This is a genomic window from Telluria sp. B2, from assembly GCF_051789535.1.
In the GTDB taxonomy this organism is placed as follows: Bacteria; Pseudomonadota; Gammaproteobacteria; order Burkholderiales; family Burkholderiaceae_D; genus Telluria.
Genome location: NZ_CP196525.1, coordinates 1,248,067 through 1,700,079 on the forward strand (window position 1 = coordinate 1,248,067; position 452,013 = coordinate 1,700,079).

Annotated in this window: 398 protein-coding genes, 3 tRNA genes, 3 pseudogenes and 1 other annotated feature (2 of these 405 cut by a window edge); of the genes and pseudogenes, 223 read left to right on the plus strand and 181 right to left on the minus strand. The window is 64.0% G+C overall.

Features of this window, described 5'->3' with window-relative positions; all coding sequences use genetic code 11:
• The 4 genes from aceE to ACSUZJ_RS05590 form a co-directional block, all read left to right on the plus strand.
• Nucleotides 1–523, plus strand: the 3' portion of a protein-coding gene (aceE, locus tag ACSUZJ_RS05575; RefSeq protein WP_499414081.1) for a pyruvate dehydrogenase (acetyl-transferring), homodimeric type. It extends 2,174 nt beyond the left edge of the window; only the last 523 of its 2,697 coding nucleotides appear in the window; the start codon falls outside the window, past its left edge; it ends in the stop codon at nt 521–523.
• Between the two features lie 111 nt (nt 524–634).
• Nucleotides 635–2,290 carry a dihydrolipoyllysine-residue acetyltransferase gene (gene aceF, locus ACSUZJ_RS05580; protein ID WP_499414083.1) on the plus strand — a complete coding sequence of 552 codons (1,656 nt, stop codon included), beginning with the start codon at nt 635–637 and terminating at the stop codon, nt 2,288–2,290.
• A 12-nt stretch (nt 2,291–2,302) separates the two neighbouring features.
• A complete protein-coding gene (lpdA, locus tag ACSUZJ_RS05585; RefSeq protein WP_499414085.1) occupies nt 2,303–4,168 on the plus strand; it encodes a dihydrolipoyl dehydrogenase in 1,866 nt (621 codons plus the stop codon).
• 138 nt (nt 4,169–4,306) lie between these two features.
• Nucleotides 4,307–5,179 carry an NAD(P)-dependent oxidoreductase gene (locus tag ACSUZJ_RS05590; RefSeq protein ID WP_499414087.1) on the plus strand — a complete coding sequence of 291 codons (873 nt, stop codon included), beginning with the start codon at nt 4,307–4,309 and terminating at the stop codon, nt 5,177–5,179.
• Nucleotides 5,180–5,483: 304 nt separating this feature from the next.
• On the opposite strand, the gene ACSUZJ_RS05595 is transcribed toward ACSUZJ_RS05590, so the two are convergent.
• Both ACSUZJ_RS05595 and aqpZ read right to left on the minus strand, forming a co-directional pair.
• Nucleotides 5,484–6,617, minus strand: coding sequence for an IS481 family transposase (locus ACSUZJ_RS05595; protein WP_499409610.1), 1,134 nt, complete (start codon nt 6,615–6,617; stop codon nt 5,484–5,486).
• 131 nt (nt 6,618–6,748) lie between these two features.
• On the minus strand, nt 6,749–7,516 hold the full coding sequence (gene aqpZ, locus ACSUZJ_RS05600; RefSeq protein WP_499414089.1) for an aquaporin Z: 768 nt from the start codon (nt 7,514–7,516) through the stop codon (nt 6,749–6,751).
• 250 nt (nt 7,517–7,766) lie between these two features.
• Between aqpZ and ACSUZJ_RS05605 the strand changes: the two genes are divergently transcribed.
• Nucleotides 7,767–8,054 (plus strand): hypothetical protein, encoded by a 288-nt coding sequence (locus ACSUZJ_RS05605; protein ID WP_499414091.1) that lies wholly within the window; start codon nt 7,767–7,769, stop codon nt 8,052–8,054.
• Nucleotides 8,055–8,117: 63 nt separating this feature from the next.
• Here ACSUZJ_RS05605 and ACSUZJ_RS05610 read toward each other — a convergent pair whose 3' ends face one another.
• Entirely contained in the window at nt 8,118–8,540 is a 423-nt protein-coding gene (locus ACSUZJ_RS05610; RefSeq protein WP_499414093.1) for a DUF2141 domain-containing protein, read from the minus strand.
• A 112-nt stretch (nt 8,541–8,652) separates the two neighbouring features.
• On the opposite strand from ACSUZJ_RS05610, the gene ACSUZJ_RS05615 reads away from it, so the two are divergent.
• Nucleotides 8,653–9,189 (plus strand): sterol desaturase family protein, encoded by a 537-nt coding sequence (locus ACSUZJ_RS05615; RefSeq protein ID WP_499414095.1) that lies wholly within the window; start codon nt 8,653–8,655, stop codon nt 9,187–9,189.
• Here the strand turns inward: ACSUZJ_RS05615 and crtB are convergent.
• The 5 genes from crtB to ACSUZJ_RS05640 are packed head-to-tail and all read right to left on the minus strand — an operon-like array spanning nt 9,083 to nt 15,071.
• Nucleotides 9,083–10,063 (minus strand): 15-cis-phytoene synthase CrtB, encoded by a 981-nt coding sequence (crtB, locus tag ACSUZJ_RS05620; RefSeq protein WP_499414097.1) that lies wholly within the window; start codon nt 10,061–10,063, stop codon nt 9,083–9,085. The two genes, ACSUZJ_RS05615 and crtB, sit on opposite strands and share 107 nt — an antisense overlap.
• Entirely contained in the window at nt 10,060–11,550 is a 1,491-nt protein-coding gene (locus ACSUZJ_RS05625; RefSeq protein WP_499414099.1) for a phytoene desaturase, read from the minus strand. The genes crtB and ACSUZJ_RS05625 overlap by 4 nt, the downstream gene beginning before the upstream one ends.
• On the minus strand, nt 11,547–12,743 hold the full coding sequence (gene crtY / locus ACSUZJ_RS05630; RefSeq protein ID WP_499414101.1) for a lycopene beta-cyclase CrtY: 1,197 nt from the start codon (nt 12,741–12,743) through the stop codon (nt 11,547–11,549). Before crtY ends, ACSUZJ_RS05625 begins: the two co-directional genes overlap by 4 nt.
• On the minus strand, nt 12,736–14,070 hold the full coding sequence (locus ACSUZJ_RS05635) for a glycosyltransferase (RefSeq protein WP_499414103.1): 1,335 nt from the start codon (nt 14,068–14,070) through the stop codon (nt 12,736–12,738). Before ACSUZJ_RS05635 ends, crtY begins: the two co-directional genes overlap by 8 nt.
• A 32-nt stretch (nt 14,071–14,102) precedes the next feature.
• On the minus strand, nt 14,103–15,071 hold the full coding sequence (locus ACSUZJ_RS05640; protein WP_499414105.1) for a polyprenyl synthetase family protein: 969 nt from the start codon (nt 15,069–15,071) through the stop codon (nt 14,103–14,105).
• A gap of 578 nt (nt 15,072–15,649) precedes the next feature.
• Between ACSUZJ_RS05640 and ACSUZJ_RS05645 the strand changes: the two genes are divergently transcribed.
• Entirely contained in the window at nt 15,650–15,802 is a 153-nt protein-coding gene (locus ACSUZJ_RS05645) for a hypothetical protein (RefSeq protein WP_499414107.1), read from the plus strand.
• Between the two features lie 80 nt (nt 15,803–15,882).
• On the opposite strand, the gene ACSUZJ_RS05650 is transcribed toward ACSUZJ_RS05645, so the two are convergent.
• Nucleotides 15,883–16,068 carry a hypothetical protein gene (locus ACSUZJ_RS05650; RefSeq protein WP_499414109.1) on the minus strand — a complete coding sequence of 62 codons (186 nt, stop codon included), beginning with the start codon at nt 16,066–16,068 and terminating at the stop codon, nt 15,883–15,885.
• 133 nt (nt 16,069–16,201) lie between these two features.
• Entirely contained in the window at nt 16,202–16,858 is a 657-nt protein-coding gene (locus ACSUZJ_RS05655; protein ID WP_499414110.1) for a TetR/AcrR family transcriptional regulator, read from the minus strand.
• 113 nt (nt 16,859–16,971) lie between these two features.
• Here ACSUZJ_RS05655 and ACSUZJ_RS05660 point away from each other — a divergent pair, with 113 nt between their 5' ends.
• The 6 genes from ACSUZJ_RS05660 to ACSUZJ_RS05685 all read left to right on the plus strand — a co-directional run bounded on the left by ACSUZJ_RS05660 (nt 16,972) and on the right by ACSUZJ_RS05685 (nt 25,888).
• Complete coding sequence (locus tag ACSUZJ_RS05660; RefSeq protein ID WP_499414111.1) at nt 16,972–18,138, plus strand: HlyD family secretion protein; 1,167 nt, start codon at nt 16,972–16,974, stop codon at nt 18,136–18,138.
• Nucleotides 18,139–18,170: 32 nt separating this feature from the next.
• On the plus strand, nt 18,171–19,775 hold the full coding sequence (locus tag ACSUZJ_RS05665; RefSeq protein ID WP_499414113.1) for a DHA2 family efflux MFS transporter permease subunit: 1,605 nt from the start codon (nt 18,171–18,173) through the stop codon (nt 19,773–19,775).
• Nucleotides 19,776–19,801: 26 nt separating this feature from the next.
• Complete coding sequence (locus ACSUZJ_RS05670) at nt 19,802–21,262, plus strand: efflux transporter outer membrane subunit (RefSeq protein WP_499414115.1); 1,461 nt, start codon at nt 19,802–19,804, stop codon at nt 21,260–21,262.
• A gap of 313 nt (nt 21,263–21,575) precedes the next feature.
• On the plus strand, nt 21,576–23,309 hold the full coding sequence (locus tag ACSUZJ_RS05675) for a DUF8614 domain-containing protein (RefSeq protein ID WP_499414117.1): 1,734 nt from the start codon (nt 21,576–21,578) through the stop codon (nt 23,307–23,309).
• Between the two features lie 178 nt (nt 23,310–23,487).
• Nucleotides 23,488–25,116 carry a methyl-accepting chemotaxis protein gene (locus ACSUZJ_RS05680; protein WP_499414119.1) on the plus strand — a complete coding sequence of 543 codons (1,629 nt, stop codon included), beginning with the start codon at nt 23,488–23,490 and terminating at the stop codon, nt 25,114–25,116.
• Between the two features lie 85 nt (nt 25,117–25,201).
• Nucleotides 25,202–25,888 (plus strand): hypothetical protein, encoded by a 687-nt coding sequence (locus ACSUZJ_RS05685; RefSeq protein WP_499414121.1) that lies wholly within the window; start codon nt 25,202–25,204, stop codon nt 25,886–25,888.
• A gap of 17 nt (nt 25,889–25,905) precedes the next feature.
• Here ACSUZJ_RS05685 and ACSUZJ_RS05690 read toward each other — a convergent pair.
• Nucleotides 25,906–26,768 (minus strand): IS5 family transposase gene (locus ACSUZJ_RS05690; protein ID WP_499414123.1). Its coding sequence is split into 2 segments (ribosomal slippage): nt 25,906–26,411 and nt 26,411–26,768, totalling 864 coding nucleotides; the frame shifts between segments, so codons are not numbered across the junction.
• 203 nt (nt 26,769–26,971) lie between these two features.
• Here ACSUZJ_RS05690 and ACSUZJ_RS05695 point away from each other — a divergent pair.
• The 4 genes from ACSUZJ_RS05695 (at nt 26,972) to ACSUZJ_RS05710 (ending at nt 31,610) form a co-directional block, all read left to right on the plus strand.
• On the plus strand, nt 26,972–28,318 hold the full coding sequence (locus ACSUZJ_RS05695) for a BON domain-containing protein (RefSeq protein WP_499414125.1): 1,347 nt from the start codon (nt 26,972–26,974) through the stop codon (nt 28,316–28,318).
• 188 nt (nt 28,319–28,506) lie between these two features.
• On the plus strand, nt 28,507–29,343 hold the full coding sequence (locus tag ACSUZJ_RS05700; protein WP_499414127.1) for an HDOD domain-containing protein: 837 nt from the start codon (nt 28,507–28,509) through the stop codon (nt 29,341–29,343).
• A gap of 59 nt (nt 29,344–29,402) precedes the next feature.
• Nucleotides 29,403–30,827 (plus strand): NfeD family protein, encoded by a 1,425-nt coding sequence (locus ACSUZJ_RS05705; RefSeq protein ID WP_499416453.1) that lies wholly within the window; start codon nt 29,403–29,405, stop codon nt 30,825–30,827.
• Nucleotides 30,828–30,836: 9 nt separating this feature from the next.
• Nucleotides 30,837–31,610 (plus strand): slipin family protein, encoded by a 774-nt coding sequence (locus ACSUZJ_RS05710; RefSeq protein WP_499414129.1) that lies wholly within the window; start codon nt 30,837–30,839, stop codon nt 31,608–31,610.
• A 25-nt stretch (nt 31,611–31,635) separates the two neighbouring features.
• Here the strand turns inward: ACSUZJ_RS05710 and ACSUZJ_RS05715 are convergent, their stop codons facing one another.
• The 3 genes from ACSUZJ_RS05715 to ACSUZJ_RS05725 all read right to left on the minus strand — a co-directional run bounded on the left by ACSUZJ_RS05715 (nt 31,636) and on the right by ACSUZJ_RS05725 (nt 33,713).
• Nucleotides 31,636–32,805, minus strand: coding sequence for an MFS transporter (locus tag ACSUZJ_RS05715; RefSeq protein WP_499414131.1), 1,170 nt, complete (start codon nt 32,803–32,805; stop codon nt 31,636–31,638).
• A 165-nt stretch (nt 32,806–32,970) separates the two neighbouring features.
• A complete protein-coding gene (locus ACSUZJ_RS05720) occupies nt 32,971–33,564 on the minus strand; it encodes an IMPACT family protein (protein WP_499414133.1) in 594 nt (197 codons plus the stop codon).
• Between the two features lie 73 nt (nt 33,565–33,637).
• Nucleotides 33,638–33,713, minus strand: a tRNA-Lys gene (locus ACSUZJ_RS05725).
• A gap of 131 nt (nt 33,714–33,844) precedes the next feature.
• On the opposite strand from ACSUZJ_RS05725, the gene ACSUZJ_RS05730 reads away from it, so the two are divergent.
• Nucleotides 33,845–34,948, plus strand: a complete 1,104-nt coding sequence (locus tag ACSUZJ_RS05730; protein ID WP_499414135.1) for an FUSC family protein — start codon at nt 33,845–33,847, stop codon at nt 34,946–34,948.
• 11 nt (nt 34,949–34,959) lie between these two features.
• On the opposite strand, the gene ACSUZJ_RS05735 is transcribed toward ACSUZJ_RS05730, so the two are convergent.
• Nucleotides 34,960–35,472, minus strand: coding sequence for a hypothetical protein (locus ACSUZJ_RS05735; RefSeq protein WP_499414137.1), 513 nt, complete (start codon nt 35,470–35,472; stop codon nt 34,960–34,962).
• Nucleotides 35,473–35,816: 344 nt separating this feature from the next.
• Between ACSUZJ_RS05735 and ACSUZJ_RS05740 the strand changes: the two genes are divergently transcribed.
• The 6 genes from ACSUZJ_RS05740 (at nt 35,817) to ACSUZJ_RS05765 (ending at nt 44,535) form a co-directional block, all read left to right on the plus strand.
• Nucleotides 35,817–39,098, plus strand: a complete 3,282-nt coding sequence (locus ACSUZJ_RS05740; RefSeq protein ID WP_499416455.1) for a type VI secretion system Vgr family protein — start codon at nt 35,817–35,819, stop codon at nt 39,096–39,098.
• Nucleotides 39,099–39,140: 42 nt separating this feature from the next.
• Nucleotides 39,141–41,447, plus strand: coding sequence for a phospholipase D-like domain-containing protein (locus tag ACSUZJ_RS05745; protein ID WP_499414139.1), 2,307 nt, complete (start codon nt 39,141–39,143; stop codon nt 41,445–41,447).
• Nucleotides 41,448–41,810: 363 nt separating this feature from the next.
• Nucleotides 41,811–42,440 (plus strand): hypothetical protein, encoded by a 630-nt coding sequence (locus ACSUZJ_RS05750; RefSeq protein ID WP_499414141.1) that lies wholly within the window; start codon nt 41,811–41,813, stop codon nt 42,438–42,440.
• A gap of 10 nt (nt 42,441–42,450) precedes the next feature.
• The gene (locus tag ACSUZJ_RS05755; RefSeq protein WP_499414143.1) at nt 42,451–43,605 is read left to right on the plus strand and encodes a hypothetical protein; all 1,155 of its coding nucleotides are present in this window, start codon (nt 42,451–42,453) and stop codon (nt 43,603–43,605) included.
• Nucleotides 43,606–43,663: 58 nt separating this feature from the next.
• Nucleotides 43,664–44,287, plus strand: a complete 624-nt coding sequence (locus ACSUZJ_RS05760; protein ID WP_499414145.1) for a hypothetical protein — start codon at nt 43,664–43,666, stop codon at nt 44,285–44,287.
• Between the two features lie 86 nt (nt 44,288–44,373).
• Nucleotides 44,374–44,535 (plus strand): hypothetical protein, encoded by a 162-nt coding sequence (locus tag ACSUZJ_RS05765; protein WP_499414147.1) that lies wholly within the window; start codon nt 44,374–44,376, stop codon nt 44,533–44,535.
• A 222-nt stretch (nt 44,536–44,757) separates the two neighbouring features.
• On the opposite strand, the gene ACSUZJ_RS05770 is transcribed toward ACSUZJ_RS05765, so the two are convergent.
• The 6 genes from ACSUZJ_RS05770 to ACSUZJ_RS05795 all read right to left on the minus strand — a co-directional run bounded on the left by ACSUZJ_RS05770 (nt 44,758) and on the right by ACSUZJ_RS05795 (nt 49,717).
• Nucleotides 44,758–45,495, minus strand: coding sequence for a hypothetical protein (locus ACSUZJ_RS05770; protein ID WP_499414149.1), 738 nt, complete (start codon nt 45,493–45,495; stop codon nt 44,758–44,760).
• Between the two features lie 21 nt (nt 45,496–45,516).
• Entirely contained in the window at nt 45,517–46,071 is a 555-nt protein-coding gene (locus ACSUZJ_RS05775; protein WP_499414151.1) for a hypothetical protein, read from the minus strand.
• A gap of 28 nt (nt 46,072–46,099) precedes the next feature.
• Nucleotides 46,100–46,564, minus strand: a complete 465-nt coding sequence (locus tag ACSUZJ_RS05780; RefSeq protein WP_499414153.1) for a hypothetical protein — start codon at nt 46,562–46,564, stop codon at nt 46,100–46,102.
• Between the two features lie 47 nt (nt 46,565–46,611).
• Nucleotides 46,612–47,834 (minus strand): IS3 family transposase gene (locus ACSUZJ_RS05785; RefSeq protein WP_499414155.1). Its coding sequence is split into 2 segments (ribosomal slippage): nt 46,612–47,546 and nt 47,546–47,834, totalling 1,224 coding nucleotides; the frame shifts between segments, so codons are not numbered across the junction.
• Nucleotides 47,440–47,556: a sequence feature (AL1L pseudoknot), on the minus strand. Its footprint overlaps the gene before it by 117 nt.
• Before the next feature lie 171 nt (nt 47,835–48,005).
• A complete protein-coding gene (locus ACSUZJ_RS05790) occupies nt 48,006–49,190 on the minus strand; it encodes a site-specific integrase (RefSeq protein ID WP_499414157.1) in 1,185 nt (394 codons plus the stop codon).
• 233 nt (nt 49,191–49,423) lie between these two features.
• Nucleotides 49,424–49,717, minus strand: coding sequence for a hypothetical protein (locus ACSUZJ_RS05795; RefSeq protein ID WP_499414159.1), 294 nt, complete (start codon nt 49,715–49,717; stop codon nt 49,424–49,426).
• Nucleotides 49,718–50,126: 409 nt separating this feature from the next.
• Between ACSUZJ_RS05795 and ACSUZJ_RS05800 the strand changes: the two genes are divergently transcribed.
• The 3 genes and pseudogenes from ACSUZJ_RS05800 to ACSUZJ_RS05810 all read left to right on the plus strand — a co-directional run.
• Nucleotides 50,127–51,277, plus strand: a protein-coding gene (locus ACSUZJ_RS05800) for an IS3 family transposase (protein WP_499414161.1) whose coding sequence is annotated in 2 segments (ribosomal slippage) — nt 50,127–50,367 and nt 50,367–51,277 — 1,152 coding nt in all. Because the reading frame shifts where the segments join, the coding sequence is not laid out codon by codon here.
• Between the two features lie 569 nt (nt 51,278–51,846).
• Nucleotides 51,847–52,170 (plus strand): annotated as a pseudogene (locus tag ACSUZJ_RS05805) (transposase); the annotation flags it as partial.
• Nucleotides 52,124–52,369: pseudogene (locus ACSUZJ_RS05810) on the plus strand (transposase); the annotation flags it as partial. The pseudogenes ACSUZJ_RS05805 and ACSUZJ_RS05810, both read left to right, overlap by 47 nt.
• A gap of 38 nt (nt 52,370–52,407) precedes the next feature.
• On the opposite strand, the gene ACSUZJ_RS05815 reads toward ACSUZJ_RS05810, so the two are convergent.
• Nucleotides 52,408–52,710, minus strand: coding sequence for a putative quinol monooxygenase (locus tag ACSUZJ_RS05815; RefSeq protein ID WP_277488299.1), 303 nt, complete (start codon nt 52,708–52,710; stop codon nt 52,408–52,410).
• A 420-nt stretch (nt 52,711–53,130) separates the two neighbouring features.
• Nucleotides 53,131–53,789, minus strand: a pseudogene (locus tag ACSUZJ_RS05820) (IS5 family transposase); the annotation flags it as partial.
• Nucleotides 53,790–53,944: 155 nt separating this feature from the next.
• Here ACSUZJ_RS05820 and ACSUZJ_RS05825 point away from each other — a divergent pair.
• Entirely contained in the window at nt 53,945–55,084 is a 1,140-nt protein-coding gene (locus ACSUZJ_RS05825) for a glutathione-independent formaldehyde dehydrogenase (RefSeq protein WP_499414163.1), read from the plus strand.
• Between the two features lie 394 nt (nt 55,085–55,478).
• Here ACSUZJ_RS05825 and ACSUZJ_RS05830 read toward each other — a convergent pair.
• From ACSUZJ_RS05830 to ACSUZJ_RS05845, 4 genes are all read right to left on the minus strand, one after another.
• Nucleotides 55,479–55,554 (minus strand) — tRNA-Lys (locus tag ACSUZJ_RS05830).
• Nucleotides 55,555–55,608: 54 nt separating this feature from the next.
• A complete protein-coding gene (gene tfpB / locus ACSUZJ_RS05835; RefSeq protein ID WP_499414165.1) occupies nt 55,609–57,435 on the minus strand; it encodes a type IV pilus assembly ATPase TfpB in 1,827 nt (608 codons plus the stop codon).
• A 25-nt stretch (nt 57,436–57,460) separates the two neighbouring features.
• A complete protein-coding gene (locus ACSUZJ_RS05840; protein WP_499414167.1) occupies nt 57,461–58,255 on the minus strand; it encodes a spermine/spermidine synthase domain-containing protein in 795 nt (264 codons plus the stop codon).
• Nucleotides 58,256–58,520: 265 nt separating this feature from the next.
• Entirely contained in the window at nt 58,521–59,036 is a 516-nt protein-coding gene (locus ACSUZJ_RS05845) for a glycine zipper 2TM domain-containing protein (protein WP_499414169.1), read from the minus strand.
• Nucleotides 59,037–59,414: 378 nt separating this feature from the next.
• On the opposite strand from ACSUZJ_RS05845, the gene ACSUZJ_RS05850 reads away from it, so the two are divergent.
• The 6 genes from ACSUZJ_RS05850 to pepA all read left to right on the plus strand — a co-directional run bounded on the left by ACSUZJ_RS05850 (nt 59,415) and on the right by pepA (nt 65,640).
• Entirely contained in the window at nt 59,415–59,813 is a 399-nt protein-coding gene (locus tag ACSUZJ_RS05850) for a barstar family protein (RefSeq protein WP_499414171.1), read from the plus strand.
• A gap of 78 nt (nt 59,814–59,891) precedes the next feature.
• Nucleotides 59,892–60,503, plus strand: a complete 612-nt coding sequence (gene purN / locus ACSUZJ_RS05855; protein WP_499414173.1) for a phosphoribosylglycinamide formyltransferase — start codon at nt 59,892–59,894, stop codon at nt 60,501–60,503.
• 27 nt (nt 60,504–60,530) lie between these two features.
• Nucleotides 60,531–61,829, plus strand: a complete 1,299-nt coding sequence (locus tag ACSUZJ_RS05860; RefSeq protein WP_499414175.1) for an RsmB/NOP family class I SAM-dependent RNA methyltransferase — start codon at nt 60,531–60,533, stop codon at nt 61,827–61,829.
• A gap of 17 nt (nt 61,830–61,846) precedes the next feature.
• A complete protein-coding gene (locus tag ACSUZJ_RS05865; protein WP_499414177.1) occupies nt 61,847–63,115 on the plus strand; it encodes a mechanosensitive ion channel family protein in 1,269 nt (422 codons plus the stop codon).
• 223 nt (nt 63,116–63,338) lie between these two features.
• Nucleotides 63,339–64,508 (plus strand): DesA family fatty acid desaturase, encoded by a 1,170-nt coding sequence (locus tag ACSUZJ_RS05870; protein WP_499416457.1) that lies wholly within the window; start codon nt 63,339–63,341, stop codon nt 64,506–64,508.
• 202 nt (nt 64,509–64,710) lie between these two features.
• Nucleotides 64,711–65,640: a flocculation-associated PEP-CTERM protein PepA gene (gene pepA / locus ACSUZJ_RS05875; protein WP_499414179.1), complete on the plus strand. Its 930-nt coding sequence runs from the start codon at nt 64,711–64,713 to the stop codon at nt 65,638–65,640.
• A 199-nt stretch (nt 65,641–65,839) separates the two neighbouring features.
• On the opposite strand, the gene rpmG is transcribed toward pepA, so the two are convergent.
• The 3 genes from rpmG to radC all read right to left on the minus strand — a co-directional run bounded on the left by rpmG (nt 65,840) and on the right by radC (nt 67,099).
• Complete coding sequence (gene rpmG / locus ACSUZJ_RS05880; RefSeq protein WP_005665735.1) at nt 65,840–66,007, minus strand: 50S ribosomal protein L33; 168 nt, start codon at nt 66,005–66,007, stop codon at nt 65,840–65,842.
• Between the two features lie 13 nt (nt 66,008–66,020).
• Nucleotides 66,021–66,257 carry a 50S ribosomal protein L28 gene (rpmB, locus tag ACSUZJ_RS05885; protein WP_026354825.1) on the minus strand — a complete coding sequence of 79 codons (237 nt, stop codon included), beginning with the start codon at nt 66,255–66,257 and terminating at the stop codon, nt 66,021–66,023.
• A gap of 170 nt (nt 66,258–66,427) precedes the next feature.
• On the minus strand, nt 66,428–67,099 hold the full coding sequence (gene radC, locus ACSUZJ_RS05890; RefSeq protein WP_499414182.1) for a RadC family protein: 672 nt from the start codon (nt 67,097–67,099) through the stop codon (nt 66,428–66,430).
• A 264-nt stretch (nt 67,100–67,363) separates the two neighbouring features.
• Here radC and ACSUZJ_RS05895 point away from each other — a divergent pair, with 264 nt between their 5' ends.
• The 6 genes from ACSUZJ_RS05895 (at nt 67,364) to ACSUZJ_RS05920 (ending at nt 72,648) form a co-directional block, all read left to right on the plus strand.
• Entirely contained in the window at nt 67,364–67,819 is a 456-nt protein-coding gene (locus tag ACSUZJ_RS05895; RefSeq protein WP_499414184.1) for an FKBP-type peptidyl-prolyl cis-trans isomerase, read from the plus strand.
• 12 nt (nt 67,820–67,831) lie between these two features.
• Nucleotides 67,832–68,779: a 4-hydroxy-3-methylbut-2-enyl diphosphate reductase gene (gene ispH, locus ACSUZJ_RS05900; protein ID WP_499414186.1), complete on the plus strand. Its 948-nt coding sequence runs from the start codon at nt 67,832–67,834 to the stop codon at nt 68,777–68,779.
• A gap of 226 nt (nt 68,780–69,005) precedes the next feature.
• A complete protein-coding gene (locus ACSUZJ_RS05905) occupies nt 69,006–69,941 on the plus strand; it encodes a branched-chain amino acid ABC transporter permease (protein WP_499414188.1) in 936 nt (311 codons plus the stop codon).
• Nucleotides 69,942–69,950: 9 nt separating this feature from the next.
• Nucleotides 69,951–71,162 carry an ABC transporter permease subunit gene (locus ACSUZJ_RS05910; protein ID WP_499414190.1) on the plus strand — a complete coding sequence of 404 codons (1,212 nt, stop codon included), beginning with the start codon at nt 69,951–69,953 and terminating at the stop codon, nt 71,160–71,162.
• Nucleotides 71,159–71,926: an ABC transporter ATP-binding protein gene (locus ACSUZJ_RS05915; RefSeq protein ID WP_499414192.1), complete on the plus strand. Its 768-nt coding sequence runs from the start codon at nt 71,159–71,161 to the stop codon at nt 71,924–71,926. Before ACSUZJ_RS05910 ends, ACSUZJ_RS05915 begins: the two co-directional genes overlap by 4 nt.
• A complete protein-coding gene (locus ACSUZJ_RS05920) occupies nt 71,926–72,648 on the plus strand; it encodes an ABC transporter ATP-binding protein (RefSeq protein ID WP_499414194.1) in 723 nt (240 codons plus the stop codon). Before ACSUZJ_RS05915 ends, ACSUZJ_RS05920 begins: the two co-directional genes overlap by 1 nt.
• Before the next feature lie 249 nt (nt 72,649–72,897).
• On the opposite strand, the gene ACSUZJ_RS05925 is transcribed toward ACSUZJ_RS05920, so the two are convergent.
• On the minus strand, nt 72,898–73,482 hold the full coding sequence (locus tag ACSUZJ_RS05925; protein ID WP_499414196.1) for a phasin family protein: 585 nt from the start codon (nt 73,480–73,482) through the stop codon (nt 72,898–72,900).
• A 328-nt stretch (nt 73,483–73,810) separates the two neighbouring features.
• Between ACSUZJ_RS05925 and ACSUZJ_RS05930 the strand changes: the two genes are divergently transcribed.
• From ACSUZJ_RS05930 to ACSUZJ_RS05940, 3 genes are all read left to right on the plus strand, one after another.
• On the plus strand, nt 73,811–74,728 hold the full coding sequence (locus ACSUZJ_RS05930) for a DMT family transporter (protein ID WP_499414198.1): 918 nt from the start codon (nt 73,811–73,813) through the stop codon (nt 74,726–74,728).
• Complete coding sequence (locus ACSUZJ_RS05935; protein WP_499414200.1) at nt 74,725–75,420, plus strand: nitroreductase; 696 nt, start codon at nt 74,725–74,727, stop codon at nt 75,418–75,420. Before ACSUZJ_RS05930 ends, ACSUZJ_RS05935 begins: the two co-directional genes overlap by 4 nt.
• 178 nt (nt 75,421–75,598) lie before the next feature.
• A complete protein-coding gene (locus ACSUZJ_RS05940) occupies nt 75,599–76,786 on the plus strand; it encodes a serine hydrolase (RefSeq protein WP_499414202.1) in 1,188 nt (395 codons plus the stop codon).
• Nucleotides 76,787–77,025: 239 nt separating this feature from the next.
• On the opposite strand, the gene ACSUZJ_RS05945 is transcribed toward ACSUZJ_RS05940, so the two are convergent.
• Nucleotides 77,026–77,811 (minus strand): IclR family transcriptional regulator, encoded by a 786-nt coding sequence (locus ACSUZJ_RS05945; protein ID WP_499414204.1) that lies wholly within the window; start codon nt 77,809–77,811, stop codon nt 77,026–77,028.
• 155 nt (nt 77,812–77,966) lie between these two features.
• Between ACSUZJ_RS05945 and ACSUZJ_RS05950 the strand changes: the two genes are divergently transcribed.
• From ACSUZJ_RS05950 to ACSUZJ_RS05985, 8 genes are all read left to right on the plus strand, one after another.
• A complete protein-coding gene (locus ACSUZJ_RS05950) occupies nt 77,967–78,353 on the plus strand; it encodes a diacylglycerol kinase (RefSeq protein WP_499414206.1) in 387 nt (128 codons plus the stop codon).
• A 100-nt stretch (nt 78,354–78,453) separates the two neighbouring features.
• Nucleotides 78,454–79,092, plus strand: a complete 639-nt coding sequence (locus ACSUZJ_RS05955; protein WP_499414208.1) for a peroxiredoxin — start codon at nt 78,454–78,456, stop codon at nt 79,090–79,092.
• A gap of 352 nt (nt 79,093–79,444) precedes the next feature.
• Entirely contained in the window at nt 79,445–80,218 is a 774-nt protein-coding gene (locus ACSUZJ_RS05960; protein ID WP_499414210.1) for a sulfite exporter TauE/SafE family protein, read from the plus strand.
• 240 nt (nt 80,219–80,458) lie between these two features.
• Nucleotides 80,459–81,304: a sulfate ABC transporter permease subunit CysT gene (gene cysT / locus ACSUZJ_RS05965; protein WP_312548039.1), complete on the plus strand. Its 846-nt coding sequence runs from the start codon at nt 80,459–80,461 to the stop codon at nt 81,302–81,304.
• On the plus strand, nt 81,301–82,221 hold the full coding sequence (gene cysW / locus ACSUZJ_RS05970; RefSeq protein ID WP_499414212.1) for a sulfate ABC transporter permease subunit CysW: 921 nt from the start codon (nt 81,301–81,303) through the stop codon (nt 82,219–82,221). Before cysT ends, cysW begins: the two co-directional genes overlap by 4 nt.
• Entirely contained in the window at nt 82,218–83,300 is a 1,083-nt protein-coding gene (locus ACSUZJ_RS05975) for a sulfate/molybdate ABC transporter ATP-binding protein (RefSeq protein ID WP_499414214.1), read from the plus strand. Before cysW ends, ACSUZJ_RS05975 begins: the two co-directional genes overlap by 4 nt.
• Nucleotides 83,297–84,232, plus strand: coding sequence for a CysB family HTH-type transcriptional regulator (locus tag ACSUZJ_RS05980; protein WP_499414216.1), 936 nt, complete (start codon nt 83,297–83,299; stop codon nt 84,230–84,232). Before ACSUZJ_RS05975 ends, ACSUZJ_RS05980 begins: the two co-directional genes overlap by 4 nt.
• Before the next feature lie 74 nt (nt 84,233–84,306).
• Nucleotides 84,307–85,197, plus strand: coding sequence for a class I SAM-dependent methyltransferase (locus tag ACSUZJ_RS05985; RefSeq protein ID WP_499414218.1), 891 nt, complete (start codon nt 84,307–84,309; stop codon nt 85,195–85,197).
• A gap of 18 nt (nt 85,198–85,215) precedes the next feature.
• Here the strand turns inward: ACSUZJ_RS05985 and ACSUZJ_RS05990 are convergent, their stop codons facing one another.
• The 5 genes from ACSUZJ_RS05990 to ACSUZJ_RS06010 form a co-directional block, all read right to left on the minus strand.
• A complete protein-coding gene (locus ACSUZJ_RS05990) occupies nt 85,216–86,262 on the minus strand; it encodes an aldo/keto reductase (RefSeq protein ID WP_499414220.1) in 1,047 nt (348 codons plus the stop codon).
• Nucleotides 86,263–86,272: 10 nt separating this feature from the next.
• Nucleotides 86,273–87,313, minus strand: coding sequence for a quinone-dependent dihydroorotate dehydrogenase (locus ACSUZJ_RS05995; protein WP_499414222.1), 1,041 nt, complete (start codon nt 87,311–87,313; stop codon nt 86,273–86,275).
• Between the two features lie 180 nt (nt 87,314–87,493).
• Nucleotides 87,494–88,222 (minus strand): arginyltransferase, encoded by a 729-nt coding sequence (locus ACSUZJ_RS06000; RefSeq protein ID WP_499414224.1) that lies wholly within the window; start codon nt 88,220–88,222, stop codon nt 87,494–87,496.
• A 59-nt stretch (nt 88,223–88,281) separates the two neighbouring features.
• The gene (gene aat, locus ACSUZJ_RS06005) at nt 88,282–89,004 is read right to left on the minus strand and encodes a leucyl/phenylalanyl-tRNA--protein transferase (protein WP_499414226.1); all 723 of its coding nucleotides are present in this window, start codon (nt 89,002–89,004) and stop codon (nt 88,282–88,284) included.
• Between the two features lie 15 nt (nt 89,005–89,019).
• The gene (locus ACSUZJ_RS06010) at nt 89,020–89,610 is read right to left on the minus strand and encodes an NUDIX hydrolase (RefSeq protein WP_499414228.1); all 591 of its coding nucleotides are present in this window, start codon (nt 89,608–89,610) and stop codon (nt 89,020–89,022) included.
• Nucleotides 89,611–89,793: 183 nt separating this feature from the next.
• On the opposite strand from ACSUZJ_RS06010, the gene ACSUZJ_RS06015 reads away from it, so the two are divergent.
• Both ACSUZJ_RS06015 and ACSUZJ_RS06020 read left to right on the plus strand, forming a co-directional pair.
• A tRNA-Met gene (locus ACSUZJ_RS06015) sits at nt 89,794–89,870 on the plus strand.
• Between the two features lie 218 nt (nt 89,871–90,088).
• The gene (locus ACSUZJ_RS06020; protein ID WP_499414230.1) at nt 90,089–90,502 is read left to right on the plus strand and encodes a T6SS immunity protein Tdi1 domain-containing protein; all 414 of its coding nucleotides are present in this window, start codon (nt 90,089–90,091) and stop codon (nt 90,500–90,502) included.
• A 6-nt stretch (nt 90,503–90,508) separates the two neighbouring features.
• Here ACSUZJ_RS06020 and ACSUZJ_RS06025 read toward each other — a convergent pair whose 3' ends face one another.
• The 17 genes from ACSUZJ_RS06025 to ACSUZJ_RS06105 form a co-directional block, all read right to left on the minus strand.
• On the minus strand, nt 90,509–91,408 hold the full coding sequence (locus ACSUZJ_RS06025; protein WP_499414232.1) for a DNA-3-methyladenine glycosylase family protein: 900 nt from the start codon (nt 91,406–91,408) through the stop codon (nt 90,509–90,511).
• On the minus strand, nt 91,408–92,301 hold the full coding sequence (locus tag ACSUZJ_RS06030; RefSeq protein ID WP_499414234.1) for a DMT family transporter: 894 nt from the start codon (nt 92,299–92,301) through the stop codon (nt 91,408–91,410). The genes ACSUZJ_RS06025 and ACSUZJ_RS06030 overlap by 1 nt, the downstream gene beginning before the upstream one ends.
• Before the next feature lie 85 nt (nt 92,302–92,386).
• A complete protein-coding gene (locus ACSUZJ_RS06035; protein WP_499414236.1) occupies nt 92,387–93,397 on the minus strand; it encodes an XdhC family protein in 1,011 nt (336 codons plus the stop codon).
• Nucleotides 93,398–93,781: 384 nt separating this feature from the next.
• Nucleotides 93,782–94,870 (minus strand): M48 family metallopeptidase, encoded by a 1,089-nt coding sequence (locus ACSUZJ_RS06040; protein WP_499414238.1) that lies wholly within the window; start codon nt 94,868–94,870, stop codon nt 93,782–93,784.
• Nucleotides 94,871–94,883: 13 nt separating this feature from the next.
• Nucleotides 94,884–95,333, minus strand: a complete 450-nt coding sequence (gene dut, locus ACSUZJ_RS06045; RefSeq protein WP_499414240.1) for a dUTP diphosphatase — start codon at nt 95,331–95,333, stop codon at nt 94,884–94,886.
• A gap of 18 nt (nt 95,334–95,351) precedes the next feature.
• Nucleotides 95,352–96,572 carry a bifunctional phosphopantothenoylcysteine decarboxylase/phosphopantothenate--cysteine ligase CoaBC gene (gene coaBC / locus ACSUZJ_RS06050; protein ID WP_499416459.1) on the minus strand — a complete coding sequence of 407 codons (1,221 nt, stop codon included), beginning with the start codon at nt 96,570–96,572 and terminating at the stop codon, nt 95,352–95,354.
• Nucleotides 96,573–96,609: 37 nt separating this feature from the next.
• The gene (lspA, locus tag ACSUZJ_RS06055) at nt 96,610–97,128 is read right to left on the minus strand and encodes a signal peptidase II (RefSeq protein WP_499414242.1); all 519 of its coding nucleotides are present in this window, start codon (nt 97,126–97,128) and stop codon (nt 96,610–96,612) included.
• 69 nt (nt 97,129–97,197) lie between these two features.
• Complete coding sequence (gene ileS, locus ACSUZJ_RS06060; protein WP_499414244.1) at nt 97,198–100,095, minus strand: isoleucine--tRNA ligase; 2,898 nt, start codon at nt 100,093–100,095, stop codon at nt 97,198–97,200.
• 69 nt (nt 100,096–100,164) lie between these two features.
• Nucleotides 100,165–101,178 (minus strand): bifunctional riboflavin kinase/FAD synthetase, encoded by a 1,014-nt coding sequence (locus tag ACSUZJ_RS06065; RefSeq protein ID WP_499414246.1) that lies wholly within the window; start codon nt 101,176–101,178, stop codon nt 100,165–100,167.
• A 174-nt stretch (nt 101,179–101,352) separates the two neighbouring features.
• Nucleotides 101,353–102,582, minus strand: a complete 1,230-nt coding sequence (locus ACSUZJ_RS06070; RefSeq protein WP_499414248.1) for a tetratricopeptide repeat protein — start codon at nt 102,580–102,582, stop codon at nt 101,353–101,355.
• A 69-nt stretch (nt 102,583–102,651) separates the two neighbouring features.
• Complete coding sequence (locus tag ACSUZJ_RS06075) at nt 102,652–103,083, minus strand: ExbD/TolR family protein (protein WP_499414250.1); 432 nt, start codon at nt 103,081–103,083, stop codon at nt 102,652–102,654.
• 69 nt (nt 103,084–103,152) lie between these two features.
• Entirely contained in the window at nt 103,153–103,584 is a 432-nt protein-coding gene (locus ACSUZJ_RS06080; RefSeq protein WP_499414252.1) for an ExbD/TolR family protein, read from the minus strand.
• A 36-nt stretch (nt 103,585–103,620) separates the two neighbouring features.
• Nucleotides 103,621–104,553 carry a MotA/TolQ/ExbB proton channel family protein gene (locus tag ACSUZJ_RS06085; protein WP_499414254.1) on the minus strand — a complete coding sequence of 311 codons (933 nt, stop codon included), beginning with the start codon at nt 104,551–104,553 and terminating at the stop codon, nt 103,621–103,623.
• An 82-nt stretch (nt 104,554–104,635) separates the two neighbouring features.
• The gene (locus ACSUZJ_RS06090; protein WP_499414256.1) at nt 104,636–105,298 is read right to left on the minus strand and encodes an energy transducer TonB; all 663 of its coding nucleotides are present in this window, start codon (nt 105,296–105,298) and stop codon (nt 104,636–104,638) included.
• A 542-nt stretch (nt 105,299–105,840) separates the two neighbouring features.
• On the minus strand, nt 105,841–107,367 hold the full coding sequence (locus ACSUZJ_RS06095) for a SpoVR family protein (protein ID WP_499414258.1): 1,527 nt from the start codon (nt 107,365–107,367) through the stop codon (nt 105,841–105,843).
• Between the two features lie 23 nt (nt 107,368–107,390).
• Nucleotides 107,391–108,662: a YeaH/YhbH family protein gene (locus tag ACSUZJ_RS06100; protein ID WP_499414260.1), complete on the minus strand. Its 1,272-nt coding sequence runs from the start codon at nt 108,660–108,662 to the stop codon at nt 107,391–107,393.
• Nucleotides 108,663–108,890: 228 nt separating this feature from the next.
• A complete protein-coding gene (locus tag ACSUZJ_RS06105; RefSeq protein WP_499414262.1) occupies nt 108,891–110,813 on the minus strand; it encodes a PrkA family serine protein kinase in 1,923 nt (640 codons plus the stop codon).
• A 582-nt stretch (nt 110,814–111,395) separates the two neighbouring features.
• Here ACSUZJ_RS06105 and ACSUZJ_RS06110 point away from each other — a divergent pair.
• From ACSUZJ_RS06110 to ACSUZJ_RS06125, 4 genes are all read left to right on the plus strand, one after another.
• Nucleotides 111,396–112,412: an adenosine deaminase gene (locus ACSUZJ_RS06110; protein WP_499414264.1), complete on the plus strand. Its 1,017-nt coding sequence runs from the start codon at nt 111,396–111,398 to the stop codon at nt 112,410–112,412.
• A gap of 13 nt (nt 112,413–112,425) precedes the next feature.
• Complete coding sequence (locus ACSUZJ_RS06115; protein WP_499414266.1) at nt 112,426–114,960, plus strand: ABC transporter permease; 2,535 nt, start codon at nt 112,426–112,428, stop codon at nt 114,958–114,960.
• Nucleotides 114,961–115,136: 176 nt separating this feature from the next.
• On the plus strand, nt 115,137–115,526 hold the full coding sequence (locus tag ACSUZJ_RS06120; protein WP_312550438.1) for a group II truncated hemoglobin: 390 nt from the start codon (nt 115,137–115,139) through the stop codon (nt 115,524–115,526).
• Nucleotide 115,527: 1 nt separating this feature from the next.
• Entirely contained in the window at nt 115,528–116,859 is a 1,332-nt protein-coding gene (locus ACSUZJ_RS06125) for a DNA recombination protein RmuC (RefSeq protein WP_499414269.1), read from the plus strand.
• A gap of 87 nt (nt 116,860–116,946) precedes the next feature.
• Here ACSUZJ_RS06125 and ACSUZJ_RS06130 read toward each other — a convergent pair whose 3' ends face one another.
• The 5 genes from ACSUZJ_RS06130 to ACSUZJ_RS06150 form a co-directional block, all read right to left on the minus strand.
• Nucleotides 116,947–117,483, minus strand: coding sequence for an REP-associated tyrosine transposase (locus tag ACSUZJ_RS06130; protein WP_499414271.1), 537 nt, complete (start codon nt 117,481–117,483; stop codon nt 116,947–116,949).
• Nucleotides 117,484–117,614: 131 nt separating this feature from the next.
• Entirely contained in the window at nt 117,615–119,492 is a 1,878-nt protein-coding gene (gene moeA / locus ACSUZJ_RS06135; protein WP_499414273.1) for a molybdopterin molybdotransferase MoeA, read from the minus strand.
• A gap of 24 nt (nt 119,493–119,516) precedes the next feature.
• On the minus strand, nt 119,517–120,626 hold the full coding sequence (moaA, locus tag ACSUZJ_RS06140; protein WP_499414275.1) for a GTP 3',8-cyclase MoaA: 1,110 nt from the start codon (nt 120,624–120,626) through the stop codon (nt 119,517–119,519).
• Nucleotides 120,619–120,813: a hypothetical protein gene (locus ACSUZJ_RS06145; protein ID WP_499414277.1), complete on the minus strand. Its 195-nt coding sequence runs from the start codon at nt 120,811–120,813 to the stop codon at nt 120,619–120,621. The genes moaA and ACSUZJ_RS06145 overlap by 8 nt, the downstream gene beginning before the upstream one ends.
• A gap of 170 nt (nt 120,814–120,983) precedes the next feature.
• Nucleotides 120,984–124,070, minus strand: a complete 3,087-nt coding sequence (locus tag ACSUZJ_RS06150; RefSeq protein WP_499414279.1) for an Rne/Rng family ribonuclease — start codon at nt 124,068–124,070, stop codon at nt 120,984–120,986.
• A gap of 778 nt (nt 124,071–124,848) precedes the next feature.
• On the opposite strand from ACSUZJ_RS06150, the gene ACSUZJ_RS06155 reads away from it, so the two are divergent.
• The 4 genes from ACSUZJ_RS06155 (at nt 124,849) to ACSUZJ_RS06170 (ending at nt 128,043) form a co-directional block, all read left to right on the plus strand.
• The gene (locus ACSUZJ_RS06155) at nt 124,849–125,829 is read left to right on the plus strand and encodes an RluA family pseudouridine synthase (RefSeq protein ID WP_499416461.1); all 981 of its coding nucleotides are present in this window, start codon (nt 124,849–124,851) and stop codon (nt 125,827–125,829) included.
• Between the two features lie 145 nt (nt 125,830–125,974).
• Nucleotides 125,975–126,634, plus strand: coding sequence for an HAD-IIIA family hydrolase (locus tag ACSUZJ_RS06160; RefSeq protein ID WP_499414281.1), 660 nt, complete (start codon nt 125,975–125,977; stop codon nt 126,632–126,634).
• Nucleotides 126,634–126,996: a Rieske (2Fe-2S) protein gene (locus ACSUZJ_RS06165; RefSeq protein WP_499414283.1), complete on the plus strand. Its 363-nt coding sequence runs from the start codon at nt 126,634–126,636 to the stop codon at nt 126,994–126,996. The genes ACSUZJ_RS06160 and ACSUZJ_RS06165 overlap by 1 nt, the downstream gene beginning before the upstream one ends.
• Nucleotides 126,997–127,050: 54 nt before the next feature.
• Nucleotides 127,051–128,043, plus strand: coding sequence for a S49 family peptidase (locus ACSUZJ_RS06170; protein WP_499414285.1), 993 nt, complete (start codon nt 127,051–127,053; stop codon nt 128,041–128,043).
• A 248-nt stretch (nt 128,044–128,291) separates the two neighbouring features.
• Here ACSUZJ_RS06170 and ACSUZJ_RS06175 read toward each other — a convergent pair whose 3' ends face one another.
• Nucleotides 128,292–128,564, minus strand: a complete 273-nt coding sequence (locus tag ACSUZJ_RS06175; RefSeq protein WP_499414286.1) for a hypothetical protein — start codon at nt 128,562–128,564, stop codon at nt 128,292–128,294.
• A 239-nt stretch (nt 128,565–128,803) separates the two neighbouring features.
• On the opposite strand from ACSUZJ_RS06175, the gene ACSUZJ_RS06180 reads away from it, so the two are divergent.
• The 3 genes from ACSUZJ_RS06180 (at nt 128,804) to ACSUZJ_RS06190 (ending at nt 132,085) form a co-directional block, all read left to right on the plus strand.
• Entirely contained in the window at nt 128,804–129,520 is a 717-nt protein-coding gene (locus tag ACSUZJ_RS06180) for a pseudouridine synthase (RefSeq protein ID WP_499414288.1), read from the plus strand.
• A gap of 477 nt (nt 129,521–129,997) precedes the next feature.
• Nucleotides 129,998–131,047, plus strand: coding sequence for a phospholipase A (locus tag ACSUZJ_RS06185; protein WP_499414290.1), 1,050 nt, complete (start codon nt 129,998–130,000; stop codon nt 131,045–131,047).
• Nucleotides 131,048–131,104: 57 nt separating this feature from the next.
• Nucleotides 131,105–132,085 carry a fumarylacetoacetate hydrolase family protein gene (locus tag ACSUZJ_RS06190; protein WP_499414292.1) on the plus strand — a complete coding sequence of 327 codons (981 nt, stop codon included), beginning with the start codon at nt 131,105–131,107 and terminating at the stop codon, nt 132,083–132,085.
• Nucleotides 132,086–132,139: 54 nt separating this feature from the next.
• Here ACSUZJ_RS06190 and ACSUZJ_RS06195 read toward each other — a convergent pair whose 3' ends face one another.
• Nucleotides 132,140–133,333 (minus strand): hypothetical protein, encoded by a 1,194-nt coding sequence (locus tag ACSUZJ_RS06195; protein WP_499414294.1) that lies wholly within the window; start codon nt 133,331–133,333, stop codon nt 132,140–132,142.
• 541 nt (nt 133,334–133,874) lie between these two features.
• Here ACSUZJ_RS06195 and ACSUZJ_RS06200 point away from each other — a divergent pair.
• From ACSUZJ_RS06200 to ACSUZJ_RS06285, 18 genes are all read left to right on the plus strand, one after another.
• Nucleotides 133,875–135,002, plus strand: a complete 1,128-nt coding sequence (locus tag ACSUZJ_RS06200; protein WP_499414296.1) for a polysaccharide biosynthesis/export family protein — start codon at nt 133,875–133,877, stop codon at nt 135,000–135,002.
• Nucleotides 134,999–135,433, plus strand: a complete 435-nt coding sequence (locus ACSUZJ_RS06205; protein ID WP_499414298.1) for a low molecular weight protein-tyrosine-phosphatase — start codon at nt 134,999–135,001, stop codon at nt 135,431–135,433. Before ACSUZJ_RS06200 ends, ACSUZJ_RS06205 begins: the two co-directional genes overlap by 4 nt.
• A gap of 75 nt (nt 135,434–135,508) precedes the next feature.
• The gene (locus ACSUZJ_RS06210; protein ID WP_499414300.1) at nt 135,509–137,740 is read left to right on the plus strand and encodes a polysaccharide biosynthesis tyrosine autokinase; all 2,232 of its coding nucleotides are present in this window, start codon (nt 135,509–135,511) and stop codon (nt 137,738–137,740) included.
• Nucleotides 137,741–138,027: 287 nt separating this feature from the next.
• A complete protein-coding gene (gene tviB, locus ACSUZJ_RS06215) occupies nt 138,028–139,305 on the plus strand; it encodes a Vi polysaccharide biosynthesis UDP-N-acetylglucosamine C-6 dehydrogenase TviB (RefSeq protein ID WP_499414302.1) in 1,278 nt (425 codons plus the stop codon).
• Between the two features lie 31 nt (nt 139,306–139,336).
• Entirely contained in the window at nt 139,337–140,365 is a 1,029-nt protein-coding gene (locus ACSUZJ_RS06220; protein ID WP_499414304.1) for an NAD-dependent epimerase/dehydratase family protein, read from the plus strand.
• 24 nt (nt 140,366–140,389) lie between these two features.
• Entirely contained in the window at nt 140,390–141,655 is a 1,266-nt protein-coding gene (locus ACSUZJ_RS06225) for a lipid II flippase MurJ (RefSeq protein WP_499414306.1), read from the plus strand.
• A gap of 494 nt (nt 141,656–142,149) precedes the next feature.
• Complete coding sequence (locus ACSUZJ_RS06230; protein ID WP_499414308.1) at nt 142,150–143,112, plus strand: glycosyltransferase family 2 protein; 963 nt, start codon at nt 142,150–142,152, stop codon at nt 143,110–143,112.
• A 7-nt stretch (nt 143,113–143,119) separates the two neighbouring features.
• Nucleotides 143,120–143,947: a glycosyltransferase domain-containing protein gene (locus tag ACSUZJ_RS06235; protein WP_499414310.1), complete on the plus strand. Its 828-nt coding sequence runs from the start codon at nt 143,120–143,122 to the stop codon at nt 143,945–143,947.
• Nucleotides 143,948–143,990: 43 nt separating this feature from the next.
• Nucleotides 143,991–144,959, plus strand: coding sequence for an EpsG family protein (locus tag ACSUZJ_RS06240; RefSeq protein WP_499414312.1), 969 nt, complete (start codon nt 143,991–143,993; stop codon nt 144,957–144,959).
• 8 nt (nt 144,960–144,967) lie between these two features.
• The gene (locus tag ACSUZJ_RS06245) at nt 144,968–145,900 is read left to right on the plus strand and encodes a glycosyltransferase family 2 protein (RefSeq protein WP_499414314.1); all 933 of its coding nucleotides are present in this window, start codon (nt 144,968–144,970) and stop codon (nt 145,898–145,900) included.
• Nucleotides 145,897–146,991 carry a glycosyltransferase family 4 protein gene (locus ACSUZJ_RS06250; RefSeq protein WP_499414316.1) on the plus strand — a complete coding sequence of 365 codons (1,095 nt, stop codon included), beginning with the start codon at nt 145,897–145,899 and terminating at the stop codon, nt 146,989–146,991. The genes ACSUZJ_RS06245 and ACSUZJ_RS06250 overlap by 4 nt, the downstream gene beginning before the upstream one ends.
• Before the next feature lie 2 nt (nt 146,992–146,993).
• Nucleotides 146,994–148,997 carry an asparagine synthase (glutamine-hydrolyzing) gene (gene asnB, locus ACSUZJ_RS06255; RefSeq protein WP_499414318.1) on the plus strand — a complete coding sequence of 668 codons (2,004 nt, stop codon included), beginning with the start codon at nt 146,994–146,996 and terminating at the stop codon, nt 148,995–148,997.
• A gap of 144 nt (nt 148,998–149,141) precedes the next feature.
• Nucleotides 149,142–150,563 carry a hypothetical protein gene (locus ACSUZJ_RS06260; protein WP_499414320.1) on the plus strand — a complete coding sequence of 474 codons (1,422 nt, stop codon included), beginning with the start codon at nt 149,142–149,144 and terminating at the stop codon, nt 150,561–150,563.
• Between the two features lie 33 nt (nt 150,564–150,596).
• Entirely contained in the window at nt 150,597–151,823 is a 1,227-nt protein-coding gene (locus tag ACSUZJ_RS06265; protein ID WP_499414322.1) for a glycosyltransferase family 4 protein, read from the plus strand.
• Between the two features lie 391 nt (nt 151,824–152,214).
• Nucleotides 152,215–152,445, plus strand: coding sequence for a GDP-mannose 4,6-dehydratase (locus tag ACSUZJ_RS06270; RefSeq protein ID WP_499416463.1), 231 nt, complete (start codon nt 152,215–152,217; stop codon nt 152,443–152,445).
• 704 nt (nt 152,446–153,149) lie between these two features.
• Nucleotides 153,150–155,189, plus strand: coding sequence for a YjbH domain-containing protein (locus ACSUZJ_RS06275; RefSeq protein ID WP_499414324.1), 2,040 nt, complete (start codon nt 153,150–153,152; stop codon nt 155,187–155,189).
• Between the two features lie 263 nt (nt 155,190–155,452).
• On the plus strand, nt 155,453–156,193 hold the full coding sequence (locus ACSUZJ_RS06280; protein WP_499414326.1) for a hypothetical protein: 741 nt from the start codon (nt 155,453–155,455) through the stop codon (nt 156,191–156,193).
• A gap of 410 nt (nt 156,194–156,603) precedes the next feature.
• A complete protein-coding gene (locus tag ACSUZJ_RS06285; protein ID WP_499414328.1) occupies nt 156,604–157,737 on the plus strand; it encodes an MraY family glycosyltransferase in 1,134 nt (377 codons plus the stop codon).
• Between the two features lie 17 nt (nt 157,738–157,754).
• Here the strand turns inward: ACSUZJ_RS06285 and ACSUZJ_RS06290 are convergent, their stop codons facing one another.
• A complete protein-coding gene (locus ACSUZJ_RS06290; protein WP_499414330.1) occupies nt 157,755–157,994 on the minus strand; it encodes a hypothetical protein in 240 nt (79 codons plus the stop codon).
• Between the two features lie 333 nt (nt 157,995–158,327).
• Here ACSUZJ_RS06290 and flhB point away from each other — a divergent pair, with 333 nt between their 5' ends.
• The 13 genes from flhB to ACSUZJ_RS06355 all read left to right on the plus strand — a co-directional run bounded on the left by flhB (nt 158,328) and on the right by ACSUZJ_RS06355 (nt 171,514).
• The gene (flhB, locus tag ACSUZJ_RS06295; protein ID WP_499414332.1) at nt 158,328–159,494 is read left to right on the plus strand and encodes a flagellar biosynthesis protein FlhB; all 1,167 of its coding nucleotides are present in this window, start codon (nt 158,328–158,330) and stop codon (nt 159,492–159,494) included.
• Nucleotides 159,495–159,520: 26 nt separating this feature from the next.
• A complete protein-coding gene (gene flhA, locus ACSUZJ_RS06300) occupies nt 159,521–161,629 on the plus strand; it encodes a flagellar biosynthesis protein FlhA (protein ID WP_499414334.1) in 2,109 nt (702 codons plus the stop codon).
• Nucleotides 161,630–162,470: 841 nt separating this feature from the next.
• Nucleotides 162,471–163,499: a dTDP-glucose 4,6-dehydratase gene (gene rfbB / locus ACSUZJ_RS06305; RefSeq protein WP_499414336.1), complete on the plus strand. Its 1,029-nt coding sequence runs from the start codon at nt 162,471–162,473 to the stop codon at nt 163,497–163,499.
• The gene (gene rfbD, locus ACSUZJ_RS06310) at nt 163,496–164,386 is read left to right on the plus strand and encodes a dTDP-4-dehydrorhamnose reductase (RefSeq protein ID WP_499414338.1); all 891 of its coding nucleotides are present in this window, start codon (nt 163,496–163,498) and stop codon (nt 164,384–164,386) included. The genes rfbB and rfbD overlap by 4 nt, the downstream gene beginning before the upstream one ends.
• A 15-nt stretch (nt 164,387–164,401) precedes the next feature.
• Entirely contained in the window at nt 164,402–165,292 is an 891-nt protein-coding gene (rfbA, locus tag ACSUZJ_RS06315) for a glucose-1-phosphate thymidylyltransferase RfbA (RefSeq protein ID WP_499414340.1), read from the plus strand.
• Nucleotides 165,289–165,834: a dTDP-4-dehydrorhamnose 3,5-epimerase gene (rfbC, locus tag ACSUZJ_RS06320; protein ID WP_499414342.1), complete on the plus strand. Its 546-nt coding sequence runs from the start codon at nt 165,289–165,291 to the stop codon at nt 165,832–165,834. The genes rfbA and rfbC overlap by 4 nt, the downstream gene beginning before the upstream one ends.
• Nucleotides 165,717–166,028 carry a dTDP-4-dehydrorhamnose 3,5-epimerase family protein gene (locus ACSUZJ_RS06325; RefSeq protein WP_499414344.1) on the plus strand — a complete coding sequence of 104 codons (312 nt, stop codon included), beginning with the start codon at nt 165,717–165,719 and terminating at the stop codon, nt 166,026–166,028. The genes rfbC and ACSUZJ_RS06325 overlap by 118 nt, the downstream gene beginning before the upstream one ends.
• A gap of 309 nt (nt 166,029–166,337) precedes the next feature.
• On the plus strand, nt 166,338–167,753 hold the full coding sequence (gene flhF / locus ACSUZJ_RS06330) for a flagellar biosynthesis GTPase FlhF (protein WP_499414346.1): 1,416 nt from the start codon (nt 166,338–166,340) through the stop codon (nt 167,751–167,753).
• Nucleotides 167,746–168,588 (plus strand): MinD/ParA family ATP-binding protein, encoded by an 843-nt coding sequence (locus tag ACSUZJ_RS06335; protein WP_499414348.1) that lies wholly within the window; start codon nt 167,746–167,748, stop codon nt 168,586–168,588. The genes flhF and ACSUZJ_RS06335 overlap by 8 nt, the downstream gene beginning before the upstream one ends.
• 14 nt (nt 168,589–168,602) lie before the next feature.
• Complete coding sequence (locus ACSUZJ_RS06340) at nt 168,603–169,331, plus strand: RNA polymerase sigma factor FliA (protein WP_499414350.1); 729 nt, start codon at nt 168,603–168,605, stop codon at nt 169,329–169,331.
• Nucleotides 169,313–170,056 (plus strand): flagellar motor protein, encoded by a 744-nt coding sequence (locus ACSUZJ_RS06345; RefSeq protein WP_499414352.1) that lies wholly within the window; start codon nt 169,313–169,315, stop codon nt 170,054–170,056. The genes ACSUZJ_RS06340 and ACSUZJ_RS06345 overlap by 19 nt, the downstream gene beginning before the upstream one ends.
• A gap of 5 nt (nt 170,057–170,061) precedes the next feature.
• Complete coding sequence (gene motD / locus ACSUZJ_RS06350) at nt 170,062–170,796, plus strand: flagellar motor protein MotD (RefSeq protein WP_499414354.1); 735 nt, start codon at nt 170,062–170,064, stop codon at nt 170,794–170,796.
• A gap of 223 nt (nt 170,797–171,019) precedes the next feature.
• Complete coding sequence (locus tag ACSUZJ_RS06355; protein WP_499414356.1) at nt 171,020–171,514, plus strand: hypothetical protein; 495 nt, start codon at nt 171,020–171,022, stop codon at nt 171,512–171,514.
• A gap of 17 nt (nt 171,515–171,531) precedes the next feature.
• On the opposite strand, the gene ACSUZJ_RS06360 is transcribed toward ACSUZJ_RS06355, so the two are convergent.
• Nucleotides 171,532–172,590: a M35 family metallo-endopeptidase gene (locus ACSUZJ_RS06360; RefSeq protein ID WP_499414358.1), complete on the minus strand. Its 1,059-nt coding sequence runs from the start codon at nt 172,588–172,590 to the stop codon at nt 171,532–171,534.
• Between the two features lie 484 nt (nt 172,591–173,074).
• On the opposite strand from ACSUZJ_RS06360, the gene ACSUZJ_RS06365 reads away from it, so the two are divergent.
• On the plus strand, nt 173,075–174,445 hold the full coding sequence (locus ACSUZJ_RS06365) for a YihY/virulence factor BrkB family protein (RefSeq protein WP_499414360.1): 1,371 nt from the start codon (nt 173,075–173,077) through the stop codon (nt 174,443–174,445).
• Between the two features lie 242 nt (nt 174,446–174,687).
• Here ACSUZJ_RS06365 and ACSUZJ_RS06370 read toward each other — a convergent pair whose 3' ends face one another.
• From ACSUZJ_RS06370 to flgA, 6 genes are all read right to left on the minus strand, one after another.
• Nucleotides 174,688–176,064, minus strand: coding sequence for a Dyp-type peroxidase (locus ACSUZJ_RS06370; protein WP_499414362.1), 1,377 nt, complete (start codon nt 176,062–176,064; stop codon nt 174,688–174,690).
• A 1-nt stretch (nt 176,065) separates the two neighbouring features.
• Nucleotides 176,066–176,764, minus strand: a complete 699-nt coding sequence (locus ACSUZJ_RS06375; RefSeq protein WP_147936201.1) for a hypothetical protein — start codon at nt 176,762–176,764, stop codon at nt 176,066–176,068.
• Nucleotides 176,765–176,776: 12 nt separating this feature from the next.
• Complete coding sequence (locus ACSUZJ_RS06380) at nt 176,777–177,868, minus strand: catalase family protein (protein WP_499414364.1); 1,092 nt, start codon at nt 177,866–177,868, stop codon at nt 176,777–176,779.
• Nucleotides 177,869–178,219: 351 nt separating this feature from the next.
• Nucleotides 178,220–178,687: a flagella synthesis protein FlgN gene (locus ACSUZJ_RS06385; protein WP_499414366.1), complete on the minus strand. Its 468-nt coding sequence runs from the start codon at nt 178,685–178,687 to the stop codon at nt 178,220–178,222.
• A 6-nt stretch (nt 178,688–178,693) separates the two neighbouring features.
• Nucleotides 178,694–179,002: a flagellar biosynthesis anti-sigma factor FlgM gene (gene flgM / locus ACSUZJ_RS06390; RefSeq protein ID WP_499414368.1), complete on the minus strand. Its 309-nt coding sequence runs from the start codon at nt 179,000–179,002 to the stop codon at nt 178,694–178,696.
• 103 nt (nt 179,003–179,105) lie between these two features.
• Nucleotides 179,106–179,813, minus strand: a complete 708-nt coding sequence (flgA, locus tag ACSUZJ_RS06395) for a flagellar basal body P-ring formation chaperone FlgA (protein ID WP_499414370.1) — start codon at nt 179,811–179,813, stop codon at nt 179,106–179,108.
• Nucleotides 179,814–179,972: 159 nt separating this feature from the next.
• On the opposite strand from flgA, the gene flgB reads away from it, so the two are divergent.
• From flgB to flgL, 11 genes are all read left to right on the plus strand, one after another.
• Nucleotides 179,973–180,392, plus strand: coding sequence for a flagellar basal body rod protein FlgB (flgB, locus tag ACSUZJ_RS06400; RefSeq protein ID WP_499414372.1), 420 nt, complete (start codon nt 179,973–179,975; stop codon nt 180,390–180,392).
• Nucleotides 180,393–180,412: 20 nt separating this feature from the next.
• Nucleotides 180,413–180,814 carry a flagellar basal body rod protein FlgC gene (gene flgC, locus ACSUZJ_RS06405; RefSeq protein ID WP_499414374.1) on the plus strand — a complete coding sequence of 134 codons (402 nt, stop codon included), beginning with the start codon at nt 180,413–180,415 and terminating at the stop codon, nt 180,812–180,814.
• Nucleotides 180,815–180,834: 20 nt separating this feature from the next.
• Complete coding sequence (locus ACSUZJ_RS06410) at nt 180,835–181,527, plus strand: flagellar hook assembly protein FlgD (RefSeq protein ID WP_499414376.1); 693 nt, start codon at nt 180,835–180,837, stop codon at nt 181,525–181,527.
• Nucleotides 181,528–181,564: 37 nt separating this feature from the next.
• On the plus strand, nt 181,565–183,106 hold the full coding sequence (locus tag ACSUZJ_RS06415) for a flagellar hook protein FlgE (protein WP_499414378.1): 1,542 nt from the start codon (nt 181,565–181,567) through the stop codon (nt 183,104–183,106).
• Nucleotides 183,107–183,176: 70 nt separating this feature from the next.
• Nucleotides 183,177–183,917, plus strand: coding sequence for a flagellar basal-body rod protein FlgF (gene flgF / locus ACSUZJ_RS06420; RefSeq protein WP_499414380.1), 741 nt, complete (start codon nt 183,177–183,179; stop codon nt 183,915–183,917).
• Nucleotides 183,918–183,993: 76 nt separating this feature from the next.
• Nucleotides 183,994–184,776, plus strand: a complete 783-nt coding sequence (gene flgG, locus ACSUZJ_RS06425) for a flagellar basal-body rod protein FlgG (RefSeq protein ID WP_499414382.1) — start codon at nt 183,994–183,996, stop codon at nt 184,774–184,776.
• Nucleotides 184,777–184,793: 17 nt separating this feature from the next.
• Nucleotides 184,794–185,444 carry a flagellar basal body L-ring protein FlgH gene (locus ACSUZJ_RS06430; protein ID WP_499414384.1) on the plus strand — a complete coding sequence of 217 codons (651 nt, stop codon included), beginning with the start codon at nt 184,794–184,796 and terminating at the stop codon, nt 185,442–185,444.
• A gap of 14 nt (nt 185,445–185,458) precedes the next feature.
• Nucleotides 185,459–186,571, plus strand: coding sequence for a flagellar basal body P-ring protein FlgI (locus ACSUZJ_RS06435; protein WP_499414386.1), 1,113 nt, complete (start codon nt 185,459–185,461; stop codon nt 186,569–186,571).
• Between the two features lie 11 nt (nt 186,572–186,582).
• Nucleotides 186,583–187,518: a flagellar assembly peptidoglycan hydrolase FlgJ gene (gene flgJ, locus ACSUZJ_RS06440; protein ID WP_499414388.1), complete on the plus strand. Its 936-nt coding sequence runs from the start codon at nt 186,583–186,585 to the stop codon at nt 187,516–187,518.
• Nucleotides 187,519–187,586: 68 nt separating this feature from the next.
• Nucleotides 187,587–189,542 carry a flagellar hook-associated protein FlgK gene (gene flgK / locus ACSUZJ_RS06445; protein ID WP_499414390.1) on the plus strand — a complete coding sequence of 652 codons (1,956 nt, stop codon included), beginning with the start codon at nt 187,587–187,589 and terminating at the stop codon, nt 189,540–189,542.
• A 24-nt stretch (nt 189,543–189,566) separates the two neighbouring features.
• Nucleotides 189,567–190,787 carry a flagellar hook-associated protein FlgL gene (gene flgL, locus ACSUZJ_RS06450; RefSeq protein WP_499414392.1) on the plus strand — a complete coding sequence of 407 codons (1,221 nt, stop codon included), beginning with the start codon at nt 189,567–189,569 and terminating at the stop codon, nt 190,785–190,787.
• 21 nt (nt 190,788–190,808) lie between these two features.
• On the opposite strand, the gene udk is transcribed toward flgL, so the two are convergent.
• Nucleotides 190,809–191,450, minus strand: coding sequence for a uridine kinase (udk, locus tag ACSUZJ_RS06455; RefSeq protein WP_499414394.1), 642 nt, complete (start codon nt 191,448–191,450; stop codon nt 190,809–190,811).
• A gap of 343 nt (nt 191,451–191,793) precedes the next feature.
• Between udk and ACSUZJ_RS06460 the strand changes: the two genes are divergently transcribed.
• Nucleotides 191,794–192,585: a PEP-CTERM sorting domain-containing protein gene (locus tag ACSUZJ_RS06460; protein ID WP_499416465.1), complete on the plus strand. Its 792-nt coding sequence runs from the start codon at nt 191,794–191,796 to the stop codon at nt 192,583–192,585.
• A gap of 171 nt (nt 192,586–192,756) precedes the next feature.
• Here the strand turns inward: ACSUZJ_RS06460 and ACSUZJ_RS06465 are convergent, their stop codons facing one another.
• Nucleotides 192,757–193,530 carry an AraC family transcriptional regulator gene (locus tag ACSUZJ_RS06465; RefSeq protein WP_499414396.1) on the minus strand — a complete coding sequence of 258 codons (774 nt, stop codon included), beginning with the start codon at nt 193,528–193,530 and terminating at the stop codon, nt 192,757–192,759.
• Nucleotides 193,531–193,666: 136 nt separating this feature from the next.
• Here ACSUZJ_RS06465 and ACSUZJ_RS06470 point away from each other — a divergent pair, with 136 nt between their 5' ends.
• Nucleotides 193,667–194,893 (plus strand): MFS transporter, encoded by a 1,227-nt coding sequence (locus ACSUZJ_RS06470; protein ID WP_499414398.1) that lies wholly within the window; start codon nt 193,667–193,669, stop codon nt 194,891–194,893.
• 27 nt (nt 194,894–194,920) lie between these two features.
• Here ACSUZJ_RS06470 and ACSUZJ_RS06475 read toward each other — a convergent pair whose 3' ends face one another.
• Nucleotides 194,921–195,298, minus strand: a complete 378-nt coding sequence (locus ACSUZJ_RS06475; RefSeq protein WP_499414400.1) for a MerR family transcriptional regulator — start codon at nt 195,296–195,298, stop codon at nt 194,921–194,923.
• An 86-nt stretch (nt 195,299–195,384) separates the two neighbouring features.
• On the opposite strand from ACSUZJ_RS06475, the gene ACSUZJ_RS06480 reads away from it, so the two are divergent.
• On the plus strand, nt 195,385–195,768 hold the full coding sequence (locus ACSUZJ_RS06480; protein ID WP_499414402.1) for a hypothetical protein: 384 nt from the start codon (nt 195,385–195,387) through the stop codon (nt 195,766–195,768).
• A gap of 148 nt (nt 195,769–195,916) precedes the next feature.
• Here ACSUZJ_RS06480 and ACSUZJ_RS06485 read toward each other — a convergent pair whose 3' ends face one another.
• From ACSUZJ_RS06485 to fliF, 16 genes are all read right to left on the minus strand, one after another.
• On the minus strand, nt 195,917–196,555 hold the full coding sequence (locus ACSUZJ_RS06485) for a PEP-CTERM sorting domain-containing protein (RefSeq protein ID WP_499414404.1): 639 nt from the start codon (nt 196,553–196,555) through the stop codon (nt 195,917–195,919).
• Between the two features lie 195 nt (nt 196,556–196,750).
• The gene (locus ACSUZJ_RS06490) at nt 196,751–197,011 is read right to left on the minus strand and encodes a DUF504 domain-containing protein (RefSeq protein WP_499414406.1); all 261 of its coding nucleotides are present in this window, start codon (nt 197,009–197,011) and stop codon (nt 196,751–196,753) included.
• 13 nt (nt 197,012–197,024) lie between these two features.
• Complete coding sequence (locus ACSUZJ_RS06495) at nt 197,025–199,409, minus strand: sensor domain-containing protein (RefSeq protein ID WP_499414408.1); 2,385 nt, start codon at nt 199,407–199,409, stop codon at nt 197,025–197,027.
• A 205-nt stretch (nt 199,410–199,614) separates the two neighbouring features.
• The gene (gene fliR, locus ACSUZJ_RS06500) at nt 199,615–200,451 is read right to left on the minus strand and encodes a flagellar biosynthetic protein FliR (protein ID WP_499414410.1); all 837 of its coding nucleotides are present in this window, start codon (nt 200,449–200,451) and stop codon (nt 199,615–199,617) included.
• A 22-nt stretch (nt 200,452–200,473) separates the two neighbouring features.
• Complete coding sequence (gene fliQ / locus ACSUZJ_RS06505) at nt 200,474–200,743, minus strand: flagellar biosynthesis protein FliQ (RefSeq protein WP_499414412.1); 270 nt, start codon at nt 200,741–200,743, stop codon at nt 200,474–200,476.
• Nucleotides 200,744–200,753: 10 nt separating this feature from the next.
• Nucleotides 200,754–201,503, minus strand: a complete 750-nt coding sequence (gene fliP / locus ACSUZJ_RS06510) for a flagellar type III secretion system pore protein FliP (protein ID WP_499414414.1) — start codon at nt 201,501–201,503, stop codon at nt 200,754–200,756.
• Nucleotides 201,493–202,215: a flagellar biosynthetic protein FliO gene (gene fliO / locus ACSUZJ_RS06515; RefSeq protein ID WP_499416467.1), complete on the minus strand. Its 723-nt coding sequence runs from the start codon at nt 202,213–202,215 to the stop codon at nt 201,493–201,495. Before fliO ends, fliP begins: the two co-directional genes overlap by 11 nt.
• Nucleotides 202,216–202,337: 122 nt before the next feature.
• Complete coding sequence (gene fliN, locus ACSUZJ_RS06520) at nt 202,338–202,766, minus strand: flagellar motor switch protein FliN (protein WP_499414416.1); 429 nt, start codon at nt 202,764–202,766, stop codon at nt 202,338–202,340.
• A gap of 15 nt (nt 202,767–202,781) precedes the next feature.
• Nucleotides 202,782–203,762 carry a flagellar motor switch protein FliM gene (fliM, locus tag ACSUZJ_RS06525; protein ID WP_499414418.1) on the minus strand — a complete coding sequence of 327 codons (981 nt, stop codon included), beginning with the start codon at nt 203,760–203,762 and terminating at the stop codon, nt 202,782–202,784.
• A 9-nt stretch (nt 203,763–203,771) separates the two neighbouring features.
• Nucleotides 203,772–204,287 (minus strand): flagellar basal body-associated protein FliL, encoded by a 516-nt coding sequence (fliL, locus tag ACSUZJ_RS06530; RefSeq protein ID WP_499414420.1) that lies wholly within the window; start codon nt 204,285–204,287, stop codon nt 203,772–203,774.
• Between the two features lie 258 nt (nt 204,288–204,545).
• Nucleotides 204,546–205,820, minus strand: a complete 1,275-nt coding sequence (locus ACSUZJ_RS06535) for a flagellar hook-length control protein FliK (RefSeq protein ID WP_499414422.1) — start codon at nt 205,818–205,820, stop codon at nt 204,546–204,548.
• 4 nt (nt 205,821–205,824) lie between these two features.
• The gene (gene fliJ / locus ACSUZJ_RS06540) at nt 205,825–206,265 is read right to left on the minus strand and encodes a flagellar export protein FliJ (protein WP_499414424.1); all 441 of its coding nucleotides are present in this window, start codon (nt 206,263–206,265) and stop codon (nt 205,825–205,827) included.
• A 50-nt stretch (nt 206,266–206,315) separates the two neighbouring features.
• On the minus strand, nt 206,316–207,740 hold the full coding sequence (gene fliI / locus ACSUZJ_RS06545; protein WP_499416469.1) for a flagellar protein export ATPase FliI: 1,425 nt from the start codon (nt 207,738–207,740) through the stop codon (nt 206,316–206,318).
• The gene (locus ACSUZJ_RS06550; RefSeq protein WP_499414426.1) at nt 207,737–208,486 is read right to left on the minus strand and encodes a flagellar assembly protein FliH; all 750 of its coding nucleotides are present in this window, start codon (nt 208,484–208,486) and stop codon (nt 207,737–207,739) included. Before ACSUZJ_RS06550 ends, fliI begins: the two co-directional genes overlap by 4 nt.
• 9 nt (nt 208,487–208,495) lie before the next feature.
• The gene (gene fliG / locus ACSUZJ_RS06555; RefSeq protein ID WP_499414428.1) at nt 208,496–209,500 is read right to left on the minus strand and encodes a flagellar motor switch protein FliG; all 1,005 of its coding nucleotides are present in this window, start codon (nt 209,498–209,500) and stop codon (nt 208,496–208,498) included.
• Nucleotides 209,497–211,185 carry a flagellar basal-body MS-ring/collar protein FliF gene (gene fliF / locus ACSUZJ_RS06560; RefSeq protein ID WP_499414430.1) on the minus strand — a complete coding sequence of 563 codons (1,689 nt, stop codon included), beginning with the start codon at nt 211,183–211,185 and terminating at the stop codon, nt 209,497–209,499. Before fliF ends, fliG begins: the two co-directional genes overlap by 4 nt.
• 192 nt (nt 211,186–211,377) lie before the next feature.
• On the opposite strand from fliF, the gene fliE reads away from it, so the two are divergent.
• Nucleotides 211,378–211,791 (plus strand): flagellar hook-basal body complex protein FliE, encoded by a 414-nt coding sequence (gene fliE / locus ACSUZJ_RS06565; protein ID WP_499414432.1) that lies wholly within the window; start codon nt 211,378–211,380, stop codon nt 211,789–211,791.
• 109 nt (nt 211,792–211,900) lie between these two features.
• Here fliE and ACSUZJ_RS06570 read toward each other — a convergent pair whose 3' ends face one another.
• The 11 genes from ACSUZJ_RS06570 to ACSUZJ_RS06620 all read right to left on the minus strand — a co-directional run bounded on the left by ACSUZJ_RS06570 (nt 211,901) and on the right by ACSUZJ_RS06620 (nt 222,725).
• Complete coding sequence (locus ACSUZJ_RS06570) at nt 211,901–212,659, minus strand: flagellar brake protein (RefSeq protein WP_499414434.1); 759 nt, start codon at nt 212,657–212,659, stop codon at nt 211,901–211,903.
• Complete coding sequence (locus ACSUZJ_RS06575; protein WP_499414436.1) at nt 212,643–213,017, minus strand: EscU/YscU/HrcU family type III secretion system export apparatus switch protein; 375 nt, start codon at nt 213,015–213,017, stop codon at nt 212,643–212,645. The genes ACSUZJ_RS06570 and ACSUZJ_RS06575 overlap by 17 nt, the downstream gene beginning before the upstream one ends.
• The gene (gene fliK, locus ACSUZJ_RS06580) at nt 213,014–214,069 is read right to left on the minus strand and encodes a flagellar hook-length control protein FliK (protein ID WP_499414437.1); all 1,056 of its coding nucleotides are present in this window, start codon (nt 214,067–214,069) and stop codon (nt 213,014–213,016) included. Before fliK ends, ACSUZJ_RS06575 begins: the two co-directional genes overlap by 4 nt.
• A gap of 7 nt (nt 214,070–214,076) precedes the next feature.
• Nucleotides 214,077–214,406 carry a flagellar protein FliT gene (locus ACSUZJ_RS06585; RefSeq protein WP_499414439.1) on the minus strand — a complete coding sequence of 110 codons (330 nt, stop codon included), beginning with the start codon at nt 214,404–214,406 and terminating at the stop codon, nt 214,077–214,079.
• Nucleotides 214,406–214,837, minus strand: coding sequence for a flagellar export chaperone FliS (gene fliS / locus ACSUZJ_RS06590; RefSeq protein WP_499414441.1), 432 nt, complete (start codon nt 214,835–214,837; stop codon nt 214,406–214,408). Before fliS ends, ACSUZJ_RS06585 begins: the two co-directional genes overlap by 1 nt.
• 250 nt (nt 214,838–215,087) lie before the next feature.
• The gene (locus tag ACSUZJ_RS06595; protein WP_499414443.1) at nt 215,088–215,285 is read right to left on the minus strand and encodes a hypothetical protein; all 198 of its coding nucleotides are present in this window, start codon (nt 215,283–215,285) and stop codon (nt 215,088–215,090) included.
• Nucleotides 215,286–215,559: 274 nt separating this feature from the next.
• Nucleotides 215,560–217,467 carry a putative bifunctional diguanylate cyclase/phosphodiesterase gene (locus tag ACSUZJ_RS06600; RefSeq protein ID WP_499414445.1) on the minus strand — a complete coding sequence of 636 codons (1,908 nt, stop codon included), beginning with the start codon at nt 217,465–217,467 and terminating at the stop codon, nt 215,560–215,562.
• Between the two features lie 149 nt (nt 217,468–217,616).
• Nucleotides 217,617–218,357, minus strand: a complete 741-nt coding sequence (locus ACSUZJ_RS06605) for a flagellar brake protein (RefSeq protein WP_499414447.1) — start codon at nt 218,355–218,357, stop codon at nt 217,617–217,619.
• A gap of 223 nt (nt 218,358–218,580) precedes the next feature.
• A complete protein-coding gene (gene fliD, locus ACSUZJ_RS06610; RefSeq protein WP_499414449.1) occupies nt 218,581–220,023 on the minus strand; it encodes a flagellar filament capping protein FliD in 1,443 nt (480 codons plus the stop codon).
• A 105-nt stretch (nt 220,024–220,128) separates the two neighbouring features.
• Entirely contained in the window at nt 220,129–220,491 is a 363-nt protein-coding gene (locus ACSUZJ_RS06615) for a flagellar protein FlaG (RefSeq protein WP_499414451.1), read from the minus strand.
• Between the two features lie 74 nt (nt 220,492–220,565).
• Nucleotides 220,566–222,725, minus strand: coding sequence for a flagellin N-terminal helical domain-containing protein (locus ACSUZJ_RS06620; RefSeq protein ID WP_499414453.1), 2,160 nt, complete (start codon nt 222,723–222,725; stop codon nt 220,566–220,568).
• 282 nt (nt 222,726–223,007) lie between these two features.
• Between ACSUZJ_RS06620 and ACSUZJ_RS06625 the strand changes: the two genes are divergently transcribed.
• A complete protein-coding gene (locus ACSUZJ_RS06625; protein WP_499414455.1) occupies nt 223,008–224,042 on the plus strand; it encodes a glycosyltransferase in 1,035 nt (344 codons plus the stop codon).
• Between the two features lie 13 nt (nt 224,043–224,055).
• On the opposite strand, the gene ACSUZJ_RS06630 is transcribed toward ACSUZJ_RS06625, so the two are convergent.
• The 4 genes from ACSUZJ_RS06630 to ACSUZJ_RS06645 all read right to left on the minus strand — a co-directional run bounded on the left by ACSUZJ_RS06630 (nt 224,056) and on the right by ACSUZJ_RS06645 (nt 228,515).
• Nucleotides 224,056–225,621: a GGDEF domain-containing protein gene (locus ACSUZJ_RS06630; RefSeq protein ID WP_499414457.1), complete on the minus strand. Its 1,566-nt coding sequence runs from the start codon at nt 225,619–225,621 to the stop codon at nt 224,056–224,058.
• Nucleotides 225,622–225,730: 109 nt separating this feature from the next.
• The gene (locus ACSUZJ_RS06635; RefSeq protein ID WP_499414459.1) at nt 225,731–226,378 is read right to left on the minus strand and encodes a response regulator; all 648 of its coding nucleotides are present in this window, start codon (nt 226,376–226,378) and stop codon (nt 225,731–225,733) included.
• 2 nt (nt 226,379–226,380) lie between these two features.
• Nucleotides 226,381–227,889 (minus strand): sensor histidine kinase, encoded by a 1,509-nt coding sequence (locus ACSUZJ_RS06640; protein ID WP_499414461.1) that lies wholly within the window; start codon nt 227,887–227,889, stop codon nt 226,381–226,383.
• Nucleotides 227,886–228,515 carry a hypothetical protein gene (locus ACSUZJ_RS06645; RefSeq protein ID WP_499414463.1) on the minus strand — a complete coding sequence of 210 codons (630 nt, stop codon included), beginning with the start codon at nt 228,513–228,515 and terminating at the stop codon, nt 227,886–227,888. Before ACSUZJ_RS06645 ends, ACSUZJ_RS06640 begins: the two co-directional genes overlap by 4 nt.
• Nucleotides 228,516–228,587: 72 nt before the next feature.
• Here ACSUZJ_RS06645 and greB point away from each other — a divergent pair, with 72 nt between their 5' ends.
• Together greB and ACSUZJ_RS06655 are read left to right on the plus strand one after the other, a co-directional pair.
• Nucleotides 228,588–229,154, plus strand: a complete 567-nt coding sequence (gene greB / locus ACSUZJ_RS06650) for a transcription elongation factor GreB (RefSeq protein ID WP_499414465.1) — start codon at nt 228,588–228,590, stop codon at nt 229,152–229,154.
• A gap of 126 nt (nt 229,155–229,280) precedes the next feature.
• On the plus strand, nt 229,281–229,883 hold the full coding sequence (locus ACSUZJ_RS06655; protein ID WP_499414467.1) for a biliverdin-producing heme oxygenase: 603 nt from the start codon (nt 229,281–229,283) through the stop codon (nt 229,881–229,883).
• An 84-nt stretch (nt 229,884–229,967) separates the two neighbouring features.
• Here ACSUZJ_RS06655 and ACSUZJ_RS06660 read toward each other — a convergent pair whose 3' ends face one another.
• From ACSUZJ_RS06660 to ACSUZJ_RS06680, 5 genes are all read right to left on the minus strand, one after another.
• Entirely contained in the window at nt 229,968–231,968 is a 2,001-nt protein-coding gene (locus tag ACSUZJ_RS06660; RefSeq protein ID WP_499414469.1) for a BCCT family transporter, read from the minus strand.
• Between the two features lie 553 nt (nt 231,969–232,521).
• On the minus strand, nt 232,522–234,759 hold the full coding sequence (locus tag ACSUZJ_RS06665) for a RelA/SpoT family protein (protein WP_499414471.1): 2,238 nt from the start codon (nt 234,757–234,759) through the stop codon (nt 232,522–232,524).
• A 101-nt stretch (nt 234,760–234,860) separates the two neighbouring features.
• Nucleotides 234,861–235,064, minus strand: a complete 204-nt coding sequence (rpoZ, locus tag ACSUZJ_RS06670) for a DNA-directed RNA polymerase subunit omega (protein ID WP_005665923.1) — start codon at nt 235,062–235,064, stop codon at nt 234,861–234,863.
• Between the two features lie 52 nt (nt 235,065–235,116).
• Nucleotides 235,117–235,761 carry a guanylate kinase gene (gmk, locus tag ACSUZJ_RS06675; RefSeq protein ID WP_499414474.1) on the minus strand — a complete coding sequence of 215 codons (645 nt, stop codon included), beginning with the start codon at nt 235,759–235,761 and terminating at the stop codon, nt 235,117–235,119.
• 201 nt (nt 235,762–235,962) lie between these two features.
• Nucleotides 235,963–236,850 (minus strand): YicC/YloC family endoribonuclease, encoded by an 888-nt coding sequence (locus ACSUZJ_RS06680; RefSeq protein WP_499414476.1) that lies wholly within the window; start codon nt 236,848–236,850, stop codon nt 235,963–235,965.
• Nucleotides 236,851–237,047: 197 nt separating this feature from the next.
• Between ACSUZJ_RS06680 and ACSUZJ_RS06685 the strand changes: the two genes are divergently transcribed.
• The 5 genes from ACSUZJ_RS06685 (at nt 237,048) to hemW (ending at nt 241,882) form a co-directional block, all read left to right on the plus strand.
• Nucleotides 237,048–238,046 carry a serine/threonine protein kinase gene (locus tag ACSUZJ_RS06685; RefSeq protein ID WP_499414478.1) on the plus strand — a complete coding sequence of 333 codons (999 nt, stop codon included), beginning with the start codon at nt 237,048–237,050 and terminating at the stop codon, nt 238,044–238,046.
• Between the two features lie 9 nt (nt 238,047–238,055).
• On the plus strand, nt 238,056–238,991 hold the full coding sequence (locus ACSUZJ_RS06690; protein WP_499414480.1) for a PP2C family protein-serine/threonine phosphatase: 936 nt from the start codon (nt 238,056–238,058) through the stop codon (nt 238,989–238,991).
• 13 nt (nt 238,992–239,004) lie between these two features.
• Entirely contained in the window at nt 239,005–239,739 is a 735-nt protein-coding gene (rph, locus tag ACSUZJ_RS06695) for a ribonuclease PH (protein WP_499414482.1), read from the plus strand.
• 317 nt (nt 239,740–240,056) lie between these two features.
• Nucleotides 240,057–240,641, plus strand: coding sequence for an RdgB/HAM1 family non-canonical purine NTP pyrophosphatase (gene rdgB, locus ACSUZJ_RS06700; protein WP_499414484.1), 585 nt, complete (start codon nt 240,057–240,059; stop codon nt 240,639–240,641).
• Nucleotides 240,638–241,882 carry a radical SAM family heme chaperone HemW gene (hemW, locus tag ACSUZJ_RS06705; protein WP_499414486.1) on the plus strand — a complete coding sequence of 415 codons (1,245 nt, stop codon included), beginning with the start codon at nt 240,638–240,640 and terminating at the stop codon, nt 241,880–241,882. The genes rdgB and hemW overlap by 4 nt, the downstream gene beginning before the upstream one ends.
• 28 nt (nt 241,883–241,910) lie before the next feature.
• Here hemW and ACSUZJ_RS06710 read toward each other — a convergent pair whose 3' ends face one another.
• Nucleotides 241,911–242,825: a M28 family peptidase gene (locus ACSUZJ_RS06710; protein ID WP_499414488.1), complete on the minus strand. Its 915-nt coding sequence runs from the start codon at nt 242,823–242,825 to the stop codon at nt 241,911–241,913.
• 370 nt (nt 242,826–243,195) lie between these two features.
• Here ACSUZJ_RS06710 and ACSUZJ_RS06715 point away from each other — a divergent pair, with 370 nt between their 5' ends.
• From ACSUZJ_RS06715 to ACSUZJ_RS06725, 3 genes are all read left to right on the plus strand, one after another.
• Complete coding sequence (locus ACSUZJ_RS06715) at nt 243,196–246,462, plus strand: type VI secretion system Vgr family protein (RefSeq protein WP_499414490.1); 3,267 nt, start codon at nt 243,196–243,198, stop codon at nt 246,460–246,462.
• Nucleotides 246,463–246,497: 35 nt separating this feature from the next.
• A complete protein-coding gene (locus ACSUZJ_RS06720) occupies nt 246,498–249,518 on the plus strand; it encodes a phospholipase D-like domain-containing protein (RefSeq protein WP_499414492.1) in 3,021 nt (1,006 codons plus the stop codon).
• A 131-nt stretch (nt 249,519–249,649) separates the two neighbouring features.
• The gene (locus ACSUZJ_RS06725) at nt 249,650–250,933 is read left to right on the plus strand and encodes a T6SS immunity protein Tli4 family protein (RefSeq protein ID WP_499414494.1); all 1,284 of its coding nucleotides are present in this window, start codon (nt 249,650–249,652) and stop codon (nt 250,931–250,933) included.
• Nucleotides 250,934–251,037: 104 nt separating this feature from the next.
• Here ACSUZJ_RS06725 and ACSUZJ_RS06730 read toward each other — a convergent pair whose 3' ends face one another.
• From ACSUZJ_RS06730 to ACSUZJ_RS06740, 3 genes are read right to left on the minus strand one after another with little or no spacing between them, the layout of a single operon-like run.
• Nucleotides 251,038–252,477, minus strand: coding sequence for an efflux transporter outer membrane subunit (locus ACSUZJ_RS06730; protein ID WP_499414496.1), 1,440 nt, complete (start codon nt 252,475–252,477; stop codon nt 251,038–251,040).
• Entirely contained in the window at nt 252,474–255,635 is a 3,162-nt protein-coding gene (locus tag ACSUZJ_RS06735; RefSeq protein ID WP_499414498.1) for an efflux RND transporter permease subunit, read from the minus strand. Before ACSUZJ_RS06735 ends, ACSUZJ_RS06730 begins: the two co-directional genes overlap by 4 nt.
• 43 nt (nt 255,636–255,678) lie before the next feature.
• Nucleotides 255,679–256,998, minus strand: coding sequence for an efflux RND transporter periplasmic adaptor subunit (locus ACSUZJ_RS06740; RefSeq protein ID WP_499414499.1), 1,320 nt, complete (start codon nt 256,996–256,998; stop codon nt 255,679–255,681).
• 261 nt (nt 256,999–257,259) lie between these two features.
• On the opposite strand from ACSUZJ_RS06740, the gene ACSUZJ_RS06745 reads away from it, so the two are divergent.
• Nucleotides 257,260–257,778, plus strand: a complete 519-nt coding sequence (locus ACSUZJ_RS06745) for a TetR family transcriptional regulator (RefSeq protein ID WP_499414501.1) — start codon at nt 257,260–257,262, stop codon at nt 257,776–257,778.
• A gap of 85 nt (nt 257,779–257,863) precedes the next feature.
• On the opposite strand, the gene tal is transcribed toward ACSUZJ_RS06745, so the two are convergent.
• From tal to ACSUZJ_RS06760, 3 genes are all read right to left on the minus strand, one after another.
• On the minus strand, nt 257,864–258,793 hold the full coding sequence (gene tal, locus ACSUZJ_RS06750) for a transaldolase (protein WP_499414503.1): 930 nt from the start codon (nt 258,791–258,793) through the stop codon (nt 257,864–257,866).
• 126 nt (nt 258,794–258,919) lie between these two features.
• Nucleotides 258,920–259,249: an HIT family protein gene (locus tag ACSUZJ_RS06755; RefSeq protein ID WP_499414505.1), complete on the minus strand. Its 330-nt coding sequence runs from the start codon at nt 259,247–259,249 to the stop codon at nt 258,920–258,922.
• Between the two features lie 8 nt (nt 259,250–259,257).
• Complete coding sequence (locus ACSUZJ_RS06760; protein ID WP_499414507.1) at nt 259,258–259,755, minus strand: GAF domain-containing protein; 498 nt, start codon at nt 259,753–259,755, stop codon at nt 259,258–259,260.
• 595 nt (nt 259,756–260,350) lie between these two features.
• Here ACSUZJ_RS06760 and ACSUZJ_RS06765 point away from each other — a divergent pair.
• A complete protein-coding gene (locus tag ACSUZJ_RS06765) occupies nt 260,351–261,679 on the plus strand; it encodes an AAA family ATPase (RefSeq protein WP_499414509.1) in 1,329 nt (442 codons plus the stop codon).
• Entirely contained in the window at nt 261,666–262,298 is a 633-nt protein-coding gene (locus ACSUZJ_RS06770; RefSeq protein WP_499414511.1) for an HNH endonuclease family protein, read from the plus strand. The genes ACSUZJ_RS06765 and ACSUZJ_RS06770 overlap by 14 nt, the downstream gene beginning before the upstream one ends.
• 344 nt (nt 262,299–262,642) lie before the next feature.
• Here the strand turns inward: ACSUZJ_RS06770 and ACSUZJ_RS06775 are convergent, their stop codons facing one another.
• The 5 genes from ACSUZJ_RS06775 to pgi all read right to left on the minus strand — a co-directional run bounded on the left by ACSUZJ_RS06775 (nt 262,643) and on the right by pgi (nt 270,593).
• On the minus strand, nt 262,643–263,497 hold the full coding sequence (locus ACSUZJ_RS06775; protein ID WP_499414513.1) for an SIS domain-containing protein: 855 nt from the start codon (nt 263,495–263,497) through the stop codon (nt 262,643–262,645).
• Between the two features lie 18 nt (nt 263,498–263,515).
• Entirely contained in the window at nt 263,516–264,985 is a 1,470-nt protein-coding gene (gene zwf, locus ACSUZJ_RS06780; protein WP_499414515.1) for a glucose-6-phosphate dehydrogenase, read from the minus strand.
• Between the two features lie 229 nt (nt 264,986–265,214).
• Nucleotides 265,215–267,791: a YncE family protein gene (locus tag ACSUZJ_RS06785; RefSeq protein WP_499414517.1), complete on the minus strand. Its 2,577-nt coding sequence runs from the start codon at nt 267,789–267,791 to the stop codon at nt 265,215–265,217.
• Between the two features lie 229 nt (nt 267,792–268,020).
• Nucleotides 268,021–268,917, minus strand: a complete 897-nt coding sequence (locus tag ACSUZJ_RS06790) for an SMP-30/gluconolactonase/LRE family protein (protein WP_499414519.1) — start codon at nt 268,915–268,917, stop codon at nt 268,021–268,023.
• Nucleotides 268,918–268,937: 20 nt separating this feature from the next.
• Nucleotides 268,938–270,593: a glucose-6-phosphate isomerase gene (gene pgi / locus ACSUZJ_RS06795; protein WP_499414521.1), complete on the minus strand. Its 1,656-nt coding sequence runs from the start codon at nt 270,591–270,593 to the stop codon at nt 268,938–268,940.
• A gap of 322 nt (nt 270,594–270,915) precedes the next feature.
• Here pgi and edd point away from each other — a divergent pair, with 322 nt between their 5' ends.
• The 4 genes from edd to ACSUZJ_RS06815 all read left to right on the plus strand — a co-directional run bounded on the left by edd (nt 270,916) and on the right by ACSUZJ_RS06815 (nt 274,601).
• Nucleotides 270,916–272,835: a phosphogluconate dehydratase gene (edd, locus tag ACSUZJ_RS06800; protein ID WP_499414523.1), complete on the plus strand. Its 1,920-nt coding sequence runs from the start codon at nt 270,916–270,918 to the stop codon at nt 272,833–272,835.
• Entirely contained in the window at nt 272,832–273,455 is a 624-nt protein-coding gene (eda, locus tag ACSUZJ_RS06805) for a bifunctional 4-hydroxy-2-oxoglutarate aldolase/2-dehydro-3-deoxy-phosphogluconate aldolase (protein ID WP_499414525.1), read from the plus strand. The genes edd and eda overlap by 4 nt, the downstream gene beginning before the upstream one ends.
• A 56-nt stretch (nt 273,456–273,511) precedes the next feature.
• Nucleotides 273,512–274,015: a Rhs element Vgr protein gene (locus tag ACSUZJ_RS06810; RefSeq protein WP_499414527.1), complete on the plus strand. Its 504-nt coding sequence runs from the start codon at nt 273,512–273,514 to the stop codon at nt 274,013–274,015.
• Between the two features lie 76 nt (nt 274,016–274,091).
• Nucleotides 274,092–274,601 carry a hypothetical protein gene (locus ACSUZJ_RS06815; RefSeq protein WP_499414529.1) on the plus strand — a complete coding sequence of 170 codons (510 nt, stop codon included), beginning with the start codon at nt 274,092–274,094 and terminating at the stop codon, nt 274,599–274,601.
• A gap of 42 nt (nt 274,602–274,643) precedes the next feature.
• Here the strand turns inward: ACSUZJ_RS06815 and ACSUZJ_RS06820 are convergent, their stop codons facing one another.
• The 6 genes from ACSUZJ_RS06820 to ACSUZJ_RS06845 all read right to left on the minus strand — a co-directional run bounded on the left by ACSUZJ_RS06820 (nt 274,644) and on the right by ACSUZJ_RS06845 (nt 281,102).
• On the minus strand, nt 274,644–275,063 hold the full coding sequence (locus ACSUZJ_RS06820; RefSeq protein WP_499414531.1) for an acyltransferase family protein: 420 nt from the start codon (nt 275,061–275,063) through the stop codon (nt 274,644–274,646).
• 85 nt (nt 275,064–275,148) lie between these two features.
• Nucleotides 275,149–276,534 (minus strand): FAD-binding oxidoreductase, encoded by a 1,386-nt coding sequence (locus ACSUZJ_RS06825; protein WP_499414533.1) that lies wholly within the window; start codon nt 276,532–276,534, stop codon nt 275,149–275,151.
• A 127-nt stretch (nt 276,535–276,661) separates the two neighbouring features.
• Entirely contained in the window at nt 276,662–277,870 is a 1,209-nt protein-coding gene (locus ACSUZJ_RS06830; RefSeq protein ID WP_499414535.1) for an alpha/beta fold hydrolase, read from the minus strand.
• Nucleotides 277,871–277,903: 33 nt separating this feature from the next.
• Nucleotides 277,904–279,127, minus strand: coding sequence for an ABC transporter permease (locus ACSUZJ_RS06835; RefSeq protein WP_499414537.1), 1,224 nt, complete (start codon nt 279,125–279,127; stop codon nt 277,904–277,906).
• Nucleotides 279,124–279,876, minus strand: a complete 753-nt coding sequence (locus ACSUZJ_RS06840) for an ABC transporter ATP-binding protein (protein WP_499414539.1) — start codon at nt 279,874–279,876, stop codon at nt 279,124–279,126. The genes ACSUZJ_RS06835 and ACSUZJ_RS06840 overlap by 4 nt, the downstream gene beginning before the upstream one ends.
• 8 nt (nt 279,877–279,884) lie before the next feature.
• Entirely contained in the window at nt 279,885–281,102 is a 1,218-nt protein-coding gene (locus ACSUZJ_RS06845) for an efflux RND transporter periplasmic adaptor subunit (RefSeq protein ID WP_499414540.1), read from the minus strand.
• 196 nt (nt 281,103–281,298) lie between these two features.
• On the opposite strand from ACSUZJ_RS06845, the gene rpiA reads away from it, so the two are divergent.
• The 4 genes from rpiA (at nt 281,299) to ACSUZJ_RS06865 (ending at nt 283,848) form a co-directional block, all read left to right on the plus strand.
• Nucleotides 281,299–281,976 carry a ribose-5-phosphate isomerase RpiA gene (gene rpiA / locus ACSUZJ_RS06850; RefSeq protein WP_499416471.1) on the plus strand — a complete coding sequence of 226 codons (678 nt, stop codon included), beginning with the start codon at nt 281,299–281,301 and terminating at the stop codon, nt 281,974–281,976.
• 27 nt (nt 281,977–282,003) lie between these two features.
• On the plus strand, nt 282,004–282,324 hold the full coding sequence (locus ACSUZJ_RS06855) for a hypothetical protein (protein WP_499414541.1): 321 nt from the start codon (nt 282,004–282,006) through the stop codon (nt 282,322–282,324).
• Nucleotides 282,325–282,489: 165 nt separating this feature from the next.
• On the plus strand, nt 282,490–283,209 hold the full coding sequence (locus tag ACSUZJ_RS06860; protein ID WP_499414542.1) for a hypothetical protein: 720 nt from the start codon (nt 282,490–282,492) through the stop codon (nt 283,207–283,209).
• A gap of 81 nt (nt 283,210–283,290) precedes the next feature.
• Nucleotides 283,291–283,848: a DUF488 domain-containing protein gene (locus ACSUZJ_RS06865; protein WP_499414543.1), complete on the plus strand. Its 558-nt coding sequence runs from the start codon at nt 283,291–283,293 to the stop codon at nt 283,846–283,848.
• A gap of 121 nt (nt 283,849–283,969) precedes the next feature.
• Here the strand turns inward: ACSUZJ_RS06865 and ACSUZJ_RS06870 are convergent, their stop codons facing one another.
• Complete coding sequence (locus tag ACSUZJ_RS06870) at nt 283,970–284,242, minus strand: oxidative damage protection protein (RefSeq protein WP_313706213.1); 273 nt, start codon at nt 284,240–284,242, stop codon at nt 283,970–283,972.
• A 37-nt stretch (nt 284,243–284,279) separates the two neighbouring features.
• On the minus strand, nt 284,280–285,593 hold the full coding sequence (argA, locus tag ACSUZJ_RS06875) for an amino-acid N-acetyltransferase (RefSeq protein ID WP_499414544.1): 1,314 nt from the start codon (nt 285,591–285,593) through the stop codon (nt 284,280–284,282).
• A 54-nt stretch (nt 285,594–285,647) separates the two neighbouring features.
• On the opposite strand from argA, the gene hrpA reads away from it, so the two are divergent.
• Nucleotides 285,648–289,967 carry an ATP-dependent RNA helicase HrpA gene (hrpA, locus tag ACSUZJ_RS06880; RefSeq protein ID WP_499414546.1) on the plus strand — a complete coding sequence of 1,440 codons (4,320 nt, stop codon included), beginning with the start codon at nt 285,648–285,650 and terminating at the stop codon, nt 289,965–289,967.
• Between the two features lie 304 nt (nt 289,968–290,271).
• On the opposite strand, the gene ACSUZJ_RS06885 is transcribed toward hrpA, so the two are convergent.
• The 3 genes from ACSUZJ_RS06885 to ACSUZJ_RS06895 form a co-directional block, all read right to left on the minus strand.
• Nucleotides 290,272–291,027 (minus strand): PRC-barrel domain-containing protein, encoded by a 756-nt coding sequence (locus ACSUZJ_RS06885; protein WP_499414548.1) that lies wholly within the window; start codon nt 291,025–291,027, stop codon nt 290,272–290,274.
• A 330-nt stretch (nt 291,028–291,357) separates the two neighbouring features.
• Nucleotides 291,358–291,828 carry a hypothetical protein gene (locus ACSUZJ_RS06890; RefSeq protein WP_499414550.1) on the minus strand — a complete coding sequence of 157 codons (471 nt, stop codon included), beginning with the start codon at nt 291,826–291,828 and terminating at the stop codon, nt 291,358–291,360.
• Between the two features lie 85 nt (nt 291,829–291,913).
• Entirely contained in the window at nt 291,914–292,942 is a 1,029-nt protein-coding gene (locus ACSUZJ_RS06895; RefSeq protein ID WP_499414552.1) for an SDR family oxidoreductase, read from the minus strand.
• 197 nt (nt 292,943–293,139) lie between these two features.
• Between ACSUZJ_RS06895 and ACSUZJ_RS06900 the strand changes: the two genes are divergently transcribed.
• Together ACSUZJ_RS06900 and ACSUZJ_RS06905 are read left to right on the plus strand one after the other, a co-directional pair.
• A complete protein-coding gene (locus ACSUZJ_RS06900; protein WP_499414554.1) occupies nt 293,140–295,281 on the plus strand; it encodes an NHL repeat-containing protein in 2,142 nt (713 codons plus the stop codon).
• A gap of 258 nt (nt 295,282–295,539) precedes the next feature.
• Nucleotides 295,540–296,900 (plus strand): IS3 family transposase gene (locus tag ACSUZJ_RS06905; protein ID WP_499408834.1). Its coding sequence is split into 2 segments (ribosomal slippage): nt 295,540–296,016 and nt 296,019–296,900, totalling 1,359 coding nucleotides; the frame shifts between segments, so codons are not numbered across the junction.
• 59 nt (nt 296,901–296,959) lie between these two features.
• On the opposite strand, the gene ACSUZJ_RS06910 is transcribed toward ACSUZJ_RS06905, so the two are convergent.
• The 4 genes from ACSUZJ_RS06910 to ACSUZJ_RS06925 all read right to left on the minus strand — a co-directional run bounded on the left by ACSUZJ_RS06910 (nt 296,960) and on the right by ACSUZJ_RS06925 (nt 302,715).
• The gene (locus tag ACSUZJ_RS06910; protein ID WP_499414556.1) at nt 296,960–299,812 is read right to left on the minus strand and encodes an Hsp70 family protein; all 2,853 of its coding nucleotides are present in this window, start codon (nt 299,810–299,812) and stop codon (nt 296,960–296,962) included.
• On the minus strand, nt 299,809–301,656 hold the full coding sequence (locus ACSUZJ_RS06915) for an Hsp70 family protein (protein WP_499414558.1): 1,848 nt from the start codon (nt 301,654–301,656) through the stop codon (nt 299,809–299,811). The genes ACSUZJ_RS06910 and ACSUZJ_RS06915 overlap by 4 nt, the downstream gene beginning before the upstream one ends.
• A complete protein-coding gene (locus ACSUZJ_RS06920; RefSeq protein WP_499414560.1) occupies nt 301,653–302,237 on the minus strand; it encodes a DUF2760 domain-containing protein in 585 nt (194 codons plus the stop codon). Before ACSUZJ_RS06920 ends, ACSUZJ_RS06915 begins: the two co-directional genes overlap by 4 nt.
• Nucleotides 302,238–302,454: 217 nt before the next feature.
• Nucleotides 302,455–302,715 (minus strand): hypothetical protein, encoded by a 261-nt coding sequence (locus tag ACSUZJ_RS06925; protein WP_499414562.1) that lies wholly within the window; start codon nt 302,713–302,715, stop codon nt 302,455–302,457.
• 289 nt (nt 302,716–303,004) lie between these two features.
• Here ACSUZJ_RS06925 and ACSUZJ_RS06930 point away from each other — a divergent pair, with 289 nt between their 5' ends.
• Nucleotides 303,005–304,237, plus strand: coding sequence for a hypothetical protein (locus ACSUZJ_RS06930; RefSeq protein ID WP_499414564.1), 1,233 nt, complete (start codon nt 303,005–303,007; stop codon nt 304,235–304,237).
• A gap of 29 nt (nt 304,238–304,266) precedes the next feature.
• Nucleotides 304,267–305,094, plus strand: coding sequence for a ferritin-like domain-containing protein (locus ACSUZJ_RS06935; RefSeq protein ID WP_499414566.1), 828 nt, complete (start codon nt 304,267–304,269; stop codon nt 305,092–305,094).
• Nucleotides 305,095–305,137: 43 nt separating this feature from the next.
• Here ACSUZJ_RS06935 and hepT read toward each other — a convergent pair whose 3' ends face one another.
• Nucleotides 305,138–305,563: a type VII toxin-antitoxin system HepT family RNase toxin gene (hepT, locus tag ACSUZJ_RS06940; protein WP_499414568.1), complete on the minus strand. Its 426-nt coding sequence runs from the start codon at nt 305,561–305,563 to the stop codon at nt 305,138–305,140.
• Nucleotides 305,564–305,573: 10 nt separating this feature from the next.
• Nucleotides 305,574–306,815 (minus strand): putative Na+/H+ antiporter, encoded by a 1,242-nt coding sequence (locus ACSUZJ_RS06945; RefSeq protein ID WP_499414570.1) that lies wholly within the window; start codon nt 306,813–306,815, stop codon nt 305,574–305,576.
• Between the two features lie 258 nt (nt 306,816–307,073).
• Here ACSUZJ_RS06945 and imuA point away from each other — a divergent pair, with 258 nt between their 5' ends.
• Nucleotides 307,074–307,781 carry a translesion DNA synthesis-associated protein ImuA gene (gene imuA / locus ACSUZJ_RS06950; RefSeq protein ID WP_499414572.1) on the plus strand — a complete coding sequence of 236 codons (708 nt, stop codon included), beginning with the start codon at nt 307,074–307,076 and terminating at the stop codon, nt 307,779–307,781.
• Nucleotides 307,711–309,192 carry a Y-family DNA polymerase gene (locus ACSUZJ_RS06955; protein ID WP_499414574.1) on the plus strand — a complete coding sequence of 494 codons (1,482 nt, stop codon included), beginning with the start codon at nt 307,711–307,713 and terminating at the stop codon, nt 309,190–309,192. The genes imuA and ACSUZJ_RS06955 overlap by 71 nt, the downstream gene beginning before the upstream one ends.
• Nucleotides 309,193–309,340: 148 nt before the next feature.
• Here ACSUZJ_RS06955 and arsH read toward each other — a convergent pair whose 3' ends face one another.
• The gene (arsH, locus tag ACSUZJ_RS06960; protein ID WP_499414576.1) at nt 309,341–310,057 is read right to left on the minus strand and encodes an arsenical resistance protein ArsH; all 717 of its coding nucleotides are present in this window, start codon (nt 310,055–310,057) and stop codon (nt 309,341–309,343) included.
• A gap of 187 nt (nt 310,058–310,244) precedes the next feature.
• Between arsH and ACSUZJ_RS06965 the strand changes: the two genes are divergently transcribed.
• Nucleotides 310,245–311,009 carry an alpha/beta hydrolase family protein gene (locus ACSUZJ_RS06965; protein WP_499414578.1) on the plus strand — a complete coding sequence of 255 codons (765 nt, stop codon included), beginning with the start codon at nt 310,245–310,247 and terminating at the stop codon, nt 311,007–311,009.
• 229 nt (nt 311,010–311,238) lie between these two features.
• On the opposite strand, the gene ACSUZJ_RS06970 is transcribed toward ACSUZJ_RS06965, so the two are convergent.
• Both ACSUZJ_RS06970 and ACSUZJ_RS06975 read right to left on the minus strand, forming a co-directional pair.
• Nucleotides 311,239–311,589 carry a hypothetical protein gene (locus ACSUZJ_RS06970; RefSeq protein WP_499414580.1) on the minus strand — a complete coding sequence of 117 codons (351 nt, stop codon included), beginning with the start codon at nt 311,587–311,589 and terminating at the stop codon, nt 311,239–311,241.
• Between the two features lie 27 nt (nt 311,590–311,616).
• A complete protein-coding gene (locus ACSUZJ_RS06975) occupies nt 311,617–313,530 on the minus strand; it encodes a M61 family metallopeptidase (protein WP_499414582.1) in 1,914 nt (637 codons plus the stop codon).
• Nucleotides 313,531–313,756: 226 nt separating this feature from the next.
• Between ACSUZJ_RS06975 and ACSUZJ_RS06980 the strand changes: the two genes are divergently transcribed.
• The 4 genes from ACSUZJ_RS06980 (at nt 313,757) to ACSUZJ_RS06995 (ending at nt 318,093) form a co-directional block, all read left to right on the plus strand.
• Nucleotides 313,757–314,221, plus strand: coding sequence for an Hsp20 family protein (locus tag ACSUZJ_RS06980; RefSeq protein ID WP_499414584.1), 465 nt, complete (start codon nt 313,757–313,759; stop codon nt 314,219–314,221).
• A 311-nt stretch (nt 314,222–314,532) separates the two neighbouring features.
• A complete protein-coding gene (locus tag ACSUZJ_RS06985) occupies nt 314,533–316,053 on the plus strand; it encodes a DegQ family serine endoprotease (RefSeq protein ID WP_499414586.1) in 1,521 nt (506 codons plus the stop codon).
• 49 nt (nt 316,054–316,102) lie between these two features.
• Nucleotides 316,103–316,765 carry a response regulator gene (locus ACSUZJ_RS06990; protein ID WP_499414588.1) on the plus strand — a complete coding sequence of 221 codons (663 nt, stop codon included), beginning with the start codon at nt 316,103–316,105 and terminating at the stop codon, nt 316,763–316,765.
• The gene (locus ACSUZJ_RS06995; RefSeq protein WP_499414589.1) at nt 316,762–318,093 is read left to right on the plus strand and encodes an ATP-binding protein; all 1,332 of its coding nucleotides are present in this window, start codon (nt 316,762–316,764) and stop codon (nt 318,091–318,093) included. The genes ACSUZJ_RS06990 and ACSUZJ_RS06995 overlap by 4 nt, the downstream gene beginning before the upstream one ends.
• A gap of 9 nt (nt 318,094–318,102) precedes the next feature.
• Here ACSUZJ_RS06995 and ACSUZJ_RS07000 read toward each other — a convergent pair whose 3' ends face one another.
• On the minus strand, nt 318,103–318,303 hold the full coding sequence (locus ACSUZJ_RS07000) for a hypothetical protein (RefSeq protein ID WP_499414591.1): 201 nt from the start codon (nt 318,301–318,303) through the stop codon (nt 318,103–318,105).
• 161 nt (nt 318,304–318,464) lie between these two features.
• Here ACSUZJ_RS07000 and ACSUZJ_RS07005 point away from each other — a divergent pair, with 161 nt between their 5' ends.
• From ACSUZJ_RS07005 to ACSUZJ_RS07015, 3 genes are all read left to right on the plus strand, one after another.
• Entirely contained in the window at nt 318,465–318,872 is a 408-nt protein-coding gene (locus ACSUZJ_RS07005) for a hypothetical protein (RefSeq protein ID WP_499414593.1), read from the plus strand.
• Nucleotides 318,873–319,038: 166 nt separating this feature from the next.
• Nucleotides 319,039–319,848: an oxygenase MpaB family protein gene (locus ACSUZJ_RS07010; RefSeq protein WP_499414595.1), complete on the plus strand. Its 810-nt coding sequence runs from the start codon at nt 319,039–319,041 to the stop codon at nt 319,846–319,848.
• 26 nt (nt 319,849–319,874) lie between these two features.
• Complete coding sequence (locus ACSUZJ_RS07015; RefSeq protein WP_499414597.1) at nt 319,875–320,270, plus strand: YkvA family protein; 396 nt, start codon at nt 319,875–319,877, stop codon at nt 320,268–320,270.
• 94 nt (nt 320,271–320,364) lie between these two features.
• Here the strand turns inward: ACSUZJ_RS07015 and ACSUZJ_RS07020 are convergent, their stop codons facing one another.
• Entirely contained in the window at nt 320,365–321,315 is a 951-nt protein-coding gene (locus ACSUZJ_RS07020) for an MYG1 family protein (RefSeq protein ID WP_499414599.1), read from the minus strand.
• Nucleotides 321,316–321,581: 266 nt separating this feature from the next.
• Between ACSUZJ_RS07020 and ACSUZJ_RS07025 the strand changes: the two genes are divergently transcribed.
• Nucleotides 321,582–323,054: an alanine/glycine:cation symporter family protein gene (locus ACSUZJ_RS07025; protein ID WP_499414601.1), complete on the plus strand. Its 1,473-nt coding sequence runs from the start codon at nt 321,582–321,584 to the stop codon at nt 323,052–323,054.
• A gap of 89 nt (nt 323,055–323,143) precedes the next feature.
• Here ACSUZJ_RS07025 and ACSUZJ_RS07030 read toward each other — a convergent pair whose 3' ends face one another.
• Nucleotides 323,144–325,552 carry a TonB-dependent receptor plug domain-containing protein gene (locus ACSUZJ_RS07030; protein ID WP_499414603.1) on the minus strand — a complete coding sequence of 803 codons (2,409 nt, stop codon included), beginning with the start codon at nt 325,550–325,552 and terminating at the stop codon, nt 323,144–323,146.
• A gap of 423 nt (nt 325,553–325,975) precedes the next feature.
• On the minus strand, nt 325,976–328,318 hold the full coding sequence (gene metE / locus ACSUZJ_RS07035) for a 5-methyltetrahydropteroyltriglutamate--homocysteine S-methyltransferase (RefSeq protein WP_499414605.1): 2,343 nt from the start codon (nt 328,316–328,318) through the stop codon (nt 325,976–325,978).
• 95 nt (nt 328,319–328,413) lie between these two features.
• Here metE and ACSUZJ_RS07040 point away from each other — a divergent pair, with 95 nt between their 5' ends.
• Entirely contained in the window at nt 328,414–329,340 is a 927-nt protein-coding gene (locus ACSUZJ_RS07040) for a LysR family transcriptional regulator (RefSeq protein ID WP_499414607.1), read from the plus strand.
• 143 nt (nt 329,341–329,483) lie between these two features.
• Here ACSUZJ_RS07040 and ACSUZJ_RS07045 read toward each other — a convergent pair whose 3' ends face one another.
• Together ACSUZJ_RS07045 and ACSUZJ_RS07050 are read right to left on the minus strand one after the other, a co-directional pair.
• Nucleotides 329,484–330,002 carry a hypothetical protein gene (locus ACSUZJ_RS07045; RefSeq protein WP_499414609.1) on the minus strand — a complete coding sequence of 173 codons (519 nt, stop codon included), beginning with the start codon at nt 330,000–330,002 and terminating at the stop codon, nt 329,484–329,486.
• A 227-nt stretch (nt 330,003–330,229) separates the two neighbouring features.
• Nucleotides 330,230–331,027 carry a PhzF family phenazine biosynthesis protein gene (locus ACSUZJ_RS07050; protein WP_499414611.1) on the minus strand — a complete coding sequence of 266 codons (798 nt, stop codon included), beginning with the start codon at nt 331,025–331,027 and terminating at the stop codon, nt 330,230–330,232.
• Nucleotides 331,028–331,139: 112 nt separating this feature from the next.
• On the opposite strand from ACSUZJ_RS07050, the gene ACSUZJ_RS07055 reads away from it, so the two are divergent.
• The 7 genes from ACSUZJ_RS07055 to ACSUZJ_RS07085 all read left to right on the plus strand — a co-directional run bounded on the left by ACSUZJ_RS07055 (nt 331,140) and on the right by ACSUZJ_RS07085 (nt 341,266).
• Nucleotides 331,140–334,328, plus strand: a complete 3,189-nt coding sequence (locus tag ACSUZJ_RS07055) for an error-prone DNA polymerase (protein WP_499414613.1) — start codon at nt 331,140–331,142, stop codon at nt 334,326–334,328.
• Between the two features lie 131 nt (nt 334,329–334,459).
• Entirely contained in the window at nt 334,460–335,650 is a 1,191-nt protein-coding gene (locus ACSUZJ_RS07060) for a hypothetical protein (RefSeq protein ID WP_499414615.1), read from the plus strand.
• Nucleotides 335,651–335,821: 171 nt separating this feature from the next.
• The gene (gene hisC, locus ACSUZJ_RS07065; protein WP_499414617.1) at nt 335,822–336,883 is read left to right on the plus strand and encodes a histidinol-phosphate transaminase; all 1,062 of its coding nucleotides are present in this window, start codon (nt 335,822–335,824) and stop codon (nt 336,881–336,883) included.
• A gap of 125 nt (nt 336,884–337,008) precedes the next feature.
• Nucleotides 337,009–337,383: a COG4315 family predicted lipoprotein gene (locus ACSUZJ_RS07070; protein ID WP_499414619.1), complete on the plus strand. Its 375-nt coding sequence runs from the start codon at nt 337,009–337,011 to the stop codon at nt 337,381–337,383.
• 319 nt (nt 337,384–337,702) lie between these two features.
• A complete protein-coding gene (locus ACSUZJ_RS07075; RefSeq protein ID WP_499414621.1) occupies nt 337,703–339,595 on the plus strand; it encodes a TonB-dependent receptor in 1,893 nt (630 codons plus the stop codon).
• 4 nt (nt 339,596–339,599) lie between these two features.
• The gene (locus ACSUZJ_RS07080; RefSeq protein ID WP_499414623.1) at nt 339,600–340,745 is read left to right on the plus strand and encodes an acetyltransferase domain-containing protein; all 1,146 of its coding nucleotides are present in this window, start codon (nt 339,600–339,602) and stop codon (nt 340,743–340,745) included.
• 137 nt (nt 340,746–340,882) lie between these two features.
• Nucleotides 340,883–341,266, plus strand: a complete 384-nt coding sequence (locus ACSUZJ_RS07085) for a hypothetical protein (RefSeq protein WP_499414625.1) — start codon at nt 340,883–340,885, stop codon at nt 341,264–341,266.
• A gap of 12 nt (nt 341,267–341,278) precedes the next feature.
• Here the strand turns inward: ACSUZJ_RS07085 and ACSUZJ_RS07090 are convergent, their stop codons facing one another.
• Genes ACSUZJ_RS07090 through ACSUZJ_RS07100 form a run of 3 tightly spaced genes read right to left on the minus strand, consistent with a single transcriptional unit; the run spans nt 341,279 to nt 345,809 of the window.
• Nucleotides 341,279–342,217: a hypothetical protein gene (locus tag ACSUZJ_RS07090; RefSeq protein ID WP_499414627.1), complete on the minus strand. Its 939-nt coding sequence runs from the start codon at nt 342,215–342,217 to the stop codon at nt 341,279–341,281.
• Nucleotides 342,214–344,541 (minus strand): sulfatase-like hydrolase/transferase, encoded by a 2,328-nt coding sequence (locus tag ACSUZJ_RS07095; RefSeq protein ID WP_499414629.1) that lies wholly within the window; start codon nt 344,539–344,541, stop codon nt 342,214–342,216. Before ACSUZJ_RS07095 ends, ACSUZJ_RS07090 begins: the two co-directional genes overlap by 4 nt.
• Before the next feature lie 2 nt (nt 344,542–344,543).
• Nucleotides 344,544–345,809, minus strand: coding sequence for a YaiO family outer membrane beta-barrel protein (locus tag ACSUZJ_RS07100; RefSeq protein WP_499414631.1), 1,266 nt, complete (start codon nt 345,807–345,809; stop codon nt 344,544–344,546).
• A 514-nt stretch (nt 345,810–346,323) separates the two neighbouring features.
• On the opposite strand from ACSUZJ_RS07100, the gene ACSUZJ_RS07105 reads away from it, so the two are divergent.
• From ACSUZJ_RS07105 to ACSUZJ_RS07120, 4 genes are all read left to right on the plus strand, one after another.
• On the plus strand, nt 346,324–349,065 hold the full coding sequence (locus tag ACSUZJ_RS07105) for a type VI secretion system Vgr family protein (RefSeq protein WP_499414633.1): 2,742 nt from the start codon (nt 346,324–346,326) through the stop codon (nt 349,063–349,065).
• A gap of 137 nt (nt 349,066–349,202) precedes the next feature.
• A complete protein-coding gene (locus ACSUZJ_RS07110) occupies nt 349,203–351,386 on the plus strand; it encodes a T6SS effector phospholipase Tle3 domain-containing protein (protein ID WP_499414635.1) in 2,184 nt (727 codons plus the stop codon).
• Nucleotides 351,383–353,164, plus strand: a complete 1,782-nt coding sequence (locus tag ACSUZJ_RS07115; protein ID WP_499414637.1) for a type VI lipase adapter Tla3 domain-containing protein — start codon at nt 351,383–351,385, stop codon at nt 353,162–353,164. The genes ACSUZJ_RS07110 and ACSUZJ_RS07115 overlap by 4 nt, the downstream gene beginning before the upstream one ends.
• Before the next feature lie 14 nt (nt 353,165–353,178).
• Nucleotides 353,179–353,439, plus strand: a complete 261-nt coding sequence (locus tag ACSUZJ_RS07120; RefSeq protein WP_499414639.1) for a PAAR domain-containing protein — start codon at nt 353,179–353,181, stop codon at nt 353,437–353,439.
• 55 nt (nt 353,440–353,494) lie between these two features.
• Here ACSUZJ_RS07120 and ACSUZJ_RS07125 read toward each other — a convergent pair whose 3' ends face one another.
• Together ACSUZJ_RS07125 and ACSUZJ_RS07130 are read right to left on the minus strand one after the other, a co-directional pair.
• Nucleotides 353,495–355,201 carry a methyl-accepting chemotaxis protein gene (locus ACSUZJ_RS07125; RefSeq protein ID WP_499414641.1) on the minus strand — a complete coding sequence of 569 codons (1,707 nt, stop codon included), beginning with the start codon at nt 355,199–355,201 and terminating at the stop codon, nt 353,495–353,497.
• 165 nt (nt 355,202–355,366) lie between these two features.
• Nucleotides 355,367–357,070, minus strand: coding sequence for a methyl-accepting chemotaxis protein (locus ACSUZJ_RS07130; RefSeq protein ID WP_499414643.1), 1,704 nt, complete (start codon nt 357,068–357,070; stop codon nt 355,367–355,369).
• A gap of 261 nt (nt 357,071–357,331) precedes the next feature.
• Between ACSUZJ_RS07130 and pyrG the strand changes: the two genes are divergently transcribed.
• From pyrG to ACSUZJ_RS07160, 6 genes are all read left to right on the plus strand, one after another.
• Nucleotides 357,332–359,008, plus strand: a complete 1,677-nt coding sequence (pyrG, locus tag ACSUZJ_RS07135) for a CTP synthase (RefSeq protein WP_499414645.1) — start codon at nt 357,332–357,334, stop codon at nt 359,006–359,008.
• On the plus strand, nt 359,005–359,862 hold the full coding sequence (kdsA, locus tag ACSUZJ_RS07140) for a 3-deoxy-8-phosphooctulonate synthase (protein WP_499414647.1): 858 nt from the start codon (nt 359,005–359,007) through the stop codon (nt 359,860–359,862). Before pyrG ends, kdsA begins: the two co-directional genes overlap by 4 nt.
• A 93-nt stretch (nt 359,863–359,955) precedes the next feature.
• Nucleotides 359,956–361,239 (plus strand): phosphopyruvate hydratase, encoded by a 1,284-nt coding sequence (gene eno, locus ACSUZJ_RS07145; protein ID WP_499414649.1) that lies wholly within the window; start codon nt 359,956–359,958, stop codon nt 361,237–361,239.
• Nucleotides 361,240–361,320: 81 nt separating this feature from the next.
• On the plus strand, nt 361,321–361,683 hold the full coding sequence (ftsB, locus tag ACSUZJ_RS07150) for a cell division protein FtsB (RefSeq protein WP_499414651.1): 363 nt from the start codon (nt 361,321–361,323) through the stop codon (nt 361,681–361,683).
• A gap of 5 nt (nt 361,684–361,688) precedes the next feature.
• Complete coding sequence (locus tag ACSUZJ_RS07155; protein WP_499414653.1) at nt 361,689–361,982, plus strand: helix-turn-helix domain-containing protein; 294 nt, start codon at nt 361,689–361,691, stop codon at nt 361,980–361,982.
• 247 nt (nt 361,983–362,229) lie between these two features.
• Nucleotides 362,230–362,634: a DUF3224 domain-containing protein gene (locus ACSUZJ_RS07160; RefSeq protein WP_499414655.1), complete on the plus strand. Its 405-nt coding sequence runs from the start codon at nt 362,230–362,232 to the stop codon at nt 362,632–362,634.
• A 101-nt stretch (nt 362,635–362,735) separates the two neighbouring features.
• On the opposite strand, the gene ACSUZJ_RS07165 is transcribed toward ACSUZJ_RS07160, so the two are convergent.
• The 5 genes from ACSUZJ_RS07165 to ACSUZJ_RS07185 form a co-directional block, all read right to left on the minus strand.
• Complete coding sequence (locus ACSUZJ_RS07165) at nt 362,736–363,242, minus strand: Dps family protein (protein ID WP_499414657.1); 507 nt, start codon at nt 363,240–363,242, stop codon at nt 362,736–362,738.
• A gap of 112 nt (nt 363,243–363,354) precedes the next feature.
• On the minus strand, nt 363,355–363,708 hold the full coding sequence (locus ACSUZJ_RS07170) for a hypothetical protein (RefSeq protein ID WP_499414659.1): 354 nt from the start codon (nt 363,706–363,708) through the stop codon (nt 363,355–363,357).
• An 86-nt stretch (nt 363,709–363,794) separates the two neighbouring features.
• A complete protein-coding gene (locus tag ACSUZJ_RS07175; protein WP_499414661.1) occupies nt 363,795–364,223 on the minus strand; it encodes an acyl-CoA thioesterase in 429 nt (142 codons plus the stop codon).
• Between the two features lie 39 nt (nt 364,224–364,262).
• Nucleotides 364,263–365,219 (minus strand): Hsp33 family molecular chaperone HslO, encoded by a 957-nt coding sequence (gene hslO / locus ACSUZJ_RS07180; protein ID WP_499414663.1) that lies wholly within the window; start codon nt 365,217–365,219, stop codon nt 364,263–364,265.
• A 3-nt stretch (nt 365,220–365,222) separates the two neighbouring features.
• Nucleotides 365,223–365,747 carry a gamma carbonic anhydrase family protein gene (locus ACSUZJ_RS07185; protein ID WP_499414665.1) on the minus strand — a complete coding sequence of 175 codons (525 nt, stop codon included), beginning with the start codon at nt 365,745–365,747 and terminating at the stop codon, nt 365,223–365,225.
• 147 nt (nt 365,748–365,894) lie between these two features.
• Between ACSUZJ_RS07185 and ACSUZJ_RS07190 the strand changes: the two genes are divergently transcribed.
• The gene (locus ACSUZJ_RS07190) at nt 365,895–366,773 is read left to right on the plus strand and encodes an alpha/beta fold hydrolase (protein WP_499414667.1); all 879 of its coding nucleotides are present in this window, start codon (nt 365,895–365,897) and stop codon (nt 366,771–366,773) included.
• Between the two features lie 349 nt (nt 366,774–367,122).
• Here ACSUZJ_RS07190 and ACSUZJ_RS07195 read toward each other — a convergent pair whose 3' ends face one another.
• Together ACSUZJ_RS07195 and ACSUZJ_RS07200 are read right to left on the minus strand one after the other, a co-directional pair.
• Complete coding sequence (locus tag ACSUZJ_RS07195) at nt 367,123–367,521, minus strand: GFA family protein (protein ID WP_499414669.1); 399 nt, start codon at nt 367,519–367,521, stop codon at nt 367,123–367,125.
• A 114-nt stretch (nt 367,522–367,635) separates the two neighbouring features.
• Nucleotides 367,636–368,553: a S1 family peptidase gene (locus tag ACSUZJ_RS07200; RefSeq protein ID WP_499414671.1), complete on the minus strand. Its 918-nt coding sequence runs from the start codon at nt 368,551–368,553 to the stop codon at nt 367,636–367,638.
• 273 nt (nt 368,554–368,826) lie between these two features.
• On the opposite strand from ACSUZJ_RS07200, the gene ACSUZJ_RS07205 reads away from it, so the two are divergent.
• From ACSUZJ_RS07205 to ACSUZJ_RS07240, 8 genes are all read left to right on the plus strand, one after another.
• Entirely contained in the window at nt 368,827–369,660 is an 834-nt protein-coding gene (locus ACSUZJ_RS07205) for a 3',5'-nucleoside bisphosphate phosphatase (RefSeq protein WP_499414673.1), read from the plus strand.
• A 245-nt stretch (nt 369,661–369,905) separates the two neighbouring features.
• Nucleotides 369,906–370,784, plus strand: coding sequence for a protease HtpX (gene htpX / locus ACSUZJ_RS07210; RefSeq protein ID WP_499414675.1), 879 nt, complete (start codon nt 369,906–369,908; stop codon nt 370,782–370,784).
• A 15-nt stretch (nt 370,785–370,799) separates the two neighbouring features.
• Entirely contained in the window at nt 370,800–371,423 is a 624-nt protein-coding gene (locus ACSUZJ_RS07215; protein WP_499414677.1) for an L-threonylcarbamoyladenylate synthase, read from the plus strand.
• A 68-nt stretch (nt 371,424–371,491) separates the two neighbouring features.
• Nucleotides 371,492–372,145 carry a site-2 protease family protein gene (locus ACSUZJ_RS07220; protein ID WP_499414679.1) on the plus strand — a complete coding sequence of 218 codons (654 nt, stop codon included), beginning with the start codon at nt 371,492–371,494 and terminating at the stop codon, nt 372,143–372,145.
• Entirely contained in the window at nt 372,145–372,720 is a 576-nt protein-coding gene (locus ACSUZJ_RS07225) for a class I SAM-dependent methyltransferase (protein WP_499414681.1), read from the plus strand. Before ACSUZJ_RS07220 ends, ACSUZJ_RS07225 begins: the two co-directional genes overlap by 1 nt.
• Nucleotides 372,721–372,774: 54 nt before the next feature.
• Nucleotides 372,775–373,659, plus strand: coding sequence for a 4-hydroxy-tetrahydrodipicolinate synthase (gene dapA, locus ACSUZJ_RS07230; protein WP_499414683.1), 885 nt, complete (start codon nt 372,775–372,777; stop codon nt 373,657–373,659).
• Between the two features lie 43 nt (nt 373,660–373,702).
• Nucleotides 373,703–374,884, plus strand: a complete 1,182-nt coding sequence (bamC, locus tag ACSUZJ_RS07235) for an NlpB/DapX family lipoprotein (protein WP_499414685.1) — start codon at nt 373,703–373,705, stop codon at nt 374,882–374,884.
• A gap of 239 nt (nt 374,885–375,123) precedes the next feature.
• Nucleotides 375,124–375,498: a hypothetical protein gene (locus tag ACSUZJ_RS07240; protein ID WP_499414687.1), complete on the plus strand. Its 375-nt coding sequence runs from the start codon at nt 375,124–375,126 to the stop codon at nt 375,496–375,498.
• A gap of 255 nt (nt 375,499–375,753) precedes the next feature.
• Here the strand turns inward: ACSUZJ_RS07240 and ACSUZJ_RS07245 are convergent, their stop codons facing one another.
• Together ACSUZJ_RS07245 and ACSUZJ_RS07250 are read right to left on the minus strand one after the other, a co-directional pair.
• A complete protein-coding gene (locus ACSUZJ_RS07245; protein ID WP_499414689.1) occupies nt 375,754–376,233 on the minus strand; it encodes a DUF7931 domain-containing protein in 480 nt (159 codons plus the stop codon).
• Nucleotides 376,234–376,247: 14 nt separating this feature from the next.
• Nucleotides 376,248–377,369 (minus strand): ribosomal protein uL16 3-hydroxylase, encoded by a 1,122-nt coding sequence (locus ACSUZJ_RS07250; protein WP_499414691.1) that lies wholly within the window; start codon nt 377,367–377,369, stop codon nt 376,248–376,250.
• 90 nt (nt 377,370–377,459) lie between these two features.
• Here ACSUZJ_RS07250 and ACSUZJ_RS07255 point away from each other — a divergent pair, with 90 nt between their 5' ends.
• Nucleotides 377,460–378,008, plus strand: a complete 549-nt coding sequence (locus ACSUZJ_RS07255) for an FKBP-type peptidyl-prolyl cis-trans isomerase (protein WP_499414693.1) — start codon at nt 377,460–377,462, stop codon at nt 378,006–378,008.
• A 299-nt stretch (nt 378,009–378,307) separates the two neighbouring features.
• On the opposite strand, the gene ACSUZJ_RS07260 is transcribed toward ACSUZJ_RS07255, so the two are convergent.
• Both ACSUZJ_RS07260 and mutS read right to left on the minus strand, forming a co-directional pair.
• On the minus strand, nt 378,308–379,255 hold the full coding sequence (locus ACSUZJ_RS07260) for a hypothetical protein (RefSeq protein ID WP_499414695.1): 948 nt from the start codon (nt 379,253–379,255) through the stop codon (nt 378,308–378,310).
• Complete coding sequence (mutS, locus tag ACSUZJ_RS07265; RefSeq protein ID WP_499414697.1) at nt 379,255–381,846, minus strand: DNA mismatch repair protein MutS; 2,592 nt, start codon at nt 381,844–381,846, stop codon at nt 379,255–379,257. The genes ACSUZJ_RS07260 and mutS overlap by 1 nt, the downstream gene beginning before the upstream one ends.
• 254 nt (nt 381,847–382,100) lie before the next feature.
• On the opposite strand from mutS, the gene ACSUZJ_RS07270 reads away from it, so the two are divergent.
• Entirely contained in the window at nt 382,101–383,414 is a 1,314-nt protein-coding gene (locus ACSUZJ_RS07270) for a tyrosine-type recombinase/integrase (protein WP_499414699.1), read from the plus strand.
• Here ACSUZJ_RS07270 and ACSUZJ_RS07275 read toward each other — a convergent pair.
• From ACSUZJ_RS07275 to ACSUZJ_RS07340, 14 genes are all read right to left on the minus strand, one after another.
• Nucleotides 383,397–383,615, minus strand: coding sequence for a helix-turn-helix transcriptional regulator (locus ACSUZJ_RS07275; RefSeq protein WP_499414701.1), 219 nt, complete (start codon nt 383,613–383,615; stop codon nt 383,397–383,399). The two genes, ACSUZJ_RS07270 and ACSUZJ_RS07275, sit on opposite strands and share 18 nt — an antisense overlap.
• A gap of 125 nt (nt 383,616–383,740) precedes the next feature.
• Entirely contained in the window at nt 383,741–383,998 is a 258-nt protein-coding gene (locus tag ACSUZJ_RS07280) for a hypothetical protein (RefSeq protein ID WP_499414703.1), read from the minus strand.
• Nucleotides 383,995–384,492 carry a hypothetical protein gene (locus tag ACSUZJ_RS07285; protein WP_499414705.1) on the minus strand — a complete coding sequence of 166 codons (498 nt, stop codon included), beginning with the start codon at nt 384,490–384,492 and terminating at the stop codon, nt 383,995–383,997. Before ACSUZJ_RS07285 ends, ACSUZJ_RS07280 begins: the two co-directional genes overlap by 4 nt.
• The gene (locus ACSUZJ_RS07290; RefSeq protein ID WP_499414707.1) at nt 384,489–384,746 is read right to left on the minus strand and encodes a hypothetical protein; all 258 of its coding nucleotides are present in this window, start codon (nt 384,744–384,746) and stop codon (nt 384,489–384,491) included. The genes ACSUZJ_RS07285 and ACSUZJ_RS07290 overlap by 4 nt, the downstream gene beginning before the upstream one ends.
• Nucleotides 384,743–384,976 (minus strand): hypothetical protein, encoded by a 234-nt coding sequence (locus ACSUZJ_RS07295; RefSeq protein WP_499414709.1) that lies wholly within the window; start codon nt 384,974–384,976, stop codon nt 384,743–384,745. The genes ACSUZJ_RS07290 and ACSUZJ_RS07295 overlap by 4 nt, the downstream gene beginning before the upstream one ends.
• A complete protein-coding gene (locus ACSUZJ_RS07300) occupies nt 384,976–385,263 on the minus strand; it encodes a hypothetical protein (RefSeq protein ID WP_499414711.1) in 288 nt (95 codons plus the stop codon). The genes ACSUZJ_RS07295 and ACSUZJ_RS07300 overlap by 1 nt, the downstream gene beginning before the upstream one ends.
• A gap of 5 nt (nt 385,264–385,268) precedes the next feature.
• Nucleotides 385,269–387,497, minus strand: a complete 2,229-nt coding sequence (locus ACSUZJ_RS07305) for a ParB/RepB/Spo0J family partition protein (RefSeq protein ID WP_499414713.1) — start codon at nt 387,495–387,497, stop codon at nt 385,269–385,271.
• A gap of 243 nt (nt 387,498–387,740) precedes the next feature.
• Nucleotides 387,741–388,460: a hypothetical protein gene (locus ACSUZJ_RS07310; RefSeq protein WP_499414715.1), complete on the minus strand. Its 720-nt coding sequence runs from the start codon at nt 388,458–388,460 to the stop codon at nt 387,741–387,743.
• A gap of 42 nt (nt 388,461–388,502) precedes the next feature.
• Nucleotides 388,503–388,745 (minus strand): hypothetical protein, encoded by a 243-nt coding sequence (locus tag ACSUZJ_RS07315; RefSeq protein WP_499414717.1) that lies wholly within the window; start codon nt 388,743–388,745, stop codon nt 388,503–388,505.
• Entirely contained in the window at nt 388,742–389,107 is a 366-nt protein-coding gene (locus tag ACSUZJ_RS07320; protein WP_499414719.1) for a hypothetical protein, read from the minus strand. The genes ACSUZJ_RS07315 and ACSUZJ_RS07320 overlap by 4 nt, the downstream gene beginning before the upstream one ends.
• Nucleotides 389,104–389,259, minus strand: coding sequence for a hypothetical protein (locus ACSUZJ_RS07325; RefSeq protein WP_499414721.1), 156 nt, complete (start codon nt 389,257–389,259; stop codon nt 389,104–389,106). The genes ACSUZJ_RS07320 and ACSUZJ_RS07325 overlap by 4 nt, the downstream gene beginning before the upstream one ends.
• Nucleotides 389,260–389,480: 221 nt before the next feature.
• A complete protein-coding gene (locus ACSUZJ_RS07330; RefSeq protein ID WP_499414723.1) occupies nt 389,481–389,984 on the minus strand; it encodes a hypothetical protein in 504 nt (167 codons plus the stop codon).
• A 179-nt stretch (nt 389,985–390,163) separates the two neighbouring features.
• The gene (locus ACSUZJ_RS07335; RefSeq protein WP_499414725.1) at nt 390,164–390,676 is read right to left on the minus strand and encodes a DUF4468 domain-containing protein; all 513 of its coding nucleotides are present in this window, start codon (nt 390,674–390,676) and stop codon (nt 390,164–390,166) included.
• Between the two features lie 40 nt (nt 390,677–390,716).
• Entirely contained in the window at nt 390,717–391,433 is a 717-nt protein-coding gene (locus ACSUZJ_RS07340) for a S24 family peptidase (protein WP_499414727.1), read from the minus strand.
• An 84-nt stretch (nt 391,434–391,517) separates the two neighbouring features.
• Between ACSUZJ_RS07340 and ACSUZJ_RS07345 the strand changes: the two genes are divergently transcribed.
• From ACSUZJ_RS07345 to ACSUZJ_RS07430, 18 genes are all read left to right on the plus strand, one after another.
• Nucleotides 391,518–391,787 (plus strand): transcriptional regulator, encoded by a 270-nt coding sequence (locus ACSUZJ_RS07345; RefSeq protein WP_499414729.1) that lies wholly within the window; start codon nt 391,518–391,520, stop codon nt 391,785–391,787.
• Nucleotides 391,788–391,967: 180 nt separating this feature from the next.
• Nucleotides 391,968–392,399, plus strand: coding sequence for a YmfL family putative regulatory protein (locus ACSUZJ_RS07350; RefSeq protein WP_499414731.1), 432 nt, complete (start codon nt 391,968–391,970; stop codon nt 392,397–392,399).
• A complete protein-coding gene (locus ACSUZJ_RS07355) occupies nt 392,396–392,611 on the plus strand; it encodes a hypothetical protein (RefSeq protein ID WP_499414733.1) in 216 nt (71 codons plus the stop codon). The genes ACSUZJ_RS07350 and ACSUZJ_RS07355 overlap by 4 nt, the downstream gene beginning before the upstream one ends.
• A 26-nt stretch (nt 392,612–392,637) precedes the next feature.
• Nucleotides 392,638–395,340, plus strand: a complete 2,703-nt coding sequence (locus ACSUZJ_RS07360) for a DUF5906 domain-containing protein (protein ID WP_499414735.1) — start codon at nt 392,638–392,640, stop codon at nt 395,338–395,340.
• Between the two features lie 583 nt (nt 395,341–395,923).
• Entirely contained in the window at nt 395,924–396,634 is a 711-nt protein-coding gene (locus ACSUZJ_RS07365) for a hypothetical protein (protein ID WP_499414737.1), read from the plus strand.
• 698 nt (nt 396,635–397,332) lie between these two features.
• Nucleotides 397,333–398,091 (plus strand): hypothetical protein, encoded by a 759-nt coding sequence (locus tag ACSUZJ_RS07370; RefSeq protein ID WP_499414739.1) that lies wholly within the window; start codon nt 397,333–397,335, stop codon nt 398,089–398,091.
• 65 nt (nt 398,092–398,156) lie between these two features.
• Nucleotides 398,157–398,603: a crAss001_48 related protein gene (locus ACSUZJ_RS07375; protein ID WP_499414741.1), complete on the plus strand. Its 447-nt coding sequence runs from the start codon at nt 398,157–398,159 to the stop codon at nt 398,601–398,603.
• Between the two features lie 179 nt (nt 398,604–398,782).
• Nucleotides 398,783–399,367, plus strand: coding sequence for a hypothetical protein (locus ACSUZJ_RS07380; protein WP_499414743.1), 585 nt, complete (start codon nt 398,783–398,785; stop codon nt 399,365–399,367).
• A complete protein-coding gene (locus ACSUZJ_RS07385) occupies nt 399,368–401,350 on the plus strand; it encodes a phage terminase large subunit family protein (protein WP_499414745.1) in 1,983 nt (660 codons plus the stop codon). It begins immediately after the preceding gene.
• Nucleotides 401,351–401,352: 2 nt separating this feature from the next.
• Nucleotides 401,353–401,574, plus strand: coding sequence for a phage head-tail joining protein (locus ACSUZJ_RS07390; protein ID WP_499414747.1), 222 nt, complete (start codon nt 401,353–401,355; stop codon nt 401,572–401,574).
• Nucleotide 401,575: 1 nt separating this feature from the next.
• Complete coding sequence (locus ACSUZJ_RS07395; protein ID WP_499414749.1) at nt 401,576–403,027, plus strand: phage portal protein; 1,452 nt, start codon at nt 401,576–401,578, stop codon at nt 403,025–403,027.
• A gap of 67 nt (nt 403,028–403,094) precedes the next feature.
• Nucleotides 403,095–405,146 carry a prohead protease/major capsid protein fusion protein gene (locus ACSUZJ_RS07400; protein ID WP_499414751.1) on the plus strand — a complete coding sequence of 684 codons (2,052 nt, stop codon included), beginning with the start codon at nt 403,095–403,097 and terminating at the stop codon, nt 405,144–405,146.
• A gap of 80 nt (nt 405,147–405,226) precedes the next feature.
• Entirely contained in the window at nt 405,227–405,559 is a 333-nt protein-coding gene (locus tag ACSUZJ_RS07405; protein WP_499414753.1) for a DUF2190 family protein, read from the plus strand.
• Nucleotides 405,559–405,864 carry a head-tail joining protein gene (locus ACSUZJ_RS07410; RefSeq protein ID WP_499414755.1) on the plus strand — a complete coding sequence of 102 codons (306 nt, stop codon included), beginning with the start codon at nt 405,559–405,561 and terminating at the stop codon, nt 405,862–405,864. The genes ACSUZJ_RS07405 and ACSUZJ_RS07410 overlap by 1 nt, the downstream gene beginning before the upstream one ends.
• A complete protein-coding gene (locus tag ACSUZJ_RS07415) occupies nt 405,861–406,277 on the plus strand; it encodes a hypothetical protein (RefSeq protein ID WP_499414757.1) in 417 nt (138 codons plus the stop codon). The genes ACSUZJ_RS07410 and ACSUZJ_RS07415 overlap by 4 nt, the downstream gene beginning before the upstream one ends.
• A gap of 54 nt (nt 406,278–406,331) precedes the next feature.
• Nucleotides 406,332–406,964: a phage tail tube protein gene (locus tag ACSUZJ_RS07420; protein WP_499414759.1), complete on the plus strand. Its 633-nt coding sequence runs from the start codon at nt 406,332–406,334 to the stop codon at nt 406,962–406,964.
• Nucleotides 406,965–406,966: 2 nt separating this feature from the next.
• Nucleotides 406,967–407,353, plus strand: coding sequence for a hypothetical protein (locus ACSUZJ_RS07425; protein WP_499414761.1), 387 nt, complete (start codon nt 406,967–406,969; stop codon nt 407,351–407,353).
• 14 nt (nt 407,354–407,367) lie between these two features.
• Nucleotides 407,368–407,667 (plus strand): phage tail assembly protein T, encoded by a 300-nt coding sequence (locus ACSUZJ_RS07430; protein WP_499414762.1) that lies wholly within the window; start codon nt 407,368–407,370, stop codon nt 407,665–407,667.
• Nucleotides 407,668–407,673: 6 nt separating this feature from the next.
• On the opposite strand, the gene ACSUZJ_RS07435 is transcribed toward ACSUZJ_RS07430, so the two are convergent.
• Nucleotides 407,674–408,090, minus strand: a complete 417-nt coding sequence (locus tag ACSUZJ_RS07435) for a hypothetical protein (RefSeq protein ID WP_499414764.1) — start codon at nt 408,088–408,090, stop codon at nt 407,674–407,676.
• A gap of 50 nt (nt 408,091–408,140) precedes the next feature.
• On the opposite strand from ACSUZJ_RS07435, the gene ACSUZJ_RS07440 reads away from it, so the two are divergent.
• The 10 genes from ACSUZJ_RS07440 (at nt 408,141) to ACSUZJ_RS07485 (ending at nt 419,459) form a co-directional block, all read left to right on the plus strand.
• Nucleotides 408,141–411,155, plus strand: coding sequence for a tape measure protein (locus tag ACSUZJ_RS07440; RefSeq protein ID WP_499414766.1), 3,015 nt, complete (start codon nt 408,141–408,143; stop codon nt 411,153–411,155).
• Nucleotides 411,152–412,042 carry a hypothetical protein gene (locus tag ACSUZJ_RS07445; RefSeq protein WP_499414768.1) on the plus strand — a complete coding sequence of 297 codons (891 nt, stop codon included), beginning with the start codon at nt 411,152–411,154 and terminating at the stop codon, nt 412,040–412,042. Before ACSUZJ_RS07440 ends, ACSUZJ_RS07445 begins: the two co-directional genes overlap by 4 nt.
• Entirely contained in the window at nt 412,042–412,548 is a 507-nt protein-coding gene (locus ACSUZJ_RS07450; RefSeq protein WP_499414770.1) for a hypothetical protein, read from the plus strand. Before ACSUZJ_RS07445 ends, ACSUZJ_RS07450 begins: the two co-directional genes overlap by 1 nt.
• A complete protein-coding gene (locus ACSUZJ_RS07455; protein ID WP_499414771.1) occupies nt 412,545–412,916 on the plus strand; it encodes a hypothetical protein in 372 nt (123 codons plus the stop codon). Before ACSUZJ_RS07450 ends, ACSUZJ_RS07455 begins: the two co-directional genes overlap by 4 nt.
• On the plus strand, nt 412,913–415,432 hold the full coding sequence (locus ACSUZJ_RS07460) for a host specificity factor TipJ family phage tail protein (protein WP_499414773.1): 2,520 nt from the start codon (nt 412,913–412,915) through the stop codon (nt 415,430–415,432). The genes ACSUZJ_RS07455 and ACSUZJ_RS07460 overlap by 4 nt, the downstream gene beginning before the upstream one ends.
• 129 nt (nt 415,433–415,561) lie before the next feature.
• A complete protein-coding gene (locus tag ACSUZJ_RS07465) occupies nt 415,562–417,631 on the plus strand; it encodes a putative phage tail protein (RefSeq protein ID WP_499414775.1) in 2,070 nt (689 codons plus the stop codon).
• A 307-nt stretch (nt 417,632–417,938) separates the two neighbouring features.
• Nucleotides 417,939–418,337 carry a hypothetical protein gene (locus ACSUZJ_RS07470; protein ID WP_499414777.1) on the plus strand — a complete coding sequence of 133 codons (399 nt, stop codon included), beginning with the start codon at nt 417,939–417,941 and terminating at the stop codon, nt 418,335–418,337.
• Nucleotides 418,337–418,801, plus strand: coding sequence for a glycoside hydrolase family 73 protein (locus tag ACSUZJ_RS07475; protein WP_499414779.1), 465 nt, complete (start codon nt 418,337–418,339; stop codon nt 418,799–418,801). The genes ACSUZJ_RS07470 and ACSUZJ_RS07475 overlap by 1 nt, the downstream gene beginning before the upstream one ends.
• Nucleotides 418,798–419,304, plus strand: coding sequence for a hypothetical protein (locus ACSUZJ_RS07480; protein ID WP_499414781.1), 507 nt, complete (start codon nt 418,798–418,800; stop codon nt 419,302–419,304). The genes ACSUZJ_RS07475 and ACSUZJ_RS07480 overlap by 4 nt, the downstream gene beginning before the upstream one ends.
• The gene (locus ACSUZJ_RS07485; RefSeq protein WP_499414783.1) at nt 419,301–419,459 is read left to right on the plus strand and encodes a hypothetical protein; all 159 of its coding nucleotides are present in this window, start codon (nt 419,301–419,303) and stop codon (nt 419,457–419,459) included. The genes ACSUZJ_RS07480 and ACSUZJ_RS07485 overlap by 4 nt, the downstream gene beginning before the upstream one ends.
• 58 nt (nt 419,460–419,517) lie before the next feature.
• Here the strand turns inward: ACSUZJ_RS07485 and ACSUZJ_RS07490 are convergent, their stop codons facing one another.
• A complete protein-coding gene (locus ACSUZJ_RS07490; RefSeq protein WP_499414785.1) occupies nt 419,518–420,078 on the minus strand; it encodes a hypothetical protein in 561 nt (186 codons plus the stop codon).
• Nucleotides 420,079–420,583: 505 nt separating this feature from the next.
• Between ACSUZJ_RS07490 and ACSUZJ_RS07495 the strand changes: the two genes are divergently transcribed.
• Nucleotides 420,584–424,744: a CheR family methyltransferase gene (locus ACSUZJ_RS07495; protein WP_499414787.1), complete on the plus strand. Its 4,161-nt coding sequence runs from the start codon at nt 420,584–420,586 to the stop codon at nt 424,742–424,744.
• A gap of 128 nt (nt 424,745–424,872) precedes the next feature.
• Here the strand turns inward: ACSUZJ_RS07495 and ACSUZJ_RS07500 are convergent, their stop codons facing one another.
• The 3 genes from ACSUZJ_RS07500 to ACSUZJ_RS07510 all read right to left on the minus strand — a co-directional run bounded on the left by ACSUZJ_RS07500 (nt 424,873) and on the right by ACSUZJ_RS07510 (nt 430,473).
• A complete protein-coding gene (locus ACSUZJ_RS07500; protein WP_499414789.1) occupies nt 424,873–425,511 on the minus strand; it encodes a LysE family translocator in 639 nt (212 codons plus the stop codon).
• A gap of 119 nt (nt 425,512–425,630) precedes the next feature.
• Nucleotides 425,631–428,201: a cyanophycin synthetase gene (cphA, locus tag ACSUZJ_RS07505; protein ID WP_499414791.1), complete on the minus strand. Its 2,571-nt coding sequence runs from the start codon at nt 428,199–428,201 to the stop codon at nt 425,631–425,633.
• 97 nt (nt 428,202–428,298) lie between these two features.
• Nucleotides 428,299–430,473: a cyanophycin synthetase gene (locus tag ACSUZJ_RS07510; RefSeq protein WP_499414793.1), complete on the minus strand. Its 2,175-nt coding sequence runs from the start codon at nt 430,471–430,473 to the stop codon at nt 428,299–428,301.
• A 316-nt stretch (nt 430,474–430,789) separates the two neighbouring features.
• On the opposite strand from ACSUZJ_RS07510, the gene ACSUZJ_RS07515 reads away from it, so the two are divergent.
• The 16 genes from ACSUZJ_RS07515 to ACSUZJ_RS07590 form a co-directional block, all read left to right on the plus strand.
• On the plus strand, nt 430,790–433,075 hold the full coding sequence (locus ACSUZJ_RS07515) for a cyanophycin metabolism-associated ABC transporter (protein ID WP_499414795.1): 2,286 nt from the start codon (nt 430,790–430,792) through the stop codon (nt 433,073–433,075).
• 3 nt (nt 433,076–433,078) lie between these two features.
• Complete coding sequence (locus ACSUZJ_RS07520) at nt 433,079–433,543, plus strand: cyanophycin metabolism-associated DUF1854 family protein (protein ID WP_499414797.1); 465 nt, start codon at nt 433,079–433,081, stop codon at nt 433,541–433,543.
• A gap of 165 nt (nt 433,544–433,708) precedes the next feature.
• On the plus strand, nt 433,709–434,596 hold the full coding sequence (locus tag ACSUZJ_RS07525) for an alpha/beta hydrolase family protein (RefSeq protein WP_499414799.1): 888 nt from the start codon (nt 433,709–433,711) through the stop codon (nt 434,594–434,596).
• Nucleotides 434,593–435,039, plus strand: coding sequence for a MarR family winged helix-turn-helix transcriptional regulator (locus ACSUZJ_RS07530; protein WP_499414801.1), 447 nt, complete (start codon nt 434,593–434,595; stop codon nt 435,037–435,039). The genes ACSUZJ_RS07525 and ACSUZJ_RS07530 overlap by 4 nt, the downstream gene beginning before the upstream one ends.
• A 68-nt stretch (nt 435,040–435,107) precedes the next feature.
• Nucleotides 435,108–435,515 carry a GFA family protein gene (locus tag ACSUZJ_RS07535; protein ID WP_499414803.1) on the plus strand — a complete coding sequence of 136 codons (408 nt, stop codon included), beginning with the start codon at nt 435,108–435,110 and terminating at the stop codon, nt 435,513–435,515.
• Nucleotides 435,516–435,640: 125 nt separating this feature from the next.
• On the plus strand, nt 435,641–436,042 hold the full coding sequence (locus tag ACSUZJ_RS07540) for a VOC family protein (RefSeq protein ID WP_499414805.1): 402 nt from the start codon (nt 435,641–435,643) through the stop codon (nt 436,040–436,042).
• A 284-nt stretch (nt 436,043–436,326) separates the two neighbouring features.
• Nucleotides 436,327–437,394, plus strand: a complete 1,068-nt coding sequence (locus tag ACSUZJ_RS07545) for an SDR family oxidoreductase (RefSeq protein WP_499414807.1) — start codon at nt 436,327–436,329, stop codon at nt 437,392–437,394.
• A gap of 27 nt (nt 437,395–437,421) precedes the next feature.
• The gene (locus tag ACSUZJ_RS07550) at nt 437,422–438,699 is read left to right on the plus strand and encodes a nucleotide disphospho-sugar-binding domain-containing protein (RefSeq protein ID WP_499414809.1); all 1,278 of its coding nucleotides are present in this window, start codon (nt 437,422–437,424) and stop codon (nt 438,697–438,699) included.
• Nucleotides 438,700–438,883: 184 nt separating this feature from the next.
• Nucleotides 438,884–441,445 (plus strand): excinuclease ABC subunit UvrA, encoded by a 2,562-nt coding sequence (uvrA, locus tag ACSUZJ_RS07555; protein ID WP_499414811.1) that lies wholly within the window; start codon nt 438,884–438,886, stop codon nt 441,443–441,445.
• A gap of 97 nt (nt 441,446–441,542) precedes the next feature.
• Entirely contained in the window at nt 441,543–445,025 is a 3,483-nt protein-coding gene (locus ACSUZJ_RS07560; protein ID WP_499414813.1) for a response regulator, read from the plus strand.
• A 35-nt stretch (nt 445,026–445,060) separates the two neighbouring features.
• Nucleotides 445,061–445,852 carry a CheR family methyltransferase gene (locus ACSUZJ_RS07565; protein ID WP_499416473.1) on the plus strand — a complete coding sequence of 264 codons (792 nt, stop codon included), beginning with the start codon at nt 445,061–445,063 and terminating at the stop codon, nt 445,850–445,852.
• Nucleotides 445,849–446,463: a chemotaxis protein CheB gene (locus tag ACSUZJ_RS07570; RefSeq protein ID WP_499414815.1), complete on the plus strand. Its 615-nt coding sequence runs from the start codon at nt 445,849–445,851 to the stop codon at nt 446,461–446,463. The genes ACSUZJ_RS07565 and ACSUZJ_RS07570 overlap by 4 nt, the downstream gene beginning before the upstream one ends.
• On the plus strand, nt 446,460–447,674 hold the full coding sequence (locus tag ACSUZJ_RS07575) for a hybrid sensor histidine kinase/response regulator (RefSeq protein WP_499414817.1): 1,215 nt from the start codon (nt 446,460–446,462) through the stop codon (nt 447,672–447,674). The genes ACSUZJ_RS07570 and ACSUZJ_RS07575 overlap by 4 nt, the downstream gene beginning before the upstream one ends.
• 215 nt (nt 447,675–447,889) lie before the next feature.
• Entirely contained in the window at nt 447,890–448,453 is a 564-nt protein-coding gene (ahpC, locus tag ACSUZJ_RS07580) for an alkyl hydroperoxide reductase subunit C (protein WP_312549532.1), read from the plus strand.
• A gap of 263 nt (nt 448,454–448,716) precedes the next feature.
• Nucleotides 448,717–450,306 carry an alkyl hydroperoxide reductase subunit F gene (gene ahpF / locus ACSUZJ_RS07585; protein ID WP_499414819.1) on the plus strand — a complete coding sequence of 530 codons (1,590 nt, stop codon included), beginning with the start codon at nt 448,717–448,719 and terminating at the stop codon, nt 450,304–450,306.
• 809 nt (nt 450,307–451,115) lie between these two features.
• Nucleotides 451,116–452,013: the 5' portion of a RecQ family ATP-dependent DNA helicase gene (locus ACSUZJ_RS07590; protein ID WP_499414821.1), read on the plus strand. Its footprint extends 812 nt past the window's final position; only the first 898 of its 1,710 coding nucleotides appear in the window; the start codon lies at nt 451,116–451,118; its stop codon lies beyond the right edge, outside the window.

Genomic DNA, 452,013 nt, shown 5'->3' on the forward strand with positions numbered 1-452,013 from the left:
GGAAGGCGACAAGGAAGCCTCGACGCGCGTCCAGCTGATCGGCTGCGGCACCATCCTGCGCGAATCGATCGCAGCAAGCGAGCTGCTGAAGAACGACTGGGGCGTCGCCGCCGACGTCTGGTCCGCGCCGTCGCTGACGCTGCTGGCCCGCGACGGCCAGGACTGCGACCGCTGGAACATGGTCAACCCGGGCGCCGAGCAGCGCGTGCCGTACGTGACCCAGCTGATGCAGAACTCGACCGGCCCGATCGTCGCGACCACCGACTACATGCGCCTGTTCGCCGAGCAGATCCGTGCCTACATGCCGAAGGACCGCACCTATAAAGTGCTGGGCACCGACGGTTTCGGCCGCTCGGATTCGCGCGTCAAGCTGCGCGAGTTCTTCGAAGTGAACCGCTACTACGTGACCGTTGCCGCCCTGCGCGCGCTGGCCGACGAAGGCAAGATCGACATGTCGGTCGTGACCCAGGCCATCGAGAAGTACGGCATCGACGCCAACAAGCCGAATCCGGTCAACGTATAAATGCTCTGGTGTTAAGCCGTTGCTGTCCCGTGGAAGGCGCCCCTGGCGGGCTCCCTCCGGGGACGGTGGCGGTTCTTCACTAGGCCGACAAATAATAATGGAGCTAACACTATGAGCATTGTGGAAGTCAAAGTCCCGGACATCGGCGACTTCAAGGAAGTCGAGGTCATCGAGCTGATGGTCAAGCCGGGCGACACGATCAAGGTCGACCAGTCGCTGATCACCGTCGAGTCGGACAAGGCCAGCATGGAAATCCCGGCGAGCCACGCCGGCGTAGTCAAGGAAATCAAGGTGAAGGTCGGCGACAAGGTCGCCGAGGGCTCGCTCGTGCTGCTGGTCGAGGAAGCCGGCGGCGCTGCCGCTGAATCTGCACCAGCCGCTGCACCGGCCGCCGCTCCGGCCGTTGCCGAAGCTGCATCCGCACCTGCCGCCGCCCCGGCCGCCGCAGGCGGCATCGTCGAAGTCACCGTGCCGGACATCGGCGACTTCAAGGAAGTCGAAGTCATCGAACTGATGGTCAAGCCGGGCGACCAGATCAAGGTCGACCAGTCCCTGATCACCGTCGAATCGGACAAGGCGAGCATGGAAATCCCGTCCAGCCACGCCGGCACCGTCAAGGAAATCAAAGTGAAGGTCGGCGACAAGGTCGCCGAGGGTTCGCTCGTGCTGCTGGTCGAGACGAGCGGCGGCGCGGCCGCGGCTGCGCCTTCCTCCGCTCCTGCTGCCGCACCGGCTGCCGCTGCACCGTCCGCACCGGCCGCTGCGCCTGCCGGCGCCGCACCTGCTGCCCCGGCTCCGGCCGCAGCCGCCCCAGGCCAGGGCGTCACCGGCTCGAAAGCCCACGCCTCGCCGTCGATCCGCAAGTTCGCCCGCGAACTGGGCGTGGACCTGGCGCGCGTGCCGGGCACCGGTCCGAAAGGCCGCATCACCCAGCAGGACGTGCAGAATTTCGTCAAGGGCGTGATGGCTGCTCCGCCTGCCGCCGCAGCCGCGCCAGGCAAGGCCGGCGGTACCGGCGTCGGCCTGGACCTGCTGCCATGGCCGTCGCTGGACTTCTCGAAGTTCGGCCCGACCGAAACCGTGGCCCTGCCGCGCATCAAGAAGATCTCCGGTCCGAACCTGCACCGCAACTGGGTCATGATCCCGCATGTGACCCACTTCGAGGACGCCGACGTCACCGACCTGGAACAGTTCCGCGTCGATTCGAACGCCGCGCTGGCCAAGCAGAAGTCGAACGTCAAGCTGACCATGCTGGCTTTCGTCATCAAGGCATCGGTCGCCGCGCTGAAGAAATTCCCGCAATTTAACTCGTCGCTGTCGGAAGACGGCGCCAGCCTGATCGTCAAGCAGTACTACAACATCGGCTTTGCCGCGGACACCCCGAACGGCCTGGTAGTGCCGGTCGTGAAGGATGCCGACAAGAAGACCATCTCGCAGATCGCCGTCGAAATGGGCGAACTCTCGGCCCAGGCACGCGAAGGCAAGCTGTCGCCGGCGAACATGCAGGGCGCGACCTTCACGATCTCGTCGCTGGGCGGCATTGGCGGCACGGCCTTCACGCCGATCATCAATGCGCCGGAAGTCGCGATCCTCGGCCTGTCGAAGTCGGCGATGAAGCCGGTGTGGGACGGTTCCACCTTCCAGCCGCGCCTGATGCTGCCGCTGTCGCTGTCCTACGACCACCGCGTCATCGACGGCGCCGGCGCCGCGCGCTTCGCCGCCTACCTGGCCGACGTGCTGGCCGACCTGCGCAAGACCCTTCTGTAAGGAGCGCCGAGCATGAGTACTGTTGAAGTAAAGGTCCCGAACATCGGCGACTTCAAGGACGTCGAGGTCATCGAGCTGCTGGTCAAGCCGGGCGACACGATCAAGGTCGACCAGTCGCTGGTCACCGTCGAATCGGACAAGGCCTCGATGGAGATCCCGTCGACCCACGCCGGCGTGGTGCAGGAACTGAAGGTCAAGGTCGGCGACAAGGTGAACGAAGGTTCGCTGCTGCTGACCCTCGATGAAAGCGCTGCGGGCGCTGCGCCTGCTGCTGCGGCTCCGGCTGCCGCTCCTGCTGCCGCGTCGGCTGCGCCTGCCGCGCAGATCGGCGCGCAGGCGACTGCCCCGACCGCGGCCGCCGGTCCGACCGACTCCTATGCGCCGGCCCACAAGGCCGACGCCGCCGCCCCCGGCGCGGTGCCTGCCCCGGCAGGCGCCAGCTACAGCGGCCAGGTCGACATCGAGTGCGAAATGATGGTGCTGGGCGCCGGCCCCGGCGGCTACTCGGCCGCCTTCCGTTCGGCCGACCTGGGCATGAACACGGTGCTGGTCGAGAAGTACGCAACGCTCGGCGGCGTCTGCCTGAACGTGGGCTGCATCCCGTCGAAAGCGCTGCTGCACGTGGCGCACATCATGGACGAGACCGCGCACATGGCCGACATCGGCGTTTCCTTCGCCGCACCTAGCGTGGACATCGACAAGCTGCGCGCCTACAAGGACAAGGTCATCAAGACCATGACCGGCGGCCTGGCCGGCATGGCCAAGGCGCGCAAGGTCAACGTGGTGCAGGGCGTGGGCCAGTTCCTGAGCCCGAACCACATCGAAGTCACCGGCCCGGACGGCGCGAAGAAGGTCGTGAAGTTCGCGAAAGCGATCATCGCGGCTGGTTCCTCGGTCGTGAAGCTGCCTTTCGTGCCGGAAGATCCGCGCATCGTCGACTCGACCGGCGCGCTGGAGCTGCGCCAGGTACCGAAGCGCATGCTGGTCATCGGCGGCGGCATCATCGGCCTGGAAATGGCGACCGTGTACTCGACCCTGGGTGCGCGCATCGACGTGGTCGAGATGATGGACGGCCTGATGCAGGGCGCGGATCGCGAGGCCGTCAAGGTCTGGCAGAAGTTCAACGCCCAGCGCTTCGACAACATCATGTTGAAGACCAAGACCGTCGGCGTGGAAGCGCTGCCGGAAGGGATCAAGGTAACGTTCGAGTCGGCCGAAGCCGGCCAGCCGGCGCCGCAAGCCCAGGTCTATGACCTGGTGCTGGTGGCCGTGGGCCGCAGCCCGAACGGCAAGAAGATCGCCGCCGACAAGGCCGGCGTGGCGGTCACCGACCGCGGCTTCATCCCGGTCGACGGCCAGATGCGCACCAACGTGCCGCACATCTTCGCCATCGGCGACCTGGTGGGCCAGCCGATGCTGGCGCACAAGGCCGTGCATGAAGCCCACGTCGCGGCCGAAGCCGCGCACGGCGAAAAGGCTTTCTTCGATGCGAAAGTCATTCCGTCGGTGGCCTACACCGATCCGGAAGTGGCATGGGTCGGCCTGACCGAAGACGAAGCCAAGCAGAAGGGCATCAAGGTCGAGAAGGGCCACTTCCCGTGGGCCGCCTCGGGCCGCGCCGTCGCCAACGGCCGCTCGGAAGGCTTCACCAAGCTGCTGTTCGACGCCGAGACCCACCGCATCATCGGCGGCACCATCGTCGGCACCAGCGCCGGCGACATGATCGGCGAGATCGCTCTCGCGATCGAAATGGGCGCGGACGGCGTGGACATCGGCAAGACCATCCACCCGCACCCGACCCTGGGCGAGTCGATCGGCATGGCGGCGGAAGCCTACGAAGGCGTTTGCACCGATTTGCCGCCGCCGCGCAAGCGTTGAGCTGCAGGCTGGTCGCGAGGCTAGCCGCAAGACATGCAACCGGGACCGCAAGGTCCCGGTTTTTTTTCGCGCCGCATTTCCCCGAATGCTGCTTCAATGAGCACATCGGCCGCGGCGCGGCACATATGAGGAGCGAACATGGAAATCGGATTCATCGGCCTGGGCGCCATGGGGCGCGGGATGGCGGCCAACCTGCTGAAAGCCGGGCACCCCTTGCGGGTGTGGAACCGCAGCCCAGGACCGATGCAGGAACTGGCGGTGCAGGGCGCACACGCCGTCGGTAGCCCGGCCGAGGCGGGCGCGGTCGACGTGCTGTTCACCATGCTGGCCGACGACGCCTCCACGCGCGCGGTGCTGGTCGAGGGCGGCGCGCTCGACGCGCTGAAACCCGGCAGCATCCACGTCAACATGGCGACAGTGTCGGTGGCCTTTGCGCGCGAGATGGCGGCGCTGCATGCGGAGCAGGGCGTCGGCTATGTCGCCGCGCCGGTGCTGGGCCGGGTCGACGTGGCTGCGGCCGGCAAGCTGAACATCGTCGCGGCGGGACCGGACGAGCTGATCGGGCGCGTGCAGCCGCTGTTCGACCTGATGGGGCAGAAGACCTGGCGCTTCGGCGACGCGCCGGAGCAGGCCAACGCGGTCAAGTTGGGCACCAACCTCAGCCTGGCCTGCGCGATCGAGGCGATGGGCGAATCGGCGGCGCTGGCCGGGGCGCACGGCATCCCGGCCGCGGATTTCCTCGACCTGCTGAGCCAGACCCTGTTCGCCGGCTCGCCCGTCTACAAGGGCTATGGCGGCATGATCGCGCAGGAGCGCTACAGCCCGGCCGGCTTCAAGCTCTCGCTCGGGCTGAAGGACGTGGGGCTGGCCAACGATGCCGCGGCCGAGCAGGGCCTGCGCCTGCGTTTCGGCTCGGTCCTGCGCGACACGCTGCAGGAAGCGGTGCAGCGCGGCGACGGCGATCTCGACCTGGCCGGGCTGGCGCGGATGTCGAAGCCCGAATCACGCTGAACAGGCTGATAAAACCACCTACGTCACGGTAGGGTGGGCACGCTGTGCCCACGCGTTACGTGCGCCTCCATTCTCGTTGGCGGTGGCCCGTCGCCCGCTGGCGCCAGAAAACATCGCGGTCGTCGGCAATGCACGTCGTAGAAATGATGCGTCCAGACCTCGTCCGAGCGATACGGCGGCGGGCGATACGCAACAGTCCCGGGCCGCACGGACACGCACGCAACGCGTGGGCACGGCGGGTGTTTAGCACAGGGACATAGGTAACACCTGTCTAGAGACATGGGTAACACTGCGTGGTGCTATTTTAGCTGCTGGTGAGGTCGATCTGTGCAACCTGTTGGTGGCAGAAGATGACGTTGAAGACGCCGTCCTGATCCGTCGCTCTGATTGCCACAGGCTCTTGGTACAAACCTTCACCCACAAAGTAACTGCGGCCCTTGAAATTGATCTGGCCGTGCCGCTGTACGGTACGCACGATGTCGCCGTCGTCATATTCGATCGGCGGCAGGTGGGATGGAAAACTGCGCGCACTGGGCTGGTAGCGGGTGGCGGGAGCTTTTTGTCCCAGTGCCTCGTGGGGACGAATCAGGTTGTATTGGTCGCGCCAGGCATCGAAGGCCTCCTGGCACGCGGCAAGCGAGCCATAACCGTAGCGCTCCAGGAGTTCGCGCTTGAGCGTTCGATGAAACCGCTCGTCCTTGCCCTGCGTTTGCGGATGGTGCGGACTGCTATGGCTGACGCGGATACCCAGGCGTACCAGCCACACCTCGAGCCGCGAGATGGATTTATGCCCGGCTGTTCCCCAAGGCGCACCGTTGTCGCAGGTAATGCGCTGCGGCAGTCCATATTTTTGAAACGTCCTTGTAAGCACAGCCTTTGCCTGCGGGCCGTCTTCGCCCGAGCACGCAGCCAGACACAGCGAAAAGCGGGAGTGATCATCCAGTACTGTCAACGGATGGCAGCGGCCGGCCGCTGCATTGGTCAAGGCAAAATGGCCTTTGAAATCCATCTGCCACAAGCTGTTCGGTTCCTCGTGTTCGAAGCGTCCCTTGGCAGGCTTGGTCTGGCTGACATGAGGCACTAGTTGGCGCCCATGCCGTCTCAAAATGGCAGCAATGGTGTTTGGATGCGGTTTGCCCGCGGTCTCGGGGAGCAGTGCTTTGAGCTTGCGGGCACCCCAGCAGGGATACTTGTCGTGCAGGGCCAGCACTGCCGCCTCCAACTCGGCACCGCATCGCTTGGGCGACGACAGAGGACGGCGTGAGCGCTCTTGCAGCCCTTCCGGGCCGTGCTTCCGATACAAATCGAGCCACTTGTAGCCAGTCTTTCGGCTGACGCCGAAAGACTGGCAAAGCGCTGTCATGTTGCTGTCAGACGCATCCGCCAGCATGGCAAATTCAAGACGAGAGGACATACGGGAACTTTCCTTCCAAGGCATCGCACACTCCACTTGTTAGCTGTGCAATGATCATAAAAGGTGTTACCTATGTCTCTAGACAAGTGTTACCTATGTCTCTGTGCTGAACAGCGTGCCCACCCTACTGGACGCGTTGCATTACATCCGTCCGATCAACGGTGCGCCGTCACCAGCCCGCTCCTGCGCTCGCCGCGCATGCCCCTGCGCTCGCCCGTCACAGCGGGCTCGGCCGATTCGCGTTCGAGGACGGTCCGGTACAGGACCCCGGCCAGGGTGCCACCCAGGAGCGGCGCCAGCCAGAACAGCCATAGCTGCCCGAGCGCCCAGGCGCCGGCGAACAGGGCCGGGCCGGTGCTGCGCGCCGGGTTGACCGAGGTGTTGGTCACCGGGATGCTGACCAGGTGGACCAGGGTCAGCGCCAGGCCGATGGCCAGGCCCGCGAAGCCGATCGGCGCGCGCGTATGGGTAGCGCCAAGGATGACCAGGACGAACATGAAGGTCATCACCACCTCGCAGATCAGGGCCGAACCGAGCGCATACTTGCCTGGCGAGTGCTCGCCATAGCCGTTGGCGGCGAAGCCGGCGGCCGCGTCGAAGCCGGGCTTGCCGCTGGCGATCGCGTACAGCACGCCCGCGGCGGCGATGGCGCCGGCGACCTGGATCAGCATGTAGGGCCCGATCTGTTTGGCGGGGAAGCGTCCGCCTGCCCAGAGTCCGAGCGTGACCGCCGGATTGAAGTGCCCGCCCGAGATCGGGCCGAGCGAATAGGCGGCGGTCAGCACGCTGAGTCCGAAGGCCAGCGAGACCCCGGTCAGGCCGATGCCGACCTCGGGGAAAGCGGCGGCCAGCACGGCGCTGCCGCAGCCGCCGAGCACGAGCCAGAAGGTGCCGATGAACTCGGCGATCAGTTTGCGCAACATGGCTACTCCTCCACGAAAGCTGGGAGCCGCGCCATCCGCCACGGAGGTCGCGGCGTACCAGTCATTCTAGGCGCTGGGCCGCGGCGCGCCAGCCAATTCGTACAGCAGCCCGTCTGCACGGCCGCAGTCGCGGATGCGCAGCCGCGGATGTTGTGCTGCGCCGCCGGCTTGCTATCATGTGGGGGCGAGCAGAGGAGTGCAGGCTCGCCAACGCAGCTCAACAGCGCAGTGCGTGTCGAAGGAGACAGACATGGAAGAGCACGGCAAAGAGTATGTCGGAACGGTTTTCGTCCTGCCGGAGTCGCGCAGCTTCGAGCTGAAGACGACGCTGCACGGCGTGCCGGTCACGCTGACCGGGACTGTGTCCCAGCAACTGGCGGCCCAGTTCGCCGGCAACCTGGCTGCCGGCGCGCCGATCGACGTGCGCCAGCTGGCGCTGCAGCCGCGCCGGGTCGAGGTGCTGACGCGCGAGATCCATGAGCGGCACCGGGCGCCGCGCAAGGTGCACTTCCTGATGCGGGTGATCGACGGGGCGTAGAGCGTGTGATCGTTTCTGTCTCCAACGCCGGGCGCGACGATCTTGCCGCAAACCGCCGCCGCCTTATTTCAGCTTCACCGGCGCCACCGTCAGCTCGCCCCGCACCTCGATCGCCGCCTCATCGAAACCCGGCGGGCCGAACTTGCCGCGGGCGTCGCGGCTGAAGCCGTAGTTCTCGCTGGGAATGCCGATGAAGTTGCGGTCGAGCTCATTGTTCTCGTTCTCGTCCTGGTAGGCCAGCACGGCCCAGGTGCCGGGCGGCACGTCCTTCAGGGTGACGACCGTCTCGCCCGCCTTCGCCGGCGCCGACCCGCTGTGGCTGCACTGCTTCAGGAAGCGCTCCCTGTCGCAGACCGCGACATTGACCTTGCCCTTGTTTCCGATCACGCCCGACACCCGCACTTCGACCGTGGCGCCTGATGCCGCCCCGGCGGCCGCCACCAGCCCGGAGAAGAGGGTGCAACCGAGAACTGTCCTGAAAAACATGGGTCATCCTTTAATCATGAGTTTGTAGAAGGAAGCGTGGCGATCCCCAGCCGTGCGCGCCACGCCCCATGGTAGGCTTGAGCCATTCCGGCTCCAGGTGTCGAATCCTCACATGCTGCTCAATACGCTCATCGTCGTGCTCACCGTCGTGGCCATGGAAATCTTTTCCATCGTCGCGCACAAGTACGTCATGCATGGCTTCGGCTGGGGCTGGCACAAGTCGCACCACGCGCCGCGCACCGGCTGGTTCGAGAAGAACGACCTGTACGCGGTGGTCTTCGCGGGCGTCGCCATCGCCCTGATCTACGCCGGCAGCCGCGGCCACCATCCGCTCGAGTGGATAGGCGCCGGCATGACCGCCTACGGCTTCCTGTACTTCGTCGCCCACGACGGCCTGGTGCACCGGCGCTGGCCCTTCCATTACGTGCCCAAGCGCGGCTACCTCAAGCGCTTGTACCAGGCCCACCGCATGCACCACGCGGTGGATGGCAAGGACGGCGCGGTCTCCTTCGGCTTCCTCTACGCGCCGCCGGTCGAGACGCTCAGGCAGCAGTTACAGGCACGCCATGGGGGCCGCCTGCGCCGCCGCCGGGGCGCTGCCACAAGCTTGCCGGACGCGTCGCCGTCCTCGCCAGAGTCTGCGAACTGAGCCGCGAAGCCAAGGCATCCATCCCGCCGCGCAGCAGCAGCCACAGCTTGGCGAGCTTGGTGGTGCCCGCGCGTTCGTCCCAGGCGTGGGCGCCGCGCCGTTTCACTTCGATGCCGATCTGCCGGTAGACCAGGCGCGCGCTGGCGATCGCCCAGGCCGAGCGCAAGGGCAGGGCGGACAGGCCGAGCGCCGCCGAATCGTAGTAGGGCTCGGCGTGGTCGACCAGGCGCGCGGCCACTTTCGCCAGCGCCGGGCGGTGCCGCGGCAGCGCGACTTCCTCCGGCGGAATGCCGGCGTCAACCAGCCAGCTCGCCGGCAGGTAGCAGCGCCCGATGCGCGCATCGTCGACGATGTCGCGCGCGATGTTCGTGAGCTGGAAAGCCAGGCCGAGGTCGCAGGCGCGGTCCAGCACCTGCGGGTCGCGCGCGCCCATGATGGCGGCCATCATCAGCCCGACCACGCCGGCCACGTGGTAGCAGTAGCGCAGGGTGTCCTCGATGGTCTCGTAGCGCGCTCCCTCGACGTCCATGGCGAAGCCGGCCAAGTGGTCGTAGGCATGGCGCGGCTCGATGGCGTGCTTCAGGGCCACCTCCTGGAAGGCGGCGAAAGCCGGATCGCGCATGGTCTCGCCCGCGTAGGCGCGGCGCGTCTGTTCGCGCAGCCGCGCCAGTTCGCGCTCGGCGTCGTGTCCGCTGGGCGCGGCGGCAAAGCCCAGTTCCTGGCCGTCGACCACGTCGTCGCAGTGGCGGCACCAGGCGTAGAGCATCAGCACGCCGCGGCGCGTATCGGGGTCGAATAGCCTGGCCGCCGCGGCGAAGCTTTTCGAGCCGACCTCGATCGTTTGGGTGGCATGCTGCATCAATGCTTCGCTCATGCCGGCACCTCCCCGAGCATCAGGCCAGCGGTCGCCTTGGCCGAACCGATCACGCCGGGCACGCCTGCGCCCGGATGGGTGCCGGCGCCGACCAGGTAGAGGTTGGCCAGTGCGCTGTCGCGGTTGTGCGGGCGGAACCAGGCGCTTTGCGTGAGGATCGGCTCGAGCGAGAAGGCCGAGCCGTGGTGGGCGTTGAGCTGGTCGCGGAAGTCCAGCGGCGTGAAGATGCGGCTGGTGACGAGCTGGCTGCGCAGGCCGGGCATGTAGCGCTGTTCCAGGTATTGGAAGATGCGGTCGCGGTAGAGCGGACCTTCGACCTCCCAGTCGATCGGCGCATTGCCCAGGTGGGGCACGGGCGCCAGCACATAGTGGCTGCCGCAGCCGGGCGGGGCCAGCGACGGGTCGGTGACGCAGGGCGCGTGCAGGTAGAGCGAAAAATCCTCGGCCAGGGTCTCGCCGTTGAAGATGTCCTTGATCAGTTCGCGGTAGCGCGGGCCGAAGCAGACCGTGTGGTGCTGCAACTGCGCGTGGTGATGGTCGAGCCCGAAGTAGAGCACGAACAGCGAATTGCTGAAACGCTTCTTGCGCAGCGCCTGGGCCTCGGCCACGCCGTGCGCATCGTGCCCCAGCAGCTTGGCATAGGTGTGCACCACGTCGGCGTTCGAGGCCACCGCGTCGGCCGCGAACAGGCGTCCGTCTTCCAGGCGCACGCCGCTGGCGCGCCCGCCCTGCGTCTCGATGCGCGCCACCGGCGCATTCAGTTCCAGCGTGCCGCCGATGTCCTCGAACAGTTTTACCAGGGCCTTGACCAGCGCGCCCGTGCCGCCGCGCGGGAACCACACGCCCCAGCGCCGTTCCAGCGCGTGGATCAGCGTATAGATCGACGACGTGGCGAAGGGGTTGCCGCCCACCAGCAGCGAGTGGAAGGAAAAGGCCTGGCGCAGGTGCTCGTCCTGGATGAAGCGCGAGACCATGCCGTAGACGCTGCGCCAGGCCTGCAGGCGCGCCAGTTGCGGCCCGGCCTGGATCATGTCGCGGAAGGAGAGAAAAGGCACGGCGCCGAGCTTGATGTACCCTTCCTCGAACACGGCCTTCGAATAGGCCAGGAAGCGTTTGTAACCTTCGACATCGGCCGGGTTGCGCGCGTGGATCTGGCGGTCGAGCGCGTCCTGGTCGTTCAGGTAGTCGAAGTGGCTGCCGTCCTCCCAGCACAGGCGGTAGAAGGGCGCGACCGGCAGCATCTCGACGTAGTCCTGCATGCGCTTGCCGGCCGCCGCGAACAGTTCCTCGATGCAGGACGGATCAGTGATCACGGTCGGGCCGGCGTCGAACACGAAGCCCTGGTCCTCGTAGACGTAGGCGCGGCCGCCCGGCTTGTCGCGCTTTTCCAGCAGGGTGGTCTGCATGCCGCTGGCCTGCAGGCGGATGGCCAGGGCCAGGCCGCCGAATCCGGCGCCGACGACCACGGCGGTTTTGCGTTCGTTCATTCGGATTTCCTGATCTGACGGGGGTGGATCTTGCAGGCAGCCGAGAAGGCGGCCAGCAAAGGAACGGGTGGTTTGCCGGTGAGCAGGCGCGCCTTGTCGCCCAGGCTCAGGCGCCCGGCGTAGAAGTGCTCGATCAAGCCGGACGGCAGGCGGTAGAAGCGCTGCATCACGCGCCAGCGTTTATCCGGGCTGCCGGCCAGGAACAGCATGCGGTTGAGCAGGCGGAAGAAGCGCTGCTGGCGCCATTCTTTGCTCGCTTCGTCGCGGATGGCGGCGAACAGGCGCGGCGCGCTGAAATCGGAAAAGCCGGCGATGCGTTCGGCCAGCCGCACCGCGTGCGGCAGCGAATAGCCGGTGGTCGAGTGGAACAGGCCGGCGCGCAGGCCGGCGCAGGGCTGGCCTGCCAGGTCGGCCCAGTACTCGTCGAAGTCGCCGGCCAGCACGATGGGCAGCGAGCCGTGTTCCTCGCGCAGCAGTTCGGCGACCTGCCAGCCGCGCGCCTGCGCGTACTGCGTGATGTTCGCGCGCAGGCGCTCCGGTTCCCAGGCGCCGCTGTCGACGTAGTGCGTGTCCTCGATCAGCAGGGTATGCGCATCGAAGGGCAGCACGTAGACGAAGCGGTAGCCGCCTTGTTGTTCGACACTGGCGTCCATGATGATCGGGGCGGTCAGGCTGTGCGGCGCGGCCAGGCGCAGCTCCTGGCCGAGGAAGGTCTGGTAGCCGAGCGCCAGGCGGCTGGTCGCCCGCACGCCGCGGCCGTCGATCACGGCGCGCGCGCGCAGGACTGCTCCGTCGGCCAGCGTCACCGTGGTCGGGCTGAGCGTTTCGATGCGGGCGTTCACGCGCAGCGCGGGGCCGAGCGCCCCTTCGATGACGCGCGCGAAGTCGGTCGAGGTGACGCTGGCGTAGCCGCTGTCGAGGGTACGCGCGAAGTCGGGGAAGACCACGTCGTAGCGCGGCCAGCGCGCGGAGATGATGGGCGCGAGCCACTGGCGCTGCTCGCTGCTGAGGTCGCCGTCGTGGAAGGACCAGGTGTGGTTGCCGCCGATCCGGCTGGCCGCTTCCAGCAGCAGGATGCGCAGGGATGGACAGGTCGTGTGCAGGCGCCAGGCGATCAGGCCGTTGGCCAGGCCGCCGCCGACCAGGATCAGGTCCCAGGCGGGATCGCTATCGACTGCGCCCGGTTTATCCAAGGCTGGCCACGCCCGCGGGCGCGTCCTCGTGCTGGGCCGGGCGTGCCAGGCCCAGCGCGTCTTCGATGATGTCGGCGGCGCGCGGCGTGCCGCCGGCCCGCGCCAGGTCCTCGGCCAGCGGCGCCATGCGCTGCGCAAAACCGGGCTCGTCCAGCAGGCGACGCAATTCCCGGGCAATCCGGGCCGTGCTGGCGAAATGCGGCGAGATCGTCAGGCCTATGCCGGTGTGGCGGATGCGCGCCGCCGCGCCGGGCTGGTCGAAGGCGATCGGCAGGCCGAGGATGGGCGTGCGCGCGGCGATCGCATCCATGACCGTATTCGAGCCGGCGTGCGAGACCACGGCGTCGGCGCGCGCCAGCGCCTCCTGCTGCGGCGCGAAGGCGCAGACCCAGTCGGCGCCGGCATGGACCAGGGCCTGTTCCTGGCGCGCATCCAGGCCGCCGCAATGGGCTACCAGCAACTGCACGTCGAGCCGGCGGCAGGCGCGCACGATGCGCCTGAACAGCCCGTAACGCCCGCCCTGCAGGGTGCCTAGCGAGGCGAAGACGAAGGGGCGGTCGCCTGCCGCCGGCGGCATGCCGCGCGGCGCATGCGTGCCCGCCTTGCCGGCGCCGCGGGAAAAACGCAGCGGGCCGACATGGTGGAAATGCGGCGGCAATGCGCGGCGCGGGAACTCGAAGGACGCGGTGGTCTGGCTGACCTGGGCCAGCGGCGACAGGCAGTCGTGCAGGGCGCGCCGCGCGCCGAGCCCGAAGCGGCGCGCATGCGCCCCGATGACCTCGGCGTGCGGCGACATCAGCCAGTCGTAGACGCGCGCGCTGCCCTGGTAGAGGTGGCGCGCGCGCTCGCTGTCTTCATAGGCGAAGGGCATCACCGGCAGCGGGATGCCGGGCTCGCGGTTCACAGGGAGTGCGTTGGCGACCGAGGCGAAGGGCAGGCCCAGGCCCTCGGCCACCAGGCCGCCGGCCGCCTCCATCTGGTCGCACAGCAGGGCGTCGATGCCGAGGGCCTCGATGGCGGGCGGCAGCTCGCGGCACAGCATGTCGGTGGTGCGCGCCATGTCCTGGATCACGCGACGCAGGCCGAACGGGCCGCCGGGACTGGCGGCGCGCCGGACCATGCCGGCCAGCGAACCGGCCGGATGGCTGTTCGGGCCGAGCGCATGAAAGCCCAGCGGCAGTTCCTTCAGCGAAGCCAGGTAGGCGCCGGCATCGATCTGGTGCAGGAAGGTGACGCGGTGGCCGCGCGCAACCAGCTCGGCGCCGAGCGCCGCCATCGCGTTGTAGTGGCTGTAGAACGCCGGTGCGACCACGCCGAAGTGGGCCATCGAAAGGATCCTTTATCGGTGCGGCCGCGGGTTCAATGGCGGATGGCGTAGCCGGGCTGCCGCGCGGCGAAGCGCGCGCCCGCGCCCTGGCCGAACAGGCTGCCGACGAAGCGCCGCGTGCCCTGCTTGCTGCCGATGGCGTCGGTCAGGCAGCGGTCCGCCTCGTGCAGGTGGTCCAGCAGGCGCCGCCGGGCTTCCTCGAAGCCGAGCGTGTTGATGAAGGTGGCCTTGCCGACGTCCTTGCCGGTGTCCTTGCCGGTGACGGCGGAATCCATGCCCGGTCCGTCCTGGAAGTCGTCGCGGATCTGGAAGGCCTGGCCGGCGGCGAAGGCGAAGTCGCGCAGCGCCTGCGCCACGCAATCGTCAGTTTCGGCAATGATGGCCGCCATGTCGACCGCGGCGCCGAGCAGCACGCCGGTTTTCAGTTCGTTGGTGGCGGCGATTTCCTCGGCCGTGCGGGCGCCGCCGCGCAGGTCGAGGAACTGGCCGCGCACCAGTCCCTGCGCGCCGACCGTTTCCGACAGCCGCGCCACCAGGCGCGCGCGCACGGCGGGCGGAACGTCCTGGGCCGCGCCAAGGATGCCGAAGGCGCGGCTGAGCAGGGCGATCGAAGCCAGGATGGCGACGTCTTCGCCGAACTGCACGTGGGTGGTCGGCTGGCCGCGGCGCAGGCGGGCGTCGTCCATGCAGGGCAGGTCGTCGAGGACGAGGGAGGCGGCGTGCACCAGCTCGACGGCGCAGGCGACGTCGGTCAGCGCCGGCGAATCGCAGCCGAGGTCGCGCGCGACGAGCATCAGCAGCAGGGGGCGCATGCGCTTGCCCGCGCCCAGCGCGGCGGCGCGCATGGCCGCAGCCAGCGGGTCCGATGGCGGACCGCTATCGGAGAGCAGGAAGGCGAGGCGCTCTTCCAGTTCCTGGCGGACGAGCGCGAGTTCCGCTGCCGCGATGTCTTCCTGGTTCTCCACGTCGAGCCTGGCGAACTGTCGTGCCTGCGTAGTCATGCGCATTCCCTCCGCCGAGATCTGGATGGTTGAAATTGATGAATTCGTGATTCATGATACCGGAAACAAAGTTAGATAATAATTAACGTCGTCAACCGTGCGCGCCGTTGGCGGATTCGGCAATTTTTCCTTCTTCCCGTGGTTTGTTTGCATTTCTGGTCCTGGATGCAAATATTCGTTGCAGGACAATACCGGCCTCTGCCAGCGGGGCCAAGCGGTGCCGCAAGCATTTCGAGACGCTTTGCAAGATGGAACAGTGCCGTCGGGCCAGTTCGCAGGGCAACGACCGGATAGCAGAGGGTCAGACAGCGAGGACAGCAGACAGCGAGGGTCAGGACAGCAGACAGCGAGGGTCAGGTCTGACATTCGGACACGAGCTCTTCCTTGGATCACCACAGACAGCGAGGGTCAGGTCTGACATTCGGACACGAGCTCTTCCTTGGATCACCATGACAGCGAGGGTCAGGTCTGACATTCGGACACGAGCTCTTCCTTGGATCACCATCGGTCAGTCAAGACAAAAGCAGAGTCCGTGTCTGATTGTCAGACCTGACCCCAGCTGTTTCTGCGGCGCCACGGTGTATTACGAAGCCGAGGGACTGGAGGAGTACGTCATCATCCCGGTCGGCGCATTCGCCGATCCCGGCTTTCCGGTCCCGACGGTGTCTGTCTACGAGGAACGCATGCACCGCTGGGTCGTTCCGCCTCCCGACGCCGAGCACATTCCTTGATTCAAACGGCGCAGCCCAAAAACAAAATGCCGCCCAACTCACGCCGGGCGGCATCGCGTCATAACGCTGCTTCAGTCAGCTCAACTGTAAGCAGTCCAGGTCTGCGGGATTTCGATGTGGCCCGCCTTGGCGGCGGCGGCGTAGGCGCGCATTTCCGCGACGACTGCTTCCAGCTGTTCGTTGCCCGGGTTCTGCAGGAACCCCTTCATGCGCTCATGCAGCGCGGCCTGCTGGTCGCGCCATTCGTAACGGGAGGTCTTGCTCATGCCGCCTCCCCGCGATTCAACGCTGTGATGTTCTTGTTGAGATCCATGACATCCTCCTTGATAAGGCAGTCAGGTTCGCACAAGGTCCGCACCAGGTCGGTACGTTGACGCACATTTGCTCAGCAGTATTCCACTATCGCAAGACGCTGCGGAAGAACAGTTCCAGCCGTTCATCGAGCTGGCGGTGGGCTTCGGCAGGCTCGGGTTGGGCGTTCGGAAACACGAAACGCTGCACGCTGTCGCCGGCGATGGTGCTGGTGAGGATGGCCGGCAACTGACCGAAGGGAAGGTCTTCGCGCAACTGGGCGTGCACGTCCGGGCGGGTGAAGAAACGGTCGAGCATCTCGCGCGTCAGGCGCGGGCCGGCGCTGTAGAAGGTGTCGGCCAGCTCGGGGTTGCCCGGGGCCTCGGCAATCACCACGCGCTGCATCGCAATTAATTGCTCCTTGCAAAGCAAGTCGAAGAACTGGTGGGCGAAGTCGCCGACCACGTCGCGCAATGGCCGCATGTCCTTGTCCATGTCGCGCATGCGGAAGAACTGGTCACGGCGCGACAGCAGCACTGCATTGAGCAGGCCGGCCTTGCCGCCGAACTTGACGTAGATGGTGCGGACCGCAACACGGGCGGCGCGGGCGATGGCTTCGAGGCTGGTGCGGGTGTAGCCGTTGGCCAGGAACAGCGTGGCGGCGGTGTCGATCAGGTCCTGGGTCCGCGCTTCGACGTCGCTGGCCTTCGGCCGTCCGGCGCCGCGCGCACAGGTGGGGATACTCCCTTGCGATGGTTTGCTCATGCCGCCACTGTAAATCACCAACAAATGAAATGCAATCGTTTCATTTCTTGACGAACTGAGGAGGATGCCGAATAATGTAGGACAACCCTTATTCCTTTTTCGGAGTTGCCTTCATGTCCCAACCGCAGACTTCGGCCGCGCAAGCGCCGCTCGGCGCCGTTCCATCCGCCGCTCCCGCTGCACCCGCAGTTGCTCCCGCCGCGGCCGGCAAGACGCCGCCCAACAAGCGCGTGCTGACCGTGGTCGCGCTGATCGCCCTTGCCGCGCTTGTTGCCGGTGGCCGCATGTGGTACCGCAGTCATAACTTCGTCGAGACCGAGAATGCGTATGTTGCCGGTCACGTGCACCCGGTGTCCTCGCGCATCGCCGGCGTCGTCACCCGCGTGCTGGTCGAAGACAACCAGCACGTCAAGGCCGGCGACCCGATCGCCGAACTCGACCCGGCGGACCAGCACGTGCGCGTCGAGCAGATCGAGGCACAGATCGCCAGCGCCAGGCAGCAGGTGCTGCAGGCCGATGCCCAGGTGGCCCAGGTGCGCGCCCAGGCCGAGGCGGCTGCCGCCCAGGTCGGCCAGTCGCAGGCCCTGCTGGTGCGCGCGCGCCAGGACGCCGAGCGCTTCGGCCAGCTCTACAACACGCAGATGAAGGCCGTCTCGAAGGCCGAGGTCGACGCCGCCAACGCCGCGAAGGCCGCCGCCACCGCCGACGTCGCCGCGCGCCGCGACACCGCCAACGCCGCCAAGGCCCAGATCGCCGCTGCCAGCTCGGCGCGCGACGTGCTGAACGCCCAGATCAAGGTGCTGCAGGCCCAGCTGAAGGACGCGAAGCAGCAGCTCGGCTACAGCCGCATCCTCGCGCCGGTCGATGGCCGCATCGGCCGCCGCAGCGTCGAAGTGGGCGCACGCGTGCAGCCGGGCCAGCAACTGGTCGCCGTGGTCGAGGACAAGGTATGGGTCACCGCCAACTTCAAGGAAACCCAGCTGGCAGGCCTGAAGCCTGGCCAGGAAGTGGAACTGGCGGTCGATGCGCTGCCCGACGAGCACCTGGTCGGCCGCGTGGACAGCTTCTCGCCGGCCTCGGGTAACCAGTTCGCGCTGCTGCCGGCCGATAACGCGACCGGCAACTTCACCAAGATCGTGCAGCGCGTGCCGGTGAAGATCACCCTGGACCAGAAGGACCAGCAGCGCCTGGCGGGCCGCCTGGTGCCGGGCATGTCGGTGGTCGCCGAGATCGACCTGCGCCAGAAGGCCGAGCCGACCCGTACTGCCTCCGCCAAGTAAGGCCTGAGCCAACACCTTAGCCAAGGACCACCATGAGCACTACGACCAAGGCCGCGCCCGCCGCCTTCCCGGGCGCGCCGGCCGCCGGCGCGCGCGTCGACCTGCGCACCTGGCTCGCGGTCGCCGCCGGCATGCTCGGCGCCTTCATGGCGGTGCTCGACATCCAGATCACCAACTCGTCGCTGCGCGACATCCTGGGCACGCTGTCGGCGACCCAGGAAGAGGGCTCCTGGATTTCCACCGCCTACCTGTGCGCCGAGATCGTCGTGATCCCGATGACGGCGCTGTTCGCGCGCGCCTTCGGGGTGCGCAACTACATGATCGGCACCACCTCGCTGTTCCTGGTCTTCTCGACCCTGTGCGGGGCGGCCTGGAACCTGGAAAGCATGATCGTGTTCCGCATGCTGCAGGGCTTCACCGGCGGCGCCCTGATCCCGATGGCGATGACCCTGGTGATGACGCGCCTGCCGAGCTCCAAGCGCGCGGTCGGCATGGCGATCTTCGGCCTGACCGCCACGCTCGCCCCGGCGATGGGCCCAACCCTGGGCGGCTACTTGTCCGAGCTGTACGGCTGGCCCTCGATCTTCTACATCAACTGGGTGCCGGGCGTGCTGCTCATCGCCGGCATGGTCTACGGCCTGGACAAGGAAAAGATGCAGGTCGGCCAGCTCGTCCATGCCGACTGGCTCGGCATCTTCCTGATGGCCATGGGCCTGGGCTGCCTGACCATCTTCCTGGAAGAAGGCAATTCGAAGGACTGGTTCGAGTCGCAGTTCATCGTCGCCTTCGCGGCGCTGGCCCTGGTCGGCATCCTCGGCTGGATCGCCAACAGCTTCATCCGCCAGCAGTCCTTCGTCAACCTGCGCCTTTACGGCCAGCGCAATTTCCTGGTCGCGACCGCGTTGTCGGCGGTGATCGGCATGGGGCTGTACGGTTCTTCCTACCTGCTGCCCTTGTATCTCGGGCAGATCGCCGGCTACACGCCGATGCAGATCGGTGAAGTCATCGCATGGGTCGGCCTGCCGCAATTGATCGTGATGCCGTTCGCGGCGGCCCTGTCCTCGAAAGTCGACAATCGCATCATGTGCAGTTTCGGCCTGCTCCTGTTCGGCGGTTCCTGCCTGATGAACGCCTACATGGACGCGAGCACCGGCTACGACCAGTTGATGGTGACCCAGATCATCCGCGCCATCGGCCAGCCCTTCGTGATGCTGACATTGTCGAACTTCGCCATGCAGGGCATCGCGCCGAAGGACATGCCTTCGGCCTCGAGCCTGTTCAACATGACCCGTAACCTGGGCGGCTCGGTCGGCATCGCGCTGCTGGCGTCCTCGCTGACCAACCGCGAGCACTTCCACTCGGCGCGCATCGGCGAGGCGGTATCGAGCTACGCGCCGGCGACCCAGGAGCGCCTGGAGCAGATGACCCAGGCCTTCATCTCGCGCGGCATCGATCCTGCGACCGCCGCCGACCAGGCGATCGCCGCGCTCGACCGCATCGTACGCCGTGAGGCCTATGTGATGGCCTACAACGACGGCTTCTGGATCGTCGGCCTGATCCTGATCTCGTGCATCGCCGTGGTCTGGATCGCCGACAAGGTCAAGTCGCCCGGCAGCGCCGGCGGCGGTGGCCATTGAACCCCATTCGATTGAAGAGAAAAACGATGTTCGATACCTTTGCCAAGACCCTTCCGCGCCGCGCGGCGCTTGCGATGGCGGCCGCGCTGGTCGTCTCCGGCTGCTCGACGATCGGTCCGGATTTCGTGGCCCCGAAGGGCGCGCAGGAAGCCGCTTTCCGTCACGCCGCGCAGGCTCCATCGGATAGCGCGCGCCTGCCGGCGACCTGGTGGACCGTATTCGACGACGCCACCCTGAACGGCCTCGAAGAGCGCGCCCTGCGCGACAGCCCGGGCGCCCGCGCCGCGGCCCAGCGCCTGCTGCAGGCCCAGGCCCAGCTCGGCGTGGTGCGCGCCGGCCAGGCGCCGAACGTGTCGGTGAACGCCGGCGTGTCGAACTCGCGCACCTCGGCCGAGACCTCGCAGGCCCTGGCGCTGGGCGGCCGCTCGATCGAAGGCAACAACTTCTCGGTCGGCGCCGCGCTCTCCTATGAACTCGACATCTGGGGCCGCGTGCGCCGTGTCGTGGAAGCGGCCGACGCCCAGGCGCTGGCGGCGCAGGACGACCGCGACGCCGTGCTGCTGATGCTGTCGAGCCAGGTGGCGCAGAGCTACTGGCAGCTGCGCGGACTGGATGCCGAACAGGCGATCCTGCGCGACGCACTGGCGGCGCGCCGCGAAGCCCAGGAACTGATCGAGGCGCGCTTCAACGCCGGCCTGTCGAACGAGCTGGACGTGTCGCGCACGCGCATCGAACGCGCCAACGCCGAAGCCGACCTGCACGAAGTGCAGCGCCAGCGTAACGCGGTCGAGCACGCGCTGGCGACCCTGGTCGGCGCTTCGCCGAGCGTGCCGCTGCTCGCGCCCGAAGCCAAGCCGGCCTTGCCGCTGCCGCCCAGCATTCCGGTCGGCCTGCCGGCAAGCCTGCTGGGCCAGCGCCCCGACCTGGCCGCGAGCGTGGCCAACCTGAAGGCGGCGAATGCCCAGGTGGGCGTGGCCGAGGGCATGTTCTATCCCTCGCTGACCCTGACCAGCAACTTCGGCTACGCCTCGGAAGCGCTGCGCGACCTGGCGGGCGGCAGCGCGCGCCAGTTTTCGATCGGGCCGCTGGCGCTGTCGCTGCCGGTCTTCGACGGTGGACGCAACCGCGCCAACCTGGCGTTGGCCAAGGCGCGCTACGAGGAAGCGCTGGCGAACCACGAGAACCGCCTCCTGGGCGCCTTGCGCGAAGTGGAAGACGCGCTGTCGGACGTGCAGCAGCGCCAGAAGCAGGGCGAAGTGCAGGCCCAGGCGCAGGAGGCGGCGCAGCGCGCCGTGTTGGTGGCCCAGGCCCGCTTCGAGCGCGGCGTGTCGACCTACCTCGACGTGACCGATGCCCAGCGCAGCGCGCTGGCGGCCAGCCGCGCGGCGGCGCAGATCCGCACCCAGCGCCTGCTGGCCTCGGTGGCCGTGGCGCGCGCACTCGGCGGCGGGTGGACGCAGGCGCCGGCGCTGGCGACGGTGCGCTGAACCTGTGCGGTCGGCCTCCCGGCCTGCGCCGATCCGGGCCGTGCTGCTTCCGTAGGGTGGACACGGGGTGCCCACGCGTTACGGGCGTGTGATTGCACCCGCGGCGGTGAAATGTCGCCCGCAAAAACGGTAACAGCCACGTCGGTACGCAATCGTTTCGTCCGCCATTTATGTCGCGAGCAAGTCGGTGCCGCCAACGGTGCAAGGAGACGTCCGTAACGCGTGGGCACGGGGTGCCCACCCTACGTCTTCCCGCGCCACTCCCTAACGGTATTACAATTCCCCGGTTGCATTCCAACCAACCAGGGGACACATGAAACATCTTCTCGCTCCAATCGTGCTGGCCGTGGCGGCCGGCGCCGTGGTCGCAGCCGACGCGCCCGGCAGCAAGCCCGGCGCGGCCAGCGTCGCCGAACTGAACGCCATGGCCAGGCGCTTCGCGCCGGTCGAGCTGCGCGCCGATACCTCGAAGCTGTCGAAAGGCGACCGCGCCGCGATTCAGAAACTGATCGAAGCGGCGAAGATCGTCGATACCCTGCAACTGCGCCAGCGCTGGGCGCATAACGAGGCCCTGTGGGCCGCCCTGCAGAAAGACAACTCACCGCTGGGCAAGGCGCGCCAGGATTACTTCTGGCTGAACAAGGGACCGTGGTCCATCATCGACGGCAACCGCTCCTTCATGCCCGCCGAGTACGCCGGCATCAATATTCCGGCGCGCAAGCCCGATGGCGCGAATTTCTATCCGGCGGGCGCGCGCAAGGAAACGCTGGAAGCCTGGATGAACTCGCTGCCGGCGAAGGAACGCGAAGCGGCCCAGTGGTATTTCACCGTGATCCGCACCGGCCCGGACGGCAAGTTCCGCAGCGTGAAGTATTCGGAAGAATACAAGCCGGAACTGCAGAAGCTGGCGAAACTGCTGCGCGAAGCCGCCAGCCACACCGACAATGCCTCGCTGAAGAAATTCCTGACATTGCGCGCCGACGCCTTCCTGTCGAACGACTACCTGGCGTCCGACTTCGCCTGGATGGACCTCGACAGCCCGGTCGACATCACGATCGGACCGTACGAGACCTATAACGACGAGCTGTTCGGCTACAAGGCCGCGTTCGAGGCCTACGTGAGCGTGCGCGATCCGAAGGAGACGCAGAAGCTGAACTTCTTCGGCAAGCACATGCAGGAGCTGGAAGACAACCTGCCGCTCGACAAGCAGTACCGTAATCCGAAGGTCGGGGCGATGGCGCCGATGGTGGTGGTGAACCAGGTCTATGGCGCCGGCGACGGCAACATGGGCGTGCAGACCGCCGCCTACAACCTGCCGAACGACGAGCGCATCATCCGCGAGCGCGGCTCCAAGCGCGTGATGCTCAAGAACATCCAGGAAGCGAAGTTCGAATCGACCCTCAAGCCCATCATGAAACTGGTGCTGCGTCCCGAGGACCAGAAGGACCTGGATTTCGATTCCTTCTTCACCCACATCCTCGCGCACGAGATCACCCACGGCCTGGGCCCGCACGTGACGCGCAGGGACGGCAAGGAATCGACGCCGCGCCAGGACCTGAAGGAAACGTATTCGACCATCGAGGAAGCGAAAGCCGACGTCACGGGCCTCTGGGCGCTGGCCTACATGATGGAGAAGGGCCAGTTGAAGGACACGCTGGGGCAGGGCGAGCTTGCCGAGCGCAAGCTGTACAACACCTTCCTGGCCTCGTGCTTCCGCACGCTGCACTTCGGCCTGACCGACTCGCACGCGCGCGGCATGGCGATCCAGGTCAACTACCTGCTGGACAAGGGCGCCTTCGTCTCGCACGGCGACGGCACCTTCTCGGTCGACTTCAAGAAGATCAAGCAGGCCGTGATCGACCTCGACCGCGAATTCCTGACCATCGAGGCGACCGGCGACTACACCCGTGCGAAATCGATGATGGCGCGCTACGTCGTCATCCGTCCGGACGTGCAGAAGGCGCTCGACAAGATGAAGGCGGTGCCGAACGATATCCGCCCGGCGTTTGTCACTGCTGCGTCGCTGACGGGGGCGGATGCGCGATAAGAAAAGGCGGCAGGAAAAATCTGTCGAATTCATGGGTTTTTCCTGCTGAATTCCGAGTTTTGCAGATTTTCAATCAAATCCGACAATTTCTGCTATATTCATGCTTATTTCCGTGCGGCAATTAATTGCCGCATGAGCGACCGGAGCGTTTTCTCCGGATGCACTAGCGAGCAGAAACATGTCCACCTCCAGACTCACCATCGGCGCACGCCTTGCGCTGGGCTTCGGCGCCTTGCTGGCGCTGATGATGCTGCTGACCGCGCTCGCGGTCAGCCGCGTCGGCCAGATCGACGCCACGCTCAACCACATCAACGACGTCAACAACGTCAAGCAGCGCCATGCGATCAATTTCCGCGGCAGCGTGCACGACCGCGCCATCGCCCTGCGCGACGTGGTGCTGGCGCCCGACAACGCCGGCGCCGCGCCGGCGCTGGAGCACATCCACAGCCTGGCGGCCAACTACCAGCGCGCCGCCGCCGCGCTCGATGCGCTGTTCGCCGAGCGCCGCGACATCCTGCCCGAGGAACGCGCCGCCCTGGCCGCGATCAAGGACGAGGAAAACAGGACCCAGCCGCTGATCGCGAAGGTGAGCGAACTGCGCCTGGCCGGCGACCTCGAGGGCGCGCGCACCCTGCTGGCGCAGGAAGCCGGCCCGGCCTTCGTTGCCTGGCTCGCCAGCGTGAACCGCCTGATCGACCTCGAGGAACAGTTGAACAAGACCGCAGCCGAGGGCGCGCGCGCCCTGTCGGGCAGCTTCTTCGCCTGGATGGCGCTGCTGTGCACGATCGCCGTGGCCATCGGCGCGCTCGGCGCCTGGATCATCAGCCGCGGCCTGCTGCGCCAGCTCGGCGGCCAGCCGGACTACGCGGTGCGCATCGCCGGCAGCATTGCCGCCGGCGAACTGGACGTGCGGATCGATACCGCGCCGGGCGACCGCTCCAGCCTGCTGTACGCGATGAAGGGCATGCGCGACAGCCTGGTCGGGATCGTGTCCCAGGTGCGCGCCGGCACCCTGACGATCGCCGATGCCTCGACCGAGATCGCGGCCGGCAACCAGGACCTGTCGCAGCGCACCGAGCGCCAGGCCCAGACCCTGATGGACACCGCCGCCTCGATGGAGGAACTGACCGGCACCGTGCGCCAGAACGCCGAGAACGCGCGCCAGGCGAATGCGCTGGCGGAGTCGGCTTCCAGCGTGGCGCTGCGCGGCGGCGCGGTCGTCGGCCAGGTGGTCGAGACCATGGCTTCGATCAACGATTCCTCGAAGCAGATCGCGGACATCATCGGCGTCATCGACAGCATCGCCTTCCAGACCAATATCCTCGCGCTCAACGCGGCGGTGGAAGCGGCCCGCGCGGGCGAGCAGGGACGGGGCTTCGCGGTGGTCGCCGGCGAAGTGCGCAACCTGGCGCAGCGCTCGGCCGCGGCGGCCCACCAGATCAAGGAGCTGATCCAGAGCTCGGTGGAGCGCGTCGACGCCGGCGCACGCCTGGTCGACGCCGCCGGCAGCACGATGGACGAGATCGTCACCAGCGTGAAGCGCGTCACCGACATCATGGCCGAGATCAGCCTGGCGAGCGCCGAGCAGAGCGCCGGCATCGAGCAGGTCAATGCCGCGATCGGGCGCATGGACGAGGCGACGCGCCAGAATGCCGCCCTGGTCGAGCAGGCCAGCGCGGCCGCCGGTTCGCTGCAGGACGAGGCGACGATGCTGGCGCAGGTGGTCAGTGTCTTCAAAATGACACAGCCGGCGGCGGACACTGTTGCGTTGGCGCCGCAACGACGGGCGCTGATATTGCCGGTTTGAAAACGGACAAAAATATTTCCGTTTAGGAAGATATTCTCGGTTCTAGAATTGCCTTAAAGCATTTCGCCACTACCGGAAATCTTCCATGTCCAAGCATCTCGCCGCCGCCGCGCTGTTCGCCGCCGCATCCGCCCAGTCCGCCGAACTGACCGCCCTCGAGCAGCGCTGGCTGCAGGCGGCGGGTCCGGTCCTGTCCTATTCCCAAAGCCTCAAATTGCCGATCGACATTATCGTCCAGCCGCAGGCACGCCCCAACGACGTGCCGCTGGCGATGGGCTACGCCGGCGGGCGCTGCAAGCTGGTGCTGACCCTGCGCGGCAATCCGCAGGCCGAAACCGTGCTGGCCGGGGTGCCGGCCGAGCGCCAGGGCGAGCTGATCGAGGCGATGGCGGCGCACGAGGTGGCGCACTGCTGGCGCCACGCGCAAGGCTCCTGGAACGTGCTGCCGGCCGGCTTCGTCGAGGTGGGCGAGGAAACCGCGGCGACCAGCGAACTGCTGGCGGCCTCGAAAGCAATGCGCGAGGCGCGGCGCGAGGAAGCCTATGCCGACCTGGCGGCCCTGGCCTGGACCCGGCACCGCAATCCGGAAGCCTACGGCCGGGTGCATGCCTGGTTCGAAGCCGTGCGGCACGACCAGCCGGTTGCGCGCAGCGGACACGACACCCGGGTCTGGGTCGAGCTGGCGCGCGACGCCGGCCGGTTCGGCGACGCGGCTGCCCCGTTCAAGGACGCGGCGCCGCTCTGGCGCGAGGGCCTGCTGCGCGCTGACTAGGGTCTGTCCGACTGAGTTCATAGGAGCCACAGGATCATTGTTGCGAAAGTCACGGCAGCCAAATAGTTGTGTCCGCGTTTTTCGTATCTGGTTGCGACGGCGCGGAAATCTTTCAGGCGGTTGATGGCGCGTTCGACGACATTTCGGCCTTTGTAAGCCTGTGCATCAAAGCGCGGTGGTGCACCGCCTCGGCTTCCTTTCCGCAGGCGGTTTTGGCGCGCATCCTGACGCTCGGGGCAGATGCACCGGATACCTCGTGTCTGAATCTGTTGCCGGTAATGGCGAGCACCGTAAGCGCGGTCTACGCGCACGGAAGTGGGACGTTTCCTGGGGCGACCTCGACCGGCACGTGGTACACAAATGGCGTCAAGTACCTGCCCGACATTGGCCGCGTCGCTGCATTGGCCGGCGGTGACGAGGATGGACAGTGGCAAGCCGTGGCCATCGACGCATAAGTGAATTTTGCTCGTGATGCCGCCGCGTGAACGCCCCAGCCACTCATCAGCTACGGCCCCCTTTTTTCAGCTGCCGGTAACGTCTTTCGCGCCCCGGCAGCACTGCGCTGGGCCTTGATATGCGTGGCATCGAGCGCAGCACCATCCCAGTCGACCAGGCCAGCCTCGTCGGCTGCAGCCTGCATGACCTTGAGAAGGCGCTGCCAGGTGCCATTCCTGGACCAACGGACGAATCGGTCATAGCACGTCTGCCAGGGACCGTAGCGCGACGGGATGTCGCGCCAGGGGGCGCCTGTTCGCAGGCGCCATAGGATGCCATTGATCACATGCCGGTGCTCGACATAGACGTGACCGTGACGCGGGTTCGACGGCAGATGGGGCTCAAGCTGGCGCCACTGCTTTTCGGTAAGGTCGGTTCGGCTCATCGCCCTACGACCATCCATCCTCAATTAAGTTCAGTCAGACAGACCCTAGGCGCGCCTGGCGAATCCCTTGGCGGCCTTGCATTGCGCATAACCCCCGCAAGGCAGGTATGGTTTTTTCGGCAAGTGTACGTTGACGCACAGATGATGGCAGGGGTGCGGCGTTTAATGGCGTTATCACAACAACCGATCCAAGGGACATCGCCATGAAAACGTTGCTCGCAACTCTGCTGGCCACCGTAGCCGGCGCCAGCTTTGCCGCCGCACCGACCGCCGCGCTGAACCACGACCCGGCGACCTACCGCAACGTGACTCAAAAGGCTGCTTCCGAATACAAGGCCGCGACCGCCAAGTGCGACGCCAAGAGCGGCAACGACAAGGACATCTGCATGGCCGAGGCCAAGGCCTCCCGCGCGCGTACCGAGGCGCAGGCCATCGCCAAGTACAACAACAGCGCGGAAGGCAAGGCCAGGGCCCGCAGCAAGGTCGCCGAGGCCGAGTACGACGTGGCCAAGGCCAGGTGCGACGCCAGGAGCGGCGCCGAGAAGGACAGCTGCATGGACAACGCCAAGTCGGTGCGCACCGCCGCGCTGGCCGACGCCAAGGCCGGGCGCGATAGTGGCAGCAGCGCCACCGGCGCCAGCGGCAGCGCCGGCCTGATCGCCAGCACCGACACCAAGGATCCCGCCAAGGCCGCCGCCGTCGCCAAGTGCGAGCAGGCCACCGGCAATGCGAATACCGGCTGCCTGGTCGACAGCAAGGGCAACGTGACCACGATGGCCGGCCGCGCCGAGAACGCGACCGAGCGCGCCGCCGACAAGACCAAGGACGCTGCAGCCACCGCCGCCGACAAGACCAAGGCTGTTGCCGCGACCGCTGCCGAGAAGACCAAGGAAGTGGCCTCGACCGCCGTCGACAAGACCAAGGCTGTTGCCGCGACCGCTGCCGAGAAGACCAAGGAAGTGGCCTCGACCGCCGTCGACAAGACCAAGCAGGCTGCCTCGACCGTGGCCGAGAAGACCGGCCTGGAGGGCGCCGGCGAGCGCCTGCGCGCGGCCGGTTCGACCATCGCCCAGAAGACCGAGAGCGCGGTCGAGAACGCCGGCGAGAAAACCCGCCAGGCGGCCGCGAGCGCCAAGGAAAACACCAAGGAGGCGATGCAGACCGCCGGCGACAAGACCCGCCAGGCTGCGTCGACCGCTGCCGACAAGACCGACAAGGCGCTGGACACTGCCGGCGACAAGACCCGCGCCACCGCGTCCAACGTGGCCGAGGGGACCGACCGCGCGACCGACAAGGCCGCCGACAAGACCCGCGACGCTACCCGCGGCACCGCGGTGGCTGCTTCCGACACCGCCATCACCACCAAGGTAAAGGCCAGCATCTTCAAGGAGCCGGACCTGAAATCGATGGCGATCCACGTCGAGACCGAGAAGGGCGTGGTGATGCTGAGCGGCTTCGTCGATTCGAAGGCCGAGGCCGACAAGGCCGTGAAGGTGGCCAAGGAAGTCGAAGGCGTGACCAGCGTGAAGAGCGCGATCAAGGTCAAGTAAGCATGCGCGCGGCCACTACGGCCGCAAGTCAACTGCGCGCGCGGCTGTCGCTGGACGGCCGCGCGCTCTTTTTTGTCGCTGCGTATCGCCGCCGCTTTCCGTTGGTGTCGTGCCACCACACGCGACTATTCAGCCTGCATGAAGGCCCCGAACGGCTGGCCGCGCGCGGCGCCGGGTATAATTTTCAGGTGAACAAACTCGAAGCCTTTGGATACATCGTGGCCCAGGCGGCCCGCGGTGAGATCACCTTTCCCACCAGCGTCAACGCCGTGCTGCGCCTGCAGCAGGCGCTCGACGATCCCGACTGCCCGCTCGATGAAGCGATCCGCCTGGTGCTGGCCGAGCCGCAGCTGGCGGCGCGCACCGTGGCGCTGGCCAATTCGGCCGCCTTTGGCGGTAGCGGCCCGCAGGTCACCAACGTGCGCGCGGCCGTGATCCGGATCGGCTACCGCCGCCTGCAGGCACTGGTCGCGAGCCTGGTGGTGCGCCAGTTCGGCAGCCGCATCAAGGATCCGCAACTGCGCGCCAAGGCCGAGCAGTTGTGGGAGCACACGGTGCACGTCGCGGCGCTGGCCCAGTCGCTGGCGCGCCATGTCACCTTCGTCAACCCGGACACGGCCCTGTTCGCCGGCATCATCCACGAGGTCGGCGGCTTCTACCTGCTCTCGCGCGCCGACGAATTCCCCGGCCTGCTCGAGGACGACCCCGAGAAGTGGGGAGAATTGTGCGAGGACGTGGTCGGCCTGGAGGTGCTCAAGAAGCTGGCGGTGCCGGCGCCGGTCGCCGACGCCATCGGCGAACTGCGCCGCGCCTGGGTCAACATGCCGCCCTCGACCCTGCTCGACACCCTGTTGCTGGCCAACCAGTACGCGCCGGTGCCGTCGCCCCTCGGTGCGGCGCCGTCCGAGTTGCCGGCCCACGGCGACAGCGCGCTCGACCTCGTGCTCGACGAAGACATGCTCGACGAGATCCGTGAGGAAGCCATCGCGACCCGCATGGCGATGGGCGGGCCGCTGCTGGTCTAGAGCTTGGTCCCGGGGGGACGAAACCCGGGAACCAAGGCCGAGGCCAGCAGTTCTAAGCGCTGGGGACCTTCTCCCCGCGCGGAGGAATCGTGCTTGGTCGCAAGGCTTCGTCGCCGACGTTCCTGCAACTGCTGTGCCTGCTCTGCCTGCTGGCGGCCGCGCCGGCCTGCGCGCAGGCGCCGGCACGTCCGCCCTCCGTGGCCCTGCTGACGATCGACGGCCCGATTGGACCCGCCTATGCCGATTATGTCGAGCGCGGCATCGCGCGCGCCGCCGCCGAAGGCCGCACGCTCGTCGTGCTCCAGCTCGATACGCCGGGCGGACTCGACACCGCCATGCGCACCGCCATCCGCGCCATTCTCGCCGCACCGTTGCCGGTGGCCTGCTACGTGGCTCCGAGCGGCGCACGCGCGGCCAGCGCCGGCACCTACATCCTGTATGCCTGCCACATCGCGGCGATGGCGCCCGGCACCAACCTGGGCGCGGCCACGCCCGTGCAGGTCAGCCCCGCCGGCCCCAGTCCGCCCGAAGCCGGCAAGGACAAGGTGCCCTCGACCATGGAAGCGAAGGCCATCAACGACGCCGCCGCGTATATCCGCGGCCTCGCACAACTGCGCGGACGTAACGCCGAGTGGGCCGAGAAATCGGTGCGCCAGTCGCTCAGCCTGTCGGCCGGTGACGCGCTCGCCGCCGGCGTCGTCGACATCGTCGCGCGCGACCTGGCGCAGTTACTCGCCCTGAGCGATGGCCGCGTGGTGCGCGTGCGCAACGCCGATTGGCGCGTGCAGGCGGCCGGTGCCGGCGTGGTCGATGCCGCGCCGGACTGGCGCACGCGCCTGCTGGCCGTGATCGCCAACCCGAGCGTGGCGCTGATCCTGCTCACCGTCGGCGTGTACGGCCTGCTGTTCGAATTCATGAGCCCCGGCGCGGTGCTGCCGGGCGTAGTCGGCGCGATCTGCCTGCTGCTCGGGCTGTACGGCATGCAGCTCCTGCCGATCAATTACTCGGGCCTGGCGCTGATCTGCTTCGGGCTGGCCTGCATGGTGGCCGAGGCCTTCCTGCCCAGTTTCGGCGTGATCGGCCTGGGCGGCGTGGTGGCTTTCGTCATCGGGGCGCTGCTGCTGATGGACGGCGAGGCGCCGGGCTTCGGCATGCCGCTGGGCTTCGTCGCCAGCGTCGGCGTGATGGCGGCGCTGCTGGTCGGCGCCACCGCCCAGGTCGCGCTGCGCACGCGGCGCCGGCCGGCGCCCGGCGTCACCGCGCAGCTCGAGGGAGAGATCGCGGAGATGCTGGGCGCTACCACGCGCGAGGGCTGGGCCAACGTCGGCGGCGAGACCTGGCGCGTGACGACCGACACCCCGCTTGCCGCCCGGCAGCGGGTGCGGGTGGTGGGGCGGCGCGGGCGCGTGCTGCAGGTCGTGCCTTTCGAACCCGGAACGCCCGACGCGCGGGCGCCGGACAGGACGCCCGCCAACGGGCGCTAGGAGACTGACATGCTGTTCGAACTGGGTTTCGGCGCCGGCTTCCTGCTGATCCTGCTGGCGCTGCTGTTTGCGCTGTCGGTGCGCATACTGCGCGAGTACGAGCGCGGGGTGGTGTTCCAGCTCGGCCGCTTCTGGTCGGTCAAGGGGCCGGGCCTGATCCTCCTGATCCCGGTGCTGCAGCAGATGGTGCGGGTCGACCTGCGCACCGTGGTGCTGGACGTGCCCAAGCAGGACGTGATCTCGCGCGACAACGTCTCGGTAAAGGTGAATGCCGTGCTCTACTTCCGGGTGATCGACCCCGAGCGCGCCATCATCCAGGTCGCGAACTTCATGGAGGCGACCAGCCAGCTGGCCCAGACCACGCTGCGCTCGGTGCTGGGCAAGCACGAGCTCGACGACATGCTGGCCGAGCGCGAGCGCCTGAACATCGACATCCAGCAGGTGCTCGACGCCCAGACCGATGCCTGGGGGATCAAGGTGGCGAACGTCGAGATCAAGCACGTCGACCTGGACGAGTCGATGGTGCGCGCCATCGCGCGCCAGGCCGAGGCCGAGCGAGAGCGCCGCGCCAAGGTGATCCACGCCGAAGGCGAACTACAGGCGTCGGAAAAACTGATGCAGGCGGCCGAAGTGCTGGCGCGGCAGGGAGGGGCGATGCAGCTGCGCTACCTGCAGACGCTGTCGACCATTGCGGGAGACAAGAGCTCGACGATCGTGTTTCCGCTGCCGGTGGAGCTGGTGTCGAGGCTGATGGAAAGGGATGGGGGACAGGCGAGGGGATGACGATCCCTCGCCTGCTTCTTCCGGTTTAGCGGTGTTGCAAGGCGGCCTGGGGGCGGCCGCCCGACAGCATCAGCAGCGACAGCGCCACGCCGGCGATCGCCAGGCCGGCCGCCACCCATTGCGGCGAGGTGTAGGAGTAACCCAGCGTCAGCGGAATACCGCCGAGGAAGGCGCCCAGGGCATTGCCGATATTGAAGCCCGACTGGCCAAGCGAGGAGCCGAGCATCTCGGCTTCGCGCGAATGGCTGATCAGGAGCATCTGGATCGGCGGACCGAGGGCCAGCGCGTTGGCGCCGGTGGCAAAGGCCAGCACCAGCATGGCCGCCTGCGAATCGGCCAGCAGCCCGTTGAGCAGGAGCAGGATCGTCATGCTGGTCAACAGCAGGGCGACCGCGCGCAGCGGCGCGAAGCGGTCGGCCAGGCGTCCCCCCAGGGTCACGCCGACCGTCATGCCCACGCCCACCACCGTCATGATCAGTGGGATCTGGCCGGGCGCGAAGTGCGAGACCTCGGTCAGCAGCGGCGCGATGTAGCTGAACCAGGCGAAGAAGCCGCCGGTGCCGATCGAGGTGATGCCCAGGGCCAGCCACAGACCCGGCTTGCGGAAGATCTTCAGGTCCTTCCTCAGGCCTGCGCTCGGGGTCGCCTCGAAGAAGGGCACGAGCTGCTTCAGGCTGAGCGCGGTTGCCAGGCCGATCGCGGCCACGATCAGGAACACCAGGCGCCAGCTCAGGTTGTGGCCGAGCCAGGTGCCGAAGGGCACGCCCAGCACGTTGGCCAGGGTCAGGCCGGTGAACATGGTGGCCAGGGCGGCGGCGACCTTGCCGGGATCGGCCAGGCGGCTCGCGACCACGGCGCCGACGCCGAAGAAGGCGCCGTGCGGCAGGCCGGCCATGAAGCGCGAGGCCATCATCATGGCGAAATTCGGCGCCAGCGCCGACAGGGCGTTGAAGGCGGCGAACATCAGCATGAACCAGATCAGCACGCTACGCGGCGGGCGGCCAGCCATCAGCGCGACCAGGGTCGGCGCGCCGACCACGACGCCCAGCGCATAGGCGGAAATCAGGTAGCCGGCCTGGGGAATGCTGATGTCGAGACCGGTGGCGATGTCGGGGAGGATGCCCATCATGACGAATTCGGTCATGCCAATGCCGAATCCGCCCAGGGCCAGTGGGAACAGGCTCTTCTTGATCAAAATAGGATGTCTTTACAGGTGCGAGGTTGCCCGCGACGCGCCGGATGCGGTCGAAGGTGGTCGGCCACTATAGCGGCTCGCCGGCGCGCGGTCCGCTTTCGTGTCGTGATGTCTGGTATGCGATGCGATGATGTGGGCGCGGACTGCGCCCTTCAGGCCTGCCGTTTACTCTTCCTCGCGCGGCCAGGCGATGCGTCCGTGGCCGGCTTCGTTCAGGCGCGCCGTGAAGGCGGCCGCCGCCTGTTCGGGCAGGCTGAATGCGAAGCTGACTTCGTCGCTGTGGGCGACGTCCAGCAGGACCGCGCCTGCAGCCTCGATTTCGCGCCGCACCAGGCCTTCGAGCGGGTAGGGCGCGCTGCAGCGCAGGATGGTCTTGCGCACGATCGCCACCTTCTCGGCCTGCAGCAGGGCCTGGGCGACGCTGTCCGTATAGGCACGGACCAGTCCGCCGGCGCCGAGTTTCACGCCGCCGAAGTAGCGCACGACCGTCGCCAGCACGCCTTCCAGGTCCTGGTGGCGCAGCACGTCGAGCATCGGGCGGCCGGCGGTGCCGCTCGGTTCGCCGTCGTCGACCGCGGCCGACTGGCCGCCGGCCAGCAGGGCCCAGCAGACGTGGGCGGCGCCCGGGTGCTGGGCGCGCAGGCTGGCTACCACCTGCTGGGCGCCGGCACGATCGGCCATCGGCTGCACGCAGGCGATGAAGCGGCTCTTCTTGATGAGCAGTTCGTGGTGGACGGGGGCAAGGATGGTCTGGGGCATAAGGCTGCCGGAAGCGAAACCGGAAGTGGAAACAACAACGCCAACCCGAAGGTTGGCGTTGTTGTTGAATCTTTGGTAGGCCGTGCGGGATTCGAACCTGCGACCAACGGATTAAAAGTCCGCTGCTCTACCAGCTGAGCTAACGACCCGAAGAAGGCAAGATTATAGCCGGACTCTGGCGATATTCCAAGTGTTTCCTGCGCAGTCGCCAAAACCCCGCGTTGTCGATGGCCGAGGCCGTGCGTCCCGCCCGCGCCAGTCGTGCCACAATGACCACATCATGACCAGGAAGCCCCAAGGAACCAGGCTGCGCACGCCGCTGGAGGAGGAGCTGCACGGACTCACCACCATCCAGGCCAGCGACCGCGTCTGGCAGATGCCTTTCGCCGCCGCGCTGGCCACCGGTCTGCCACTGCTGGTCGGCGCCTGGATCGGGCGCATGGATTACGGGCTGGTGTCGTCGCTGGGCGGCCTGGTCTTCATCTACCTGCCGAATACGCCGATGTCGCACCGCATGGTGATGATGATGGCGGCCGCCTTCGGGGTGACGGCCTGCTACGCGCTGGGTGTGATGAGCCATTTCGTGCCGACCCTGATGATGCCGGCGCTGATCTTCACCAGCATCCTGGTGACCATGATCTGCCGCTTCTACCGCGTGGTGCCGCCGGGCAGCCTGTTCTTCGTGATGGCCGCCTCGATCGGCGCCTATTCGCCGGCGCCGCTGGCCGAGCTGCCGCTGCGGGTCGGCCTGATCTTCCTGGGCAGCCTGCTGGCCTGCCTGATTGCCTTCTTCTACAGTTTATACATGCTGCGCCGGCGCGCGCCCATGCCCATCCCGCCGCTGCCGGCGGCCACCTTCGATTTCGTGGTCTTCGATTCGGTGGTCATCGGCGTCTTCGTCGGGCTGGCGCTGGCCGTGGCCCAGCTGCTGCAACTGGAAAAGCCTTATTGGGTGCCGGTCAGCTGCCTGGCGGTGATCCAGGGCGCGTCGCTGCGCGCGGTATGGAGCCGGCAGCTGCATCGCACGATCGGCACCGCGGTCGGCCTGCTGCTGGCCTGGGGGCTGTTGCTGCTGCCACTGGAATACTGGAGCATCGCGCTGCTGATGATGACGCTCACCTTCATCATCGAATCGACCATCGTGCGCCACTATGCGCTGGCGGCCGTCTTCATCACGCCGCTCACCATCCTGCTGGCCGAGGCCGCCGTGCTCGGGCACGGCTCGGCGAACGCCCTGATCGGCGCACGCTTCGTCGACACGCTGCTCGGCTGCCTGGTGGGACTGGCCGGCGGCATCTGCCTGCACAGCCCGCGCTTCCGGGAGGCGCTCGGCGCGCCGATGCGGCGCCTGGTGCCACTGCGCTTCACGCGCGCACCCAAGTAGCCGGGAACAGCTCAGGTTTCGACTTCCTTGTCCTCTTCCTGGGCCTCGTGCATGGCCTGCGGTTCGAGCTTTTCGGCGTCGACGTTCTTGCGGATGAACACGCCCCAGGCCGCCAGCAGGATGGCCGCCGCAATCCCGATCGAGGCCACGTGCGGCAGCAGTTCGGGCTTGGTGTGCAGGAACTGGAACACGCCGATCAGGCACTCGACCGCGAGCGAGACCACCACCACGATCAGGAAGCGCGACAGGAAGCGCCGCACGCGGGTCGGCGCGCTGGTGTGCACGGTGCGCTGGACCTCTTCTTCGAGCACGGTCTGGCCCAGTTCGAGCGCCGCAACCGCAATGGTCAGCAGGCCCACGCATTCGAGGATCAGCTGGAAGCGTTCCTGGATTTTCTCTTCGCCGGGCTGGAGGGCAGTCCAGATTTCGATTCCGGCCAGCACGATGAGTGCGAAGCCGCAAATGAAGAAGAGCAGGGCAGCGAGGATGTAGCCGACAGTACTGAGTTTGTGGAGCGCTTTCACGGTGGACCTTGTGTTCACATTTGTGAACACTTTAGCATCATCGTATCTGACACCGCGTTCGGCAGAGGGCATGCGCGCCGCGGCGCGCCCGCGTCAGGTGGAGGCCGGCCCCGCCGAGTGCCTTGCCAACGTGGTTCGAAAGCGGAGTGGCGTGCGACGCCCCGATCGTCTCATCGCCAGCCCATCCGGGCAGGACACACGCCAGCATGAGAATGCCAATCAGGATGCAGTTGCCGAGCGAAACGGTTCATGGCGCAATAATGACGATGCGCAAGGCACCGTTCACACTGCGCGTCATCATGGCAGATGCCTTTCAGCATTATTACTCAGGAGCGCATCGGGCCATGAGCATCAGCTTGTCACAAAAGATCACCGCCGCCCTGGCGGAGTTTTCAAGCGCAAGCCGGCTATATGAACTCGTGATCGATGAGGGCCGCGCCGGGCCGGCGGGGGGAAGCCTGCTGGTGGAAGCCTTCGCCGCCAGCGATGCCCTGCAGGGAATCGGCGCACGGGATGTCATCGTCCTCTCGACCAGTGCCCATGTCGCGCTCGACGCGCTGCTGGGCGAGCCAGCAGCGCTCGACATCTGCCTGGCCGACGGCAGGCGCGAGCGCTTCTCCGGCGAGATCAGCGAGGTGGCCATGCTGGGCAGCGACGGCGGGCTGGCGCGTTACCGGATCCGGATCCTGCCCTGGCTCTGGCGCCTGGGCCAGGTGCGCAACAGCCGCGTATGGCAGGACAAGCGCGTGATCGACATCGTCGATGCCGTCTTCGCGCCCTACCTGCCGCTGGCGCGCTGGCGCTGGAGCGAGGACGCGTCATCGTTCATGGACCGCGCGCTGCCGCGCAGCTACTGCTGCCAGTACCGCGAGACCGATCTCGATTTCGTCTCGCGCCTGCTGGCCGAGGAGGGCCTGTGCTGGCGCTTCGAGCAGGACGCGGATGGGCCTGGGCTGGTGCTGTTTGCCGACAGCAGCCAGGCATGCGCGGCGCCGGAAGACAGCAGCAGTGCGGCTTGCGGCGGCGTCCGCTTTCACGGCGCCCGCTCGGTCGAGCACGACGATACCGTGCAGGCCTTGAGCGCACAGCGGCGGCTGCAGGTTTCGCTGACCACGGTGCTGAGCTACGACTACAAGGCCAGGCAAATCGTCGCCGCCAGTTCGCCCTCGCGCCTGGACGCTCCCGCCAATCTTCCAACCCTCGAAGCCTTCGACGTGCCGGGACAGTACGCCTATGCGAACCGCGAACAGGCCCGGCGCTACGCCGACCTCGGGATGGAAGGCAAGGAGGCGCGCGCCCAGTTGTGGCAGGGGCGCTCGACCGTGCGCACGCTGCGCGCGGGAACCCGGCTGGCGGTGCGCGACGTACCGCTACGACAGCTCGGCGATAGCCCGGCCTTCGTCCTCACGCGGGTGCTGAGCGTGGGCGTGAACAACATGCCTGCGCCGGCCCAGCACGCCCTGGCCGAGCTGTTCGGTCCGATCCCGGAGCTGCTCGAGGAAATCGTCACGCACGAGTGGCCGCAGGACTTCGCGCTGTCGATCACCCAGGCGCGCGAGACCGGGTATGCGAACTGGTTCGAAGCGATTCCTGCGGACCTGCCCTGGCGTCCGCCACTGCCCGACCGTCCGAAGCCGACCGCCCGCGGCGCACAGAGCGCCATCGTCATCGGCGCCGACGGCAGCGACCAGCCGAGCGGCGCCGACGAGCTGTATTGCGACCGCCTGGGCCGCGTGCGCATCCGCTTCCACTGGCAGGACAGCGGCGACGCGAGCTGCTGGGTGCGCGTGGCCCAGCGCGCAGCCGGAGGCGGCATGGGCAGCCAGTTCCTGCCGCGCATCGGCCAGGAGGTGCTGGTGCAATTCTTGGAAAACGACATCGACCGGCCAATCGTCGTCGGGGCGCTGTACAACGGCCGGGGCGAAGGCGGCATTACGCCGACGCCGGGAGGGCAGCGGCATGCGTCCGATGACCTGGACTGCTTGAAGCCGGCGCACGACCACGCTCCCTCGGCGCAAGGCAACCTCGCCGGCGGCAACAGCCCGGCATGGCATGGCGCTTCGATCGACAGCGCCGGCCACCGCAACCCGGCCGCGCAATGGGGCATACGCAGCAAGGAGTTCGGCGGCAGTGGGTACAACCAGCTGCTGTTCGACGACACCGACGGCCAGGGGCGCGTCCAGCTTCGCAGCACCCACGCTTCGAGCGAACTGAACCTTGGACATCTGATCCATGCCGCAGACAACTACCGCGGCAGCTTCCGCGGTCTTGGGGCGGAGTTACGCACCGACGCTTATGGCGCGGTGCGGGCGGGGGCGGTTCTGCTGGTGTCGAGCTACCGAGTCAACCACGCTGCGGCCGCGCGCGACCCTGCGGGCGAGAACGCTGCGGGCATCGCCATGTTGCGACAGGCAACGAAGATGGCGGAGACCTTCAGTGCTGCCGCCGCGACGCATCAGACGGTGGCGCTGGCGGCGCACGTGGGCGCTGCCAAGGCGAACGCGAGCGCGCTGGATGCGCAATCGGCGCCGCTGAAGGCGGTGCTCACGTCCGTGTCGGGCATGGTCGACAAGGATGCGCTCGATGCGGCACTGGCCGATGCCGGTGCACGCAATGTTGCGGCGGGCGAGGGCAAGGTGCCCCATCTTGCTGACCCGGTTATCGCCATCGCCGCGAAGGACGGCTTTGGCGCGAGCGCCGGGAAGAGTCTGCAACTGGCGAATGGCGAGACCGTGACCTTGATGAGCGGGTTGGATACCCAGTTCGTTACCGGGGGGCAGATGCGGGTGCATACCGGGCAGGCGATCGGCGTGCTCGGTGGGGCGGTGAAAGCGGGCGAAGGCGGTCTAGGTTTGCAGCTGATCGCGGCGAAGGATGACATCGATGTGCAGGCCCAGGGCGATGAACTGAAGGTGCAGGCGCGCGACGAGGTGAATGTGATTTCCGCGAATGCGCATATCGACTGGGCGGCGGCGAAGAAGATCAGTTTGTCGACCGCGGGCGGGGCGAATATCACGATCGAGGGCGGGAATATTACGGTGCAGTGTCCGGGGAAGATTGTGGTGCGTGCGGGGAAGAAGAGTTTCAGCGGCCCGCAAAGCCTTTCTTACCCATTGCCGCAAATGCCGCAGTCGGTAATTGAACCCATCAAGTTTGGTCTGCGGCTTCAGGATATCCCTGGCACGCATGGTGTCGTTCCAGTCGGGGAAAAATGGAAAGTTGTGCATGTTTCCTCGCTCGCGCGGACCAGTGACAGCGATGGCGGTGGCGTCGATCCACAAATATTCAATGACGAGAATTGGCGCACCGTCCTGTGCGAAGGTGTCATTCCGGCGGATGGCGTGCTGCCCCTTACAGAAGACCAGAAGAAAACGGTAGTCGATGCTGTGAAGTTAGAGCCGGGCCGCATCTGGCTCATTTCCGGTCTCACAGCCATGCCCCTGAAGACAGCGAGCTGGTCGACCACCATCGCGCAACCGAATCCTCGGCGAGTACTCGATGCGCTCAATTTCGCGCCTTACGGGCGAGGTCTGGACGAGGTGTCAGCCAACTATGTCGGTCTGGTAGCAACGGAGAACGATCCCGCTGTAACGAATAACACGCTGAAACGCAGAGTCGACTTGTGACCGCTGTGGGTGCTAACGAACAACTGAAGAGTAAAACAACTCATGCCCCTTGATAAATATACCGCTCAGCTGACTGCCAATACGATGACCTCGGTAACAAGGCAGTATTTCGACATGGAGCAGCCGTTTGCATTTCCTCGAGTTGGCAACGAGTGCCATGCGTACTTGAACGGCCGCGATTATCTGGCTGCCGTGGCTACAGCAATTCGACAGGCAAAAAGTTTCGTGTTGATCGCCGACTGGCAATGCGACGTCGATGTCGAATTGGACCAGCGCGGCGCTCCAGGACACCCCGGTCGTTTGTCGGAGCTCGTCTATCAAGCTACACAAAGAGGCGTGCATGTGAAATTCATGCTGTACGATTCTGTTGAAAAAGTTCTGGATACGCACGACGACACGTCCCAATCAATTCTGAGGGCGATTCCCAAGGGTAATAATCAAGGCTCGGTTGAAGTGCTATTGGCGAACCCCAATACAGGGCGCCCTCACGTTCTGTCGCTCACCAGCTTCAATATTTTTTTCTCCCATCATCAGAAATTTATCGTTGTCGATGGCGCTATTGCCTTCTTGGGCGGTCTGGATATTGCCTATGGCCGTTGGGACACGAACGCCTTTGACGTGGTCATTGATCCAACCACGCGGGTCATCAACGATGCGTACAACATGCAAATAGCGCCAGCGAGGGCAATGACCAAGGAAGAAATTGCCTTGACCAAGCCGGAAAGTTTCCCCAAGTCGCCGAGAGGGTGCTCACCGTTCCTTACCTCGTTTGCCCAAGACGAAAAGGTTTTCGACGAACGCTTTCAGCCGCGCCAACCCTGGCAAGATATCGCCCTACATATCAAGGGGCCTGCGGTTTACGATGTCTTCGTCAATTTTGTTCTGCGTTGGAACAGCTTTGCTGGTTCTGGAACTAATCGTTTCGACAATAAAATGGCGGCGAATTGGTTTGAGAGGGCCAAGGGTAAGGACTACTTGGTGAACCCTTTAGCACCTGGTAGCGGGAGTGCGACCGTGCAAATTTGTCGCTCTGCGTCGTCCGAACAGTTATCGGACGAGTTGAAGTTGTGGGGCAACGACTACCAGTACATTAACGATGACTGGAAGCAGCCTGATTCTGCGCGGCGGAAGATCGTCCAAGAGGCCCGAAAAGCTTGGGTCAGCATGCACCAGACGAGCATTAAGGACGCAATGATCAATTGCATTCAGTCTGCACAGGCAATGATTTATATCGAGAACCAATTTTTCATTTCAAACTGTGGCAGCGATGCCTATGGATCGAAAACGCCTGCTGACAATACCATTTTGTCCGAGATCGCCAATGCGGTCGCGCGCGCCGTTTATGCGGGTAGGGGGTTCCACGTGTATATCGTGTTGCCGGTACAGCCGGAAGGAATGTTGGAAGATGCAGGGGTCGTATCGCAAGCGTGGTGGGCTTTGCAGGGAATTAAACGGGGCAGCAACAGTCTGGTTAACCGTATCAACGCGGCGATCTTAAAGAAGAACATGAGAGCTTGGGGTGTCATGGAGCTGCCGGCGACCAATTCAGGCATACATGACATTCTTGTAAAGCATGGAATGAGTGATGAATGGCGCAAGTATTTAACGGTTTTAAATCTTCGCAATTATGGCCGGACGTCAACCACGGTCATGACGGAAATGATTTACGTGCACAGTAAACTACTAATTGTCGATGATGCCGTGGCCGTCATCGGTAGCGCGAACATCAATGATCGCAGTCTCAACGGGGACGGTGATACTGAAATTGCGGCGGTAGTGGTAGACAACGCAAACGCTAATATGACCGACATGGGGCAAGGCGTTAAGGTAGTTACACGTAAGTTCGCGCGGGAGCTGCGAATGAATTTATGGAAAAAGCACTTGGGTATGTTGGTCGATGAAGCCACCACTGGCGTTCAGAAGGAAGGACAAGTCCCGAACGGCATTCAAATCGATAAACCACTGTCGACGGAAAGTGTTGGCGGCATACTCGCACTAGCACGCAAAAACGCGATTACTTACCAGAATGTCTTCCTCCAAGTTCCATCGAACAGTCATCGCACCATGGCAGCCGGACGCAGTCTTGCATTTCCCATTCTTGATGCCAGAGAGGGTACGCATGATTTTTCCAAGCCTGCGGCTTTGGCCCCGGCATTCATGAATGGCGGCAGGCCGAAGATTGAGGATGCGCACAGGGAACTTCGAGCCAACATACGCGGCTTTTTTGTCGAAATACCACTGGATTGGGGAGCAGAGCAAGGTGAAACGCCTCAACCGCCAGCCGGCCGCACAGAGGCAATTGCCAATAGGCAGCATAAGAAAACAGAGCATACGGAGCTTCCCGCGTGAACATGGATTCCATCGCAGCGCTTTCTAACGCGCTCAATCCATTTTTCATCTATGGCTTCGCAGCCTTTCTGACACTACTGGTGATTCTAAACAGAATCCATCTGGTCACGCTGCCCCGACCATTGGTCTTAATTAGTTGGTACACAGTTGTCGGGCTCGCGACATCATGGTTACTTTTTCATGTCGTTTATTTCCTTACTCACAATCCGAGAGACGCTGGCCTTGTTGCTGTCGCTCTCACGCTGTCGTTTACGCCAGTCTACCTTTGCGCGCTAATTCTGCTCTTTATGTACCCCAAAAAAACGCCTCCCTCATAAAACCGAACCTTTCCTATTTCTTTTGGACATAGCATCGAGCGCAAATATGCCAACACGACGTGATTTTCTTTTGACGGGCGCCATGTTCGCTGTAGCCGGGACGTCGTCTTGGGAATTCGACAGCGACAGCGCACTTCTCCGCTATCGCAACTGGTTGGCACGGTTCAAACGGGATATTGCGCAGCTCAGTGCCGAGGTGTCTGGGACAGCAGGTGTGTTCGAAGAACAAGTCCGCATCATCTGTAAAAGTTCAATTGTGCCGCACAGCCGTGCGACGTTAATGATTAACGACTGGCTGATGGGCATTGCTGACAAGCCCAGCGGCCACCGCGGCGTCGGGCGTTACGTGGATCTGGGCTCCGTCGTCATGCTGTTGCTGGGGGATTCCGTCCCCGCCGGCTTTGGTGGCCTGTTCCCAGAAGCGCTCAGAAGTCGCTTCCCGTCGCACCGGTACAGCGTCTGGTACATGCATATCGCTGGTCCTGAAGCCCTGCAAGCCTATTTTAACGACAAAGCGCATTTCCCCAACTACCAACTCCCACCGAATGGCACGCTCAAACGTCACACCTATCCTTTCTTGCTATTCGAAGATGCTGGGAACACGCTGCGGCTAGCCGGAGTTGGCGCGGAATGGATGGGCGCCGCTGTTTATCTCTACCGTAAGCAATACGCTTGATCGGACGGACATGAAAACTAGTTTCATTCGACTCGCCCTGATCGCTACGCTGATCGGCGTGAATGGAGCCTCTGCGGCCACACCGTGTGCGCATCCAACACCGGCCAGGCAGGTGCTCCACGTCAAGCGCGACGACCTGAAACCTGGCCGCATTCTGCTCGGCGTTGACGGTTCGCGCGTCGCCGTACGCAGGACGCTCGCGCCGGAGCCCCAGAGTCAGCCATGGCATGTACGCGTGGACTGGAAAAAGCACCAGACAGAACCCAGCCATTCACCGACCACAGCAGTCCTGCATCTGGATACGGATGACAAAGGCGTGTCCTACCTGTGCAGGATCGAGATTCGCGGCTATACCGATGCCTACGTAGAAAGAAATGTCGGGATAGAGACACCGGCAGAGGTCAGGCCGAGCGATATCGAGGTAATCGAACAGGTACAGTTGACGTATGACGCGCGCCAGCGTCTTGCAGTGGCAGTTGAGGCGCAGCGGGACGCCACACAACGAGCGCTAAAGCGAACGAGCACAGCATGTTTCCATTACGACGCCAAGGACCGATTTCTGGGCGCGAGTTTTCCTGATGCCGATTCCTGCGCAGGTTTCGGCCCTGAACAGATACGGGATCGCTATGTATATCAAGCCGATGGCAGCCTGCTGCGGAAAATTAGCGGTGGAAAAAGCATTCCCGAGCCTGACGGCGGGCGCTTCGTCACTGACGACGCACGCATCGTCGTCTTCGGCCCACAGGGGCAGCCAACGGCGGAATATGTTACTGACGACAGTGGGCGGCACTATCGGCGCAGCTTGGCCCCGAAGGCGAACGACAGCCAATACCATGCGATCAAGGTCATCGGCTCACCGGCAGCCCTTGAGCTGCGGCGTCTGCTAGACGGTAAAGCGCCAGGGTTTTGGCAGTTTCATTCGATACCAAGCGCCATCGCCAATAGCGGCGATGGCCGCAATGAAACTCGCTACATCGTGGCAAGCGGCGACATCGCTGATATTAATAGCCAAGATCGCGTAGAAATCTGGAAAGCCTTAAGCCGGCCGGATCACGATATGGTACTTGAAGCTCAGGGAATATTTCTGCTGGTGCCCGAGGTTTCGCCTGCGCTATGGGAGGCTTGCATGAATCCTCAATTGGAGAGCAGGGAAGCCTGCTCCTGAGCATACGCATGGATCATTGAATCTACACGCCATACTAGGATCTGCAAAGGTTAAAAAAATGAAGATAACCGAATTCTTCTGCATTGCAGTATTAGCAGTGGGTGACCTAAATGCGGATTCTCCCGCACCCCAAGGGTTGCAGCGCGATGAGTCAATGCAAATGTCATTGAAGAAAGTGGTTCCGGAGATTCACTACCAAGGAAGGGTCTATCGTATCCGATATGTCGAGAGGAGGACCAGGATTGAGCTTGATGTCAAAGGAAAAAAGACAATCTTGCACCAGATTCCAAAACGATTTGATCCATCGCTAGTTGGTGCAGAAGGTTTCATAGGATTTCTGCCTGAAGAACTTCAGCCGTATAAAGGTTCTGGCAACCTTCTGTATGTCTCATCAATAAGGACCAGCGGAGGGAATGGTGGCGGTCAATGCGGTTCAGGTGCCGAGATATTTCTGAATGTCCTGAACGTAAATGCCAAAATTCCGAGAACGCAGGCGAGTGTGCTTATCGGAAGCTGCGAGAAATCGATTGAGCTTTTGGATCAAGATATGTCGAACGACGTGCTAGGTGCGGTTGCTGTGGGCGAAGGGCACTTAGTTCTTCAATTCATGAGTTATGAAGAACGGTCCGGTTACCCAATTGCTACCCTATCGAATGACTTGAAAAATTTGCGTTTTCGTTAAGTGTAAAAAGACATTTACTTTAAACGGCTGAGTATCGATGCTTAAAGCAGGCGGCGATAGAGGGCCGTCAGTCTACTAAGGAGATCATGCCAATAATCCTTCAAGTATCTGACGCCCAAAACAAAAAAGGCATCACGATTTCTCATGATGCCTTCATTGCTACAACTAAATTCGTGGTAGGCCGTGCGGGATTCGAACCTGCGACCAACGGATTAAAAGTGCCAGAAACAGCCGCGATTGCGAGCTAAATTGCTCGCTATTCTATCCGATCGCATGAGGTATGTCCTTGCTCCACAAGGATCATAGATGAATGACCTCACTCTTGTTCTCGTCAACAACAACTTGCCGCTAATGGATTCAGCTTGATCGTATTGCCTGTGGCCCCGACCAGAGAGCGACCAGAGTGCCCTTTCCGCAATAGGCGGCAGGGTGGCCAGCACACCCTGCACATCCCGCACACCGCTAAGGCGTCAGTAGTAGAAACCGTAATCGAGTTCCTCATAGCGCAGCGCATCCACGAAAATTTGATCGGGATCGGGCGAGCTACGGATGTCCGACACTTTCAAGAAGATGCGTTCGGAGCGCCGGCCCGTCAATTGTGCGTAGGGCCGACCCGTCAGGAACTCAGGGTTGTCCAAGGCGAGCAGCGCATCATCCAGCGGGATTTCGATTTCGACGAACCCTTCGTCTGGAGCGCTACCGAGCGCTTTACCTAACCCCGCGATGTGCACGACGACTCCTTCCGACAGGAGGGCATCCATCCCGGCCACGTTGCCGCCGTAATTGCCTGCCGCGTTGGCTGCTTCGAGAGGTGCCAGGTCAACCACATAGGCGTTCATCGGGTTCTGGTAGTAGACAGCGCCGCCGGCATTCGTGTTCAGCGGTTCTCCGGACCAGTATTCGATGATCTCCTTGTAGCGCGGGGGAAGATTGGGGGCCTTCTCGAAGATGCAGCCGCGTAGGCTGGCTGGAATGCTCACTCGCTCCGCATAATCGGTGTCGCTGGTGCGCAGGCTGGCGACGAGCGAAGCGTCTTCAGGTAACGGCGCAAGTTCGAGCTTGTGGGTGGTCTTGAGGTAGTAGCCCTCCTTGCAGGTGAGGTCTGTTTCTTCATTGTCCGCCAAGCAGCAGCGGTCGTAGTAGTCGAGGTCCTTGATTTTGAGGACGGTCGCCATCGCTTCCTTTGTTACATAGATTGTGACGGTCATAGGTAGTCTTTCAATGATTGGTTATGGGGCAGGGCAGTCGATGACGGTGAAGCCCTTGCGCATCAGCTTGAGCTTGTGGCGCTGTTCGATCTGCGGCCGATGCTGGGCGTAGTGCGTCAGGTTGCGGGATGCGGTGACGCGGCTTGCTAGCTTTGTCCTGATGGCGTGCCTGATGGCTTCTTCTCCGATGGCAGCATCGAAGTAGAATCGGCGGTTGCCGAACGCTGCACGGTCGATGTCGTACTGCGGCCCTTCGATTGCGAACTGCAGTGCCTGTAGGTGGGACGGCAACAAGACGAGCTGGATCACCTTGTCGGTTCGTCGTGACTTTCCGATGAAGTAGCTCGGACCGTTCCCGATTCTGGGGAGCTGCCTGAACACGTAGCCGAAGGCTTCCTGAATGCGGCCTAGTTCCCGGCTGTTGGTTGCGATGACGTCTATATCGGTGAAGTGGGGGTGTATGGTGGGGCAGACAATGTGCTTTAGCAGCCCGCCGAAGATGTAGACGTTCGGCGTGCGCATCAGGTAACGCACCAGTCGCCCGGTTTCCCACGCTGTTGTGTAGTTGCTGGGCATGCGATCGGTCCTTGCGTGGCTCCGCTTGCTACTTCTTTCCGCGTCGAGGTGGGTCCTTTGCGTCATCGGCGGGCGGCGTAGCGGCTTCGTTGCCCTCGCTCTTCTCTTCCTTGCCTGCTGGTTCTGACTCGACCGGCTGTCCCGGTTCGGCGAGCACAGACGCTTTCCACGCAGCCCAATCGCCGGATATAACATGGCGGCCTTCTGTGTCGGGAGCGAGGGCGAGCAAGCCTTCGGCACGCAGGATGGCGGCGAGAAATCCGGCGTTATTGCTGGATCGGCCAGTGAACGCCGTCTGCAACAGCTTGGAGGGGAAGGGTTGATCCTGTGGATGCGCTGCAAGGCACGCTTCGACGTTACCGAAGGCCACGACTTCCTTGCTGAAGTAGCCGCCGCCCTCGTTACCTACGATCTTGAATGACGGGTCTTGGCGCTGGCTGTCGGTCAGGATTTGATAGCGGATTCCGCCCTCGGCATGTTTGCCCAGCTTCATAGCCTTGGTGAACCGCCCCGGCTTTCGTGGAGGCCGGTTGGTGTGAGTCAGGCCGGGATGGCTTGACTGCTCAGTTGCTCGTAATAGTTTGCCTCAGCTTCGGCCGGCGGTATATAGCCGAGCGGTTCCAGCAGGCGGTGGTGGTTGAACCAGGATACCCATTCCAGCGTGGCCAGTTCGACGGCTTCACGTGTCTTCCAGGGAGCGCGGCGGTGGATCAATTCAGCCTTGTAGAGTCCGTTGATGGTCTCGGCCAGGGCGTTGTCATAGCTGTCGCCCTTGCTGCCCACAGAGGGTTCGATGCCGGCTTCTGCCAGGCGCTCGCTGTACTTGATCGACACGTATTGCGAGCCCCTGTCGCTATGATGGACCAGCTCGTTCCGTTCGGGCTGACGCGCGTACAACGCCTGTTCCAGCGCATCGAGCACGAAGTCGGTACGCATCGAACTGCTCACCCGCCAGCCGACGATGCGCCGGGCAAAGACGTCGATGACGAAGGCGACGTAGACAAAGCCCTGCCAAGTCGAGACGTAGGTGAAATCGCTGACCCACAACTGGTTCGGGCGCTGCGCCTTGAACTGGCGGTTGACCCGGTCGAACGGGCATGGCGCCTTCGCATCGGCCACCGTCGTGCGCACGACCTTGCCACGCATGACGCCTCGCAGCCCGGCCTTGCGCATCAAGCGCTCCACCGTGCAGCGGGCCACGTCAGTGCCCTCACGCCGCAGTTGGCGCCAGACCTTGTCGGCGCCGTAGACCTGCATGTTCGCCTGCCAGACGCGCTCGATATCGACGCTCAGCACGTCGTCGCGCTGGGCTCGTGCGCAACGCAACGCAGGATTACGCTGCTGCGCGGCATAGCGCCAGTAGCCAGACGGCGCGACCTGCATCACCTTGCAGATCGGCTCGACGCCGTAGGCATGGCGGTACTGGTCGATAAATGCCCTCACGGCTTGAAGTGGCGGCCGAGCTCCGCCTGGGCGAAAAACGCACTCGCCAGACGCAGGATCTCGTTTGCCTTGCGCAGCTCGCGCACTTCTCGCTCCAGCGCCTTGATGCGCTCCTCTTCGGCAGTGGTCGGCCCCGGGCGCTGGCCGGTATCGCGCTCTTGCTGGCGTACCCAGCGACGCAGCGTTTCAGGTGTGCAGCCGATCTTGGTTGCGATGGATTCGATCGCCGCCCACTGCGAGCTGTACTCGCTGGCGGCCTCACTGACCATGCGCACGGCGCGCTCGATGACTTCGGGGGAATACTTGGGTTGCTTCTTCATGACTCCATTCTCTCAAACAATGGAGCCTCTACAAAATCCGGGGCGGTTCACTTCCGTGGCTACGCCATCGTTACCAAACGCATCTGGCCAAATGGAGCCGAGATCTCAGATTAATGCCTACTCCAAACGGGATAAAAAAATCGCTCAAGTCATTCTTGAGCGATTTTTCGTTTACGCCATGAACTCGGCTTGTGGCCGGGCCTGTGCGATCACTGCGGCTACTTGCGCGCTGGCCTTGCGCAGGTTGTCCGACGCCATGTGCGCGTATCGCTGCGAGGTCTTGCTGTCGGCGTGGCCGAGCAGGTGCTGCACCTCGTAGAGCGTCGCCCCGTTGTTGATTGCCAGGCTGGCGAAGCTGTGCCGCAGGTCGTGAATTCGCAGATCCCTAATGCCGGCCCGCTTCAGCACCCGTTTGAAGCCTTTGTACGGGTTGCAGATGGGCTCGCCCACATTCTTACCTGGGAACACATAAACATGGCCAGCAGGCCGACCACACTGGCGAAGTAACTCGATGGCACCGTCGTTCAGCAAGATGAATCTGCTCTTGCCGCTCTTCGTGTTTGGCAAGAACCACTGCCCCCTATCGAGGTCGATCGAATCCCATCGTGCCATCAGCGCCTCATTACGGCGTGCGCCGGTCATGAGTAAGAAGCGCAGCGCGTCTGCCAGCGGGCGGTTCGGTTCCTCGTCAAGCGCCGTCAAAAACGAGCGCAGCTCGCCACCAGACAAGTAGCGCTGTCGCTGGTTGTTTTCCTGATGCATGCGTATTCCCCTTACCGGATTCGGTCCGTCGAGCTTGCCCCAGATGATGGCGAGGTTGAAGCATCGCTTTAGCAGTGCAAGATGGCGGTTCGCGGTGGCTGCACACTTCTGCACGCGCAACCGGTCGTGGAACTGCTGGATGGCATGGCTGCTTATCTGCGACAGTTGCAAGTCGCCGAACTCCGGCAGGATGTTGCGCATCCGGCCCTCGTCATCCTTGGCGCTACGTTTGGTGGCATAAGCGTGCGGCAGGTAGTCGTCGATCACGAATCGACGCAGTGTCAGTTGTAATGCCGCTGCGGCTGCGGCTGCCGCCTGCGGGTCCGTCCCGGTAGCGACTTGGCGGCGACAGTCGAGCGCGCGGTGTCTGGCGTCGGCGACTTCCATCTGCGGATAATCGCCCAGCTTCATGCTGCGCTTGGCTCCGTCGAAGGAGTAACGGAAAAGGAAATACTTGCGGCCACGTCGGTTGACGATGATGCGCAGTCCCGCGACCTCGGTATCGGAATACTCGCTCTCCTTGGACTTGGCGTCCTCGGGGTGCGGGGGGAGGGCATCGATAAGTTTTTTGTTGAAGCGAAATTGTCTGTTCATACATTTAGGTTCTCGATGGTGGGTTGATGCGCAGATGCGGAGCGCCGTAGGCGTTCCGGGAAGTTCGAATCCGTGGAGCGAACCGTAAAGGCGGAGTTCACGGTCAAATGGTTGTGGCTGGGCGTGGGTCATTACAACGCACGCTTTTTCGGCTCCGCTGCCGGGGTGGCCTCCGGTCCATTTCCGGTCGGAGTGGCGGCGGGCCGGTGCCATTCGGCGAAACAGCTGAGGGATCAGTATTCGTCGGGTAGCAGAATCGTCGTGCTGGCCCGGTCGGCCTCGGTGATGATCCAAATGCGGACGGTGGGCGCGATGCAGTACGAGGCGAGGATACGTCCGCCATCATGGATAGCGGCGCAGTTTGCCTTAATGTCTTTAGCCGACAGGTTTGACCAGTCGCCGGTAACGTACCGTTCCAGTAGCGTTGCCGAGGTGACGGCGCGAGCGGTCAGCTCGGCTTCCTCGCGTTTAGTGATGTAAATGTCCCCAAGGGAAAATAAGGAGAATTTGTCTTCGTGATTTTTCATGGTTTGTTGGCATGATTGTGCAGGGCGTACAGGTCGGGCCTGCACACCTTGCACACTGGTTGGGGGAGAGATCTTTGTTGGCAGCTGGGGCAGCGCGCGGTGGCGTGGGGTGCTGTCGTCAGTTGAACCAGACGCGGCGGGGTCGATTCTCGACGAGCGCTTATAGCGTTTACAGCTAGGGAAAAACGGTGAGAGGACTCGATAGATCACCGGGGGCCATTCAGCGCACTCCGTAACCCGGTCGAAATGGGTCTTTTTTGATGTGCCACGTCCAATCTAGGTGGCTCTAGCCAGCAGATTTTTCGATGTCCTATCCTAAGTGATGTTTTGCACACGCAGCACACCTGTTTGAATCGCCACGACTATCGTAGACACTCCTGAGCCATAATGTCGGGCACAAGGAGAAGATATGAGCGGTAAGCGGTACACAGAGGAATTCAAGATCGCAGCGGTCAAGCAGGTGGCGCAGGGCGGTCACCCAGCGAGCGAAGTAGCGGCACGGCTCGGGATAAGCATCCACAGTCTGTACGCCTGGACGAAGCGCTATGGCGTACCCGAGGCGGAGCGCAAGGCCGTCGATGCCCAGTCCGACGAGATGCGGCGCCTGAAGGCCGAGCTCAAGCGCGTCACGGAGGAGCGTGACATCTTGAAAAAGGCCGCGGTGTACTTTGCCAAGACGTCCGGGTAAGGTACACCTTAATTGCTCAGTTACAGGACCAATTCCCGGTGCGCCGGCTGTGCAAAGTGCTCGAGGTGCATCCGAGCGGTTTCTATGCCTGGCGCCTGAACCCTGAAAGCAAACGAGCCAGAGAAGACAAGCGCCTACTTGTGCCGATCAAGGAGTCATGGCTGGAAAGCGGCAGCGTGTACGGTTATCGCAAGGTCAGCGACGACCTGCGCGAGCTCGGTGAACAATGCGGTGTCAATCGCGTCCACCGTCTTATGAGGTCGGCCGGAATTCGTTCGCAAACCGGCTACGCCAAGCGGAAATATAAACGGGGCGGTGCCCCTTCGCTGGTGGCGCCTAATCATTTGCAGCGCCAGTTCGACGTGCAGGAACCGAATCGCGTCTGGGTAACAGATATCACGTACATCCGCACTTATGAAGGTTGGCTCTATCTGGCCGTTGTACTGGACCTGTTTTCACGTCAGGTGATTGGCTGGTCGATGAGTTCCCGAATCGATCGCGAGCTGGCGATGAATGCGCTCTTGATGGCCGTCTGGCGGCGGCAGCCCAAGAATCCCGTGATGGTGCATTCCGATCAGGGCAGCCAGTTCAGTAGCTACGACTGGCGCGACTTCTTGGACCAGCACAACCTGCAGCAGAGCATGAGCCGGCGCGGGAACTGCCACGATAATGCCGTCGCCGAAAGCTTCTTCCAGCTTCTGAAAAGGGAACGAATCCGGCGCAAGACCTACGGCACTCGGGACGAGGCAAGGCAGGATGTCTTCGATTACATCGAGATGTTTTACAATCCGAAGCGCCGGCACAGCTTCAGCAATGACTTATCGCCGGTCGAGTATGAAAAGCAGTATTTCCAGCGGCTCGCGAGTGTCTAGGAAACTTGTGGCGATTCAGTTCAGAATCCCCAGCATCCTAGAGCCGACCGGGGTTCTGCACATCTTGCACATCAGAACGATGAAGGCTACGATCCTCCGTACAACCCGTCTAGGTGGTTCGGAAAGCTTCGGCCAACGAGACGAGTGGATTGGATAGGTAATCTGGAGATTAATTTTGCCGCTTAGAGCTCGAAGAGGTGACGCCGACGTCTACGCGTTCGACTGTGATTTGCTCGCCTGGGAATACGTCAAGCGAACCTATAAGACGGCTGATCTTCGAATGCCATGCTGCGATAGCCTAGCCATACCGAAGACCAGCAAGCTCGGCAATTTCTTTTTTTCGCATGCGAGGCGAGGGGAGTGCACAACTGCGCCAGAAAGCGCGGAGCACGTGTTCCTCAAGACGCTGGTTGTTAAGGCGGCGGTCAAGGCAGGCTGGACGGTCATGACCGGCTTTGTTGCACAAATCGACCCCGGCCAGGGTAGAGCCGGGACATCTGGTAGCCTGAGCGCATAAACCGGCTCCTCAGAAATACCGCACCACGAACTGGAAAACATATAACGAAGTACTGAAGGCACGCGGCTCGCTGCTCATCTGGCTCGATCCGAACATGGCCTAGCATGGCGAGCCAAACGGCAAGCGCGGGCGCAGCCAGATGTTCAGCGAGCAGGCGATCCATTTCTGCCTGAGCATCAAGTGCCTCTTCAATTTACAGCTGCGCAAGGCCATGGGCATGATGCAAAGCCTGCTGCGCCTGGCTAGACTCGACTGGCCGGTGCCGGACTACAGTACGGTCAGCCGTAGGCAAAAAACGCTGCAGGTAGCGATCGGCGCTTTGCCGGTAAGTACGTCAATGGGTCAAGGATCTTGGCTTCATTGCCCACATTCGAGCGCGCGATGAAGAAGCTTTAGAACTGAACAAGGATGCAGGATTTCGCGCCCGACGTTGGGTCGTCGAGCGCACGCACAGCTGAAAGAATCGATTCCGTGGCCTGCTGATCCGTTGGCCGAAGAAGACAGGCAACTATCTCGCCTGCCTTCACCTCGTTTGTGGAGTCATTGCCTGGCGCTCAGCAGGTCTACTGGGATAGGCTCTAAGTCGTCGGCCAGGGCGACTTACTGGGGTTGCTTAGCCTGGCAGCTTTGCCGCAAGAACGTCAACCTTTTCGATTGACGGCGGCTCGGCAAATAACTCCCCCGCTTTTTCCATAAGCGCCGCTGCGACTTGGCCGGAAAGATGAGCTTGCCGCCCAGCTTCATCTGAAAACGCGTCAAAAATGCCAAAGGTTGATGGCCCTAGGCGGATGCCGAACCAAGCTGTAGTAGCCGGCTCTGCCTGAACGAGGGGAAGACCACTTAACAGAAAGTTCTCTACTTCTTTCTCCTTACCCGGCTTGGCTTCTAGACGAACGAACAATGCAAGTTTGACCATGAGATATCTCCTGTAGTTAAACAGCCACCAAATTATCAACTTTCCAATGAGCCAAATGCAATGATGACCGCACCGCCACCATTTGCGGCGAAGCCGCCTCCTGCACGTGGCAAAGAGTAAATAGAGGGCGACACTGGGCTTCTCAACACTTTAGTGACTGCCTTAAGTTTAACACTTATACAACCAGATGGGTAATCCGACGAATTTCCGCTCTTGGCCGAACCCGGCCGTTCGCAATGCTCAGTGTACGGCGCTTGTTGCTCTGGAGGTAAATACATGGTTTGATAGTTGCGTTACGCCTTGCCAATCTTGCGACGCGAACCACCGCTCTTTGAAGTAAAGGTGAGGCTGTTTATGGAATAAAACGGCTTTGTTGCATAAATTGAGCGAGGGCCGAGCGGACGCTACTTTGTAGTTCGTTTATAACATTGGTACCGTAACCGTTGTGCCCAGCCGGGTGAGGCGGTTCAGCATGGCAGCCCGCACTTGTAGCTCGGCGCCCTGACGTTCGAAATCGCGTGCCATGACGTGTTCGCCCAGCAACTTGAAACAGCGCATCTTGGTTTCAACAAGGCTATGCCGATGGTAGCCGCTCCATCTCTTCCAGATTGCCGGTCCCAGCCTTTTTGTAACTCTCAGGATGTCGTTATGTGCATCGGCACCACGGTTGTTTGCCTTTCAGGGCTTGGCGTTCTTCCGGGTCGGGATGATGACATCCGCAGTGCGCAACGCAATGCCTTTAACGCCCTTCGTCTCGTACGCACCGTTGCCACTGACGCTGGCAATGCGCTCGTCAGCAGAATCTAGCTCAGCAGCGCTGGCAGGACAGGTGCGTCGCCGATACCGTTATCGGTCACTCCCATGGCCCGGATCTCGAGCGTGGACGCATCGATCCCGAGATGCACCTTGCGCCACTGGCGGCGATGGTTTGCCCCGTGCTTCTTCGTCTTCCACTCGCCTTCACCCAGCATCTTGATGGCAGTGCTGTCCACCAGCAAGTGCAAGCCCGTCGTGGTCGGCATAGTGCCGATTGCCACCTGCAGCGTCTTTTGCCGCCTGCTGACGGTGCTGTAGTTTGGCCAGACTGCCATACTTACGCGCTGCACGCTGGTTAGGCCTGATTTACGCAACAAAGCCGCTTTCAACAGTGCGCACTCGTGAAGAAATTTGTTATACCTTTCTTCCCTAATGCCGCTATTTGCGATGAATTTACCCTCGCTCTGAAAGGAAAATCATGAAGGCACTCGTTTATAATGGTCCGTGCGACGTCCAAGTTAAAGACATGCCGGACGCCAAGATTGAAAAGCCGACTGACGTCTTGGTCCGTATCACAACAACTAATATCTGCGGGTCTGACCTGCACATGTACGAAGGCCGCACCAACATGGAAACGGGCCGTATTTTGGGCCACGAAAACATGGGTGAAGTCATCGAGGTCGGCAAAGCCGTCGAACGCGTTAAGGTCGGCGACGTTGTCTGTCTACCGTTCAACATCGGCTGCGGCTTTTGCCAAAACTGCGAACGGGGCTTGTCCGGCTTTTGCCTCACGGCAAACCCAGGCACGGCCGGGGCTGCCTACGGTTTTGCCGGCATGGGTCCGTACAGCGGCGGCCAGGCCGAACTGCTACGGGTGCCGTTCGGCGATTACAACTGCTTGGTGCTGCCGGAAGACGCTAAGGAAAAGGAAAATGACTACGTGATGTTGTCGGACATTTTCCCGACCGGCTACCACGCTACCGAATTGGCTGGCCTCAAGCCGGGTGAATCGGTCGTGATCTACGGCGCCGGCCCGGTCGGCCTAATGGCGGCCATGTCTGCGTTCATTAAAGGCGCAAGCGAAGTTTTCGTCGTGGACACGCACAAGGATCGTTTGGCTTTGGCCGAAAAGATGGGCGCGGTGGCGATCGACGACACCGAAGGCGCCGGCGTCGAGAAAATCTTGAACCTTACTAACGGCGAAGGTGCCGACTGCGGCTGCGAATGCGTTGGTTATCAATGTTGCGACAAGCACGGTAAGGAAGTGCCAAATTTAACAATGAATAACTTGGTACAGACGGTCAAGCCTACTGGCGGCATTGGCGTAGTTGGTGTATTCCTCCCACAAGATCCAAAGAGTCCAGACGCGTTAGGAAAGGAAGGTAAAATTGCCTTCGATTTTGGCAATTTTTGGTTCAAGGGTCAGAAGATTGGCACCGGTCAAGCCAACGTCAAGCATTACAACCGTTATTTGGCAAAATTGATCCATAAAGGTAAAGCAACGCCTTCGCAGATCATTTCACATCAGCTTGGACTAGATGATGCACCGACTGCCTATCGGAATTTTGATAAACGTGCGGAAGGGTGGACCAAAGTCGTGCTAAAACCTAATAAATAAGGAAAATATTATTTATAGGCGAATGTTAAAAGACGATTTGTAAATTCAAAGTAGATAGGTTCTATAATAAACGGGCTCTCGCGCAATTTTATTTCATTTAAGGATATTAAAGAGAGAAGATTGCGCGGAAGAACTTTGTTAGTTTCCAGTTTGGTTAGCTTTGTTGCGTAAATTACGCCTGACCAGGCTACTAGACCGTCAGCTTCCTCGCTGACCTAGCTGTCAAGGCCCGTCCGGTCATCAACGTCAGGCAGTACTCGACAGGCAGGGCGGCGCAGGAAATCAACGCGGAAAAACTCCCGGCAGGGGGGGCGGACCTTTTTCGAAGCGACCAGAGGGTGACCAGAACGCAAAAAGCCCACGAACCGAAATTCGTGGGCTTCTTTGTAATTCATGGTAGGCCGTGCGGGATTCGAACCTGCGACCAACGGATTAAAAGTCCGCTGCTCTACCAGCTGAGCTAACGACCCGAAAGAGGCAATATTATAGCCGGCGATTTCCGTTTGCGCTAGAGGTAACGTTCATCAAGTTGCAGCCGACAGCGCCGAGGTCACTTTGAGCACTTCTTCCGCCGTCGTCACGCCCTCCGCAATCTTCAGCGCGCCGGCAATGCGCAGCGGCTTCATGCCGTCCGCGACGCTTTGCTGGCGCAGCGCCTGCAAGTCGGCCGAGGCGCCGATCAGCTGCGTAAAGGCTTCCGACACGGTCAGCAACTCGTAGAGACCAGTGCGCCCGCGGTAGCCCGTCTGGCGGCACTCGGGGCAACCGATCGGACGATAGACCGTCGCCGGCTTGGGAAGGTTCCAGGCGCCGCCGATGCTTTGCCAGACGTCGTCGCTGAGTTCGCCGTCGGGCGCCTTGCAGTCCGGGCAGAGGGTGCGCACCAGGCGCTGGGCCATCACGCCGATCAGGGTCGCTTCCAGCAGGTAGTCGGGCACGCCCAGCTCCAGCAGGCGCATGATGGCCGACGGTGCGTCGTTGGTGTGCAGGGTCGAGAGCACCAGGTGGCCGGTCAGGGCGGCCTGGATCGCCATCTCGGCAGTGGCGAGGTCGCGGATCTCGCCGACCATGATGATGTCCGGGTCCTGGCGCATCAGGGCGCGCACGCCATCGGCAAACGACAGGTCGATGCCGGGTTGTACCTGCATCTGGTTGAAGGAAGCCTCGACCATCTCGATCGGGTCTTCCACCGTGCAGACGTTGACCTCGTTGGTCGCCAGCGCCTTCAATGTCGTGTAGAGCGTGGTGGTCTTGCCCGAGCCGGTCGGTCCGGTCACCAGGATGATGCCGTGCGGGCGGCTGGTGAGGGCATCCCAGCGTCGTGCATCCTCCGCCGGAAAGCCCAGCTCGGGCAGGGTCTTGACCACCACTTCGGGGTCGAAGATACGCATCACCAGCTTTTCGCCGAAGGCGGTCGGCATGGTCGACAGGCGCAGCTCGACTTCCTGGCCGGTATTTGTGCGCGTCTTGATGCGGCCGTCCTGAGGGCGGCGCTTCTCGATGACGTCCATGCGCCCGAGCAGCTTGATGCGCGCCGTCATCGCCAGCATCACCGCGGCGGGCACCTGGTAGACCTGGTGCAGCACGCCGTCGATGCGGAAACGGATGACCGCGAACTCGCGTTTCGGTTCCAGGTGGATGTCGGAGGCGCGCTGCTCGAAGGCGTAGCCCCACAGCCAGTCGACGATGTTGACGATGTGCTGGTCGTTGGCATCGAACTGCTTGTTCGCCTTGCCCAGCTCGACCAGTTGCTCGAAGTTGTTGCGCATCGCGACGTCCTGCGCATTGGTCTTGCTGGCGTCGCGGATCGATTTCGCCAGGCTGAAGAACTGCGAGATGTACTGGGCGATGTCGAGCGGATTGGCCAGCACCAGTTCGATGCGGCGACGCGAGACCTTGGCGATCTCGCTCTCCCATTCCGTCGCGAACGGATCGGCGGTGGCCACCGTGAGCGTGGTGGCGCTGATATCGACCGGCAGGATGTTGAAGCGCGCGGCGTAGCTGGCCGACATCACGTCCGCCACCCGGGTGAAGTCGATTTTCAGCGGGTCGATGCGGATGAAGGGCAGGCCGACCTTGGCCGCGCACCACTCTGACAGCACGTCGAGCGTGAGCAGGCGGTGCGGCGGCTGGTTCGACAGCAGCTTGCACTGTGCCACGGCGGTGAGCGGATGCATCGAGCCGGCGGCGTTTTTCAGGATGCCCTGGGCCTGGGCAAAGTAGCCCTTGACCTTGTCCTTCTCGACGATGCCGTCGGCCAGCAGCCAGGAAAAGATCGCCTGCAGGTCGAGGCGCCGTGGCCGCTGGGGCGAGCGGGGGAGGGAAGTCGTCTGCGGTGCGTTGGCGGTCATGATTCCCTCGTCAAGAATGCGCTGGTCAGCGCGCAGCCGCGATACCCGCTTCGATACCCTTTACCCACGATTTCGCGGGCAGCTTGGTGGCGGCCACGATCTGCGCCGCGCGGGCGGCCAGCGCGGCGCTGTCGAGCTGGGGCCGGGTCTTGAAGCACAGCGCGACCACGTTGCCGTCGTGGACCTCGGGCAGGCAGATCACGTGGTCGAAAGCGAACTTCATCGCCTTCAGGTTCTTGTTGAAGCTCGGATGGTCGCCGAACAGGTTGACTGTCATGATCCCGTGCGGCGCCAGGCAATCGTTGCAGGCGCGGTAGAACTCGGGCGTGTCGAGCACCGGGCCCTTGGCGGTGGCGTCGTACAGGTCGCACTGCAGCACGTCGAAGGCGCCGTGGTTGTCTGGATCTTCCACGAAATCCATTGCGTCCATCTCGAGCACGTTCAGGCGCTCGTCCTCGGGCGGCAGCTTGAACATCGCGTTACAAATGGCGATCACCGAGGGATTGAGCTCGACGGCGGTGACCTGCGCTTCGGGGAACTGGCGGTAGCAGTACTTGGTCAGCGTGGCCGCGCCCAGGCCAAGCTGGACGATGCGGTGCGGCGACTCGATGAACAGCATCCAGGCCATCATCTGCTGGGCGTATTCGAGTTCCGGCCAGTCGGGTTTGCGGATGCGCATGGCGCCCTGCACCCATTCGGTGCCGAAGTGGAGATAGCGTACGCCGTCCTGTTCGGACAGCGTCACCGGCGCGAATTTCGGTTTGCGCGCGGGGCGGCGCGAGGATTCGGCTTGTTCGATGGATTTACGTTTGATGAGCATAGGGCGACCTGTTGAATCGCCCTATTATCGGGGTGGGGTTCCCGCTGCGCAAGCGCAACGGGAATGAGGTCGGGGCGGAGAAGGAGGGGGCGTCCCCCGCCCCGATAACAAGCGGTGGGGACCTCGATAAACCTACTGCGCGTCGTATTTTTGGCCTGCGATGCTCGCTGTACTATTCGTACAGCTGCGCTTCTCGGCCAAAACTCCTTCCGCTCGCTACGGTTTCTCGAGGTCCCGTTACGTTTCGACTAACTCGGTTTTGTATTTAATACTGATCGTCTGGCTGGACCGACACGCGCAGGCGGACGCGGTTGCCGGGGTCGCGGCTCATGAAGGCGGTCTGGGTCTGGCCGCGGTATTCGTAGGTGACGTCGTAGCCGGTGGTGCGCGATTCGTAGGAATCGATGGTGCGGCACTGGCGCACGGCCTGTTCCTGCACGCCCTGGTCGTAGTTGCGGCCGTTGTTCTCGACGCGGTCGCCGACCATGGCGCCGGCGATGGCGCCGGCGGCGGCGGCCGCCACTTTACCGTTGCCGCTGCCGACCTGGCTGCCCAGCAGGGCGCCGGCGATACCGCCGACCACCGAGCCGCCGCTGCCGCGCTGCTGCTGCACCGGCACCTGCACGTATTCCGTGCGGCACTCCTGGCGCGGCTGGCGGATCTGCTCGACGCGGGGCTGTACGCGCACCACGCGTCCGAAGTCTTCGAATTCGGCAGCCTGGGCCAGCGGCAGCGCCGAGAAGCCCAGGGCGGAAATCAGCAGTTTGGTTTTCATGTTCATGGTGAACCTCGTTCGTTCGGTGCTGTTGGTGGGACGGGACTGTTTTCATCCACGCTTGTATGTTAATCCTCTCCGGCTCATCAAATCGATCTACGTGGCAACAAAATGTAACAGCGGCGCGGAGACTGGGCGAGGGCGGCCAGAATGGAAAAACGCGCCAAAACGTGCGGATTCGGGTGAAAAAGCGGCGGATTTTTTCAGATTTGGGCTGTAAAGTCACATTCGGGTTGCTTCGGTAACTACAAAACGTTACCCTTACACAAATTAGGGTTTATTGGCGCGTGGAAACGATTTAGGAGAACAGCGTTGCCGCCCGGGCGCGCATGGTGAGCGGCCCCGGCGATTCGAACCACACCACCAGGTCGACTTGAGGGAAAAATGAGTTTGTTGATGAGAGTGCCGTCCAATCTTGTGCAGTCGATTCGGGCCTATCGGGTGCCGGAACTGCAGGAAGAAGCGGCGCGCATGGGCCACCATTTCCTGTACGCGCATTGCGCCAATACGTTGACCAAGCAACAGGTGTGCGCCCGCATCGGCGAAAATTTCCACTTCACCAAACCCTGCAGCAAGAATTTCGACGCCCTGCGTACCTGCCTGACCGAAACGGTGTTCCAGGCGGGGCCCCAGCCCGGCTTCCTCGTCGTGCTGGAACAACTGCCGAATACCCAGAAGTTCGACAAGGAAGCGCGCGAGACCCTGCTCGACGTGTTCCGCGACGCGGCCGAATTCTGGGCCGAAAAGCGCGTACCATTCCGCGTATTCTATTCCTTCGAATAGAAGAAACAGGACGGTGGCAGCCCATCCTGGTGTTGCCATACCACAGTTGGGCGTTGGCCATACGGTACAATGCGCGCTATGAAAAACATCGTGATCCTCATTTCCGGCCGCGGCAGCAACATGGAAGCGGTCGTGCGCGCGGCGCAGCTTGAGGGCTGGCCGGCGCGCGTGGCGGCGGTGATCAGCAACAAGCCCGACGCGCAAGGGCTGGCCTTCGCCGAGGCCCACGGTATCCCGACTGCCGTGGTGCCGAGCAAGGAGTATCCGGACCGCGCCAGTTTCGACGCCGCCTTGCAGCGCGAGATCGACCGTTTTTCGCCCGACTTGGTCGTGTTGGCGGGATTCATGCGCATCCTGACGGCGCCTTTCGTCGCGCATTACGAGGGGCGCATGCTGAATATCCACCCTTCGCTGCTGCCGGCCTTCCCGGGCCTGGACACGCACAGGAAGGCCCTGGAAGCGGGCGTGCCCGAGCACGGCGCGACGGTGCACTTCGTGACCGCCGAGCTGGATCACGGCCCCATGGTCGCCCAGGCGCGCGTCCCGGTGCTGCCCGGCGACACCGAGGACATCCTGGCCGCGCGCGTGCTGGCCGAGGAACACAAACTCTATCCCTACGCGGTGCGCCTGTTCGTCGAGGACAGGTTGAGCATCGAGCAAGGCGATGTGCGCATCGCGCAGTTCGCCTGATTCATCCGTATTCATTCAAGGAATTTCATGAGATTGCCACCAGCAATTCTCGGCAGCACCGAAGAAGTGCTGCGCGAGATCTTGCGCTTTACGGCCCCGGCCGACGTCACCCTGTCGCGTTACTTCAAGGACCATCAACGCCTGGGTCCACGCGAACGCGGCGTGATCGCCGAAGCGGTGTATGCCGTCCTGCGCAACAAGACCTTCTTCACCGATTTCGGCGGCACCGGCGGCACCCCGTCGATGCGCCGCCTGGCCCTGCTGGGCCTGTCGGAAACCGTCGGCATCGACGCCCTCGGCGGCCTGACGGAAGACGAAACCGCCTTCCTCACCCGCATCAAGGAAATCGACCGCAAGCTGCTGCCGCCGCTGGCGCGCGCCAACATGCCGCAGTGGCTGTACGACAAGCTGGTCGCCCAGTTCGGCGAACAGGAAGCCCAGGAACTGGCCGCCGTGCTGAACACGCCGGCGCCGCTGGACCTGCGCGTGAACGCCATCAAGGCCAACCGCGACGAGGTGATCGCTAAGCTGGCCGAAGCGCCGATCATCGCCGAGCCGACCCCGTATTCGCCGCTGGGCCTGCGCGTCAAGAAAAAACCGAACCTGCAGGGCCTGCCGCTGTTCAAGGAAGGCGCGATCGAGGTGCAGGACGAGGGCAGCCAGGTGCTGGCCCAGATCCTGGCGGCGCGCCGCGGCGAGATGGTGGTCGACTTCTGCGCCGGCGCCGGCGGCAAGACCCTGGCGCTGGGCGCGACGATGCGCAACACCGGCCGCCTGTACGCCTTCGACGTGTCGGAAAAGCGCCTGTCGAAACTGAAGCCGCGCCTGGCGCGCAGCGGCCTGTCGAACGTGCATCCGGTCCTGATCGCACACGAGCGCGACGCCAAGATCAAGCGCCTGGCCGGCAAGATCGACCGCGTGCTGGTCGACGCGCCGTGCTCGGGCCTGGGCACGCTGCGCCGCAATCCGGACGTGAAATGGCGCCAGCCGGAAGGCGCCGTGGCCGAGATGCAGGAAAAGCAGGCCTCGATCCTGGACGGCGCTGCGCGCCTCCTGAAGAGCGGCGGCCGCCTGGTGTATGCCACCTGCTCGCTGCTGAACGAAGAGAACGACTTCATCGTCGAGCAGTTCCTGGCGACGCACCCGGACTTCGAGCTGGTGCCGATGAGCAAGGTCCTGGCCGAGCAGAAGATCGAGCTCGAGATGGACAAGTACCTCAAGCTGCTGCCGCACAAGCACCAGACCGACGGCTTCTTCGCTGCCGTGCTGGAGCGTAAAGTGATGCCCGCGAAGGCGCCGAAGGCCGCCGAGGCCGAGGCGGAGTAAGACCGGACGTGCGCAACATGCCGCTGAGCGACCTGCTGCAGGACCTGCTGGAAGACATCAGCAATCCGGGCATCCTGTGGCAGGCACTGGCGATCGCGATCGCGGTCGTCGTCGGCCTGCTGCTGGCGCGCGTCATTCGGCGCGGCTGGCTGCACGAGGACAATAACGCCGGCGCGATCCGCCGCATCGGTGTCGAGGGTTTTGGACGCGTGCTGGCGCCGCTCCTGATCACGGGCGGCGTCTGGCTGGCCACGGTCATCCTGGCCCGGTACCAGAACGTGCACCTGCTGCGGGTTGCCCTGCCGCTGTTCGCGTCGATGGCCTGGATCCGCATGGTCTTTTATCTGCTGCGGCGGGTATTCGCGCGCCATGGCCAGCTGGGCACAGCCTTGCAGACCTTCGAGAAGGTGCTGGCCCTGGTGGTGTGGTTGGGCGTGGCACTCTATCTTACCGGGCAGTGGCCCGACATTATTCAGTTCCTCGAGACGCACAGTGTGCCGCTCGGCGCGAAATCCGCGTCCCTGCTGGCGATCCTGCAGGCCGTGGTGTCCGTCGTCGTCCTCATGATGCTCGCCCTGTGGGCTGGCGCCGCGCTGGAAGAGCGCCTGATGCGCCTCGAGGGCATGCATACCTCGGTGCGCGTGGTGCTGGCGCGGCTCGGGCGTGCGGTCCTGATCCTGGTGTCGGTGCTGGTCAGCCTGGGGCTGGTCGGCCTCGACCTCACCGTGCTGTCGGTGTTCGGCGGCGCCCTCGGTGTCGGTCTCGGTCTGGGCATGCAGCGCATCGCCAGCAACTACGTGTCCGGCTTCCTGATCCTGTTGGAACGCAGTTTGTCGATCGGCGACCCGATCACGGTGGACAAGTATTCGGGCCGGGTAGCGCGCATCAACACGCGCACCACGGTGCTGCAGGCGGCGGACGGCACGCAAACCCTGCTGCCGAACGAAATGCTGATCACGGGCGTGGTCCTGAATCAGGCAAGCACCAACAAGGCGGTGCGCCTGAACACGAAGGTCACGGTCGCCTACGACAGCGACCTGAACGAGGTAATGGCCCTGCTGGCGCGCCAGGCCGACGAGGTCGAGCGCGTGATCGCCGATCCTGCGCCGTCGGTGCAACTGAACGCCTTCGGCCCGCACGGCTATGAGCTGGAGCTGGGCTTTTCGATCATCGATCCGGAAAAGGGCAGCGGCAGCGTGATCTCGAACGTCAACAAGAATATCTATGCGCTGGTGCATTCCGGCGCGATCCGCCTCGGCCTGCCGCCGCATCCGCCCCAAGCGTGATGCATATTTCGCATCCTGATGTCGCACATTTCGATTCGAAGCGCATTTATCTGCGCTGTTCGTGCCGTGCGTCATTAGAAGTGCGTAGAATGCGGGGTTGATCGGGCGGCGTACGTGCGCCGCCGCCAGCGACTGTTCCATAGAAAGAACGGCGCAAGACAAATGTATTCACTTTGGAGCAGTAATGACCTTTAGCAATATCCTGCATTCCGTGCTGGAATTCATGTCCACCGGCCTCGTCGGCCTGAGCGCCTGGGAGGCCGTGGTGTACACGCTGGTGGTGACCCATATCACCATCGCCAGCGTGACCATCTACCTGCACCGCCACCAGGCCCACCGCGCACTGGAACTGCATGCGATCCCGAGCCACTTCTTCCGCTTCTGGCTGTGGCTGACCACCGGCCAGGTGACCAAGGAATGGGCGGCCATCCACCGCAAGCACCACGCCAAGTGCGACACCGAGGAAGATCCGCACAGCCCGCAGACCCGCGGCATCAAGAAAGTGCTGCTGGAAGGCGCCGAGCTGTATCGCGCCGAGAGCAAGAACAAGGAAACGCTGGAGAAATACGGTCACGGCACCCCGGACGACTGGATCGAGCGCCATGTCTACACTCCGTACAGCGCAGCCGGCGTATCGGCCCTGCTGGTGATTAACTTCGTGCTGTTCGGCGTTATCGGCGTCAGCATCTGGGCGGTCCAGATGATGTGGATCCCGATTACCGCCGCCGGCATCATCAACGGCCTGGGCCACTGGTGGGGTTACCGCAACTACGATTGCAACGATGCGGCGACCAACATCTTCCCATGGGGCATCCTGATTGGTGGCGAAGAGCTGCACAACAACCACCACACCTATGCGACCTCGGCCAAGCTGTCGAGCAAATGGTATGAAATCGACCTCGGCTGGGCGTATATCCGCACCCTGGAAATGCTGGGCCTGGCAAAGGTGAAGAAAGTGGCGCCGAAGCCGAAGCTGGCCAAGGACAAGGCTGTCGCCGACCTGGAAACCCTGCAGTCGGTGATCACCAACCGCTACGATGTGATGGCGAAGTACGCCAAGTCGGTCAAGGCCGCCTTCCGCGAGGAACTCGAGCACCTGAAGCACAAGGCCGAGCTGGAAGCGCGCTTCCTGAAGAGCTCGCGCAAGCTGCTGCAGCGCGAGCCGGGCAAGCTGGAATTGTCGCAGAAGGCACAACTGATCGAGCTGTTCAAGCACAGCAAGGCACTGGAAACGATGCACCAGATGCGCGTGGAGCTGGGCGCGATCTGGGAGCGTTCGCATTCGACCCGCGACCAGCTGCTGCAACAACTGCAGGACTGGTGCGCACGCGCCGAAGCCTCGGGCATCAAGTCGCTGCAGGAGTTCTCGCTGCGCCTACGTAGCTACGCATGAAGTAGCGCTTGATGGTATAGCAACGGCTCCCACGCGGGAGCCGTTTTTATTTGTACTGCCAGTGCAGCTGAGGCAAGTTTGCCGGGCGGGCCAAGCAGGGCATCGTAGTGCGCAGAGATCCAATACTGTCGAGTTTTCTTGCAGTCATTGCTGATCGAATAATCCAAATTCCTTTAAGTAATTGATTCAAATAGTAAACGTTGTGTTGGCACAAGATTGCTCATTAGCTCATGTCGTTAAAAATCGATCCCACCATAAAGAGCTAACCATGAAACTTCTGAAGAAGCTGACCTGCGCTGCAGCCCTGGCCCTTTCGTTCAACGCCGCCCAAGCAGGCGTCGTGCTGAACGATTGGGTGTTCAATCCGAATGGCGGCGGGTACGCTGCGGGCCAGAGCGTGAATGAATATTTGGATTTCAACGGCAATGCGTTTATTCAGCTGACCCCAACCGGAACGGGTTCGTTCACCTTCGTTGAGCACGCAGTCTTCAACATCGTGCAAGCCGACAGCAATGGCGCGCTGTTCCCGTCCAAATACAAGGGCGGCAACATCTCGGCAGTCTTCCAGGCCCAGGGCACCGGCAAGTTCGATGGCTCGTTCACGTTCACTGGCGGCACCATCCGCATGTACCAGAACCCGACCGATAACCAGTACGGCACCACCGAGGGCGTGTACGGCGCGAACCTGGGCAACCTGATCGCCGAATTCAATGTACTGGCCGGCGGCGGCGGCCTGGTCGATGCAAGCGGCAGCCCGGTAAAGAATGGCCAGGTCAGCGTGCGCGCACAGGCAGACGTGGGCAGCCTGGCGGAAGGCTATTTCTTCCGTGGTAACGGCAAGGACTTGTCGAAGGAATCCATCCTGTCCTTCGCCTTCACGAATGCGAATACCGTTGGCAAGCCGGGTGGCGTCGAGAATCTGGTGAGCGAAGTTGCTTGTGAATTCGCCGGCTTCGGCGGCGCTGGCTGCAACGGCGAAGCTTATGCCAACGCACCGGACCAGTACTTCTTCGTCTCGAACAACGGCCAGTTCAAACTGGCTGAAGTGCCGGAGCCGGGCTCGCTGGCCCTGTTCGGCATCGCGATGCTGGGCGCCGGCATGGTCGCGCGCAAGCGTGCGAACAAGGCGTAAATCGCAAAGCAATCGGCAACAACGACAAGAGCGGGCATGTCCCGCTCTTTTTTTCGCCCTGCCCGGACGGACTCGGGCAGGCGGGGCGGCCGGTAGGCCGGGCCTTCCTGCGCAGTCTGGCGACGCCACGAGAAGGCGCGCGCAATAAAAAAAGCCGCGCACTTGCGTGGGCGGCTTTTCGTCTACTGCACCAGATCGATTACTTGATCTTGGTTTCCTTGTAGATCACGTGCTTACGTGCCTTCGGGTCGAATTTGGTGATTTCCATCTTCGCCGGCATCGTGCGCTTGTTCTTGGTGGTGGTGTAGAAGTGACCGGTACCTGCGGTCGATTCCAGCTTGATTTTGTCGCGGCCAGTTTTTGCCATGATAGCTCCCTAATTAAACTTTTTCGCCACGGGCACGCATGTCGGCCAGGACGGCGTCGATGCCGAGCTTGTCGATCACGCGCAGACCGGCGTTGGACAGACGCAGGGAGACCCAGCGGTTTTCCGATTCCACGAAGATGCGGCGGTTCTGCAGGTTCGGCAGGAAACGACGCTTGGTTTTGTTGTTAGCGTGGGAGACGTTGTTGCCAACCATCACTCCCTTGCCGGTAACTTGGCAGACACGTGCCATAGTGCACTCCTTAAGAATATCCAGGATTGGAAAAACGAGAGTATAGCGTGAAAACCATCGCGGAATCAATCACTTGCGAAAAACAATTGTGTCCTTAATCAGTCTGTGGATTTAACAATTGCAAAATCGCGGCTAGCCTCTTGTTTTCTCGCAGTTAACTGCAGGTTTTTTCACAGCTGGCCATGCTCGGCAAACGAGTGCACCTGTGTCCCCGCCACCACAAAATGGTCGAGCACGCGCACGTCAACCAGGGCCAGCGCCTGGGCCAGGGCGCGCGTCAGGCTGAGGTCGGCGTCACTGGGAGCACACTCGCCGGACGGGTGGTTATGTGCCAGCATGACACCCGAGGCATTACGCCGCAACGCCGCCTTGACCACTTCGCGCGGGTAGACGCTGGTGTGCGTCAGCGTGCCGCGAAACATTTCCTGCGCATCGATCAGGCGGTTCTTCACGTCCACGAACAGCACCACGAAGGATTCGTAGGCCTGCAGGCCGAACTTGGCGCGCAGGTAGTTCTTCACCACGTCGGGCGAGCACAGCGCCTGGCGGAAGAACTGTTCCGAGATCGCCCGGCGCGACAATTCCATGACGGCCTGCAGTTGCGCATACTTGGCCATGCCCAGGCCGTGCACTTCCGAAAACTCCTGGGGCGTCGCATGCAGCAGGCGCTGCAGCGAGCCGAAGTGCGCGAGCATGTGGCCGCCGAGCTCGACCGCGCTGCGGCCGCGCACGCCCACGCGCAGGAAAATGGCCAGCAGCTCGGCGTTGGACAACGCGGCCGCGCCTTCGCGCGCCAGCCGTTCGCGCGGCCGGTCCTGTTCCGGCCAGTCGTTGATTCCCATGGTGCTCCTGTCATGAACAGACGGCCGGGCAGGGGCCAGGCCAGTCGAGCTCGCATTATCGTGATCCGTTCGTGATGCGTACTGACCAATTCGACATGCGCGCATCGCCCGCGGCCGGATGCGTGCATGCGACACCCGTGCCGCAATCGCCCCAGCACGGGCTGTGCAGCGTGCCGAAAAAAGCGGCGACCGGCGGCGGGAACGGCGGTGGTGGCTTACAATAGCGGTTTGCCTGCAACAGGCCGCCTGTCACCAGAAACGAACATGTCCAACGCTTCTCCCGCCGTCGTCAACGAATCGTCCTACCTGACCCTGCATTACCGCCTCGCCATTGCGGGCGGCGCCGATCTGATCACCACCTTCAACGGCACGCCGGCCACCTTGCTGCTGGGCCAGGGCCAGCTGGCGCCCTTCCTCGAGCAGCGCCTGATCGGCCTGCCGGAGGGCGCCCATGAAACCTTCGAGCTGAGCGCGGCCGAGGCGTTCGGCGACCGCAATCCCGAGCTGATCCAGCCGGTGTCGAAGGCCACGCTGGAAGAAAATTCGGTGCCGGATGCCGACTACAAGGTGGGCGAACTGATCGAATTCAATGCGCCGAAGGGTGGCCGCTTTGCCGGCGTGTTGCTGGAAATGCGCGAAACCAGCGCGCTGTTCGATTTCAACCATCCGCTGGCCGGCCAGGCCCTGCAATTCGAAGTGAAACTGATTTCGGTCCTGTAAAAGGAACACGCTATGGAAAACGAGATTCTGCTTGCCCAGCCGCGCGGCTTCTGCGCCGGCGTCGACCGCGCCATCGAAATCGTCGAGCGCGCACTGAGCCAGTTCGGCGCGCCGATCTACGTGCGCCACGAGATCGTCCATAACGCCTATGTCGTGGCCGACCTGCGGAGCAAGGGTGCGATCTTCATCGAGGAGCTCGACGACGTCCCGGCCGGCAATACGCTGGTGTTCTCGGCCCACGGCGTCTCGAAAGCCGTGCGCGCCGAAGCCGAGGCGCGCGGCCTGAAGATCTTCGACGCCACTTGCCCCTTGGTCACCAAGGTGCACGTGGAAGTGTCGAAGATGCGCAAGCAGGGCGCCGAGATCATCATGATCGGCCACGAGGGCCACCCGGAAGTCGAAGGCACGATGGGCCAGGCGGAAGAGGGCATGCACCTGGTCGAGACCGTCGACGATGTCGAGAAGCTGCAGGTCGCCAACCCGGACCTGCTCGCCTACGTGTCGCAGACCACGCTGTCGGTCGACGACACCCTGGACATCATCGCCGCGCTGAAAAAGCGCTTCCCGAACATCATCGAGCCGAAGAAGGGCGACATCTGCTACGCCACCACCAACCGCCAGGAAGCCGTGAAATTCATGGCGCCGCAGGTGGAAGTCGTGGTCGTGGTCGGCAGCCCGAACAGCTCGAACTCGAACCGCCTGCGCGAAGTGGCCGAAAAGATGGGCACGCCGGCCTACATGGTCGACGATGCCGACAAGATCGACCCTACCTGGATCGCAGGCAAGAAACGCATCGGCGTCACCGCCGGCGCCTCGGCGCCCGAGGTGCTGGTGCAGGCCGTCATCGACCGCCTGAAGGAACTGGGCGCCGCCAGCGTGCGCGCGCTCGAGGGCGTGGAAGAGAACGTGACCTTCCCGCTGCCGAAAGGCCTGGACGGCGTGCGCGCCGACGTCGCGTAATCCTTGCCGCTCTTTCGATAACAAACAAACGCCGCAACAATTTTTCCGTTGTTCGTTTTTCAAAAAGCTCGCTATGATGGCGACGCTCGGAATTTTTGTCTTGGCAACTGTCCTTCCTGAGGGGAGACGGTCTGCGCCGCGGTGAACAAGTGGTCAGCCAGGCAACGGCACTTCGGGAAGCTCGAAGTGCCGTTTTTGTTATCGGAATAAAAAGGCAGCGGAAACGATGGAGACTTTTGTCCAGCAGATACTCAACGGGCTGGTGCTAGGCAGCATGTACGCACTGGTCGCGCTCGGGTACACGATGGTCTACGGGGTGCTCAACCTCATCAATTTTGCCCACGGCGACGTCCTGATGATCGGGGCCATGGTCGGCCTGTCGATCCTGCAGCTGCTCGACGCCCATTTCCCCGGCCTGCCGGGCTACCTGCAGCTGGCGATTGCCATCCTGGGCGCGATTCCCGTGGCCATGCTGGTCAATGTGCTGATCGAACGCATCGCCTACCGTCGCCTGCGCAACGCGCCGCGCCTGGCACCGCTGATCACCGCGATCGGCGTTTCGATCCTGCTGCAGACCTTCGTCATGGCCATGCCGTTCTGGGGCCGCAGTCCGCTGCCTTTCCCGCAACTGCTCTCGTCCGAGCCGATCATGATCGGCGGCGCCATGATTTCGCAGACCCAGGTGCTGCTGCTGGCACTGGCCGCGATCGCCATGGTGGCGCTCGTCCTGCTGGTCGAGCGCACCAAAATGGGACGTGCGATGCGCGCCGTGGCCGAGAACCCGCGCGTGGCCGGGCTCATGGGTGTCGATTCGAACCGCGTGATCGTCGCCACCTTCGCCATCGGCGCCGCACTGGCGGCCGTGGCCGGCGTGATGTGGGGCGCGAACTATGCCTCGATCACCTTCACCATGGGCGTGCTGCCCGGCCTGAAGGCCTTCTGCGCCGCAGTGCTGGGCGGAATCGGCAATATCTATGGCGCCATGATCGGCGGCCTGCTGCTGGGCATCATCGAAGCGCTCGGCGCCGGCTACATCGGCGAAGCCACCGGCGGCTTCCTGGGCAGCCACTACCAGGACATCTTCGCCTTCGTGGTGCTGATCCTGGTGCTGACCGTGCGTCCGTCCGGCATCATGGGCGAGCGCGTCGCCGACCGCGCGTAAGGAGGGACCATGTCGCTCATCACCTTCGACCTCCAGCACCGCCCCCGCCAGGCCCGCCTCAACATGGTCCTGCTGCTGGTCGTGATGCTGGCCTTCCCCTTCTTTGCTTCGCAATACGGCAACTCCTGGGTCCGCATCATCGACCTGGCGCTGCTCTACATCATGCTGGCGCTGGGCCTGAACATCGTGGTCGGCTTCGCCGGCCTGCTCGACCTCGGCTACATCGCCTTCTTCGCCGTCGGCGCCTACCTCACCGGCCTGTTCGCCTCGCCCCAGTTCGCGGCCCTGCTCGAGTCGGTCGTCTACAACTATCCAGTCCTGGGGGAATGGCTGGTGACCATGTTCGGCCCGGAAATCCAGCAGGAGGGCATCCACCTGTCGGTGTGGGCCATCGTGCCGCTCGCGGCCCTGGTCGCGGCCCTGTTCGGCGCGCTGCTGGGGGCGCCGACCCTGAAGCTGCGCGGCGACTACCTCGCGATCGTGACGCTGGGCTTCGGCGAGATCATCCGCATCTTCATGAACAACCTGATCGAGCCGATCAATATCACCAACGGCCCGCAGGGCATCAACATGATCGACCCGATCCGCATCTTCGGCGTTTCGCTGGCGGGCGAGGCCGGGTCGCAGTCGACGGTCTACATCGGCGGCTACGGCATCCCCTCGGTGAACGCCTACTACTTCCTGTTCCTGGCCTTGTGCATCGCCACCATCTTCATCACCAGCCGGCTGCAGCATTCGCGCCTGGGCCGCGCCTGGGTGGCGATCCGCGAGGACGAGATCGCGGCCAAGGCGATGGGCATCAACACCCGCAACGTCAAGCTGCTGGCCTTCTCGATGGGCGCTTCTTTCGGCGGCGTGGCCGGCGCCATGTTTGCCGCCTTCCAGGGCTTCGTTTCGCCGGAATCGTTCGCGCTGACCGAATCGATCGCCGTGCTGGCAATGGTGGTGCTGGGCGGGATCGGCCATATCCCGGGCGTGGTGCTGGGCGGCGTGCTGCTGGCGGCCTTGCCGGAGATCCTGCGCCACGTCGTCGAGCCGGCCCAGGTCGCGCTGTTCGGCGAGAAGATCGTCGAGGCCGAGGTGCTGCGCCAGCTGCTCTACGGCCTGGCGCTGGTGGGCATCATGCTGGTGCGTCCGGCCGGTCTGTGGCCGTCGCCGAACAAGGAGGAGCGCCCGAACGCGGCCCTGGCGCGCGAGGACGAAGCGGAGGCCAAGGCATGAGCGACATCCTGCTGAATATTTCGGGTGTGAACAAACGCTTCGGCGGCCTGCAGGCCCTGACCGACGTCGCCATCCGCATCGAGCGCGGCCAGATTGTCGGCCTGATCGGCCCGAACGGCGCCGGCAAGACCACCTTCTTCAACGTGATCACCGGGCTGTACCAGCCGGATAGTGGAACGTTCGAACTGGCCGGCAAGCCGTATTCGCCTTCGGCGCCGCATGCGGTGGCCAAGGCCGGCATTGCGCGCACTTTCCAGAACATCCGCCTGTTCGGCGAGATGAGCGCGCTGGAGAACGTCATGGTCGGGCGCCATGTGCGCACGAAACAGGGCGTGTTCGGCGCCATCTTCCGCCACAAGGCGGCGCGCGAGGAGGAAGCGGCAATCCGCGCGAAGGCCCAGGAACTGCTGGAGTTCGTGGGCATCGGCCAGTTTGCCAACCGCACCGCGAAATACCTGTCCTACGGCGACCAGCGCCGCCTGGAAATCGCCCGCGCGCTGGCGACCGAACCCCAGCTGCTGGCCCTGGACGAGCCGGCGGCCGGCATGAACGCCACCGAGAAGCTGGCGCTGCGCGAGCTGCTGGTCAGGATCAAGGCGCAAGGCAAGACCGTGCTCCTGATCGAGCACGACGTGAAATTGGTGATGGGCCTGTGCGACCGCATTACCGTACTCGAATACGGCAAGCGCATCGCCGAAGGGCTGCCGGCCGATATCCAGCGCGACCCGGCGGTCATCGCAGCCTACCTGGGAGGTGCTCACTGATGAGCGAGAACATTCTGAAGATCCAGGGCCTGCAGGTGGCCTACGGCGGCATCAAGGCCGTCAAGGGCATCGACCTGGAAGTGAACCGGGGCGAACTGGTTACCCTGATCGGCGCCAACGGCGCCGGCAAGACCACCACCCTGAAAGCCATCACCGGCACGCTGCCGACCGCGAAGGTCGAAGGAACGATCACCTACCTGGGCGAGCCGCTCAAGGGCAGCCAGTCGTTCCGGCTGGTGCAGCGCAAGCTGGCCATGGTGCCGGAAGGGCGCGGGGTGTTCACGCGCATGTCGATCCACGAGAACCTGTTGATGGGCGCCTACACGCGCGACGACAAGGCGGGCATCGAGGCCGACATCGAGAAGTGGTATGCGGTCTTCCCGCGCCTGAAGGAACGCTCGGCCCAGCTGGCCGGCACCCTGTCCGGCGGCGAGCAGCAGATGCTGGCGATGGCGCGCGCCCTGATGTGCCACCCGACCCTGCTGCTGCTGGACGAGCCGTCGATGGGCCTGGCGCCGATCATGGTCGAGAAAATTTTTGAAGTGATCCGCGAGGTGTCGCAGCAGGGCATCACCATCCTGCTGGTCGAGCAGAACGCGAAACTGGCCCTGCAGGCCGCGCACCGCGGCTATGTGATGGAGTCGGGCGCGATCACGATGACCGGGCCGGCAGCGGACATGCTGCATGATCCGCGCGTGCAGGCGGCGTATCTGGGGGAGTAGGGTGGGCACCCCGTGCCCACGCGAAAGGTGGCGTCATCGAAAGCCTTGACAGTACCACCGCACGCCGCGTGTCCGCCCCGTCGCTGTGAATGGTTGCCAGCGTCGTCAGGTGTAGTAGTTGAAACACTGATCACAGTTCCGCGTGGGCACGGGGTGCCCACCCTACGCGCAAGGACAGGCGGGTGTAAACGAACACGGGGCCGGTCGACATCGTCGACCAGCCCCGTTGTTTTTACTGACGCTCGAAGCTTACGCTGCGGCAGCCGAAGCGGCGTTGGCGGCGGCGGCCGGCGCCTTGGCGGCGACGGTCGAGAACTGCGAGATGGCCGCGTTCATGTTGCTTTCGATGGCTTCGACAGCCTGCTTGGTGGTCTTGCTGAACTGCTCGTAACCGGCGTTGGCGTTGCTGATCGCGGTCTTGACGGCGGCAACGAAGGTTTCCGAACCGGCAGGTGCGTTCTTGCTGACTTCGTCGACCAGGGCGATGACCTTGCGGTTGGCTTCGACGATCTGGCTTTCGGCGGCTTTCGAGAATTCGGCGCCGGTGCCGGTGGCGATCGAGGCCAGCTGGCGGCTGTACGACAGGGCTTTCTCGGCGGTCGGCTGGGCTTGCGAAGCGGACAGCTGGAAGAATTCCTGCGGATCCTTGGCCGACAGCAGCTGGCGTGCGGCGGTCGAGCCGTCCGACAGCGTGGCGCGAGCGGTGTTGATGTTCAGCTCAACCAGCTTTTCCATGCTTTCGAAGGTCTTCGAGGTCAGCGAGGACAGCAGGGCGAACTGCGACTCGAGGTTTGCTTTGGTGGCATTCGAGAACTGCTCTGGGATTGCAAACATGTGGTTCTCCAAACAAGACGTTATATGAGTGAATGCTACTAGGGACCGGTGAAGCGGGAAGGCTGGCCGGTGCATCGGAAGTATTGTGCACCGCAACAGAGCAAATTTTTCCTCACTTTGGCGGACAGGTCAAGCGTTTTTGGTGCGTCGCACCATGTGGGCAATATTTGTTGTGTCCTTGCATCGGATGAAATACTTCTGAACAACTTTATTGGCGGCTTTGCCATCGATTCCGGGTTGTTTTTCGGCTTGGAAAAAACTTGTTGCCGCCCGTGCTAGACTTGTCATTTACACCAGCTGCCCGGCCCGCCGCGCACTTTCCATCATCATGGCCCATTCGACCGCGACCCCAGGCGCTACGCGCGCCGCCCACCGCTGGCTGGCCCCGCTGCCGCTGTTTTTCGTCGTGCTGTGGAGCACCGGCTTCATCGCCGCCAAATACGGCCTGCCGTACGCGCCGCCGCTGACCTTCCTCATCCTGCGCTGCCTGGGCGTGCTGCTGGTGCTGGTGCCCGTCGTGCTGCTCTGGCGCGCGCCCTGGCCGACAGGGCGCGTCAGGCATGTCGCCGTCGCCGGCCTGCTGCTGCAGGCGGGGTACCTGGGTGGCGTCTGGAGCGCCATCAAGATCGGCATGCCGGCCGGCCTGTCCGCCCTCATCGTCGGCATGCAGCCCATCCTCACCGCGGTGGCCGCGCCGCTCATCGGCGAACGCGTGCTGCCGCGCCAGTGGCTGGGCCTGGCCCTGGGCCTGCTCGGCGTCGCTCTCGTGGTGGCGGCCAAGATCGACCTGGCCGGCCTGTCCGCCACCCCCATCCTGTATTGCGTGCTGGCGCTCATTTCGATTACCGCCGGCACCATGTACCAGAAGCGTTATTGCCCCCAGTTCGATCTGCGTACCGGCACCGTGATCCAGTTCGGCGCCACGGTGGCGGCATTGCTGCCGCTGGCGATCGTTCTGGAACAGTTCGATTTGTCGTTGTCAAAGGTAGAGTGGAACATCCACTTCCTTGGCGCCTTGCTGTGGTCGGTCTTCGCGTTGTCGATCGGCGCGATCTTCCTGCTGTTCCGATTGATCAGCCGCAGCGCCGCCACCGAGGTGACGAGCCTGCTCTACCTCACCCCGCCAACGACCGCCGTCATGGCCTGGCTGCTGTTCGGCGAGGTTCTCGGCCTGCTCGGACTGGCGGGCATGGCGGTGGCCGTCGTCGGTGTCGCATTCGTCGTCAAGAAACAGGAGACTTCATGATTTCAAGCCAGCAGCAAGAAGCGGTCGATGCCGCGATCACCTCGCGCCGCTCGATCCGCGCTTTCCTCGACCAGCCGGTTGCGCGCGAGGACATCGAGAAAATCCTCGAAGTGGCGTCGCGCGCGCCCTCGGGCACGAACACCCAGCCGTGGAAGGTGTATGTGCTGACCGGACAGGCGCGCAGCAGCCTGTCGGAAGCGATCCTGGCGGTGCACCTCGACCCGGAGCTGTCGCGCCAGCACACCGAGGAATACGCCTACTACCCGCGCGAATGGGTCTCGCCCTTCGTCGACCGCCGGCGCAAGGTGGGCTGGGATCTATACAGCCTGCTGGGTTTGACGCGCGACAACAAGGCGGGGATGGCGGCCCAGCATGCGCGCAATTTCCGCTTCTTCGACGCCCCGGTCGGCCTGATCTTCACGATCGACCGCGTCATGGAGCAGGGCTCCTGGCTCGACTACGGCATGTTCCTGCAGAACATCATGGTGGCGGCGCGCGGACGCGGGCTCGACACCTGCCCCCAGGCTGCCTTCACCCAGTACCACCGCATCATTGCCGAGCAACTGCAATTGCCTGCCAACGAAACGGTGGTGTGCGGCATGGCGCTGGGCTGGGCCGATCCTGCGAAGATCGAGAACTCGCTCGTGACCGAACGCGAACCGCTTGCTTCGTTTGTGCACTTTATGGAATGACATGTTGCGGCACGAGCACATTTAAACGCCAGGAAAAATTTGTCCCCCCTCGCCGCGCGCCATAAGCCGTTGAGGTGGGGCAAAATGAACGCCACAGTGTTAAATCTGCTTGTACTTGAGTTCAACACGACTACACTTGAGTTATAGCTCATCAGTTCCGTAAGCAGAGGGAGTGCAGATGATTAAGCTTGCGTTGGCCATCCTGGTATCGCTGTTCCTGGTGGCGGAGCCGGTCTCCGCGGCCGGCGCCGGCGCGGGTAGCCAGGCCAGCTCGGCCAAGCAGAAGCGCCAGGCCGCCAAGAAGCCGGTCAAGAAGAAAGCGGCCGCGAAGTCCAGGCGCGCCAAGCGCAAGGAGGTGGCGCAGGCCATCGCCGACGACAACCGCCAGCGCATGGTGCGCCGGGTTACCAAGGTCAACGGCAAGCGCCGCGTCACCTACCATGTCGTGCGCAAGGCCGCCCCGACCGTGGCCGCAATGCGCACCGCCGGCGACCTGGCCGGCCTGCACAAGACGGATGACCCGCTGTCGCTGCGCTCGAACGTCGCCTTCGTGCTCGACCAGAACAGCTCCGAGGTGCTGTTCGAGAAGAACGCCAACGTCGCGCTGCCGATCGCCTCGATCACCAAGCTGATGACCGGCCTGGTCGTTGTCGAGGCCGGCCAGGATCTCAACGAGATGCTGACGATCACGAATGCCGACGTCGACCGCCTCAAGTACAGCAGCTCGCGCCTGCCGGTCGGCGCGCGCATGACCCGCGGCAACCTGCTGCACATCGCGCTGATGAGTTCCGAGAACCGGGCCGCTTCCGCCCTGGGCCGCAACTATCCCGGCGGCATCGAGGGCTTTGTCGCCGCGATGAACGCCAAGGCGAAGGAGCTGGGCATGAACGACACCCGCTACGTCGACTCCAGCGGGCTGTCGAGCCAGAACGTGTCGAGCGCGCGCGACCTGGCCAAGCTGGTCGCCCATGCCCACCAGAAGCCGCTGCTGCGCCAGTACTCGACCGACCCGAACTGGGTGGTCGAGGCGAGCGGCCGCCCGATGCGCTACTCGAACACGAATTACCTGGTGGCGCTGCCGGACTGGAACATTGGCCTGCAGAAGACCGGTTTCATCAACGAAGCGGGACGCTGCCTGGTGATGCAGGCGATGATCCAGGGACGCAATGTGATCATGGTCTTCCTGGATTCGAAAGGGAAGATGTCGCGTACCGCCGACGCGGGGCGCATGCGCCGCTGGCTCGAGGCGCTCACACCCGACAGCATCGTGCCGGCGGTCCACGCCGCCACGCCGGCCACCGCCAGCGAGGGAACGCACACCTCGTTCTCGACCGTGTCGGCGGCGACAGTCCTCCAGAAGCGCTGACAGCCTGCCGGAACAGACCTGTAGGGTGCACCCCGTGCCCACGCGTTACGCAGAGTCACGTACGAGGAATGATCGCCCGCAAAACATGCGATGGACGCAACCCAGTCTGGATTGACGTTGGCGGGCGAGAGCTTGCAGCCAACGTGGAAAGGATGGGCACGTAACGCGTGGGCACAGCGTGCCACTCTACGACGCCTCGATAATGCGCCTTGCCTGGGAACGGACAGGGCGCTCAAAGATCAGGCTGCCGAGGCGGGGCGGAAGCCCAAGGTGGCCGAAATCTGCCCGGCGGTATGCACCAGGTCGTCGAGCCATTCTTCCTGCAGGCGGTCGGCCGGCGCCGAGATCGACAGGCCGGCCACCAATTTCCCGCTGTCGTCATGGATCCCGGCGGCCATGCAACGCACCCCCAGCTCCAGTTCCTCGTTGTCGCGCGCATAGCCGCGCGCCCGCACCAGGCTCAGTTCGCGCTCGAGCTTGGCAAGATCGGTGATCGAATTCTTGTTATGGCCGGCCAGGCCGGTCCGGGTCGCATAGGCGCGGATCGCCTTCGGCTCGTCGACCGAGAGGAAGAGTTTGCCGGTCGAGGTCAGGTGCAGCGGACCGCGTCCACCGATCGCACGCACCACCTGCATGCCGGAGCGCTCGGAAAAGGCACGGTCGATGTAGACGATCTCGTCGCCCTGGCGCACCGACAGGTTCACCGTCTGCTGGGTCTTCTTGTGCAGGTTGCGCATGAAGTCGAGCGCCGCTTCGCGCACCGACAGGCGGCTCTTGACCACGTTCCCCAGTTCCAGCAGGCGCATGCCCAGGCGGTAGGTGCCCGGCTCGACGCGGTCGACGAAGCGCGTGACCACCATGTCGTTCAGGATGCGGTGCGCAGTGGAAGGGTGCAGACCCGATACCTTGGAGAGTTCTTTCAGGCTGACCGGGTCGGGATAGTTTGCCAGCGCATCGAGCAGCGCGACCATGCGTTCAATCACCTGGATCGATGTCTTGGCTGGTTCAAGGGTTTCGATTTTCATGATGTGGTTGGTGCAGTGCAGTATCGTCTCTACTTTATACCATAATGCGAAAAAGCGTCGACCGATTCGCTAGTGTCCAGCATCTAATGCCTGGAAGCCCCGGTATGCGGGGGAACAGGCATAATGACAACTCTGTATGTCTCGTTGGAAATGAAATGGAAGATCCGGTCAGCGAATTCAAAAGCAAGGGTGGGTTCCGGCGCATCATCAATGCGTCCAATTATTCGATCCAGGGCCTGGCAACGGCCTGGCGCATCGAACATGCCTTCCGCCAGGAAGTGCTGGTGTTCGCGCTCGGCGTGATTTTCGCCTTCGTGCTGCCGGTGTCCGCCTTCGAGCGCCTGGTGCTGATCGGCGTCCTGCTGCTGGTGCTGATCGTCGAACTGATCAACTCCGCCTTCGAGGCCGTGGTCGACCGCATCTCGCTCGAACGCCACCCCTTGTCGAAGAACGCCAAGGATTTCGGCAGCGCCGCCGTCGGCCTGACGGTTCTGCTGGCCGCCATCACCTGGGGCACGGTGCTCTACAACCGGTTTGCGTGACAGCTCGGCAAGCTTGCCCAAAATGCCGCACAATGGCTGAATTGTCAGTACGGCGCCATGGTGACGCCGTACATCCTCGTCCTCAACTATGGAGAAAACCATGAGCTTACGCCTCGGCGACACCGCACCTGACTTCGAGCAGGATTCCAGCATCGGCCGCATCCGCTTTCACGAGTGGGCGGGCGACTCCTGGGTGGTGCTGTTCTCGCACCCGGCCGACTTCACCCCGGTCTGCACTACCGAACTGGGCCTGACCGCCAAGCTCAAGCCCGAATTCGACAAGCGCAACGTGAAGGCGATCGCGCTGTCGGTCGACCCGGCCGAGCAGCACCGCGAATGGATCAAGGATATCGAGGAAACCCAGCAGACCGTGGTCGGCTTCCCGATCATCGCCGACGCCGACAAGTCGGTGTCCGAGCTGTACGACATGATCCACCCGAACCAGTCGGCTACCGCCACCGTGCGCTCGCTGTTCGTGATCGACCCGAACAAGAAGGTGCGCCTGATCATCACCTACCCGATGAGCACCGGCCGCAACTTCGACGAAGTGCTGCGTGTCATCGACGCCCTGCAGCTGACCGACGGCTACACCGTGGCCACCCCGGGCAACTGGAAGGATGGCGACGACGTGATCATCCCGCTGACCGTGCAGGACCCGGAACAGCTCAAGCAGAAGTATCCGAAGGGCTACACCGCGCCGCGTCCTTACCTGCGTTTGACGCCGCAGCCGAACAAGTAAGTATGCAAACGCCGCTGCCGGCCCGCTGCGCGTGCCGGCATGCGCGCCCTTCGATCGGTCGAAACCTCATCGAAGGGCGTAGGGTGGACACCTGTGTCCACGCCGTACGACCGTGGCATATCGCAACGTAAGCCGGTAGGCCGAGGTTCGCGGCGTTCCGGTTAAGCCGCATGATCTTGACCGGTGATCCCGCGTGGGCACAGGTGCCCACCCTACGAAAACCGCATAACGAATCCTACTCCCGAGCAATCATCCGCACCCTCATCCCCACTGCACGCATAAGCAAATAAGGAAGCTGTCGTTTGTCCAACGGCTGACCCGGCTTACTCTTGGGTTCACTTGAGGGTACAGCATGTTGATGACATACATTACGGCCGGCTTCGGGGTCGGTCTCCTGGTAGGCATGACGGGCGTCGGCGGCGGTTCGCTGATGACGCCGCTGCTCACGCTGCTCTTCGGCGTTTCGCCGACCGTCGCGGTCGGCACCGACCTGGCCTTTGCCTCGATCACCAAGAGCGCGGGCACCATTACCCACCGCTTCAACAACACGGTCAACTGGGCCATCGTGCGCCGGCTCTGCCTGGGCGCGCTGCCGGCAGCGCTGGTCGCCACACTGTGGCTGCGCCACTACGGCGCGCTCGACGCGCAGATCGGCCAGCTCATCCGCTATTCGATCGCCGGCTCGGTCATGCTGACCGTGGTCGCGCTGCTGTTCCGGCGCCGCATGCTGGCCTGGATCAATGCCCATCCGGGACGCCAGCTGCAGGGCAGGGCCCTGACTGCCGCCACTATCCTCTCCGGCGCCATCCTCGGCGTGCTCGTCACCATTTCGTCGATCGGCGCCGGCGCCATCGGCGCGACCCTGCTGGTCATGCTCTACCCGAAGCTGACCCCGGCCGAAGTGGCGGGCACCGACATCGCCTATGCCGTGCCGCTGACCGCGATCGCCGCCTTCGGTCACTGGTGGCTGGGCTCGATCGACTGGATGCTGCTGCTGACCTTGCTCATCGGTTCGCTGCCTGGCATCACCCTGGGTTCCATGTTGGCGCGCAAGGTGCCGGAGCGCTTCCTGCGCGCACTGCTGGCGATGACGCTGACCGGCGTGGCAGCCAAATTGATCTACTAAGAGTGCCTAACAAAAACCTCCATGGCGGCGTTGCGTCGTCTCGCCGTACGCTCGTACTGTCTTCGACGACGCGCCTTGCCCTGAAGGTTTTGTTAAGCACTCTGATTCATTTACCGAGCTTATGAAGTTCAGCGTGCTAATAGCGTAATTCGTCTATGCAAATGAAGATTCCTTCGTTTGTATTATGAAAATTGCGTGAGATTATGTCAGCCTGTTAGAAGAAAATGTAATAAGGCACCCATGACTTCCATCCCGCAAGCACGCGCACCCGGCCGGGTCATACCCGGTTTCGGGCTCTCGCTCGGGTTCACGATCTTTTACCTTGCACTGATCGTGCTCATCCCGCTCTCGGCCGTCTTCCTCAAGACCTTCACCATGAGCTGGGAAGCCTTCTGGAGCGCCGTCACCTCCGAGCGCGTGGTCGCTTCCTACAAACTCACCTTCGGCGCCTCGCTGATCGGCGCGGCGCTCAACGTCGTCTTCGGCGGCATCGTCGCCTGGGTGCTGGTGCGCTACAAGTTTCCGGGCAAGCGCTTCATCGACGCCCTGGTCGACCTGCCGTTCGCGCTGCCGACCGCCGTGGCCGGCATCACGCTCACCGCCCTGTATTCCTCGAACGGCTGGATCGGCCAGTATCTCGACAAGCTCGGTATCAAGGTCGCGTTCACGCCGCTGGGCGTGGTGGTGGCGCTGACCTTCATCGGCCTGCCTTTCGTGGTTCGCACCGTGCAGCCGGTGCTGGAAGAGGCCGAGCGCGAGCTCGAAGAAGCGGCAGCCAGCCTGGGCGCCAGTCCCCTGCAGACCTTCTTCCGCGTGATCCTGCCCTCGATCGTGCCAGCCCTGCTGACCGGTTTCGCGCTGGCCTTTGCCCGCGCCACCGGCGAATACGGTTCGGTCATCTTCATCGCCGGCAACCTGCCGATGGTCTCCGAGATCACGCCGCTCTTCATCATCACCAAACTGGAGCAGTACGACTATGCCGGCGCCACCGCAATCGCGGTCGTGATGCTGATCATCTCGTTCATCCTGCTCCTGACGATTAACCTGCTCCAGGCATGGACGCGCAAACGGGCGGGCAAGAAATGAGCGCTGCACTCGATACCATCGTCGATAAACCCACCGTCGCCGCGCCGGCAAGGTCGCGCGCGCCGAAAACCAATACCTTCGAGCCGAACTGGGTGCGCTGGACGCTGATCGCCGTCGCGCTGATCTTCCTGACGCTGTTCCTGTTCGTGCCGCTGGTCGCCGTGTTCACCGAAGCGCTCAAGCGCGGCTGGGACACCTACGTCGAATCCATCCTCGACCCGGATGCGGTCTCGGCCATCAAGCTGACCCTGATCGCCGCCGGCATTTCCGTGCCGCTGAACCTGGTGTTCGGCGTGGCCGCCGCCTGGGCGATTGCCAAGTTCGACTTCCGCGGCAAGAGCATCCTGCTGACCCTGATCGACCTGCCGTTCTCGGTGTCTCCGGTGATCGCCGGCCTGATCTACGTGCTGCTGTTCGGCGCCCAGGGCTGGTTCGGCGAGTGGCTGGCCGCGCACGACATCAAGATCCTGTTCGCGGTGCCGGGCATCGTGCTGGCGACCGTGTTCATCACCTTCCCGTTTGTCGCGCGCGAGCTGATCCCGCTGATGCAGCAGCAGGGCACCGAGGAGGAAGAGGCGGCCCTGGTGCTGGGCGCCAGCGGCTGGCAGACCTTCTGGCGCGTGACGCTCCCGAACATCAAGTGGGGCCTGCTGTACGGCGTCATCCTGTGCAATGCGCGCGCGATGGGCGAGTTCGGCGCCGTGTCGGTGGTCTCGGGCCACATCCGCGGGGAGACCAATACCATGCCGCTGCAGGTGGAAATCCTCTACAACGAATACAACTTCACGGCCGCGTTCGCGATCGCGTCGCTGCTGGCGCTGCTTGCGCTGGTGACGCTGGCCGTCAAAACCTTTATCGAATGGCGCCTGCACCAGTCCAGGAGTAGCGACGCCGGCAACACGGAGCACGCGCAATGACGATCGAAGTCCAACACATCCGCAAACAGTTCGGCCAGTTCACCGCGCTCGACGACGTCTCGCTGCAGTTCCCCGACGGCCAGCTGACCGCCTTGCTCGGTCCTTCGGGCTGCGGCAAGACCACGCTGCTGCGCATCATCGCGGGCCTCGAGCATCCGGATTCCGGTTCGGTCCTGCTCGACGGCCAGGACGCCTCGCACCGCCACGTGCGCGAGCGCCAGGTCGGCTTCGTGTTCCAGCACTATGCGCTGTTCAAGCACATGACCGTGTTCGAGAACGTCGCCTTCGGCCTGCGCGTGAAGCCGCGCCGCGAGCGCCCCTCCGAAGACCAGATCCGCGCCAAGGTCAAGCAGTTGCTGGAGCTGGTGCAGCTCGACTGGATCGCCGACCGCTACCCGCCGCAACTGTCCGGCGGCCAGCGCCAGCGCATCGCCCTGGCGCGCGCCCTCGCCGTGGAGCCGCGCGTGCTGCTGCTCGACGAACCCTTCGGCGCCCTGGACGCCAAGGTGCGCAAGGAACTGCGCCGCTGGCTGCGCCGCCTGCACGACGAGCTGCACGTCACTTCCATCTTCGTCACCCACGACCAGGAAGAGGCGCTGGAAGTGGCCGACCAGGTGGTCCTGATGAACAAGGGCCGCGTCGAGCAGCTCGGCACCCCGGAGAGTGTGTATAACCAGCCGGCTTCGCCTTTCGTCTACGGCTTCCTCGGCAACGTCAACCTGTTCCACGGCCGCGTGCACGAAGGCGTGCTGGCCAGCGGCGACGCCCTGTTCGACGCCCCCAGCCTGAACGGCGTGAACAACGCCTCGGGCGTCGGCTACGTGCGGCCGCACGACCTGGACGTGGAGCGCTATGTGCCAGGCCAGCCGGGCCAGGAGGGTATCGCCGTCAAGCTGCGCCGCGCCCATGCGATCGGTCCGCTGGCCCAGCTCGACCTCGAGCGCCTCGACACCGCCCAGCTGATCGAGGCCGTGATCCCGAACGAGCGCTTCGCGCGCCTGGGCCTGAAGGAAGGCGAGACGCTGACCGTGCGTCCACGTCGCATCGAAGTGTTCGTCGACGAAGGAGGCGGCATATGAACTTCCAGCAGCTGCGCTCGGTCCGCGAGGCCGCGCGCCGCAACTTCAACCTGACCGACGTCGCCAACGCGCTGTTCACCTCGCAGCCGGGCGTGTCGCGCCAGATCCGCGAGCTCGAGGAAGAGCTCGGCGTCGTCATCTTCGAGCGCAACGGCAAGCGCCTGACCGGGCTGACCGCGCCCGGCAAGGGCATCCTGAAGATCGTCGAGCGCCTGCTGGTGGAAGCGGAGAACCTGGCCCAGGCCAGCCAGGAATACGCGGCCCAGGACAGCGGCACGCTGACCATTGCCGTGACCCACACCCAGGCGCGCTACGCGCTGCCGCAGGTGGTGCAGTCCTTCCGCAACGCCTTCCCGAACGTGCGCATCGCCCTGCAGCAGAGCGCGCCGGAACACATCGCCGAATGGGTACTGTCGGGCCGCGCCGACATCGGCATCGCCACCGAGGGCCTGTCGGCCTTCCCGGACCTGGTGTCCTTCCCGTGCTACCGCTGGAGCCACGTGGTGGTGGCGCCGGACGGCCACCCGCTGCTGGGCAGCACGCCGCTGCGCCTGGAAGACCTGGCCAATTATCCCCTGATCACCTACGACGTCGGCTACACCGGCCGCGGCCACATCGACGAAGCCTTCCGCAGCGCCGGCCTGACGCCGGACATCGTGCTCACCGCCATGGACTCGGACGTCATCAAGCAGTACGTCTCGCTGGGCATGGGTGTCGGGATCATCGCCTCGATGGCTTTCGACCACGGACGCGACAAGGGCCTGCGCGCGGTCGAGTCCTCGCACCTGTTCGCGCCCAACGTGACGCGCCTGGCCGTGCGGCGCGGAGCGTATCTGCGGGCGTATGCCTACCACTTCATCGAGCGCTTCGCGCCGGGGTTTACGCGGTCGGATATCGAGCGGACCTTGCAGGCGGAAGTGGCCACTTCCTGATTGTTTGAAACATTCTCCTTATGCTAAATTAGCAAGGTTTCCATACATCCGGAAATCATTGTTAAGGAGAAGTGGTGCCAACATCAGAACAGCTGTCGGATGACATCGAGGAATCGTACGGCAGCCAGGTAGTGGCACCTGTACAACCGGGCCCGCGCTGGGTCTCGCAGGCCCAGCAGGCGGCGATCCGCCAGGTCGACCATTTCAGGCGCAGCGAATACCGCAATCTTGACCTCGACAGGCTGATCGCCTCGTATGTGTACGATTTCGTCGAGCCGCTCCTGCGCCTGCAGCCGAGTGCGGCGCGCGTGGCGGACGTGGGCGCTGGCTACGGCTGGCTGGCCCTTGCTTTCGCACTGCGCGCAGGCGTGCGTGTGGTAGTGATCGAATACGACGCGCAGCGCCTGCTGGCGGCGCAGCGCATTGCCGCCATCCTGGGTGTGGCGGACCGGATGGAATGGGTGAACGCGTCGATCGCCGCCATTCCCTTGCCCGACCAGTCGGTCGATGCCGCCTATTGCGTCGAAGTGATCGAACACACCGGTGTCGACCCTGCGTTCGTGCGCGAACTGGGACGCATCACGCGCGACGTGCTGGTCATTACGACACCGAACAAGCTGTTCCCCGTCATCGGCCACGACACCGAGCTGCCGTTCTGCCACTGGTTGCCGCTGCCGGCACGCAACCTCTATGCGCGTGCGTTCGGTCGCATCCGCAGGCAGCACAACAACCTGTTCTGGTCGCCGCGGCGCCTGCTCGGCGCGATGGAGGGCTTTCGTCGCGTGTCGACCTTCCTGCAATTCGAAGACTATGCCCGCTACCGCGAGGTGCGCGCCCACCTGGGTGGGCGCGCCGGCTGGCTCGGCAACTGCAAGGCAGCGTACTATACGCTGGCCGCCAGGCTCGGACGCCACGCCATTTACTTCCTCCCTAACCTGGCATCGACCTACCGCCGCGCCGGTTAAGAGCCCCTGAGCCGGGGTCTACTGTCCGGGGTTCGTGATGCGCGCGTGGATCGCATCGATTTGCGCGCACACCTCCGGCGGCAGGACGATGGCCGCCGCATCGATGTTCTCCTTCAACTGATCCAGATTGGTCGCCCCGATGATGGTCGACCCCACGAACCACCTCGAATAGCACCAGGCCAGCGCCATCTGCGCCGGGCTCATGCCGTTCGCGCGCGCCAGCGCCGCATACTCGCGGGTTGCCGCCAGCACTTCGGGCCGCACGTAGCGCGGGCTCCAGTTCGGCGGGAAGATCGTCAGCCGCCCATGCGCTTTCGGATCGTCGATGTACTTGGCCGTCAGCTGCCCGAATGCGAGCGGGCTATAGGCCAGCAGGCTGACCTCTTCGCGGAAGCACGCCTCGTCGAGCAGGGTGGTCTCGAAAGCGCGCGCGGTCAGGTTGTAGAGGTTCTGGATGGTGGCGATGCGCGGCAAGCCCTTGGTCTCGCTCTGCTTCACGTATTCGCACACGCCCCAGGGGCTTTCGTTCGATACGCCGATGTGGCGGATCTTGCCGGCCTTGACCATCTCGTCGAGCGCGCCCAGGGTTTCCTCGATCGGCACGCTGGAACGCTCGCGCTTCGGGTTGAAGCTGTTGGAACCAAAAATCGGCACGTTCCGGCTCGGCCAGTGGACCTGGTAGAGGTCGATGTAGTCCGTCTGGAGGCGCTGCAGGCTGGTCTCCACCGCCGCGCGCACGTTGGCCGCGTCGAGGTCGTGGGAAGCGCCGCGGATCCAACCCATGTTCGCGTTCGGGCCGGCGATCTTGGAGGCGATCACCAGGTTGTCGCGGCGGCCGCGTTTTTTCAGCCAGCTGCCAATGAAGCGCTCGGTCGAGCCCTGGGTCTCGGCGCGGCCCATCACCGGGTACATCTCGGCGGTATCGATGAAGTTGATGCCGCGCCCGACCGCGTAGTCGAGCTGGGCATGTGCGTCTGCCTCGGTATTCTGCTCGCCGAAGGTCATGGTGCCGAGGCAGACCTTCGACACCGTCAACTCCGTGCGGCCGAGCTGTTTGCGTTCCATCGCGTTCTCCTTAGTGCCCCTTCAGGGCGTCCGCGCACTCGCGCACCAGCGCTGGACCCCGGTAGATCAGGCCGCTGTACAGCTGCACCAGCTGGGCGCCGGCCGCCATCTTTTCCTTCGCGTCCGCACCCGACAGGATGCCGCCGACGCCGATGATCGGCACCGCGTCGCCCAGTTCCTTCTTCATGGAGCGCACCACGATGTTCGACAGGTCGAACACTGGGGCGCCGGACAGGCCGCCGGTTTCGTGGCCGTGGCGCATGCCGGCGACGTGGTTGCGGCTGAGCGTGGTGTTGGTGGCGATCACGCCATCGATCTTGTGGCGCAGCAGGGCGCCGGCGATGTTCTGGATCTGGTCGATGTCGAGGTCGGGTGCGATCTTCAGGGTCAGCGGTACATAGCGGCCGGTCTGGTCCGCCAGGCGCGTCTGCTCAGCCTTCAGCTGCGACAGCAGGTCGTCCAGTTCGGATGCGCCCTGCAGCTGGCGCAGGTTCTTGGTGTTCGGCGAGGAGATGTTGACGGTGACGTAGCTCGCGTACGGGTAGACCTTGCGCAGGCAGTGCAGGTAGTCCTCGGCCGCGCGTTCGATCGGCGTGTCGGCGTTCTTGCCGATGTTCAGGCCGAGCACGCCCTGCTTCTCCTGGTAGAAGCGCGAGGCCTGCACGTTGGCGACAAAGGCGTCGACGCCGCCGTTGTTGAAGCCCATGCGGTTGATGATGCCCTGCGCGGCCGGCAGGCGGAACATGCGCGGCTTCGGGTTGCCGGCCTGGGCGCGCGGGGTGACGGTGCCGATCTCGATCGAGCCGAAGCCGAGCGCCGCCAGGCCGTCGATGTAGGCGCCGTCCTTGTCCAGGCCGGCGGCGAGGCCGACCGGGTTCGGGAAGGTGATGCCCATCACGACCCGCGGGTCGGGCGCGGGCTTCTTGAACATGCCGGTCATGCCGCGCTCGGCGGCGCGGCGCAGGGCCGGCAGGGTCAGGTTGTGGGCGGTTTCAGGCGGCAGCGTGAACAGCAGGGGGCGGGCGAGGGTGTACAGGAATTTGTCGGACATGGAGCGCTCGTAAAAATGGTCGCGCCATTGTACCGTGCGCGTGTGCCTTATCGACATCAGTGCGGATAAGCCGTAGGTGGACGGGTCTCCCGTCCACCCGGTGATAGTTGGCAGCAAGATCATCCAGCACGATCACGGAGCCGGCATATCACGGAGCCGGCATATCACGGAGCCGGAATCTTAACGATCCAGGATGCCCCACTTCCCGTTGATGCGCGCCTCCAGCGGCCGGAAGTTGATCTTGTAGGCCATCTTCGGGCTCTGCTCGATCCAGTAGCCGAGGTAGACGAAGGGCAGGCCCAGCTCGCGCGCCTGGCCGACCTGCCACATGATGTTGTAGGTGCCGAAGGACGCGCCGGGCACGTCCGGATCGAAGAAGGTGTAGACCGAGGACAGGCCGTCGGACAGGACGTCGATGATCGAGACCATGCGGAGCAGGCCGTCGGGCTCGCGGAACTCGACGAGGCGCGTGTTGACCCGGCTTTGCAGCAGGAACTGGGCGTACTGGTCGCGGCTGTCCTGGTCCATGCCACCGCCGACGTGGCGGGTGGTCTGGTAGCGCAGGTAGAGCGCGTAGTGCTCGTCCGAGAACGAGAGGTTGGCGACCATGGCGGTGAGATCCGCATGGCGCTTCCAGGCCCGGCGCTGGGTGCGGCTGGGCGCGAAATCGGCGCAGCGCACACGCACCGGGATGCAGGCCTGGCAGCCGTCGCAATAGGGCCGGTAGGTGAAGATGCCGCTGCGGCGGAAGCCGTTCTTCACGAGCTCGGAATACACGTCGGCATTGATCAGGTGCGAAGGCGTGGCCACCTGCGAGCGCGCCTGGCGCGCGTCGAGGTAGCTGCAGGGATAGGGTGCGGTCGTGTAGAACTGCAGCGTGGAGAAGGGCAGGTCATTAAGGTGCGTCATGCAGAACTCTCGAGACGACGTGATGAACCTATTCTAACGAAGGAAGGGGGCGCGCACGGTTAAGTGCCCAACGGTGGCGCCACTTCCCAGCGTTCGATGGCGCGCTCGCGGATCGCGGCGCGCAGGTGCTGCAGGAAGACGCTGCGCGGAATCGGCGCCGCGCCCAGGGAGGCCAGGTGGCCGGTCTCCTGCTGGCAGTCGATCATCCGCACGCCATGCGCGCGCAGGAAAGCGACCAGGTAGGCAAGCGCGACCTTCGAGGCGTCGGAAACGCGCGCGAACATCGACTCGCCATAGAACATGCGGCCGATGCACACGCCGTAGGCGCCGCCGACCAGTTCGCCGTCGAGCCAGACTTCGGACGAGTGCGCATACCCCATCCGGTGCAGGCCGCCGTAGCCGGCGATGATGTCTTCGGAAATCCAGGTGCCGGGCCCGTCCTTGCGCGGGGCGGCGCAGGCGCGCATCACGCCCTCGAAATCGCTGTCGAACTTGACCGTCCAGCGTCCGCCTTCGGTGCGGCTGCGCTCGACGCGGCGCAGGGTCTTCTTCAGGCTGTCGCTGATCTTGAACTCGCTTGTGTAGAGCACCATGCGCGGGTCGGTGCTCCACCAGAGGATGGGCTGGCCTTCGGAGAACCAGGGGAAGATGCCGTTCTGGTAGGCCAGCAGCAGGCGCTGCGGCGACAGGTCGGCGCCGGCCGCGAGCAGGCCGGGCGCGTCGATGGTAAGCGCCTCGGACACGTCGGGAAACGGCGTATGCGTGTCGAGCCAGGGAATCATGACGTGCCTGCCTGCTCAGTCGGGTTCGCGCGGTGCGACCATCGGACGGACGATGTCGTGGCTGTGGAACCCGTAACCGGCCTGTTGTCCGCCCTCGCGCATTTTGACGCGGTCGGCAAAGAACAGTTCCAGGGTCTTGCGGATCGTCGGGAAAGCCAGCTCGTCCCAGGGAATGTCGCGCTCGGAAAACATCTGCACTTCCAGGCTTTCCTCGCCCGGGTTGAATTCCAGGTTGCGCAGGCTGGCCAGGTAGAACATGTGGACCTGGTGCACGTGGGCGACATTGAGCAGGGCAAACAGATTGCCGAGCTCGATGTTGGCGCCGGCTTCCTCGTCGGTCTCGCGCGCTGCGGCTTCACCCGTGGTCTCGCCGTTTTCCATGAAACCCGCCGGCAGGGTCCAGTAACCGTAGCGCGGTTCGATCGCGCGCCGGCACAGCAGGACCTGGAGCTCTCCTTCATGTTCCCACACTGGAATCGTACCGATCACCATCTTGGGGTTCTGGTAATGAATCGTGCCGCACTGGGTGCACACATGGCGCGGCCGGTTGTCGCCTTCGGGAATGGCCAGCGCGACCGGATGGCCGCACTCGGAACAGAATTTCATAAAAAATGGCGAAAATGAATGTATGCCTACTTTACACCCGAATGGCCCGGCTGTGCCGCCAGCGCGGGCCGACTGCGCCCGGCCATATGCCTGCCGGAGGCCCCGTTCGTGCTGCAATCGCACATTGGGCTGGGATTGAGTTTGCCTAAAGTGCCGAAGGGGCGTATAATTCATTTCATCAGACGCGGGGTGGAGCAGTCTGGCAGCTCGTCGGGCTCATAACCCGAAGGTCACAGGTTCAAATCCTGTCCCCGCAACCAAATTCGAAGCCGTTGATTCCTTGGGATCAGCGGCTTTTTCATTTTCCGGCCCTTTTTCCTTCCCGAAATATCCTCGACCAGGATCAAGCGGACTGCGCTTTGACGGCACCTGGCGAACCCGGCACTGTCCAAAACAGGCTGGCTCGGCTGTATGCGGGCCGCGCCAACGATCTCATGCTGAGTTCATCCTGAATTTCATGCGAATAACGGGTTCGACCATGATTACTGTTGACGACATTAACGAGGCCTGGGGCTGGGTGGGCTTGAGCGCCGTCGAAGTGCTGGGCGCCAACGCCTTCGGCAATCTGATCATTCGCGACGCCGACGGCAGCTACTGGCGGCTGCGGCCGCAAGACCTGTGCTGCGAACCGGTCGCCGAAGACCGCGCCGCGCTCGACGCCCTGTCCTACAACCAGGACTTCCTGAACGACTGGTACATGCCGGAACTGGTCGACCTGGCCGAATCCACGCTCGGCCCGCTGACCGATGACCGCACGTACTGCCTCAAGATTCCCAGCGCGCTCGGCGGGCACTACGGGCGCGACAACCTGGCGACCGTGCCCCTGTCGGAGCTGATCCGCTTCTCGGGGGAGGGTGCGCAGCAGTTCGAGGGCTTGCCGCGCTGGTGCTGAGCTTTGTCAGCCCGCCTGGCTTGCCGGCTGGTTCAAACTCGCCCACAAATACGCTGCCGCCATGGTCCGATGCGGCCGGTAGGCCTCGAGCCAGGCCTGTGCCTGGGCGATGTCGGGTTTCGCGGCCGCGCCTGTCAGGCGTCCGATCGCGCTGCGCACCGCCACGTCGCCATGCAGCGAGCAGTCGGCGTAACCATAGCCGCGCAGCAAGGTGTAATTGATCGTCCAGGGGCCGATGCCCTTGATGGCCAGCAGGGCGGCCCCGGCATGCTCCGGGTCGTCGTCCGGGCGCAGCAGCAGGTCGCCGTCGGCCACCAGGCGCGCCACGCGCAGCAGGGTCTCGGCCTTGGCGCGCGAGAACTTGCGGCTGGTGAGGGCCGCGATGTCGAGCCGCGCGACGTCGCCCGCCTCCGGGTAGCACCACAGGCCGCTGCTGTGTTGGCGGCCTGCCTGTTCGATGAAGGTGCGGCGCAGGCTGATCGCGAACGGCAGGTTGATCTGCTGGCCGATGATGGCCCAGGTCAGGGCCTCGAACACGGTGGCCGACTGCACGATGCGCAGCCCAGGCAGGCGCCGTACCAGCGGGCCGAAGACGGCGTCGTCGCGCACGGCGTCGGCAAACGGCGCCGGGTCGATGCGCAGCGCCAGGATGTTGCGCAGCGCCGCCTGGGCCAGCGCGGCGCCGGCGGCATCCAGTCCGGCGTCGGCCTCGATGCGGCAGGCAACCTCGTCCTGCCTGAAGCGCAGCGCGAACAGTACTGGCACCCCGTTCAGCAGCACCGCCTTGCGCACGCCGTCTTCGCTCACCTGTTCGGCCAGTTCCTCGGCGTCGCGCGCATGGAAGGCCAGCACGTCGGCGACACGGTATTGTGCGGGCAGGGTCAGCGTCAGCTCGTGCACGGCCATTATTTGCCTGCGGCGGCCGGTGCGGCGCGTCCCAGGCGCGGCACGAAGCCGGTGACGAGGGCGGTGCCGACCAGCACGATGGCCGAGCCCGCCAGGGTATGCCAACCCACCACCTCGCCCAGGAACAGCGCGCCCCACAGGATGCCGAACACCGGGTTCAGGAAGGTGACGGTCAGCGCCGAGGTCGGGCCGACTTCCTCGATCAGGCGGAAGTAGATCAGGTAGGCGATGCCGCTGCACACCACGCCCAGGGCCAGCACCGCCGCCCAGACGCCCGGCGTCGGCGTGGCGGGCGATGGGAAGAAGGGCAGGGCCGGCAGCACGAACAGGGTCGCCGCCCACATGGTGCCGTGGGCGTTGGCGAAAGGCTCGACGCTTTTCGCCGACTTCGCGTACAGGCTGGCGATGCTGTAGCACAGCGCCGCCGCCAGCGCCGCCACGAGCGCAACGGCCGCGCCTGGACGCGTCGACACGTCGTCGAAGCCGACCAGCAGGGCCACGCCGGCCGTGCCGAGCACCAGGCCGAGACCGGTACGCAGGGTGATCGGCTGGCGGCCCCAGAGCGCGCCGAGGAGGGCGCCCCACATCGGCGCGGTGGCGTTCAGCACCGACAGCACCGAGGCCGTGAGCGTACGCGCGCCATAGGCGAACAGCAGGAAAGGCAGGGCCGAGTTGAAGAAGCCCAGCATCAGGTAATGCTTCCAGTTGGCGCGGATGTCCAGCCGCTTGCGCAGCACCAGGCCGACCGCCGCCAGGAACAGCGCGGCGAACAGCACGCGGTACTCGATCAGCACGGCCGGCCCGAGCACCGGGGCGCCGATACGCATGAAGAGGAAGGAACCGCCCCAGATGGCGGCAAGCAGGAGGAGGCGCAGGAAATTGGAGGTGTTCATCTTGTTATAGCCGGCAAAGACGTATCGTGAGGCGCGGCGCCGGACCGCGCACCCTGTTTGTTGCTATCGAATCGGGGAGCGCATTTTAACGGGCGCAGCCGGCAGTGCCGGCCGGCTGCGGCGCGGCCGCGTGCGGCACCAGCATCGCCGCCGGGACTCCGTTCTTGACGGCGGTCATTTCAGCCAGGATCGCGATGGCGATCTCGGCCGGAGTCTTGCTGCCGATGTAGAGGCCGATCGGACCGTGCAGGCGGTCGAGCTGTTCGTCGCTGAGGTCGAACAGCTTGAGGCGTTCGCGGCGTTTTGCATTGTTCAGGCGCGAGCCGATCGCGCCCACATAAAAGGCGTCGGATTTCAGCGCTTCCATCAGGGCCAGGTCGTCGAGCTTCGGGTCGTGCGTGAGCGCCACCACGGCGCTGCGCGCGTCCAGGCGCGACTCGATGACAACGTCGTCGGGCATGGCGTGCAGCAGTTCGACGCCGGGCAGGTTCCAGTCGGCGCGGTATTCCTCGCGCGGATCGCATACGGTGACGCGGTAGTCCATGCCGCTGGCAACTTGCGCCAGGAAGCGCGACAGGGGACCGGCGCCGATGATGATCAGGCGCCAGCGCGGCCCGTGCACGGTGTGGAGGATGTCGTTCTCGACGCGCAGCACCGCGCCCGGCGCAGCGGGGGCCAGCGTGACGGCGCCGCTGTTCAAATCGAGGCGGCGTTCGAGCAGCTCGCCGCCCTCCAGGCGATCGAGCAGTTCGCGCAGGCCGCTGCCGGCATGCAGCGGCTCGATGGCGAGCTCGATGGTGCCGCCGCAGGGCAGGCCGAAGCGGTGCGCGTCGTCGGCGCTGATGCCGTAGCTGAGGATGTGCGGCTTGGCGTCGGGCGAAATTCCCTTGGCGCGCACGTTCTCGATCAGGTCGTCCTCGATGCAGCCGCCGGAGACCGAGCCGATCACGCGACCATCGTCGCGCACCGCCAGCGTCGCCCCGATCGGACGGGGGCTCGAGCCCCAGGTCTTGATGACGGTGACCAACTCGCAGCGGTGGCCTGCGGCGAGCCAGCCGGCGGCGGTCTTGAGTACTTCCAGGTCGAGGCTATCCATGATTCCGTGTGCTGGCGCGGCTGGTAAAGGATGACAATGATACAAAAAAAGCCGGCGGGGCGTCGGAGGGGAGGAGAAGGGCCGCGTGGTTGCGTCTGGACGCGCAGTCGATGTGATTGGCGTACGGCTGATACGAAGTCAACGCAGTGCAGATATTCGCGTGGGCAGTGGGGCTGGCTAAATGCCGGCACCACAAAGTGCCCACCCTACGATTGGCGCTCCGACTTCGGTTGAAATGATCGGATCGCTGACCGTAGGGTGGGCACGCCGTGCCCACGCGGAACGATGCGAATTGTTGCCGCGTTTTGCACGGCGACGCATGCAAAACCGGCCGCGTCCCAATGCGGGTCCGCGGCCGGTTTATGCACGAAAAACGCTGACGAACTACGGCGTCAACGGCTTCTTCGCCGCGCGCTTGGCCTTGACGTCGGCCACGGCCGCGTCGATCGCCGCCAGGCGCGAGGCCAGCGCCGGGTGGTTCGCCGTGTGCCCGTTCGCCACGCTGGCCGGATACGCCGCGGCAAAGCGTTTCCAGAATGCCGACACGCCCTCGACGTTGTAGTCGGCGCGGGCCAGCAGGTACACCGCGAGACGGTCCGCCGCCGCGTCCAGGTTGCCCGGCATGGCCTTGATGCCGGCGCTGCCGCCCATCATGGCCAGGTCCGGCGTCACGCGCGTCAGGTTGGTGATGACGCTGTCGATCGTCGCCGAATTGCGCTGCGCCGCCGGGTGGCCCAACATGTTGTGCGCCATGGTGCGCGCCAGCACGTAGGCCAGTTCGTCGTCGCTCTTCGCCACGCCCATCATGCCGCGCGTGACCATCACGCGCTGGCCGTCGGCATAGGCGTTGACGTTGTCCGCATTGCCCAGCTCGATCGCGAAGCTGCAGGCGCGCGTGACCGGGATGCTCAGGTCGCGGTTGCGGCCGTCGCGTTCGACCGTCAGCGGCAGGGTCGGCTGGGAAGCCACGATCGGTCCGAACACGGCGCCGGCGCCGGACAGCGCGTTCGGTCCGGTCGGCAGCGGTTTGCCGCCGGCCGCGACCAGGCCATCGCCCAGGCGCAGGCCCGCTTTGGCGGCGCCGCTGCCGGCCAGCACGCCGGTGACCTGCAGCCGTTCATCCATCCCGAAAACCAGGTGCGCGGCCTCGTTGTATTCGCCTGGATACGAGTAGCGGTTTTTCGCCGTGAAGCCGAGCAGGTTGCGCGCATGCTTGGTACACAGCTCGGCGTTGTCGATCAGGAGCGGCGCGGCCACGCGGTACAGGCGGTCCTGCAGCGCGGCCATCTTGCGCAGCGTGTCGGCCGCGGCGGCCATCTGGGGCGTGAGCTGCTGGCCTTGCGGCGTCTCGGCGCCGGGGCGGCCGGGCTGTCCGCCGGCCTGGCCAAACTGGCCTGGCGTCGTACAGGCCGACAGCAGCAGGGCGGTAAAGACTGCCAGCGCCCCCGGGCGCAGGCGATGGATGCGGATCATGGTCCTCCTCGTGTTATTGTTTTCCGGTGCTGCCGAACCCTCCGGCGCCCCGTTCGCTCGTTGCGAACTCCTCCACCACGTTGAAGCCAACCTGCAGCACCGGCACGATCACCAGCTGCGCCAGCCGGTCCAGCGGCTGCAGGGTGAAGGCGACGTGGCCGCGGTTCCAGGTCGAGACCATCAGCTGGCCCTGGTAGTCGGAGTCGATCAAGCCTACCAGATTGCCCAGAACGATGCCGTTCTTATGGCCGAGCCCACTGCGCGGCAGGATCATGGCCGCATAGCCGGGGTCGGCCACGTGGATCGCCAGGCCGGTCGGCACCAGCACGGTCTGGCCGGGTTCCAGCACGAGCGGCGCATCGATGCAGGCGCGCAGGTCCAGGCCCGCGCTGCCGGGCGTTGCATAGGCCGGCAGCAGGTCTTTCATGCGAGGGTCGAGGATTTTTACGTCAACAGTCTTCATGCAAATACTTTGTGTGATTCAGGTGAGCAGCGAGCGTTGTTCGAGGCGCTTGCCGATTTCGGAAATGAGCTGGCGCGCCAGGGTCAGCTTGTCGGCGCGCGGCAGCACGGTGTGGCCGGTCTCGTCGAACAGGACGATGGAATTGTCATCCTGCCCGAAGGTGTGATGGCCGATGTTGCCCACCAGCAGGGGAATGCCTTTTTTCTCGCGCTTGGCCGCGCCGTACTCGACCAGGTTTTCCGACTCGGCGGCAAAGCCGACGCAGTAGGGCCAGCCGGAGAGGGAGGTGGTGGCGGCCACCGAGGCCAGGATGTCGGCGTTCTGCACGAACTCGAGCTGGGGCGCGGCGCCGCCTTCCTGCTTCTTGAGTTTCTGTTCGCTGGCGTTGGCCACGCGCCAGTCGGCCACCGCCGCCACGCCGACGAAGACGTGCTGGCCTTCCACTTGCGCCATCACGGCGTCGTGCATCTGCTGCGCCGACAGCACGTCGATGCGCCGCACGCCGTACGGCGTCGGCAGGGCCGTCGGGCCGGATACCAGCGTGACCTCGGCGCCGGCTTCGCGCGCGGCGCGGGCAATCGCATAGCCCATCTTGCCCGACGAGAGATTGGTGATGCCGCGCACCGGATCGATGGCCTCGAAAGTCGGCCCGGCCGTGATCAGCACCCGCTTGCCGGCCAGGACCTTGTGCTGGAATGAAGCCACGAGTTCATCGAGCAGCTGCTCGGGTTCGAGCATGCGGCCCAGGCCCGTTTCGCCGCAGGCCTGTTCGCCCGCGGCCGGGCCGAAGAGCTTGACGCCGTCGCCCTGCAGGGTGGCGACGTTGCGCCCTGTTGCCGGGTTCTGCCACATCTCGACGTTCATCGCCGGCGCGACCAGCAGCGGCACGCCGTGCGGGCGCGCCAGGCACAGCGTGGAGAGCAGGTCGTCGCATGCGCCGTGCGCCAGCTTGCGGAGGAAGTCGGCCGAGCAGGGCGCGACCAGGACCGCGTCGGCGCCGCGCGTGAGATCGATGTGCGCCATGTTGTTGGGCATGCGCGCGTCCCACTGGTCGAGCCAGACCGGATTGCCGGACAGCGCCTGCATCGTCACCGGACCGATGAAATGGGTGGCGGCGTCGGTCATCACCACGTGCACCTTCGCGCCCTGCTTGACCAGTGCGCGGCACAGTTCCGCGGCCTTGTAGCAGGCCACGCCCCCGGACAGGCCGAGGACGATCTTCTTGCCCTTCAGGTCCATGCTCATGTCGGACTCCTTCTTCTTTCTCAGTGCTTGCTCAGTGTTTGTTCACGCGGCGCAGTTCATCGAGGATGAACAGGAAGGCGCCGATCGAGATGCCGATGTCGGCGACATTGAAGGCCGGGAAGTGGCCGACGCCCTGCCAGTAGAAGTCGAGGAAGTCGATCACGTGGCCGTAGGCGACGCGGTCGATCACATTGCCGACGGCGCCACCCAGGATCAGCGCGAGCGCCCAGCAGAACAGGCGCTGGCCGGCGTTGCGTTTCAGGAGGTAGAGGATGAAGCCGATGGCGCCGATGGCAATCGCGGTGAAGAACCAGCGCTGCCAGCCGCCCTGGTCGCCGAGAAAGGAAAAGGCCGCGCCCGGGTTATACACCAGCACCAGGTTGAAGAAGCTGGTCACCGGCAGGGTTTCGCCGTAGACGAAGAGCTTCGAGATGGTGATCTTGGTCAGCTGGTCGATCAGGATGACGATGAAGGCGATGCCCAGCCACGGGGTCATGCCGGCGCCGGATTGGTGGACCGTGGAGATGCTCGGTTTTTTCTTGGTTGCCATTGGATTATCGGATCAGATGTGAAAAAACCGCCATGCCGGGGTGCGACATGGCGGTTGCTTTACCAGCTGTTACGCGAAGCGGCGTGCTTCGCCGGCGCCGAACAGGTTGGCCACGCAGCGGCCGCACAGGCCCGCGTGCTCGTGGTTGTGGCCGACGTCACGGCGGTAGTGCCAGCAGCGCTCGCATTTTTCTGCTTCCGACGGGGTCACGGTCACCGCTTCGCTGGCGGCGTCCGCCACCTGCTCCACGCTGGCCTGCGAGGTGATGAAGACGAACTTCAGGTCGTCGTCCAGGCTGGCCAGCAGGGCGTACTTGTCGCCGGCGGCCTTGATCGACAGTTCCGCCTGCAGCGAGGAGCCGATCGCGCCGGCAGCACGCACTTCCTCGAGCTGCTTGGTCACGTCGGCACGCACTGCGCGCAGCGCGGCGTATTTGGCCAGCAGCGCTTCGCCATCCGCCAGTTCCGGGAAGTTCCACAGGGTCTGGGTGAAGATGGTCTCGTCGCTGTCCGCATAGGCTTGCTGGCCCGCGAACACGGCCCAGGCTTCCTCGGCGGTGAAGGACAGGATCGGCGCCATCACGCGCAGCAGGGAATGAGCGATGTGCCACAGCGCGGTCTGGGCCGAACGGCGCGCCGTCGACGCCACGCCGGTGGTGTACAGGCGGTCCTTCAGAATGTCGAGGTAGAAGCCGCCCAGGTCTTCCGAGCAGAAGTTCTGCAGGCGCGCCACGACCGGGTGGAACTCGTAGCGTTCGAAGTGCGTGGCGATGTCGCGTTGCAGCTTTGCCGTCTCGGCCAGCGCATAGCGGTCGATCTCGAACATCTCGGCGACCGGGACGGCATCTTTTGCCGGGTCGAAGTCCGAGGTGTTCGCCAGCAGGAAGCGCAGGGTGTTGCGGATGCGGCGGTAGGCTTCCGTCACGCGTTTCAGGATCTCTTCGCTGATCGCCAGTTCGCCCGTGTAGTCGGTCGAGGCCACCCACAGGCGCAGGATGTCGGCGCCGAGCGAGTCGGAAATCTTCTGCGGCGCCAGAGTGTTGCCCAGCGACTTGGACATCTTCTTGCCGTTTTCGTCGACCGTGAAGCCGTGGGTCAGCAGCGCCTTGTAGGGCGGGGTGCCGTTCAGCATCGACGAGGTCAGCAGGGACGAGTGGAACCAGCCGCGGTGCTGGTCCGAGCCTTCCAGGTAGAGGTCGGCCGGGAAGCTCGACTGCTCCTTGTGCGAGCCGCGCAGGACAGTCTCGTGCGTCGTGCCCGAGTCGAACCAGACGTCGAGGGTGTCCTTGTTCTTTTCGTAGAGGGCGGCCTCATCGCCCAGCAGCTCGCGCGGATCGAGCGCCTGCCAGGCGTCGATGCCCTTCTGTTCGATCAGCCTGGCGACCTGTTCCAGCAGTTCCGGGGTGCGCGGATGCAGCTCGCCGGTTTCCTTGTGGATGAAGAAGGCCATCGGCACGCCCCACTGGCGCTGGCGCGACAGGGTCCAGTCCGGACGATTGGCGATCATGCCGTGCAGGCGCGCCTGGCCCCAGTCCGGGAAGAACTGCGTTTTCTCGATACCGGCCAGGGCGGTTTCGCGCAGGGTGGCACCGCCGTCCTTCGGCGTGATGTCCATGCCGGCGAACCACTGGCTGGTGGCGCGGTAGACGATCGGGGTCTTGTGGCGCCAGCAGTGCATGTAGCTGTGGTCGAACATCTTGAGTTCGAACAGGGCGGAGGCAGCACGCAGCGCTTCGCAGATCGGCTTGCTGGCTTCCCAGATGGTCAGGCCGCCGAACAGGGGCAGGGTCGAGGCGAAGCGGCCGTCGCCCATCACCGGCTTCAGGATCTCGTCGTCCTTCATGCCGTGGGCCTTGCAGGACTGGAAGTCTTCCAGGCCGTAGGCCGGCGCCGAGTGCACGATGCCGGTGCCGCTGTCGGTCGTGACGTAGTCCGCCAGGTAGACCGGCGAAGTGCGGTCGTAGAACGGATCGGCCGCGTGCAGCGGGTGCTTGAAGCGCAGGCCGCCCAGCTTCTCGCCGGTAGTGGTGGCGATGACGCTGCCTTCGAGCTTGTAGCGCTGCAGGACGGATTCGACCAGGTCCTGGGCCAGGATCAGCAGCAGGGGCTCGCCATCGCGCTCGGCCTGCACCAGCGCGTAAGTCACTTCCGGATGCACGTTCAGCGCCTGGTTCGACGGGATGGTCCAGGGCGTGGTGGTCCAGATGACGATGAAGCCGTTGGTCGTCGGCAGTTGCGCCAGGCCGAAGGCGGCCGCGACCTTTTCCGGTTCCGCGAACGGGAAGCCGACGTCGATCGCCGGGTCGCGCTTGTCCTGGTATTCGACTTCCGCTTCGGCCAGGGCCGAGCCGCAATCGAAGCACCAGTTGACGGGCTTCAGGCCGCGGTAGACATAGCCCTTGTCCAGCAGCTTGCCCAGGGCACGCAGCTCGTCGGCCTCGTTACCGTAGGCCATGGTCATGTAGGGGTTGTCCCATTCGCCCAGCACGCCCAGGCGGATGAAGCCGGCGCGCTGGCGGTCGATCTGTTCGAGCGCGTAGGCGCGGGCTTTCTGCAGCACCTCCGCGGTCGGCAGGTTCTTGCCGAACTGTTTCTCGATCTGGATCTCGATCGGCATGCCGTGGCAGTCCCAGCCCGGCACGTAGGGCGCATCGAAGCCGGCCATGGTACGCGACTTGACGACCATGTCCTTCAGGATCTTGTTGACGGCGTGACCGAGGTGGATGTCGCCGTTCGCATACGGAGGACCGTCGTGCAGGATGAACTTTGGACGGCCGGCGGCCGCCTTGCGGATGCGCTGGTAGATCTTCTTGTCCTGCCATTGCTTGACCCAGCCCGGCTCGCGCTTGGCAAGGTCGCCGCGCATCGGGAAGGGGGTGTCGGTCATGTTGACCGGGTATTTGCTCTCAGGCTTCTTCGCGCCCTTTGGGGCAGGCGCGTTCTGGACGGGTTTGCTGTTTTCGGACATATGCTTCTTCAAGAGGGATGTTCGGAGGTGGCCAGCCAAGGGCGGCCGCGCAAGCGGGTGGCTTGCGGTTCAAATTCGGTCGGTCGCGGTCAGTGCGCCGGCGCGGGTCGTTTCGTCGCAACTGTTGCGCGCATCGCCCGCATCGCGCGCCGCAAACCAGGCGCGGGCCTGCTCGGCGTCGCGGTGGATCGCTGCGGTCAGGGTGTCGAGGTCGACGTATTTTTCTTCGTCGCGCAGCTTCTGCAGGAACTCGACGCGCACCAGCTTGCCGTAGCAGGGCTGGTTGTAGTCGAAGATGTGCACTTCGAGCAGCATGCGGCCGGCGTCCTCGACGGTCGGGCGCACGCCCAGGCTGGCGACCGCCGGCAGCGGACCCTCGGCGAGACCATGCACCTGGACCACGAAAATGCCCTGCAGGGCAGGGCGGTGCATGACACGCAGGTTCAAGGTCGGGAAGCCCAGGGTGCGGCCGAGCTTCTGGCCGTGGATGACGTGGCCGGAAATCGAATACGGGTGGCCGAGCAGGGCGCAGGTGGCGTCGAGCCTGCCTTCGGCGAGGGTGGCGCGCACCGCCGAGGACGAAATGCGCTGCTCGCCTTCGCGCACCGTGGGCAGGGTCTCGACATGGAAGCCGTAGCGCTTGCCGGCCTCGATCAGCATGGCGACGTTGCCGGCGCGTTTGGCGCCGTAGCAGAAATCGTCGCCCACCATCAGCCATTTCACGTGCAGCCCTTCGACCAGGATGCGTTCGGTGAATTCCTGCGGGCTCATGGCCGCGAAGTGTTCGTTGAAATGCTCGACGATGACGCGGTCGATGCCGCCCTGTTCGAGCGCCTCGAGCTTGTCGCGCAGGTTGGCGATGCGTGCCGGGGCGCGGCTCAGGTCGCCGCTGCGGTGCGCAAAATATTCGCGCGGATGGGGCTCGAAGGTCATCACGGCCGCTTCCAGCCCGAGCGCATCGGCGGCCGCCCGCACGCGCGCCAGCAATGCCTGGTGGCCGCGGTGGACACCGTCGAAGTTGCCGATCGTGAGGGCGCAGGGCGCACGCGCCTGGTCGTTGGGAAGTCCGCGAAATACCTTCATTGGTTCAGAGTGCCGCAAGAAGCCTGCACGTCAATCCGGGGTGAAATACCTGATTATACGGTAAAGGCTTGTTGCACAGCGGAAGAGGAGGGGATGGCGCCGGTTACCGCGTCGGCAGGCGAAAAAAAACGCCGCCCCGGAGGACGGCGTTTTCACGTCGGAGAACGCGTTGAATCAGGCCAGCGGCTTGTTGATGGCCATGATCCAGTAGCGGGCCAGGTCGGCAGTGCCTTCCTTGCCGCCCACGGTGCGCAGGGTCGAGATGGCCTGCTGCTTCTTGCCGGCGACAGCATAGGCTTCGCCCAGGCGCAGCTTGGCTTCGTCCGGACGGCGCAGGTTGCCGGCCTTGATGGCGGCTTCCATCATCTTCAGACCCTTGTCGGCCTGGCCGGACTGCACCAGGCTGTAGCCCAGGCCAACCAGGCTGTCGTTGTCCTTGGCGGCCGTGTACTCGGCTTCCAGGGCGGCGATGCTCTTGTTCTGGTCGGCCAGGGTCTTCTCGGCCAGGTCCTTCAGGCGCTTGTGACGCTCGGCATCCGGGCCGGTGCCCAGGGCGCCGCTCTTGTAGCCCTTGTCGATGACCTTCAGCGCTTCGGCCGGGGCCTTCGCCTGCAGCACGAGCTGGGCCATTTCCATGAACTCGCTCGGCTTCTTCATCAGGTTGTTGGCCAGCTTCAGGCGGTAGACGTCGACCGACAGGCGGCTGGAGAAGCCCGGCTTGCCCTGCACGCGGTTCAGCAGGTCGTTCCAGTACTGGGCCTTCGGATAGTTGGCAGCCAGTTTCTCGATGGTGTTGACGTAGCCGACCTTGTCGTTCTTCTTGAGCTGGATGTTGGCCAGCATGCCGAGCATGTCTTCGTTCATGCGGCCAGCCTTCTCGGCGGCGCGCAGCTCGGTTTCCAGGGCAGCGATGTTGCCCTGCTTGTAATAGTTCTGCAGCAGGTAAGCGCGCAGTTTCGGATCGTCGCGGTCCTTGAGCTGGCGCTGGATGGCTTCGTTTGCCTTGTTCAGGTCGCCGGCGCGCATGTAGATGCCGATCAGGCCTTCCGAGAACTGGGCGCGTTCGCCGGCCGACAGCTTGCCCGAAGCGATCAGGGCTTCGAAGGCCTTGGCGGCGGTGTCGTAGTCACCAGCCGACGAAGCTGCCGAGGCGCGCACGCGCTCGATCAGGAAGCTTTCGTTGGCGGTCTTGTTGGCGACCTTGTCCGCTTCGCGCAGTTTTGCCAGGGCATCCTTGTGCTTGCCCTGTTTCATCAACGCCTGGGCTGCCTGCAATGGCTTGCCAATCTCGGCGCGCACGGCTTCTGCCGCGTGGGCAGGGGCCAGGCCGATGACGGGGGTAGCTGCGGTGAAACCGAGGGCGGCCAGTGCGAGGCCGAGGTGTGCGAGACGGAATTTGCTCATGTGTCGAAAATCCTCTTTGAAAATGGACACGGCAGGGAAACCCTGCCGTGTTGGTCAAACCTGGTGCGGTTACTGGAACTGCTCGTTACCGACCATGCCGATCTTGGTGACGCCGAGACGCTGGGCGGTAGCCATGACACCGGCAACAACCTTGTACTCGACCAGCTTGTTCGGACGCAGGTGCACTTCCGGCTGGTTGGGTTGGGCTGCCACTTCATTCATCTTGGCTTCCAGGGTCGCACGATCCGGGACAACCTGGCCGTCCCACAGAACGGTGCCGTCGAAGTCCACGTCGATCGTCACAACCCGGGGTTCTTCCGTCTGCGGCGGCGGGGTGCCGACTGGCATGTTCAGATTGACCGAGTGGTTTTGCTTCGGAATCGTGATGATCATCATAATGATCAGAACGAGCAGGACGTCGATCAGCGGCGTCATGTTCATTTCCATCATCGGTTCCGGATCAGCTCCTTTGGCGGAGCCTGAACCTACGTTCATACCCATGGTGTTTCCTTTTCAAATGTTGGGGGGCGGTTGCGGACCAGGCCGTGGGCCCGGTCCGCAGGAGGCTTATCAGCCGCCTTTATCAGGTGGTTCGATGACGAAACCGACCTTCTGCACCCCAGCACGTTGTGCCGTGTAGATCACCCGACCGATCGATTCGTAGCGAGTTTCCTGGTCGCCACGAACTTTCACTGCAGGCTGCGGCACTTTCACCGACTGCTCCGCGAGGAACTTGAACAATTCGTCCGTATTCGCGATGCGGGTCTGGTTCCAGTACATCTCACCGTCTTTGTTGACGGTGATGTTGATGTCTTCCGGCGCGGTCTTGGTGACCTGGTTCGTTTCCGCCGGGAGTTTCACCTGCTGCAGCTTCAGGACCACCGGGCTGGTGATCAGGAAGATGATCAGAAGAACCAACATGATGTCGACGAGCGGCGTCGTGTTGATCTCTGACATCACGGCATCATCATCTCCGGAATCGGAGCCGACACTCATTGCCATAATTTATCCAATCTAGTCTTGTGAAGACAGGCGCAATTAGCCGATCTTCTTGGCCGAGGCAGCAGCGCGAGCAGCTTCCGAGGTGTTCATCGCGCCCGAGATCAGGACCGAGTGCACGTCGGCGCTGAACGAACGGATGTCTTCCATGGCCGACTTGTTGCGGCGGACCAGCCAGTTGTAGCCCAGAACGGCCGGAACTGCAACGAACAGACCGAAGGCGGTCATGATCAGTGCTTCACCCACAGGACCTGCAACCTTGTCGATCGAGGCGTTACCCGACATGCCGATGTTGGTCAGTGCGTTGTAGATGCCCCAGACGGTACCGAACAGACCGATGAACGGCGAGGTCGAACCAACGGTTGCCAGGAACGACAGGCCGTCTTGCAGACGCGACTGGACGCGGTCCACTGCGCGCTGGATCTGCATGGTCACCCAGGTCGACAGGTCGATCTGCTCGAGCAGGGCGCCGTCGTGGTGCTGGGTTGCCTTGGTGCCGGTTTCAGCGATGAAGCGGAATGGCGAACCTTCTTTCAGCTGGGCCGAGCCGGCTGCGATCGAGTTGGCTTTCCAGAACTTCTGCGAAGTTTCCTTCGACTGGCGCATGATCTTCGACTGGTCGATCAGCTTGGTGATGATGATGTACCACGAACCCATCGACATCAGCGACAGGATGATGATGGTGCCCTTGTTGACGAAGTCGCCTTCTTCCCACATGGCCTGGAAGCCATACGGGTTGTGGACTTCTTCTTTGTCGCCAGCAGCGGCGGCCGGAGCGGCGTCGCCTGCCGGAGCAGCGGCTGCGTCAGCGGCCGGAGCGGCAGCTGCGTCGGCCGGAGCGGCTGCCGCCGGCGCTTCTGCGCCTGCTGCCGGTGCGTCGGCGAAGGCCGGTGCCGAGACCAGAGCCGATGCCGCCGTAACCGAGAACAGGACAGCCGCCAGGACAGCGGACAAACGGGTATTCTTAAACATGCTTCCTCCAGAGATATAAAATAGACAGTTCGCTGATCAAATGACAACGAAAATCATAATGTGAGACGGTGCTCTGTCCCGGTTATTGTTCCAGCGACCAGACGTACTGTACTGGAGCCCAAGATTGCTGAGGCTGACCGTTGACGACGGCCGGCTTGAAGCGGCACTTGCCGATGGCTGCCTGAGCTGCCCTGTCCAGATCACGCGAACCGCTCGATTTCGTGATCTTGGAATCGATCGCACGACCGTCTACGCCGATCAGGAACGAAATCGTCGTGACGCCTTCTTCTTCGTTACGTGCTGCCGATTTCGGGTACTCCGGCTTGGCGCAGCTGCTGAAGTCCGCGACTGCCGGGGTGCTGACCGGACCTGCTGCCGGCGCCGGCGGTGCCGGTGGGGCAGGCGGAGCCGGAGGCGCCAGGTTGGTCGTCGGCGGCGGCGTGTTCGTTGCAGCCTGAATCACGTTCTGCGGCGGCGGCGGTTGCTGCACCTGAACCTCGACCGGCGGGATGAACGGCGGTGGCGGTGCCTTCATTTCCGGCGGCGGCGGCGGCGGTGGGGTTTCCGGTGGTGGCGGCGGCTTCACCTCTTCGATCAGCTTGGTCTCCACTGCTTCCTGTACCTTCGTGATCACCTTCGTACCGAGACCATTGATGATCCCCCAGGCGACCAGGACGTGTAACAGGACCACAATGGTGATACCAGTGAGATTCTTCCCCGGTTCCTTCTCATGTGAAAAATTCATGCCTGCTTTCTCCAATACCAACTCTTTTTGTTGCTACTAAACCCACAAAACACGACGAAAAGACAAGGCCGCATCCGGGACATCGGCGAATTATACCTACGAATTCTTTTTTGCACAGGTATTTTTAAGGCCCCGAAACGCTCGTAACTGCCTGTAAATCCAAGCAATACAGCTCATCCGGACGCACGCCTGTTGTGCAAAAAAGCGCACCAAAAAACGAGCAAAAATTACAAGATTGCACCTTGTTACTTGGTCTACTGTGGAACATCAGGAAAGACTAGCCCTTTTACCAAATTTTGCACGCCGATTTTGCCTGATGGCAAATATCATATAGTGCAATGCTGAGCTTTTTGCAAACTATAGCCAGTTTTGGCGAAGGCGGGCGTGCGTTAGGTAACACAGCCGGCGGGGTGACGGGGCATGCGTATGAGCCCGGGTGATGGGAAAACGATTTCTTGATATGGCTCAGTTAAGAGCTTGCCGGAAGGCATGTATCCATCTGGATACATACCTTCCGGCCCCCGGCGGGGCGCTTAGCCGCTTCAGTGGTTATGCTTCTCGCGGCGGCATTCGATGAAGCTGACCACGTGCCCGCTGGTGTCCACCGTTTCGAGGCGCACGTCGAAACCCCAGAGGCGGGCGACGTGCTTGAGCACTTCCTGGGCCTGGCCGTTGAGCGGGCGGCGCTGGAACTGGGTATGGCGCAGCGTCAGGGCGCGGTCGTCACGCGTATTGACCTGCCAGACCTGGATGTTGGGCTCGCGGTTGCCGATATTGTATTGCTCGGCGAGTTGCTGGCGTACGTAGCGGTAGCCGGCTTCGTCGTGGATCGCCGAGATCGTCAGCTTGTCGCTGCGGTCGTCGTCGAGCACGGCGAAGAAATGGAAGTCGCGGATCAGCTTGGGCGAGAGGTATTGGGCAATGAAGCTCTCGTCCTTGAAGTTGCGCATTGCGAAGTCGAGCGTCTTGAGCCAGTCGCTGCCGGCCATGTCCGGGAACCAGGCGCGGTCTTCGTCGGTCGGGTTCTCGCAGATGCGGCGGATGTCGCTCATCATCGCAAACCCGAGTGCATACGGATTGATGCCTGAATAATAAGGACTGGTCGCCGCCGGCTGGAAAACCACATTGGTATGGCTTTGCAGGAACTCGAGCATGAAGCCGTCGCCGACGATCCCCTCTTTATATAGTTCCTGCAGAATCGTGTAGTGCCAGAAGGTGGCCCAGCCTTCGTTCATGACCTGGGTCTGGCGCTGCGGGTAGAAGTATTGCGAGATCTTGCGGGTGATGCGCACCAGCTCGCGCTGCCAGGGTTCGAGCAGCGGCGCATACTTCTCTATAAAGTACAGCAGGTTTTCTTCCGGCTCGGGCGGGAAGCGGGGTGGCGGCGCATCGCGTTCCTGTTCCTCGCGCCGCGGCACGGTGCGCCACAGGGCGTTCACCTGGGACTGCGCATATTCCTCGCGCTCCTTCTGGCGCGCCGCTTCCTGGGCCACCGACAGTTTCGCCGGGCGCTTGTAGCGGTCCACGCCGTAGTTCTGGATCGCGTGGCAGGAGTCGAGCAGCTCCTCGACCGCATCGATGCCATAGCGCTGTTCGCATTCGGCGATGTAATTCTTGGCAAACACCATATAGTCGACGATGGCCTCGGCGTCGGTCCAGGTGCGGAACAGGTAATTGCCTTTAAAGAAGGAATTATGGCCATAGGCCGCATGGGCGATCACCAGCGCCTGCATCGTCAGGCTGTTTTCCTCCATTAAATAGGCGATGCAGGGATTCGAGTTGATGACGATTTCGTAGGCCAGGCCCATCTGGCCGCGCTTGTAGCTCTTTTCCGTCGTCAGGAAATGCTTGCCGAACGACCAGTGGTTGTAGGACACCGGCATGCCCACCGAGGTGTAGGCGTCCATCATCTGCTCGGCGGTGATGATCTCGAGCTGGTTGGGGTAGGTGTCGAGGCCGAACTTGCGGGCCACCCGGCGGATTTCTTCGTGCGCCTGTTCGATCAGGTCGAAAGTCCACTCCGACTGTTCGGGCAGGGCACGGGGGTTATCAGTGCGATCGTCTGGCATGGTCAGAACTCCCTTTCCTGGTCTTACTTCGGCTGCTTCTTGAACAGCTCACGGAAGACCGGATAGATGTCGGCCGGCGTCACGATTTTCTGCATCGCGAAATTGCTGTGGTGCGCGGCGACCTCGGTGTATTGCTCCCACAGGTTCTGGGGCGGTCCGTCGGTGATTTCGACATAGGTGTAATACTGGACCTTCGGCATGATGCCGTTGGTGAGCAACTGCTTGCACAGCACGGAATCGTTGTCCCAGTTGTCGCCGTCCGAGGCCTGGGCCACGTAGGCGTTCCAGTCGGAGCTGGCGTAGCGTTCGCCGATGACCTTCTGCAGCAGGTGCAGGGCCGAGGAGACCACGGTGCCGCCCGATTCGCGCGAGTGGAAGAATTCGTCCTCGTCGACTTCGGCCGCGGCCGTGTGGTGGCGGATGAAGACGACGTCGATGTGTTCGTACACACGCTTCAGGAACAGGTAGAGCAGGATGAAGAAACGCTTGGCCGTGTCCTTGCGCGTCTCGTCCATCGAGCCGGAGACGTCCATGATGCAGAACATCACGGCCTGGGTGCTGGGTTTCGGCACCTTGATGCGGTTGCTGTAGCGCAGGTCGAACGGGTCGATGAAGGGAATCGCGTTGATGCGCGTATGGTAGTGGTGGATCTTGCGTCGCAGCTCGACGATGCGCGGGTCGCTCTCCGGCACGTCCTGTTCCTGCAGTTCCTTCAGTTCCTGCTCGGCGAGCTCGAGCTGGCGCCGGCTCGGTCCGCCGACGGCGATGCGCCGGCCGAGCGCGCCGCGCAGCGAGCGCAGCACATGAATGTTCGATGGCGTGCCGGAAACGTTGTAGCCGGCGCGCTGGGTCTTGAAGTCGATGGTCTGGGTCAACTGGGTCTTGACCATGTTCGGGAGTTCAAGATCTTCGAAGAAGTAGTTCATGAACTCTTCACGCGACAGCTCGAAGATGAAGTCGTCCTCGACCGTCTGTTCGCTGTTGCCGGCACGACCGCGCCCGGAGCCGCCGCCGCCACTGCGGGGGCGGTTGAACTGGTCGCCTTTCTGGTATTCGGTGTTGCCGGGATTGACGGTTTCCCACACGCCGCCATGGGCATGGCCGAAGTGGGGTTCGTTGACGTCCTTGACCGGGATCGATACTTTTTCGCCGTTCTCGATGTCGGTGATCGAACGGCCCTTGATGGCGCGGCCGACCGCGTCCTTGATTTGCGCCTTGTAGCGGCGCAGGAAGCGTTCGCGGTTAACCGCGGACTTGTTCTTGCCCTGCAAGCGTCGGTCGATGAGGTAAGTCAAAACATGCCTCCTGCTCAAATTCGCGGCGGACCGGATGCTGCCCCGGTCCCCCTATCTTAATCCTCCCCGTGCGCACGCGCAGCGCGCACGGCTGGCAGGGTCGTCAAAAATGCGCGGAACCGGACTTTGCATGTTTTCCGGCAGCGCTTGACGCATGCCCTCCAGCGTCGAGGCGGCCGGTGGAGGCGCGCGGCGGATATGCCTCGCCGCGCAACCGGCCTGCCGGCCTTACGAGGACTTGCGCACGCGCAGGTACCATTCGCACAGCAGGCGTACCTGCTTGGCCGTGTAGCCTTTCTCGACCATGCGCGCGACAAAGTCGGCGTGCTTGGTCGCATCCTCGGCACTGGCCTTGGCGTTGAACGAAATGACCGGCAGAAGTTCCTCGGTGTTCGAGAACATTTTCTTCTCGATGACGGTGCGGAACTTCTCGTAGCTGGTCCACGCCGGGTTCTTGCCGCCGTTGGTGGCGCGGGCGCGCAGGCCGAAGTTGACGATCTCGTTGCGGAAATCCTTCGGGTTCGAGATGCCCGCCGGCTTCTCGATCTTCTCCAGCTCGGCGTTCAGGGCTTCGCGGTCGAAGCTCTCGCCGGTGTCCGGGTCGCGGAATTCCTGGTCCTGGATCCAGAAGTCGGCGAAGGTCACATAGCGGTCGAAGATGTTCTGGCCATACTCGGAATAGCTTTCCAGGTAGGCGGTCTGGATTTCCTTGCCGATGAAGTCGACATAGCGCTGCGCCAGGTGCTCTTTAATATAGGAGTGGTAGCGCTGCTCGAGTTCGGGCGGGAACTGCTCGCGCTCGATCTGCTGTTCGAGCACGTAGAGCAGGTGCACCGGATTGGCCGCCACTTCGGTGTTGTCGAAGTTGAAGACCTTCGACAGGATCTTGAACGCGAAGCGCGTCGACAGCCCGTTCATGCCTTCGTCCACGCCGGCGTAGTCGACGTATTCGTGCAGCGACTTGGCTTTCGGATCGGTGTCCTTCAAATTTTCGCCGTCATACACGAGCATCTTCGAGAAGATGCTGGAGTTTTCCGGGTCCTTCAGGCGCGACAGGATCGCGAACTGCGCCATCATGCGCAGCGTGCCGGGCGCGCAAGGGGCTTTCTCGAGCGAGGAATTGCGAATGAGCTTGTCGTAGATCTTGATCTCGTCGGACACGCGCAGGCAGTAGGGCACCTTCACGATGTAGATCCGGTCCAGGAAAGCCTCGTTGTTGCGGTTGTTGCGGAAGCTCTTCCACTCCGATTCGTTCGAGTGCGCCAGGATGATGCCCTCGAAGGGAATCGCGCCGAAGCCCTCGGTTCCCTTGTAGTTGCCTTCCTGGGTGGCGGTCAGCAGCGGGTGCAGCACCTTGATCGGCGCCTTGAACATCTCGACGAATTCCATCAGGCCCTGGTTCGCCAGGCACAGGCCGCCGGAATAGCTGTAGGCGTCCGGGTCGTCCTGGGAATAGTCTTCCAGCTTGCGGATATCGACCTTGCCGACCAGCGAGGAAATATCCTGGTTGTTCTCGTCGCCCGGCTCGGTCTTCGAGATGGCGATCTGCTTGAGCACCGAGGGGTAGCGCTTGACCACGCGGAACTTGTTGATGTCGCCGCCGAATTCGTGCAGGCGCTTGACCGCCCACGGACTCGGGATGGCGCGCAGGTAGCGGCGCGGGATGCCGTAGTCTTCCTCGAGGATGACGCCGTCTTCCTCTTCGTTGAACAGGCCCAGCGGCGACTCGTTCACGGGCGAGCCCTTGATCGCGTAGAAGGGCACCTGTTCCATCAGGTGCTTGAGTTTCTCGGCAATCGAGGACTTGCCGCCGCCGACCGGCCCCAGCAGATACAGGATCTGCTTGCGTTCCTCCAGCCCTTGCGCGGCATGGCGGAAGTAGGAGACCACCTGTTCGATGACTTCCTCCATCCCGTAGAACTCCTTGAAGGCGGGATAGATCTTGATGACCTTGTTGGCGAAGATGCGGGACAGCCGTGGGTCGAGCCGGGTATCGACGAGCGTGGGTTCCCCGATGGCAGCGAGCATGCGTTCCGGCGCGCTGGCATAGGTCATGGGGTCTTTCTTGCACAGGGCAAGATACTCCGACAGGGAATATTCTTCTTCGCGGGTACGCTCATAACGGGCTGCGTAGTTGTCAAAAATGGTCATGTGCATGTCCTTTAGTTTGCTAACAACGATCACTGTCACGACAGTCCGAGCGATGTCGGCTGCCCAGGCCCCGTTTTTTTTGGCGTACTTCCTTTTGGCGGGTCGCCCTGGTAGCGCCGCGGTGGCGGCGACGCAGGCGGGTCATTCTTGTTCTTGGCGGCTCGTGGCCGAATTTTCCAGGCTGGTGGCCGGATTTCCCATTGTGGTCGGAGGGTCTTCTTGTAATTCTGAAATTTATTATGTGCCTATTGGTTCTCGAAGTCAAAGCAGTTCTTGCGTACTGTCGCGTTACCGCTAAGCCTTTGATTTTTGGTTAAAAATTGCCATTTTTCGTTACGGCGAAGGCCTCCCCCGAGGTGCTGGAAACGCCCCCGCTTCACACCCATCCTACGCCCTTTTTCGCCATGTTTACTGTTGGGTTGGCAAAAGCCCTGAATCGATAGTGCACGATATGCGCTGCCGGTGGCGCACGCGATTCGCAGGCCGTTTTCCGTCTTCTCCTCCAGTGAAACCGGAGCCGCGACAGCATGCGGTACACTTCACTGTCTAGCCCTACCGATCGACTTCCAGCCGGAGAAAAACATGCTGACCGAGCAGCTGCGCCACACCATTCAACAGATGCCGAAGGCAGAATTGCACATCCATATCGAAGGTTCGCTGGAACCCGAGCTGATCTTTGCGCTGGCGCAAAGAAATGGTGTCTCGCTGCCCTATCCATCGGTCGAGGCGTTGCGCCAGGCCTACGCTTTCACTGACCTCCAGTCCTTTCTAGACATCTATTACGCTGGCGCCAGTGTGCTGCTGACCGAGCAGGATTTCTACGACATGACCGCCGCCTATCTGCAGAAAGCCGCGGACGACAATGTCCGGCACGCCGAGATCTTCTTCGATCCGCAAACCCATACCGCACGCGGCGTGCCTTTCGAGACCGTCATCAACGGCATCTGGCGCGCCTGCCAGGAAGGGCCGATCAGCGCCTCCCTCATCATGTGCTTCCTGCGCCACCTGTCGGAAGACGAAGCGCTGGCCACGCTCGACGAAGCCCTGCCTTACCGCGACAAGTTCATCGGCGTCGGCCTGGACTCTTCCGAGGTCGGCCACCCGCCGGAAAAATTCGCGCGCGTGTTCGAACGCGCCCGCCAGCTCGGCCTGCGCCTGGTCGCGCATGCGGGCGAGGAGGGGCCGCCGGCCTACATCGACAGTGCGCTCGACGTGCTCAATGTCGAACGCATCGACCATGGCGTGCGCTGCCTGGAAAGCCCGGAGCTGGTCGAGCGCCTGGTGCGCGAGCAGATGGCCCTGACCGTGTGCCCGCTGTCGAACATCAAGCTGCGCGTGTTCGACGTGATGGGCTCGCACAACCTGCGCACCCTGCTCGACAAGGGCCTGGTCGCCACCGTCAACTCGGACGATCCGGCCTATTTCGGCGGCTACATGAACGACAACTTCATCGCCGCCTTCGAGGCCCTGCCGCTCGATGAAACGCATGCGCGCCAGCTCGCGCGCAACAGCTTCTCTGCCGCCTTCCTCGAGCCGGAACAGAAGCGCGCCTTCCTGGCCGAGGTCGACCGCTTCTTCGCCAGCGCACACGCTGCATGACCGGGAGACGTCCGTGCTGATCCAGTCCCTCCGCATGACCGCGCGCGACTGGCGCGCGGGCGAACTGCGCTTCCTGCTGGTGGCGCTGGTCGTCGCCGTCTCGGCCCTGTCCTCGGTCGGCTTCTTCATCGACCGCATGCGCGCCGGCCTGGCGCGCGACGCCAACCAGCTGCTCGGCGCCGACCTCGTGATCAACGCCGACCAGCCGGTCGCCGCCGCCTGGCGCGAAGAGGCGGCGCGGCGCGGGCTGCTGCTGGCCGACACGGTCACGTTCCCGAGCATGGCCCAGGGCGGGGAGGGCGAGGATTCGCAGGCCCAGCTCGCGTCGATCAAGGCGGTGTCGCCCGGCTATCCGCTGCGCGGCGAGCTGCGCATCACGACCAACCCTGTTGAGGCGAGCGAAGCGCTCGGCACGAAGACACATGCGATCCCCGCGCCCGGCACCGTCTGGGTCGACGCCAACCTGCTGCCGGCGATCGGCGTCAAGGTCGGCGAGACGCTGCAGCTGGGCGACCGCCGCTTCACCATCGCCCAGCTGGTCGCGGCCGAGCCGGACCGCGGCGCATCCTTCGCCAACTTCGCGCCGCGCGTGCTGCTCAACATGCTCGACCTGAAGTCGACCGGCCTGGTCGACAACTTCGCGCGCGTGACCTACCGCGTGCAGGTGGCGGCGCCGTCGAAGAACGACTTTGCGCGCGTGAAGGCCTTCGATGGCTGGCTGCGCGAACGGATCAAGGCAGACAATGTCAAGGGCGTGCGCCTCGAGTCGCTGGAAAACGGCCGCCCCGAGATGCGCGCGACCCTGGACCGCGCCGACCGCTTCCTGTCCCTGGTCGGCCTGCTGTCGGCCATGCTGGCCGCGGTCGCCGTGGCAATGGCGGCGCGCCGCTTCATGCAGCGCCACCTGGACGCCTGCGCCATGCTGCGCTGCCTGGGCATGACCCAGAACCAGGTCGGCGCCATGTACCTGATCGAATTCGCGATCGTCGGCCTGGCAGGCAGCCTGCTCGGGGTGCTGGTGGGTTTCGGCGCGCACTTCGTGCTGCTCGAGCTGATCGGCACGCTGCTGCCGGCCGACCTGCCGCCGGTGTCGCTCCTGCCGGCGCTGCAGGGCATCGCCACCGGCATGCTGCTGCTGGTCGGCTTCGCGCTGCCGCCGGTGCTCCAGTTGCGCAACGTCCCGCACAACCGCGTCATCCGGCGCGAGCAGGCGGCGCCCCAGCCGATGGCGCTGGCCACCTATGGCCTGGGCACGGGCGTCTTCGTCGCGCTCCTGCTGTGGCAGGCGGGCGACCCGAAGCTGGCCCTGCTTACCGCCGGCGGCTTCCTGGCCGGCTTCGCCGTGTTCGCGCTGGTTGCCTGGCTCGGCCTGCGCCTGCTGCGCCGTTCGCGCAATCTCTTCGCCCACCAGGGCTGGCGCTTCGCCGTCACCTCGCTGCAGCGCCGTCCGGGCGCCACCGTGGTGCAGGTGGTGTCGCTGGCGCTGGGCCTGATGGCGCTCCTGCTCCTGACCGTGGTGCGCGGCGACCTGGTCGCGGCCTGGGAGCGCGCCACGCCGGAGAACGCGCCGAACCGCTTCATCATCAATGTGCTGCCCGACCAGAAGCAGGGCGTCGAAGGCCAGCTGCGCCAGGCCGGCGTGCAGGCCCCGGTGCTCTACCCGATGATCCGCGGCCGCCTGACTGCCGTCAACGGCAGGCCCGTCACCGCCAATACCTACACCAGCGACGACGCGCGCCGCCTGGCCAACCGCGAATTCAACCTGTCGACGATGGCCCAGCCGCCGGAAGAGAACGAGATCGTCGCCGGCAAGTGGTACACGGACGCTCCGGGCGTGGCCGAGGCCTCGGTCGAGCAGGGCATCGCCCGCACGCTCGGGCTGAAGCTGGGCGATGTGATGCGCTTCGACATGGCCGGCCTGGTGGTGGACGCGAAGGTGACCAGCCTGCGCAAGCTGGAGTGGGGTTCGATGCGCGCCAACTTCTTCGTCATCATCAATCCGGCAGCGATGGCGAACGCCCCGGCCACCTACATGACGGCCTTCCACCTGCCCGAGCGTGGCGCCAATCTGGCCAGCCAGCTCTCGCGCGCCTACCCGAACCTGACCGTGATCGACGTCAGCGGCATCATCCGCCAGGTGCAGGAAGTGGTCGACCAGGTCGTGGTGGCGGTGGAATTCCTGTTCCTGTTCACGCTCGCCTCGGGCGTGCTGGTGCTCTACGCCGCGCTGATGGGCTCGCAGGCCGAACGCACCCGCGAGGCCGGGCTGCTGCGCGCCCTGGGCGCCACCCGCAAGCAGCTGGCGCAGGCCCAGCGCATCGAGTTCGTGCTGGTCGGCGGGCTGGCCGGCTTGCTGGCCGCGACCGGCGCGGCGGCGCTCGGCTGGGCGCTGGCCAACTACCAGTTCAAGTTCCCCTGGACCTTCGAGCCGGGCGTGTGGGGCGCCGGCATCAGCGCCGGCGTGGTCTGCGCCCTGGTGGGCGGCTGGCTCGGCCTGCGCGCCGTGCTGCGCCAGCCGCCGTTGCAGACGCTGCGCGAGGCGGGCTGACCGGTTAGCCTGCGACGCGCGCTGGAGGGATCGTAGGGTGGACGGCTCTGCCGTCCACGCGTTCAACGCGTGCCTGCATACCTTCACGGCTGTTCACATGATGGTTGAACGCGTGGACGGGAGAACCCGTCCACCCTACCTCCCACATGGCGGCGCCGCTGCGCTATCATGGCAGAATGTCCGAGAACCAAACCCTGTACGAAATCATCGGCGGCGAAAGCCGCCTGCGCGAACTGGTCGACCGCTTCTACGACCTGATGGAACTGGAGCCGGAATTCGCCGGCATCCACGCGATGCACCCCAAACCCAACGACAGCTCGCGCGAGAAGCTGTTCATGTTCCTGTCCGGCTGGATGGGCGGGCCCGACCTGTTCATCGAGCGCTACGGCCACCCGCGCCTGCGCGCGCGCCACCTGCCGTTCGCGATCGGCACGAGCGAGCGCGACCAGTGGCTGCGTGCGATGGCCTGGGCCATGGAAGACATCGGCATGGACGACGCCTTGCGCCTGCGCCTGATGCAATCCTTCTACCAGACCGCCGACTGGATGCGTAACAAGGCCGACTGAGATGAGCACCCTCCAATTCGCGGTGATCGCGGTCGCGCTGCTTGCCGTGATCGCGCTGCAGGTGCTGGTGCTGCTGCGCGCGCGCGGCGGCAAGGGCAGCGGCGACGGCCAGCAGTTCGAACGCGTCGAGCGCGAACTGCGCCTCGAACTGCAGCACAGCGCCCAGGCCACGCGCCAGGAACTGGCGGCGCACATGGCCCAGCACCAGGCGGCCACCGTCCAGCAACTGGACAGCATGCGCCAGCAGATGCAGCTGCACGCGGCCGGCGGCCGCGAGGAACAGGCGCGCGCCCTGAAGCGCTTCGCCGACACCCTGCAACAGACCTTGGCGAATCTCACCGAATCGAACGCCCAGCGCATGCTGGAAGTGCGCGCCACCCTCGAAACCAAGATCCGCGATCTGCAAAGTGACAACGCCAAGCGCCTGGAAGAGATGCGCCAGACCGTCGACGAGAAGCTGCACACGACGCTGGAAACGCGCCTGACCGAGTCCTTCCGCCACGTTTCCGAGCGCCTGGAAAAGGTGCACCAGGGCCTGGGCGAGATGCAGCAACTGGCCATCGGCGTGGGCGACCTGAAGCGCGTGCTGACCAACGTGAAGACGCGCGGCACCTGGGGCGAAGTCCAGCTCGAGATGCTGCTCGAACAGGTGCTGACGGTCGACCAGTATGCCAAGAACGTCGAGACCGTGGCCGGTTCCAACGCGCGCGTCGAGTTCGCGATCAAGCTGCCGGGCGTGGTCGATGGCGGGCCGCCGCTGTGGCTGCCGATCGACGCCAAGTTCCCGAAGGAGCAGTACGAGCGCCTGCTGGAAGCCCAGGAGCGCTCGGACGCCGAAGGCGTGGCCCGTTTCGGCGCCGAGCTCGAACGCGCGGTGCGCGCCGAAGCGAAAACCATCTGCGAGAAATACGTGTCGCCGCCGCAGACGACCGACTTCGCGATCCTGTTCCTGCCGACCGAAGGCCTGTACGCCGAAGTGATGCGCCGCCCCGGCGTCGCCGACGACCTGCAGCGCACGCTGCGGGTGACGATCGCCGGCCCGTCGACCCTGACGGCGCTGCTCAACAGCTTGCAGATGGGCTTCCGCACGCTGGCGCTGGAAAAGCGCTCGTCCGAAGTGTGGCAGGTGCTGGGCGCGGTGAAGACGGAATTCGCCAAGTTCGGCGACGTCCTGGCCGCGACCAAGGCAACGCTCGAGAAGGCGGCGAAAAACATCGAAAGCGCCGAGGTGCGCAGCCGCCAGATGGCGCGCAAGCTGAAGTCGGTCGAGGCGCTGCCGAGCGAGGCGGCGCAGCTGATGCTGGGGCCGGATGGGATGGAGCGGGATGATTGACCGCTGTGCATGCAATTGACCCGTAGGGTGGACGGCTCCGCCGTCCACGCGTTCAACGGTCGCCCGATCAATCGAAACGCTCTACGCTCATTCCCAACACAACTCCGGCATGTCGATGGGTCCGCACCAATCCGCCGGATAAATCCCCTCTCGCACATACCGCTCAAAACTTGAATACGGCCACAACGACGCGTGCCCGACCAATCCGTGCCGCACCGGATTGATGTGGATGTAATCGATGTGACGGCTGAAATCGCGCTCGTCGCGGATCTGGTGTTCCCAGAAACGTCGTTGCCAGATCGATGAATCGCCGCGGCGTTTCATGGCCGGGGAGATTGGTGCGACCTTGTATCGATCACGGCAGATATAGGAAACGTGATGTTTGATTTCCCGCCAGCGTTGTGAGAAATCGGTATCGTCGGGTGGCAAAGTCCAGATGCAATGGAGATGATCCGGTAGTTGAACCCACGCGTCGATGATGAAAGGTCGCCGCGAACGCACAGTGCGGATTGCATCACGCAGCGCGTCAAGAATTGCTTCGTCACAGAGGATGGGACGTCGACGCCACGCGACGAGAGTGAAGAAGAAGGTCGAGCCGGTGACGGTGCGGCGGAAGCGGGACATCGCGCCATCGTAGCGGTGCGACGGCCGTGGTCGGTGAGGCGGATCAAATGCGCGGCAGCGCAACGGCCGGTTGAACGCGTGGACGGGAGACCCGTCCACCCTACGTTTCTTCGATCAGTACGGGTGGCTTGTCAAACCAGGCCCTCGAACATCAACACATCCACCATCTCCCCCGCCGCGACGCTGCCCTGTTCGTCATGCAGCACCACCATGCAATTCGCTTCCGACATCGAGCGCAGGATGCCCGAGCCTTGCGAGCCCGTGATGCGTACCTGGGGCGCGCCGTCTTCGCCGTGGGTCAGGATGCCGCGCTGGTATTCGGTGCGGCCCGGCTTCTTGCGGATTGCACCCTGCGAGCGGGCGCGCAGCAGGGGCAGGGGGGCTTCGGCGCCCATCATGCGCAGCAGCGCCTCGCGCGCGAAGAAGTAGAACGAGACCATCACCGCCACCGGATTGCCCGGCAGGCCGAACAGGAAGGCGCTGTGGCCGTTCGATGCGATACGGCCGAAAGCCAGCGGCCGGCCCGGACGCATGCCGATCTTCCAGAAGGTGACGTCGCCCAGGCGCGCCATGATCTGCTTGGTGTAGTCGGCCGCGCCGACCGAGACGCCGCCGGACGTGACGATCGCGTCCGCGTTCTCGCAGGCGCTGCGCAAGGCGTCCTCGAGCGCCGCCGGATCGTCGCGTACGATGCCCATGTCGATGATGTCGCAGCCCAGGCGCTGCAGCATGCCGTAGATGGTGTAGCGGTTGCTGTCGTAGACGCTGCCTTCATCGAGCGCCTGGCCGATCGAGCGCAGCTCGTCGCCGGTCGAGAAGAAGGCCACGCGCAGGCGGCGCTGCACCGGCACCTCGGCGATGCCGAGCGAGGCGACCAGGCCCAGGTCGGCCGGGCGGACGATCTTCCCGGCACGCAGGGCCGGGCTGCCGGCCTTCAGGTCCTCGCCTGCAAAACGCCGGTTGTCGCCGGCACGGATCGTGCCCGTCTTCAGTACGATCTCGTGTTCGCCGTCTTCCAGCAGTAGCTCCTGCGGCACCACGCTGTCGCAGCCGGCGGGCATGACGCCGCCGGTCATGATGCGCACGCATTCGCCGGGGCCGGGCGCCAGGTCGGTCGGGCGGCCCGCATAGACGGTGCCGATCACGGCCAGGCGCGCCACACCGTCCGCCGGGATATCCCCGCCGCGCAGCGCGTAGCCGTCCATGGCCGAGTTGTCGTGGGCCGGCACGTCGATCGGCGAGACGATGTCGCGCGCCAGCACGCGCCCCAGGGCGGCGCGCAGCGCCACCTGTTCGACGGCGCGCACCGGCTGCACGAAGTCGCGGATGATGCGCTGGGCGTCGCGCACCGGCAGCGCGTCCGGATCGTAGGCCGACAGGCAGCTCGTCACGTCCTGCAGGCGCTGCGGGGCGCCGGTGTCGAGGCTGCGCAGTTCGTCGAGCGTGTTGATGTTGCGGAAGGCGTCCGCATCCTCGAACAGCACCTCGACGGACTTCAGGTCCTTGTACCAGCCGTCCATGCGCCGTCCGCCCTCCGCCAGGTAGCTCGACAGGATCGGCAGCAGGCCGGCCTTGACCAGGCAGAACACCGGATGCGGCTGCACCCGCTGGCCTGGCTCCCGGGTCGCGGCGAAGGCAAGGTCGGCATCCTGTTCCTCCAGCGCGGCCAGCAGGCGCGCGGCCAGGTCGGCAGGGACGAAAGGCGAGTCGCAGGGGGCGGTCAGGAGATAAGGGGTCTGGCAGCGGCGCATGCCGGTTTCCAGCCCGGCCAGCGGCCCGGCGAAGCCGGCCAGGTCGTCCGGCCAGACCGGCACACCCAGCGCCGCATAGGTGTCGAGGTTCTGGTTGGCGTTGATGGCCACGCTGGCCACTTGCGGCGCCAGGCGCTCGAGCACGTGCGCCACCATGGTCTTGCCGCGGAAGGGCTGCAGGCCCTTGTCGACGTGGCCCATGCGCGAGCCGCGTCCGCCCGCGAGGATCAGTCCGCTGATCGATGCCTGCTTGTTCATGTTCTGCATCTTCTGCATTTTTTATTAACCGCCGATGTAGGACATTTCGACTTTGCGCGCCCCGCGCGCCAGCCCCGTGGTGTTGATGGTGCGGGTCTCGGAATAGCGGTCGCTGCGGCCCTGCCACAGGCGCGCGACGGCGCCGCCGATCGCCAGGTCGTCATGGCCGCTGCGCAGCAGGGCGCGCAGGTCGTGGCCCTGGGTGGCGAACAGGCAGGTATAGAGCTTGCCCTCGGTCGACAGGCGCATGCGGCTGCAGTCCTTGCAGAAGGCGCCGGTGACGCTGGAGATCACGCCGATCTCGCCGCCGCCATCAACGTAGCGCCAGCGCGCGGCGGTCTCGCCGATGTAGTTGGGATCGAGCGGCGCCAGCGGCATCTCGGCCGAGATACGTTGCACGACTTCGTTCGACGGCACGACTTCGTCCATGTTCCAGCCGTTCGAGGCGCCCACGTCCATGTACTCGATGAAGCGCAGGATCACGGGCGAGCCTTTGAAATGGCGCGCCATCGGCACGATCTGGTCGTCGTTGCTGCCGCGCTTGACGACCATGTTGACCTTGATCGGGCCCAGGCCCACGGCCTGCGCCGCCTCGATCCCGGCCAGCACGTCGGCGACCGCGAAGTCGACGTCGTTCATGCGCTTGAAGACGGCGTCGTCGATGGCGTCGAGCGAGACCGTGACGCGGTCCAGGCCGGCGTCCTTCAGGGCGCGCGCCTTGCGCGCCAGGATCGAACCATTGGTGGTGAGCGTCAGGTCGAGCGGGCGGCCGGATGCGGTGGGCAGGGCGCGCAGCATCGCCACCAGGTGCTCGAGGTTCTTGCGCAGCAGCGGTTCGCCGCCGGTCAGGCGGATCTTCTCGACGCCGTGGGCGATGAAGATGCGCGCCACGCGCGTGATTTCCTCGAACGACAGCAGGTCGCCGTGCGGCAGATAGGGGTAATCCTTGCCGAACACTTCCTTCGGCATGCAGTACACGCAGCGGAAATTGCAGCGGTCGGTGACCGAGATGCGCAGGTCGTGCAAGGGGCGCGCGAGCGCATCGACGAGATGGCCGCTGGGCGCGACGGGTGTTGCCGGAACGGCCAGCGCGGGACTGCGCAGGTCATTCAGCATGATGATTTTTTCAGCCATACCAATACGATAGCACGAGGCCCGCGAGCGCACAGGCGGCGAGCAGCTTGATGGCGCCGACCCGGTAGCGCAACAGCGCGACAGCGGCGACGGCCCCAATGACGAGGGCGGCGGGCTGGAGGGCCCCGCCAGCGAAGAACACTTCGCGCCCGAAGTATAGCGCAAGGCTGGCGATGACGCCGGCCACCGCCGCCGGGATCGCGGCCAGCGGCGCGGTCAGGGCAGCTCGCCGCGCGTGGCTTCGGCCAGCGGACCGGCCAGGATGAACACGAAGGAGCGCGATGGAAGAGGAGGGGCGAACAAAAGAGGGAAGCCCGCAGGCTTCCCTCTTTCAGCGCGCTTTCACGGCAGGCGCGATTACTGGCGGGTATCGACCTGGATCAGCTGCTCTTCGACCGGCGGCGCGACCGGCTTGCGGGCGCGGCCGAGGCGTACCGGCGCGGCGGCCCTGGCGGCCGCTTCCTGGGCTGCACGCAGCTTTTCAGGATCGGTCGCGGCCAGGGTCAGGCCAACGTTGCCGAGCAGCTCGTCGAGGTTGGCGGACGCGGCGGCTGCTACCGGCGCAGGAGCAGGAGCAGGAGCGGCGGCCGGAGCCGGCGCAGGCTGGACCGGTGCCGGCGCGGCAGCTTGCACCGGCTCGGCTTGCACCGGCTCGGCAACCGGAGCAGGCGCGGCGGCCTGGACCGGCTCGGCGGCCGCTGTCGTGGTGGTGTCGACCGTGGCTTCGGCAGCCGGTGCAGGCTGGGCAGCGGCGGCCGGCTTGGCCTGGCTTGCAGCCATCGATGCCGAGGTCGGGAAGAACCAGGTATCGGCAGTCGGCGCCTGGACCTGCGGCGCCGCAGCGGCTGCGGCCGAAGCCGGCTGCCCGGCGGCTGCCGGCGCAGGGCCAGGCGCCGCTTTCGCAGCGGCCTTGGCCTTGGCGGCGGCGACCGATGCGGCGGTCGGGAACGGCCACGGCGCCAGCTTGGCGTCCTGCGGCTTGGCGCCGCGCGGCTTGCGGCCGGACTTCTCGGCCTGGACCTTGGCGGCTTCCTCGTCGGCTACCGGCGTGAAGGCCGGAGTGCCTTCGTGTTCGCCGTGCTCGGCCGATTCCATGCCTTCGACCTGGTCGCGATCGCGGCGGTTGCGGTTGCGGCCACCGCGGCGGCGGCGGCGGCGCGGCTCGTCGCCCGCTTCGTTGTCGATCTCGTCGCCGACGGGACCGGTGCTGGTGACCGCCTTCACCGCGTGGTCGAGCTGGTCGCCGTGCGGGGTGGTGGTCGACAGTTCGCTCACCGGCGTCGGGATCGCCTCGGCCGCGCTCAGGTCTTCGGCCTTGGCTTCGACCGGCTGGGTGCGTTCGGTGCGCTCGCGCGGCTGGCGTGGTGGGCGCTCGGCGCGTTCGGTGCGCTCGGCACGTTCGGTGCGCTCGGCCTTCGGCGCTGGCGCGCCCTCGACCTGTTCACGCGCTTCGCGCGGAGCACGCGGCTCGCGCGGCGGACGCGGCTGGCGCGGCGCCTTTTCTTCGCGTTCGGCCTTGGCGGTCTCGTCGGCGCCGGCCTTGGCCGTCACTTCGCGTTCGTCGCGCTCGCGGCCGGTCTTGCCGTTGCGGCCATTACGGGTGCGCTGGCCGCGGCCGTTGCGCTCGCCGCGTTCGGCAGGCGCCGGGGCTTCCGTCTTGGCCGGCTCGGCCGGGGCAGGAGCCGGTGCAACCGGCGCCGGTGCGCCGAAGAAGAAGCTGCGCAGCCTGGAGAAGAAGCCGGCAGGAGCCGGTTCGACAGCGGGAGGAACGGCAACCACCGGCGGTTCGACCGGCTTGGCGGCCTTGACCGGCTCGCTGCGGTCGACCATCGGCGCCGGCTGGGCCGGGGTGATGCTCTTGACCACGGCTTCCTGGCGCGGCTTGGCTTCTTCCTTCTGGCGCTTGCTGTAGGCCATGTCGGTTTCGGCGGTCTCGGCCAGCGAGTAGCTGGCGGAGGCGTCTTCCAGGCGCGGGTCGTCGTGCTTGATGCGCTCGAGCTTGTAATGCGGGGTGTCGAGATGCTTGTTCGGCACCAGGATCACGCTGATGCGGTGGCGCGCCTCGATCTTCATGACTTCGCCACGCTTTTCGTTCAGCAGGAAGGCGGCGACGTCGACCGGCACCTGGACGTGGATGGTGGCCGAGTTTTCCTTCATCGCCTCTTCCTGGATGATGCGCAGCACCTGCAGGGCGGACGATTCGGTATCGCGGATGTGGCCGGTGCCCGAGCAGCGCGGGCAGGTCACGTGGGAGCCTTCGGACAGCGACGGACGCAGGCGCTGGCGCGACAGTTCCATCAGGCCGAAGCGGGAAATCTTGCCCATCTGAACGCGGGCGCGGTCGTGGTGCAGGGCATCCTTCAGGCGCTGCTCGACTTCGCGCTGGTTCTTGGCCACTTCCATGTCGATGAAGTCGATCACGATCAGGCCGCCCAGGTCGCGCAGGCGCAGCTGGCGGGCCACTTCGTCGGCCGCTTCGCAGTTGGTGTTGAAGGCGGTGGTCTCGATGTCCGAGCCGCGCGTGGCGCGCGCCGAGTTGACGTCGATGGAAACCAGGGCTTCGGTGTGGTCGATGACGATCGCGCCGCCCGACGGCAGCGGCACGGTGCGCGCGTAGGCGGTCTCGATCTGGTGTTCGATCTGGAAACGCGAGAACAGCGGCACGTCGTCGCTGTAGCGCTTCACGCGGTGCGCCATGTCGGGCATCACGTGGCTCATGAACTGCTGGGCCTGCTCGAAGATCTCGTCGGTGTCGATCAGGACTTCGCCGATATCAGGCTGGAAATAGTCGCGGATGGCGCGGATGACCAGCGAGCTTTCCTGGTAGATCAGGAAAGGACCGGCGGCCGACTTGCCGGCGCCTTCGATGGCGCGCCACAGCTGCATCAGGTAGTTCAGGTCCCACTGCAGTTCTTCGACGGTGCGGCCGATGCCGGCGGTGCGGGCAATCACTGACATGCCTTGCGGCAGGTCCAGCTTGTCCATCGTTTCGCGCAGTTCCTGGCGCTCTTCGCCTTCGACACGGCGCGACACGCCGCCGCCGCGCGGGTTGTTCGGCATCAACACCAGGTAGCGGCCGGCCAGCGAGATGAACGAGGTCAGGGCCGCGCCCTTGTTGCCGCGTTCCTCTTTTTCGACCTGGACCATGATTTCCTGGCCTTCGCGCAGGGCTTCCTTGATCGTGCAGTTACGCACGTCGACGCCATCGCGGAAATAAGAGCGGGCAACTTCTTTGAAGGGGAGGAAACCGTGGCGGTCTTCGCCGTAGCTGACGAAGCAAGCTTCGAGGGAGGGTTCGATGCGGGTGATGACACCCTTGTAGATATTGGACTTGCGCTGTTCGCGTCCGGCCGTTTCGATATCGATGTCGATCAGTTTTTGGCCATCGACGATCGCTACGCGCAGCTCCTCTTGCTGCGTAGCGTTAAACAACATACGTTTCATTTTTATTGACTCCGCGACCCGTAGGCCGTTCCGTGCCGCCTTGCCAGGGCGGCGAAAGTACAGGGACGTACGCGGGAGGGGAGAGCTGGAGGGGGGGGTATGCCCGGGTGTGGGGGCCGGCGAAGCAAAGGCCACGCTGCCGCCACAGGGCGCGAATGGGGTCGATCGTCATGCCGAGGGCACGCCGCAACTGTAGCTGCCCTCGGCCGCTCATCCCGAGCGGCGCAACAGGGTCAACCAGGCGGTGCGCGCAACAACCAGCCAAACCTTAGCCAGCGAACAAACCAAGACTTCGATCTATCGGCGAAGAGGACGTCGATCAACCTGCTGCGCGTCGGCTTGTCGGCCACCACCTTGTGGGGGCTGCCAACAATTTTTGCGCTCGTGACGGTTTCTCGAAGTCCTTTGAAATCAGCCTTTACTCTCAAGCCTTACGGATGAGGCTTACATCGGGTCGGGCGAAACGACAAGCGTTATCGACACCATCAACCGGCGAGCCCGCAAAGGCAAGCTTGCCGGTACTTATCCTTACAGTTCCAAACAATCCAATCCGGCACTCCTGCGCACTACCCGATTGCAACTGCGGTGCAACCCTGATCCACGCAGGAATGTGCGTACACGTTTTTTCCATCGATTTTGCATGCCAGCGGGGCCGATGGAACGCGCCCCTGTGTAAAATATCGTTTTAATTCTTACACCTGCAGAGGTTTGACCGCCGCCTGTCGATTATATATTCAAAATGAAGGACTTAGAGAGAATTTCTGGGAAGACAGGCCAAATGAAGATGCAAAACGATGTTGTTCCCCCTTCATCACAGGCCTTAGCTGCGACTTTCGTCACCATTACCGAGGAGGAAGCCGGCCAGCGCATCGACAACTACCTCCTGCGCGTATGCAAGGGCGTTCCGAAAAGCCATATTTACCGTATCCTGCGCTCGGGCGAGGTGCGGGTCAACAAGGGCCGCATCGACCAGTTGTACCGGCTGGAGCAGGGCGACCTGGTGCGTATCCCGCCGATTCGCGTTGCTGAAAAAGCAAGCGGCGCCGCCGTTCCCGGCGCCGAGTTCAAGATCGTGCACGAGGACAATCACCTGCTCGTCATTGACAAGCCGGCCGGCGTGGCCGTGCATGGGGGCTCGGGCGTGTCGTATGGCGTCATCGAGCAGTTGCGCGCCGCGCGGCCGGACGCGAAGTTCCTGGAACTCGTGCACCGGCTCGACCGTGAGACCTCGGGTTTGTTGCTGCTGGCCAAGAAACGCTCGGCCCTGACCAACCTGCACGACCAGATGCGCGAAGGCCACACCGACAAGCGCTACCTGACCGCCGTCGCCGGCAACTGGGTCAACAAGCGCCAGCACGTGAAATTGCCGCTGCATAAATACACGACACCGGACGGCGAGCGCCGGGTCGTGGTGCAGGCCGGCGGCATGGAATCGCATACCGTGTTCAGCCTGCTGCGCAAGTGGGAGGATTTTGCCTTGCTGGAAGCCGAGCTGAAGACCGGGCGCACCCACCAGATCCGCGTTCACCTGTCATCGTCGGGCTTCCCCATTCTTGGTGACGAGAAGTACGGCGATTTCGCATTGAACAAGCAGCTGCAGAAAGCCACCGAAACGCGCGGCGCGCTGCGCCGGATGTTCCTGCACGCCTACAAGATCACCTTCACCCACCCGGATACCGGTGCGAAGATGACGCTGCAGGCGCCGCTGCCAGCAGAGTGTGACCGTTTCTTGGTAAGCTTGGGGCAACCGGTGGGTTGATGAATTGATGGACGGTGGGCACGGGGCGCCCACCCTACAGTCTTGCCACATTGCATGTACGTTTGATGCTGTAGGGTGGGCGCTCCGTGCCCACCATTCAACATGCGCCGATGTAGCTAACAGGAGCCGGCTCGGGCCGGGAGAAATGCCAAGAAAGCAATTTGATCTGATCGTGTTCGACTGGGACGGCACGTTGATGGACAGCACGGCGGCCATCGTCAAGTGCATCCAGGCGGCGGCGCGCGACGTCGGCCTGCCGGTGCCGAGCGACGAGGCGGCTTCGCACGTCATCGGCCTGGCCCTGCCCGAAGCCATGCAGGCCGCCGTGCCCGACATAGAGCCGGCGCTGTACCCGCGCATGGTCGAGCGCTATCGCTACCATTTCCTCACGAAGGACCACGAACTGGTGCTGTTCAAGGGAGTTCGCGAGATGTTGAGCGAACTTTCCCAGCAGGGATATTTCCTCGCAGTGGCTACCGGCAAGAGCCGGGTGGGCCTGAACCGGGCCCTGAACGCGGCCGGGCTGCTGTCGATGTTCGACGCCACCCGTTGCGCCGACGAGACGTTTTCCAAGCCGCATCCGGCCATGCTGCAGGAGCTGACGCGCGAACTCGGCCAGGACATGCGCCGCACCGTGATGATCGGCGACACGACGCACGACCTCCTGATGGCCCGCAATGCCGGCGCCGCCGGGATCGCCGTCGAGTACGGCGCCCATCCGGTCGACCAGCTGCAGGCCTGCCATCCCGTGTTCTCGGCGAAAACCGCGGTCGAGCTGCACGCCTGGCTGGCCGACAACGCATAATGGCCGATGTGTACATTTGCGATTCGAGCGTCCTGGTCGACGGCGGGGAGGGCGTGCGCTTCCCGGTGCTGGCCTTCGGCGACCCGGCCACCGGCTTCGTGGTGCGCTTCGGCGGCGCCGTGTATGCCTACCTGAACCGCTGCGCCCATGTCCCGACCGAGCTGGACTGGATAGAAGGCCAGTTCTTCGAGTCTGGCGGCGAGTACCTGATGTGCTCCGTCCATGGCGCCGTGTACAGGCCCGAGACCGGAGTGTGCGCGGGAGGGCCTTGCCGCGGCGCGCGGCTGCGCCCGATCGCCGTGCGCGAAGTCGACGGCAAGGTACTCTGGCAGCCGGACGAGCGGATCGGGGCGCCGGCCTGATCCGCGACAGGAACGAGTCAGCAGGGCGGCAACCATTTAACTTCTTTATTGCTTATGAGCGACAACATCAGGAACGATGGCGAAGGCCGGTTCGTAGCCAACCCGACCGCCGGCAACTGGGAACGCGAAACCCTCGAGAAACTGGTTTTCGCCACCATCAAGGAACGCCGCGCGGCGCGCCGCTGGAGCATCTTCTTCCGGCTGGCCTTCCTGATCGTGCTGGTCGTCGGCCTGTGGACCTACCTCGGCCTGAGCTTCGGCAGCGACGACGAAAACCTCGGCCGCCATACTGCCCTCATCGAAATTAACGGCGAGATCGAAGCGGAAGGCAGCGGATCGGCCGACAATGTCATCCCTTCGCTGAACAAGGCCTTTTCCGACGCCGGCTCGGCGGCGGTGGTGATGCGCATCGACAGCCCCGGCGGCAGCCCGGTGCAGGCCGGCATCATCGTCGACGAGATCCGGCGCCTGAAGAAGGGCTATCCGGACAAGCCCCTGTACGTGGTGGTCGACGAGATCTGCGCTTCGGGCGGCTACTATATTGCCGCCGCGGCCGACAAGATCTATGTAAACAAGGCCAGCATCGTCGGCTCGGTCGGCGTGCTCATGGACAGCTTCGGCTTCACCGGGACCATGGAAAAGCTGGGCGTCGAGCGGCGCCTGATGACGGCCGGCGCCAACAAGGGTTTCCTCGACCCGTTCAGCCCGCAATCGGAAAAGCACCGCGCCCACGCCCAGGAAATGCTCAACGAAATCCACCAGCAATTCATCTCGGTGGTGCGCGCCGGACGCGGCGCCCGCCTGAAGGAAACCCCGGAAACCTTCTCCGGCCTGTACTGGACCGGCGCCAAGGCGGTTGACATGGGCCTGGCCGACGGTTTCGGCACCGTCGACACGGTCGCGCGCGACATCGTCAAGGCCGAAGACATCGTCGACTACACCGCCCACGAAGGCCTGCCGGAGCGGGTGCTGAAGAAGTTCGGCGCGGCGGTGGGCGACGGCGCGGTGAAGGCCATGTCGCATACGGTGTTGCCGAAGTTAAAGTAATCGAACTGATGTTGCTCAATATGTTCCTTGAAAGTTCCGCGAAGTGTCCTATAGTGACTCTCGTAGTTCTTTCAGGGGAGGGCGACCAACAAGAAGTGCCAACCTGTTCGCAATTGTTCATTCGTTGACGCTAAAGCGCCGCATGCGTGCGGTTTTCGAGAGAATTCCATTCCTCACTTTACCCGGCCCTTCCCGGGAAGTGAAAACGACGGCGCAAGCCGTCGTTTTCTTTGGTGCAACAGGATTTGTCAGGCGGGGGTGTCGGATTCGGCCGGTTGAGCCAGGGCAGTGCCATCGTCGTGCTGGACGAAACCGCCGCGCTCGAGCCAAGCCTGGAAGTCGCGCTGTGCGCTGGCATACCAGGCGGCGCGCAGAGGTGCATGGCCGGCGCTGTGCAGATGCGGGACGTTGCCGCCGCTGGTCCAGCGCGCCAGCGCGAGCCGGGTAGGGAACAGCGCGGTATGCGAACGCGCCAGCGACAGGCGTGCTGCTCGGACTGAGGCCGGGACGGCTGCGGGCACTGTGTCCCTTGTGGGGTTCACTGGTTGCATCTCGTAATCCTCTTATTAATTCTGAATAATTCCTACTGCATCTCTCATCAATTCCTCTAGATGCATTAGGCCGATTCCTAATGGAGTTGAAGTCTATCAATGGATTGCTCGCTACGATTGATCTACCTCAAACGAGCGCATCATCTCTATCCCAGCGGTAACATTCAGCGGCCTTTGCCGTCCATGGGCCTTCTGTTAAAGTCTCGCCCATGAGTAAATTATCCCTGGACCGCATCCTGCAATCGCAGGGTTTCGGTACCCGCAAGTACTGCCGCGCCCTGATCGAGGACGGCGATGTCGCCGTCAATGGCGTGATCGAAGACAACTACAAGACCACGGTCGAGACCAGCGGCCTGGTGCTGACCGTGTTCGACGAGGAATGGGTCTACCGCGAACACGTCTATATCGCGCTGTATAAACCGGCCAATTTCGAATGCTCGCGCAAACCCAGCCACCACCCGGGCGTGCTGACCCTGCTGCCGGAACAGTTCGGCTGGCGCGAAGTGCAGCCGGTCGGCCGCCTCGACCACGACACCACCGGCCTGCTCCTGATGTCCGACGACGGCCCCTTCATCCACGCCCAGTCTTCGCCCAAGCGCCATGTGCCGAAGATCTACCAGGCGACCACGGCCGAGCCGGTGACCCCGGCCCTGGTCGAGCAGATGCTCGGCGGCGTGCAACTGCACGACGAGCCGGCGCCCCTGCGCGCGGTGTCCTGCGTCCAGCGCGGCGAGCACCAGCTCGAAATCGTGCTCGAGCAGGGCAAGTACCACCAGGTCAAGCGCATGCTGGCCGCCGCCGGCAACCACTGCAGCGCGCTGCACCGTTCGGCGATCGGCGGCCTGACGCTCGAATCGCTGGGCCTCAAGGAAGGGGAGTGGTGTTTCCTGGAGCAGGCGCAGCTCGATTTGCTGGTACCGGCCTGAGCGGCTCCGCTCAATGTTGCGGTATTGCGAACGGCGCTTGAACGCGTGGGCGGCGTTCAGGCCGCGTTTGCTTTTACGTTCGGGTCGAGCCGCCCACCCTACGGGTCTACTCCACCTACAGCAGCTCCCGTAGGGTGGGCACCCCGTGCCCACGCGAACGCATGAGCCGCGTTGACGCTCTTCGAGCCGCACACTCCGCGCAGCGTTAGCGTATGAAAGGGAGTCGCGTTAGCGCATCGTTCCGAGTGGGCACGGCGTGCCCACCCTATGGGAGCTGGCCGGGCACGAACGTATGACCGTCGCCATCGCCACCACGCTGCAGCATTCCACGTCGCGTCACCCCATCTGTCCACAAGCGTGCGACAAAAAAGCTGATCTTCATACAAAATTGTATTGACTCGCGTCAGATCGTGGTCGGCGCGGTCGTGCGCGGCCGGCTGCGATGACGCATTTTCGCAACCGATAATTGTGCTCCAGATGCCGCTCCCACACCGCACCCTCCTGATCACGCTTCCCCTGGTCTGCGCCGCAGCCGCCAGCGCGCAAGAAGTCCCGAAAGTCCTCGCCGACTGCGCCAATATCCCGGACAACACCGTCCGCCTGGCCTGTTTCGACAGGCTGGCGGCAACGCCGGCGCCGCGCACCGAGGCGGCGGTCATCGTCAACCCGGCCGACGGCGCCCCGGCGGCGACCGTCCCGGTGGTGACGGCCAAACCCTCCGCCGAGAGCAGCGCGAAATTCAGCCAGCTCGACCACTGGGAACTCGACGACCCCTACCGCCGCGGCGTGTTCAAGTTCCGCCCGCACCACGCAAACTACCTGATCGCCACCCGGACCTACCGCCCGAACGACGCGCCCTACGCCCCCTACCGCGACCTGACCGACAACGAAACCAAGCTGTCGAAGGCCGAGCTGGCCTTCCAGCTGAGCTTCAAGATGAAGATGATCGAGCAGGCCTTTGGCAAACCAGTCGACCTGTGGTTCGGCTACACCCAGAACAGCTACTGGCAGGCGGCCAATCACCAGGCGTCCAGTCCTTTCCGCGAGACCAATTACCAGCCCGAAGTGATGGCGATCACGCCGCTGCACGCACAGGTCGGCGGCGTCGACCTGCGCTTCGCCGGCCTCGGTTTCGTGCACCAGTCGAATGGCCAGTCCGGCACGCTCTCGCGCAGCTGGAACCGCGTCTATGCCCAGCTCGGCGTCGAGAAGGATGGCTTCTCGGCCACCGCCCGGGTCTGGAAGCGCCTGAACGAAAGCGCGAGCGAAGACGACAATCCCGATATCGTCGACTACATGGGCCGCGGCGACCTGGCCCTGGCCTATCGCCGCGGCGGACATATCTACTCGTCCACGATGCGCTACAACTTCCACACCGACAAGGGCGCGATCCTGGCCGGCTGGGCCTTCCCGCTCGCAGGCAACCTGAAGGGCTATGCCCAGGCCTTTGCCGGCTATGGGCAGAGCCTGATCGACTACAACTACTTCCAGCGCTCGATCGGCCTGGGCCTGCTCGGCACCTTCTGAGGCAGGGAGGGGGAGACGGTGCACTACAATAACGCACCGTTATTTTCCTGACCGCCAATGAAACTTGCGACCATCCACGACGGCAGCCGCGACGGCCAGCTGGCTGTCGTGTCGCGCGACCTGAAAACCGCGCACATGGCCGACGCCATCTGCCCGACCATGCAGGCGGCGCTCGACGACTGGGCCTTCATCGCGCCCCAGCTCGACGACCTGTACGCCCAGCTCAACGCCGGCCAGGCGCGGCGCGCCTTCGACTTCGACCCGAAGCGCTGCATGGCGCCGCTGCCGCGCGCCTACCAGTGGGCCGACGGCTCGGCTTACCTGAACCACGTGGAACTGGTGCGGCGCGCGCGCAATGCCGAGATGCCGGCATCCTTCCGCGAGGATCCGCTGATGTACCAGGGCGGCAGCGACGATTTCCTCGGTCCGCACGACGACATCGTGCTTGCGCACGAGGAGTGGGGCATCGATTTCGAAGCCAAGGTGGCGGCGATCCTTGATGACGTGCCGATGGGCGCGACGCCGGACGAGGCCCACGGCAAGATCCGCCTGCTCATGCTGGTCAACGACGTGTCGCTGCGTAAGCTGATTCCGGCCGAGCTGGCCAAGGGCTTCGGTTTCCTGCAGTCGAAACCGGCGACGAGCTTTTCGCCGGTGGCGGTGACGCCCGACGAACTGGGCGACGCCTGGCGCGGCGGCAAGCTGCACCTGCCGCTGCGCTCGACCTGGAACGGCCACCTGGTCGGCCAGCCCGACGCCGGCGCCGACATGGCCTTCAATTTCCCGCAACTGGTCGCCCACCTGTGCAAGACCCGCAATGTCCGCGCCGGCAGCATCGTCGGCTCGGGCACGGTGTCGAACCGCGACGCCAGCCTCGGTTACTCCTGCATCGCCGAGCAGCGCTGCCGCGAGACCATCGCCGACGGCGCGCCGAGCACGCCCTTCATGCGCTTCGGCGATACGATCCGCATCGAGATGCTCGACGAAAAAGGCAAGGCTATCTTCGGCGCGATCGAGCAAACCCTGCGCAAACCTTAGGGTGGCCTGCCGCCATCCCGATGCAGGCGCCGCGAGGAAAGCGTGGCGCCATTCTCAGCGCGCCACGCCGCCCCAGAAGTCGCCACCCACCCCCTCGCCACGCAAATCCACCTCCACCGGCCGCGTCATCCTGCGCAGCGTCTTCGCCAGGCGCACCGTCCCATCCGGCTCATGCAGCCGGTACCAGAGAAACGCCACCCCCGACAGCCTGAGCTTCTGCCCGGTGAACAGATTGTCCTTCACGATGGTCATGCCCTCGAGCCGCAAGTCCACATCGAGCACCCGCAGCCCCTCGGTGCGCCCGGCATAGCCCAGGTAGCGCGCCGCATTGAACAGCGGACTCTTGTCCCCGGCTTCCCCCGCCTTGAGCGAATCGACAAAGGCGTCCACCGTCTTGAGCAGGGCGGCGCCGCCCGTCGCCAGCGCCGCCAGGTCCTTTTTTTCGTCGCCCTTGGCGGCGTCCGCGAGCCTCTGCACGGCGGCGACGCGGCCGGCAAGCCCGCCGCGCTGGACGGCCAGGGCGCGCACCTGCTCCAGCAGGACCTCGTACTGCCGCGCGTCCAGTTCGCCGAGATAGCCCGAACCGAGCCCGCCGATGCGCTCCGGACAGTGCGCGGCCAGCGCGGTGACGAACAGGGTGCGCGCACCCTCGCCATAGACGATGCCGGCGGCGGTCAGGTCGGATTTGAACAGCGCGCCCAGGTCGGCCGCCGCGCGCAGCGTGGCCGGCACCACGGTCAGGGCCAAGGCCGCCGCGCCGCCATCGAAGGCCGGCGCGCGTGCGCCAATCACCCGGTCCAGTTCACGGTTGCGCTCGGCCAGGTCGCCCGTGTGGCGCAGCAACGCGTCCCGCACCAGGCGCGCCGCCAGCACGCCCTGCGCCGCGCCAGGCTCGTAAAGCGCCACCCGTTCGCCGGCAGGCAGGGCCATGCACACTTCGGCCGCCAGCTCCTGGGCCAGGTCGAAAGCCTTGACCAGGCCCGCCGCGCCGAACTGCGACACGTCCACTTCGCCACGCAGGGCCTTGCTCGACGACGGCGGCAGGCGCGCCATCAGCTCGTCGCGCTCGGCCTCGGCCGCGGCGGCACGCGCCTGCGCCTCGCGCTGGATAATCACGGCGTCGGCCGTGGCCTGGTAGATCTGCAGCTCGAGTGCAGCCCTCAGTGCATCGATCTGGGCCCTGGTCTGGGAGTGGGCAGGAAAAGACGCAAGCAAGAGGAGCAGGGCAAGGATAGGGGCAGGCGACATGGGGCTCCTTGGCAGCGAAGAAGAGGGATGCAGAGAACAGGGACTCAGGCGAGTTTGCTGCACTGAGGCAATTAAATTGTTGAGAAGACACAAGACTTCCCTCGGGACGACGCAAATATGCCGCCAAAACACCACACTCTGCCATGTGCTTTTTGGCGTTACATTTGGTGAGGTTTGATCCTGAAGGGCCTATCGAATTCCTTGTCAAATACATAGGTGTTCCTGCCCAGGACCAGCGTATACGCAGGGCAGGCGGCCTTCTACCAAAAGTGAAAATTCACATGCAGCTCCCGAACGGGACCAAAAAACCGTAAGCCCTTGTATTTACCGTTGTTTTTTCCTCTGTTCAAGTTGATAAGGCTTGGAGTCATAAAGCTTGGACTGAGGAAACACCGTGTGTACAATGGAGCGCTCGTTGGTTGAAGTCGTCCTTTTCCGGTCTCTTGCATCGCAACAGTTCGCTGGTAAAAGTGGCAAAAAAGAAGAAGAACAAGACCAGCAACACCCGTTCTCAAGCCTGTAGAGTTACCGGAAAAATTCAATGACAGACACCCGTTCCCGGGCGTTGAAGCTGGCCAGCTTCGTCGCCGTGCTCCCCTTTTTCGTCTCCGGCTGCACCAACATGGAGCCGGGCATGCGCATCGACGTCGACCGCGTGCCGAGCACCCATTCGGCTCCGCTGCCGGAACCCGTCATCAAACTCATCACCCCCGACCTGATCCAGGAAGAGCGTCTCGCCAAGGAACAGAACGCCGACAAGCGCGTGCAAGCCCTGTTCGGCGACGCCCGCCCCTACGTGATTGGCCCGGGCGACCTGCTGTCGATCCTGGTCTGGAACCACCCCGAACTGAACATCGCCGCCACCGGCGCCCAGGCCCTGACCAGCTCGGGCGCGCAATCGCCGGCCGCCTTCCTGGTCGATAGCCAAGGCATGATCCAGTTCCCCTACGTCGGCCCGATCAAGGTGGCCGGCATGACCGAACTGGAAGCGCGCAGCCTGCTCTCCAAGCGCCTGGTCGAATCGATCAAGAACCCGGACCTGACGCTGCGCGTGCTGGCCTACCGCAGCAAGAAGGTCTACATCGACGGCGACGTCAAGGCCCCGGGCAGCCAGGCGATCGACGACGTGCCGATGACCCTGCTCGAAGGCGTGAGCCGCGCCGGGGGCTTCCTGCCCACTGCCGACCAGAGCCAGGTCGTCGTTGCGCGCAAGGGCGTGTCGTATCCGATCAACGTTCCGGAACTGGTGCGCCAGGGCGCCGATTTGTCGCGCCTGATGCTCGCTTCCGGCGACGTGGTGCGCGTGCCGAGCCGTGACGAAAGCAAGGTGTATGTGCTGGGCGAAGTCAACCGTCCATCGGCACTGCCAATGAACAACGGCAAGCTGACGCTGGCGGCCGCCCTGGGCGAAGCCGGCGGCCTGAACCAGTTGAGCAGCTCGGCGCGCCAGGTCTACGTGATCCGTGGCGCAAACCAGGCCGAGCCGGTCGTCTACAACCTCGACGCCGGCTCGCCGGTGGCGCTGGCCATGGCCGAAGGCTTCGAGCTCAATCCGAAGGACGTCGTGTACGTGGATGCCGCCGGCCTGGCGCGCTACAACCGTATCGTGAATCTCATCCTGCCGACGGCGGCGACGGCGGCGACTTCCGTGGGGCAGATCAACCGATGAAAAACATCCTGGTAATTTGTATTGGCAATATTTGTCGCAGCCCGATGGCCGAAGCATTGTTGCGCCGCGCACTGCCCGGCACGACGATTCGCTCGGCCGGGTTGCAGGCAATGATCGGGCACCCGGCCGATCCTTTCGCGGTGCAGCTGATGGCCGAGCAAGGCCTCGATATCACATCGCATCGCGCTCAACAAATCTCCTCCCAGCTTGTGCGTGACGCTGACCTCATCCTGACGATGGATCGCGAGCAGAAAAAGGCGGTCGAGTCGCGCTATGTCGAATCCAAGGGCAAGGTCTATCGGCTTGGCGAGTTCGGCCAATACGATATTGCTGATCCGTACCGTGAGGGCATCGACAGCTTCCGTGCGGCGTATCGCTTGATCGACGATGGCGTCAACCTGTTTGCGCAGCGCCTTGGGCAGATGGCTTGAGGCCAGCATGCTTTTTGTCGCCGTGGCGTCTTCGCTGCCGCCCTATGTCCGCAATTGAATGAATTGACTTGAACAATGAACCAACCACTTCCCCCGCCAGCTCAAACCCATGCTGCGTCTTCCGAGCAGGATGACGATTCGCTGGATCTGGCCAGCTACCTCGACTTTGTCATTGATCACCGCTGGCTGATTGCCTCGGTAGCAATGGTCGTTACGCTGCTTGGCGCGGCGTATGCATTCATGGCAACCCCGGTATACCAGGCCAATATGCTGGTCCAGGTCGAAGACAGCGCGGGCTCATCAAAGAATATCCTTGGTGACCTGTCCGGTATGTTCGACCTAAAAACGGCGGCGACCGCGGAGATGGAAATCCTCCGCTCGCGCTTCGTTGTTTCCCGTGCGGTCGAAAACACTTATTTGTACATCGATGTACAACCAAAATATTTTCCGGTAGTTGGGCGCTGGATTGCCAGCCGCAACAAAATCCTTTCCGAACCAGGGCTGTTTGGCGGCGGCGGTTACGTATGGGGTGCGGAGAAAGCCGACGTGGTCGTCTTTAATGTGCCAGAGCATCTGGAGAACCAGCCGTTCGCCTTGACCGCCGACGGCAAGGGCGCCTTTACGCTGATGCAGGAAGACGCAGGCATCGCACTGACCGGAAAGGTCGGCACCTTGATCAAACAGTCGACCGCGGACGGCGACATCGAGTTGCTGGTTGACCGACTCGAGGCCAATGCGGGCGCGCAATTCGAGCTGATCCGTAGGCCGAAACTAGCCGCTGTTGAAAAACTGCAGCAAGCACTGTCGATTTCGGAAAAAGGGAAGCAATCCGGCATCCTGGCAGTGAGCCTCGAAGGCAGGGACCGCATCAAGACCATGCAGATTCTGAATGAAATCGGTCATGAATACATCCGTCAGAACGTCGACCGCAAGGCTGAGGAAGCGGAAAAATCGCTGGCTTTCTTGGAAAAGCAGTTGCCCGAGCTGAAGAACAGCCTCGAGCAGGCGGAAGTTAAATATAACGCGCTGCGTAACAGCCGCGGCACGGTCGACCTTGGCGAAGAGGCGAAAGCGGTGCTGCAGCGTTCGGTAATGGGCCAGACTCGCTTGGCCGAGTTGAAGCAAAAGCGCGCTGAACTGTTGACCCGCTACCAGGAAACCAATCCGTTGGTAGAGGCTGTGAATCAGCAGATTCGCACTGCCGCCAGCGAAATGGAAGCTGTGAATGCCAAGATCAAGACCATGCCTGAAACCGAGCAGGAAGTGTACCGCCTGACGCGGGACGTGAAGGTCAACACCGATCTGTATGCATCGCTTCTTAACAGTGCTCAGCAATTGCGCTTGGTAAAAGCGAGCAAGGTCGGCAACGCACGTCTGCTCGATGGCGCGGTGAAGCCACTAGCACCGGTCCGCCCCAAAAAGGGACTGATCGTCGGACTGGCGCTGCTGATCGGCGTCTTCCTAGGACTGGTTGGTGCCTTCATCCGCAAATCGCTGTCGGGTGGCATTGACAACCCGCACGAAATCGAAGAAATGCTGGGCCTGACTGTCAGCGCGACGATCCCACACAGCAAGATGCAGGAAGCGCTGTACGCGCAGATCGAGGGTAAGGCGAAAAAGGTATCGGTGCTCGCGCATGACGCACCGACCGACGCAGCCATCGAAAGCTTGCGCAGCTTCCGCACGTCGCTGCAGTTTTCCATGCTGGGGGCAAAGAACAACATCGTAATGCTCACTGGTCCGTCCCCAGGCCTGGGGAAGTCGTTCGTTTCCGTGAACTTTGCCGCAGTTCTAGCTAGCGTTGGGAAGAAGGTATTGCTGATCGACGCCGACATGAGAAAAGGCTATCTGCACCGGTATTTCGGATTGGAACGCAACAATGGGTTGTCGGAAGTGATCGCTAGTGAACTGCCGGTTAAAAAAGCCATCTCTTCAGGTGTACTCAATAACCTCGACTTCCTGTCGACGGGAAAGCTGCCACCACACTCCGCCGAATTGCTCGCGCATGCGAACTTTGTGGCAGTGCTAGAAGCGGTCGCACGAGAATACGATTTGGTGCTGATCGATACCGCGCCAGTCTTGGCGGTGTCGGATGCGTTGGTCGTCGCTCCCCACGTCGGGTCGATTTTCAGTGTGGTACGTGGCAATGTTAGTGTAATCGGCGAAATCGACGAAACGGAAAAACGTCTTCGGCAAGCGGGAAGCCGCGTAACCGGTATCGTGTTCAACGACCTCAAATCGCGCGCGAGTCGGTACGGCTACGGATCCAAATACGGTAAGTACCGATACACACAATATAAATATTGAATGCAAGTGCAGCGATCGTGCGAATGGCGACACCAGAAGGCACCACCGTTTCGCGGATGAAAAAATCCTAGCTGCTCAGTATAGTGGACTACTTGATGTAGAAAGTTGCGGGTTTTAGCCAAGAGCCATATTAAGACCAGAGTGTTCTACCTTTTGTAACACATAAAATAGGTAGAGCAGCTCGGCAACACCGGTTATCACGTATTCATTAAAAGAGCTAACATGGCTAGCGACCAGCGCCAAAGTACCTAGTGAAATCTAAGAAAAATTTTAATCCCATCAATATCATGAAGATCTCAATCAATACACGCATCGCCATCATTGGTCTAGGTTATGTTGGCTTACCTCTGGCCGTCGAGTTTGGAAAAAAATATCCCACACTTGGTTTTGATATTAACCACAGGCGGATCAGCGAGTTGCGAGATGGCATTGATATTACGCTGGAAACCGATACGGAAGAGCTACGGCAAGCAACCCGCCTGACTTACTCTACTAATCTTGACGATTTACGCGAAGCCGACGTTTATATTGTTACAGTACCGACCCCAATTAATGAGCACAAGCAGCCGGATCTGACACCGTTGCAGAAAGCTTCGGAAACACTGGGCAAGATAATCAAGAAGGGTGATATCGCTGTCTTTGAATCAACCGTTTATCCCGGAGCGACCGAAGAATACTGCGTCCCGATAATTGAACAAGTGTCAGGACTAAAGTTTAACGAAGATTTTTATGTCGGTTACAGTCCGGAGCGGATTAATCCAGGTGACAAGGAACATCGCCTAACAAACATTACTAAGGTGACTTCCGGCTCGACCACAGAGACGGCAGACTTTGTGGATGCGCTTTATGGCAGCATTATCCAAGCAGGCACACACAAGGCGGCATCGATCAAAGTTGCAGAAGCGGCTAAAGTCATTGAAAACACGCAGCGCGACCTGAACATCGCATTGATGAACGAGCTAGCGGTCATCTTCAAAAAGCTCGGCATCGATACGGAAGATGTACTGAAAGCGGCTGGCACCAAGTGGAATTTCCTACCATTTCGCCCAGGCCTCGTTGGTGGGCACTGTATTGGCGTGGATCCGTATTATCTAACCCACAAGGCAGAAGCAGTTGGCTACCACCCACAAGTGATCTTGGCCGGCCGCCGCATCAACGACAATATGGGCAAGTATGCGGTCGGACAGTTAGTCAAAGAAATGCTCAAGCGAAAAATTCACGTCGATCAGGCAAATGTGCTGGTGATGGGACTCACCTTTAAGGAAAACTGCCCAGACTTGCGCAACACACGAGTGGTCGACATCATTCAGGAGCTGAAAGACTATAACGTAAATGTGGACGTGTTCGATCCATGGATTGATGCAAAAGAGGCACAACATGAATACAATATTACCCCTATCGCCGAACCGGTAAAAGGCAAATACGATGCCGTGGTTCTCGCCGTCGCACATGAGGAGTTCAGGCAAATGGGCGCTGCAGCTATGCGTGGTTTCGGGAAAGAGCAGCATGTTCTCTTTGACCTGAAATATGTTCTGCCAAAAGACGAAGCAGACGTTCGTCTGTAACGTGAACAGTAAACAAAATAAAGACCAAAGCATGAATCGTTACGAACAAATTCAGCAGGAGCATCGCGCTCATCCAAAAAAATGGCTGATTACCGGATGTGCCGGTTTTATCGGGTCTAATTTGCTGGAAACTCTGCTGAAACTTAATCAAAACGTAGTCGGTCTAGACAACTTTGCAACAGGGCATCAGCACAACCTGGATGAGGTTAAAGGGTTAGTCGAACCAAAACAATGGGCTCGATTTACTTTCATTCAAGGGGATATTTGCGATATTCAGGCCTGCCGCAAAGCAGTCGTAGGCGTGGACTATGTGTTGCATCAGGCGGCACTGGGTTCAGTTCCACGCTCACTCGACGACCCAATCACGACCAACGAAGTGAACATCAGTGGTTTTCTGAATATGCTGACAGCAGCCCGTGATGCGAACGTCAGCTCATTCGTGTATGCAGCATCAAGTTCCACTTATGGCGACCACGCGGGTCTGCCGAAGGTGGAAGATATCATCGGCAAGCCACTGTCACCGTACGCCGTAACTAAGTATGTAAATGAACTCTACGCCGACGTGTTTGCCCGGTGCTATGGATTTAAGGCCATTGGCCTTCGCTACTTCAATGTCTTTGGTCCACGGCAAGACCCTGCAGGTGCCTATGCTGCGGTGATTCCTAAGTGGATTGCTAATCTAATTAAAGACAACCCAGTACACATCAATGGGGACGGGGAAACCAGTCGCGACTTCTGCTTTATTGAGAACGTCGTCCAAGCGAATCTATTGGCTGCGTCGACCAGTGGCTCCGCCGTAAATCAAGTCTATAACATAGCAGTAGGGCAGCGCATAACGCTTAACGAACTCTTCAGGCAAATCTGCAGCAACCTATCACCGCGTTACCCGCACTTGGAGCATACTCGACCCGTGTACCATGAATTCCGCAGGGGTGACGTACGTCACAGTTTGGCCGATATTAGCAAGGCCGTAACATTATTAGGCTATCGTCCGAGCCATAGCGTGACCGATGGACTGGAAATGGCTATGGGATGGTATGACAAGTTTTTATCCTCCTAGAAGAATCCGGAAAGCATTTGATTTATGAGGCGACTGATTCAACTAGGCTTGCTTTCCGCTGGGAACATCGCGCTCGCTTTTCTGTTCCAGTGGTACGTAATTACACATTTGGGCCCCGGCATTGAGACAGATGCTCTGTTTGCGGGAATGTCGCTTCCACAGCTTGTGTTGACGGTGATTAGTGGGTCCCTCGTACATGTTTTGGTCCCATTGCTTTCGGGCGAAAATGACGAACAACTTCGCCAAGATGCGTGGGGGTTCCTCATTTTGGTCGGTGGCTTGTTCACCTTGTTAGCGACCATCTTTTACTTGACAGCACAATGGTGGGTGCCATTCATGTTGCCGGGTTTTAATGATGCGGCGATATCTTTAACTATCGATCTCACTCGAATTCAACTCATCGGCATGATCTTTACCGCCCTAAATGGGGTGCAATGGTCCACCTATTACGCTCGGCAGAAGTTTATTTGGGCAGAGTGTGCTCCGATTATCGCAAGTGTTTTAACCCTCTTATTGTTAATTTGGGCACTCCCTCGTTACGGAGTAGCTGCAGCAGCATGGATCAGTAGCGCACGTATTGGGTTGCAAACATTATTGCTCGCACCTGGGATGGGTAACCCCAGATTGCCTGATTTACAAAGACCTGCAATAAGACTAGCATGGAAGCGTATAAAACCTATGCTCCTAGGCACTACCTATTACAAAACTGAACCGCTGGTTGACCGTTTTCTTCTTTCGAACACAGGTAGTGGAAGTTTGTCATTGTACTATCTTGCTCAACAAATTTTCAGTGCAGCTATCCAGGTAATTAACAAAGCGATCTCTACCCCATTAGTCCCTGAGTTAAGCAAAATGCATAAAGCGGGAGATAGGGTGGGATTTCAGAGGACTTATCGCAGTAAATTAATATACGTTAGTCTAGTTAGCACTGCTGGGTTATTAGTTTTAGTAATGATCGGGCATGCCTTTCTTCGCCTACTATTGGCCGGACATGGCAATGTAAGCGCCTCCGACGTGGAGCAGTTGTGGTGGATCATGTTATGGCTAGGAGGTATGTTTTTCGGTGGGGCAGCAGGCCAAATTTGCTCATCGACTTTCTATGCATGCGGCGACACCGTTACACCAGTAAAAATGTCTATATTTACATACACTGTATACGTCCCGACTAAAATAGGTGCATTTTATTATTATGATCTGATGGGGCTGGCAATCGTCACGAGCGTGTATTTTATTGTTAATCTCGCTGTGCAAATACTTCTTTTAGAAAAAAATTTTGCTACGCCGGCTTGAATAATTCTATGGACAGAGCATTGAATTGACAGACCGGCGGTGTCGATTAAATAATGACTGCGAATACGATTATTGGATGTGTCAGTGTATTCGGATGTGTAAAAGAATGCAATAAAATTCCTCTGTGGAATTATGCGAGCCTTGGCTCTATAGCTTGATGCTAGGGCCGCGATACGGGATTGATGCAATGGTTTGTGCGTTACAATACCAAGCATCATGTAGCGCACTCAAGTAAAAGCCGCCTTGGATATTCGAGAAAGGTATTATTAAATGACTAATAGCAACGGCTTGGATTTATAAGAGCGAAACCACTTTTACTTTAAGGCAGTAGTGAGTTTGCCAAATTTGCGGTGCTCACTATTTGGCAATATTATCGAGCATAGAAGAAAATAAATGATTTATGAGAGCTTAGACGCAAAACCATATTCTCTTCCATTTTTTATATTAACTGTCTCCTCTAAATCAGGCTCGAATTATGAAGTGAGGCTCAAACGGTGATCCATAATTTGAACGTAAAAGTTACGATAATGATACCTACCTATAATCAGGCGGAGTACATTAAGGAAGCGATCGATTCAGCGTTAGCACAAAGCTATACCAATCTCGAGGTTATCGTTGGAGACGATGCTTCTAGTGATGCTACTGCGGAAGTCGTAAAAAAAATAAATGACCCAAGACTAAAGTACATACGGAATCCAAAAAATTTGGGGCGGGTCGGTAATTATCGGAATTTGCTGTATTTTCACGCGACAGGGGACTACGTCGTAAATCTTGACGGCGATGATTATTATACAGATCAAGATTTCATTTCGGCTGCTGTAAAGCTGATTTCAGAAGAGTCGGGTGTCGTAATGGTCCTTGCACGATCAGCCTGGCAAACGTTGAACAATGAAAAAATCGTATCAGACATTCCAGAGACGACTCGAGCGGAGGGATTGGAGATACTAAAATCATTGCCAGACAAAAGGTATTTCTTTAAGCACATGGCTAGTGTTTATGCGCGAGAGACGGCATTAAAGACAGGTTTCTATACTTCAGGTTCTAACAGTTCTGACTGGGAGTCGCTTTATCGTTTATCTTTGAATGGAACAGTACGATATTTAGACAGGATAGTAGGAGTGTGGCGAATTCATGAAAAAAACGAAAGTGGAACGTTGAACCACAGCAGGTTGATGGAGAACTTGGATATCTGGCCAAAAATTTACGAAGATGCTTTGAAATATGGGATGAGCTCGCTGCATGCTAAGTTTTTATGTGCAAATTGCATTGCTTACTTTGCCAGCTTGTCCGCTACTAATGTGTCATTAAGCGGCAATAGAGAACTAATCAAATATATTTATCTCGTTCTTAAAAAATATAAATTAGCGTCTTGGATTATGTTCATTTCCCCCAAATATTCTGGGCGATTAGTTCTTGGTTTAGTTGGACATTATCGGAATAAAAACAAAATTATGTAAACTACAAATGAAATCAAGCTCACGTTTGGTCGTATATACGGCCGTCTTTGGCAACTACGATCGAGTCGCTCCTCCTAACGGAAAATGGGATTGTGATTTTATCTGCTTTACCGACAACCCTGATCTAGTGTCAGATGGATGGCAGATAGTAAATGTATCTTTGGATGGGTGTTCACCTGTGGAAGTTAACAGGTTGTATAAGATGTTGCCGCATAGGTTTTTGCCAAGCTATGAACAGAGTTTATACGTTGACGGAAACGTAAAAATATTGGCCAATCCAAACATCCTCTCTCGTAAATATTTAAAGGATAATTTCATCGCGATACCAAAGCACCAAGACAGGGACTGTATATATGAGGAAGCGAAAATTTGTATGGAGGCAGGACGTGTCGACAGGGAAATTACCGAGTGTCAAATGCAAAGATACGCGAATGATGGGTTTCCAACCAAATTTGGTATGACCGAGAATGGCATCATTTTTAGAAGACATCACGATCAGAGATCTGTGACCTTAATGTCTGCTTGGTGGGACGAGTACTGTAATGGCGGTAAGCGTGACCAGTTGAGCCTTGCCTATTTAGTCTGGAAACTAAATGTTAATGTACAGCTCATTGAGGAGGGGCCGCGTATAAATACAAGGTATTTTGAAATAGCGCTGCACGAGAGCGATAACTCAAAATCCTTCCTAGTACGCTTAGCCAGGACGATTAATGGGAAAAAGCACCTTTCATACGTATATTTATATCTCTCTTATCTGATTTCTTTTTTAGTTGCTGCACGCGATATTTTAATAAAAAAGATGCTTAAACATACAGCGACGAGCAATGAAATCTAGTTCTCCCTCCTCAAAGCAGCTTGCTAGAGTTCAACGAGGAGAGATGCGTAAGAGTAAACGAAAAATTATTCTGGCTTTTGTTGGGCTGCTAGGATTTTTTTTGGCTAGCGCGCAAATTTTTGGGATAAGTCCAGATTATGAGAATTACAATGCCTTTATAGATTTAACCCGCCAAGAGGGCGCAAATGTACTGATGACAACCCGATTCGAAGTCGGTTTCTCACTCATCGTCATTATATTGACTCAGTTTTTTTCTTCAAATGCGATTGTTTATGGGGCGATTGCAGGCGCTTCCCTCTGGCTTAAAGCAGCGATATTTCGGATATTTGCTTCAAGCCAGAAGATTTTCCTAATTGGTGTCGCGTTCTATCTGACAAGGTATTTCTCGCTCCATGAGTTAACTCAGTTGCGGGCGGCGTGTGCTATAGGAATAATTTTGTTCGGATCTGCGTTTATTTGGAAAGGGAAGACTTTTTGGGGATTGGTAATTTGCTGTTTAGCCCTCTCCTTACACATGTCAGTAGCAGCTATTATTCCCGCGCTCTTTTTCAGGGCGAATAAGCGTTGGAAAGTTGCGCTAATTGGTATCGTTGTATTTTTATCCGTTTTTTTGCTGATAGGCTTAGTCACTAGTTATCTGGCCAATCATATTCTAGTATTGGATTCATATCAGACTAATGGATTTCATGAGGTCTTGCCCAATCCATTTGCAATGCAACTGTTAATTGATTGGGCGATGATATTGGCTGCTTTTATAAGGTGGAATGCATTAACGCCGCTCATGAAGCGCATTGTACTAATAGAGGTCGTGGGCTTAGCCATCTTTTATGGTGGAATGGATTACGGATCTGTCGCTCACCGAGTGAGAGAAGCTTACACCATATTTTGGGTGATCTTTGTAATGGATGGCTTGCGTTTGAAAGCGATGAGATCGCAAGCGAAACTTTTCATTGCGGTCTGCGTCCTTTTCTATTCCTATCTATTTTTCATGAGTGGCAATTTCTTTAGTTGAATTCTCAAATGCAGAACTTACTCACAGTGATCATTGTTAACTGGAACTCAGGTGTCCAGCTTCGGGAATGTGTAAATTCGATTTCCCAATATAGTGCTGGGTTAGTAAAGCAAACAATTGTCGTTGATAACGGATCTAGTGATGGTTCGGACATTAGCGTTGAAGGTATGCCGAATGTAACATTAGTTCGTGCGGGCTTCAATTTTGGTTTCGGCAAGGCATGTAACTTAGGTGTAGGGAAAGCACAAGGAGAATACCTATTATTTCTTAATCCAGATGCATCTATCTATGAAGACACCTTACCTAAAGCACTTACCTACATGATCGATCCAGCCAACAACCATGTTGGTATATGCGGAGTACAACTGTTAGATCAGAATGGTCATATATCTAGAAGTTGTGCACGTTTCCCAAGCGCTATAGGTTTCGTGGCACATGCAGTTGGACTTGACCGATTCTTTCCTCACCTAGGGCATTTCATGTCTGAATGGCACCATGAGGAAACCTGTGAGGTCGACCATGTAATAGGTGCCTTTTTTTTGGTAAGACGTTCTGTATTTGATGCATTGCATGGATTCGATGAACGATTTTTTGTTTATTTAGAAGACTTAGATTTCTCCTTCCGCGCAAGCGAAAAAGGATGGAGAAGTGTGTATTTGGCTGATGTGAAAGCTTTTCATGCCGGTGGGGGTACTTCGAACCAAGTAAAGGCGCGCCGGTTGTTTTATTCTTTGCGCAGTCGGTTAGTATATGCATTCAAGCATTTCTCGGCCACAGGATTTCAAGCTGTGTTATTTGCTACTCTTGTATTGGAGCCTTTGTCGCGCTCAATGCAAGCATTAATACTTCGTTCGGTCGAAGTCTTCAAGGAAACATGGTCTGCATACGGAATGCTGTGGCGCTGGATTCCAGATTGGATCATCAAAGGGAATACCCGTTGAAAACAGTTAAAGTACTAGCATTAACAAAGTATGGGAGTTTAGGTGCTTCGTCGCGATTGCGTTTCTTGCAGTATGTTCCATGGCTTGAGCGGGCAGATATGAAACTAGTAGTGCAACCGTTGTTGTTGAATGAATTACTTCAAGCTCGCTACAAAAACGGTGGTTATGGTTTTTTGTTGTTTCAAGCATATGCCCGACGTTTGCGTGGTTTGATGGCGCGCGTACAGTTTGATGTCGTATGGATTGAGAAAGAAGCTTTGCCGTGGTGGCCGTTGTGGTTAGAACTGGCTTTGCTGCGCGGAGTACCATATGTATTGGATTACGACGATGCAATTTTCCACAATTACGATCAACATGCTAATTTGTGTATCCGGCGCCTGTTTGGCCAGCGGCTTGATGGTCTGATGGCTCAAGCGGCCTTGGTGGTGGGAGGAAATCAATACTTGGCCCAGCGTGCTCGTGACGGAGGGGGGGCATGGGTAGAAGTGGTGCCTACGGTGATTGACTTGGCACGCTACCCGTCGCCAACATCTGCAATGGCGCTCGTAGCGTTGGAGCCTCTCGATCGACTGCCTCGCATTGTCTGGATTGGCTCGCCCTCGACGGCGCACTACTTACAAGTGATTCGTGAGCCTTTACAAGCCTTGGCAGCACGCCACCAGTTTGTTTTGCGCGTCGTTGGTGGTGGCGCGGTCAATTTTCCAGGTGTACAGGTGGAAGTGGTTCCTTGGACCGAAGCCACCGAGGTTGAGAGCGTCAACGCTTGCCAAGTAGGCATAATGCCGTTATTAGACTCATCTTGGGAGCGAGGTAAGTGTGGCTACAAATTGATTCAGTACATGGCGTGCGGCTTGCCCGTTGTGGCATCTGGCGTAGGGGTCAACCCTGAAATTGTGCGACATGATGAGAACGGCTTTGTGGCTAACACGGCCGATGAGTGGGTCACTTCGCTCAGCAAATTGCTGCAATCTCCTTCTTTACGCAGGCAAATGGGCGCGGCAGGGCGACGTAGGGTAGAACACGAGTATTGTATTCAAAAGACGGGCCCCAAGATGGCGCAGTTGCTGCGGACGGCCGGTGGAAAGCTTTAAATATGTGTGGATTTGCAGGGTTTTATAGTGGCCAATGGTTCGCCGATGGAGCGCACGCCTGGCTAAAGGACATGACCGATAGGATCAAGAACCGCGGGCCTGACTCGGAGGGACATTGGCTAGACAGTGATAATGGCATTGCCTTGGGCCATCGACGCTTGGCTATTATGGATTTGTCGCCTGCAGGGCACCAACCCATGGCCTCGAGTAGTGGGCGGTACGTGATTGCTTTCAATGGTGAAATTTACAACCATTTGGATTTGCGTGCCGAGCTTGAAGGCACGGGTTGTCGTACTTTGCTTGCGTTGGCAAACACGTGGCGTGGGCATTCTGATACCGAAACTCTGTTGGCGGGCTTTAATGCTTGGGGTATAGAGGCCACAGTCAAAAAATGCGTTGGCATGTTTGCTTTTGCAGTATGGGACAAACAGACTCACGTCTTGACTCTTGGCCGCGACCGCTTAGGGGAAAAACCGCTTTACTACGGCTGGCAGGGCCAAGGCGAAGACGCTACATTTTTGTTTGGGTCCGAGTTGAAGGCGCTCAAAGCGCATCCGGCATTTGTTGCAGAGGTGGATCGCGGTGCGCTTTGCTTGCTGTTGCGTAACGGGTACATTCCGGCGCCACACAGCATTTACCAAGGCATTTATAAATTGCAGCCTGGCTGCTTGATAACACTGTCGTTGGCCGATCGCACACCAAGGTTAACGCCATACTGGAGCGGCAAGTCGATGGTGGAGCAGGGCGTGGCGCAGCCCTTTGCCGGAACGCCCAGTCAGGCCGTCGATACTCTAGAATCTTTGCTGAAAGACGCCGTGAGTAAGCAAATGATAGCCGATGTGCCATTAGGTGCATTCTTATCGGGCGGAGTTGATTCCAGCACTATCGTGGCACTTATGCAGGCTGTGGCCAAGGAGCAGGGCGGCTCGCCCGTCAAGACTTTTACTATCGGCTTTAACGAGACTGCGTACAACGAAGCCGAGCACGCCAAAGCCGTGGCACGCCATTTAGGCACAGACCATACCGAGCTGTATGTGTCGCCGCAGCAAGCCCTAGATGTCATCCCCAAGCTGCCTGATCTGTACTGCGAACCATTTGCAGACAGTTCGCAGATTCCCACGTTTTTGGTTAGCCAAATGGCACGTAAGCATGTCACGGTCTCGCTATCAGGCGATGCGGGGGATGAGTTGTTCGGTGGCTACAATCGCTATATGCTAAGTCAACAGTTGTGGAGCAAACTGGAGCGTGTACCTTTGGGAATACGCCGCGTTGTCACGAGCGGCCTGACCCATGTGTCCCCGACCACATGGGATCGGCTATTGGCGCGTTTGCAAGGTTTATTGCCCAAAAGCTTGGCACAAACTAACATTGGCGACAAGTTGCACAAAGGTGCGGCCGTAATGTCAGCGAGCACTGCCGCAGAGTTGTACGACCTGCTGATCAGCCATTGGGCAGATCCGGCATCCATGGTTATCGGCGGCATGGTGCCGCACTCCGTGTTGACCGATATTCCACAGCAACCAGCTACTGACCAGTTTGTTCATCAGATGATGGCGATGGACATGCTAGGTTATCTTCCAGACGACATCCTTTGCAAGGTTGATCGCGCTGCTATGGGTGTGAGCTTGGAAACACGTGTACCCATGCTAGACCATCGGGTGGTGGAATTCGCGTGGAGTTTGCCGTTGAACTACAAGGTACGCGGTAGGGTAGGTAAGTGGCCGCTACGCGAAGTATTGTATAGAAACGTGCCGCGGGGCTTGATCGAGCGACCAAAGATGGGTTTCGGCATGCCGCTGCACGATTGGCTGCGTGGACCATTGCGGCCTTGGGCCGAAGCTTTGCTGGGCGAAACGCGACTCCGGAAAGAAGGCTACTTTCACCCCGAGCCTATTCGTCAAAAGTGGAGTGAGCACTTAAGTGGTCAACGTAACTGGGCACCGCATTTGTGGTCGGTATTAATGTTCCAGGCCTGGCTAGAGGACCAAGGGCTTGGACGAGCCTAAGAGCGTCTAACAAAATTACCAGGGCAAACCGCACGGCCGAAGACAGTACGCTGGTATAGCGAGACAATGAAACGCAGCCATTGGCGGAATTGTTAGGCGCTCTAGATTTTCTGTTGATGAATATTTATATTATCTGAAGGGCCCATGGCAATTATCGAAAAATCCCAAAGTCTGAAATCTGGCGAGCCGCTAATTGTTTACGAGTTAAACGAAGTCCCATGGCGAGTGATAGACTGGTATGTGCGGCTTAAGCCCCACTCAGCACTCGCGCGGCTATTAGTCCGAGCGAAAACGTTTACCACGGTGACAAAGGATGATGGGGAATTACATCCTTGGACGACTTGGCCTGCATTCCATCGTGGGGTGAACAATTCACAACATAAAATTCGCTTCATAAACCAGAGTTTGGATGTGGCGGCACAGTATCCACCGATTTGGGAGACATTGAGCCGAGCTGGGAAACGAGTGGGTGTGTTCGGAAGTTTGCAATCGTATCCGCCACCAAAAGAGGGCGCCTATGAGTTTTACGTGCCTGACACGTTTTCGCCAGGATGTGAGACTTTGCCAGCCAAGTACTCTTCTTTTCAGCGATTCAATCTGCGCCAAACCCAGCAAGACGGTGCCAAAGCAAGCCCGTTGCAGTTTGATGGAAGTATTGCCAACGATATACTGAGAATGATGCAAGTTGGGTTGCGATTCGCAACATGTAAAGATCTTGCTCTTCATGTTGCAAAGGAACAAATTAACCCATTGCATCGATCGCGTCGAGCTGTTTTGCAAGCCTTGGTTGCTTTCGATATTTTTCGCCACGCATTAAACGATAAAAAACCCGATTTTTGTACCTTTTTTACCAATCACGTTGCAGGCGTGATGCATCGTTATTGGAAGCACACATTTCCCCAAGATTTTAATGCAGTGCTGACCACCGACGAGGAACGTTTTCATGCTAACAGTATTGCTTTTGCCATGGACATAGCAGATGCCCAAATCGAGCACATGATGTCTTACGTCCAGGCCGCAAACGGGATGCTAATTGTTGCCTCCAGTATGGGTCAAGAAGCCATTGATCGGGGCTCATATTTTGGCGAATGGCGCATCACTGATGTTCAGACGTTTTTTAAGGCTATCGGTTGGCAAGCTCCTGCTAAGGACCTCTTGGCTATGCAGCCTGATTTTAACTTTTCGTTTGATTCAGATGAAGATGCTGAGCGGTTCCTTCATTTGACAGAAAGGTTGACTGATACGGCCGGAAAATCCATTTGGAAAAGAATGCAACGCGTGGGTTCGACCGTGAACCTAGGAATGGCACCTTCTCAAATTGCTATGACCGCTGGGGAGGCAATTATGCTAGGTTTTGATGGGTTACACCGGAAGCTAACCATTGCCGAAATGGGAATTCAATTTATAAAACGCGATCAAGGTACTGGATATCATCAGCCGCGCGGGGTACTTCTGCTGTATGGGAGCGGGGTAAAGCATGATGATTCACGGTTGGAGATTGATTCCACTGCTGTCCGGCCAGAGATTTTGAAACTTTTTGGCGTTGAGTGTGATGCCCGCGGTTAATTTGTCGTTTTCGATCTACTCAATCTCTTTTCTATGAAAATAATCCTCTTCGCCAATACCGATTGGTATCTCTTCAACTTCCGTCTTTCGCTGGCTAGGGCGCTGCAGGCCCAAGGGTTCGAGGTGCTGCTTATCTCGCCACCCGGGGAATATGGCTCGCGCTTGGTGGCGCTGGGCTTTCGGTGGGAGGCGCTGCCTATGGACAGAAAAAGCCTTAATCCGTTGAGAGAGTTGCGCTTATTGGCTTATCTGTCTCGACTGTACCGGCGCGAGCAACCGGCGTTAACGCATCACTTCACCATCAAATGCGTGGTATATGGCTCCATTGCTGCGCTAGTAGCGCGCGTACCGGCGCGTGTGAATGCGGTGGCCGGCATGGGCTATGTGTTTACCAATGTTGCGCTAAAAGCACGCTTGCTACGACCGGTCGTGCGCTGGCTGATGAGCCGAGTGCTCAATGGGCGCGACACCCGCCTGATTCTGCAAAATAATGATGACATTGCCGCCTTTTCCCAAGCAAGGCTAGCGCGGCCTGATTTGATCCGGCTTGTGATGGGGTCGGGCGTGGATTTGACGCGTTTCATGCCGCGCAGGCAGCCAAGGCAAGGAGGTCAAACCGCTCAGCCAACGCGCGTTGTGCTGGCTGCCCGCCTGCTGTGGGATAAGGGCATTGCCGAATATGTGGAGGCGGCGCGGCAGTTGAAAGCAAAGGGTTTGCCCATTCACTTTTTGCTGGCTGGCGCGCCCGATCCCGGCAACCCAGCCGCCATTCCGCAAGCCACGCTGGATGGCTGGCAGGCGGACGGCCTGATTGAACTGCTGGGCCAGGTTAGTGACATGGCGGCTTTATTTGCCAGTGTTGACATGGCCGTGCTGCCCAGCTACCGGGAGGGTATGCCCAAAAGCCTGATAGAGGCCGCAGCCTGCGCCCTGCCATTGGTTACGACCGACGCCCCGGGTTGCCGCGAGGTGGTGACTCATGAGGTAGACGGCCTGATCGTGCCGGTCAAAGACGCGGCTGCTCTGGGTCTAGCCATCGAAAGTTTGCACTTAAACCCAGTTTGGGCACACCAACTCGGGGAGGCGGCGCGCGCGCGCGCGCTCAGGGAGTTTGATGAGCGTATCGTGATTCATCAGACTTTGGCGGTATACGCGGAGCTGATGGAGTATCAAAGTAGTTCCTCGGCCGAATGCTCCAGTGTCCACCGTCAGAATGCGTCTAGCTCCATGCCGAATAACATCGAATACCTATCAAATTAGTGGTGATTAGCATTGTTCAGGAAATGAAAAATTCTCAAATTAATAAATGGCAATTATGATTCTAGTGACAGGCAGTGCCTGATTTATTGGTGCAAGTCCGTGCTAGACAGGCTAGCATGGCTCGATGAAGGTGTTATCAATTTCAATAAAATGACCCATGCTAGCAACCTGAGCCTACCTGTCAGCGTCGAACATAACGACAGCATTATTTGTTGAAGGTGAAATTGGCGATCATGCATTGATCACCGGTTAGCTTGCGACGCATCTGTCACGCGCTATCATTAATTTCGCAGCTGAACCGCATGTTAGCCGCTCGTTTCATAAGGTCTAGCAAATTTGTTCAGACCAATGTTTTCGGCACCTTTAATCTTCTTGAGGCTGTACGCGGCTACTGTTTTGGTCTTCCTGCCTCCGAGCAGGCGGCGTTCAGGTTCCTACATGTGTCGCTGACGAAGTGTACGACGTACTGCAAACCGGCGACCTTGCGTTCACCGAAACGCGTTCGTTGGAACCGAATAGCCCATACATTGCTAGCAAGGCGACGAGCGATCATCTTGTGCGTGCTTGGCTCCCTATCTATGGCTTGCCACTGCTTAGAGGGGGAGCAAAATCGAAGATATAGGGAAGGTGGCCACAAGGCCGATAAAGCTCTTTATCGGTCCCTTCGAAAGTGCTATGGAGTGTCAAACTGGCTGACCGATTAACTCGGTTCTGTCGCATTGACGACTAGGCTAGACAGTCTGGTAGGCCATGGTACCCGAACCTATGACGATCCGACATGTCCAGCTTTAAAGGAATGCGTATCCCAATCGGCATTATCTCAGTCTACATGCGGTGCTGTATGGATTACCCACTGAACTACCGGCACCTTGAAGAAATGATGAAAGAGCCTAGAATGTTAGTCGACCATTCACGGGTCAAACGATTAGTTAATTTCAGAATCACCATTAGTTCATTTGCTCTGGGTAATTGGCACATGTTTGTGTTTCAATATTTTATTGGTGGCCGTGGGTGATGCTGTAGAGAAGAATTGTATGAAGTGTTAGATAATATTCGAAATGTAGGGCCTAACGTCTATTCTGATCATGTTTAGGTTTTTTAAAATCTTTTATTCCCGCGTCTAACTGGGCGGTATCAATCTAATTGAAAATAGCGCGATATAATATATACGGTGCGATACTTTTTTCACCAATTCTAACTGCTAGCGCGGCTCAAGACGGGATTGAGTCGTTTTGGATAACCGATCCTGTTTTAATCCCGGCACTCTCCACATCTGGGTCGTCTGGCTCGCTTAATATCCCGGATGGGCGTACGTTTCCCGACGGAGTGATGGTGCTTGGCTATAATAACTATCTTGGTTCAAGTTTTACACGATTTAAACACGCAGAAAACTTCCAGTTCGCCTTAGGGCTGTTGCCGCACCTTGAGATTTCTGCTCGTCTAGCGGAAATGCCTTTGCCGTCTGGGAAGTTGGGTGCTCGCGACTTGTCGGCGAACGTCAAATTCATGCTTCCCAAGTTCTTTGCATGGCAGCCCAACGTGGCCGTTGGCGTGCATGACGTGAGTGGTGGCGCGCCGTATTTCAAATCCAAGTACGTGTCCGCCAGCGACAGCTTCGGCCCGGTACGTTGGATCGTCGGCGCCTCCAAGGGCGAAGACTACCTCGGCAACTACTTCGCCAGTGCCGAAGTCCCCTTGTGGAGCACGGGCGCTTCCGTCATCCTGGAACGTAACGGCGAAGCGAACAACCTCGGCCTGCGCTATGCGAGCCGCGCAATCCCGCTGCTTGCAAACGCACGATTCGTCGTCACCGCCCAGCGTGCGTTCAGCACGACCACGTCAGCTAGCAAGCCCTACGAGCGCTCGGCCTTTGGCATCAACATGGTCATCCCCATTGGCGAGAACGGGCGCGTGTGGGATGTGCCTGCACGCGCGACACCATCGGCGAGAGCGGTTGGGGCAGCCTATCCTGTCCAGGCGGCGCTCGTTGTAACGACTCAGCACGCTCATAACGCTCAGGTAAGCTCTGCCCAGTCGGCTGCCGGCAACACAACGGCATCTGCCGCCGCCAATGGTGCCTACGCATCCAACTACGCAAGCCCAGCACCGGCGGGCCCAATGACCGCGAGCACGCCCATGCTGGCCGGCGACGCGATGGCACGCATCCGCGAAGCGCTGGTCGACGCCGGCCTGGAGCGCGTTCGCGTAGGCAAGCGCGGCGCAGAAATGGTGGTGGAGTATGAAAACCACCGCTACAACCAGAATGAAGTCGACGCCATCGGGATTGCCTTGGGCGCGGCGGTGGCCTTGGCGCCCGCCGACATCCGCTACGTGTCGGCGGTCACGAAGAAGACCGGGCTGCAGCTGTACAAGAGCACGGTCGAAAAGACCAGCTACCGGCGCTTCCTGGACGACGGCCAGTGGCGCGAGGCGCAGTCGGCCCTGTCCTTCCAGTTCCGTCCGGATGGCGGCCGCGGCGTGCAGTGGCTCGATGCCGACGAGGGGCCGCGCGGCTATTCGCGCATTCGTGTCGAGCCGCGTACGGTGCACTTCGTCGGTACCGAGAAGGGCGTGCTCGACTACAGCGTGGCGGCCAACGTCCAGGCCCTGGTGCCGGTCTGGAAGGGCGCGGAGGTGTACACCAGCTACCTGCGCACGGTGGCCGAGTCGGACGACGTGGCCCATGGCTTCCTCGGCTGGGCCCAGCAGCGCGACGGCCTGCGTACCGCCGTGCTGAGTCAGGCGTTCTGGCTGAGCGATAGCGTCATCAATATCACCTCGGCCGGTAGATACCTTTACGACCTCGATGGTGTACAGAACGAGACCACCTGGTTCGTCCCAGGCACCGACGATCAGGTAAGGCTTCAGTACACCCACCTGCGCGAGAAATTCCGCTACCGCACCGATCACATCGAGACCGGCGCCGTTTCCTATATGTGGAACTACGCACCGCTGAATGCCTCCATCGAAGCGGGCTACCAGCGCTACCGCGGTGAAGACCGGGGGCCCTTCCTGCAACTGAGCCGCTGGTTCGGCGACGTACAAGCGCAGGCTTATTTGAAGAAGAGCGAGGTGGAGACCCGCATCGGCTTCGGCATTGCCGTGCCGCTCACGCCGCGCAAGGGCATGAGACCGGGCTGGACTCATCTGGAAGGTGCAAGCAGCTATATGGCGCGCGTCGAAACGAAACATGCCCGCCCTGGTGACTGCAACTGCATCAACATGGGGGTGGTGGAAGAGTTACCGATGGCGTATGGCGCGCGCGCCAATTTCTTCAACCAGGGCCGGATCGGCCGCGAATATATCGTGCGGCAGATGCCGCGCATGCGTAATGCCTTCCTCCAGTACACGTCCATCCTCGACTGAGACCTAACGGCGCTTCGGGTAAATACACTCGGCCATAGAACGATAAAAACGTGAGATTGTGTGAGAATCTGGTTGTAGATCAACAACTTAGCGAAGGAGATGATGTAAGAATTGTTGCCCCTGGAAAATGGCTCATATATAGTAGTAAGTTCGAGAACACAGCAATTTGCCGCGCGCTATTCGACAGCAGGTCCGTGCCTGTAAGCTTGCGCCCGAGTGACCTCTGCAAGATCAAACAAAACAACTCAAAAGGAAGTATTTAGATGAAAAAGAGCTTCAAGTTCAGCGCAGCATGCAAATTGGTACTGATGGCCGGCATGGCCTCGACCCTAGCTGCCTGCGGCGGCAGCGACAACGACACTCCGCCGGTCTCGGTCACGCCGCCGCCGGTAAGCTACGCGATCACGATGAGCGGTACCGCAGCAACTGGCGCTGCAATCGCCAACGCGGCCCTGACCGCAAGCTGCAAGACCGGTTCGGCAAGCGCGCAAACCAATGCGGACGGCTCCTACACCATCAAGGTAGCGGCGCCAGGCGAAGGTCCTTGCATCCTGTCGGTTACCCAGAACGGCGTCACCCTGCGTTCGATCGCCAGCGGTGACGGCGCCAAGGCCAACATCACGCCGCTGACCGAGATGCTCGTCTCGTACATTGCAATTTCTTCGGGCGCCGGCACCAGCGCCACCCCGGCCCAGCTCGCACAGAGCAAGAGCGTGCAACTCATCGTCGGCAACGGCACCATGATGCAGGCCACGCTGAACCGCGTGGCGCAGGTTGTCTCGACTGCGGCAGGTATTTCGGTTCCGACCGACTTCCTGACGGCCAGCCTGGTGCCGAAGAGCGCAACCAATCCTGGCAACGCCCAGGATGCGATCCTCGAGTCCCTGAAGTCGCGCAACATCGTGGGCGCGAACGGCGCTCCGGCTGCATCAGTACTGGAAAGCGTGCGCAAGGACGCTGCCCAGAACACTGTTACCGGCGGCACGGGCGGTAGCGGTAGCTGATCGAAGTACCCGCTTCGAAAAAGGCCGCGGCTTCGCGCCGCGGTCTTTTTTTGCAGTGCGAAGTGTGTATGGAGAAAATGTTATCGTTCAGCTCGGCAGCGTCAGCAGAAGTCTTCTGCGATCGCCGTTGATGTGTGATCTAAAAGACAAAAAACGGACAAATTCTTACAAGTAGGGCAGGCCCGACAGGATAGTCTGTCGTGTGACTTTCAGTGCTCTACTTCAACACGACGACTCTGGTGCCTGGATAGCTACCGGTTTGCCTGGAGCTAGTTACTTTTATACGACAGCTCGTCAGCTGCGCGCCCTTCTGGCGCGTTGAAAGTGTTGTGTTTGCCAGAATGTCTTCTCAGGTAGCGTCGTGTGACGATTAGGATGTAGAGAGAATGCTTTTAGAAAATGTAGTAACAATGGGTGCATTGAGCGCGGGCGCCAGTCTCGCGGTCAGCGCGCTGATCGTCGGTTCACAGCGTTGGCATGGAAAGCTGTCGCACGATCACGATCTTGGTGGTGTGCAAAAGGTACATACGACCGCAGTGCCCCGTATCGGTGGCGTTGGCGTTGTCGCCGGCCTCCTGCTTGGAATTTTTGCATTCACTCAACTGTTCCCCGGCCAATTCAATGCGGCACAACTCGATCTCGTCCTGCTTCTGCTGTGCGCAAGCATCCCTGCTTTCGTAGCCGGCATTATCGAAGATTTCACCAAAAGAGTATCGGTGCGTGTGCGGCTTGTGGCAACGATTGCCAGTGCCTTGCTCGCAAGTGTGATGCTTGGCGCTACTGTCGAGGAAATGGACATTTGGGGGCTCGACAGCCTGCTCGTATATGCACCGGTCGCCATCGCAGTGACTGCGATCATGGTGGCTGGCGCTGCGAATGCCGTGAACATCATCGACGGATTCAACGGCTTGTCGAGTACGACTATCATCCTGATGGCAACAGGCCTGGGCATCATTGCTTGGCAGCATAATGATGCTTTCGTGATGATGCTGGCGGCGCTGTGCGTGGGCGCCGCGTGTGGCTTCCTCGTCCTGAATTACCCCACCGGCAAGCTCTTCCTTGGCGATGGCGGCGCTTATTTCCTCGGTTTCTGGGTTGCCGAGATGGCCGTCCTGCTGCTCAACAGGCACGCAGAAATCAATGCCTGGCAGGTGCTGGGTGTATGCGCCTATCCCATCATCGAAGTGTTGTTCAGCATTTATCGCCGCCGCTTCATCCAGAACGTCAGCCCTGGCGCACCGGATGCGCTGCACCTGCATACCCTGATCTTCCGTCGCGTGGTGTTCAAGCATGTGGCGCGCGACCCTGCACGTGCCTGGAAGCGTAATGCCGGCGTCGTCTGCATCATGGGCCCAATCATCGCGATCTGCATCGCGGCCAGTGTATTCCTGGGCGGCTCGGTGAGCAGCGCCGTTGCCCTGGTGCTGATCCAGCTGGCCCTGTACATCGCTGTGTACGGCCGTGTGGTGCGTGGGCGCTGGACATCAAGCAAGACCGCACTTGCGCAGGCCGATGAAGTGGACGAGGTCAGCACGGTCGGCTGACCTTGGCAGAGCAGGGCTTAGCGACGCGAGCGGGCCCCTGTCCACCAGCCCTGGAACCAGATCGCCCAGTGAAGCAGCAGGCCTGCGCTGAACAGGTAGTCGGCAAGCGGCCCTGCCTTGAGGGCGGCAGCAGCCAGGCCAGCAACCAACAGCAGGGTCCGCAAATGAGGGAGGGTCCTGTCGAGCAGCTCGCAATACCGCGAGAGGACAGCAATACTTGGCGTGAAATTGTGCAGTGGGCGTTTCGATAGTTTCATGTTCTTCGCCTTTCGGTTTGCCACAAAGCAACCCTCAATTATTGAGAGCTTAGCACGGCCTGCGTGAGATTCTGTGAGATTCTGTGCCGGATTTGACGACGACTGGCAGTAAAACCACAGATTCTTTTAATGCTCACAATACACCAATTTTGCGGTGGCGGTAGCCCTTCACGCACCCCTCCATTTCCTGCTGTTTTCGCATTGACGTTCTCCCCTGAATTTACGTAAGCGCCGGAATAGACCCTATTTTGTTCGGTTAATCGGCTTATAGCCTTGCGGCAACTCCAGTCATAATCGCGCCCTGTACAAGCAAGGGCAATCACGGAGCAGGGCATGGCAGACAGCGACGCAGAAAAGACAGAAGACGCGTCACCCAAGAGACTCGAAAAGGCGCGCGAAGAAGGCGACGTTCCCCGGTCGCGCGAACTGGCCACGTTCACGGTCCTGATGACGGCCGGCGCCGGCCTCTGGATCACCGGCGGCAGCCTGGTCGGCCGCCTGTCGGGCGCACTCGAGTCGGGCCTGAGCCTGAACCGCGAGCAGGTCTACAACCCGGACGTCCTGCTTGAGCGCATTGCCGCCGACGTTGGCGGCGTACTGCTCGCCTGCCTGCCGCTGGCCTTTGCCATCATGCTCGTTGCAATCGCTTCGCCCTTGCTCATCGGCGGCTTCAATTTCAGCGCGAAGGCGTTCACGCCCAACTTCATGAAGCTCAACCCGATCAGCGGGCTGGGCAACATGTTCTCGACCAATGCCCTGGTCGAACTGCTGAAGGCCGTCGCCAAGACCCTGCTGGTCGGCGCCGTGGCCTGGGTGGTCGTGATGAGCGAAATGGATGCGGTGCTGGGCCTGGCCGTCGAGCCGCTCGGCACCTCGACCGCCCACCTGGCCAGCCTGATGTGGCGCGCCTTTCTCTTCATCGTCGGCGCGCTGGGCGCGATCGCGGCCATCGATGGCCCTTACCAGCTCTGGCACTACGCCAACAAGCACAAGATGACGCGCCAGGAAATGATCGAGGAAGCCAAGGAAGCCGAGGGCAATCCGCAGATGAAGGGCAGGATTCGCCAGCTCCAGCGCGAAATGGCGCGCAGCCGCATGATGCAGAATGTGCCCACTGCCGACGTCGTGGTGACCAACCCGACCCATTACGCGGTGGCGCTGAAGTACACCGACGGCCAGAAAGGCGCGCCGCGCGTGGTGGCCAAGGGCGCCGACGAGGTCGCGGCGAAGATCCGCGAGCTGGCGAAAGAGAACAAGGTCGCGCTGCTGGAAGCCCCGGCCCTGGCCCGTGCGCTCTACAAGCACACCGAGATCGACGACGAGATTCCCGAGAAGCTGTACTCGGCCGTGGCCGAGGTGCTGGCTTATGTCTTCCAGTTGCGCAACTACAGCAAGGTCGGCGGACAGTATCCGGATCGCCCGACCAGGCTGCCTGTTCCGCCGGAAATGGACCCGCTGAACCCGGCTTCGCAGGCGCAGCAACCGCAGCAACCGCAATAACCAGATACCAGTAACGGAGCAATTCGATGAACAGTTTGAGACTGCCTGCCTGGCTGAGCGGACTCGGCGCCCGGGGCAATGCCCTGGCCGCGCCGATCCTCATCATCCTGCTGCTGGCGATGATGATCCTGCCGCTGCCGGCCTTCATCCTCGACCTGTTCTTCAGCTTTAACATTGCGCTGTCGGTGATCGTGCTGCTGACCGCGCTGTATACGGTCAAGCCGCTCGACTTCATGGCCTTCCCGGCGATCCTGCTGGTGTCGACCATGCTGCGCCTGTCGCTCAATGTGGCTTCGACTCGCATTGTGCTGACCGAAGGCCATACCGGCGGCGCCGCGGCCGGCAAGGTGATCGAAGCCTTCGGCCACTTCCTGATCGGCGGTAACTACACCGTCGGTATCGTGGTGTTCGTCATCCTTACCATCATCAACTTCACCGTCGTTACCAAGGGCGCGGGCCGTATCGCCGAAGTGGGCGCGCGCTTCGCCCTGGACGCGATGCCGGGCAAGCAGATGGCGATCGACGCCGACCTGAACGCCGGCATGATCGGCGAAGCCGAGGCGCGCAAGCGCCGCGCCGAAGTCGGCCAGGAAGCCGAGTTCTACGGCGCCATGGACGGTGCCTCGAAGTACGTCAAGGGCGATGCCGTGGCCGGCATCATGGTCACCCTCATCAACGTGATCGGCGGCCTGATCGTCGGCGTGGCAATGCACGACATGGCGGTCGGCGACGCCGCCAGGACCTACACCCTGCTGGCCATCGGCGATGGCCTGGTGGCGCAGATTCCTTCCCTGATCATCTCGATTGCGGCGGGCATGGTGGTGTCGCGCGTGGCAAACGACCAGGATATCGGCGGCCAGATGGTCGGCCAGCTCTTCGCCAAGCCTGAAGTGCTGTACATTACCGGCGGCATCATCGGTGGCCTGGGCCTGATCCCGGGCATGCCCAACCTGGTGTTCCTGCTGCTGGCCGGTGCGCTGTGTGGTGGCGGCTACCTGCTCGGCAAACGCAACAAGGAGGCGCCCCAGCGCGAAGCCGAAGCCGCGGCCGAGGAGGCGGCGGCCGGCGCCACCAAGGCCGCGTCCGCCGAAACCGAGGAAGCGACCTGGCAGGACATCATGCCGGTCGATACCCTGGGCCTGGAGGTAGGCTACCGCCTGATTCCGCTGGTCGACCATGCCCAGAGCGGCGAGCTGCTCAAGCGCATCAAGGGCATCCGCAAGAAGTTTGCCCAGGAAGTCGGCTTCCTGGCGCCGCCTGTGCACATCCGCGACAACCTGGAACTCAAACCCTCGGCCTACCGCATCACCCTGAAGGGCGTGGAAGTGGGCAGCGGTGAAGCGATCAACGGCCAGTTCCTCGCGATCAACCCGGGCATGGCCAGCGGAACGCTGCCGGGCCAGCAGACGGTCGACCCGGCCTTCGGGCTGCCCGCGGTCTGGATCGACGCCGGGCTGCGCGACGAGGCGCAGAACCTGGGCTATACGGTCGTCGATGCCGGCACCGTGGTGGCGACCCACCTGAACCACCTGGTCACGACCCACGCCTCCGAGCTGCTGGGGCGCATGGAAGTGCAGGCATTGCTCGATCACCTGGGCAAGGAATCGCCGAAGCTGGTGGAAGACCTGGTGCCGAAAGTGGTGTCGCTGTCGACGCTCCAGAAAGTGCTGCAGAACCTGCTGCTCGAAGGCGTTCACATCCGCGACATGCGCACCATCATCGAGACCCTGTCCGAGCATGGCCCGCAGACCCAGGACCCGAACGATTTGACCGCACTGGTGCGCATTGCCCTTGGACGGGCGATCGTGCAGCAGTTGTTCCCCGGCACGAACGAACTGAGCGTGATGACCCTGGACAACCGCCTCGAGCGCTTGCTGATGCAGGCGCTGGGCGCGGGCGGCGACGGCACCGGCATCGAACCGGGCCTGGCCGACACCATCGCCCAGCAGGCGCACCTGGCTTCGCAGCAGCAGGAAGCGATGGGGCACACGCCGGTGCTGCTGGTGCCGGGCCCGCTGCGCGTGCTGCTCTCGCGCTTCCTGCGCCGCGCACTGCCGCAGCTGAAGGTCTTGTCGCATTCGGAGATTCCCGAGACCAAGACGATTCGGGTGACCAGCCTGGTGGGGGCGCAGTGATCCTGAATGGCGCCGGTAACTTTCAGAGCTATGCGGGCATGGAGAGCGGACGCTTTCCCTTATCGCGCCTGAAACTGCCTTGGGATATACCTGAAAATGATTCGGCAAAAAAACAACACTTAAGCAGAACTTTTTTTAAACCTACGGTGTTGTTAACCGAACAGTTCCTTCGGCTCAGCTGTGAATATTAGTGAAATTTTCTATCTTTTATCACTGTTGGTCGGTCGTCCAAATATTCACGAATTCTCACCGATGTGTGTCATGAAAGGTTCGCGCGTACGCTGTTAATACGGGCATCAGGATGGGTCTGGAGGGCTCTGCCTGTTTTTTTGCGCAGTGCGGCAGGAGGCCGCGCTATCGCAGCACAACAAAGAAGGCTGCTGGGGTTTTTATCTCGTGCGGTTCTACCAGCCTGATCCTGGCGCGTCCCCTGTTAGGAATCGAAGTCGCGCCTGGAGTCCGCTCAAACAGCTGAGTTGGGGCGTAGAGCGCCAGCTTAACAAAATCCACCGTGTAAAAAACACATCTGTGGATAACACTGACTTCGCACGAAGCTAAATTGTTCAGCAGTTGCTCATAGGGAAAATTATTGCTTTAAGGTTCCATGCTGTTATCTGGAGTAATGCAAGTTGATCGGCTAAAATACCTTTCCTCAAGTACCAAGCCGAACTGTTCGAAAGGCGATACCACCGCCGCATTTATCAATGGACATTGCAATCTCGCCCTATGCTGGCGAACGAAAAATTGCACAGTTCAGACTCGGTCGACGAAGCACTGGTGTTCGCAACAGCGGACACTTGTTGATCGGCAGTCTTTTGATTCTCATTTTGGAAAATATATTATGATTTTGGTAACGGGTGGGGCTGGCTTTATCGGCTCGAATTTTGTATTGGACTGGCTGCAGGGTTCGGACGAGCGAGTCGTTAACCTCGACAAGCTGACCTATGCGGGCAACCTGCACAACCTGGACAGCCTGAAGGGTGATGCGCGCCATATTTTCGTCGAGGGGGATATCGGCGACAGCGCACTCGTTGCCGAGCTGCTGGCAAGGTACCGCCCGCGGGCGATCGTGAACTTCGCCGCCGAGTCGCATGTGGATCGTTCGATTACCGGGCCGTCCGCATTCATCCAGACCAATATCGTCGGCACCTTCAACTTGCTCGAGGCCGTGCGTGCCTTCTGGACTGGCCTCGAAGATGGGGAAAAGGCGGCGTTCCGCTTCCTGCACGTTTCGACCGACGAAGTCTACGGCTCGCTGGAGCACGACGATCACCCATTCCGCGAGACCAACCAGTACCAGCCGAACAGTCCTTATTCGGCAAGCAAGGCTGCCAGCGACCACCTGGTGCGCGCCTACCACCATACGTATGGGCTGCCGGTCCTGACGACCAACTGTTCGAACAACTACGGTCCTTTCCATTTCCCTGAAAAGCTGATCCCGCTGATGATCGTCAACGCACTGGCTGGCAAGGCCTTGCCGCTGTATGGCGATGGCACCCAAGTGCGCGACTGGCTGTACGTCAAGGATCACTGCAGCGCCATCCGCCGCGTGCTCGAGGCAGGCAAGCTGGGTGAAACCTACAACGTCGGCGGCTGGAACGAAATGCAGAACGTCGAGATCGCGCGCACCCTGTGCGGCCTGCTCGACGAACTGCGACCGCGCGCGGATGGCAAGTCCTACCGTGAGCAAATCACCTATGTGACCGACCGCCCTGGCCACGACCGTCGCTACGCGATCGACGCGGGCAAGATCGAACGCGAACTCGGCTGGAAGCCGGCGGAAACCTTCGAGACCGGCATCCGCAAGACGGTCGACTGGTACCTGGCCAACCAGGAATGGGTCGTTACCCTGCAATCGAGGGCCGCATGAAATTCCTATTGTTCGGCAAGGGCGGCCAGGTGGGCTGGGAATTGCAGCGCAGCCTGGCGCCACTCGGCCAGGTCGTTGCGCTCGACTTCGACAGCAAGGACCTCTGCGGCGATTTCACCAACCTCGACGGGCTTGCTGCGAGCGTCGAAGCAGTGCGTCCGGACTTTATCGTCAATGCAGCGGCCCACACGGCAGTCGACAAGGCGGAGTCCGAACCCGAGCTGGCGCGCACCATCAATGCGCTGGCGCCGGAAGTGCTGGCCAAGGCTGCCCAGCGCGTCGGGGCCGGTATCGTCCATTACTCGACCGATTACGTTTTCAACGGTAGCGGCGATGCTCGCTGGAAAGAGACTGACCAGCCACAGCCGCTGAACGTGTACGGCCAGACCAAGCTCGAAGGAGAGCGGCTCGTTGCCGCAGCCTGTCCGCGGCACCTGATTTTCCGGACCAGCTGGGTCTACGCCGCGCGTGGCGGCAATTTCGCCAAGACGATGCTGCGCCTGGCTGCCGAGCGTGAGCGCCTCACCGTGATCGATGACCAGTTTGGTGCGCCAACCGGCGCCGAACTGCTTGCCGACGTAACCGCGCATGCATTACGTGACCTCGTGCTGCATCCCGAGCACGCGGGCCTGTATCACCTGACGGCATCCGGCGAGACAAGCTGGCATGGCTACGCGCGCTACGTGCTCGACATCGCATGCGCCGCTGGTGCGGCGTTAAAGGCGGCGCCAGACAGCGTCGCGGCGGTACCGACCACGGCTTTCCCGACGCCAGCGCAGCGTCCTCTTAACTCGCGCCTGGATACGGACAAGTTGCAGGTAACGTTCGGCTTGACGCTGCCCGACTGGCGCGCTGGTGTGGACCGTATGGTCCGCGAAATTCTGTAAAGCATAGAAAACAATATGACCTCGGTTCATCGTAAAGGCATCATTCTCGCCGGCGGTTCCGGCACCAGGCTGCACCCAGCCACCTTGTCGATCAGTAAGCAATTGTTGCCGGTGTACGACAAGCCGATGGTGTACTACCCCTTGAGTACCCTGATGCTTGCCGGCATTCGTGACGTGCTCATCATTTCAACTCCGCAAGATACTCCTCGCTTCGCTCAGCTGTTGGGTGACGGATCGCAGTGGGGCATGAATCTGCAATATGCGGTGCAGGAAACGCCGGACGGGCTCGCCCAGGCTTTCCTGATAGGTGAAAAATTTCTTGGAAACTCTCCGTGCGCGCTGGTCTTGGGCGACAACATCTTCCACGGACACGACTTGGCAACCCTGCTGCATGCAGCCAACGAAAAGACCTTCGGCGCCTCGGTATTTGCCTACCACGTGGCTGACCCCGAACGTTACGGCGTGGTCGAATTCGACACCAGCGGCAAGGCTTGTAGCATTGAAGAAAAGCCAATGGTTCCGAAAAGCAACTATGCTGTCACGGGACTGTACTTCTACGATACGCAGGTTGTCGAGATCGCGAAATCGATCAAGCCAAGCGCTCGAGGCGAGCTCGAGATCACTGCAGTGAACGAGGTCTATCTGAAGCAGGGAAGCCTGGATGTACAAATTCTGAAGCGGGGCCATGCCTGGCTTGATACCGGTACCCACGACAGCCTGCTCGAGGCGAGCTCATTCATTGCGACGCTCGAACATCGCCAGGGACTGAAGGTTGCCTGCCCCGAGGAGATCTCATGGCGTCAGAACTGGATTAGTTCCGAACAGCTTGCCGCCCTGGCCGCCCCGTTAGCCAAGAGCGGCTACGGCAAGTACCTGAACCGCCTGCTGAAGGAGAACGTCCTGTGAAATCGACCAAGCTGGCGATACCGGATGTCGTTTTATTTGAGCCGAAAGTATTCGGGGATGAGCGCGGCTTCTTCTTCGAGAGCTTCAGCCAGCGTCATTTTGAAGAGGCGATCGGCAGAAGCGTTACTTTTGTGCAGGACAACCATTCGCGCTCGACGCAGCATGTGCTGCGCGGCCTGCATTACCAGATCCAGAATGCGCAGGGCAAGCTTGTACGCGTCGTGCATGGCGCGGTCTTTGACGTTGCGGTTGACATGCGCAAGAGTTCGCCCACCTACGGCCAATGGGTCGGCGAGATCCTGTCGGCTGAAAACAAGAAGCAGCTCTGGGTGCCAGAGGGTTTTGCCCACGGTTTCTATACGCTGTCCGAGACTGCTGAGTTCCTCTACAAGACAACCGACTACTATTCGCCCACGTTCGAGCGGTGCGTCCGCTGGGACGACCCGGTAGTCGGGATCAGCTGGCCGATCACATCCGAACCGATCGTATCCGCCAAGGACAAGGTCGGCAGCAACTTCTCTTCAGCAGAAGCATTCGACTAAGAAGCTATCCCAGTAGACCTGCGGCGCACGAATTTCTCTACGAGACGACCAATTATTGGTATCCCGAATTCGAGCGTACCCTGCTGTGGAACGACCCGGCCGTCGGTATCGACTGGCCGATCGGATTCATGCCTCGGATGGCCGACAAGGATGCTGCCGGCCGCCTGCTCAGTGAGCTGGAGACGTTTGCCTGACCCGGGGGCGGATGACAAGCCGGCAGGCGTCAGATGCGTTCCGGCAGCGCATGCTTCAACCCGTGGCCGCAAACTTAGGGTGCAGGGCTTCACCGGACACGCATGACGTTCTTCTGCGCGTGTCTGCAAGCCCAAGCCTTCGCCCGCCAGGGCCGCGCCCGGCCGCGAACCCGACACTCCCCGCGAGAATTGACCCCATTTCCCCATCCTTTTCCCCGGATGGTTGCTTCGTGGCATCGTCAATAATCTCTTCCGTAGACAGGCGAGTTGCGCCTGCATTGAATCGAGCCTAGCAGTGCGGAGAATAAGATGAATGTGAAGAAATTTACAGCGGCAACATCCCGGGAAGCCTTGCGCAAGGTGCGCGATGCGCTCGGACCCGATGCCGTCATCCTCTCGAACCGGCCCGTCGATGGCGTGGTCGAGATCCTCGCACTCGACAACGACGACGTCGCCGCGCTGGGCTCCCCGGCCGCCGGATCGGAGATGGCCGCGCCCCAGCCGCGCCTCGATCACCTGCACGCTTTTGACCAGGAAGCCTCGTCCTTCGTGAACCGCCGCGCCGCGCCGTCCGCACCGGCCCCGGCGCCGGAACACTTCTTCGCCCCGCGCCGCGCGGCGCAGATGGAGCCGGAATTCGAAGCGGCCTTTGCTCCGCGCCGCGCCGCAGCGCCGGCCCCGGAGCCGGCCTTCGACATGGCCGCCATGACCCAGATGATGCAGGCCGCGATCGCCCAGGCCCGCGAATCGGCCGCCGCCGAGATGAACGGCATGATGAGCGAGATCCGCGCCATGCGCGGCGTGATGGAAAACCAGCTGGCCGAGCTGTCCTGGGGCAGCACCCAGCAGCGCGAGCCGCAGAAGGCGGTCGTGCTGCGCGAGATGCTGGGCGCCGGTTTTTCGGCCTCGCTGTCGCGCTACCTGATCGACAAGATGCCGGCCAACAAGGACGCGGCCGAGGCGATGCGCTGGATCAAGACCGTGCTGGCCCGTAACCTGACCACCATGGCCGACGAGGATACGCTGCTCGACAAGGGCGGCGTGTTTGCCCTGGTCGGCCCGACCGGCGTCGGCAAGACCACCACCACCGCCAAGCTGGCGGCGCGCTGCGTGATGCGCCACGGCCCCGAGAAGCTGGCCCTGATCACCACCGACGCCTACCGTATCGGCGGCCACGAGCAGCTGCGCATCTACGGCAAGATCCTGGGCGTGATGGTGCACTCGGTGAAGGACGAGGCCGACCTGCGCATCGCACTCAAGGAGCTCAGGAACAAGCACACCGTGCTGATCGACACCATCGGGATGTCGCAGCGCGACCAGATGGTCACCGAGCAGGTGGCGATGCTGGCCGGCGCCGGCGCCGACGTGAAGCGCCTGCTGTGCCTGAACGCGACCGCGACGGGCGAGACCCTGAACGAAGTGGTGCGCGCCTACCAGGGCAGCGGCCTGCACGGCTGCATCATGACCAAGCTCGACGAAGCCGCCTCGATCGGCAGCGTGCTCGACGTCGTGATCCGGCAGAAGCTGAACCTGCATTACATCTCGAACGGCCAGCGCGTGCCGGAAGACCTGCACCTGGCCGACCGCGCCATGCTGGTCGACCGCGCCTTCCGCGGCCGCCGCGATGCCGGCAACCAGTTCGACGACGCCGACCTGCCGCTGGTGATGGCGCATACCGGCAACGTCGCCAGCGACAGCAGCCTGCGCGGGGTGCGCCTTGGCTAGTTTCGACTTCGACCAGGCCGAAGGCCTGCGCCGGATGCTGGCCGGTCCCAAGCCGCGCGTCGTGACCTTCCTGTCGGCCACGCCGGGCGACGACAAGGCCGCGATGCTGGTGAACCTGGGCGCCTCGCTGGCCCAGGCCGGCAACGACGTGATGATCGTCGACGCCTGCCAACGCAGGGATGGCGTAACGCGTGGCGTCGCCTGCCACCTGGAGATGGAACGCCATGTCAGTTTGATGCAGGTGGCGCGCCAGGAATGCGCGCTGAACCAGGTGGTCCAGCATGCGCCGCAAGGCTTCCAGGTCGCCCTGCTGGCACGCGATGGCGTCGTGCCGCGCACCGGCAGCGATGAGCAACGCCGCCTGGCGAAAGCCTTCGAGGTGCTGGTGAAAGGGCAGGGCGGCATCGTCATCGTCGATGGCGAACTGAACCGTGAAGGCGGCTTCGCCGTGCCCATGCTGGCCGACTCGGAAATCGTGGTGCAGGTGTCGAACAGCGCCACCTCGATCACCAACGCCTATGCCCTGATCAAACGCCTGGCCCAGGAGTTCGGGCGCCGTCCCTTCGGCATCCTGGTCACCGGCGCCACCGAGGCGGAGGCGAAGGTGGTTTACGATAATATGGCGACGGCGGCAAGTCGTTACCTGGCGGTAACGTTGAGCTCGATGGGCTCGGTGCCGGCGGACGAATACCTGCACCGCGCGGCGCGTCTCGGGCGCACCGTGGTCGACGCCTTCCCGCTGGCCGGGGCCTCGGTGGCGTTTCGCCGGCTCGCCGGGCGCTTCGCCTTGCCGGGCATGGCCGGGCTGGGGCGCCACGGCGGCGCGCGTTCTTAAGAAAAAGCACAAGTATGTATACCGTCAAAGGGAAAGCGGACAAGAATCACTTGCTCACCCAGCACCAGCCGCTGGTCAAGCGTCTTGCCCACCAAATGAAGGCCAAGCTGCCGCCCTCGGTCGAGGTGGACGACCTGATCCAGGCCGGCATGATGGGCCTCTTGGACGCCATCAACCGCTACGAAGACAACCACGGGGCCCAGTTCGAGACCTATGCCGTGCTGCGCATCCGCGGCGCGATGGTCGACGAATTGCGCGCCAACGACTGGATGCCGCGCAGCACCCGCCAGAACATGAAGAAGGTGGAGGGCGCGATGACCACGCTGCAGCAACGCCTGGGCCGCCCGCCGAGCGAATCGGAAGTCGCCAAATCGCTCGACATGTCGCTCGAGGACTACCAGGACATGCTGTTCGAAGGCGGCGGCCACCAGCTGGTGTATTACGAGGACTTCCACGAGGACGACGGCAACGACAGCTTCCTCGACCGCTATGCCGTCGATGAATCCGATCCGCTGCGCGCGCTGCTCGACACCGACTTCCGCTCGGCCGTGATCGAGGCCATCGACAACCTGCCGCCGCGCGAGAAGATCCTGATGGGCCTGTATTACGAGGAAGAGCTGAACCTGAAGGAAATCGGCGCCGTCCTGGGCGTCTCCGAGTCGCGCGTGTCGCAGCTGCACACGCAAGCGGTGGCGCGCCTGCGTGCGTCGCTGCGGGAGAGACTGTGGACTTCGCCAGCCTGATCGGCCTGGCGCTGGCGCTGGCCGGCCTGTTCGTCGGGCACACGCTCGACGGCGGCCGCTTCGCCTCCCTGTTCCAGCCGGCGGCCTTCGCCATCGTCGTCGTCGGCACCTTCGGCGCGGTGCTGCTGCAATCCGAAGCGCGCAGCTTCCGGCGCGGCATGCGCATGCTGCGCTGGGTGTTCTTCCCGCCGCGCAGCCAGCGCCAGCCGCTGGCCAGTGCGATCGCGCTGTGGAGCTTGAGCGCGCGCCGCGACGGCCTGCTCTCGCTCGAGCAGTACATGGGCACCAAGGACCTGTTCATCCAGAAGGGCCTGCGCCTGGTGGTAGACGGCATCCAGCCGGAGAAGCTGCGCAACCTGCTGGAAACCGAGATCAACGCCTTCGAATTCGCCGAACGCCAGGCGGCGCGCATCTGGGAATCGGCCGCCGGCTATGCGCCGACGATCGGCATCCTGGGCGCGGTGCTGGGCCTGATCCACGTGATGGAAAACCTGTCCGATCCGTCCCGGCTCGGCTCGGGCATTGCGGTCGCCTTCGTGTCGACCGTCTACGGCGTGGGACTGGCCAACCTGTTCTTCCTCCCGGTCGGCAACAAGCTGAAAGCCATCGTCGCCGACCAGGTGGTGCAGTACGAGATCCTGGCCGAGGTCTTCCACGACCTGGCCAGCGGCGACCACACCCGCGTGGTGGAAGAGCGCGTGGCCAGCCTGCTGGCAAAGCGCTGAAGACCATGGCGCGCAAACGCTACGACGATGCGCAGCCGCATGGCGAGGACCGTGACCGCTGGCTGATTTCCTACGCCGACCTGATCACGCTGCTGTTCGCCTTCTTCGTCGTGATGTACGCCATCTCCATCGTCAACGAAGGCAAGTACAAGGTGCTCTCCGACGCCCTGGGCAGCGCCTTCGGCGGCAATCCGCAGACCCCGCAGGCCAGCAGCACGATCGAGCCGCTGCCGCTGTCCGGCATCATCGCGCGCAAGCGCGCGGAGGCGGCCAAGCGTGACCGCGAACGCATGAACACCCTGGCGCGCGACCTGGGCGCCTCGCTGGCGCCGCTGGTCGAATCGGGCAAGGTGCGCGTGGTGCAGACCGCGCGCGGCGTCAGTGTCGAGATCAGCGAGAGCGTGCTGTTCGCGCAAGGCCAGGCGGCGCTGGGCGAGGCATCGCGCGCGACGCTGGGCGTGGTCGCCGGCCTGCTGAAGGACGATCCGCATGCGATCGAGGTCGAGGGGCATACCGACAACGTGCCGATCGCCAGTCCGTTGTTTCCATCGAACTGGGAATTGTCCGCCGTGCGCGCCAGCAGCGTGGTGCGGCTCTTCATCGAGAACGGCATCGCCCCGGCGCGCATGACGGCGGTCGGGCATGGCGAGAACCGGCCGGTGGCGTCGAACGACGACGAGGCGGGCAGGGCGCGCAACCGGAGGGTCGCGGTGACGATCCTGGCGGCGAAGCCGGAGTGAAAGAAAATTTCATTTTATTGCTGTTGGTGAAATAATCTTTCATCAAGCGTTCTATACCGCGTGGACACAGGTGTCCACCCTACAACTGCGGGGTTGCGTAGGGTGGACACCTGTGTCCACGCCGTCTCACCCTTCGCTACCACGGAACGTCAAACCCACCCCCGCCCTTGGCATTTCCGTCTCCCGCCCGCACAATGGAATCACACAAGCATATGGAGCACCCATGCAACGCCGACCCTTCCTGCTCGCCACCGTGATGGCGGCCAGCTTCCTGCCCGCACTCGCGGGCGCCGCCCCCGGAGACCCCCAAGTGGCAGTCCGAAACAAGATCGAAGTCGAATCCGTGAACGGCCGCGCGCTGGTCCACCTGACGGTGTACAACTACGGCAAGCAGACCATCTGGATCCCGCGCGAAATGGCGGAAGAAAAGGAACTGACCGGGCGCCGCTTCGACGTGCGCGCCTTCGACGGCCGGCCGCTCGACTACACCGGCAAGATGGTGAAGCGCGCGGCGCTGACGGCGGACGATTACGTGCCGGTCGCGCCAGGCAAGGAGCTGAAGAACACGATCGACATCACGCCCTCCTACGCGTTCAAGGAGGGCCGGCACAGCTACCAGATCGGCTATGACGGCCCTTACCTGACCGATGTGAAGCGGCTCGACAAGCCGGCGGAAAGCCCCGCGCGGCCGCTGACCTTCATCCACACCGGCCAGTAAGCGGCAACTTCGCCCGATCAATCCAGCGCCGGGGTGTTCTCCCCAAAGTACTCATGCGAGTCGGCATTGTTGATGGCCCGTTGCGGGGCCGTGCGCGCCATCTCGGCGGCGGCGCTCTGGCCGTAGACGTGGTCGTCGGTGCCGGCCACGACGTCGAAATGGCTCATCTCGTGCAGCAGGGTGCCGCCCATTGAATCGGTGCCGGTCAGCGGCGCCGTCCAGAACGCCTTGCAGACGTAGATGTTGTAGGGCTGGGCCGGGTAGACATAGGCGAAATACGGCTCGTCGCAGCCGCAATCGACCTTCACCGGCTTGGTCTCGAAGGCGTTCTTGATGGCCGTGAAATTGTTCGTGACCGTGGTCACGCGCGCGGCCTCGTGCGTGCCGAACCAGTTCACGTAGCGCGGGCCCTGCTGCTTGCGGCTGGTGAGGTAGTCCACGCCGTCGGCCGCCATCGCGGTGCCGGCGGCAAAGGCATTCGTGATCGAAGCCTGCTGGGCGTTCGAGCACTGGCTGAAGGTGAGGCCAGCCGGGCCGCCGGGCGCGGCCAGGGCGGGCGTCACGACGCCGCGCGGCAGGCGGCCCTCGATCCAGATCGCCGCCGGGCTGGAGGCGAGGTCGCCGACCACGATGTCGGCCCCCGCCTTGGCGCCGGGCGCGGCATTGCTCGGGTTGCTCGTGTAATAGCGCACCGAATAGGCGCCCGTGACCTGCATCTCGTACAGCTTCGACAGCTCGACCCGCGCGCTGCGCGATTCACCCGGCGCCAGCACGATGTAATCGGCTTCGGTCGGCGCCGCGCGCTTGACGTGGCGCCCGAGATAGCGCACTGGCAGCCCGTCGCGCGTGATCTGGAACAGCGCATGCTCCGCCGGCACGAAGGGCGTGCGCCACTTCAGCAGGCGCTGGGGCGTACTGCCGGTGTTAGTCAGGGTTACGGTCACGTTGACGTCGTTGCCCTTGCCGAGCGCCGGCTGGTCGGGCGTGACGGTGACGGCGATCTCGCCGGCGGCATGGGCAGGCAGGGCGCAGGCGAACAACAGGGCGGCAGCGGCGTGAAGGGTAGGGCGGTGCATGGATTCCTCCGTCGAAAAATGACTCCAAGGAATACTGTGTGCCTGTTAGTCAGCGGCCGGCTTGCGTTGCGGCAAGGTTTCGGGGCGGCCGTTGTAGGGTGGACTCCTGAGTCCACGCGGTACACCGGTGGAGATCTCGCAAATTGGCGCTGTGCAGGTTTGTAGGGTGGGTTCTCGAACCCACGCGGTACGGAGCTCGCGTTGTCGCAAATTCGATCCGTATAACGCAATCGGTTGCGGATGCTTTCCCGGTACAAAGTGCCTGGACGACTGCTCCGGGCCGTAAATGCTCCTTGACACCGAGGTCCTTCGACAAGGCGGCCTAGCTACAATTGCGGCATGTCAGCCGCACTATCCTCTGTTGCATCTACAGACGGTGAGTCACCGTACTGACCCATCCTCACAAAAGGCTTAAGGTGGGAACCAGTCATTTCGCCGTCACGCCACGGCGGCCCGGCACGAATGCCGACCACATGAGGACAATATGAGCGCTAACGATCAAGAAAAGCATGAAGCAGAACCCCGCGTGACTGCCGCAGAGCCGAGAGCGAATGGACAGTTCGACCAGTTCAAATCGAAGGCCTCGGATGTGCTTTCCTCTCCGTATGTGCGTGGCGCCGCTGTGCTGGGCATCGCAGCGGCGGGTTATGCGCTCGTCAGGCGCAAGAAAACGCCTGTATTCAGTTGGCCCACTCGGTCGAGCAGGCCCAGCAGGCCCAGCAGGTCCAGCAGGGCAGTGGAACGCAGCGGCGACAGCGGCGATACCGTGAAGGCAGGTAGTTTTCTCGTACCTCTGGCAGCGTTTCTTGCCTCGGCAGTGAAGAATGCCAGTGTCCCCGCATCGGCCCCGGTCCAGGAAGCAAAAGAATATGTTGTGACGCGTTCGGAGAACCGCACATCCGATGCAAAGGACGCGCATACAGTCGATGCAAAGGACAAGGACACAGCCACAAGTACCCCGCCGCACCCGAAGTTCGAGCAAACCTCGGCGAGCTGGGTCGGCAGGCAGTGGCAAATCATCCTGGCGGCAGGAAACGCATGGATCGATGATTACGCCCCGAGCATGGGGGCGGCGCTGTCGTACTACACACTGTTTTCCCTGGCGCCGCTACTGGTCCTCGTCATCGCGATTGCCGGGTTGGTATTTGGACAGGACGCCGCACAAGGCGCAATCATCGCGCAGCTTCAAGGCATCATGGGGAAGGAAGGGGCGACGGCGGTGCAGGGCTTGCTCCAAGCCGCGCGTGAACCGTCCACCGGGATCCTCGCCAGTATCGTTGGCGGTTTTCTGCTGCTGCTGGGCGCCACGGCCATTTTCGCCGAACTGCAAACCGATCTGGACCGCATCTGGCGCGTGCCGGCGAAAGAAAAACCTTCAGGCATTTGGGGATGGGTACGCAGCCGCGTCTTGTCCTTCGGCCTGGTTCTCGGATTCGCTTTCATGCTGATGGTTTCCCTTGTCGTCAGCGCTGCGCTGGCGGCGACGAGCGAATGGTTGGGCGGGGGAGAAGCGGCGGAAAGCGTGTTGGCGAGCGTACTGAATTTCACCGCGTCGTTTGCGCTCTTCACGGTCCTGTTTGCGATGATCTACAAGATCATGCCAACCGCAAAAATATCCTGGCACGATGTGTGGATGGGGGCCGCGGTCACAGCCTTGCTCTTCAACGTAGGCAAATCCTTGATCGGCTTGTACCTTGCGAAATCGAGCGTGGCCTCGGGCTTTGGCGCAGCCGGCTCTTTTGTGATTCTGGTCGCCTGGTTTTACTATTCCGCGCAGATTTTCCTGTTTGGTGCTGAATACACGTGGGTGTACGCAAACAGCAAAGGACGGAACGGCAGCGCCGGCCGCTCCTAGTCACGTGCTTACCAGATGGGTGGACTTAATTCTGGAAACAACAACGGCCGCATTCGCGGCCATTGTTGAAAGAGAAGCAAGTAAGCCTCAGCCCAGCACGAAGCGCCGCGACGCCCAATCGGAACCGCTGAGTGCATCGCGTCGAAAGGCAAGTATCAACGCCTGATCTGCTCGAATATCTCGATCGATGTCACGGAAGCTGGATGTTGTTGGCTCTTGCCATCTCCAATTCCCACGGACCGCTAGCCTGTCCAGCCGGCCTCGCCGATCCAGCGCAGGGCGCTCAGCGACGGCATGAACAGGTATTCGCCGCCCCTCAGGCGATTGAAGGTGGTGACGCCGTCCAGTCGGCGCCTCACCGGCGCCTGCGGCAGCGTGAAGCTGCCGGGCGTTTCGTGCAGGCCGACGACGGCATCGCGCTCGGCACCAAGGTCGATGAAGTTGCCGCGGTTGATCCACTCCTGCTGGAGAAACTCGATGGTGTCGTAAGCGCGCGCGCTGATGAAGATGAAGAAGATGCCGCGGTCGCCATGCACATCGTCGGCCGCCGTCACGTCGCGGCGCCATTTGGGGCCGAAGGTCGAGGAGCGTCGAATGATGCGGTGGATGTTCACGTCGGTCAGGATCGTCAGCTTGCTGTCGCGCGGGTTCAGGCGCCGCATGTGGGACGCATGCGGGCATACGAAACCGCGTGGGTCCTTCGAAAAATCGAAATCGTTGTTGCGAGTCGGGTCGGCGCCCAGGTCCGGATCGTCATGTTCGGGCGCGAGGATCAGCGGCGCGCCGCTGCGCCAGCGCCCGACCAGCTTGGCGGCCAGCAGCTCTTCCTCCTGTTCGCCGGAGGCATGGCTGCGCACGAAATCATTGAAGGCGCCGACCTGGCTGGCGTACTTGCGCAGCACCACGAAGGAGCCGTTGCGCCCCAGTTCAGGCGGATCGGGCATCGCCACCGGCGACCCGCTCTCGCTGTCTTCGCCGAGGATGAATTCGCCGGCCGCGATCGCACGCTCCTGGCCCGGCACCGGATCGACGCCGCTGCCGGCGACTGCCGGCTGCGAAATCGAATCGCGGAAGCCGAAGGGATTCTTGGCATCGGCATCGGCGCCGAAGGCATGGGTGCCGACCAGGGTCACGCCGTGCGAGCGCGCCAGTTCGCCCATGGCCCTGGCGCGCGCGACGTCGAGCGCGGCCTCGTCGCGCGCATAGATCGTCAGCGCGAGGTGGCAGGCGCCGGGGCGGAAGGCCTCGTCCCAGTGTTCGGGCGCATTGCCGCCGATGTCGCGCAGTTGTTCGGCGCGTGCCGCCATGCCTTGCTGGAAGGGCAGGGGGAAACTCTTCAGCGAGGATTCCGGCAGGCCCAGCGCCTTCAGGCCCTGGAAACTGAGCGCCGCGCCAATCCAGGCTTCGCGGTCGTCGGTCCAGCCAGCCGCGGAGGGGATGTGGGCGGCCAGGCGGCGCACCAGGTCGCGTCCTCCTTCCGCCTCGTCGATATGCAGCATCGCGTGGATGCCGACATAGGGTTCGGGGCGCGAGCGCAGGATCAGGGCCTGGATGTCGTCCAGGGCCAGCGTGACCCGTTCGCGCCGGAAGCGCGCCTTCAGATCGGTGAGCAGGCTCATGTCAGTAATCCACCCCTTCCGGCTGCGAGATCGCGGCCGTGAGCGTATCGAGCGCCTTGCGCGTCGTCTCGTCCGCGGGCGGATGCGCGGCCATGGCGTCGAAGAAGGCATCCAGCGCCTTTTCCATGCGCTGGTAGCGGCGGGTGTCGACCACTGTCACCTGCGGATTGGCGACGAACCAGCCGGCGGCGTCGATCTGGTGCGAGGCGATGAAGTCCTTCACTTGCGGACTGGCGATGCCGGGCCAGCCTTCCACGTTCGCGAACAGCAGGTCCATCAGTTCCGGGATCTTGGTCGCGAAATCGTTGATGTAGCTGTCCCAGTCGCCGTCATAGGTGGTGGCGAACAGGATGCGGGTGTCGTTGTCGAAGAAGACGAAACGCATGTCGTGCAAGGTGGAGACGCGTTGGGCGCCGTCCATATTGCCGTTGGTGAGATCGAAAATGCGGCGCAGGCGGTCGGCGCCGCCCGGCTTGAGCTGCGCGATGGCGGTCAGCTCGGACACGTTGCCGGATTGCTTGCCGGCGCGCCCGGCCGACCTGGCGCTGCCCTTCAGGTCGGGATTGTGCTTTCGCACCATCGCTTCCAGCGCGATCTTCGCAAGATGCGGCGCGTCGTGCGCCACCGCGTCGATGCGGCGCCTGACTTCCTGCAGCCAGGTTTCGTCGTCCAGGCGCGGGTCGGTGGTTTTCTCGGTCATGGTTCTGGCTCCTCAGTCGGGAATGTCGGAAGGCTGCGATGGCTCCGTGCGCGGCCGCGCGTTCATCGTGTGGCGATATACGCTCGAACGCTCATAGGCCGCGCGCCGGATGCGCATGATGCCGCCCAGCGGCCGGTGTGCCTCGATGCCGTTCCAGGGGTTGAAGGACAGGATGTCGTCGCCGTACACCTGGCGTCCGGGCGTGGCGCTGGGCTGCGCAGGGAAGCGCAGCGTGGCGATCGGGCGGTGCGGGGAACGCTCCTCGCTCCACGGTACGGCGGCGTCCTCGACCGGCATCGCCGCCAGGTCGACGCACAGCTGCGCCGACAGTTCATATTCCGCGCCCTGTTCGGCGAAGAAGGCGCTGACGGCGTCGCGCATGCAGGCGTCGTGCACCTCGCGCAGCGGCTGGCCGGCCAGCGCGCGCACCTCCACGGACTTCGGCGCGAGCGCGAGCTTGGCGATGTAGTCGCCGAAGCGGATTGCCGCCTGCGTGTGGTAGGTCTCGCCGAGCGGATGGTGGTTGTCGCGCGCCAGGCCTTCGAGGGTGGCACCCGGCTCCAGGCCCAGCGCCTGCACCAGTTCCTTCGCGCCGCGCGCGGTGCCGGCGACCAGGCGCTGGAAGGTGTCCGGCGCATGCGCGTTTGCTTCGAGCAGCGCCAGCATCTGCTTGTACTTCGGGATGGTGCCGAAGGCGAGCACCGGGAAGTTTACCATCAGGAAATCCTGGTTGGCGCCGGCGATGTCGGGCGACAGGCGTTCGCCGTCCACGCCCATCACCTTGAGCGCGAAGCCGCGCGGGGCGGGAATCTTGTCGGAGTGGATGTCGCCGGGCGCCGAGGACAGGCGCGCGACCACCTGGTAAGTGCGCGCCTTGGCGAAGATCCCCTGGCGCAGCTCGGGCGGCAGATCCGCATGAACCTCGAGTTCGCCCACCAGCAGGCCGTTCGACTTCGCATGGGCGTCGCGGATCCCGTGGCGGTGGCGTTCGAAGGCGCAGCGGTTGGTGGCCGCCATCCGTTCGACGATCTCTTCGGTCAGGCGCGCTTCGTCCTCAGCGACCGTTTCGACATCCGGGGTGTAGGGAAGAGGAAGCAAGATCATACCCTCCAAAAGGTTGCTTTAAATGCATCATTGATGGGTATATTAGGAGATAATTTGTTGCACCGCAACCGAGAGCACGCTCTAGCGTGCGGGTTGACGCTGCGGCCATCCGGGGCGTGCCCGGACCACCAACGCATCGAAGCTTGTGCGATGCGGGCAAGGCAAGCGACGCCGTTCAGGCCGAACCGCACGCTCTCGTCCTTGGAGCGTTCCCGGTTCCGAACGCTCCAGGTGGGTCAGCTTTCGGCGAGAGGCGGCGCAATCGAGCGACGCCAGCTGGCAGGTCTTGAGCGCACCCGGAAACAACAACGGCCGCATCCGCGGCCGTCATCAAAAGAGAAGAAGGTAACTTCAGCCCAGCACGAACCGCCGCGAGGCCCCGGCGCCAAAGGTCTGCCCATTGGCCCCATACAAGGTCGATTCCGCACCGCTGGTCGGCGTACGCAGCGCCTGCAGCACGGTCTGGTTATGCGCCATCTGCCGGTTGATCAGCAGGCCGTTCACCCGGTTCAATTCCTTGGCATCCGCGGTACGGGCCAGCAGCGCCGACCATTCCGAACGCACAGCCTCGTCGCCATGCGCCGCCAGCCAGGGTTCCATGCCGGCTTCCGCCGCTTGGAAACCCGCGCCGCCCAGGGCCGCGTGGCGCTGGCGCGAGAGTTGCGCCAGTTCCTGCACCAGCGCGACCTTGCGTGGCGTCACTTCTGCCAGTCCGTCCGCATCCGCCGCCACCAGCAGTTGCTGTTCCTGCTTCATCAGTTCCACCAGCGCGTCGATGCGCTGGCGTTCGGCGGGGAGGGTGGCGGTCGGACTGGTCATATCGCTTTATCGGTTGCGTGAGTGAAGCAGGTCGCGCACGGTATCGAGCAAGCCGTCCGCGATCCTTTCGGAATTGACTTGGAACTGCCCATCGGCAATTGCCATCTTGATACGTTCAACTTTCTTGGCATCGAACACTTCGTTCGCCTTGCCGGTCGCGCCCGTCGCCTGGGCTTGCGAGGACAGGCGTACGCTGTCGGTCTGGACCGGAGTGGCGGTGGCGGCAGCCTTTTCCGCCTGCTTCGCGTTGGCTGCCGTAGTCTGATTCTGTTGTTGCAGGCCTTGTGTGCCTTTGAGGGTATCGTTGATTTTCACAGCATCATCCTTCTCTGTTCGGAGCAGGAACTCCGGGATCTGCACTGTGTAACGGCCATGCAGGCCCAAACTTTAGCGCGGATCCGAAAACAGCGAAGTTTTTTTACAATGCCACTTCCACCACGCCCCCGGTCCTTGCGGTTCCGCTGATGATCGCCCCGCGCGGCGTGCGCACCTGCACCACCTGGCCTTCGCCGGCATTGCCGATCGCCTTGCCTTCACCCGAGACCGAGAAGTTTTCCCCGCGAGAAACAATGCGCACCGCCTGGTTCTGCTGCACCACGGGTTTGCTCTTCAGCGAATCGAGGCGCAGCGGGGCGCCAGCCGGCAGCGAGACGATGGGCGTGCGGCCGATCGCCTGCGCCATGTCGGTGACGATCCCGTTCGGCATGGCGGCAATGTCGCCCTGCATCGTGGTCAGCTGGCCGGCCTCGATGGCCTGGCCCTGGGCGAGCGGCACGGCGGCGGTCACGTAGTCGGCGATCACCGTCACCTGGGCCTGCAGGAACATGCTCCAGCTCGGGGCCGTGCAGCGCACGCCGACCGTGGTCTTGCCCCAGGGCCGGGCGCCAGGCTGCTGGAAGGCTTCCGGGGCCGGGCAGGCGGGCAGCGACAGGCGCGGGTCGACCGCGCCGATCTTGACGGTCACTTTGCCTGGCAGGCCGGCGCTTTGGGTCTGCAGATAGTGTTCGGCCACCTTGCGCAGCGCGGCGCCGTCCTGGCGCGCGCCTGCGCTTTGGCCCGACCCTTGCGCCAACGCCAGCGGCGCGGCCAACAGCAGGGCGGTGAACAATTTCAAATTCTTGAACATGGCAAAAGAATGCTTTTCGATGCCTGCCATCTTAGGCGTCTTGATGCCGCAGTGAAACTTTGAATAGCCGGGGTTTGGGGTGCTTTATCGTTCGATTGGGTTGTGTTGCCCAAACGTATGATTCACGCTGTCCCAACCAGAAATCTGCCCGGAGGCGGCATGATCGGCAAACTCGACAACTACTTACGCTTCAACGAAACGGCGCTGTCCCTGCGGTCGCAGCGCCAGGAACTGTTGGCGTCCAACATCGCCAACGCCGACACCCCGAACTTCAAGGCGCGCGACATCGACTTCGCCAGCGCCATGCAGGGCGCCCTGTCGCGCGCGGCGAACCCCAGCAATCCGCTGGTCGCGACCAATGCGCGCCACCAGCAGCCGGCCGCCGACGGCAAGGCGCTGCCGGACGGCACCCCGGTGCTCTACCGCGGCGTGGTGCAGGGCGCGGTCGACGGCAACACGGTCGACATGGACGTCGAGCGCAACCAGTTTGCCGACAACGCGCTGCGCTACGAAGCCGGCATCACCATGATCAACCACCAGATCCGCGGCCTGCTGGCGGCGATCCAGAGCGGGCAATAAGCTTTCAAAGGCCAGACATCATGTCGCTCTTTAATATCTTCAAGGTTTCCGGTTCGGCGATGAGCGCCCAGGCCCAGCGCCTGAACACGGTCGCCAGCAACCTGGCCAATGCCGACAGCGCAACCTCGAGTACCGGCGAAGCCTACCGCGCCAAGCAGGTCGTGTTCGAGGCGGTCCCGATGGCGACCGGCGGCACCGGCGTCAAGGTGCGCGAAGTGGTCGAGGATCCGTCGCCCCTGAAGCAGGTCTACGACCCCAAGAACCCGCTGGCCGACGAAAAGGGCTACGTGTCGATGCCCAACGTGAACGCGGTGGACGAGATGGTCAACATGCTGTCGGCCTCGCGCTCGTACCAGAACAACGTCGAAACCATGAACGCGGCGAAGAGCATGCTGCTGAAAACCCTGACCCTGGGTCAATAATCCAAGCGAGCCCCAACGATATGTCCACCGTAAACAGCGCCGCCTCCGGCACCTCGATCAGCGACCTGATGGCGACCATGAACGCCAGGAAGACCGAGAAAGACGGCGTCCAGGCCGATACCGACAAGTTCATGACCCTGCTCGTGACCCAGCTCAAGAACCAGGACCCGCTGAACCCGCTCGACAACGCCCAGGTGACGAGCCAGCTGGCCCAGCTGCAGACCGTGACCGGCGTGAACAAGCTCAACGAGACCCTGGAGACGCTCAAGTCCAGCTACCAGTCGAGCGAAGCGATGGCCGCGACCAACCTGATCGGTCATGGCGTGCTGGTCGAGGGCAGCAACCTGACCCTGGTGGACGCCCAGTCGGTCTTCGGCGTCGACCTGGCGACCGCTGCCGACAACGTGCAGGTCATCGTCACCGACCCAAAGACCGGCAAGGACGTGGCCACGATCGACCTGGGCGCGATGGAAGCCGGCGCCACGCCGCTGGCCTGGGACGGCAGCTCGGACGCGCCCGACGCCGCCACGCTCGCCAACGGCAACTACAGCTTCCGCGTCGTCGCCACCCGCGGCGGCCAGCCGCTGACCGACGTCAAGGCCCTCACGCTCGACAGCGTGGCCAGCGTCAGCACCAATTCCAAGGACGGGGTCAAGTTGAACCTTGCAGGAAAAGGGGCAGTCACTTTGGCCGACATCAAACAAGTCCTATAAGCAAGCCGCTTACCCCCAATTCTTTCAGGAGAACGAAATGTCTTTTCAACAAGGTCTGAGCGGCTTGAATGGCGCTGCGAAATCGCTGGACGTCATCGGTAACAACATTGCCAACGCGAGCACGGTCGGCTTCAAGGGTTCGCAGGCGCAGTTCGCGGACGTGTATGCCAATTCCCTCAACGGCGCCGGCGGCATGACCGCAGGTATCGGCACCAAGGTCGCGAACATCGCGCAGCAGTTTAACCAAGGAAACATCGAAGCCTCGGGCAATTCGCTCGACGTGGCGATCAATGGCCAGGGTTTTTTCCGCACGGTGTCGTCGGGCATGGTGCAGTACACGCGCAATGGCCAGTTCTCGATGGACAAGGATGGATTCATGGTGAACGCGCAGGGCGCCAAGCTGACCGGCTACGGCATCGGTCCCAGCGGCGACGTGCTGGCGGGCGCGCCGGTGCCGCTGCAGGTGCGCACGAGCGACCTCAAGCCGGCCTTGACCACCAAGGTCGGCATCGAGATGAACCTCGATTCGCGTACCCAGCCTCCGACCCTGCTGGCCTTCGATGCCAGCGATCCGAACACCTATAACAAGCAGACGCCGATCGACGTCTACGATTCCCTGGGCAATCCGCATGTGCTGTCCACCTTCTACCGCAAGAACGAGGCCGGCAGCTGGGACGTGTTTGCCGCCAATGATGGCATCGAGGTAACCCAGCTGAAGGTGGCCCAGGCTTCGCTGGGCAACAGCCCGGCGCACGCCGCGGTGAACGCCGCGCGCGCGGCCTGGGACGCGGCCAGGAGGGCGGTCCCGGCCGACGATGCGGCCACTGCCTTGCGCCTGGCCGAGTATGCCACCGAGGCGTCGGCGCTGGTGGCCGCGGCCGCCGGCTCCGCCGAATACGGCGGCGATGCGGCGGCCCAGGCGGCGATCATCAAGGCTGGCGCGGATGCGGCGGGCATTGCCGGCTATACGCCGGACATGGTCGACAAGGCCATCACGGCCGCGATCAAGGTGCCCGCCAAGCCAGTGGCCACCCTGAGCTTCGACGCGAACGGCGCCCTGAACGCGTCCGCCAGCACCGGCGCCGGCAAGGTGGGCCTGTCCCTGCCGATCTATCCGTCGACCGGTTCGGAGCCCACCCAGTCGATCGAGATCGCCTTCACCGGAACCACCCAGTACGGTACCGTCACCAACGACAAGCGCCTGACCCAGGATGGCTATGCGGCCGGCCACCTGCAGCGCTTCTCGATCGGCGAGGATGGCGTCATCATGGGCCAGTACAGCAACGGCCAGAGCCAGCCGCTGGGACAGGTGGTGCTGGCGAACTTTGCCAATGTCAACGGTCTCGAGCCTTTGGGCAATAACGCATGGGCCGAGTCGACCGACTCCGGCATTCCCCTGGTCGGCGCACCCGATTCGGGCAGCTTCGGCGTGCTGCAGTCCTCCGCGGTGGAAACGTCAAACGTCGATTTGACGGCCGAACTGGTCAACATGATCACGGCGCAGCGCGTGTACCAGGCCAATGCGCAGACCATCAAGACCCAGGATTCGGTGTTGCAGACGCTGGTAAGCCTGCGCTGACCGGTCGAGTGATCCGTCGATGCGCCCAAGGACAAGCAGCACACCCGGCACCTAAACGAAGGAAACAACAATGGACCGCCTGATCTACACCGTCGCCTCCGGCGCCAAGCACATCCTCGAGCAGCAGGCAACGACCTCGAACAACCTGGCGAACCTGAACACGACGGGCTTTCGCGCCCAGCTCGATACCTTCCGCGCCGTGCCGGTGCAGGGCGAAGGCCTGCCGACGCGCGCTTTTGTCGTCAACAACACGGTGGGCGCCGACTTTTCCCCGGGCCCCCTGCAGATGACCGGGCGCGACCTCGACGTCGCCGTCAAGGGACCTGGCTGGATCGCCGTCCAGAATCCCGACGGTACGGAAGCCTATACCAGGAACGGCGCCCTCGAGATGAGTCCGAACGGCCTGCTGACCGTCGCCAGCGGTGCGACCATCGTCGGTGACGCCGGCCCGATCACGATTCCGCCCGATACCAACATCATGGTCGGCAGCGACGGCACGATTTCCACCATCACGCGCGCCGAACGCCCGGCCGTGCCGATCGTCCTCGGCAGGATCAAGCTGGTCAATCCGCCCGCCCAGGACCTGGTACGCGGCGACGACGGCCTGTTCCGCCTGAAGGACGGCAGCAGCGCCCCGCTTGACCCGGCGGTGCGCGTCGCCGGAGGCGCCCTCGAGGGTAGTAACGTCAACGCCGTCGACGCCATGGTGGACATGATTGGACTGGCGCGTTCGTTCGAGACGCAAATGAGCCTGATGAAGAACGCCGAGAATAACGCCGCGAAAGCCGGCCAGATCCTCGCTTTGAATTAAGTGTTTCCCCAGCATAATTCTATTATGCGCGGCGGCCCGCAGTTGCGAGCACCGTTGCCGCCAATAGGAGAAACCAATGATTCGTTCGCTGTTCATCGCCAAGACCGGCCTCGAGGCGCAGCAGACCAACCTCGACGTCATCACCAACAACCTCGCCAACGTCAGCACCAATGGCTTCAAGCGTTCGCGGGCGGTATTCGAGGACCTGCTGTACCAGACCGTGCGCCAGCCCGGCGCCCAGTCGTCCCAGCAGACCAACCTGCCTTCCGGCCTGCAGCTGGGCACCGGCGTGCGCGCTGTCTCGACCGAACGCATCTTCACCCAGGGTAACCCCCAGGAGACAGGCAACGCGAAGGATGTGATGATCAACGGCACCGGCTTCTTTTCGGTGCTCCTGCCCGACGGCACCCAGGCCTATACCCGCGACGGTTCCTTCCAGGCCGACGCCAACGGCACCCTGGTCACCTCCAGCGGCTACCCGGTACAGCCGCCGATCACCATTCCCGCAAACGCCGAATCGATCACGGTCGGCCGCGACGGCACCGTGTCGGTAAAGGTGCCCGGGACCACGGCGATCACGCAAGTCGGCAACCTCCAGTTGATGACCTTCGTGAACCCGGCCGGGCTGGAATCGAAAGGCGAGAACCTGTACCTGGAAACGACCGCCTCGGGCAACCCGAACGCGAACATCCCGGGCACCAACGGCGCGGGCGTGCTGATGCAGGGCTACGTCGAGACCTCGAACGTGAACGTGGTCGAGGAAATGGTCAACATGATCCAGACCCAGCGTGCCTACGAGATCAATTCGAAGGCGATCACGACCTCCGACCAGATGCTGCAGAAGCTGTCCCAGCTGTAATCGTTCACGCTGACATCATGAAGAAACTTGTTTTCATCGCCGCGGCCGGCGTGATCCTGGCCGGCTGCGCCGCCACCCCAAGCTCGATCGTGCAGGAAACGCGCAGCGCGCGTCCGGCCCTGGCCGAGGTCGCCCCGCCGCTTGATGGCGCCATCTACAACGCCGCGCGCTACCGCCCGATGTTCGAGGACCGCCGCGCGCGCCAGGTGGGCGACCTGCTCACCATCAACATCGTCGAGAAGACCTCGGCCAACAAGAGCGGCGCCAGCTCGGGCAACAAGACGGGCAGCGCGAGTTTCGGCCTGCCGGGCCCGCTGCAGTCCAGGCTGGGCGCGAACGTCGGCACCGAAGGCGCGATCAAGTTCGCCGACGGCGACAACCAGAGCGCCAGCAATGCCTTCACCGGCACCATCGGCGTGACCGTCACCGAGGTGCTCGCCAACGGCAACCTGATCGTGGCCGGCGAGAAGCAGGTGGCGATGAACAAGGGCATCGAGTTCATCCGTTTCTCGGGCATGGTCAGCCCCGACACCATCCAGTCGGGCAACATCGTCTCGTCGACCGTGGTGGCCGACGCGCGCGTCGAATACCGCACCAACAGCCGCATCGACCGCGCCGAGGTGAATTCGATGATGTCGCGCTTCTTCCAGTCGCTGCTGCCGTTCTGATTTCCGGAGTGATCATGCGTTTCAAATTCCCGCTGCTGGCGCTGTGCGCTGCCCTCGTTGCCGCTACCCCTGCCGTTCATGCCGAGCGCCTGAAGGACATGGCCAGCATCGCCGGCGTGCGCCAGAACCAGCTGTCGGGCTACGGCCTGGTCGTGGGCCTGGACGGCACCGGCGACCAGACCAGCCAGACCCCGTTCACCGTGCAGTCGATCGTCGCCATGCTCCAGCAGAAGGGCGTGAACCTGCCGCCGACCGGCCAGCTGCAGCTGAAGAACGTGGCGGCCGTGATGGTCACGACCTCGCTGCCGGCCTTCGCCCAGCCCGGCCAGACCATCGACATCACCGTTTCCTCGATCGGCAACGCGAAAAGCCTGCGCGGCGGCACGCTGCTCATGACGCCGCTGCACGGCGCCGACGGCCAGGTCTACGCCATGGCGCAAGGTAACGTGCTGGTCGGCGGCGTGGGCGCCTCCGCCGGCGCTGGCGGCGCGCAAGTACAGGTGAACCACCTGTCGGTCGGCAAGATTTCAAGCGGCGCCACCGTCGAGCGCGCCGTGCCCTCGAACCTGGGCGAAAACAACCAGATCCGCCTGGAACTGAACGACACCGACTTCGCCACCGCCAGCCGCGTGGTCGCGGCGGTGAACGACCAGTTCGGCGCCGGCACCGCCACCGCCCTGGACGGCCGCGTGATCCGCGTGCGCACCCCGGCCTCGTCGGATGCGCGCGTGAGCTTCATCGGCCTGCTGGAAAACATCGACGTCAAGCCGGCCGCGGCCGCCGCCAAGGTGATCCTGAACGCGCGTACCGGCTCGGTGGTGATGAACCAGGCGGTCACGCTCGACACCTGCGCCATCTCGCACGGCAACCTGTCGGTGACGATCGGCGCCGACCAGAACGTCAGCCAGCCGGCGCCGGGTTCGCGCGGCCAGACGGTCGTGACCACCACGCCGACCGTGGAAGTGAAGAAGGACCCGGGCAAGGTGCTGCTGGTGAAGGGCGGCGCCTCGCTGGCGGAAGTCGTGAAGGCCATGAATTCGATCGGCGCGACCCCGCAGGACCTGCTGGCCATCCTGCAGGCATTGAAGGCCGCCGGTTCGCTGCGCGCCGAACTCGAGATCATCTGAGGTAAGCAGGCATGATCCCTTCGAAGAACGACCTGAGCAGCAAGTTCGCGCTCGACGTCCAGGATCTGGGCAAGCTCAAGCAGTCGGCCAAGGCCGGCTCGAACGACGCCATGCGCGGCGCGGCGACCCAGTTCGAGGCGCTCTTCATCAACCAGATGATGAAGACCATGCGCGAAGCCACGCCGCAGGAAGGCGTGATGGACAACCAGCAGACGAAGATGTTCACGTCCATGCTCGACCAGCAGCTGAGCCAGAACCTGGCCAAGCGCGGCATGGGCCTGGCCGACGTGCTGGTGCGCCAGCTGTCGGCGCAAAGCGACGCCAGGGCGCTGGCGATCGGTTCCGACGACGTGTCCTCGGCCACCATCGGCCGCAACGGCGTCGCCGAAGCGCTCGACATCCCGCTCAAGGGCAAGGTCGGCCCGCTCAAGGAAGGCCTGGACGCCGGCCTGCAGACTCAGGGCATCAACGGCGCCGGGCGGGTCCAGCCGGCCCACGTACGCGCCTTCCAGGAAAAGCTCGGCGCCCACGCGGCCGCGGCGGAAGAGGTCACCGGCGTGCCGGCCAAGTTCATGCTGGGCCAGGCCGCCCTGGAAACCGGCTGGGGCCGGCGCATGATCCGCAATGCCGACGGCAGCAATGCCAACAATTTGTTCGGCATCAAGGCCGGCCCGGGCTGGAAAGGCAAGGTTGCGACCGCCGTGACGACCGAGTACATCAACGGCAAGCCGCACCAGAAGGTCGAGAAATTCCGTGCCTACGACAGCCCGGCCGATTCGTTCAAGGATTACGCGCGCATGCTGGCGAACAATCCGCGCTACGAAAAAGTCCTCGACAGCGCGGGCGACGCGTCGGCGTTCGCGCATGGCCTGCAGCGCGCCGGCTACGCGACCGATCCTGAGTATGGGCACAAGTTGACGAAGATTATCAAGCATTCATTGGCATGAACAGCTGGCGCCGCGTTCAAGTTCGGGCCCGGCCTGCCGTAGAAGAATAATCAGGTAGAGAAAATCACATGTCCGGAAACCTCCTCAGCATCGGCAAGACTGGCTTGTACGCGGCCCAGGCTGCGCTCGCCACGACCGGCCACAACATCACCAATGCCAATGTCGATGGTTACAGCCGCCAGGGCGTGGTGCAGGCGACGTCGACCACGATGGAGAACGCCTACGGCTTTACCGGTACCGGCACCCGCGTCGCCGAGATCAAGCGCTACAGCGACGATTTCCTGAACAACCAGGTGCGCAGCGCCACCGCCAGCAAGACCTCGCTCGACGCCTATTACGCCCAGGTCAGCCAGATCGACAACCTGCTGGCCGACAGCACCTCGGGCCTGTCTCCGGCGCTCCAGAACTTCTTCTCGGCGGTGCAGGGCGTGAGCGGCAACAGCGCCTCGACGCCTTCGCGCCAGGCCTTGCTGTCGGCCGCCGAGACACTGGCCGGCAGCTTCCAGCAGGTCGATGCCCGGCTCGAGGAAATCGATGCCGGCGTGAACAGCCAGATCGAGTCCAACGTCAACCTGATCAACACCTACGCCCGGCAGATCGCCGAGCTCAACACCAGGATCGGCGCACTCGGCGCGACTGCGAACCGCCAGCCCAACGACCTGCTCGACCAGCGCGACCAGCTCGTCATGGAGCTGAACAAGCACGTCAAGGCCTCGGTCACGGCCGGCACCAACAATGGGCTGAATATCTCGATCGGCAACGGCCAGCCACTGGTGGTGGGCAGCCAGCCTTTCGAACTGGCGGCGATGCGTTCGCCGACCGACTTGTCGCGTGTCAATGTGGGTTATGTAACCGGCGGCAAGGAAGTTGCCTTGCCGGAAAGCGCGCTCACCGGCGGCGAACTGGGCGGCCTGCTGGAATTTCGCACCAATACCCTGGATCGGGTGCAGAACGCGATCGGCCGCCTGGCCCTGGGCCTGGCCACCACGTTCAACGCACAGCACAGGCTGGGCATCGACAGTGCCGGCGAGCAGGGCGGAGACTTCTTCACGGTCGCGCCGCAGACGGCGGCGCCGGCGGTGAACAACCGCGGCAATGCCGAGGTCACGGTCGAGATCACCGATCTGGCCAGGCTGGGCGACAGCGATTTCCGTGTCGAATCGGACGGCGGCAATTTCTACCTGGTCCGCGCGCGCGACAATTCCCGCGAACAGATCCCGACCTCGCCCGAGGGCGTTACCAGCATCGAGAAGGACGGGGTGCGCTTCACGGTCACGGGCACTGCCGTCTCCGGCGACAATTTTCTTGTGCGCCCGACTGCGAGCGCGGCCGCCCAGTTCACGCTGGCGCTGAGCGACGTCAACGACATCGCCGCCGCGATGCCGGTCGCCACCGCCGCGTTGACGAGCAACAGGGGCAGCGCGAAGATCAGCAGCGGCAGCATCAGCCAGGAGTTCTTCGCCGCCGACCCGGGCCTGCCGGTCACGCTGCGCTACGACCAGGACGCGGGGGGCCTGTCGGGCTTCCCGGAGGGCGCGACGGTGCAGGTCACGGTCGGCGGCGTCTCCAGCGCCTACACCGCCACCGACGGCATCGTGCCGTTCACGGCCGGCGCGACCTACAGCTTCAACGGCGTCAGCGCGGCCATTTCGGGCACGCCGGCCAACGGCGACGGCTTCAGCATCACGGGCAACCAGACCGGCAACGCCGACACCCGCAACATGGCGGCGCTGGCCGCGCTGCAGACCAGGGCTGTCTTCGACAACGGCACCGCCACCTTCCAGTCCTCGTTCGCCCAGACCGTCAGCGCGGTCGGCAACAAGACGCGCGAGGTGCAGGTCAGCGCCAGCGCCGGCGAAGCCCTGCTCAAGGAAGTGCAGGGCGCGGCGCAGAACGTGTCGGGCGTGAACCTGGACGAGGAAGCCGCCAACCTGCTGAAGTACCAGCAGGCTTACCAGGCGGCCGGCAAGGTCATGCAAATCGCCAACAGCATCTTCGACACCCTGCTGTCGATCGCCCGTTGACCCGGATAGAAAGCGGAGCACACCATGCGCATCAGCACCCGAACCATGTACGAGAACGCGACCAGCCAGCTCAACACGCTGCAGTCGCAGATGGCCAGGACCCAGAACCAGCTGGCCACCAACAAGCGCGTCGTGACCGCAGCCGATGACCCGATCGCGGCCGCGCGCGCGCTCGAGGTGAAGCAATCGCAGTCGCTCAACACCCAGTACGCCACCAACCGTGACAACGCGACCAGTTCGCTGGCGCAGGTGGAACAGGCGCTCAGCGACAGCAGCAACCTGGTCATGGATGTGCAGACGCTGCTGATCCAGGCTGGCAATGCCGCGCTCTCGAAAAGCGACCGCGAAAAGATCGCCACCGAAATCGAGGGACGCATGCAGGACCTGCTGGGCGTGGCCAACAGCACGGATGGCAATGGCAATTACCTGTTTTCCGGCTACAGCGGCACCACCAAGCCTTTCGTCGAGGGCGAGGACGGCATCGACTACCAGGGCGACCAGGGCCTGCGCATGCTGCAGGTCGGCGCCTCGCGCACCATGTCGATCAGCGAGCCGGGCAGCGCGATCTTCATCGCGGCCCGTACTGGAAACGGCAGCTATCAGGTCGCCATGAACGAGAGTAATGCTGGCCAGGCTGTCGCCACGATCGGTGCCGTGGTTGATCCGGATGCGCTGACCGGGCACGACTACACCTTGACGTTCAGCGTGTCCGAGGCCGGGACGGCCACCTACAGCGTGACCGACACGACGGCCAAGCCGCCCGTGGAGTTGACTGCCGGCGCGACCTATGTGCCGGGCCAGCAGATCGTGGTCGGCGGCGTGTCCTTCGACATCAAGGGAGCGCCGGCCGACGGCGACAGCCTTGCCATCGAGCCGAGCAGGCGCGAATCGGTGTTTGCAACCATGTCGAACCTGGTCGACGCGCTGCGCACTACGACCGACGATCCGGCCGGGCGTGCGGCACTGGCGAACAAGCTGACCACGGCAAGTGACAACCTGAAATCCTCGCTCGACAATATCCTTACCGTGCGCGCCGGGGTAGGCTCGCGCATGAAGGAACTGGACTACCTCGAGAACACGGGCATGGACCTGGACCTGCAATATTCGTCGACCCTGTCCAACCTGGTCGACCTCGATCTCGCCAAGGCCATTTCGGATTACGCCACCCAGCAAATGACGCTCGACGCGGCGCAGAAGTCATTCAAGACCTTGTCGGGGCTGTCGCTGTTCAACTACATCGGCTAACCCGATCGCTTCCTGAACCGGTCAGGGCCGCTTCAACTTCCCGATGACGCTCGCCACCTTGGTGGTGATGACGTCGACCGCCGGGCCATTCGCGCCGTGGGGCAGGATGACGTCGGCGTGGCGCTTGGTCGGCTCGATGAACTGCTTGTGCATCGGGCGCACCGTTTCCAGGTACTGGCTGACGATGCTGTCCGCCGTGCGGCCGCGTTCGGCGATATCCCTTTGCAGGCGACGGATGAAGCGCACGTCGGCGGCGGTGTCGACAAAGATCTTCAGCGACATCATGTTGCGCAGGTCGGCGTCGTACAGGGCGAACAGGCCTTCGATCACGATCACCGGGGCGGGTTTTACCGGAATGGTCTTGCTGGAGCGGTTGCTGATCGTGAAGTCGTACTCCGGCATCTCGATCGCTTCGCCGTTGCGCAGGGCGCGCACGTGCTCTACCAGCAGCGGCCAGTCGAAAGCCTGGGGATGGTCGTAATTCTGCTTGCGGCGCATCTCGGGGGTGAGATCGGACTGGTCGCGGTAGTAATCGTCCTGCATCACGACCGACACCATCTCGGTGCCGAAGGAGGCCAGCACCTGCTGGGTCACCGTTGACTTGCCACTGCCGCTTCCGCCAGCGACACCAATGACAAACGGAAGGGAGGAAATTTCGTTCATCCCCGCATGATACCGGAGTGGCGGGCGAACCGACAGGGGGCCGGCCGATTCGGCGCTCAGGGTGAGGCAATCCGGTGACACCGCTTGCACTGCCTCGCTTGCACTTCTTTCTACTTCATGGAGCTGCTGTGCTTCCGCCATAAGGGCGAGTTAGTTGGCAAAGCGGAGACCTGAACAGAATGCCAATTTAACAAAAAAATCCACAAAGATTGTCGAGAAACTTTACACAAGAAAATTTTTTAGCCAATCGAAGAAATACAAATGATTGAAAGAAAACACAATTTTAGTTCTGGCACGAAACATGCTTATTTGAAACGGTCCTTAACTAGAAAATATTGTGAAAATGAAAATCTCTACTTCTATCCTGGCTTCCCTCGCATTCTTCGCAGCGGGTGCCGCGAACGCAACTGTCATTACCGCCCAAGATAATTTCAGTACCAACAGCGGCGCTGGCGGTGCCGGTTGGGCGGCGCCCTGGGAATTCGCACCGGCGGCAAAGCCGAACAAGCAAAACCCAAACCCGCTCGCTCCTGCATCGATCACTAACTCGTCACTTGTTTTTGTTGGCAACGATGACAACGCAGCAGTGCGCAGTCTGGCGGCTGATTATGCTTCCGATGTGTTCGTCGATTTCACTATCTCGTACTCGGGCGAGTTGGGCGGTAACGACTTCGTGGGCTTGTGGTTTGGCCAATGGAACGCTCCGAGCATTGGCCTGAAGGCGAACTGCGGTGATGGCAAGAAAGACACGGCCTGCACCACCGATCTGTTTGTGCGGATGGGCGGATCGGGCGGTGTGTTCCTCTCCAACAGCAACCTGCTTGCCGGCCAGAGCTATCAGGTGTTCGGGCACCTGTACAAGTCGGTGGACGCAACGAACAAGCAGTATGACCGCTTCGATGCATGGTACCAGGTCACCGGTTCTGACCTGGTGGCGGGAACCGCGCAAGCAAAAGGCAACAGCAATATTTCCTCGTTTGACAAGCTTGGCTTCCGTTCGGTAAATATCGATAACGGCGTCCAGGTTTCGATCGACAATCTGCGTGTGGGCGAAGTCCCTGAGCCCGGAAGCGTCGCACTGATGGGCCTGGCCCTGGCAGGTTTGGCAGCAGCCGGTCGCCGCAAACGCGGCTAATCAAGTTCGCTTCGTTCAAGGCCCAATGCCAGTCAGTCAAGCTGACTGGCATTTTTCATTGCATATTGCTTGTCTTGTTTCAGGGACCGTGGCCGTGGTGCCCGTCCCCTGGACGGGGGCGCGGGAGGAGGCCGGCCCAGTATCCGCCACCAGTTCCAGGCGCTGCCGGCCTTATCGGTAGAAGCTCGAGGGAGAGATCCCGAAGTGGCGCCGGAACATGGCGGCAAACGCGCTCTGGCTCGCATAACCGCAACTGAAGGCCACGTCGATGCCCTTCCTGCCCTCGGCCAGCTGCCTGAGCGCGGACAGGAGCCGGGCCTGCTCGCGCCACTGCGCGAACGTCAGCCCGGTTTCACGAGAGAAGAGGCGGTGCAGCGTCCGTTCTCCCATCCCGACCGTCCCGGCCCATTCCCGCGCGCCGGCGGGGCTGGCGGGCTGGTCGATCAGGGACTGGCAGAGGCTCTTGAGCCGCGGGTCGGCCGGCATCGGCAGGTGCAGGGCAATCGCGCTCGAGACGCCCAGCTCGTCGATGAGCAGGCGGACCAGCCGCTCGTCGCGCGCGCACAGGTCGCGGTCCAGCGGGATGCGCACCGCTTCGACCAGCAGTTCGCGCAGGAGGGGAGTGACGTTGATGACGCAGGTCTGCGCCGGAACGCCGGGCGCCGCAGCGGCGTCGATGTAGGCCGTGCGCATTTCCACGTCGCCCGACATGATGACGTTGTGGCGCAGGCCCGCCACCATCCACAGGGCGCGGCTCGGGGGCACGACCCAGGAGCCGGCGTCGGAATGCACGATCATCACGCCCTTGATGGCGTACAGGAGCTGGCCGCGCGGATGGGAATGCCAGCCGGTCGAGGACCCGGCGGGGCAGCTGTTTTCCATGGCGACCAGCAGCCGCGGCAGGTCGTGGAAATCCTGGTGTTTAGGGCGTGCTGGACTTGGCATGGCAGGAACTCTACACCTTTTGGCAGATTGGCGTCAGACGGCCTGGCTCGGGCATCCTACACTTGCCGATTGCCTGCGCCCCGGGCGCGGCCTCGCGCATCGTTTCGCCTTTGCTTTGCCAAATCGTAATCGCTCCATGACAACCAAGCTCTCTCCGGCCAGCACGACTGGCCCTGCCGCGCCGCCGGCCACGGGAAACAGTACCGGCACCTTCTTCGCCGGCATCGTCGGAACCGCCGCCTTCGCCCACTTCCTGAACGACATGATCCAGGCCATGCTGCCTGCGATTTATCCGATGCTGAAAAGCCGGTTCTCGCTCAGCTTCGGCGAGATCGGCATGATCGCGCTGATGTACCAGATCACGGCCTCCCTGCTGCAGCCCTGGGTCGGCCTCTACACCGACAAGCACCCGAAACCTTACCTGCTGCCTTGCGGGATGATGGTGACCCTGGCCGGCATCGCGCTGCTGGCGTTCGCGAACAGCTTTCCCATGCTGCTGCTGGCGTCGGCCGTCATCGGCGTCGGTTCGGCCACCTTCCACCCGGAAGCCTCGCGCGTGGCGCGCATGGCCTCGGGCGGGCGCTTCGGCACGGCGCAGTCGGCCTTCCAGGTCGGCGGCAATTCCGGCTCGGCGATCGGACCGCTGCTGGCGGCGGCCATCGTGATCCCGCACGGCCAGCCCGCGATCGCCTGGTTCATGGTCGCGGCCCTGGTGGCCATCGCCGTGCTGCTGCGCCTGACCGGCTGGACGCTGACCCACGGGCAGGCCCAGCTGAAGGGCCTGGCGCGCAACCAGAAGGAGGGGCTGGGCCGCGCCGACGTGATTCGCGCGGTCGTGGTCATCTGCGTATTGATGTTCGCGAAATTCGTCTACATCGCCTCGTTCACCAACTACTTCACCTTCTACCTGATCCAGCGCTTCGCCCTGAGCGTCGAGCAGAGCCAGCTCTTCCTGTTCATCTTCCTGGCCTCGGTGGCGCTCGGCACCTTCGCGGGCGGCCCGGTGGGCGACCGGATCGGGCGCAAGGCCGTGATCTGGATTTCCTTCCTCGGCGTCGCGCCCTTCGCCCTGGCCCTGCCGTATGCCAACCTGTTCTGGACGGCGGTGCTCGCCAGCATCGTCGGCCTGGTGATGTCCTCGGCCTTCTCGGCGCTGGTGGTCTATGCCCAGGAAGCCGTGCCAGGGCGGGTCGGCCTGGTGTCCGGCCTGATGTTCGGACTGATGTTCGGCATCGGCGGCATCGGCGCCGCCGGCCTGGGAGAGCTGGCGGACCACTATGGCATCGTCTGGGTCTATGGCCTGGTGTCCTTCCTGCCCCTGCTTGGACTGGCGACCGCGCTGCTGCCGAATATGCGCAAATAAGCGCAAACAAGAGAAAAAGCCGCGGGCTCAGCCGGCGAGCGCGGGCCCCGGGCGCAGCGGGCAATCCGCTCCCAGGTCGTCCAGCTTGCGCGCCAGCGTGGCGCGCAGTTCGGCCAGCCCGGCAATGCGCGCGTCGATGTCGTCCAGCTTGCGTTCCAGCGCCGCGCGCAGCTCGTTCGCGGCGTTCGCGGGCTCCTGCAGCAGCGGCATGCCCGCTTCGATCTCGGCCAGGGTGAAGCCGAGCGCCTGCGCGCTGCGCAGGTAGCACAGCCATTCGACGGCCTCGACCGGGTAGTCACGGTAGCCGTTGGCGCGCCGCCGCGCCGCCAGCAGGCCGCGCTCCTCGTAGAAGCGCAGGGTGTCGCGGCTCAGTCCGGTGGCTGCGGCCAGTTCTCCAATGCGCATGCTGTCTCCATGAAAAGTGCTTGACCATTGGAGTGTACTCCAGGGTTGACGATGTGGCTTTCATTCCGTCACCTCAGGAGCCAGCCATGCCTTCCATCCCACTGCCGACCTATCTGCGCATCGTGCGCGCCAGCGCCTTGTACGACATCGCGATCACGGCGCCCCTCGCCACGCCCTGGACCCTGGCCTGCGTGCACGGCCTGGCGTCGAGCCTGAACGTGCAGCTCGGCGGCGCGCCGCTGCCGGCGTTCGAGGCCTTCCACATGTTCATCGGCGGCCTGCTGGGCAGCATCGTGGTCCTGTGGTCGCTGCTGCGGCTGCGCCACGCCGACCGCCGCCTCGGCCGCTACGACGGAGTGGGGCGTTTCCTGTTCTCGGGCTGGATGGCCTGGACCCTGGCGGCGGCCGACGCGCCTGTGCTGTGGCTGCTCATGCTGCCGGAGTTCGCCTGGGGCGTGGCGCAGTGGTGACCGGTCGTGGCGCAAGCGAACGATGCGGCGCAGCCTGCGCGCGGACGCTTCCTGCAGGCCTGAGCAGGGCACAGGAAGACAAAAAGCCGCTCCCGGAAAGCGGGAGCGGCTTTTTTGCGCTGCCATATCCGGCAGCGACGTACGGCGTTTATTTGGCTGCGCGGCGGCGCGCGTAGGCGGCGCCCAGCATCGCGATGCCGAACAGGGCCACGCTGGTCGGCTCGGGGACCGGAGTGCCGTTCACCTGCAGTTTGGCGGCGCTCAGTTCAAAGCTGTATGGGAACAGCAGGTTGTTTTCCGCGAAGCGCAGGTAGAGTTTGCCGTCGGCTTCGATCTTCGAGAAAACGTCGCTGTGGGTGGTGGCACTAATATTGAAGGTCTGGCTGGTCATGCCCTTGCTGTTTGCCATGTCCATCCGGTTGCTACTTACGTGGAACAGGCTGTCGCCGATGAGCACTTCCCAGTTCTCATAATTTTTAAAACCGAAAGGCAGCCTGGTGACGTCGGCGGTGTCCTTGAAAGCGAGCGTGAGGGCCAGGCTGTCGATGCTCTTGTATTTCAGGCTGCTGAAGTCAAAGACGTCGACGAAGGGGCTGCACAGGCCCTCACGCACGGTGATCGAATTCCCGTTCAGCTTGTCGCAGGACAGGAAGGTACCGGTGCTGGCCTCGTCCATGTGCTTGCCATACTCCTTTTCGATACTGCCGAGATTGATGACGCCGGCGTTGGCGGATGCGGCGCAGGCCAGCAGCAGGGCGGGAAGGGCTTGTTTCAGGATCGTTTTCATGGTCTCTCCAGGTGGTTAATTTTAGTTGCGATTAACTCTTAAGCAACTATCGTGCCAAAAGGAAATAGATGTGCAAAAACAATAACTTGGATTTTTGCGCAGCCAACTCGGGAGGGGGAGTGTAAAAAATTCCGACACTTGTCTCGTGGCCGGGCCAGGGAAGGCAGGCCGTCCGCAGCCACGTGGCCGTGCGCGTCAAGCCGGGGCCGGCCGCTGCCAGATGCGTTCGCCGTTGCGCAGGACCTCGCGCACGCGATGGAAGGGAATCATGCGCGGCTCGCCGTCGCGCCCGACCACGTCGAAGGAAAAATGCTGGCCGCGCTCCAGGATCACGCGCTCGAAGGACACCCGCACGACCCGCTGCAGCACGCGGTCGTGGTAGCCGATGACGAAGTGGGCGTTGCCGAAGTCGAGGTCCCAGAGGATGCGGTGCAGGATGTCCTGGATGGGCGTCATGGGTCCAGGTGCGCTAACTGGGCAGGCGGGCGTCGTTGCACAGCATGGCCTGCAGCTTGTCCTGGGGCAGCGCCGGGCTGAAGTAATAGCCCTGCATCTGGTCGCAGTCGTGCTGGCGCAGGAAGGACAGTTGTTCGAGGGTTTCCACGCCTTCGGCGATGACCTTGAGTTTGAGGCTGTGGCCCAGGGCGATGATCGCGCGGGTGATCACGGCGTGGCCGTCGTGCACGCCGCCGCCGAGGAAGGAGCGGTCGATCTTGATGACGTCGACCGGGAATTTCTGCAGGTGGCTCAGGCTCGAGTAACCGGTGCCGAAGTCGTCGATCGACAGGCGCACGCCCAGCGCCTTCAGGTCGGCCAGGGCTTCGGTCGCCTCGAGCGGGCGGTCCATCAACTGGCTTTCCGTCACTTCCAGCTCCAGCATGTGCGGAGCGACTCCGTGGCGACGCAGCACTTCGCCCAGGTGGCGCGCGAACTGGCGCTGGCGCAGCTGGCGCGCGGACAGGTTGATCGAGATGACGAAGTCCTCGATGCCCAGCGCGCTCAGAGTCTTCAGGGTGCCGCAGGCCTGGGCGAGCACCCATTCGCCCAGTGGCACGATGAGGCCGGTTTCCTCGGCCACGGGAATGAACTGCTCGGGCGAGATCAGGCCCTGCTCCGGATGGCGCCAGCGCACCAGGGCCTCGGCGCCGATTACCTTGCCGCTGCGTAGGTCGACTTTCGGCTGGTAATCGAGGGTCAGTTCGTTGTTGCGGATCGCCCGGCTGAGGCTGGCTTCGAGCAGCAGGTGCTGGTGCACGATCTGGTTCAGCTCGGGGGAATAGAACTGGCAGTTGTTCTTGCCGAGGCTCTTGGCGTGGTACATGGCGGCGTCGGCCGCGCGCATGATGCGGTCGACGTTGTCGCCGTCGAGCGGGAACAGGCTCACGCCGATGCTGGTGCCGGGAATGATCTCCTTGCCGGCGGCCAGGATGGGCGCGGCGACGTTGCGCCGCACGCGTTCGACCAGGTCGGCCACGTGGGCGGCGCTCGGCTGGTCCTTGATGACCAGGACGAACTCGTCGCCGCCGACGCGCGCGACGGTGTCGTCCTCGCGCACGCTGTCGCGCAGGCGGTTGGCGATCTCGCGCAGCACGGCGTCGCCGGCCTCGTGGCCGAAGTGGTCGTTGATGTACTTGAAGTTGTCGAGGTCGAGGAAGGCCAGGGCGCCCAGCACCCCGTCGTGCACCGCGTGCTCGATCGCCCGCTTCAGTTCGTCCTGCAGCAGGGTGCGGTTGGCCAGGCCCGTGAGCGGGTCGTGGTGGGCCAGGTGGTGCAGGCGCCGTTCGTAGTGGCGCGCCTCGGTGATGTCGCTGATGACGGCCACGAAGTGCGTGACTTCGCCGTCGAGATTGATCACGGGATCGATGCGCAGGTCGTTCCAGAAGATTTCGCCGTTCTTGCGCCGGTTGCGCAGCACCACGCGCACGCTGGTCTGGTTCACCAGCGCCTCGTGGATGCGCTGGTGTTCCTGCATGTCGCAGCCTTCGATGCGCATGAAGCGCGGGTCGCGGCCCTTGATCTCGGCCAGGGTATAGCCGGTCATCTGTTCGAAGGCGGGATTGACGTATTCGATCTGGTTCTGGCCGTCCGTCCAGCAGGTGATGATGATGGCGTTGACGCTGGAATAGATTGCCCGCTCGCGCACCCGCAGCCCCTGTTCGCTTTGCTTGCGCGCCGAGATGTCGAGCCCGGTGCCGAAGACGCAGGGCAGGCTGCCCAGGCTGGTGCGGGCGCAGTGGAACAGGAAGCTGGTGCGCTTGCCGTGCTTGCCGACCAGCTCGGCCTCGTGCGAGGAACTGCCGCGGTCGAAGGCGTCGAGGATCTTCTGGACGATGGCCGGTCTTTCCTTCTCGTCGAAGAAGAACTTGACGTTACTTTTCGGAAGTTCTTCGCTCGACATCTCGAGCGCTTCTTCCAGCTGGTGGTTCCACAGCAGCAGGTGGCCGCTGTGGTCGATCACGTAGAACACGCAAGGCAGGCCTTCGATGATGTCGGCCACCGGCAGGTCCTGGATCAAGGAATAGCGCGAGGGGCCATGGCCGTTGCGGGGAATGACGATCACGCTGAAGGTGCCGGGCTGGTCCGTGTCGAAGGATTGCGGCGCGATCGTGACCCGGACCGGCAGGCGGCTGCCGTTGGCGCAGACCAGCCGGCCACCCGCATCGCTGTCGGCGCGCGCCGCGACCGAGGGCCGCACCTCCCTGGGCTCGTCGAATTCGATGAGCCGGTCGAGCGCCTGGTGGCGAATGTCGGCGGCCGTGTAGCCGGCCAGCTTTTCGCAGGCCTTGTTCCAGCTGGTGATGTTGCCGTCGGCGTCGACGACGAAGACGGCAAGCGGCAAAGGTGACAGGTTCAACGTGTCCTCCGGGACCGTTGGTGTAGACGTTCGGGCACAAACGCGTAATGACAGGATTCATGATAGCGCAGCCACCGGTCGAGTGCGAGACCTTGTTTCAGCGGTGCGCGGGGGTGCGGACTCGGCGGGACTACCGGAAATTATTGATTCCTGATCAAGAATCCTGCGGTGATTCTTGACTGTCACGCAATAATGCTGGGCGCCCTCAGGGCGCCGGAGAGGCCGGGAGGGCAGCAGGCGGCGCCGGCGGCGGCACCCGCTCGGCCGCGGCGCGTGGAATCCTGCGCCCGGCCTCGATGCCCTCGTTGAACAGGTTGACGATCGGCGTGCCCAGGTAGGGCAGGGCCACCGACACCGTCAGCAGGCCGACGCCCAGCGTGACCGGGAAACCGATGCCGAAGATGTTCAGTTGGGGCGCGGCGCGCGTCAGGATGCCGAGCGCGACGTTGACGATCAGGAGCGCGGCCAGGATGGGCATCGACAGTTGCAGGCCGGCCGAGAAGATGCGCGCGCCCCAGCGCACCAGTTCCAGCGGCGCGGTGAGCGACAGCGGCGTGGCCGAGATCGGCAGGCTGACGAAACTTTCCGACAGCGCCGCCAGCAGCACCAGGTGGGCATTCACGGCCAGGAAGGCCATGGTCGCGACCATCGACATGAACTGGCTGATCGCCGCCGAGCGGCCCTGGGTGGCCGGGTCGAAGAAGGAGGCGAAGCTCAAGCCCATGGTGGCGCTGGCCAGTTCGCCGGCGTACTCGACCGCCGCGAACACGATGCGCATGGCAAAGCCCATGGCCAGGCCGACCAGCAGTTCCTGCACCAGGATCAGGAGGCCCGCCCAGGAGGTGGGGTCCATGGCCGGGAGGGCCGGGACGGTGGGCGCGATGATGGAAGCGAGCAGCACGCCGAGCACCACCTTCACCGAGGTGGGGACGCTGGCGTGGCCGAACAGGGGCGCGGCCGCGATCAGCCCGAGGATGCGCGTGAGCGGCCACAGGAGGCCGGCGATCCAGGTGTTGATTTCCGCCGCGGTGAGGGTCAGCATCTACAGAAGAAAGACAGGCCGCTCAGCCGACCATGTTGGGAATGCCGGTGAAGACCTGGCGCATGTAGTCGAGCATGACGGACAGCATCCAGGGCCCGGCCACCACCAGGGCGATGAAGACGGCGACCAGTTTCGGGATGAAGGACAGGGTCGCTTCGTTGATCTGGGTCGCGGCCTGGAAGATGCTGACCACGAGGCCGACGATCAGCGCCACCAGCAAGAGCGGCGCCGACACCAGCAGGGTGATCTCCATGGCCGTGCGGCCCATCGTCATGACGGATTCGGGCGTCATCGCTTTCCCTCTAATTGAAGCTCTGGGACAGCGAGCCCAGCAGCAGTTGCCAGCCGTCGACCAGCACGAACAGCATCATCTTGAACGGCAGCGAAATCACCGCCGGCGACATCATCATCATACCCATCGACATCAGCACCGAGGCCACCACCATGTCGATGATGAGGAAGGGGATGAAGATCGCGAAGCCGATCTGGAAGGCGGTCTTGAGTTCGCTGGTGACGAAGGCCGGGATCAGGACGCGCAGCGGCACGTCTTCCGGGCCCTGCAGGGCCGGCGTGCGCGAGATCTTGGCGAACATGGCGAGATCGGACTGGCGCGTCTGCTTGAGCATGAAATCCTTCAGGGGCGCGGCGCCGCGGTTCATCGCTTCCGTCATCTGGATGCGGTTTTCCTGCAGCGGCAGGTAGGCCTCGGTGTAGATCTTGTCGAAGGTTGGCCCCATCACGAACAGGGTCAAAAACAGCGCCAGCCCCACCATCACCTGGTTCGGCGGCGCGGTCTGGGTGCCGATCGCCTGGCGCAGCAGCGACAGGACGATGATGATGCGGGTGAAGCTGGTCATCATCAGGAGCGCGGCCGGCAGGAAGGTGAACGCCGTCATCAGGAGCAGCGTCTGCACCGGCAGCGAGTACTGGGTGCCGCCGCCCGGCGCGGCGCTGGTGGTGAAGGCGGGGATGCCCGGCTGGGCCAGTGCGGCCAGCGGCAATGCTGCCAGCGCCGCCAGGCCGGCGGCCAGCAGGAGTTTCTTATTTCGCATTACGTTTGTCGATCGTCTGTTTGAGCCAGTCGGAAAAACTCGCCGCCGACGGCGCGTGGCCAGCCAGTGCGGCCGTGGATTGTACGCCTGCCTCCTGTTTCGGCATGGTCGCCAGCGCGTTGATGCGCCCCGGGGAGGCGCCCACCACGATCCACTGGTCGCCCACTTCGACCACCATGATGCGTTCGCGCCCGCCGATGTTGAGCGAGCCGACCATGCGCAGGTTGCCGCCGCCGGCGATTTTCGGACCGTAGCGCTTGGCCAGCCAGGCCAGCGCGGCCAGCACCAGCACCAGGGCGAAGATGGTCTGCAGCAGGGTGCCGGTCGAGGGGCCGGGCGCCGGCTGGGGAATCGTCATGGGATGGGCCGGGGTGCCGGGAATCGCGGCCGGGGCGCCGGGCACGACCCGGGCCGGCGGCCCGTCGGCGGACGTCTGGGCGGCTGGACCGTGCGCCGTGGTCGGCACTTCGCCGACGGTGGTGGCGCGCTCCTGTGGGGCGGCGGCAGCGGGCGCATCGGCTTGCGGCTGTGTTGCGGCGTTCTGTTGCGGGCGCGTCCCGGGTGCGGAGGGGGCCTGCTGTTGCGCCGGTGCTTGCGCCGGCGCGGCCTGGGGCGCGCTGGCGGGCACTGCCTGGGGCGCGGCTGCGGATACGGGGGAAGCCGGCGCGGCCGGCTGCACCGCGCAGGCCACCAGCGGGGTCAGGCAAGCCACCGACAGCAAGGCACTCGCCCCGCGCCTGCGCAAGAAGAGGGAAGGCAGCCGGCCAGTCCTTGCGGCATGGGCGGCTGCCCCCGATTCGTCTGCAGGAAGGCGGGCGGGGGCGAGGCGGGGCATCATTTATTCAATTTTCTGATCCGTTCCGAAGGCGTGATGATATCAGTGAGCCGGATACCGAACTTGTCGTTCACGACCACGACTTCGCCCTGGGCGATCAGGCAACCGTTGACCAGCACATCCATCGGCTCGCCGGCCAGGCCGTCGAGCTCGACGACCGAGCCCTGGGCCAGCTGCAGCAGGTTCTTGATCGCAATTTTCGTGCGGCCCAGTTCCACCGTGAGCTGGACCGGGATGTCGAGAATGAAGTCGATGTCGTTCGGCGTGTCCGGGCGTGGATTCCTGGTGCCGAAGTCCTGGAACACGGCGGCGCTGGCCTGCTGCTGTTGCTGTTGTTTCTGCAGGGCCGCTGCTTCCGCAGCCGCCTGCTCGGCAATCGCGGCGCCCCAATCGTCGTCGAGGCTCTGGTCGTCCTGGGTGTCAGACATGGTGTTTCTCCTGAATTACTTGAAGCTGTCGCTATTGGCCAGCAGTTTTTCGACCTTCAGCGCGTACTGGCCGTTCGAGACGCCGTAGGAGCATTCCATCACCGGCACGCCGTCGACGGTGGCCTGGATGGTTTCGGGAACACTGATGGGAATCACGTCGCCGACTTTCATGTTGAGGATCTCGTCGAAGTTCGCCCTGCCGTGGCCGAGTTCGGCCACCAGCTCGACTTCGGCGACCTGGATCTGCTGGGTCATCAGGCGAATCCAGCGCTTGTCCACTTCCAGCGCCTCGCCCTGGATGCTCGAGGTCAGCGCGTCGCGGATCGGCTCGATCATCGAGTAGGGCATGCAGAAGTGGATCTGGCCCGACACCGGACCGAGCTCGATCGTGAAGGTGGACGATACCACGACTTCATTCGGGGTCGCGATGTTCGCGAACTGGGTGTTCATCTCCGAGCGGATGTACTCGAACTCGATCGGATACACCGGTTCCCACGACTTGGTATAGGCCTCGAACACGATGTCGAGGATGCGCAGGATGATGCGCTGCTCGGTCTGGGTGAAGTCGCGTCCTTCCACGCGGGTGTGGAAACGGCCGTCGCCGCCGAACAGGTTGTCCACCAACAGGAACACCAGGCCCGGATCGAAGACCATCAGCGCGGTGCCGCGCAGGGGCTTCAGGTGAATGAGGTTCAGGTTGGTCGGGACCACCAGGTTGCGGATGAATTCGCTGTACTTCGAGACCCGCACCGAGCCCACCGAGACCTCGGCGCTGCGGCGCAGGAAGTTGAACAGGCCGATGCGCAACAAACGCGCGAAGCGCTCGTTGATGATCTCGAGCGTCGGCATGCGGCCGCGCACGATCCGCTCCTGGGTCGCCAGGTTGTAGGTGCGGACTCCCGAGGTGTCTTCAGGCGCGGAAACGTCGTCCTGATCGCCGTTGACCCCCTTGAGGAGGGCATCGACTTCTTCCTGTGAGAGGAAATTATCGGCCATGATGCGTCTTTACTGGATGATGAACGAGGTGAACAGCACGTCGGACACTTCCTGCTCGTCGCCGCTCTCTTCGAAAGGCGCCTGGACGACGGCCTTGATCTCGGCGGCCAGCTGCTGCTTGCCTGCAATGGTGCTGATTTCCGATGCTTTTTTGCCCGACAGCAGGAGCAGCACGCGGCTGCGCACCTTGACCATGTTGTCCTTGATCAGGACCGCCTGTTCAGGGCCATCGACCTGCAGGGTGAACTGGACCTGCAGGTACTGGTCGCCTTCTCCTTCCGGCTGCAGATTGACGACGAATTGCTCCACCGGGACGTACTCGGTCTTGACCGACTCCTTCTTCTCTTTTTTCTTTTTCTTCGGCGCTTCCTCATGCGTCTCGGCATCAGCGCTGCCATGCAGGAAGAACCAGCCGGCACCGGCGCCGCCGCCGAGCAGCAGCACACCCGCGATCGCGATGATCATGAGCTTCTTCTTCGACCTGGCCGCCGGCGCCGCTGCGTCTGCCGCGGGGGCAGGCTTCATTTTCGGATTCGCTTTCAAAATACCTCGGTGCCAAATGGGTTGCGTAATTATGTCATTATCGAGAAAAAGTGCGCAGCGGCAAGCTTTGAAAAGAGGGGAGAAGCTGGGTTAGCTCGGGGTTTGTGGGTGCGGGTGTGGTTTTTCGTAGGGTGGACACCTGTGTCCACGCGGTATAGGACGGTTGATCAGCCGGCACTGCTCAACCGGTGAGACAGCGTGGGCACAGGTGCCCACCCTACAAGGTCGAAAAGCTATGGATTATGCGAAGGTATCCACCGCCCCCGCGCCGCCGAGGATGCCGGTGCGCTGGCGCGGCGCGCTGTCCGCCACGGCGCTGTCGCCGCCGGCGCCGTTGCCACCGCTACCCGGACGGCCCGAGCCCGGCTGGCCCTGCTGCTGCCCGCCGTCGCTGCCCGCGTTCACGGTCGCGTTACCGAGGGCGATGCCGCTCTCGTTCATCATCTCGCGCAGGCGGGGCAGGGAATTTTCCAGGGCCTGGCGCACTTCGAGCTGCTGGGCCGAGAAGGTCACGCTGGCCATCTCGTTCGAGACGTTCAGCACGACCTGCACCGGGCCGAGGTCGGGCGGGTTCAGTTCCAGCGTGGCGCTCTGTTCTTCGCCGCCGACCATCCAGATCACTTTCTGGCCGACCTGGTTGTCCCAGGCGGGCGTACCCACGCGCGCGCTCAGGCGGTCCGTCGGCACCGCGCCGGCGGCTTGCGCCGTCTGCAGGGCATTGGTCTGGGCCACCAGGTTGGTCAGCGCTTCCGGTGCAGCCGCCGTTTCCTTCAGCGCGGCGGCCTGCGCCACGCTGTCCTGCAGCCGGTCCCCGAACTGGCCCTGGCCGGATTCGAGCTGCGGCTTGCCCGGCTGCTCGCCCGCCCGGGCCAGGTCGAGCGCGCGCAGGTCGACGCCGGAGGCGGCCTTGTCCTGGGACTGGCCGGTCACGGCCGACAGGGCGGCGTCGCCCTCGAGCCTGGCGGCGTGCTTGCCGTCCTCAAGGCCGAGCTTGCCCTTGAGCGCCGCCTGCAGGGCGCCGCCCGCGGCGGTTTCTTCGGCCACGGCTGGCGCCGCCTGCGCCGGCTGGTTGTAGCTGGCCAGCATGGCCAGCATGTCGGCCACCGTATCGGCTGCCTTGGCGTCCGCCGAAGCGCTGGCGTCTTCACCATCCTTGTTCTCGGCGGCGCCCGCCTTGCTCTCGCTCGCCCCCTGGGCAGCGTCGGCCTGGCCGGTCTGGGCGGTATCCTTGGCCGGCTCCTTCGCGCCCTCGCGCGCCGGCGCTTTCGCTTCGTTGGCGGCGGGTTTGGCCGGCGCCTGCGGTTTCACCGTGGCCTGCGGCTGGGCGGCCGGCTGCGCCTGGCGCTGTTCGAGCTGGCGCTGCGCCATCTGGCGCGTCAGCGTGGCGCCGAAGTCGGCGCCGCCGGTTTCCAGCACCGCGTTGCCGCGCATGTTCTGCGCCTGGCCGCTCGGGCCGTTCGGTCCATTCGCGCCGCTCACCTGGAAGGGGAGGGAAGTCGTTTGCATCGTCATCATGTGTTCAGCGTTGGTGGCGGACGGTGCGCGCGGCGTGGTCGTCCATCATTTTCTGGTCGCGCTTGTTCTCGATTCTCAAGGCCTCGGCCGCCGCCCGCTCGTTCAGCGTGCGGTAGGACAGGCGCTTGCGCTCGCTTTCCTGCCAGGCCTTCTTTTCCTGCTCGCTGCGGTAGTTCGCATGCTTGAGCACTTCGCGCTGGCCGTTGATCGCGTTGTCGAGCTTGTCGATGAAGGCAACGAAATTACGGTAGGCGAAGGGCGTGATGCCCGCCATCTGGGCCTGGTCGAGCTTGTTCGCGTAGTCGTCGCGGTAGCCCAGCAGCATCTGCAATTTTGCTTCGGCTTCCTCGACCGTCTTCAAGGCCGCGCCCAGGCGCCTGGCGGCGGCGTCGGAATCGCGCTGGGCCAGCTCGATCAGGGTGTCAAGGGCGGAGGTATTTGCCATAGGGAATCACTCAGTGAAGCTCAAGTATAGCGAGGCAAACGCGCGGTCAATCAGCCGAACAGAGCGCTTAATTGCCCCAAACTCTGGCCCATGTTGGTGTTCTCGTGGATTTCCTGGCACAGGAATTCCTCGATCTTCCCGTTCAGCGCGATCGCCTGGTCGAGCACCGGATCGCTGCCGGGCGCATAGGCGCCCACGCTGATCAGGTCGCGCGAGCGCTGGTAGCGCGAGTACAACTGCTTCAGCTTGCGTGCCGACTGCTGGTGCTGGTGCGAGGTGATGCCGTGCATGGCCCGGCTGATCGACTGTTCGATGTCGATCGCGGGGTAGTGGCCGGCCTCGGCCAGGTGGCGGTTCAGCACGATGTGGCCGTCGAGGATACCGCGCGCGGCATCCGCAATCGGGTCCTGCTGGTCGTCGCCCTCGGACAGTACGGTGTAGAAGGCCGTGATCGAGCCGCCGCCCTCCAGGCCGTTGCCGGCGCGTTCCACCAGCACCGGCAGCTTGGCGAACACCGACGGCGGATAGCCTTTCGTTGCCGGAGGTTCACCAATCGCTAATGCAATTTCACGTTGTGCCATTGCATAGCGGGTCAGCGAATCCATGATCAGCAGGACATTCTTGCCCTGGTCGCGGAAGTGCTCGGCGATCGCGGTGGCGTAGGCCGCGCCCTGCAGGCGCATCAGCGGCGGGCTGTCGGCGGGCGCGGCGACCACCGCCGAGCGGGCCAGGCCGTCTTCCCCCAGGATCTGCTCGATGAATTCCTTCACCTCGCGGCCCCGCTCGCCGATCAGGCCGACCACGATCACGTCGGCCGTGGTGTAGCGCGCGATCATGCCGAGCAAGACCGATTTACCGACGCCGGTGCCGGCGAACAGGCCCAGGCGCTGGCCGCGGCCCACCGTCAGCATGGCGTTGATGGCGCGCACGCCCACGTCCAGGGTTTCCTTGATCGGCGCGCGGTCGAGGGGATTCACGGGGCGCGCATTGATCGGCGCGACGTCGCTGGTAGCGAGCGCGCCTTTGCCGTCGAGCGGACGGCCGGCGCCGTCGACCACGCGGCCCAGCAGGCCCATGCCAACCGGCAGGTGGCGCGCGCGGTCGCTCGGGCGGCGGCGCGGATGGTTCACCGTGCCCGGACGCGGCACCGGCGTCTCCACCGGGAAGACGCGCGAACCCGGCACCACGCCCTCGACGTCGCTCTGCGGCATCAGGAACAGGCGTTCGCCCTCGAAGCCGACCACTTCGGCCTCGATCTTCGCGCCGTTCGGCAGCGGGATGGTACAGGCACTGCCCACGGCCAGGCGCAGGCCCACGCATTCCATGACCAGGCCGGCGACGCGCGTGACGCGTCCCGACACCTGCATCGGCTCGACAAAGCCGAGCAGGGAATCGCAGTCGGCGAGATAGGATTTCCAGCGCGCGGTGTGGCGATCAAGAGGGCGGTCCGCGCCCTGGCTGGCGGCCGGGTTCAAGCGAGCCACTCCACGTTCTTGCCCAGCGCATGGGTCAGGCGGTGCCAGCGGGCGGCGGCCCCCGCATCGATCTGGTTGCTGGCGGTATCGACCTTGCAGCCGCCGCGCGCGACCTGCGGATCGGCGACGATGCGCCAGCCGCCCTTGTCGAGCTCGTCCGTCAGGCCGGCGCGCACGATGTCGACGTCTTCCGGATTGAGCGCGAGCACGGCGGGCTGCTGCAGCACCGGCAGGTAGTCGATCGCTTCGCGCACGATGCCGATGATCAGTTCGGGACGCACCTCGAAGGCCGTGCGCACCATGGCGCGCCCCAGGTGCAGGGCGAGATCGAGCACGTCGGCGGCGATGGTCTCGTCGGCCTGCTCAAGCGCCCGGCTGAAGGAGGCGGCGACGGCGCGCAGGCTCTGGAGTTCAGCGGCGGCCTCGACACGGCCGGCCTCGAAGGCTTCGGCGTGGCCGGCGGCGCGGCCTTCCTCACGGCCTTCGGCATAGCCCTCGGCGCGCGCCTGTTCGCGGATCGCGTCGAGTTCCGCGGCCGTGGGCAGCTGCACAGCCGGGGGCGGCGGGGCAGCCTGCTCGGCAGCGAACTGCTGCACCCGGGCTGCGGCAGCGTTGGCCGCGGCAGCTCGGGCGCGGTTTTCCTCTTCCTCTTTTTCCTTGATGCGGGCGGCGAGAGTGCTCGGCCGCTCGTCGCCGAAGGAGGTCATTTCCCAGCGCTTGAAGGCGCCCTGCAAGTTATTGTTCATCACCGGATCTTAAACGAAGGAGTCGTCGCCCTTGCCGCCGAGGACGATCTGGCCCTCGTCGGCCAGGCGGCGCACGATCTGCAGGATCTGCTTCTGCTGGGCTTCCACTTCCGACAGGCGCACCGGGCCCTTCGATTCCAGGTCTTCGCGCATCATTTCGCTGGCGCGCTGGCTCATGTTGCGGAAGATTTTCTCGCGCAGGTCCTGCGAAGCGCCCTTCATGGCGATGATCAGCATTTCCGACTGCACTTCGCGCAGCAGCAGCTGGATGCCGCGGTCGTCGATGTCGATGATGTTGTCGAACACGAACATCTCGTCCATGATCTTTTGCGCCATGTCGTTGTCGTAGTTCTTGATGTTTTCCATCACGGCGCTTTCCTGGTCGCCGTTCATGAAGTTCAGGATCTCGGCCGCGGTGCGCACGCCGCCCAGCGAGGACTTCTTGATGTGTTCGTTACCCGAGAGCAGCTTGGTCAGCACGTCGTTCAGTTCACGCAGTGCGGCCGGCTGCACACCGTCGAGCGTGGCGATGCGCAGCACCACGTCGTTGCGCAGGCGCTCGGTGAAATGGCTCAGGATCTCGCAGGCCTGGTCGCGCTCGAGGTGGACCAGGATGGTGGCGATGATCTGCGGGTGCTCGTTGCGGATCAGTTCCGACACCGACTGCGCGTCCATCCACTTCAGGCTCTCGATGCCCGAGGCGTCCTTGCCGCCCAGGATGCGGTTGAGCAGCACGGCCGCCTTGTCGTCGCCCAGCGCCTTGGTCAGCACTTCGCGGATGTATTCGTCCGAGTCGAGGCCGACCGTCGAGTGGGCGTCGGCCTCGTCGCGGAAGGACTCGAGCACGTTGACCACCTGCTCGTGCTGCACCGACTTCATGGCCGCCATCGCGGCGCCGAGTTTCAGCACTTCGCGCGGGCCGAGGAACCTCATCACCTCGGCCGCTTCTTCCTCGCCCAGGGCCAGCATCAGGATTGCCGCCTTGGTGATACCGTCTTTGTCCTTGTCGCTCATTCCGAACCCACCCATGCCTTGATCACGTTTGCCACGATGCGCGGATCGTCACGCGCCATTTCCTTTGCCAGCGCCAGGTTGGCGCGGTAACTGCGCTCCCGCGGTGCTTCTTCCTCTTCCTCGCCGATCGGCTGGCCGTCTTCGCCCAGCTTGACCACGGCGTCGGGGTCTTCTTCCTCTTCGTCCTTCTTTTCCTCTTCCGGCATCGCCGTCGCCTCGTCGAACTTGTGCATCACCGGGCGCAGCAGCGGGCGCAGGATGCGGAAGTAGAGGAAGGCGATGATGGCGGCGATCAGCAGGTACTTGCCCACTTCCATCGCCAGCGGCAGGTTGGACGGGTCCCTGTACCAGTCCGGGCCGGCTTCGTCGGGCCTGTCGACGCCGTCGAAGGGGGCGTTCGCCACATTCATCGTGTCGCCGCGCGCCTGCGAATAACCCATCGCCTGCTTGACCAGCTCGTTGATCTGGGCCACTTCGGCGGCCGACAGGGGCTTGACCGTCACCTTGCCGGTATTCGGATCGACCGAGCGGCGGTAGTTCACCACCACGCCCACCGTCAGGCGCTTGATGCCGCCCATCGGACGCTGCTCGTAGCGGATGGTCTTGTCGACTTCATAATTCGTGGTCGCATCCTTGCGGGTCGGGCCAGCTGCCGGCGCGGCGCCAGCCGGGCCTGGAGCGCCTCCTTCAACCGGGGCGGTGGCCACGCCCGGCGGCTGGTTCGACAGCGCGCCCGGGATGCCGTTGGCGTTGCCAGTCGCCGGGCCGGTCTGCTCCGAGGTCTGCTGGCTGCGGATCGCCTGCGGTTCCGGCGGCGAATTCGGCTTGTACATCTCGGCGGCGGTGTCGACCTGGGCGAAATCGATCTCGGCGGTCGCCTCGGCGCGCACATTGCCCTTGCCGACGATCGGGGTGATCAGGGACTCGACCTGCTTGATGATGTTCTGCTGCACCGTCTCGACGTACTTCAACTGGGTGGCGTCGAGCTGCTTGTTCAGTCCGTTCTGCTTCGACTGCTCGGACAGCAAATTGCCGTTCTGGTCGACCACGGTGACGTTACCGACCGTCAGTTCCGGGATGCTCGAGGCCACCAGGTGCACGATGGCGCTGACCTGGCCCGGATCGAGGGCGCGGCCGGACTGCAGGTTCAGCAGGACCGAGGCGGTGGGCTTTTGCTGGTCGCGCACGAAGACCGAGGGTTTCGGCAGCGCCAGGTGCACGCGCGCCGCGGCCACCGAGCCGAGCGACTGGATCGAGCGCGCCAGCTCGCCTTCGAGCGAGCGCTGGTAATTGACCTGCTCCAGGAACTGCGACACGCCCAGCTTCTGGTTTTCCATCAGCTCGAAGCCGACGTTGCCGCCTTTCGGCAGGCCTTGCGAGGCCAGTTTCAGGCGCAGGTCCGGCACCTGTTCGGCCGGCACCAGGATGGCGCTGCCGCCTTCGGAAAACTTGTACTTGACGCCCATCTGGTCGAGCGCCGCGGTGATCGCGCCGCCGTCCTTGTCGCTGTAGTTGGCGTACAGGACGCGGTACTCGGGAGCCTGGTTCCACAGCCAGATCGCCACGATCAGCGCCAGTGCCGCCGCCACGCCTGCGCCGATGAGCACTTTCTTGCCCATCTCGGTCTTCAGGAACGGTTGCGGCTGTTCTGGGGTGTCGATCAGGTTGTCGGCGGTCGCGGCCATGTTGGTTGTCCAGGGGGAAAAGAGGGATCAGGCAGGATTATGAAGCTGTAGGGCAACTTTCAAACCCCGGAATAGGGGGCGGTTTCCCCTCTTGCTCAACGCAAATTATTGCTGTCGCGCTGGTAATCTGACAGCCTGACATCGCCCGGCTGCGTTTTTCGCACAGGCACGCAACGGATAACAGGAGAACCCATGAGCATAGGCGGAATCGGCGGCATCGACAGCAGCCGCATCGAGGCGATGATGGCCCAGCTGAAGGCGGCCGCCACGAAACCTGCCGCGCCGAATTTGGCGCCGGGCGCAATGGGCGGCATCGGCAGCCTGGGCAAGCTCGGCGACCTGGGCAAGGCGGCCGACGCCGGCGCCAGCGAGGGCGCCTCGAAGGTCAGCTTTTCGGATGCGCTGAAGAATTCGCTCCAGCAGGTGAGCAATTCGCAGAAGCACGCGGAAGAACTGGGTCAGCGCTTCGCCATGGGCGACGACAGCGTCAGCCTGTCGGACACCATGATCGCGATGCAGAAGTCGAGCATTGCTTTCCAGGCAAGCGTGCAAGTCAGGAACAAGCTGGTGTCGGCCTATCACGAAATCATGAATATGCAGGTGTGATTGGTTCCAGCCGGATGAAAAACGGGCCGTGTCTCTCGTCGGGAGCACGGCCCGTTTCCTTTTCCATGTGGCGAGCGGGGCCGCAGGATGGGTGCGGAGTGCCTGTTGCTTAGCCCAGTCCCGCCAGGCGCGCGTTGCGCTCGCGCTCCAGCCTGGTGATATAGCGCTGCACCGCCGCCATATCGGCGCGCGGGATGTCGGCAAACATGCAGCCGATGCGCCGACTGGTCTTGTTATTGAGCATGGTCACATCAATGACATTGCGCACCTGTAGCGAGGCCATCACGGTAGCGACCTCGGGCAATTCGATGTGGCAGCCGGTAAAGGTGTGGCCGATCGTCGTGTTCAGCATCATCTTGCTATCGAACAGGGCGAGGCCTCCGCAGCTGATGTCGACCAGCGGGAAGCCAGTGTTGCCGCCCCCCACCTCGACTGGTAGCGGAATGAAGACCTGCACCGGGTTCGTCACGGGTGTCTGCATGCGGTAGAACTCGCGCCGCTGCAGGCGAATCAGGGAATCCGGAATGTCCGCGGCCAGCGCCGCCATGCCTTCGAACGCACGTTCACGCAGACCGCTGGCGCGGAACAGGATGCGGATCTTGTCGAGGTAGGTTTCGCACATCACCTGGCCGGCTCGCAGGATGCGTTCGTTCTGCTCCCGGTCGATCGAGCGGTCGAGGATGAACAGGCCGCTGTCCGGGGCGACTTCCAGCACCGAGGTAACGCAGACGTCCGCCTCGCCCTTGATCTTCATCCGGATCAGTTGTTTTTTGTCGCCAATCTGGCGCAGCAGCGCGACGATTTCCCTGCGCGACTGGACTTCGTAATCGCGCCAGTTTTCCGGTGCTGCGTCATGGATTGCTTGCATCTTGTTCCGCCGCTAGTACAGGTGAGTCAATGAGGAGCGCAGTGTCGGGCGGGGCGGGACGAGGCTGGCCGTGCTGTTGCGCTGACTCAATATGATAAAGCCATGCCAACAGTTCCGCAATTGCGCGGTACAGGGCAGGCGGGATCTGGCCGTCGAGGTCGATGTCCATCAGGAGCGACACCAGCTCCTTCGATTCGTGGACGAATACGCCGGCTTCGCGCGCGCGTTCGATGATGTGCTCGGCCACCAGGCCCTGCCCCTTGGCGACCACGGTTGGCGCGCTGGAACCGGCCGCGTAGGCGAGGGCGACCGCGCGCTGCCGCTGTTGCGGCGTCTTGCTGCCCGACTCTCCGCTCACTTGCTCTCCTGGCCGTGGAAGCGCAGCGCGGCCAGTTCGCTACCGGCCGCGGCCAGCGACTCTTCCAGGCGCGGTGCGCCGTCGCGCAGGCAAGCCAGCACGTCCGGCGCGGCCTGCAGGTCGATCTGGAGTACCCTGCCGCGCAAGCTGAGGCTGGCTTCGACCTCGCCTAGCGCGGCAAAACGCAGGCGCAATCCACTGCGCCAGGTCGGCTCGGACTCCGACCCGCCCCCCGTCGGACGCTTTCCCTCGCGCGCGATCCTGCACTCGACGGGCTGGCCGGGCGCCAGCTGGCCTTGCCATATGAACTGGGCCTGCTCGTGACTGGCCAGCTGCAGGTTGATCATGCGTGCTGCGGCCGGGTCGGTGGCCGGGGTGCCGGGCGCATTGCGCGCCTGCGGCTCCTGCATCAGGTCGTCCAGGGGACGCTTTCCTTCGGCCCATTCGGCGACATGCGATTCGTAGAACAGGCCGCTTTTCGCAATGGCCTGCTCGAGCCTGCCGGCGAGCTGAGCTGGATCGGGCATACCGTGGGGCAGCAGCGGTGCCGTGCCCTGGAGCGGGGTGAGCTTGCTGGCGGGCGGACCAGTTGCCTCGTCGCCGCTGGCGCCGGACAGCACCTGGGCCAGCAGGCGTGCAGCCGGGCTCAGTTCGGCTGCGTCATGCCGTGCGCCGGTGTGGCCAGCGGAATGGGCGGCGGCGGCCGCCAGTGCGCCGGCTTGTGCGCCGGACGGCGCCGGACTGGCGTGCAGCGTGGCCTCGTCAAGCTGGAAGCTGGGCTGGGGCGAGGCGGCCAGTACTTTCATCGTGAGCTGGGCGCCCGGCTGGGTGCCCGGCGGCAGCTGCATGCGCGCCAAGGTGTCGGCAACCCGCACCAGGAAGCTGCCGTCGCCCTGGCGCGCAAGTACCGAGACCGGGACCTGGGTGCCCAGCATGGTTGCCAGCGTGCGTTGCAAGGTGTCGAGGCGTGGGTCGCCCGTGCGCTCGAGCGGCAGCGTCGGTCGTACCGGCTGCGTGGCGCTGACGCCGGGACTGGAAAGGCGCTCGACCATCGGTCAATCAGACGCTGCCGTAAGCCCTGGCGAGGCGACGCTGGGTACCCGAGTTGCTGATCAACGCGGACAGCTGGGCCATCCAGGGCATGGTCAGGTCGCGGATGCGGCGGTCATCTGCCAGGATGCGGCGGATGCAGTCGATCTTCGCCTGGCGTCCCTGGGGGGGCAGCTGGGCCGCCGCTTCCCCGCGCTTGAGCGTGTCCACGCGCGCGCTGCACCGTTGCTCGAGGACGAACAGCTGGTCCCAGTCGCCGGCTTCGGCGGCGGCCAGCATCTGGCCGGTCAGTTCGGCGACAGCGGCGTATTCGGACAACACTTCCTGGCCGGTCATCATCACGCGCCTGCCCTGGCAGGGGAGGTTGCGGAAGCGCCCGCTTGTTCGCCGATCTCGACCCAGGCGTCGCGCAAGTCCGTCAGCAGGGTCTGCACTTCCGCGAGCATCTCGGCCTTGTTCTGCAAGTTGGCAGTGATCAGGCGTTCGCTCATGTAGATGTAGAGCGCGTCGAGATTGTCGGCGATTTCACCGCCGGCCTTTTTGTCGAGGCTGACGCGCAGGCCATTGTCGATGATGTCCAGGGCCTTTGAAATGGCGTTGCCTTTCTCGGCAATGCGGCCCATGGCCATGTGGCCGGCCGCGCTCCTGATCGCGCTCAGCGCACCGTCGTACAGCATGACGATCAGCTTGTGGGGCGAGGCGGCAATGACCGAGGTTTCCAGGCCTACTTTTGCGTACGCGTTCACGCCACGCTGCATCGATCCAAACATCAGAACCTCCAAATACTTCAGTAATGTGCGGAGCGCGCAGGGGCGTTCCGTGTGTTCGCGCCGGAGCTGGTCGAGGCGGCATCGAGGCCGGCCTGCCATTCTTCAGCGAGGGTAGTTTACTGGTTTAACGGCAGCTTCTAACGGGACTTGAGAGGCGGAAATGCCCGCCTTCTTGGCCCTTTACCGGGCGGACAAGGAAGCGAAAGGTTTTATGCGAGCGCAAGCAGGCTGCGTGCAGGATGGAAAGGCTCTAGTCCTTGCGCGGATACTTGCGGCGTTCGTGATGGCGGCGGTGCTGGGGCGACTGCAAGGCGCGCGCGAGGATCGAACGCGGTACGTTGCAACTGTCGAGGTACTTGAACGCGAAATCGACGCCGCGGATATCGACCAGGTACAGCGCGTATTCCGCGGCCAGGGCGGTTTGCTCATCGGTTCTTCGTTGCATCATATCCATCTCCCATGCCCAGCACTGCCGGTACGGGACGGGCTGTCCGGGCTGCGTTAGTACAATGGTATCGTCGTACCGGGTGCGCACATGTCGGCAAGTTGTTAGCAATTGTTTCGGCTGTAGGACGGATGGCATACCCGCTGCCGCCGCAGGACGCCCGGGCAGGCGCTGGCGTGCCGCTGCGTTCACGGCCGCAGGTACGGCAGGACCATGCGGGTCCGTCGAGCGCGCGTGCGGCGGATAAGGCGCGTTGTTGTTGCCTCGAGGGAGCCATTCACCCCGTGGCGCTGCGACCTCCAGGCATCGTGGAAGGCCAGGTGCCCTGGCGCTCCACGATGAAGCGCGCGGCCTCGTCGGCGCTCAGCGGACGCGCATACAGGAAGCCCTGGCCCTGGTCACAGCCGGCCTCGCGCAGCGCCTCGGCCTGGGCTTCGTCCTCGACGCCCTCGGCGATGACGCGCAGGTTCAGGCGGTGCGCCATGGCGGCAATGGCCTGCACGATGGCGCGCGAGTCGCTGCTGTCCTCGATGTCCTGGACAAAGGACTTGTCGATCTTCAGCTTGTCGATCGGCAGGCGGCGCAGGTAGCTGAAGCTGGAGTAGCCGGTGCCGAAGTCGTCGATGCTCAGCGTTACCCCGAGCGCCTTGAGCTTGTGCATGATGACCATGCTGCGTCCAGGATCGGCCATCGAGACGCTTTCGGTCAGCTCCAGTTCCAGCAGTTCAGGCCGCAGCCGGGCCGTCTCGAGCAATTCGCCGACGATGGCGACGACGTCGCTTTGCAGGAACTGGCGCGCCGACAGGTTGACCGCCACCGGCACTTCCGACACGCCGGCGCGGCGCCAGGCGACCAGCTGGTCGACCGCGCTCCTGACGATCCATTCGCCGATCGGCGCAATCAGGCCGGTTTCTTCGGCGATCGGCACGAATTCCTCGGGCGACACCACGCCATGTTCGGGATGGCGCCAGCGCAGCAGCACCTCGAAGCCGGCCAGCGCGCCGCTGTCGAGCGCGACCTTCGGCTGGTATTGCAGGAACAGTTCGTCGCGTTCGAGGGCGCGGCGCAGCTGGTTCTCGAGCGCCAGGCGGCGCCCGAGTTCGCGCCGCTGTTCGGGCGCGTAGCGTTCGATGCGCGCGCCGCCCAGGCTCTTGGCGTGGTGCATCGCTGTCATCGCGTTGTTGAGCAGGGTATCGGCATCCTGTCCGTCCTGCGGGAAGCAGGCGAAGCCGATGCTGCAGGTGAGCGAGAAATTGGCGTCCTTGCCGAAGGCGTGGCGACTGACTTCGCCCATCAGTTCATCCAGGCGTGCCTGCAGGCGTTCCTGGGTGCCCGGATCGTTGAGCAGCATCACGAATTCATCGTTGCCCGAGCGCGCCAGCATGTCGTCGGCGCGCAGACGCGATTGCAGGGCGCGCGTGACCGCGACCAGGGCCTGGTCCCCGACCACATGGCCGAGTACTTCGTTGACGCGCTTGAAACGGTCCAGGTTCAGGCAGGCGACCACGGCGCCGGCGCCCCCGGCCTGCCAGGCGGGAATGCTGGCGCCGATCGTGCGCAGCAAGGCCTGGCGGTTGGCCAGGCCGGTCAGCGCGTCGTGGGTGAGCAGGTATTTCACCTGGCCGGCGGCGGCCGGCACCGGCGCATGCGCGGCGTTGTGCAGCAATTGCTCGTGCAATTCCTGGGCGGCGCGCGCCAGCTGGCGGTGGTAGATCAGCTCCTCGACCATGCGCGCCAGCGTGTGCAGCTCGGACAACTGTTCCTCGCCGAACTGGCGCGGGCGCGTGTCGAGCACGCACAGCGTGCCCAGCCTGGCGCGCTCGACCGAATACAGCTGCACGCCGGCATAGAAGCGGATGCGAGGCGGGCCAGTGACGAGCGGGTTGTCGGCGAAGCGCGGGTCGCAGCTGGCGTCCTCGACCACCAGCGGTTCGTCGCTGAGAATGGCATGGCCGCAAAAGGAGACGTCACGCGAGGTGCTCTCGGCGGCGAAGCCGCAGCGCGACTTGAACCATTGGGTATCGTTGCCGACCAGGGAGACGAGTGCCGTGGGCACGTCGAGCAGCCTGGTGGCCAGGCGCGTGATCCGGTCGAATGCCTCCTCCGGTGCAGTGTGGAAAAGTTCGGTTGCATACAGCGCAGCCAGGCGCTTCGCTTCGTCGACCGGTAGGGGAGGTTTCCGCATATTTAACAATTCGCCGGTGCTGTCCGGTTCGTTTCGATGGGCTCATTACGCCAGAAACCAAGCGGATTTGCAATGCGAGCACGACTGGAACCGGATCGATCCAGGGGGGCGGATTGTAAAACGTTGCCGCTCGCGGATGGCTGCCGGACTCAGGCCAGGCCGGCCAGGCGGGCGTTGCGCGTACGTTCGAGGTTCAGGATGTAGCGTTGCACGCCGGCCATCGCCGAGCGCGAGATGTCGAGGAACTGGCAGCCGAGCCGACGCGTCCCCTGGTGGTGGCGCGAGAGGTCATGGCAATTGCGCACCTGGAGCGAGGTGTTCACCGTGCCGATGTCGGGCAGGGTGATGGCGCAGTCCTCGTAGACCTGGCCCACCTTGGAGTCGAGCAGCAGCGCGTCGTCGAGCAGCGAGATGCCGCCGCAGCTGATGTCGTGCAGGGACAGGGCGAGGTTGGTGCCGGAAGCGGCGTCGAGCGGAATGATGGCGCGCAGGGGCTTGCTCGACGGCGCCGGCATGCGGTAGTACTCGCGCCGTTGCAGGCGGATCAGGACTCGCGGCAGGTCGGCGTACAGGGCCGCCATGCCGTCGGCGTGTGTCATGCGCAAGCCCTCGGCGGCAAACAGGATGCGGATGTTGTCGAGCGCGGTATCACAGACCAGTCCAGGCGCGTCCAGGTCGAGCGCCGCGGCGTCGGCGGCCGGGCAGCCGAGCAGCAGGCCGGTACTGTCGATGTCGAGCATGCGCAAGGTGGCCAGGGGCGTCTCGGCGGTGGCCTTGTCGAACAGGCGCAGCGGCTGGTCTTCTGCGCTAATGCGCAGCAGCAGGGCATGGATCTCGGCGTACGATTCGACTGCAAAGTCTTGCCAATGTTCCAGTTCTAGGTCAGTCATCGCTTGCATCGGTAGCCGTCGGGCGAAAAAGTCGAGATGGTGTGCCTGTTCCGGCGATAGCCGACACCCATGTTTTCTTGCTGAGCCCATTATGATATAGCCAAGCTCAGCACTCTGCAATTTCCCTGTAGCAAACCCACTTGCCGCGCCAGCATTGCGCGCTCAAGAACGCCAGGAATTCCTGGACATGCATGACTTGTTCGCCTGCCGTCACCAGGCGGCCCTAGCTCAGGTTGGCGAGCGCTGCCAATTGTTGCGTCAAGTAACTGCTGGTAGTGGTCATGCTGGCCATCATCTTGTCCAGTGCTGCGAATTGCGCGCGGTAGCGCTGCTCGGTCACGGCCAGGCGCTGGGTAATGGCGACACGCTGCTTTTCCAGGTCCTTGATCGAAGCGTTGAAGCTGTTCGTATGGGTCGGCAGCGTGCCGACCGGGCTGAGGATGCGGCCGACGGCGGCGTCGATCTGGGCGCCGAAGCCCTTGTTGGTGCCGCTGGTCGAAAACAGCGCGCTCAGGTTCTTGTTCGGGTCGTTCAGCGCGGCGCTCAGCTTGGCCGTGTCGATGGCCAGGGTGCCATCGCGCTGCGAGGTGATGCCAATGTCGGGCAAGGTCGAGGCGCCGGACGCTGCGCCGGCGATCGCGCCGCCCAGGATGCCGCGCAGCTGGGTCTGGATCGCGCGCACCGTGCTGTCGCCGTTCAGGACTGCGCCCTTGCCGGTGGCGGTGTCGAAGGCGGTGGCGTCGCTCATCGCCTTGCTCAGGCTGTTGTACGAGGAGACGAAGGTCTCGATGTTCTTGCGCACGGTGTCGTTGTCGGCCGTGAGCGTGAGCTTGGTGCTGACGCCTTCCGCGCTGGTCTTGCTCAGGTTCAGGGTGACGCCCTGGATCGCATCGGTAATGGTGTTGGTCGGCTTCTTGATGGTGACCGAATCGATCACGACCTCGGCGTCGCGCGCCGGCACCGTTTCGCGCATGCCGTCGCTGGCGCCATTGTAGGCCAGGGCGCTCAAGGTCGTGCCGGCCGGGTCTTCCGTGCCATCGGCCGGCTTCGGCGGCGTCACGGTCAGCTGGATGGCGCTGGCTTCGCCGGTGGTTTTCGAGCTCAGCGACAGATAGTTCTTTTCGCCGTCGTTGATGATGCTGGCGGTGACGCCGGCATTGGCCGCGTTGATCGCGTCACGCACCCCGGCAAGGGTCTGGTTGCTGCTGTCGATGGTGATGCTTTGCGCCGGCCGGGCAGGGTCGGCCTTGAAACCGTCGCTGCCGTAGCTGCCCAGTGCAATCGTGATGGTGCCGGCGCCGACCTTGTCGCTGGTGGCGGCATAGCCGGTATTCGTGATCAGCTTCTGGGCCTGGGCCAGGTTCTTGACTTCGACGTCGTAGCTGCCGGCCGCCGCGCCCGTGCCGGCGCTGGCGCCAAGGATGGCGGCGTCGGCGACGCTGGCCTTGAGCGGCGACATCTGGGCTGGCGTGCTGAGCGCCTTGGCCGCAGTCTGGAATGCCGCCAGCGCGGACTTGAGCGTGCCAAAGGCCGACAGCTTGGCCTGGTAGCTGGCCTCCTTGGTGTCGAGCCGGGTCAGCGGCTGGCGCTCGACGGACATCAGCTGGGTAACCAGGCTGTCGACATCGAGGCCGGAGCCTATGCCTGCGGAACTGATGGTTGTCATGCGTGTCCTCCAATGAGTGGGCAATATACCGTGCCGATACGCCGGGCAAAGCGTGCTACAGAGGTGGTTTTACCGGCCAATTCGATGCCGTTCGATGCTGTGGGCTCAGACCTCGAGCTTGATGAGCATGCCCTGGGTACGCTCGAGCGCCTTGGCGATCTCGAGTGCTTCCTCGCTGGGCATCTGGCGCAGCACTTCGCGCGTTTCGCGGTCCACGACCTTGACAATCACGCGGTCGGTGTCGGCATCGACGGCGAACTCGATGCCCTGATTCGATGCGGGCAGCGACTGGTTGATGCGCTCGACGGCCTGCTGCACCTCGGCCTCGGCGGGTGGAGGGCCATCGGGGTGCTTGCGTGCGGCCTCGGTGTCCGCCACCGAGGAAGCCCCGGCCGCCGGCGCCGGAAGCTCGCGTTCGATGCCTTTCGTGCCCGGTACAAGACTGCTCGCAATTGGTCGGATTTCCATAGCGTTCCCTGTAAAGAAAAAAGCCCGGCCGATGATGCCGGCCGGGCGTGGGACTTCAGCTTGCTAGCGGCGGATTAACCACGCAGCAGCGACAGCACGCCATTCGGCAGCGAGTTGGCCTGGGCCAGCATCGCGGTGCCTGCCTGCTGCAGGATCTGGCCGCGGGTCATGTTGGCCGTTTCCGTGGCGAAGTCGGCGTCCTGGATACGGCTGCGCGCGGCGCTGGCGTTCTCGGTCGCGGTCGACAGGTTCGAGACGGTGGTGCTCAGGCGGTTCTGCACCGCACCCATGTTGGCGCGCTGCTCGGACACGTAGGCGATGGCCTTGTCGATGCGGCCGATGGCATCCTGAGCGCCCTTGGCGGTCGAAACGTCGATCTTGCCGCCCAGGGAAGGATCTGAACTGCTGAGTTGTTCGACCAGGCCGAGTTTTTTCAAGCCAGAACCACTGGTCCCGTCTTCTAACTTGATCGTCTCGCCGTTCTCACTGGACAGGTTGATAGTGCCACGGATGGCTATGGTGTTTGCCACTGCCGCCGGAGTCGACGCTCCATCGGAGGTTGGAATCAGCGTTCCAGTTGCCTTGGCCGTCATCGAAACCGTTATGGCCCCATTGTTAATAGTCGTGCCGTCGCCACCAATCACGATGTCGGCTCCGGTAGCAGACATTAAGTGTAGCTTTCCCGTCGTGGCATCGATTTCAGCGTTAATACCGTTGCTGGTACCGGCTTTAAAGGCATTTTGAATTGCCGTGGCCAGATCGCTTTCGGCCGTCGTCGAGGCACCGCTATCATCGGCAGTTAAGGCGTACGTTTTACCGTTGATAACGATTTTGTCGCTAGCGCTGGTGGCAGCGCTAAGATCAACGTATGCCTCGGTGCTGGCAGTAGCAGTTACACCGGTCTGGTCGCTTAGGGCATTAATGACTTGTGCCTTTTCGCCAGCAGTGAACGCGCTGCCGAAAGCGGCCTGGTTGAGCTCAACACCATTGATCTTCACCTTGTCGATGGTCGTGTCGAGAGCGCCGTGTTCGCTATTCAGGTTGACCAGGGCCTTGTCAGCGGTAGAGCTCACAGTGCTTGCAGTCGCGACGCCGCTTACCGCCCCTGCACCGGCGCTTGGGTTGAAACCAAAATGCTGGAGATCATCGCCGCCCAGCTTGATTTGCGAACCATCGTTGCTGGTCAGCTTCAGGGTACCTTCATAGTCCTTGCCAGTAGTGCCGTTAGACCCATCGAACGTATCGGCGTCGAGGCCGGCCGCCTTAGCAGCCGCTGCGCTGGAAGCAGTGATAGTGATCTTCGCACCATTCTCGCTCGTCAGCGTGAGAGCGCCCTTTTCGTCCAGCGAAGCGGTGATGCCGCCAACCTTTGCATTAATGTTGGAAACTAGCTCATTCATGTCCTTCGAGGCTGCAATGGCAATGCCCGTGCTTGGCATCGTACCATCTTGATTCTGGACATTAATGGTGATCTTGTCGGTATTGCCATTAAGAACACCGGTGCCAACACTCGAGCCCTTGACGACGTTGCTTGCGCTCGCGGTCACGTCGGTCGCTGCGCTCTGCTTGTTGATGGCGGCGGCAAATTCAACAGCCGAGTTGTCATCGTTGCTGTTGAACGTAATTGAGGTGCCATTGATGCTCAGGGATGAGTTCGTGAGTCCTGCCGCACTGTTGATGCGTGCGCTGTTCAGTTCTCCCGGTGAACCCACACTGCTGGCCAGGTTCATCGACTTGGTCGACACTTCGCCGATCGAGAACGAGATGGTCTGGCCGGCGTTCGCGCCCACCTGGAAGCTGTTGCTCTTGGCCGAGCCGTCCAGCAGCTTGATGCCGTTGAAGTTGGAATCGCCCGAGATACGGTCGATTTCCTGGTACAGCTGGTCGACTTCGTTCTGGATCGTGGCGCGTTCGGCGGTGCCGTTGGTGCCGTTCGAGGCCTGGACCGACAGGTCGCGCATGCGCAGCAGGATGTCGTTGATCGAGCCCATCGCGCCTTCGGCGGTCTGCGACATCGAGATGCCATCGTTGGCGTTGCGGCTGGCCTGCTGCATGCCGTTGATCTGGGCCGTCATGCGGGTCGAGATCGCCTGGCCGGCGGCGTCGTCCTTGGCGCTGTTGATGCGCAGGCCGGTCGACAGGCGCTGCAGGGAGGTTGCCAGCGAAGATTGCGAGGTCGACAGGTTACGCTGTGCGTTGAGCGAGGAAATATTGGTATTAATGACGTTAGCCATCTGTTTCTCCAGTCTTGCTGATATGGTTGGGCGACATGCCGCGGTTCACGCAGGTTTGCCTCACTGTTCCGAGCTGTTCAACCCGCTGCTGAAACTGGTAACGGACGCCTCTCGAAAAAGTTGAGCGTGAGAACGAAAAATTTTTCTTTTTTTTTCGCACCCATTCCGTTGAGGCCATGACCCGCGGATCCAGCCAGGGTGTGAGGATGGCATCGGCGACATGCCGGCGCGTATAATTTCCCTCCATTCGCTCGGTGTTGCGGGCACACAAGGAGATTGCATATGAAGCAACTGGCGTTGGTGGTGATTGCGCGCGACGAGGCCCACTGCATTGCACGCTGCCTGGAGTCTGCCCGTTCCCTGGTCGACGAGATGATCGTCCTGGACACCGGTTCGCGCGACGCGACGGCGGCCATCGCACGCGATTGCGGCGCGCAAGTGCACGAATTCGCCTGGTGCGACGACTTCGCCGCCGCCCGCAACGCGGCGCTGGCCCTGTCTTCCTGTGCCTGGAACCTGGTGCTCGACGCCGACGAGTGGCTGGAGTCGGCCGATCGCGCCGCGCTCGACGCGGTGCTGGCCGGCCCGCCGCTGCTGGGCCTGTTACCCGTGGCCAGTGCGTTCGAGCTGCAGGGCCGGATCGCGCACAGCACCTCCTGGATAGCCCGCCTGCTGCCGCGCGGCGTGCACTATGCCGGACGCATCCACGAGCAGCCGGTGTCCGGCCTGCCGCGCCAGCGCCTGGCGTTGGCAGTGCGCCATGACGGCTACCTGCAGCAGCAACTGGCCCGCAAGCGCGGGCGCAACGAAGCGCTGCTGATGCGCGCACTGGAAGAGGCGCCGCAGGACGCCTATTTGCTGTACCAGATCGGCAAGAACCACGAGGTCGAAGCCGACTTCGAACAGGCCGTGCCGCGCTACCGCGCTGCGCTTGCGCTGGCGGCTCAGGAGGCGCCGTTTCGTCATGACCTGGTCGTGCGCAGTATCTATTCCCTGAAGAAGGCGCAATTGCACGAGGAAGCGATCGCGCTGGCGGACCAGGAGATGGCCAACTGGCACGACTCGCCCGACTATTATTTCGCCCTCGGTGATCTGTTGCTGGACTGGGCCGCCCTCAACCCAGGCGCGATGGAAGAATTGCTGCCAATGGTGGAAGCGAGCTTCCTGCGCTGCCTGGAAATCGGCGAGCAGCCGCAGCTGGAAGGCGCGGTCAGCGGGCGCGGCTCGCACCTGGCGGCGCATAACCTGGCCGTGCTCTACGAGAGCCTGGGCGAGGCCGAGCGCGCCGCTCCCTACCGTCGCCTGGCGCAGGGCTGAGCGCAGGGCGGATTCAATCCGCCACCACCACCCGGTTCTTTCCGCTCTGCTTGGCCTGGTACATGGCCCGGTCGACGCGCGCCAGCAGCGCGGCCTGGTCTTCGTTGGGCAGGCGCAGTGCGACGCCGGCCGAGAAAGTGATCAACAGCTTTTCGTTGTCGTGCAAAAAGAAGTGCCTGGTGAGTTCGCGCTGCAGGCGCACCATGGTGTGCACGGCGGCCTCGACCGGGGTTTCCGGCAGCATGATCATGAATTCCTCGCCGCCGTAGCGCGCGATCACGTCGATCGAACGCAGCGCGCTTTTCACGACTTTCGCCAGGTGGCGCAAGGCGTTGTCGCCGGCCAGGTGGCCATAGGTATCGTTGAGCTTCTTGAAGTTGTCGAGGTCGAGCAGGGCCACGCACAGCGGCGTGCCGCGGCGGTCGGCGCGTGCGCTCTCGCGCTCGAACACGTCGTCCAGGCCGCGCCGGTTGAGCGTCCCGGTGAGCTGGTCCTCGCGCACCAGTTCGCTCATGTGCTGCAGCTTCGCTTCCAGTTCCCGGATGCGGCCTTCCGCCTCCTGAACCTCGCGGTGCGCGGCCAGCATGCGGTCGCGCGAGGCCAGCGCTTCTTCCTGGGCCTGGCGGGTCTCGCGCAGCACGGCGTCGAGCACTTCGTTCAGTTCCGTGATGTCGGTGGCGTGGCGGATGCGCTCGGAAAATCCGCCCAGCTTCTCGTGGAAATCGCCGGTCGATGCCGCCACCGAACCGAGGCGGTCGATGAAGGTCATCATCATGTTCTTGACGGTGGCCTTCACGTCCGACAACCCGTGCCTGAGCTGGCCCTGCTTGTAGATCACGTCCTTCAGGCTGCGCGTGGCGTCTTCCAGCGCGCGCGCATCGATGGGACCGGCGATCAGTTCCTGCACGGCGGCGATCTGGCCGCGCATCCAGCTGTCGTCGTCCAGTAGTTCGCTGACGTTTTCCAGCAGCAGCTTGAACAGGCGCAGCAGCAGTTCCTGCTGCTCGGCCGCGTCGCCGGTGTGCAGTTCGATCCGGAAGCACAGTTCCTTCAGGCGCGCCGCGATTTCCTGCAATGCCGCCTCGCTGTGGGTGATTTTTACCGCCGCGCCGAGCGATTCGGCTTCGCCCGCCAGCGCCGGACTGGCCGACAGCAGCGAGGCCAGCGCGAAGGCCAGCGTGCGGCTGAGCAGTTCGCGCAGCACGATGGCGTCCTTGCTCTCCATGCCGTAGGTGATGCCGGGTGGAATGCCGCGCCGCAGGTGCCTGTCGACCAGCTGCGACAGCGTGCGCGCATAGGCCTCCCAGTTGCGTCCCTTGACCGCGTGGTTCAGGCGGCGCCCGTACTCGGCCAGCTCGCCCGGGGTCTCGGTCAACTGGACAGCGAAACCGCCCAGCACTTCTTCCGGGGCCGGTCCGGTCAGGGGGAGGGGGGGCACGACCGCCTTCGGGATGCCGGCGATCTCGTTGTAGATGTCGCGGTAGGCGTCGGGCGTGGGCGCGATGCGCCGCGTCGCCAAGCGGCGGAAGGCCTCCCGGGCGATCTCGACGGGGGGCTGGGTTGTGGGCGAGTTGGACATGTGCAGCTAGTATTTACTTAGTATATCGCAATGATAAGCAGGTTTTCTTTTCGTCATCTCGGGAAAAGAAGCCAAAAAGCATCTTACTTAGCAGCAATGCTAATGTCGATTACTCAACAAGCTGGTTGCGGATCGCGTAGGAAGTCAGTTCGGCGCTGGTCTTGAGCTTCATCTTGGCCAGCAGGCGTGCCCGGTATTCGCTGATCGTCTTGACCGACAGCGACAGTTCGCGCGCGATCTCGCTGACTGTCTTGCCGGAGGCGATCATGGTCAGGGTCTGGAACTCGCGGTCGGACAGGCTGTCGTGCACCGGCGCCTCGTGGTCCGCCCCGACCTGGGCCGCCAGCGCCTGGGCCAGGGTGGCGCTGACGTACTTCTGTCCGGCAGCGACCTGGCGGATCGCGGTGACCAGTTCGCGCGGCGCGCTCTGCTTGGTGAGATAACCGGCCGCGCCCGCCTTCAGGGCGCGGATCGCGTACTGGTCCTCGCGGTGCATCGACAGCATCAGCACCGCCAGTTCAGGGCGTTCCGCCTTGATCTGCTTGAGGACTTCGATGCCGTTGCGGTCGGGCAGGGAGATGTCGAGCAGCATCACATGGCAGCGCGACTTGCGAAACAGCTTGATGGCGTCGAGCCCGTTCTCGGCCTCGCCGGCGACGATGATGTCGCGCTGCTCGGCCAGGATCTGCTTCAGGCCTTCGCGCACGATGGCGTGGTCGTCGGCAATGAAAACGCGGATGGTTGCTTTGTCGGTCATTGTTACCTGTTGTCGAATCTTGCTTCGCTTCTTGCGCTACTTCTGGTGTCGCTGCGCGCGGCCACCGGGGTCAGCCTGATCTTGATGGTCACCATCGTGCCACCTCCGGGCGCCGGCGACAAGGTCAAGGTGCCGCCCAGGGCCCGCGCCCGCTCGCTCATGCCGCGCAGTCCGAAGGAGTGCGGCTTGAGGCGGTCGGCCGGCGCGATGCCGCGCCCGTTGTCGCAGATGGCAAGCGTCAGGTGCTGGCGCTGGCGCCGCAGCGTGACCGTCACCCGGGTCGCGCCGGCATGCTTGGCCACATTCGTGAGCGCTTCCTGGAAGATGCGGAACAGCGCCGCCGCATGGTCGGGATCGAGTTCGCGCTCGAGATCGAGCGCACGCTCGACGCCGTGAAAGATGCAGGCAATGCCCATCTGTTTCTCGAACTCGCGCGCCTGCCACTCGAGCGCGGCAACGATGCCGAGATCCAGCGTGGAAGGCCGCAGGTCGAGCGAGATGCGGTGCACCGCCTCGATCGTGCGGTCGACCAGGTCGTCGAGGTAGCCGGCCTTTTCGAGCAGCCCTGGCTGGTCGTCGGGCAGGCGCGCGCTGAGCATGGCGAGCGCCATCTTGATGGCGGTGAGGTTGCCGCCCAGGTCGTCGTGGATTTCGCGTGCGATGCGGGCGCGCTCCTGTTCCTTCACCTGCTCGATGTGGTCGGTCAGTTCGGCCAGCCGCGCGCGCGAGCGCAGTACTTCCTGCTGTTCGTTCTTGCTCTCTGTAATGTTGGTCATGATGCCGTCCCACTGCACCGCGCCCCCGGGAGCGGGATGGGGCGTGGCGCGCAGGTTGATCCACTTGACGTCCTTCCAGGCATCGATCCAGATCCGGCCCTCCCAGTTCCAGGCCGACAGGCTGGCTTTCGACACCGCCATGGCCTCCAGGTAGCCCTTGCGGTCTTCCGGCAGGACCAGGCGCAGGAACAGGTCGGGATCGGCCTGCAGCGCCGCCGGCTGCACGCCGAGCAGGGCGGCGCAGCCCTCGCTCAAATAGGGAAAGGCGTGGCGACCGTCGGCGCCGAGCACGAACTGGTAGACCAGCCCGGGCGTATGGTTGACGATGGCGTTGAAGCGGGCCTGGTACTGGGCCAGCGCGGCGCTCGCAGCCTGTTCGAGCGAGAGGTCGTCGCCGATCGCCAGCAGCAGCGCGCGGCCGTCGCGCTGGATGCGCAGGAAACTCAGCTTGGCGGGATAGGTGCTGCCGTCGGCGCGGCGCAGGCGGGTGCGCAGGCAGCGCTGTTCGCCGATCTCATCGCCCAGCCCGGCAAGCAGGTCGGCGAGCGCGGCGCCGTCCAGGTCCGGTGCGACCCGCACGATGTCCATCCCGCGCAGCGCGGCCCCGTCGTAGCCGAGGTTCTGGCGGGCGCAATCGTTCAGGTCGACCAGGGCCAGGGTGGCGGGGTCGATCAGGTAGATCTCGGAGGCGGCCGCCTGCATCGGGGCGGCAAGGGAAAGCTCGGCGGTGTTCATGGGCGTTCGGCTTCCGTGGTTTTGCGGCGGCGCCGCCACAGCGAGACGAAGCGGCGCAGGGCGCGCGCGGTGCGGGTGGCATGGCGGCTGCCGAAAGGCACCGACGGCCGCAGCTGGCGCCGCAGGCGGCGCAGGGTGCGGCGCAGCGCGCTCTGCATGCCGGACACGCTGCGGCGCACGCGGCGCCAGGCGGGGCTGGCGCGCAGGCGATCGATGAGATGGTCCTTGAACATGATGAAGCGATTGTGCCACCGTGCAAACCAGGCCAGCGCCAGCAAGGCCGGCAGGGTCAGCACGTAGAGCCGCGCCACCACCACGGCACCGCCGAGCTTGGCGATGACGAAGGTGGCCACCCCCCATAGCGGGTGGCCGTGGGCGATCGCCAGCAGGGCCAGCAGCTTGACCGGCAACAGCATCAGGCCGGGCAGGGCGAAGACCAGCAGCGCTGGATAGGGCGGCAGGCGGCGCACCCGGTTTTCCAGCCAGGCCAGCGGCGGCCAGTCGGCCAGCCCGGCGGCGCAGCGGCTGCCCAGGCGCCACAGCCATTCCTCGAGCAGGAGCAGCAGCGCGGCCAGGTGGAGCAGGGGCGCGAGCAGCGTTCGGCGGGAAGCGGAGGTGGCTTTCATTCCCGTCATCATACGATAAACCCGCAGGCAAACCTGCGGCGCTTCCGGCGCCATGGCATTACAATAAGACTTATGAATAAGGCATTTGTAAAAGAGTCCGACAACGACGACGACGACGAAGCCGTCGCGCTGGCGCAGGCGATTCCCGCCGGCGCCAAGAACTACATCACCCCTGCCGGCTATAAAGCCATCAAGGACGAGCTGCTGCAGCTGATCGACGTCGAGCGGCCCGAGGTCGTGCGCGTCGTGCACTGGGCCGCCTCGAACGGCGACCGCTCGGAGAACGGCGACTACATCTACGGCAAGCGCCGCCTGCGCGAGATCGACCGCCGCATCCGTTTCCTCACCAAGCGCATGGATTCGGCCTTCGTCGTCGATCCGAGTGTCCATTATGGAAACGATCAAGTCTTTTTTGGCGCTACTGTTACTTATTTGAATACGGCCGGCGAGGAGCACACGGTGACCATCGTCGGCGTCGACGAGCTCGACCCGCTGCGCGGGCGCATCAGCTGGGTTTCGCCGGTGGCGCGCGCGCTGACCAAGGCGCGCGAGGGCGATGTCGTCACGCTGCAGACGCCGCAGGGCGTCGACGAGCTGGAAATCCTGAGCGTGGAGTATCCGGAGCCGGTCACGGACTGAGTGTCCGGCAAGGCCTGCAGGGCAGGATTCCGAAGGGGCGTTGCAACGCCCCGGTTTTTGTCGGGCGCGCCAGACGGGATGGCCCCTGGCTGGTAAGATGCATGATTTGGCGCGTCCCGGCCCTTCATGAACCAAATCCACGACACCGCACGCGAGTCCGACGTCCTGGCCGCGCTGCGGCAGGCCACGGCCGCGCGCCACGAACGCCTCGACAGCGGCCTGCCGCTGTCCGCACCCGACGCCACCTTGGCCGACTATTCCGCCCACCTGCAGTTGCTGCGCGCCTGGCTGGCGCCGCTGCAAGACTGGCTGGCGGGCTTCGACAATGGTCCGCAAGGACCGTCCGGCCTCCCGGCCGCCCCCCATCTCGCCCTCATCGAGGCCGACCTGGCCGATCCCGCGCTGGCGGGCCAGGCCACGCCGCCGGTCGCCGCGCATACCGCCTGGCCGGACGGCGCCAGCGCCGCCTACCGCTGGGGCGTGGCCTACGTGGTCGAGGGCTCTCAGCTGGGCGGCGCCGTGCTCTACAAGCGCCTCGCCGGCCAGCTTGCCCCGCATCCGCTGCGCTACCTGCGCGGCGCCGGCGTAGAGGGCCCGGGGCCGCGCTGGCGCGCCTTCATGGGAGCGTTGCGCGCCGAGGTGCGCAGCGAGGAAGAGCTTGCCGAGGCCTGCGCCGGGGCCTGCGATGCGTTCGACCGTATCCTGGGGCTGGCCTTTGGCAAGGTTTGATGCCGCGGCCGCTCGTCGCCTGGTTCGTGCAATTGCTGTTCCGGCACCGTCACCGGGTGCTGCGTCGCCGCTTCGGCCAGGGACTCAGGGAATCCGCCGCGCATGGCGGAAGCGGGCGTAGCGGTTCACGAGGTCGTTGATCAGCTGTTCGCGCGTGTAGCCGGTCACGTCGTGCGGCTGGTCGCCCTCGGAGCTGTTGGCCATGACCCGGTAGTGCCGGCGCTCCGGGTCCCTGCCCCTGGTCTCGGCCCAGGCGAAGCTGGGCGAGCGGAAGCTCCGTACGCGGATGGTGTAGCGGAACAGTCCGCGGTCGCCGTGCGGCACGTCCAGGTCGAGCCGGTCGTCCTGTTGCCGCGACTCGGGCTGGAAGCCGTTCTCCCGCATCTGTTCGGCGACCGCCTCCAGCGCCGGACGCGCGGTGTCGTCGAGGAAGGCCGTGATCTCCTTCCTGTCGTAGAAGTGCGTGATGCTGGCCAGGCGCTGCTGCCAGCTCAGGCCGTCGGTGTCCGGCGGCGCATCTGCTGCGATCGACAGGTCCATCGAGGAGCCTTTCGACTCCGTCTGCAGGGCGCGCAGCAGGCCGTAGCAGATGAACAGCATCACGACGGCGAAGGGCAGGGCGCTGGCGAGCGCGGCGGTCTGGAGCGCTTCCAGCCCCCCGGCCAGCAGCAGCACGGCGGCCACGACACCGGCGCAGACGGCCCAGAAGATGCGCTGCCATACTGGCGGATTGGGGGCCGCGCCGGAGGTGATCATGTCGATCACCAGCGCGCCGGAGTCGGCCGAGGTCACGAAGAAGGTGATCACGAGCAGGGTCGCGAGTCCGGAGGCGATTACCGAGAAGGGCAACTGCTCCAGCACTGTGAACAGCGCCACCGGCATGTTGTCGGCGACCGTCTGCACGATCGGCGCGGCGCCGGAGAGGTCGAGCGCGATGGCCGTATTGCCGAACACGGTCATCCACAGGAAAGTGAACAGCACCGGCACCAGCAGCACGCCGACGACGAATTCGCGGATGGTGCGCCCGCGCGAAATCCGCGCGATGAACATGCCGACGAATGGCGACCAGGAGATCCACCAGCCCCAGTAGAACAGCGTCCAGTCGCCCAGCCAGGCGTTGGGCTCGTAGGCGTACATCCGGAAGGTGCGCGACACGACGGCGCTCAGGTAGGTGCCGACATTCTGGACGAAGGCCTCGAGCAGGAAGACGGTCGACCCGACGGCCAGCACGAAAACGAGCAGCGCGATCGCCAGGAGGATGTTCAGCTCCGACAGGATTTTCACGCCCTTGTCGAGCCCCGAACCGGCCGACAGGGTCGCCATGCCGGTGATGACGACGATCAGCACGACCTGGACCGTGGTGTTGACGGGCAGGCCGAACAGGTGGGAGAAGCCGGCATTCACCTGCAGCACGCCAAAACCCAGCGAGGTGGCGACACCGAACATGGTGCCGAGCACCGCGAAGATGTCGATGGCGTGGCCGATCGGGCCGTGGATCTTCTTGCCGATCAGCGGGAACAGGCCCGAGCGCAAGGTAAGCGGCAGGCCGCGCCGGAACGCGAAATAGGCCAGCGCCAGCCCGACCACGATGTAGATCGCCCAGGCGTGCACGCCCCAGTGGAAGAAGGTCAGGACCATCGCCTGGCGCGCCGATTCGATGTTGCGCCCTTCGCCCACGGGCGGCTGCGCATAATGCTGGATCGGCTCGGCCACGCCGAAGAACAGCAGGCCGATGCCCATGCCGGCACTGAACAGCATGGCGAACCAGGACAGGTAGCTGTATTCGGGTTCGCTCTCGTCCGGCCCGAGCTTGACGTCGCCGTAGCGGCTGATCATGAGGAAGAGCACGAAGATCAGGAAGGCGGCGACGGCCACGATATAAAACCAGCCGAAATCGCGCACGATGCCGGCCTGCAGCATGGCGAACAGGCTGCCGGCGCGCTTCGGGAACAGGGCGCCGAACAGCGCGAAGGCGAGGATGAGCGCGGCCGAGATGAAGAAGACAGGCGGGTTGACCTGGATTCTCGGCCGGGAAGGAGGAGCGGAAGCGGGACCGGAAACGTCCGGCAGCACAGGGTCAGTCATCGATTGGCATTCCTTGACGGTCCCGGCGAAGCGGGACGGGCGGGGCGCTGCCCCGCCAGTTGACGATGGCCACCCGAGGGGAGGCGTGCAGGGAACCGGCGTACGGAAGGCGCGCAAGCGCCTGCGCCGTTCCGCTTCCTCTGTCTTGCCAAGTTTACCACTCGGGCATGGCGCTGCCGGGTACGATTGGCGGCGCGCGCCTGGCGGGGAGGGCGCCGGCCCTGCGCGGACCAAAAAAAGCCACGCGAGGTGGTAATGCCGTTCAGTTAAGCTGGAAATAGCTTGGTTCGGGCAGGCATCGTAGGGTGGGCACTCCGTGCCCACGCGTTACGTGCACCTCCTTCGTCTGCTGGCAGGAATTTTTCGCCCGCTAAGGTCAATCCTGGCCCGCTTCCATTGCACACTTTGCGGGCGAAATGTCGCCGCATGTGACTGCCGGCCACGTGCGTAACGCGTGGGCACGGGGTGCCCGCCCTACGACTACTGCGCGGACCAAAAAAAGCCCACGCGAGGTGGGCTGTTCGTCCTTGCCGTGCGGTGCCGTGACGCGGCGTCAGGCCCGCTCGCGCTCCACGCGGTTGACGCCCGCCACGCGCCGCAGGTTGCGGATCAGGTGGGCCAGGTGCACGCGGTCCTTCACCTGGATGGTGAAGCGCAGCTGGGTCATCATGTTCTCGTCGTCCTCGTCCATGCCGACGTAGGTGATGTTGCCGTCCGATTCGCCGATCTCGGCCGCCACGCGCGCGAGGATGCCCTTCTCGTTGTTGATCAGCAGGCGGATGCGGCAGTCGAAGCGGCGGTTCAGCTCTTCGCCCCATTGCACGGCGATCCAGCGGTCCGGTTCCTTGGCGCGCAGGCGCTTGGCCGGCAGGCAGTCGGCCGTGTGCACCACCAGGCCCTGGTCGCGTCGCAGCTGGCCGGCGATCTGGTCGCCCGGGATCGGCAGGCAGCAGGGCGCCAGCTGTACCGACACGCCTTCGCTTCCGTAGATCGTGACCGGGTCGATGTCGCCGGCGAGCGGCGCGCTGGACGGCAGCACGTCGGCTTCGCCTTCCATCAGGCCGAAGATGTGGCGCGCCACCAGCGCCGGCATGCGCTTGCCGATGCCGATGTCGGCGTACAGCTCGTCCATCGACTTGGCCGAGGACTCGGCCAGCAGCTTGTCGATGGTGCTGGCCGGCAGCTCGGGCTTGATGCCGCGCGCGGCCAGCGCCTGGGCCAGCAGTTCCTGGCCCAGCTCGACCGATTCGTTGACGTTCACCGTGCGCAGGTGGTGGCGGATCGCCGAGCGCGCCTTGCCGGTGCGGACATAGCTGAGCCAGGTGGGGCTCGGGCGCGAACCCGGGTCGGTGACGATCTCGACGATGTCGCCGTTGTGCAGCTCGGTGCGCAGCGGCTGGGTCTCGTTGTTGATCTTGACGGCCACGCAGTGGTCGCCGATACCGGTGTGGATCGAGTAGGCGAAGTCGAGCGCCGTGGCGCCGCGCGGCAGGGCGATGATCTTCGACTTCGGCGTGAAGACATAGACCGAGTCCGGGAACAGGTCGACCTTCACGTGCTCGAGGAACTCGGCCGAGTCGCCGGTCTGCTGCTGGATGTCGAGCAGGGACTGCAGCCAGGCGTGGGTGCGCTGCTGCAGGTCCGACATGTTCTGGTCGCCGGTCTTGTACAGCCAGTGCGCCGCCACGCCGCTTTCCGCGGTGCGGTGCATGTCCTGGGTGCGGATCTGGAATTCGACCGGGGTGCCGTAGGGGCCGATCAGGGTGGTGTGCAGCGACTGGTAGCCGTTGATCTTGCGGATCGCGATGTAATCCTTGAACTTGCCGGGCATCGGCTTGTAGAGCCCGTGCAGGGTGCCGAGCGCCACGTAACAGTTCGGGATGCTGTCGACCACGATGCGGAAGCCATACACATCGAGCACCTGCGAGAACGACAGGTGCTTGTTGCGCATCTTTTTATAGATGCCGAACAGGGTCTTTTCGCGGCCGTAGACTTCGGCATGGATGCCGGCCATGGCCAGCGTCTGCTTGACTGCCTCGAGGATCTTCTTGACCACTTCACGGCGGTTGCCGCGTGCCGCCTTCACCGCTTTCGACAGCGTGCGGTAGCGCAGCGGGTAGAGGTGCGAGAAGGCCAGGTCCTGCAGTTCGCGGTAGATGTTGTTCAGGCCGAGGCGGTGCGCGATCGGCACATACACTTCCATCGTCTCGCCGGCGATGCGGCGCTTCTTGGCCGGGGCCATCACGCCCAGCGTGCGCATGTTGTGCAGGCGGTCGGCCAGCTTGATGAGGATCACACGCACGTCCGAGGCCATGGCCAGCAGCATCTTGCGGAAGTTTTCCGCCTGCGCTTCGACCAGGCTCTGGAACTCGATCTTCTCCAGCTTGGACAGGCCGTCGACCAGGTTCGCGACCTGGGGGCCGAAGCGCTCGAGCAGCTCTTCCTTCTTGACGTCCTGGTCTTCGATGACGTCGTGCAGCAGGGCGGCCATGATGGCCTGGGCGTCGAGCTTCCACTCGGCGCAGATCTCGGCCACCGCGATCGGGTGCGAGATATAGGGTTCGCCCGACTTGCGCACCTGGCCGAGATGCATCTCGTCCGAGAAGCGGTAGGCTTCCTTGACCTTTTTCAGCTCGACGGGGGTGAGGTAGTCGGAGAGTTTATCGATCAGCTGCGTGACCGATGCAACGCCGATGGCCGTGGGCTCGGCGGTTTCTTGCGGCCTGCCCGGGCGCTTGGCCCGGGCGGGGGTATTGCCTGAATGAGTCGAATCCGGGGTAGACAGGTTCATACGCTATGTCGATCAGCCGCAGTGTGGTGACAGAATAACAGAATTACGGGCCGACGATTTTGAGTGCGTTTTCAGCAGACCCCGAGGGCCTCGCCCTGTCCTTACATCGGAACCTTTTTCAGCATTTCCAGGCCGACTTTACCGGCGGCGATTTCGCGCAGCGCGACGACGGTCGGCTTGTCCTTGGCTTCGACTTTCGGGGTGTGGCCCTGCAGCAGCTGGCGCGCACGGTAGGTGGCGGCCAGGGTCAGCTGGAAGCGGTTCGGGACGTTTTTCAGGCAATCTTCGATGGTGATGCGGGCCATGTTTTAACTCCAAAAATGGATAGGTGCAGCGGCGCGGACGACGCGGCAGACATTACGGTTGTTGCAGTGCGTGGATTCCCAGCTGGGCAAACAGCGAGGCGTTGCGGGCGGCCTGTTGGGCGAAGCGGCAACGTGTCGCTTGGACAATCGCCCGCAGCTCGGCCAGGGCGACGTTGAACTCTTCGTTGATGATAGCATATTCGAACTCCGGAGCGTGAGCGATCTCACCCCCGGCAGCCAGCAGGCGGCGCGTGATGATGTGCGGTTCGTCGGTGCCGCGCTTGTGCAGGCGTTCTTCCAGGGCCGCGATCGACGGCGGCAGGATGAAGATGCCGGCCGCGTCCGGGAACTGCTTCTTCACCTGGCGCGCGCCCTGCCAGTCGATTTCCAGCAGGATATCGGTGCCGGTCTTCATTTCCTTTTCCACGGTCAGGCGGCTGGTGCCGTAGTAATTGCCGTGCACTTCGGCCCATTCGAGGAACTCGCCGCGTTCGGCGCGCGCCACGAAGTCCTCGGCGGTGGTGAAGTGGTATTCGCGGCCGTCCTGTTCGCCCGGGCGCGGCGGACGCGTGGTGGTCGAGATCGACAGCTTGATGCCCGGCTCCTGCGCCAGCAGCGCGTTGACCAGGGTCGACTTGCCGGCGCCGGAAGGCGCGGCGACGACGAACAGGCTGCCGGAGAAAGCGGTGGTGAGCATGGTGTATTCCTTTGATTCTGTGTTCTTGGTGGCGGCGTTTGTTGCCGCGATTGTTCATGATATAGCTGAACGCGTGGACGGCAAAGCCGTCCACCCTACGGGTTTGACGGAAACGTATCCGATATACCAGTAGGGTGGACGGCTCCGCCGTCCACGCGTCCAGGCGGCTGCGACATCATCGCGCCGCCATTTGCATTGTATTTACTCCAGGTTCTGCACCTGCTCGCGCATCTGCTCGATGAGCAGCTTCAGCTCCATCGACGCGTCCGCCAGCTCCTTCACCGAGGCCTTGGCGCCGAGCGTGTTCGCTTCGCGGTTCAGCTCCTGCATCATGAAGTCCAGGCGCTTGCCGACCTGGCCGCCCTTTTTCAGGATGTGGCGGGTCTCGGCGAGGTGGGCCGACAGGCGCGACAGCTCTTCCGAGACGTCGATGCGGATGCCGTACAGCGTCACTTCCTGGCGGATGCGCTCGAAGACTTCCTGGCGGCTCAAGACCGATGGATTGCCGTGGCCGGCAAGGCCCAGCGCGTCCTGCATGCGCTCGACCGCCTTTTGCTGGAACTGCGCGATCACCTGCGGGATGAGCGGGGTGATGCGCTTGACGATCGCTTCCATCGCATCGATGCGCGAGAGCAGCATCGCTTCCAGCGCCGCGCCCTCGCGCTTGCGGCTTTCCACGAACGCGGCAATCGTCTTCGCGGTGAGGGCGGCCACGTCCGCCTGCAGCGACTCCTGGCCGACGTGCGACTCCTCGATCACGCCGGGCCAGCGCAGCAGCTCGGCCACCGACATCAGGGGCGCCGACACGAAGTGGCGCGTGACCTCGCCCTGCAGCCGCGCCAGGTCGGCCAGCAGTTCGTGGTTCAGCGCCTGGGTGCCGCCGGCGGCCTTGCGCCCGAACGACAGGCGGGCTTCGACCTTGCCGCGGGTGATGGCGGCCATGATCGCGGCGCGCAGGTCCGGTTCCAGCGCGCGCAGCTCGTCGTTGATGCGGAACTGAAGATCGAGGAAGCGCGAATTGACGCTCTTGATCTCGATCGTGAGGGTGCCGGCAGCGCCTTCGCTGGTGGCGACCGCATAACCTGTCATGCTTGAAATGCTCAATGGAGTCCCCGGTTTGTAGAGTGTCCGTAAAACCCCATCGCGTCCTTGCATTCGTCTCGCTGTATTGACGATTTGTCTGCAGCGATGCGCCAGGCGCTGAGGTTTTTGCTGGAAGCTCTTTATTCTTTACAAAGCCGACATTTATCCACACAATCGCCGTGTTATGCAAGGAACTCTTCAGTATGGCCGCACAAAATAACGCACCCTTGCCGGATGGGCTGGAGATTGCCGGATATCGCATTGTAAAGAAAATCGCGTCTGGCGGGTTCAGTATTGTCTATCTTGCACATGATGCCGAAGGCAATGCGGTGGCCATCAAGGAGTACCTGCCGAGCGCGCTCGCACTGCGCCAGCCGGGCGAACTCGCGCCCACGGTCGCCAAGCCCAACCAGCCGCTGTTTCGTATCGGCCTGAAGTGTTTCTTCGAGGAGGGCAGGGCGCTGGCCCGCATCGTTCATCCGAACGTGGTGCGCATCCTGAACTTCTTCCGCGCCAACGAGACGGTCTACATGGTGATGGCCTACGAATCGGGCCACTCGCTGCAGGAACACATCGCGCGCGTGATGGGCAAGGGCAGCCGCCTGAACGAAGCCTTCATCCGCAAGGTCTTCAACGGCGTCTGCCATGGCCTGCGCGAAGTCCATGCCAACAAGCTGCTGCACCTGGACCTGAAACCGGCCAACATCTACCTGCGCAGCGACTGCTCGCCGATCCTGCTCGACTTCGGCGCCGCGCGCCAGGCCATCAACAAGGACCTGCCCATGCTGGCGCCGATGTACACGCCGGGCTTCGCGCCGCCCGAGCTCTACACCAAGGGGACGCCGCTCGGGCCCTGGTCGGATATCTACAGCATCGGCGCGGCGCTGTTCGCCTGCATGGGCGGCGCGCCGCCGCAGGCGGCCGATGCGCGCAGAAGCGAAGACAAGCTGCCGGCCCAGTTCGAGCGCGTGAGCACCACCTATTCTCCGGAACTGGTCAAGGTGGTGCGCGCCTGCCTGGCACTCGACCCGATGGCGCGTCCGCGCAGCGTGTTCGAAGTGCAGAAGGTGCTGCAGGCGGCGCCGGCCCGGCCGATCGCGGAGGAAGTTCCACCAGCGCCCGTGCTTGCGGCCGGCGGCTTGCGCGGCCTGTTCGGACGCCTCGGGGGGCTCGGGCGCACGAAGATCGGCAGCACCGAATAAGGGAACAACATGCAGTTTTCCGTCTACCAGCAAAGCCACATCGGCGCGCGCCGCGTCAACCAGGACCGCATGGGCTACTGCTTCACGCGCGACGCCCTGCTGCTGGTGCTGGCCGACGGCATGGGCGGCCACCTGCACGGCGAGATCGCGGCGACCATCGCGATGCAGACCCTGTCGATGATGTTCCAGATGCAGGCGCGTCCCGTCGTCAAGAAGCCCGAGCGCTTCCTGGAAGAGGCCCTGACGCAGGCGCACCGCGACATCCATGCCTACGCGGCGCGCCACAAGCTGCCCGACACCCCGCGCACCACGGTGGTGGTCTGCCTGGTACAGCACAACTGCGCGCTGTGGGCGCATTGCGGCGACTCGCGCCTGTACTGGCTGCGCGGCGAACAGGTGCTGGCGCGCACGCGCGACCACTCGCACCTCGAATACCTGGTCGAGAAAGACAAGATCGCCCCGGTGGACGCGGCCAGCCATCCTGACCGCAACAAGCTCTACAACTGCCTGGGCGCGCAGACGCCGCCGCGCATCGAGCTGTCGCGCCAGGCCGGGCTGCAGACGGGCGACGTGCTGCTGCTGTGCTCGGACGGCCTGTGGTCGACCGTGCCCGACATCGACATCGTGCGCAAGCTGGCCGCGATGTCCGTGGTGCAGGCGGTACCCGAGCTGGTGGCGACTGCCGTGGCGCGCGGTGGCGCGCGCGGCGACAACACGACCGCGCTGGCGATCCGCTGGCAGGGCGCGGACAATGCCGATGCGAACCTGCCGAACGTGATCTCGACCCAGATGCTGGCAGACGACCAGGTCGGCAGCACCATTGCCGGCGCCGTGGCCCTTGCCGACCCGGCGCTGGAACTCGATCCCTTCGACGAGGACGCGATCGAAAAGGCGATCGCCGAGATCAACCAGGCGATCGAGAAGTCATCCCAATTACTCAAATAAACCGAGGTTCACCATGACTCATGCAACCCGCCCGAGCGGCCGCGCCGTCGACCAGCTGCGCGACATCCGCATCACCCGCCAGTACACCAAGCACGCCGAAGGTTCGGTGCTGATCGAATGCGGCGACACCAGGGTGATCTGCACCGCCAGCATCGAAGAGAAGGTGCCGGGCTTCCTGAAAGGGAAGGGGCAGGGCTGGCTGACCGCCGAATACGGCATGCTGCCGCGTTCGACCCACAGCCGCATGGACCGCGAGGCCGCGCGCGGCAAGCAGTCCGGCCGCACCCAGGAAATCCAGCGCCTGATCGGCCGCTCGCTGCGCGCCGCCTTCGACCTCGAAGCCTTCGGGGAGCGCACCCTGCACCTGGACTGCGACGTGATCCAGGCCGACGGCGGCACCCGCACCGCCTCGATCACCGGCGCGATGGTCGCGGCATATGACGCGTTCAACAAGCTGGTGGCGCAGGGCGTCCTGGCAGCCGTGCCGGTGAAGCACTTCGTGGCCGCGATCTCGGTCGGCGTCTACCAGGGCATGCCGGTGCTCGATCTCGACTACCTGGAAGACTCCGGCTGCGACACCGACATGAACGTGGTGATGACCGAGCTTGGCCACTTCGTCGAAGTGCAGGGCACGGCCGAAGGCGTCGCTTTCGACCGCGCCGGCATGGACCGCCTGCTCGACCTGGCCGAGGCCGGGATCGCGGACCTGGTGCGCCTGCAGAAGCAGGCGCTGGGCATCGCCGGCTGAGCTGCGGCATTCGCGCTCGCACGCCGCGTGTCCCGTAGGGTGAGCACGCCGTGCCCACGCGTTACGTGCTCTTCCGCGAGTCCGCTGCGCAAATGCGTCACCTCGCAACACATGCAAGCAAAGCAGGCGTCAACATGACGCTTGTGGACACGCTGCCCTTGTGCGCATGGTTCGGTCCCAGCCCGGCGAACAATGATCATGTATTCGCGTGGGCACGGAGTGCCCACCCTACGGTTCGCGCCAATGGCTCCGGCATCGGCGCGCTAAATCACGAAAAGGTAAAATACCCCCTTCGCTCCATCCCTCCCGCCACCACCATGACCCAACGCCTCATCCTCGCCTCGAACAACGCCGGCAAACTCAAGGAATTCCAGCAGATTCTCGGCCCGATCGGCTTCACGCTGCACCCGCAGGGCGAATTCAACGTGCCCGAAGCCGAGGAGCCGCACGCGACGTTCGTCGAGAACGCCCTGGAAAAAGCACGCCATGCGTCGCGCCTGACCGGCCTGCCGGCCCTGGCCGACGACTCGGGCGTGTGCGTGAACGCGCTCGGCGGCGCCCCCGGCGTGTACTCGGCGCGCTTCGCCGGCGAGCCGAAGTCCGACGCGCGCAACAACGAGAAACTGGTGGCGGCGCTGGCGGATAAAGCCGACAAGTCGGCCTATTACTACTGCGTGCTGGTCTACGTGCGCCACGCCGACGATCCGCAGCCGGTCATCGCCGATGGCCGCTGGGATGGCGAAATCATCGCCACCCCGCGCGGCGAGAACGGCTTCGGCTACGACCCGTACTTCCTGATCCCGGCGCTGGGCAAGACCACGGCCGAACTCACGCCCGCCGAAAAGAACGCGCAATCGCACCGCGGCCAGGCCCTGCGCGCACTGGTAGAGAAACTGAAATGATCCCGATTAAAATTGTAAGTGCCGCACCGGCAGCTGAGCCGCGCTCACCTGCCTCCGCTGCATTGCAATACCTGCAGCCGGGCGCCCTGAACCTGGCGGCGCTGCCGCCGCTGTCGCTCTACATCCACTTTCCCTGGTGCGTGCGCAAGTGCCCGTATTGCGACTTCAATTCGCACGAGGCCAAGGGCGAGCTGCCGGAAAAAGACTACCTGGATGCCGTGCGCCTCGACCTGGAGCAGTCGCTGCCGCTGATCTGGGGCCGCAAGATCCACACGGTCTTCATCGGCGGAGGCACCCCGAGCCTGATGTCGGCCGCCGGCATGGACCGCCTGCTGTCGGACGTGCGCACCCTGCTGCCGCTGGAGCTGGACGCCGAGATCACGATGGAGGCCAATCCGGGCACCTTCGAAGTCGAGAAGTTCCGCCACTACCGCGACAGCGGCGTGAACCGCCTGTCGATCGGCATCCAGAGCTTCAACGGCGAGCACCTCAAGGCACTGGGCCGCATCCACGACGAGCGCGAAGCGCTGCGCGCGGTGGAGATCGCGCGATCTACTTTTGAGAACTTCAACCTCGACCTGATGTACGCGCTGCCCGGGCAGACCCTGGAGCAAGCGCGGCAGGACCTGCAGACCGCGCTGTCCTTCGCGCCGCCCCACCTGTCGCTGTACCACCTGACGATGGAGCCGAACACGGTCTTCGCCAAGTATCCGCCGCAGCTGCCCGACGACGACACCAGCGCCGACATGCAGGACATGATCGCGGAGGCCACTAGCGCCGCCGGCTTCGACCACTACGAGGTGTCGGCCTATGCGCAGGCAGGCCGGCGCGCGCGCCACAACCTGAACTACTGGACCTTCGGCGACTACCTCGGCGTGGGCGCGGGGGCGCATTCGAAGATCTCCTTCCCGCACCGCGTGCTGCGCCAGGCGCGCTTCAAGCAGCCGAACTCCTTCATCGAGGCCGCGAAACGCGGCAACCCGGTGCAGGAAGAACACGAGATCGCGCGCGCCGACATGGGCTTCGAGTTCATGCTCAACGCGCTGCGCCTCACCGGCGGCTTCGACCCGAACCTGTTCGGCGAGCGCACCGGCATGAGCATCACCACGATCAGCAAGGCGCTCGATGCGGCCGAGGCCAAGGGCCTGCTCTACCGCGACTTCAAGCTGATCCGCCCGACCGAGCTGGGCCAGCGTTTCCTGAACGATCTGCAGGAGATGTTCCTGAACGAAGCCGGCTAAGACGCCGCCGCCAGCCCGCTGTGCGGGCTCAGCCGCGCGTGGCGCCCGCCAGCGCGGCAATCGTCTTTGACAATCCCGTGACGACGCGCGCCATGCTGGCGTAGTCGAGCTTGTCCGGCGTGTCCTGCGCCGTGTGGTAGTAGGGGTAGCGCATGAAGGCGGTGTCGGTGATCATCAGCGCCGGATAGCCGTGCCGGTTGTAGGCGCTGTGGTCGGACAGGGTCACGCCCATCGTGTGCGCCGGTGCCGCCAGGCCTTGCGCCGGGAAGTCGGAGGCGGCGCGGAAGGCCGCCAGCGCCTGGCGCACCAGCGCCGAGGACTCGATCGTGCCGACGAAGGCAATGAAATTGCCGGTGTCCGGATACTGGTCTTCCAGCCCCGGCGGCAGCTTCTGGCTGCCCGGCTGGTCCGTGTAATAGCCCATCGTTTCCAGCACCAGCGCGCCCTCGACCTGCTGCCCCTGGCGCTTCATCTCGGCCGCATGACGCATGCTGCCCATCTCCTCGCCCATGAAGAAGGGCGGTTCCTCGTTCACAAAAAACACGAAGCGCACTTCGGTGCCGGCGGCCGGCCGCATGGTCCTGAGCAGGCGGGCCAGTTCGAGCACGGCCGCGGTGCCGCTGCCGTTGTCGTTTGCGCCGGGCGCTCCCTGGGCCGAATCGTAGTGGGCGCCGACGATGAAGATGCGGTCCGGCCGCTTGCCCTTGGCGACGTTGTCGACCGCCACCTCGATGTTGCGCACGAGCTGGCCCGCGGCGCGGTATTCCTGGCGCGCAGGCTTGTAGCCGGCGCGTTCGAGCGTGGTCTCGATGTACACGGCGGCGCGCTCGAGCTGCTCGGGCTTGCTCGTGTTGTGTTCCTCGGACGCGACGGCGCGCACATGCTGGCGCATGCGTTCGGCAAGATCGGGCGCCGCGCTGGCCGACTCGGGGCTGAAGGTCATGACCGCCACCAGGATGAGCAGGAGGAGCGCAACGATGACTTTCCAGTGTGATTGAAAAAAGTTCCGCATGGCAGTGGGCGGCGCCGCCAATGGCGCCATCACGGATAGACCTGTCCAGTCTAGCCAAGTTCAGGTCAACGCGGCCACACGGATCCGCACAGACATCGCAAGCGTCTGTGCTATGCACACCTCATTAAATTGCCGAAACTTATTGAGCCACCGCAACTGAACTGAAGAGACATTCCAGTTGCGTTTCCTCTGCGCTATCTTGGTAGACGCTTTCTGCTAAGAACAGGAATCGGCAAAGGTCGTAGCAAGTTCGTCGTTCCTGCCCGGTAAGGTAACGCTCGACAGAGGAGCATGTCCACGCATGACCCCCGACTTGCTGCAGCAATTCGCGTCTGCCTTGGCGCGGTTTTCCAGTACATCCAGGCTGTATGCGCTGACGGTCAGAGACGGCCGGCAGGAACCAGGCCGGGACGAGCTTCTGGTTGAAGCATTCTTCGCTGACGAGGCCGTGCAAGATCTCGGTGCACGCGACGTCATCGTGCTGTCCCTGAATGCTCACATTGCGCTTGAAGACCTGCTCGGACAGCAAGCTAGCCTGAAAATCAGCTTGGCCAACGGCACGCGCACCAGTTTCGCTGGCGAGATCAGCGAAGTTGCAATGCTGGGCAGCGATGGTGGATTTGCTCGCTACCGCGTGCGGATTTCTCCATGGCTGTGGCGGCTCGGTCAGGTGCGCAATAGCCGCGTGTGGCAAGACAGGACCGTGATGCAGATTGTGGACGCGGTATTCGAGGCCTACCGCCCCTCGGCCCGATGGCGCTGGAGCGAAGACACGGGACCATTCTTGGACCGAGTCATTGCCCGCAGCTATTGTTGCCAGTACCGCGAGTCCGATCTCGATTTCGTGTGCAGGCTGCTTGCCGAGGAGGGTTTGTGCTGGCGCTTCGAACAGACGGCGGATGGCCCTGGCATGGTGCTGTTTGCTCAAAGCGACCGATCGAGCGCCGTGCCGGACGATCCCAGCAGCGAGCTCGCCGGAAGTATTCGCTACCACGGAGCGCACACCGTCGAGAAGCACGATACGGTACAGGCGATGATCGAGCAGCGGCGCCTTCACGTTTCGCTGACCACGGTGCTGAGCCCGGACTACAAATCGAAACAGGTCATTGCCGCAGGTTCGCCAACCCGCATCGCGCGCGCGCGTAGGCTGCCGCAGATCGAGGCGTATGACGCTCCTGGCCAGTATGCCTTTGCAGACCGGGAGCAGGCTACACGTTATGCAGACCTGCAAATGGAAGCGAGGGAAGCGCGTGGCCACCTGTGGCGCGGCCGCTCGACTGTTCGAACCCTGCGCGCGGGAACGCGGCTCGCCATCACAGCCATGCCTCGGCAACAGTCCGGAGCGGCGCAGTCCTTTACGATCCTGCGCGTCCTAAGCATCGGCATGAACAACCTGCCGGCCCCGGCCCAGCATGCTCTCGCTGAATTGTTCGGCCCGATCCCCGAACTGCTGCAGGAAGTCATGCCCGATCGTTATCCGGACGACCTGGCATTGGCCGTTGCACAGGCCGTCAAGTCGGGCTACGCCAACTGCTTCGAAGCGATTCCAGCGCATTTTCCATGGCGGCCCCAGCTACCCGGCAGCGACGGCTGCAGCCATGCGAAGCCGACCGCGCACGGAGCGCAGAGTGCGATCGTGATCGGCCCGGATGGCCGCGACATGCCGAATGGCGCCGACGAGCTCTATTGCGATCGGCTCGGCCGCGTGCGCATCCGCTTTAACTGGCAGGAAAACGGCGATGCAAGCTGCTGGGTGAGGGTGGCCCAGCGCTCGGCCGGTGGCGGCATGGGAAGCCAGTTCCTGCCGCGCATCGGGCAAGAGGTGCTGGTGCAGTTCCTGGAAAACGATATCGATCGCCCGATCATTGTCGGAGCACTGTACAACGGCCAGGGAGAAGGCGGCATCCTTCCTACCCCGGGCGGACGGCGCGATGGCGTCAGCGAGACCTCGATTTTCGAACGCGCACACGACCACGCAGCGTCGGCCCAGGGCAATCTGGCAGGGGGCAACAGTCCGCTCTGGCACGGGGCGTCCGGCGACAGCGCCGGCCATCGGAATGGCGCCGCGCAGTGGGGCATACGGAGCAAGGAATTCGGCGGCTCCGGCTACAACCAGCTGCTGTTCGACGATACCGATGCACAGGCGCGGGTGCAACTGAAGAGCAGCCATGCGGCGAGCGAACTGAACCTTGGTCACCTGATCCACGCCGCCGACAACTACCGCGGCAGTTTCCGCGGCCTCGGCGCGGAGCTGCGTACCGATGCGTACGGCGCCGTACGGGCAGGGGCGGGCCTGCTGGTCTCGAGTTACGGGATCGCGCACAACGCGGGGCGTCGTGATGCAGTTGGGGAGAACGCGCCGGCCATCGCAATGCTGCAGCAGGGCGTGAAGCTGGCGCAATCCTTCCACAGCGCCGCCTCGACGCATCAGACAGTGGGACTGGCGGCGCAACAGGGGACCGTGAAAGCCAACGCGAGCACGTTGGACGACAGTGCTGCGCCGTTGGCCGCCATGTTGCGTTCTCTTTCCGGCGCCGTGGACAGGAACAGTGTCGCTGGCGCGCAGGCCGATGCGTCTGAACGCAATACCGCATCCGGCGACACCAAACTGCCGCACCTGGTAGACCCGCTCATCGCGGTTGCAGCAACGGATGGCCTGGGAGCCGCAGCGGGGCAGAGCCTGCAGCTGGCAAGCGGCGAAACCATCAGCCTTCTCAGCGGCCAGGATACGCAGTTCGTCACCGGTGGCCAGACGCGCGTGCACACCGGGCAGGCGATCGGCGTCCTGGGCGGCGCGGTCCAGGCAGGGGAGGGCGGTATCGGATTGCAGATGATCGCGGCAAAGGATGCGATCGATATTCAGGCGCAGAGCGCTGAACTGAAGGTGCAGGCGCGCGATGACATCAACGTGATCAGCGCGAATGCCCATATCGACTGGGCGGCTGCCAAGCGCATCAGCTTGTCGACGGCCGGTGGCGCGAATATCACGATAGAGGGCGGCAATATTACCGTGCAGTGTCCCGGCAAGATCACGGTCCGCGCCGGGAAGAAAAGCTTTATCGAGCCGGCAAACCTGAATTATCCGCTGCCGAAGTTGCCAAGGTCGGAACTGGAAAAGCGCCCGCTGCAATTCAAGATGCGCCTGGCCGATACGCCCGGCCCGAACGGACACGCATTGGCGAACACGCCCTGGAAGATCGCATACGGCGAGATGCCCGATGGGCTTGGCTTTGTCGACGAGAAGAAGCTGATCGCGCAAGGGCTGACCGATGACGAAGGGAACGTCGCATTGACGAGTGCGGAGGAGGAGGCACTCGCTTCCGCCTATGCCCTGAATCCTGATCGCACATGGCTCGTCTACCCGGGACACGTCGTGCGCGTCGACGTGCGGACCGAGTCGCCGGATTGGGACGCGAAAGAAAAGCTTCTGCATGCGCTAGATGCGGCGGATTTCAGTCCGGACTTGCATGCCTCCGTGTTCGGCGACGGCGCCCTGTCGCAAACGCGCTATGCGAAGGAAGCCCTTGAGGTCTCCTCGAGCGGCATCTTCCCCAAAGTGAAGACCTGACATTCATCCTGCCAGAAGGTTTTTCCATACCTGCCATGACCAACAAACGCATTGCTCAACTGGTAACCCAAGACGGCAAGGCAATCGCTGCAGCGACCTCCGCACCAGGCTGTTTTATCCACGATGGAGTACCGATCGCAAAACATCCCGATATGTCCTGGGGCAGCGCATTTTCGGAACCCTCCAGTGGCAACAAGGTGGATTTCTATGTCACTGGCGAAGAATATTTCTCTGCCGTTGCGGCTGCCATCGAAAGCGCGAAAAAGTCGATCTACATCGCGGGATGGCAGGTGAACTTCGATGTCGAACTTGCGGGTGGCAAGACGCTGTTCCAGTATCTGGAAAAGGCGATCGATCAGAAACCCCTTTTGCGCATTTACGTGATGCCGTGGCTGTCGCCGAAGGTGGGTGTCGATACCGGCGACTTCGAAACGATGCTGGCAGTCTTTCAGCTCAATGCCGGACTGAACTCGGCGCCGCGTGCATTTGCATTGCCGGCGATTGCCCAAAGCGACATGAAAGGCGTCCTCGGTATCGGCTTTTCCCACCACCAAAAGCTTGTTGTCATTGACGAGGAACGCGCATTTGTCGGTGGTATCGATCTGGCGTATGGACGTCGTGATGATGGAAAGTTTTCCCTGGCTGCAAATGGCAGGACCGGGAATGAGCTCTATAACACTTGTATTCCACCGATCCATACGCTTTCGAAAGTCGACCAAGTACATTACTTGACCCGTGCCGAGCTATTTTGCGCATGCTTTGACGGGACAGTGGGCAGTACTGCCGCATGGGCTAGCTCGGCACCAGCAAAGCCCATCGCCATGGTGCAGGATGCAATCTCATCTTTCAGTAGCTCCGTCAGGGACGTCCGCAAAGTCGTCAGCGACTGGTGGGCCACTGGCGATGTTGTGCCTGAATTCGTTCGCAAAATGCAGGATATCCCAGTAGACGCGGCACAGGAGGTGTCGCGCTGGGCCTACCGACGGATTGACCGGGAACTAAAGGGCAAGCTGGAAGGGCTGCGCGAGACCGGCGGCGCCTATGCGGCGAATACGGCAGCAGTACTTCTGGCCTGGCTGAACAATGCAAGTCTCGAACAGCTTCCGGCGGAGCTACGGGGCGGCAGCATCAAGCTGATCGAAACCTTCATGCTGGCGACCTTGGCCCAGTTAAGTCAGTCAGCGAACAAGCGCCGGCAGCGCTACGCCAATCTACAAAAGCTCAGAAAAATCGTCCCCGCCAGCGGCAAGACAATCTCCTCCGCTCAGCCGCGTATGCCATGGCATGACGTCCACTCATCGATCACCGGTCCGGCCGTCAGCGATTTGTGCAGGAATTTTGTTTGCCGCTGGAACGGCATTGCCTGCCGCTACGAGCGGTCTTATGCCCGGATGACGGTGCCGCAGGAGGCAAAACCATTGTTCGACGCGCTTGGATTGAAGCCGCTTGCACAGTTTCGCATACCGCGTCTGGCGGCACCGCCTCCGAAAGCTGCGCAAGTCAAGGCAGGGAAGAGCTGGGTGCAGGTCCTGCGCAGCGCATCTGTCACGATGCAGGGCGATGAATCCGCGGTCGAAAGCAAGGGCAAGGCGGGCAAGACGGTCCATCACCCGCAGAACGACTGCTTAAAAGCAATGCTGACTGCGATTCATGGTGCTCAAAAGTTTATTTATATCGAGGGGCAGTTTTTTCAGTCGGCTTACGGAGCAGACGAAGTCGACCAGCAAGACGGTAAAGCATCCGGACCAATGTCTATCCTAACTAAGGTAACTTCGTTGGCGGGCTACGAGAAATATGCCAAACGCTTAGGCATTGATGGCGTCAGTCTGGAAGAAATATCGAACAAAATAGATTTGTCACAGATCGATGACGTCAAGCGTGACGCAAATGGGCAGGGCGCAGCCTTCCTGAGGGATTTGGACGTGGTGCTGAAAAATGTCGCTGCAATAAAGGCATCGAACATGATGGGAAAGCCGCAAGAGGGGATGGTGAACCCAATCGGTGAGGCACTCGCGCGCCGAATCGAAGATGCCATTCATGATGACATGCCATTTCATGTCTATTTAGTGCTCCCTGTGCACCCAGAGGGTACGTTAAATACAATAAATATCATGACTCAGTTGCACATTACGATGCAGTCTCTCGTTTTTGGCAATGAAAGTTTGGTAAACAGAATCAGGCGTGCTATGTTGATAGCCAGATTGCGAAAAATTAAACGAATCTCGAAGGCTGAGTCGGTGGGTTTGGTTAAAAATTATGAATTAAAAGATGTGATAAATAAAATTGGAGATGGTTGGAGCGAATATCTAACGCTGTTGAATTTGCGCACTTGGGAAATTTTGGGAAAACGGCCGGTTACAGAGCAAGTCTATGTGCACTCAAAGTTGCTCATTTCTGATGATAGAGTTGCAATTTTAGGTAGTGCCAACATTAATGATCGCAGTCATTTAGGTAGCCGTGACTCAGAGTTGGCTGTCATCATACGGGATGATGAAAGAATCAACGTCAAGTTGGACGGCGTGAATCAATACCCTGTAAGCGTCAACGTTCATTATCTGAGGGTGCGGTTGTGGAAGAAGCTGTTTGGGCTAATGGGTGGTGCAGGCCCCGCGGATAAATTGCTGGGAGTTCTCGACAAGCCCGCGGCAAGGGAAACGTGGGAAGCTATCCAACGTACTGCCCATGTAAATGCGTTAGCTTATCAAAACGTGTTTCCTTTTCTCGCCAGAGTACAGGGAGAACCGAGCTCCATCTGGCCAACTTGGGACAAGGAAGGGCGTAGATTGAAAGGGCACATGCCGTTCAATGAGCGCTTTTGGCGATCGGATGAAGTGATGGATGCACCGCGTTCATGGGAAGCAAAAAATCGACAGACCGAGCGTTCGCCCATCGGCATCCAAGGCTTTATTGTCACCTTGCCAGTCACATGGACGGCAGGAGAAAACAATATGTCAGGAATGAACTTAACCCTTTTGGCAGACAATCGATCGGAAAGTGATGCTGAGCAACTTGCAGATCAATCGGTCTCAAAGGAATGGCTCAAAGGATGGAGCTGAAAATGAATCTGGAAAGATGTGGTTGGAATCGTGTACCTGTAATCGTGTGTAACGCAAAACGCTGCCTAAAACGTCGTGTGCTCAGGTTACTCTTAGTGTCGATTGCTGTGGCATCGGCTGCAGGATGCGATATGAAATCTGAGCAGCCGATGCCAATGCAAGTTGATGGTGAGGATGCGATTCCGTCGTATTTGCCGACAGCCGAACAGATGTTTAAGGTGACAGCGCCCGAATACAAGCCGTCGCGTGATGTGAAATCTGAATGTCTCGGACGCTTGGTATTCGAGGTTGGGCGGGAGATTCAATGGCCAACTCGTTTTAATTCGGCCAATCCAGACGGTATATTCAATCGATCTTTTAGCCTCAACGTTGCAGATCGTGGCGACACAATGCGGTTCGGTAATACCTATATAGCCGTAATTGGGTCTGTCGAGGGAGTGGAGAAGGAGGGAATATATCGAAGCACTCCGGCTGCACTCGAGGAAGGTTTAAGGAAGCTTATCGCAGAAACTCGTGCATATATTGAGAGGCAGAAGAAGGTCGTAAAAAACATTGAGATTGCTCGAAAGGAAATAGCTGAGGCGGAAGAGTGGATACGAGACTGGGAAAAAACAATCAAGGAAGAACGGGAAAAATTCCAAACATTCGATCCTGGATTGTCGGAGAGCAGGGGGTATTGGACAAGCAAGATCGAAGCGAATCACGAGACGAATCTCTATTCCATTTTTCGGGCATATCTCCCGCGCGGTGAGTATATTTACGTATTTGAATCCACCGCAGCGATGAAAGCACCATCCGACAAGGAAAAGCACAAGCGCGATTTCTTAACCCTCTTGGCGAAATTTCGAACACGCGCTCCGAATGAGATCCCCGACGAGCCTGGCGTCTGCTTTCCTTTCGGGTTTATTCCGGACGACGGCAGGACGGTCGTCGAGTTCAAGCAATCGCTGCGCTTCCCCGACGCTCCTGGCGTCCTCTATACCATCGAAACGGGCACTGTGCATCCGCGCCGTCTAAAAGCAACCCCTTTGCTGGCGGCCGCCAGTGCTAGTATCAATCCGCCGCCGGCAACCGATGAGAACGAGATCCGGCCGGTCGTTACTCAACGCATCGGCCCGCATCTCGTCAACATGGGCGGATTGCGTGCCTCACAAGGCGGCGTCGTTCTAACGGCTAGCTCAGGCGGCGAAAAGTACGACATATATAGCGTATTTACCGGCAGCAGCGGCTGGCTAGGTACAGCAGTGCTACCATACATCATGGTTGAGATGCGTAGCTTCACCAAGGAACGGGCTCCGGAACTTAATCAAAATCCCCCGCCATTCAAGCAAAGCAAAGACCGACTGGATGTGATGCTCAAGAGTATGCGTTGGCGGCCGACGAATCCGCCAATGTCCGAGTTCGGAAGGAAATAGGCGATTTGCTCACCAGTTGGAAGAGGGTAGGTAATCTCTTCAAGCAACCATAAAAAAACCGGGGCACGCAGCCCCGGTTTTCGTTTTACGGCAAGCGCACTCGATCAGCGCGACGCCTGCGCCTCGGCCGCCGGCTCGCTCCACCCGCCGCCCAGCACGCGATACAGCGTGACCTGGTTCTGCAGGCGCGCCAGGTTCGCTTCCACGGCCTGCTGCTGGGCCTGGAACAGCGAACGCTGGGCGTCGAGCAGGTCGAGGTAGCTGGCCGCGCCGCTGCGGTAGCGCAGGTCGGACAGGTTGAAGCGGTCCTGCTCGGCCGCGGCCACCGCGCGCTGGGCGCGCAGCTGCTCGCTGTAGGTGGCCTGGCCAGCCAGCGCGTCCGCCACTTCGCGGAACGCGGTCTGGATCGTGCGCTCGTACTGCGCCACCGCGATGTCGCGGCCAGCGCGGGCGGCGTCGACGCCGGCGCTGACGCGGCCGAGGTCGAAGATCGGCAGGATCGCCTGCGGGGCGAAGGTCCAGCCGAACGAGCCGCTCTTGAACAGGCCCGACAGCTCGGTGCTGGCGCTGCCGGCGCTGCCGGTCAGCGAGATGCGCGGGAAGTAGTTCGCGCGCGCCGCGCCGATGTTGGCGTTGGCCGCGATCAGCTGCTGCTCGGCCGAGCGGATGTCCGGACGCACGGTCAGCAGGTCCGACGGCAGGCCGGCCGGCAGGTCGGGCAGCTCGGTCTGGGCCAGGGTGGCGCCCGCCGGCAGGTTTTCCGGAATCGCCTGGCCGACCAGCAGGGTGAGCGTGTTGGCGTCCTGGGCGCGCAGGCGGCGCAGCTGCGCCAGCGTGGCGCGCGCCGTTTCCACCAGCGAGGACGACTGCTGCAGCTCGAGCTTCGACGAAACGCCGTTCTCGAAGCGCAGCTGGGTCAGCTTGAAGGACTCTTCGCGCGTCTTCAGCGTCTGCTCGGTGATTGCCAGCAGTTCGTCATCGGCCAGCAGCGACAGGTAGCTGTTGGCGACCGAGGCGATCAGGCTGATCTGGGCGGTCTTGCGCGCTTCCTCGGTGGCGAGGTATTGCGCCAGCGCCGCTTCCGACAGGTTGCGCACGCGGCCGAACAGGTCGAGCTCGAAGTTCGACACGGCCAGGCCCGCCGAATAGGTGCTCTGGATCGGCGCGTCCTCGCCGGTGGTCTGGCGGTTGCCGGTGACCGCGGCCGACACGGTCGGCACGCGGTCGGCTCTGGCGATGCGGTACTGGGCGCGCGCCTGCTCGATGTTCAGGATGGCCACGCGCAGGTCGCGGTTGTTCGCCAGCGACAGCTCGATCAGCTGGCGCAGGCGCGCGTCGGCGAAGAAGCGCTGCCAGGCGATGCTGGCCGGCGCTTCGGTGGTCGCGGTCGGCAGCGTCGCGCCGCCGGCGGCCGGCAGCTGCGGGAAGCTGCCGGCCACCGGCGCGGCCGGGCGCTCGTACTTCGGCGCCAGGTTCACGCAGCCGGCCAGCGCCAGTGCCAGGACCAAGGGGGTGAAACGTTTAGTCTTGGATATCAGAGTCATTGAATTTTTTCCTTCACTACGCTGCCGGTGTCTTCGTGGTGCGTGTACAGATCGTTCTGGCGCTTGCTGCCCTTGAACAGGGTGCGGACCACGACGAAGAAGAGCGGCACGAAGACCACGCCCAGTGCGGTTGCCGTGATCATGCCGCCCATCACGCCGGTACCGATGGCGCGCTGGCCGGCGGAGCCGGCACCGCTTGCGATCACCAGCGGCAGCACGCCGAGGATGAAGGCCAGCGAGGTCATGACGATCGGACGGAAACGCAGGTGCGCCGCTTCGAGCGCCGCCTGCATCGGCGACTTGCCCTGCGCCTGCAGGTCCTTCGCGAACTCGATGATCAGGATCGCGTTTTTCGCCGCCAGGCCGATGATGGTGATCAGGCCGACCTTGAAGTAGACGTCGTTCGACAGGCCGCGCATGGAGGCCGCCAGCAGCGAACCGAGCACGCCCAGCGGCACCACCAGCAGCACCGCCACCGGGATGGTCCAGCTTTCATACAGCGCGGCCAGGGCCAGGAACACCGCCAGCAGCGAGAAGCCGATCAGGATGAACACGGTCGAGCCGGACAGGATTTCCTCGCGCGACTGGCCGGTCCACTCGAAGGCGAAGCCAGGCGGCAGCTGGGCTGCCAGGCGTTCCATCTCGGCCAGCGCCTGGCCGCTCGAGTAACCCGGAGCCGGTTCGCCGGTCAGCTTCATCGACGGATAGCCGTTGTAGCGGATGGTCTGCATCGGGCCCGTGACCCATTCGGTCGAGGCGAACGAGGACAGCGGCACCGGACGGCCCTGGGTATTCAGGGCGTTGATGCGCAGCAGGTCGTCCGGCTGCATGCGGTTCGGCGCATCGGCCTGGACGATCACGCGCTGCAGGCGGCCCTGGTTCGGGAAGTCGTTCACGTAGCTCGAGCCGAGCGAGGTCGACAGCGCCGAGTTGATCGCGCTGAAGGTCACGCCCAGGGCTTGCGCCTTGTCGCGGTCGATGTTCAGCTTGAGCTGCGGCGCGTCTTCCAGGCCTTCCGGACGCATGCCGGTCAGCACCTTGCTCTGCATCGCCATGCCCAGCATCTGGTTACGCGCCTTCACCAGCGCTTCGTGGCCGTTGCCGCCGCGGTCCTGCAGGCGGAACGAGAAGCCGGTGCCGGTGCCCAACTCAGGGATCGGCGGCGGGCTCACCACGAAGATGAACGAGTCGCGCAGGGCGCCCATGTGCATCGTGATGCGGTTGGCGAAGGATTGCGCATCCTGGCCCTGGCCCTTGCGTTCTGCCCAGGGTTTGAGCGGGATGAAGGCGAGACCCATGTTCTGGCCCTGGCCCGAGAACGAGAAGCCGGTGACGGCCACCATGTTCGCGTATTCCGGCTGCTTCATGACGTACTCTTCCATCGCGCGCAGCACGACGTTGGTGCGCTCGGCGGTTGCGCCCGGCGGCAGCTGGATGTTGGCGATCACATAGCCCTGGTCTTCGTTCGGCAGGAAGGAGTTCGGCAGGCGGGTGAACAGCAGGCCGACCACGCCGACCAGCACCACGAACACGACCATCCAGCGGCCGGCACGGCCCAGGATCGAGCCGACGAAGCCTTCATAGCGCTTGGCGCCGGCGCTGAAGTTGCGGTTGAACCAGCCGAAGAAGCCTTTCTTCTCCATGTGGTGACCGGCTTCGACCGGTTTCAGCAGGTGCGCGCACAGCGCCGGGGTCAGCGACAGCGCCAGGAAGGCCGAGAAGGCGATCGAGGACACCATCACCGCCGAGAACTGGCGGTAGATGTTGCCGACCGCGCCAGAGAAGAAGGCCAGCGGCACGAACACCGACATCAGGACCACGGTCACGCCGATGATGGCGCCCGAGATCTGGCCCATGGCCTTGCGGGTCGCCTGCAGCGGCGGCAGTCCTTCCTCGGACATGATGCGCTCGACGTTCTCGACGACCACGATGGCGTCGTCGACCACGATACCGATCACCAGCACCATGCCGAACATGGTCAGGACGTTGATCGAGAAGCCCAGGGCCAGCAGGGTCGCGAACGAACCGAGCAGCGCGACCGGCACCACGATGGTCGGGATCAGGGTGTAGCGGAAGTTCTGCAGGAAGACGTACATCACGACGAACACCAGCGCGACCGCTTCGAGCAGGGTATGCACCACCTGTTCGATCGAGATGTTGATGAAGGTGGTCGAGTCGTACGGGATGGTGTACTTCATGCCGTGCGGGAAGAACTTCGACAGTTCCTGCATGCGGGCCTTGATCAGGTCACCGGTTTCTAGTGCGTTACCGGTTGGCGACAGCTGGACGCCGATACCGGCCGACGGCTTGCCGTTCAGGCGCGCCGAGGTGGCATAGGCCTGGCCGCCGATCTCGATGCGGGCGACGTCCTTCAGGCGCACGGTCGAGCCGTCCGGATTGGCGCGCAGCACGATGTTGCCGAACTGCTCGACGGTTGCCAGCTGGCCGGCCACGATCACGGTGGCGGTGATCTGCTGGCCTTGCGCCAGCGGCAGGTCGCCGATGGTGCCCGAGGCAACCTGGGCGTTCTGCTGGCTGATCGCGGTGTTGACGTCGGTCGGCGACAGGTTGAAGCCGACCAGCTTGGCCGGATCGATCCAGATACGCATCGCCTTCTCGGTGCCGAACAGCTGGGCCTGGCCCACACCCTTGATACGCTGGAGCTCGGGCAGGACGTTACGCGAGGCGTAGTCGCCCAGCGCCACCGGGTCCCAGTTCGGGTCGTCCGACGACAGGATGGTGAACAGCAGGAAGTTCGAGCGTGCCTTGTCGACGCGCACACCCTGCTGGGTCACGGCCGGGGGCAGGCGCGGGGTCGCGCGCGACAGGCGGTTCTGGACGTCGACCTGTGCCAGGTCGGGGTCGGTGCCGGTCTCGAACGAGATGGTGATCGAGCCGGTGCCGTTGGCTTGGCTGGTCGATTCCATGTAGATCATGCCTTGGGCGCCGTTCATCTCGCGTTCGATGACGGAGATGACGGAGTCTTCGAGCACCTGTGCCGACGCGCCCGGATAGGCGACGTTGACGACGATCGAAGGCGGCGCCACGGTCGGGTATTGCGCGATCGGCAGTGTTTTGACGGCAACACCGCCAAGCACCATGATGAATAGCGCGATCACCCAGGCAAAAATTGGGCGGTCAATAAAAAAGCGTGCCATGAAAAGTCCTGTTCCTTTTACTCAGTGACGGTTCAGTCACCAATTACTGGCGGCTCTGGCCTGGCGTGGTCGCACCGGCGGCCGGCGAACCGGTAGCCGGGGTGCGCGAACCGCCGGCGGCATTGGCGGCCGCGGCGCCGGTCGCGTTCGGCTGGGCCGGGTTGCCGGCGGCGGCCGAAGCGGTGTCCGAGTTCTGCGGGGTCCAGGCCACCGGCTGCACCGGGGTGCCTGGCGGCAGCATCTGCAGTTTCTGGAAGCCGTCGACCATGACGCGCTCGCCTTCCTTCAGGCCATCGGTCACGACCCAGTTGCTGCCTTCCTGCGAAGCGATCTTGACGGTGCGCGGGGTCGGCTTGTTGTCGGCGCCGATCACCATCAGGGTGTCGCCGGTCTGGCCGCCGCGGGTGACGGCCTGTTGCGGGACCAGGATGCCCGACGGCAGCTCGGCCTGGGCCAGGCGCACGCGCACGTACTGGCCCGGCAGCAGGGCGTTGTCCGGATTGGCGACCTGGGCGCGCAGGGTCACCTGGCCGCTGGTCGGGTCCACGGTCACGTCCGAGAACAGCAGCTTGCCCTGGCGCGGCAGGACCGTGCCGTCATCCAGCACCACGGTGACCGGGATGGCCGAGTCGATGCCCTTGCCGCCGGCCTGCTTGCGCAGGCGCTGCAGTTCGGAAGCCGACTGGGTGATGTTCAGGTAGACCGAGTCGGTCTGCTGGATCAGCGCCAGCTGGGTGGCCTCGGCTGCCGAGACCAGTGCGCCTTCGGTCACCAGCGCGCGGCCGATGCGGCCCGAGATCGGGGCGTACACGTTGGAGTAGCCGTAGTTGATCTGCGAAATCTTCAACTGGGCCTTGGCGGAGGCGACGTCGGCCTCGGCCTGCTTGGCGGCGGCCACGGCGTTGGTGTACTCCTGCTTGCTGATCGCGTTCGCCTCGACCAGCGGCTTGTAGCGCTCGACGGTGGCGGAAGCCGAGGTCAGGTTGGCCTGGGCGCGGCCGACGGCGGCCTGCGACGCGTTCAGCTGGGCCTGGTAGGGTTCCGGATCGATTTGGTAGAGCGACTGGCCCTGCTTCACCATGCCGCCTTCCGTAAACATACGCTTCAGGACGACGCCGTTGACGCGCGCGCGGACTTCGGCCACGCGGATCGCTTCGACGCGCGCCGGCAGTTCGGTTTCAAGGGCGACCGGCTGGAACTTGGTCGTGATGACGCCGACTTGCGGCGGCGGCATCTTGCCGCCGGCGCCAGGGCCTGCCTGGGCGGCGTCTTTGTTGCCGCAGGCCGACAGCAGGGTCACCGCCATCAGCGTGCAGGCGGCAATCCGGGTCAGGGACAGGGAAGAGGAGTGGGCAGAGCGCATTACGTGTGCTTCCTTCTGGTTTTATTAAAAAGACAAAACCGTCCTCAAGAACCCTGTTCAGGTCCCTGCGCACGGTACGTCACTGGCTTTTACGAAATTTTTTATATACTATCACGAGTGTATGTTTAACGTGTTGGCCCACTAAAAAATTGGAGTGAGACGATGGCTCGCAGAACGAAGGAAGAAGCGGCCGCTACGCGAGACAGCATCCTTGATGCAGCAGAGCAATTATTTGTTGAGCAAGGGGTATCGCGAACGACCTTGCAGCATATCGCAAGCGCCGCGGGTGTGACGCGCGGCGCGATCTATTGGCATTTTGACGACAAGGGCGCGCTGTTCAACGCGATGATGGAGCGCGCCACGCTGCCGTTCGAGTGCGCCTTCGGGGTGCTCGAGGCGGAGGGCGCAACCGACCCGCTGGGCGATCTGCGCAATTTCATCTTGGAAATCTTTCGGGTGACCGAGCAGAACCCGCAGGCGCGCCGGGTGTTCGAGATCGCCACCCTGAAAGTCGAGTTCGTCGGCGAACTGGACGCCGTGCGGGTGCGCCGCCGCCAGAGCCAGCGCGACTGGCTGGACCATGTGGAGGCACGGCTCCAGGCCGGGATCGGGGAAGGGCGGATCCGCGCCGATATCGATGTGCACGTGGTTGCGCTGGGCCTGTGGTCGACGATGGATGGCGTGATCCGCAACTGGATGTTCGAGCCGGCGTCCTTCGGCCTGCTCGACGCCGGGGCCCAGATCCTCGATGTCTACCTCGAGGGCATCCGCTCCCGCTAGAACGGTCTGGATGTTTTAGAAACGGAAATAAAAAAGCGCGGCCGAGGCCGCGCTTGCTTTACTTTTCCAACCCCTGCGCGATCGATCAGCGCAGTTCTTCGATCATCTTCTTCAGCTTGGCCGAGTCCGCGACGAAGGCGCGGATGCCTTCGGCCAGCTTCTCGGTGCCCATTGCGTCTTCGTTGAGCATGAAGCGGAAGGTCTTCTCGTCGATGGCGATCTTTTCGATGTCGGCGTTTTCATCGGCAACGAGCTTGCGCTCGACCGGCGCGTCGCTGTCGGCCAGCTTCTGCAGCAGGTCCGGCGAGATGGTCAGCAGGTCACAGCCGGCCAGTTCCAGGATCTGCGAGGTGTTGCGGAAGCTCGCGCCCATCACTTCGGTTGCATAGCCGAACTTGCGGTAGTACTGGTAGATGCGCTTGACCGACTGCACGCCCGGATCTTCGGCGCCCTGGTAGTCGGTACCGGTCGACTTCTTGTACCAGTCGTAGATGCGGCCGACGAAAGGCGAGATCAGCTTGACGCCCGCTTCGGCGCAGGCCACGGCCTGGCACAGCGAGAACAGCAGGGTCAGGTTGCAGTGGATGCCGTCCTTTTCCAGGATCTCGGCGGCGCGGATGCCTTCCCAGGTCGAGGCGATCTTGATCAGCACGCGCTCGCGCGACACGCCGGCCGCTTCGTACAGGGCGATCAGTTCGCGGCCCTTGGCCACCGTCGCTTCGGTGTCGAAGGACAGGGCGGCATCGATCTCGGTCGAGACGCGGCCCGGAACGTACTTCAGGATCTCGACGCCGAAGGCGATCAGGAGATTGTCGACGATGGCCTCGACCGAGGCGCCGTTCGCGTTGGCGACGGCCTTTTCCAGCAGCGGGCGGTATTCCGGCTTCTGCACGGCTTTCAGGATCAGCGACGGGTTGGTGGTCGCATCCTGGGGCGCGTAGGCCTTGATCGACTGGAAGTCGCCGGTATCGGCGACCACGGTGGTGTACTGCTTGAGCTGTTCGAGTTGGTTCATCTTGGGACGATGGTTGGTGACGGTCAGGCGGCTATTGTACCGAATCGCCGCCTCCGCTTCCGGACTGCACAAGAGAACTTGACGGAATCCCCGGGGCGCTCACGCTGCCCGTGCGCGCCGCCGGCCTTATCGCAGGGGTGCGCCGTGGCCGACGTGGAAGTGCAGGTGCTTCGAATCCTGGTAGCCGCCGAGGTTGGTGGCCACGCGGCAGGCGCCGTGGCGCTGCTCGACCTCGGCCGCCACCTCGCGCACCACGTCGAGCAGCCGGTACACGGTCTCGGCCGGATGGCCGCCGAGGTCGGTGAGCGAGGGGATGTGCGCCTTCGGCACCACGACGATGTGCACCGGCCAGTAAGGCCGGGTGTGGTGGAAGGCCAGGACCTCGTCCGTTTCCTTCACCACCTCGACCGGCGTGCGGCCGCTCAGCGCTTCGTCGCAGTAGAAGTCGTTTGACATCGGCTGGTTCAGCAGTCGGTCGCGTCGAGGAAGGCGGCGATCATGGCTTCCAGGCCGGCGCGGTCCTCGTCCGAGAAACGGTCGAGCTTCGGGCTGTCGATGTCGAACACGCCGATCAGCCTGTCGTTCTTGATCAGCGGGATCACGATTTCCGAATTCGAGGCCGAGTCGCAGGCGATGTGGCCCGGGAAGGCGTGCACGTCCGGCACGACGATGGTCTTGCGCTCGACGGCGGTGGTGCCGCAGACGCCGCGGCCGAAGAGGATGCGCGCGCAGGCCGGCTTGCCCTGGAAGGGGCCGACCAGCAGGTCCTGGCCTTCGCCCTTCTTCGACGGCACGGTGAGGTAGAAGCCGGCCCAGTTGAGGTCGGCGAGGGTGTCGTATACGAGCGCGGAAAACTGCGACGCGTTCGCGGTCAGGTCGCGTTCGCCTTCGAGGACGCTGGCGACCTGGCGTACCAGCAGGTCGTAGTCGGGGCGGGTGCTGCGTTCTGGATTGATGTGCATGGCGCTGTCGATGAGGCTGGACGAAAAGCATTATTCTACAACCAGCACGCCCGGCCGGCAGGCGGGGCCATCGGGGCGACTCGGGGTGGCCTGGTCGGGCATTGGAGAGGCCCCCCACTGCCCGGCGATCTTGGGGTGCCACTTACTGGACAACCCCGCGACGCGCCGGCGGCCAGCAGCAGGCCGGCGCCGACCAGGGCAAGCGTTGCCGGTTCGGGGTCCTCGGCCGGAAGCTCCGCGCCATCGCGCGCGATGTAGCCGGTAGCGCCGCTGCAAGGGGCGGGCCTGTGCCAAGGGATGACACCCGCCTGGCTGCACAGCGGAAGCAGGGCGAGGCGGCAACTGCAAGGTAAGAAAAAAGTTTCATGACATCTCCTCGGTTTTGGTGACGTCATCCATGGCAAGTTGCAGGCCAGAAGCGTAAGTGCTTGAATTGTCTCGTTTCCCGGCCTCGCGACAGGAAGCGAGTGGCTATGCTGTAAATAACATCGGCAGCGCGCTGGCGGACGCTCTTAGTGATGGGCTGGTGATGGCTTAAAATGCCAAATCGTTTGACTTGGCAATGAAGCCTGCTCCTGACAAAGATAGGATGAGCATGAAAATCGAAAAGTTCCAATTGGAGAACGTCGGGCCATTCAGCTCGCTTTCCATCCCGCTTGCGCCAACCGACGAGGTATCATCCAATGTAACGGTCCTGATCGGAAATAATGGGGCAGGCAAGACAACGGTTCTCAGATCGCTCGCCACATCCTTGAGCTGGTTCGTGGCCCGCTTTCGCAGCGAAAAAGGAAGCGGAAGTGCCATCGACGAAGAGCAGATACTCAATGGCGCTAACTCTGCCGCCATTACACTCATGGTGAAAGATCGGGATGCCATATACGACTGGGTACTTGCAAAGGTAAGGACCGGCCGCAAGGGCGCGCATTCATCACACTTGAACAATGTCAGCCGTCTTGCCGACATCTATCGCACCGCATTATCCACCGATGAGCAGACGAGTGTTCCGCTCATCGCTTTTTATCCTGTCGAACGCGTCGTCCTCGATATTCCACTGAAGATCAGGGAAAAGCACAGTTTCCAGCAGTTGGATGGCTACGATAACTCCCTCAACCAAGGTGTCGATTTTCGCCGCTTTTTCGAATGGTTCCGCGAGCGCGAAGATTCTGAAAACGAGAAAAGTATTCCCCAAGAAATAATCGATGCCCTTGAAAAGAGCCTGGGGAAAGAGATCGGCGAAAAACTCCGGAAGCAAGAACTATCGTCGAGGGACCGGCAATTGACCGCGGTGCGCACCGCTATTGCCAACTTCATGCCGGGCTTCACCAACTTGAAAGTGCGGAGAAAGCCCCGCCTGTACATGTCGATCGACAAGGGCAAACGAACGCTCAACGTGTCGCAGCTGTCGCAAGGCGAGAAGTCCTTGATGGCTCTGGTTGGAGATATCGCACGGCGGCTTGCCATGATGAATCCGGGGTTGCCGAATCCATTGCATGGCGAAGGCGTAATCTTGATCGACGAGGTCGACATGCATTTGCACCCACGTTGGGCTCGCGACATCATCCAGCGCCTGACGACAACGTTCCCGAATTGTCAGTTCGTACTCAGCACACATTCTCCACTGGTCATCAGTGATTCTAAGAGCGTCCTGGTATATGCCTTGGACGATGGGCGGTTAACGCGAGTGCCCCCGCTGTATGGACAAGATGTAAATACGGTATTGCTTGAGGTAATGGACACACACGTACGCAATGCTGCGGTGGCGAAGCGTCTCAACGATCTCCTTGACTTGATCTATGACCATCAACTGGATGGAGCAAAACAACTGATCGACGAGCTCGAGCAGGATCTTCCCGCTCAAAATCTCGAACTTGCAAAAGCAAGAATATTGCTGCGTAAGGAGGAGATGCGTCTTGCGAAGAATTAGCAAAGGGATCGAGCCGCAGCATCTCATCGACTGGAAACGCACGCATCCGAATGGAACATATGGCGATCTTTCCGCCGAGGAGAGGCAAGCCATTCGGCTGGCCTGTGCAGTCGAGCAGAATTTCCTTTGTGGCTACTGCTGCGATTCGATTTCAGGTAGCGCGGAAGACACCACGAATGAGCATGTGGAAGCGCAGAAACTCGCACCCCAACGGACGCTTGATTTCAGCAACATTATCGCAAGCTGTGCCGCTCCGCTTCACTGCGATAATGCCCATGGTTCGCAAGCCCTGCCTTTGACACCTTTGATGCCGGAGTGCGAGTCGGAACTGCGTTACAAGCTGAGTGGGCGGGTCGAAGGCTTGACGGACAGGGCAAGAGAAGCGATCCGTGTCCTCAACCTGGGAGATACGGAAGCTTCGAATAAGGGATTGATCGAAAAGCGCAAGCAATTATGTGACAGCCTGCTTTGGACCAATGGCGTCAATCCTGCAGAAGGACTTGACGACGACGATCTCATCAGGATGGTAATTGACGCGTTATTGCAGCCTAAGCAGCTGCGTCTTGAAGCGTTTGCACCTGTCCTGGTCAACGTGATGAGGGGATGGCTCGACCGCTGAAACTGGGGAGACAATAGCTCGGACCATCGTGCATTCGTCCGCGCACTGCAGGTTGTCCGGCGTAGCCGGCGTGGCGAGGTGCAGGTCATAGCCGGCCTCGGCAATCTAGCCGATGTGAAGGATATAGACCGACGGCGCGCGGCCTCGACGAGTCCTTCCGCTCCGGCGTGGACTGCGCAACTTTGTGTCCGAGCTGTTCCATGATCTCCGCCGTGGTCGTCCCATCGTCCTTGTCGTCCACCAGCGGCACGCGTCCGCTTACGCCTTGTCATGACGAGGCTGGCGTCGGCGGTAGCTCGACCACGAGCGGTCTTCGCGGGCCGTCAAGAAGATTTCACGCTGACTCAGCCGATGAAGGAATCGAACTGCATGTCGAACTCCTGCAGCGCCTTTTGCGCGTTCTGCATCTTGCGGCGGAAATCCGGCCCGCGCTGCAGGGCCAGGCCGACCGCCAGCACGTCGATCACGACCAGGTAGGCCAGGCGCGCCGAGATCGGGGTGTAGGGGTCGATGTTGAAGACCAGGTCGATCGGGATCAGCACGGTCGCCATGTCGGCCAGCGGGGTGCCCGAGGGCGCCAGCACGATGACGTCGGCGCCGCCGCGGCGCGCCAGCTTGGCCGAGCGCACCAGCGAAGGGTTGTTGCCGCGCTGGGAAATCGCCACCACGCAGTCGCCTTCGCGCAGCAGGGCCGCTGCGATCGAGTGGATCGCCGGATCGGTGTAGGACACGGTCGGCACGCCCGAGCGGAAGAACTTGTGCTGGGCGTCGGCCGCCACGAAGCCCGAGGTGCCCTGGCCGTAGAACTCGATCTTGTTCGCGCGCGACAGGATGTCGAGCGCCTTCTGCACCGACTCGGCATTGAGGTTGTTGCGCAGGTCGAGCAGGGTGTTGATCGAGCGGCTGCAGATCTTGTTCACCAGGTCGGCCGCCAGGTCGTCCTGGGCCGGCTGCTCGTTGGCGGCGGGCAGGGCCAGGGCCAGGCCTTGCGCCAGCTTCAGCTTGAACTCGTGCCAGCCGTCGTAGCCGAGGGTGCGGCAGAAGCGCACCACGGTCGGCTCGGACACCTGCGCGCTCTTGGCCAGCGCCGTGATGTTCTGGCTAACGGTGGCGCTGGGCGCTTCGAGCACCGCGAGCGCGACCTTGCGCTCGGACTTCGACAGCGAATCGAGCTGGGTGCGGATGGAATCGAGCAGCATGATGGTTCCGTGACGAGATCAGTCTTCTGGAAGCGCTTCTTCGCGCCACTGCAGGCCGTCGCGGCCGATCAGGGCCGACGAGGCCGCCGGGCCCCAGGTGCCCGAGGCGTAGGGCACAGGCGCGGTGTCGTCCTGTTCCCAGTGGTCGAGGATGGGTTCGACCCATTCCCAGGCGGCTTCAAGTTCGTCGCCGCGCATGAACAGGGTGAGCTGGCCGCGCAGCACGTCCAGCAGCAGCCGTTCGTAGGCTTCCATGCGCGGCGCCTTGAACTGCTCGCGGAAGTCGAGTTCGAGCTCGGCCTGCTTCAGGCGCATGGAGTCCCCTGGCGTCTTGGCCATCAGGTTCAGCGACAAGCCCTCGTCCGGCTGCAGGCGGATCACCAGGCTGTTCGGCTGGAAGCTGGAGGTCGGCTGGTTGAAGATCGAGTGCGGAATCTGCTTGAAGCGCACCACGATCTCGGCCAGGCGGTCGGCCATGCGCTTGCCGGTGCGCAGGTAGAAGGGCACGCCGGCCCAGCGCCAGGTGTCGATCTCGGCCTTCATGGCAACAAAAGTCTCGGTCTTCGAGCTCTTTGGCGCATCGGGCTCGTCGCGGTAGCTCGGCACGGCCTGGCCGTCCACGAAGCCGGCACGGTACTGGCCGCGCACGATGTTCTGGGTCAGCGTGGTCGGGGTGAATCGCTTCAGCGAGCGCAGCACCTGCAGCTTGGCGTCGCGTACGGCGTCCGGCGCGATCGAGGTCGGCGGCTCCATCGCCACGATGCACAGCAGTTGCAGCAGGTGATTCTGCAGCATGTCGCGCAGGGCGCCCGAGGTGTCGTAGTAACCGAGGCGGTTGCCGACGCCGATCTTCTCGGCGATGGTGATCTGCACATCCGAAATCCATTCGCGCCGCCACAGCGGCTCGAACAGCACGTTACCGAAGCGCAGGGCCAGCAGGTTCTGCACGGTCTCCTTGCCGAGGTAGTGGTCGATCCGGTAGATCTGCGATTCGGCAAACACCTTGCCCACGTCCGCGTTGATCTGCTTGGCCGACGCCAGGTCGCGTCCCAGCGGCTTTTCCAGCACCACGCGCGAGTTCGGCGTGGCCAGGCCGGTCTCGGCCAGGTTGTCGCAGATACGCGCGAACAGGCTGGGGGGCGTGGCCAGGTAGTAGACGCGTGTGATGTCTTCTTCCTTGCGCAGGGCCTCGACCAGCGGCGCGTAGGTCTGGACCCGGGTCGCGTCGAGCGCGACGTAGGTGATGCGCTTGAGGAAGCGCTGCCACTTTTCCTCGACCACCGTTTCCTTGATGTGCGGTTTCGAGTGGGTCTCGATCATGTCGAGGAAGGCTTCCTGCGAGCTTTCGTCCTTGCCGACGCAGATGATGCGCGCGGTCGGCGGCAGGTCGCTGGCGACGTCGCGGGCATACATTGCGGGGAGCAGTTTGCGCATCGACAGGTCGCCGCTGCCGCCAAAGAAGACGAGATCGAAATCGGAAAGGGCCATGGTGTTATCGGTTGCAAATGGTGATGGTCAAGTCAATGTAAATTTACTACATGAATATGGTCTTTGCAAGAAATTCTACTACGTAGGCGGGTGGGCCGGCCTATGGTGCCATAGTTACCGGCCGAGGTGCGTCTTGATGGAAGGGAGGGGGGAGGAAAAGAAAATCCGCACAGCGCCGCGGCATGAGGGCGCGGCACTGTGCGGAGGGAGACTGTAGCGGCAGGCGAAATTACGGCCCGACCGGCACGAACACCAGGAAAGGATCGTCGGTCTGGCCAACCATGATCAGGCCGTCGCCGGAGATCTGCATCGAGCCGGCAGTCAGGGCCTGGGCGTAGCCGGCGAACTTGAAGCTGTTCAGGATCGCGCCTTCCGCGCTGTGCACCCAGACATCGGCGCTGGAGTACCAGCCAGAGATGCCGCAGTACACGCGGCCATCGCTGCCCACTTCCACATTGTTCGGATAGTGTTCGCCGCCCGGGAGGTTGCCGATCTCGCTGAAATCGGTCGGGCTGATGCGGCGGCAGCGATACGGCGCGCCGCTTGCCATATACAAGCGGCTGCCGTCGCCGCTGACGGCGACGTCGTCGCCGGCGTTGGAGCCGGCCAGTTTGCTGAAGAGCGTGCCGCCCGCCATGGCGCTGAAGTCGATATCGAAACCGACGCCGCCGGCCGAGTACGTGCGCTTGCCGTCGGTGGTCGCGGCAACCGGGTTGATACCCGTCGTGCCCACCGCCAGCCCGGTCGCCGCGTCGTAGGCCATGCCGTCGCGCGCAATCACGAGTTGCACGCCGTTCGGCCGCACCGCCAGCAGTTTCGAGAAGTGATCGATCGAGCTCGCCAGCGGCCAGGTGGCGGTTTTCGTCATCGTCGCCAGGTCGATCACGACAATGTTGCGGTTCGCGGTGTCGTAAGCGTACAGGGTCGCGCCGTTCTGGCTGACGCTCATCTCTCCGAGCGCGCCGCCCAGGTTGCCGATGGTGCCGACCAGGGCCGCGGTATAGACGTTGTACACGTCGATGCCGGTGCCGCCCGCGTTGGCGTACAGGTAAGGGCGAATCGGATCGGTTTTCAGGTGCATGTAGCTCTTGTTCAGCTTCTTGATCGACCCCGGTGTGGTGCTGCCTTTCCAGAGTGCCACGCGCAAGGTCTCTGCCGTGGAAATCGTCGTGTCGTCGCTCATCAGCTTGACCGTGGCGTAGCTGATTGCGTTGTCCGGCAGGCTGGCCGGGTTGGCGCTCAGAGTCAGTTGCTTGCCGTTGCGCGACAGGGCCAGCCAGGGCTGGTCGGAGCTGGCGCTCCAGCCTGATGCCTGGCCGAAGTTGTCGCTGACGGTCACGGTCCGGCTCAGGCGCGACCAGGTCGGCGTCGACGCAAAGGCCACGCCGGTCTCCGAGAACAGCAGCTTGTGGGCGTCGCGGTTGGCCGTGACCGTGATCGGGGTAGTGAGCACGTCGCCGTTGACCTTGGCGGTGGCGGTCAGGGCGGCGACGCTGGTGCCGGTCGGCAGGGCGCCGAGGATCTGGGAGAAGTTCACGCTGGCGCCGGTCTGGCTCACCTGGCCACTGACGGCGCTGGCGCCCAGCCAGGCGGGAATGGCCGAGAGCGACCAGGGATGCGCATTGCCCAGGGTGTTCAGGTTCAGCGACACCGCAGCCTGGTCGTGCTCGCGGCCGTAGGTGCCGCCCAGCGTGATCGAGGCGCTCGATGCCTTGAAGGTCGCCTTGCTCAGGTTGAGCGTCACCGGAACCGTGCTGGTTTGCACGCCAGGCGCGCTAATCGTTACCAGGCCGGCATACTGGCCGCTGGCCAGGTTGCCGGCGGCCGGGTCCACCTTCAGGGTGGTGATGCCGGGCGTCGGTCCTCCCGTCGGTGTGATGCCCAGCCAGGGCACATTCGTGCTGGCGGCCCAGGTGACGGCGCCGTCGGCGACGTTGAACTTGACGGCTTCGGCGGCAATGGGCGCCCCGTTGATGGCGGTGAAGGTGATCTGGTTACGGTCGACGCTGAAGGCCACCGGCAGCAATTGCGCCTTGACCGGCAGGACGACGCTCTGGCCGTCGCTGGCCTTGACGACGATGTTGCTCGTCTGCATGCCCAGTGCCAGCGCCGAGACGTCGTACTTCACGCGGAAGGCGCCGTCGCCGCTCCCGCTCGCATCGAGCAGGGTGATCCACTTGGCCTCAGTCGTGGCGGTCCAGGTACGGCCGGCGGCGCTGACCCGGACGCTGAGCGGATCGGGGGCGGCCTTGCCGGTGTTGATGGTCAGGTCGAGGTTGGATACCGGCAACGCCGTGACCACCGGCAGCACCGGCGCGGTTACCGTGATCTCGTACGGCAGCTGCATGGGCGACCCCGGGAACTGCTGGGCGCAATTCGCATCGCGGCATACCTTGACAGCGAAATTGCCGCTGTATTTGCCGGCCGCCAGGCTCGGCACGGTCTGCATGACGGCCCGGTAGGAATAGGTGCCGGTTTGCGTGATTTGCACCTGCGGCAGGATGACGCCATTGGTGTCGATGATATAGGCGTAGACCGCGCTGGCCGTGGCAAAGTCGGCAGGCGTGGTGACGACCGCGTCGGCGCTGATCGCCGCCGAGCGGCCGGCTTCGACCGTGGCGCCGGCGATGGGGGCGCTGAAGGTCAGTACTTGCGGCGTGGACGATGGCGGCGGCGTGCCCGGCGTGCCGGTGGCGGGTGGGTTGGCGCCGGTCGGCGGCGCGGTGCCGATCGGCGTCGGCGGGCTGCTGCCGCCTCCGCCGCCTCCGCCGCATGCGCCGAGCAGGCTGGCAAGCAGGCAAGACACTACAGACTGCACTGCGCGTTTCTTCAACATCATCATGGCCGCCATATCAATCAATTAATTAATAGAGAGGCAATTATGTGCGAAATTTGTATTTGGCGAAAGAAAACACTTTCACTGTTGCAAGATCGTTACGGCAGAGTTGGCGATACGGCGGGAGACGCGCTGCCGGGGCATCCCGGCAGGCTTGGGGAAATGCAGGAAGACGGCGCTTATCGGCGCCTGGCCGGACTCAGCGCCGATAGTCGGGCTGCACTACACCCGGCACGTCGATCCGCAGCGCCAGCACCTTGCCGGTCAGCGGATACTGTTCCTTCTCCGCGTTCGAGCGGCCGTGGCTGGCGGTGGTGATGTAGAGCGTGCGCAGGTCGGCGCCGCCGAAGGCCAGTCCGGTCGGGCAGCGCACCGGGAGCTGGATCTCGCGCAGCAGTTCGCCCGTGGGCGAGAGCTTGAGCAGGCGGCCGCCTTCGAACATGGCGATCCAGTAATTGCCTTCGCTGTCGACCGTGGCGCCGTCCGGGCGGCCGCCGTAGTCGGGCGAGTTCTTGTCGGTCGAGAAGGTGACCAGGTTGCGGTTCAGGGTGGCCGCGCCCGCCTCGAGATCGAAATCGTAGATGTCGATGCGGTGGCTGGTGGTATCGGCATGGAACATGGTGCGCCCGTCCAGGCTCCAGGCCAGGCCGTTCGAGTTGGTCATCCCGCCCGACCAGGCGCAGCGCAACCGGTCCTGTTCGAGCACGTACATCTCGGCGGCCGGCTTGTCGCGCGGCTCGTACATGGTGCCGACCCAGAAGCGGCCCTGCGGATCGACGCGGCCGTCGTTGAAGCGCACCATGCTGGTGTCATAGGGGGCGGGGCAGATGTCCGTGATCTCGCCGCTGGTCGTGTTCAGGCGCACGAAGCCGGTGCGCGTCGCCACGACCAGGTTGTTGTCGTCGTCGGCTGCAATCGCCGAGGGTTCCGAGCCCATTTTCCAGGACGAGTACTTGCCGCTGGCCGGGTGCACGCGGTGCACGGTGAGTCCGTTGATGTCGACCCAGTACAGGGCCGACTCGACGTCGTGCCACAGCGGGCACTCGCCGACCAGCATCGCTTCGTCGTGGACGATGTCGATCTTCGCATTTTTCATGGTGGTGTCCGTCTCTCCCATCAAACGGCGGCCTTGGCGCGCGCGATCAGGCCATTGGTGGAACTGTCGTGCTGTTCCGGTTGCGCCGCGCCGGCCAGCTCGGCCTCGATCTTCTTGGCCAGCACCTTGCCCAGCTCGACGCCCCACTGGTCGAAACTGTTCAGGTCCCAGATCACGCCTTGCACGAAGGTCTTGTGTTCGTACAGTGCGATCAGGGCGCCCAGCGTGGCCGGGGTCAGGTACTCCATCAGGATCGTGTTGCTCGGGCGGTTGCCGGGGAAGGTCTTGTGCGGCGCCAGGCGTTCGATCTCGGCGAGCGACAGGCCTTGCGCCTGCAGGTCCTTGCGCACCTCGTCGATGTCCTTGCCCTTCATGAAGGCTTCGGACTGGGCGAAGCAGTTCGCCAGCAGCGCGGTATGGTGGTTGTGCAGTTCGTGCGCCGGGCGCAGGGCGGCGATGAAGTCGATCGGCGTCAGGTCGGTGCCCTGGTGCAGCAGCTGGAAGTAGGCGTGCTGGCCGTTGGTGCCGGGCTCGCCCCAGATCGCCGGGCAGGTCGGGGTATCGACCGGCTCGCCGTCGCGCGTGACACGCTTGCCGTTGCTCTCCATGTCGAGCTGCTGCAGGTAGGCCGGGAAGCGGTTCAGGTCCTGGTGGTAGGGCGCGATCGTGACCGAGGTGCAGCCCAGGAACTGGCGGTTCCAGAAACCGACCAGGGCCAGGATCATCGGCATGTTCTGCTCGACGGGTGCGGTGCGGAAGTGCTGGTCCATCTCGTGGGCGCCGGCCAGGAAGTCGGAGAAGTAGCCGAAGCCGACGGCGAGCGCCACCGGCAGGCCGATCGCCGACCAGACCGAATAGCGGCCGCCGACCCAGTCCCAGAACGGGAACATGTTGGCCGGATCGATGCCGAAGGCCTTGATCGCCTCGACGTTGGTCGACACCGCAACGAAGTGCTTGGCCAGCGCAGAATCGGCTGACTGAGCGGGCGCGTGCGCGAGGAACCACTTGCGCGCGGTCTGCGCGTTCATCATGGTCTCGGCCGTGGTGAAGGTCTTGGAGGCGATGATGAAGAGAGTGGTTTCGGGATCGACCTTTTCCAGCGCGGCGTCCATGTCGTGGCCGTCGACGTTCGAGACGAAGTGCATCGTCAGGCGCGGGTGCGCATACTGGCGCAGCGCCAGGCAGACCATCTTCGGGCCGAGGTCGGAGCCGCCGATGCCGATGTTGACGATGTCGGTGATCGGCTTGCCGGTATGGCCCAGCCATTGGCCGCCGCGCACCGCATCGGTAAACGTCTTGATGCGGGCAAGGACGGCGTGCACATCGGCCGCCACGTCCTGGCCGTCGACCGTCAGTTTCAGGTCGCGCGGGGCGCGCAGGGCGGTGTGCAGGACGGCGCGGTTTTCCGTGTTGTTGATCTTTTCGCCGGCGAACATGGCGTCGCGCTGGCGCTCGACGCCGCGCTCGCGCGCCAGGCTGGCGAGCAGTTCAAGCGTGCGCCCGTCAAGCCGGTTTTTTGAATAGTCTAGAAACAGGCCGGCGGCCTCGATCGACATGCGTTCGAAGCGCTGCGGATCGGCCGCGAACAGGTGGCGCATCTGCCAGTCTTCGGCCTCGACGGCGTGGGTTTCGAGGGCCTGGAAGCTGGCGGTACTGGTCAGGGATGGCTGGGGCATGGCTCGCGCGTGATATGGTTTGGAACAAGATTATCGAATAATACAGGAATCGTTCGTAAATTCACTACACAATGCTTGAGTGCGGATTTCCGTCCATTGATCGACATGCCAATGTTGTACAGCGTGGACTCGGGAGTCCACCCTACAAAATCCAGATGATCGAGCGTAGTCGGCTGTCCTGGGCATTGCCCGGTTTTCGTAGGGTGGACACCTGTGTCCACGCGGTATGGAGCGCATGCGTAGCCGCAGAATCGCCTCCATCTGCAACTCCCAATCCAATTCTGTAGTAAAATTTCATAGTCAAATTTTCGAAGGAACGATTATGGCGCTGCACCCTGTAGTTGAACAGGTAACGAACCGGATCATCAAGCGCAGCCGCGCCTCGCGCGCCGCTTATCTCGCGCATCTCGAGGCGGCGCGGGTCAAGGGCGTGCAGCGCGGGGCGCTGTCGTGCACCAACCTGGCCCACGGCTTCGCCGCCTTCCCCGCCAACGACAAGCTCAAGCTGCGCGAGCAGAAGAAGCCGTCGGTGGCGATCGTCTCGTCGTACAACGACATGCTGTCGGCGCACCAGCCGTTCGAATACTTCCCGAAAGTGATCAAGGACGCGGTGCGCGAAGTCGACGCCGTGGCCCAGTTCGCCGGTGGCGTGCCGGCCATGTGCGATGGCGTGACGCAAGGCCAGCCGGGCATGGAACTGTCGCTGTTCTCGCGCGACACCATCGCCATGGCGACCGCCGTGGCGATGTCGCACAACATGTTCGACGCCGGCCTTTACCTCGGCATCTGCGACAAGATCGTGCCGGGCCTCCTGATCGGCGCGCTGCACTTCGGCCACATCCCGGGCATCTTCGTGCCGGGCGGCCCGATGACCTCGGGCATCTCGAACAAGGAAAAGGCGGCGGTCCGCCAGCGCTACGCGAAGGGCGAGGCCACCCGCGAAGAACTGCTGGATAACGAATCGGCGTCCTACCACGGCGCGGGCACTTGCACCTTCTACGGCACCGCCAACAGCAACCAGATGCTGATGGAGATGATGGGCCTGCACATGCCGGGCGCCGCCTTCATCACCCCGGGCACGCCGCTGCGCGATGCATTGACGCGCGCCGCCGCCCAGCAGGCGGTCGCGATCTCCCAGCAGGGCGGCAACTACATGCCGATCGGCCGCATCGTCGACGAAAAGAGCATCGTCAACGCCATCGTCGCCCTGCACGCGACCGGCGGTTCGACCAACCACACCCTGCACCTGGTGGCGATCGCACGCGCGGCCGGCATCGTGATCGACTGGAACGACTTCGACGAACTGTCGAAGGTGGTGCCTTCGCTGACGAAGATCTACCCGAACGGCGAAGCCGACGTGAACCACTTCCAGGCCGCCGGTGGCCCGGGCTTCGTGATCCGCGAGCTGCTCGACGCGGGTCTCGCCCACGAGGACGTCAACACCATCCTCGGCCATGGCCTGCGCGCGCACTGCAAGGAGCCTTTCCTGGGCGAGGACGGCAAGGTGGTATGGCGCGATGTCCCGGCGCAGAGCGGCGACGAAGCGGTACTGCGTCCGGCGTCGAACCCCTTCGCCAGCAACGGCGGCATGGTGCTGGTGCAGGGCAACCTGGGCCGCGCCGTGATGAAGATCTCGGCGGTCAAGCCCGAGTACCACCTGATCGAGGCGCCGGCGCTGACCTTCGATTCGCAGGAAGATTTCATGGTGGCCTACAAGGACGGCAAGCTGAACCGCGACTTCGTGGCCGTGATCCGCTTCCAGGGCCCGCGCGCCAACGGCATGCCGGAACTGCACGCGCTGACCCCGGCGCTGTCGAACCTGCAGGACGCAGGCTACAAGGTCGCGATGGTCACCGACGGCCGCATGTCTGGCGCTTCCGGCAAGGTGCCGGCGGCGATCCACGTGTCGCCCGAGATCCTGGCCGGCGGCCCGCTCGGCCTGGTGCGCGACGGCGACCTGATCCGCGTCGACGCGAAGAACGGCACGCTGGACGCGCTGGTGCCGGACGAGGTATGGGCCGCGCGCAGCATGGCCACCGCCGACCTGTCGAAGAGCCACATCGGCATGGGCCGCGAGCTGTTCGCGATGTTCCGCACCCACTCGAGCCCGGCGGAAGAGGGCGCGGCCACTTTCCCGTTGCCGTCGCCGATTCCCACGACCGTCCCGCTGCACGAAGGCATGCATGCCGAAGAAGGCCAGCCCGGTTCCGACGAAGACTTTCTCTTTAGGACGCAGAAATGAATTTACTTGACATCATGCGCTCGGCGAGCGTGATCCCCGTCATCGCCATCGACGACCCGGCACACGCCGTCCCGCTGGCCAAGGCCCTGGTGGCAGGCGGCATCCGCGTGCTGGAAGTCACGCTGCGCACCGAGCACGGCCTCGGCGCGATCCGCGCGATGAGCGAAGTCGAAGGCGCCATCGTCGGCGTCGGCACGCTGACCCAGCCGCACGAGTTCGAGGCCGCGCGCGACGCCGGCGCCGTCTTCGGCGTCTCGCCGGGCCTGACCGCCAGCATGATCGAGGCGGCGAAAAAGAGCGGCCTGCCGCTGCTGCCGGGCGTGATGACGCCTTCTGAGGTGATGGCCGCGCGCGAGCATGGATTCAGGCAGTTGAAGCTGTTCCCGGCGGTGCCGGCGGGCGGCGTCGGCATGCTCAACGCGATCGCCGGCCCGCTGCCGGACGTGACCTTCTGCCCGACCGGCGGCATCTCGATCGACACCGCGCCAGCTTTCCTGGCCTGCAAGAACGTGGCCTGCGTCGGTGGCTCCTGGCTGACCCCGAAGGATGCCCTGGCCGCCGGCGACTGGGACCGCATCACCGGGCTGGCCAAGGCCGCGGCGGCCCTGCGCAAGCAGTAAGTCTCACGTCCGTGCGACAGCGCCGGTGGCGCCCGCTCACCGCGGGCGAGATCGCCATGGCGTCGCTGCTGTTTCGCGACGCCATCGACTACACGCGGGTGCGTGTGTTCAACCGGCGCTATCTCGGCTTCCTGCAGCCGAAGAACTGCGCGATGACGCCGAACGGCAGCATCTACTTCCACCATTCCTGCTTTCTTCAGGACTATTCGGAGGCCAATCTCGTCGGCCGCCACTGGTTCATGCACGAGATGGTCCACGTCTGGCAGCACCAGCTGGGCTACCCGGTGCGCCTGCGCGGCGCCGTGCGCCTCGGGCTTCCGTATGACTACAAATTGTTCGAGGGCGCAACGCTCGCCGACTACAACATGGAGGCCCAGGGCGACCTGCTGGCCGATTACTTTGTCCTGAAATTCCTGCGCCGGCCGGACGCCATGCGCCAGCGCCAGTACGGCGGCCAGCTGGCGCTGTACGAGCGGGTGCTAGCCGGTTTCCTGGCCGACCCGGCCGACCGCGGCAACCTGCACCGGGGCCTGGCCGGACGCATCGCGCGCTTCGCCTGAGACCTTGGCGGCCCCGCCCGCTACCCATTTCGCATTTGATTTTGCTCAATACTGCTGTGCAGCAACATCGTAGGCTATGAGCCTGCCTGCTTTCCTGTTTTCCGACATCATGAAGCTTCCGCTGACCTCGTTGCTGATCCTCCTGCTCGCGCTGCCGGCGCAGTCCGCACGCCGCATCGGCGAGGCCCAGGTGCGCCAGGGAGCGAACGGGGTGCCCTGCTTCACGATTTCGGAGCAGGAGGAAAAGCGTGGCGGCGCTCCGGACTTCCAGTCGGTGACGGTGAGCGACGCCGGCGGCAAGGTGTTATGGCGCATGGCGATGCCGCGCGAGCGCACCTTCCCGGTCATGTACAGCATGTGCATTCCCTACGGCGGACGGGTGCAGGCCTTGCCGCAGACCCCGGCCGCGACGCTCGAGCCGGGCAAGGCCTACCTGGTGCAGATCGATGCCCGTCCGGGCAGGAAAACATCCATGCCGCTGCGTTACCAGGCCCGTTTCTGCCTCGTACCGAAAAGCGGTGGCAATGCGAACCAGTACCGGGTCGCCGCAGGTGCACCGGATTGCCGCCTGGCAGCTGCCGAGTAGCTGCCGGGTGGCTGCCGAGTGGCCGGTCGTGCCGTACGATCTTCAGGATGACCTGCTCTGCCGTTGCTCTTCACCAGCGTCGGCATTGCGCCGGAGGCGCCGGGGCGATAGCCGGAAGCGCGCCATCAATCTCGCCAGGACACTCGTCAGCGCCAGGCACAGCACCAGCACCAGCACCAGCACCAGCACCAGCACCGGCACCGGCAGGTAGACGACGAAGGTCCAGTCCTGGCCCTCGCCCAGCAGCGCGCGATAGGTGGCCACCACCGCCAGCACGACGAACATGTGCGACAGGTAGAGCTCGTAGCTCAGTTCACCCATGCGCGCCAGCCAGCCCAGCCCGCGCCGCGGCGCCATGGGGTGCGCATGGCAAGCCAGCAGGAGCAGGCAGGCGCCGAGGGACAGGCCGTAGAGACCGGACTTGAACAGGTGGCGGTAGACCAGGTCGCTCCATCCGAACACCAGCAGGAGACCTGCGCCGCCGCACAGGGCCAGCGTCCGTGCCTGGCCAGGTCAGCCGACCCAGGCGCGCCAGGAATAGTGGTCCTCAGACCGGCAGGATGTTCTGGTTGCTGCGGAACAGGTTGTCCGGATCATACTTCGTCTTGGTCTCCCTGAGCCGGCGGTAGTTCGGGCCGTAGGCTTCGGCGATGCGGTCGACCTCGTCCTCGTTCAGGAAGTTGATGTAGACGCTGCCGGCGGCGTGGGGCGCGGCCGCCTTGAAGAACTCGCGCGCCCAGGCCAGGCAGGCGGCGTCGTCCCGCGGTTCGGCCCAGCGGGTGTGCACGTTCATCGCGTACAGCGCGGCGCGGTGCGGATACGCCGTCTCGTCCGGCGCGCGCCTGTTCGCCGCGCCGCCGATCAGTCCGAGGAAGATCTCGCTCTGGTCGGACGGCAGTTTGCCGGCGTAGGCGATCACCACCTCGAGGGCGGCGTCGCTGAGCGTGTTGAAGTTGTGCGACTTCCAGTAATTGCGCGCCGGCGCCACCAGCAGCGGATCGAAGACCTGCTGCCAGGCGGCATAGGGCACGGCGCCGATGTGTTCGCCGATCGGATCGCCGAAAGCGCGCACGTCGGCGATCGCACCCTGAACCTGCTGCTCCGGCTGGGGCGAGAAAAAGGCGAGCGCCACGATCTCGCTTCCGTGCACGGCCGGCGGCAGGAAGGGCAGGGGCGGCGCCTTGCGCAGGACGGCCCAGACCGACACATCGTCGTCCAGGGCTTCGACATAGTCGCGGTACTTTCTCAGCACCGATCCGGCCTGGGCAAACGGGAAGACGATCAGGCCCCCGGTGACCATGGGGCCGACCGCATGCAGCGCGAACTCGAAGGTCGTGACGACGCCGAAATTGCCGCCGCCGCCGCGGATGGCCCAGAACAGGTCGGCATGGTTGTCGCTGTCGACATGCAGGCGTTCGCCGCTGGCGGTGACGATGTCGGCCGCGACCAGGTTGTCGACGGCCAGCCCGTATTTGCGCGTCAGCCAGCCGAAGCCGCCGCCCAGCGTCAGGCCGGCCACGCCGGTGGTGGAATTGATGCCGAGCGGGGTCGCCAGCCCGTAGGCCTGCGTTTCATGGTCGACGTCGCGCAGCAGGGCGCCGCCCTCGACCCAGGCCCGCATCCTGTGCGGCGCCACCTGCACCGAGCGCATCGCGCTCAGGTCGATCACCAGGCCGTCGTTGACCAGCGCGCTGCCGGCGATGTTGTGGCCGCCGCCGCGCACCGCCAGCCGCAGGCCGTGCTCGCGTGCGAAATTGACCGAGGTGCGCACGTCGGCCGCGCCGGCGCAACGCACGATCATGGCGGGACGCTTGTCGATCATTGCGTTCCAGATCTTGCGGGCGTCGTCGTACTGCGCTTCGCCCGGCAGCAGCAAGGCGCCCCTGAGACTGCCCTGGAGCTCCTCGATTTCACTCACCCCTACGGTATTCATCGCGCACCTCCGCATTGGTTCGTTGACGATACTTCATCATAGGGAGGCGGGGCTGATATGCAAGCAGGGTCGGCCCGGACGCCGGGCCGCCCTATGATTCACGCCGGGAGCCGGTCCCGGCCCGGGTTCACCCGAGCGACCAGGTGTAGTCGAACTCCTGCCATGCCTCGACCGGCACGCCGTTCTCGTAGGTCGGTTTCCAGCACCATCCGGCGGCGGCCGCGAGCGTGGCATCGTCGAGCAGGCGCCAGCCGCTGGACTTGCGAATCTTTCCCTTCAGGTAGCTGCCGTCGGCGGCGATCAGGACGGCGGCTTTCACGACGCCTTCCATCTCCTGGCGTTGCGCCCTTTCCGGATACGCCGGCCGCGTATTGCGGCAGTTGCGGGCCTGGGCGGAACCCGTGCCGGACGTGGACGGCGCCGCTGCCGGCGCTACGCCCGCCTCCAGGAAGGTTTTCACCTCGCCCTGGAAGCGCTGCGGCTGGTCCCACATGATGAAGTGGGCGCTGTCCGGGATGCGCTTGAGCGTGAGCTGCTTCACGGGCGCATAGCCGCTCCGGTAGACGGCGTCGAACTGTTCGGCCGGGAGCGGCACGGACTTCGGCTGGACGTAGAGCACCGTCACCGGCACGGCGATCTTCGGCAGTTCGGGAATCAGGTTGGTGACGATCAGCTCGCGCATGGCGCGGCTGCCCACGTCCGCGTCGCTCGCGAGCACGTCGGCGGTGGCGCCGGCGCGCATGGACTCGGTATCGACCATGCCGGCGATGGTGTCGTCGGCCCGCTTGCTGCGCTGCTCGGGGGGCGCGCTGCGCAGGTGGGCGGCCACCCCGTCGGCGATGATGGCCACGCGCTCCGGCGGGGCGCCGGGGCCGGCGAAGAAGGTGCCGAGATAGGGGAACATGTCGACCACCATCAGGCGCGACAGGGATTCCGGATGGCGGCTTGCCAGCATCAGGCCGATGGTGCCGCCCATCGAGTGGCCGATCACGGCCGGCTGCTGCAGCTTCGCCTCCCTGATGTAGCGGGCAATCTCTTCGGCGGCCGGGGCAGCGACCAGGCCTTCGCCGTTGGCGCCGGCCGGCTGGCCGGCGAAGCCCGACAACTGCACCAGGTGGTAGCGGTAGCCCGGCAGCGCGGCCACGGTCGAAGCCCAGGCGCGCGGCGAGGAGTTCAGGCCCGGGACCAGGACCACGTCCGGGCCCGCGCCCTCGGTGCGCACCGTGATCCGTTCCGATGCGAACGGCGCGGCCAGGGCATGTGCCGCAGGCAGGACCGCCAGCAGCGCCACCGTGGCGGTCATGAAGGTACGGCGCGAAAACAGCGTGAAACTCATGCAATCTCCAGGTACGTTTGAAAATCTGTCTCTTTACTCATGGCGCAGGCAGTCCACCGGCAGCAGGCGCGAAGCGCGCCGCGCCGGATAGAAGCCGAAGAACACGCCGACCGCGGTGGCGAAGGCGCAGGCGATGATCACCGCCTGCAGGCCGACCGAGACCTCGAAGTCGGCAAAGGCCGTCACCGCCATCGCGCCCAGCGCCGCAATCGCAATGCCGACCGCGGCGCCGGCCAGGCAGATCACCACCGCCTCGGTCAGGAACTGCAGCAGGATGTCGCGCGGCTTGGCGCCGATCGCCATGCGGATGCCGATCTCGCGGGTGCGCTCGGTCACCGACACCAGCATGATGTTCATGATGCCGATCCCGCCCACCAGCAGCGAGATCCCGCCGATCACACCGAGGAGCAGGGCGATGCCGGTGCTGATCTTGGCGCCGGTGGCGGCGAAGGTCGCCAGGTTCTGCACGCGGAAGTCGTCCGGCTCGTCGAGCTTGATGCGGTGGCGGTCGCGCAGCGCTTCCTTCATGTCCTCGACCGCGTCGTTCAGCACGCCCTCGGAACGCCCCTGGGCCGCAATGTAGTGCACGTTGTCGGGGAAGGGACCGCGCACCATGTAGGCGCGCGCCGCCGTGATCGGCACCAGCACCATCTCCGCCAGGTCGCCGCCGTCGATCTGGCGGCCTTCGCCCTGCAGCACGCCGACCACCTGGAAGGCCACGTTCTCGATGCGCAGGTAGCGGCCCAGCGGGTCGAGCCGGTAGAAGAACTGGTCCGCCACCTTCTGCCCGATGACCACCGTACGCGCGGCCGCACGCACGTCGTCGTCGGTGAACATGCTGCCCTGGTCGACCTTCCAGTTGCGGATCTTGAACATGGCCGGGGTCACGCCGAAGACCAGGCTGGACGCGGTCTCGTTGCCGGCGGCGAGCTTGAAGTTCCCCTGCAGGGCGGGAGCGGCGCCGGCAAGGCTGGGCAGGCGGTTCAGGGCGTCGGCATCGAGCAGCGTCAGGGAAGGCGCGGCGCCGGCGCGCATGCGGTCGGCCTGGGTGCGGTCGCCGCCCGGGAACACGTAGACCATGTTGGTGCCCAGCGCCTGCAGTTCCTTCGAGATGAAGCGCTGCATGGTGTCGCCCAGCGCCAGCATCAGCACCACCGAGGCGATGCCGATCACGATGCCGAGCATGGTCAGCGCGGTGCGCAGGCGGTTCGCCGCCATCGAGCGGAAGGCTTCCACGATCACCTGGTAGAGCTTCATGCCTCGCTCCCGTGGATGACCTGCTCGTGGCTGGCGGCGAGCTGGCGCAGGCCCTCGGCGGCGGGGCCGTCGTAGAGTACGCGGCCATCCTTCAGGCGCACCAGGCGCCGGCTCCAGGCGGCGATGTCGGGTTCGTGCGTGACCAGCACGATGGTGATGCCGCGTTCCTTGTTCAATGCCTGGAAGCCGCGCATGATCTCGTCGCTGGTCTGGGTGTCGAGGTTGCCGGTCGGCTCGTCGGCCAGGATCAGCGGCGGGTCCGCCACCAGGGCGCGCGCGATCGCCACGCGCTGCTGCTGGCCGCCCGAGAGCTGGTTCGGCGTGCGCTTGCCAAACGCCGCCAGGCCGACGCGCTCGAGTTCCTCGGCCGCCTTGGCCATCGCGCGCGAACGCGCGGCGCCCGCGTAGATCAGCGGCAGCGCCACGTTCTCGAGGATGCTCATGCGCTTGATCAGGTTAAAGCTCTGGAACACGAAGCCGATGGTGCGGTTGCGGATGTCCGCCAGCTGCGGACGCGTCAGCGCGCGCGTATCGCGGCCATCGAGCAGGTAGTCGCCGCCGCTGGCCTGGTCCAGGCAGCCGAGGATGTTCATCAGGGTCGACTTGCCCGAACCGGACTGGCCCATCACCGCGATGAAGTCGCCGCGCTCCACCTGCAGGTCGACCCCGAACAGCACCGGGGTTTCGACGCTGCCCGAGATGTAGCTCTTGGTGACGGCGCGGATGTCGATCAGGACTTCGCCTTTCATGCCGCCCATCACATGCCCGGGTTCGGCTGCAGTGAACGCGTGATGACGCGCTCGCCCGCCTTCAGGTCGCCGCTCACGATTTCCGTGTAGCGGAAGTTCGACAGGCCGATGCGCACGTCGACCGGCTTGGGCTGGTTCTGCGCATCGAGCTTGTAGATCTTGAACAGGCGCGCGGTCTCGCCGCGGTCCTGCAGCGCCAGGTCGTCGTCCGGCGCGGCGGTCGCGGCGACGGTCTTCACGGCCGCGTTGTTCGCGTCCTTCTCGCGCTGGGCCTTGCGTTCTTTTTCCTGCTCCTCGTCCGACAGGCGGAAGCGCAGCGCCGCGGTCGGGATGCGCAGCGCCTTCGGCCGGTTGTCCGTGACCAGGCGCACCTGGGCCGTCATGCCCGGTTTCAGCAGCTCGTCCTGGTTGTCGACGTCGAGCACGACATTGTAGGTGACCACGTTCTGCACCACGTTCGGCGCCAGGCGGAACTGACGCATGGTGGCGTTGAACTCGCGGTTCGGGTAGGCATCGACCACGAAGCGGCCCGGCAGGCCATCCTTGAGCGCGCCGACGTCGGCTTCCGACACGCTGGTGTCGATCTGCATCTTGGTCAGGTCCCGGGCGATCTGGAACAGGTTCGGGGTGTTGAACGAGGCCGCTACCGTCTGGCCGAGGTCGATGGTGCGCTTGATGACCACGCCGTCGATCGGGCTGCGGATCACGCTGTTGTCGAGGTCGGCCTGGGCGCGGTCGACCTGGGCTTTCGCCAGCAGCAGGTTGGCGCGCGCCACGTCGAGTTCGCGGCGCGATTCGTCGACGGCCAGGCTGGAGACGAAGTTCTGGGCCAGCAGCTGCCCGTTGCGCTCGTACTTGGCCTGGGCCAGCCGCAACGAAGCCTGGTTCGCGGCCAGGCTTGCGCGCGCCTGTCCGACCTGGGCGTTGAAGATGGTCGGGTCGAGCTTCAACAGGACCTGGCCCTTCTTAACGCGGTCGTTGAAGTCGGCCTTCAGCTCGACCACGGTGCCCGACACCTGCGAGCCGACGTTGATCAGGGCTACCGGGTTGATGGTGCCGGTGGCCGTCACAGTGTGGGTGATGCTGCCGGTATCGACCGTGGCGACCCGGTATGTCAGCGGCGGCACCTTCGGTTCGCCGCCGCGCTGGACCACCGCCAGCGCGACCGCGCCGACCACCAGCAGGCCCACCGCCAGGGCCACACGCTTCTTCGTGAAAATCTTCATGCTGTATCTGCCTGTCAAAAGCTGATGCTTACCGTTAATTCAAGCAGTGTCAGATATTTTTGTTCTTTCGGCAATGCATTATGGATATGTATGCGGACCCGGCAGCAGCGCGTTGGCAAAAAGCCGCGCTGAAAGGAAGGAGAGGGCGAAGCGATCCGCTAGAATGTCGCCATTTCTCACCTATCTTCTCTACATCATGACTCAGGACGAACTCAAGCAAGCCGTCGCTCGCGCCGCCATCGACTACGTGGTCGAGGGCGAAATCATTGGCGTCGGCACCGGCTCTACGGCCAACTTCTTCATCGACGAACTGGCGAAGATCAAGGACAGCATCAAGGGCACGGTCGCCTCGTCGGAAGCCACCGCGGCGCGCCTGCGCGGCCACGGCATCCCGGTGTTCGACCTGAACGATGTGGAATCGATCGCCGTCTACATCGATGGCGCCGACGAGATCACCGACACCGGCGCGATGATCAAGGGCGGCGGCGCGGCCCTCACGCGCGAGAAAATTGTCGCTTCCGTATCGCAGCGTTTTGTCTGCATCGCAGACGGCTCGAAACTGGTGCCGACGCTGGGCAAGTTCCCGCTGCCGGTCGAAGTGATCCCGATGGCGCGCGCCGCCGTGATGCGCCAGCTCGCTGCCCTGGGCGGCCAGCCGCGCCTGCGCACCAAGGCCGGCAGCGATGAAGCCTTCATCACCGACAACGGCGGCGAGATCATCGACGTGGCCGGCCTGCAGATCGCCGACCCGGTGGCGCTGGAAACGCAGATCAACGGCATCGTCGGCGTGATCGCGGTTGGCCTGTTCGCCCAGCGCGGCGCCAACGTCTGCCTGCTCGGCACTGCCGAAGGCGTCAAGACCCTTACTTTTTAATCCTTTTCTGATCCGTTCGGAGACGCGATGAAACGACTGCTGGCGCTGGTGGCCGTGGCAACCCTGGGTGGCTGTGCGATGTGGAAATCGAAGCCGGCGGCGGTCACGGCGCCGCAGCGGCCGGCGGCTGTGGCCGACGCCGGCGGCGTGCAGATCGAGCGTATTCCCTATCGTGTCGGCGTCTCGTCCAGCACCGTCGAGCAGCTGGCGCGGCAATACGCCTGTGCCAGCACCCAGGGCGCGGGTCGCGTCACCGACGAGGGCCCGGTCGAGGTCTACCGCATGCAATGTGCGGATGGAAAGGTCTTCATGGCGCGCTGCGAGTTGCGCCAGTGCCGCAAGATGTAGCGAAACTTCCACGGTTTTTACCCGCCTTGGGCATTCCAGTGATTGCATGGGCGCAAGGGCAGGTGATCGTGTATATTGGTGCATTTAACTGACTGGCTAGTCATTACCCTTGCGCGAATGACATCGTCGCGCTGCCGCCAGTCGGTGCGTCAATCGTCTACTTTCATGAATGCACTTTCCGCCTATCTCGACCGAGTCGACCCGGACCGGGTGCTCCTGCAGCGTTTCTTGCTGCTGAGCCTGTTTCTCTGCCTGCCGCTTTCGCTTGCCGCTCCGGTGGAATGGGGCTGGGAAAACGGCGTGGTCGAGAATGTCCAGGTGGTGGTCTTGCTGGCAGGCTTGTTTTTCGCCTTCCAGGCCTGGCGCCATGGCCCCAAGGGCGATGCTGCGACGCTGGCCCTGTGCCTGCTGCCGGTCTGGCTGCTGTTGACTGGCCGTGAACTGAGCTGGGGCTCGGTCTTCCTCGACCCGCTCGGTTTCGGGCCGGACGGTCCGATCTATTCGTCCCGCGTGCTCCCGTACCGGCCGCTGGTTCCGCCGCTCGCCGGCCTGATGCTGCTCGGCTCCCTCTACCTCGCCTGGCGCCAGCGCCTGCACCGCTTCGTGCTGCACCTGGTCGCCAGCGGCCGCTTCCCCTGGATGAGCATCGTCCTGGTGCTGGGCGCGGCGCTTGGCTCGACCGCCGGGGAAGGGCACCTGCCCGCATTCGCGCAGCACCTGCTGGACCATTCCCTGGTACTGGAGGAGATGTCGGAAGCAGTCGGTTACCTGGCGATGGTGGTCGGGCAGGGCATCGTGCTGCGCTCCAGGGCGCCGGCAAAAGCGCCGGTGCAGGTAGGCGAAGCCGAAGCCAGGACCGAAACCGAAATCGAAACCGTCGGCTGACCGGCACGGGGGCGCACGGCTGCGCCGCGTTTTTCCTCCCTGCGCGACAATGGAAGCGTTCCATTGTCGCGGAGGACCGCAGTGAGCACCCACACCGTCTGTACCATCGGCCATTCGAACCAGTCCATCGAGGAATTCATCGAGCTGCTGCGGCTGAACGAAATCGACTGCGTGCTCGACATCCGCACCGTCCCCAAGTCGCGCCACAATCCGCAGTTCGGCCAGGACCAGCTACCCGTTTCGTTGGCCGAGGCCGGCATTGCCTATCGCCAGATTCCGGGCCTGGGCGGCCTGCGCCGTCCGCGTCCGGATTCGCCCAACGGGGCCTGGCGCAACACCTCGTTCCGGGGCTACGCGGACTACATGCAGACGCCGGAATTCGACAAGAACGTGGACCTGGTGATCGAGCTGGCGCAGACCCGGCGCTGCGCCCTGATGTGCGCCGAAGCCGTGCCCTGGCGCTGCCACCGCTCGCTGGTAGGCGACGCCCTGCTGGTGCGCGGCGTCGAGGTCGAAGACATCATCGGCAAACAAAAACGGCGTCCGCACAAGCTGACGCCGTTTGCACGGGTGGAGGGCACCCGCATCAGCTACCCGCCCGAAGGAGGCGAGCAGCTGGGACTAGATCTGAGCGCCTAATAGAACCTCCATGGCTGCGTTGCATCGTCTCGCCGTACTGTCGTACTGTCTTCGACGCTGCGTCGGACGGCCGCATCCCTTGCCCTGAAGGTTCTCTTAGGCGCTCTAAAAATCGGATAAATTACGCGGTCGGCGGCACGTAGCCGACAGCCTGGTCGGCGCCTTCGCCGAAGAAGTGCTTTTCCATCTGGGTGGCCAGGTACTTGCGGGCGCGGTCGTCGGCCAGGTTCAGGCGGTTTTCGTTGATCAGCATGGTCTGGTGCTTGAGCCAGGCCTGCCAGGCTTCCTTCGACACCTGCATGTAGATCTTCTTGCCCATTTCGCCCGGTACGGGCGGGAAGTCCAGCCCTTCGGCTTCCTTCTTGAGTTTGATGCAATTGACGGTGCGGGCCATGATTCTTGCTCCTGAAATTCGTGTGGTGAAACAGCGATTATAAAGTCTTGATGAAAATCTGGGACTTGCGCTGCCAGTTGTACATGTGGGCGCGGTCCTTCGGCAGGTCGTCCACGGTGGCCGGCTGGAAGCCGCGCTTCTTGAACCAGTGCGCGGTGCGCGTGGTCAGCACGAACAGCTTGGTGAGGCCGGCGGCCCTGGCGCGGTTTTCCATGTGCTTGAGGATGCGCTCGCCGTCGCCCTGGGTCTGGGCGTCGGGGCTGACCGTGAGGCAGGCCATCTCGCCCATCTTCGCTTCCGGGAAGGGGTAGAGGGCGGCGCAGCCGAAGATCACGCCGTCGTGCTCGATGACCGAGAACTGCTCGATCTCGCGCTCGATCAGCTCGCGGCCGCGGTAAACCAGGGTGCCGTCCGCCTCGAGTGGCTCGATCAGCTTGATAATTCCGCCGACGTCCTCAATTGTGGCCTGGCGCAGGCTTTCCAGGTTCTCGTGGCTGATCATGGTGCCCACGCCGTCGTGGGTGAACAGTTCGAGCAGGGCCGAGCCGTCCATCTCGAAAGGCACGATGTGGGCACGGTCGACGCCGCTGTGGCAGGCCTTGACCGCGTGGCGCAGGTAGAAGGCGGCGTCCTGCGGCAGGAAGCCGGCCTGCAGCACGGCTTCGGCCTGGTGCGAGGACAGTTCGCGGATCTCGGCGCCGGCGGCGTCGACCATCATCGGGGTTTCCGTGATGTAGATGAGCTTGTCGGCGTGCAGGGCGATCGCGGCGGACGCGGCCACGTCTTCCATGGTGAGGTTGAACACTTCGCCGGTCGGCGAGAAGCCCAGCGGCGACAGCAGCACCAGGTTGTCCTCGGTCTGCAGGATGGGGGCGATCTTGTCGGCGGCGATCTTGCGCGTCACGCCGGTCAGTTCGAAGTCGACGCCGTCGATCACGCCAAGCGGACGGGCGACGACGAAGTTGCCCGATACGATGCTGATCTGGGCGTTCGACATCGGCGTGTTCGGCAGGCCCTGGCTGAAGGCCGCCTCGATATCGAGACGCAATTCGCCCGCGGCTTCCTTGGCGCATTCCATGGCGGCGGTGTCGGTGATGCGCACGCCGTTGTGGAAGCGGCCCTCGACGTTACGCAGCGCGAGCTGCTCGGCGACCTGGGGCCGCGAACCGTGGACGATCACGATGCGGATGCCGAGCGCGACCAGCAGGGACAGGTCCTGGGCCAGCACCGGCAGGGCGCCGGCGGCCACGAGTTCACCGGGAAATGCAACGACAAAAGTCTTGCCGCCAAAAGCATGAATATACGGCGCGACAGAGCGCAGCCACTGGACGAATTGGGTAGGGTTTTCCATTTGCCGCATTATAATTCGCTGCGCGACTTGCGCACCAAATACCTCGTAAAAACAATGTCTGAACAGAGTAACAAGCCTTCGCCGGACGCGGCGCGCGCAGCATCTTCCCAGCCTGAATCGAACCCGCGGCGCGAGCGCGCCGCGGGCGAATTGCGCGCGCCCATGACGCAGACGCCGGAAGGGCGCCTGCAGACCAAAGGCGAGCGCCGGCATCCGGGCGAGGGCGGTGCGCAGGGACAGCAGGCGGGTCAACGCGGTGCGCAGCGCGCGCCAGGGCCGCAGGCCGACCAGGGCGCGAATGCCCAACGCGGCCAGCGCCCGCAGCAGGGCGAACGCCGCGTGCAGGAGAAATCGGCGCAGGACAGGCCTGCGCCAGAAGGCCAGCGTGCGCAAGGAGAACGCCGCGAACGCACGCCGCGCGGCGAGTCGCAGGCGCCGCGCGAGCCACGCATGCGCAATCCGCTGCCTCCGATCACCTATCCGGAAGACCTGCCGGTTTCCGGCCGCCGCGCCGAGATCGCCAAGGCGCTGACGGAGCACCAGGTCGTCATCGTCTCCGGCGAGACCGGTTCCGGTAAAACGACCCAGCTGCCGAAGATCTGCCTGGAGCTGGGCCGCGGAGAAAAAGGCCTGATCGGCCACACCCAGCCGCGCCGCATCGCCGCGTCCTCGACCGCGAAGCGCATCGCCCAGGAACTCGGTTCGCCGCTGGGCGAACACGTCGGCTACAAGGTGCGCTTCAACGACACCTTGCAGGCCGGTGCTTCGGTGAAGCTGATGACCGACGGTATCCTGCTGGCCGAGACCCAGACCGACCCGCTGCTGCGCGCCTACGACACCATCATCATCGACGAAGCGCACGAACGCAGCCTGAACATCGACTTCCTGCTCGGCTACCTGAAGCAGCTGCTGCCGCGCCGTCCGGACCTGAAGGTGATCATCACTTCGGCGACGATCGACGCCGAGCGCTTCGCGCGCCACTTCGCGCAGGAGGGCAAGCCGGCGGTGCCCGTGATCGAGGTCTCGGGCCGCCTGTACAAGGTCGAGGTGCGCTACCGTCCGGTCGAACGCGATCCGGTCATGGTCGGCGGCGGCGTGGACAACAAGCCGGCTCCGAAGGCGCAGCAGGCGCGCGAAAAGCGCGACCTGATCGACGCCGTGGTCGATGGCGTGGATGAACTGTGCCGCATCGGTCCGGGCGACGTGCTGGTCTTCCTGCCTGGCGAACGCGAGATCCGCGACTGCGCCGAAGCCCTGCGCAAGCAGCATCCGCCGCACGTCGAGATCCTGCCGCTGTTCGCGCGTCTCTCGGTCGAGGAACAGGACCGCGTGTTCCGCACCACCAACGCGCGCCGCATCGTCCTGGCGACCAACGTGGCCGAGACCTCGCTGACCGTGCCGGGCATCCGCTACGTGGTCGACGCGGGCCTCGCGCGTGTAAAACGCTACAGCTTCCGCAACAAGGTCGAGCAGCTGCAGGTGGAGCCGATCGCACAGTCGGCGGCGAACCAGCGCGCCGGCCGTTGCGGCCGCGTGGCCGATGGCGTCTGCATCCGCCTGTACGAGGAAGAAGACTTCCTGCAGCGCCCCAAATTCACCGATCCGGAAATCCTGCGTTCCTCGCTGGCCGCCGTCATCCTGCGCATGAAGTCGCTGCACCTGACGGACGTCGAGACCTTCCCCTTCATCGAGCCGCCCCAGGGCCGCGCGATCGCCGACGGCTACCAGTTGCTGCAGGAAGTCGGCGCGGTCGACGAGACCAACGAGCTCACGCCGCTGGGCCGCAAGCTCGCGCGCCTGCCGCTCGACCCGCGCGTGGGCCGCATGATCCTCGCCGCGGTCGACAACGACTGCCTGAGCGAGATGCTGATCATCGCCTCGGCGCTGTCGGTACAGGATCCGCGCGACCGGCCGATGGAATACCAGCAGCAGGCCGACGAGAAGCACAAGAAGTTCGCCGACGAGAAGTCCGAGTTCATCAGCTACCTGAAGATCTGGGCCTGGTTCGAGGACGCGATCGCGCACAAGAAGTCGAACCGCCAGCTGCAGGAGAACTGCCGCGCCAACTTCCTGTCGCAGCTGCGCCTGCGCGAATGGCGCGACGTGCATTCGCAACTGCTGACCATCGTGCGCGAGCAGGGCTGGCGCCTGAACGGCGCGGCCGCGACCTACGAGCAGCTGCACATGGCGCTGCTGACTGGCCTGCTGGGGAACATCGGCTTCAAGGGCGAGGACGAGCCGGGCGCCGGCTACCTCGGCGCGCGCGGCATCAAGTTCCACGTCTGGCCGGGCTCCTCGCTGGTGAAAAAGCCGGGCAAGTGGATCATGGCCGCTGAACTGGTCGAGACCACGCGCCTGTACGCGCGCACCGTGGCGCAGATCCAGCCCGAGTGGCTGGAGAAGATCGGCGGCCACCTGCTGAAGAAGTCCTGGGGCGAGCCGCGCTGGGAGAAGAAGCCGGCGCAAGTCAGTGCGCTGGAGCGCGCGACCCTGTACGGCATCGTGGTCTACAGCGGGCGGCGCATCAACTACGCGCTGCACAACCCCTATGAAGCGCGCGAGATCTTCATTCGCGATGCGCTGGTGGCGGGCGACTACGAGACCCGCCTGCCGTTCTACGCGCACAACCACAAGCTGGTGAAGGAGATCGAGAACCTCGAGCACAAGTCGCGCCGCCAGGACGTGCTGGTGGACGACCAGCTGATCGCGGCCTTCTACGACGCCGAGATCCCGAAGGAGGTGGTGAACGGCGCCGGTTTCGAGAAGTGGTACAAGGACGCCTCGCGCGACAATCCGAAGCTGCTGTTCCTGAACCGCGAAGAATTGATGCGCCACGAGGCGGCCGGCGTCACCACCGAGCTGTTCCCGAAGACGATGAACGTCACCGGCATCGAGATGGGTCTTTCCTACCACTTCGAGCCGGGCAGCCTGCGCGACGGCGTCACGCTCGCCGTGCCGCTGTTCGCCCTGAACCAGATCCCGCTCGAGCGCGCGGCCTGGCTGGTGCCGGGCATGCTCAAGGAGAAGGTGCACCTGCTGCTGAAATCCCTGCCGCAGAAGCTGCGCCGCCACTGCGTGCCGCTGCCGGACTATGCGGCGCGTTTCGTCGACCGCATCAATGCGGCGGGCGTGTTCGGGCGCGGCGACCTGATCGACGTCCTGATTGCCGACGTGCGCGCCGAGACCGGCGTCAACGTGCTCACGGGCGACTTCAAGCTCGAGACCCTGCCGGCCCACCTGTTCATGAACTTCAAGGTCATCGACGAGCATGGCCGCCAGCTCGACATGGGCCGCAACCTGGCGGCCCTGCAGGCCGAGCTGGGCGCCCAGGCACGCGAGAGCTTCCAGAAGATGGCGGAAACCGCACCGGCGGCGATGGGTGCGATGCGGCCCACGGTCGCCACGCCGGCTGCCTGGGGCAAGGGCAAGGCGCCGTCCACGCCGGCGGCGCCCGCTGCGCCTGCACCGCAGGGCAAGAAGGGCGGCAATGCGCCTGCAGCGGCGCCTGCCGCCGCGCCGGCGGTCAGCCAGCATACCGGTCTGACCAGCTGGAGCTTCGGCGAGCTGCCGGAACTGCTGGAGATCAAGCAGGGCAAGCTGACCCTGATCGGCTTCCCGGCCCTGGTCGACAAGGGCACGCACTGCGACATCGAGGTCTTCAACGACCCGAACGTGGCGGCGCGCACCCACCGCATCGGCCTGCGCCGCCTGTTCGCGCTGCAGTTGAAGGACCAGCTGAAGTTCGCCGAGAAGAACATCCCCGGCCTGCAGCAGATGGGCATGCAGTTCATGGCGGTCGGCTCGCAGGAAGAGCTGCGCGACCAGATCATCCAGAAGGCGATCGACATCGCCTGCCTGCAGGATCCGCTGCCGCATGATGCCGCCTCCTTCAACAAGCGCAAGGACGAGGGCAAGGGCCGCATCGGTCTCCTGATCAACGAGATCGCGCGCCTGGTCGGTTCCATCCTGGCCGAGTTCCACGGCATGCCCAAGCGCCTGAACGGACTGCCGCAGGCGGTGGCGAGCGACATGCAGGGGCAATTGCAGGGCCTGGTGCACAAGCGCTTCATCGCCGACAACGAGTACAGCCAGCTGGCCCACTTCCCGCGCTACCTGAAGGCGATGAACGTGCGCATGGAAAAGCTGCGCGGCAACCCCTCGCGCGACGCGCAATTGATGGCCGAGTGGCAGAACGCCGCCAGCCAGTACCAGCGCATCTCGAAGCAGCCGGGCAAGAGCAATGACCCGCGCATGACGGAGTTCCGCTGGATGCTGGAGGAATTGCGGGTGTCGCTGTTTGCGCAGGAGCTGCGCACGCCGATGCCGGTGTCGGCCAAGCGCTTGCAGAAGGTGTGGGAGTCGATGATCCGCTGAGGATGGTGCGTGATGCTGGCGTGGCCGCGTCGGTGAAGTTTCGTAGGGTGGGCACTCCGTGCCCACGCGTTACGCACTCTTCCGACGTCCGTATCGTGGATACTTCGCTACGGAACGGATGATATGTTGTTGGCGCCAACTTGACGCTTTTGGAAGCTTGGTTGGCATGCTACAGCTGCGTCAACCTGAGAGCTCAACACCGGGCGAGTTTCGCGTGGGCACGGAGTGCCCACCCTACGGTTGTGGCCGCTGATCTCTCGCAATGATCCGCCACCGCTTCCGGTGGCGGACCGTTCGGCCAGATTCAGCCGATATTGCTGCCCCGGATCTTGCTCAGGTCCTTGTCGTCGCCGAGGTTGCCGGGACGCGGGTCGACGCTGCCGCCCGTGGCGCCGCCGAGCGAGGAGCCGCCCGCACCGGTGCCGAGGGTGGAGCCACCCGCGCCGGTGCCCAGGGTCGAGCCGCTGGAACCCGTGGTCGAGCTGCCCGAGCCCGAGCTCATCCCGGCGCTACCCGAGCCGGACCCCAGCGAGGAACCTGCGCTGCCCACGCCGCCGCCGGCCGTCGAGCCGCTGCCGGCATGGCCCGCGCCCAGGCCGCCGCCTGCACCCATGCTGGACGCTGAGCCGCCCAGGCCGCCGACCGTGCCGCTCATCACCACGCCCGGACCCATGGTCGGGGCGCCGCCGCGGCTTGGGTCGGTGCCGTAGAAGGAGTGGATCTGGCTGGCCCAGTTCATGTCGCTCATGTCGGGCCAGGCGTCCTTGTTGAAGCCAGGCGCGGTTTTCAGGCGCTCTTTCTCGATGTTCAGCACGAAGCGCTTGTTGACGGTGTCCAGGTGCAGGGCCTGCCAGGGCACGGCGAACAGTTTTTCGCCCATGCCGAGGAAGCCGCCGAAGGCCAGCACGGCATAGGCCACCTGGCCGGTATTCATGTCGAGCATGATCTCCTTGATGTCGCCCAGATCTTCCTCGGCGCCGTTGACGACGTTATCGCCAATCAAGGTGTCGGCACCCATCAGTGCCGGGCCGGGACCGGCGCTGCCGGTGTCTTTGTACATCCCATACTTGTCACGATCTGCGTAGCCCATCTCGATCTCCTGTATGTGTGTTGACATTCCCCTGCAATGCCTCCCGAAAGCATAGAGGTCGGCCTTGCGGCACCCATGATATGACTCAATCGTCACAGGGCGCGCGCGCTTGTCACGGCGGCGTCATGCGGCTATGCGACGCTACGGTCGCGCTATGCGAGCTGGCGCACAGAACGAACTCACCCGCGTAGTTATTCTGCTAAGTAATGTTTCGGAGGCTAACGATGACTGTCACATCCCGCTGCAACTACGCAGGCCCGCTGGGCAAACTGATCCCGACCCGTTCGCTTTCGTCGTTGCTCACGCGCCTGCTGCGCAGGGGGTGAACGCCGGGTAGCGCTCTTTCAGGACGCGGCTGAGGACGCGATAGTCCGCGCCCATATGCAACAGCCGTTGGCCGATCGTCAGGGGGCGTGACGGATTCCTTGCATGCATGGTCCGCGTCAGCCAGCCGGCGCGCGCCAGCCAGGGCTGCTTTTCGCGCAGCCTGATCGCGAGAACCGGATGCCTGCCGGGCAGGATCCCGGCTTCCCGCATGTCGTCCCAGTCCACCTGTCCGTAACGCCGGGTCCAGATGCCGCGCTCGTCGACCCGGATCTGCAGCGAGCGGTCGAAGGCGCGCCACCACAGCCGGGCCGCGTAGCAGGCCACCAGCACGAAGCAGGGCGGTGTCCAGAACAGGGGCTTGAACACGGTGCTCAAGAGCAAGGGCAGCACGATGACGGTGTAGACCAGCGCGTCCGCTGCATTGCGCCATGCCGAGTTGTACAAGGCAATCGGCAGCGGGGATGGATCCGTTGATATTGTCATCCCAATAGTATATCGCTGGAGAAACTTCGGGCCCATCCCAGCCGTCTTATGGGTTGCCCGCCCCGCCCGACACGCCATACACCTGGCCGGTGGTAAAGCTGGCCTCGTCGACCGCCAGCGCCACGTAGGCCGACGCCAGCTCGGCCGGCTGGCCGGGGCGGCCCATCGGCGAGTCCTCGCCGAATTTCTTCAGCTTGTCCTGGGTCTGTCCGCCCGACACCTGCAGCGGGGTCCATACCGGTCCCGGTGCGACCGCATTCACCCGGATGCCCTTTTTGGCCAGCTGCTTGGCCAGCGACTTGGTGAACGCCACCTCCGCCGCCTTCGTCTGCGCATAGTCCAGCAGGTTTTCCGATGGCGCATAGGCCTGCACCGAGGCGGTGGTGATGATGCAACTGCCGGCGCGCATGTGCGGCACCGCGGCCTTGGTAATCCAGAATACCGCATAGACGTTGGTCTTGAAGGTCCAGTCGAACTGCTCCGTCGTCAGGTCGAGGATCGAATCGACCGAGTGCTGACGGCCCGCATTGTTGACCAGGATGTCGAGGCCGCCGAGCTGGCGCACGGCCTCGTCGACCAGCTTGCGGCAGAAACCTTCGTCGCGGATGTCGCCGGGCAGGGCAACGGCCTTGCGGCCGGCATCCTGGATCAGCTTGACCACTTCGCGCGCGTCCGCTTCCTCGGCCGGCAGGTAGTTGATGGCGACGTCGGCGCCCTCGCGCGCAAAGGCGATCGCCACGGCGCGGCCGATGCCCGAATCGCCGCCTGTCACCAGCGCCTTGCGGCCGTTCAGGCGTCCGCTGCCGCGGTAGGTGGTTTCGCCATGGTCCGGGCGCGGGGTCATCTTCCCGGCCAGGCCAGGCCAGGGCTGCGACTGACCGGGGAAGGGCGGCCGTGGATAACGGGCGGCCGCCTCACGTGCGCGGCCGGCGGGCGGCTGGCCCGCGGACGAACCCGATTGCTGGGCCATGGCCGGTACGGCGGCGCCCGCGGCAAGACCGGTTGCGACAGTGCTCACGAAGCGGCGGCGCGATGCTTCCACCGTCTCGTCCGGCTTCTTTTTGTTCGAATCCATGTGTGCTCCTGATTTGGGTACAAGGAAGGGATCCGCGACACCTGGCCGCGCATCCGGGATCGTGCCGCGACCATCTGGACCGGCGCGGCTGTGACCGATGGTAGCGATTCCCGCCAGGGGGCGGCATACGGTAGGACGGGCGTGCCGCTGCGAACCGGGGTGATCGGTTAGACTGCTGGGCTGAGCATTGAGCGGGTATGGCAGTGAAACGAATTACGATCATCGCGGCGCTGGCGGGCGCCGGCATCCTGGCCGGCGGCGCGGCCTTTTACTTCACGGGCGGCACCGAGGAAGGCGCCCCGCGCCGCGCGCTGTGGCTGCCGGCCGAGGCGCCGACCAAACCCGCGTGGACGGCGCGGGTGACGCCGCTGGCCGGCGACGGCGGCAATGGCGTGGTCGACGGCGCCCTGGCGACCAGCCGCTTCAGCGACCCCTTCGGCGTCGCACTCGACCTGCAAGGGAACGTCTATGTCGCCGATGGCGGCGACAGCAACCGCATCCGTCGCATCGCCCCCGACGGCGTGGTCTCGACCTTCGCCGGCGGGCGCGAAGGCTTCGCCGACGGCGTCAAGGAGGCAGCCGCCTTCCACACGCCTTCCGCGCTGGCGCTGGACCGCGCCGGCAACCTCTACGTGGCCGATACCGGCAACCACGCGATCCGCAAGGTGGCACCAGGCGGCAGCGTGACCACGCTCGCCGGCGACGGCCAGCCCGGCTACCAGGACGGCATCGGCCGCGCCGCACGCTTCAACGGTCCGGTGGGCCTCGCGGTCGACAGGGAAGGCAATGTCTATGTCGCCGACACCTACAACGACCGCATCCGCCGCATCGCCCCTGACGGTACGGTGACGACCCTGGCCGGTCACGGCCGGCCGGGCAACGCCGACGGTCCGGCGCTGGCTGCCGGCTTCGACACGCCGACCGCGATCGTGGTCGACAAGAAGGGGACGCTGTTCGTCGCCGATACCGGCAACGATGCCGTGCGTCGCATCGACGCCGACGGCACCGTGACGACGATTGCCCGGCCGCCCGAGAACGATCCGCAGCCCATCCTGCGCCGCCCCAGCGGACTAGCGCTGACCGGCGACGGCTACCTGTACGTGGCCAGCGGTGCGGGCGGACGCATCGTGCAGATCGCGCCCGACGGCGCCTTGCATGCGCTGCTTGACGCCGACCGTCCGCCCGAAGCGAGCTACGGCAGCGACGGCACGGTGCGCCTGTACGCGCCGCGCGGCATTGCGGTGCGCCGCGACGGCAGCCTGGTTGTGGCGGACACGCAGGCGCTGCGCCTGTTCTCGCTCGCGGAGCCGAAGCAGGGAGAGCGCGCACCGGCTGTGCAGCCTGTCTTGTCGATGCGCAGCGACCCCATGCCCTGGCCGGTCGGCCCGCAGCAGGAAGTGCACGAAGTAGTCGGGGTGATGGGCGAGGTACGCGGCAGCTACGACGGCGAAAGCCGTCATCACTTCCATGCGGGCCTGGACATCCGCGCCGACATCGGCTCGCGCGTGCTGGCGGTGCTGCCTTCGAAGATCAGCGATCCCTTCCCGAACTGGGGCTTCGGTGCGCTCGGCGAAGGCATGAGCCTCGGGCCTTTCTCGTACATCCACATGCGTGTCGGGCGCGAGAGCAACGGCAAGGCGCTCGACGCGCGCTTCCAGCTGCTGCTGGACGCGCGCGGCAAGCCCGAGCGCGTGCGGGTGCGGCGCGGCGCCCGCTTTGCCGTGGGCGATGCGCTCGGCACCATCAACCCGATGGCCCATGTGCATATGGATTACTACCCCGGCGGCGCCGTGGTCAATCCCCTGACCCTGCCCTTCGTCGGCCTGCGCGACACCATCCCCCCGACCATCCAGGGTATCGCCCTGTACGACGCCGCGGGCAAGCGCATCCGCCCGGCGCGCAAGGGCCAGCCGCTGCGCATCGAGCGCGCCCAGGGCGAGGTGAACATCGTGGTCGACGCCTACGACCAGATGGACGGCAACCTGGCGCGCCGGCGCCTGGGGCTGTACAAGCTGGGCTACCAGGTGCTGCATGCCGACGGCCGGCCGGTGGCCGGTTTCGAGGCGCCCCTGATCACCCAGGTCTACGACCGCCTGCCCCGCGAACGCGAAGCGGTGAAGCTGGTGTACGCCGACAGCAGCGGCATCACGGTCTACGGCAGCAAGACGACGCGCTTCGCCTATGCGGTGAGTAACACGATGCAGGGCGGGCAGGCGCTGCCGGGAAGCTGGAAGGTGGGGAACCTGGCGCCGGGCGAGTACATCCTGCGCATCTACGCGGCGGATTACGCGGGACTGGTGGCGACCGAGGGGCGTGATTTGGCGGTGACGGTGGAATGAAGCCGCAACGCCTGGCTTGAGACCCGTAGGGTGGACGGCTCCGCCGTCCACGCGTTCAACCGGCTTTGGATCAGTCGTCAAGCTATTCAAGCGTCCGTTGAACGCGTGGACGGGAGACCCGTCCACCCTACGGGTCTACGCTACGTCTGCTGACTGGACAGGTGGGCACGGGGCGCCCACCCTACGGAAATGCACCGATCGTAGGGTGGGCGCCCCTGAACTGACCCCAATAAGTTAGACACAACTTATTGGGGTGATATGGGTAAGCACACGGAGCAGTTCAAGATAACGGTTGTCCAGGACTATTTGTCTGGTCGGGGAGGCTACCGGGCTGTGGCTCAGCGCCATGGCATGGCCAATCGCTCGCTGGTGGAGCGCTGGGTAACAGCGTATCGACTGCATGGGGATGCTGGACTGCGCAAGAAGCGGAGCAGATATACGGCCGCATTCAAGCTGTCGGTACTACAGTACATGTGGGAAAATCGCCTTTCGATCACCCAGACCGCTGCCCGGTTCGATATCCGCGGTCATTCGACGGTAGGAGTCTGGGAGCGTGCCTATCAAGAAGGGGGGAGCGAGGCATTGGCTCGCCCTCCAACAAGCAGATCCGAGAAGATGATCATACCGACGACAAAGCCGGAAGTAGCGCATGAAGACAAGCGTAGCCGCGAAGAATTGCTGGCCGAGTTGGAGTACCTGCGGATGGAGAACGCCTACCTAAAAAAGTTGAGAGCCTTAGTTCAGGCAAGGCAGGAAGCGGAGTCTGCGAAAAAACCCAAGCGGTCCAAGAACTAAGGCAGCAATATCGACTCGACGGTCTGCTCAAGCTGGCAGGACTTCCTCGAAGCTCGTTCTATTACCGGCTCAAAGCGCAAGCTGCCGATGACAAGTACGGACAATTGAAAGCGACGATCAAGGACGTATTCGAGCGCCACAAGGGACGTTATGGTTACCGCCGTGTGACCTCAGCCATTCGCCAGCTTGGCGAACGCATCAATCATAAAACCGTACAGCGTTTGATGGGGCAACTGAAGTTGAAGTCCCTGGTTCGTCCCAAGAAATACAAGTCTTTCAAAGGCGAAGTGGGCAAGACGGCGCCGAACGAATTGCAGCGCCGGTTCGAAGCAAAGGCGCCAAAGCAGAAATGGGTGACCGACATCACCGAGTTTCATGTCGCAGGTGAAAAGCTTTATTTGTCGCCTGTGCTCGACCTATACAATGGTGAGATCATCGCTTTCGAAACGAACAGGCGCCCTCGGTTCGAACTGGTGACATCCATGCTGACCAAGGCATTTTCAAGACTTGGCCCGGAGGACAAACCAATGCTCCACTCCGACCAGGGATGGCAATACCGCATGCCCGCTTATCAACAGGCACTGACCGAGCATGGGATCGTGCAGAGCATGTCGCGCAAGGGTAACTGTCACGACAATGCGGCCATGGAAAGCTTCTTTGCCGTGCTCAAGACCGAGTTCTTCTACTTGGAAAAAATCACCAGCATCGATCAGCTGGAAGCTGGGATTGATGAGTATATTCGCTACTACAACAATGACCGCGGCAAGCTCAGACTCAACGGGCTGAGCCCTGTACAATTCAGGACTCAGCAATTGGCAGCATAGATCAACTGTCCAACTTTCTGGGGTCAGTTCACCCGTGCCCACCGACGTGTGCGTCCCGCTCACCGCAGCAGCTTCAGCCCCGGCGGCAACGCCTCACCCAGCATGCGCGTCTCGCTCGCCTGGTCCAGCTCCACCACCTCGCGCACCATCGCTGTCCAGGTGGAGGGCGCACCGATGGAGGCCAGGCGGCGCAGCACCTGTTCGCGCACCGGCTCGCCGATATCGCGCGAGCGGTCGCCCGTCATGCGCGCGATGTGGGCGGCGGCGAAACCGGCCGGCTCGACCTTCTTCCAGTCCAGTTGCAGGAGCTGGCCCAGCCATTCTTCGGCCACCTCGGCAGGGGCGACTTCGTGCGCGCTGCCGTGGAAGGACTGGCGCGCGCCGACACGGCCCATGGCCCACAGGTAGCGCGTATAGGTCGCCGCCGTCTTCGCGTCGAGCCTGGCTGAACCGGATGGAATGGCCATGATCTGCTCCATCATCCAGTTGCCGATCTCGGCCTTGTAGGCCGACGGGATGCGCTCGAGCGAGGCGCCCAGCCGCAGCATGTCGTCCTCGCTGCCGTCGACCAGGGTGATCGGGCGCTTGCCGCGTTCGGAGGCGTCGGCCTGGAGGTTGAAGGCGAAGTCATCGAGCAGGCGCAACTGGGCTTCGGTGTCCAGGCCCCCGGCGACGCGGCGCCACAGCGTCCACCACTCGGCGCGCACCTGGCTGTCCTTGTGGTACTGGACGCCGGTCTCGAACATCGCCCACAACTGCTCGATGCGCCAGCCGTCGAGCGGATGGCCGAAGCCGGGACGCAGGCAGTAGCCGGCCAGGTTCAGCCAGGCGCGTTCGTGTTCGCTTGAGCGGCGCCGGCCTTTGGCGCGCTCCATTAGCGCATCGAACAGGCGCCGCAGCAGCGGCGTGGTCCAGGCTTCGCGCCTGCCCAGCAGGTGCTCCAGGCTGGCGCGCAGCTGGCGCACCTCTTTCGGGTCGACCTGTTTCGAGCGGGTGCCGAAGATGCGGTCGATCTTCTCGATGGCGGCATCGAGGTTCGCCGGCATGGCATCCATCTCCGGCGCCTCGGTGGCGTCGCTTCCTTCGGCTTCGCGCAACTCGAAGGCGAGCTGCCAGCGCTGGCCATCCTCGGCCACGCAATGCACCTCCAGGGAGCCGACTTCGCTCAGCGTGGTTACCAGCTGTACCGGGATGTCGCTGCGCGCCGCCGCGCCGGGCGCCGCGCGCAGCACGGTGGCGATCGGCGGCAGGCGCACGACGTCGCCCGGCGGCAGGTCCACCAGCGCGCCCGGCTGCGGGGCCTGGCCGGCGTCGGCGATCGTCGAGACCAGGTGGAAGCGCACCGGCCGGCCCAGGCGCAGCGCGAAGCTGCGGTCGAGCAGGCGCACTTCGGTTGCCGCCGGCGTACCGCGCGGCAGCAGGCAGACGGCGCGCAAGGCGCCATTGGTCCCGCGCTCGCCTTCGAGCAGCAGGTAATAGCTGCGCGCCGCGCCGCTTTCGATGGCCGGCGCCTGGCCCTGGCGCGCCAGCGAGTAGGCGACGCCGCCACGCGCCACGGCGACGTCCGGGTTGTCGTTGTGCAGGATGTGCAGCGGCTGGCCGCGCCAGCGTCCCAGCACATCGGCCAGGCGATCAGCCAGCGCGGCGCCGCGGAACACGCCGCCGTTGAGCAGCAGGGTATCCGGCACCGGCAAGGATTCGTCATCCTCGGGCAGGTCGAGGGCCGCGCGCGCCGCTTGCGCGTGCTGGCGCAGGAAGCTGGCGAGGTGGCGCGTGACGGCCGGATCGCTGGCGTAGGGCAGGCCGAATTCGACGATGCCGGCGCGGGCCCGCTTCGCGTCTTCCTGCGCTTCGTTGAGCGGGAAGAAGCCGTCCAGCACGACGCGTTCGATGTCTTCCCGCCGCAAGTTCGCCTTGCGGCTGCCGCCGATGAGGCGCGAGCCGGCGCCGAGCAGGGTGACGGTGACAAGCTCCGGCGCATCGGGCGCGAGCAGTTGCTCCTTGGCGGCGCGGCAGCGTTCGGTCAGCTGGGCCAGGCGGGCGGCCGACAGGCGCTCGCGCGGGGCTGCATTGCCAGCCGCCTCGCCGGCCGCCTCGTTCATGCGCGCCTCGACCAGGTGGGCGAGCGCGAGATCCATGTTGTCGCCGCCGAGGATCAGGTGGTTGCCCACGCCGATACGCGTAAGCTTGGGCTCGCCATCCTCGAGTTCGACCTTGACCAGGCTGAAGTCGGTGGTGCCCCCGCCGACGTCGGCCACCAGCACCAGGCGGACGCCGGCCAGGTCCTCGGCCAGCGTGGCGCGGTGGCGGTACAGCCAGTCGTAGAGGGCAGCCTGCGGTTCTTCCAGCAGGCGCAGTTGCGGCAGGCCGGCCAGTTTGGCCGCTTCCAGCGTGAGCGCGCGCGCCCCTTCGTCGAAGGAAGCAGGCACGGTCAGCACCAGCTGCTGCTGCTCCAGCGGATGGGTGGGGAAGCGCAGGTTCCAGTTGGCGCGCAGGTGGGCCAGGTAGCTGGCGCTGGCCGCCACCGGCGAAACCTTTGGTACGTCGGGCTCGGCGCCCCAGGGCAGGATGGGCGCCATGCGGTCCACGCCCGGGTGCGAGAGCCAGCTCTTGGCGCTGGCTACCAGCCGCCCCGGCGTGGCGGCACCGAGATTGCGCGCCAGGCGGCCGACGGCCATCTGGACTACGCCGGCGACGTCTTCCTGCAGCCAGGGCAGCTGCAGTTCGCCCGGCGCCAGTTCGCCCTCGGCCGGGTGGTAGCGGTTCGAGGGCAGCAGGGGCTGCCCGGCCACTTCGCCGGGCGCCACCAGTTGCTCGATGGTAAACAGTTCAACCTTGTCGGCACCCGGCTGGGCGTAAGCCAGCACGGTGTTGGTGGTGCCGAGGTCGATGCTGACCAGCCAGGGCGTCACGGCGTGTCGGGTGCGGTGCGAACGTCGAACTCGACCTTCCAGCGCTGGCCTTCAGGCGAGATCGCCGCCAGTTCCAGGGTACCGGCTTCGGTGGCCAGCGCGTGCAGTTTCACCTGCACCACGTCGCCCGGGGTGCGGCCTTCGGCCGGCAGCGTGGCCTGGATCTCGTTCAGCTCCTGCAGCTCGTCGGGGCCCCAGAAGTCGAGCACTTCGCCGATCTGGTCCTGGCGGCGCGTGGTCGAGCCGAAGAAGCGGAAGTGCACCGGTTCGCCGACCACCAGGCCGAATTCCTGGCCCGGCAGTTCGAGCTCGGTGCCTTCTTCCATGCCGAAAGGCGCCACGCACAGGGCCTGGATCGGCGGCTCCATGCCGGGGATGGCCGGCATCGAGGACTCCACGCCGACGTAGTAGGAACGGGCCGTGCCGCCGCGGATGCGGACGCCGCCGCCGCGCCGCGCATAGCTGTAGTAGGCCGCGCCGCGGGCCACCGCCAGGTCGAGGTCGGCGCCTTCCAGCATGCGCGCCGGTTCCGCGCCTTCCATGTAGAGCCAGTCGTTGATGGTGTCCATCACGCGCTGGGCCAGGATGCCTGACTTGAAGACGCCGCCGTTGAACAGCACCGCGCTCGGATGCAGGAAGCTGTGGTCAGGGCTGACGCGGCCTGCGAAGCCTTCCAGCTCGGCGGTGGCGCCGGCCTGGCGCGCCAGGAAGGCGCTCAGGTGCTTGGTAATCGCCGCGTCCTGCGCGTAGGGCAGGCCCAGTTGCGTCAGGCCGGCGCGGGCGCGGGTGGCCGGACGTGCGGAGACTTCCACGCGCGGGAAGAAACCGTCGGTAATGAAGGCCGTGACTTCCTCGCGCGTCAGCTCGGTGCGGATCGAGCCGCCGATGAGTTTCGAGCCGCGGCTCGGCACCACGATCGGCCAGGTGGTCGCGTTGGCGTCGGCCAGCAGGTGCTCCTTGGCGCCGCGGCAGCCGTAGGTGAGGGCGCGCATCTGCCAGGCGTCGAGCTGGGTGCCGTTGGCGGCCAGCTTGCGCGCGACCAGGTGCGCCAGCGCCAGGTCCATGTTGTCGCCGCCGAGCAGGATGTGGTCGCCCACGGCCACGCGGTGCGGCTCCAGCTTGCCTTCGCGTTCGAGGATGGCGATCAGCGAGAAGTCGCTGGTGCCGCCGCCGACGTCGACGACCAGCACGATGTCGCCGGCTTTCACCTGCTTGCGCCAGGCGCCGTTGCTGCCCTGGATCCAGCTGTAGAGCGCGGCCTGCGGTTCTTCCAGCAGGGTGGCGGCGTTGTAGCCCGCGTTGCGCGCCGCTTCGGCGGTCAGCTCACGCGCGCCCGGATCGAAGGAGGCCGGGATGGTGACGGTGACCTGTTGCTGGTCGAAAGGCGCTTCCGGATGCGCCTGGTCCCAGGCGCGGCGCAGGTGCTGCAGGTAGCGCGTCGAGGCCTCCAGCGGCGAGACGCGCGTGACTTCTTCCGGCGCGTCGCTCGGCAGGATGGCGGCGCGGCGGTCCACGCTCGGATGCGAGAGCCAGCTCTTGGCCGAGGACACCAGGCGGATCGGCGTGGTGGCGCCGCGGCTGCGCGCCATTTCGCCTGCGATGGTGGTCTCGCCTTCGGCGCTCCATGGCAGGGCCAGTTCGCCCGGCGCCAGTTCGTCCGGATGCGGCAGGTAGAGGAAGGAGGGCAGCAGCGGCAGCGCTTCGACGGTGCCGGGCGCGGTCAGCTGCGGCACCTGCAGCACGCCGTGCGCGGTCTTCTCGCCGTCGCTGGCTTCGAGGTCGACGTAGGAAAGGGCGCTGTGGGTCGTGCCCAGGTCGATGCCAATGGCGTAACGGGCGCTCACAGTTCCACCTCCGCCGGAGCGATGATGCTGGCGTCGTGCTCTTTCGCCAGCTGGGGCAGGCGCACGTCCGTTGCGCGCCAGCCGCGGTGCGACAGCGTGCCCTTGAACGGCGCCTTGCCGACGACGTTGCCGGTCAGGCGCACGCTGGCGGCATCGAAGCCTTCTTCCAGCGTGACGCGCGCGCCTTCCGCTTCGGTGCGGACGGGCTGGATCGTGAAGTGTTCCTTCAGCACGCGGGCGCAGCCTTCGTGCACGACGCGGGCGGCGGCGCCGATGTCGGCGTCGGCATAGCCGGTCAGGTTCTCGTTGGCGAAGTCGATCAGGCGCGCTTCGCGCTGCAGCAGGGTCAGCAGTTGCAGGGCGGCTTCCGGCGTCGCTTCACGCAGCGGCGTCGGAGCCGGAGCCACTGAGGCCGGCGCCGGCGTCGGAGCAGGTGCGGGAGCAGGCGGCGCGGCCAGCGGGCCGACCTGGTCATCGCGCACGCGCGCGGCGAATTCGGCGTCGCCCACGGTCTTGAAGAAGGTGCCGAAGGCAAGGGACAACCGGCTCCAGAAGCCGGGCAGTTGGGTCGGTGTATTCATTCTTGGTGTTCTGTAGGGTGAGGGACGGGCGCGCTGTCGGACAGCGTCGGGGCCTCGGTCCGGACAAACGCGAATGATACCAGTTCAACCAGGATCAGGCGCCATGGGTAGATGGCGTCCCGACGCTGCCATTGCGAACCGCCATTTGTTGTTGCAGCGCCAGGTTCCGCTTGACCGCCACCGGGTGGTCCGCACCTTCTATCGCGAAACGCGATTATCAGCTGAGCCAGGCCCTGAGTACGTCGGCACTTTCTTCCATGCCGTATTGCAGGCGGCTCTGCGCATGGGCCGTGCATTGTTCCAGCGTGCCGGTTCCCTGCGTGGCTGCCTTCGCGGCGAGCGCCTTGCTTGCGATACCAAAGGCGACGATGGCCTCGTCCCAAGACAAGCCCGACGCCAGCGCATCCTCGACCACGCGTGCTGCGAGGAGACCCAGTTTATCTACCCGGCCGTTATCCGCTTTTCCTAACCTTAACATTTCCGCATCCTTTCGACATCGACAAAGGTGATCCGTGCCGAGCCATGGTACGCGACCGTGTGGCGCAGGCGCGCACCTGAGGTGTCGCATCGCGCATCTGCGTCCGGGAAGAAAGATGCATCGTGCGTCCGCTGCGTGTGCCGGACTGCGGCATATCCGGTACAAAGTGCGGGCATAGCCCCACGCTATCGGCGCTCATTCGAATCCCGATTGAAGTTCCTGCCAGCTTCGTTAAGTTAATGGGTCAGGCCAGATTTGGTCACGATATTTCCTTAACCAGGAGGAACACATGGCATTCAGCCTTTTCGATTCGAAAGGTACTCCCATCGAGAACCAGCGCTATACCTGGCGCGACATGGTGCGGCAACCGATCAGCAAGCTCGACGACGATGCGTTCACCCGGGTGCGGGTGATCCTGATGAACGGCATCGAGATCGAAGCGCTGCGCTTCTCGCACATGGCGGCGCGTTTCAACAAGGAATTGCGCCTGCCGCTGGCGCTGATCCGCCGCTCGGAACAGCACCAGGCCACGATGGTCAACTGGCTGCTCTCGCCGGACCATTCGCCGCTCGAGATCACCATCGCCTACGAGCAGGTGGCCATCGAACTGACGGCCGCCGTCGCCCAGCGCGAGCCGGATCCCTACCTGGCCCAGACCTACCGCTACGGCCTGCTCGAGGACTTCGACCACATCTACCGCTATTCGGCCCTGCTCGACCGCCTCGAGGGCAAGGACCCGAACAACATCACCCAGAGCTATACCGACATCATCCCGGCGCGCCCGACCTGGGAGCACCACCGCCATCCGTCGGACGACCTGGTCAACCACTACGACCGCAGCCAGGCCCAGATGCTCAGCAAGCTGCATGCGTTGACGATTACTTCCAGCGAAGCCCAGACCCACAACTACTACATGAACGTGGGTCCGAAGTTCGCCGATCCGGTGGCGCGCCAGCTGTATGCCGAGATCGCATCGGTCGAGGAGCAGCACGTGACGCAATACGAATCCATGCTCGACCCGTCCGAGACCTGGCTCGAACAATGGGTGCTGCACGAGGCCAACGAGTGCTACAACTACTACAGCTGCGTCGCGTCCGAGACCAATCCGCGCATCAAGGCGATCTGGGAACGCTTCCTCGACTACGAGCTGGGCCACTTCCACGCCGCCTGCGAGGCCTTCAAGACCTACGAGGGACGCGACCCGGCGGAAATCATCACCAGCCCCTTCGAGCGCCCGATCGAGATGAAGAGCCAGCGCGACTTCTACCGCGAGGTGCTGGTCAACGAAGTGGACCTGCGCCGCTTGGGCACCCAGTTCGTGCCGAAGGCCCAGGAAAGCCAGGCCAGCATCGACTACCGCGCCATGCTGCACAGCGAAGGCGAACCGAGTGGTCCGATCTCGGCCGGCTACGTCTGGACTCCGGGCACCGAGCTGATGCGCCGCGGCGCGTCCGGCGGCGCCACCACGGCCACCGGCACCGAAGCGGCCGCCCAGGCGCCTGCGAGCGGCATCGCGCAGTAATCGCCCACATCGCACATTCAGGAGGAAATATGGCTCAAGAGAAAGAACACGTGGGCATGAACAAGACCGGCGTGCAAATGGCGCCGCTCGAGACCAAGGCCATGCTCAGCGACGACAAGATCCTTACCCGCGGCCACCCGGGCGACGAAACCCAGGCGGCGGCGCTGCGCCAGGCCTATATCGCCGAAGGCGAGGGGCTTGGTTCGATCCCGATCCCGGGCACCATGAAGGGCATGGTCAGCATGGGCGTCAACATGCTCAAGGGCGACAAGCCCCAGGTGCTGCTCGACAAGCTGGCCGAACGCCTGGCGATGGAACGCACCGCGACCCGGCTCTACGACGCGTTGCTGACCAAGCTGTCCGCAGTGAACGCGGCCACCGCGACCATCAGCATCGACGAGGTCGCCAGCATCCGCGGCGACGAGGCGCGCCATGCCGTGCTGCTGGCCGACGCGATCGCCTCGATGGGCGGCGATCCGACGGCGATGACGCCGAGCGCCGACCTGGCCGGCGTCGAGGCCATGGGCCTGGTCCAGGTGCTGAACGATCCGCGCACCAGCGTGGCCCAGTCGCTGCATGCGATCCTGACAGCCGAGCTGAGCGACGGCGTCGGCTGGGAGACCCTGATCGCGCTGGCGCACGAGCACGAGCAGGCCGACATGGTCGAGGGCTTCAGCAATGCCCTGCAGCAGGAGCGCAAGCACCTGAGCATGATCCAGACCTGGTACGAGCAGGCAGTCGGGCTGAACAACGCTGCCCAGGCGGGCGCCATGCACAGCGCCAGCGGCGCGGCCACGCCAGGCGCGACCATGGGTGTGGGCGCGGCCCCGGTGGCGCCGCCGGGATCGACTTCCTGAGGCGGTGGAAGCAGAAAGGCAGCGCCAGGCCGATGCGCCTGCTTTACGCGCCTGGCGCTGCCGCCACGCCCGCCAGCAATGCCTGGCTATACGTGCCGAAATCGTCCAGCCCGCGCTTGATGATGGTCACCAGCGCCGGCAGCGGCGCGGCCTGGTGATCCCATTCCGCGCGGCAGAATTCGCCGGTGCGCTTCAGATCCTCGGCCAGCGTGGGCGCGATCCAGCCGTTGTCGGCAAGCAGGGTGATCACCTCGCGCTCGTCGTGCGGCGTGCCCAGCCCGGCCTCGGCGATCACGTAGTCCCCCATCTCCACCGCCGCCTCCCAGGCGCGGATCACGTTGAGCGTAGCCGCGTCCTGGCGCGTGACGTCGCCGACGAAGGTGGTCGGGTCTTTCTCGTATTCCTCGCGGGCGCGTCGGCAGCAGCGTTCGATGGTGCCGGTCTTGCCGATCAATACGGTCTCGTCCATGCTTGCTCCTCTAGATCAGAAATAACAGCGCCGCCACGATGGTGGGCCCCAGCGCCCCGCCAAGCAGGCCGAGGGCGCCGATCGATTCGTCTTCGAAGCCGTTGCGCAGCAGGGCGGCGCCGGCCGGGTTCGGGGCATTCGCGATCACGGTCAGGCCGCCGCCGGCCACCGCGCCGGCCACCAGCATATATTGCGCGTGTTCGGACAGGCCCGCGATCAGCGAGCCGAGATAGGTGAGGGCGGCATTGTCGGTAATGGCAGTCAGCCCCAGCGCGCCGAAGAACAGCGCGGTCGGGCCCAGGCTGGACACGATGGGCTGCAGCCACCATTGCTGCATGCCGCCAAGCACCACCAGGCCTGCCAGGAAAAAGCCGACCAATAAACCTTCCTTCAGGATCAGCGGATCCTGGTGCCGTTCGTATGCACGGGTGAAGCCCAGGAACAGCATGAACAGGCCGAGGAAGAGCACCGGATGGTGAGCCAGCAGCACCACGGCGGCCAGGAAGGCCAGGTGGATCAGCGAGACCTTCAGCGGCACCGTCCTGTCTTCCGGGACGGCGGCGGCCGGCGCCAGGTGGCGGCGCAGCAGCAGGACGATGACGGTGGCGTTGATGAACACGGCCAGGGCCGCGCGCCAGCCGAAGTGGGTGAACATGTAGGCGCTGTCCCAGCCCCAGGTGCCGGCCACCATCAGCACCGGCGGCGCGGCATACGAGGTCAGGGTGCCGCCGATCGAGACGTTGACGAACAGGACGCCCAGCGCGCCGTATTTCAGCGCCTCGGGAACGCCAGGCCGGAACACCTGGGGCGCCAGCATCAGGGCCGCCAGCGTCATCGCCGCCGGTTCCGTGATCAGGGAGCCGGCCAGCGGCACCAGCGCCAGGCCGAGCCAGGCCAGCGCCACCTCGGTGCGCACCGGCGCCAGGCGCGCCGTGGTGCGCAGCAGCGCGCGCACCGCGTCGAGCACGGGACGCGAGGCGGCGATCACCATGACGGTGAAGACGAACAGGGGCTCGGTGTAGTGGCGCGACTCGGCGTAGTCGATGGCGGCATCGGGACCGGAGACCAGGGCCATCGCCGCGATCAGGACGAAGGCCCAGAAACCGAACACGACCTCGACTTCGCCCAGCAGGTGGAACAGGCCCGCGTGGCGCGGATGGCGGTCGGCCAGGATCTCGAAACCCTTGGCCGCGAAAGTATGGATGAGTGCGCAGGCGAACAGGATGGCGCCGACCAGCTGGATGGTGGTCATGGCTGGCCTCGGTCTTGCGTTGTGTACGACGGGTAGAAGAGAGCTACGGACATTGTCAGGCGAATAATGAGGGAAGCGCCATTATTTCACCTTTTGATGCAAGTCGGAGAGACGGGAGGCGGCTCCTTCGTAGAGCGTAGGCTTGCGCGGGCACAGGGACAAGGTGAAATCCTGCATGGACAGAATATACACATCTTGCCAAAAGCTGAACGACCGAGTACTGTATATCCATCCAGTACTTTTGCATTGCCCCTAATCATGTCTTGCTTACAACACCATGCTGCGCCGGAAGAATTGCATCCTTCGCTATGGCTCGCCTCGCAGCTCGCGCGCGCCGGCACGCGCTGTGTCGACACCGGACACCCGGTGCTGTCGAAGCAGTTGCCGGGCGGCGGCTGGCCGACCGGCACCCTGGTCGACCTGCTGCTGCAACAGCCCGGCATCGGCGAAATGCGCCTGCTGCGTCCGGCCCTGGCCGAGGTGGCGGCGCGCCGCATCGTGCTGCTGCAGCCGCCCCATCCGCCCCAGGCGCTGGCGCTGGCCGCGCTCGGCGTGCCGCCCGCGCAGCTGATCTGGCTGCGCAGCAGCCGCACCAACGATGCGCTATGGGCGGCCGAGCAGGTGCTGCGCAGCGGCAGTTGCGGGGCCTTGCTCTTCTGGACCAACCACGTGCGCGGCGACAGCCTGCGCCGGCTGCACTTGGCGGCGCAGAGCGGCGAAACCCTGTTCTTCATGATGCGCCCGCTCGCCGCCGCCCAGGATTCCTCGCCGGCGCCGCTGCGCCTGTCGCTGCGGCCCGCCGCCGGCGGGCTCGAGCTCGGCTTCGTCAAGCGCCGGGGGCCGCAGCGCGACGCGCCCCTGTTCCTTCCACTCACTCCTTCTTTGCTCCAACGTCATGCGTTTGTGGATCGGCCTGCACCTGCCCCTGTTACCGCTCGAGGTCTTCAGCCCGAACTGGTCGGGTGACGCCGGCAGCGTCGTGCTCGAGCAGGAGCGCGTGCTGGCGGCGTCACCGGCCGCGCGCGCCGCCGGGGTCAGTCACGGCATGCGCCGCGGCGGCGTCCTGATGCTCATGCCCGAGGCGCGCCTGCACGTGCGCGCGCCCGAGCGCGAAGCCGAGGCCCTGCACGCGGCGGCGCTGGCGCTGCTGCAGTACACGCCGCTGGTCACGGTGGCCGAGGAATCGACCCTCCTGATCGACATCGGCGCCAGCCTGCGCCTGTTCGGGGGCGTGCGCGCGCTGTGCCTGCGGGTGCGGGCCAGCCTGCGCGCCCTCGGCTTTACCGGCGTGCTCAGTTGCGCGCCCACCGCGCGCGGCGCCTGGATGCTGGCGCGCCGCCGCGCAGGGCGGGTCTTGACCATCGCTTCGCTCACGCGCCGCCTCGACGCCTTGCCGAGCAGCCTGCCGCCGCCGGCGCGCCCCTTCGCCGCCTGGTTCGAAGGCATCGGCTGCTTCGACCTCGGCGCCATGCGGCGCCTGCCGCGCCCCGGCCTGCAGCGGCGCTGCGGACGAGAATTGCTCGACATGCTCGACGCCGCCTACGGCATGGCGCCCGAACTGTTCGAATGGGTCGAGGCGCCGACCAGTTTTCACGCGAAGATCGAACTCTTCGACCGGCTCGAGAACGCCGAGGAATGCCTGGCGGGCGCCGAGCGCCTGGTGCAGCAGCTGACCGGCTGGCTGTGCGCCCGCCAGCTGGCCGTGGAGCGCATCACGCTGCTGCTCGAACACGAGCGCGGCAGGGTGGCGCGTCCGGCAACAAAGGTCGAGATCGCGCTGGCCGAGCCCACCTGGCGCGACGAGCACCTGGTGCGCCTGCTGCGCGAACGCCTGGCCAAGCTGGTGCTCGAAGCGCCCGTCATCGCGCTGGCGCTCGACGCCAGCCAGGTGCAGCCGATGGCGCCGCCGAGCGAGTCGCTCTTCCCCGAGCCGGGCGGTACCGAGGAAGACCGCCTGCGCATGCTGGAGCTGCTGGTCGCGCGCCTCGGCCCCGAGAACGTGCTGCAGGCGCTGCCGCAGGCCGACTACCGGCCCGAAGTAGCCAATACCTGGGTCCCGGTGCAGCAGAAGGTGCGCGAGAAGGAGCGTTCATCGCAGATGCCGCCGGATGTGGAAAGCCTGCCGCGCCCGACCTGGATCCTGGCCAAGCCGATCGCGCTGCTGATGCGCAACCACCGGCCCTTCTACGGCTCGCCCTTGAAAATGGCCTCGACGCCCGAACGCATCGAGGCCGGGTGGTGGAGCAAGACGCAGACGCGCGACTATTTCATCGCTGAGGGGCAGGATCATGCGCTGTACTGGGTGTATCGGGAGCGCATCGTGGGGGCGGGGGAGGATGCGGAGCCGAGGTGGTTCCTGCATGGCTTGTTTGGGTGAGCAGAGTCAGCCGGATGACTTGGCGATGACCCCTAGGGTGAACGGCAGGCCACGAGTGTTACCCATGTCCCTAGCCAGGTGTTACCCATGTCCCTAGCCATGTACCCATGCCCGGCCCGAGCGTTAAGGCAGCGTCCCGAGAAAAGCCTTACAGCTTCTCGATCTGCCGGTTGATCGCCTTCTGCGCCCGCTCGTTGCGCTCGCTGTAACGGTCTGTCAGGTAGTCCGTCCTCCCGCGCATCAGCAAGGTCATCTTGAACAGCTCTTCCATCACGTCCACCACGCGGTCGTAGTAGGCGGACGGCTTCATGCGGCCTTCCTCGTCGAACTCCTTGTAGGCCATCGGCACCGAGGACTGGTTCGGGATCGTGAACATGCGCATCCAGCGCCCCAGCAGGCGCAGGGTGTTGACCACGTTGAAGGACTGCGAGCCGCCGCAGACCTGCATGACCGCCAGCGTGCGGCCCTGGCTCGGACGGATCGCGCCCATCTCCAGCGGAATCCAGTCGATCTGGTTCTTCATCACCGCCGTGATCGCACCGTGCCGCTCCGGGCTGCACCAGACCTGGCCTTCCGACCACAGGCACAGCTCGCGCAGCTCGGCCACTTTCGGGTGGGTCTCGGGTACGCTGCCGACCATTGGCAGTTCCATCGGGTCGAAGATTCTGACTTCGGCGCCGAAGTGCTCCAGGATGCGCGCCGCCTCTTCGGTGAGGAAGCGGCTGAAGGAGCGTTCGCGCAGCGAGCCGTAGAGCATCAGGATGCGCGGCGGATGATTCAGCTCGCCGCTTGGTGCGAGCTTGTCCATCGTCGGCAGGTCCAGCAGTTCCGGGCGGATGTTGGGGAGGTTCGGGATCTTGTCCATGTGTTTCCTTGGTCTTGGTTCAGGCGCAGAGGCAGTGCACTCAGGGTGAGCAGGAGGGACGATCGTCTCCGCACGAGCCGGTCGGAAATAATAGCTCAAGGGATACGGGCGCAGGGCTCTCGTCCCCGCCTTGCATGCATTCGCAATCCCGTGCAGAGTAGCGCCTTCCCAGAAACAGAAGGACATCATGCTCACAGAACGCGTCGAGTTCCAGGGCCCGCACGGCAAGCTGGCGGCCAAGCTGGACATGCCCGAGGGCACACCGCGCGCCTACGGCGTCTTCGCCCATTGCTTCACCTGCAGCAAGGACGTGCTGGCGGCGAACCGCATCTGCCACGGCCTGGCCGAGCGCGGCGTGGCGATGCTGCGCTTCGACTTTGCCGGCCTCGGTTCCAGCGCCGGCAACTTTGCCGACACCAATTTCTCGTCCAACGTGGAAGACCTGCTGGCCGCAGCCGGTTTCCTGCGCGCGCATTTCGCGGCGCCGCGGCTGCTGGTCGGCCACAGCATGGGCGGGACGGCGGTGCTCGCCGCCGCCGGCCGCATTCCCGAGTCGACGGCCGTGGTGACGATCGCGTCGCCGAGCGATCCGCACTACGTGGTCGATAAACTGCTGTCCGGGCACCTCGACACGCTGGCCCAGCTGGGCGAGGCGCGGGTCAAGCTGGCGGGACGCGATTTTCATATCCGCCAGCAGTTCGTGGAAGATGCGACGCAGCACGCCTTGAGCGAGCGGATCGCTCACCTGGGCCGTGCGCTGATGGTGATGCATGCGCCGAACGACGATACCGTCGACATCGCCAACGGCCAGCGGATTTTCGAGCTGGCGTCTTATCCGAAGAGCTTCGTGTCGCTCGACGGGATGGATCACCTGGTGACGGGAAGGGAAGACGCGGCGCAGGTGGCCGCGATGATTGCGGCGTGGAGTGCGCGGTATATTGATGCGGCGTGATTGGTCGCGAAACGTAGGGTGGGCACTCCGTGCCCACGCGGAAGCCGGCACAGTGCGAACGTGATTTGTATGAGGATGGATGAACAGCCGCGGAGTCACCCAAGGAAACACCGCGACATGAAAACGGAGCCACGATAGCGCAGCCAACACGACGCGAATGTCCGCGTGGGCAGTGGGGCTGGCTAAATGCCAGCACCACAAAGTGCCCACCCTACAGGTCACGCCGCGATTATTCGTCGAAGTCTTCCGCCAGGTTCTTCCACCCGCGGCTCTTGGCAAACGCCGCGAACTCCTCCGGCGCCTCGAGCACGATCAGCTTGCGGTCCTGCAGGCCCGGGTCGCTGTGGCCGAAGTCCGGTCCCTTGTAACCGAGCGCGCGCAGGCGGTCGATGATCTGCTTTACCAGGACCTTGTCCTTGTAGAGCCCCGCATCGATGGGCTTGGCGAAGTCCACGTAGACGTCGATGATGCCGTAGCCCTCGTCGAAAATGCGGATCGCCTTGACGTCGTGGGATTGGCCGTTACCGTCCGTGGCCTTGAACGGCCCGGACAGTTCAATATCTGAAGAGTCGGTAGTCATGATCACAGCATACCACCGACCCCGGATTTACTTCAGCGCCTTGTAAATCGCTTCCAGGCGGTCCGGCGTGCCCGGGATGCGTTCCAGGCGCGGGTAGCGCAGGCCGTCGTGGTAGTCGAGCGAGATGGTGCGCAGGTTGTTGCCCTTGCGAACCAGGAGCTCGATCGGCGCCTTGGTTCCCTTGGCCGCCTTCACGGCCGCCTTCAGCACCTCCGGCTTGAACACCTTGTTGTTCACGGCCACGATGGTCGTGTTCCCGGCCAGGCCGGCACGGAAACCGACGCCGTCCCAGATCACATTGCTCACGCCGCCGTCGGCGCGTACCGAGAAGCCCAGCGAGTAGCTGAAGTCGGCCGACTTGCTGCGCTCTTCCAGGGCCTTGATGTAGTCCGTCGGCGTGTCGGTGTAGACCAGCTTCCAGCCGGCGCGTTTCAAACCGTCGAGGGGTGCGCCCGGGCCGTGGCCTTCGACGCGCGTGCGCAGGAAAGGCGTCCAGTCGAATTTCTGCACCTTGTCCAGCGTCGCCACGACGTCCTCGAAGGTGTAGAAGGCGGGAAGCATGCTGCCGTTGTCGATGCCGTAGAAGGCGCGCGCGAAATCGTCGAGCGAGCGCTTGTCGCCGGACAGTTCGCGGATCTTGGTGTCCACGTCGAGCCAGATCAGCGCGCCTTCCGAGTAGTAGTCCTCGCTGCGCTGCCAGTTGCTCCAGGCCAGGGCGCGGCGGCCGGCGATGATCGGGTCGTTCACCGTGTCCTGCATCGCGCGCCAGGCGCGGCCCTGGGTGTTGTCGTAGCGCGCCGCAGTGGCGGCCAGCGCGTCGCGCGCACTGGCCTGCGAGACCAGGCCCGAGCGCGCGGCGATGATGCCGCCCCAGTACTGGGTCTGGCCTTCGTAGACCCACAGCAAGCTGTTCTGCAGCGGAGTGTTGAAGTTCGGGACGTCCTGGCCGGCAGGGCGGCGGAACTTGCCGTTCCACGAGTGGGTGTACTCGTGCGGCAGCAGGTCGCGCCCGGCCTCCGTGCGCGCCCAGTCGCTGAAGTAGCCCGGCTTGACGCCGTTCTCGCTCGACTGGTGGTGTTCGCGGCCGATGCCGCCGAATTCGTCCGACAGCGCCAGCAGGAAGTCGTAGTGCTGGTAGTGGTGCGAGCCGAAGAGTTTCAGCGACTGCTGCACCATCGCGCGGTGGGCGGCGATCTGCTCGGGCTTGGCTTCCAGGCTTTCCGGACTATCGGCGACGACGTTCAGCGAGACGCGCACCCTGGCGCCCGGGTCGAGGTCGTACTGCTTGAAGTGGCGGCCGGCGAAGAGCGGCGAATCGATCAGCGTTTCCAGGTCGTGGGGCTTGAACCGGATCTCGTCGCCGCTACGTTCCGCGGTTTCCAGCGCGGTGCCGTACTGCCAGCCGCTCGGGAGCGTGAGCGAAGGCTGGACCGTGATGCGGCGCGCCACGTAGCCGGCCGGGTAGAGCGTCACCGAGGGCCATTGCAGGCCGATGATGTCGTCGGTCATGACGATGCGGCCCTGGCCCGGGTCGAGCGGCGACAGGAACTGATATTCGACGTCCAGCGTCGACGCGCCCTCGGGCACCGTGACGTGGAAAGCGAAGACCTCGACCGGGTCGCGCGTCCACTCGACCGGCTTGCCGTTCGCCGTGAACTTCAGGCCGGCCAGCTGCGTCAGCGGACCGCTCGGACCGTGGTTCGCCGGCAGCCATTGCGGGTACAGGAAGGTCATCGGGCCAGGCTTGACCGGCACCGTCATGCGCATGCGGAAGATCTGCTGCGACAGGTTGGTCGCATCGACTTTCAGGACGATGGTGCCGGGGTAGGGCTGGTCGACGGGCGCCGGGACGGCGGCCTGTGCGGGGAAGGCCAGCGCGAGCGCCAGGGCGAGGGTGGAGGCCGTCTTGGCGGCGAAGGAAAACGGGAGGTGAGCGCTCATCTTGTGATGTGTTCGGGTAACAAAACCGGACGAGTGTAGCACGCAGCCCATGGCGGAAGAGGGCGAAATACTCTGAAACATGGTTGCAAATAAAATTTGCAAAACAGCCTAAAAATCCGTATTTCGTATCCCTTGAAAACCTGCTGGCGTGGCATTAGATTGGTCCCAACGGATGCTCACGATGAGGTCCGTCAACATATCGCTTAACTTTACAAGGATATTTATCATGCGTACTTTCGATCTCACTCCCCTGTACCGTTCCGCCATCGGTTTTGACCGCCTGGCCAGCCTGCTCGAGCAACGCGCCGAGTCGCAGCCGAGCTACCCGCCGTACAACATCGAGCTGGTCGCCGAGGACAAATACCGTATCGTGATGGCGCTGGCCGGCTTCAACCGCAACGAAGTGGAAATCGTCGCCGAGCGCGACACCCTGCACGTGACCGGTCGCAAGCAGAAGGACGAGACCCAGCGTACCTACCTGCACCGCGGCATCGCCGCCCGCGACTTCGAACAGCGCTTCCAGCTGGCCAACCACGTGAAGGTCACCACCGCCTCGTTCGACAACGGCATGCTGACCATCGAGCTGGTGCGCGAAGTGCCCGAGGAACTCAAGCCGCGCAAGATCGCGATTGGCGACGGCAATGGCACCATTGAAAATGTCCAGCAACTGGAACAGCGCCAAGCCGCCTAAGGTATAAGGCAGTAGCGAAAGAGGGTGCCCGTTGGGCGCCCTTTTTTACGTCCCCGTGCGGACAGAATTGTCCGGTAATCGGGATCGGAGACGTAGGGTGGGCGCCCCGTGCCCGCGCGTGACGCTTGCATGGTGTTGGCGCGTAAACCAGGTCAACGATGTGCATCGTTTACGCGTGGGCACAGGGCGCCCACCCTACGAATCGCCGCCTGCTGTAAAGCTGAGTTTTAAGCATGTTCTAAGACAGATCGGCGAAACTAACACCATCGATGATCCGTCATCGACCCACACCATCAATCAGGAGCACGTCCATGCAAAACGAAGGTGCAGTCACTGCCATCACCGCAAAACGTCTCACGCTGGCGCTGTGCGCGGCGGGCGTTATTGGCGGGGCGGTCGGTGCAATTGCAGTCAACCACAACAACGCCACTGCCCAGGGTGCGCCCGCGGCCGTCGCAGCGGCCCCCACGCCCGCTCCGGCCCCGGCACCCGCAGCGGCGGCAGGCGCTCCCGCCGCCACCGTCACCCTGCCGGACTTCACCCGCATCGCCAAGCAGAACGGCAAGGCGGTGGTCAACATCCGCGTCATGGGCACGACCAAGACCAGTGCGCGCGGCATGCCGCCGATGAGCCCGGGCGATCCGTTCTACGAATTCTTCCGCCAGTTCCAGGACCCGCGCGGTCCGCAACGCGACACTCCCGTTTTCGGCGCCGGATCGGGCTTCATTGTGAGCCCGGACGGCGTCATCCTGACGAACGCCCACGTGGTGAAGGGCGCCAGCGAGGTGACGGTCAAGCTGGCCGACCGCCGCGAGTTCCGCGCCAAGGTGCTCGGCTCCGACCCGGCCACCGACGTCGCCGTGCTGAAGATCGACGCCAAGAACCTGCCCACCGTCCCGCTGGGGAACGCACGCAACCTGCAGACCGGCGAATGGGTGCTGGCGATCGGCTCGCCCTTCGGGCTGGAGTCGACTGTCACCGCCGGCGTGGTCAGCGCCACCGGCCGCAGCCTGCCGAGCGACAGCAGCGTGCAGTTCATCCAGACCGACGTCGCGGTCAACCCGGGCAACTCGGGCGGTCCGCTGTTCAACACGCGCGGCGAGGTGGTCGGCATCAACTCGCAGATCTACAGCCAGACCGGCGGCTACCAGGGCCTGTCGTTCGCGATCCCGATCGACGTCGCCTCGCGCATCAAGGACCAGATCCTCACCACCGGCAAGGTGCAGCACGCCAAGCTGGGTGTGACGATCCAGGATGTGAACCAGGGCTTTGCCGATTCCTTCAACCTCGATTCGCCGGAAGGCGCCCTGGTCGCCAATGTCGAACGCGGCAGCGCCGCCGAAAAGGCCGGCCTGAAGTCGGGCGACATCGTGCGCAAGGTGAACGGCCAGCCCATCATCGGCTCGGGCGATTTGCCGGGCATGCTGGCGGTGTCCAAGCCGGGCGACAAGGTCACGCTCGACGTCTGGCGCGACGGCAAGATCGTGCGCCTGAACGCGACCCTGGCCAATGCCAGCGACAGGGCCCAGCCGTCCGAGGACGAGGCGATCGCGGCGGCCGACAAGGGCGCCAAGCTGGGCCTGGTCCTGCGTCCGCTCGAACCGATCGAGCGCCGCCAGAGCGGCATCGCCTCCGGCCTCGTGATCGAGGACGCGCGCGGCGCGGCCGAGCTGGCCGGCGTGGCGCCGGGCGACGTGCTGCTGTCGGTGAACGGCAAGCCGGTCAACAGCGTCGACCAGGTGCGCGACATGGTGGGCAAGTCCAGCAAGTCGGTCGCCTTGCTGATCCAGCGCGGGAATGACAAAATCTTCATTCCGGTGCGGATTGGCTGAGACCTGACGTCCCCCAGCGCAGCCGGGTAACACACGAAGAGGTACAAACATGCGGCTGCTGCTGGTGGAAGACGATACGATGATCGGTGAAGTGGTGCTCGACCTGCTGCGGGCCGAGCACTACGCCGTCGACTGGGTCAAGGACGGCGAAATGGCCGACACGGCCCTGATGCAGAACCAGAACTACGACCTGGTCCTGCTCGACCTCGGCCTGCCGAGGAAGGACGGTCTCGAGGTGCTGCGCTCGATGCGCAACCGCAAGGACCGTACCCCGGTGCTGGTCGCCACCGCACGCGATTCCGTCGCCCAGCGCATCGCCGGCCTGGACGCCGGCGCCGACGACTACGTCCTGAAACCCTACGATCTCGACGAACTGCTGGCGCGCATCCGTGCGTTGCTGCGGCGCGCCGCCGGGCGCGCCGAACCCGTCTTCGAATACAAGAACATCTCCGTCAACCCCGCCACCCGCGAAACCCTGGTCGACGGCGAGCCGGTCTCGCTGTCGGCGCGCGAATGGGCCGTGCTCGAGGCGCTCGTCGCGCGTCCGGGCGCCGTGCTGTCTCGTGCTCAACTTGAAGAAAAGCTCTACAGCTGGCGCGATGAAGTCAGCAGCAACGCGGTCGAGGTCTATATCCACGGCCTGCGCAAGAAGCTCGGCAGCGACCTGATCCAGAACGTGCGGGGGGTGGGATACATGGTACCCAAGGCATGAAGGTGACACACTCGCTGCGCGGGCGCCTGCTCTGGTTCCTGCTGGCGGCCATTACGCTGGCGGCGCTGGCGCAAGCCTCGATCGCCTACAACACGGCGCTGTCCGACGCCGACCAGATCTTCGACTACCACATGCAGCAGATGGCGCTCTCGCTGCGCTCGGGCACGCCGCTGTCGAACACCGAGGCGCGCGAGCGCATCGACGAGGCGCCGGGCAACGACGACCTGGTGGTGCAGATGTGGTCGCCGGACGGCGTGCAGGTCTTCCACAGCGTTTCGCGCGCGCGCCTGCCGCAGCGCGCGGTGCTCGGCTTCTCCAACGTCAAGGCCAACGGCACCACCTACCGCGTGTTCTCGATCCAGACCGCCGGCCAGACCGTGCAGGTGGCCCAGGACCTGGCCGTGCGCCGCAACATGGCGGGCAACCTGGCCCTGCGCACGCTGGGACCGATCGCCGTCATGATGCCGATGCTGATGCTGGTCGTGTGGTGGGTGGTGAGCGGTTCGCTCGAACCCGTGGCGCGCGTGCGCAAGCAGGTGGCGGCGCGCCAGGCCGACGACCTGTCGCCGGTGTCGGAAGCCGGCCTGCCGGACGAGGTGCGTCCGCTGGTGCACGAACTGAATTTGCTGTTCGGGCGCGTGAAGACGGCGTTTGACGCCCAGCAGCATTTCGTCGCCGACGCCGCCCACGAGCTGCGCACCCCGCTGGCCGCGCTGCGCCTGCAGGCGCAAAGCCTGGACCGCGCCGACACGCCGGAAGCGCGCAAGACGGCCGTGGCGCGGCTGACGGCCGGCATCGACCGCGCCACGCGCCTGGTCGAGCAGCTGCTGGTGCTGGCGCGCCAGGAAGCCTCGGCCGCGGACGGCGCGGCCTGCAGGCCGGTCGACCTGGCCGAGCTGGTGCGCCGCACGGTGGGCGACCTGGCCGGCCTGGCCCAGGCCAAGCAGATCGACCTGGGGCTGCAGCATGCCGACGAAGTCAGCATCGAAGGCCAGCCCGATGCGCTGCACATCCTGCTGCGCAACCTGGTCGAGAACGCGGTGAAGTACACCCCGGGTGGCGGCACGGTCGACATCGCGGTGCGCCATGAAAAAGACGCGGCAGTGGTGATCGTCGAGGACAGCGGCCCGGGCATCCCGCCCGAGGAACGCGAGCGCGTGTTCGACCGCTTCTACCGCGTGGCCGGCAGCGAGGCCGCCGGCAGCGGCCTGGGCCTGGCGATCATCAAGGCGATCGCCGAGCGCCATGGGGCGACCCTGAAACTCGACAAGTCGGAGCGGCTGGGCGGGCTGGCGGCGCTGGTGCGTTTCCCGGCCGCGAAAGCCTAGGGAAATCGCTCAGCGCAGATTCGTCGGCAGTTCGCGCGAGGGAAACTGGTGGCGCCGCTCGGCCGGCCTGGTGAGCACCCGCCGCGCCACGTCGAAGGGCACGCCCAGGCGCGCCAGTTCGCGTGCAGGGGAAGGCTGGCCCGCGACGAGCGGCGCGTGGACGATCGTGTGGATGAGCAGGGCGGTCTTGTAGTCGGTGCGGCGGTCCATGTCCCATCCTATCATGCGCCGGCAGGCTCCCGTTTCCTGCGATGTTGCCGCGCGCAGGCAGGCTCCTGCTTACATTTCGCAACACCCGTTACACCAATTGTGTGACGTGCTCGCCCGGAAAGATGTAATCTAAATTACAACTTTTTATTTGGGAGCATATTATGAAAAAGATCACCATCCCCGCCCTGATGCTGGCTGTTGCCATGGTCGCCACCGGCTGCAAGAAAGCCGACGACAACCCGAACATGGGTCCGGCCCAGGAAGCCGGCGCCGCCATCGATAACGCCGGCGCCAACGCGGCAGACGCCGCCAAGGAAGGCGCCGAGCGCGTCGACGCGGCAACCGACCGCGCCGGCGAGAAGATCGAGAACGCCGCCGAGCGTGCCGGCGAGAACATCGACAAAGCCGCGGAGCGTGCAGGCGACAAGATGGAACAGGCCGGCGCCGAAGTCCGCCAGGAATCGCGTGAAGCCGCCCAGAACGTCAAGGAAGGCGCGAGCGACGCGGCCAACGCGACCGGCAAGGCTGTCGAGCGCGCCGGCGAGAAGATGCAGGACGCTTCGAAATAATCGCCCTGGCGAAGCAAGGTCTTCGCCTGAACGATTCCCGGATCGACCGCTCTCATCCAGCCCCGGCCATACCGGGGCTGTTTTTTTCAGGGAGCATCCTGGAGGCGCGATCTTGCTGCCGCATATGCTGAATTCAATACGGGAGCTGCTGCGCCCGCCCCCGGGCATGGCATTCGATTTCAGCCAGCCGCCCGGCGAACCCGCGCTGGCGCCCGCTGACGGCGTGGCCTGGCGGGTGTTCGCCAATCCGATTGTCCTGTTCGTCGGCGGGGTGGCGGCGGTGCTGCTCGAGCTGGCCGAACCCTCGGTACGCTCGGGCGTCTGGGACCAGGGCGGCTTCCAGCGCGATCCGGGCATGCGCCTGCGCCGCACCGGCTTCGCGGCCATGATGACCGTGTACGGCCCGCGCTCAGCAAGCGAGCAGCTGATCGCGCGCGTGGTGCGCATGCACGAGCATGTGCGCGGCACCACGCCAGACGGGCTTGCCTATCACGCCAACGATCCGCGCCTGCTCGACTGGGTGCAGGCGACCGCCGTGTTCGGGTTCACCGAGGCCTATCACCGCCATGTCCAGTCCCTGAGTGCGCGCGAGAAGGATGCCGCCTTCGTCGAAGGCCAGGCGTCCGCCCGGCTGTATGGCGCGACCGGCCTGCCGCACTCATGGGCAGGATGGGAAGCGTTGCTCGCCGCCACCGCGCCCCGTCTGGAAGGCTCGGGCATTCTCGCCGACTTCCTGCGGATCATGAACGAGGCGCCGATCGTGCCGGCCCCGCTGCGTCCGCTCCAGCGGCTGCTGGTGCGCGCCGCCGTGGACATGCTCCCCGAGCCGGTGCGGTCGCTGCCGCAGTTGCGTGGACGGGGTTTGCGCCTGGGCGAGGCGGCGCTGGTAAGAGCCCTGGCGCGCTCGAGCGCCCTGCTGCCGCTGGGGGATACGCCGCCGCTGCAGGCAGCGCGGCGGCTGGCGCGGAAGCAATGAGCACAACGCAGAGACGTGGCAGAGCAGTGGACCTTCTCGACAAGACGCGTGACTGGGCACGCAGGATCAAGCGCGACGGCGTCACGTTGTGGTTCGCGCGCAAACACGCTGGCACGCTCCTCGTGGCCAGGCTGCTTTGCGTCCTTGTCGTCGCTTACGCCTTGAGTCCCATCGACCTGATTCCAGACTTTATCCCGGTCCTCGGCTACCTTGACGATGTGATCCTGCTGCCGGTCCTGATCTGGCTCGCAGTCAGGCTTCTTCCATCCGAGGTCCTCGCGGAATGCAGGAGCAGGGCGGAGGAATGGATGGAGAATGCGGGCCGTAAGCCGACAAGCAACTGGGGCATCGCTTTTGTCGTCCTGGCCTGGATACTGGCCTCCTGGGCAATCTGGCGCTACCTGGCATCTCCCCGCCTGTGAAAGCCTGCCGCTTCTGGCTGGCAGCGGCCGCTCACAGGCGGGCCAGGGTTTTCGTTGCCTTACGGAAGGGAAACGTGAGCCTGCCAGTGTAGCCTTATTGCCCCGCGTCCGCCGCCTCCAGCGCCTGCTTCGCCATCGCCAGCACCCCGTCGTAGGACTTGGCCGCGGCAATGAACCTGCCGTTGTGGCAGAAGGTCGCATCCGGCACGCCGGTCACCGCCGCCAGGTCCGCATCGCGCAGGCCGGCCCAGGGCGCGGGCAGGTCGGCGCGCGCCTCGAAGCTCTCCGGGCTTACCGACACCGTGTGCAGCATGTAGCGCTGCTCGCCGATGCTGTGGCTGATCACGAACAGCACCTTGGGCATTTCCTTGCGCACCACGCTCGACCAGGGCAGGGCGCTGTTCCTCAGGTAGAGCAGGCGGCCGTTTTCCAGCGTTTCGGCGTCGCGCACCTGTTCCACCGCGAGCAGGGCGCCGACGCGGTACTTGACCGAATTGACCATGATGTCGGTCAGCAGCGCCATGGCGCGGCGGAATTCCTGCAGGCGATAGGCCTCGGTCGGCTCGCCATAGCCGATGCGCTCCTCGTCCATCCAGTTGGGGTTGAAGCCGGACACGATGGCCGACAGGCCATAGCCGCCCGGTGCGTTCTTCGCGGCGCCAACATCCGACAGGTCGAGGTATTGCACGATGTCGGCGTCGATCGCATAGGCCATCTCGAGCGCCGTGCTGTCCTTCAGTTGCTGGCCAAGGTGCCGGGCAGCCAGGGCGGCGACGCAGCGCGCGCCGTATTCGCGCCAGACCAGGCCGGCGCTGGCGTAGGGCACGCCGGTGAGGCGCGCGCCACTGAATCCTTTCTGGTGGTGGTCGAAGCGGCCAGCCGCCGGGTCCCAGATGCCGCCGACGTCGACGGCGAAGTCGGCCGCCTCGATGATGGCCGGGTCGCGCGTGCGCACCAGTTCGGCTTCGGGGAACAGGATGTTCAGTACGGCGCAAGCCCATGCGTCATCCGCATGGAACTTGCCATTGTGGGTCACGATGACCATGGTTTTCCTCTTTTCTGATCGATTTCTCGGGGCGAATGATACTGGCTTTAAGACTGGGGCGCGAATGCCCTGCGGGTGGGCAAGCGCCGGCGAGACCGGCGGCGCCTGCACTGCGGCGGTGCAGGCGGGAATGATTGCAACAAAAAAATAGGAATCGCCCAAACCTTGAGGTATCGTGTGGTTCCTGAAGATCGGACAACGTTTCCGGTCACGAACGACAACATCCAGGCGACAGTGTCGCCGCGCATGCAATGGGGAACATGTAGATGAATGAGTTGGTCAGTACCATCAATGGAATTATCTGGAGCCCGGCGCTGATCGTGCTCTGTCTCGGAGCGGGGCTGTATTTCTCGCTGCGCTCGCGTTTCCTTCAACTGCGGCATGTGCGCGAGATGACGCGCCTGATGTTCGAAGGTAAGAGTTCGGAGCAGGGCGTCTCGTCCTTCCAGGCGCTGACCATGACCCTGGCCGGCCGTGTGGGCACCGGCAACATTGCCGGCGTGGCGACCGCGATCACCTTCGGCGGCCCCGGCGCCGTGTTCTGGATGTGGGCGGTGGCCTTCCTCGGCGCCAGCTCCGCCTTCGTGGAATCGACCCTGGGCCAGGTCTACAAGGAGCAGATCGCCAAGGAATACCGCGGCGGCCCGGCCTTCTACATCGAGAAGGGCCTGGGCATGAAGTGGTATGCCCTGACCTTCGCCTTCGCCACCATCCTCGCCACCGGCCTGCTGCTGCCGGGCGTGCAGGCCAATTCCATCGCCGAGGGCCTGAAGACCGCCGTCGGCATCGACCCGAACGTCACCGCGGCGCTGCTGGCGATCGCGCTGGGCTTCATCATCTTCGGCGGCGTCAAGCGCATCGCCACCTTCGCGGAGCTGATCGTGCCCTTCATGGCGCTGGGCTACATCATCGTCGCCTGCGTCATCATCTTCCTGAACATCGAGCAGCTCCCCGGCGTGCTGAAGCTGATCTTCAGCTCGGCCTTCGGCCTGGACGCGGGCTTCGGCGCCATCATCGGCATGGCCATCCAGTGGGGCGTGAAGCGCGGCGTGTACTCGAACGAGGCAGGCCAGGGTACCGGTCCGCACGCCTCGTCGGCGGCGGAAGTGAGCCACCCGGCCAAGCAGGGCCTGGTGCAGGGTTTCTCGGTCTACGTCGACACCCTGTTCGTGTGCTCGGCCACCGCCTTCATGCTGCTCATTACCGGCCAGTACAACGTCGAGGGTCCGAACGGCGTCGCCATGTACACCGGCGTGCAGGGCGTGGCCAGCGGTCCGGGCTATGTGCAGACCGCGCTGGAAAACGTGATGCCGGGCTTCGGCGCCATTTTTGTTGCGGTGGCGCTGCTGTTCTTCGCCTTCACCACCATCGTGGCCTACTACTACATCGCCGAGACCAACATCGCCTATATCGACCGCCATGCGCGCCATCCGTGGATGAAGTTCGCACTGAAGGTGGCGATCATCGCGGCCACCGTCTACGGCACCGTCAAGACCGCCGACGTGGCCTGGGCGCTGGGCGACATCGGCGTGGGCCTGATGGCCTGGCTGAACCTGATCGCCATCCTCCTGATGCGCAACGTCGCCTTCAAATGCCTGCGCGACTACGAGGCGCAGAAGGCCGCGGGCAAGGACCCGCAGTTCGATCCGGTGAAGCTGGGGATCAAGAATGCGCATTACTGGGAGAAGCGGCTGGCCGAAGGGAAGGTCACCGGCGAGACCGAGAAGGTGGTCGGTTAAGAAGGTGAATCATTAAAAGATGAGCCGAAAAAAACAGCAGCCGAGGCTGCTGTTTTTTTGGTACTTCCAGTTCTGCTTGCGCTTGTTCGTCAGAACTTGTGCCAGAGACGCGCGAAGTAAGCTGCGCCGTTCAGGCCGAACTGCACGCTCTCGTACTTGAAGCCGTTGTCGGTCTCGTTCGGATCCTGTTCGGTCGGCTTGACGTTGAAGAGGTTGGTGCCGCCAACGGTCAGCTTCGTTCTATCGCTGAAGGCCCAGCTGAACGACAGGTCGGCCGAGGTCTTCGGCTCGTAGTAGGCGTTCGGCACCGGCGGACCCGAGAAGGTGCCCAGGGTCTGGGGACCGAAGTGGATGATGCGGAAGTCGGTGCCGAACTTGCCCTGGGTGTACTCGAAGCCGAGGGTGGCCTTGCGGCGCGGGCCGCCCTGTTCGATGAACAGGCGCTCGCGTTCGGACAGCAGCACGTCCTCGAAGCCGGCCAGCGAGCTCGGTGCGTGCACGCCGGTCACTTCGGTCTTGCTGAAGTTCAGCGCGAGGAAGGTGTTGAGGCGGCCGGCAGCCAGCGGCATGCGGTGCGAGGCGGTGATGTCCAGCCCCTTGGTTTCGGTGTCGACCGAGTTGACGAAGAACTGGGCCTGGCCCACGCCCAGCGTCTGCAGGGTCGCGCCCAGGGCCGGGTAGTTGTCGGCGTCGAAGCGGCCCGACAGCACGATGCGGTCGTCGATGTCGATGCGGTACAGGTCGGCCGTGACCGAGGTCGACTGCGACGGCGTCCAGGTCGCGCCCAGCGTGACGCTCTTCGACTTTTCTTCCTTCAGTTTCGGGATGCCGGCCGCGTTGGCGACCGCGCCGCCGTTCGGCGCCAGCACCACGTCGAGCGGCTGGCCGTTGACGAAGTCGGTGAAGGTCGAGGAGAAGTAGACCTGCTGCAGCGACGGTGCGCGGAAGCCGGTGCTCAGCGAGCCGCGCAGCAGCACGTCGCCGCCCAGCTTGAAGGCGGCGGCGAGCTTGCCGTCGGTGGTCGAGCCGAAGTCGGAGAAGCGCTCGTGGCGCAGCGCGGCCTGCAGCTTCAGACGCTCGGTGACGTCGGCCTCGAGGTCGAGGTAGGCGGCGGTGCTGTGGCGGCCGCGGCTTGTCGCGTCGCCCGGCTGGAAGCCCGGGAAGCCCTGGCTGCCGGCATTGCCGCCCACGCCCACGCCGTCGGCGTCGATGTAGGAGCCCGGTTCGCCGGCGAAGATCTTGTAGTTCTCCTTGCGGTACTCGAAGCCGAAGGCCGCGTTCAGGCCGTTGAAGATGTCGCCGTAGTAGCGGCTGAAGTCGGCGTTGGTGGTCAACTGCTTGAAGTCGAAGCCGCCGGCCGAGAAGGAGCTCGGGCTGACGCCGGTGCCGCCGCGGATGAAGTCGAGCTGGGCGATCGAGGCGTTGAGCGTGTTGGCGATCGTGTAGTTGAGGCGGTTGTAGCCGTAGGTCTGCGAGAAGTCCGCGCTCCAGTCGCCGAATTTGGCGCGGTAGCCCAGGGTGCCGTAGCGGTCCTTCAGGTCGCCGTTGATGAAGGGGACGAAGCCGTTCGGATACATGGCGGCCGAGTTGCGCGACGGGATGTCGTCCGAGCCGATGCCGCCGCGCGCGAACGCGGCCGAGGAGGCGTCGCGGCGCTGGACGCCGCCGGTGACGTACACCTTGCCGTCGCCGAGGGCGAAGTCGCCATTGATATAAACCGTTTGGTTCTCGGTCTTGCTGTCGCCGATGATGCGCGGGTTGCCTTCCTCGGCGCGGTTCGAACGGCCGCGGTACAGGTATTCGCCGGTCACGCCGAAGCTGCCGCCGGCGACCGGGATGCCGCAGTAGGCCGATGCCAGGTAGTTGTCGCCGTCGCCTTCCTTGTACTGGCCCCAGCCCGCGACCGCTTCGCAGCCCAGGTTCTTCTTCAGTTCGATGTTCATCACGCCGGCGATCGCGTCCGAGCCGTACTGGGCGGCGGCGCCGTCGCGCAGCACCTGCACGTTGCGGATCGCCATCAGCGGAATCGCGTTCAGGTCGGTGCCGGTATTGCCGCGGTTGCGCGCGCCGAACAGGTTGACCAGGGCGGTGGTGTGGCGGCGCTTGCCGTTGACCAGCACCAGGGTCTGGTCCGAGCCGAGGCCGCGCAGGGCTGCCGAATCAACCAGGTCGGCGCCGTCCGCGCCGCTCTGGCGGGTGGAGTTGAACGAGGGGGAGATGTTGGTCAGCGTTTGCGCCAGGTCGAACTGGCTGCCCTGTTCGGTCAGGCGCGTCATCGGGATGATGTCGACCGGGACCGGCGTGTCGGTGCTTGATGCGGCGCCGGTGCGGCGCGTGCCGACCACGTGGACGCTCTGCACCGCGGCCGCATCGGTGGCAACAGGCGTGGCGGCGGGCGTGGCGGTCTGGGCATGGGCCGGTGAAACGAAGGCAGCCAGTGCGCCGCCGCCATACAGGGCAAGTAGCACCGCGCGGCGCAATTGAGTTGGATTAAGCACGCAACATCTCCAGTAGGAAAATTTTCATCCTAATCAATATTGACAGGCTCAACCACTGGGTGTGACTGAAACACAACGGATGCACCAAAATGGGGTGTTCCATTGTGATGTTGTCTATGTAGCTTGGGTGCAAATGGCTGTGAATTGCAGGGTTTTGCGGGGATAGTCGTGGTGTTGGCATGAGCCGGTTTCGGTAGGGTGGACACCTGTGTCCACGCTGTTTCACGGCGTGCATGGAGACAGCCCGTGTTCCAATCGTATTGGGTGAGATGTGATGGGTTCGTAGGGTGGGCTCCTGAGCCCACGCTGTCTCAAGGCGTGCATTCAGACGGCGCATGTTCCACGCGTGAGGGTGACTGCGAAATGTGTAGGGCGCAAACGCACCATACCGCGTGGGCACAGGTGCCCACCCTACGGAACCCCTTAGGCTGCTCGTCCGCGCAACAGCTCCTCGCTGCGCAACACCTTCGCCGCCTCGACCATGTTGCGCAGCGCCGCCCGCGTCTCCGGCCAGGCGCGCGTCTTCAGGCCGCAGTCCGGGTTCACCCAGAGCTGCGCCGGCGGGATCACTTCGGCGGCCTTCCTCATCAGGCGCACGATGTCGTCGACGCTTGGTACGCGCGGCGAGTGGATGTCGTACACGCCCGGGCCGATCGCGTTGGGGTAGGCGAACTCCCCGAAGCCGCGCAGCAGTTCCATGTCGGAGCGGCTGGTCTCGATGGTGATGACGTCGGCGTCCATCGCCGCGATCGCCGGCAGGATGTCGTTGAACTCGGCATAGCACATGTGGGTGTGGACCTGGGTGCTGTCCCTGACGCTCGAGGCGGAGATGCGGAAGGCGCGCGCGGCCCAGTCCAGGTAGTCGCGCCAGAGCGCGCGACGCAGCGGCAGGCCTTCGCGGATCGCCGGCTCGTCGATCTGGATGATGCCGATGCCGGCCGCTTCCAGGTCAGTGACCTCGTCGCGGATCGCCAGCGCGATCTGCAGCGCCGTGGCGGCGCGCGGCTGGTCGTCGCGCACGAAAGACCATTGCAGGATGGTCACCGGGCCGGTGAGCATGCCTTTCACGGGGCGTGCGGTGAGGCTTTGGGCGTAGGCGCTCCAGGCCACCGTCATCGCGGCCGGACGCGCGACGTCGCCGAACAGCACCGGCGGCTTGACGCAGCGCGAGCCATACGACTGGACCCAGCCGTTGGCCGTGAAGGCGAAGCCCTGCAACTGCTCGCCGAAGTATTCGACCATGTCGTTGCGCTCGGCCTCGCCGTGCACCAGCACGTCGATGTCGAGCCGCTCCTGCTCGCGCACCGCCCCTTCGATTTCGCGCCGCATTGCCGCTTCGTAGTCCTCGCGCGCCAGTTCGCCGCGCTTTGCAGCGGCGCGGGCGGCGCGGATCATCGGCGTTTGCGGGAAGGAGCCGATGGTGGTGGTGGGGTAGGGCGGCAGCTCGAAGCGCGCGGCCTGGGCCGCCTGGCGCAGGGCGTAGGGGCTGGCGCGGCGGTCGGCGCCGGGCGCCAGGCTTGCGAGACGCCGCGCGACGTCCGGGTTGCGCACGCGCGGGCTGGCGGCGCGCGCCTCGACCGCGGCGCGCGAGGCACACAGCTCCAGCCAGACGCTGCCGTCACCTTCCTCCAGCGCGCTGCGCAGGACACGCAGCTCGTCGAGCTTCTCCTGGGCGCCGGCTAGCCAGCCGCGTAGTTCAACATCAATGGCCCCATCCTCGCGCAGCGACAGCGGCACGTGCAGGAGCGAGCAGGAAGGTGCGAGCCACAGGTCGCCGCGGCGGCGCAGCGCCAGCGGTTTCAGGCAGGCCAGCGCGCGGTCGAGATCGGTGCGCCAGATGTTGCGGCCGTCGACGATGCCGACCGAGAGCACCTTGTTATCGGGCAGCCAGTCGGCCACCGACTGCAGCTCGTGGGCGGCGCGCACGCCGTCGACATGCAGGCCGGCCACCGGCAGCTTGCAGGCCATGCTCAGGTGGCCTTCCAGCGGCGAAAAATAGGTCGCAAGCAGCAGCAGGACCTGGCTGGTTGCGAGCGTGTGGTAGGCGCGCTCGAAGGCGAGCAGCCAGGCGCCGGGCAGGTCCAGGCCGAGGATGGGCTCATCCAGCTGCACCCACTCGATGCCGGCGGTTTTCAACTGCACCAGCAGTTGCACATAGACGGGCAGCAGGGCGTCGAGCAGGTCGAGCTTGTCGACACCGTCTTCCTTCGCCTTGCCCAGCCAGAGGAAGCTCAAGGGGCCGAGCAGCACGACCTTGGCCTTGTGGCCCAGCGCCTGCGCCTCGGCGACCTCGCCCAGCAGGCGTTCGGGCGCCAGCGCGAACCGCGTCGCGCGGTCGAACTCGGGGACCAGGTAGTGGTAGTTGGTGTCGAACCACTTGGTCATTTCCAGCGCCGGCTTGCCTTTGCCATGGGCGCCGCCGCAGCAGGCATCCGGGTGTTCGCCGGCGGCTTCGTTCGCAACGCCGCGCGCCAGCGTGAAGTAACGCGCCAGCGCGGATTCGTTCCCGCTGAAGCCGAAGCGCGCCGGCTCGCAGCCGAACAGCTGGATGTGGTTGGCGACGTGGTCGTAGTAGGCGAAGTCGCCGACGGTGACGAAGTCCAGCCCGGCATCAAGCTGCTGCTGCCAGTGACGCGCGCGCAGCTCGGCGCCAACGGCTTCCAGTTGCGCTTCGCCCGTTTCGCCGCGCCAGCAGGCTTCGAGGGCGAACTTCAGTTCGCGTTGCAGGCCGATGCGCGGATAGCCGAGAGTATGAATCCTGATCATGATGATTTCGTTTTGTATGAAAGATGCTATCGATTCTCGCGAGAACTCGTGCATAATTCAAACGAAAAAATTTTGAGAAAACGTGAAAAATATTCATGGCGACTTCCATCCTTGAGCTGCGCCACCTGCGCACCCTGCTGGCCCTGAAGGAGGCCGGCACCATCTCGCGCGCGGCGCAATTGCTGAACGTGACCCAGTCGGCGCTGTCGCACCAGGTGCTGGCGCTGGAGCGGCAATACGAGACCGGCCTGTTCGAGCGCAAGTCGGCGCCGGTCGCCTTTACCGCGGCCGGCCAGCGCCTACTGGCGCTGGCCGAGCAGGTCCTCCCCCTCGTCGGCGCGGCCGAGCGCGACCTGGCGCGCCTGGTCAGCAACGCCACCGGCAAGCTGCGCATCGCGGTCGAATGCCATACCTGCTTCGACTGGCTGATGCCCTCGATGGACGCGCTGCGCGCGCGCTGGCCCGAGGTCGAGCAGGACATCGTGTCCGGCTTCCAGGCCGATCCGATCGGCCTCCTGCACCAAGACCGCGCCGAGGTGGCGATCGTGTCGGAACTGGACGAGAGCGAGACCGGGGTCGACTTCCACCCGCTGTTCGAATTCGAGATGGTCGCGATCCTGCCGCTGAACCATCCCTACCTCGCCAAGCCCTACCTGACGGCCCAGGACTTCGCGACCCAGGCCCTGATTACTTACCCGGTGCCGGACGACATGCTCGACCTGGTGCGCCAGGTGCTGAAACCGGCCGGGGTCGAGCCGCCGCGCCGCACGACCGAGCTGACGGTGGGCATGCTGCAACTGGTGGCCAGCGGACGCGGGCTGGCCGCACTGCCGCTATGGGCGGTGAACGGCTACCTGGAGCGGGGCTATGTGGCGCGCCAGCGCATCGGGCCCGACGGCTTGACGGGGCGGCTGTATGCGGTGACGCCGAAGCGGCTGGCGGGCAATGCCTGTCTGCTCGACTTCGTGCAGGTGATGCGCGAGACGTCCTTGTTGTCGCTGCCGGGGATTAGTTTGTTGTAGCTTCCAGGGCGTCGTGTGGCGGCGCGTGCATGCTGGCGTGGGTTGGACGCGTGGACGGCGGGCGGGCCGCGGGATCGCAGAGATCAGGGTGGAGCCGTCCACCCTACGCCGGGCGCATAGGGTCTCCAGTGTGCCCCATGTGCTCAGGGAGCCGGTGGCCGACATGCGCGGCCGTAGGCGACCTCGTAAGGCTTGTCGAAACAACGGATGAAGCCGTCGACCACGTCGATGTTGGGCGGCCAGCGCATCTTCATCGTCTTGCCGCCTTTCATGGGCAATTCGACCAGGCCATCTTTCAGGGGCGGCATGCTTTTGTCGCCTGGGAAGGGAACGGTAGCGAGGCCTTGCCGGGCCTGCTCGAGTGCGGGACGGTCCTTGCGCAGGAAGGCGATGCTCGCATCGACATAGGCGTTCCATCCCGCCTTGTCCTTGTCCGCCGGCTTGCGCGACTTTTCCATCAACTCGATGGCCGCCTCGGATTGGCCGGCCATGGCGCGCAGCTGCGCCTCGTGCCAGTACAGGATGCCGGCTTCGTTGTTGTGCGCCTGGCGATAGTCGCGCAACAGGTCCGCTGCGGGCAGCTTGCAGCCCGGCCTATTGGCAAGCGCTCGCCAACCTCCGTCGAAGTCCTGGTCGAACCGGTCCTCGTCGAGGGCCAGCAAGCCGCTGCGATCATGCGCGCAGCTGGCGGACGGCGCGTTTTGTGGAGGGGCCGCGTTGGCGACGCAAGCCAGGAGCGTGCAGCCAAGGACAAGCAAGGGAAGAGGTCTGGTCATGTGAATGCAGGGGCAGCGGAAAGGTCCCACGGTAGCAAATAAAATCAAAAAGAAATCCGCACATTGTCACGGTGGGCCGAGCATGCATGCTCGGGAGCCGGGGCGATCGGATTTCATACCGCCTCCACCCGGTTCACCAGCCCGCCGACGAGGACGAATTCGCCCTCCAGCGCGGTGCGGATCAGGCAATTGCGCCCGGTGGCGCGGCCCTGGCGCAGGGTAAGGCCGTGGCCGAGCGCCAGGGTGAGCGCGCCGGCGGCCACGCCGGTGGCGCTGTCTTCCAGGTGGGGCTCGAGGTGGTTGAAGTTGCGGCCTTCGACCTCGCCGTCGCCCGTCCTGCACCAGACGTAGCAGCCGTTCACGCCCGCCTCCTTGCCCCAGACGTGGATCAGGGCCAGGTCCGGCGCCAGGGCATACAGCGTGTCCACGCTATCCACTTCCAGCAGCAGCTTCGGGCTGCCGACCGAGGCCAGGCGCGGGGCGCTTGCCAATACCAGGTCGGGCGCCGCCAGCAGGCGCTCGGGCAGGCCAGGGGCGATGTCCACCCGCGGCGGCGCCTGCCGCGCCAGGCGCACGAAGACATGCTCGCCATCGCGCGCGAGCAGCAGCGGCTGCCCCCTCATCGCCGTCTTCACCATGAGAGGCGCGTCACGTCCCTGCCGCTCGAACAGTACCTGCGCCGCCGCCAGCGTGGCGTGCAGGCAGAGCGGGCTGCGCGCGTGCGGGTAGACGAAGTCCAGCACGGCGGCTGTCTCCAGGTCGTCGCCCGGATCGACGAACACGCAGGTGAGATTGCGCTCGCGCGCCAGCGCCCGGCGCCATTCCGGGTTGCCGTTGCCGCCCTCGATGACGAGCGCCGGGTTGCCTTCGCCGGGGCGCTCGCCGAAACACACGAACTCATGAATACGCATTGCGGGTCCTTGCCAAAGTGGTCTCGTCAGTGATACTGTGTTTTTATACAGTACTTTTGTGCTGTTTGCACGTTTTAACTTTTCTCAAGCCTGTTTGCCAACCGACCGATCGATGCCTTCGCCAACCGACCCATCGATGCAGGGCCTGCCCGACTATGCCGAGCTGTTCTGCCTCTCGAATTTCTCCTTCCTGCAAGGCGCGTCGCATGCCGAGGAGCTGGTCGAACGGGCGGTGCGGCTGGGGTACGCGGCGCTGGCGCTGACCGACGAGTGCTCGCTGGCCGGCGTCGTGCGCGCCCATGCCGAGGCGAAGAAGGCGGCGTTGCCCTTCATCGTCGGCGCCCATTTCCACCTGAAGCAGCCCGACGGCAGTCCGGCGCTGTCGCTGATCCTGCTGGCCCGGAACCGCAATGGCTACGGCAACCTGTCCGAATTCATCACCCTGGGCCGCACGCGCAGCGAGAAGGGCACTTACTTCCTCACACCCGATGATATCGCCAGGCCGCAAGAGGCGCTGGCGCACCTGAAAGGCATGCCGGACTGCCTGGCGATCCTGCTGCCGGCTTATCCCGGCCACGACCAGGCCGGGGTGGACCGCCTGCACATCCAGGCGAAGTGGATGATGGAACAGTTTCCGGGCCGCGCCTGGATCGGTCTGACCCTGCTGCACCGCGCCTTCGACGAGGCGCACCGCCTCACGGTGGAAGAAGTAGGCTGGCAGCACGGCCTGCCGATCGTCGCGCTCGGCCACGTGACCATGCACGTGCGCTCGAGGAAGCCCCTGCAGGACACGCTCACCGCCACGCGCCTGGGTAAACCCGTGGCCGAATGCGGCTATGGCCTGGCGCAGAACGCCGAGCAGCACCTGCGCGCGCGCCTGCGCCTGGCGAACATCTATTCGAAGGAAGCCCTGCGCGAGACCCTGCGCATCGCCGGCCTGTGCAGCTTTTCCCTCGACGAGCTGCGCTACGAATACCCGAACGAGGTGGTGCCGCCGGGCCAGACCGCGAGCAGCTTCCTGCGCGCCGAAACCTGGATCGGCGCGCACCGGCGCTTCCGCGAAGGCATTCCGGCGAAGGTGCAGGCCCAGATCGAGCACGAGCTGCAGCTCATCGCGGAAATGCAGTACGAGCACTACTTCCTGACCGTCTACGACATCGTGCGCTTCGCGCGCTCGCAGGACATCCTGTGCCAGGGCCGCGGCTCGGCCGCCAATTCGGCGGTGTGCTACTGCCTGGGCATCACCGAGGTCGATCCGGCGCGGGCCAACCTGCTGTTCGAACGCTTCATCTCGAAGGAACGCAACGAGCCGCCGGACATCGACGTCGACTTCGAGCACCAGCGGCGCGAAGAGGTCATCCAGTACATCTACGCCAAGTACGGCCGCACCCGCGCCGCGCTGGCGGCAGTGGTGATCAGCTACCGGCCGAAGAGCGCCCTGCGCGACAGCGGCCGCGCGCTCGGCATCGATCTGGCCATCATCGAGAAGGTCTGCAAGAACCATCACTGGTTCGACAGCAAGGCCGATCTCCTGAACCGCCTGAAGGAGTCGGGGCTCGATCCGGAAGCGCCGCTGTCGCGCCAGTGGGCCACCCTGGCGCAGCAGCTGTTGAATTTTCCGCGCCACCTGTCCCAGCACCCGGGCGGCTTCGTCATCGCCCAGGGAAAACTGTCGCGCCTGGTTCCGATCGAGAATGCGGCCATGCTTGACCGCAGCGTCATCCAGTGGGACAAGAACGACCTCGAGGAACTGGGCCTGATGAAGGTCGACGTGCTGGCGCTGGGCATGCTGTCGATGCTGCGCCGGGCCCTGGCCCTGGTCAGCCTGCGCCACGACATGGCCTTCGAGATGCAGGACATCCCGCCCGACGACGCGGCTACCTACGACATGATCTGCGCGGCCGATACGGTCGGCGTATTCCAGATCGAGTCGCGCGCGCAGATGAGCATGCTGCCGCGGATGAAGCCGCGCGTGTTCTACGACCTGGTCATCGAAGTGGCGGTGGTGCGCCCGGGCCCGATCCAGGGCGGCATGGTCCACCCGTATTTGCGGCGGCGCCAGGGCCTGGAACCGGTGGTCTACCCGAGCGAGGAGATGAAGGTCGCCCTGGAGCGCACGCTGGGGGTGCCGATCTTCCAGGAGCAGGTGATGCAGGTGGCGATCCTCGGCGCCGGCTTCACGCCGGGCGAGGCCGACCAGTTGCGCCGCGCGATGGCGGCCTGGAAGCGCAAGGGCGGGCTGGAGCAGTATTACGAGCGCATCGTGCGCGGCATGCTGGAACGCGGCTACGACCTGGCCTTCGCCGAGCAGATCTTCAGCCAGATCCAGGGCTTCGGCGAATACGGTTTTCCAGAGTCGCACGCGGCCAGCTTCGCGCTCTTGGCCTATGCCAGTTCCTGGATCAAGTGCCACGAGCCAGCAGCCTTCCTGTGCGCGCTGCTCAACAGCCAGCCGATGGGCTTCTACAGCCCTTCGCAACTGGTGCAGGACGCGCAGCGCCACGGCATCGAGGTGCGCCCGGTCGACGTCAACATCAGCGGCTGGGAATCCACCCTCGAGGAGCTGCACGACCGCAGCCGCCAGCCGGCGGTGCGCCTCGGCCTGTCGCTGCAGCGAGGCATGAGCCGTGAGGCCGCGATGCGCATCGAGGAAGCGCGCGCGATCCGCCCCTTCGAGAGCGTGGCCGACCTGGCGAGAAGGGCGGGCCTGGACCGGGGCGACCTGCAGGTGCTGGCCGGCGCCAACGCCCTGCGCTCGCTGGCCGGCCACCGGCGCGAGGCGCTGTGGCAGGCGGTGGGCGCGGTGCCGGACAGGGACCTGTTGCGTCCGACCTCGGTGGCCGAGGACATGCCCCTGCTTGCCGCGCCGTCGGAAGGCGACGAGATCGTCGGCGACTACCGCGCGCAGGGCCTGACCCTCGGCCGCCATCCGCTGGCGCTGCTGCGCAAGCAGTTGCTGGCGCAGCGCTTCATGCCCGCGTCCGTGCTGAACGAATACGCGGACGGACAACTGGCGCGCGGCTGCGGCATCGTCACCGTGCGCCAGCGCCCCGGCACGGCGAAGGGCGTGCTGTTCATCACGCTGGAAGACGAAACGGGAAACGTCAACGTCATCGTCTGGCCGGACCTGGTCGAGCAGCAGCGGCGCGAGGTGCTGGGGGCGAACCTGCTCGGCGTGTACGGCATCTGGCAGAGCCAGGGGCAGGGTGAGGATCAAGTGCGGCACCTGGTGGCCAAGCGGCTGGTGGACATGTCGCATCTGCTCGGGCGGCTGACGACGAACAGCCGGGATTTTTGCTGATGGGGTGGGCGCCGAACGGTTTCTGCAGCATGCCCCCACATGCCGGCTCACATCTCCTTACAAACCGCGCTAACGTGATTTTCAAAAGGCGCTAAGCTCTACCTTCGGAACGGAGAAGTGGGTAGCACATCATGAAGACGCAACTGCTTGAAGATATCGGTCAAAGCACGACATCATCCCTGACGCCTCCTAAAGCAGCCGGAACCGCGAAAGCAGCGAAAGAGGTGCAAGACCTTGCGCCTGCGGGAAACGCACAGCCTGCCAGGCCCCGCTCGGCCTCCGGCGTATGGCGGCAGAAGCCGTCGGGCGAGCCGCTCATTTCCATGGCGCAGCAGCCAGAAGAGCCGCCATCTCTGGAGTTGAACAAGGTATTCGAGGAAATCGCCGCCCTGGAGGCGCAGTTAATGCCTCCGGGGCAGCAGCACGAGCCTGGCAGTGCTGCGGCCGGGCCGGAGCACGCGCTTCCCGCTTCCCCAGCCGAGTTCCCGCGTCAGCCTGACATTCCCCTGGCCGAGTCCCTGCATCGGCCTGCCATTCCCCCAGCCGAGGCCAGGCCTGCCCCGGACCCGGCGCACAGTGCGGCCGCGCCGCAGGAACCCCGGTTCGACTTCACGCCACCCCCGCAGGTGCGACAGGCAGCCAATCCGTTCACGCCCGCCCCAACGCGGTCCAGGCAGCGCTATCTGGTCTGGACGGCATGCCTGCTTTCGGCTGCGCTGCTCATCCTGGGCGGCCGCTGGTTGTACCAGGAGCGCAACGATGCCAGGTCGCTCGCGCTCATCGCCGATGAAGCGAGGGCGCAGCCCCGGAGCGCCCGGGTCGATACTGCGGCGAAGCCGCCAGCGATGGCCGCGCAGGGGACCGCGCCGGAACCAGAGGAGGCTGCGCGCGTGGCGCCCGCCATGCCGGCGAGCCGTCCTTCGCCTGCCGTGCCGCCCCTGGTGATGCTGGAACCCGAGCCGCCCGCCGCCAGGCCGCCTGAACAGCCATCCCCGTCGGCGAGCCAGACGGTGCCTCCGGTGACGCCGCCGCCTGAACTTGCCAAGGAACAAGGAGCCGCTGCCCCATCGCCGAAGCCGTCAAGCCGAACGGCGCGCGCGCGGTCCGACGCAGTAGCCAGGCCGGCAAAGGAAAAGGCCAAACGCGAGCCGCCCCGCCAGCTTGCACGCGCATCCGCCCCTGCGAAAGAAAGACCGCCGGCGCGGGATACCTCGATGGCGGCAACGCTGAAGGCCTGCAGGGAACATGGATACCATGCGACGCAATGCATCAAGCAGGATTGCAGCGTGACCCAGTATGGCTTCGTTTGCCGGGGGCAGTGAGCGCTCACCATTCAAACCGCCCCCCCACGCGGCGCCGCCTGCCGCGCTCCACGAAGATCATGTCTTGCCGCCGGCCTGGCGCCAGCCCGGCATCCGATTTGCTGTATCATTCTTGCAACCCTCGCTTCCAGGCTCGCCTGCGAGACTTCCTTCCCACCCGGATCAACCATCATGAATTCCTTCTGGAGTCCCTGCATCAGGGAACTGACTCCCTACGTGCCCGGGGAACAACCGCGCATCGACAAACTGGTCAAGCTCAATACCAATGAAAGCCCCTACGGTCCTTCGCCCAAGGTGCTCGAGGCCTGCCGGGCCGAAGCCGCCGACAGCTTGCGCCTCTATCCCGATCCCGACGCCACCCGGCTGAAACAGGCCCTGGCGGCCTACCACGGCGTGGCGCAGGACCAGGTATTCGTCGGCAACGGCTCGGACGAGGTGCTGGCCCATGCCTTCTACGCTTTCTTCCAGCAGGAGGAAGCGATCCTGATGCCGGCCATCAGCTACAGTTTTTATGCGGTCTATTGCCGCCTGTACGGTATCGATTACGCAGCCCTGCCGCTGGATGCCGGGATGCGGATCGATCCGGCCGACTACGCGCGGACCTGCGGCGGCGTCGTGCTGGCCAATCCGAACGCGCCGACCGGGATTGCGCTGACCCTGGACCAGATCGAAGCGATCGTCCAGGCCCAGCCGGACCGTGTCGTGTTGATCGACGAGGCCTACGTGGATTTCGGCGCCGAGTCGGCCGTCGCCCTGGTCGCACGCTACCCGAACCTGCTGGTGGTGCAGACCTTCTCGAAGGCCCGCGCCCTGGCGGGCCTGCGGGTCGGCTATGCGATCGGCCAGCCTGGACTGATCGCCGGACTGGAACGGGTCAAGAACAGCTTCAACTCCTATCCCCTGGGGCGACCGGCAATCGCCGGAGCGGTCGCTTCCATCGAAGACGATGCCTGGTTCAGGGACAGCGTGGCGCGCGTCGTCACCAGCCGCGAACACCTGACCCGGCAGTTGACCGAACTCGGCTTCACCGTCCTGCCGTCGGCCGCGAATTTCGTGTTCGTCACCCATGCGCGCGCGCAGGCAGGCGCGCTGGCGTCGGCCTTGCGCGAGCGGGCGATCCTGGTACGCCATTTCAACAGCGGGGGCATCGATAACTACCTGCGCATCAGCATCGGCACCCCGGCCGAGTGCGACAGGCTTTGCCTGGCGCTGAGGGATATTCTCGGGGCCTGAGGCCGGTGTTTGCCGACCAATTGCATTCGGCAAGGCCTGACTGTGTCCTTTTGCCGACTCGACAGGCCCCCAGGATCAATTCGCGGCCTATACTGGAAGGCATTCCCCCTCACTGAGAGCTTGCCATGAAAGCGATTCATCCTTTCTGCGCGGCAGTAGGCGCCGCACTCGTGTTGTCCACGAGCGGCGCGCTGGCCGAGACACTCAAGAAAGTCGACGGCGTGCTGGCCGACACCTTCGGCATGACGGTCTATACCTTCGACAAGGACACGGCCGGTTCCGGCAAGAGCGCCTGCACCGGGCCCTGCGCGAAGATGTGGCCGCCCGTGCCGGCCACCGGCGACAGCATCGCCGCGCCATACTCCGTCATCACGCGCGAGGACGGCGCGAAACAGCTGGCCTACAAGGGCAAGCCGCTCTACCTGTACGCCAACGACACCAAGCCCGGCGACCGCAAGGGCGACAAGGTGAAGGATGTCTGGCACGTCGTGACCGACTAGTCCACCGCCGGCGCCGGAAGCCGGCGGATGAGCAGGATTTGCACCTGATACTGATAAAGCGTTATCATTAGGTGCTGCGATGCAGGACCGCGATGGGCCACGCCGGTTCGTCGACGATCCTTGCCGTGTTCGTTCCTGCCGTTCCGAAGGCTTCATTCATGAAAAGAAAGTTCCTGCCGCTGGCGCTTGCCTCGGTCACGCCGCTGTTCGCCCCTCCCGCCCATGCCGAGGAACCAGCCATCGCGATGGGCGAAGTACGCGTCAGTGCGCGGCACAGCGAGGTTCCCTGCTCAGCAACAGCATCCTGGCCTCGGTCGACGTGCTGGGCGCGGACCAGGTCGAGGACAAGAACGTCATGAACAGCTGGGAGCTGGTCGGCCAGCTTCCCGGCGTCCAGCTGACCGAGACCCGCATGGGCGCGGAATCGGGCAAGGCCACCTTCCGCGCCTTCAATGGCGAAGGCTACATCAACGGCATCAAGGTCCTGATCGACGGCATTCCCAGCAACGTCAACAGCGGCAACCAGCGCTTCATCGACATGATCTTCCCGCTGGAGGTCGACTACATCGAGGTCGTGCGCGGGACCAACGATCCGCGCTATGGCCTGCACAACATCGGCGGCAACATCAGTTTCGGCACGCGCCAGGGCGGCAACTACACCGATGGCAGGCTCACCCACGGCAGCTTCGATACCCACGAGCTGCAGCTTGCGCTGGGCCGCGAGAACGCGGGCTTCGCCCAGAACTATTTTCTCGCCAGGCAGGATTCCAGCGATTACCGCGCGCATGGAGACTCCGAGAAGTACTCGGCCGGCGCCAAGTGGTTCCTGAGCTCGGCCGACAAGACCGTCAAGGCCGGCCTGATCGTGCGCGCCTACAGGCACACGGCCGAAGAGCCGGGCTTCCTGACGGCCGCGGAGATGGCGCAGGACCGGCGCCAGTCCCCGACCAGGAATGCGCACGACAGGAGCGCGCGCCGCATGAAGCATGCAAGCGCGCACCTGGACTGGCAGATCACCCCCGACCTGTTCTTCAGCAACAAGCTCTACTTCAACGAGTACACGGACGACCGCCGGGTCACCTTCACCAGCAATCCCGCCGGCACGGCGCCGCGGCAGCGCCGCCAATGGGATGAAGACCAGGCTGGCCTGCTGAGCAACCTGACCTGGCGCCTGGACGACGCACTCGTCATCGACGGCGGCGTGAACGTGGAACGGCAGGACAATGCCTATCGGCGTGACCGCTACCGCTACGCCCTCCCGACCGACTTCGGCGCACCGGCGGCCACGCAGAACGATGACGACTACAGCTTCGACAACGTCGGCGCCTACGTGCAGGCCATCATCAGGCCGGCGAATTCGCTGAAGATCATTCCCGCCTTCCGCGTGGACAGGTTTGCCGGCGATACCCACATCCGTACGCGCGACCTGACCGGGCGGCTGCAGGACTACGGCTGGATCGAGCAGCCCAAGCTGAGCATGGTCTACAGCCCGGTGCGCAGCGTCAGCCTGTATGCCAACTGGGGTCGCAGCTTCCAGGTCCTGACCGGTTCAGAGGCGCCGGCCTACCTCGTTCCCGGCCAGGCCAGCTTCAAGCCGTCCATCAATACGGGCAAGGAAATCGGCATCAAGCTCAAACCTGCCCAGGGCGTCGACCTGCGCCTGGCCGTATGGCGCCAGGATGCCACCGGCGAGGTCGCCAACATGCCGGCCACCGGCACCACGGTCGGCCTGGGCCGGACACGGCGTGACGGCGTCGACCTCCAGGCGTCGGCCAGGCTCACGGACAAGCTCGACCTCCGGCTTGCGCACTCGCTGCAGAAGGCCGAGGTCGTCAGCGCCTTCACCGCCGAGGGCCTGTCCCTGAAGGGCAGGGAAGTGATCGCCACGCCGCGCCGGATCACCAATGCCGGCGCCGAATACCGCGCTTCAGGCAGCCTGCGCCTCGGCCTGCAGGGCCGTGCACAGGGCGGCTATTACATCGACAACGAGAACGCCCAGGGGAAATTCGGCGGCTTCGTGCTGTTCGACGCCAGCCTGCGCTACGCGCTGTCCGAGCGCACCAGCATCGATGTCCAGGTCAGGAACCTGGCCGACCGCCGCTACGCCTATGCCTGGTACGACAATTTCTTCTGGCCCGCTGCCGACGCGCAGGCCATGTTTTCACCGGGGCCGGGACGCTCGGCCTACATCTCCCTGAACGTGAAGCTGTAAGCCCATGAAAGAAGCACTTCCTGTAGCGGCGCAGCGCCGCATCATGAGTATCGACGCGCTGCGCGGCCTGGTCATGGTCTTCATGCTGGCCGACCACGTGCGCGAAACCTTCCTGCTGCACATGCAGGTGTCCGATCCGATGGACGTGGCGGCGACCCCGCCTTCGCTCTTCGTTTCGCGCCTGATCGCGCACCTGTGCGCACCGGTATTCGTGTTCCTGACCGGCCTGTCGGCCTGCCTCTACGCGGCAAAGCACAGGGACGGTCCGGCCGCCGCCGCATCCTTCCTGGCCAGGCGCGGGCTGTTCCTGGTCGTGCTCGAGCTGACGCTCATCAACTTCGCCTGGACCGCGACTTTCCCGCCCAAGGTCATCTACTTGCAGGTGATCTGGGCCATCGGGCTGTCGATGCTGGCCCTGGCTTGCCTGGTCCGCCTGCCGCGCAGCGCACTGGCCGCGCTCGGCCTGCTGATCGTGGCCGGCCATAACCTGCTCGACCCGGTGCATTTTGCCGCCGGCCATCCCTTGCACGCCCTGTGGGCGGTGCTGCACGAGCGCGGCTGGCTCGAAGTGGGGGAGAGCCTGCGTCTTCGCACCTCCTACCCGGTGCTGCCCTGGATCGGCATCATCTGCCTGGGTTACGCATGTGGCCCGTGGTTCGCCCAGGGTGTTGCGCCGCAGGCGCGGCAAGGACGCCTGCTCGGCTGGGCAGCGGCGGCGCTGGCCGGATTCGTCCTGCTGCGCGCCCTCAACGTCTATGGCGACCGTCCCTGGGGCCCGGGAATGACCACGGAACAGGCCATCATGAGCTTCTTCAACGTGACGAAATACCCGCCTTCGCTGCTGTTCGCGGCGCTGACGCTGGGCATCGGCCTGCTCCTGCTGGTGCTGCTGGAACGCCGCCATGGCGTGCTCGCGGCCAACCTGGCAGTGCTGGGCGCGGCGCCGATGTTCTTCTACATCCTGCACCTGTACGTGTTGCAGGTCATTGCGCGCGTGCTCGACGCCGCTGGTTTCGCGCCCCGGATGGACAGCGTGTGGCCGGTCTGGATGCTGACCGTTGTCCTGGCCCTCGCCCTGTTCCCGGCGGTGCGCGCCTTTGCCGCTCTCAAGGCAAGGCGGCGCGACCTGGCCTGGCTGAAATACCTGTAGCGCCCGGTCCCGGCGCCTGGGCCGGCACTTGCCATGAAGCGACTGGTTGCTGGCGGAGAATCCAGGGCGGCATATCACGTGCCGCGCGGTTTGCGATCGGAGTAGAGTGGCGCCACCATCCATACGGGAGGCCCAGCATGTTCAGCATCGACGATTTCGCCCAGCTGCAGTTCCTGACCGGCCGCTGGAAAGGCCAGGGCGCCGACGGCAAGGAGTTCTACGAGGAATACGAGCGGCCCGAGCCGAACGTGTTCCAGTCGCACCGCTACGCCAGCGCGGCGTTCGACGGACGCACCGACGGCAGCACGATTTCCTTCAAGGATGGGGAAGTGATGTCGCAGTGGGGCGAATTCACCTGGAAGGCCTCCAGCATCGGCGCCGACAACGCCATCTTCGAACCCGTCAACGCGCCCGCCCGTTTCGAGTGGCGCCGGATCGACGAGTCGACCCTGGAAGCCCACCAGCGCTGGAGCGCCGAGGGTAAGGAGCAGGAGCACACGATCCGGCTCACCCGGATCTGAAGCGAAGCCACCTCAGGGGGGAAGCCCCAGCCACTTGCGGTAGGACCCGTAATGGTGGATCACGAAGCCGCCAAAGGGCTGCATCGCGCCCACGCTGCGGGCTGTCTCGCCGAGTTCGCGCTCCATGTCCGCCGCCTTCAGGTGGTGGAAGGACACCTTCCTGATCGCGTTCGGCAGGGTCTCGACGCCGATCAGCACGCGGCGCTCGATGCGTTCGGCGTAGCGCAGTTCGTCCATCGCATGGCTGACGATGCCGTCGCCGCCGAGCGCATGGTCGCGGTAGTCCATCAGCGCCACGTAGTCGTAGATGTCCTGCACGTGCTGGCTGATCGGCTTGCGCTGGCCCTTCCACTCGATCTGCAGGCCGTCCAGCCAGAACGGAATTGCCGGTCCCAGCGGCAGGTCCTGGCCCGAGGCGCGCTTGGCCGCCATCAGCGCGTCCGACAGCGCCACGAACCCGGCCAGCAGCTCCATCTTGCGGGTGGCCCATTCGTCGAGGATGTGGGGCTCGATGTCGACATTGATGCCGTCGAAGCGTTCGTCAAGCGCCGCCGTCCTGTTGTAGTCGAGGACGCGCTGCAGCATGGCCAGCGCCTCGGCCCGGTGCTTGGGCAGCACGTAGCGCTCGGTGTGCAGGTAGCCCGAGCCGAGCAGCGCGTAGGCCTTCAGCCCGGATGCGTGCAGGCGCCGGATCAGGCGCCGGTAGAGCTGCGGTTGCGAGACGATGAGGTTGCGCCGGTCGAAGGCGTCGGCGTACAGGAAGACGGTGTCGATCGATTTCGATTGCAGGAAGGCGATCGCACGGTCCGCCTCGGCGGGATCCTCGAGCATCGCGTAGGAATCCTCTTCCCAGGTCCAGATGGCGCGCGGGCCCAGGCGCTCGGCGGCGTGGGCGCCGGGGGCAAGACCGGCGGCAAGCGCCAGCAGCAGGGTGGCGAGCAGGTGTTTCACAGGCGGGTCTCCACGTGGTACTGGCCGAGACCCACCGGGCGGCCGGTGGCCGGGTGCGAAGGCAGGACCGAGACGAAGTAGCCGCCCGGCGCGACCTTCTCCAGGTTGGGGCGCAGCGTGACCGTGGCCGACTCGCCGGGCCCGAGGCTGCGCGCCGGCGCGGCGGTCTCGAGCAGCTCCAGCCCGTGCTCGTTGGTGATGACCAGCAGGGGCACGAACTCGGGCGAGGTGCCGGCGCCGTGGTTGGTGAAGGTGGCCTCGAAGACGGCCTCCCTGCCGCCGGCGACGCGGCGCACGCCGGTGACACCGATGTCGCCCGCGCTGGCGGCCAGCGCCGTGGCGCGCAGCGTGCGCTCGCCGCCATAGCCGGCCAGTTGCGCCGCGTCGGGCGGCAGCAGGGCCTCGCTGCGCCCGGCCGTGCCGTTCGCCTTCAGGAAATCGCGGAACTGGGCCTGGGCGCGCGCCAGGGCGCCGGCGTCGTCGCTGCGGTCGACCTGCATGCCGTCGCTGACCGTGTACAGCCGTCCCTGCGCCAGGTAGGCCGTGCCCGAGACGAAGTCGCTCATCTCGGTCTTGGTCTGCTTCAGCGGCACCACGTGCAGGTTGCGGAAGGAGGGCTCGGTGTCCAGGCCCGTGCCGATCCAGCTTACGTCGGCTGGGGACTTCAGGCCGTGCCTGTTCGCGAGATAGGCCAGCAGCGAAGGCGCGATGTCGAACTGCGAGGAGATCGCCTTGATCGAGCGCGGCGCCTTCAGCAGCGGCGAATACACGATCAGCGGTACGTGGTAGCGCTCGATGCGCGTGTCCATCGGCAGTTCGGGCAGGCGGTGGTCGCCGGTGACGATGAAGATCGTGTTCTCGTAACCCGGCAGTTGCCGCGCGCGCTCGAAGAACAGGCGCAGCGCGTCGTCGGTGTAGAGGACGCTGGCGAAGATGTCGCGTCCGTTCTCGTGCACCGGCGTCTTCGCCAGCTTCAGTTCGGCCAGGCGCGCGTCGACGCGGCGCAGGTACGCGCTCTTGCCAGGGAAGGTGAAGGGGCTGTGCATGCTGGTGGTCTGGACCATGGTCACGAACGGGCCGGCGGGCGCCTGCGCTTCGCGCGCCAGCGCCACTTCCACCAGGTCGCGGTCGGCATAGCCCCAGTCGTTGCTGCGCTGGTAGGGCGGACCGAAATCCTTTTCGCTCACCAGGGTGTCGACGCCCTGGCGGCGCAGGAACAGGCCTTCGTTGTCGAATTCCAGGTTCGAGCCCGAGTAGAAGCGCAGTTTGTAGTCCTGGCTTTTCAGGACCGTCAGCAGCGAGGCGTGGCGCGGCAGCTTCTCGCCGAGCGCGGCCAGGCCGTTCTCGCCGAAGGGCAGGGAGCCGAACACCGTGGTCAGCACGCCGAAGGTGCGGCCCTGGCCGGACAGGAAGTTCTCGAAATACAGGCTTCTACCCGCCAGCTCGTCGAGGAAGGGCGTGAAGCTGCCCAGGCGCGCGCCGGGGCCGGAGAAGGTGCGGCCCAGGCCTTCGACGATGATGAAGACCAGGTTCGGCGGCGGCGCGCCGGGCCGCGTATCGAACAGCGGGCCCAGGGTGTCGGGCGTGCGCTCGGCATGCGCGAAGGGGTAGCGCGGGTCGCTGCCAGACCACGGCGTCTGCGCCTTGACGCGCGGCGCGGCCGCTTCGATGGGCGCGCGCAGGTAGGCCAGGTTGTTGTCGATGAAGAAGGCGGTCTTGTTGAGCAGGTACTCGGTGTCGGCGTCGGTGCGCGCCACCGGCGGCGCGAAGCGCTGCGGCAGCACGGCAAAGGCGGCCAGGCTGGCGGCCAGGGCGATGCCGGCGGTCCGTGCCGAGGCGCGCGGCCACCAGTCGCGCAGCGTCATCGCCAGCGCCAGCCACAGCAGCGCCAGCGCGGCGGGCGTGGCCACGGCCAGCAGGGGGCTGAGCTGGAAGCCGCCAGCCACGGTAGCCTGCACTTCACCCGTCGAATACGCGAACAGGTCGGCTCCGAGCGGCACGCCCGAGATCCAGTGGTACTGCAGCAGCGCCGCATGGGCGAGCAGCAGGGGGCTCCAGATCGCGCCGAGCAGGACGGTGCGCCAGCGGCGCGAGGGAACCAGGGCCAGGGGCAGGGCGCCGAGCAGGAAGACGAAACAGAAGCGCAGCAGCGACAGCAGGTCGTTGCCGAGGCCGGGGCCGAACAGGCCCGACTGCGGCACGCCGGCGCCGCTGGCATGGACCGCCTCGGCGATGCGCAGGCAGAGCCAGGCCAGCACCAGGGCCGGCAGGGCGTCGAAGGAAAAGGCAAGCGCGCGCCCGAGGCGCGCGAAGGCAGCGCGCACGCCTACCACCGGCGGTACAGGCCGACCGAGACGCCGCGCTCGCGCGCGTCCCCACTATCGCGCGAGAAGTTCGCGCCGACCTTGCTGCCCCAGTCGCGCGACCAGTAGCGCACCCAGGTCAGGCTGCCGCCGCCCGAGCGCGCACGGCCGCCGCCCAGCGACAGCGGATCGTCGCTGCGGCCGCGGTTGGCCGTGGCTTCGACGTAGCTGTCGGCATCGCCGGCGTAGTAGTAGCGCGCCATGAGGCGGTCGCCGCTGCTGTGCGAGTCTCTTGAGACAATGTTCTGGTGGCGCAGCTGGATGTACCAGTTGCCGACGTACTTGCCGAGCGTCGCGCCGTAGATGTTCACGCGCGAATCGAAACCGAGCACGTCGTCGCTGAGCGAGACTTCCCAGCCGCCGCCGAGCGACTGGTAGACCTCGATGCGGCCCGAGTTCTCGGGGAAGAGGCGCGCGGCGGGCGCGCGCTGGTAGCGCAGGTTGGCATAGGCGCCCGGCCACAGGTCGGTGTAGGCGTCGAGCGCCCAGGCGTAGCCGCTCTGGTCGAAGCGGTGCGCGCGCAGGGTCTCGAAGCCGATCGAGCCGCGCGGCATGTAGTGGCGCACGCTGGCGGTCTGGTCGTTCCAGCGCGGGCCGCTGCCGACGTCCGTCCAGCTGCCCGACAGGCTGGCCGCCCAGGTGTAGCCGGCGGCCAGCGCCGCTTCCGGATTGCCGGCGCGCGGCTGCGGCGCTTGGGCTGCAATCGGGGCTGCAACCAGGGCGGCGTCGAAGGCGTCGATCTCGGCCGCATTGCCGCCGGCGGCGCGGGCTTTCGCCAGGTCGGCGCGTGCTTCGGCAAGGCGGCCGGCGGCGCGGTAGGCACGTGCGCGGGCCATCCAGCTCGACGCGTCATCCGGGCGCAGCGCCACCAGGCGGCTGTAGGCGGCGATCGCCGGTTCCGGCTGGTCGTGCCACCGGTGCATATTGCCCAGGGCGAGCCAGACATCGGCATACTCCGGGGACGCCTTGGCCGCCGCTTCGAGGTCGGCCTGGGCCTCGCTCCAGCGGTCGAGGCGGGTATACGCGATGCCGCGCCCCAGCAGCACGTCGACATTGCCGGGCGAACGCAGCAGCAGGGCGTCATAGGCGGCCACGGCCAGCGCCGGCTGGCCGGCATTGGCAAGCGCGCGCGCTTTCTCGTACTGCTCGTCGAAGGAGGCGGTGGTGATTGCAGTGGCGGGCTGGATCTGTTCGGTGGACGGCGGGGGCAGCTGGAAATCGATGGGCATTGGGTGCGGATAAATGAAAGCGAAACTTGCACTGCCTCAAGGCAGTGCCACGGCGCAACTCTGCACGAGCGGCCAGGGGGCGTCAAGACGCGGATATGCCCATGGCGCGCCAGTGTCGCGTGGCGTCGTCAAACGTGGTCTGGAAGTACAGGAAATTGCAGCGTTGGCCTCGACCGCAAGCAGTAGCGCTTTTTTGCCGCCGTGAGTCGGTAACGCCTCCCGTAGGGTGGGCACCTGTGCCCACGCGGTTCCGATGGACCGATAACAGGGCAGGCAACAGCCCCGGTAGCGCATGCAGGTGTTCTATCAAGGCATCGCGGCAAGAGTGGGGCAGGTTCTCGCGCTATCCGGCCGATCGAGGTGACGGCCGTTGTATCAGTACAAGTAGGCTGGGCGCCGCCAGATTGCGGCGTTGATACGGATCAACAATTCCTTGCCGCACTCCCGCACCATTCCAGTGGTTAACACCATCGGCCGCACCGATGGTCAACTCCCTCTGCCACTGGAATCCTTCATGCATTCTCAAGATCTCCTCGCTCTACCCCGCGATCTCACCGATGCGAACCGCCCGATCCGGCTGCGCCTGTCGGGTGAACAGGGGCCGCTTACCGACCGACTGCTGGTCAAGCACGTCAAAGGCCGGGCAAGCATCTGCGGCGGATTCGAATACCGCCTGCTGTGCGTCGCCAGCCAGGCCGGGCTACCGCTGAAGAGTTTCATGGCGATGGCGGCCGAACTTCAGTTCGTGACCGACCGGGGAAATCTGCATTCGGTCTGCGGGATCGTGGCGCAGGCAGCCGAAGGCGAAAGCGACGGTGGGCTGGCCACTTACCAACTGGTGATTCGGGATGCGCTCTCGCTCATGGAGGCGCGCATCAACACGCGCGTTTTCCGGCAGGCCAGCGAGCTCGATATCACCCGTATCCTGCTCCAGGAATGGTTGCAGAAAAACCCGGTCCTGGCACGCGCCTTCGATTTCAAGTTTTTGACAACGGGATCGTATGAGGCGCGCGAATTCACCATGCAATACAACGAATCCGATGCGGTGTTCCTGCGCCGCCTATGGAAACGGCGCGGCCTGGGCTGGTCCTTCGAACCAGGCGAGCCGATGCGGCATGACGCCGTGCGTGGCCATCGGTTGGTCTTGTTCGACGATTCACGATCCCTCGCGCAAAGCCCGGCCGGGACGGTGCGCTATCACCGCGACGACGGTACCGAAGCCCGTGACAGCATTACCGCATGGCACGCCGTGCGCTCGCTGACTGCCGGAGGTGTCACGCGCCATAGCTGGGATTACAAGCAGTCATCGGCAAGCGAGATAGCGATCCCGGGGCACCACGACCAGGGCGAGTTTGGAAACCGGTTTGCCGCAACCCTCGACGAGTACCTGGTCGACTCTCCCCATGCGGGCAGCAACGCGGCTGATTTCCGTACACTGGCCACGTTGCGCATGCAGCACCGCGAGTACGAAGCCAAGCACTTCGAAGCGGAGAGCGGGGTGCGCGACCTGGATGTCGGGCAGTGGATTGCGGTGGAAGGGCATGCGGAAATCGATACGCACGCTGCCGAGGAGCGTGAATTCGTGGTGACCGAGCTGCATGTGGACGCCGAAAACAACCTGCCCACATCCCTGAACGATCGCATCGTGCGCCTGTTTACCTTGAATAAATGGTGCCAACCGGACGATGGCCTGGCGCGCGCCAGTGCCGAACGCGGCGCGCGTTACACGAACCGGTTCAGCTGCGTGCGGCGCGGCATTCCCATCGTGCCCGCATACGACCCGCGTGTCGACCTGCCGAATGTGCAGATGCAAAGCGTCATCGTGGTCACGCCAGGGGACGAGGAAGTCCACTGCGACCAGCGGGGCCGGGTCAAGGTGCGTTTCCCGGCTTGCCGCCCCAGTGACCACGCTCACGCCCAGGGAGCAGGCGCATCCGATAGCGACACCGACTCGGCATGGATCCGCGTTTCGAGTTCCTGGGCGGGCGACCATTACGGCGCGATTGCGCTGCCGCGCGCCGGCGACGAGTGCCTCGTCTCCTTCCTCGGAGGCGACCCGGACCGGCCCGTAATCACGGGCCGCGTCCACGGAGGCCGGACGCCGCCGCCGGATTTCACGCATTCGGGCAGCCTGCCGGGTAACCGTTTCCTGTCGGGGATCAAGAGCCGCGAGGTGAAGGGCCAGCGCTACAACCAGTTGCGCATGGATGACACGCCCGGCCAGATCAGTGCCCAGCTGGCGAGCGAACACGGGCACAGCCAGCTCAATCTCGGCCATTTGCGGCACCCGCGCCGCGACGGGGAAGCTGCCGCGCGGGGCGAGGGCGCCGAGTTGCGCAGCGACGAGCACGTGGCCGTGCGCGCCGCCAAGGGCATGCTGTTGACGGCATGGAAGCGCCTGAACGCGGTCGACGGCCAGCTGGCCCGCGCCGAGTTCCTGTCCTTGATGGAGCAGTGCCTGGAGCAGTGCCGCAGCCTGGGGAACTACGCGGCCGAGCACCGGGCATTGCCGCTCGACGCGGAACCGCTCGGTGACATGCGGACGCAATTGAGCGACTGGGAAAACGGCAGCAATACCGCGCCCGAAGGGCAGGGCGGCGGCAAGGCGCTGATCGGCGTCACGGCGCCCGAGGGCCTCAGCTTCGCCACTCCGAAGGCGATCGTCAGCTATGCCGGCAGCAACCTCGACAGCGTGGCCCAGCAGCACATCCAGCTGACCGCCGGGCAGCGCTTCAACCTCAACGCAGGGCAGGGCGTATCGCTGTTCTCGCACCACGGCGGCATCCGGGCGATTGCCCATCACGGCAAGTTCTTGCTGCAGAGCCAGCATGACGACACCGAAGTCAACTCCGCCAGGAACGTCAAGCTCACCGCCACCGACGGCAAGATCGTCCTGATGGCCAAGGAGATCCAGTTCATTGCCGAGGACGGTTCCTTCGTCAAGGTCGGCGGCGGCATCACGCTCGGCACCAAAGGCGACATCAGGCACCAGGCGGCGAACTTTCCTTTCGATGGCCCGGCGACGATGGCGGCCGAACTGCCGGCTTTCGAGAGCGGCAGCCCCGACCAGAAGTTCATCCTCAAGTACGGGGCCCACGGCGAGGATGCCGTGCCCGCCGCCAACCGCCGCTTCGAGATCGAGATGAGCGACGGCAGCACCTTGAGGGGCGTCAGCGACGCCGCCGGCAAGACCGGGCTGCTGGAGCGCGACGCGATGCATATCGCGCACATCCGCATTCTCACCGACGAACAGTAAGGAGACACTGCATGCTGTATCCACGGCAACCCTATTGCATCGGGCAGGACGCGAGCGTGCTGCAATGCGAGCGCACGTCCGACAAGAAAGTGGACGTCAAGCCCGACCTGCCCTGCAACGTCATCGTCATCCATGGCGTGAACGACGTCGGCACCGGCTTCGGCGCCGTCGAGGAAGGGCTGTGCGCCGGACTCGACATGCGCCTGCACGGCAAGCCCGGCCGTTTCGTGCCCGGCAGCTACCGGATGCCCACTGCCAGGGACAAGGACGTGCTCGAACCAGATCCGGATGCGGTCTTCTTCAAGCGCAAGACCGAGACCGGGACGCACAGTCCGGTCATTCCCTTCTACTGGGGCTATCGGGAAGTGTTCAAGGAGTCCGGTACGAAGAACGGGCAGCGCACCGACCGCTTCGGCAACCGCCTGGACAAGGACCTGTCGAAAGGCGGCGGACCCTTCGCCAACGCCACGAGCACCTTGCCGGACATGTGGAACCGGGGCATCTGCTCGCCCGCCGACGTGGGCGGCGACCCGGTGCGGCCGGTGTTGAGCGCGCCCGGACGCATGTACATGATCCTTGCGGCGAAACGGCTGGCGGCCCTGGTGGCGATGATCCGCGACTACGACGCCAACGAAGCCGTGAACATCGTCGCGCACAGCCAGGGCTGCCTGATCAGCCTGCTGGCCCAGGCCTTCCTGCTCGACGAGGGCAAGCGCCCGGCCGACACGCTGGTGCTGACCCACCCACCCTATAGCCTGGAGGAGGAATCGGGTTTCCTGGTCGGCGCGTCGGAGAAGTTCAAGAGTGGCACCGATCCGGCCATGGAAGGGCACTACACCGTGCTCACGTCGCGCCAGACCTTCGACGCGCGCCTGCGCACGCTGGCCAATATCGTGCAGGGCGTGGCCGCCAGGAAGCACGCGGCGCCGGCCTTCACGGCGCTGACCGACCATGGCAAGCACCACGGCATGGTCGGCGCAAAATGGAGCCCCGGCACTGACCGCGACAACCGCGGCAAGGTCTATCTGTACTTCTGCCCCGAAGACATGACGGTCGCGCTGGACAACATGAAGGGCATCGGCTGGCAGGGCGTGCCGGACTTCATGCGCGGGACGGCCGTGTCGAAAACCGACCCGGGCAAGAAGCGCAGCATCTGGGGCGACGCTTCCGTCAAGTACGCCACCGAGCAGGTGGACCGCAAACCGCTGGCCGAACTGGGGCGCGGTTTCTTCCAGCGCGTTTTCACCGCCAAGCAGCGCCATGACCTGGCGAAAAAGAAGATCGGCCCGGTCCTTGTCGGGCAGCCGCCCCACGATTTCGCACTACGCACCGAGGACGAGGACGATCATGCCCATGTGGCCGATGCCAACCGAACCTTGCGTGCAAATCACCAGGAGGTAGCCTGGCCACCGCAACCGGGCCTGCTCGATTTCATGAAGTCCGATGCGTCCAGGCGCGAGGGTATCCGCACCATCAATGGCGAGGCCCTGCGGGTGCCGGTCCCGGCGGATTTGCGGGGAAGCGGCCAGATCGATGCGAAGAATATCCCGAAAAGCTCGATACAGGCGAAGGTTGCTGCCGAGGATCAGGGGCCTTGCGAGGAGGTCGATCCGATCGACGCTGCGATCGCCATCACCAGCGGCAGCGGATTGAACGCCTGGCGCGAGACCTGTCCCGACCCCAGCGGCGGCGTGCGCCGCCCTGGATCGCCACAAAAGCTCCCGAAGACCGAATGCCAGGTGGTCGAAGAGCGTTACAACCGCGACAAGAAGCTGGATGGCCTGGGCCCGAACGGGCGTCGCAAGATACTGGAGGTCGTGCGCTACCCGGACGGCACGGTCCAGGCGCTCGTGCAGGAAAGCCCGGACGAAGCGCGCAAGCGCTGGCAGCACGAGGTCAGCCCGAAATCCTTCCACGGTTCCATTTTCGGCAGCGCGAAGAATCATCGCAATGTGACGGCTTACGACCTGGCCATCGGCGGCGGACTGGCGTCGAGCGATCCGAAGTTTTATGCGTATTTGTGTGCGGTGGCGGATTGGCGGTTGCAGACGGATCCCAAGGCTGAAAAAAGGCTATCCGTCATGCGATGGGGCGAGTTTGCAATAAGGTTTAGTACTTACTGGAACGTAGAAAACGCAGAGCGGAAAGAACTAATTTTGGGCAATGCCGACTATTACAGTTCTGGTGTACTCCCTTCCTGCGTCCCGGCCCTGCATACAGGCTTGCCGAGTCTCGTCGTGTGCGAAACGGTGGCCGGTGACCGTGTCGTCGCTTTACCGGCATCGGCTGATTCGAAGGGCGGAAAGAAGGGGACAAGATGAGCAGCAAGGCCGGAAAAGCACAGGTACATCCAGCAAAATATGTAATTGGAGCCATTCTCGCGCTCATCGTCCTGATTCCCTTGTGGGCGGTCTTCGTGATGACGGTCATAGAACCAGACAGCTTGACCATTCAGGAGCAAACGATGGGTAATCGAATCTTGTGGTGGGTGGTGGGGCCAGTGGTCGCCGTTGGAGCGCTGTTCGGCGCCCAGTGGGTAAAAGCCTCGAAGAACGAACAAGTCACGCAGAAAGGCGTAGCGGTCCAGGTCCGGCAGGCGGCGCAAGACGAGCAGCAGCAGCGTGAATACGTGCTGGAAGTGATCGGGCTTGGCGTCACCCTGGACAAGTACCGGCAGGGCAAGCTGTGGGAAGCCCTGCAGGCGGGCAACCCGCATGCGACGATCCGCGAACAGGATCCGAAGAAATACAATTGGTCTGCGATTGATAAAGGTGGAACTGGAGGGGGCCGTGGTGGAGACTCCCTGGAGAATGGCGCACAGTTCACGCCAATGTATTACGCGGTTCCGGTCTTTAACGCTGAACCACCGGCATACAATCAGTGGCAGGCAGACACGCCTGAGAGCCCTGATCCGGGACTTGCTGGCGGTGCAGTCGGATCCGGTATGGCATGGCACCTGTTTGTCATTGGTCCACGCCGGTTTGGCGAACAGCCTGATCGTATCATTGAGGACGTGTTCGCCTTCTTCGACGCCAATCCTGACGTGCCCTATGTTGTCTTGAATTCCGAAGACAGCATGGGAACACGGGACGCTAATCGCGCAGAGGGTACGCCCGAATTGCTGAGGGATGGATACTATATTCCCGAGATGCCCGACGCTTCCGCACTCTTCGTACTCGCGCGCCGCGAGCGGGTCGATCCGGTGCGGCCCTTCGTCTGGGATGACCCGGACAACGAGTTCGTGCAAAAGGAGTTCCGCTGGATGTACGGAAATCTGAGAACTGCAGTTCCCAACTGGCAGCGCAAGACGACATTGCAAACGCCGGCCCAGGTCGGCGCCGACATGACACGCCAGGATATCAAGGGAACAGGCGAACGCCAGCCTCTGGTCAGTGAATGGCTCGAAGCCGCCGCCGCCTTCGCCCAGCGCCCCGACGTGCGCGGCACCGGCGTTCCCGGCGTGCTCGGCAAGCTCAACCCCTTCGCCCACTACCCGCCAAGGGAGTGGAAGCCCACCCCTTGGTTCCCCATCCCCTGGAACCGGGAGCAGCTCGAAACCTTCGACCGCCTGCCCACGCTCGGCTACATCCACCGGCCGACCTTTGTCCGCTTCACCGACGAGCAGGGCAAGCCCGTCACGCGCCGCGCGGAACGGCAAAAGCTGCTGCAGGCCGGCTGGCAGGCCGCGCTGCAGACCCTGCCCGAAGCGCAGAGAAGGGAGGCCCCGGCGCGCGTGATCGCCGCCACCGCCAGCAACACCGACCAACTGGTCGCCCTGCACGGCGTGCTCGATGCCCATGCGGCGGCGGGCGGACCCGAGCTCGACAGCGGCAAGTCGAGCCAGTTCATCGACACCGACAAGCGCCTCGGCAATACCGGCGCGGCCACCCTGTTCGTGCAGATGGGTATCGGCGTGATGGGCAGCTACCGCGATGGCGGCGTCAGCGCGGCAATCAACCTGCGCAGCCCCGACGAAGCCTCGATCGTCCTCATCAGCCCGCCCTCGGACGAGCAGCGCAAGAACCAGAAGCACCCGATGGGGGGCGACGTGTTCGCGCACCGCGGCATCCCGGCCGTCGATCTCGGCGCCTATCAATAAGGAGGGGAGGGGTTATGCCGAAGATCATCCGCCTGAACGATCGGACCAGTCACGGCGGCGAAGTCGTGGGCGTGGCCGCTACCCATTTCACGGTGGGCGGGATCGCTGTCGCCTGTGTCGGCGACAAAACGACTTGTCCGATCCACGGTCCGGGGACGATCGTGGAAGGACAAGCCCGGCACACGATCAACGGCACGCCGGTGGCCTATGAGGGCCACAAGACGAGCTGCGGCGCAACGTTGCTGCCGGGCGATCCGCACATGACTTGCACTTGAGTCTTCCTCTTTGGCATTAGCCCGAAGGCGGCTTCATCAGCGACCGGAAAAGCGATCAGAACGCTTCCCACTCATCCGCGCCTGCGGTGGTGCGCGCCGCCGGCTTGAGGGCAGCGGCGGGCGCCGCCTTCGCCTTCGTCACACGCGCAACCGGCTTGGGCTGCACCGCCAGCGCACGTGCCGGCGCCGGTGCAGGGGCCGCGGCGGCGGCATGGCCATTCAGCTTGAACACGCCAACCACCCGGGCCAGCTTGGCGGCCTGCTCCTGCATCGAGGCGGCGGCAGCGGCCGATTCCTCGACCAGGGCCGCGTTCTGCTGGGTGACCTGGTCCATCTGGCCGATGGCCGCGTTGACCTGCTCGATGCCGCCGGTCTGCTCGGCGCTGGCGTGGGTGATCTCGGCCATGATGTCGGTGACCCGGCGGATCGATTCGACCACCTGCTCCATGGTCGTGCCGGCCTGGTCGACCAGCTTGGCCCCAAGGTCGACCTTGTCCACCGAGTCGCCGATCAGGGCCTTGATTTCCTTGGCCGCGGCGGCGGAGCGCTGGGCCAGGGTGCGCACTTCGGATGCCACGACCGCGAAGCCGCGGCCCTGTTCGCCGGCACGCGCCGCTTCGACCGCGGCGTTCAGCGCCAGGATGTTGGTCTGGAAGGCGATGCCGTCGATGACGCCGATGATGTCGACGATCTTGCGCGAGGATTCGTTGATCGAGCCCATCGTGGTGATGACTTCGCCCACCACCGCGCCGCCCTGGACCGCGATCTCCGAGGCCGCGATCGAGAGCTGGTTGGCCTGGCGTGCGTTGTCGGCGTTCTGGCGCACGGTCGTGGTCAGTTCTTCCATCGAGGCGGCGGTTTCCTCCAGGGCCCCAGCCTGCTGCTCGGTACGGCTTGACAAGTCCAGGTTGCCGGCCGAGATCTCGGCCGAGCCGGTGGCGATGGTGTCGGTGCCGGCACGCACTTCGCTGACGATGCGCACCAGGCTGTCGTTCATGTGGCGCAGGGCGCGCAGCAGGGCGCCGGTCTCGTCCTTGCTGGTGACTTCGATACGGTGGGTGAGGTCGCCGCTGGCCACGGTTTCGGCCAGCGCCACGGCTGCGCGGATCGGACCCACGATGCCGCGCGTGAGCAACCAGGAGCAAAGCGCGCCGAGCGCCACTGCGGCCGCCGCCAGGATGCCGATCATGCGTGCGCTGCCGTTGTTGTCGACCTTGATGCCCTCGGCAATGGCGTCGATGCGGTTCTGCTGCATCTTGACCAGGTCGGCCAGGGCGCCGTCGTAGGCATCGGCGGCAGGAACGTATTCTTCGTTGAGGATGCGTGCCGCACCGTCGGGGTCGCCGTCGGAGCGCGCCTTGACTGCCTTGGCCTTGGCCTTGGCGTAGGCCGCGCGCAGTTCACCAATGCGGTCGAACAATGCGCGCTCTTCCTTGTCTTCCAGCAGCGGTTCGATCTGCTTGATCAGTTCAGTCGAGCGGCTGGAGGTCTTCGTTTCGTCCGCCTTGAAGAACTCGACGAGGCTGGTGTCGTTGCTCTTGACGATGGCGGCGGTACGGCGGACCGCGGCGAAGGTCTGGGTATGCCACTCGCTCATCAGGCGTTCCTTGGCGAGCGGCGCTGCCATCATGGCATTCGTGGCGTCGGCGATCGCATTCAGGCGCCAGATGCCGGCCGCGGCAATCAATACCGTCAGCGCGAGCACCAGCGTAAAAACCGCGCCAAGGCGCTTTCCGATATTCATGTTGCTAATCGAGATCATCGTGTACCTGGTTTCTGTAAATGTCAGAGGCGCATATTCTATATTGCGCGAAGGTAACTTTTGGGCTGATAAGGGTAAGTACTTACCCACAAAAGCAACAGTCGCGGCATAAAAAAAAGCCGCCTGACGTGCAGGCGGCTTTCCGTGACGCTGTTCAGGCCAGGGTCAAAACTCTTCCCACTCGTCCGCCGTGGCGGTCGTACGCTTCGCCGGCTTCGCTGCCGGTTTCGGGAGGGTTGGCGGCGGGGTGACCGGCTCCTTGCGCACACGCGCCGGCTGTGCCGGGCGCAGCGCCGGGGCCGCTGCCGGTCCAGCCACCTGCACGTTGAGCTTGAACACGCTCACGACCTCGGCCAGCTTCGCCGCCTGCTCCTGCATGGCGCCGGCCGCCGCGGCCGATTCCTCGACCAGGGCCGCGTTCTGCTGGGTCGTTTCGTCCATCTGGCCGATCGCCGCGTTGACCTGCTCGATGCCACCGGTCTGTTCCAGGCTGGCATGGGTGATCTCGGCCATGATGTCGGTCACGCGGCGGATCGATTCGACCACCTGCTCCATCGTGGCGCCGGCCTGGTCGACCAGTCTGGCGCCCAAGTCGACCTTCTCGACCGAGTCGCCGATGAGAAGCTTGATCTCTTTTGCCGCCGCAGCGGAGCGCTGGGCCAGGTTGCGCACTTCGGAGGCGACAACCGCGAAGCCGCGGCCCTGTTCGCCGGCACGCGCCGCTTCGACCGCGGCGTTCAATGCCAGGATGTTGGTCTGGAATGCGATGCCGTCGATGACGCCGATGATGTCGACGATCTTGCGCGAGGATTCGTTGATCGAGCCCATGGTCGTGATCACCTGGCCGACCACGGATCCGCCCTCGACGGCCACGTTCGAGGCGGTAATGGCCAGCTGGTTGGCCTGGCGCGCATTGTCGGCGTTCTGGCGCACGGTGCCGGTCAGTTGTTCCATCGACGCCGCGGTTTCCTCGAGCGCCGAGGCCTGCTGCTCGGTACGGCTCGACAAATCGAGGTTGCCGGCGGCAATCTCGCCCGAGGCGTTCGAGATGGTGTCGGTGCCGCCGCGCACCTGGGTGACGATGGCCACCAGGCTGTCGTTCATGTGGCGCAGGGCGCGCAGCAGGGCGCCGGTCTCGTCGCGGCCGGTCGTTTCGATGCGGCGCGTCAGGTCGCCGCTGGCCACGGTTTCGGCCAGCGCCACGGCTTCGCGGATCGGACCCACGATGCCGCGCGTGAGCAGCCAGGACGACACGGCGCCCAGCAGCACCGCCAGCGTCGCGAGCGCGCCCAGCAGTGTCTGGCTGGTCGCGGCGCTGTCCTTGTTTGCCTGCGCGGTGGCGGCAATGCTGGCATGCTGCATTGCCACCAGTTGCTGCACCGATTCCTGGTAGGCGTTCGCCGCCGGGGTGAACTGCTGGTCGAGGATCTGGGCGGCGAGCGCCTCGTCGCCGGCAGCCTTGGCCTTGATCGCTTCGTCGCGCGCCTTCGAGTAAGCCTTGCGCTGGGCGGCGATCTGGTCGAACAGCGTTTTTTCGGCGCCATCGGTGATCAGGGGCTCGATCTGCTTGATCAGCTCGGTCGAGCGCGAGCCGGTCCTGGCGGCGTCGTCCTTGAAGTAGGGGCCGAGCGAGGGATCGGTACTCTTGACGATGGCCGCGGTGCGGCGCACGGCCGCGAAGATCTGCATGTACCACTCGGTGATCATGCGTTCCTTGGCGAGCGGTGCGTTCAGGACCGCGGCGCTGCTTTCGGAAACGCTGTTCAGCCGGACCATGCCGACGGCGGCAATAAGAAGTGTGGTGACGAGCGTCAGTGCAAAGCCGGCAGCGAGGCGCTTGCCAATATTCAGATTGTTGAAGAAACCCATGATTTCCAGATATAAGGACAGCGGAAACAATATATTACATTGATGAATATCAATGTCTATTGTTGACCGGAAATAGTTGAGTCAAGCGACATATGGTCATGTATTAGTGTTGTCTTTGCGAAACAAGACCCCGCGCGGCAGCGCCATGCAGGCTGGAAAACAGCGTCGCCGCTTCGCCCGTCCCCTTGTAATGAAGAAGTATTCGCCTGTTTAAGGTATAATTTCTATTTCCCGCGCGTGCCATTCGGCACCTTCAGCACAATGACCAAATTTGTATTCGTCACTGGCGGCGTCGTGTCTTCCCTGGGCAAGGGGATTGCGGCCGCTTCCCTCGCCGCGATCCTCGAATCGCGCGGCCTCAAAGTCACCATGCTCAAGCTCGATCCCTACATCAACGTGGATCCGGGCACGATGAGCCCCACCCAGCACGGCGAAGTCTTCGTCACCGACGACGGCGCCGAGACCGACCTCGACCTCGGCCACTACGAGCGCTTCATCAGCACCCGCATGAAGAAGGTGAACAACTTCACCACCGGCCAGATCTACGAATCCGTGATCCGCAAGGAACGCCGCGGCGAATACCTCGGCAAGACCGTGCAGGTGATCCCGCACATCACCAACGAGATCCAGGACTACATCCGCCGCGGCGCCGAAGGCGTCGACGTGGCGCTGGTCGAGATCGGCGGCACCGTCGGCGACATCGAGTCGCTGCCCTTCCTGGAAGCCGCGCGCCAGCTGTCGCTGCGCGTGGGCCGCAAGGGCGCCGCCTTCGTCCACCTGACCCTGGTGCCCTGGATCGGCTCGGCTGGCGAACTGAAGACCAAGCCGACCCAGCATTCGGTGCAGAAGCTGCGCGAGATCGGCATTTCGCCGAACGCGCTGCTGTGCCGCGCCGATCGCCGCATCCCGGACGACGAGCGCGCCAAGATCTCGCTGTTCGCCAACGTCGAAGAGCAGGCCGTGATCTCGGTCTGGGACGTCGACACCATCTATAAAGTGCCGCAGGTGCTGCACGACCAGGGCCTGGACGACATCATCCTGGAAGCGCTCGGCCTCGAGGCGCCGCCGGCCGACCTGTCGGTGTGGACCAAGCTGATCCACACGCTGGAGAACCCGAAGCACGAAGTGACCATCGGCATGGTCGGCAAGTACGTCGACCTGATCGAATCGTACAAGTCGCTGACCGAGGCGCTGCGCCACGCCGGCATCCACACCGAAAGCCGCGTCAACATCGAATACCTGGACTCGGAAGAAATCGAGACCAAGGGCTGCGATCACCTGGCCAAGTACGACGCCATCCTGGTGCCGGGCGGCTTCGGCAAGCGCGGCGTGGAAGGCAAGATCATGGCCGCGCGCTATGCCCGCGAGAACAAGATCCCTTACCTCGGCATCTGCCTGGGCATGCAGGTCGCGCTGATCGAATACGCGCGCCACATGGCCGGCCTGCCGAACGCCAACTCGACCGAGTTCGACCTGGACACCGACCAGCCGGTCGTGGCCCTGATCAACGAATGGCAGAACCACGACGGCAAGGTCGAGAAGCGCGACGAGAATTCGGACCTGGGTGGTACGATGCGCCTGGGCGCCCAGACCTGCGCGGTGAAGCCGGGCACGCTGGCCGCCGAGATCTACGGCAGCGTCGTCACCGAGCGTCACCGTCACCGCTACGAAGCCAACAACTTCTACCTGCCGAAGGTCGAAGCGGCCGGCATGGTGGTCGCGGCGCGCACCCCGAACGAGGACCTGTGCGAGATCATGGAACTGCCGCGTGAAGCCCACCCGTGGTACATGGGTGTGCAGTTCCACCCGGAATTCAAGTCGACCCCGCGCAGCGGCCATCCGCTGTTCACCTCCTTCATCAAGGCGGCCCTGGCCCACCAGGCAGCCAACCCGAAGGTGGCGGCGAACGAACAAGCTTTGCAAGGAGATGTAGCATGAAACTGTGTGGTTTCGAAGTAGGTCAGGAGCACCCGATTTTCCTGATCGCCGGTACCTGCGTGATCGAATCGCGCCAGATGGCGCTCGACACCGCCGGCACCCTGAAGGAAATCACCAGCGCACTGGGCATCCCCTTCATCTACAAGTCGTCCTTCGACAAGGCCAACCGCTCGTCGGGCAAATCCTTCCGCGGCCCGGGCCGCGAAAAAGGCCTGGAAATCCTCGCCGACGTGCGTAAGGAGCTCGGCGTGCCCGTGCTCACCGACGTGCACGACGAAGAAATGATCCCGGAAGTGGCGAGCGTCGTCGACGTGCTGCAGACCCCGGCCTTCCTGTGCCGCCAGACCGACTTCATCAACGCCTGCGCGCGTTCGGGCAAGCCGGTCAACATCAAGAAGGGCCAGTTCCTGGCCCCGGGCGACATGAAGAACGTGATCGACAAGGCGCGCGCCGCCGCACGCGAAGCCGGCCTGCCTGAAGATAACTTCATGGCCTGCGAGCGCGGCGTCTCGTTCGGCTACAACAACCTGGTCTCGGACATGCGTTCGCTCGCCATCATGCGCGAATCGAACTGCCCGGTGGTGTTCGACGCGACCCACTCGGTGCAGCTGCCGGGCGGGCAGGGCACCTCCTCGGGTGGCCAGCGCGAACACGTTCCGGTGCTCTCGCGCGCCGCGGTGGCAGCCGGTATCGCCGGCCTGTTCATGGAAACCCACCCCGATCCGGCCAATGCGCTGTCGGACGGCCCGAACGCCGTGCCGCTGGGCCGCATGAAGGAACTGCTCACGACCCTGGTCGAACTCGACCGCGTGGTCAAGAAGACGGGCTTCCTTGAAAACAGCTTCAAGGCATAATTAAGTTATTTGGCATGCAAGTCGAGGCGCTCCAAACGGCGCCTCGACTTGCATGTGCGCGACGATTTTTCTACCTTTCTGGAGACTTAAACCATGAGTGCTATCGTTGACATCATCGGCCGCGAGATCATCGACTCGCGCGGCAATCCGACCGTCGAATGCGACGTGCTGCTGGAATCGGGCGTGATGGGCCGTGCCGCCGTGCCGTCGGGCGCGTCGACCGGTTCGCGCGAAGCGATCGAACTGCGCGACGGCGACCCGAAGCGTTACTTCGGCAAGGGTGTGCTGCAGGCCTGCGAGAACATCAACACCGAAATCAGCGAAGCAATCATGGGCCTGGACGCGAACGAGCAGGCCTTCCTCGACCGTACCCTGATCGACCTGGACGGCACCGAGAACAAGAGCCGCCTGGGCGCCAACGCGATGCTGGCCGTTTCCATGGCTGTCGCTAAAGCCGCAGCTGAAGAAGCGGGCCTGCCGCTGTACCGCTACTTCGGCGGTTCGGGCGCGATGCAGATGCCGGTGCCGATGATGAACGTCATCAACGGCGGCGCCCACGCCGACAACAACCTGGACATCCAGGAATTCATGATCATCCCGGTCGGCGCGCCTTCGTTCAAGGAAGCCATGCGCTACGGCGCCGAGGTGTTCCACACCCTGAAGAAGATCCTGCACGCCAAGGGCCTGGCCACCTCGGTCGGCGACGAAGGCGGCTTCGCGCCGAACGTCGCGAATCACGAGGAAGCGATCAAGCTGATCATGCAGGCGATCGAGGAAGCGGGCTACCAGGCGGGCAGCGACATCGCCATCGGCCTGGATTGCGCCGCCAGCGAGTTCTACAAGGACGGCAAGTACGTGCTCGAAGGCGAGGGCCTGACCCTGTCGGCCGGCGACTTCACCAACATGCTGGCGACCTGGTGCGACAAGTACCCGATCATCTCGATCGAGGACGCCATGGCCGAAGGCGACTGGGAAGGCTGGGCCACCCTGACGCAAGCCCTGGGCAAGAAGGTGCAACTGGTGGGCGACGACCTGTTCGTCACCAACACCAAGATCCTGAAAGAGGGCATCCAGAAGGGCATCGCCAACTCGATCCTCATCAAGATCAACCAGATCGGCACCCTGACCGAGACCTTCGCCGCCATCGAGATGGCCAAGCGCGCCGGCTACACCGCCGTCATCTCGCACCGTTCGGGCGAGACCGAGGACTCGACCATCGCCGACATCGCCGTGGGCCTGAACGCCCTGCAGATCAAGACCGGCTCGATGTCGCGTTCGGACCGCATGGCCAAGTACAACCAGCTCCTGCGCATCGAGGAAGACCTGGGCGACGTGGCGAGCTACCCGGGCCGTGACGCGTTCTACAATCTGAAGTAAGCCTGAAGTAGACCTGAAGTAAATCAACATTGTTCCACCGCCGGCCGCGTGCAATGCGTGGCCGGCGTATCATTTTCCGCCATGCGCCTGATTACGCTCGCCCTTGCCGCCTTGCTGTTGCTGATCCAGTACCCGCTGTGGCTGGGAAAGGGCGGCATGCTCGCCGTCGCCGACCTGCGCGACCAGGTCGCGCTGGCCCAGGCGCATACCGACAAGCTCAAGGCGCGCAACGCCAAGCTCGATTCCGAAGTGCGCGACCTGCGTGAGGGCCTGGGCGCCGTCGAGGAACGCGCGCGCCTGGAACTGGGCATGATCAAGCAGAATGAAATCTTCGTGCAGGTGCTGCGCAAGGACGAGAAGCCGGTCGAGTCGATGACCGTGCCGCCGCCTCCACCGCCGCCGAAGGCGGGCAAAGGCCCCGTCGTTCCCGGCCCGACCCACTGACTACCATGAGTTCCGACCCTACCCCTGACGGCGCGTCCGGCGACGCCGCCGCGGCCCTGACGTCGCTCGACGCCCTGGCCGTCTATCTTGCCGCCGCTTTCGAATCCGGCGACACCGCCGTGCTGGTCGAGGCCCTGGCCGTCGCCGCGCGCGCCGAAGGCACGACCCATCTCGCCGCCGCCGCCGGCCTGCCGCAGCTTGAGCTGCGCGCCGCCTTCGCCAGCGGCGAACTGAGCCTGGACGCGACGCTCGCGATCATGAAGGTGATCGACCTGCATTTGCCGGGCGAGGCGCACTGATAACGAGCGCCGTGAAAACCTAGGGTGGGCGCCCCCGTGCCCACGCGTGGCGTCCGCGTCGTGTTGGCGTATATAGAGCGCTGCGTCTGCTCATCGTTCACGCGTGGGCACGGGGCGCCCACCCTACGGGCGAGACCGTCCACGCGTTCAACCAGCCCAAGCGCAGCCGCCCACTCTGCGATCAACGCAAAGCCTACGGATTGGCCTAGAATGTTCGCTATCTCATCATCCCGGAAGGAAGCGCATCATGAGCCAGCAACATGCCGCAGGACCGTTCGACGTGACCGTTACTCCGCAAGGCCAGCCGGAAGTGCGCGACGGGGTGACGACCGGACGCATGCTGATCGATAAACGCTACCACGGCGAACTGGACGGCACCGGCGTCGGCGAGATGCTGTCGGCGATGACGACCACCGAAGGCTCGGCCGGCTACGTGGCCGTCGAGCGCGTGACCGGCAGGCTGCAGGGCAGGAGCGGGAGCTTCGTGGTCCAGCACAGCGGCACGATGGCGCGCGGCGCCCAGGCGCTGTCGATCACGGTCGTGCCAGATTCCGGCACCGGGGAACTGGCGGGAATCGCCGGCACGATGCACATCCGCATCGAGGAGCGCCAGCATTTCTACGAATTCGATTACGTCCTGCCGGACGCCTGAGAGAAGCCCGATACGAAAAACCTGATACGACACCGGCGTGCCGGCTCCGTATCAGGTTCATGTTCAGCAAGTCCAGCGGGCGGCAGACGCCCGCCCAGGCGTTAATTCGACGAGGCCTCGCCCTGCATCGAGCCCGCGCCCTGTTCCAGGAAGGAGCGCAGCATCCAGGCGTTTTTCTCGTGCACTTCCATGCGGGTGGTCAGCATGTCGGCGGTCGGGAAGTCGTCCAGCTCGTCGGCGACCTTCACGCCGGCGCGCATGGTGCGCACCAGGATTTCGTTGCCTTCGACCAGTTGGCGGATCATTTCCTTGGCCGACAGCACTTCCGGCTCTTCCTTGATGCTCGACAGCTCGGCGTAGCGCTTCGAGGTGGCCGGGGCAAAGTGGCCCAGGGCGCGGATGCGCTCGGCGATGTCGTCCAGCGCGTTCCATTGCTCGGTGTACTGTTCCTCGAACATCACGTGCAGGGTCGAAAACATCGGCCCGGTGACGTTCCAGTGGAAATTGTGGGTTTTCAGGTAAAGCATGTAGGCGTCCGCCAGGACGGTCGAGAGCGACTCGACGATCTTCGCGCGGTCCTCGGTGCTGATGCCGGTATCCATGTGCATTGCGATTCTCCTGTGATGAAGTATCAGGCCTGCTGAAAGTTGCAGCCCTGTTAACAGTTCAACAGCTTAGCACTGGCATAAAAATCCTGCGGTACGATACCTCACCGCAGGTCTAGCCGGCCGGCCTGACCGCCGGTTCAGCGTTGCGCAGCGTGACCAGTGCACGGTACTCGGTGTCGTCCAGCACGAACGCGAGCCGGGCCTGGGGCGGGTAGCTGGTCTTGATTAGCATGGCCGAGGCCATCTTCGCGTCGAAGGCGGTGCGTACCCAGCCGGCCAGCCCTTGCGGGCGGCGGTAGGGCGCTTCGCGCAGGATCTGCGTGATGGCCCGGGCGTGGGCGGGATTGTCGCGCCCGACCCGCTCAAGGGCGCCCGGCGTGTCGAGATCGACGTGCTGGCGCAGCGCGGGAGCGGCGTGAACGGCAAGGGTGGCGCTGGCAAGCAGCGCGGCAAGAAGGATTCGCATGGCACCTCCTCGTGGAACGTGCCTAGTCTACGCCTGCTGGCGAAGCGACGGAAGATGGGACGTCCCGTCGGGCCGGGACGGGGGAATCAGGCGGCCAGCAGCGTCTGCAGGACGGCGCGGGCAGCTTCCGGGATCGGCACCGACTTGTTGCTGCGGCGGTCGACGTAGACATGCACGAAATGCCCGGCGGCGGCCGGCACCGTCTCGTCGTTGCGGTAGAGTGCAATCTCGTAGCGCACGCTGGAATTGCCGAGCTTGGCAACCCTGACGCCCACGTGAATGAGGTCGGGGAAGGAGATCGAGCTGAAGTAGGAGCAGCCGGTCTCGACGACGAAGCCGACGATGTCGTCCTTGTGGATGTCGAGCACGCCGCGGTCGATCAGGTAACGATTGACCGCGGTGTCGAAGAAACTGTAGTAGTTGACGTTGTTGACATGCCCGTAGCTGTCGTTGTCCATCCAGCGTGTCGGCAGGGCGACCATGTGGGGGAAGGCAGAGCGGGGCGTGTCGCGCATCGTCAGTATGTCCTATCAGTGTTTGGCTTAGTGCTTCGCTTAGTGCTTGGTATCCTCGGCCGGCGTCATCGAATCCGCCGCGATCGGGGTGGCGAACAGCTGGGCGCAGTCGACCTTGTCGAAGGCGTAGTGCTTGCCGCAGAAGTCGCAGTTGATGCCCAGTTCGCCCAGGTCGGCCAGCGCCGATTCCACCTCGTCCTGGCCCAGCATTTTCAGCATGTTGCCGACCTTTTCGCGGGTGCAGCTGCAGTGGAACTGCGGGTGCTGCGGATCAAATACGCGAATCGTTTCTTCCCAGAACAGGCGGGTGAGCAGGGTCTGGATGTCGGTCGTGAGCAGTTCTTCCTGCTTCAGGGTGCCGCCCAGCATCACGGCGCGGTTCCAGGTTTCCAGGTCTTCCTCTTCGGTCGCCTGCTTCACCTGGTCGTCCTTGCCGGTGTGGCGCGGCAGCTTCTGCAGCAGCAGGCCGCGCGAGACCTGGTCGTCGGCCGCCAGCCAGAGCTTGGTGTCCATCTGCTCCGAGCGCAGCATGTAGTTCTCGATGACGGTTGCCATGTCCTCGCCATGCAGCGGGACGATGCCCTGGTAGGGCTGCTGGCCCGGCACCTTGTCGACCGGGTCGAGCGTGATCACGAAGCGGCCCTTGCCGGTCGCGTTCAGCAGGTCGGTCAGGGAGGCGTCGTCCGCCACTTCAGCGTCCGGCGCCAGCTTGGCCGTGGCGCGGATGCGCAGCGAGGCGTCGCACTCGACCACCAGCAGGCGCACCGGGCCGTCGCCGTGGATCTGCATCACGATCGCGCCGTTGAATTTCAGGTTGGCCGACAGCAGCGCAGCCGCGGCCACCATTTCGCCCAGCACGGCGCGCACGGCCCTGGGGTAGCCGTGACGGGCCTGGATCTCGCGCCAGGTGTCGGAAATCTCGACCAGTTCGCCGCGCACGGCGGCGTTGTCGAAGATGAATTTCTGCAGGGTGTCCTTGGTGTCTACTGTCGTCATTGTCTATCCGATTTGCTTGAGCTGCGCCTTGAACAGCTGGCCGCGCGCGACATAACTGTCGGCATTGGCCTGCAGGCGCAGCAGGTCTTCTTCCGTGAGGGTACGCACCGCTTTCGCAGGCGTACCGATGATGAGCGAGTTGTCGGGGAACTCTTTGCCCTCGGTAACCAGGGCGCCGGCACCGACCAGGCAACCCTTGCCGATCTTTGCGCCGTTCAGGATCACGGCCTGGATGCCGATCAGCGAGCCATCGCCCACCGTGCATCCGTGCAGCATCGCCTGGTGGCCGACGGTCACGCTCTTGCCGAGCGTGAGCGGGTAGCCCATGTCGGTGTGCATCACCGTGCCTTCTTGCACGTTGCTGTTTTCGCCGATCGTGATCCGTTCGTTGTCGCCGCGGATCGTGACACCGAACCATACCGAGGCATTCGCCTCGATCGTCACTTTGCCGATCAGGTTGGCCGAATCGGCTACATAGGCCGACGCATCGATCTCGGGCGCATGCTCGCCCAACTGGTAAATCGCCATGGATGTGCTCGCGGAAGGTTGAAGTACTGCTATTTTACGCCCTCGCGGCCGCCATCGCCCGATTGGCCCGATATGAAGATGACGGGCAGGAATTCAATGGCATGCGTATAATTGAACGATCGTTCTTTTTTAACTGTCGAGCCAGCCATGAAACCCTCCCGTTCCGAATTCCTGACCGTGCGCGGCTTGCGCACCCATGTGCGCCACTGGGGCCGCGAAGGCGCGCCGAAGATCTTCATGGCGCATGGCTGGATGGACATGTCGGCCTCGTTCCAGTTCATCGTCGATTGCCTGGAGGGCGACTGGCACGTCATCGCCCACGACTGGCGCGGCTTTGGCCTGTCCGAGCGCACGCATTCGGATACCTACTGGTTCCCCGACTACGTTGCCGACCTCGACTTCCTGCTCGACCATTATTCGCCGGACGAGCCGGTCAACCTGCTCGGCCACAGCATGGGCGGCAACGCGGTCAGCCTGTACGCGGGCGTGCGGCCGCACCGGGTGGCAAAACTGATCAACCTGGAAGGCATCGGCCTGATGGGCAGCGTGCCCCAGCAGGCGCCCAAGCGCATGGCGAAGTGGCTGGACGAGCTGAAGAACCCGCCGACCATGAAGGGCTATGCCAGCCTGGAAGAGGTGGCGGGGCGGCTGCAGAAGACCAATCCGCGCCTGCCGGACGAGCGCGCGGCTTTCCTGGCCGGCCACTGGTCGGCGCCCAACGATGCGGGCGAGTACGAGATCCTGGGCGATCCGGCGCACAAGATGAACGGGCCACTGCTGTACCACCTGGATGAGATGATCGCGATCTGGAAGAAGATCACCGCGCCCGTGCTGTGGATCGAGGCGGCGGAGACGGAGATGTGGCGCTGGATGGGGCCGCAGGAAGAGATGCGGGCGGAAGTGGACCAGCGCCTGGCGCACATGGCGTCCGTGGAGGCGCATATCGTGCCGGAGGCGGGGCATATGGTGCACCATGACCAGCCGGCGGTGCTGGCGCGTTTGATCGAGGCGTTTCTGGGGCGGTGATCGGGTGGTGTGCTGAGGTTCGTGGGGCTGTTGCCTGTGCTGCTATCGGTATGCTGAATCCGCGTGGGCAGTGGGGCTGGCTAAATGCCAGCACCACGAATGCCCACCCTACGGGAGACGCCGCGGGTGGAAAACGCCTGACGCGAGGGACGTAGGGTGGACGGCTCTGCCGTCCACGCGTTCAACCGGAGTTGAATGACCCGAACGCCGGGTTGCAAACGAAATTTGCAAGTGTCGTAGGGTGGGCGCCCCGTGCCCACCATTCAACCGGAGTCGAACGAACCGGCACCCCGGATGCAAACGAAATTTGCATGGAAAGGCTGATATGCAAATATTCTTTGCACTCCGCTTACAAATGCCGCACCTCCACCGGCGGCGTGGTCCAGTTGTCGTTCCGCCCATCGATATACCGCACCGGCGCCGCAATCAACTCATCGACCGGCATATCGTCCAGGCTTGATACCGTCACCGCCACGAACGGCCCCATCTTCGGCGATTCGTCCGTCGAGAACACGTTGATCCCGCAGCTGCGGCAGAAATAGTGGCCGTCGCGCCGCGTGTGGAAGCGGTATTCGCCCAGCGCCTGCGCGCCTTCCAGTAGGCGGAAGCTTGACGGCGTCACCACTGCCGCCCAGAAACGCATCTTGGTGCAGATCGTGCAGTTGCACTTGATCGTGCCGTCGGCAAGGTCGATGTCCGCTTCATAGCGCACTGCGCCGCAGTGGCAGCTGCCGTGGTAGGTCTTCATGTCAGTCAACGACAATGGTCTCCGATGTTCGGTTGTTAAGTAGATTCTTCTACCCAGCTTTGGGTAGAACAAGCGGATACCCAAGATTGCCCACCATACAGCTGATCCGGTGGGCTAGTGATGTAGTTGAGGAGGGAAAGGGTTCTCTCCTGCATCGCCGTTCATCGCGATCAAATCGACCATCGACGCAAGCATCATTCTTCCCAGCGATAGTCGGTCTAAACCTGGCAGGCCAGTAGAGCCAGCGTAGACTCCGATAAAATTCAACACAGGGGCCGGTTTTAGTTTTGCGGGGTCTAGGGAGGCAAAGACCTTGAGCAAATCTAGTTCGCCTCGTTCAGCGGCTTTGAACTGAGCATGCTGCTCTGGACGCATTGCGACGCCTTCGGAAATTCGAAACACGGGAGAGCCAGACATCCCAGGTGTGCCAGGGGTGTCGAGTAACGTTTGCGCAAGGCCGAATACTGTATAAGCAGACTCCGTGGCTACCATCGCACGTTTCCAAACCGGGAATGGCATATCTACACTGTGTTCAAATGGAAACCCGATCACGACGACGTCTAATCCCGGCTGAAGTATTGCGGTATCCCGTTCAGCAAAGTCTTGAACACAAGGTGCTATCGAACCAGGCGGCACAGCTATCGGAATTCCCACCACATCGTTCCCAACATCACGTCGATACTCACGCCAGATCGGCCGGTCATTCCTATACAGATTTAGGCGTTTTGGGAGGAGAAATTTCCCCACTACAGGCCCTGGGAACGTGACTTCAATTTGATGCGGGCTCTGCGGAATGTTGTTAACAAGAAAGCCAGGGTCATCTGGTCTACGTCCAGTGACCACATGCCAGTTTGTGATAAGCCATATGCGCGACTTCGCGTCACGATACAGAAAACCCGTTGCTTTCCCAAACGGAATGTCACCGCTAGGAGTTGAGCAAATAGTCCGAATGAAGACTGAGCATAGAGATGCAGGACCTGCTTTTTGAATGTTTGTAGGGGTAACACCGGCAAGTGTTGGGACCTCGTTCAAAGTTATCTCCTTGCTAATCGTTCAGAGTCAGGTTGCCCAGGCACCTAAACTCAAGCAGTCACCTTCTGAAGCCGTACATTTGCATCTTGGCTACTCGTGATTTTGCCATGACTGCTCCGCAGCTAGGTACTTTCGGGGGACAAGTACTTACTAGGTTAGAAGTTGCATAGAAGTGAGGTGCTCCTGATAGCGACAAGTTGTGGCAAGTACTGAGTGGGCAGGAAATGCGCGTACAATGTCCTCTTCCTCAATCTCTATCGCATTAGCGCGCGGATGCTGAAAGTCGATCTTCACTGCCATTCCAATGTTTCCGACGGCGTTCTCACGCCGGCCGCGGTAGCCGCCTACGCCCGCAAGGGCGGGGTCGACGCCTGGGCGCTGACCGACCACGACGAGGTCGGCGGCATCAAGGCGGCACGGGCGGCGGCGAAGGAAGTCGGCATGCGTTTCGTCCCGGGCGTCGAGATTTCGGTCACCTGGGCCAACCAGACCGTGCACCTGGTCGGCCTGCATGTCGACGAGGACAACCCGGAACTGCTGGCCGGCCTGGTCGCCACCCGCCACGGCCGCGACGCGCGCGGACGCGAGATCGCAGCCCAACTGGAGGCGGCCGGCATTCCCGGCGCCTACGAGGGCGCGCTGAAATACGTGGGCAACCCGGATCTGCTGTCGCGCACCCACTTCGCACGCTATATCGTCGAGACCGGCATCTGCGACACCACCTCCGAGGTCTTCCGTAAGTACCTCACCGAGGGCAAGCCGGGTTATGTGCCGCACCGCTGGGCCACCCTGGAGCAGGCGATGGGCTGGATCCGCAGCGCCGGCGGCATTCCCGTGATCGCGCATCCCGGCCGCTATAAATTCGACGCCACCGCGGAGGGCGCGCTGTTCGACGAATTCCGCCAGCGCGGCGGCAATGCGATCGAGGTCGTCACCGGCAGCCACACGCCCGACCAGTACGAGACCTATGCCGAGGTGGCGCGCCGCTACGGCTTCCTCGCCTCGCGCGGCACCGATTTCCATGCGCCGGGCGAGTCGCGCGTCGAGTTCGATGCCTTGCCGCCACTGCCGAGCAGCGTAACGCCGATCTGGCACGACTGGTTCTGAGGCCGCGCCGGGCGAGACGTAGGGTGGGCGCCCCCGTGCCCACGCGTGAAGCTGGCGTCGTGTTGGCGTCTACAACGCGCCGCGTCTGCTCATCGTTCACGCGTGGGCACGGGGCGCCCACCCTACGTCCCTCCGCGTAGCGCGTCCGGTCCGTTTAAGCCCGCCATAAGCCATTGCCCTTGAATTTTCCCGGGCCCAGCCTTATCTTGGCAGCCTGTCAATGACATTCTGTCGAGGTTTTTTCCATGAAGCGCATCGTATTGTTCCTCGCCACCAACCTCGCGGTTGTGCTGGTGCTCACCGTTGTCCTGAACCTGCTGGGTGTCGGGCGCGCGGTGTCGGCCGAGGGCATCAACGTCGGCGCCCTGGCGGTCTTCTCCCTGGTGGTCGGCTTCACCGGCTCGATCATCTCGCTCCTGATGAGCAAACCGATGGCCAAGTGGTCGACCGGCGCGCGTGTCATCGAGCAGCCGCAGAACTCGACCGAACTCTGGCTCGTCAACACGGTCCGCAAGCTGGCCGACCGCGCCGGCATCGGCATGCCGGAAGTAGCCGTGTACGACGGCGAACCGAACGCCTTCGCGACCGGCGCCTTTAAAAATTCCGCACTGGTGGCCGTGTCCACCGGCCTCTTGCAGGGCATGACCGAAGACGAGGTCGAGGCCGTGCTCGGCCACGAGGTCGCCCACATCGCCAACGGCGACATGGTCACGCTCACGCTCATCCAGGGCGTGGTGAACACCTTCGTCGTGTTCCTGGCGCGCGTGGTCGGCTTCTTTGTCGACAAGGTGCTCCTGCGCGGCAATGAGGACCGGGGCCCCGGCATCGGCTACATGGTCACCGTCTTCGTCTGCGAGATCGTCTTCGGACTGGTGGCCTCGATCATCGTGGCCTGGTTCTCGCGCCAGCGCGAATTCCGCGCCGACGCCGGCTCGGCCAAGCTGCTGGGCAGCACCGTGCCGATGCAGCATGCACTGGCCCGCCTCGGCGGCCTGCAACCGGGCGCCTTGCCTTCGTCGATGACCGCGTCGGGCATTTCCGGCAGCGGCGGCGGCTGGGGTGCGCTGTTCTCGACCCACCCGCCGATGGAAGAGCGCATCGCCGCCCTGCAGGCGCTGCGCTGACCCGAAAGGAATTCGATGAGCCAATTCTTCCAGATCCATCCAGAAAACCCGCAGCCGCGCCTCATCAAGCAGGCAGCGCAGATCCTCCGCTCGGGCGGGGTGGTCGCGCTGCCGACCGACTCGGCCTATGCCCTGGTGTGCCAGCTCGATGACAAGAACGCCGTGGAAAAGCTGCGCCGCGTGCGCGGCATCGACGACAAGCACCACTTGACCCTGCTGTGCCGCGACCTGTCCGAAATCGCCCAGTACGCGCGCGTCGACAACGCCCAGTACCGGATGCTGAAGGCGACCACGCCCGGCCCCTACACCGTCATCCTGGAAGCGACGAAGGAAGTGCCGCGCCGCCTGTCCCATCCCTCGCGCAAGACCATCGGCCTGCGCGTGCCCGAGAACAGGATCACGCTGGCGCTGCTCGAGGAACTGGGCGAGCCGCTGATCGGCACCACGCTGCAGCTCCCCGGCGACGACCACATGCTGTCCGACCCGGACGAAGTGCGCGAGCGCCTCGAGAAGCAGATCGAGCTGGTCGTCGACGGCGGCGCCGGCACCCTCGAACCCACCACCATCGTCGACCTCACCGGCCCCGAACCCGTGCTGCTGCGCGAGGGAAGGGGCGACCCCGCCGCCTTCGGCCTGTAGGAAGGCATCGCAGGTTTTGCGCCTCACCCGCAGGGCCGGCAGCGCGGCTCTGCTAAAATCGCCTCCTTATGGATGAAATCATTCGCAACATCGCAGTCTTCGCGCTGCCCGTTCTTTTCGCAATCACCCTGCACGAAGCAGCCCACGCCTATGCCGCCAAGCGTTTCGGCGACCTGACCGCCTACGCGGCAGGACGCATGACGCTCAACCCGCTGGTGCACATCGACCTGTTCGGCACCATCATCATTCCGATCGCGCTGTACGTCACCACCGGTTTCGTGTTCGGCTATGCCAAGCCGGTGCCGGTCGAATTCGGCCGCCTGCGCAATCCGAAGCGCGACATGGCCTGGGTCGCCCTGGCCGGTCCCGGCGCCAACTTCGTCATGGCGCTGTTGTGGCTGGTCTTCGGCCTGCTGCTGGTCGCGTTCCAGGTGACGGAAGAGTTCCCGCACAAGGTTGCCGAGGCCGGCGTGTTCACGAACCTGCTGATCTTCGCCTTCAACCTGTTCCCGCTGCCGCCGCTCGACGGCGGACGGGTGGTGACGAGCATGCTGCCGAACCGGCTGGCCTACCGCTTCGCCCGGATCGAGCCCTACGGCTTCTTCATCCTGCTCGCCCTCATCTACTTCAACGTGCTGGCCTTCTGGGTGGTGCCGGTGATGTGGCTGGGCGATACCGCGGTCGACCTGCTGGTCACGCCGCTCAAGATGCTGCTGTTCTGATGCACGCGCCGACCGACAAGCCCTCAAGCTGGGTGCGCCGCTTCGCACCGCTGGTGCCTGAAGGGGAGGTGCTCGACCTGGCCTGCGGCAGCGGACGCCACGCGCGCCTGTTCGCCGGGCTCGGCCACCCGGTGCTGGCGGCCGACCGCGACCCGCAGGCGCTGGCCGCCGCGGCCGGTCCCGGCATCGCGACGCTGGAAGTCGACCTCGAAGCGGAGGGCGCCGGCTGGCCCTTCGAAGCGGGACGCTTCGCCGGCATCGTCGTCACCAACTACCTGCACCGGCCCCTGATGGCGAGCCTGGTCGCCAGCCTGGCGCCGGGCGGCGTGCTGATCTACGAAACTTTCGCACTGGGCAACGAAGCCTACGGCAAACCCTCGAATCCGGCCTTCCTGCTGCGTCCTGGCGAGCTGCTGGAAGTGGCCGCTGGCGCGGGCCTGCGCGTGCTCGCCTACGAGGATGGCGTGGTCCAGGAACCGAAACTGGCGCGCGTGCAGCGCCTGTGCGCGGCCGGAGCGGGCTTCGTCCAAACCGAGGCCCGGCTCGACCATTTATCTGCGGTTAATGAACCATAGCACCGGGCTATCCGCTACAATCAGATTTTTATTTTCCGACACGTACCAGAGATTATGATTAAGGGCAGCATAGTAGCAATCGTCACTCCGATGTTTGAGGATGGCAGTCTCGACAAGGACAGCCTGCGCAAACTGATCGACTGGCACGTGGCCGAAGGCACCGACGGCATCGTCATCGTCGGCACCACCGGCGAATCGGCAACCGTCAGCCCGGAAGAGCACTGCGAGCTCATCAAGCTGACCGTGGACCACGTCGCCGGTCGCATTCCCGTCATCGCCGGTTCCGGCGGCAACTCGACCGCCGAAGCGATCGCACTGACCCGCCACGCCAAGGAAGTGGGCGCCGACGCCTCGCTGCAGGTCGTTCCTTACTACAACCGTCCGACCCAGGAAGGCATGTACCGCCACTTCAAGGCCATCGCCGAAGCGGTCGACCTGCCGGTGATCCTGTACAACGTGCCGGGCCGCACCGTTGCCGACATGAGCAACGAGACCATCGCCCGCCTGGCGCCGATCGACAACATCGTCGGCGTGAAGGATGCCACCGGCAACCTCGGCCGCGGCATCGAGCTGCTGAAGATGGTCGACAAGTCCTTCGCCGTGTACTCGGGCGACGATCCGACCGCGATGGCGCTGATGTTCTGCGGCGGCGCCGGCAACATCTCGGTCACCGCCAACGTCGCGCCGCGCGCCATGCACGAGCTGTGCGAAGCGGCCATGGCCGGCAATATTGCCCGCGCCATCGAGATCAACAACAGCGTGCTGCAGCTGCACGCCAAACTGTTCGTCGAACCCAATCCGGTGCCGGTCAAGTGGGCGCTGGCGGAAATGGGCAAGATGCCGGCAGGCCTGCGCCTGCCGCTGGCGCCGCTGTCGGCGCCGTTCCACGACACCGTGCGTACCGCGCTGCGCGAGGCGGGCCTCCTGCCGCAATCCTGAGTCCCGCAAGGGTGTTGGTTTACAGATCTGAAATCGTAACGATATGACTACTCGCAACAAAAAGACCCTCGCGACCCTCGTTTCCGCGCCGACCGCTGCGCGCGTGCTGGTGCTTTCCGCGCTGGCGCTGAGCACGGCGGCGTGCACCACCGTGTTCGAGTCGGACAAGGTGGATTACAAGTCGTCGAAGAAGGCGCCGCCGCTGGACGTGCCGCCCGACCTGACCCAACTCCAGAAGGACAATCGTTACGCAACGCCGAACAGCGGCGTCGCCACCGCATCGGGCTTCCAGCAGTCGCAGGGCGCCGCCCAGGGTGCAGCGCCGGTTGCGGGCGCCCCGGCGGCGGGCGGCGCGGTCGGCCCGGTCTCGACCGAGGCCGTGCGCGTCGAGCGCGCCGGCGACCAGCGCTGGCTGGTGGTCAAGCAGACCCCCGAGCAGCTGTGGCCGCAGGTGCGCCAGTTCTGGGAAGACGCCGGCCTGCCGATCGCCAGTGAATCGCAGGCGACCGGCGTGATGGAAACCGAGTGGGTCGAGAACCGCTCGAAGATCCCGCAGGACTTCCTGCGCAACACGCTCGGCAAGGTGTTCGACCGCGCTTACTCGACCGGCGAGCGCGACAAGTACCGCACCCGCCTCGAGCGCCTGCCGGACGGCTCGACCGAGATCTACATCAGCCACCGCGGCGCCGAGGAAGTCCTGACCGGCGCCCAGAAGGAAACCACGGTCTGGACCGTGCGTCCGAACGACCCGACCCTCGAAGCCCAGTTCCTGGGCCGCCTGGTGGCGCGCCTGACCGGCGCCACCGCGCCGGAGCAGGTGCAGGCCGCGCAGGCCAAGGTCGAGAACGCCGCACCGGCGCCGCAGCGCGCCAAGCTGCTGGGCGACCGCGTGGAAGTGGACGAAGGCTTCGACCGCGCATGGCGCCGCGTCGGCCTGGCGCTGGACCGCGTCGGCTTCACCGTCGAAGACCGCGACCGCGTGCAGGGCGTGTACTTCGTGCGCTACGTCGACCTGGAAGCGAAGAACAAGGACGGCTTCTTCTCGAAACTGTTCAGCTTCGGCGACGACGAAAAAGCCAAGGAAGCCCAGCGCTACCGCGTGCTGGTCAAGGGCGCCGAGAACGGCAACTCCAGCACCGTGACCGTGCAGGACAACCAGGGCAAGCCGGATACCTCGGCGACGGCGACCAAGATCCTGTCGCTGCTGAACGACGAGCTGAAGTAATCCTGTTTTGCTTCGGACAGAAAGCCGGCCCTGGTGGCCGGCTTTTTTATTGGGCGCACGGCCGGCGCGTTTCATTTCAGCGGTGCGGTACGCATGGGTACGACCGCGTGGACACAGGTGTCCACCCTACAAAACCGGAGTCACCGGCCTTGGCGAAGGCGTAGGGTGGACACCTGTGTCCAGGCGGTATGGCACGCCTCCGAAGCCGCCAATGTTTTACGCATACCGATCGCCCTCGAATGCACAGACGAAAAAAAACCGGCCCGCAGGCCGGTCTCTCGAATCAGAAAAAATCTGATTACTTGGTAGCAGCAGCCGAAGCAGCAGCGTCAGCAGCGGTCGAAGCAGCCGAAGCGGCTTCCGAAGCAGCAGCCGAAGCGGTAGCGGCAGCAGCGGCAGCGTCAGCAGCCGGGGTGGTTGCAGCAGCGTCGGTGGTTGCCGGAGCAGCAGCGTCGGTGGTGGTGGTGGTTGCGGTGGTGTCAGCAGCAGGCGCTTCGACAGCAGCCGGGGTTGCCGGTGCTTCTTCTTTCTTCGAGCAAGCAGCCAGAGCAACAGCCATCAGGGAAACGATCAGCAGGGACTTTTTCATGATTTTCCTTTTAATTCAAAAGTGAAGTACTTCTTGTTGTTACGATGAATAATTACCGGTAATTATCGCTCGCTGGAATTCTCGTGTACTTTGCACTTATGCAACAGTGACGCATATACAACGGAACCTTCCTAACCCGATATTATAGCCAAATTTACTCATTCGCAATAGAAAAGTCATGCCAAAATGTAAGTATTCTGTGACTTGTTAAGCTTCATTTTGTTACAAGATGCAACAGGATTAAAGACGGCTCTTAACACGTCAAAATTCGTGTTAGAAACTACAATCCGGTCACACTTGGAGCTAGCGCAAGACGCGATTCCGCCCAGATGGCAGCGAAGCGATGGCCGGGCAAATCGACTGCGTCGGGGGCATCGAAAGCGGCTTCGCCGCGTGCGTGATCACTGTGAAAGCGGCGCAGCACGTGCAGGCCGTCGGCGATGCAGAAGGAGTCGGTGAGCTGGCGCAGCGAGCGCGGCGTCTGGCGGCATTCCACCAGGTGACTGTAGTCGCGCAGCAGGCGCAGGAAGCGCGGAGAGTGACGTTCAATGTGCGCACTGTCGTGCATGGCGAGCCGCAGCTGTCCGCCGCCGCGCAGGAAGCTGCGCAGCCGGGCGTCGGCTTCAACCGAGCCGAGCGGGAAGAGGGCGAAATCCGGATCGAACATGTCGAGCCGCTGCGAGGCCCGTGCCAGCACGGCGCGCCACTGCGTCTCGCAGTCGCGGCGGGTGTCGAAACGGATGGTCAGCGGCTCGCTCATGTTCCAGACCCCGTTCAGCCCAGTTCGACCCAGCCGTCCTGGTACCAGGTGTAGAGCGCCTCGAGCACGTCGTCGGATGCTTGCGCCAGCGTGGCGCCGTCGAGCCGGCGCTCGTTGGCCAGCACGTCCAGCACGACCTTGTCGGCACGGCTCACGGCGAAGGACTCGCCGTTGATGAAGACGTGCTTGCCGCGGTAGAGCATCAGGGTCTTGCTTGAGAGTTTCAGGCCCTTCCTGGCGGCCGTTTCCATGAAGCGCCCGACGGTGAGCGGCTTGGCCGGGCCCGTGAAGAACACGTTGTGCTTGGGCTCGGACATGTATTCGCCGAAGAAGATCGTCACGTCCTCCTCGTCCCAGCGCACCTTGTTGAGCTCCTCGGTGATGGTCGAGAGCATCTCGCGCGGGATCTCGGCCGGGTTCTTCGCCGGCTGGATGCCTGGGTCGGCGTAGCGGCCGGGCAGGTCGATCGAGTCGGCCATGAACTGCAGGAAGGCTTCGCCCAGTTCCTGGAACGAAGGCGAGCGGAAACCGATCGAATAGGTCATGCACTCGCCTTCGGCAATGCCGTCGTGGGCATAGTGCGGGGGCAGGTACAGCATGTCGCCCGGCTCGAGCACGAATTCCTCTTCCGGGGTAAAGTTCGACAGGATCTTCAGCGGCAGGCCTTCGACCAGGGACAGGTCCTGCTGGGCGCTGATCTTCCAGCGGCGCTTGCCGTGGGCCTGCAGCAGGAACACGTCATAGGAATCGAAGTGCGGACCAACGCCGGCGCCATCGGTGGCGTAGCTGATCATCAGGTCGTCGAGGCGGGCGTCGGGCAGGAAACGGAACTGGCGCAGCAGCTCGTCGGCCTTCTCGTCGTACAGGTTGACGCCCTGCACCAGCATGGTCCAGTTGGGCTGGGTGCGGGGAGGCAGTTCGGTGAGCGGGCCGTGTTGCATGTCCCACTGGCCATCATTCTGCGTGACGAGGCGCGATTCGACGAAGTTCTTGGTGGCCAGGTCGGCCAGCTTGTCGAACTTGAGCAAGGGCTTGAAACCGGGGATGGCGCCGCGGATCAGGAGGGGTTTCTTGTGCCAGTAATCCCGAAGGAACTGAGCGGGAGTAATGTTCCCAAGGAGCTGTAATTTTTTCATGCGTCATTATAACCAGCCGCACAAGAGGCGGCAGCGGTCAGTGGATGAACAGCGGGGTATAATCCGCTCCTTACAACGAAAGGATGTGCGATGAAGATTGCCAAGAATACGGTCGTGTCGGTCAACTACAAACTGTCGGATGCGCAGAACAACCTGATCGAGGAAGGTGTGCAGCCGATGGTCTACCTGCACGGCGGCTACGAGAACACCCTGCCGAAGATCGAGGAGCATCTGGACGGCAAGGAAGTCGGCTATTCGTCGACCCTGCAGATCGAGCCGGAAGACGCATTCGGCGACTACGACGCCGAGCTGGTGAAGGTTGAAGACCGTTCGCGCCTGCCGGAACCGCTCGAAGTCGGCATGCAGTTCGAAGGCATGGCCGAAGGTGCGCCGGACGACGAGCCGACCATCTTCACCGTCACCGAAATCGCCGACGACAAGGTGGTGCTGGACGGTAACCACCCGCTGGCCGGCATGGCCCTGCGCTTCGAGCTGTCGGTCATCGACGTGCGCCCAGCGACCGAAGAAGAAGTCGCCCACGGCCACGTGCACGGCGCCCACGGTCACCACCACGGTGAAGACGAAGGCGACGACGACAGCGAGCCGGGCGACCACTTCCGTAGCCAGCCGCTGCACTAATGCTTGAATGAAACCGGGACCATGTGTCCCGGTTTTTGTTTGGGTGGGTGTAATGTGCGCCGCGGGCTTGCCCGGTCGGCGTCTCGGCGCGCCATTGTGACAGGCTCGGGCGAGCGCAGCCGTGATGCAAGCGTTCGCGTGGGCACGGAGTGCCCACCCTAGGGTTGAGTGTATCGCTGCGGCATCTGTAGGGTGGGCACCCCGTGCCCACGCGAAACTCAACCTATTGTTAGCGCTATGTCGTCCAGGCCAGGCTCGCACAACATCGGCGCGTCCGAATGATCAGCCCGCGGCCCGCATCACTCCGCCGCATCCTTCACCACGAACAGCGACTTGCTCTCCGGCTTCACCTCGACCTCCACCGCTTCCCCGTCGACCGACAACTGCCCCAGGTTCCCGTGCCATTCGATGGCCGGCTTCTTGCCCTTGCCCAGCGGCGCGCTGTCGACCAGCAGGACCTTCCCGCCGAATTTCTTCGCCAGTTGCTGCACCTGCCTGCGCGTGAAGCCGAAGCCGTCGAACACGCCGGCCGCGCGGCGCAGCAGGGTGCGCGGCTCGGGTTCCGCGAAGGGCTTCAGGTCGCCTTCCGAGAACAGGACGATGGCATCGACCTTGTCGCCCTTCGCCAGCGTGAACAGGCGGTTCAGCCAGAAGCGGTTGGCCACCAGCCGGTCTTCGTACTCGCTGTTGCGGCCGGCCGCCGCGAGGTAGTGGTTGTTGTTGGCCGGCAGGTTGACGCTGGCGTAGAGCACCTTGCCCACGGTCCAGTGGGCGTTCTCGGCATAGCTGCGAAAACGCGGGCTCATCGACAGGCGCGTGAGCGGCAAGGTCGTCTTCCCGAGCGAGTTCGGCTCTCCATGGAAGAGTTCGCGCAGGCGGTTCAGGCGCTCGATGGCATTCGTGCGCCCGGCCGAATTGCGGCAGCCGGTCCAGTCGCTGCCCGCCGGCAGCACGATGACCGGCCGCTTGAAGCGCTCGACCAGCTCGCGCCGCTCCTGGTAGAGGCGGTCGCCGCAAGGCTCGGCCACATGCTTGATGCCGGTGACGACCACGAAGGCGTTCGTCTTGTCGGCGGTGTCGGCCAGCGCCTGCTTGAAGCGCTTGTCGCTCTTGCCGTCGAAGCTGTGGCCGATGACGCCGAAGGTGTGGGCGTCGGCGTCGTTACCGCGCCCGCCCGCGACGGCCGGCAGGCAGAGCGCCGCGCACAGGGCGGCAGCCAGCAGGACGGAGGGGCGGGAGCGGCGCATCAGGCGGCGAGACGCTTGAGTTCGTACAAGCGTTCGAGCGCTTCGCGCGGGGTGAGCGCATCCGGATCGAGCGCATCGAGCGCGTCGAGCAGCGCGGAGGACACGGCAGGGGCAGCCGCCTGCGGCGCTTCCTCCTCGGGCTCGTCGCAGGGCAGGGCGAACAAATCGAGCTGGGGCGTGGTGTCCAGCGCCTGCGATTCCAGGCGCGCCAGGTGCTTGCGCGCGGCCTTGATCACGGCCGGGGGCACGCCCGCGAGCTGGGCCACCTGCAGGCCGTAGCTCTGGGATGCCGGACCGTCCTGCACCGCGTGCAGGAAGACGATGCTGTCCTTGTGCTCGACCGCCGACAGGTGCACGTTGGCCGCGCTCGGATGGGCTTCGGGCAACTGGGTCAGCTCGAAATAATGGGTCGCGAACAGCGTGAAGCTGCGGCTGTTGTCGATCAGGTGGCGCGCGATCGCCCAGGCCAGGGCCAGGCCATCAAAAGTAGAGGTGCCGCGTCCGACCTCGTCCATCAGCACCAGCGAGTGCTCGGTCGCGCCGTTCAGGATCGCGGCCGATTCGGTCATCTCGACCATGAAGGTCGAGCGGCCGCCCGCCAGGTCGTCGTTGGCGCCGATGCGGGTGAAGATGCGGTCGATCGGGCCGATCGTTGCTTGGGAAGCCGGCACATAGCTGCCGATGTAGGCCAGCAGCACGATCAGCGCGGTCTGGCGCATGAAGGTCGATTTACCGCCCATGTTCGGGCCGGTAATCAGGAGCAGGCGCCGTTCGTTCGACAGCTTGCAGTCGTTGGCGATGAAGCGCTCGATCTGCTGTTCCACCACCGGGTGGCGGCCCTCGACGATGGTCAAACAAGGCTCGGCCACCAGCTGCGGCATGCACCAGTTGTTCTGCAGCGCGTGGCGGGTCAGCGCCACCAGGGTGTCGATCTGGGCCAGGCCTTGCGCCACCGTCTGCAGCTGGCCGATGTGCGGCGCCAGGCAGGCCAGCAGTTCGTCGTACAGCACTTTTTCGCGCGAGAGGGCACGATCCTGGGCCGACAGGGCTTTGTCCTCGAAGGCCTTCAGTTCCGGCGTGATGTAGCGCTCGCAGTTTTTCAGGGTCTGGCGGCGCCGGTAGTCGTCGGGCACCTTGTCGGCCTGGCCATTGGTGACCTCGATGTAGAAGCCGTGCACCCGGTTGTACTCGACGCGCAGGTTGGCGATGCCCGTGCGCTCGCGCTCGCGCGTCTCGAGGTCGACCAGGAACTGGCCGGCGTTCTCGGACAGGGCGCGCAGTTCGTCCAGCTCGGCGTCGAAGCCACGCGCGAACACGCCGCCGTCGCGCACCATCGCCGCCGGCTCTTCGGCCACCGCGCGCACCAGCAGGTCGAGGCAGGCCTCGGGCGGGGCGAGGGCGTCGTGGATCTCGCGCAGCAGGCAGGAGTCGCCCGGAATGAAGCAGCGCGCCACCTGCTGGCGCAGGGCGGGGAGCTGCTTCAGGCCGTCGCGCAGGCTGGCCAGGTCGCGCGGACGCGCCGACAGCAGGGCAATGCGCGTGGTGATGCGTTCGATGTCGGGCACCTGGGCCAGGGTGCTGGACAGGTTGCCGGTGGCATCAGCCTGGGCCAGCGCCTCGATCGCCTCGTGGCGTGAGCGCGCGACGCTCTGGTCGCGGCGCGCATGGTGCAGCCAGTGGCGCAGCAGGCGCGAACCCATCGCGGTGCGGCAGCCGTCGAGCAGCGAGAACAGCGTCGGCGACTCCTGGCCGCGGATGGTCTCGGTCAGCTCCAGGTTGCGGCGCGTGGCCGCGTCCAGGCCGATGAATTCGTTCTCGCTCTCGACCGTCAGGCTGTTCACGTGCTGCAGGCCGCGGCCCTGGGTCGAGTGCGCATAGCGCAGCAGCGCCCCGGCCGCGCCGAAGGCGGCGCCCAGGCCGTCGGCGCCGAAGCCGGTCAGGGTCGCGACGGCAAGCTGGTCGACGAGGGCCTTGTGGCCCTTGACCACGTCGAAGTGCCACTCGGGCACGCGCTGGGTGTGGGCGACCGGGCTGTCCTCGAACAGGTCGCCGTCGTCGGCGCGCAGGATCTCGGCCGGCGCGATGCGCTCCAGCTCCTGGGCCAGGCGCGTGTTGGCGGTGCGCTCGTCACCGGAAAATTCCATCAGGCGCAGCGCGCCGCTCGCCAGCGACATCCAGGCCAGGCCGACGGTCACGTTTTTACGTTGCGCCAGTGTGCAGACCGCCAGCAGAGGGCGCTCGGCCTTTTCGGGCAGCAGGTCGGAATCGGTCAGGGTACCGGGCGTGACCACGCGCACGACCTTGCGCTCGACCGGGCCTTTACTGAGCGCCGGGTCGCCGATCTGTTCGCAGATCGCGCAGGATTCGCCCAGCTTGACCAGCTTGGCGAGGTAGGGATCGAGCGAGTGGAAGGGCACGCCCGCCATCTTGATCGGATTGCCGCCCGAGGACCCGCGTGCGGTCAGGGTGATGCCGAGGATGCGCGCGGCCTTTTCGGCGTCTTCGAAGAAGAGTTCGTAGAAGTCGCCCATGCGGTAGAACACCAGCATGGTCGGGTAGTCGGCCTTGATGCGCAAATATTGCTGCATCATTGGCGTAACCTTGTTTTTGCCGGTGTCGGTAACTCTTTGATCTAGCGGCATTTCTTGAGTTAAGTCCATGATCTATATAATAAAGCTACGGCTCTTGCACTTTCTTGCTTTGGTCTCGACACGCCACAACATGTCACAACACTCCGCATTTTGGCGTAGGATTTTTCGATAACTCAGCAGCACCTTACGCTACAATTGCACCCTAGCGTTGCTTTTCGATGGAAAGCTACGCCGAGATTACGCCAAGAGGGGATATGCAATTCGATGCGAAGGCGGCCAAGCTCCTCGAGCCCGGCCAACACTTTACCATTTCCGACTGCCCAGGGCTCCGATTGGAGGCAACCGCCTCCACGCGCTCCTGGGTCTACCGATTCAAGAGCCCCGTCGACGAGCGCATGCGCCAGGTGAAGATCGGCACCTGGCCGAAGATGTCGCTTGCCCTCGCCACGGTCGAGTGGGAGAAGCTGCGGGAGATCCGCGCCGCCGGGCGCGACCCGGCAGAGGAGCGGCGTGCTGCACGCAAGGATGAGCGCGCGGCAGAGGATGCCGCCCGGGCCGCTGCCGCACGCCGGCTCACCGTGCGCAAGCTGTGCGACCTCTACCTGGAAGGCCAGGTAGAGGTCAATCGCAACCCGAAGAGCGCGGCGGAAACCCGCCGCACGTTCGAACGAATGCTCGGCGACTTCGGGGACCTCGATCCCGCAACGGTCACGCGTGCGCAGGCGTTCGATCTCATCCAGGCGTATATCGGCACGCCGGTCCAGGCATCGAAGCTGCGCTCCGAGCTCGGCGCCGCGTGGGACTACGGTCTCGACGCCGGGCGGCTCGACTCGAACGTCCCGAACTGGTGGCGCCTGATCATGCGCGGGAAGTTGCGCAGCAAAGGACGAATGCGAGAAGGCGAATCGATTGGCCCTGCCAAGCGCGCCCTTAGCGCGGAGGAGATCGGTGTGTTGATCCGCTGGTTGCCGAACTTCTCCCGCCTGGTCGAGGATGTCGTGACCCTCTATATGTGGACGTGCACGCGCGGCAGCGAGATCCTGAGCATGGAAGTCGAGGAGCTGACCGACGAGAGTGACGGGCTATGGTGGACAGTGCCGAAGGCGAAGACGAAGAACAGTTGGCGCGACCACGCTGGCGACCTACGGGTGCCGCTCGTCGGGCGCGCCGAGGCCATCGTGCGCCGGCGCATGGAAGTGGTGAAGTCCGGGTTCATCTTCCCGTCGAGTGGGAAGAGCGGGCACGTCGAGCAGAAAACCGTGAGCGCAATGGTCTGGATGCACCAGCCCTATTCGAAGACGCGGCCCGAATACGCGCGCGCCCGGCTGCCGGTGGCGCACTGGTCAGTTCATGATCTACGGCGGACTGGCCGCACCCAGCTGGCTATGCTGGGCTGTTCCGAAGAGGTGGCCGAGGCAGTGCTCGGGCACATGGCAAAGGGGATCGTTGGGGTGTACAACCTGCATCGCTATGATGACGAGCGGCGCCGGTGGCTGACGGCGCTCAGCGACCACTACGAGGCGCTGGCAAAGGCGGAGGTAGTGGTGCCGTTAGTGCGCGCGGCGTGAAGTGTTTTCGGGTGGTGGAAGCGCCGACACCGGACGCGCCTCTGCCCACTCTTCGAGTTCGCGCACCAGCCAGCCTACGCGCCGGCCGGACAGCTGACGTGGTTGCGGAAACTCGCCAGCGCGCACCAGGCGCTGGACGGTGGTCGGCGCCAGGGCGACTGCTTCGGCGGCGGCGTCGAGTTCAAGATATAGAGGCTTCACGGTGGTTCTCGGTTCTGGTTCTGCGATAGGTCAGGTGAAGTGCCGGAATCGGCACGCGAGCGCATGGGGCGTGCCCAGCGGCTGGTGACAGCTGACGCACCTGGCTAGGCTGCGCGTGATGTAAGTCATGTTGTTCCTTTCGCTTCTGGCTGCGGCTGTGCGCAACCCTTCGTATGCCCGCAGTGGTGGCACTCCCACCATGCCTCGTCACCTTCGCCGTACTCCAGGCTCATCTTCGTGAAATGGCAGCGAGGGGCGATGCTATCGAGGTAGCGGTCGTACTCAACCCACACGCTTTCCATTCCGGCCATGATTTCGTTGACCTCGTCCTGGCTGTACTCCTTAGCCTTGGGCGCGGCCATGAAACCCGCTGGCCCGATCACGCTCCACCTCCATCCTGTGCGCTGGGCTGATGAGTGGCACGGACGAGGTCCGTCACTTCGTCCAGAGGCATCGCCAGAAGCGCGGAACGCGCCTGCTCGGCAGTCAGGTCTGCCGGTGCCGCTGCGCGCTCGGTGGCGCAGGTCAGGCGCGTGTAGTTGTCGGCAAGGCCGGTTCGTAGCACGCCGATCGCCGCCGGCACCGCCAGCGGCATCTTCGATGGATCGAGCTCGGCGAGCATGTCGATGGCAACCGTGGCAGCGCGCGACAAGCCGGCCTCAGGGCAGGCGGCGACATGCTGCGCGCCAGCTGGTGCGCAGCAAGCGGCGCAGCGATAGCCGGTCGACCTTGGTGGCTGTTGGTCGGTGAGTCCGGCTGCTTGGCCGTCGAGGATGCGAATAAGCGCCTGTCGATACTGGCCAAGCGTTTGGAACGACGCGGCGAAGGCGTCGTCCGCAATCGCAGCGCGAAGGGCTTGCGAGATTTGCGTGTTCATTTGTCGTTGCCTTTCTGCTCGTCGGATGCGTCCTCGAGCCAGTGTTGAAAGATCACCAGGCCGTCGTCCGACAGCATGGACCAGTTGCCGATCGTCTTCGACAGCACGCGGCGGCCATCTGGAAGTGGGTCGTGGGTGGTGGCGGGCCGCTGGATCTGATCGAACTTCGCGCGATCTGCGACGATCACGTAGACGACGTTCATGCCAGGTACGGGCGAGACGAAATCCCTCTTGCGCTCACTGCTTGCGTTCATGGATTGATCCCTTTCGGCGTCCGCCGGACGCATTGATTGCACATCGTGTTCGCGCCGGTGAACTGGCCCAGGGAACGCCGGCGGCGGCACGGTCCGGTGCAGTTCCGCTGCGGCGTGTACGCGCCGGCGCAGCTCTCGTTCTTGATCGTCTCGTGGTGCCGGAAAGTGGCGCCCGGGTTCATGGATGCAGCAGCCAGGCGCCGCTGGTCCCAAGTGTTCATGCGCGCCATTACTGCTCCGCCTCCGTGAGTTCCTTCGCCTCGGCCTGCGCCTTGGGTGCGAACAGGTCGCTGCAGTCGGGATGGCAGTGCAGCCAGGGGACGGCTCGCCTGTCGAGCTCGAGGATCGCGGCCTCGGTACCCTGCAGCTTCTCGGAGGCCTCGCGGTACTCCTTGGCGCAGTCCCATTCAGTGCCCGACCTCTCGGCCTCCTCGCGCCAGTACTTGACCATCGCCTGCAGCTCGCGGCGGCGCGTCACCAGGGCGGAAACGACAACGCCTTGGCACGGTTCGCTCAACGGGCTCATGCCGGCACCTCGTCAGCTTGTGCGGCCGGCGTCACCGCATCGCGCGGTGCCGTCGATGATTTCGGGAAGGGCCACGGATCCTGTTCCGCGTCCGGAGCCGTCTTGGCCGGCTGGCCGGTGCTGACGGATGACTTGGTCTTCTTCTTCGGCTCGGGCTTCGGAGGGGCGGCTTTGGCCTTCGCTGCAGGCGCCGGCTTTGCCTTGCCCTTTGCCTTGGCTTTCGGCGCCTCGATCGGCGCGGCGGCTGGGCCAGTCTCGACGGCTGCGGTGTCCGCAGGCGACTCGACTTGCTTCTCAGCCTGCAGCACGAAGCGCTGGCCAGACCAGGTGTAACCATGTTCTGCGGCAGCCGCCTCGAGCATCGAGGTCAGCTCGCCGCGCGGGTGCACGAGCACGAGCTGGGTCAGCTCGTCCAGGCGCTGCGGGTGCCTCGCGATGAAGTCGACCAGGTCGTGCTGCTGCATCGGTGCGAGGTCGATCGTGGCGTCGACCTGGGCGGCCTCCGGCGCCAGTTCTGCTGCCGGCGCAGCTGGTTGATCGGCCGGCGCCGGAGCGGGGGAGGCCTCGGCGCGGACGGCGTCGACGTCGATGCCTTCGTGGCGGGCCATCGCGACGATCGTTTGGAAGTCGTCCTCGTCGGCGCTGCCGTTCTTGATTTCCCACCAGCTCACTTCGAGCATCCTGCCGAGCATGACGTCGATCAGCAGCAGCTGGAGGGTGCCGGAGTCGGCCGCATCGATGAAGGCGTCGCTGTCCGTATGCAGGTCGACCTCATACAGCCCCTGGACGCTCTCAGCCAGAGGGAACTCGTCAACCATGGCCTTGGCGTACTCGCGCAGAGACGGCAGGCTGAGCCCGGCCACGATCGCATGCTGGCGCAGTTTTTTGTATAGCGACAGGCGATAGGTGCGTTCTTTCTCGGCAACGATTTCGGCGTCCCTGCGTTCCTGCTGCTGCCGCTCCTGCTGCAACTGATAGGCCGATTTCGGCGGAGCCTTGCTTGGATCGGCCTCGATCTCGCGCATGCGCGCCTGGTGCTGTTCCGTGGTCTCGCAGGCGCCTGCGGCTTCAAGCGCATCCTGCATGGCTTCGCGGCGGAAGAGGGGCGTCAGGTCGCCGCTCGTGGCTTTCAGGTAGCCGGCCACCTCAATGGCGTCGAGCGCCTCCGGCTTGAGGTACTGGCCGACGCTTCCCAGGTTCTTGGTCGAGGGAGCGTTGCGCGCGAAGTAGGTGATGTGCACTCCCGCATGGGTGAACTCGGAGCTCGAGCTGTACATCGTCTGCCTCAGCGCAATCGCCTCATCGCCTTCATAGACCGGGATCCCCTTCTTGTTGGCCATGGTGATCGTGGCGGTCAGGTGCGCCGCCTTCTTCTCGGCGAAGCAGTCCGGGTCCGTGCAGACGTCTGCACTGATACCGGCGAACAGCTCGGGCTGGTTGCCCGTGCGCTTCGGGCACTTCACGCAGCTGCCGGCCGCGGCGAGCAGCTTGCTGTCGTTGAGCTTGAAGATCGCCGTCGACAGGTCGAGCATGTAGCGCGCCTGGACGTGCTCGGCCGCCTTGCGGTAGGAGAGCGGCTCGCTGCCCTGCCACACGGGCGGGTTGAGGATCTCGTCCAGCGCCTTTACCTGCAGCGCCGGCACTGGGATACGCGCAATCAGCAGCGCGGTCGACGCCGGGATTTTTCCATCGAGGAACTGCTCGCGAACTTCAGGGGTGAGGGCGCAGAGCTTGAGGCGGGCGTAGATATAGGCGCGGCTTTTCTTGATCTCATCGGCCAACTGGTCGGCGCTGTAGCCGTGCTGCATCATCAGCAGCTGGTAGCCTTCCGCCTCTTCCATTTCGTGCGGGTCTTCGCGCTGCAGGTTCTCCAGGATGCGGATCTTCGCCGCGTCCAGGTCGCTCAGGTGCCGGCACATGGCCGGGATCGTGGTCATGCCGGCGATCTTCGACGCGCGGTAGCGGCGTTCGCCAGCGACGATCTCGAACTCCTCCGGCTCCTCGGCCGTAGGCGTGACCGGGCGGATCAGGATCGGCTGGGCGACGCCCATCGACTTGATGCTGGCGGCCAGCTCCTGCAGGTTCTGCTCGTTGAAGCGCTTGCGGTTGTCGGGCGAGCGGCGCAGCTTGGCGAGTTCGTACAGGCCGTAGACGCCCTCAATGCTCTGAGGCACCTCGGCGATGGTCTGGCCCTGATTCTCGGTTGCTGCAGTAATGTTGGTCATGAAGTGCTCCGGTAGAGGAAAATGTTGTAAGCTAGAAACTTATTTATTTCTTAATGGATGGGGGTATGGCTAGCGAAAAGAACCAAATCAGAGAACGTTTCCACGCTGCGAATGCGGGGCTAATCTACGCTCTCGAAGTCTTCGGCGACGAGCTCGCAAGGCGAGAGGGTTATAGGGGCCTTGATGGAATGGATGCGATCCATTACTACCTGGTGCACAAGTTCGCCTGGCTTCCACGGGACGTTATTTCGATGACGCCAGAGCACATTCGATTCGTGCTATCTCAAGAGCTAGCTGGCTGGACTCTGCCTCGAGACGCTCGCGGCTGAGGTTGGCGATATCGCCGGCGTCGTTCGGTGTCGGCTCACGCAGTTTCAACTGCATTTGGCGTAGGCATGCCCGCTTCGCCTCGAGCATGGCTTGCTCAGCCATGCCGAGTTCGGCGCCCGTTGAGCCGCCTTCGCTTGCCTGGCCGGCGCAGCCGAAGCCGATGTGAATGAAATGCACTCCGTCGAAACCACATGCACCATCCTGGCGCCGGGCGACCCGGCACGGGACGTGTTGATAGCCTTTGACCAGGTTGACTGTTCGGCAGGCTGTGGCCAGGCACATGGCGTCCGCCAGTCGGCGCTCGGGCTCCTGGTAGTGCTTGCAGTCGATGCAGAACAGCGGCGGTTCACTCTCCAGCAGCAGCCCTGCATCACGCATCGCTGTGGCGAACGGTATCGAGACGACGCGCCCTGCAAAATGCTCTGGCAGGGACTTCGGTGGGAATTTAGTAAATACGAGCGCGTCGAGACCGAGCACCGAGCCCCAGGTCCGCTTGTCGTCCTCAATGATTATCGTTTTGCCGTAATGCGCAGCCAATGCTGCGGAGTGACGCGTTTTACCGTCGCCCGGCGCACCAAAAATAATGACGGTGGCAAATGCGCACGTTCTTGGAGCGAGAGTAGAGGTTTGCATGTCGGTGTCCTGTTGTCAGTAGTAAGAGAGCCGTGGTGGTGGTCAGCTGTAGCCGTGCGAGTCGAGCACCCGCTGCATGTTTGCGCCTTCCCAGGAGCCCGGCCGGGTCTTCGTCATCGCTGCATCCTCCGCCAGCATCAGCAGCAAACGGGGGACGTCGAGCTTGCCGTGGGTATTACCTCCACCGCGCTGCGTGTGAGCGAAATTGCAGGCGTCGACGACGGCGAGCAGGTCCTTGTAGGTCTCGTCGTCCAGCTGGATCGTGACGGAGCGTGTGTTGTTCATGCCTGATTCCTCGCGTGAAGTTGGTTGGCTGGGAGTTGCTCGTTGACGGTGTAGAAGCCGAGCGCGAACTCGGCGCCGGGCATGCGGATGTGCACCCACCAGGCCGTGAAGCCTTTCCTTGGCTGGTGTTGCGGGCGTTGCGGCTCGGAGACCTGGTAGCCACGGGCGCGCATCGCGTCGAAGACGCGCAGGATGTCGAGGTCGGTGCCGTTGGCGGAGACCTCATCGGGTCGGGTGCCGGTGTTGCGGCAGAAGGCCTGCAACGCTGCGGCCTTGCTGGCAGAGTCCAAGGCGCGGTGCAGCTCGCCTGTGCCAAGGGGCGCCGCCGCGGACTTCGCATAGCGGGTTGCGGTGGTCGTCACGCGCGCCCCTGCGCCGGCACGACAGTGATGCCGCATGGCGTGTCACCGAACAGGTCGGCGGCGGTTTCGTATGCGCTGCCACTCGACGGGGCGACGGCGGTGTAGGTCGTGCTCGATGCGCTCGTGCGCACTGTGACGGTGAAGTGATTCATCGCGGATCCGGGCTCCAGGTAGCTGCTCGGCTGCTGCTGAGCTTGTTTGCTTGGAGCGACTATAGCAATTTGCTTTTACATGGTCAACAGCAATTTGCTAAACATTTCGCCAAAGATCAGTAGACTTGCCCCATCCGAATCGTCGGACGAAAAAAAGCCCCGACTGGCGGGGCTTGAAGGTTAGGTTGAAAGATACGGGTAATCCGATTACCCAAAGGTACTTAGTGAATGATGATGGGTAGGCGGTACTTATCCCACCATGACGCTTCCTTGCTTGGTTTGCAGCCAAGCACTTCGCAGGTGCGTAAATAGCATTTTTCAAGCAAGGCTGAATTTGCTGCCGGCTCTCCAGCCTCGAGCTCGTTGCAGCGCGCCGCCCACTTATTCAGGTCTGCTTCGTCGAAAGCGCGCTCTCCACGAGCTTCGATGTCACGTTCAACCAGCGCCCATTCGGAACTTCGCTTAGCGCTATCGCGTGCTTTGGTGCCAAAGCCGAAAACCAGGGACGCAGCGCTGGTTCCAGTTATGACTGCCGCGCACCATTGCACAACTTGCGGGTCCGCTACCTTGGCGAATGCTGCCGACGCGCCGAGGAGGGAGGTAACCTTCACCAGTCCTTCACGAAACTCGAAAATCCTCTGGCGTTCTTGATAATACATGCGGTTCATTATCACGCGCATGCGAAGGTCGAACCTTCGATTCCAGAGATATTCGGTTTCGCTCATGGACTATTTTCGGTCGCTTGGTGGCGGTGGTGGAGGCGGGGGCCTGTGTTCTACAGGGCGCGGCACGTGGCTTCTTTCTTCGCGAGGCTGCGTCGGCCACGTTGGCTGGTTGATCATATGCTACACCCTTTCAATAGTGTTTACAACGAATGGCCGGCATCTAAGCGTGCCGCAGCGCCTTAGAAGTTGCGTAGCTGGTCGACCGCGCCTTGGCCGTTCAATGCCTTTTCAAGACCCGTCGACATATCATTGAACTGTTGGACGATCTGCGGATAATCTCGCTTCGGTGGCAATGCCCATCCGCACGTGGCTGGCTGCGTTACGCCCTCACGAAGAGTTAATTGCAAGCGTGCGCGACCTTCCTTGGCAATGAATATCACGTCGTAATTGGAGCCGCACGGTATGAAGGGGAGCAACATCGAATCGGTCGTGAAGTTCCAAGGCGCTATCCCTTTTCCGATGATCGTCCCGTCAGTTTCATCTTCGACACGTGTCACGGCCCTGCTGTCCCTGTACGCGGTCGCCAAGTAGTTGCGAGCCGATCGGTAAAGCTCATGTTGGGATTTCCCCGGTACAGCGTAGTCGAATGTAAATTCCCGCTTCTCGTCAGTAATCGGCATCTGATCCGGCGGGACCATGCTCGCGCAACCGCTTATCACAGCCAAGCAGCCTAGCATTACAGCAATCTTCATCTTTTCTCCAATCGCGGCATCCGGGCGTGCCGTCGCTTTTCTAAATGTGAGTGCTTTCTTTGCGAATCACTCTGCCGATCAAGATGCACTCGGTTCCCTTGCATAACTTCCTATGGTATTTTCGCTGGTCAGCGTTGTCCGAAGTTAGCCACCATTGCCCGGCATCGCGCATCAGGCGCTTCACAATGACTTCGCCTTCGTAATTCACGACGTACACGGCGCCATCAGATAGTGCTGTGTCGCGCGTGTTCACTACGATCACGTCACCTTCATAGAGCGCTGGCTCCATGCTTTCGCCGCGGACCGTAATCGCGAGAAGTGCATCACGGCTCAACCCTTCCTTTAAGATCCATTTGGTCGGCACTCCCTGGGTCTCCCCGTCGTAATGCTCTGGCTCGACTTGAAAGCCCGTAATGCCAGCCTGTACGTAAAGCTTGACCTTTCGGATCTGCGTCAGGCTCGGATCGTCGGACGAAATCGCACGTACGGGCATTGCACCAGGAATGGACTCAGCCAGCACGGCAGCGTCATGGGGGCGATCCATCCATCCGACTTCCTTCCCGCACCCTTGTTCCAGCTTGCGCGCCAGCTTGTCACCGACGCCACGTGCATTACCAGCGGAAGACTTGGCGCCGTTGAGGATTTGGCTGAGATACATCGCGTTTGTATCGGCCATCTGTGCCACTGCCTCGGCCGTTTTGAATTCTGCAACGAGGGCGCGCAGGTTTTGGAGTCGTAGTTCTTTGGAAGTTGCCATCTGTCTATTTAATAGCAAAACGCTAGTGTCTGGAATGTGCAAATTGCTATTGCAGGGTTAAAAGCAAATTGCTATAGTGTCCGTATGAACCTACTCGACTACGTCAAAACCCGGACCACGCAGCGCGAACTGGCGACGAAGCTCGCCATCACGCCAGTGTTGATTAACCAGTGGGCGAACGCGAAGCGGCCGGTTCCGCCAGAGCGGTGCGTGGAGATCGAGCGTGCCACCAACGGTGAGGTCACGCGGCCTGAACTGCGACCGGATGACTGGCAGCGCATTTGGCCTGAGCTCATCCCAGGTTCTATACCATGCGCCGCTGTCGAAAAGACGTGTGAGTCGACGCAGCCGTAACTGAATTCCAAAACTTTCACGGGCGACTGTAACAGCAGGACGAATGCTTTCGTTCGTCCTCATAGTTGCCGTGAGGAAATAAACGAGTGTCCAGCTTGTACGAATGGTATTTGGTCAAGCTTGTTGCAACAACCACAAATAAAGGGGTTCACTGTGGATATTAGGAAATCTTGCCTCGCGATGATCAAGGAGTTCCCTGGCGGCTGGGATGCCATGGCGGGCGCGCTGGGCATGAGCCGGGACGCGCTGGAGAATCGAATTTACGAGCGCAAGGGGCAGGGCGTGCTGGTCGAGACCGCGCTGCAGATGCAGAAATTCTCCCGCACCACGCACTTCGCCGAGGCAGTCTCCGCGCTCAGCGGCGGCACCTTCGTCAAGCTGCCAGAGATCGAGGTCGAGAACGAGGACCTGCTGAAGAAATTCAACCAGCTGTACGCCGAGCTGGGCAAGTTCTCGAGCGACTTCAACCTGGCCACGGCGGACGAACAGATCGATCGCCGCGAGGAAGCGCTGCTGCGCGACGACGCCGACAAGCTGCACAAGGTGCTGTCCGAGCTGGTCGCGCTGACGCTGCGCGTGTACGGCACGCCAGTCCGCGCGGAGGGCGCATGACCACGATGAGCGGCCTCGAGCCGGCCGAACTGGCGATCACGCCGTCGATGTATGCCCCTCCGATGCGCCCGCTGTCTGAGCGTAATCGCGCCCGTGTTTTTGTGCTGCGCGAAGGTGCGCTCGATTACCGGGCTATTCCATCACTTTGCGCCAACGAGCGGGTGCCGTTCAAACACTGCATCAACACCGTGGATGAGGTTGCGCAAGGATGAGCAACATTGGTCAAGTCGTAGCACATATGGCCGAGCACGGGATGCCGCCGCTGCCGGCGAACCATCCCATCCTCGATGGCAAGTACAAGCGCTTCGGCCCCGAAAAGAAGGCGTGGTACATCCTGCGCGAAATGACGCTCGGCTCGGGCCGCATCGTGGTCACGGGCGCGTTCGGTTTCTTCCAGGGCGAGAACCGCAATACCGTGCCGGTGACGGTCGACATCGAGGAGCTCTCCGAAGCCGACAAGGCCGAGTACGCGCGCAAGCAACGTGCGGCGGCGAAGGCCGAGGAAGAGAAGCGCAACAACGCGGCCAGGCTGGCCGCCAACCGCGCCCGCGACCAGTGGTCGAAGGGCTCGCCCGATGCCGGATCGCATCCGTACCTGGTGCGCAAGCAGGTGCCGGCCGAAGGCCTGCGCGTGAGCGCCGATGGCAAGCTGCTGATCCCCCTGGTGCGTGATGGCCAGCTGGCCGGGCTGCAGAAGATCGACGCGGCCGGCGAGAAGCTGCTGAACAAGGACATGGACGCGATCGGCGTCATGCACGTCCTTGGCACGCTCGACGGTGCGCCTGTCATCGGTGTCGGCGAGGGTTACGCCACTTGCGCCAGTGCGCGGGTCAGCGTTGCGCCTGGCTACGACCTGCCGGTAGCGGTCGGCCTCAATGCGGGCAATATCATGAACGTGGCCAAGTCGCTGCGGCGCGATTACCCCGAGGCGCATCTGCTTTTTCTCTCGGACGACGATTACCAGTTGACGCAACGATTCACCGAGCGCTTGCGCGAGGAATTCAAGGTCTCGGCCACCGTGCCGATCGACGGCGCCACGCATCACGTTACCGCCGACGATGGGGAATCGGTCGAGGTCACCGCCTGGTGGCGCGCCGACGCCCAGGGCATCGAGTACATCGAGGCCGACTTGCGCCGCGGCCGGGTCGTGCGCCAGTACACGTACAAGAATGCCGGCGTCGCAGCCTGCCACGCCGCTGCGAAGGCGGTGGGCAACGCGTCCGTCGCCAAGCCGCTGTTCGCGGACCGGGGCGATCGCAAGCTGACCGACTTCAACGACCTCCAGATCGAGGAAGGGCTCGACGTCGTCGCAGCGCAGATCGGTTCTTCCCTCCTCGCTGCGCAGCAGCGCAATACCGGTTCTCCCTCCCCCTCTCCGGCGTCGGCCGTAGCCGACGTTGCGTCCCCGGCTGACCTGACCGACGAGGCTTCCCCCGCCCCCCCTGGTGCGGAGCAGCCGCGCGCGAGCGCGACAGACGAGCCGCCGGCGGAAATCGCGGCGCGATTTGACGCGGAGTCGGACGTCAGCAGCTACGAAGGCGCAGACACGATACCGGCCAGCGCACCGCCCGGCGTTCGCTCCGCGCCGGGGGAGGGGGGCGGCGCCGAGAAAGCAAGCAAACAGGAAAAGCCGAAGAAGGTCTACGGCCAGGCGCACTGGGACGCCGTCGACGACGTGCTCGAGAACTTCGTTCTGATCTACGGCGAGGACCTGGTGTGGGACTGCCGGCAGCGCATGCTGATGAAGGTGTCGGCGATGCGCACCATCGTGGCCAACAACGACGTGATGAAGTTCTGGTCCGGCGAGGCGCGCAAGTGGGTGCTGAAGAAGAACATCGTGTTCGACCCGACCGAGACGCCGAGCCCGGCCGCCAGCGGCCCGACCGCGACGGTCAACCTGTTCAGCGGCTGGAAGATGAAGCCGAAGAAGGGCAACTGCATGCAGATCCGCGTGCTGCTGTCGCACCTGTGCGACGGCAACGAGGACCTCGAGACGTGGATCCTGCGCTGGCTGGCCTACCCGCTGCGCAACCCCGGCGCGAAGATGGAGACCTCGATCATCATGCACGGCGACGAGGGCTCGGGTAAGAACTTCTTCTTCGAGAAGGTGGTCAAGGCCATCTACGGCGAGTACGGCTACGTCATCGGCAACGCCCAGCTGGAGTCGAACTTCAACGACTGGGCCTCGATGAAGCTGTTCATGGTCGCCGACGAGGTGGTCACCCGGGCCGAACTCAAGCAGATGAAGGGCAAGCTCAAGTACCTGGTGGCGGGCGACACCGTGATCGTCAACCCGAAGGGCCTGCCGGAACACAGCGAGGCGAACCAGATGAACTTCGTGTTCCTGTCGAACGAGCTGCAGCCGCTCGCCCTGGACAAGACCGACCGTCGCTACCTGGTCGTGTGGACGCCACCGGCCTTGGGAGCGGAGTTCTACAAAGGTGTGTGGAAGGAGATCGAGGCCGGCGGCATCGAGGCCTTCTACCACTTCCTGGTGCACGAGCTGGACATGGGCGACTTCAACGAGCACACGAAGCCGCTCTACAACGAGGCCAAGGACAACCTCATCGAGAAGAGCCTGGCGCCGGCCGAGCGCTTCTACCGCGAGTGGTCGCGCGGCCTGCTGCCCCTGCCATTCATCACCTGCGGCGTTCAGCAGCTGTACGACGCCTTCCAGGTGTGGTGCAACCGCTCAGGCGAATCGAAGTACACCTCGCTGACGTTGTTCAGTCCGTCCGTCGAGCGCTATGCCGGCAACGTGCTGCGCAAGAAGGCCATCCTGTACGAGTACGGCGAGAAGGTGAAGCAGCGCTTCGTGTTCCTGGTAGGTGAGCAGCCGGCTGGCAAGTCCCTGCGCGACTGGGCCGAGACCACCTGCGCGCTGTTTGACGCGGACCTGAAGTCCTATCGACATCGGGGCGGCGGCGATATGGAGGCTTAACCGTCCACATCCGAGCAACCGTCCACATGCGTAAGTAATTGAACGATAAGGGAATGTTGAGGGTGTTGAGAGTATGGAGGGTTTTTCGAGGCTCCACGCGTGCGCGGATGCGTCAAGCAAGGCAAGCCAAGACCAAAGAACGGTGCAACAAGTTCGGTTCAATTTTGTTTTAACCCTCAATAGCCTCAATACCCTCAATAAGAGGAATAAAAACAAAGAGTTAAACGTGTTGAGGGTCTGTTGAGGCTGTTGGGGGTTTGTCGAAAAGAAATAAAAACAAGGAAGGCGGGATTTCGATGGCGAAAGGAAGCATGAGGGAGCAGATGCCGTTCGTGGCTGCCTGGATAGACGGGCTACGGGAGGCGTTCGGGGCTGAGTCGATAGACAGGCAGATCAGGGCGGGAATGCGGGGCAGCCCGGTGTTCTACGCCAGCGAGAACGGGCATACGGTGGGAACGAAGGGCAAGCGAGGTTGGAGGGTGTTGAAAGACGAGCGGGGCAATCCCGTGGCAGTGGATGGCGATGGCAAACGATGGCGATATGTGGACGGGGAGTACCGTCCCGTGATTGAAAGGGGATGTTAATGGGAGCAGCAGCGGTGGAATTTGGACAGCAACAGCAGGGCATTTTCGAAAGCGCCGGGCAAGCGGTGCATGTGGCCTTTCTTGTAATGGCACAGGAGCCGTCGGGCGATGCACCGTTTCGCAAGGCGCTGATCCGGGCGATGGAGTCGATTCGGCTCGAGAACAACGAGCAGCGTCACTGGCTCGACCAACTGCGTGGAGAGCGCAGTGGGACCGTGAACTTTGGTGGCCTGCGCGACACTGAGATCCGGGCGCAGTGCGCGCTGATCACCCAGGCCGTGCGCACCAAGCTGCCGGAAGTCGAGCAGTGGGTACTGCAGGCCAAGTATGGGCAGGTCGAGTACGAGGATATCGACCTGGGCGACAGGCAGCTGCCCCCGACCGAGAAGCCCCGTATGCAGCGGCGCTACGCCTTCTCGGCAGAGCGGATCGCAGCGATCAAGGGTCTCTCCGATTGGCTGGCACCGATGTTCCGTGGAATCAAGCCGTTGGCTATCGATTGCATGCTGGGTCGGATGTTTGCCAACCACAAGAAGATCGATATCAGCTCACGTGACCTGGCTTCGCAGTTTGGCGGCAACCATACGCAGTACTTACGGGCATCGAGGGCGATGAAGGAACATCTGCGGAAGCTGGAAGGGAAGGCGATGGAGCGGCTGGAGCCAATCTTCCTGGAGCAAGGTGTGACAATGCTCTCTGAAGATTTCTAGCTTTAAAGATTTCGTTGACGAAAGTGTTCCAAGCAGGATATATTTTCACCACACTCGCAGTAATTGCATCAAAGGCCCGCGCAAGCGGGCTTTTTGCATTTCTGCGCTGCCTTTTCGCGTTCCCCTGTTCGGTCCAGTCCACCTGTCACCAAAGGAAGCGTATGAAACCACGTCTTCAACGACCACTTGCCGAGCGCTTCATGCGAAGCCTGCGTGTCTGGCGCCGCAACTATCGCGTCTGCCGCTGCTATGCGCGGCGGTGGGATGCGACCTGCAGCGCCTTGCGCCTCACCTGGGCCTGCGTCGAGCTGTAATCCTTTCCGGCCATTGCGTGGCATGGCGGCGTTGGGCGAGAACGATAAGCGCACCAATTCTCAACGGTGAAAGGTGGTGATCCTGTCTCGATCCGCAGCATAGCGGGGGATACACATGCAGTCTCCGTTCGCCCGGTCCGCCGGGCTTTTTTATTCCACGTGCCCATAGTAGTTCGACATGTCCCGGACCTCAAGCGTTCGCTGGACGCTGCGGGCGCGGAAGTTGTGGGTATCAGCAGTGCGTCAGGCCGCCAGCGTGCCTCCCAGTGGCGTGTAACAGGCACAGTCGTCGACGAACAAAGGCCGACTCTCCTCGCAGGTGCATCACCAGGCGCGGGCGACGACACCACCGCAGGCGTGTAGACGTTTGCACAAAGGACTCATATGGCAAACATTTCCCTGGCCGACCAGCTGGCCCAGCTGCGGCGCAACATGGACGACGCCGCGCGCCGGCATGTGCCCTTCGCCGTCGCCTTGGCTTTGACCAGGACCGCGCAGCGCGCGCGCACCGGCGTGCTGGAGGTGATGCAGCAGCGCTTCGACAGGCCGACGCCCTACGCAATGAACAGCCTGCGCGTGGTGCCGGCCAAGCGAACCGATGCGCAGCCTACCGCGAGGGTCTACTTCAAGGACGACGCCTACAAGGGCACGCCAGCCAGCAAGTTCCTCACGCCCGGCATGCACGGCGGTGCGCGCAGCGCCAAGCGCTTCGAGCGCGCGCTGATCGGCAAGGGCCTGATGCGCAGCGGGCAGTTCGCCCTCCCTGCCGCCGGCGCCCAGCTGGACTCGTACGGCAACGTGCGGCGCGGCCAGATCGTCCAGATCCTGTCGGCGCTTCAGGCGTTCGGCGAGCAGGGCTACATGGCCAACCGCACCAACAGCCGGCGCAGCCAGCGCAACGGCCGGGCAGCACAGTACTTCGTCGGCGCCCTGGACGGTATAGAGGGCATCTGGCAGCGCAAGAACTTCGGCTTCGGCGAGGGCGTCCGCCCCGTGTTCGTGTTCACCGAGGGCGAGCCGCAGTACCGCGTGCGCGTCCCCTTCGAAAAGGTGGTCGAGAACGTGGCCCGCGCCCGCCTGCCCGAGGAGTTCCGGTCCGCGCTCGAGTACGCGATGCGCACCGCCCGCCCGTCTGCTGGCTGATAGCTGGGCAGCGTTCCTCATTCGCGCATCAGCGCATAACCGCAGCACAAACTCGAAAGGGAAGCATGAGCACTGCCACCATTAAGTATTTCGCCTTCGCCCATCTGCCGGCGCATCTACAGCTCGTCAGCAAACCGATCGGCGAGCTGGCCAAGCTGCTCGAACAGCAACTGCCAGCCAGCCCCGAAAAGACCGTCGGTATGCGCAAGTTGCTGGAGGCGAAGGACTGCTTTGTGCGCGCTGCACTGGACGCTCCGAAACCGGCCGCCACCAGCCTTCTGCCACCGCACCAGCAGCGCGTTATCGATGAGCGGCGCGAGCTGGACGAGAAGGCCGACAAGCTGGCGATCTTCATCTCAACCCGGGACGAAGAAGGTTCGGTCTTCGGCAATCTGCCCGGGGATGAACAGATGCGCCTGTGCCGCCAGCTGGAGGCCATGCGCGGCTACTCGAGCATTCTGGCTGAGCGCATCGCCGCGTTCGCGCCGGCGATCACCGGCACCGCAGCCTAATCAGCACGGCCGTCAAGCCGGGCCGGTGTCGGAGTGCCAGCCTCGGCGTTTTCCCGGGTCCTTCCCGGGGTCCCCGGCGCACGGGTAATTCGAACCTCGACGTTTGCGCCGTCACAAAGTTTTAAAAGGGTAGTCAGCGGGTAGTCAGTAGTCAGTAGTCAGCAACGAAGGTAGTCACCATGGCTTTAATGGGATATCGCGCGTACTCGCGCCACGCCGGGGTGACGCTCCGCGCCGTACAGAAGGCGATCGAAGCCGGCCACATCGTGGTCACCGCCGACAAGAAGATCGACTCCGACCAGGCCGACCGCGATTGGCGCAACAGCGACGCCGTGCAGCGCCCGGCCGTCAGCATGACACAGCCGGCGAAACGCCCGGTCGCGCCGGCGCCGGCCGAGAGCGGCACGGGCGTCGAACCCGATTTCGACGACGGTGCAGACGGCGAGCCTGAGCCCGAGGGCGACAGCACAACCCGCGACTACCGCGCGCACCGTGCGGACCGCGAAAAGTACAGCGCACTGAAACAGAAGCTCGAGTACGAGCAGCTGGCCGGCGAACTGATCCCGGTGGAGGAGGCGAAGCGCATTGCGTTCACGACCTTCCGTGGCATCCGTGATTCGGTACTCAACGTGCCGACCCGATTGAAGGATCAGCTGGCGGCGCTGACCGATCCGCACGAGTGCGAGCGCATCATGGATGCGGCGCTCTCGGCTGCGCTGGCCGGCATTGATGTCGGCAAGCTGCTGCAGGACCAGGACGACTAAATGGGAGCAGTCGACGAATTCATCCGCTCGCTCAGCGATGCGATCAAGCCGGACAACCGGATACCGATCGCGGAATGGGCGGAGCAGTACCGGGTGCTCCCGCCCGATACGCCAGAGCCGGGCCCGTGGCGCAACAGCCGCACGCCCTACTTGGTCGGCATCATGGATGCGCTGTCGCCCGACAGCCCCTACCGTGAGGTTTACCTGAAGAAGGGGCACCAGCTCGGAGGCTCCGCCCTGGGCGAGAACTTCATCGGCCACGCGATCACGTCGGCGGCCGGCAACATCCTGGCGGTGTTCGCCACCGTCGAGGACGGCGAGAAGTGGAACCTGTCGCGTTTCGAGCCGATGCGCGATTCGACGCACGAGCTGAAGAAGCGGATCCGGGACAAGGAGGTCAAGGGCTCCGACAACACGCAGCGCCGGAAGAAGTTCCCCGGCGGCTTCCTGCAGATCATCGGCGCGAACAGGCCTGGCGGCCTGAAGTCGTCGACCATGCGCTACGTGCTGCTCGAGGAGATGGACGAGTACGCCGGCGACATCGGCAACCAGGGCGCGCCGGAGACGCTGGCGAAGAAGCGGACCAGCAACTTCGGGCGCAAGGCGCGCATCTTTGGCAACAGCACACCGACGATCGTCGGCAGCTCGCCGATCGACCGCAATTACCTGCGCGGTGACCAGCAGAAGTACATGGTCGCGTGCCCGGACTGCGGCGCGCGCCAGTTCTTCAAGTGGGGCCAGATGAAGTGGCCGGAGGGCGAGCCTGAGAAGGCGCGCTACCTGTGCGAGCACTGCGACGTGCTCAGCACCGAGGCCGAATGGAAAACAAGCGGCTACCAGGGCGCCTTTTGGCAACCGACCGCCAAGGGCGAACCGGGCGTGGCGAGCTTCCACCTGCCGTCGCTGTATGCGCCGCTGGGCTGGCGGCCCTGGACCGAGATGGCTGCGGACTTCGTGGCGGCCAAGAACGACCCGGTCGCGCTCAAGGCTTTCATCAACAACGAACTGGCCGAATGCTGGGAAGACCTGAGCGGCCAGCTCAAGAGCGCGGAGATCGGCAAGCGGCGCGAGGACTACGGACTGCGTTCGATACCGCAAGGCTGTCTCGCCCTGGTCATGTCGGTCGACGTGCAGGGCAACCGCCTCGAGTACAAGATCCTCGGCTTCGGACGCAACAAGAAGCACTGGGTGATCGACTACAACATCATCGATGGCGACCCTGCCAAGGACGAGGTATGGACGCGCCTGACGGCGCTGCGCGAACGCCCGCTGGTGAACAGCTTCGGCGTGTCGATGCGCGTGCAGACGTGTGCAATCGACTCCGGCGGCCACCACACGCACGAGGTCTACCACTACGCCAGGATGTACCGGCATGCAGGGGTATTCGCAGTGAAGGGCGCGTCGCAAGCCGGCAAGCCGATCATCGGCCGCCCGGTGAGTATGGACGTGAACCACAAAGGCCGGACCATCAAGGGCGGCGTGCAGCTGTGGCACGTCGGCACGGACACTGCGAAATCGCTGCTGTTCAACTACATCGCCTCCGACGAAGAGGCTGTGCCGGCGGACCGGTTCATCCACTTCCCGACCGGCTTGGCTGACGATTACTTCGAGCAGCTGACCGCCGAGGTGTACGACGCCGGCAAGGCCCAGTGGCGCAAGCTGCCCGGCCGCCGCAACGAGGTGATCGACTTGTTCGTGTACGCGTTCGCCGCGGCGTATCACCCGCTGCTGCGCCTGGACACGATGCGGGACGCCGAATGGACGCAGCTGGAGAGCCTGATCGAGCCGGTCAATGGCGACCTGTTCCGGGCGCCGAGCGCGTCGGCGGCCGAGGCTGCGCCGCCGGCCGAGACGCCGGAACCGGCGTCGCCGGCGCCGGCGCCCGTAGCTGTTGTAGAAGCGCGACCACCAGAACCGGTGGCGCAAATGGAACAACCGTCCGAGAGCGACTGGCTCTCGGGCACTGACAACTGGCTGGACTGACTATGGCATTTTCACTTACCCAACTCAACGCGCTCGAGGCTGCGATCGCATCCGGCCAGCTGTCTGTCAACTATGACGGCAAAAGCGTGACCTACCGCAGCGTGGGCGAGCTCATGCAGGCCCGCGACATCGTGCGATCCGAGCTGATTGCGTCGGGGCAGCTGCGAGCATCGCCGCTGTCCAACCGCGGACCCGCATCGCTGGCCACCTTCAGCCGGGACTGACATGAACCTGATCGATGAGATGGTCAGCTACTTCAACCCGCTGGCCGGTGTCCGGCGCGCGCAGGCGCGCATGGCGCTCGAACATGTGCGCGGATACGACGCCGCCAAGGTCGGACGCCGTACGAGTGGCTGGGTTGCTGGCGGCGGCAGTGCCAATGCCGAGATCGGTCCCTCGCTGGTCCGTGTGCGTAACCGTTGCCGCGACGTTGTGCGCAACAACGAGTATGCCACCCGGGCGCTCGACAGCCTGGTAGCCAACACGGTAGGGGACGGCATCACAGCGAAGGCGCATGACCAAGTGCTGTGGAACGACTGGTGCGAGTACTGCGATGCGGATGGCCAGCTGGACTTCGCCGGGCTGATCGAGTTGGGTGTCCGGACACGGCGCGAGAGTGGAGAGGTCCTGTTCCGCTTCCGCCAGCGCTTGCCCGAGGATGGCCTGGCCGTTCCACTGCAGCTGCAGGTGCTCGAGCCGGACCACATCGACAGCACCAAGAATGGGCCGCTCGCGAACGGCAACTTCGCGATCACCGGCGTCGAGTACAACCTGCTCGGCCAGCGCGTTGCCTACTGGCTGTATCCGGTGCATCCCGGCGAGGTGGCCACATTTCGGCTCAATTCGCTGGAAAGCAAACGGGTGCCGGCATCCGAGATCCAGCACTACTACCGCAAGCGGCGCCCCACGCAGGTGCGCGGCATGCCGGAGCTGGCGGTGTCGCTGCTGCGGATGCGGGACCTGGCGGACTACGAGCAGGCCGAACTGGTGCGCAAGAAGATCGAGGCTTGTTTCGTGGCGTTCGTCCGCACGGACAACACGACCGCCCGGCTGGGCGAGGCCAGCGCGCAGCAGCAGGGACCGGTGAACGAGAAGGTCGCGCCGGGCATGATCAAGTACCTGTCGAACGCCGAGGGGGTCGAGTTCGGCAACCCGTCGTCCAGCGGAGGCTACGGCGAATACACCAGGACGCAGCTGCAGGCGATTGCCGCCGGCGCCGGCGTCATGTACTCGCAGATGACGGGCGACCTGTCCAGCTTCAACTACAGCAGCTATCGCGCCGGCCTGGTGGAGTTTCGCCAGATGATCAAGGCCGAGCAGTGGCTGGCGTTAAAGCCGATGGTGCTTGCGCCGATCGCGCGCCGCTTCCAGCAGGTTGCGCTGCTGGCAGGGCGGACGAAGAAACCCGTCCAGCCGTTTGTGTGGAACATGCCGAAGCTGCAGTGGGTCGACCCGCTCAAGGACGTAATGGCCGAGAAGGAAGCGATCCGTGGTGGGTTGAAGTCGGCATCGGCCTCGATCCGCGAGGCTGGTGACGATCCCGACGAGGTCCGCAAGGAGATCGCCGCCGAGCGCGAACAGCTCAAGGCGCTGGGCATCGTGGTCGATTCTGACGCGGCTGTTTCTTCCAAGCTTCTTGATGCTGCGACGACGGCAAAGATCATCGGCGCCGACTGAGGCCGCCTTCCATCACCCAGCCCCGCAGGTGCAAGCCTGGCGGGGCTTTTCTTTTTTGAGGTAAGCAATGCCGCAACCTGAACAACAGCAGCAGATCCAGCAGCTGCCGATGATGGCGCGCGAAGCGCCGGTCACGGCGGTCAATGCCGAGACCCGCACGGTCGACCTGGTGTGGAGCACCGGGGCCGGCGTGCTGCGCTACGACTGGTACGCCGAGCGCTACTACAACGAAGTGCTGAGCATGGATCCGGCCCACGTGCGCATGGGACGGATGCAGTCCGGCCGGGCGCCGCTGCTCAATACGCACAGCCGCTGGGACCTCAGCAGTGTGCTGGGCGTGATCCGCACTGCCGACTTGCGGGACGGCCAGGGTCTCGCCTCGGCCGAGTTCTCCAAGCGCGCGGAAGTCGAGCCGGTCTACCAGGACGTGGTCGACAAGATCATTGGCAATGTCTCTGTGGGCTACACCGTGCATGCCTTCGAACGGATCCCGCCCACCAATCCCGGTGACGCATGGACCTATATGGCGATCGATTGGGAGCCGAATGAAGTATCCCTGGTCCCGATCGGCGCCGATACCGACGCGGGCGTACGCAGCATCGACCAGCCACCGCCGAAGATGCCGGAGGGCCGGTTGAGCCCCTGCATCTTCACAACCCGCAGTATCGATTCCAACCACCCGCCGGCAGCCGCCGGCACCACAACCCGAAAGGACAACACCATGGCAGGTGAAAACACCACGCCGGCGGCGCCACATCAGGCCGCTCCGCAGATCGACCAGCGCGCCCTGGACCAGGCCCGCGCCGAGGGCGCGCGCGCCGAAGCCGAGCGTCAAGCCGGCATTCGCGAAGCCGTCAGCCTGGGCGGCCTGGACGCGGCCTATGCCGACCAGCTGATCGCCCGGTCCGACATGACCGCAGCCGACGCCGGCATGGCAGTGCTGCGCGAGAAGGCCAGGCGCGACGCCGCGACCCCGACGCGCAGCGCTGCGGATATCCGCACCGTCTCGGACGAAACGGATGTGCGCCGCGCCGCCATCAGCGACGCCATCGCCCTGCGCTGCAATCCGAACAGCGAGGTGCGCAAGCACACCGACCGCGTCGAGGCCGCGCGCCAGTACCGCGGCTTCAACATGATCGACATGGCGCGTGCCTGCATCGAGGCCGCCGGCGGCAATGTGCGTGGCCTGAGCCGTCGCGAAATTGCGGTCCTGGCATTGAACCTGGACAGCGATATGCGCGGCCGTGCCGGCATGTCGTCGAACTCGGACTTCCCGGCGATCCTGGCCGGCACCGTCAACCGTACGCTGCGTGCAGCCTACCTGCAGCAGTCGCGCACCTTCACGGCCTGGGCCCGCCCGACCACGGCACCAGACTTCCGTCAGGTGGCGCGCACCCAGCTGTCGGAATCGTCGGCCTTCAAGCAGATCAAGGAAGGCGGCGAGTACAAGGCGCTGAGCTTCGGTGAAGGCGCTGAGAAATACGCACTGTCGAAGTTCGGCGGCATCGTCTCGATCACCTGGGAATCGATCGTCAACGACGACCTGGGCGCCTTCGATCGCATTCCGACCTCCCTTGCAGCTGAAGCAGCTGCCATCGAGAGCGACATCGTGTACGGCGTGCTGACCGGTGCGCAGAAGATGTCGGACGGTAAATCGCTGTTTCATGCCGACCACGGCAACATGGCGGCTACCGGCGCCGATATCGACGAAGACACGCTCGGCGAAGCTCGCGCGGCCATGCGCAAGCAGAAGGGTATGAAGGGGCGCGTACTGAACCTGACGCCCTCGTTCCTGATCGTCGGCCCCGACCTGGAAACGCTGGCCAACAAATACACCTCGGCTTCGTTTGTCGCTGCCAAGGCCGGCGACGTGAACCCGAATTACAACACCTCGCTCGAGGTGGTTGTGGAGGCTCGCATCCAGGGCCGGAACTGGTTCATGTCGGCCGAGCCAACCTTGGTCGACACGGTCGAGTACGCCTACCTGGAAGGCGAAGAAGGCCTGTACACCGAACAGCGTCAGGGCTTCGAAGTCGACGGCCTGCAGATCAAGGCGCGCCATGCCTTCGCTGCGGCACCGATCGATTGGCGCGGCCTGTGGAAGAACCCAGGCGCGTAAGCGCTTGGCGCCTGATGCAATACCGGCGCCGCATGCGTGCGGCGCTTCTACATCCCAATCTCTACTGAAAGAGCTATCGCATGCAAAACTTCATCCAGAAAGGCGGCACGCTGTCGCTGGCCGTCGCAGCCGCAATCAGCGCCGGCCAAGCTATGCTGGTCGGCAAGATCTTCGGCGTGGCCGTCTCGAATGTCGCCGCCGGCGAATCGGGCGAGTTCCAGACCTATGGCGTCTTCGAGCTGCCGGCCCTGTCGACTGACACCGCCGCGCAAGGCGCGATCCTGTACTGGGACAGCACGAACAAGCGGCTGACCACGACTGCGACGGGCAATACGCGCGTCGGCGTGGCCGTCGAGGCCAAGACCGCCGGCGCGGCGACGGTGCAGATCAAGATCGACGCCGTCATCAGCTGATGGGCTTTGGCGCCGATGTTTTCTGGCCGGCCTTCCGGAGCGCCGGCATGCTCGACGTGGCGATCCACCAGCCGCCGCACGGCGTGGCGGTCTCGTTCGATGTCGGCTTCAACCGCCCCGACAAGGTGGTGCTCGACGGCATGGTGCACACCACTGACTACAGCATCGAGTACCAGGTCGCCGATGTCGAGCTCAAGCGCGGCGACGTAGTGCGCATCCTCGGCGTCGACTACAAGGTGCAGCAGACGCCGACCGCCAAGGCGGACGGCAGCTTCTACGTCGCCATCCTGGAGAGGCTGGCATGACGCTACGCGAAACCTACATCGAGGGCCTGATCGGCATGCTGGCCGCCATCCCTGCCTTCCCGGCGGGCGTGCACCGGTCCATGCTGACAGCCTTCCGGCGCGACGAAAGCCCCGCGTTGGTCGTGCACCGAGGTGCCGAGGACGTCGAGAACAGCCTCGGTGACGACACCGAGCGCCGCTGCGAGATCCTCGTCAGCGTCGTCTCCCGCGGCGACACGCCCGACCGCGATGCCGACGAGGTCATGGAGGTTGCCCACCCGGCCATCATGCAGTTCTCGGCACCCGGCCTGGTCCTGATCGAGGAGACCGGCACCAATGCGCCGGTGTTCGCGAACGCTGACGGCCAGGCCTGCATGGTCACGGCGCGCTACAAGATTCACTACTGCACCGACAGGCTCAGCCTCAGCGACTGAACCAGAGCAGTTTCCAACATTGCCGCTTTGCGGCCCCATTCCAAGGAGTTACAGATGAGCGGTATTTCCGCACAAGGCAGCACGCTGCACATCGCCACCGGCACCGGCAGCGCGAAGAACATCAGCGGGATCACGGCGGGCTTTCCCGCGATCGTGACCAGCAATGCCCATGGCTTCAGCAACGGTACCGTGCTGGCGATCGACGGGATCGTCGGCACCATGTCGGTCCTGAATGGCAAGAAACGCGTGATCTCGAACGTGACCCCGAACAGCTACGCGCTGCTGGACGTCGACACCACCGGCCTTACCTATACCTCCGGCGGCAGCGCGGTGCCGGACACCTACACCCAGGTCAAGGGCCTGCAGTCCTTCGACGGCTTCGACGGCGCCGCCGACGAGCTCGACACCACCGACCTCGACTCGACGGCGAAGGAATTCATCTCGGGCATCAAGGACGAGGGCAAGTTCGGCTTCGAGATCAAGGTCCTCAAAACCGACAATGGCCAGATCGCCCTGCGGGCGGCACGCGCGAGCGGCGCCATCACCGGCTTCAAGCTGACCCTGCCGGACGGCAGCGTCGCCACCTTCAGCGCGCTGGTGAAGACCATCCCGACTTCGGGCGCGGTCAACACGGTCATGAAGGGCAAGGTCGATACGCGGATCTCCGGTCCGGTTACCTGGAGCTGATCATGGGCCTGCTCAACAAATCGGCCATCCTCGGCGCCGAAGACCTGAAGCACGAGGACGTGGAAGTGCCGGCCTGGGGCGGCTCGGTGCGTGTGCGCGTCATGACTGGCGCCGAGCGCGACGAGTTCCGCGCAGCCATCGCGTCCGAATCCGGCGGCATCCCCGTCGGCAAGTTCTCGGCCGCGCTGCTGGTGGCCACTTGCATCGACGAGACCGGCGCCCGCCTGTTTACGATGGAAGACATGGAAGCGCTGCAGGAGAAGAGCGCCGCGTCGCTGGACGCACCGGCGGCGGTGGCGATGCGCCTGAATGGCCTGGGCAGTGCGGCCGTGCAGGAGGCCGAAAAAAACTCCGCGAGCGGCCAGAGCGACGATTCTGGTTCCGCCTAGCCAAGGAGCTGGGCATGTCGGTGCGGCAGGCGCAGATGCAGATCTCGTCTGCCGAATTCACCGAATGGCAGGCCTTCTACCAGCTCGAGCCTTTCGGCGACCTCGTGGCGGATATGCGGCATGGGGTGGCAACATCGCTCCATGCGAACCTGAACCGTGATCCGAAGGTGCGGCCTGAGCCTTACCGGCCGGACGATTTCATTCACTGGCGAGAATCCAACGTCCCAGTGGAAACCGAACCCGAATTGCTGGACGATCCGGTCGCACAATCGAATCTCATTCGGGCAAAGATATTCGGCATGCCGCCTCAATGAGTCTTTTCATTGAGCGGCATTTGAAAAGATCGTAGCCCGTCCAGTGATAACGCTCCAACAATTCGAGGTCAAACCAGATTGTTTGTCGAAGCTAATGTCCGCAATCCCATCTGCGCCGCGGGCATAAGCGGTGATTTTTAAATCGATAAGCACAACAGCCTCGGACGGTTCTGTCGTGCCGGCAACTCGGTGGCAGCGTCCAGCATCAATTTCACCGAGGACTTTTGCGCCAGGCGGAATCGAAGGGTACTCAATAACCTTCTGAATTGCGTCTCTCTGATCCGCGAGGCTGACGTACGACTGGTCGTTCCCAATCTTAAGGTTTGACGAGTGGGGGGCGCATCCAGCCAATGCGGCCAGCACGACGGCAACGAGCGAAGAAGTAGTTTTCATGGTTATGAGTGTTGTTAACTGGAAACGCATTCTAGCTCAACTCGAATACCTTGCGCCCTGCGCGCTATTAATGGAAAAACATGGCAAGCCTCGGACAATTGGTTGTAGATTTAGAAGCGAATATCTCCGAATTTCAGCGTGACATGGGGCGCGCGGCCCAGCAAACTGAGCAAACAATGGGCCGAATGGAGCGGGCAAGCGCGCAGACCGACCGTGCCATGCGCAGCCTTCAAACCACGGCAAACTTTGTCTCTGGTGCTGTCACAGGGGTCATGTCTGGGCTTTCCGTACAGAAGCTTGTGGAGTACTCCGACGGATGGACCAGTATCGAAAACCGTATCAAGCTAGTCACCGATTCTAGTCAGCAGCTTGCAGCTGTCCAAGGGAACCTGTTCGATATCGCACAACGCAACAAATCAGGGATAAGCGAAACCACCGCTCTCTATATCCGATTGGCTCAGTCGTCCGATGCGCTCGGCGCATCGCAAAAAGAGATGATCAAGTTTACCGATGGCGTAACGGCAGCGGTGCGCGTCAGCGGTTCCGGCACGGCAGACGCAGCAGGTGCTCTGCAGCAGTTATCGCAGGCGATGTCGAACGCGAAGATCCAAGCTGAGGAATACAACTCGATCAACGACGTCGCGCCAGAAATTCTACGTGCTGTCGCTCGCAATATTCAGGGCGTAGATGGCGATCTCGGCAGGCTCCGCCAGCGGATGCTTGATGGCGAACTGACCTCGAAGGAGTTCTTCTCCGCCTTTTTAAAGGACGTTGACAGTCTGACGGTAAGGTCGCAGGACATGGAGACGACTGTTGCACAAGCATTTACAACACTCAACAATGAAGCAATGAAGTTCGTTGGCGAGTCGAGTAAGGCGAGTGGAGCAGGCCAGGCAATGGCCGGGACCATCACCACAGTCGCAAAGAACCTCGATACGCTGTCAGCAGCTGCCGGCGGGCTCTTGGTGTACAAGGTGAGCGAATGGGCATTGCTCATCGCTTCGTCGCTCCATACCAAGGCAACGGCGCTGATTGCAACGCGCGCGGCGACCATTGCTTCGGCCCAGGCTGATGTGGCTAGCACTGAGGCGCAAGTTGTACAGGCTGCGACAAAGGCTGCACTTATCGCAGAATTGCGCGCTGAGGCGCTGGCTACGTTGGCCCGTACGAATGCAGTCATCCAATCGGCGGCATCGGACGCTGCAAGCACCTTAGCGATGCAATCTCGTGCGGTGGCGATGGCGGAGCTGGCAGCGCTGGGGCGTGCCCAAGCAGTAGCGCAGACGCAGCTGACGGCTGCGACCACTGCAGCAACTGCCGCGCAGGCCGGGCTGAACGCTACGACAATCGCCGGCGCCAGCGCGGCGGGGGTGGCCCGCTCGGCAATAGCATTGCTGGGCGGGCCGATCGGCGCAATCACGACCATCCTCGGCGTGGGTGCGGCGGCGTGGCTGTATTGGGGGAATTCCGCGAAGGAATCTCAAGACAAAGCGAAAGGTGCGGTCGAGAAAAGCACGATCGACATTCTCAACGACCTGGACAACCAGATAAAGAAACTGCGCGAGCGTAATGCCCTGGCTAAAACCAACCCTGAGTTGGCGAAACAGGACAGCGAAGCATCCGGGGCGGCAGCAGCCATTCAAAAGGAGATCGACGAGGCAAATGCCGGCACCGAACGCTATGCAGGGCGGTCTGAGTCAATGCGCGCGCTCGCGGTCATCAATTTGACCGAGCAGCTCGACAGTCTGAAATCGAAACTCCAAGTCATCAATCTGGAAAAAGGGAAATCGAACGCGCTTGACGAAAAGGCGGCTACCGATAAGTGGCTTGCGGAGTACGCGACCAAGGCGGAGAAGCTGGAGGCAAAACTCAAGGAAATACGCGCGACCTTCAAGGATGGCGTCATACCTCCTGAAATAGAAAAACGTGTTCGTGAATCGTTTGCCGATAAGGTGCAGAAGCCCAAAAAGACGGGCGAGAATGATGAGGCGACGGCAATCCAGGAAACGGAGAAGCTGATCGCAAGGCTGCGTGAACAACGAGACACTTATGGATTGGCCGGTGCTGCTTTGCTCGAGTACCAGCTTAATCAAAGCAAGACCCCTGCGGTACTTGCAGAAAAGGCTGTTGCGATCCAGCAGGACATCGACAAGATGGATGCCGCAACCCAGGCGCAAAACGCGCTCGCCGAAGCGCAAAAGAAGGCGCAAGAGGAGGCGTTTCAAGCTCAGGCGAGGAATGCGAGTGATGTTGAGCAAATCCGACAGAGCTTGATGACCGATGTCCAGTTCGAGCAGGCGCAGCATCAAACCCGCCTTGACCAGTTGCGCACGTTCCATGATGCGCGGCTCGAGAACGTCACTCAGGCAAACGCATTGATCGAAGCCGAGAACCAGCGTCACGCTCAGGTGCAGGCCGATATGCAGCTGTCGGCGGCGCAGAACCTGCTCAACATTGCGCAGTCGTCCGCTGGACAGCTGTATGACGCACTCAAGGCTGCAGGAATGGAACAGACGGCGCTTGGCAAGGCGATGTTCTGGGCGCAGAAAGCAATCCAGGTAGCGACCATCATCGTGAACACCGAAGTCGCTGCTGCTGCAGCACAGGCTGGCATGATCGCGGCGGCTGGTGCGACAGCGGCAGTGTCTGGCCCGGCAGGCCCTGCGATTCTCGCGGCCGGCATTGCCGCCGGCGCCGCCTATGCCACGGCAACGCGCGTGATGGGTTACGCCACGGCAGGCATCGTCGCTGGCACGGCCATCGCATCAGCCGAAGGCGGTTACGACATCCCGGCCGGCGTGAATCCGGTGACCCAGCTGCACGAGAAGGAAATGGTGCTGCCGAAGGCGCAGGCCGAGGTCATCCGCGGCCTGGCCGCCAACGGCGGCGCAGCTGGTGGCGGCAATATGAAACTGACGATCGTGAACCAGACCACCGGGCGAATCGACAGCGTGGTCGAGCAGCGCATCAGTGCGACCGAGCGCGCCCTGATCATCCAGGAATCGGTTGCGGCCACCGCCGCCCAGTTCGGCGATCCGAACAGCAAGGTCTCGCGTGGCCTGGCCCGCAACTTCAATGTGCCGAGGACACGATGACAATTCCGATTATGCCGCTGGGCCTCGTGCCCGGCGTCTCGGCCTATTCCGGTACCGGCCCGGGCGGCGTCATCCGGACGGAAGTTGCCGGCGGCGCCGCGCGCTACCGCCTGGACTGGGCGCGCGGGCGCGACCGTTTCGACGTGCGCATGAACCTGAACCGGGAGCTGTTTTCCATCTGGTCGGCGTTCTACCACCACATCATCAAGAAGGGCGCGCTGCCGTTCGAGATGCGGCTCGACAGCGGGCTGGGCGTGTCGCCGCACCGGGTCAACCTGGTTCCCGACTCATACGAGGCGGCGATGGTCTCCGGCGAGTATTCGGTCGGGTTTGCCGTCGAGTGCGACAACGCCGCCTACCGGCTCAGCGCCGACGAGGTCGCAGCCTACGGCCTGAGCGCGGACGCGATGCCGGCCGGCTTCGTGCCGGCGATCTCGGCCTACAGCTTCGGTGGGCCGGGCGGCGTGATGCGCGACGACGTCAGCGGCGGTGTGGCAGGCAATGGCCTCGAGTGGGACCGCGGGCCGCAGCAGTTCTCATGCACGCTGGTCTTGCCTCCCGAGAAGTTCGCGATCTGGACGGTCTGGTACCACCGCGTCATCAACAAGGGCGCGCGCACCTTCGACATGCGCCTCGACAGCGGCTCCGGGGCCGATGTCCACGCGGCGACCATTATCCCCGGCAGCTACTCGACGTCGCGCACTGGCGGCACCGCAACCGTTGTCTCGTTCATCGTCGAGGCCGAAAGTAAGGCGTACTCGTTCACGGCGGCCGATGCGCAGGCAATGATCGATCTGCACAACATGATGGGTGGCGTGTCGACCAGCGAACTGCTGGCTCGTATTGCGCGATTCAGCACGGCCGATACAAACGTACTGGAGTTCTAATGAGCCTTGACCTGGAAGCACGGCTGCGGGTCTTCCTCGCGTCGGCGCCGCAGCGCATCTGGCCGATCCAGACGCTGCAGATCAGCCACTCGGCGCTGAGCAAGACCTACCACCTGTGGCGCGAGCCCTACCCGGGGCAGACTCGCGTCGACGGCGTACTGGTCGATATGGAGCCCTGCAACATCGAGATCAAGCTGGCCGGCAGCGAGGGCCACCTCGACCAGAAGTTCGATATCAGGCTCGGTTTGGTCGACATCGAGGACGAGTTCCGCGAGCAGTTGGACCGGATCCCGGTTGCCACCGCCGAGAAAATCCGCGTGGTCTACCGCGAATTCCTGAGCGACGACCTGGACGAAGCGCAGGCCACGGCGGTGCTGCAGGCCGAGAGCATCTCGTATGTGATCGGCGCGGCGCACATCAGCGCCGTGTCGCCGCGGCTGAACATGTCGCGCACCGGGGAGCTCTACGCTCCCAAGGAAATACCCATGTTGCGAGGATTTCTATGAATGTGAACGATTACCTGGGGCGGCAGTACCCGTCGCCTCCGTGCTGGACGCTGATTGCAGACGTCTACACAAACGAGCTCGCGGACACCGTCACCGACTACAAGACCGTGAACGCTTCGATCCGCGCGATCGCGAGCGCCTTCCGCATCGCGCTGCACAAGTCCGCGCACGGTTTTGCGCAGATCGACGAGCCGGTCGACTACTGCGTGGTCCTGCTGGGCAAGACCATGCGCACTGGCCTGCACCATTGCGGCATCTACTACCAGGGCCGGGTGCTGCACATGCTCGACAGCGGCGGGCAGTACCAGGAGATGTCGGTGATCCGCGATGCCTACGAACTGGTCGAGTTCTGGAGGAAGCCGGCATGACGCGGATCCGACTGTACGAGCATCCGTTCGCGCCGGTCGCGCCGCGCGTATTCGAGGCGTCGAGCCTGGCCCAGTGGCTGCTCGACCACTACGGCGAGGCGCCGGCGGTCACCGTCCAGATCTTCGCGGGCGAGCCCTGCGCAGCGAATGAGATCAGCCAGGACGTGAAGACGATCCTCGCCGGTGACGCTCCGGAGTATGTGATCCTGCAGAGCCCCGGCGACGCGACGACCATCTTCTACGTAGTAATGGCGGTGGTGGCGGTTGCGGCTGTGATCTTGATGCCGAAGCCGGTTATGCCGGGAAATGTCAATCGCACGCAGCAGAGCCCGAACAACGCGCTCACCAGCCGCGAGAACAAGGTGCGTCTGCTCGAGCGGGTCGAAGACATCTACGGCACGGTCAAGGCCATTCCGTCATTGATGATGCCGACCTACACCAAGTACATCGGCAACAAGAAATTCGAGTACGGCTACTACTGCGTCGGCCGCGGCTACTACGACATCAGCGAATTGCGTGACGGCGACACCCTGATCGCCGATATCGCCGGCGCGAGCGCTTCGGTGTACGCGCCGTTCACGTCGCCGAACAGTGGCCATCCGCCGCAGCTGCAGGTCGGTGACGGCATCATCGATGGCGTCCTCACGGTGTCGCGTGCGATCGAGGTCGATGGGATCACGCTGCGTGCAGATAACCAGGTGCAGCTGGCCGCAAGCGGGACTTACAACTTCAATGGCGAAGAAGGAATAATTACGCAGGTTGAGAAAAAGCCGAACTTCAATGCTGTTCTTCAGCCAGGCGACAGCATCGTGATCTCCGGTTCAGTGTCCGGCTCCAATACGTTCAATTACAACGGGACCTTTGAAGTCGCGGACGTTGGAGACGGCTATGTCGTGGTCAGCAAGCAGTGGACAAAATCAGCGTCCGGCGTGCACGCCACCATCTCTTTGGCGTCCGAAGCGACCGATACAAATACTGACTGGGTCACGTTGCCTGCTGTCGACCGCACGCAGGTGTGGTGCAACGTCGTTGCACCGAACGGACTGTTCAAGGACAACGGCGGGAAGATGACCGCTACGGTCGCGTTCAAGGTCGAGATCGAGCGGCTCACGCAGGACCTGGTACCGACCGGACAGGTCGAGATCGCCAGCGGCGCGCTGAGCGGCGCTACCACGGAGGAGTATGCGGACACGATCGAGCACTCGACCGCGTGGGTCGGCCCGGCCCGGGTCAGGATGCGTCGATTGACGCCGTACGATTTCGACTTCGAGGGAACCGTGCAGGACGAGATCAAGTGGGGCGACCTGTATAGCGCAAGCCCGGTCGCCAAGACGGAGTTCGGCAACAAGACGACGATCCACACGGTCACGCAGGCGACGTCGCGCGCGACCGCGGTGAAGTCGCGGCAGCTGAACTGCATCGCCTCGCGCAAACTGCCGGTATTCGACGGGAAAGTGTTCTCTGGCTCGTTCGATGCGACAGGGCGGCATGCGCTCGGCGCGATCGCGCCCACGTCGAGGCTGATCGACATCATCGCGGCCGTGTCGGCCGACCCGAAGATCGGTGGCCGGGATCTGGGCCTCGAGGTGGACATTGCACAGATCTGGGGCGTGCAGCAGCAGCTCGACGCCTGGCACCCCGAGTGCGGCCGGTTCAACTACACGTTCGACTCGGACAGCATGAGCTATGAGGAAACGATCGTCAGCATCGCCAACGCGGGCTTCTGCATCGCCTACCGGCAGAACGGCAAGATCCGTCTTGCGCTCGACCGCGCGCAACCGGCCAGCACGGCGCTGTTCACGCACCGCAACAAGAAGCCGCGGGCCGAGACCATCACGCGCCGGTTCGCGAACGATGCCGAGTATGACGGGGTCGAGTTCGTGTACGTCGATCCCGATTCGCACCAGTCGGAAACGATCACGCTGCCGCTCGATGGCCACTACACCAAAGCGAAGAAATTCGAGATCGCCGGCATCCGCTCGTTCGCGCAGGCCTGGTACCGCGCCAACCGGGAGTATTACAAGCTGCTCGGCCAGCGCATCACGATCGAGACCACGACGACGCCCGATGCGCGCTCGCTGCTGCCGAACGCGCGCATCGACGTGGTCGACAACACCCGGTTCAGATCCTATGACGGCGAGGTGGTAGGGCAGGACGGGCTGACGCTGACGCTGAGCCAGGATGTCGCATTCGCGCCTGGCGCGCCGCACAGTATCCTGTTCATGCGCCGGGACGGCTCGTTGCAGAGCATCGGCTGCACCGCCGGCGCCGCGCCCAACCAGGTCGTCCTGCAGCAGCTGCCGAGCGAGGCGATCGTCACGCGGCAGGGCGTCGACGGGATCCGGACGATCTACAGCTTCGCAGCCGATAGCGCGCGTGGGGCGATGGCGTATATGGTGCAGGAGATCGATCTGTCGGATGAGCAGTACGCGACGATCAAGGCGGTCAACTACAGCGATTCGTATTACCAGGCGGATGGCATGCCAGTACCGAGCAAGGCGGCAATCATCCAGTAAGTCCGGGCGCCGGTAAGCCTGCCTGGGCACTTCGTACATCAGACGCCGCGGCCCGGCCGAAGCGTCTCAACATTGAACAACAATCCAAAGCGCCTCTGGCGCTTTTTTCGTTTTCGGACAGGAAGCTGAATGGCGGCCCTAAATATCCATGACCTAAATAACGGCAAGAAGGACCTCGACCATATTGCAGAGGTCGCAACGTCGAACGCGCCGACGACGGTGGACCGGCTTGGCAATACAAAGCGCACGATCGCCGGGCTGATCTCGAGCGCGGCATCGGCTGTTCAGGCCACAGCTGACGGCCTCCTCGGGTCTCTGGTTGCGAAAATCGAAGCGGCGGCGAATACGGTTCTGAGCAGCCTGGGCTATGCACCGCCAGTGGATTACGTGGCTGGCATCAAGCTGACAACGAGGACGCAGACGGTTGAGTATGGTGGACACGTCTATGCGCCGAAAGCGGCTGAGCTGCCATTTACGACTAGCGGGACTTTTGAGGTAGCGAAATTCCGGTTGATCGAAGGGGTGGTTGGGGCGGATCTTGCGGACTCAAGTGGGGCGTCACTGGTGGGCAATGGAGGCGAGACGGTGGCGCAGTCCCTCGACGCCCTGCAACTGCCGGACTACGCAGCCCTGCGCGCCTACAGAGGGCCGCGCAAGAGCGTGTATGTGACCGGCGTGCTGGGCACGGCTGCGCCTTCCGGTATTGCGGGCATGTTTGTGCGCGATGACGCGGACACGGCGACTGCGGACAATGGCGGCACATGCTTTGTGACGGTGGCGGGCAAGCGATTCAAGCGCGCCGGGTGGGAAAAACTTCGCGTTTCGATGTTCGGATTTAAAGATAACGACGACATCACATCAGCCCTAAACAATATCATCCTGCCCCTGGCGCAGCACAAAGAGCCGGTAGTGATCGACGGGCGTTACAAAATCTCGGGAACGGCCGCCGCGCCAGCGATCACGCTGCGCGAAGGGATGCAACTGGTTAGCGATTACTGGCAGTATAGCAACCCGACCCCGGCAAAGACTGGCGTCCTTCTGTACGAAGGCACAGGCATTGCGATCAAGGTGGAAAACACGGTCCCAGCATCGTCGCCGTATGCAGTCGTGATCGACAATATTCTAGTGCGCGACGTGCTCGGAACCGGAACCATTGGCCTGTTTGCCGATGCCCTCATCGCGTCGCGGATCAACATGACGACTTACGGCTTCGACGAAGGTATTCAGGTGACGACTGGTGTGTATTACGGAAGCCTGAATGCGCGCGTTCGAGAGTATCGCTCGCACGGCGTGAGGTTGTCCGGCAATGTGAATTTTGCCGAAATTGACCTGCAACTAAATTCCACCAATACCGCGATTGTCGCTGGTTTTTCGATTGGCACCGATGCCGCCGCGCTCGCCGCCAACTCGTTCCAGCCGCGCGTCCGTGTGAGTTGCGAGCAGTACAGCGGGCGGCACTTCAATATCCGCCTTGTCCGTGGAGGTGAAATCCGGCTGTACGCCGAAAGCCCCGGCCTTGATGCGAACTACTCCAGTATCGGCGTAACGGTATCGCGCGTGCAGTACACCGACATCCTGATGTACATGTCCGCAAAATCGTCATCCGATGCCGTATATGTGGATAACACCATTGATACGAAAATTGCTGGCAACGTTAAAACCAAGGGCACGCGCTCGCTGAACGTCACGAATACCTGCTGCGGGGTTGATATTGCGGAATTCGGCGGCGGGCCGACCCTTGCATCCGACTTTACAACCGGCAGGCGTGCGGGCGGCAAGACCGATGGCAATTTCACGCGCGAAGCATGGGGCCGCAAAACCCTGCTGCCGATGTATGGCTCATACCCTGCCGGTAGCGTGCTGCGGTTTACCAATCCGGCCATCGAAGGCACGGCGGGGAGTCAGTACATTGAGGGTTCGCGCGCCGTGACCGTCGGCGGCAACTTCGGAACACTTGCCGGGGTAACGGCGAGCGGTGCGGCTGGCGCAACGTCAATGACGATAGATGCTGGCGTTGCATCGCTCGTAACGGGCGACCACATTGCCATTGCGGGCGAGTCGGGCGCGTTCATCATCACCGATATTTACGATGGCAATCAGGTGCGATTGAGTAAGCCGCTAGTGAATACGTTTTCCGGCGCTGCCGTGAGCTATTACGCGCCTACCACCGTGCCATTGCGCGCGCTGACCGGAACCTAACCCATGACCATTGCCATTCCCTACACCGCAGAGCCGACAGCGCCTGCGGCTGGTCCATAGGAAAAGCCCGCCCAGCTGGGCACATGGCAAGCCGAAGAATGGTCGCAACGATCATTTTGACGGCTTCCCATGACTACCGGAATCTACGCCACTAGCCGGCGCAACGGGCGAGGCGAAGAGCTAAGTCCGCAAGGAATGCACGAGCATTTGGTGCAATGTCATTCCTGCATCGCATTACCTGTCCACAGAAGAAGCCGCCGTGAGGCGGGTTTTTATTGGTCGCATGGCCAGCACAACCCGAAACAAAATGATGAAAGTCCAAAAAATGAGCGAACCAATCTCCGGCACCGCTGCCGGCGTAGCAGGCTGGAAAATTATCGGCGGCCTCGCCGGCATGGGCGCGATCGGCGCCGGCCTGGCCTCTTTCGTAGTCATGAACATGACCAGGCCTAAGTCCGATCAAGAATGGCGCGTCGCGTTGATCTGCACCCTCGTTGGCTCGATCGGTGGCGGCGCCGCGCTGGTGCGCTACCTCGGCATCCAGCATTGGGTCGATGATGTATTCGGTATGGTGGCCATGCTCCTCATGGTTTTTGGTTGCGGCTTGCCGGCCTGGGCACTAGTCCGGGCTCTGTTCCTGTTCCTCGAGAAGCGCAAGGACGCCGACTTGGCCGAGATCGTGAACGACGTGAAGGAGATGGTCTGATGCCGCCGACCGCCTTTCTCGCCATGCTCGTGCCGGCTGCGCAAGCCTGCCAGCGCTCCACCGGCATCCCGGCTAGCTTCACCCTGGCTCAGGCCGCGCTCGAGTCCGGTTGGGGCGCCCGCGCACCAGGTAACAACCTGTTCGGCGTGAAGGCCGACAAGTCCTGGAAGGGACCGACTATCAACGTCCCCACGCACGAGGTGATCGGCGGTCGACGCGTGGCCATGACCTGCAAGTTTCGCGCATACCCCAGCATGGCCGACTCGATCGTCGACCGCGCCAATTTCTTCCGGCAAAACAAGCGCTATGCCGGCTGCTTCACGGAGACCACTGGCGAGGGCTGGGCGCGTGCTGTAGCGGCGGCGGGTTATGCCACCGACCCGAACTATGCCGCGAGCCTCATCGCCGTCATGCGCGGCCGGAACATGGCCCAGTACGACGTCCTGCCGAGGGCTGCAGCATGAGCGTTCTCGACAGGCAGCTCGGGGCGGTGATCCTGGCCTTGGTCCTGCTGCTGGCCGCGGGCTTCTGGTTCTGTCATTACGGGGCCGAGCAGTACCAGCAGGGCTATGACGCCGCAGTTCGAGATGGCAAGGAACAGCGCGAGCGCGCTGCGGAGGCGTCTCGCAAAATCGAAACACACCTGCGCGCGCAGCTGCGCGCCCAGGACGCAGATGCATTGGAAAGGGAAGAGGAATATGAAGCGAACCTTGCGGCTGCTCAGCGCCGCGTGCGCGCTGGCGTTGACCGCCTGCGCTGCCCCGTCGGGCCAGTACCAGCCAGCGCCGTGCCCGGTGATCGACCCGCTGCCGGCGGACTTGAGGCTGACGGACCAGGACCGGCAATTGTGCCGGAGGTTGCTGGGGAGATTCTCGGCGACGGAGCAGCAATTGCAGGACTCGTGCGGCGATACGCCAGGCTCGAGCAGCGCTTCGACGAGTGCGAAGCCCTGAGAGCGAGGCAGTGATGGACTTCCACCTCGCTACGCCAGATGGCGACGTGTACCTGTTCAGCTACGAGAATGGCCGGATCGTCGACGCGCTGGCGCCGCCGCAGGAGGCCGACGCGCCCGACCAGCACCTTCCGCACGATCACCTGCAGGAGACCTTCACCGTGACCTGACCAGGGGGCCGGCGTGCGCTCCTCCAGTTCGCAGTGCGTCACGCCCAGAAGGCCTTTGCTATTTAGGTGATTTCTGAGTAGCTGGCAACCTCGTGTTCTTATACCTGATATGGTGGGTTTTGAAGGATGTGTCCAAGACAAGAACACGTGGCCATATATCCGTAAGTTTCAGGCCGAAGAGTTCCGACGTGTAATGGATATGTGGCCCTTCGTCCCAATGGTTTTTAAATCGCCCTCGGTCCCGTTGGTCGAAGTAGAACAGATGCCAATGGCGATAGTCAGGGGTGTAAAGAAGGTGGGCGGCAAAGGCGCGCTGAGATTGAAACGCTTGAAACAACTTGTTGGCGAATTTTTGCGCCGGGGGCTCTAGTCGGCCAACACCATTGTTTTTGAGTGCAGCAGCGTCGTGTTCATTCGGCATAGCCCCCGGCGGTATGTACCGCTCGAAATGGTTCGCGTAGAGGTAGGGTGCGAGCGCGCCATGTTGAGCTCCTAAGATCAAAGCAACGAAGTCCTCCGACTGTATCGTCATAGCGTTAGCCCGGCGGATAAACTCTTTCTTCGACGTGCATTGGAGCAAGTTCAGCAGATTCCTGAACTGCTCACTAGGGTAGCGCATGGCGTAACCTTTGGCGTAACTTTCTTGATTTCCTCATACTCTCCATAGGAGAAAATACTAATGCATCATTGGTGTGACTTTTTCCGCCGGGCTGCTCTTGACGGCGGCGGCGTTGATGTCGGATGAAACGGTGGTCATGTCGGTCGTGTTCGGTGAGGCAGGGAGCATGCGATGCCAAGACCGTCATTTTAACCGCATCGGCTGGGCTGGAGCTGTCGGGATGCCAAGCCCGGCCGCAAAGCCGTTGTGCGTCAGCGAGTCGGCCTGTTCAGCGCCACCCTTTCCGCATCCAGCAGCGCTTGGAGTGTTCATGCGGCCCGCGAGGTGTCCATCGTGGACGACGGCGTCGAGGCGCTTGACAGCGCCAGGCGGCTGTGGCGGCGCGGGAATAGCTTTTCCGCAGCCATCTTTTTCCTGGTCAAATCGCCATATTTTTTTCACAATGTGGCCAAAAAATGGCACTCTTCGTCTAGACTCGTGACTTCCCCATTCTGATGCCATGACGATGTACGATCCCGCGAACGCGCCCAGCACGCCTCCCACCGAGCCCGACATCGTCCCGGGCAGCCTGGACTTCCCGGTCGTCGGCATCGGCGCGTCGGCCGGCGGACTGCCGGCGCTGATCCAGTTCTTCGAGAACATGCCGGCGAACAACGACATGGCTTTCGTGGTCATCCTGCACCTGTCGCCGTCGCATCCGAGTTCGGCCGCGGAGATCCTGCAACGCGCCACGCGCATGCCGGTCATCCAGGTGACGTCGAAAGTGCAGATCGAGCGCAACCACGTGTACGTGATCGCCCCGAACCACCATATGTCGATGATGGACGGCCTGCTGCTGGTCGACGAGATCGAACGTCCGCGCGGCAAGCACGTCGCCATCGACATGTTCTTCCGCACCCTGGCCGAGGTGCACCGCGAGCGCGCGGTGGCGATCGTGCTTTCCGGGACCGGCGCCGACGGCGCCGTCGGCCTGACCCGCGTGAAGGAGCAGGGCGGGGTGACGCTGGTCCAGTCCCCCGGCGACGCCGAACACGACGGCATGCCGAGCGCGGCGATCCGCACCGGCGCGGTCGACTTCGTGCTGCCCGTGGTGGACATGCCGCAGAAGCTGGTCGAACTGTGGAACAACGCGCGCATCATCGAGCTGCCGCCGCCCGGCGACGGCGAGGCGCCGATCGCCCATGTCATCGACGGCGAGGCCGGCGCCAGCGCCGAGGACGCGCTGCACGACATCATCTCCCGCCTGCTTAGCCATACCGGGCACGACTTCCGCCACTACAAGCGCGCCACCGTGCTGCGCCGCATCGAGCGGCGCCTGCAGGTGCGCGGGGTGCAGTCGCTGCCCCAGTACCGCGACCTGCTCGAAACCGACCCCGGCGAGAACAAGCTCCTGCTCGACGACATGCTGATCGGGGTAACCAATTTCTTCCGCGACCGCGAAGCCTTCGAGGCGCTCGAGCGCGAGATCCTGCCCGAGCTGTTCAAGGACAAGGGGCCGACCGACGAGGTGCGCGCCTGGGTGGCGGCCTGCTCCACCGGCGAAGAAGCCTATTCGATGGCGATGCTGATGGCCGACCAGGCCGCGCTGATGGAGCATCCACCGCAGTTCCAGATGTTCGCCTCCGACATCGACGACCACGCCATCGACGCCGCGCGTTCCGGCAACTACCCGGCATCGATCATCACCGACGTCACGCCGGCGCGCCTGCGCCAGTACTTCAACAAGGAAGACGACCGCTACCGCATCCGCAAGTCGCTGCGCGACCGCATCCTGTTCGCCTCGCACAACCTGCTGCGCGACCCGCCGTTCTCGCGCCTCGACCTGATCTCCTGCCGCAACCTGCTGATCTACCTGAACCGCGACGTCCAGGTGCGGGTGCTGCAGACCTTCCATTTCGCGCTGAAGCCGGGCGGCTACCTGTTCCTGGGCAGCTCGGAATCGGCCGATTCAGTGTCCGACTACTTCATTCCGGTCGACAAGAAGAACCGCATCTACCGCGCGCGCGGCGGCGGCCGCCCGGTGCACTACCAGAGTCCGGCCTCGGCCCTGTACGGCGCCCGCCTGCCGGAGGTGAGCCGCGTCAAGCTGCCCGGCAAGCGCCAATTCTCCTACGCCGAACTGCACCAGCGCGCGCTGGCGCAGTACGCGCCGCCCTCGGCCGTCGTCGACCGCGAGGGCAACATCGTGCACATGTCCGAGGAGGCAGGCCGCTTCCTGCGCCTGGCCGGCGGTGAGCCCTCGCGCAGCCTGCTGGCGCTGGTCCTGCCCGAGCTGCGCCTGGAACTGCGCTCGGCGATGTACCAGGCTACCCAGAGCGAAGCCAGCGTCGAATGCCGCCCGATCGAGCTGGCCGAACACAAGGATATCGGCACGGTCGCGATGACGGTGCGCCCTTTCCGCGACGCGGAGGCCGAGACCGACTTCCTGCTGGTGGTGTTCAACCGCTTCGAGCAGGCCCAGGACAAGGCCGCGCCGCCGCGCCCGGACGGCAGCCACGACGTGGTGCTGGCCCAGCTCGAGGCCGAGTTGCAGCGCAAGCGCGAACAGTTGCAGGAAACGATAGAGAGCGCGGAGATATCGACCGAGGAGCTGCGCGCCTCGAACGAGGAACTGCAGGCGATCAACGAGGAACTGCGCTCGGCCACCGAGGAACTGGAAACCAGCAAGGAAGAGCTGCAGTCGGTGAACGAGGAACTGGTCACCGTCAACTACGAGCTGAAGGTGAAGGTCGAGGAAACCGGCAAGGCCAACGACGACCTGAACAACCTGATCGCCTCGACCGACATCGCCACCATTTTTGTGGACAGCGGCCTGCGCATCAAGCGCTTCACGCCGCGCGCGGCCGACCTGTTCTCGATCATCGCCTCGGACGTCGGGCGTTCGCTGCTCGACCTGACCCACAAGCTCGACTACGACGAGCTGGCCGAGGACGTCAGCGCCACCTTCGACACCCTGCGCCAGGTGGAGCGCGAAGTGCGCAGCAACGACGGCCGCTACTACATCGTGCGCCTGCTGCCCTACCGCACCAACGAGGACCGCATCGAAGGCGCGGTGATGACCTTCTTCGACATCACGGCGCGCCGCCAGGCCGAGGAGCAGGCGCGTGCCAGCGAGGCGCGCATGCGCATGGTGGCCGAGAGCGCCAACGACTACGCCATCATCACGATGGACGAGGAGGGGCGCGCCACCAGCTGGAACAAGGGCGCGGAACAGCTGTTCGGCTATACCGAGCAGGAAATGCTGGGCCAGGTGTTCGACCGCCTGTTCCTGCCCGAGGACCGCGAAGCCGGCGTGCCGCTCGATGAGCTGCGGCGCGCGCGCGAGGACGGCCGCGCCGAGGACGAGCGCTGGCACCTGCGCAAGGACGGCAGCCGCTTCTTCTGCAGCGGCGTGACCACGCCGCTGCGCAATGGCGACATGCATGGCTACGCCAAGATCGCGCGCGACGTCACCGCCCGCGAGCGCCAGGAACAGGCGCGCGAGCATGCGTCGATGGCGCGCGAACAGGCGGTGCGCTCCAGCGCCGAAAGCGCGGCGGCGCTGAAGGACGAATTCCTGGCCGTGATGGCCCACGAGCTGCGCCATCCGCTGAACATGATCAACATTAACGTCGAACTGCTGGCGCGCATGCCGGAACTGCGCCACTCGCCTACTTTTCTCCGCGCCGCCTCGATCATCCGCAACTCGGTGATGAGCCAGGCCAAGATCATCGACGACCTGATGGACATGTCGCGCGTGCGCACCGGCAAGCTGTCGCTGACGATGGCGCCGGTGCTGCCCGAGATGGTGGTGCGCGGCATCGTCGAGGTGATGCGCGCCGACCCGGCCACGCAGGACATCGCCATCGAACTGTCCGGCGAGGCCGAGGGCCTGTACGTGATGGGCGACGCCGTGCGCCTCGAGCAGGTGCTGATGAACCTGCTGAGCAATGCGCTCAAGTTCACGCCCAAGGGCGGGCGCGTCGAGGTGCATCTCGGCCGCGAGGAAAACCAGGTGCGCGTCGACGTCGTCGACAACGGCCAGGGCATCGCGCCATCCTTCCTGCCGCACGTGTTCGACATGTACGGCCAGAGCATGGCGGTGACCACACGCAGCAAGGGCGGGCTGGGCATCGGGCTGGCGCTGGTGCGCGAGATCGTCGCCCTGCACGGCGGACGCATCGAAGCCTGCTCGGAAGGCGTCGGCAAGGGCGCGCGCTTCAGCTTCTGGCTGCCCCTGCTGGACCGCAATAACGCAGCGCTGCCCGGGGAGGGCGGCAGGGGCGAGGACAGCATGGCCGGGCTGCGCATCCTGGTGGTCGACGACATGGAAGAGATGCTCCTCATCTTCAAGTCGCTGCTGGAAACCAGCGGGGCGGTCGTGTTCGAGGCGACCAGCGCGGCGAAGGGCCTGGAGATCCTGGAGCGCGAACAGGTCGACCTGCTCATTTCTGACATCTCGATGCCGGAGATCGACGGCTACGAGTTCCTGCGCCGCGTGCGCCGCAACCCGAAGCTGGCCCGGCTGCCGGCCATCGCCATCAGCGGCATGCGCCGCGACAGCGACATCGCCAATGCGCGCGCCGCCGGCTACTCGGCCCACCTCGGCAAGCCGGTGTCGGTCGAACGGCTTGCCGCCATCGTGCACGACCTGCTGCCGCGCCGCGAGACCAGCGAGAGCAAGTAAGGCGTAGCGCTCCCGCCCGGGCAGCCGTGGCGGGCAGCGTCCGCCCGGCCGGCGCCCTGTCCGCCTTTGACGGCATGGACGTGCATGGGTGCTGCTCGGCCTGGGACTGCGCGCGCTGCGCAAGCGTCCTAGCGCGATACGATGAGCTTCACGCCCAGTGCGACGAACACGGTGCCGGCGATACGGTCGAGCCACTTGCCGGCGCCGGGCTTGCGATTGAGCCAGGCGCCGATCGCGCCGGCAAAATAGCCGAGCAGGCCGAACAGGATCGCCGCCTGGATGGTGAAGGTCACGCCCAGGGCCAGCATCTGGCCCGGCACCTGGCCATTGGCGGGAATCACGAACTGCGGCAGCAGGGACAGGAAGAACAGGACCACTTTCGGGTTGATGGCGTTCGCGACCAGGCCCTTGGTGAAGAGGCTGCGCAGCGACTGCGGCGCTTGCACCCCGTCGGCGCTGTTGTTGCTGCCATTGCTGCCGCCCTGGCTGCGCAGCGCGTTCCAGCCCAGCCAGACCAGGTAGAGCCCGCCGCCCACGCGCAGCGCCGTGAAGGCGACCGGCGAAGCCGCGATCAGCGCGCTCACCCCGAGCACGGCCAGCAGCGTGTGGCTCAGGCAGCCAAGCGCGCAGCCCAGGCCGAACACCATGCCCTGTTTGCGTCCCTTGGACATGCCCAGGCCCAACACCATCAGGTTGTCGGGGCCGGGGGAGGCGGTGATCAGGACGGCGGCGAGCAGGAAGCCCAGGAATTGTTCGGGTGCGAGCATGATGGTATTTGTAGGGTGGGCGCCCCGTGCCCACGCGTGAAGTTTGCGTCATGTTGGCGTTGATGAAGCGCAGCGTCTGCGCATCGTTTACGCGTGGGCACGGGGCGCCCACCCTACGATTACGCTTCGGCGACGCGCTTGGCGATATGGGCCAAGGCCTCGTCGACCTGGTCGATCAGGATCAGGCACAAGTCGCCCTCGTTCAGGCGCGACAGCGCGCGGTCGATCGCGACGAATTCGCCGTAGATCTCCTCGACGTGGCTGGTGCGCGAGGCGCCCTGCAGGCCCTGGCGCAGCAGCGCGACCACTTCGCCGTCGGCGCGGCCGCGCTGGCACTGGTCTTCGTAGAGCAGCACCTCATCAAAAGCGGCGCCGAGGATGGCGGTCTGCTGGGTGATGTCCTGGTCGCGGCGGTCGCCCGCGCCGCTGATCACGACCGAACGGCGCCTGGCCGGCATGTTCTCCACCGCGCTCACGAGCGCCGCGATCGCGTCCGGATTGTGGCCGTAGTCGGCGATCAGGGTCGCGCCCTTGTAATCGAAGACGTTGAAACGGCCCGGCGCATTGTCGCTCTCGCCGACGAAGGTCTTCAGGCCGAGCGCGATCTTGTCCCAGGAAATGCCGACGCCCCAGGCGGCGGCCACCGAGGCCATCACGTTCTCGACCTGGAAGCCGACCACGCCGCCACGGGTGATCGGCACCTCGGCGAGCGGGATGCGGTGTTCGAACTTGCCCTGGGCGCAGACCAGGTGGCCGTCCTCGACGAAGACGGCGCGGCGGCCTTGCGCGCGGTGCATGGCCATCAGCGGGATGGTGCCGTCCTGGGCGAAGAAGGTGACGTCGCCGCGGGTGAAACCGGCCATGTCCGCCACCGTCGGATCGGCGGCGTTCAGCACCGCCATGCCGCCCTCGGCGACGTTCTGGACGATCACGCGCTTCAGGACCGCCAGGTCTTCCAGCGTGGTGATGTAGTTCAGGCCGAGGTGGTCGCCGGCGCCGATGTTGGTCACCACCGCCACCTGGCAGCGGTCGAAGGCCAGGCCTTCGCGCAGCAGGCCGCCGCGCGCGGTCTCGAACACGGCCGCGTCCACGTCCGGGTGCAGCAGCACGTTGCGCGCGCTGCGCGGGCCGCTGCAGTCGCCGCTGTCGATGCGGCGGCCTTCGATGTAGACGCCGTCGGTGTTGGTCATGCCTGTGCGCAGGCCCGAGGTGCCGAGCATGTGGGCGATCAGGCGCACGGTGGTGGTCTTGCCGTTGGTGCCGGTGACGGCCACCACCGGGATACGGCCGTCCTCGCCTTCCTCGAACAGCATGTCGACGATGGCTTCGCCGATCGCGCGCGGCTTGCCGAAGGAGGGCGCCAGGTGCATGCGCAGGCCCGGCGCGGCGTTCACTTCGACGATGCCGCCATTCTGTTCCTCGATGGGTTTCAGGACGCTGTCGCAGACCAGGTCGACGCCGCAGATGTCGAGGCCGACCATGTGCGCCGCCGCGATCGCGCGCGCCGCCACTTCCGGGTGCACGTCGTCGGTGACGTCGGTGGCCGAGCCGCCGGTCGAGAGGTTGGCGTTGTTGCGCAGGACCACGCGCTGGCCTTTCGGCGGCACCGAGTCGGCGTCCATACCCTGCTTGGCCAGGCTGGCCAGGGCGATGTCGTCGAAGCGGATTTTCGTCAGCGAGGTCGAGTGGCCGCTGCCGCGGCGCGGGTCGAGATTCACGGTGTCGACCAGCTGGCGCACGGTGTGCACGCCGTCGCCGACCACGCTCGGCGGGTCGCGGCGCGCGGCGGCCACCAGCTTGTCGCCGATGACCAGCAGGCGGTAGTCGTGGCCCGGCAGGTAGCGCTCGACCATGATGTCGTCGCGGAACTCGGAAGCGGCGTTAAAACCGGCGACGATCTGTTCCTTCGTCGTGATGTTGACCGTCACGCCCTTGCCCTGGTTGCCGTCCTTCGGCTTGATCACGACCGGCAAACCGATCTCTTGGGCGGCCGCCCAGGCGTCGTCCGGGTCGCTCACGGTGCGCCCCAGCGGCACCGGCACGCCGGCGGCGTCGAGCAGCTTCTTGGTCAGTTCCTTGTCCTGGGCGATGGTCTCGGCGATCGCGCCGGTGGCGTCGATCTCGGCGGCCTGGATGCGACGCTGCTTGCTGCCCCAGCCGAACATCACCAGGCTGCCTTCGGTCAGGCGGCGGAAGGGAATGTTGCGGGCCACGGCGGCCTGCACGATGGAGCCGGTCGACGGGCCCAGGCGCACGTCCTCGTCCAGGTCGCGCAGCTGGGTGAGCGCAGCCTGCAGGTCGAAGGGCGCATCGTCACGCGCGGCCTGGATCAATTGCTGGGCCAGTTCCAGGGCCAGGCGGCCGACGTCTTCCTCGGAATACTCGACCACCACCTGGTAGATGCCGCTCTCGACGGTTGCCGTGGTGCGCGAGAAGGTGACCGGGCAGCCGGCCTGGGCCTGCAGGTCGAGCGCGGCGATCTCGAGCACGTGGGCCAGCGGGATGGTGTCGTCGTGGCCGAGCGGCTGGAGCTGGCCGAGCTGGGGGAAGCGGGCGCGCAGGCGCGTCTCGAAGCCTGGCAGGGCGCCGATCGATTCTTCCTCGGGCGTGCAGGCGACGATCGCCTCGACCGAGGTGTGGTGGCTCCAGAGGTTGGGGCCACGCAGGGCCCGTACGCGTGATACTTCCATAAACCTTCAATCCTTTGAGGGACAGTCCGCCTGTGCCCGCAGGGCGGGCGTCGGCGTTGTCGTTTTCTTCCGCTCCGGCCTGCCGGAGCGGGGGTCTTTAATAAATCGTTTTCTTCGGCGTGGCGTCGAAGGCGCGCAGGCCGCCGCAGATCAGGTCGTGCGGCAGGCCCAGCGCCCAGGCCGCGGCGGTCGCAGCCAGGATGCTGGCCGGGTGCTTGACGGTGGCCGGCTTGATCTTGCCCAGGTCGAGCAGGGCGGTTTCAATCGCGCCTTCGGCCAGCACGATGTGGTTGTCGCGCGCGAAGACGATGCGCTCGCCGGCGGCGCGATGGGCCTGCATGACCGCGTTCTGCTCGTCCATCGCGTAGAAGATCACGCGCCCGTCGGACAGTTCGGCCAGCTTCACCACTTCCGGATCGGCCGCGTTCAGGACGGCCGCACCTTCGGACAGGATCACGTCGACCTGGCTGCGCACCACGTTGGCCAGCGCCTCCTCGTCGCGGATGTGGAATTCGGCCACGTCCTCGAGCCTGCCCATGTCGGTCACCACGCCGACCGTGCAGCGGTCGTAGGGCAGGCCTTCGAGCAGGATGCTGCGCGCGTTCGATTCGAACACGGCCGCTTCCATGTTGCGGTTGATGAGCAGGCGCTCGCCGGCCGCAAAACCGGTGCAGTCGCCTTTCTGCACTTCGCGCCCGTCGAGGTAGAGGCCTTCGCCGTTGGCCACGCCCGCGTGCTTGCCGGCGGCATTGAGCAGGCAGCCGAGCAGGCGCGCGATCAGGCTGGTGCCCAGGGTGCCGGTGACGCCCACCAGCGGGATGCGGCCGGTTTCGGCGTCAAGGAACAGGTGCTCGACGATGGCCTTGCCGACGTTCCGAGGCTGGCCGCTGGCCGGCTTGATGTGGGCCAGCAGGCCCGGGCTGGAATTGACTTCGATGATGGCGCCGCGCTGCTCGGCGAGCGGACGCGAGATGTCTTCGCAGACCAGGTCGATGCCGGCGATGTCCAGGCCCACCACGCGGGCGGCGAGGGCGGCGGCATGGGTCACGTCCGGATGCACGATGTCGGTCACGTCGTCGGCGACGTTGCCGTTCGGCTGGATCAGCACTTTCTGGCCGTCCTGGGGAATCGACTCGGGGCTCAGGCCCTGGCGCTGCAGGTCGAGCAGGATTTCCGGGTCGTGCGGCTTGACGCGCCCGAGCGGGAATTCCTCGCTCTCGCCGCGGCGCGGGTCGGTATTGATCTGGCTGTCGCACAACTGGATGACATTCGACTTGCCGTCGCCGGTCACCCACAGGGCCTCGCCGCGGGCGGCGGCGACGACCTTCCTGCCAACCACCAGCAGGCGGTGCTCGTTGCCGGGAATGAAGCGCTCGACCAGCACGGCGCTGCTGTCGCCCGCTTCGGAGGCGATGGCGTAGGCGGCGCGCACGTCGGATTCCGTCATCAGGTTCAGCGTCACGCCGCGGCCGTGGTTGCCGTCGACGGGCTTGACCACCACCGGCAGGCCGATGTCCTGGGCTTCTTCCCAGGCCTCGTCGGCGCTCCTGACCAGGGCGCCTTCCGGCACCGGCACGCCGCAGGAGGCGAGCAGGCTCTTGGTCAGGTCCTTGTCGCTGGCGATGCCTTCGCCGATGGCGCTGGTGCGGTCGGTCTCGGCGGTCCAGATGCGGCGCTGGGCGGCGCCATGGCCGAGCTGCACCAGGTTGCCTTCGGTCAGGCGGATCGAGGGAATGCGGCGGTCGGTGGCGGCGTCGACGATGTTGGCGGTCGACGGGCCCAGGCAGTAGCGGTCAACCAGCTCGGTCAGCTGCTGCACGGTGGCGGCCAGGTCGAAGGCTTCGTCGTTGATCGCGGCCATCATCAGGCGGTGGCCGGCTTCCAGGGCGGCGCGGCCGACCACGGCGTCGCGGGTGCGGAAGGCCATCTTGTAGACGCCGTGTTCGCCGGTCGAGCGGGTCTTGCCGAAGCCGGTCTTCATGCCGGCCATGTTCTGCAACTCCAGCACGATGTGCTCGAGGATGTGGCCGGCCCAGGTGCCGCTGTGCAGGCGCTCGATGAAGCCGCCGCGTTCGCCGACGCCGCAGCGGTGTTCGATCAGGCCCGGCAGCAAGCCCGTGAGACGCTCGGTAAAGCCAGGCAGTTTGTTCGAGGGAAAGTCTTCCAGCTCGCCGATGTCGAGCCAGGCCTCGATCACCGGACGGTAGGTCCAGATGTTCGGGCCGCGCAGGTGGGTCACACGGAGAAACTTGATGTCATTCTTCTTTGTCATGTATCGATGTCTTGCCGCCAAGGTCCGCTCGTGCACCATGATGGCGTTGCCTATGTTTTTCTGCCTGTGCGCTACCGCACCCAAACCGGGTCATGCGGGACGCATGTTACGCATGTTGTATACTTCTTGCCGGCGCGAAGCTTACAGCGGCGCGCCGGATTCTGCCAAATCGCCTTTCGTCGCCGCTTCCGGTCTCCGTGGCGAGGTGCCAGGGTGTCAACCCCGGCAAATAATTCCACCTTTCAAGTAAACCGCCGAGCCGCCCACCGCGTTACCCCTCTATTCAGGACTTGCCCAACAAGGGTGGCATCACATAATGACAACTCAACAACTTGCTTCTCCGACCTCGCTGGCGCTCGTCGCCAGCTTCCTGCCCGAAGCCTGGCAGGATGAGGTGCGGAAACAGCTTGCACCAGGGGAAAACGTTTTAAGCAGCGTGGAGGTTGACCTCGACGCGAAATTACGTTTTATCAAAGGTATTCTTGTCGTAACGACACGTCGCCTGCTGAGCCGCGCGCCGGGCGAGACGGTCTGGCGCGAGTGGGTGTTCCAGGCCGGGCTGGCGCTGCAGCACCACGACCATGCCGGCGTCGGCCACATCGAGCTGGTCGACCAGCAAGGCCTGCTGGCGGCCTGGCGCTTCACGCTGGGCCAGAACCTGCACGCGATCCGCGTGGTCGACGCCTTCAACGACCAGGTGAAAAGCGTCGCCACCGGCATCCCGGTGCAGCCACCCGAGCAGCACACCTGCCCGAGCTGCAAGGCGCCGCTCGAGCCGGACCAGGAAGAGTGCCCGATCTGCACCAAGGTGCTGCACACGCCGCCCTCGACCTGGACCCTGCTGCGCCTGTGGCGCTTCGCCAGGCCCTACAAGGGCCAGCTGATCCTGGGCTTCCTGCTGATGCTCGGCTCGACCGGCGCTCACATGATCCCGCCCTACCTGACCAAGCCGCTGATGGACAATGTCCTGATCCCGTACCAGAACGGCCAGACCATCGACACCTCGCTCGTCTATTTATATATGGGCGGCCTGTTCGGGGCGGCGCTGCTGGCCTGGGCGCTGGGCTGGGGCAAGACCTACGTGCTGGCGCTGGCTTCCGAGCGCATCAGCGCCGACCTGCGCTCGACCACCTACGAACACCTGCTGCGCCTGTCGCTGGAATACTTCGGCGGCAAGCGTACCGGCGACCTGATGTCGCGCATCGGCAGCGGTTCGGACCGGATCAGCGTGTTCCTGTCGCTGCACCTGCTCGACTTCCTGTCGGATGTCCTCCTGATCATCATGACCGGCGTGATCCTGTTCTCCATGAACCCCTGGCTGGCCCTGGTCACGCTGGTGCCGCTGCCTTTCATCGCCTGGATGATCCACGTGGTGCGCGACAGGCTGCGCACCGGCTTCGAGAAGATCGACCGCGTGTGGGGCGAAGTGACCAACGTGCTGGCCGATACCATCCCCGGCATCCGTGTCGTGAAGGCTTTTGCCCAGGAAAAGCGCGAAGCCGTGCGCTTCCGCGAGGCGAACAGGCACAACCTGGCCGTCAACGACAAGTTGAACAAGGTCTGGTCGCTGTTCTCGCCGACCGTGTCGCTGCTGACCGAGATCGGCCTGCTGGTGATCTGGTGCTTCGGCATCTGGCAGGTCTCGCGCGGCGACATCACCGTCGGTACCCTGACGGCCTTCATCGCCTACAGCGGCCGCTTCTACGTGAAGCTCGATTCCATGAGCCGCATCGTCTCGGTGACGCAGAAGTCGGCCTCGGCCGCCAAGCGCATCTTCGACATCCTCGACCACGTCTCGAGCGTGCCGGACCCGGTCAATCCGATCAAGGTGGACAAGGTGCAGGGCAATATCGAGCTGCGCGAAGTCGGTTTCCGCTACGGCAACCGCGCCGTGAACCGGGGCATTTCGCTCAATATCCGCGCCGGCGAGATGGTCGGCCTGGTCGGTCACTCGGGTTCGGGCAAGAGCACCCTGGTGAACCTGATCTGCCGCTTCTACGACGTGGCCGAAGGCGCGATCCTGCTCGACGGCAAGGATATCCGCTCGTTCGCCGTGGCCGACTACCGCCGCAACATCGGCCTCGTGCTGCAGGAGCCTTTCCTGTTCTTCGGCACGATTGCCGAGAACATCGCCTACGGCAAGCCGCACGCGACGCGCGAGGAAATCATCGCCGCCGCCCGTGCCGCCCACGCCCACGAATTCATCCTGCGCCTGCCGCAGGGCTACGACTCGATGGTGGGAGAGCGCGGCCAGGGCCTGTCGGGCGGCGAGCGCCAGCGCATCTCGATCGCGCGCGCCCTGCTGATCGACCCGCCCATCCTGATCATGGACGAGGCGACTTCGTCGGTGGACTCGGAAACCGAAAAGGAAATCCAGAAGGCGCTCGACAACCTGGTGCAGGGCCGCACCACGATCGCGATCGCGCACCGCCTGTCGACCCTGCACCGCGCCGACCGCCTGGTGGTGCTGGACCGCGGCGTGGTGGTGGAAGAGGGCAGCCACGACGAACTGATGGCGCGCGAAGGCGCCTACCACCGCCTCTACGAAGCGCAGGCGCGCAACGTGGACCAGGAAATGGACGACGCCAGTAAGGACGACTAAGCAATGACAACATTCCAACTGCGCCGCAACAGCTTCGGCAAACTGGTCTTCATCAGCCCGGAGGGCGAGGAAGTGGTCGGCATCACGCCGGTGCGCGCCTTCCCGATCCAGGCGCCCACGCGCGGCATCTCGCTGGTGCGCGACGGCGGCAAGGAAGTCGCCTGGATCGACGACCTGGCCACGGTGCCGGACGAGATCCGCAGGCTCGTCACCGAGGAGCTCGAGGGCCGCGAGTTCATCCCCGAGATCCTGAGCATCAAGAGCGTGTCGAGCTTTGCCACGCCCTGCACCTGGTACGTGAAGACGGACCGCGGCGACACCGAGTTCGTGCTGAAGGTCGACGAAGACATCCGCCGCGTGGGCGAGGCCTCGCTGCTGATTGCGGACAACCACGGCATCAACTTCCTGGTGCGCGACATGTTCAAGATCGACAAGGGGAGCCGCAAGATCCTCGACCGCTTCCTGTAAGCGCAGCCTGCATCCATGGAACCGCCGCCCGGCCTGCCAGCCGCGCGGCGGTTTCTTTTTCGAGGATTCCCTCCAATCGTTTTGCCGTTGGCTTGCCCGCCCGGCGCCGTGCTGCTAATGTCGCGCTGATGAGTTCATTAACACGTTAACGATCTGGAGCCCAGCATGAGCGCCGAAGCGATCCGCATTGCCACCGCCAACGATTTCGAGCTCGGCGCCCGGCTGTTTCGCGCGCAAGAGGCGCAAGGCGTGGTCCTGATCCATCCCGCCACCGCGGTGACCCAGGGCTTCTACGAAGCCTTTGCGCGCTACCTGTGCAGCCTCGGCCTGAACGTGATCACCTACGACTACCGCGGCACCGGCCAGTCGCGCCCGCGCAGCCTGCGCGGCTTCGAGGTGACGATGTCGCAGTGGATGCTGGAAGACGTGGGCGCCGTGACGCGCTGGGCGCGTGCGCGCTTCCCCGATTTGCCGCTGCTGGCGGTCGGGCACAGCGTCGGCGGTCATGCGATCGGCCTGTCGCCCGAGACGCAACACCTGCGCGCGGCCCTGCTGGTCGCTACCCACGCCGGCATCACGCGCACCATCCGCGGCCGCGCCGAGCGCCTGCGCGTGTGGTGCGTGATGCGGGTGCTGGCGCCGCTGCTGTGCGCGCTGTTTGGCTACATGCCGGGCCGGCGCATCGGCCTGGGCGAAGACCTGCCGCGCGGCGTGATGCTGGAGTGGAGCCGCTGGACCACCCTGCCTCGTTATTTCTTCGACGATCCCGCACTCGATGCGGCTGGGCGCATGGCGAAAGTCCGCATCCCGCTGCTGGCGCTGGGCTTCGACGACGATCCCTGGGCCAATCCGCATGCGATGGACATCCTGCTGTCGGGCTATACCGGCGCGCCGCTCGAGCGCCGCCACTACAATGCGGGCGCGCTCGGCCTGCCTGGCATCGGGCACATGGGCTTCTTCCGCCGCCGCTGCGAAGCCGCGCTGTGGGGCGATGCCGGCGCCTGGCTGCTGGCCCGGCTCGGCGCGAAGCAGATGGCGGGAGGCACGGCATGAGGCCGGGCTACAGGCCGCCGCGCTTCGTCTACCTCGTCAACCGCGCCCAGAAGGCGATCGCGCGCTGGATCGAGGGCCGCCCGGACGCCTGGGACGGCATCAGCGGCGCCCAGGCCGGGCTGCTGTTCGTGCTGGCCGCGCGCGACGAGGCCGCCATCGGCGAGATCGCCCAGGCGCTGGACGTGGCGCCGGCAGCCGTCACCAACCTGTCCAAGCGCATGCAGGCGGCCGGGTTGGTCGAGCGCGTCGGCGATGCGCTCGATGCGCGGATGACGCGGCTGCGCCTGACGGCCGCCGGCCGCCAGGCCGGCGAACGCGCGCAGGCGGTGCTGGTCCAGCTCAACGCGCGCCTGACGGATGGCTTCAGCGAGGAGGAACTGCAGGTCGTGGCGCGCTGGCTGGAGCACAGCGCGCGGGCGATGGGGCAGGACCCGCAGGCCTGACGCGTTCCGCTTGAAGCGCGGCGCATGCTGGCTTATGCTGAACGCAGCGTTGGCCGACAGGAGCGATCATGATCTTGCAAGGCGGATGTTACTGTGGCGCAGTGCGCTACGTGGTGGACGGCGACACCTTCAACAGCACCCTGTGCCATTGCAGCGATTGCCGGCGCATCGCCGGCGCGCCGGCCGTGGCCTGGTTCAGCGCGGCGATGGAGCATTTTCGTTTCTCGCAGGGCAATGCCGCCACCTTCCGCTCGAGCGAGCACATCCTGCGCAGCTTCTGCGCCACCTGCGGCACCACGCTGACTTTCCAGGACGACCGCTATCCCGACGAGATCGACGTCGCCACCGCCACCCTCGACGATCCGGCCCTCATGCCGCCCGGCGACCATACCTTCGTGCAGTACCGCCTGCCCTGGATGCACATGAGCGACAGCCTGCCCGCCTATCCGCGTACGCGCTCGGAAGGCCTGGGCTGAACTCCTGCCTGCCGTGATGAAATAAAATTTCATCTTGAAATCGATAATGAAATAATATTCCATTGACAGTCCTCAACGCGGGGCGTCGATGCCGGTCTAAAGCGGTGGACAACAAGGGAACTGTCATGGCCATCGAACTCGATCATGTCATCGTTTCCGCGCGCGACCGTATCGCGTCCGCCCGCCTGCTGGCCCAGTTGCTCGGTGTTCCATGGGACGAGACCGTGTTCGGCGTGTTCTCGCCGGTCTACGTCAACGAGGGCCTGACGCTCGACTTCATCCAGTCGGATGAACCTTTTCCCATCGAACACTTCTGCTTCCGCGTCAACGACGCCGAGTTCGACGCCATTCTTGGGCGCATCGAGACGGCCGGCATTGCCTGGCGCAGCAAGGTGAGGGGGCCGGTCGACCGCAAGGTCGATACCGACTATGGCGGGCGCGGGGTCTACTGGAATGAGCCCGAGGGACACCAGTGGGAAATGCTGACGGTGAGCTATGCGCGCAGGCTGATTTCGCCAGGCACCTAGCGCAAAGTATTGCTCGGCGACATAGTCGTACTGACCACGACGGCCGCGCGCCGCCGGTCCCGTCCGGGGCCTTTGATGACCTTCGCCGCATCGATCGAGCAATGCTTCAAGAAATGCGCCACCCTTGACGGCACCGCCTCGCGTGCCGGGTACTGGTGCTTCCCCTGTTTTTCGTCATCCCCAGCCGCGTCCTTGCCTGAGGGGCGATGCGAGACTGGCCAGGCGTGCACGCGATTTGCGCCTAGCCAGTAGAATGGGCCCACTTTTGAACAGAAGGGGGCTTCATGAAACGAACGGCACTGATCGCGGGCGTCACCGGCATCGGCGGTAACCACCTCGCACGCGAACTGCTGGGCAGCGGCTGGGAAGTCGTCGGCCTGTCGCGCCGCGCACCGACCGACCTGCCGGGCGTGCGCCACGTCGCGGCCGATCTGCTCGACCCGGCCGCCCTCGGCGCCGCACTGGCCGGCGTAGCGCCGACCCACGTCTTCATCACCACCTGGATGCGCCAGGATACCGAAGCGGAGAATATCCGCGTCAACGCCGCCCTGGTGCGCAACCTGCTGGACGCCCTGTCGCCGCAGAAGAGCGTGCGCCACGTGGCCCTGGTCACCGGCCTGAAGCACTACCTCGGCCCCTTCGAGGCCTATGCCAGCTCGGGCACGCTGCCCGACACGCCGCTGCGCGAAAGCCAGCCGCGCCTGCCGCTGGAGAATTTCTACTACGCGCAGGAAGACGAGGTCTATGCCGCGGCCGAACGCGACCGCTTCACCTGGTCCATCCACCGTCCGCACACCATTATCGGCCTGGCTGTCGGCAACGCCATGAACCTCGGCACCACGCTGGCCGTCTACGCCACCATCTGCAAGGCGACCGGGCGCCCGTTCCAGTTCCCGGGCTCGGAGGCGCAGTGGAAGGGCCTGTCCGACGTGACCGATGCGCGCATGCTGGCCAGGCAGCTGGCCTGGGCAGCGGACACCGACGCAGCCAAGAACGAAGCCTTCAATATCGTCAACGGCGACGTGTTCCGCTGGAGCTGGCTGTGGCCGAAGCTGGCCGAATGGTTCGGCGTGGAAGCGGCCGGCTACAGCGGGCAGATCCAGCCCCTGGAAGCGGCCATGGCGAACGACCGCGAGGTCTGGCGCGAGATCGCCGCCCGCCACAAGCTGGCCGAGCCCGACCTCGACCGCCTGGCCTCGGCCTGGCACACCGACCTGGACCTTGGCCGTCCGCTCGAAGTCATGACCGACATGGCCAACAGCCGGCGCCTGGGCTTCACGGCTTACCAGGCGACCGACGCGTCCTTCTTCGACCTGTTCGCGCGCCTGCGCGCCGAGCGGCTGATTCCGTAAGCGGAGCGTAGAAAGGGAGGGCCGGCCATGGACATTGCCCGCGCTCCCCTTCACGTCGTGGTGGTAACGATCGGCTCGGCCGGCGACCTGTTTCCCTTCCTGGCGCTGGGGTTGGCGCTGCGCGCGGCCGGACACCGCATCAGCTTCCTCGGGCCCGGGCAGCACGCCCCCTTCGTGGAAGCGGCCGGCCTGCCTTTCCACGGCCTGCCTGCCGACGAAGCCGTGCTCGACCATCCCGACCTCTGGCATCCGACGCGCGGCCTGGCCATCGTCTGGCGCGCGACGCGGCCGGCGATGGCGCAGGTGCCGGCCTTCATGGCTGCGCTGCCGGCCGGCGAACAGTGCGCCATGCTGGTCCATCCACTGGCCTTGCCCGAGGCCGACCTGTGCCGCGCAGCGCGGCCCGGCCTGCGCATTGCCGCCGCCTATCTCGCTCCCTCGAACCTGCCGACCGTGTACGACCCGCTGATGCTGGGACCGTACCGGGTGCCGCGCTGGGTGCCGCATGGCCTGCGCCGCCGGCTGTGGCGCCGCATCGGTGCGCGCCTGCTCGATCCGGTGGCCCTGCCCGACGTGAACGCCGCGCGCAGGCAGGCCGGCCTGGCGCCGGTCGAGTCCCTGGTCGGCTTCATCCCGCAGGTGGCCGACCTGTCGATCGGCCTGTTTCCCGACTGGTTCGCGCCGACCCAGCCGGACTGGCCGCGGCCGCTGGTGCGCGCCGGCTTTCCCCTCTACGATCCCGATCCCCATGCGGCCTTGTCGAACGAGCTGCAGCACTTCCTCAAGCAGGGCGGGCGGACGCTGGTGTTCACGCCCGGCACCGGCAACCGCCAGGCCCGCGCCTACTTCAAATACGCGGCCGAGGCGGCGCACCTGCTCGGCGAGCGCGCCATCTTCCTGACGCCGCACCGCGAGCAGTTGCCCGACCCCTTGCCGGGCCATGTGCTGTGGCAGGAGTACGTGCCGCTGCGCGCCCTGCTGCCGCATGTGGCGGTGCTGGTGCACCACGGCGGCATCGGCACCACGGCCGAAGCCCTGCACGCGGGCACGCCGCAACTGGTGGTGCCGCTCGCGCACGACCAGTTCGACAACGGCGCCCGGGTCGAGGCGCTCGGGGTCGGGCACAGCCTGCGGGCGGCGCGCCTGAACACGGGACGGCTGCTGCGCTGCCTGGGCAGGCTGCTCGACGACGACGGCATGCGCATGCGCTGCCGGGCGGTGGCCGGGCATGTCGAACGCGATCCCGGTATGGACGCGGTGGTGACGGCGGTCCAGACCCTGGCTGCGGCGTCACAGCCCATGTAGGGTGGACACCTGTGTCCACGCGGTATGGGACCGTTGATCAGCCGGCATTGCCCAACCGGTGAGACAGCGTGGGCACAGGTGCCCACCCTACGAAGGCGACGCTCATCCCAGCGTGTGTCAGCGCACCGTCTTCCACGGCCGGGCACGCTTTAATAAAACCAACCAACGAATGAGCAGGCAGACGATGCGCCGAAAAACCGAGGACAACGAAGCGAAGACAGCAGCGGGAGGCCAGGGCCGCCCCGGCTACGTACGGGTGCGCGGCGCCCGCGAGCACAACCTGAAGAACGTCGACCTCGAGATTCCGCGCGACGCCCTGGTCGTGTTCACCGGCGTGTCCGGTTCCGGCAAGTCCTCGCTGGCCTTCGGCACGCTGTACGCGGAAGCCCAGCGGCGCTACCTGGAATCGGTCTCGCCCTACGCGCGCCGCCTGTTCCACCAGATGCCGGTGCCGGAAGTCGACGAGATCGACGGCCTGCCGCCGGCGGTCGCCCTGCAGCAGCAGCGCGGCTCGCCCACCACGCGCTCGTCGGTCGGCAGCGTCAGCACCCTGTCGAACTCGCTGCGCATGCTGTATTCGCGCGCCGGCGACTACCCGGAAGGGCAGGAGCTGCTCTACGCCGAGTCGTTCTCGCCGAATACGCCGGAAGGCGCCTGTCCCGAATGCTCGGGCCTGGGCCGGGTGTACGAAGTCACCGAGCAGTCGATGGTGCCGGACGACTCGCTCACCATCCGCGAGCGCGCGGTGGCCGCCTGGCCGCCGGCCTGGCACGGCCAGAACCTGCGCGACATCCTCGTCACCATGGGCTATGACGTCGACACGCCCTGGCGCGAGCTGCCGAAGAAGGACCGCGACTGGATCCTGTTCACCGACGAGACGCCCACCGTCCCGGTCTACGCCGGCCTCACGCCCGAGGAAACGCGTGCGGCCCTGAAGCGCAAGGACACGCCGAGCTACCAGGGCACCTTCACCGGCGCCAGGCGCTACGTGCTGCAGACCTTCGCCAACACCGAGAGCGCCTCGATGAAGAAGCGCGTGGCGCGCTACATGGTCAGTGCCGAGTGCCCGCTGTGCCGCGGCAAGCGCCTGCGCCAGGAAGCCCTGTCGGTCACCTTCGCCGGCGTCGATATCGCCGACATCTCGCGCATGCCGCTGGCGCGTCTGCACGCGCTGCTGCTGCCCTACGCCAGCGGCGAAGCGCCCAAGAATGCGCGCCAGGCGAAACTGCATCCCGAGCAGCTCATCGTCACGCGCCGCATCGCCGAGGACCTGGTCGCGCGCCTGGACGTGCTGCTGGCCCTGGGCCTGGGCTACCTGGCGCTGGAGCGCAGCACGCCGACCCTGTCGCCGGGCGAGCTGCAGCGCCTGCGCCTGGCGACCCAGGTGCGCTCGAACCTGTTCGGCGTCGTGTACGTGCTGGACGAGCCCTCGGCCGGCCTGCACCCGGCCGACACCGAGGCGCTGCTCACCGCGCTGGATCAATTAAAAGCATCGGGCAACTCGCTGTTCGTGGTCGAGCACGCGCTGGACGTGATCCGGCGCGCCGACTGGATCGTGGACGTCGGCCCGGCCGCCGGCGAGCGCGGCGGCGAAGTGCTCTACAGCGGGCCGCCGGAAGGACTGAAGAAGGTCGAGGCCTCGCAGACGCGGCGCTACCTGTTCGACACCGCGCAGCCTGCGCCGCGCACGCGGCGCGAACCGGCCGGCTGGCTGCGCCTCGAAGGCGTGACCCGCAACAACCTGGACCGGCTCGACGTCGATTTCCCGCTCGGCGTGCTGACCGCCGTGACCGGCGTGTCGGGTTCCGGCAAGTCGAGCCTGGTCAGCCAGGTGCTGGTCGAGCTGGTGGGCAATGCGCTGGGGCAGGGCGCACCGAAAGAGGAAGGCGAGGAGGGCGACGACCTGGAACAGGAAGCGGCGCTGCCGCTCGAAGGACGCATCGCCGCCGGCATGGACGGCGTGCGGCGCATGGTACGGGTCGACCAGAGGCCGATCGGACGCACGCCGCGCTCGAACCTGGCCACCTACACAGGCCTGTTCGACCAGGTGCGCAAACTCTTCGCCGCCACCAGGATGGCCAGGGCGCGGCGCTACGATGCCGGCCGTTTTTCCTTCAATGTCGCCAAGGGACGCTGCGAGAACTGCGCCGGCGAGGGCTCGGTCATGGTCGAGCTGCTGTTCCTGCCCAGCGTGTATGCGCCTTGCCCGGTCTGCAACGGCGCGCGCTACAACGCGCAAACCCTGGAAGTGACCTACCAGGACCGCAACATCGCCGAGGTGCTGGGCATGACGGTGGACGCGGCGGCGGAATTCTTCGCCGGCGAGCCGCTGGTCGGGCGTTCGCTGGAAGTGCTGCGCGAGGTCGGCCTGGGTTACCTGCGCCTGGGCCAGCCGGCCACCGAACTGTCCGGCGGCGAGGCCCAGCGCATCAAGCTGGCCACCGAGCTGCAGCGTACCGGCCGCGGCAATACTTTATATGTGCTGGACGAACCGACCACTGGCCTGCACCCGTCCGACGTCGACCGCCTGATCGTCCAGCTCGAACGCCTGGTCGAGGCCGGCAATACGGTGGTCGTGGTCGAGCACACCATGCGCGTGGTCGCGGCCTGCGACTGGGTGATCGACATCGGCCCTGGCGCCGGCGACGAGGGCGGGACGGTGGTGGCGGCCGGACCGCCCGAACAGGTCGCGCGCAACAGGACCAGCCGGACAGCACCCTACCTGAAGCCATATTTACACGTGTGACGACAACTGTAGAGCGTCAGGCTGCGCACGGTTGAGCCACCAGCGATTTCACAATTGCGTTAAACTTAGGATATTTTTCTTAAGATAATCGCAACGAATGACCGGCTCTTCCATCGATAATTCCCAGTTTCGTCGCATCCTGACGCGCAACGTGGCCCTGCCGCTCGGCCTGAGCGTGCTCAGCGCCGGCGTGTTCGTCGCGATCATCGCCTACCTGATCAATGTGCTGAACTGGGTCGAGCACTCGCAGCGCGTGATCGGCAACGCCACCGAAGTGAGCAAGCTGGTGTCCGAAATGGAAACCGGCATGCGCGGCTACCTGATCGCCGGCGACGAAAGCTTCCTCGGTCCCTACATCGTCTCCAAACCGAAGGTCGAGGCCGAAATGAGCGCGCTGCTCAAGCTGGTCGACGACGACCCGGCCCAGACCGAGCGCCTGACGCGGGTGCGGCGCGCGCACGCCGAATGGGTCAAGTACACCGAAGAGATGATCGAGCGCCGCCGCACCGGCGAGGACGTGACCGAGTCGGTCAGGAGCGGGCGCGGCAAGATCCTCACCGACGACATGCGCGGCCAGTTCAATGCCTTCATCGCCAACGAGTCGGCCCTGCTGCAGGAGCGTAACGGGGACGCGCGCTCGGTCACGACCTGGTCGGTCGGCTTCTACCTGTTGTTTACGCTCATCGTGGGCGGCACCCTGGCCGCCTTCGGCCGGCGCGAACTGGTGCGCCTGTCGAACTCCTATTCCGAGGTGCTGGCCCACGAGGCCGAGCACAACGCCGAGCTGCGCCACCAGGGCTGGCTGCGCACCGGCCAGGCCGAGCTGGCTGCCAGGAGCGCCGGCCTGCACACCCTCGAGGGACTGGCGCCGGCGGTGCTGGACCAGGTGGTGCGCTACCTCGGCGGCACGGTGGCCGCCATGTACGTGCGCCAGGACGATGGCGTGCTGCGCCGCATCGGCGCCTACGGCTTCTCGAACGACGAGGAACGCGCCAAGGTGATCCAGCCCGGCGCCTCGCTGGCCAGCCAGGCGGCGGAGGAGAATCGCCTGATCACGGTCAAGGAATTGCCGGACGACTACATGAAGGTCGTATCAAGCCTGGGCGAAGCGGCCCCGCGCGAAGTGGTGATCGCGCCGTTCGCGAACTTCGGCAAGGTCAAGGGCGTGCTCGAGATCGGTTTCCTGCACGGCGTGCGCGAACGCGACGTCGAGTTCCTGAAACTCATCAACGCCGCGGTCGGCGCCTCGGTCGCGGCCGTGGTCTACCGACAGCGCCTGCAGGATGCGCTGGCCGAAACCCAGGCCCTGAACGAGGAACTGCAGGTCCAGCAGGAAGAGCTGCGCACGGCCAACGAGGAGCTGGAAGAGCAGTCGCGCGCCCTGGAGGAATCGCAGACCAGCCTGGAAAACCAGCAGGCCGAACTGGAGCAGACCAACGACCAGCTGGCCGAGCAGGCCCTGAACCTGGACATGAAGAACGCGGCCCTGACCGAGGCCCAGGAACAGCTGCGCGCGCGCGCCCTGGAACTGGAACGCGCCAGCCGCTACAAGTCCGAGTTCCTGGCGAACATGTCGCATGAGCTGAGAACCCCGCTGAACAGCTCGCTCATCCTGGCCAAGCTGCTGGCCGACAACGTGCCGGGCAACCTGAACGAAGAACAGGTGCGCTTCGCCCAGACCATTTATTCGGCCGGCAACGACCTGCTGCACCTGATTAACGACATCCTCGACATCTCGAAGGTCGAGGCCGGCAAGCTCGAGCTGTTGCCGGAAGACCTGCCGATCCGCCGCACGGTCGAGGGCCTGGGCCGTACCTTCGAGCCGCTGGCCAAGCAGAAGAACCTGTCCTTCAGCCTGACGGTCGAGCCGAACGTGCCCGCCACCCTCCACACCGACCGCCAGCGCCTGGAGCAGATCCTGAAGAACCTGCTGTCGAACGCGGTCAAGTTCACCGAGCAGGGCGCGGTCGGCATGCACGTCAGCGCAACAAGCGAGGGCTGGATCCAGTTCACCGTGAGCGACTCGGGCATCGGCATCGCGCCTGACCAGCAGGAACGCATCTTCGAGGCCTTCCACCAGGCCGACGGCACCACCAGCCGCCGCTTTGGCGGCACCGGCCTGGGACTGTCGATCTCGCGCGACCTCACCAACCTGCTGGGCGGCACCCTGGTCGTGTCGAGCACGCCGGGCGAGGGCAGTACCTTTACCCTGAGCCTGCCGAAGAGCGGCGCGGTGTCGGCCACGCCGCCGGCGCCGCCGGCGCAGCTGCCGCGCGCCGTCCGTACCGCCGCCGCTCCCGCTCCTTCTCCGGCGCCGGCGCCGGCGGCCGAGGCGGGCGGCGAGGAAACCCCGCAGCTGCGCTTCCCCGACGATCGCGAGCAAAGCGCCGACGGCGTGCGCACCGTGCTGGTGATCGAGGATGAACCCGACTTCGCGCGCATCCTCTACGACCTGGCGCACGACCTCGACTACCGCTGCCTGGTGGCGCTGACCGCCGGCGAAGGCCTCGAGCTGGCCGCGGCCGAAGGCCCGGACGCAATCCTGCTCGACATCCGCCTGCCGGACGGCTCCGGCCTGTCGGTGCTGCAGCAATTGAAGGACAACCCGGCCACCCGCCACATCCCGGTGCACGTGGTGTCGAGCATGGAGAACGGCGGCGAAGCCCTGCACCTGGGCGCGATCGGCTACGCTTTGAAGCCGACCACCCGCGAGCAGCTCGAGCAGGTGTTCCGTAAACTCCAGGAGAAATCGGCGCAGCAGATCAAGCGCGTGCTGCTGGTCGAGGACGACGAGCGCCAGCGCGACAGCGTGGTCCGGCTGATCGCCGACGAGGATGTGCAGATTTCCGCGGTCGGCTCGGGCGAGGAGGCCCTGGCCCTCCTGCATACCGAGATCTTCGACTGCATGATCATCGACCTGAAGCTGCCGGACATGCAGGGCAATGAGTTGCTGCAGCGCATGTCGCAGGAAGAGCTGTGTTCCTTCCCGCCGGTGATCGTGTACACGGGCCGCAACCTGACGCGCGACGAGGAAGCCGAGCTGATGAAGTACTCGCGCTCGATCATCATCAAGGGCGCGCGCTCGCCCGAACGCCTGCTCGACGAGGTGACGCTGTTCCTGCACAAGGTGGAGTCGCAGCTCTCGACCGAGCGCCAGCACATGCTCAAGACCGCTCGCGGACGCGACCGTGTGTTCGAAGGGCGTACAATCCTGCTGGTCGACGACGACGTGCGCAACGTGTTTGCGCTCACGAGTGCGCTGGAGCAGCGCGGCGCCAACGTCGTGGTCGGACGCAACGGGTTCGAGGCCATCTCGAAGCTCGACGAGGTGCCGGGCATCGACCTGGTGCTGATGGACGTGATGATGCCGGGCATGGACGGCCTGGAAGCGACACGCCGCATCCGCAAGGACGGCCGCTTCACCCGCCTGCCGATCATCGCGATCACCGCCAAGGCGATGAAGGACGACCAGGAACAATGCCTGGCCGCCGGCGCCAATGATTACCTGGCCAAGCCGATTGACCTGGCCCGCCTGTACTCGCTGCTGCGGGTCTGGATGCCCACGATGGAGCGCGTTTGAAGAATCCTCCGGACGACATCGACATCGAACTGCGGATGCTGGTTGAGGCGGTCTACCTCAAGTACAACTACGACTTCCGCGACTACACGGGCGCTTCCCAGAAGCGCCGCGTGCTGGTGGCGCTGCGCGAGATGGAATGCGCCACCGTGTCCGAGCTGCAGGCCAGGGTGCTGCACCAGCCCGAGGCCTTCTCGCGGCTGCTGCAGTACCTGACGATTCCGGTCACCGAGATGTTCCGCGACCCGGAGTATTACGCGGCGATCCGCAGCCAGGTCGTGCCGTTTCTCCGCACCTATCCGTCGCTGAAGATCTGGGTGGCCGGCTGCAGCACCGGCGAAGAGGTGTACTCGCTGGCGATCCTGCTGCACGAGGAGGGCCTGCTCGAGCGCACCATGATCTACGCCACCGACATCAACCCGGCCTCGCTCGACGCGGCGCGGCGCGGCGTGTTTCCGCTCGACCGCATGCGCCTGTTCACCGAGAACTACCAGAAAGCGGGCGGCAAGCGCGCGTTTTCCGACTACTACACGGCGGCCTATGGCGGCGCCCTGTTCGAGCGCGCGCTGGTCGAGAACGTGACCTTCGCCGACCATTCGCTGTCGACCGACAGCGTGTTCTCGGAGACCCATTTCATCAGCTGCCGCAACGTGATGATCTACTTTAACCGGCGCCTGCAGGACCGCGTGCTGGGCCTGTTCCACGAATCGCTGTGCCACCGCGGCTTCCTGGGCCTGGGCAGCAAGGAGAGCATCGATTTCTCCACCTACGCCAACCGGTTCGAGCCGCTGGCGCGGCGCGAGCGCCTCTACCGCAAGGCGGCCGAATGAGCGGCGTGCCGGACAGGTTCGCTTCCGTGCTGGCGGGCAGGCGGATCGAGGCGCTCGTGATCGGCGCCTCGGCCGGCGGCGTCGACGCCCTGGTCGAGCTGCTGCCGGCGCTGCCGGCCGCCTCGAAGCTGGCGACGGTGTGCATCCTGCACGTGCCGAGCGACCGCGAAAGCCGCCTGGCCGAGCTGTTCGACGCGCGCCTTCCGCTGCCGGTGCGCGAGGCGATGGACAAGGAGCCGGTGGAGCCGGGCACGGTGTATTTCGCCGGCGCCGGCTACCACCTGTCGATCGAGGAAGACCGCGTATTTTCACTCAGCTGCGAACCGGCGGTGCACTATGCGCGCCCCGCCATCGACGTGCTGATGGAGTCGGCCGCCGACGCCTATGGCCCGGCCCTGGCCGGCATCCTGCTCACCGGCGCCAATGCCGACGGCGCCGAGGGCATGCAAAGGATCAGGCAGCGTGGCGGCCTGACCGTGGTGCAGGACCCGGGCGAAGCGCAGGCGTCCACCATGCCCGAGCAGGCGATCCGCCTGAGCGCGCCGCACCTGGTCCTGCCGCTGGCCGACATCCGGGCCTTGCTGCCCCTGCTGGAGACAACAACATCATGAGCGTCCAAGAGCCAAGCAAACTGTTAATCGTCGACGACCTGCCGGACAACCTGCGCGCCCTCGACGCCCTGATCCGCGACGAGCGCCGCCTCGTGTTCCATGCCCACTCCGGGGAGGAAGCGCTGGCGCTGCTGCTCGAGCACGAGTTCGCGCTGGCCATCCTGGACGTGCAGATGCCCGGCATGGACGGCTTCGAGCTGGCCGAGCTGATGCGTGCTACCTCGCGCACCCGCCATATCCCGATCGTGTTCGTCTCGGCCGCCGGGCGCGAGCTGAACTACGCCTTCAAGGGCTACGAAACCGGCGCCGTCGACTTCCTCTACAAGCCGCTCGACCCGGATGCGGTGCGCGGCAAGGTCAACGTCTTCGTCGCGCTCGACCAGCAGCGCCGCGAGACCCAGCGGCAGGTCGAGGCGCTCGAACGCAGCCGGCGCGAGCAGGAACTGCTGGTGCAGGAGCTGAACGCGACCCAGCTTGAACTGCAACGCTCGCTGCGCATGCGCGACGAATTCATGTCGCTCGTCGCCCACGAGCTGAGAACGCCGCTGAACACGCTGTTCCTGGAAACCCAGATGCGTACCCTGCACCTGAAGCGCGGCAACCTGCAGGCCTTCAACGCCGAGCAGATGGGCGCGATGATCAAGCGCGACGAGCGCCAGATCAAGGCCATGATCCGCCTGATCGACGATATGCTCGACGTCAGCCGCATGAAGAACGGCACGCTGTCGGTGCGCCCGGCCCAGGTCGAGCTGATGGGCATGCTCGAACGGGTGGTGGCCGACCTGTCGCTGCAGGCCGCGGCCAGCGGCTGCGCCATCACGCTCGCGCCGCACGTGCCGGTGTCCGGCCATTGGGATGAATTCCGCATCGAGCAGGTGATCGTCAACCTGCTGACGAATGCCCTGCGGTATGGCGGCGGCTGCAACGTGGAGGTCAGCGTGCAGGTCGAGGGCGGCTGCGCGCGCATCGACGTGGCCGACCAGGGCAAGGGCATCTCGCCCGAGGACATCGAGCGCATCTTCCAGCCCTTCGAGCGCGGCACCCGCAACGGCGAGCCGAAGGGGCTGGGCCTGGGCCTGTACATCTCGCGCCAGCTGGCGGTGGCCCACGGCGGCGAACTCACGGTGCGCAGCACGCCCGGCCAGGGCTCGACCTTCAGCCTTCTGCTGCCTTGCAACGAGATCGTTTCCTGCGCTGAAGTTCCAGCGTAAGCATCGTCCCGATTCGGGCGGTGGTTGCAAAGACCGCCCATTTCCCTCACACTGACAGGTCTCTTGCGAGACCGACATCACTGCCCATGCAGGTCTTGTCACCTCTGCACGATAGCTAAAATTAATCGAGAGAATCCGATCAATTAATTTTACAAAGCATCAGCAAGAGTCTACACTCTCTCTTATCAACTTTTGACCCACCAACAGGAGATTCCATGTCCCTTATCAATACCGAGATCAAACCGTTCAAGGCAACTGCTTACCACAACGGCAAATTCATCGATCTGACCGAAGAGCAGTTCAAAGGCACCTGGTCCGTCCTGATGTTCTACCCGGCCGACTTCACCTTCGTCTGCCCGACCGAACTGGAAGACCTGGCTGACTTCCAGCCGGAATTCGAAAAGATGGGCGTGAAGGTCTACGGCGTGTCGACCGACACCCACTTCGCCCACAAGGCATGGCACGACACCTCGGACGCCATCAAGAAGGTCAACTACCCGCTGATCGGCGACCCGACCGGCACCCTGGCACGTAACTTCGAAGTCATGATCGAAGAAGAAGGCCTGGCACTGCGCGGCACCTTCGTGATCAATCCGGAAGGCCAGATCAAAGTCATGGAAGTGCACGACAACGGCATCGGCCGCGACGCTTCGGAACTGATGCGCAAAGTCAAGGCTGCCCAGTACGTCGCCGCTCACCCGGGCCAGGTTTGCCCGGCCAAGTGGACCGAAGGCGCCGAGACCCTGACCCCGTCGCTCGATCTGGTCGGCAAGATTTGATGAGGGAACCTCGATAAACCTACTGCGCGTCGGACTGGCGCCCTGCGATGCTCGCCGTACCGTAAGTACGGCTGCGCTTCTCGGACGCCATTCCTTCCGCTCGCTACGGTTTCTCGAGGTCCCGAGAAGCAAACTGGTAACACAGTAATACCCCAGTAATACCCCAGTAATACCCCAGTAATACCCCAGTAATACCCCAGTAATACCCCGTAGTACGGACACTCGCCGACGCGAGTGTCCTTCACCGAATAAAAGGAATAACCATGCTCGAAGCAACCCTCAAGAAGCAGTTACAAGCCTATTTGGAAAAAGTGGTGCAGCCGATTGAGATCGTTGCGTCGCTTGATGACTCGCCGAAAGCGCGAGAAATGGAAGAACTGCTCAAGGAAATCACTTCCCTGAGCGCCAAGATTACCTATCGCGATGGCGGCAGTGCGACCCGCAAGCCGTCCTTCGCCATCAACCGCGTCGGTACCGACATCGGCATCGAATTCGCTGCGATTCCGCTGGGCCATGAGTTCACCTCGCTGGTGCTGGCCCTGCTGCAAGTCGGCGGACACCCGATCAAGTTCGATGCGCCTGTCATCGAGCAGATCAAGAACCTGAAGGGCGACTTCGTCTTCGAGGCCTTCATCTCGCTGTCCTGCCATAACTGCCCGGAAGTGGTGCAGGCGCTGAACTCGATGTCCATCATCAACCCGCGCATCAAGGTCACCACCATCGACGGCGGCCTGTTCAAGGATGAAGTCGAGTCGCGCCAGATCCTGGCCGTGCCGATGATGTTCCTGAACGGCGAGCACTTTGGCCAGGGCCGCATGAGCGCCGAGGAAATCCTCGCCAAGCTCGACACCGGCGCCGGCGCCGCCAAGGCGGCCGAGCTGAGCCAGAAAGACCCGTTCGACGTGCTGATCGTCGGCGGCGGTCCCGCCGGCGCGGCAGCGGCGATCTACTCGGCCCGCAAAGGCATCCGTACCGGCGTCGTCGCCGACCGCTTCGGCGGCCAGGTGATGGATACCCTGGCGATCGAGAACTTTGTCTCGGTCAAGGAAACCGAAGGGCCGAAGTTCGCCGTGGCGCTGGAAGAGCACGTCAAGCACTACGAGGTCGACATCATGAACCTGCAGCGTGCCGCCAAGCTCGAACGCAACGAGGACGCCAAGCTGTACGAAGTGACGACCGAATCCGGCGCCGTGCTGAAGTCGAAGTCGGTGATCATCTCGACCGGTGCCCGCTGGCGCGAAATCAACGTGCCGGGCGAAAAAGAGTACAAGAACCACGGCGTGGCCTACTGCCCGCACTGCGACGGTCCGCTGTTCAAGGGCAAGCGCGTGTCGGTGATCGGCGGCGGTAACTCGGGCGTCGAAGCGGCGATCGACCTGGCCGGCATCGTCGAGCACGTGACCCTGATCGAATACGGCGCGGAACTGCGCGCCGACGCGGTCCTGCAGCGCAAGCTCTACAGCCTGAAGAACGTGAACGTGATCAAGAGCGCCCAAACCACGGAAATCCATGGCGACGGCAAGAAGGTGACGGCCCTGTCGTACAAGGACCGCAACAGCGGCGAGATCCACCGCATCGAACTGGCCGGCGTGTTCGTCCAGATCGGCCTGGTCCCGAACGCCGAATGGCTCAAGGGTACGATCGAGCTGTCGCCGTACGGCGAGATCGAAGTCGACGTGCGCGGCGAAACCTCGCTGCCGGGCGTGTTCGCGGCCGGCGACGTGACCACCGTGCCGTTCAAGCAGATCGTCATCGCCGTGGGCGAGGGCGCCAAGGCCTCCCTGGCATCCTTCGACTACCTGATGCGCCTGCCGACGGAAGAGACCGAGGCACTGGACGCCAAGGCAGCGTAAGGCTTGCGGCCTGCGGGCCGCAGCAGTAAGCAGGAACGCCATCCCGACATCGTCGCGATGGCGTTTTTTATTGTTGACTTCATCCGTAGGGTGGGCACTCCGTGCCCACGCGCTACGTGTTCGTCCGGAGTCGGCAGCGCACATTGTTCGCTCCGCGGCACTGACCATGGTGCTGGCGCCAACTTGACGCTTTTGTTTCGGCGCCACTCATGCTCTGCGGCACACCAGACGGCAACATGGCTCACGCTTCTGGTGGGCACGGGGTGCCCACCCTACGGTTGGCATCAGCGTACTTTCATGCCGCGGCAACTTGGTCGACGTTCACCAACAAAAAGCGCCGTGCCACATCAGTGGTACGGCGCTTCCCTTATCGTGCGCGGCCCGGGGCCGCGGCTACAGTAGAATTGGGCTATCGAACTTGCCACGCAGGCAAGTATTCAGCCCGAAATCAGTGGAACATCATCAGTGCCGCGCCCTGCAGAGCCTCGGTTTCGTACAGCAGCCAGGCGGCCGCGCCGGCGAGGGCAAGTTGCAGTGCGGTCAGGGTGGTGGGGATTGAGCGCATCATGATCGTTCTCCGGGGCGGTGTGTCGTTCATTATTTTCGTTGGTGTATGGTGCCATCTTAGTCACTCCTTCGATTTCCCGGCATCGGCGCGGACTCCGCCGTTGTGTAGGAAAAAGCCTTGTGGCCCTGTCTCAGGTTCAGCAGGCACAGCCGAGTGGCGGCGCCGACAGCGGCGCTCCTACATCCGCCTTGGCTCGCCTCCTATAGCCGTGTTCGCGCGCGCGACCTAGAGTAGCGCCATCATGACCCGACACGAACCCAAACTCCTCCACAACGGCCTCCTCGCGGTGCGCCGCAATACCATTCGCAAGCTGCTGCGCTCCGTGTTCGGCATCGAACACCTGCGCGAAGGGCAGCAACGCGTGATCGACAGCGTCCTGGACGGCAAGGACACGCTGGCCATCATGCCCACCGGCGGCGGCAAGTCGCTGTGCTACCAGATTCCCGCCCGCATGCTCGGGGGCACCACGGTCGTGGTCTCGCCCCTGATCTCGCTGATGAAAGACCAGCTGGAAAAGCTCGAGGAGCTGGGCGTGAGCGCCTGCCAGGTCAACAGCAGCCTGTCCAGCGAGGAAGAGCACCAGGCGCTGGCCTCGATCAGCGACGGCAGTTGCGAGATCGTGTTCTGTACGCCCGAGCGCCTGGCCTCGCCCGAATTCATCGAGGTCCTGAAGGGCACCACGGTGAGCCTGGTCGCCATCGACGAAGCCCATTGCATCTCGCAGTGGGGCCACGACTTCCGCCCGGCCTACATCGAGATGGCGGCGGCGATCGCGGCGCTGGGCAGCCCGACCGTGCTGGCCCTGACCGCCACCGCCACCGACGAGGTGATCGAGGACATCGGCCGCCAGCTGAACCGGCCGCGCATGAAGGTCATCAACACCGGCATCTACCGCCCCAACCTGGAGTACCGCGTGCTGCAGGTGACCAGCCTGGACGAAAAGTTCGCCGAGGCGCGCCGGCTGGTGGCCGAGACGCCGGGCGTGGGCATTGTCTACGCCGCGACCGTCAAGGCGGCCGAGGAAATGCACCGCATCCTGGAGGAAGCGGGCGAATCGGTGACGATCTACCACGGCAAACTGCCGGCCGCCGAACGCCGCGCCAACCAGGACCTGTTCATGAACGACGAGCGGCGCATCA

What these genes read in the sequence shown, in the direction of transcription:
- aceF (WP_499414083.1), top strand. Translation starts at nt 635, where the DNA reads ATGAGCATTGTGGAAGTCAAAGTCCCGGACATCGGCGACTTCAAGGAA.
- lpdA (WP_499414085.1), top strand. Translation starts at nt 2,303, where the DNA reads ATGAGTACTGTTGAAGTAAAGGTCCCGAACATCGGCGACTTCAAGGAC.
- ACSUZJ_RS05590 (WP_499414087.1), top strand. Translation starts at nt 4,307, where the DNA reads ATGGAAATCGGATTCATCGGCCTGGGCGCCATGGGGCGCGGGATGGCG.
- ACSUZJ_RS05595 (WP_499409610.1), bottom strand. Translation starts at nt 6,617, where the DNA reads ATGCCTTGGAAGGAAAGTTCCCGTATGTCCTCTCGTCTTGAATTTGCC.
- aqpZ (WP_499414089.1), bottom strand. Translation starts at nt 7,516, where the DNA reads ATGTTGCGCAAACTGATCGCCGAGTTCATCGGCACCTTCTGGCTCGTG.
- ACSUZJ_RS05605 (WP_499414091.1), top strand. Translation starts at nt 7,767, where the DNA reads ATGGAAGAGCACGGCAAAGAGTATGTCGGAACGGTTTTCGTCCTGCCG.
- ACSUZJ_RS05610 (WP_499414093.1), bottom strand. Translation starts at nt 8,540, where the DNA reads ATGTTTTTCAGGACAGTTCTCGGTTGCACCCTCTTCTCCGGGCTGGTG.
- ACSUZJ_RS05615 (WP_499414095.1), top strand. Translation starts at nt 8,653, where the DNA reads ATGCTGCTCAATACGCTCATCGTCGTGCTCACCGTCGTGGCCATGGAA.
- crtB (WP_499414097.1), bottom strand. Translation starts at nt 10,063, where the DNA reads ATGAGCGAAGCATTGATGCAGCATGCCACCCAAACGATCGAGGTCGGC.
- ACSUZJ_RS05625 (WP_499414099.1), bottom strand. Translation starts at nt 11,550, where the DNA reads ATGAACGAACGCAAAACCGCCGTGGTCGTCGGCGCCGGATTCGGCGGC.
- ACSUZJ_RS05635 (WP_499414103.1), bottom strand. Translation starts at nt 14,070, where the DNA reads ATGGCCCACTTCGGCGTGGTCGCACCGGCGTTCTACAGCCACTACAAC.
- ACSUZJ_RS05640 (WP_499414105.1), bottom strand. Translation starts at nt 15,071, where the DNA reads ATGACTACGCAGGCACGACAGTTCGCCAGGCTCGACGTGGAGAACCAG.
- ACSUZJ_RS05650 (WP_499414109.1), bottom strand. Translation starts at nt 16,068, where the DNA reads ATGAGCAAGACCTCCCGTTACGAATGGCGCGACCAGCAGGCCGCGCTG.
- ACSUZJ_RS05655 (WP_499414110.1), bottom strand. Translation starts at nt 16,858, where the DNA reads ATGAGCAAACCATCGCAAGGGAGTATCCCCACCTGTGCGCGCGGCGCC.
- ACSUZJ_RS05660 (WP_499414111.1), top strand. Translation starts at nt 16,972, where the DNA reads ATGTCCCAACCGCAGACTTCGGCCGCGCAAGCGCCGCTCGGCGCCGTT.
- ACSUZJ_RS05665 (WP_499414113.1), top strand. Translation starts at nt 18,171, where the DNA reads ATGAGCACTACGACCAAGGCCGCGCCCGCCGCCTTCCCGGGCGCGCCG.
- ACSUZJ_RS05670 (WP_499414115.1), top strand. Translation starts at nt 19,802, where the DNA reads ATGTTCGATACCTTTGCCAAGACCCTTCCGCGCCGCGCGGCGCTTGCG.
- ACSUZJ_RS05675 (WP_499414117.1), top strand. Translation starts at nt 21,576, where the DNA reads ATGAAACATCTTCTCGCTCCAATCGTGCTGGCCGTGGCGGCCGGCGCC.
- ACSUZJ_RS05680 (WP_499414119.1), top strand. Translation starts at nt 23,488, where the DNA reads ATGTCCACCTCCAGACTCACCATCGGCGCACGCCTTGCGCTGGGCTTC.
- ACSUZJ_RS05685 (WP_499414121.1), top strand. Translation starts at nt 25,202, where the DNA reads ATGTCCAAGCATCTCGCCGCCGCCGCGCTGTTCGCCGCCGCATCCGCC.
- ACSUZJ_RS05695 (WP_499414125.1), top strand. Translation starts at nt 26,972, where the DNA reads ATGAAAACGTTGCTCGCAACTCTGCTGGCCACCGTAGCCGGCGCCAGC.
- ACSUZJ_RS05710 (WP_499414129.1), top strand. Translation starts at nt 30,837, where the DNA reads ATGCTGTTCGAACTGGGTTTCGGCGCCGGCTTCCTGCTGATCCTGCTG.
- ACSUZJ_RS05720 (WP_499414133.1), bottom strand. Translation starts at nt 33,564, where the DNA reads ATGCCCCAGACCATCCTTGCCCCCGTCCACCACGAACTGCTCATCAAG.
- ACSUZJ_RS05730 (WP_499414135.1), top strand. Translation starts at nt 33,845, where the DNA reads ATGACCAGGAAGCCCCAAGGAACCAGGCTGCGCACGCCGCTGGAGGAG.
- ACSUZJ_RS05740 (WP_499416455.1), top strand. Translation starts at nt 35,817, where the DNA reads ATGAGCATCAGCTTGTCACAAAAGATCACCGCCGCCCTGGCGGAGTTT.
- ACSUZJ_RS05745 (WP_499414139.1), top strand. Translation starts at nt 39,141, where the DNA reads ATGCCCCTTGATAAATATACCGCTCAGCTGACTGCCAATACGATGACC.
- ACSUZJ_RS05750 (WP_499414141.1), top strand. Translation starts at nt 41,811, where the DNA reads ATGCCAACACGACGTGATTTTCTTTTGACGGGCGCCATGTTCGCTGTA.
- ACSUZJ_RS05755 (WP_499414143.1), top strand. Translation starts at nt 42,451, where the DNA reads ATGAAAACTAGTTTCATTCGACTCGCCCTGATCGCTACGCTGATCGGC.
- ACSUZJ_RS05760 (WP_499414145.1), top strand. Translation starts at nt 43,664, where the DNA reads ATGAAGATAACCGAATTCTTCTGCATTGCAGTATTAGCAGTGGGTGAC.
- ACSUZJ_RS05765 (WP_499414147.1), top strand. Translation starts at nt 44,374, where the DNA reads ATGCCAATAATCCTTCAAGTATCTGACGCCCAAAACAAAAAAGGCATC.
- ACSUZJ_RS05770 (WP_499414149.1), bottom strand. Translation starts at nt 45,495, where the DNA reads ATGACCGTCACAATCTATGTAACAAAGGAAGCGATGGCGACCGTCCTC.
- ACSUZJ_RS05775 (WP_499414151.1), bottom strand. Translation starts at nt 46,071, where the DNA reads ATGCCCAGCAACTACACAACAGCGTGGGAAACCGGGCGACTGGTGCGT.
- ACSUZJ_RS05780 (WP_499414153.1), bottom strand. Translation starts at nt 46,564, where the DNA reads ATGAAGCTGGGCAAACATGCCGAGGGCGGAATCCGCTATCAAATCCTG.
- ACSUZJ_RS05790 (WP_499414157.1), bottom strand. Translation starts at nt 49,190, where the DNA reads ATGAACAGACAATTTCGCTTCAACAAAAAACTTATCGATGCCCTCCCC.
- ACSUZJ_RS05795 (WP_499414159.1), bottom strand. Translation starts at nt 49,717, where the DNA reads ATGAAAAATCACGAAGACAAATTCTCCTTATTTTCCCTTGGGGACATT.
- ACSUZJ_RS05815 (WP_277488299.1), bottom strand. Translation starts at nt 52,710, where the DNA reads ATGGTCAAACTTGCATTGTTCGTTCGTCTAGAAGCCAAGCCGGGTAAG.
- ACSUZJ_RS05825 (WP_499414163.1), top strand. Translation starts at nt 53,945, where the DNA reads ATGAAGGCACTCGTTTATAATGGTCCGTGCGACGTCCAAGTTAAAGAC.
- tfpB (WP_499414165.1), bottom strand. Translation starts at nt 57,435, where the DNA reads ATGACCGCCAACGCACCGCAGACGACTTCCCTCCCCCGCTCGCCCCAG.
- ACSUZJ_RS05840 (WP_499414167.1), bottom strand. Translation starts at nt 58,255, where the DNA reads ATGCTCATCAAACGTAAATCCATCGAACAAGCCGAATCCTCGCGCCGC.
- ACSUZJ_RS05845 (WP_499414169.1), bottom strand. Translation starts at nt 59,036, where the DNA reads ATGAACATGAAAACCAAACTGCTGATTTCCGCCCTGGGCTTCTCGGCG.
- ACSUZJ_RS05850 (WP_499414171.1), top strand. Translation starts at nt 59,415, where the DNA reads ATGAGTTTGTTGATGAGAGTGCCGTCCAATCTTGTGCAGTCGATTCGG.
- purN (WP_499414173.1), top strand. Translation starts at nt 59,892, where the DNA reads ATGAAAAACATCGTGATCCTCATTTCCGGCCGCGGCAGCAACATGGAA.
- ACSUZJ_RS05860 (WP_499414175.1), top strand. Translation starts at nt 60,531, where the DNA reads ATGAGATTGCCACCAGCAATTCTCGGCAGCACCGAAGAAGTGCTGCGC.
- ACSUZJ_RS05865 (WP_499414177.1), top strand. Translation starts at nt 61,847, where the DNA reads ATGCCGCTGAGCGACCTGCTGCAGGACCTGCTGGAAGACATCAGCAAT.
- ACSUZJ_RS05870 (WP_499416457.1), top strand. Translation starts at nt 63,339, where the DNA reads ATGTCCACCGGCCTCGTCGGCCTGAGCGCCTGGGAGGCCGTGGTGTAC.
- rpmG (WP_005665735.1), bottom strand. Translation starts at nt 66,007, where the DNA reads ATGGCAAAAACTGGCCGCGACAAAATCAAGCTGGAATCGACCGCAGGT.
- rpmB (WP_026354825.1), bottom strand. Translation starts at nt 66,257, where the DNA reads ATGGCACGTGTCTGCCAAGTTACCGGCAAGGGAGTGATGGTTGGCAAC.
- radC (WP_499414182.1), bottom strand. Translation starts at nt 67,099, where the DNA reads ATGGGAATCAACGACTGGCCGGAACAGGACCGGCCGCGCGAACGGCTG.
- ACSUZJ_RS05895 (WP_499414184.1), top strand. Translation starts at nt 67,364, where the DNA reads ATGTCCAACGCTTCTCCCGCCGTCGTCAACGAATCGTCCTACCTGACC.
- ispH (WP_499414186.1), top strand. Translation starts at nt 67,832, where the DNA reads ATGGAAAACGAGATTCTGCTTGCCCAGCCGCGCGGCTTCTGCGCCGGC.
- ACSUZJ_RS05905 (WP_499414188.1), top strand. Translation starts at nt 69,006, where the DNA reads ATGGAGACTTTTGTCCAGCAGATACTCAACGGGCTGGTGCTAGGCAGC.
- ACSUZJ_RS05910 (WP_499414190.1), top strand. Translation starts at nt 69,951, where the DNA reads ATGTCGCTCATCACCTTCGACCTCCAGCACCGCCCCCGCCAGGCCCGC.
- ACSUZJ_RS05915 (WP_499414192.1), top strand. Translation starts at nt 71,159, where the DNA reads ATGAGCGACATCCTGCTGAATATTTCGGGTGTGAACAAACGCTTCGGC.
- ACSUZJ_RS05920 (WP_499414194.1), top strand. Translation starts at nt 71,926, where the DNA reads ATGAGCGAGAACATTCTGAAGATCCAGGGCCTGCAGGTGGCCTACGGC.
- ACSUZJ_RS05925 (WP_499414196.1), bottom strand. Translation starts at nt 73,482, where the DNA reads ATGTTTGCAATCCCAGAGCAGTTCTCGAATGCCACCAAAGCAAACCTC.
- ACSUZJ_RS05930 (WP_499414198.1), top strand. Translation starts at nt 73,811, where the DNA reads ATGGCCCATTCGACCGCGACCCCAGGCGCTACGCGCGCCGCCCACCGC.
- ACSUZJ_RS05935 (WP_499414200.1), top strand. Translation starts at nt 74,725, where the DNA reads ATGATTTCAAGCCAGCAGCAAGAAGCGGTCGATGCCGCGATCACCTCG.
- ACSUZJ_RS05940 (WP_499414202.1), top strand. Translation starts at nt 75,599, where the DNA reads ATGATTAAGCTTGCGTTGGCCATCCTGGTATCGCTGTTCCTGGTGGCG.
- ACSUZJ_RS05945 (WP_499414204.1), bottom strand. Translation starts at nt 77,811, where the DNA reads ATGAAAATCGAAACCCTTGAACCAGCCAAGACATCGATCCAGGTGATT.
- ACSUZJ_RS05950 (WP_499414206.1), top strand. Translation starts at nt 77,967, where the DNA reads ATGGAAGATCCGGTCAGCGAATTCAAAAGCAAGGGTGGGTTCCGGCGC.
- ACSUZJ_RS05955 (WP_499414208.1), top strand. Translation starts at nt 78,454, where the DNA reads ATGAGCTTACGCCTCGGCGACACCGCACCTGACTTCGAGCAGGATTCC.
- ACSUZJ_RS05960 (WP_499414210.1), top strand. Translation starts at nt 79,445, where the DNA reads ATGTTGATGACATACATTACGGCCGGCTTCGGGGTCGGTCTCCTGGTA.
- cysT (WP_312548039.1), top strand. Translation starts at nt 80,459, where the DNA reads ATGACTTCCATCCCGCAAGCACGCGCACCCGGCCGGGTCATACCCGGT.
- cysW (WP_499414212.1), top strand. Translation starts at nt 81,301, where the DNA reads ATGAGCGCTGCACTCGATACCATCGTCGATAAACCCACCGTCGCCGCG.
- ACSUZJ_RS05975 (WP_499414214.1), top strand. Translation starts at nt 82,218, where the DNA reads ATGACGATCGAAGTCCAACACATCCGCAAACAGTTCGGCCAGTTCACC.
- ACSUZJ_RS05980 (WP_499414216.1), top strand. Translation starts at nt 83,297, where the DNA reads ATGAACTTCCAGCAGCTGCGCTCGGTCCGCGAGGCCGCGCGCCGCAAC.
- ACSUZJ_RS05990 (WP_499414220.1), bottom strand. Translation starts at nt 86,262, where the DNA reads ATGGAACGCAAACAGCTCGGCCGCACGGAGTTGACGGTGTCGAAGGTC.
- ACSUZJ_RS05995 (WP_499414222.1), bottom strand. Translation starts at nt 87,313, where the DNA reads ATGTCCGACAAATTCCTGTACACCCTCGCCCGCCCCCTGCTGTTCACG.
- ACSUZJ_RS06000 (WP_499414224.1), bottom strand. Translation starts at nt 88,222, where the DNA reads ATGACGCACCTTAATGACCTGCCCTTCTCCACGCTGCAGTTCTACACG.
- aat (WP_499414226.1), bottom strand. Translation starts at nt 89,004, where the DNA reads ATGATTCCCTGGCTCGACACGCATACGCCGTTTCCCGACGTGTCCGAG.
- ACSUZJ_RS06010 (WP_499414228.1), bottom strand. Translation starts at nt 89,610, where the DNA reads ATGAAATTCTGTTCCGAGTGCGGCCATCCGGTCGCGCTGGCCATTCCC.
- ACSUZJ_RS06020 (WP_499414230.1), top strand. Translation starts at nt 90,089, where the DNA reads ATGATTACTGTTGACGACATTAACGAGGCCTGGGGCTGGGTGGGCTTG.
- ACSUZJ_RS06025 (WP_499414232.1), bottom strand. Translation starts at nt 91,408, where the DNA reads ATGGCCGTGCACGAGCTGACGCTGACCCTGCCCGCACAATACCGTGTC.
- ACSUZJ_RS06030 (WP_499414234.1), bottom strand. Translation starts at nt 92,301, where the DNA reads ATGAACACCTCCAATTTCCTGCGCCTCCTCCTGCTTGCCGCCATCTGG.
- ACSUZJ_RS06035 (WP_499414236.1), bottom strand. Translation starts at nt 93,397, where the DNA reads ATGGATAGCCTCGACCTGGAAGTACTCAAGACCGCCGCCGGCTGGCTC.
- ACSUZJ_RS06040 (WP_499414238.1), bottom strand. Translation starts at nt 94,870, where the DNA reads ATGATCCGCATCCATCGCCTGCGCCCGGGGGCGCTGGCAGTCTTTACC.
- dut (WP_499414240.1), bottom strand. Translation starts at nt 95,333, where the DNA reads ATGAAGACTGTTGACGTAAAAATCCTCGACCCTCGCATGAAAGACCTG.
- coaBC (WP_499416459.1), bottom strand. Translation starts at nt 96,572, where the DNA reads ATGGACCTGAAGGGCAAGAAGATCGTCCTCGGCCTGTCCGGGGGCGTG.
- lspA (WP_499414242.1), bottom strand. Translation starts at nt 97,128, where the DNA reads ATGGCAACCAAGAAAAAACCGAGCATCTCCACGGTCCACCAATCCGGC.
- ileS (WP_499414244.1), bottom strand. Translation starts at nt 100,095, where the DNA reads ATGTCCGAAAACAGCAAACCCGTCCAGAACGCGCCTGCCCCAAAGGGC.
- ACSUZJ_RS06065 (WP_499414246.1), bottom strand. Translation starts at nt 101,178, where the DNA reads ATGAAGGTATTTCGCGGACTTCCCAACGACCAGGCGCGTGCGCCCTGC.
- ACSUZJ_RS06070 (WP_499414248.1), bottom strand. Translation starts at nt 102,582, where the DNA reads ATGAGCAAATTCCGTCTCGCACACCTCGGCCTCGCACTGGCCGCCCTC.
- ACSUZJ_RS06075 (WP_499414250.1), bottom strand. Translation starts at nt 103,083, where the DNA reads ATGGGTATGAACGTAGGTTCAGGCTCCGCCAAAGGAGCTGATCCGGAA.
- ACSUZJ_RS06080 (WP_499414252.1), bottom strand. Translation starts at nt 103,584, where the DNA reads ATGGCAATGAGTGTCGGCTCCGATTCCGGAGATGATGATGCCGTGATG.
- ACSUZJ_RS06085 (WP_499414254.1), bottom strand. Translation starts at nt 104,553, where the DNA reads ATGTTTAAGAATACCCGTTTGTCCGCTGTCCTGGCGGCTGTCCTGTTC.
- ACSUZJ_RS06090 (WP_499414256.1), bottom strand. Translation starts at nt 105,298, where the DNA reads ATGAATTTTTCACATGAGAAGGAACCGGGGAAGAATCTCACTGGTATC.
- ACSUZJ_RS06095 (WP_499414258.1), bottom strand. Translation starts at nt 107,367, where the DNA reads ATGCCAGACGATCGCACTGATAACCCCCGTGCCCTGCCCGAACAGTCG.
- ACSUZJ_RS06105 (WP_499414262.1), bottom strand. Translation starts at nt 110,813, where the DNA reads ATGACCATTTTTGACAACTACGCAGCCCGTTATGAGCGTACCCGCGAA.
- ACSUZJ_RS06110 (WP_499414264.1), top strand. Translation starts at nt 111,396, where the DNA reads ATGCTGACCGAGCAGCTGCGCCACACCATTCAACAGATGCCGAAGGCA.
- ACSUZJ_RS06120 (WP_312550438.1), top strand. Translation starts at nt 115,137, where the DNA reads ATGTCCGAGAACCAAACCCTGTACGAAATCATCGGCGGCGAAAGCCGC.
- ACSUZJ_RS06125 (WP_499414269.1), top strand. Translation starts at nt 115,528, where the DNA reads ATGAGCACCCTCCAATTCGCGGTGATCGCGGTCGCGCTGCTTGCCGTG.
- ACSUZJ_RS06130 (WP_499414271.1), bottom strand. Translation starts at nt 117,483, where the DNA reads ATGTCCCGCTTCCGCCGCACCGTCACCGGCTCGACCTTCTTCTTCACT.
- moeA (WP_499414273.1), bottom strand. Translation starts at nt 119,492, where the DNA reads ATGAACAAGCAGGCATCGATCAGCGGACTGATCCTCGCGGGCGGACGC.
- moaA (WP_499414275.1), bottom strand. Translation starts at nt 120,626, where the DNA reads ATGGCTGAAAAAATCATCATGCTGAATGACCTGCGCAGTCCCGCGCTG.
- ACSUZJ_RS06150 (WP_499414279.1), bottom strand. Translation starts at nt 124,070, where the DNA reads ATGAAACGTATGTTGTTTAACGCTACGCAGCAAGAGGAGCTGCGCGTA.
- ACSUZJ_RS06155 (WP_499416461.1), top strand. Translation starts at nt 124,849, where the DNA reads ATGAAGATGCAAAACGATGTTGTTCCCCCTTCATCACAGGCCTTAGCT.
- ACSUZJ_RS06160 (WP_499414281.1), top strand. Translation starts at nt 125,975, where the DNA reads ATGCCAAGAAAGCAATTTGATCTGATCGTGTTCGACTGGGACGGCACG.
- ACSUZJ_RS06165 (WP_499414283.1), top strand. Translation starts at nt 126,634, where the DNA reads ATGGCCGATGTGTACATTTGCGATTCGAGCGTCCTGGTCGACGGCGGG.
- ACSUZJ_RS06170 (WP_499414285.1), top strand. Translation starts at nt 127,051, where the DNA reads ATGAGCGACAACATCAGGAACGATGGCGAAGGCCGGTTCGTAGCCAAC.
- ACSUZJ_RS06180 (WP_499414288.1), top strand. Translation starts at nt 128,804, where the DNA reads ATGAGTAAATTATCCCTGGACCGCATCCTGCAATCGCAGGGTTTCGGT.
- ACSUZJ_RS06185 (WP_499414290.1), top strand. Translation starts at nt 129,998, where the DNA reads ATGCCGCTCCCACACCGCACCCTCCTGATCACGCTTCCCCTGGTCTGC.
- ACSUZJ_RS06190 (WP_499414292.1), top strand. Translation starts at nt 131,105, where the DNA reads ATGAAACTTGCGACCATCCACGACGGCAGCCGCGACGGCCAGCTGGCT.
- ACSUZJ_RS06195 (WP_499414294.1), bottom strand. Translation starts at nt 133,333, where the DNA reads ATGTCGCCTGCCCCTATCCTTGCCCTGCTCCTCTTGCTTGCGTCTTTT.
- ACSUZJ_RS06200 (WP_499414296.1), top strand. Translation starts at nt 133,875, where the DNA reads ATGACAGACACCCGTTCCCGGGCGTTGAAGCTGGCCAGCTTCGTCGCC.
- ACSUZJ_RS06205 (WP_499414298.1), top strand. Translation starts at nt 134,999, where the DNA reads ATGAAAAACATCCTGGTAATTTGTATTGGCAATATTTGTCGCAGCCCG.
- ACSUZJ_RS06210 (WP_499414300.1), top strand. Translation starts at nt 135,509, where the DNA reads ATGAACCAACCACTTCCCCCGCCAGCTCAAACCCATGCTGCGTCTTCC.
- tviB (WP_499414302.1), top strand. Translation starts at nt 138,028, where the DNA reads ATGAAGATCTCAATCAATACACGCATCGCCATCATTGGTCTAGGTTAT.
- ACSUZJ_RS06220 (WP_499414304.1), top strand. Translation starts at nt 139,337, where the DNA reads ATGAATCGTTACGAACAAATTCAGCAGGAGCATCGCGCTCATCCAAAA.
- ACSUZJ_RS06225 (WP_499414306.1), top strand. Translation starts at nt 140,390, where the DNA reads ATGAGGCGACTGATTCAACTAGGCTTGCTTTCCGCTGGGAACATCGCG.
- ACSUZJ_RS06235 (WP_499414310.1), top strand. Translation starts at nt 143,120, where the DNA reads ATGAAATCAAGCTCACGTTTGGTCGTATATACGGCCGTCTTTGGCAAC.
- ACSUZJ_RS06240 (WP_499414312.1), top strand. Translation starts at nt 143,991, where the DNA reads ATGCGTAAGAGTAAACGAAAAATTATTCTGGCTTTTGTTGGGCTGCTA.
- ACSUZJ_RS06245 (WP_499414314.1), top strand. Translation starts at nt 144,968, where the DNA reads ATGCAGAACTTACTCACAGTGATCATTGTTAACTGGAACTCAGGTGTC.
- asnB (WP_499414318.1), top strand. Translation starts at nt 146,994, where the DNA reads ATGTGTGGATTTGCAGGGTTTTATAGTGGCCAATGGTTCGCCGATGGA.
- ACSUZJ_RS06260 (WP_499414320.1), top strand. Translation starts at nt 149,142, where the DNA reads ATGGCAATTATCGAAAAATCCCAAAGTCTGAAATCTGGCGAGCCGCTA.
- ACSUZJ_RS06265 (WP_499414322.1), top strand. Translation starts at nt 150,597, where the DNA reads ATGAAAATAATCCTCTTCGCCAATACCGATTGGTATCTCTTCAACTTC.
- ACSUZJ_RS06280 (WP_499414326.1), top strand. Translation starts at nt 155,453, where the DNA reads ATGAAAAAGAGCTTCAAGTTCAGCGCAGCATGCAAATTGGTACTGATG.
- ACSUZJ_RS06285 (WP_499414328.1), top strand. Translation starts at nt 156,604, where the DNA reads ATGGGTGCATTGAGCGCGGGCGCCAGTCTCGCGGTCAGCGCGCTGATC.
- ACSUZJ_RS06290 (WP_499414330.1), bottom strand. Translation starts at nt 157,994, where the DNA reads ATGAAACTATCGAAACGCCCACTGCACAATTTCACGCCAAGTATTGCT.
- flhB (WP_499414332.1), top strand. Translation starts at nt 158,328, where the DNA reads ATGGCAGACAGCGACGCAGAAAAGACAGAAGACGCGTCACCCAAGAGA.
- flhA (WP_499414334.1), top strand. Translation starts at nt 159,521, where the DNA reads ATGAACAGTTTGAGACTGCCTGCCTGGCTGAGCGGACTCGGCGCCCGG.
- rfbB (WP_499414336.1), top strand. Translation starts at nt 162,471, where the DNA reads ATGATTTTGGTAACGGGTGGGGCTGGCTTTATCGGCTCGAATTTTGTA.
- rfbD (WP_499414338.1), top strand. Translation starts at nt 163,496, where the DNA reads ATGAAATTCCTATTGTTCGGCAAGGGCGGCCAGGTGGGCTGGGAATTG.
- rfbA (WP_499414340.1), top strand. Translation starts at nt 164,402, where the DNA reads ATGACCTCGGTTCATCGTAAAGGCATCATTCTCGCCGGCGGTTCCGGC.
- flhF (WP_499414346.1), top strand. Translation starts at nt 166,338, where the DNA reads ATGAATGTGAAGAAATTTACAGCGGCAACATCCCGGGAAGCCTTGCGC.
- ACSUZJ_RS06340 (WP_499414350.1), top strand. Translation starts at nt 168,603, where the DNA reads ATGTATACCGTCAAAGGGAAAGCGGACAAGAATCACTTGCTCACCCAG.
- motD (WP_499414354.1), top strand. Translation starts at nt 170,062, where the DNA reads ATGGCGCGCAAACGCTACGACGATGCGCAGCCGCATGGCGAGGACCGT.
- ACSUZJ_RS06355 (WP_499414356.1), top strand. Translation starts at nt 171,020, where the DNA reads ATGCAACGCCGACCCTTCCTGCTCGCCACCGTGATGGCGGCCAGCTTC.
- ACSUZJ_RS06360 (WP_499414358.1), bottom strand. Translation starts at nt 172,590, where the DNA reads ATGCACCGCCCTACCCTTCACGCCGCTGCCGCCCTGTTGTTCGCCTGC.
- ACSUZJ_RS06365 (WP_499414360.1), top strand. Translation starts at nt 173,075, where the DNA reads ATGAGCGCTAACGATCAAGAAAAGCATGAAGCAGAACCCCGCGTGACT.
- ACSUZJ_RS06370 (WP_499414362.1), bottom strand. Translation starts at nt 176,064, where the DNA reads ATGAGCCTGCTCACCGATCTGAAGGCGCGCTTCCGGCGCGAACGGGTC.
- ACSUZJ_RS06375 (WP_147936201.1), bottom strand. Translation starts at nt 176,764, where the DNA reads ATGACCGAGAAAACCACCGACCCGCGCCTGGACGACGAAACCTGGCTG.
- ACSUZJ_RS06380 (WP_499414364.1), bottom strand. Translation starts at nt 177,868, where the DNA reads ATGATCTTGCTTCCTCTTCCCTACACCCCGGATGTCGAAACGGTCGCT.
- ACSUZJ_RS06385 (WP_499414366.1), bottom strand. Translation starts at nt 178,687, where the DNA reads ATGACCAGTCCGACCGCCACCCTCCCCGCCGAACGCCAGCGCATCGAC.
- flgA (WP_499414370.1), bottom strand. Translation starts at nt 179,813, where the DNA reads ATGTTCAAGAATTTGAAATTGTTCACCGCCCTGCTGTTGGCCGCGCCG.
- flgB (WP_499414372.1), top strand. Translation starts at nt 179,973, where the DNA reads ATGATCGGCAAACTCGACAACTACTTACGCTTCAACGAAACGGCGCTG.
- flgC (WP_499414374.1), top strand. Translation starts at nt 180,413, where the DNA reads ATGTCGCTCTTTAATATCTTCAAGGTTTCCGGTTCGGCGATGAGCGCC.
- ACSUZJ_RS06410 (WP_499414376.1), top strand. Translation starts at nt 180,835, where the DNA reads ATGTCCACCGTAAACAGCGCCGCCTCCGGCACCTCGATCAGCGACCTG.
- ACSUZJ_RS06415 (WP_499414378.1), top strand. Translation starts at nt 181,565, where the DNA reads ATGTCTTTTCAACAAGGTCTGAGCGGCTTGAATGGCGCTGCGAAATCG.
- flgF (WP_499414380.1), top strand. Translation starts at nt 183,177, where the DNA reads ATGGACCGCCTGATCTACACCGTCGCCTCCGGCGCCAAGCACATCCTC.
- flgG (WP_499414382.1), top strand. Translation starts at nt 183,994, where the DNA reads ATGATTCGTTCGCTGTTCATCGCCAAGACCGGCCTCGAGGCGCAGCAG.
- ACSUZJ_RS06430 (WP_499414384.1), top strand. Translation starts at nt 184,794, where the DNA reads ATGAAGAAACTTGTTTTCATCGCCGCGGCCGGCGTGATCCTGGCCGGC.
- ACSUZJ_RS06435 (WP_499414386.1), top strand. Translation starts at nt 185,459, where the DNA reads ATGCGTTTCAAATTCCCGCTGCTGGCGCTGTGCGCTGCCCTCGTTGCC.
- flgJ (WP_499414388.1), top strand. Translation starts at nt 186,583, where the DNA reads ATGATCCCTTCGAAGAACGACCTGAGCAGCAAGTTCGCGCTCGACGTC.
- flgK (WP_499414390.1), top strand. Translation starts at nt 187,587, where the DNA reads ATGTCCGGAAACCTCCTCAGCATCGGCAAGACTGGCTTGTACGCGGCC.
- flgL (WP_499414392.1), top strand. Translation starts at nt 189,567, where the DNA reads ATGCGCATCAGCACCCGAACCATGTACGAGAACGCGACCAGCCAGCTC.
- udk (WP_499414394.1), bottom strand. Translation starts at nt 191,450, where the DNA reads ATGAACGAAATTTCCTCCCTTCCGTTTGTCATTGGTGTCGCTGGCGGA.
- ACSUZJ_RS06460 (WP_499416465.1), top strand. Translation starts at nt 191,794, where the DNA reads ATGAAAATCTCTACTTCTATCCTGGCTTCCCTCGCATTCTTCGCAGCG.
- ACSUZJ_RS06465 (WP_499414396.1), bottom strand. Translation starts at nt 193,530, where the DNA reads ATGCCAAGTCCAGCACGCCCTAAACACCAGGATTTCCACGACCTGCCG.
- ACSUZJ_RS06470 (WP_499414398.1), top strand. Translation starts at nt 193,667, where the DNA reads ATGACAACCAAGCTCTCTCCGGCCAGCACGACTGGCCCTGCCGCGCCG.
- ACSUZJ_RS06475 (WP_499414400.1), bottom strand. Translation starts at nt 195,298, where the DNA reads ATGCGCATTGGAGAACTGGCCGCAGCCACCGGACTGAGCCGCGACACC.
- ACSUZJ_RS06480 (WP_499414402.1), top strand. Translation starts at nt 195,385, where the DNA reads ATGCCTTCCATCCCACTGCCGACCTATCTGCGCATCGTGCGCGCCAGC.
- ACSUZJ_RS06485 (WP_499414404.1), bottom strand. Translation starts at nt 196,555, where the DNA reads ATGAAAACGATCCTGAAACAAGCCCTTCCCGCCCTGCTGCTGGCCTGC.
- ACSUZJ_RS06490 (WP_499414406.1), bottom strand. Translation starts at nt 197,011, where the DNA reads ATGACGCCCATCCAGGACATCCTGCACCGCATCCTCTGGGACCTCGAC.
- fliR (WP_499414410.1), bottom strand. Translation starts at nt 200,451, where the DNA reads ATGCTGACCCTCACCGCGGCGGAAATCAACACCTGGATCGCCGGCCTC.
- fliQ (WP_499414412.1), bottom strand. Translation starts at nt 200,743, where the DNA reads ATGACGCCCGAATCCGTCATGACGATGGGCCGCACGGCCATGGAGATC.
- fliP (WP_499414414.1), bottom strand. Translation starts at nt 201,503, where the DNA reads ATGCGAAATAAGAAACTCCTGCTGGCCGCCGGCCTGGCGGCGCTGGCA.
- fliN (WP_499414416.1), bottom strand. Translation starts at nt 202,766, where the DNA reads ATGTCTGACACCCAGGACGACCAGAGCCTCGACGACGATTGGGGCGCC.
- fliM (WP_499414418.1), bottom strand. Translation starts at nt 203,762, where the DNA reads ATGGCCGATAATTTCCTCTCACAGGAAGAAGTCGATGCCCTCCTCAAG.
- fliL (WP_499414420.1), bottom strand. Translation starts at nt 204,287, where the DNA reads ATGAAGCCTGCCCCCGCGGCAGACGCAGCGGCGCCGGCGGCCAGGTCG.
- ACSUZJ_RS06535 (WP_499414422.1), bottom strand. Translation starts at nt 205,820, where the DNA reads ATGATGACGATGCAAACGACTTCCCTCCCCTTCCAGGTGAGCGGCGCG.
- fliJ (WP_499414424.1), bottom strand. Translation starts at nt 206,265, where the DNA reads ATGGCAAATACCTCCGCCCTTGACACCCTGATCGAGCTGGCCCAGCGC.
- ACSUZJ_RS06550 (WP_499414426.1), bottom strand. Translation starts at nt 208,486, where the DNA reads ATGAACAATAACTTGCAGGGCGCCTTCAAGCGCTGGGAAATGACCTCC.
- fliG (WP_499414428.1), bottom strand. Translation starts at nt 209,500, where the DNA reads ATGAGCGACAAGGACAAAGACGGTATCACCAAGGCGGCAATCCTGATG.
- fliF (WP_499414430.1), bottom strand. Translation starts at nt 211,185, where the DNA reads ATGGCCGCGACCGCCGACAACCTGATCGACACCCCAGAACAGCCGCAA.
- fliE (WP_499414432.1), top strand. Translation starts at nt 211,378, where the DNA reads ATGAGCATAGGCGGAATCGGCGGCATCGACAGCAGCCGCATCGAGGCG.
- ACSUZJ_RS06570 (WP_499414434.1), bottom strand. Translation starts at nt 212,659, where the DNA reads ATGCAAGCAATCCATGACGCAGCACCGGAAAACTGGCGCGATTACGAA.
- fliK (WP_499414437.1), bottom strand. Translation starts at nt 214,069, where the DNA reads ATGGTCGAGCGCCTTTCCAGTCCCGGCGTCAGCGCCACGCAGCCGGTA.
- ACSUZJ_RS06585 (WP_499414439.1), bottom strand. Translation starts at nt 214,406, where the DNA reads ATGATGACCGGCCAGGAAGTGTTGTCCGAATACGCCGCTGTCGCCGAA.
- fliS (WP_499414441.1), bottom strand. Translation starts at nt 214,837, where the DNA reads ATGTTTGGATCGATGCAGCGTGGCGTGAACGCGTACGCAAAAGTAGGC.
- ACSUZJ_RS06595 (WP_499414443.1), bottom strand. Translation starts at nt 215,285, where the DNA reads ATGATGCAACGAAGAACCGATGAGCAAACCGCCCTGGCCGCGGAATAC.
- ACSUZJ_RS06600 (WP_499414445.1), bottom strand. Translation starts at nt 217,467, where the DNA reads ATGCGGAAACCTCCCCTACCGGTCGACGAAGCGAAGCGCCTGGCTGCG.
- ACSUZJ_RS06605 (WP_499414447.1), bottom strand. Translation starts at nt 218,357, where the DNA reads ATGACTGACCTAGAACTGGAACATTGGCAAGACTTTGCAGTCGAATCG.
- fliD (WP_499414449.1), bottom strand. Translation starts at nt 220,023, where the DNA reads ATGACAACCATCAGTTCCGCAGGCATAGGCTCCGGCCTCGATGTCGAC.
- ACSUZJ_RS06615 (WP_499414451.1), bottom strand. Translation starts at nt 220,491, where the DNA reads ATGGAAATCCGACCAATTGCGAGCAGTCTTGTACCGGGCACGAAAGGC.
- ACSUZJ_RS06620 (WP_499414453.1), bottom strand. Translation starts at nt 222,725, where the DNA reads ATGGCTAACGTCATTAATACCAATATTTCCTCGCTCAACGCACAGCGT.
- ACSUZJ_RS06625 (WP_499414455.1), top strand. Translation starts at nt 223,008, where the DNA reads ATGAAGCAACTGGCGTTGGTGGTGATTGCGCGCGACGAGGCCCACTGC.
- ACSUZJ_RS06630 (WP_499414457.1), bottom strand. Translation starts at nt 225,621, where the DNA reads ATGTCCAACTCGCCCACAACCCAGCCCCCCGTCGAGATCGCCCGGGAG.
- ACSUZJ_RS06635 (WP_499414459.1), bottom strand. Translation starts at nt 226,378, where the DNA reads ATGACCGACAAAGCAACCATCCGCGTTTTCATTGCCGACGACCACGCC.
- ACSUZJ_RS06640 (WP_499414461.1), bottom strand. Translation starts at nt 227,889, where the DNA reads ATGAACACCGCCGAGCTTTCCCTTGCCGCCCCGATGCAGGCGGCCGCC.
- ACSUZJ_RS06645 (WP_499414463.1), bottom strand. Translation starts at nt 228,515, where the DNA reads ATGAAAGCCACCTCCGCTTCCCGCCGAACGCTGCTCGCGCCCCTGCTC.
- greB (WP_499414465.1), top strand. Translation starts at nt 228,588, where the DNA reads ATGAATAAGGCATTTGTAAAAGAGTCCGACAACGACGACGACGACGAA.
- ACSUZJ_RS06655 (WP_499414467.1), top strand. Translation starts at nt 229,281, where the DNA reads ATGAACCAAATCCACGACACCGCACGCGAGTCCGACGTCCTGGCCGCG.
- ACSUZJ_RS06660 (WP_499414469.1), bottom strand. Translation starts at nt 231,968, where the DNA reads ATGACTGACCCTGTGCTGCCGGACGTTTCCGGTCCCGCTTCCGCTCCT.
- ACSUZJ_RS06665 (WP_499414471.1), bottom strand. Translation starts at nt 234,759, where the DNA reads ATGAACCTGTCTACCCCGGATTCGACTCATTCAGGCAATACCCCCGCC.
- rpoZ (WP_005665923.1), bottom strand. Translation starts at nt 235,064, where the DNA reads ATGGCCCGCATCACCATCGAAGATTGCCTGAAAAACGTCCCGAACCGC.
- gmk (WP_499414474.1), bottom strand. Translation starts at nt 235,761, where the DNA reads ATGCTCACCACCGCTTTCTCCGGCAGCCTGTTCGTCGTCGCCGCGCCT.
- ACSUZJ_RS06680 (WP_499414476.1), bottom strand. Translation starts at nt 236,850, where the DNA reads ATGACAGGTTATGCGGTCGCCACCAGCGAAGGCGCTGCCGGCACCCTC.
- ACSUZJ_RS06685 (WP_499414478.1), top strand. Translation starts at nt 237,048, where the DNA reads ATGGCCGCACAAAATAACGCACCCTTGCCGGATGGGCTGGAGATTGCC.
- ACSUZJ_RS06690 (WP_499414480.1), top strand. Translation starts at nt 238,056, where the DNA reads ATGCAGTTTTCCGTCTACCAGCAAAGCCACATCGGCGCGCGCCGCGTC.
- rph (WP_499414482.1), top strand. Translation starts at nt 239,005, where the DNA reads ATGACTCATGCAACCCGCCCGAGCGGCCGCGCCGTCGACCAGCTGCGC.
- rdgB (WP_499414484.1), top strand. Translation starts at nt 240,057, where the DNA reads ATGACCCAACGCCTCATCCTCGCCTCGAACAACGCCGGCAAACTCAAG.
- hemW (WP_499414486.1), top strand. Translation starts at nt 240,638, where the DNA reads ATGATCCCGATTAAAATTGTAAGTGCCGCACCGGCAGCTGAGCCGCGC.
- ACSUZJ_RS06710 (WP_499414488.1), bottom strand. Translation starts at nt 242,825, where the DNA reads ATGACCTTCAGCCCCGAGTCGGCCAGCGCGGCGCCCGATCTTGCCGAA.
- ACSUZJ_RS06715 (WP_499414490.1), top strand. Translation starts at nt 243,196, where the DNA reads ATGACCCCCGACTTGCTGCAGCAATTCGCGTCTGCCTTGGCGCGGTTT.
- ACSUZJ_RS06720 (WP_499414492.1), top strand. Translation starts at nt 246,498, where the DNA reads ATGACCAACAAACGCATTGCTCAACTGGTAACCCAAGACGGCAAGGCA.
- ACSUZJ_RS06725 (WP_499414494.1), top strand. Translation starts at nt 249,650, where the DNA reads ATGAAATCTGAGCAGCCGATGCCAATGCAAGTTGATGGTGAGGATGCG.
- ACSUZJ_RS06730 (WP_499414496.1), bottom strand. Translation starts at nt 252,477, where the DNA reads ATGACTCTGATATCCAAGACTAAACGTTTCACCCCCTTGGTCCTGGCA.
- ACSUZJ_RS06735 (WP_499414498.1), bottom strand. Translation starts at nt 255,635, where the DNA reads ATGGCACGCTTTTTTATTGACCGCCCAATTTTTGCCTGGGTGATCGCG.
- ACSUZJ_RS06740 (WP_499414499.1), bottom strand. Translation starts at nt 256,998, where the DNA reads ATGCGCTCTGCCCACTCCTCTTCCCTGTCCCTGACCCGGATTGCCGCC.
- tal (WP_499414503.1), bottom strand. Translation starts at nt 258,793, where the DNA reads ATGAACCAACTCGAACAGCTCAAGCAGTACACCACCGTGGTCGCCGAT.
- ACSUZJ_RS06755 (WP_499414505.1), bottom strand. Translation starts at nt 259,249, where the DNA reads ATGTCAAACGACTTCTACTGCGACGAAGCGCTGAGCGGCCGCACGCCG.
- ACSUZJ_RS06760 (WP_499414507.1), bottom strand. Translation starts at nt 259,755, where the DNA reads ATGCACATCAATCCAGAACGCAGCACCCGCCCCGACTACGACCTGCTG.
- ACSUZJ_RS06765 (WP_499414509.1), top strand. Translation starts at nt 260,351, where the DNA reads ATGAAAATCGAAAAGTTCCAATTGGAGAACGTCGGGCCATTCAGCTCG.
- ACSUZJ_RS06775 (WP_499414513.1), bottom strand. Translation starts at nt 263,497, where the DNA reads ATGCTGCTCGATTCCATCCGCACCCAGCTCGATTCGCTGTCGAAGTCC.
- zwf (WP_499414515.1), bottom strand. Translation starts at nt 264,985, where the DNA reads ATGGCCCTTTCCGATTTCGATCTCGTCTTCTTTGGCGGCAGCGGCGAC.
- ACSUZJ_RS06790 (WP_499414519.1), bottom strand. Translation starts at nt 268,917, where the DNA reads ATGAAAAATGCGAAGATCGACATCGTCCACGACGAAGCGATGCTGGTC.
- pgi (WP_499414521.1), bottom strand. Translation starts at nt 270,593, where the DNA reads ATGCCCCAGCCATCCCTGACCAGTACCGCCAGCTTCCAGGCCCTCGAA.
- edd (WP_499414523.1), top strand. Translation starts at nt 270,916, where the DNA reads ATGGCGCTGCACCCTGTAGTTGAACAGGTAACGAACCGGATCATCAAG.
- eda (WP_499414525.1), top strand. Translation starts at nt 272,832, where the DNA reads ATGAATTTACTTGACATCATGCGCTCGGCGAGCGTGATCCCCGTCATC.
- ACSUZJ_RS06810 (WP_499414527.1), top strand. Translation starts at nt 273,512, where the DNA reads ATGGCGTCGCTGCTGTTTCGCGACGCCATCGACTACACGCGGGTGCGT.
- ACSUZJ_RS06815 (WP_499414529.1), top strand. Translation starts at nt 274,092, where the DNA reads ATGAGCCTGCCTGCTTTCCTGTTTTCCGACATCATGAAGCTTCCGCTG.
- ACSUZJ_RS06825 (WP_499414533.1), bottom strand. Translation starts at nt 276,534, where the DNA reads ATGAATACCGTAGGGGTGAGTGAAATCGAGGAGCTCCAGGGCAGTCTC.
- ACSUZJ_RS06830 (WP_499414535.1), bottom strand. Translation starts at nt 277,870, where the DNA reads ATGAGTTTCACGCTGTTTTCGCGCCGTACCTTCATGACCGCCACGGTG.
- ACSUZJ_RS06835 (WP_499414537.1), bottom strand. Translation starts at nt 279,127, where the DNA reads ATGAAGCTCTACCAGGTGATCGTGGAAGCCTTCCGCTCGATGGCGGCG.
- ACSUZJ_RS06840 (WP_499414539.1), bottom strand. Translation starts at nt 279,876, where the DNA reads ATGAAAGGCGAAGTCCTGATCGACATCCGCGCCGTCACCAAGAGCTAC.
- ACSUZJ_RS06845 (WP_499414540.1), bottom strand. Translation starts at nt 281,102, where the DNA reads ATGAAGATTTTCACGAAGAAGCGTGTGGCCCTGGCGGTGGGCCTGCTG.
- rpiA (WP_499416471.1), top strand. Translation starts at nt 281,299, where the DNA reads ATGACTCAGGACGAACTCAAGCAAGCCGTCGCTCGCGCCGCCATCGAC.
- ACSUZJ_RS06855 (WP_499414541.1), top strand. Translation starts at nt 282,004, where the DNA reads ATGAAACGACTGCTGGCGCTGGTGGCCGTGGCAACCCTGGGTGGCTGT.
- ACSUZJ_RS06860 (WP_499414542.1), top strand. Translation starts at nt 282,490, where the DNA reads ATGAATGCACTTTCCGCCTATCTCGACCGAGTCGACCCGGACCGGGTG.
- ACSUZJ_RS06870 (WP_313706213.1), bottom strand. Translation starts at nt 284,242, where the DNA reads ATGGCCCGCACCGTCAATTGCATCAAACTCAAGAAGGAAGCCGAAGGG.
- argA (WP_499414544.1), bottom strand. Translation starts at nt 285,593, where the DNA reads ATGGAAAACCCTACCCAATTCGTCCAGTGGCTGCGCTCTGTCGCGCCG.
- hrpA (WP_499414546.1), top strand. Translation starts at nt 285,648, where the DNA reads ATGTCTGAACAGAGTAACAAGCCTTCGCCGGACGCGGCGCGCGCAGCA.
- ACSUZJ_RS06885 (WP_499414548.1), bottom strand. Translation starts at nt 291,027, where the DNA reads ATGTACAAAGACACCGGCAGCGCCGGTCCCGGCCCGGCACTGATGGGT.
- ACSUZJ_RS06895 (WP_499414552.1), bottom strand. Translation starts at nt 292,942, where the DNA reads ATGGATTCGAACAAAAAGAAGCCGGACGAGACGGTGGAAGCATCGCGC.
- ACSUZJ_RS06900 (WP_499414554.1), top strand. Translation starts at nt 293,140, where the DNA reads ATGGCAGTGAAACGAATTACGATCATCGCGGCGCTGGCGGGCGCCGGC.
- ACSUZJ_RS06920 (WP_499414560.1), bottom strand. Translation starts at nt 302,237, where the DNA reads ATGAATACACCGACCCAACTGCCCGGCTTCTGGAGCCGGTTGTCCCTT.
- ACSUZJ_RS06925 (WP_499414562.1), bottom strand. Translation starts at nt 302,715, where the DNA reads ATGTTAAGGTTAGGAAAAGCGGATAACGGCCGGGTAGATAAACTGGGT.
- ACSUZJ_RS06930 (WP_499414564.1), top strand. Translation starts at nt 303,005, where the DNA reads ATGGCATTCAGCCTTTTCGATTCGAAAGGTACTCCCATCGAGAACCAG.
- ACSUZJ_RS06935 (WP_499414566.1), top strand. Translation starts at nt 304,267, where the DNA reads ATGGCTCAAGAGAAAGAACACGTGGGCATGAACAAGACCGGCGTGCAA.
- hepT (WP_499414568.1), bottom strand. Translation starts at nt 305,563, where the DNA reads ATGGACGAGACCGTATTGATCGGCAAGACCGGCACCATCGAACGCTGC.
- ACSUZJ_RS06945 (WP_499414570.1), bottom strand. Translation starts at nt 306,815, where the DNA reads ATGACCACCATCCAGCTGGTCGGCGCCATCCTGTTCGCCTGCGCACTC.
- imuA (WP_499414572.1), top strand. Translation starts at nt 307,074, where the DNA reads ATGTCTTGCTTACAACACCATGCTGCGCCGGAAGAATTGCATCCTTCG.
- ACSUZJ_RS06955 (WP_499414574.1), top strand. Translation starts at nt 307,711, where the DNA reads ATGCGTTTGTGGATCGGCCTGCACCTGCCCCTGTTACCGCTCGAGGTC.
- arsH (WP_499414576.1), bottom strand. Translation starts at nt 310,057, where the DNA reads ATGGACAAGATCCCGAACCTCCCCAACATCCGCCCGGAACTGCTGGAC.
- ACSUZJ_RS06965 (WP_499414578.1), top strand. Translation starts at nt 310,245, where the DNA reads ATGCTCACAGAACGCGTCGAGTTCCAGGGCCCGCACGGCAAGCTGGCG.
- ACSUZJ_RS06970 (WP_499414580.1), bottom strand. Translation starts at nt 311,589, where the DNA reads ATGACTACCGACTCTTCAGATATTGAACTGTCCGGGCCGTTCAAGGCC.
- ACSUZJ_RS06975 (WP_499414582.1), bottom strand. Translation starts at nt 313,530, where the DNA reads ATGAGCGCTCACCTCCCGTTTTCCTTCGCCGCCAAGACGGCCTCCACC.
- ACSUZJ_RS06980 (WP_499414584.1), top strand. Translation starts at nt 313,757, where the DNA reads ATGCGTACTTTCGATCTCACTCCCCTGTACCGTTCCGCCATCGGTTTT.
- ACSUZJ_RS06985 (WP_499414586.1), top strand. Translation starts at nt 314,533, where the DNA reads ATGCAAAACGAAGGTGCAGTCACTGCCATCACCGCAAAACGTCTCACG.
- ACSUZJ_RS06990 (WP_499414588.1), top strand. Translation starts at nt 316,103, where the DNA reads ATGCGGCTGCTGCTGGTGGAAGACGATACGATGATCGGTGAAGTGGTG.
- ACSUZJ_RS06995 (WP_499414589.1), top strand. Translation starts at nt 316,762, where the DNA reads ATGAAGGTGACACACTCGCTGCGCGGGCGCCTGCTCTGGTTCCTGCTG.
- ACSUZJ_RS07000 (WP_499414591.1), bottom strand. Translation starts at nt 318,303, where the DNA reads ATGGACCGCCGCACCGACTACAAGACCGCCCTGCTCATCCACACGATC.
- ACSUZJ_RS07005 (WP_499414593.1), top strand. Translation starts at nt 318,465, where the DNA reads ATGAAAAAGATCACCATCCCCGCCCTGATGCTGGCTGTTGCCATGGTC.
- ACSUZJ_RS07010 (WP_499414595.1), top strand. Translation starts at nt 319,039, where the DNA reads ATGGCATTCGATTTCAGCCAGCCGCCCGGCGAACCCGCGCTGGCGCCC.
- ACSUZJ_RS07020 (WP_499414599.1), bottom strand. Translation starts at nt 321,315, where the DNA reads ATGGTCATCGTGACCCACAATGGCAAGTTCCATGCGGATGACGCATGG.
- ACSUZJ_RS07025 (WP_499414601.1), top strand. Translation starts at nt 321,582, where the DNA reads ATGAATGAGTTGGTCAGTACCATCAATGGAATTATCTGGAGCCCGGCG.
- metE (WP_499414605.1), bottom strand. Translation starts at nt 328,318, where the DNA reads ATGATCAGGATTCATACTCTCGGCTATCCGCGCATCGGCCTGCAACGC.
- ACSUZJ_RS07040 (WP_499414607.1), top strand. Translation starts at nt 328,414, where the DNA reads ATGGCGACTTCCATCCTTGAGCTGCGCCACCTGCGCACCCTGCTGGCC.
- ACSUZJ_RS07050 (WP_499414611.1), bottom strand. Translation starts at nt 331,027, where the DNA reads ATGCGTATTCATGAGTTCGTGTGTTTCGGCGAGCGCCCCGGCGAAGGC.
- ACSUZJ_RS07055 (WP_499414613.1), top strand. Translation starts at nt 331,140, where the DNA reads ATGCCTTCGCCAACCGACCCATCGATGCAGGGCCTGCCCGACTATGCC.
- ACSUZJ_RS07060 (WP_499414615.1), top strand. Translation starts at nt 334,460, where the DNA reads ATGAAGACGCAACTGCTTGAAGATATCGGTCAAAGCACGACATCATCC.
- hisC (WP_499414617.1), top strand. Translation starts at nt 335,822, where the DNA reads ATGAATTCCTTCTGGAGTCCCTGCATCAGGGAACTGACTCCCTACGTG.
- ACSUZJ_RS07070 (WP_499414619.1), top strand. Translation starts at nt 337,009, where the DNA reads ATGAAAGCGATTCATCCTTTCTGCGCGGCAGTAGGCGCCGCACTCGTG.
- ACSUZJ_RS07080 (WP_499414623.1), top strand. Translation starts at nt 339,600, where the DNA reads ATGAAAGAAGCACTTCCTGTAGCGGCGCAGCGCCGCATCATGAGTATC.
- ACSUZJ_RS07085 (WP_499414625.1), top strand. Translation starts at nt 340,883, where the DNA reads ATGTTCAGCATCGACGATTTCGCCCAGCTGCAGTTCCTGACCGGCCGC.
- ACSUZJ_RS07100 (WP_499414631.1), bottom strand. Translation starts at nt 345,809, where the DNA reads ATGCCCATCGATTTCCAGCTGCCCCCGCCGTCCACCGAACAGATCCAG.
- ACSUZJ_RS07105 (WP_499414633.1), top strand. Translation starts at nt 346,324, where the DNA reads ATGCATTCTCAAGATCTCCTCGCTCTACCCCGCGATCTCACCGATGCG.
- ACSUZJ_RS07115 (WP_499414637.1), top strand. Translation starts at nt 351,383, where the DNA reads ATGAGCAGCAAGGCCGGAAAAGCACAGGTACATCCAGCAAAATATGTA.
- ACSUZJ_RS07120 (WP_499414639.1), top strand. Translation starts at nt 353,179, where the DNA reads ATGCCGAAGATCATCCGCCTGAACGATCGGACCAGTCACGGCGGCGAA.
- ACSUZJ_RS07125 (WP_499414641.1), bottom strand. Translation starts at nt 355,201, where the DNA reads ATGATCTCGATTAGCAACATGAATATCGGAAAGCGCCTTGGCGCGGTT.
- ACSUZJ_RS07130 (WP_499414643.1), bottom strand. Translation starts at nt 357,070, where the DNA reads ATGGGTTTCTTCAACAATCTGAATATTGGCAAGCGCCTCGCTGCCGGC.
- pyrG (WP_499414645.1), top strand. Translation starts at nt 357,332, where the DNA reads ATGACCAAATTTGTATTCGTCACTGGCGGCGTCGTGTCTTCCCTGGGC.
- kdsA (WP_499414647.1), top strand. Translation starts at nt 359,005, where the DNA reads ATGAAACTGTGTGGTTTCGAAGTAGGTCAGGAGCACCCGATTTTCCTG.
- eno (WP_499414649.1), top strand. Translation starts at nt 359,956, where the DNA reads ATGAGTGCTATCGTTGACATCATCGGCCGCGAGATCATCGACTCGCGC.
- ftsB (WP_499414651.1), top strand. Translation starts at nt 361,321, where the DNA reads ATGCGCCTGATTACGCTCGCCCTTGCCGCCTTGCTGTTGCTGATCCAG.
- ACSUZJ_RS07155 (WP_499414653.1), top strand. Translation starts at nt 361,689, where the DNA reads ATGAGTTCCGACCCTACCCCTGACGGCGCGTCCGGCGACGCCGCCGCG.
- ACSUZJ_RS07160 (WP_499414655.1), top strand. Translation starts at nt 362,230, where the DNA reads ATGAGCCAGCAACATGCCGCAGGACCGTTCGACGTGACCGTTACTCCG.
- ACSUZJ_RS07165 (WP_499414657.1), bottom strand. Translation starts at nt 363,242, where the DNA reads ATGCACATGGATACCGGCATCAGCACCGAGGACCGCGCGAAGATCGTC.
- ACSUZJ_RS07170 (WP_499414659.1), bottom strand. Translation starts at nt 363,708, where the DNA reads ATGCGAATCCTTCTTGCCGCGCTGCTTGCCAGCGCCACCCTTGCCGTT.
- ACSUZJ_RS07175 (WP_499414661.1), bottom strand. Translation starts at nt 364,223, where the DNA reads ATGCGCGACACGCCCCGCTCTGCCTTCCCCCACATGGTCGCCCTGCCG.
- hslO (WP_499414663.1), bottom strand. Translation starts at nt 365,219, where the DNA reads ATGACGACAGTAGACACCAAGGACACCCTGCAGAAATTCATCTTCGAC.
- ACSUZJ_RS07185 (WP_499414665.1), bottom strand. Translation starts at nt 365,747, where the DNA reads ATGGCGATTTACCAGTTGGGCGAGCATGCGCCCGAGATCGATGCGTCG.
- ACSUZJ_RS07190 (WP_499414667.1), top strand. Translation starts at nt 365,895, where the DNA reads ATGAAACCCTCCCGTTCCGAATTCCTGACCGTGCGCGGCTTGCGCACC.
- ACSUZJ_RS07195 (WP_499414669.1), bottom strand. Translation starts at nt 367,521, where the DNA reads ATGAAGACCTACCACGGCAGCTGCCACTGCGGCGCAGTGCGCTATGAA.
- ACSUZJ_RS07205 (WP_499414673.1), top strand. Translation starts at nt 368,827, where the DNA reads ATGCTGAAAGTCGATCTTCACTGCCATTCCAATGTTTCCGACGGCGTT.
- htpX (WP_499414675.1), top strand. Translation starts at nt 369,906, where the DNA reads ATGAAGCGCATCGTATTGTTCCTCGCCACCAACCTCGCGGTTGTGCTG.
- ACSUZJ_RS07215 (WP_499414677.1), top strand. Translation starts at nt 370,800, where the DNA reads ATGAGCCAATTCTTCCAGATCCATCCAGAAAACCCGCAGCCGCGCCTC.
- ACSUZJ_RS07220 (WP_499414679.1), top strand. Translation starts at nt 371,492, where the DNA reads ATGGATGAAATCATTCGCAACATCGCAGTCTTCGCGCTGCCCGTTCTT.
- ACSUZJ_RS07225 (WP_499414681.1), top strand. Translation starts at nt 372,145, where the DNA reads ATGCACGCGCCGACCGACAAGCCCTCAAGCTGGGTGCGCCGCTTCGCA.
- dapA (WP_499414683.1), top strand. Translation starts at nt 372,775, where the DNA reads ATGATTAAGGGCAGCATAGTAGCAATCGTCACTCCGATGTTTGAGGAT.
- bamC (WP_499414685.1), top strand. Translation starts at nt 373,703, where the DNA reads ATGACTACTCGCAACAAAAAGACCCTCGCGACCCTCGTTTCCGCGCCG.
- ACSUZJ_RS07240 (WP_499414687.1), top strand. Translation starts at nt 375,124, where the DNA reads ATGCACAGACGAAAAAAAACCGGCCCGCAGGCCGGTCTCTCGAATCAG.
- ACSUZJ_RS07245 (WP_499414689.1), bottom strand. Translation starts at nt 376,233, where the DNA reads ATGAGCGAGCCGCTGACCATCCGTTTCGACACCCGCCGCGACTGCGAG.
- ACSUZJ_RS07250 (WP_499414691.1), bottom strand. Translation starts at nt 377,369, where the DNA reads ATGAAAAAATTACAGCTCCTTGGGAACATTACTCCCGCTCAGTTCCTT.
- ACSUZJ_RS07255 (WP_499414693.1), top strand. Translation starts at nt 377,460, where the DNA reads ATGAAGATTGCCAAGAATACGGTCGTGTCGGTCAACTACAAACTGTCG.
- ACSUZJ_RS07260 (WP_499414695.1), bottom strand. Translation starts at nt 379,255, where the DNA reads ATGCGCCGCTCCCGCCCCTCCGTCCTGCTGGCTGCCGCCCTGTGCGCG.
- mutS (WP_499414697.1), bottom strand. Translation starts at nt 381,846, where the DNA reads ATGATGCAGCAATATTTGCGCATCAAGGCCGACTACCCGACCATGCTG.
- ACSUZJ_RS07270 (WP_499414699.1), top strand. Translation starts at nt 382,101, where the DNA reads ATGCAATTCGATGCGAAGGCGGCCAAGCTCCTCGAGCCCGGCCAACAC.
- ACSUZJ_RS07285 (WP_499414705.1), bottom strand. Translation starts at nt 384,492, where the DNA reads ATGAACACGCAAATCTCGCAAGCCCTTCGCGCTGCGATTGCGGACGAC.
- ACSUZJ_RS07290 (WP_499414707.1), bottom strand. Translation starts at nt 384,746, where the DNA reads ATGAACGCAAGCAGTGAGCGCAAGAGGGATTTCGTCTCGCCCGTACCT.
- ACSUZJ_RS07295 (WP_499414709.1), bottom strand. Translation starts at nt 384,976, where the DNA reads ATGGCGCGCATGAACACTTGGGACCAGCGGCGCCTGGCTGCTGCATCC.
- ACSUZJ_RS07305 (WP_499414713.1), bottom strand. Translation starts at nt 387,497, where the DNA reads ATGACCAACATTACTGCAGCAACCGAGAATCAGGGCCAGACCATCGCC.
- ACSUZJ_RS07310 (WP_499414715.1), bottom strand. Translation starts at nt 388,460, where the DNA reads ATGCAAACCTCTACTCTCGCTCCAAGAACGTGCGCATTTGCCACCGTC.
- ACSUZJ_RS07315 (WP_499414717.1), bottom strand. Translation starts at nt 388,745, where the DNA reads ATGAACAACACACGCTCCGTCACGATCCAGCTGGACGACGAGACCTAC.
- ACSUZJ_RS07325 (WP_499414721.1), bottom strand. Translation starts at nt 389,259, where the DNA reads ATGAATCACTTCACCGTCACAGTGCGCACGAGCGCATCGAGCACGACC.
- ACSUZJ_RS07330 (WP_499414723.1), bottom strand. Translation starts at nt 389,984, where the DNA reads ATGAGCGAAACCGAATATCTCTGGAATCGAAGGTTCGACCTTCGCATG.
- ACSUZJ_RS07335 (WP_499414725.1), bottom strand. Translation starts at nt 390,676, where the DNA reads ATGAAGATTGCTGTAATGCTAGGCTGCTTGGCTGTGATAAGCGGTTGC.
- ACSUZJ_RS07340 (WP_499414727.1), bottom strand. Translation starts at nt 391,433, where the DNA reads ATGGCAACTTCCAAAGAACTACGACTCCAAAACCTGCGCGCCCTCGTT.
- ACSUZJ_RS07345 (WP_499414729.1), top strand. Translation starts at nt 391,518, where the DNA reads ATGAACCTACTCGACTACGTCAAAACCCGGACCACGCAGCGCGAACTG.
- ACSUZJ_RS07350 (WP_499414731.1), top strand. Translation starts at nt 391,968, where the DNA reads ATGATCAAGGAGTTCCCTGGCGGCTGGGATGCCATGGCGGGCGCGCTG.
- ACSUZJ_RS07355 (WP_499414733.1), top strand. Translation starts at nt 392,396, where the DNA reads ATGACCACGATGAGCGGCCTCGAGCCGGCCGAACTGGCGATCACGCCG.
- ACSUZJ_RS07360 (WP_499414735.1), top strand. Translation starts at nt 392,638, where the DNA reads ATGGCCGAGCACGGGATGCCGCCGCTGCCGGCGAACCATCCCATCCTC.
- ACSUZJ_RS07365 (WP_499414737.1), top strand. Translation starts at nt 395,924, where the DNA reads ATGGGAGCAGCAGCGGTGGAATTTGGACAGCAACAGCAGGGCATTTTC.
- ACSUZJ_RS07370 (WP_499414739.1), top strand. Translation starts at nt 397,333, where the DNA reads ATGGCAAACATTTCCCTGGCCGACCAGCTGGCCCAGCTGCGGCGCAAC.
- ACSUZJ_RS07375 (WP_499414741.1), top strand. Translation starts at nt 398,157, where the DNA reads ATGAGCACTGCCACCATTAAGTATTTCGCCTTCGCCCATCTGCCGGCG.
- ACSUZJ_RS07380 (WP_499414743.1), top strand. Translation starts at nt 398,783, where the DNA reads ATGGCTTTAATGGGATATCGCGCGTACTCGCGCCACGCCGGGGTGACG.
- ACSUZJ_RS07385 (WP_499414745.1), top strand. Translation starts at nt 399,368, where the DNA reads ATGGGAGCAGTCGACGAATTCATCCGCTCGCTCAGCGATGCGATCAAG.
- ACSUZJ_RS07390 (WP_499414747.1), top strand. Translation starts at nt 401,353, where the DNA reads ATGGCATTTTCACTTACCCAACTCAACGCGCTCGAGGCTGCGATCGCA.
- ACSUZJ_RS07395 (WP_499414749.1), top strand. Translation starts at nt 401,576, where the DNA reads ATGAACCTGATCGATGAGATGGTCAGCTACTTCAACCCGCTGGCCGGT.
- ACSUZJ_RS07400 (WP_499414751.1), top strand. Translation starts at nt 403,095, where the DNA reads ATGCCGCAACCTGAACAACAGCAGCAGATCCAGCAGCTGCCGATGATG.
- ACSUZJ_RS07405 (WP_499414753.1), top strand. Translation starts at nt 405,227, where the DNA reads ATGCAAAACTTCATCCAGAAAGGCGGCACGCTGTCGCTGGCCGTCGCA.
- ACSUZJ_RS07410 (WP_499414755.1), top strand. Translation starts at nt 405,559, where the DNA reads ATGGGCTTTGGCGCCGATGTTTTCTGGCCGGCCTTCCGGAGCGCCGGC.
- ACSUZJ_RS07415 (WP_499414757.1), top strand. Translation starts at nt 405,861, where the DNA reads ATGACGCTACGCGAAACCTACATCGAGGGCCTGATCGGCATGCTGGCC.
- ACSUZJ_RS07420 (WP_499414759.1), top strand. Translation starts at nt 406,332, where the DNA reads ATGAGCGGTATTTCCGCACAAGGCAGCACGCTGCACATCGCCACCGGC.
- ACSUZJ_RS07425 (WP_499414761.1), top strand. Translation starts at nt 406,967, where the DNA reads ATGGGCCTGCTCAACAAATCGGCCATCCTCGGCGCCGAAGACCTGAAG.
- ACSUZJ_RS07430 (WP_499414762.1), top strand. Translation starts at nt 407,368, where the DNA reads ATGTCGGTGCGGCAGGCGCAGATGCAGATCTCGTCTGCCGAATTCACC.
- ACSUZJ_RS07435 (WP_499414764.1), bottom strand. Translation starts at nt 408,090, where the DNA reads ATGCGTTTCCAGTTAACAACACTCATAACCATGAAAACTACTTCTTCG.
- ACSUZJ_RS07440 (WP_499414766.1), top strand. Translation starts at nt 408,141, where the DNA reads ATGGCAAGCCTCGGACAATTGGTTGTAGATTTAGAAGCGAATATCTCC.
- ACSUZJ_RS07445 (WP_499414768.1), top strand. Translation starts at nt 411,152, where the DNA reads ATGACAATTCCGATTATGCCGCTGGGCCTCGTGCCCGGCGTCTCGGCC.
- ACSUZJ_RS07450 (WP_499414770.1), top strand. Translation starts at nt 412,042, where the DNA reads ATGAGCCTTGACCTGGAAGCACGGCTGCGGGTCTTCCTCGCGTCGGCG.
- ACSUZJ_RS07455 (WP_499414771.1), top strand. Translation starts at nt 412,545, where the DNA reads ATGAATGTGAACGATTACCTGGGGCGGCAGTACCCGTCGCCTCCGTGC.
- ACSUZJ_RS07460 (WP_499414773.1), top strand. Translation starts at nt 412,913, where the DNA reads ATGACGCGGATCCGACTGTACGAGCATCCGTTCGCGCCGGTCGCGCCG.
- ACSUZJ_RS07465 (WP_499414775.1), top strand. Translation starts at nt 415,562, where the DNA reads ATGGCGGCCCTAAATATCCATGACCTAAATAACGGCAAGAAGGACCTC.
- ACSUZJ_RS07470 (WP_499414777.1), top strand. Translation starts at nt 417,939, where the DNA reads ATGATGAAAGTCCAAAAAATGAGCGAACCAATCTCCGGCACCGCTGCC.
- ACSUZJ_RS07475 (WP_499414779.1), top strand. Translation starts at nt 418,337, where the DNA reads ATGCCGCCGACCGCCTTTCTCGCCATGCTCGTGCCGGCTGCGCAAGCC.
- ACSUZJ_RS07480 (WP_499414781.1), top strand. Translation starts at nt 418,798, where the DNA reads ATGAGCGTTCTCGACAGGCAGCTCGGGGCGGTGATCCTGGCCTTGGTC.
- ACSUZJ_RS07490 (WP_499414785.1), bottom strand. Translation starts at nt 420,078, where the DNA reads ATGCGCTACCCTAGTGAGCAGTTCAGGAATCTGCTGAACTTGCTCCAA.
- ACSUZJ_RS07495 (WP_499414787.1), top strand. Translation starts at nt 420,584, where the DNA reads ATGTACGATCCCGCGAACGCGCCCAGCACGCCTCCCACCGAGCCCGAC.
- ACSUZJ_RS07500 (WP_499414789.1), bottom strand. Translation starts at nt 425,511, where the DNA reads ATGCTCGCACCCGAACAATTCCTGGGCTTCCTGCTCGCCGCCGTCCTG.
- cphA (WP_499414791.1), bottom strand. Translation starts at nt 428,201, where the DNA reads ATGGAAGTATCACGCGTACGGGCCCTGCGTGGCCCCAACCTCTGGAGC.
- ACSUZJ_RS07510 (WP_499414793.1), bottom strand. Translation starts at nt 430,473, where the DNA reads ATGACAAAGAAGAATGACATCAAGTTTCTCCGTGTGACCCACCTGCGC.
- ACSUZJ_RS07515 (WP_499414795.1), top strand. Translation starts at nt 430,790, where the DNA reads ATGACAACTCAACAACTTGCTTCTCCGACCTCGCTGGCGCTCGTCGCC.
- ACSUZJ_RS07520 (WP_499414797.1), top strand. Translation starts at nt 433,079, where the DNA reads ATGACAACATTCCAACTGCGCCGCAACAGCTTCGGCAAACTGGTCTTC.
- ACSUZJ_RS07525 (WP_499414799.1), top strand. Translation starts at nt 433,709, where the DNA reads ATGAGCGCCGAAGCGATCCGCATTGCCACCGCCAACGATTTCGAGCTC.
- ACSUZJ_RS07530 (WP_499414801.1), top strand. Translation starts at nt 434,593, where the DNA reads ATGAGGCCGGGCTACAGGCCGCCGCGCTTCGTCTACCTCGTCAACCGC.
- ACSUZJ_RS07535 (WP_499414803.1), top strand. Translation starts at nt 435,108, where the DNA reads ATGATCTTGCAAGGCGGATGTTACTGTGGCGCAGTGCGCTACGTGGTG.
- ACSUZJ_RS07540 (WP_499414805.1), top strand. Translation starts at nt 435,641, where the DNA reads ATGGCCATCGAACTCGATCATGTCATCGTTTCCGCGCGCGACCGTATC.
- ACSUZJ_RS07545 (WP_499414807.1), top strand. Translation starts at nt 436,327, where the DNA reads ATGAAACGAACGGCACTGATCGCGGGCGTCACCGGCATCGGCGGTAAC.
- ACSUZJ_RS07550 (WP_499414809.1), top strand. Translation starts at nt 437,422, where the DNA reads ATGGACATTGCCCGCGCTCCCCTTCACGTCGTGGTGGTAACGATCGGC.
- uvrA (WP_499414811.1), top strand. Translation starts at nt 438,884, where the DNA reads ATGCGCCGAAAAACCGAGGACAACGAAGCGAAGACAGCAGCGGGAGGC.
- ACSUZJ_RS07560 (WP_499414813.1), top strand. Translation starts at nt 441,543, where the DNA reads ATGACCGGCTCTTCCATCGATAATTCCCAGTTTCGTCGCATCCTGACG.
- ACSUZJ_RS07565 (WP_499416473.1), top strand. Translation starts at nt 445,061, where the DNA reads ATGCTGGTTGAGGCGGTCTACCTCAAGTACAACTACGACTTCCGCGAC.
- ACSUZJ_RS07570 (WP_499414815.1), top strand. Translation starts at nt 445,849, where the DNA reads ATGAGCGGCGTGCCGGACAGGTTCGCTTCCGTGCTGGCGGGCAGGCGG.
- ACSUZJ_RS07575 (WP_499414817.1), top strand. Translation starts at nt 446,460, where the DNA reads ATGAGCGTCCAAGAGCCAAGCAAACTGTTAATCGTCGACGACCTGCCG.
- ahpC (WP_312549532.1), top strand. Translation starts at nt 447,890, where the DNA reads ATGTCCCTTATCAATACCGAGATCAAACCGTTCAAGGCAACTGCTTAC.
- ahpF (WP_499414819.1), top strand. Translation starts at nt 448,717, where the DNA reads ATGCTCGAAGCAACCCTCAAGAAGCAGTTACAAGCCTATTTGGAAAAA.